This window comes from Bacteroides intestinalis DSM 17393 (assembly GCF_000172175.1).
In the GTDB taxonomy this organism is placed as follows: Bacteria; Bacteroidota; Bacteroidia; order Bacteroidales; family Bacteroidaceae; genus Bacteroides; species Bacteroides intestinalis.
In genome coordinates, this window is record NZ_ABJL02000007.1 from 1095756 (window position 1) to 1438659 (window position 342904).

The 342904-nt window shown below is 43.4% G+C and carries 269 protein-coding genes, 8 tRNA genes, 3 rRNA genes and 3 pseudogenes (1 of these 283 running past the window's edge); 175 read left to right on the forward strand and 108 right to left on the reverse strand.

Features of this window, described 5'->3' with window-relative positions; all coding sequences use genetic code 11:
- Nucleotides 1-463, reverse strand: partial view of a site-specific integrase gene (locus BACINT_RS07910; protein WP_007662074.1) — the 5' end (the start) only. 761 nt of this gene lie to the left of the window's left edge; the window shows 463 of its 1224 coding nt (coding positions 1-463); it begins with the start codon at nucleotides 461-463; its stop codon lies off the left edge, out of view.
- Nucleotides 464-1032: 569 nt separating this feature from the next.
- On the opposite strand from BACINT_RS07910, the gene BACINT_RS07915 reads away from it, so the two are divergent.
- The 4 genes from BACINT_RS07915 (at nucleotide 1033) to BACINT_RS07930 (ending at nucleotide 9422) form a co-directional block, all read left to right on the forward strand.
- Nucleotides 1033-2775 (forward strand): PAS domain-containing sensor histidine kinase, encoded by a 1743-nt coding sequence (locus tag BACINT_RS07915; protein WP_007662075.1) that lies wholly within the window; start codon nucleotides 1033-1035, stop codon nucleotides 2773-2775.
- Between the two features lie 272 nt (nucleotides 2776-3047).
- Entirely contained in the window at nucleotides 3048-5552 is a 2505-nt protein-coding gene (locus BACINT_RS07920; protein WP_007662076.1) for an SGNH/GDSL hydrolase family protein, read from the forward strand.
- A gap of 42 nt (nucleotides 5553-5594) precedes the next feature.
- Complete coding sequence (locus BACINT_RS07925; RefSeq protein WP_007662077.1) at nucleotides 5595-8477, forward strand: TIM-barrel domain-containing protein; 2883 nt, start codon at nucleotides 5595-5597, stop codon at nucleotides 8475-8477.
- A 321-nt stretch (nucleotides 8478-8798) separates the two neighbouring features.
- A complete protein-coding gene (locus BACINT_RS07930) occupies nucleotides 8799-9422 on the forward strand; it encodes an HU family DNA-binding protein (protein ID WP_007662079.1) in 624 nt (207 codons plus the stop codon).
- Between the two features lie 72 nt (nucleotides 9423-9494).
- Here BACINT_RS07930 and BACINT_RS07935 read toward each other — a convergent pair whose 3' ends face one another.
- A complete protein-coding gene (locus BACINT_RS07935; protein ID WP_198136847.1) occupies nucleotides 9495-13460 on the reverse strand; it encodes a hybrid sensor histidine kinase/response regulator transcription factor in 3966 nt (1321 codons plus the stop codon).
- A gap of 324 nt (nucleotides 13461-13784) precedes the next feature.
- On the opposite strand from BACINT_RS07935, the gene BACINT_RS07940 reads away from it, so the two are divergent.
- The 9 genes from BACINT_RS07940 to BACINT_RS07980 all read left to right on the forward strand — a co-directional run bounded on the left by BACINT_RS07940 (nucleotide 13785) and on the right by BACINT_RS07980 (nucleotide 28283).
- Nucleotides 13785-17024 carry a SusC/RagA family TonB-linked outer membrane protein gene (locus tag BACINT_RS07940; RefSeq protein ID WP_007662085.1) on the forward strand — a complete coding sequence of 1080 codons (3240 nt, stop codon included), beginning with the start codon at nucleotides 13785-13787 and terminating at the stop codon, nucleotides 17022-17024.
- A gap of 12 nt (nucleotides 17025-17036) precedes the next feature.
- Nucleotides 17037-18974 (forward strand): RagB/SusD family nutrient uptake outer membrane protein, encoded by a 1938-nt coding sequence (locus BACINT_RS07945; RefSeq protein WP_007662086.1) that lies wholly within the window; start codon nucleotides 17037-17039, stop codon nucleotides 18972-18974.
- A 29-nt stretch (nucleotides 18975-19003) separates the two neighbouring features.
- A complete protein-coding gene (locus BACINT_RS07950) occupies nucleotides 19004-21589 on the forward strand; it encodes a glycoside hydrolase family 2 TIM barrel-domain containing protein (protein WP_007662087.1) in 2586 nt (861 codons plus the stop codon).
- Nucleotides 21590-22003: 414 nt separating this feature from the next.
- Nucleotides 22004-22477 carry an HU family DNA-binding protein gene (locus BACINT_RS07955; RefSeq protein ID WP_007662088.1) on the forward strand — a complete coding sequence of 158 codons (474 nt, stop codon included), beginning with the start codon at nucleotides 22004-22006 and terminating at the stop codon, nucleotides 22475-22477.
- A gap of 144 nt (nucleotides 22478-22621) precedes the next feature.
- Nucleotides 22622-24124, forward strand: a complete 1503-nt coding sequence (gene bas-suc / locus BACINT_RS07960) for a 3-succinylated cholic acid synthase (protein WP_007662089.1) — start codon at nucleotides 22622-22624, stop codon at nucleotides 24122-24124.
- A 14-nt stretch (nucleotides 24125-24138) separates the two neighbouring features.
- The gene (locus BACINT_RS07965; RefSeq protein WP_007662090.1) at nucleotides 24139-24771 is read left to right on the forward strand and encodes a hypothetical protein; all 633 of its coding nucleotides are present in this window, start codon (nucleotides 24139-24141) and stop codon (nucleotides 24769-24771) included.
- Between the two features lie 97 nt (nucleotides 24772-24868).
- The gene (locus BACINT_RS07970; RefSeq protein WP_007662091.1) at nucleotides 24869-25423 is read left to right on the forward strand and encodes a cob(I)yrinic acid a,c-diamide adenosyltransferase; all 555 of its coding nucleotides are present in this window, start codon (nucleotides 24869-24871) and stop codon (nucleotides 25421-25423) included.
- A gap of 72 nt (nucleotides 25424-25495) precedes the next feature.
- Complete coding sequence (locus tag BACINT_RS07975) at nucleotides 25496-25717, forward strand: DUF2795 domain-containing protein (RefSeq protein ID WP_007212024.1); 222 nt, start codon at nucleotides 25496-25498, stop codon at nucleotides 25715-25717.
- A 124-nt stretch (nucleotides 25718-25841) separates the two neighbouring features.
- Nucleotides 25842-28283, forward strand: coding sequence for a helicase-related protein (locus BACINT_RS07980; RefSeq protein ID WP_007662092.1), 2442 nt, complete (start codon nucleotides 25842-25844; stop codon nucleotides 28281-28283).
- Here the strand turns inward: BACINT_RS07980 and BACINT_RS07985 are convergent.
- From BACINT_RS07985 to BACINT_RS07995, 3 genes are all read right to left on the reverse strand, one after another.
- Complete coding sequence (locus BACINT_RS07985; RefSeq protein ID WP_007662093.1) at nucleotides 28278-28661, reverse strand: DUF3037 domain-containing protein; 384 nt, start codon at nucleotides 28659-28661, stop codon at nucleotides 28278-28280. The two genes, BACINT_RS07980 and BACINT_RS07985, sit on opposite strands and share 6 nt — an antisense overlap.
- Nucleotides 28639-29421 carry a HipA family kinase gene (locus BACINT_RS07990; RefSeq protein WP_044154953.1) on the reverse strand — a complete coding sequence of 261 codons (783 nt, stop codon included), beginning with the start codon at nucleotides 29419-29421 and terminating at the stop codon, nucleotides 28639-28641. Before BACINT_RS07990 ends, BACINT_RS07985 begins: the two co-directional genes overlap by 23 nt.
- A 75-nt stretch (nucleotides 29422-29496) precedes the next feature.
- Nucleotides 29497-29856: a DUF488 domain-containing protein gene (locus BACINT_RS07995; protein ID WP_007662095.1), complete on the reverse strand. Its 360-nt coding sequence runs from the start codon at nucleotides 29854-29856 to the stop codon at nucleotides 29497-29499.
- A 110-nt stretch (nucleotides 29857-29966) separates the two neighbouring features.
- On the opposite strand from BACINT_RS07995, the gene BACINT_RS08000 reads away from it, so the two are divergent.
- From BACINT_RS08000 to priA, 7 genes are all read left to right on the forward strand, one after another.
- Nucleotides 29967-30920 carry a PorP/SprF family type IX secretion system membrane protein gene (locus BACINT_RS08000; RefSeq protein ID WP_007662096.1) on the forward strand — a complete coding sequence of 318 codons (954 nt, stop codon included), beginning with the start codon at nucleotides 29967-29969 and terminating at the stop codon, nucleotides 30918-30920.
- Nucleotides 30921-30935: 15 nt separating this feature from the next.
- Entirely contained in the window at nucleotides 30936-32393 is a 1458-nt protein-coding gene (porK, locus tag BACINT_RS08005; RefSeq protein WP_007662097.1) for a T9SS ring complex lipoprotein PorK/GldK, read from the forward strand.
- 20 nt (nucleotides 32394-32413) lie between these two features.
- The gene (gene porL, locus BACINT_RS08010; RefSeq protein ID WP_007662098.1) at nucleotides 32414-33124 is read left to right on the forward strand and encodes a type IX secretion system motor protein PorL/GldL; all 711 of its coding nucleotides are present in this window, start codon (nucleotides 32414-32416) and stop codon (nucleotides 33122-33124) included.
- A 60-nt stretch (nucleotides 33125-33184) separates the two neighbouring features.
- Nucleotides 33185-34756, forward strand: coding sequence for a type IX secretion system motor protein PorM/GldM (gene porM / locus BACINT_RS08015; RefSeq protein WP_007662099.1), 1572 nt, complete (start codon nucleotides 33185-33187; stop codon nucleotides 34754-34756).
- Nucleotides 34757-34788: 32 nt separating this feature from the next.
- Nucleotides 34789-35808 (forward strand): type IX secretion system ring subunit PorN/GldN, encoded by a 1020-nt coding sequence (porN, locus tag BACINT_RS08020; protein WP_044154837.1) that lies wholly within the window; start codon nucleotides 34789-34791, stop codon nucleotides 35806-35808.
- Nucleotides 35809-35883: 75 nt separating this feature from the next.
- Nucleotides 35884-36444 (forward strand): porin family protein, encoded by a 561-nt coding sequence (locus BACINT_RS08025; protein WP_007662101.1) that lies wholly within the window; start codon nucleotides 35884-35886, stop codon nucleotides 36442-36444.
- A gap of 81 nt (nucleotides 36445-36525) precedes the next feature.
- Nucleotides 36526-38997 (forward strand): replication restart helicase PriA, encoded by a 2472-nt coding sequence (gene priA, locus BACINT_RS08030; protein ID WP_007662102.1) that lies wholly within the window; start codon nucleotides 36526-36528, stop codon nucleotides 38995-38997.
- A gap of 3 nt (nucleotides 38998-39000) precedes the next feature.
- Here the strand turns inward: priA and BACINT_RS08035 are convergent, their stop codons facing one another.
- From BACINT_RS08035 to BACINT_RS08045, 3 genes are read right to left on the reverse strand one after another with little or no spacing between them, the layout of a single operon-like run.
- Nucleotides 39001-41100: a TonB-dependent receptor plug domain-containing protein gene (locus BACINT_RS08035; protein ID WP_225663158.1), complete on the reverse strand. Its 2100-nt coding sequence runs from the start codon at nucleotides 41098-41100 to the stop codon at nucleotides 39001-39003.
- A gap of 57 nt (nucleotides 41101-41157) precedes the next feature.
- Nucleotides 41158-41727 (reverse strand): RNA polymerase sigma factor, encoded by a 570-nt coding sequence (locus tag BACINT_RS08040; protein ID WP_007662104.1) that lies wholly within the window; start codon nucleotides 41725-41727, stop codon nucleotides 41158-41160.
- Nucleotides 41720-42118: a hypothetical protein gene (locus BACINT_RS08045; RefSeq protein ID WP_007662105.1), complete on the reverse strand. Its 399-nt coding sequence runs from the start codon at nucleotides 42116-42118 to the stop codon at nucleotides 41720-41722. The genes BACINT_RS08040 and BACINT_RS08045 overlap by 8 nt, the downstream gene beginning before the upstream one ends.
- A 134-nt stretch (nucleotides 42119-42252) precedes the next feature.
- On the opposite strand from BACINT_RS08045, the gene BACINT_RS08050 reads away from it, so the two are divergent.
- A complete protein-coding gene (locus BACINT_RS08050) occupies nucleotides 42253-42732 on the forward strand; it encodes a low molecular weight protein-tyrosine-phosphatase (RefSeq protein WP_044154838.1) in 480 nt (159 codons plus the stop codon).
- Between the two features lie 129 nt (nucleotides 42733-42861).
- Here the strand turns inward: BACINT_RS08050 and BACINT_RS08055 are convergent, their stop codons facing one another.
- Genes BACINT_RS08055 through BACINT_RS08065 form a run of 3 tightly spaced genes read right to left on the reverse strand, consistent with a single transcriptional unit; the run spans nucleotide 42862 to nucleotide 46445 of the window.
- A complete protein-coding gene (locus BACINT_RS08055; RefSeq protein ID WP_007662107.1) occupies nucleotides 42862-43596 on the reverse strand; it encodes a hypothetical protein in 735 nt (244 codons plus the stop codon).
- A gap of 9 nt (nucleotides 43597-43605) precedes the next feature.
- Nucleotides 43606-44379 carry a hypothetical protein gene (locus tag BACINT_RS08060; RefSeq protein ID WP_007662108.1) on the reverse strand — a complete coding sequence of 258 codons (774 nt, stop codon included), beginning with the start codon at nucleotides 44377-44379 and terminating at the stop codon, nucleotides 43606-43608.
- Between the two features lie 5 nt (nucleotides 44380-44384).
- Entirely contained in the window at nucleotides 44385-46445 is a 2061-nt protein-coding gene (locus BACINT_RS08065; RefSeq protein ID WP_044154956.1) for an HD family phosphohydrolase, read from the reverse strand.
- A gap of 97 nt (nucleotides 46446-46542) precedes the next feature.
- Between BACINT_RS08065 and gltX the strand changes: the two genes are divergently transcribed.
- Together gltX and BACINT_RS08075 are read left to right on the forward strand one after the other, a co-directional pair.
- Complete coding sequence (gene gltX, locus BACINT_RS08070; protein ID WP_044154839.1) at nucleotides 46543-48060, forward strand: glutamate--tRNA ligase; 1518 nt, start codon at nucleotides 46543-46545, stop codon at nucleotides 48058-48060.
- A gap of 25 nt (nucleotides 48061-48085) precedes the next feature.
- The gene (locus tag BACINT_RS08075) at nucleotides 48086-49306 is read left to right on the forward strand and encodes a 3-deoxy-D-manno-octulosonic acid transferase (RefSeq protein WP_007662111.1); all 1221 of its coding nucleotides are present in this window, start codon (nucleotides 48086-48088) and stop codon (nucleotides 49304-49306) included.
- 76 nt (nucleotides 49307-49382) lie between these two features.
- Here the strand turns inward: BACINT_RS08075 and BACINT_RS08080 are convergent, their stop codons facing one another.
- Both BACINT_RS08080 and BACINT_RS08085 read right to left on the reverse strand, forming a co-directional pair.
- The gene (locus BACINT_RS08080; protein WP_007662112.1) at nucleotides 49383-49898 is read right to left on the reverse strand and encodes a gamma carbonic anhydrase family protein; all 516 of its coding nucleotides are present in this window, start codon (nucleotides 49896-49898) and stop codon (nucleotides 49383-49385) included.
- Nucleotides 49899-49924: 26 nt separating this feature from the next.
- On the reverse strand, nucleotides 49925-51706 hold the full coding sequence (locus BACINT_RS08085; protein WP_007662113.1) for an aminopeptidase P family protein: 1782 nt from the start codon (nucleotides 51704-51706) through the stop codon (nucleotides 49925-49927).
- A gap of 409 nt (nucleotides 51707-52115) precedes the next feature.
- Between BACINT_RS08085 and rpsU the strand changes: the two genes are divergently transcribed.
- The 52 genes from rpsU to BACINT_RS08345 all read left to right on the forward strand — a co-directional run bounded on the left by rpsU (nucleotide 52116) and on the right by BACINT_RS08345 (nucleotide 86495).
- Entirely contained in the window at nucleotides 52116-52307 is a 192-nt protein-coding gene (gene rpsU, locus BACINT_RS08095) for a 30S ribosomal protein S21 (protein WP_007662115.1), read from the forward strand.
- 72 nt (nucleotides 52308-52379) lie between these two features.
- Entirely contained in the window at nucleotides 52380-53264 is an 885-nt protein-coding gene (gene xerC / locus BACINT_RS08100) for a tyrosine recombinase XerC (RefSeq protein WP_007662116.1), read from the forward strand.
- Nucleotides 53265-53280: 16 nt separating this feature from the next.
- Nucleotides 53281-53580, forward strand: a complete 300-nt coding sequence (gene hpf, locus BACINT_RS08105) for a ribosome hibernation-promoting factor, HPF/YfiA family (RefSeq protein ID WP_007662117.1) — start codon at nucleotides 53281-53283, stop codon at nucleotides 53578-53580.
- Between the two features lie 95 nt (nucleotides 53581-53675).
- Nucleotides 53676-53749 (forward strand) — tRNA-Thr (locus BACINT_RS08110).
- A gap of 42 nt (nucleotides 53750-53791) precedes the next feature.
- Nucleotides 53792-53874: transfer RNA gene (locus BACINT_RS08115), tRNA-Tyr, on the forward strand.
- Nucleotides 53875-53890: 16 nt separating this feature from the next.
- Nucleotides 53891-53962, forward strand: a tRNA-Thr gene (locus BACINT_RS08120).
- A gap of 50 nt (nucleotides 53963-54012) precedes the next feature.
- Nucleotides 54013-55197, forward strand: coding sequence for an elongation factor Tu (tuf, locus tag BACINT_RS08125; protein ID WP_007662118.1), 1185 nt, complete (start codon nucleotides 54013-54015; stop codon nucleotides 55195-55197).
- 54 nt (nucleotides 55198-55251) lie between these two features.
- Nucleotides 55252-55324, forward strand: a tRNA-Trp gene (locus tag BACINT_RS08130).
- A 14-nt stretch (nucleotides 55325-55338) separates the two neighbouring features.
- Nucleotides 55339-55530: a preprotein translocase subunit SecE gene (secE, locus tag BACINT_RS08135; protein ID WP_007662120.1), complete on the forward strand. Its 192-nt coding sequence runs from the start codon at nucleotides 55339-55341 to the stop codon at nucleotides 55528-55530.
- Between the two features lie 12 nt (nucleotides 55531-55542).
- Complete coding sequence (gene nusG / locus BACINT_RS08140) at nucleotides 55543-56085, forward strand: transcription termination/antitermination protein NusG (RefSeq protein ID WP_007662121.1); 543 nt, start codon at nucleotides 55543-55545, stop codon at nucleotides 56083-56085.
- 58 nt (nucleotides 56086-56143) lie between these two features.
- Entirely contained in the window at nucleotides 56144-56587 is a 444-nt protein-coding gene (gene rplK, locus BACINT_RS08145; protein ID WP_007662123.1) for a 50S ribosomal protein L11, read from the forward strand.
- Nucleotides 56588-56602: 15 nt separating this feature from the next.
- Nucleotides 56603-57301: a 50S ribosomal protein L1 gene (rplA, locus tag BACINT_RS08150; protein WP_007662125.1), complete on the forward strand. Its 699-nt coding sequence runs from the start codon at nucleotides 56603-56605 to the stop codon at nucleotides 57299-57301.
- A 15-nt stretch (nucleotides 57302-57316) separates the two neighbouring features.
- On the forward strand, nucleotides 57317-57835 hold the full coding sequence (gene rplJ / locus BACINT_RS08155) for a 50S ribosomal protein L10 (RefSeq protein WP_007662127.1): 519 nt from the start codon (nucleotides 57317-57319) through the stop codon (nucleotides 57833-57835).
- A gap of 47 nt (nucleotides 57836-57882) precedes the next feature.
- Nucleotides 57883-58260 carry a 50S ribosomal protein L7/L12 gene (gene rplL, locus BACINT_RS08160; protein WP_007662129.1) on the forward strand — a complete coding sequence of 126 codons (378 nt, stop codon included), beginning with the start codon at nucleotides 57883-57885 and terminating at the stop codon, nucleotides 58258-58260.
- A gap of 104 nt (nucleotides 58261-58364) precedes the next feature.
- Entirely contained in the window at nucleotides 58365-62177 is a 3813-nt protein-coding gene (gene rpoB / locus BACINT_RS08165; protein WP_007662131.1) for a DNA-directed RNA polymerase subunit beta, read from the forward strand.
- Nucleotides 62178-62271: 94 nt separating this feature from the next.
- A complete protein-coding gene (rpoC, locus tag BACINT_RS08170; RefSeq protein ID WP_007662133.1) occupies nucleotides 62272-66564 on the forward strand; it encodes a DNA-directed RNA polymerase subunit beta' in 4293 nt (1430 codons plus the stop codon).
- Between the two features lie 134 nt (nucleotides 66565-66698).
- On the forward strand, nucleotides 66699-67007 hold the full coding sequence (locus BACINT_RS08175; protein ID WP_007662135.1) for a DUF3467 domain-containing protein: 309 nt from the start codon (nucleotides 66699-66701) through the stop codon (nucleotides 67005-67007).
- Nucleotides 67008-67124: 117 nt separating this feature from the next.
- Complete coding sequence (gene rpsL / locus BACINT_RS08180; RefSeq protein ID WP_007662137.1) at nucleotides 67125-67529, forward strand: 30S ribosomal protein S12; 405 nt, start codon at nucleotides 67125-67127, stop codon at nucleotides 67527-67529.
- Between the two features lie 155 nt (nucleotides 67530-67684).
- Nucleotides 67685-68161 (forward strand): 30S ribosomal protein S7, encoded by a 477-nt coding sequence (gene rpsG / locus BACINT_RS08185; protein ID WP_007662138.1) that lies wholly within the window; start codon nucleotides 67685-67687, stop codon nucleotides 68159-68161.
- Between the two features lie 52 nt (nucleotides 68162-68213).
- Nucleotides 68214-70331, forward strand: coding sequence for an elongation factor G (gene fusA / locus BACINT_RS08190; RefSeq protein WP_007662139.1), 2118 nt, complete (start codon nucleotides 68214-68216; stop codon nucleotides 70329-70331).
- A gap of 83 nt (nucleotides 70332-70414) precedes the next feature.
- Entirely contained in the window at nucleotides 70415-70720 is a 306-nt protein-coding gene (rpsJ, locus tag BACINT_RS08195) for a 30S ribosomal protein S10 (RefSeq protein WP_002558075.1), read from the forward strand.
- Nucleotides 70721-70739: 19 nt separating this feature from the next.
- Complete coding sequence (rplC, locus tag BACINT_RS08200; protein ID WP_007662140.1) at nucleotides 70740-71357, forward strand: 50S ribosomal protein L3; 618 nt, start codon at nucleotides 70740-70742, stop codon at nucleotides 71355-71357.
- Nucleotides 71357-71983, forward strand: coding sequence for a 50S ribosomal protein L4 (gene rplD / locus BACINT_RS08205; RefSeq protein WP_007662141.1), 627 nt, complete (start codon nucleotides 71357-71359; stop codon nucleotides 71981-71983). Before rplC ends, rplD begins: the two co-directional genes overlap by 1 nt.
- A 16-nt stretch (nucleotides 71984-71999) precedes the next feature.
- A complete protein-coding gene (rplW, locus tag BACINT_RS08210; RefSeq protein ID WP_007662142.1) occupies nucleotides 72000-72293 on the forward strand; it encodes a 50S ribosomal protein L23 in 294 nt (97 codons plus the stop codon).
- 5 nt (nucleotides 72294-72298) lie between these two features.
- On the forward strand, nucleotides 72299-73123 hold the full coding sequence (gene rplB, locus BACINT_RS08215) for a 50S ribosomal protein L2 (RefSeq protein WP_007662143.1): 825 nt from the start codon (nucleotides 72299-72301) through the stop codon (nucleotides 73121-73123).
- 20 nt (nucleotides 73124-73143) lie between these two features.
- Complete coding sequence (rpsS, locus tag BACINT_RS08220) at nucleotides 73144-73413, forward strand: 30S ribosomal protein S19 (protein ID WP_002558070.1); 270 nt, start codon at nucleotides 73144-73146, stop codon at nucleotides 73411-73413.
- 34 nt (nucleotides 73414-73447) lie between these two features.
- Nucleotides 73448-73858 carry a 50S ribosomal protein L22 gene (gene rplV / locus BACINT_RS08225; protein WP_007662145.1) on the forward strand — a complete coding sequence of 137 codons (411 nt, stop codon included), beginning with the start codon at nucleotides 73448-73450 and terminating at the stop codon, nucleotides 73856-73858.
- Between the two features lie 5 nt (nucleotides 73859-73863).
- The gene (rpsC, locus tag BACINT_RS08230; protein WP_007212072.1) at nucleotides 73864-74595 is read left to right on the forward strand and encodes a 30S ribosomal protein S3; all 732 of its coding nucleotides are present in this window, start codon (nucleotides 73864-73866) and stop codon (nucleotides 74593-74595) included.
- A gap of 23 nt (nucleotides 74596-74618) precedes the next feature.
- Complete coding sequence (gene rplP, locus BACINT_RS08235) at nucleotides 74619-75053, forward strand: 50S ribosomal protein L16 (RefSeq protein WP_007212073.1); 435 nt, start codon at nucleotides 74619-74621, stop codon at nucleotides 75051-75053.
- 5 nt (nucleotides 75054-75058) lie between these two features.
- Nucleotides 75059-75256, forward strand: a complete 198-nt coding sequence (gene rpmC / locus BACINT_RS08240) for a 50S ribosomal protein L29 (RefSeq protein ID WP_007212074.1) — start codon at nucleotides 75059-75061, stop codon at nucleotides 75254-75256.
- Nucleotides 75253-75522, forward strand: coding sequence for a 30S ribosomal protein S17 (rpsQ, locus tag BACINT_RS08245; RefSeq protein ID WP_007662150.1), 270 nt, complete (start codon nucleotides 75253-75255; stop codon nucleotides 75520-75522). The genes rpmC and rpsQ overlap by 4 nt, the downstream gene beginning before the upstream one ends.
- A 2-nt stretch (nucleotides 75523-75524) precedes the next feature.
- Nucleotides 75525-75890, forward strand: a complete 366-nt coding sequence (rplN, locus tag BACINT_RS08250) for a 50S ribosomal protein L14 (RefSeq protein ID WP_007212076.1) — start codon at nucleotides 75525-75527, stop codon at nucleotides 75888-75890.
- Between the two features lie 20 nt (nucleotides 75891-75910).
- Nucleotides 75911-76243 (forward strand): 50S ribosomal protein L24, encoded by a 333-nt coding sequence (gene rplX, locus BACINT_RS08255; protein WP_007662153.1) that lies wholly within the window; start codon nucleotides 75911-75913, stop codon nucleotides 76241-76243.
- Nucleotides 76243-76800 (forward strand): 50S ribosomal protein L5, encoded by a 558-nt coding sequence (gene rplE, locus BACINT_RS08260; protein ID WP_007662155.1) that lies wholly within the window; start codon nucleotides 76243-76245, stop codon nucleotides 76798-76800. Before rplX ends, rplE begins: the two co-directional genes overlap by 1 nt.
- A 4-nt stretch (nucleotides 76801-76804) precedes the next feature.
- On the forward strand, nucleotides 76805-77104 hold the full coding sequence (gene rpsN / locus BACINT_RS08265; protein WP_007212079.1) for a 30S ribosomal protein S14: 300 nt from the start codon (nucleotides 76805-76807) through the stop codon (nucleotides 77102-77104).
- Between the two features lie 53 nt (nucleotides 77105-77157).
- The gene (rpsH, locus tag BACINT_RS08270; RefSeq protein ID WP_004291226.1) at nucleotides 77158-77553 is read left to right on the forward strand and encodes a 30S ribosomal protein S8; all 396 of its coding nucleotides are present in this window, start codon (nucleotides 77158-77160) and stop codon (nucleotides 77551-77553) included.
- A gap of 15 nt (nucleotides 77554-77568) precedes the next feature.
- Complete coding sequence (gene rplF, locus BACINT_RS08275; RefSeq protein ID WP_007662159.1) at nucleotides 77569-78138, forward strand: 50S ribosomal protein L6; 570 nt, start codon at nucleotides 77569-77571, stop codon at nucleotides 78136-78138.
- 21 nt (nucleotides 78139-78159) lie between these two features.
- Nucleotides 78160-78504 carry a 50S ribosomal protein L18 gene (rplR, locus tag BACINT_RS08280; protein WP_007662161.1) on the forward strand — a complete coding sequence of 115 codons (345 nt, stop codon included), beginning with the start codon at nucleotides 78160-78162 and terminating at the stop codon, nucleotides 78502-78504.
- 5 nt (nucleotides 78505-78509) lie between these two features.
- Entirely contained in the window at nucleotides 78510-79025 is a 516-nt protein-coding gene (gene rpsE, locus BACINT_RS08285) for a 30S ribosomal protein S5 (RefSeq protein WP_007662163.1), read from the forward strand.
- Nucleotides 79026-79034: 9 nt separating this feature from the next.
- Nucleotides 79035-79211: a 50S ribosomal protein L30 gene (rpmD, locus tag BACINT_RS08290; RefSeq protein ID WP_007662165.1), complete on the forward strand. Its 177-nt coding sequence runs from the start codon at nucleotides 79035-79037 to the stop codon at nucleotides 79209-79211.
- A gap of 30 nt (nucleotides 79212-79241) precedes the next feature.
- Nucleotides 79242-79688 (forward strand): 50S ribosomal protein L15, encoded by a 447-nt coding sequence (rplO, locus tag BACINT_RS08295; protein ID WP_007662167.1) that lies wholly within the window; start codon nucleotides 79242-79244, stop codon nucleotides 79686-79688.
- Between the two features lie 4 nt (nucleotides 79689-79692).
- On the forward strand, nucleotides 79693-81033 hold the full coding sequence (secY, locus tag BACINT_RS08300; RefSeq protein ID WP_007662169.1) for a preprotein translocase subunit SecY: 1341 nt from the start codon (nucleotides 79693-79695) through the stop codon (nucleotides 81031-81033).
- Between the two features lie 11 nt (nucleotides 81034-81044).
- Nucleotides 81045-81842, forward strand: a complete 798-nt coding sequence (map, locus tag BACINT_RS08305) for a type I methionyl aminopeptidase (RefSeq protein ID WP_007662171.1) — start codon at nucleotides 81045-81047, stop codon at nucleotides 81840-81842.
- A 9-nt stretch (nucleotides 81843-81851) separates the two neighbouring features.
- Nucleotides 81852-82070: a translation initiation factor IF-1 gene (gene infA, locus BACINT_RS08310; RefSeq protein ID WP_002558052.1), complete on the forward strand. Its 219-nt coding sequence runs from the start codon at nucleotides 81852-81854 to the stop codon at nucleotides 82068-82070.
- A gap of 9 nt (nucleotides 82071-82079) precedes the next feature.
- Nucleotides 82080-82196, forward strand: coding sequence for a type B 50S ribosomal protein L36 (ykgO, locus tag BACINT_RS23615; RefSeq protein WP_002558051.1), 117 nt, complete (start codon nucleotides 82080-82082; stop codon nucleotides 82194-82196).
- A 34-nt stretch (nucleotides 82197-82230) separates the two neighbouring features.
- Nucleotides 82231-82611, forward strand: coding sequence for a 30S ribosomal protein S13 (rpsM, locus tag BACINT_RS08315; protein WP_007212087.1), 381 nt, complete (start codon nucleotides 82231-82233; stop codon nucleotides 82609-82611).
- An 11-nt stretch (nucleotides 82612-82622) separates the two neighbouring features.
- Nucleotides 82623-83012 (forward strand): 30S ribosomal protein S11, encoded by a 390-nt coding sequence (gene rpsK / locus BACINT_RS08320; RefSeq protein ID WP_005675443.1) that lies wholly within the window; start codon nucleotides 82623-82625, stop codon nucleotides 83010-83012.
- 117 nt (nucleotides 83013-83129) lie between these two features.
- The gene (rpsD, locus tag BACINT_RS08325) at nucleotides 83130-83735 is read left to right on the forward strand and encodes a 30S ribosomal protein S4 (protein ID WP_007212089.1); all 606 of its coding nucleotides are present in this window, start codon (nucleotides 83130-83132) and stop codon (nucleotides 83733-83735) included.
- Between the two features lie 13 nt (nucleotides 83736-83748).
- On the forward strand, nucleotides 83749-84741 hold the full coding sequence (locus tag BACINT_RS08330) for a DNA-directed RNA polymerase subunit alpha (RefSeq protein WP_007212090.1): 993 nt from the start codon (nucleotides 83749-83751) through the stop codon (nucleotides 84739-84741).
- 3 nt (nucleotides 84742-84744) lie between these two features.
- On the forward strand, nucleotides 84745-85239 hold the full coding sequence (rplQ, locus tag BACINT_RS08335; RefSeq protein WP_007662173.1) for a 50S ribosomal protein L17: 495 nt from the start codon (nucleotides 84745-84747) through the stop codon (nucleotides 85237-85239).
- A 172-nt stretch (nucleotides 85240-85411) separates the two neighbouring features.
- Complete coding sequence (locus BACINT_RS08340; protein ID WP_007662177.1) at nucleotides 85412-85846, forward strand: hypothetical protein; 435 nt, start codon at nucleotides 85412-85414, stop codon at nucleotides 85844-85846.
- A gap of 109 nt (nucleotides 85847-85955) precedes the next feature.
- Nucleotides 85956-86495 carry a hypothetical protein gene (locus BACINT_RS08345; protein WP_007662178.1) on the forward strand — a complete coding sequence of 180 codons (540 nt, stop codon included), beginning with the start codon at nucleotides 85956-85958 and terminating at the stop codon, nucleotides 86493-86495.
- Between the two features lie 39 nt (nucleotides 86496-86534).
- Here the strand turns inward: BACINT_RS08345 and BACINT_RS08350 are convergent, their stop codons facing one another.
- Entirely contained in the window at nucleotides 86535-88346 is a 1812-nt protein-coding gene (locus BACINT_RS08350; RefSeq protein ID WP_007662180.1) for a MutS family DNA mismatch repair protein, read from the reverse strand.
- A 650-nt stretch (nucleotides 88347-88996) separates the two neighbouring features.
- On the opposite strand from BACINT_RS08350, the gene BACINT_RS08355 reads away from it, so the two are divergent.
- The 14 genes from BACINT_RS08355 (at nucleotide 88997) to BACINT_RS08420 (ending at nucleotide 106835) form a co-directional block, all read left to right on the forward strand.
- Nucleotides 88997-89623 (forward strand): DUF6563 family protein, encoded by a 627-nt coding sequence (locus tag BACINT_RS08355; RefSeq protein WP_007662182.1) that lies wholly within the window; start codon nucleotides 88997-88999, stop codon nucleotides 89621-89623.
- A gap of 113 nt (nucleotides 89624-89736) precedes the next feature.
- Nucleotides 89737-91713, forward strand: coding sequence for a urocanate hydratase (locus tag BACINT_RS08360; protein WP_007662185.1), 1977 nt, complete (start codon nucleotides 89737-89739; stop codon nucleotides 91711-91713).
- Nucleotides 91714-91807: 94 nt separating this feature from the next.
- The gene (gene ftcD / locus BACINT_RS08365) at nucleotides 91808-92707 is read left to right on the forward strand and encodes a glutamate formimidoyltransferase (protein WP_007662187.1); all 900 of its coding nucleotides are present in this window, start codon (nucleotides 91808-91810) and stop codon (nucleotides 92705-92707) included.
- A gap of 44 nt (nucleotides 92708-92751) precedes the next feature.
- Nucleotides 92752-94005: an imidazolonepropionase gene (gene hutI / locus BACINT_RS08370; RefSeq protein ID WP_007662189.1), complete on the forward strand. Its 1254-nt coding sequence runs from the start codon at nucleotides 92752-92754 to the stop codon at nucleotides 94003-94005.
- 20 nt (nucleotides 94006-94025) lie between these two features.
- Nucleotides 94026-94655: a cyclodeaminase/cyclohydrolase family protein gene (locus tag BACINT_RS08375; RefSeq protein ID WP_007662191.1), complete on the forward strand. Its 630-nt coding sequence runs from the start codon at nucleotides 94026-94028 to the stop codon at nucleotides 94653-94655.
- Complete coding sequence (hutH, locus tag BACINT_RS08380; protein ID WP_007662193.1) at nucleotides 94652-96148, forward strand: histidine ammonia-lyase; 1497 nt, start codon at nucleotides 94652-94654, stop codon at nucleotides 96146-96148. Before BACINT_RS08375 ends, hutH begins: the two co-directional genes overlap by 4 nt.
- Nucleotides 96149-96316: 168 nt before the next feature.
- On the forward strand, nucleotides 96317-96976 hold the full coding sequence (locus BACINT_RS08385) for a TetR/AcrR family transcriptional regulator (protein WP_007662195.1): 660 nt from the start codon (nucleotides 96317-96319) through the stop codon (nucleotides 96974-96976).
- Nucleotides 96977-97010: 34 nt separating this feature from the next.
- On the forward strand, nucleotides 97011-98363 hold the full coding sequence (locus tag BACINT_RS08390) for a TolC family protein (RefSeq protein WP_007662197.1): 1353 nt from the start codon (nucleotides 97011-97013) through the stop codon (nucleotides 98361-98363).
- A gap of 22 nt (nucleotides 98364-98385) precedes the next feature.
- Nucleotides 98386-99405, forward strand: coding sequence for an efflux RND transporter periplasmic adaptor subunit (locus BACINT_RS08395; protein WP_007662199.1), 1020 nt, complete (start codon nucleotides 98386-98388; stop codon nucleotides 99403-99405).
- Nucleotides 99406-99425: 20 nt separating this feature from the next.
- The gene (locus tag BACINT_RS08400; RefSeq protein ID WP_007662200.1) at nucleotides 99426-102596 is read left to right on the forward strand and encodes an efflux RND transporter permease subunit; all 3171 of its coding nucleotides are present in this window, start codon (nucleotides 99426-99428) and stop codon (nucleotides 102594-102596) included.
- Between the two features lie 11 nt (nucleotides 102597-102607).
- Nucleotides 102608-102901 (forward strand): PG0541 family transporter-associated protein, encoded by a 294-nt coding sequence (locus BACINT_RS08405; protein ID WP_007662202.1) that lies wholly within the window; start codon nucleotides 102608-102610, stop codon nucleotides 102899-102901.
- A gap of 92 nt (nucleotides 102902-102993) precedes the next feature.
- Nucleotides 102994-104367, forward strand: a complete 1374-nt coding sequence (locus BACINT_RS08410) for an SGNH/GDSL hydrolase family protein (protein ID WP_044154958.1) — start codon at nucleotides 102994-102996, stop codon at nucleotides 104365-104367.
- Nucleotides 104321-105367, forward strand: coding sequence for an SGNH/GDSL hydrolase family protein (locus tag BACINT_RS08415; protein WP_370807819.1), 1047 nt, complete (start codon nucleotides 104321-104323; stop codon nucleotides 105365-105367). The genes BACINT_RS08410 and BACINT_RS08415 overlap by 47 nt, the downstream gene beginning before the upstream one ends.
- Nucleotides 105348-106835: an MBOAT family O-acyltransferase gene (locus tag BACINT_RS08420; protein ID WP_007662207.1), complete on the forward strand. Its 1488-nt coding sequence runs from the start codon at nucleotides 105348-105350 to the stop codon at nucleotides 106833-106835. Before BACINT_RS08415 ends, BACINT_RS08420 begins: the two co-directional genes overlap by 20 nt.
- Here BACINT_RS08420 and BACINT_RS08425 read toward each other — a convergent pair.
- The 4 genes from BACINT_RS08425 to BACINT_RS08440 all read right to left on the reverse strand — a co-directional run bounded on the left by BACINT_RS08425 (nucleotide 106816) and on the right by BACINT_RS08440 (nucleotide 111818).
- Nucleotides 106816-107421 (reverse strand): hypothetical protein, encoded by a 606-nt coding sequence (locus BACINT_RS08425; RefSeq protein ID WP_007662209.1) that lies wholly within the window; start codon nucleotides 107419-107421, stop codon nucleotides 106816-106818. The two genes, BACINT_RS08420 and BACINT_RS08425, sit on opposite strands and share 20 nt — an antisense overlap.
- Before the next feature lie 12 nt (nucleotides 107422-107433).
- Nucleotides 107434-107925: an RNA polymerase sigma factor gene (locus tag BACINT_RS08430; protein WP_007662211.1), complete on the reverse strand. Its 492-nt coding sequence runs from the start codon at nucleotides 107923-107925 to the stop codon at nucleotides 107434-107436.
- 173 nt (nucleotides 107926-108098) lie between these two features.
- Nucleotides 108099-110432, reverse strand: a complete 2334-nt coding sequence (locus tag BACINT_RS08435) for a glycoside hydrolase family 20 protein (protein ID WP_007662213.1) — start codon at nucleotides 110430-110432, stop codon at nucleotides 108099-108101.
- 549 nt (nucleotides 110433-110981) lie between these two features.
- Nucleotides 110982-111818 carry a helix-turn-helix domain-containing protein gene (locus tag BACINT_RS08440; RefSeq protein ID WP_007662217.1) on the reverse strand — a complete coding sequence of 279 codons (837 nt, stop codon included), beginning with the start codon at nucleotides 111816-111818 and terminating at the stop codon, nucleotides 110982-110984.
- Between the two features lie 172 nt (nucleotides 111819-111990).
- On the opposite strand from BACINT_RS08440, the gene BACINT_RS08450 reads away from it, so the two are divergent.
- Genes BACINT_RS08450 through BACINT_RS08460 form a run of 3 tightly spaced genes read left to right on the forward strand, consistent with a single transcriptional unit; the run spans nucleotide 111991 to nucleotide 117677 of the window.
- Nucleotides 111991-113109 (forward strand): efflux RND transporter periplasmic adaptor subunit, encoded by a 1119-nt coding sequence (locus BACINT_RS08450; RefSeq protein ID WP_007662220.1) that lies wholly within the window; start codon nucleotides 111991-111993, stop codon nucleotides 113107-113109.
- A 3-nt stretch (nucleotides 113110-113112) separates the two neighbouring features.
- Complete coding sequence (locus tag BACINT_RS08455) at nucleotides 113113-116316, forward strand: efflux RND transporter permease subunit (protein WP_007662221.1); 3204 nt, start codon at nucleotides 113113-113115, stop codon at nucleotides 116314-116316.
- Nucleotides 116313-117677 (forward strand): efflux transporter outer membrane subunit, encoded by a 1365-nt coding sequence (locus BACINT_RS08460; protein WP_007662222.1) that lies wholly within the window; start codon nucleotides 116313-116315, stop codon nucleotides 117675-117677. The genes BACINT_RS08455 and BACINT_RS08460 overlap by 4 nt, the downstream gene beginning before the upstream one ends.
- Nucleotides 117678-117784: 107 nt before the next feature.
- On the opposite strand, the gene BACINT_RS08465 is transcribed toward BACINT_RS08460, so the two are convergent.
- A complete protein-coding gene (locus tag BACINT_RS08465; protein WP_007662223.1) occupies nucleotides 117785-118711 on the reverse strand; it encodes a DUF5106 domain-containing protein in 927 nt (308 codons plus the stop codon).
- A 119-nt stretch (nucleotides 118712-118830) separates the two neighbouring features.
- Here BACINT_RS08465 and BACINT_RS23620 point away from each other — a divergent pair.
- Nucleotides 118831-119749 (forward strand): annotated as a pseudogene (locus BACINT_RS23620) (MATE family efflux transporter).
- A gap of 161 nt (nucleotides 119750-119910) precedes the next feature.
- Here BACINT_RS23620 and BACINT_RS08480 read toward each other — a convergent pair.
- The 3 genes from BACINT_RS08480 to BACINT_RS08490 all read right to left on the reverse strand — a co-directional run bounded on the left by BACINT_RS08480 (nucleotide 119911) and on the right by BACINT_RS08490 (nucleotide 125761).
- Nucleotides 119911-121461: a RagB/SusD family nutrient uptake outer membrane protein gene (locus BACINT_RS08480; RefSeq protein WP_007662226.1), complete on the reverse strand. Its 1551-nt coding sequence runs from the start codon at nucleotides 121459-121461 to the stop codon at nucleotides 119911-119913.
- A gap of 17 nt (nucleotides 121462-121478) precedes the next feature.
- Nucleotides 121479-124751 (reverse strand): SusC/RagA family TonB-linked outer membrane protein, encoded by a 3273-nt coding sequence (locus tag BACINT_RS08485; protein ID WP_007662227.1) that lies wholly within the window; start codon nucleotides 124749-124751, stop codon nucleotides 121479-121481.
- A gap of 371 nt (nucleotides 124752-125122) precedes the next feature.
- On the reverse strand, nucleotides 125123-125761 hold the full coding sequence (locus tag BACINT_RS08490) for an HU family DNA-binding protein (RefSeq protein WP_007662229.1): 639 nt from the start codon (nucleotides 125759-125761) through the stop codon (nucleotides 125123-125125).
- Between the two features lie 336 nt (nucleotides 125762-126097).
- Here BACINT_RS08490 and BACINT_RS08495 point away from each other — a divergent pair, with 336 nt between their 5' ends.
- The 17 genes from BACINT_RS08495 (at nucleotide 126098) to gpmA (ending at nucleotide 147646) form a co-directional block, all read left to right on the forward strand.
- Entirely contained in the window at nucleotides 126098-127405 is a 1308-nt protein-coding gene (locus BACINT_RS08495) for a VapE domain-containing protein (RefSeq protein WP_007662230.1), read from the forward strand.
- A 417-nt stretch (nucleotides 127406-127822) separates the two neighbouring features.
- Nucleotides 127823-128311 carry a hypothetical protein gene (locus BACINT_RS08500; protein WP_007662231.1) on the forward strand — a complete coding sequence of 163 codons (489 nt, stop codon included), beginning with the start codon at nucleotides 127823-127825 and terminating at the stop codon, nucleotides 128309-128311.
- Nucleotides 128312-129313: 1002 nt separating this feature from the next.
- Nucleotides 129314-130836: ribosomal RNA gene (locus tag BACINT_RS08505) — 16S ribosomal RNA — on the forward strand.
- A gap of 168 nt (nucleotides 130837-131004) precedes the next feature.
- A tRNA-Ile gene (locus BACINT_RS08510) sits at nucleotides 131005-131078 on the forward strand.
- 31 nt (nucleotides 131079-131109) lie between these two features.
- Nucleotides 131110-131183: transfer RNA gene (locus BACINT_RS08515), tRNA-Ala, on the forward strand.
- Between the two features lie 99 nt (nucleotides 131184-131282).
- Nucleotides 131283-134165, forward strand: a 23S ribosomal RNA gene (locus BACINT_RS08520).
- A gap of 68 nt (nucleotides 134166-134233) precedes the next feature.
- Nucleotides 134234-134343, forward strand: a 5S ribosomal RNA gene (gene rrf / locus BACINT_RS08525).
- Together the 16S, 23S and 5S rRNA genes with 2 tRNA genes alongside form the textbook arrangement of a ribosomal RNA operon.
- A gap of 306 nt (nucleotides 134344-134649) precedes the next feature.
- Nucleotides 134650-135240: a hypothetical protein gene (locus BACINT_RS08530; protein ID WP_007662232.1), complete on the forward strand. Its 591-nt coding sequence runs from the start codon at nucleotides 134650-134652 to the stop codon at nucleotides 135238-135240.
- An 11-nt stretch (nucleotides 135241-135251) separates the two neighbouring features.
- Nucleotides 135252-136094 (forward strand): DUF2764 family protein, encoded by an 843-nt coding sequence (locus tag BACINT_RS08535; RefSeq protein WP_007662233.1) that lies wholly within the window; start codon nucleotides 135252-135254, stop codon nucleotides 136092-136094.
- Between the two features lie 18 nt (nucleotides 136095-136112).
- A complete protein-coding gene (locus BACINT_RS08540) occupies nucleotides 136113-137867 on the forward strand; it encodes a V-type ATP synthase subunit A (protein ID WP_007662234.1) in 1755 nt (584 codons plus the stop codon).
- Between the two features lie 11 nt (nucleotides 137868-137878).
- Complete coding sequence (locus tag BACINT_RS08545) at nucleotides 137879-139207, forward strand: V-type ATP synthase subunit B (RefSeq protein ID WP_007662235.1); 1329 nt, start codon at nucleotides 137879-137881, stop codon at nucleotides 139205-139207.
- A gap of 25 nt (nucleotides 139208-139232) precedes the next feature.
- Nucleotides 139233-139838 carry a V-type ATP synthase subunit D gene (locus BACINT_RS08550; RefSeq protein ID WP_007213463.1) on the forward strand — a complete coding sequence of 202 codons (606 nt, stop codon included), beginning with the start codon at nucleotides 139233-139235 and terminating at the stop codon, nucleotides 139836-139838.
- Nucleotides 139835-141640 (forward strand): V-type ATP synthase subunit I, encoded by a 1806-nt coding sequence (locus tag BACINT_RS08555; protein ID WP_007662237.1) that lies wholly within the window; start codon nucleotides 139835-139837, stop codon nucleotides 141638-141640. Before BACINT_RS08550 ends, BACINT_RS08555 begins: the two co-directional genes overlap by 4 nt.
- Before the next feature lie 42 nt (nucleotides 141641-141682).
- Complete coding sequence (locus BACINT_RS08560; protein ID WP_007662239.1) at nucleotides 141683-142147, forward strand: V-type ATP synthase subunit K; 465 nt, start codon at nucleotides 141683-141685, stop codon at nucleotides 142145-142147.
- 316 nt (nucleotides 142148-142463) lie between these two features.
- Nucleotides 142464-144125, forward strand: a complete 1662-nt coding sequence (locus tag BACINT_RS08565; protein ID WP_007662241.1) for a glycogen/starch synthase — start codon at nucleotides 142464-142466, stop codon at nucleotides 144123-144125.
- Nucleotides 144126-144162: 37 nt separating this feature from the next.
- On the forward strand, nucleotides 144163-146727 hold the full coding sequence (locus BACINT_RS08570) for a glycosyltransferase family 1 protein (RefSeq protein ID WP_007662243.1): 2565 nt from the start codon (nucleotides 144163-144165) through the stop codon (nucleotides 146725-146727).
- Between the two features lie 175 nt (nucleotides 146728-146902).
- Nucleotides 146903-147646: a 2,3-diphosphoglycerate-dependent phosphoglycerate mutase gene (gene gpmA / locus BACINT_RS08575; protein ID WP_007662246.1), complete on the forward strand. Its 744-nt coding sequence runs from the start codon at nucleotides 146903-146905 to the stop codon at nucleotides 147644-147646.
- Between the two features lie 50 nt (nucleotides 147647-147696).
- Here the strand turns inward: gpmA and BACINT_RS08580 are convergent, their stop codons facing one another.
- From BACINT_RS08580 to BACINT_RS08630, 11 genes are all read right to left on the reverse strand, one after another.
- Complete coding sequence (locus tag BACINT_RS08580; RefSeq protein ID WP_007662247.1) at nucleotides 147697-148419, reverse strand: DUF6064 family protein; 723 nt, start codon at nucleotides 148417-148419, stop codon at nucleotides 147697-147699.
- A 31-nt stretch (nucleotides 148420-148450) separates the two neighbouring features.
- Entirely contained in the window at nucleotides 148451-148945 is a 495-nt protein-coding gene (locus tag BACINT_RS08585; RefSeq protein ID WP_007662250.1) for a threonine/serine exporter family protein, read from the reverse strand.
- Entirely contained in the window at nucleotides 148942-149709 is a 768-nt protein-coding gene (locus BACINT_RS08590) for a threonine/serine exporter family protein (protein WP_007662252.1), read from the reverse strand. The genes BACINT_RS08585 and BACINT_RS08590 overlap by 4 nt, the downstream gene beginning before the upstream one ends.
- A 166-nt stretch (nucleotides 149710-149875) precedes the next feature.
- Nucleotides 149876-150385 (reverse strand): anaerobic ribonucleoside-triphosphate reductase activating protein, encoded by a 510-nt coding sequence (gene nrdG, locus BACINT_RS08595; RefSeq protein WP_007662254.1) that lies wholly within the window; start codon nucleotides 150383-150385, stop codon nucleotides 149876-149878.
- 18 nt (nucleotides 150386-150403) lie between these two features.
- Nucleotides 150404-152611 (reverse strand): anaerobic ribonucleoside triphosphate reductase, encoded by a 2208-nt coding sequence (locus tag BACINT_RS08600; RefSeq protein ID WP_007662261.1) that lies wholly within the window; start codon nucleotides 152609-152611, stop codon nucleotides 150404-150406.
- A 305-nt stretch (nucleotides 152612-152916) separates the two neighbouring features.
- Complete coding sequence (locus BACINT_RS08605; protein WP_007662263.1) at nucleotides 152917-154011, reverse strand: TlpA disulfide reductase family protein; 1095 nt, start codon at nucleotides 154009-154011, stop codon at nucleotides 152917-152919.
- 123 nt (nucleotides 154012-154134) lie between these two features.
- Nucleotides 154135-154665, reverse strand: a complete 531-nt coding sequence (locus BACINT_RS08610; RefSeq protein ID WP_007662265.1) for a 30S ribosomal protein S16 — start codon at nucleotides 154663-154665, stop codon at nucleotides 154135-154137.
- A gap of 167 nt (nucleotides 154666-154832) precedes the next feature.
- The gene (locus BACINT_RS08615) at nucleotides 154833-155078 is read right to left on the reverse strand and encodes an RNA recognition motif domain-containing protein (RefSeq protein ID WP_007662267.1); all 246 of its coding nucleotides are present in this window, start codon (nucleotides 155076-155078) and stop codon (nucleotides 154833-154835) included.
- A gap of 229 nt (nucleotides 155079-155307) precedes the next feature.
- Nucleotides 155308-156615, reverse strand: a complete 1308-nt coding sequence (locus tag BACINT_RS08620) for a Na+/H+ antiporter NhaC family protein (protein ID WP_007662269.1) — start codon at nucleotides 156613-156615, stop codon at nucleotides 155308-155310.
- 285 nt (nucleotides 156616-156900) lie between these two features.
- Nucleotides 156901-158391, reverse strand: coding sequence for a UxaA family hydrolase (locus tag BACINT_RS08625; RefSeq protein ID WP_007662271.1), 1491 nt, complete (start codon nucleotides 158389-158391; stop codon nucleotides 156901-156903).
- Between the two features lie 11 nt (nucleotides 158392-158402).
- Complete coding sequence (locus tag BACINT_RS08630; RefSeq protein ID WP_007662274.1) at nucleotides 158403-159458, reverse strand: LacI family DNA-binding transcriptional regulator; 1056 nt, start codon at nucleotides 159456-159458, stop codon at nucleotides 158403-158405.
- A gap of 406 nt (nucleotides 159459-159864) precedes the next feature.
- Here BACINT_RS08630 and BACINT_RS08635 point away from each other — a divergent pair, with 406 nt between their 5' ends.
- The 5 genes from BACINT_RS08635 to BACINT_RS08655 all read left to right on the forward strand — a co-directional run bounded on the left by BACINT_RS08635 (nucleotide 159865) and on the right by BACINT_RS08655 (nucleotide 166677).
- Complete coding sequence (locus tag BACINT_RS08635; RefSeq protein WP_007662276.1) at nucleotides 159865-160890, forward strand: sugar kinase; 1026 nt, start codon at nucleotides 159865-159867, stop codon at nucleotides 160888-160890.
- A gap of 17 nt (nucleotides 160891-160907) precedes the next feature.
- Nucleotides 160908-161576, forward strand: a complete 669-nt coding sequence (locus BACINT_RS08640; protein ID WP_007662277.1) for a bifunctional 4-hydroxy-2-oxoglutarate aldolase/2-dehydro-3-deoxy-phosphogluconate aldolase — start codon at nucleotides 160908-160910, stop codon at nucleotides 161574-161576.
- Nucleotides 161577-161852: 276 nt separating this feature from the next.
- Nucleotides 161853-163778, forward strand: coding sequence for an LruC domain-containing protein (locus BACINT_RS08645; RefSeq protein WP_007662279.1), 1926 nt, complete (start codon nucleotides 161853-161855; stop codon nucleotides 163776-163778).
- 112 nt (nucleotides 163779-163890) lie between these two features.
- Nucleotides 163891-164994, forward strand: a complete 1104-nt coding sequence (locus BACINT_RS08650; RefSeq protein WP_007662280.1) for a cytochrome-c peroxidase — start codon at nucleotides 163891-163893, stop codon at nucleotides 164992-164994.
- A 510-nt stretch (nucleotides 164995-165504) separates the two neighbouring features.
- Nucleotides 165505-166677 (forward strand): glycosyltransferase family 2 protein, encoded by a 1173-nt coding sequence (locus BACINT_RS08655; protein ID WP_021967306.1) that lies wholly within the window; start codon nucleotides 165505-165507, stop codon nucleotides 166675-166677.
- Nucleotides 166678-166693: 16 nt separating this feature from the next.
- On the opposite strand, the gene BACINT_RS08660 is transcribed toward BACINT_RS08655, so the two are convergent.
- The 8 genes from BACINT_RS08660 to BACINT_RS08690 all read right to left on the reverse strand — a co-directional run bounded on the left by BACINT_RS08660 (nucleotide 166694) and on the right by BACINT_RS08690 (nucleotide 172864).
- Nucleotides 166694-167137, reverse strand: a complete 444-nt coding sequence (locus tag BACINT_RS08660; RefSeq protein ID WP_007662289.1) for an N-acetylmuramoyl-L-alanine amidase — start codon at nucleotides 167135-167137, stop codon at nucleotides 166694-166696.
- A gap of 6 nt (nucleotides 167138-167143) precedes the next feature.
- Nucleotides 167144-167239: a smalltalk protein gene (locus BACINT_RS24160; RefSeq protein WP_021966955.1), complete on the reverse strand. Its 96-nt coding sequence runs from the start codon at nucleotides 167237-167239 to the stop codon at nucleotides 167144-167146.
- A 94-nt stretch (nucleotides 167240-167333) separates the two neighbouring features.
- The gene (locus tag BACINT_RS08665) at nucleotides 167334-167849 is read right to left on the reverse strand and encodes an HU family DNA-binding protein (RefSeq protein WP_007662291.1); all 516 of its coding nucleotides are present in this window, start codon (nucleotides 167847-167849) and stop codon (nucleotides 167334-167336) included.
- Nucleotides 167850-168019: 170 nt separating this feature from the next.
- Nucleotides 168020-168265, reverse strand: coding sequence for a DUF4248 domain-containing protein (locus tag BACINT_RS08670; protein ID WP_007662292.1), 246 nt, complete (start codon nucleotides 168263-168265; stop codon nucleotides 168020-168022).
- 54 nt (nucleotides 168266-168319) lie between these two features.
- Nucleotides 168320-170134 carry a bifunctional DNA primase/helicase gene (locus BACINT_RS08675; RefSeq protein ID WP_007662295.1) on the reverse strand — a complete coding sequence of 605 codons (1815 nt, stop codon included), beginning with the start codon at nucleotides 170132-170134 and terminating at the stop codon, nucleotides 168320-168322.
- Nucleotides 170135-170311: 177 nt separating this feature from the next.
- A complete protein-coding gene (locus BACINT_RS08680) occupies nucleotides 170312-171334 on the reverse strand; it encodes a DUF7833 domain-containing protein (RefSeq protein WP_007662298.1) in 1023 nt (340 codons plus the stop codon).
- Between the two features lie 328 nt (nucleotides 171335-171662).
- Complete coding sequence (locus BACINT_RS08685) at nucleotides 171663-171929, reverse strand: hypothetical protein (protein ID WP_007662299.1); 267 nt, start codon at nucleotides 171927-171929, stop codon at nucleotides 171663-171665.
- A 53-nt stretch (nucleotides 171930-171982) separates the two neighbouring features.
- Nucleotides 171983-172864, reverse strand: coding sequence for a glycosyltransferase family 2 protein (locus BACINT_RS08690; protein WP_044154962.1), 882 nt, complete (start codon nucleotides 172862-172864; stop codon nucleotides 171983-171985).
- Nucleotides 172865-172997: 133 nt separating this feature from the next.
- Between BACINT_RS08690 and BACINT_RS08695 the strand changes: the two genes are divergently transcribed.
- The 3 genes from BACINT_RS08695 to BACINT_RS08705 all read left to right on the forward strand — a co-directional run bounded on the left by BACINT_RS08695 (nucleotide 172998) and on the right by BACINT_RS08705 (nucleotide 176175).
- A complete protein-coding gene (locus tag BACINT_RS08695; protein WP_021966952.1) occupies nucleotides 172998-174170 on the forward strand; it encodes a glycosyltransferase family 4 protein in 1173 nt (390 codons plus the stop codon).
- 12 nt (nucleotides 174171-174182) lie between these two features.
- Nucleotides 174183-175037, forward strand: a complete 855-nt coding sequence (locus tag BACINT_RS08700) for a glycosyltransferase family 2 protein (protein WP_007662305.1) — start codon at nucleotides 174183-174185, stop codon at nucleotides 175035-175037.
- Between the two features lie 79 nt (nucleotides 175038-175116).
- Nucleotides 175117-176175, forward strand: a complete 1059-nt coding sequence (locus tag BACINT_RS08705; protein ID WP_007662306.1) for an acyltransferase family protein — start codon at nucleotides 175117-175119, stop codon at nucleotides 176173-176175.
- 17 nt (nucleotides 176176-176192) lie between these two features.
- Here BACINT_RS08705 and BACINT_RS24530 read toward each other — a convergent pair whose 3' ends face one another.
- Both BACINT_RS24530 and BACINT_RS08715 read right to left on the reverse strand, forming a co-directional pair.
- Nucleotides 176193-176789, reverse strand: coding sequence for a glycosyltransferase family 4 protein (locus BACINT_RS24530; RefSeq protein ID WP_232288755.1), 597 nt, complete (start codon nucleotides 176787-176789; stop codon nucleotides 176193-176195).
- 548 nt (nucleotides 176790-177337) lie between these two features.
- Nucleotides 177338-178285 (reverse strand): glycosyltransferase, encoded by a 948-nt coding sequence (locus tag BACINT_RS08715; protein WP_044154964.1) that lies wholly within the window; start codon nucleotides 178283-178285, stop codon nucleotides 177338-177340.
- A gap of 166 nt (nucleotides 178286-178451) precedes the next feature.
- On the opposite strand from BACINT_RS08715, the gene BACINT_RS08720 reads away from it, so the two are divergent.
- Nucleotides 178452-179342 (forward strand): alpha-1,2-fucosyltransferase, encoded by an 891-nt coding sequence (locus BACINT_RS08720; protein ID WP_007662309.1) that lies wholly within the window; start codon nucleotides 178452-178454, stop codon nucleotides 179340-179342.
- Here the strand turns inward: BACINT_RS08720 and BACINT_RS08725 are convergent, their stop codons facing one another.
- The 19 genes from BACINT_RS08725 to trpB form a co-directional block, all read right to left on the reverse strand.
- Complete coding sequence (locus tag BACINT_RS08725; protein ID WP_007662310.1) at nucleotides 179343-180791, reverse strand: lipopolysaccharide biosynthesis protein; 1449 nt, start codon at nucleotides 180789-180791, stop codon at nucleotides 179343-179345. It abuts the gene before it with no gap.
- 26 nt (nucleotides 180792-180817) lie between these two features.
- Nucleotides 180818-181924, reverse strand: a complete 1107-nt coding sequence (locus BACINT_RS08730) for a glycosyltransferase family protein (RefSeq protein ID WP_007662311.1) — start codon at nucleotides 181922-181924, stop codon at nucleotides 180818-180820.
- 11 nt (nucleotides 181925-181935) lie between these two features.
- On the reverse strand, nucleotides 181936-183051 hold the full coding sequence (locus tag BACINT_RS08735) for a glycosyltransferase family 4 protein (RefSeq protein ID WP_007662312.1): 1116 nt from the start codon (nucleotides 183049-183051) through the stop codon (nucleotides 181936-181938).
- Nucleotides 183048-184274 carry a glycosyltransferase family 2 protein gene (locus BACINT_RS08740; protein WP_007662313.1) on the reverse strand — a complete coding sequence of 409 codons (1227 nt, stop codon included), beginning with the start codon at nucleotides 184272-184274 and terminating at the stop codon, nucleotides 183048-183050. Before BACINT_RS08740 ends, BACINT_RS08735 begins: the two co-directional genes overlap by 4 nt.
- A gap of 9 nt (nucleotides 184275-184283) precedes the next feature.
- Nucleotides 184284-185762 (reverse strand): O-antigen ligase family protein, encoded by a 1479-nt coding sequence (locus tag BACINT_RS08745; protein ID WP_007662314.1) that lies wholly within the window; start codon nucleotides 185760-185762, stop codon nucleotides 184284-184286.
- A gap of 15 nt (nucleotides 185763-185777) precedes the next feature.
- Nucleotides 185778-187943 (reverse strand): GumC family protein, encoded by a 2166-nt coding sequence (locus BACINT_RS08750; protein WP_007662315.1) that lies wholly within the window; start codon nucleotides 187941-187943, stop codon nucleotides 185778-185780.
- 11 nt (nucleotides 187944-187954) lie between these two features.
- Complete coding sequence (locus BACINT_RS08755; protein ID WP_007662317.1) at nucleotides 187955-188794, reverse strand: TolC family protein; 840 nt, start codon at nucleotides 188792-188794, stop codon at nucleotides 187955-187957.
- 41 nt (nucleotides 188795-188835) lie between these two features.
- A complete protein-coding gene (locus BACINT_RS08760; protein WP_007662319.1) occupies nucleotides 188836-190008 on the reverse strand; it encodes a sugar transferase in 1173 nt (390 codons plus the stop codon).
- A 24-nt stretch (nucleotides 190009-190032) separates the two neighbouring features.
- Nucleotides 190033-190392, reverse strand: a complete 360-nt coding sequence (locus BACINT_RS08765) for a response regulator (protein ID WP_007662320.1) — start codon at nucleotides 190390-190392, stop codon at nucleotides 190033-190035.
- A 398-nt stretch (nucleotides 190393-190790) separates the two neighbouring features.
- Nucleotides 190791-193367, reverse strand: a complete 2577-nt coding sequence (locus tag BACINT_RS08770; protein ID WP_007662322.1) for an LruC domain-containing protein — start codon at nucleotides 193365-193367, stop codon at nucleotides 190791-190793.
- Between the two features lie 185 nt (nucleotides 193368-193552).
- Nucleotides 193553-196318, reverse strand: a complete 2766-nt coding sequence (locus BACINT_RS08775; protein ID WP_007662323.1) for an LruC domain-containing protein — start codon at nucleotides 196316-196318, stop codon at nucleotides 193553-193555.
- Nucleotides 196319-196576: 258 nt separating this feature from the next.
- On the reverse strand, nucleotides 196577-197617 hold the full coding sequence (locus BACINT_RS08780) for an asparaginase (protein ID WP_044154965.1): 1041 nt from the start codon (nucleotides 197615-197617) through the stop codon (nucleotides 196577-196579).
- A 122-nt stretch (nucleotides 197618-197739) separates the two neighbouring features.
- On the reverse strand, nucleotides 197740-198516 hold the full coding sequence (gene trpA / locus BACINT_RS08785) for a tryptophan synthase subunit alpha (protein ID WP_044154844.1): 777 nt from the start codon (nucleotides 198514-198516) through the stop codon (nucleotides 197740-197742).
- A gap of 15 nt (nucleotides 198517-198531) precedes the next feature.
- Nucleotides 198532-199149 carry a phosphoribosylanthranilate isomerase gene (locus BACINT_RS08790; RefSeq protein WP_021966946.1) on the reverse strand — a complete coding sequence of 206 codons (618 nt, stop codon included), beginning with the start codon at nucleotides 199147-199149 and terminating at the stop codon, nucleotides 198532-198534.
- A gap of 54 nt (nucleotides 199150-199203) precedes the next feature.
- Nucleotides 199204-200046, reverse strand: a complete 843-nt coding sequence (gene trpC, locus BACINT_RS08795) for an indole-3-glycerol phosphate synthase TrpC (RefSeq protein ID WP_007662329.1) — start codon at nucleotides 200044-200046, stop codon at nucleotides 199204-199206.
- A gap of 20 nt (nucleotides 200047-200066) precedes the next feature.
- Nucleotides 200067-201062, reverse strand: coding sequence for an anthranilate phosphoribosyltransferase (gene trpD / locus BACINT_RS08800; RefSeq protein ID WP_007662332.1), 996 nt, complete (start codon nucleotides 201060-201062; stop codon nucleotides 200067-200069).
- Nucleotides 201063-201221: 159 nt separating this feature from the next.
- A complete protein-coding gene (locus BACINT_RS08805) occupies nucleotides 201222-201788 on the reverse strand; it encodes an anthranilate synthase component II (RefSeq protein ID WP_007662334.1) in 567 nt (188 codons plus the stop codon).
- Nucleotides 201789-201810: 22 nt separating this feature from the next.
- Nucleotides 201811-203211, reverse strand: coding sequence for an anthranilate synthase component I family protein (locus BACINT_RS08810; RefSeq protein WP_007662336.1), 1401 nt, complete (start codon nucleotides 203209-203211; stop codon nucleotides 201811-201813).
- A gap of 27 nt (nucleotides 203212-203238) precedes the next feature.
- Nucleotides 203239-204411, reverse strand: a complete 1173-nt coding sequence (gene trpB / locus BACINT_RS08815; RefSeq protein ID WP_007662338.1) for a tryptophan synthase subunit beta — start codon at nucleotides 204409-204411, stop codon at nucleotides 203239-203241.
- 536 nt (nucleotides 204412-204947) lie between these two features.
- On the opposite strand from trpB, the gene BACINT_RS08820 reads away from it, so the two are divergent.
- Nucleotides 204948-205538, forward strand: coding sequence for an HdeD family acid-resistance protein (locus BACINT_RS08820; RefSeq protein ID WP_007662340.1), 591 nt, complete (start codon nucleotides 204948-204950; stop codon nucleotides 205536-205538).
- A 317-nt stretch (nucleotides 205539-205855) separates the two neighbouring features.
- On the opposite strand, the gene BACINT_RS08825 is transcribed toward BACINT_RS08820, so the two are convergent.
- From BACINT_RS08825 to potA, 12 genes are all read right to left on the reverse strand, one after another.
- Nucleotides 205856-207151: a S28 family serine protease gene (locus BACINT_RS08825; protein ID WP_007662342.1), complete on the reverse strand. Its 1296-nt coding sequence runs from the start codon at nucleotides 207149-207151 to the stop codon at nucleotides 205856-205858.
- 199 nt (nucleotides 207152-207350) lie between these two features.
- Nucleotides 207351-209540 carry a glutamine synthetase III family protein gene (locus BACINT_RS08830; protein WP_007662343.1) on the reverse strand — a complete coding sequence of 730 codons (2190 nt, stop codon included), beginning with the start codon at nucleotides 209538-209540 and terminating at the stop codon, nucleotides 207351-207353.
- Between the two features lie 55 nt (nucleotides 209541-209595).
- Nucleotides 209596-211035, reverse strand: coding sequence for an ammonium transporter (locus tag BACINT_RS08835; protein WP_007662349.1), 1440 nt, complete (start codon nucleotides 211033-211035; stop codon nucleotides 209596-209598).
- A gap of 105 nt (nucleotides 211036-211140) precedes the next feature.
- Nucleotides 211141-211497: a P-II family nitrogen regulator gene (locus BACINT_RS08840; protein ID WP_007662351.1), complete on the reverse strand. Its 357-nt coding sequence runs from the start codon at nucleotides 211495-211497 to the stop codon at nucleotides 211141-211143.
- 108 nt (nucleotides 211498-211605) lie between these two features.
- Nucleotides 211606-212325 carry a TorF family putative porin gene (locus BACINT_RS08845; protein ID WP_007662352.1) on the reverse strand — a complete coding sequence of 240 codons (720 nt, stop codon included), beginning with the start codon at nucleotides 212323-212325 and terminating at the stop codon, nucleotides 211606-211608.
- Between the two features lie 88 nt (nucleotides 212326-212413).
- Entirely contained in the window at nucleotides 212414-213646 is a 1233-nt protein-coding gene (locus BACINT_RS08850; RefSeq protein WP_007662353.1) for an LL-diaminopimelate aminotransferase, read from the reverse strand.
- 83 nt (nucleotides 213647-213729) lie between these two features.
- Nucleotides 213730-214548 carry a diaminopimelate epimerase gene (gene dapF / locus BACINT_RS08855; protein ID WP_007662354.1) on the reverse strand — a complete coding sequence of 273 codons (819 nt, stop codon included), beginning with the start codon at nucleotides 214546-214548 and terminating at the stop codon, nucleotides 213730-213732.
- A gap of 484 nt (nucleotides 214549-215032) precedes the next feature.
- The gene (locus BACINT_RS08860; RefSeq protein WP_007662355.1) at nucleotides 215033-215797 is read right to left on the reverse strand and encodes a glycerophosphodiester phosphodiesterase family protein; all 765 of its coding nucleotides are present in this window, start codon (nucleotides 215795-215797) and stop codon (nucleotides 215033-215035) included.
- Between the two features lie 113 nt (nucleotides 215798-215910).
- Entirely contained in the window at nucleotides 215911-217233 is a 1323-nt protein-coding gene (locus tag BACINT_RS08865; protein WP_044154846.1) for an ABC transporter substrate-binding protein, read from the reverse strand.
- A 133-nt stretch (nucleotides 217234-217366) separates the two neighbouring features.
- Nucleotides 217367-218158: an ABC transporter permease gene (locus BACINT_RS08870; protein WP_007662358.1), complete on the reverse strand. Its 792-nt coding sequence runs from the start codon at nucleotides 218156-218158 to the stop codon at nucleotides 217367-217369.
- The gene (locus tag BACINT_RS08875; RefSeq protein ID WP_007662359.1) at nucleotides 218155-218928 is read right to left on the reverse strand and encodes an ABC transporter permease; all 774 of its coding nucleotides are present in this window, start codon (nucleotides 218926-218928) and stop codon (nucleotides 218155-218157) included. Before BACINT_RS08875 ends, BACINT_RS08870 begins: the two co-directional genes overlap by 4 nt.
- A gap of 16 nt (nucleotides 218929-218944) precedes the next feature.
- Nucleotides 218945-220387, reverse strand: coding sequence for a polyamine ABC transporter ATP-binding protein (potA, locus tag BACINT_RS08880; protein ID WP_007662370.1), 1443 nt, complete (start codon nucleotides 220385-220387; stop codon nucleotides 218945-218947).
- Nucleotides 220388-220633: 246 nt separating this feature from the next.
- Here potA and BACINT_RS08885 point away from each other — a divergent pair, with 246 nt between their 5' ends.
- Nucleotides 220634-222181 (forward strand): ATP-binding protein, encoded by a 1548-nt coding sequence (locus BACINT_RS08885; protein ID WP_044154966.1) that lies wholly within the window; start codon nucleotides 220634-220636, stop codon nucleotides 222179-222181.
- Between the two features lie 110 nt (nucleotides 222182-222291).
- On the opposite strand, the gene asnB is transcribed toward BACINT_RS08885, so the two are convergent.
- The 3 genes from asnB to gltB all read right to left on the reverse strand — a co-directional run bounded on the left by asnB (nucleotide 222292) and on the right by gltB (nucleotide 230058).
- Nucleotides 222292-223986 carry an asparagine synthase B gene (asnB, locus tag BACINT_RS08890; RefSeq protein ID WP_007662374.1) on the reverse strand — a complete coding sequence of 565 codons (1695 nt, stop codon included), beginning with the start codon at nucleotides 223984-223986 and terminating at the stop codon, nucleotides 222292-222294.
- A 47-nt stretch (nucleotides 223987-224033) separates the two neighbouring features.
- Nucleotides 224034-225389, reverse strand: coding sequence for a glutamate synthase subunit beta (locus tag BACINT_RS08895; RefSeq protein WP_007662376.1), 1356 nt, complete (start codon nucleotides 225387-225389; stop codon nucleotides 224034-224036).
- 94 nt (nucleotides 225390-225483) lie between these two features.
- Nucleotides 225484-230058 carry a glutamate synthase large subunit gene (gltB, locus tag BACINT_RS08900; RefSeq protein WP_007662378.1) on the reverse strand — a complete coding sequence of 1525 codons (4575 nt, stop codon included), beginning with the start codon at nucleotides 230056-230058 and terminating at the stop codon, nucleotides 225484-225486.
- Nucleotides 230059-231138: 1080 nt separating this feature from the next.
- Here gltB and glmS point away from each other — a divergent pair.
- The 11 genes from glmS (at nucleotide 231139) to BACINT_RS08955 (ending at nucleotide 249553) form a co-directional block, all read left to right on the forward strand.
- Complete coding sequence (glmS, locus tag BACINT_RS08905) at nucleotides 231139-232983, forward strand: glutamine--fructose-6-phosphate transaminase (isomerizing) (protein WP_021967743.1); 1845 nt, start codon at nucleotides 231139-231141, stop codon at nucleotides 232981-232983.
- 69 nt (nucleotides 232984-233052) lie between these two features.
- Nucleotides 233053-234936 carry an amidophosphoribosyltransferase gene (locus BACINT_RS08910; RefSeq protein WP_007662383.1) on the forward strand — a complete coding sequence of 628 codons (1884 nt, stop codon included), beginning with the start codon at nucleotides 233053-233055 and terminating at the stop codon, nucleotides 234934-234936.
- Nucleotides 234937-234967: 31 nt separating this feature from the next.
- On the forward strand, nucleotides 234968-236128 hold the full coding sequence (gene carA / locus BACINT_RS08915) for a glutamine-hydrolyzing carbamoyl-phosphate synthase small subunit (protein WP_007662385.1): 1161 nt from the start codon (nucleotides 234968-234970) through the stop codon (nucleotides 236126-236128).
- Nucleotides 236129-236149: 21 nt separating this feature from the next.
- The gene (gene carB / locus BACINT_RS08920) at nucleotides 236150-239383 is read left to right on the forward strand and encodes a carbamoyl-phosphate synthase (glutamine-hydrolyzing) large subunit (protein WP_007662387.1); all 3234 of its coding nucleotides are present in this window, start codon (nucleotides 236150-236152) and stop codon (nucleotides 239381-239383) included.
- A 187-nt stretch (nucleotides 239384-239570) separates the two neighbouring features.
- Entirely contained in the window at nucleotides 239571-240551 is a 981-nt protein-coding gene (locus tag BACINT_RS08925) for a GntR family transcriptional regulator (RefSeq protein ID WP_007662388.1), read from the forward strand.
- Nucleotides 240552-240621: 70 nt separating this feature from the next.
- The gene (gene fucI, locus BACINT_RS08930; RefSeq protein ID WP_007662390.1) at nucleotides 240622-242394 is read left to right on the forward strand and encodes an L-fucose isomerase; all 1773 of its coding nucleotides are present in this window, start codon (nucleotides 240622-240624) and stop codon (nucleotides 242392-242394) included.
- 15 nt (nucleotides 242395-242409) lie between these two features.
- Nucleotides 242410-243048: a class II aldolase/adducin family protein gene (locus BACINT_RS08935; protein WP_007662392.1), complete on the forward strand. Its 639-nt coding sequence runs from the start codon at nucleotides 242410-242412 to the stop codon at nucleotides 243046-243048.
- Nucleotides 243048-244433, forward strand: coding sequence for a rhamnulokinase (locus BACINT_RS08940; protein ID WP_044154967.1), 1386 nt, complete (start codon nucleotides 243048-243050; stop codon nucleotides 244431-244433). Before BACINT_RS08935 ends, BACINT_RS08940 begins: the two co-directional genes overlap by 1 nt.
- A gap of 104 nt (nucleotides 244434-244537) precedes the next feature.
- Nucleotides 244538-244927 (forward strand): L-rhamnose mutarotase, encoded by a 390-nt coding sequence (locus BACINT_RS08945; RefSeq protein ID WP_007662395.1) that lies wholly within the window; start codon nucleotides 244538-244540, stop codon nucleotides 244925-244927.
- Nucleotides 244928-244950: 23 nt separating this feature from the next.
- Nucleotides 244951-246276 (forward strand): L-fucose:H+ symporter permease, encoded by a 1326-nt coding sequence (fucP, locus tag BACINT_RS08950; RefSeq protein ID WP_007662396.1) that lies wholly within the window; start codon nucleotides 244951-244953, stop codon nucleotides 246274-246276.
- A gap of 157 nt (nucleotides 246277-246433) precedes the next feature.
- Nucleotides 246434-249553, forward strand: a complete 3120-nt coding sequence (locus tag BACINT_RS08955) for an ATP-binding protein (protein WP_007662397.1) — start codon at nucleotides 246434-246436, stop codon at nucleotides 249551-249553.
- Nucleotides 249554-249753: 200 nt separating this feature from the next.
- On the opposite strand, the gene BACINT_RS08960 is transcribed toward BACINT_RS08955, so the two are convergent.
- Nucleotides 249754-250647, reverse strand: a complete 894-nt coding sequence (locus BACINT_RS08960) for a helix-turn-helix domain-containing protein (RefSeq protein WP_007662398.1) — start codon at nucleotides 250645-250647, stop codon at nucleotides 249754-249756.
- 178 nt (nucleotides 250648-250825) lie between these two features.
- On the opposite strand from BACINT_RS08960, the gene BACINT_RS08965 reads away from it, so the two are divergent.
- The 6 genes from BACINT_RS08965 to BACINT_RS08990 all read left to right on the forward strand — a co-directional run bounded on the left by BACINT_RS08965 (nucleotide 250826) and on the right by BACINT_RS08990 (nucleotide 257977).
- On the forward strand, nucleotides 250826-252088 hold the full coding sequence (locus BACINT_RS08965; protein WP_044154968.1) for a TolC family protein: 1263 nt from the start codon (nucleotides 250826-250828) through the stop codon (nucleotides 252086-252088).
- A gap of 22 nt (nucleotides 252089-252110) precedes the next feature.
- On the forward strand, nucleotides 252111-253013 hold the full coding sequence (locus BACINT_RS08970) for an HlyD family secretion protein (protein ID WP_007662402.1): 903 nt from the start codon (nucleotides 252111-252113) through the stop codon (nucleotides 253011-253013).
- Between the two features lie 30 nt (nucleotides 253014-253043).
- The gene (locus BACINT_RS08975; RefSeq protein ID WP_007662403.1) at nucleotides 253044-254504 is read left to right on the forward strand and encodes an ATP-binding cassette domain-containing protein; all 1461 of its coding nucleotides are present in this window, start codon (nucleotides 253044-253046) and stop codon (nucleotides 254502-254504) included.
- A 28-nt stretch (nucleotides 254505-254532) separates the two neighbouring features.
- The gene (locus BACINT_RS08980; RefSeq protein ID WP_007662404.1) at nucleotides 254533-255636 is read left to right on the forward strand and encodes an ABC transporter permease; all 1104 of its coding nucleotides are present in this window, start codon (nucleotides 254533-254535) and stop codon (nucleotides 255634-255636) included.
- Nucleotides 255637-255648: 12 nt separating this feature from the next.
- On the forward strand, nucleotides 255649-256767 hold the full coding sequence (locus tag BACINT_RS08985) for an ABC transporter permease (protein WP_007662405.1): 1119 nt from the start codon (nucleotides 255649-255651) through the stop codon (nucleotides 256765-256767).
- Nucleotides 256768-256834: 67 nt separating this feature from the next.
- On the forward strand, nucleotides 256835-257977 hold the full coding sequence (locus BACINT_RS08990; RefSeq protein ID WP_007662407.1) for an acyltransferase family protein: 1143 nt from the start codon (nucleotides 256835-256837) through the stop codon (nucleotides 257975-257977).
- A 91-nt stretch (nucleotides 257978-258068) separates the two neighbouring features.
- Here BACINT_RS08990 and BACINT_RS08995 read toward each other — a convergent pair whose 3' ends face one another.
- From BACINT_RS08995 to BACINT_RS09010, 4 genes are all read right to left on the reverse strand, one after another.
- Nucleotides 258069-258497: an Hsp20/alpha crystallin family protein gene (locus BACINT_RS08995; RefSeq protein WP_007214301.1), complete on the reverse strand. Its 429-nt coding sequence runs from the start codon at nucleotides 258495-258497 to the stop codon at nucleotides 258069-258071.
- A gap of 239 nt (nucleotides 258498-258736) precedes the next feature.
- Nucleotides 258737-259210 carry an alanyl-tRNA editing protein gene (locus BACINT_RS09000; protein WP_007662410.1) on the reverse strand — a complete coding sequence of 158 codons (474 nt, stop codon included), beginning with the start codon at nucleotides 259208-259210 and terminating at the stop codon, nucleotides 258737-258739.
- Nucleotides 259211-259572: 362 nt separating this feature from the next.
- Nucleotides 259573-260259 carry a hypothetical protein gene (locus BACINT_RS09005; RefSeq protein ID WP_007662412.1) on the reverse strand — a complete coding sequence of 229 codons (687 nt, stop codon included), beginning with the start codon at nucleotides 260257-260259 and terminating at the stop codon, nucleotides 259573-259575.
- Between the two features lie 112 nt (nucleotides 260260-260371).
- Nucleotides 260372-261160, reverse strand: a complete 789-nt coding sequence (locus tag BACINT_RS09010; protein ID WP_007662414.1) for a hypothetical protein — start codon at nucleotides 261158-261160, stop codon at nucleotides 260372-260374.
- Nucleotides 261161-261369: 209 nt separating this feature from the next.
- On the opposite strand from BACINT_RS09010, the gene BACINT_RS09015 reads away from it, so the two are divergent.
- Together BACINT_RS09015 and BACINT_RS09020 are read left to right on the forward strand one after the other, a co-directional pair.
- Nucleotides 261370-262191, forward strand: a complete 822-nt coding sequence (locus BACINT_RS09015) for a helix-turn-helix domain-containing protein (RefSeq protein ID WP_007662416.1) — start codon at nucleotides 261370-261372, stop codon at nucleotides 262189-262191.
- Nucleotides 262192-262337: 146 nt separating this feature from the next.
- Nucleotides 262338-262943: a DapH/DapD/GlmU-related protein gene (locus tag BACINT_RS09020; protein ID WP_007662418.1), complete on the forward strand. Its 606-nt coding sequence runs from the start codon at nucleotides 262338-262340 to the stop codon at nucleotides 262941-262943.
- Between the two features lie 300 nt (nucleotides 262944-263243).
- On the opposite strand, the gene arsB is transcribed toward BACINT_RS09020, so the two are convergent.
- From arsB to BACINT_RS09050, 7 genes and pseudogenes are all read right to left on the reverse strand, one after another.
- Nucleotides 263244-264284 carry an ACR3 family arsenite efflux transporter gene (gene arsB, locus BACINT_RS09025; RefSeq protein ID WP_044154849.1) on the reverse strand — a complete coding sequence of 347 codons (1041 nt, stop codon included), beginning with the start codon at nucleotides 264282-264284 and terminating at the stop codon, nucleotides 263244-263246.
- A complete protein-coding gene (arsA, locus tag BACINT_RS09030) occupies nucleotides 264284-265996 on the reverse strand; it encodes an arsenical pump-driving ATPase (RefSeq protein WP_044154850.1) in 1713 nt (570 codons plus the stop codon). The genes arsB and arsA overlap by 1 nt, the downstream gene beginning before the upstream one ends.
- A gap of 29 nt (nucleotides 265997-266025) precedes the next feature.
- Complete coding sequence (gene arsD, locus BACINT_RS09035) at nucleotides 266026-266352, reverse strand: arsenite efflux transporter metallochaperone ArsD (RefSeq protein ID WP_007662423.1); 327 nt, start codon at nucleotides 266350-266352, stop codon at nucleotides 266026-266028.
- Between the two features lie 32 nt (nucleotides 266353-266384).
- Nucleotides 266385-266846: pseudogene (locus tag BACINT_RS09040) on the reverse strand (urease accessory protein UreH domain-containing protein); the annotation flags it as partial.
- Nucleotides 266819-266986 carry a hypothetical protein gene (locus BACINT_RS23630; RefSeq protein WP_007662425.1) on the reverse strand — a complete coding sequence of 56 codons (168 nt, stop codon included), beginning with the start codon at nucleotides 266984-266986 and terminating at the stop codon, nucleotides 266819-266821. The pseudogene BACINT_RS09040 and the gene BACINT_RS23630, both read right to left, overlap by 28 nt.
- Nucleotides 266987-266995: 9 nt before the next feature.
- A complete protein-coding gene (locus tag BACINT_RS09045; protein WP_007662426.1) occupies nucleotides 266996-267229 on the reverse strand; it encodes a thioredoxin family protein in 234 nt (77 codons plus the stop codon).
- An 81-nt stretch (nucleotides 267230-267310) separates the two neighbouring features.
- Nucleotides 267311-267631: an ArsR/SmtB family transcription factor gene (locus tag BACINT_RS09050; RefSeq protein WP_007662428.1), complete on the reverse strand. Its 321-nt coding sequence runs from the start codon at nucleotides 267629-267631 to the stop codon at nucleotides 267311-267313.
- Nucleotides 267632-267932: 301 nt separating this feature from the next.
- On the opposite strand from BACINT_RS09050, the gene BACINT_RS09055 reads away from it, so the two are divergent.
- From BACINT_RS09055 to BACINT_RS09085, 7 genes are all read left to right on the forward strand, one after another.
- Nucleotides 267933-269591 (forward strand): DUF6377 domain-containing protein, encoded by a 1659-nt coding sequence (locus BACINT_RS09055; protein WP_198136848.1) that lies wholly within the window; start codon nucleotides 267933-267935, stop codon nucleotides 269589-269591.
- Between the two features lie 249 nt (nucleotides 269592-269840).
- The gene (locus tag BACINT_RS09060) at nucleotides 269841-272840 is read left to right on the forward strand and encodes a SusC/RagA family TonB-linked outer membrane protein (protein WP_007662432.1); all 3000 of its coding nucleotides are present in this window, start codon (nucleotides 269841-269843) and stop codon (nucleotides 272838-272840) included.
- Between the two features lie 12 nt (nucleotides 272841-272852).
- Nucleotides 272853-274343, forward strand: coding sequence for a RagB/SusD family nutrient uptake outer membrane protein (locus BACINT_RS09065; RefSeq protein ID WP_007662433.1), 1491 nt, complete (start codon nucleotides 272853-272855; stop codon nucleotides 274341-274343).
- Between the two features lie 22 nt (nucleotides 274344-274365).
- Nucleotides 274366-275862: a SusF/SusE family outer membrane protein gene (locus BACINT_RS09070; protein ID WP_044154851.1), complete on the forward strand. Its 1497-nt coding sequence runs from the start codon at nucleotides 274366-274368 to the stop codon at nucleotides 275860-275862.
- A gap of 4 nt (nucleotides 275863-275866) precedes the next feature.
- Nucleotides 275867-277657 (forward strand): endo-dextranase, encoded by a 1791-nt coding sequence (locus BACINT_RS09075; protein WP_007662435.1) that lies wholly within the window; start codon nucleotides 275867-275869, stop codon nucleotides 277655-277657.
- 353 nt (nucleotides 277658-278010) lie between these two features.
- Nucleotides 278011-280509: a glycoside hydrolase family 31 protein gene (locus BACINT_RS09080; RefSeq protein ID WP_007662436.1), complete on the forward strand. Its 2499-nt coding sequence runs from the start codon at nucleotides 278011-278013 to the stop codon at nucleotides 280507-280509.
- Between the two features lie 23 nt (nucleotides 280510-280532).
- Nucleotides 280533-282686, forward strand: coding sequence for a glycoside hydrolase family 97 protein (locus BACINT_RS09085; protein ID WP_007662437.1), 2154 nt, complete (start codon nucleotides 280533-280535; stop codon nucleotides 282684-282686).
- Between the two features lie 187 nt (nucleotides 282687-282873).
- Here BACINT_RS09085 and BACINT_RS09090 read toward each other — a convergent pair whose 3' ends face one another.
- From BACINT_RS09090 to BACINT_RS09120, 6 genes are all read right to left on the reverse strand, one after another.
- Nucleotides 282874-283251 (reverse strand): nuclear transport factor 2 family protein, encoded by a 378-nt coding sequence (locus BACINT_RS09090; protein ID WP_007662438.1) that lies wholly within the window; start codon nucleotides 283249-283251, stop codon nucleotides 282874-282876.
- A gap of 290 nt (nucleotides 283252-283541) precedes the next feature.
- The gene (locus BACINT_RS09095; RefSeq protein ID WP_007662440.1) at nucleotides 283542-284252 is read right to left on the reverse strand and encodes a DUF169 domain-containing protein; all 711 of its coding nucleotides are present in this window, start codon (nucleotides 284250-284252) and stop codon (nucleotides 283542-283544) included.
- 389 nt (nucleotides 284253-284641) lie between these two features.
- Nucleotides 284642-286306: a long-chain fatty acid--CoA ligase gene (locus BACINT_RS09100; protein WP_007662446.1), complete on the reverse strand. Its 1665-nt coding sequence runs from the start codon at nucleotides 286304-286306 to the stop codon at nucleotides 284642-284644.
- 586 nt (nucleotides 286307-286892) lie between these two features.
- Nucleotides 286893-288347 (reverse strand): potassium/proton antiporter, encoded by a 1455-nt coding sequence (locus BACINT_RS09110; protein WP_007662448.1) that lies wholly within the window; start codon nucleotides 288345-288347, stop codon nucleotides 286893-286895.
- Between the two features lie 143 nt (nucleotides 288348-288490).
- Complete coding sequence (locus BACINT_RS09115; protein WP_007662450.1) at nucleotides 288491-289858, reverse strand: sensor histidine kinase; 1368 nt, start codon at nucleotides 289856-289858, stop codon at nucleotides 288491-288493.
- Nucleotides 289855-291207, reverse strand: coding sequence for a sigma-54-dependent transcriptional regulator (locus BACINT_RS09120; RefSeq protein WP_007662451.1), 1353 nt, complete (start codon nucleotides 291205-291207; stop codon nucleotides 289855-289857). Before BACINT_RS09120 ends, BACINT_RS09115 begins: the two co-directional genes overlap by 4 nt.
- 246 nt (nucleotides 291208-291453) lie before the next feature.
- Here BACINT_RS09120 and BACINT_RS09125 point away from each other — a divergent pair.
- Both BACINT_RS09125 and BACINT_RS09130 read left to right on the forward strand, forming a co-directional pair.
- Nucleotides 291454-291651, forward strand: a pseudogene (locus BACINT_RS09125) (UDP-2,3-diacylglucosamine diphosphatase); the annotation flags it as partial.
- Between the two features lie 40 nt (nucleotides 291652-291691).
- Nucleotides 291692-292807: a glycosyltransferase family protein gene (locus tag BACINT_RS09130; RefSeq protein WP_007662453.1), complete on the forward strand. Its 1116-nt coding sequence runs from the start codon at nucleotides 291692-291694 to the stop codon at nucleotides 292805-292807.
- Nucleotides 292808-292842: 35 nt separating this feature from the next.
- Here the strand turns inward: BACINT_RS09130 and BACINT_RS09135 are convergent, their stop codons facing one another.
- Nucleotides 292843-297504, reverse strand: a complete 4662-nt coding sequence (locus BACINT_RS09135) for a translocation/assembly module TamB domain-containing protein (protein WP_007662454.1) — start codon at nucleotides 297502-297504, stop codon at nucleotides 292843-292845.
- 32 nt (nucleotides 297505-297536) lie between these two features.
- Here BACINT_RS09135 and tsaD point away from each other — a divergent pair, with 32 nt between their 5' ends.
- From tsaD to BACINT_RS09225, 19 genes are all read left to right on the forward strand, one after another.
- Nucleotides 297537-298559: a tRNA (adenosine(37)-N6)-threonylcarbamoyltransferase complex transferase subunit TsaD gene (tsaD, locus tag BACINT_RS09140; protein WP_007662455.1), complete on the forward strand. Its 1023-nt coding sequence runs from the start codon at nucleotides 297537-297539 to the stop codon at nucleotides 298557-298559.
- 175 nt (nucleotides 298560-298734) lie between these two features.
- Nucleotides 298735-299202, forward strand: coding sequence for a CinA family protein (locus BACINT_RS09145; RefSeq protein WP_007662456.1), 468 nt, complete (start codon nucleotides 298735-298737; stop codon nucleotides 299200-299202).
- A 121-nt stretch (nucleotides 299203-299323) separates the two neighbouring features.
- Complete coding sequence (gene rpmB / locus BACINT_RS09150) at nucleotides 299324-299584, forward strand: 50S ribosomal protein L28 (protein WP_007214256.1); 261 nt, start codon at nucleotides 299324-299326, stop codon at nucleotides 299582-299584.
- A gap of 22 nt (nucleotides 299585-299606) precedes the next feature.
- Complete coding sequence (rpmG, locus tag BACINT_RS09155) at nucleotides 299607-299795, forward strand: 50S ribosomal protein L33 (protein WP_002560155.1); 189 nt, start codon at nucleotides 299607-299609, stop codon at nucleotides 299793-299795.
- A gap of 12 nt (nucleotides 299796-299807) precedes the next feature.
- A complete protein-coding gene (locus BACINT_RS23645; protein ID WP_007662457.1) occupies nucleotides 299808-299966 on the forward strand; it encodes a DUF4295 domain-containing protein in 159 nt (52 codons plus the stop codon).
- Between the two features lie 139 nt (nucleotides 299967-300105).
- On the forward strand, nucleotides 300106-301065 hold the full coding sequence (gene ftsY, locus BACINT_RS09160; protein ID WP_007662460.1) for a signal recognition particle-docking protein FtsY: 960 nt from the start codon (nucleotides 300106-300108) through the stop codon (nucleotides 301063-301065).
- Nucleotides 301062-302360: a 30S ribosomal protein S12 methylthiotransferase RimO gene (gene rimO / locus BACINT_RS09165; protein WP_007662465.1), complete on the forward strand. Its 1299-nt coding sequence runs from the start codon at nucleotides 301062-301064 to the stop codon at nucleotides 302358-302360. The genes ftsY and rimO overlap by 4 nt, the downstream gene beginning before the upstream one ends.
- A gap of 77 nt (nucleotides 302361-302437) precedes the next feature.
- Complete coding sequence (locus BACINT_RS09170; protein WP_022393897.1) at nucleotides 302438-302710, forward strand: HU family DNA-binding protein; 273 nt, start codon at nucleotides 302438-302440, stop codon at nucleotides 302708-302710.
- Between the two features lie 33 nt (nucleotides 302711-302743).
- Nucleotides 302744-304045, forward strand: coding sequence for an HU family DNA-binding protein (locus BACINT_RS09175; protein WP_007662469.1), 1302 nt, complete (start codon nucleotides 302744-302746; stop codon nucleotides 304043-304045).
- A gap of 264 nt (nucleotides 304046-304309) precedes the next feature.
- Nucleotides 304310-305305 carry an AAA family ATPase gene (locus tag BACINT_RS09180; RefSeq protein ID WP_007662471.1) on the forward strand — a complete coding sequence of 332 codons (996 nt, stop codon included), beginning with the start codon at nucleotides 304310-304312 and terminating at the stop codon, nucleotides 305303-305305.
- Nucleotides 305306-305434: 129 nt separating this feature from the next.
- Nucleotides 305435-306304, forward strand: a complete 870-nt coding sequence (locus tag BACINT_RS09185) for a DUF58 domain-containing protein (RefSeq protein WP_007214248.1) — start codon at nucleotides 305435-305437, stop codon at nucleotides 306302-306304.
- A gap of 8 nt (nucleotides 306305-306312) precedes the next feature.
- Nucleotides 306313-307392: a hypothetical protein gene (locus BACINT_RS09190; protein WP_007662473.1), complete on the forward strand. Its 1080-nt coding sequence runs from the start codon at nucleotides 306313-306315 to the stop codon at nucleotides 307390-307392.
- A gap of 58 nt (nucleotides 307393-307450) precedes the next feature.
- Complete coding sequence (locus tag BACINT_RS09195; protein ID WP_007662474.1) at nucleotides 307451-308434, forward strand: vWA domain-containing protein; 984 nt, start codon at nucleotides 307451-307453, stop codon at nucleotides 308432-308434.
- 42 nt (nucleotides 308435-308476) lie between these two features.
- The gene (locus BACINT_RS09200; protein ID WP_007214245.1) at nucleotides 308477-309523 is read left to right on the forward strand and encodes a VWA domain-containing protein; all 1047 of its coding nucleotides are present in this window, start codon (nucleotides 308477-308479) and stop codon (nucleotides 309521-309523) included.
- On the forward strand, nucleotides 309507-310223 hold the full coding sequence (locus tag BACINT_RS09205) for a tetratricopeptide repeat protein (protein ID WP_007214244.1): 717 nt from the start codon (nucleotides 309507-309509) through the stop codon (nucleotides 310221-310223). The genes BACINT_RS09200 and BACINT_RS09205 overlap by 17 nt, the downstream gene beginning before the upstream one ends.
- A gap of 22 nt (nucleotides 310224-310245) precedes the next feature.
- A complete protein-coding gene (locus BACINT_RS09210) occupies nucleotides 310246-312090 on the forward strand; it encodes a BatD family protein (protein ID WP_007662475.1) in 1845 nt (614 codons plus the stop codon).
- A 12-nt stretch (nucleotides 312091-312102) separates the two neighbouring features.
- Nucleotides 312103-312942 carry a tetratricopeptide repeat protein gene (locus BACINT_RS09215; protein WP_007662477.1) on the forward strand — a complete coding sequence of 280 codons (840 nt, stop codon included), beginning with the start codon at nucleotides 312103-312105 and terminating at the stop codon, nucleotides 312940-312942.
- A 198-nt stretch (nucleotides 312943-313140) separates the two neighbouring features.
- Nucleotides 313141-313413, forward strand: a complete 273-nt coding sequence (locus BACINT_RS09220; RefSeq protein ID WP_044154854.1) for a hypothetical protein — start codon at nucleotides 313141-313143, stop codon at nucleotides 313411-313413.
- Nucleotides 313414-313496: 83 nt separating this feature from the next.
- Nucleotides 313497-314627, forward strand: a complete 1131-nt coding sequence (locus BACINT_RS09225) for a universal stress protein (protein WP_007662481.1) — start codon at nucleotides 313497-313499, stop codon at nucleotides 314625-314627.
- Nucleotides 314628-314814: 187 nt separating this feature from the next.
- On the opposite strand, the gene BACINT_RS09230 is transcribed toward BACINT_RS09225, so the two are convergent.
- Together BACINT_RS09230 and gyrA are read right to left on the reverse strand one after the other, a co-directional pair.
- Entirely contained in the window at nucleotides 314815-316071 is a 1257-nt protein-coding gene (locus BACINT_RS09230; protein ID WP_181982214.1) for a tetratricopeptide repeat protein, read from the reverse strand.
- 31 nt (nucleotides 316072-316102) lie between these two features.
- Nucleotides 316103-318673: a DNA gyrase subunit A gene (gene gyrA, locus BACINT_RS09235; RefSeq protein ID WP_007662492.1), complete on the reverse strand. Its 2571-nt coding sequence runs from the start codon at nucleotides 318671-318673 to the stop codon at nucleotides 316103-316105.
- Nucleotides 318674-319005: 332 nt separating this feature from the next.
- Between gyrA and BACINT_RS09240 the strand changes: the two genes are divergently transcribed.
- The 5 genes from BACINT_RS09240 (at nucleotide 319006) to BACINT_RS09260 (ending at nucleotide 326417) form a co-directional block, all read left to right on the forward strand.
- Entirely contained in the window at nucleotides 319006-321528 is a 2523-nt protein-coding gene (locus BACINT_RS09240) for an ATP-dependent Clp protease ATP-binding subunit (protein WP_007662493.1), read from the forward strand.
- Between the two features lie 125 nt (nucleotides 321529-321653).
- A complete protein-coding gene (gene htpG / locus BACINT_RS09245; RefSeq protein WP_007662494.1) occupies nucleotides 321654-323699 on the forward strand; it encodes a molecular chaperone HtpG in 2046 nt (681 codons plus the stop codon).
- Between the two features lie 186 nt (nucleotides 323700-323885).
- Nucleotides 323886-326177 carry a patatin-like phospholipase family protein gene (locus tag BACINT_RS09250; RefSeq protein ID WP_044154856.1) on the forward strand — a complete coding sequence of 764 codons (2292 nt, stop codon included), beginning with the start codon at nucleotides 323886-323888 and terminating at the stop codon, nucleotides 326175-326177.
- A 75-nt stretch (nucleotides 326178-326252) separates the two neighbouring features.
- Nucleotides 326253-326326 (forward strand) — tRNA-Arg (locus BACINT_RS09255).
- A 17-nt stretch (nucleotides 326327-326343) separates the two neighbouring features.
- Nucleotides 326344-326417 (forward strand) — tRNA-Arg (locus tag BACINT_RS09260).
- 271 nt (nucleotides 326418-326688) lie between these two features.
- Here BACINT_RS09260 and dapA read toward each other — a convergent pair.
- Nucleotides 326689-327582 carry a 4-hydroxy-tetrahydrodipicolinate synthase gene (gene dapA, locus BACINT_RS09265; protein WP_007662497.1) on the reverse strand — a complete coding sequence of 298 codons (894 nt, stop codon included), beginning with the start codon at nucleotides 327580-327582 and terminating at the stop codon, nucleotides 326689-326691.
- 104 nt (nucleotides 327583-327686) lie between these two features.
- Nucleotides 327687-329684, reverse strand: coding sequence for an NAD-dependent DNA ligase LigA (ligA, locus tag BACINT_RS09270; protein WP_007662499.1), 1998 nt, complete (start codon nucleotides 329682-329684; stop codon nucleotides 327687-327689).
- A gap of 79 nt (nucleotides 329685-329763) precedes the next feature.
- Between ligA and trmD the strand changes: the two genes are divergently transcribed.
- A complete protein-coding gene (gene trmD, locus BACINT_RS09275; protein WP_022210442.1) occupies nucleotides 329764-330444 on the forward strand; it encodes a tRNA (guanosine(37)-N1)-methyltransferase TrmD in 681 nt (226 codons plus the stop codon).
- An 89-nt stretch (nucleotides 330445-330533) separates the two neighbouring features.
- Here trmD and BACINT_RS09280 read toward each other — a convergent pair whose 3' ends face one another.
- From BACINT_RS09280 to BACINT_RS09300, 5 genes are all read right to left on the reverse strand, one after another.
- On the reverse strand, nucleotides 330534-331445 hold the full coding sequence (locus BACINT_RS09280) for a dihydroorotate dehydrogenase (protein ID WP_007662502.1): 912 nt from the start codon (nucleotides 331443-331445) through the stop codon (nucleotides 330534-330536).
- Nucleotides 331433-332209: a dihydroorotate dehydrogenase electron transfer subunit gene (locus BACINT_RS09285; RefSeq protein ID WP_007662504.1), complete on the reverse strand. Its 777-nt coding sequence runs from the start codon at nucleotides 332207-332209 to the stop codon at nucleotides 331433-331435. The genes BACINT_RS09280 and BACINT_RS09285 overlap by 13 nt, the downstream gene beginning before the upstream one ends.
- A 150-nt stretch (nucleotides 332210-332359) precedes the next feature.
- A complete protein-coding gene (locus tag BACINT_RS09290) occupies nucleotides 332360-332830 on the reverse strand; it encodes a helix-turn-helix domain-containing protein (protein ID WP_007662505.1) in 471 nt (156 codons plus the stop codon).
- Nucleotides 332831-334083: 1253 nt separating this feature from the next.
- Nucleotides 334084-335103 (reverse strand): DNA polymerase III subunit delta, encoded by a 1020-nt coding sequence (gene holA / locus BACINT_RS09295; RefSeq protein WP_007662508.1) that lies wholly within the window; start codon nucleotides 335101-335103, stop codon nucleotides 334084-334086.
- A gap of 7 nt (nucleotides 335104-335110) precedes the next feature.
- Entirely contained in the window at nucleotides 335111-335887 is a 777-nt protein-coding gene (locus tag BACINT_RS09300) for an AMP nucleosidase (protein ID WP_007214225.1), read from the reverse strand.
- A 114-nt stretch (nucleotides 335888-336001) separates the two neighbouring features.
- On the opposite strand from BACINT_RS09300, the gene BACINT_RS09305 reads away from it, so the two are divergent.
- Entirely contained in the window at nucleotides 336002-336451 is a 450-nt protein-coding gene (locus BACINT_RS09305) for a type I restriction enzyme HsdR N-terminal domain-containing protein (protein WP_007662509.1), read from the forward strand.
- 113 nt (nucleotides 336452-336564) lie between these two features.
- Here the strand turns inward: BACINT_RS09305 and BACINT_RS09310 are convergent, their stop codons facing one another.
- Genes BACINT_RS09310 through BACINT_RS09320 form a run of 3 tightly spaced genes read right to left on the reverse strand, consistent with a single transcriptional unit; the run spans nucleotide 336565 to nucleotide 342395 of the window.
- A complete protein-coding gene (locus tag BACINT_RS09310) occupies nucleotides 336565-339747 on the reverse strand; it encodes an efflux RND transporter permease subunit (RefSeq protein ID WP_007662510.1) in 3183 nt (1060 codons plus the stop codon).
- 29 nt (nucleotides 339748-339776) lie between these two features.
- Nucleotides 339777-340895: an efflux RND transporter periplasmic adaptor subunit gene (locus tag BACINT_RS09315; RefSeq protein WP_007662511.1), complete on the reverse strand. Its 1119-nt coding sequence runs from the start codon at nucleotides 340893-340895 to the stop codon at nucleotides 339777-339779.
- A 27-nt stretch (nucleotides 340896-340922) separates the two neighbouring features.
- Nucleotides 340923-342395 (reverse strand): efflux transporter outer membrane subunit, encoded by a 1473-nt coding sequence (locus BACINT_RS09320; protein ID WP_007662512.1) that lies wholly within the window; start codon nucleotides 342393-342395, stop codon nucleotides 340923-340925.
- Nucleotides 342396-342904 lie beyond the last annotated feature (509 nt).

Genomic DNA, 342904 nt, shown 5'->3' on the forward strand with positions numbered 1-342904 from the left:
CTTTTAAGAAGTCCTTAAAACGGCTAAGCGCAATTTGTACCATGCGAATATCTTTCTTGGTATAACTGTTGATATAGGCTTGGAAATAGTCTAAGAAATTGACCGTTCTATCTTTTTTTAACCGATAGCCCAACATACTTTCTTTAAATTCCTGCTCACGCTCTGCACGTATCTTTGTGGCAAGTTCCAACGTTTCTTTGTTCCGCTGGCGTTCCGCAGGAGTACGGGGCTTATCTATCAGATACAGACTAAGGTTCTCTTTTCGCCTATTGTGCTTTACTGCAAACTTGGGCTTGCCTTGCATCTTTCCACTATCATAGTACACTTGATTGCCGCTTTCATCTAATACGGGTTTTTCCTCTCTACCTAAATAATACTCTAAGTAAAGGCTAATTCTACCATCCGAGAGCTTATTCTGCTCTAACTTGGGGTTTTCTTTCGTTTTATTTTCTAACTTTGCCATTGTTTAGAGGTTTTATCCCGATTTAGGTACCATAACCGGGTGATTACGCTAAATAGTTGATTTTCTTTTGTTTTCTGATATTGCAAAGGTACAAAAGAAAATGATATTTCAAAGTGTACTAAAAGTGTACTGAATAACAGAAAATGGGCAAAATATGGCAAAAATGGAGAAAATAAGAAATATGCAAGTTATTGATAATAAGGTGAATAAATTCTTTTGTTTTCCTATGATTTCTATGGTTTGTACCGGGTCTGGGTACTGAAGCGGAGAAAGTTGAAAAACTCTCTCCGCTTTTCTTTTATGTCCCTCGTAACTCGTTGGTTTGCCGATTCTACCAACTTTTTATTGAATTGCTGAGTTCAAGTTATAAATGCTACATTTTTTCTATTTCATCAGCGTCATACCTGATCCTATATCACAAATAGTGTTCAATGCGGATATATACAACAAAAAAATGAACGTAATATGCAAATTTGTCATTGGATATTTCTTGGGCATTTATTTTTTCCTAACTTTGCAAAGGATAGTTGAGAAGCTTTTGCCATTTTATATTTTAATATTTACCCAATATGCCAAATCAGAATACATTTCTGTATCCCCCTTTGACATTTCGAATACTTGCGGTTGCTATTCTCGCTTGTTTATTTCTGGTGCCCAAGACGATGGCTGATACAAAAGATCAAGAGTATATTGTTCTTATCAGTTCTTCCACTTTTCGTGAGAAATGGGCTTATGATCTACTTGAAACCGTAGAAAAGGCATTCAATGAAGAAAATTCAGTGAAGGTATATTCGGAGACTCTCACAACATGGCATTTCAATAATCAACAGGAAATAGATCAGAAGGTTGATTATCTAAAGGATAAATATTCTGTGCCTCCCCAAGCTGTCATATTTGTAGGCGATCCGGGATGGTACGTTTGTAAACCGCTTTTTGACACCATCTGGAGAGGGGTGCCTACAATTATTTGCCACTCAATGCCGCATACGCCGGCTGATATAAATAAGTACTACGATGGCGAATATATACCTGATGACAAGGGAGTTGCATTAGAACACTTTCTTGAAAATGCGGTTTATTATGATGTTCCACCCAGCTTTATCCAGAAGAATATTATTTATGTTGTGATTGTATTGGGTACTGCTATTGTTCTGCTGTTATTTTACTTTATGCACAAGCGTATCAAGAAAGTGAGAGAAACGGAGTGGCAAGAGCATCTGCATTTGCTTGAAAATATTCTTGACAACCTTCCTATTGCAGCTAAGGTGAAAGATGTCGATAATGATATGCGTTATACTTTTATAAATAAAAAGGCTGAAGAACTCTTTGAATATCCAGCTAAGGAGGCGATTGGAAGAACTGATTTCGATATAATGCCTGAGGCTGCAACGATGATCAGGAAAGAAGATGAAGAATTGGTAAGAACGGGAATTGCCCAATTTGGTACTAGGCGCTTCTTTACGAATAAGAATGAGGAACGGTTTACTTTCCAGAATAATAATATAGTTTCATTCTCCAATGGACGTAAATGGATTCTCTATACAGCCTGGGATATTACGGACCAGAAGATTCTGGAACGTAAACTGCGTTTGGCTAAAGAAGAGGCTGAAGAGTCCAATCGTATAAAATCAGCTTTCCTGGCTAATATGAGTCATGAAATACGTACTCCGCTCAATGCAATAGTAGGTTTTTCGAGCATATTGGCCGAAGATGTATCGGAAGAAGAACGGACGGAATATCTCAGCATCATTAGTAAGAATAATGATATTTTGTTGCAGTTGATTAATGATATCCTGGATTTGTCGAAGATTGAGGCGGGGACACTGGAATATGTTTATGCAAATATAGATGTAAATAAGATGCTATCTGAGATAGAGCAGGCTGCCAGGATGAGACAAACGAATGCGAATGTCGCTATATGTGCGGTGACACCACTGGAGGGACTGCTTTTGTATACTGACCAACGCAGAGTTACCCAGGTACTGAATAATTTCATCAGTAATGCCATGAAGTTTACAAATACCGGGAGTATCACGTTTGGGTATGAAGAACCAAAAGATGGCTATATACGCTTCTTTGTGACAGACACCGGTACCGGTATCCCTCCTGAAAAGGTGGCGGATATATTCAACCGTTTTGTAAAGCTCGATTCTTTCAAACAAGGAACCGGACTTGGACTGGCTATTTCACAGAATATCGTGAAGGAGCTCAAAGGTGAGATAGGAGTGGCGTCTGAGTTAGGTAAAGGCTCTACTTTCTGGTTTACGTTGCCCTACGAGAAGATGGGGGCGCACCGTTCCATTCTCTCGTAAGAATATTTCTAATTTGTAGCATCAGGAAGGAATCTTTACCTGGGGTAAGCCTTTCCTATCGGTCATAGGGCTCTGTGGGTTACTACTGCCCTCTACTGTGGTGTACAGTTTTTGAGGGAATCAGTGTGCTGGCTGCAAATAACATTAATCTTTTCGTTTTCTGTAGGTTTAGGCTTGGATAACATTTTTGAGGGGATTTGGTTCTGTCTTTTAAAAAAATGTATCTTTGCGATCGTCAAAAATGCTATGAAACGTAATTAAATAGGGATATCATGAACAAGAAAAACACTCTTTTGCTTTTTCTGTGCCTGTTCTGCCTGTGGGCGGTAGCACAAGAAAAGAAGCCGGTAAAGATTGCCTGTGTGGGCAATAGCATCACTTATGGCTCAGGAATTAAAAATCAGTTTCAGAACAGTTATCCGGGATTGCTCTCCCAGCTTTTGGGTGAGGGGTACGATGTGCGTAACTTCGGAATCAGCGCCCGCGTAATGCTGAACAAGGGAGATCATCCGTACATGCACGAGCAGAAATTCCGCGATCTGCTGGCATTTCAGCCAGACATCGTTACCATTAAATTGGGAACAAATGACAGCAAGCCTTGGAACTGGCATTACGGAAAGGATTTCGGAAAGGACCTGACGGAGATGTTGGATATTCTTCAGGACTTGCCTTCCAAGCCTAAGATATATCTGTGCTTCCCGGTGCCGGCTGTGAAACGGAATTTCGGCATCAACGACAGTGTAATTACAAATGGTATCATCCCCGTGATACGCCGTGTTGCAAAGAAGCGCCACTTGCCTGTTGTGGATCTTTACGCACTTTTGAAGCCGCATCCCGATTATTATACGGACGGCATCCACCCCAACGAACAGGGGGCGGCTCTGATAGCCGGCGAGCTTTATCGTACGCTGACCGGCAACGAGGCACCGAAGATTGTCACTGAACAACCCTTCCCCGGCAAAAAGTCGCAATGGGAAGGTTTCGATCGTTATGATTTTATCTGTAATGCCCGTAAGGCTACAGTAGTTGTTCCCCGTAAGGTGGCCGAAGGCCATCCCTGGATATGGCGTCCAGCTTTCTTTGGAGCTTTCCCTTCAGTAGATAAAGCTTTGCTGGAAAAAGGTTTTCATGTTGTTTATTACGATTTGACGCATCTTTATGGTAGCCCCCGTGCGCAACGTTTGGGTACAGACTTTTATGATATTATGCGCAGATACTATCGTTTGTCTTCTAAAGTGACATTGGAAGGCTTCAGTCGTGGCGGTCTGTTTGCTTTCAATTGGGGAGCGAAGAATCCTGATAAAGTGGCTTGTATTTATGTGGATGCCCCAGTGTGTGATGTGTTTAGTTGGCCTGGCAGGCACAGGGAATTATGGAGTGGATTACTTGCCGAGTGGGGACTAACTGATGAGCAGATGAATAACTTCAAAGGTAATCCGATTGATAATCTGGAACCTTTAGCCGATGCAGGTATCCCTGTTATCAGTGTTTGTGGTGATAGTGACCGCACAGTCCCCTATGAAGAGAATATGAAAATTGTAGCTGACCGTTACCGTGCTTTGGGCGGACTTGTAGAAATCATTCTGAAACCCGGTTGCGACCATCACCCCCATAGCCTGGAAAACCCCGAAGCGGTAGTTGACTTCATTGTTCGCAACCAGCCGGATTATCAAAAAAAGCATGTCATTCATCAGCGTGCTAACCTTGCTAACTCTTATCTGAAGTTCACGAAAGAGAAAAAAGGTTGCGTTGCCTTTCTCGGCGGTTCCATTACTGAAATGCGCGGTTGGCGGAATATGATACAGGAAGATTTGAAACAACGTTTCCCCGATACGGAATTTACTTTTATTGATGCCGGAATACCTTCTACCGGAAGTACGCCTCATGCCTTCCGTTTTGAAAACGATGTACTGCAAAAAGGTGTACCTGACTTGCTGTTTGTGGAAGCGGCAGTGAACGATGATACCAATAAGTTCAACTATATTCAGCAAGTACGCGGTATGGAAGGTATTGTCCGCCATGCACGCACTTTCAGTCCCGCGATGGATATAGTCATGCTTCATTTCATTTATGATCCGTTCATTCCTTTACTTGACAAAGGCATGCAACCCCAGGTAATTATGAGCCACGAGAGCGTAGCTAATTATTATAATGTTTCGTCCATCAATCTGGCGGAGGAAGTGGCATACCGTATGCGTGACGGTGAGTTCGACTGGAAGCAGTTTGGCGGTACGCATCCTGCCTGGGACGGGCATAAATATTATGCTGCCACTATCAATCATCTCTTTGACCTTGAATGGGGTGGGGATGTGGCAAAGAAAACAGTCCAACCGCATGAAGTGCCGGAGCAACCAATAGATGCTTATTCCTATGATAAAGGTGTGTTTATCGACATTCGCTCGGCTAAACAACTGAATGGTTGGAAAGTAGTGGAAGATTGGATGCCTACTGTGAAGGGGAATACCCGTAAAGGTTTTGTGCACGTTCCTATGTTGGTGGCCGATCGTGCCGGTGCCAGCCTTTCTTTCTCTTTCGAAGGTCGTGCGGTGGGGATCTTCTGTGCAGCCGGTCCGCAAGCTTGCGTATTGGAATATAGTATAGACGGTGCTCCTTTCAAGAAGCTGGATACGTTTACTGATTGGAGTCGGAACCTGTACATTCCGTGGGTGTACATGCTTGAAACAGAGCTTCCTTCAGCCTGTCATACATTGCGTTTGCGTGTGGCAAAAGGGGATAAAATAGGGTGTCAGATACGTAATTTTGTTGTAAATCAATAGGTCATTATCCCCTTACAGAAAATAACTTAAAAAAACAAAGATATGAAATTGAAAAACATTTCAGTTTGTTTATTCGCAGGATGGATGCTGATGGCATGCTCCGGAAATGGGTATGAGAAGACGGGTAATGGCATTATTGTAAATGTAGAACAACAGCAACCAACGGATGTGCGAAAGGTGAAGGTTGAAGTTGTGGGAGAGAAGCTGATTCATGTGTCGGCCACTCCCGAAAAGAGCTTTTCAAAGGCAGAAAGTCTGATTATTGTGCCCAAAAAAGATAAGACGGACTTCAGCGTGGAAGAAAGTGAAGATGCCGTTTCAGTAAAAACCTCACAGGTGTGCGCCATTGTATCCAAAGTTACGGGTGAAGTATGCTTTACCGATGTTTCCGGCAATTTGATTCTGGTGGAAGAAGAGAAGGGACGGAGTTTCCGACCTATTGAAGTGCAGGGGACAAAGGCATATACGGTACGCCAGGTGTTCCGGTCGTCCGATGATGAGGCGTTCTACGGACTGGGACAGCATCAGGCTGATGAATTTAATTATAAAGGAAAGAACGAGGAACTTTTTCAGTACAATACAAAAGTTTCTGTGCCTTTCATTGTTTCCAATAAAAACTATGGCATCTTGTGGGATAGTTATTCGCTTTGCCGTTTTGGTGATCCGCGTGATTATTCACAGTTGAGTGCGATCTTCAAGCTCTATGACAAGCAGGGGAAGGAAGGTGCTTTGACAGGAACGTACGTGCCTGCCCGGCAATCAAAGGCAGAAACACTGGTGCGGAGGGAAGATTCTATCTATTTTGAGCATTTGAAGTCGGAGGATTTGTCTAAGGTGGTGAATCTTCCCGAAGAATTTCCCTTTATGGGATCACAGGTGACTTACGAAGGAGAAATAGAGCCGATGGAGAGTGGAGAATTCCGTTTCATCCTTTATTATGCAGGATACATGAAGGTATATATTGACGGTGAACTGGTGGTTCCCGAACGTTGGCGTACGGCTTGGAACCCTAATAGTCATAAGTTTGCCGTAGATTTGAAGGCTGGTAAACGCGTTCCATTGAAAATTGAATGGACTCCTGACGGATATGTATCCTATTGTGGTTTGCGTGCATTGTCTCCTGTATCTGTTGAAGAACAGAACAAACAGTCGTGGTGGGGAGAAATGCAGAATGAGATCAATTATTATTTTGTTTATGGTGAGGATATGGACGAGGTTATCAGTGGATACCGCACCTTGACCGGGAAATCGCAGATCATGCCGAAGTGGGCGATGGGATACTGGCAGAGCCGTGAACGTTATAAGACGCAGGAAGAAATACTGGATGTTTTGAGGGAATTCCGCAAACGTCAGATTCCTATTGATAATATTGTGCTCGACTGGAGCTACTGGCCGGAAAATGCCTGGGGTAGCCATGAGTTCGACAAAGCTCGTTTCCCTGATCCGAAAGGGATGATAGATTCCATTCATGCCATGAATGCTAAGATGATGATTTCCGTTTGGCCGAAGTTCTATAGGACTACGGAACATTATAAAGAGTTTAATGAAAAGGGGTGGATGTATCAGCAGGCCGTTAAAGACAGTATCCGCGACTGGATTGGCCCCGGATACATAGGCTCTTTCTATGATGCTTATGCTGAAGGTGCACGGAAGTTGTTCTGGAAACAGATGGAAGATCACCTTTACCCGCTCGGAATCGATGCCTGGTGGATGGATGCCAGTGAACCGAATGTGCGCGACTGTACGGATCTGGCTTATCGAAAAGCCTTGTGCGGTCCGACTGCTTTCGGTCCGTCCGACCAATATTTCAATGCGTATGCGCTGATGAATGCTGAGGCTATTTATGACGGACAACGTGCCGCAGACAATGATAAGCGTGTATTTTTGCTGACCCGTTCGGGATTTGCCGGATTGCAACGCTACTCTACCGCGACGTGGAGTGGAGATATTGCTACCCGTTGGGAAGATATGAAGGCACAGATTTCTGCCGGACTGAACTTTGCAGTAAGCGGTATTCCTTACTGGACAATGGATATTGGTGGATTTTGCGTAGAAAAACGCTATGAAGACGGACAAAAGGAGTTCAACAAGACCGGAAAAGAGAATGCGGACTATAAGGAATGGCGTGAGTTGAATACGCGTTGGTATCAGTTTGGCGCATTCTGCCCGTTATTCCGTGCGCACGGACAGTATCCGTTTCGTGAGGTGTGGCATATAGCTCCCGAAGACCATCCGGCCTATAATTCTATAGTGTATTATACGAAGTTGCGCTATACGATGATGCCTTATATCTATTCATTGGCGGGAATGACTTATTTTGATGATTATACGATTATGCGTCCGCTGGTAATGGATTTCACGGTAGACACAAAGGTGAACAATATCAGTGACCAGTTTATGTTCGGTCCGGCGTTGATGGCGGCTCCGGTATATGAATATGGTGTACGCAATCGGGAAGTCTATTTCCCGGCAACTTGCGGTTGGTATGATTTCTATACTGGTAAGTACATCTCCGGTGGCGGGAGGCTGAAAGTGGATGCTCCTTATGAACGTATGCCCCTCTATGTGCGCGAAGGGGCTATTGTACCTTACGGACCGGAAATGCAATATAGTGATGAGAAACCTGCGGAGGAAATTACGCTATATGTATATGCGGGTCAAGATGGTGAGTTCACTTTGTATGAGGACGAAGGTGTGAATTATAATTATGAAAAAGGACAGTATGCCATCATTCCATTTATTTACAATGATGCAGAGGGCACTCTGACTATCGGTGACCGTGCAGGAGAGTTTCCCGGTATGTTGAAAGAACGTACATTCAACGTTGTAAAGGTAAGTAAGGATAAACCACAACCTTTTGACGCGAAAGCTAAGGGGGTGACAGTGAAGTATGACGGGAAGCAGCAAAGTGTATCAATATCATGAAACAACTGATGTTTCTGCCGTGGAAAAGCGTTTAGCGGTCGATTAATATTTTTCTTAGGCTCTTTTATTGTTTTCATTGCCTGATATTAGTACATTTGCATGCGAATGCTTATTCTTTCCACCACGGGGATTCTTTCTTTCTACCATGGAGGAAAGAAAGAATCCCCGTGGTGGAAAGAAACTTTCTCCATGATGGAAAGAATAAGTGTTCACTGCGATTTTCTTTAGCCACCGTAGGGAAAAGAGTTAAAAATAGCGGTGTGATAATTTAATTCCGGCACTTCATGTTTTTTATGTGGGGTACCCATAAAAAATATACAGATGAGTGCATATTATGACCTCCTTGAGAAGCCTGACATTCGCCAAACCGGTGAGCAGCAACCCCTTTATGCCCGTTTTATACCTAAAGGAACTATTGAACGGAAAGAATTTCTAAATCGTGTACACCTTTTTACCGGCATCAGTCGCAGCCTGTTGGAGGGGGCGATGGCTTCCTTTATGGATGAGTTGCGCGACTGCCTTGCTGATGGCTGGACAGTGGAATTTGGCGAACTTGGCTATTTCACCCCTTCGCTGAATTGCCGGCGCGAAGTGATGGAAAAGAAAGAACTGCGTGCTGCTTCGGTGACGCTTCGCGGCTTGAATTTTCGTCTAGGCAAGGAATTCTATAAAGAATTGAATAAAAAGATACGGTTGGAACGCCATCCGCAGTCGTCCAAGTCCGAGTCTTTTACGCCGCTTCTGTCCGTAGAGCAACGTTTCCGGTTACTTGATGAATACTTGCAGCAGGAACAGCCTTGTATCAACCGTGCACAATATGCCCGTCTGACAGGACGCAGTGTGAAACAGGCGGTTACGGATTTGAACTTGTTTATTGAGGATGGATTACTGATAAGATGTGGAGCGGGGAGGAATGTGGTGTATATGAAGGGGATGCAGAAATAAAGTTCCGGCACTCTTTATATTAAAAAGCGGAGTCTTTTTTCCGAGTAGAAACATAGAATGCTCACTTTCTTTTTATTGACTTTGATACTCTGTTGGCGTCATACCGAATTCTTCCTTGAAGCATTTAGTAAAATATTTGGGCGATGAGAAACCGGTGGCATAAGCCACTTCGGAGATGCTTGTTGTTTTCTTCTTCAATAAGGCACAGGCGTATTTCAACTTGATATTTCGTATAAATTCCAAAGGAGTGCACCCGCTGATAACCTTGCATTTCCGGCTTAAGGTAGAGCGGGAGATGTGAAGCTCGTTTGCCATTTGTACTGTGTCAAATTCGGATTCCTGAATGTGCCGTTCCACACATTGCATGGCATTGTTCAAAAATTCTTCGTCGCTGGTTTGATAATTTAAATTGGAAATGTTTATCTCCATTTTTGAACGGAAACTTTGCCGGGATTGTTCACGTGATTGCAGTAGGTTATCTATTCGTGCCTGTAATATTTTCATTTCAAAAGGTTTGGCAATATAGCTTTCTGCTCCGGCTTTGTAACATTCTATTTGGTCGTCCACTGCATTTTTGGCTGTGAGCATGATGATGGGGATATGGTTTGTTTGTATGTCTCCTTTTATTTGCCGGCAAAATTCCAAACCGTTCATCTGAGGCATCATGATATCGCAGATAATGATGTCTACCGGAGTGCTCTTAAGCAATTCAAGTCCTTGCAAAGCGTTCTCTGCAATGAAGATTTGATATTTCTTGCTGAGGATATGCTGTATGAGTTCCCGCAAGTCTTTGTTATCGTCTATGAATAAAATACAAGGTTTTTCATCAGGAATGAATGTATCTGTTTCTTCTTCTTGAACTGTAAGGAGAGAAGACTCTGCTATTTCCCGTTCGCTGTATACTTCTCTGTCTATCGGTATTTCTACGGTAAAAACCGAACCTTTGCCCGGTTTACTGCTGACTTCGATAGTTCCGTGGTGCAGGGTTACCAGTTCTTTGGTCAACGACAGGCCGATTCCGTTTGACTGGCATCCCGGGTGATTCTTATTGTTATAAAACTTGGTGAAGATATGTTTTATATCCTTTTCAGCTATTCCTATGCCCTCATCTTCTACGTTAAGTACCAGGAATCTGCATCCCTCCTTATATATGGCAGACAGGCTTACGTTTATTTTTTTATGCTCCGGCGTATATTTGATGGCGTTGGAAAGCAGGTTGAACAATATCTTGTCAAACTTGTCGATATCCATATATCCCCAAATGCCATCGTCTATCCGGGTGGACAGGGAGATGCTTTTCTGGTGGGCTAACGACTGAAAATTAGACGCCACGATGCCCGAAACAAAAGAAGACAGATTGCTTTTGCTTGCACTTATTTCCATTTTTCTGCTTTCCACTTTCCGGAAGTCCAGGATCTGTTGCAGTAGCCGTTTCAGTCGGTTGGCATTGGAACGCAGTATTTCCACCTGTCTTTCCGAGCTTTCTTTATTTTCTTCCAGATCATCGGCTACACAAGAAATGATGGTAAGCGGGGTGAGGAGTTCATGGGAGATGTTGGTGAAATAATTCAGTTTGATTTGGGTGAGTTCTTCCTGGAGCTTCAACTTGTTTTTCTTCTCCATGCGCTTGGTGTAGGCATAAAACAGCAGGCAGGTGATACACACGATGAAAAGAGTGTAGAATGAATAGGCATACCAGGTTTCATACCAGGCGGGAAGGCGCCGGATAAGCAACTGTTGTTCCTCCTCCATCCAGTTGCCGTACGGGTCGGTGGCTTTCAGGCGGAAAGTATATTCTCCTTTGCCGAGGTAGTTGTAGAATGCGGAGTGTTTCCCGTTGTCTATGTAGGTCCATTTTTTATCTGCGCCTTCCAGTTGATAGGCATACTTGATTCTTCGTCCGGAGGTATATGAAAGGGCTGAAAATAGGATTTCAATATTCCGTGCTTCTGGTGAAAGTGTTATTTTGTGCACGGAATTGCCTGTTTCCGAACCGGCAGGTGAAAATAAAACAGAGCGGTTATCGGACTTTACGTCAGTGATAAGTACCTGTCCGGTACGTTTATTGTTTGTATTTTGCCTGTCCGGTAATATTTTGATGAAACCGTTATGTCCTCCGGCGTACAGGCAACCTTCCTCATCGACGAAAGCTGCGCTATGTCGGAAGGAGGAGACGAAGATATTGGGGTCATCGACAAAATAAGCAGTATTTTCTTTGGTTGCCGGATGGTGGCGGATTATGTATTTGTCACATACTATCCATATCTTATCTTTATATAGTAGAATTTCCAGAATGTTGTCGCCTGTCAGTCCGCAGGATTCGGTTTCGTCCGTTATTTTTTCTTCGCTTGAATTAAACCGGAGTAGCCGTCCTAATGAAGTGGAAAACCAGACGTCATGAGCATTGGCACAGATATTCACTATCGGGTCATCGGATAACGGCATTGATTCTTTGGGACAATGTTTCAGTAGTATAGGCTTGTTCTCATAAGCCATTTGGTAAATGGCATCCCGGGAGGCGATCCACACATTTCCTTTACTGTCTTTGGACATATCGGATATGTGAGAGATGTCAAAAGGCAATTCCGCAATCTTTTTTGAACCGGCTTGTTTGAAGAACAACCGCGAGGTGGTTCCAATCCAGATGTTGCCATGATCATCCTCTACCAGTTGGGTTATACTGCCCGGATCGGCAACGACTTCCTTTAGGTCATATTCTTCTAAAATAGAAATGTGCATTTGCTCTTTTGTCGCTTTCCATATATGGGAAGAAAAATCATTGCGTCCGCCCAGCCATACAGCATCTTCTTTCTGTGACGGTACGATAGAGGTCACGACTAATGAATATAAAGCATCCGCATTGTTTCCATAAGTAATCTTTCCTGTCTGTTCATCGAAAAGGCAGAGACCGTAACGTGACTGGTCGAACCAAATGGTACCTTTTGAGTCTTTGTTGAAGTATAAGACATTGGCATCTACGCCTAGCCTCTTTTTGATATTTTCCATCGTATGGTTGATTATTTCAGCTTTCTCAAAGGTTATTGTGTAGCCTTGATCGTAAGCTCCTAACCATAAATTGCCGGATTGGTCTTTGATGATCCGGCTGTATGTTTTGTATTGGTCTATGGGGTTATTGATGTCCTTTATAGCATTGATATTCACTTCTTCCAGTTCATTCTGTTCGTTTATGCGGAAAACATAGAGCCTGAAATGGGATAATGCCCATAGATAGCCGTACATGTCGTCTTGTACAATGTCGAAGAACACCTGTTCTGGTGAATGACGGATGGGGTTGACGATAGACTGACGTTGCAATATCTTCTTTCTGTCAGGGGAGGACGGGTCGAAACGCCAGATTCCTTGTCCCCAGGTTGCAATCCAATATCGTCCCTGATGGTCTTGTATCATCCGGTAGGGATTGCTGTTGTCCATGTGGGCATATTGCATAAAGGAATCGTCCCGGTCATTGTATTTCAATATATCCCCGTTCCAGGTCAGAAACCATAGGTCGCCGTTTCTATCTTCGAAGAATGTATTCGGATCGTTTGCTAATGTATATTCTTTTAATACACCGAGGCGGGCGTTGCATCTGAACAGTTTTTTGCCGGCTGCTACCCAAATGTTACCTTTTTGGTCGCAGATGAGATCTCTTATTTCTCTTGTCTGTAGGGCAGAGTCGGGAAATGAGGTGATTTGATAAGTACTTTTGTCCACTAAGTTGATGCCTTGTACTGTTCCTACCCATAAGTAATTATCGTCTTCGGCGAAACACCGGATATCGTTGTGGGTAAGTTTATGAGGATTTTTATAGTTGTTTATGAAAGGCTGGATATCATAGCCGTCATAACGTTCCAGCCCGTATGCGGTTCCCAGCCAGAAGAAGCCTTGTCGGTCTTGATACAGATTGAAAATGGAGTTGACAGGCAGTTTGTCTAAAAAAGGCATGGGATTGACAATCATTTGTTGTGCATGGAGAGGGACGCCGGACAGCAAACAGAACAGGCAGCAAATGAGAAATTTAGGAATATGAGTTTTCATCGTAGTCAAGATTAACATTTCATTTAAAGGGGTTGTGCAAATATAGGGAGATTTGAGTAAACGGGTAAATAATATAGGGAAGCTTTTTTGCTCAATCTAGGTATAAAAATTACTCAGAGCAAATTTTATCCCTTCTCTGGGTATATTTGGGGCGTGATTCCATTTCATTCTCCACATCTTTGCCACATCTTTTTGGGAAAAGGCTGATTGTGGAAGAGACGGGAAAAAAAGTATGGGGATGGTTATTTATAAGATTATTTAGGGGAATGGGATTTGTTTTCGGAATGACAGAATAACTATTTTTTTATTTAATAATTTAATGATATGGAAAAACACAGATTTTTGATGTGGTTTGCTCTCCTGTTTATAGGAGTTGTAAGCGGGTATGCCCAACAGCTTGCCATTACGGGCAGAGTGTTGGATAGTAAAAAGGAACCGTTGATTGGAGTTACAATCTTGCTGAAGGGAAGTGCTAATGGAACGGTGACGGATATTGACGGTAACTTCTCGATTAAAGCGTTGAAAGGAGAGACATTGGTTGTCTCTTATATAGGTTATAAGACGCAGGAGATTCTTCTATCCTCGGACAAAACAACGATGACTGTTGAATTACTGGAAGACTCTGAGATGCTAGATGAGGTTGTAGTGATAGGATATGGCACGATGCGTAAGAAAGACCTTACGGGTTCAGTAACTCAAGTTCGTCCGGATGCATTGGCAAATGAGGCTCCTAAGACTGTGCAAGACGTATTGCGTGGAACTGCCGGTTTGAATGTAGGTTTCGATAAATCGGCTAAAGGAGGCGGATCCATGAGTATACGCGGCCAACGTTCCGTATATTCTGACGGAGGTCATAATGACCCGCTCATCATTCTGGATGGCATGATGTTTTATGGTGAACTCTCCGAAATCAACCCCAATGATATAGCGCAGATAGATGTGCTGAAAGATGCTTCATCGGCTGCCGTGTATGGTGCGAAGGCGGCCAATGGTGTTGTTATTGTGACGACCAAGAAAGGGAAGTCAGAGAAGCCTGTGATCAGTTTCAGTGCTAACGTAGGGTGGGCTACCCGCGCGGATGGCCGGAAGGTATACGATGCGGATGGGTATCTGAACTATCGCAGGGATTTTTATACGACAGATACGTATGGGGTAAATCCATCTACCGGAAAATATGAGGCTTATCAGACAGGAGGCCTGCCTGCGGGATATTTTGACCGTCCGACAGATGCTAACTTGGGAAAGTATGGACTTACTATGGATGCATGGAGAAACCAGACGACTCAGGATGCCGGTATGAGCAGTGATGAAATCTGGGCAAGACGTATTGGACTTAATGCGAGTGAAGTGACGCTTGCCAACTTCCTCTCCGGAAAAACCTTTGACTGGTATGACCATTCTTTCCAAACGGGATTGAACCAGGACTATAATGTCAGCATCAGCGGAATGACTGAAAGAGTGAACTATTATCTCTCATTGGGATACCTCTCCAACGAAGGCATAGTACGTGGAAACGAGTATAACGCTATTCGTGCCAACATGAAGTTGGATGCCAAAGTGACGGACTGGTTCAGTGTGGGAGCTAACGTCAATTTCCAGAACCGTTCGGACGGTGACATTGCCGTAGACTGGTACAGGCAGATAACAAGTAACAGCCCTTTTACCTCTCCTTATAACGAAGCTGGGGAGCTTGTGGCGCATCCTCAAGGAGAGAATGCCTATTGGAAAGGATATAATTTTGATTTTGACCGTCAGTATCTTGATTTGGAAAAGGGATTTACCGTACTGAACACCATTCTGACAGCCAAGTTGACGTTGCCTTTCGGCATCACTTATTCATTTAATGCGGCACCGCGTCTGCAATATTTCTATGACCGTTACTATAGGTCATCGGAACATCCTGACTGGCAGGCCGAAACAGAAGACCGCGTGAACCGTGAACAAAGCAAGCGCTTTGACTGGTCACTGAATAACACTATCACATGGGATTATACTTTTGCTAAGAAGCATCATACCATTCTGACTTTGGTGCAGGAAGCCGAAGAGCGTCAGTCGTGGGCGGATCGTATTCAAGCACGCAATATCCTGCCCTCTGAAGCATTGGGTTTTCACGGTACAGCCAATGGGGACAAGAATTTGAGTGAATTCCGTTCTACCGATAATCGTGAGACGGCTTGCGGCTATCTGGCACGCCTGTTCTATTCGTATGATGATAAGTATATGGGTACATTCTCTTTCCGTCGTGACGGATATTCCGCTTTTGGTACGACCAATCCGTATGCCAATTTCCTTTCCGGAGCACTAGCGTGGACGTTCACCAATGAGGACTTCTGGAAGTGGGGAGATATTCTGGAGTCCGGTAAATTACGTGTCTCTTTCGGACAGAACGGTAACCGGAGCTTGGCGAACTCTTATATTGCATTGGCCAACCTGGCACTGGGAATGTATTCGCAAGGATACATAAATTCTACTACAGGCACACTGCTGGATATGAAATATCTTTTTGTAGACCGTCTGCCAAATACCGGTTTGCAGTGGGAGAAGACTACCTCCTGGAATGTCGGTTTAGATCTCAGTTTCCTGAGAGGACGTATCAATGCTAGCTTGGAATACTACATAATGCCCACTACGGACATGATTATGAACCAGTCGTTACCTGATTTTACAGGATTCGCTTCCATTACCACCAATTTGGGACGAGTGGAAAACCGGGGCTTTGAAATTTCACTCAATACGCGCAACATTGAAACAAAAAACTTTGAATGGAATACTTCTTTCTCTTTCTCCCGTAACAAAAATGAAATCAAGAAACTGTATGGCGAATATGAAACCATCGTGGATGCAGCCGGCAACACTATTACTAAGGAAAAGGATGATGTGGACAACAAATGGTTCATAGGCCATCCCATCAGTGCCATCTGGGATTATGAAGTGACCGGTATCTGGCAGGTGAATGAAGTGGAAGAAGCCGCTAAGTATGGACAAAAACCCGGTGATCCGAAAGTTGCCAATCATTACACTGCAGATGACCGTAAGAATGCAGATGGAACTACTACTGCTGTATACAACAATAACGATAAGCGTTTTTTGGGTGAGACTACGCCTCCTATCCATTGGTCCATGCGAAACAGCTTCATACTTTATAAGAACTGGAGTTTTTCTTTCAATCTCTACTCTTACATGGGACACAAGAGTCTGGACAGTAATTATCTGAACAATGACAATAATTATTCGCAGATTACCAACTGCCAGAATATTTATACCAAGAAATATTGGACGGTGGATAATTCTTCCAATACATATGCCCGCCTTTCAGCCCAGGGACCTACGGGACTTGCAGCGCCAAGCAGAGTCGTTGACCGTTCGTTTATTCGCCTGGAGAATGTCTCTGTAGCCTATAATGTTCCGGCAGAACTCTTGTCTCGGTTTAAGATTCAGAATGCCAAAATATTTGCTACCGTACGCAATGTGGCTACTTGGAGCAAGGAATGGGAATATGGAGATCCTGAAACCGGAGATATTGCACCGCGAACTTACTCTTTGGGTATAAACTTAACATTTTAAAAAGAAAGAAATATGAAAAACTATATAAATCAATTCAAATTGTTGCTGGGGATTACATGCGTATCTGCGCTTTTTACAGGATGTTCCGATGATTTCCTGAAACCGGATCCCCTCTCTCTTTACGAACCGACTGTAACATTCAATACGGTGGATGGTCTGAATGCTGCTTTAGCTTCGGCAGACAAGGCACTTCGTGCTTATTGGACAAATACGGAAGCTTGTGACTTGATGTTGCCTTTGATGAGTGAGTATCTTTTTTCTGATTTGACGGTAGCCGGCAAAACGGATGACCAACTTGCTTTCTGTGACATAAACGAACGTTTTACACCTACTGACGGTTGGTATAATTTTGACCAGAATCGTCTGGTCATCTTTTGGGGGGAGACTTACAACGGCATTAAGTATGCCAATACTGTTATCAGCTATATTGATAAGGTGGAGGGATTGGATGAAACCACCAGGAATGAATTTCTCGGGCGTGCCTATTTTCATCGTGCTTACCGGTATATGAATCTTTGTTTCCAATTCGGTGACGTACCTTTTGTTTCTAAAATTATAGAGTCTCCCAAGCAAGACTATAAAAGCACCAAGCGCGAGGCCATCATCAAGCGTATGGTGCAAGATATGGAGTTTGCTGTACAGAATGTTCCCGACCAAAAGGATATGACTTACATCGGTATGATCAACAAAGGGGCATGCCGCCAATTGCTTATTAAATGTTACCTTGCTAACGGTGATTTTCAGAAAGCTAAGGAACAAGCCGATATCCTCATCGATCAGTCAGGCTACTCATTGATGCAGGATGAGTTCGGGACTTTTTCCAATCCTAATCCTAAAACATGGAATATTACCAACAATGTTATTTGGAATTTACACCAAGGTGGAAACAAAGCTATTGCCGCTAACAAAGAGGCCATCCTTGTTCTGCCCAACCGTTACGGCACTGATTCAGGTATTCGCACCCGTACTATGCGTAACTTGGTTCCCAGATGGAATGCTGATGAGATTAAAACTCCCGATAATGTGAGAGCTGTGGATAACTTTGCTTTGAACAATCCGGATTATAAAGATAATTTGGATTTCAACCGTGCTTTCGGACGCGGGCAGGCAGTTGTACGTCCCACTTACTTTGCCGAAAACTCTCTGTGGTATGTTAATGGGGTGAATGATGAGGGGGACCTGCGCCATAGTCATACTGTAGGCAACTGGGTGCGTATGGAAGATTTGAGATATAACCGTCCGAACACTAAATATCACGGAGAAAATGTCCGTTTCAGTTGGGTCGACGAGGATGGTGGCACCCAAGTGCTCTGTTCCGATACAATTCGGTGCTGGTTTGATTGGCCCCATTATAAGGTTTGGTCCGAATCTCCCGAAGATGAAACGCCTTCTGCCAATCAATACAATGGTGGTGGCTATGCTGACTTTTACTGCTATCGGCTCGCGGAAACTTATCTGCTCCGTGCCGAAGCCAAATATTATCTGGGAGATGCTACTGCTGTAGATGATGTCAATGCTGTGCGTAAACGTGCTAAATGTCAGCAACTTTATACTACGGTTGATATTGATGACATCGTGGATGAACGTGCCCGTGAGCTTTACATGGAAGAGTGGCGTTTCACTGAACTGAGTCGTATCTCTTATTGCCTTGCTCTCAGCGGCAAACCCGATAATGAAGGCAAAACTTATGATAAAGAGTACTTGCATGAGGACAGCTTCTGGTTTCACCGTATCACTAACTACAACAACTATTATAATAAGGATACTGGAGCCAATATCAGAGGTCGCAAGTATACCATGGGCAAGCACAATATTAACTGGCCTATTCCTCAAAAGGCCATTGACGCCAATCGCTTGGGAAAACTTAGCCAAAATCCGGGTTACGACGGATATGACCCCAATGTGGAGAAATGGGAAACCTGGGAAGAAGCGGTGGCTGATGAGAACTAGTCTGTTTTTTGATTATTTGAATATCAATTATGAACATGCATATCGTTTTATGTCTTTTGACAAGAAAGGCTTTCCTGATTCTGGTAAGCCTGGCTTTTTTCACTTTCTCTGCCTCGGCGCAAAGGATGATGAAAACCATTAATGATGGTTGGGACTTCCGTAAGGATGGAGAAACACGGTGGCAGCCCATCAATCTGCCCCATACATTTAATCTCGATGCCTATTCTCAAAGAAATTATTATCAAGGTAAGGGTGAATATCGCAAAAAGTTGTCACTCCCAGAGATAGCCCCCACTAAACGTTATTATCTGAAAATAGATGCCGCCAGTAAAGCTGCCGACGTAAAAGTCAACGGACAGGTGGCTGGTAGTCATGCCGGGGGGTATTCGGCTTTCATTCTGGATGTTACCGGGCTTATAAGGGAGAACAATGAGATAGAAATTACTGTTGATAATGCTCGACGAGACATTACGCCGCTTTGGGCGGACTTCACTTTCTGGGGAGGAATCTACCGGGATGTGTGGCTTATAACCACTCCGGAACAGCATTTCAACATGGCGAACTACGGGTCGACCGGTGTATTTGTCAGTACCCCCGTTGCCAACGAACGAGAAGGAGTAGTGCAGGTAAAAGCGGAGGTGACTAATGATGCCGACTCAAGGATACGTCTGAAGATGCAAAACCGCATTTATGACGCCCAGGGAAAACTGCTTCAGACGAATGCACAGCCTTTTTCACTGAAGGCGGGAGAAACAGCAACTGTGGAATATAAATCTGATGTAATAGACAATCCTCAATTGTGGACACCGGAAATGCCGACACTGTATCGCGTTGTTACCGCCATTGTGAATGCCAAAACCGGTGAAGTCTTGGATGAGATTTCTAATAAGATAGGTTTCAGATGGTTTTCGTTTGATGCAGACAAGGGATTCAGTCTGAATGGGAAACCTTATAAGCTGCGTGGGGTGAACCGCCATCAGGACCAGGCACCTGTAGGAGTGGCTATAGACGACGAAGTGAACCGCCGTGACATAAGGCAGATAAAAGAAATAGGATGCAATTTTATCCGTATATCCCATTATCCGCAGGATGACGCTTTGCTGGATGCATGTGATGAACTGGGCTTGCTGGCTTGGGAGGAGATTCCCATTATCGACATCGTCCCCGATACCCCGGGATATGATGACCATTGTGAGATGAACCTGGTGGAGATGATTCGGCAACATTACAACCATCCCTGTATCATGGCGTGGGGATATATGAATGAAATATTACTGATTGCTCCTACACCGGATAAACCGGAGTGGCCTGCAGTAAGAGATCGTACTGTTAAGCTGGCGCAGAGGTTGGAAAAACGTTTGAAAGAAGAGGATTCTTCGCGTGTGAGCGTCATGGCATTCCACGGTTCTGATCTTTACAACACGATTGGACTTGCACTGGGAGACGTGGCCGGATGGAATCTCTATCAGGGATGGTATTTTGGTGAGTTACCTCATTTTGAACAGTGGTTGGAAGATCAGCACGCTCGTTATCCACATCGTCCCATTATTGTGAGCGAATGGGGGGCGGGTTCAGACAAACGTATTCACTCGGTTAAGGGTCGTCCATTCGATTTCAGTATGGAATATCAGCAGGAATATATCGAGCACTATCTGCCCTATATTGAAAATAATGACTACATTGCCGGATGTGCTTATTGGGGGTACGTCGATTTCAATGTGGCCGCCCGCCAGGAATCTATGCCTCGTGTCAACAATAAGGGGCTTTTCTATAATGACCGGACTCCGAAAGATATAGCTTATTATTTTAAGGCTATGTGGCGTAAGGATGTGCCGGTGTTGCATATAGCAAGCCGTGATTGGGCATTGCGGACAGGAAAAGCCGGAGAAGAACATCCCATCAAGATTTATACCAATCTGGATGAGGTGGAGCTTATTCTGAACGGTGCTTCTTGCGGCAAGCAGTGCACGTCCAATTATAATACTATATTTCGTGTAAAGTTGCCGGAAGGAAATTCTTCGTTGGTGGCCAGAGGTTATAGGAACGGCGTTCTTGTGGAAGATGTGATGATGATGACGCTCGCTCTTTTCCCCGACTTGCATCAAGGGGACGAACTTGCAGTAAACGTTGGCAGCAATTGTTATTTCATTTCAGATGTCAGTCACTTGACATGGTTACCGGATCGTCCTTATACTGCCGGGGAATGGGGGTACGTGAACGGTAAGGGGCGCAGCACTACCTCTGAAATTTATAATACTGTAGATGGACCAGTCTATCAGACATGGATGGAGGATATAACGGAGTATAAGATTGACGCTCCTGCCGGAACCTATGAGGTGGAACTGTTGATGGCGGATGTTAGCCGACCGGCCCGGCAGCAGGCCAATCTGCTTGGCAAGGGAGATGAACGGGCAAGTGCCGTGTCCAAGCGGTTCGACATCACCATTTGCGGTGAGGTTGTGGAACAGAATTTCTCTCCGGCCGATAACAACCGTTATCTCAACGCATGCCGTCGACGCTATATAGTGAACAATAATGATGGATGTATTGATATACGTTTTACGCCGTTGCAAGGCAAGCCGGTTCTTTCGGGGTTTAAAGTCCGAAGGTTATAAACCGAAAGAGATTGTCTGATGGGAAAGGAGTCGATGGGCTCCTTTCTTTTTTTGCGAAATCTACTTTGTTTGTAGAGATGCTTTAAATCCCTTACTCTCATTTTCAATCCTTTAGGGTTCAGGTTTGTAGAGATTACTATCTAATCTTCTACTTTTCTGTTTTTTATAGTTTCCTTTTCATTTCATCCGTTGTAGAGATTGCCTTTTGATAATGTGTTGTTTATTAATGCTTTATAAAATTGCTTGGTAGATGCTGTTTTCTTGCTTTCTCATACTTCTCACCCTAACTTTGCAACATCGAATCTGAGAAACAGAACGTCTGTCTGTTGAGGCCTCACAGTAAAAAGACTTCGTGCTTTGGGATGAGATAAAAGAAAATGAATCATATTATTAATCATTAAAACAACAAAGATTATGGCAATTAAGTATGAAGTAAAGAAGGTGGTGTTTGGTTTTGATAAGACTAATACTGAGAAATTTGTAGCTCAAACCAAAGTGTTGGGCTTGGTGAAATTTGATAAGCTCTGTGAAGAAGTGCAGAAGGTGAGTATGGCACCGCGTGGTGTGGTGAAGATGGTAATTGACGGGTTGATAGATACCCTGAATATGGATTTGGATAAAGGATATTCCGTGCAGTTGGGAGACTTCGGCTGTTTCCGTCCCGGACTGAACGCGAAAAGTCAGGCGGGAGCGGGAGATGTGGATGCTAATACGGTATATCGTCGAAAAATCATTTTCTATCCGGGAAGCTATTTTAAGGATATGCTTGGTAAGGCAAGTGTGGAAAGGCTGGAGTTTGGTAAGGGGACTGTGGCTAAAGATACGGTCGTAAAGCCGGGCGGAGGTGATTCTGGTGATGGCGGTATTGAAGATGATCCGTTGGGATAAGTAGGTGGATTGGGGGGAAGAGGGGGAATCCCTTTTCCCCTTCCGTGAAACTTAACTAAATAGTGTTCCGAAGATTTGTCTTGCCTATTTGAATGACTTACTTTTGCGCATAATTAATGTGTAAGTGCATAATGCAATATAGATATGAAGAACAAACTTACTTTATTTCTCCTCATTTTTTGCTTACTGGTGTCGACAACGGTTGGTGCGCAGATACGTGAGTTCGAACGCTCGACGCCCGAAGCCGAAGGGGTCCCTTCCGGAGCGCTCATTGCTTTGATGGACTCTCTGATGGCCTTGCCGAAGACCGATATACACAGTGTAATGGTGCTGCGTCACGGAAAAGTGATCGCGGAGATGTATCCCGAACCCTTCGCCCCGGAGTATCGGCACACGATGTTTTCCTGCTCCAAGACTTTTGTCGGTGCCGCCATCGGACTCGCCATCTCCGAGAACCGCTTGCGGTTGACAGACCGGATCGCATCCTTTTTCCCCGACCAACTTCCCGATAGCATTTCCCCCAATCTTGCCGCTATGACAGTCCGGAATCTGCTGAACATGACCTCCGGTGTCACCCCGGACTGGAAGATGCGTGAAGGTCGTACAGACTGGGTCAGAGGTTATCTGGGGAAAGAAATAAAGACTCCCGGAGAACACTTTGATTATGATTCCATGAGTTCGTATATTCTTTCCGCCATCGTACAGAAGGTGACGGGTATGAAATTACTGGATTATCTCCGTCTGAAACTGTTCGACCCCATGCACATCACTGATGTGTCCTGGGAGGTGAGTCCCGAGGGCGTCAATACCGGTGGCTGGGGAGTGTACTTGCAAAGTGAGTCGCTGGCGAAGCTTGGACAGTTACTGCTAAACCGTGGTATGTGGGAAGGCAAACAGTTGCTTCCGGCAGACTGGGTAGACCTGATGATGGCTAAACAATCCGATACAGGTAGCTTTGGCTATGGTTATGGTTATCATATGTGGCTTTGTGAATATCCGGGAGCGGTTCGCGTAGACGGTGCTTTAGGGCAATATGCGCTTATTATACCGGATAAAGATATGGTAGTAGTCATCACCGAATGTAGCATCATAGATGGAATCACGCAACGCCGCTTGGTCTGGAATCGTCTGTTGCCTGCCGTAGGCGATGAGCCTTTGACGCCGGGAAAGGATTATAAACGCTTGTTGAAGAAGCAATCTTCTTATCAGTTACCGGTGGCGCAAGGGAAAGCAAACTCACCTCTTGCCCGGCAGTATGCGAACAAACCTATTATGCTTAAGCCGAATAAATTGGGCTGGCAGTCGCTCCGTCTTCAATTCAAACCCAAAGAGGTCATAATGACCGTGACGCAGGCCGATGGGCTTGAATATAACTTGCCATTTGGCTACAAGCAGTGGGAAAAGACTTCAATAGATGCATATCCTCCATATTCTATCGAAGCCAAAGGACGTTTCACCGGGATAGAAGGCCCTTTTTATGTAGCGGGTAGCTATGCCTGGCCCTCAACTACTACGCTGGAGCTGAAAGCGCATTACGTCAATTGGATCAGTGCGCTCAACCTCATTTTCTGGTTTGATGGAGGCGATGTTCATTTAGCGGTTAAGGCGAACTATTCTTCCGATTTTATCTATCTTTGTGGCCAATAAAAGATTTGTGTATTATGAACCGTATCACATTAGCTCTGAAACGTCCTTTTATCTGGTTACGCCGTTTTCGTCATCGTTGCGGTTACGGAGTGCATTCTCCGTTTGCTTTCAACCTGATTACACAGGTGATTTATGAAAATACTCCTTATTATAAGTATAAAGACCTGGCGGCAGAACAAAAGAAGTTAGCACCTCAAAAAGACGGGCGTTGGAAGTATGAGTCGAAAAAGGTGAAACGCCTTTTGTTCCGGTTGGTGAATTATATCCAGCCCGATACGATAGTAGATGCCGGTACTCTTGCTGCTTCTTCCCTTTATCTGAAAGCCGGTAAGGAAGGGGCCGACTATACATCTGCTTCTGAACTTTCCGAGCTATTTCTGGAAGCCGGAGTACCAGTTGGCTTTCTCTATCTGCACGACTACCGACATCCGGAATTTGTGGAGGAAGTATTCCGTATCTGTGCTGCACGCACTGTACGTAGCTCCGCTTTTGTGGTCGAAGGAATCTGCTACACTCCGCAGATGAAAGCTCTTTGGAAACGCATGCAGCAGGATGAACATGTAGGTATTACATTCGACCTTTATGACCTTGGCATCCTATTCTTTGATAAAACAAAGATAAAACAAGACTATATTGTCAACTTTTGATTATCTTTAGGCGTTTGAATAAGTGATTAGGGGGTAGTGATTAGTGATTAACCGCTCCACTAACCTCTAATCACTAATCACTAAACACCAATCGCTTATGAAAATATATACTAAAACCGGTGATAAAGGTACCACTTCGTTGGTAGGCGGTAACCGGGTTCCTAAAACCCACGTTCGTCTGGAAGCATACGGCACAGTAGACGAGTTGAACGCTAACTTGGGAGTGCTTATCACTTATTTGTCCGATGAAGCGGATCGGATGCTTGTACGCCATATCCAGGATCGCCTTTTCGCAGTGGGTTCCAATCTGGCCACCGATCTGGAAAAAACGGACTTGAAATGTGCCAGTGTCATTCATCCGGAAGAGATAGAGCGTATCGAACGGGAAATAGATCGGCTTGATAACCTGCTTCCCCCGTTACATGCTTTTATATTGCCGGGCGGCAGTCGCGGAGCATCGGTTTGTCATGTTTGCCGCACAGTTTGCCGCAGGGCTGAACGACGTATCCTGGCCTTGGCTGAACAATGCGAAGTAGCTACTGAATTACTTGCTTATGTGAACCGTTTGTCCGATTATTTGTTTGTCTTGTCACGGAAAATCAATCTGGATGAGAAAAAAGATGAAATATTTTGGGATAATAGTTGTAAGTGAGAGATTTTATTATACTTTTGCCGAAAAATAGAAAGTAGGACTTAATATTCACAATTTTAATACTTAGAACTTATGTATTGGACATTGGAATTAGCATCTAAACTGGAAGATGCTCCCTGGCCGGCAACCAAGGATGAATTAATCGATTATGCCATACGTTCGGGCGCTCCGCTTGAAGTGATTGAAAATTTGCAGGAAATGGAAGATGAAGGCGATATTTATGAGAGCATCGAAGATATATGGCCCGACTATCCGAGCAAAGAGGATTTCTTCTTTAACGAAGAAGAGTATTAGATACGCTTTTTAAGCCTTGCCATACCTAAGGGGATACGAGGTAGTTAACACATAGAAAGAGGTAGTCCGTAAAATCTGTTTTCGACAGATTAATGGATTGCCTCTTTTTTATATTTGTTCCATTATGACTGAAACACAAGAAGAAACGGTACGCCGCTTGCCGGAATTGAAAGAACGGCATTTGCCCGGAGATTGCCGGGAAGCGGTGCATACACTGTTAAAAGGGACTTACGGGTACGAACAATTTCGTGACCTAGAAGTGTATGACGACTTATTCAAGGGGAAAGAGACACTCCACGTTTCGCAGGGGCAATTGATAGAAAGTGTCATTGTTGAAGCGGAAAAGGCACGGAATGGGGAAACGGATGTGGATAATATTCTGCTGACAGCGCCTACCGGGGCTGGAAAATCCTTATTGTTCCAATTGCCTGGCATCTATTTGGGCAATGAATACGGGTTGCTTACCATTGTTGTATCTCCTCTGAAGGCACTGATTGTGGATCAGGTGGAAGGTTTACAAGATTTGGGATACACACGCGTAGCGTATGCTTCTTCCGATTTATCGCCTGAGCAAAAGAATGAGGTATATCGACAGGTGCGTGAAGGTGAGGTCGATTTGTTTTATCTTTCGCCGGAATTATTGCTTTCATATGATATCAAGCACTTCGCAGGTGAGCGTCGTATTGGTTTGGTTGTAGTGGATGAGGCTCATACAGTAACTACCTGGGGTAAAGAGTTCCGGGTGGATTATTGGTTCCTGGGACGTTATCTGCAGGGTTTGAAGAAGAATCTGGGCTATGCGTTTCCGCTTTTTGCGCTGACGGCTACTGCTGTTTGGAACCCGAAGGGAGGCAACGATATGGTGTTCGAAACGATTCGTTCGTTGCAAATGGAGCCGTGTGTGCTTTATGCAGGTACGGTGAAACGCAGGAATATCGGATTCGATATTCGGCAGATGGAAATAGAAGAAGGCGAAACGTACGATAAAGCCAAGCAACGTGTAGTGGCGGGTCGTGTAGATGATTTCCTCGACGGGTATAAGACGATTCTTTATTATCCTTTTGCGGGTGGCATCGATATGCGTCTGAAGACGTGGGTGCAACCTGCTGATTGGCGTTTGGTAGCTTCTTACTATGGCAAGAAGGACAAGGAACAGAAAGCAGCAATTGTACAGGAGTTCAAGGAAGGAGAGAAGCGTATGATTGTAGCTACAAAGGCATTCGGTATGGGTGTGGATATCAGCGACATTGACCGGGTATATCATGTGGCACCTTCCAGCACTTTTGTCGATTATATACAGGAGATAGGACGTGCGGCGCGTGATACGGATATTCATGGAGTTTCGGCAACGGATTATCATGAACGTGACTTTTATTATATGAAACGCCTGCATATGGCGGGTAATATAGCACAAGAGCAGTTGGCGTTGATACTGAAAAAGCTGATGGAAGTATATCGGATGAAAGGCGAAAAGCAGGAAATGCTGGTGTCTTTGTCCGACTTCGAATTTGTGGTGAAATTGCCGCGAATGAAAAACAAGCTGGAATACGAGGCAGAATTGGGACAGTTGATTAAGACAGCTTTATTATGGTTGGAAGATGATTTAAGCCATCGTTACGGAAAGAAGTTGTTGGAGGTCAGTCCGCAGAATCTATTGACGGAAGGATATATTCAGGATAAGACAGGCGATGTTTTTATTCGTGAATTCAAGGATTATCTTACTAAAGTGGAAGGTACGGAAGACGTGTACACAGCACGTCTGGAAAAACTGTGGGAAGAGCGCTTTGCTGAGTTGGGGTATCGGGAATTTAAGCAAAAGTTGAATAGTGGAACATTGTGGGAAGGCTCTCGTGCAGTATCTGTTGGTAAGCATGAGGTGTTGTTGAAAGAAGATGCTACGGTAATTCGTCAGCGGATGGATGCACTGTTCAATAGCTTGAAGACTCTGCTTGTCGATAAGTTACGGAAGGCAAAAGGACGTTTTGATGAAGAAGAATTGCGTGCGGTATTTGCCGAACATGGTATGGATGTACCATCGGCAAAACGCTTTATTGGCTCATTGCTGGAGTCTCGTACGGAAGAGGGGCGCAGTGTGAGTTATATCAGTAGTGTGAAAAAGAAGGATTCCAACGAACTCTCTTTTACAGTGACAAAGGGGTTTGACCTTTTGTTGTCCCGCTATCAGAAACTATTCAGTCAACGTATTGTCGGTAAAAAAGGAGATCGTCTGTTGTTTTACAGTACGCCATTCTCCGATCTGAATATGTTGCTTAACCTGCTTTCCATACTCGATTGTCTTTCATTCAGCGTCGAAGGAGGGGGGACACCTTGTGTACTGGTATATTTCGATGATCCGGAGAGTTTGCAGCAGATTGCATCTTCCGATGAATATCACAATTTGATTCTCGAGAATAATGAACAGGTGTTCCAGGAACAGATCGAACTGTTTTCTTTCTTCTTCGGAACGGATGGAATGGACGATGTGAAGCGCTGGGATTTTATTGAAGACTATTTTACCGGAATGGGGGTAGAGGAGCTGAAAGCGAAGTACGCTGTTCCCCTATAGAACCAGTTCTTTAAATAATCTTTCTAACGTCCTGTCCAGATCGTCGGAGAAACCGGCATGTGGGCGGGACGTTTGAATACAGGAACTTCTCACGGCAGTCAGCCAACGAAAACGTTCCGGTACATCGAGTTGGGCTATAGGACCACCGTCTTTGGCTCCCGAACATATTTTATTGAATACGTCCAAGTGTACAAATACCGATTCCCGGTCTATTTCAGAAACATATAGCTCCAGTTTGTCCTCGTTTACCTGACAAATGGACTTGATGTAGCCTGCCTTTTTTGAGAAAAGGATGACGCCCACATTAAAGAACTCCTCACGTTCTACTTTGGGTACCAAGCGGATAACTGCGTATTCATATAAGTGTTTTCCTTGCATTCTGTGCTTCTTTTACAAATGTTTCGGAATGAGCCAGTCTTTCGGTCAGAAAGCGGGTATAAATATCTCTGATTTCTTCGGATGTCTCATGTGTATCCTCCCAATGCAACCAGTCGTCAGGGATAAGTGCTACGACCTGTTGTATCTTTTCCTCTGTCAGCATAGAACGTAAAGCCGCATCGGCCTCTTCAAGTCGGGATGCTTCGGGCAGCAATACGTGGTTTTTTACATAGGGGAATGGGCTTACAGCATGTTTTTCCCAGTTTTCCCACGAGTGGTGGAAATAAAGTGAAGCGCCATGGTCTATCAGCCAAAGCTCTTTATGCCACATCAGCATATTGGTGTTGCGGAAGGTACGGTCTATATTGGTCAGATAGGCATCCAGCCAGACAATACGGGAGGCCAGTTCAGGGTCTACTTTAGTTGCTACGGGGTCAAAAGTCAGAGCACCTGACAGGAAGTGAAGTCCTAGGTTTAATCCACGGCTGCCTTGCAATAAATCTTGTATTTCTTCATCCCCTTCGGTACGACCGAATGCTTCGTCGAGATTCAGGAATACCAGTTCCGGTACTTTGAATCCCAGTATGTGCGCAACCTCTCCACCGATTAATTCGGATATCAATGCCTTGGTGCCATGTCCGGCGCCACGAAACTTTACGACGTATTTAAATTCGTCGTCAGCTTCTGCCAATGCGGGCAATGAGCCGCCTTCGCGCAAAGGAGTGATATAACGGGTCAGGTTGACTGTTCGCAACTCTATCATGGTTGTCCTTTCTGTAGTTATGTCGCCCACTTGAGACGGAGCGGCGGCTGCAAAGATAGTGAATATTCACGATTACCTAAGATGTGCTTCCAGAAACTGTTGCAGGATACGAGCATGGTTTCGGACAGGCTCTTTGGAGGCATATAATAAAGTAACTGTTTTATAGGGTCTGATTGTTGTGAGAAAGTTTCGTGCAGCTTCAGAGGTTTCCAACTCTTTCCGGTACATAGCAGAGAAACCTTCCCAATGTTCCACCGGGTCTTCATGAAACCACTTCCTGAGTTCGGGGGAAGGGGTGATGTCTTTTTCCCAAACATCATATTTCAGATGTTCCTTTTTCATGCCACGGGGCCACAGACGGTCTACCAGCACACGGTAGCCGTCCTCTGCCTCGGGATCTTCATATACTCGTTTAATTTTAATCTGCGTCATAACTTTATTTTCTATATACTAATATACAATTAATAGGTTGAATTAGTTCATTTTGTTCCTTCCTTTTCTATTCTGCACAATTTTTTTTCGTTTTATCAGTTCTTATATTGATGAAACGTTATTGTATCCTGAAATGCTTAATTCTTATTTGCCTTCTTTTCTGTGTAGCAGAGGGGCGGGCACAGTTTGATGCGCGCTTTAGTCAGTACTGGGTGGTGAAGGGGTATTATCATCCCGGTTGGGCGGGGCAGACGGATAATAAGATGAACATTTATGGTTCGTATGGTATGCAGTTGATGGGCTTCACACATGCTCCCCGCGTGATGTATTTCGGTGCTGACATGCCTTTTTCCTTATTCAATAAACAGCATGGCGTTGGAGTTGGATTCTTCAATGAAGCCATCGGACTGTTCCGCAACCAGCGTTTTTGGGGACAATACGCCTACCAGATGAAAATCAGAAAGGGCAAATTGGGTATTGGACTCCAGGTGGGTATGCTGACTGTAGCTTTCGACCCTTCTGATATTAATCTTGGAGATGAAACGGATGATGATGCTTTCCCCACTACATCGGAAAGTGGTACGTCTGTTGATCTTGGAGTGGGGGCATACTATTCGCATCCTAAATTCTACGCTGCCTTTTCTGCCCACCACCTGACAGCTCCCCGTGTCTCTTTAGGAGAAAAAAGCCAGATTAAAATACATCCTATCTTTTATTTGACAGGCGGATACAATATTCAGACACGTAATCCGTTAATTTCCATACAGCCTTCGATGCAATTGCAAAGTGATTTTACTTCTACACGGTTGGATGTAACAGGGCAGTTGTTTTATAGCTATCGTTCCAAAGTACTCAGCGGGGGATTGACTTACTCGCCTGATACTTCGGTGACATTCAATATAGGATTGACTGTGCAAGGTGTAACACTGGGATATGCCTATGAATGTTTTACTTCCAAGATAGGTGCAGCGAGCGGTAGTCACGATCTGGTGGTGAGGTATACATTGGATTTGAATGTGTTTAAGAAAAACCGGAACTTGCATAAAAGCGTACGGATTTTGTAAGAGAATATACGAACAATGGGAAAGAATAAAGGAATGAAAACAGTTCATACGTGGTACGGGGCGGCTTTGTTGCTGTTCGGTTCGCTGGTTTCGTGCATGGGAACAGTAGGTAACAGTTCCATGAGAGGTGGCGAGGTAATAGGAGCCAGTGCTGTAGCATGGAACGAACCTGCACCTTATGGCATGGTGTTGGTGAAACGCGGTTCGGTAAAAATGGGTCCCGATAAGCAAGACAGTTTGTGGGGAACAATCGTTCCTTCACGGGAAATTTCGGTAGAATCTTTCTGGATGGACGATACGGAAGTGACGATTGCTGAATATAAGCAGTTTGTCAACTGGGTACGCGACTCCATTATCCGCGAGCGCCTGGCAGATCCTGCATATGGCGGCAACGAATTGTATAAGATAGAAGAAGACCGGGAAGGAAACCCAATCAAACCTTATTTGAATTGGTCGAAGCCTATTCCGTGGAAGCGGGCGACAGAGGATGAGCAGATGGCCATTGAAAGTGTATATAAGCATCATCCCATTGATGGTACGCTGATGCTGGATGGAGCACAACTGAACTATTATTATGAAATTTATGACTATACCGAGGCAGCTAAGCGCCGTAATCGTTTGAATCCTGCCGAACGTGTCAAGAACACAGATGTCCAGGTGAATCCGGAAGAAGTAATCATGATAACAAAAGATACAGCATATATTGATGATGAAGGACGAATTGTAAATCGTACTATAACCCGTCCGTTATCCAGTGAATGGGACTTTCTGAACAGCTATATCGTGAACATTTATCCCGATACGACCTGCTGGGTGAATGATTTTCCCAATGCCAATAATGAACAATACATGCGTTTGTATTTCAATCATCCCAGTTATAACGAACATCCGGTAGTAGGTGTCAGTTGGGAACAGGCCAATGCATTCTGTGCATGGCGTACCAACTATTTACTTGCAGGACTGCGTGGACAGGCGAAGTATATTCAACGTTATCGTTTGCCGACTGAAGCGGAGTGGGAATTTGCCGCACGCGGACGGGAAGACAATAAATACCCTTGGAAAGACAGCGAAGAGACCAAAGATGACCGTGGGTGCTACAATGCGAACTATAAACCCGGCAAGGGTAACTATACCAAGGACGGTAACCTGATTTCAACCCGGGTGGGGGCTTATTCTCCTAACTCGAACGGGCTCTACGATATGGCAGGCAATGTTGCAGAATGGACATCAACGGCATATACTGAGTCGGGAGTTCTGCAGGCAAACGATATCAATCCGGATATCCAGTATAATGCCGCACCGGAAGATCCGTATGCGTTGAAGAAAAAAGTGGTTCGTGGTGGTTCGTGGAAGGACGTGAATGCATTCATCCGTTCGGATGCCCGGACGTCCGAATATCAGAATGAGCAACGTTCGTATATCGGTTTCCGTTGTGTGCGTACGCAGGTGGGATATAATAAGAAGGGGAAATGATAAGATGCTAAAATGGTAAAATGATGGAAAAAGATATTGTAAACAAGAAAAGGGACTTCGGGCAAAAGCTGCAGGACTTTATGGCGAGTTATCGTGGCAAGGTCATTATGAACTATGCCTATAGCTGGGGAGCTGCTATCGTTATTGCAGGTACCTTGTTTAAACTGACGCATTTACCAGGTGCCAATCTGATGCTTTGGATCGGTATGGGAACAGAAGTGCTGGTGTTCTTTATTTCTGCATTCGACTTGCCAAGCAGGCAGACTGGTACAGCTGCAGGCGGAGTGATAGTTGTTGGTGACGGAGGGACGGGCAGTGCAGATGTTAATCAGACTGTATCGCAAGAAAAAAGACAGGTTCCTGTTTCAGAGCAGCCTGTAGCGGTGACTGTAGGAGCTGCTAATAATTTATCCGGAACTCCTGCTCCGGCTTTTACTCCTGAAATGGAAGAAACCACACAGGCTTATATCGCTCAACTGAAAGAAATGACCGAAATGCTTTCGCACTTCACCGCACAAGCAGAGTCGTTGTCGCATGATGCCGAGCAAATGAGTGCACTGAACCGTAATCTTGCAGGTATCAATGCCATTTATGAAATGCAGCTTCGCAGCGCTAGCACTCAGATCAACACTATCGATCAGGTACATGAGCAGACCCGTAAGATGGCTCGTCAGATTGAAGAACTGAATGCGGTCTATGCGCGTATGTTGCAGGCTGTACAGGTTAAGTGATAACTTTTAAAGAGTAACTTTAATCGTAAATCGTAAATTGCTAAATCGTAAATAAACACCATGTCTCTGAATACTAATCCGGATTCTCCGCGTCAGAAGATGATAAACCTGATGTATATCGTCTTGATGGCGTTGTTGGCACTCAATGTTTCATCGGATGTGCTGAATGGCTTTTCATTGGTAGATGAAAGCCTTTCCCGTACAACGGCGAACTCGACCGTGCAAAACCAATCATTATATGATGGGCTTGCCGGTGCTAATAAACGTAATCCGGAGAAAGTGGGACCTTGGTTCGAGAGAGCGGTACATGTGAAGAATATGTCTGATTCGCTCTATGCTTACGTCGATGAATTGAAATTGAGTATCGTGAAGGAAGCGGATGGAAAAAGCGGTGATATTACCAATATATCCAATAGAGAAGATTTGGAAGCAGCTTCTTTCGTAATGCTTGCTCCCGGTAGAGGGCAAGGAAAAGAGCTGTTCAATCGGATTAATCAATATAGGAGTGAAATACTGGCTTTTGTTACTGATCCGGTGCAGCAGAAGATTATCCGTGATAACCTGAGTACTGAAGTTCCACGTAAAGCATCGGCAGCTGGAAAGAACTGGCAGGAGTATATTTTTGAAAATACTCCGGTAGCTGCTGCTGTCACGCTATTAACTAAATTGCAAAGTGATGTACGTTATGCCGAAGGTGAAGTATTGCACTTGCTAACACAGAATACCGATGTACAGGATGTGCGCGTAAACCAACTTCAGGCTTATGTGATTCCTACCTCTCAGAATGTGGTGCGTGGGGGGACGTATAGTGCACGGGTTATTCTGGCCGCTGTAGATTCTACACAACGCCCGTCCATCTATATAGCCGGAAAGAAACAGCCGGATAATGCCGAAGGTTGGTTCGAAACTGTTTGTAATCGTACAGGGGAATTTTCTTTAGATGGTTATCTGGAATTGGCACAGGGTAATGGAGAAGTGCTTCGCAGAGAGTTTTCCCAAAAATATACGGTGGTGGAGCCTACTGCTACGGTATCTGCTACTATGATGAATGTGCTTTATGCCGGATATGATAATCCTATCAGCATCTCCGTTCCCGGGGTACCGGCAGGACAGGTGCAGGCAAGTATTGTAAGTGGGAATGGTACATTGACCCGCACCGGTAGCGGATATATTGCTCGTCCTACAGCTATAGGCAAGGATGTGGTGATTCGTGTAACGGCATCTGTGGGTGGACGTACGCAATCAATGGGAGATTACACTTACCGTGTACGCCAATTGCCTGATCCGTCACCCTTTATTGAGTATACGGAAGATGGGACGCCGAAGCGTTATCGTGGTGGCCGTGGACTATCCAAGGCTATCCTGATGAATACTCCCGGTATTGTTGCTGCCATTGATGATGGATTGCTGAATATTAATTTCCGGGTATTGGGCTTTGAAACTGTTTTCTTTGATAATATGGGGAATGCCGTGCCGGAAGTGTCTTCAGGAGCTTCGTTCTCTACACGTCAAAAAGATATGTTCCGTCGCTTGTCACGGGGTAAACGTTTCTATATTTCCCGGGTACGTGCGGTGGGGCCGGATGGGGTAGAACGTCTACTGCCTACTACGTTGGAAGTAATTGTGAATTGAAATTAGAAATCGACTATAAAAGGTATAAGACTATGAAACTTTCCTTGAAACTCATAATAGCTGTCACTCTGTGTGTATCGAACCTCTCAGTAGGGTGGGCACAAAGGCAATATCCCGGTTCGCCGGGATTACCGGATGATGTGGTGTGGATGCGTGAAATCTACCGTACGCTGGATTTGACAAAGGATACCAATGGTGCGTTGTACTATCCGGTGGAACCGCAGGGGAATAAAATGAATCTTTTCACAACGATGTTCCGTTTGCTGGCACAGAAGAAAATACCGGCTTACGCGTATCAACTGGATGGCACGGAACGTTTTCAGAAAGATGCTGAGGTGACTTTTCGTGATGTGTTGGATCGTTTCCAGATCTATTATGAATTGAAGAAGGTGGCAAATCGTCGTGATAGCGTTGTGTCTATCAGTAATGGTGACATACCTTCGGCAGATGTATTAAGCTATTTCATAAAAGAAGTCTGGTATTTTGATCAGCGCACTTCTACCTATGGTTCGGTGATAACGGCCATTTGTCCGGTATTGCATCGGTCGGAAGATTTCAGTTCGGAAAAGACCAAATTCCCTATGTTCTGGGTAAACTATCAAGATCTGGTTCCCTATTTAATGCAGTCTAAGATATCCGTTAGCAATTATAACAATGCGGCAAACAGTACTTGGGATGATTTCTTTGCAGCGCGTTTATATAAAGGTGATATTTATAAAACTACGAATTTGCAAAATCGTACCTTATCGCAATACTGTCCCACGGATAGTGCTATGGTGAAAGAGCAGAAAAGGATTGAAAAGGAACTGGCAGATTTTGAGAATTCATTGTACGGTAAGGATCTCGTAGAGGAGACAGATTCGGTTTCTGCAGCTTCGGGGACAAAAATTGTAAAGGCGAATTCCAAAAAGAAAGGACGTGACAATACTGTTACGGTTAGAAGTAAATCTTCTTCCTCTTCTAAGGCTAAATCTTCTTCTGGTAAGTCTCAGTCGGTATCTAAGCGTGAGGCAGCTGCCCCGAAGGCGTCAGTGCGACGACAACGGCGTTGAACAAAAATGAATCTATTTTGTTCTTTTTAAGAATTAATCCATATATTTGTCCCGATAATTTAAACAAAAAGAATTATGAAGAAGATTTTTAGTGCTTTCATTATAGCTGTATGCTGTATGTTTATGGCTATGCCTGCCCAGGCACAGCTCCTTAAATGGGGTGTAAAAGGTGGTGTGAACTTGACAAAGATAGACTGGGATGGAGGATTCAAAGGAAATAAGGATAACTCGACTGGTTTCTTTATTGGTCCGATGGCTGAAATCACAATTCCTATTGTAGGTCTGGGTGTTGATGGTGCTTTGTTATTCTCGCAGAGAGGTAAAGGTGACGTAAAACAAACCGGAGTGGAAGTTCCCGTTAATCTGAAATATACGATTGGATTGGGTAGCTTACTGGGTATTTATTTTGCTGCCGGTCCTGATTTCTTTTTTGATTTCGACAAGAAAGATAACGTTGACCGGAAGAAAACCCAGGTAGGACTTAACTTGGGAGCCGGTGTGAAGCTGATTAAGCATTTACAGGTGGGTGTGAACTATCAGTTCCCGATGGGCGATAGTTTTACTTGGAAAGAAGCGAGTAAGGCTGTCGGTGCAAAGAATAAGACTTGGCAAGTATCTGTCGCTTATCTTTTCTAAGAAGGGAAATATTTATCATATAAATAGCGTTGCTGATTTTGATTGGCAACGCTATTTTTTTGTCGTATCTTTGCCGCCGCGATGAAGAAATTTGTAGATGTCATATTGCCTTTGCCTTTGCCCCGTTGCTTCACCTATTTGCTACCTGAAGAATGGGCGGATGAGGTGCAGATGGGCTGCCGGGTGGTAGTTCCGTTCGGACGAAAGAAATACTATACAGCAATAGTGCGTAATGTGCATTATTGTGAACCGACGGATTATGAGGTAAAAGAAGTCTCTACATTGTTGGATGCCCGCCCGATTCTATTGCCGGAACAATTCAAGTTCTGGGAGTGGCTGGCTGATTACTATCTCTGTACACAAGGGGATGTTTATAAAGCTGCTTTGCCTTCCGGCTTGAAACTGGAAAGTGAGACGATGGTAGAATACAATCCGGATTTCGAATCGGAGGTCCGTCTGCCGGAACGGGAACAGAAGATATTGGATTTACTTTCAGCAGAACCCGAACAGTGTGTCACCAAGTTGGAAAAAGACAGTGGATTCAAGAATATACTTCCTGTTATCAAATCTTTGCTGGATAAGGAGGCTATCTTTGTGAAAGAAGAACTGCGCCGGACTTATAAACCCAAGACTGAAACGCGCGTAAGACTGACAGACGAGATGCGGAATGAAAAACGTCTGCAGGAACTCTTTGATGAACTGGCACGTGCTCCAAAGCAACTGGATTTATTGATGAAATACATTGAACTCTCCAGCATTCTGGGAGGAGATGGTCTGAAGAGTTTCCCTAAAGAAGTCACGAAGAAAGAGCTTTTGTTGCGGGCATCTGCTTCACCGGCAGTGTTTAATGGTTTGGTAGATAAGCATATCTTTGAAGTCTATCAGCAGGAAATAGGACGGCTGTACGCTGTTGTGCGCGATACTCTTCCCATCAATCCGTTGAATGAACATCAACAGGCGGCACACGATGAGATTGTGCAATGCTTTCAATCCAAAAATGTATGCTTGCTGCATGGTGTGACTGCCAGTGGAAAAACAGAAATCTATATACATTTGATTGAAGAAGCCATCCGGCAAGGAAAACAGGTATTGTATCTTTTGCCGGAAATAGCTCTTACCACTCAGATTACAGAGCGTCTGCAACGGGTGTTTGGAGATCGTTTGGGTATTTACCATTCTAAGTTTCCCGATGCAGAACGCGTAGAGATTTGGCAAAAGCAACTGACGGAAAAAGGATATGATATTATTCTGGGAGTCCGCTCTTCTGTATTTTTACCTTTCCGCAATCTGGGGTTGGTGATTGTAGATGAGGAACATGAGAATACCTATAAACAACAAGACCCTGCTCCTCGCTATCATGCCCGGAATGCAGCGATTATACTGGCATCCATGTATGGCGCCAAGACTTTGCTGGGTACGGCAACCCCCTCTATTGAGACGTGGCATAATGCCTCTTCCGGGAAGTATGGACTGGTGGAGCTGAAAGAGCGGTATAAAGAAATACAGTTGCCGGAGATTATCCCGGTGGACATATACGAATTGCATCGTAAAAAACGTATGAACGGGCCGTTTTCTCCATTGCTACTTCAATATATTCATGAAACTCTGGCGCAGAAAGAACAGGTTATCTTGTTCCAGAACCGGCGTGGCTTTGCCCCGATGATTGAATGTAATACATGTGGATGGGTGCCGAAGTGCAAGAACTGCGATGTGAGCCTGACGTTTCATAAAGGATTGAATCAGTTGACTTGCCATTATTGCGGTTATACATATCAGTTGCCCCGTGTATGCCCTGCTTGTGAAGGGACCGACTTGCGCAATCGAGGGTTTGGAACAGAGAAGATAGAAGATGATATCAAAGCTTTGTTTCCGGAAGCTACTGTTGCACGCATGGATCTGGATACTACCCGTACCCGTTCAGCTTACGAACGTATCATTGCAGATTTCGAACAAGGGAAAACTGATATATTGATAGGTACGCAAATGGTTTCCAAAGGATTGGACTTTGACCATGTCAGCGTGGTAGGTATCCTGAATGCAGATACCATGTTGAATTATCCGGATTTCCGTTCGTACGAACGTGCTTTCCAACTGATGGCGCAGGTTTCCGGACGTGCCGGACGAAAGAATAAGCGGGGACGTGTTATTTTGCAGACGAAGAGTATCGATCACCCTATTATAGAGCAGGTCATTCACAATGACTTTGAACAAATGGTAGCCGGACAACTTGCTGAGCGGCAGATATTTCACTATCCACCATATTACCGCCTGGTGTATGTTTATCTGAAAAACCGCAACGAGCAACTGCTTGACTTGATGGCACAGACCATGTCAGGCAAGTTGCGTGCAGTCTTTGGTAACCGTGTGCTGGGACCGGATAAACCGCCTGTTGCCCGGATACAAACCTTATTTATCCGGAAGATTATTGTCAAGATAGAGTATAATGCTCCGATGGCTCGTGCCCGTGAACTGCTGGTGCAGGTTCAGAAAGAGATGGTGTCTGAGGATCGTTTTAAATCTTTGATTGTCTATTACGATGTAGATCCGATGTAGGGGCTACTTTTTGGTTCCCTGCAAAATACCGGAATCTGTATCCATATTCTGAATTCTCTTATTGGTACTTTTGTATTGTCGTCCGAAGTTCAGGTTGAAGTTAAGCTTGACAACGATGGTATTTGACATGTTCGTACTGTGTATATCCGATTTTACAGGATTCAGTGCAGACCAGTTCTCATTCTCTGAGCGGTAAGTTTTCATAAATGGATTGTGTATTCCTGCCATAATAGCCCATGCCGGCTGCTTATAACCTATCATGAGTGTATGCATCAGATCGCCTTTCAACAATTGTTCACCGTATACATACCGGTTGGGTGGAGTGATAGTCATAAAGCTCAGAAGCCAGTTTTTATAGGAAGCATCCAGGTTAATACGTAATTCTTTCAAGGTATAGGTGTGCAGGTAATTGTTTCCTGTACTTATATACCGGTTAATTCCCGGTGTAACAGAAAGGCTGATATGATCTTTCCAGGGCTTTATCTTGAATGTGATTTCCGCTGCCAGATGTTGGAAGGACTTCTGGTTTTCATAAGTGCGGATGAACATACCTTCTTCATAAATTACAGATTCCATGATAGGATTCTTCTCGTATGCATAGCTCACCAATGCATCAATGCTGCAAATCCCTGTACTGAATACTGCATTAAAATCCTGAATCGTACTGCGGAATAATTTTAAGTCCGGGTTGCCCCTACGCGTTTGTAGGATGTCGATTCTTTGTTCCACATCATTTAGATAGGCTATGGAAGGAGCATTGTTTTTCAGATTGATATGATAGCGGAAATGCAGATTGTCCACAGGATTATAAGATACTAAGAGAGAAGGTTGGAGGCCATATCTTTCACTATGGTTATCTCTCTGGCTATAGTAGAAACGGTTGAATGATAGATTTGCCATGTATCCCCAATTCTGAATTTTGCCTTTATACTCGGCATAAGCATAACTTTCCGCTTGTTTAAGAAGGACGTCCATCACATCTTCTCCTTCATATCGGTTGTCTGTATAAGATTGCATATGTCTGAGGCCTCCCGTCAGTGTTCCTTGCTCTAATTTTTTCTCATAAATACCTTCGGCTATCAGCGAATACTTCTTTCCGGCAATATCGGAATATAACTCTGTATTGGCGATGCCTTCCTGCTTCTCCTGATAAATGCGTGTATTGCTGCTCTTGATATATGTGCCGACAAGATTGAATATGAGTCGCTGGTCATTCTTTAGATTTTGCTGATAGTATAGATCGAGGGATGGCAAGTGGTTCCGTTCTTTGGTGTGGTCGTAGATGGATACCGGAATGTCAGAATCAGACGTATAGAGCTTGCTCTTCCGGTCTTCATATCCGGCAGGATTATCTTGCAGGGTATATCTGAATTGTGCATTAAAGAGATATTTTCCTTTCTCCTGCAGGCTGTAGTTCAAGTTAGAAGTTAACAACTTCTTATTGAACAGCGTTGGTTCTCCGGTTTCCAGGCGATGAAGTTCTTTGTCGGGGAAGATGAAGTGCTCGTCATACTCACGTGTCCAGTCTCCTTTGCGTTGTATATACCGCACGTTGGCTGAGATTTCAGACTTTCCGTAGTTATATCTTCCGGAAATCATATCGTCGATAGAGGTACGGTTGCTGCTGAGGCTGTGGATGGCACCGCCGCTGATGCTACCCCCCATCTTTTTGTTTTTGGTTATATAATCTATCACGGCAGCAGCGTTTCCATAGCGTGCTCCCGGAGTATCGTGATATTCTATGCGGAGAATATCTTCGGGACTAAGGGAGGATATTTCCGTATAAGTAACCTGGACACCGTTAATCCGTAATTGTACTTCTCCGTTGCCGGAAGTGGTTATTTCGCCCGACATGATATCAACTGTGATTCGGGGAAGTTGTAATTTGCCTAATAAGTCTATGCCACTGGACGACATTTTCAGTTGATTCTGGGTCGGAAGAATTACTTTCCGGTCACCTTTTTCGATGACAGACCGTGCCTGGATGGTTACTTCATCCAGAGCGATAGCCATGATTCCGGTAGAATCTTTAGCAATGAGTTGGGCATAGGAGGGGCTGGCCATACACAGTAGTATGGTCAAAATTGACACTATTGTTTTCATAAATATTTGTGGGAATAGCTGTTACCCGGTAGGTAAACAGAGAGTTAAAAACTGAGGTTAGTAATTTAGAAGATCGTTATACAGTCCTTTCAGCCGTTTGCGAAGGTGAATGACGGCATAATGTTTTCGTGATAATAAAGTGTTGACTGATATTCCGGTGGTACTGGCAACTTCTTTGGCTGACAATCCTTCCATTTCCAATAGTTCGAATGCTTCCCGTTGTTCGGGTGGTAGCTCGGCAAGAGCTGTTTCAAGCTCTTGCCAAACGAGTGACCGCATATATTCTATTTCCGGAGTAGGCGGGGCATCGCTGAACAGCACTTCTGAGAACTCACTCAGTACATTATCTTCTTTATCATAGCTCGAAACCGGCAGTTCTTCCTCCTGCATTTTCTTGCCTTTATTGATAATGGTATTTCGTGCTACGCGATATAGCCATGCTGTAACCTGCTCGATAGGATTGAAAGTGCTTTCAATGGTTTTCACCAACTGATACAACACGTCTTGCAGAATGTCTTCGGCATCTTCTTTAGTGGAAACCCGCTTGCGGATAAATGCTTTCAAACGGGGTTGATTTTCTGCAATCAGTTCTTCCAAACTGTTGTCTTTGCCAGTCAGGTTATTCATTCTCTTTGGGAGTTTCGCTACCGTTGTTTCTATCAAAGTTTCTTTCATTGAAGAATCCGTCTCTTCCGAAAGGACCGCCAAATCCGAATTTCTTTCTTTTATTAATAAAATCCTTGCGTTCTTCCGGAGACATCTTCTCCCATTTAGCACGGAACGGGTTACCCTCTTTACCACCGGGCATTCCTCTACGGCCGGGAAAACCTCCTCTGCCCGGGAATCCTCCAAAGAGAATGTGTGCAAGTACAAACAATGCCAAAGCTTGCCAGAAGTTGATGGCTGCCAGTCCTAAGACTCCGGGTACTACGAAATTCCATAATAGCATGACTATTGCTCCAAATGCCGCAATGGCTAATACCCAAAACAAAGATATAATAAAAAATCTTTTTTTCATGATGTTCTAATTTTTATGATTTGCATATTGCTTTGAAAACGTTCTCTGTATATGCTGACAACTGAGAAGAAGAAATATTTTAAGAGAATGCAAAAAAACTTCTATATTTGCATTTTTAAATAAAAAATGTGCTTATGAAGCCTTGTAGAATACTTTTTGTCTGTTTAGGTAATATTTGCCGTTCTTCCTCTGCGGAAGGTGTGATGAAGCATTTGGTTTCAGAAGCCGGGCTGGAAGATCAGTTTGTGATAGACTCTGCCGGTATCTTGTCCTATCATCAGGGGGAATTGCCTGATAGCCGGATGCGTGCCCATGCTATTCGTCGCGGTTACGAGCTCACACATCGTTCGCGCCCCGTGCGAACGGAAGATTTCTATAATTTCGATTTGATTATCGGGATGGACGACCGGAATATTGATGACTTGAAAGATCGTGCCCCTTCTCCGGAAGAATGGAAGAAGATACACCGTATGACGGAATACTGTACCCGCTTTACGCATGCCGACCACGTGCCCGATCCATATTATGGTGGAGCCGAAGGGTTTGAGTATGTACTCGATCTACTGGAGGATGCTTGCGCAGGATTGTTAGATCGTATTTCGCAAAGCAACTAATACTAATCCTTTTCTTAGTAATAGATAGATGCCGGAGCTGCAGATATTAATTCGTTCCCTATAGGGGGACGCAATGTCCCTTATGGTGGGACGAATTAACGTTGGTATGGAAAAGCTTTCCGCTATACCTTATTGATTAATACTGTCGGTTGCATCGATCCCTAAAGATTGTAGCAGGAGCGCCAACTCTTTTGCAGATTTGAGAGGCATCCATCCCAATAAATAGCGGTGGTAGCAGAAGTCCTTATCTATCAGTTCTATAAATACCCGTGGCTGTTTGGAAGAGAATATGCAGAAGTTCAACTTGCGTATCTCATCGTAAGGTAATACCCGTTTGGAAAAACGGTTGCTTAAGACCAGACCCTCATGCTCAGTTCGGATGCTATGACACTTATAGAGAAGATAATAGAGGACTATAGGAAAGCATATCACATAGGTAGTCAGAGCGAAATACTTGGCGATATCTTTTACCAAGTATTCGCCTGTAGGCTCTTGTAATAAGACTTTCAGCATTACATATCCTAAGACAAGCAACACTGCTGTATAGAAAACGTCGAATAATATATTCCAGATACTCCAATAGCTCTTTTCCGGTACTGTTACTGCTTGTTTTGCTTGTGGAGTATAATTGCTGAAAGGTATCTGTTTGTCCAATAAATAATGGAGAACTTCCGTTCCTTTTTTGTTTGGACGGAGCATTTTTGTTTTTCCGGACCGCAATTGCAAGATCAGAATTGAAGGGCCTACCCGGAATTTATAATTCTGCATAAAGCAGAAGCTTTGGATAGCTTCCGGATTTATCTTCTTTCTGGAAAAGTACTGCTCGACTTTGCGTTTTTCTGTTTCATTTTGAGTGTAACTCATAGCGCTTACTTAGTGAAAAATCTGTTTATCCTGATAGAATCTCTTATCTTCATTCAGGCTACATGTAGCGTCTACACCTGCACTTTGCAGAGTCTCAGCAATGTCATTCAGTGTTCGCCGGGATACCCTGCCTATGTAGTAAAGACGATAGTGATAATCTTTGTCCAATATTTCCATCACATGTGTGAAAGCCTGTTCGCGTGCAAAGTCAAAGTTGACTTTGAGTATCTTTTCGTAGGGATACACTATCTCACGCCCTACACTATATATTCTGAGACTTTTATTGTCTACTTTCAGATAGCAAAAGCGTGTCATCAGCATGTGCATGAAGTAGATACTCAGACCGAACGAAATGATGCCCAGAATATATGCCCACCAACTTCCGAATGCAATAGCCTGATATCCCAATATCATGAACGTGATGAAAAGCACAAAGAAATAAAACATATAGAGTGACGGGCGCTGATAGGTAGTCGCCGGAATTTCCGCCGCTGTCCGTTCCCGCGAGATAGAATTATCAAAAGGTATGTTCTGCGAAACCAGATAGCGGATAATAGAAGATGGCTTCTGAAACGGGCGAACATAAAAAGCCTTTTGGCTACCCTGTTTCAGGTGTAATGTCAAGATGCCCGCACCATATTTATCCTTGACCTTCAGATTGCTTTTGCGTGGAACCTCGCGAAAACGCTTCATGAAACTGAAACTCTGGATGTCATGCAGCCGGACACCTTTGTGTTGCAGAAGGCTTTTGGTACGTTTTGGGTCTTGGGCAGTTGTTTTCATATTTCTTATTTTTTAAGTTCGGGATAGCTGATACGGGTATGGTAAATCGTTTTCAATTTTTCTTTGAAAACTGATTTTACGGTGGCGATATCCTTGAAGGTGATAGGGCATTCCTTGAAGTAACCTTCTTCTACTTGCGAATCAATAATCTTGTCCACCAGGTTATTGATACTATCTTCTGTATATTCGGGCAAACTGCGGGAGGCGGCTTCCACGGCATCTGCCATCATTAAGATAGCTGTTTCACGAGTGAATGGATTCGGGCCCGGGTAAGTGAATAATTCTTCGTTCGGTTCTTCGTCCGGGTGTTCATTTTTCCAGGAAATATAGAAATACTTCGTTTTTCCCCTGCCGTGGTGAGTACTGATAAAGTCTTTTATCACTTTAGGCAAGTTGTTCTTCTCAGCCAGTTTCAGTCCGTCCGTCACATGGCTGATGATGACCTGTGCACTTTGTTCATAACTGAGATTTTTGTGCGGATTGACACCTCTCGATTGGTTCTCAGTAAAGAATACCGGATTTTCCATCTTGCCAATGTCATGATATAAAGCGCCGGTACGTACTAACTGGCTCTTTGCCCCAATACGGTTGGCAGCTTCTGCTGCAAGGTTGGCCACTTGCATGGAGTGCTGGAAAGTACCCGGAACTGTTTCGGACAAGCGACGCAGCAACGGACTGTTGATATTGGAAAGTTCTACCAGGGTAACGTTGGAAGTAAATCCGAAAGTCTTCTCCAATAAGAATAAAAGCGGATAAGTAAACAATAGAAGTACTCCATTCACTGTGAAGTAGGTATACATGCTTCCATTCAGTTTCGACAAGTCGTTTTCAGTAATCAACTCAAATGAGAAATAAAGTGCAGCATAGGTAAGTATCACCAGCAGGGCTGTGCGGAAAAGTTGCGAACGCTGTGATAATTCCCGCAGGCTGAATATGGCAACCAGACCGGCGGCCAGTTGCAGGAGTATGAACTCATGCGGATAGCGTAAACAAATGGAGCATATCAGTATAGTGACTACCTGTGTGAGGAATGCCGTACGTGAGTCGAGGAATACACGGATAATGACCGGCAGCATCGCATAGGGAATAATGTAAACATTGTAGATATTATTAGCTACCATAAGGGCCGTCACCACACAATAAAACATGATTAGTGTAAAGAGTAGGGACAGGCTGCCCTTACGTTCATAATAGTCTTTACGGAACAAATCGAGATAAAGCATGAAGCACAGAATAAAGATACCGACAAATAGTGTTTGCCCAGTTAGTATCAGACGTTTCTGTCCCAGTGACTCACTGCGCTGAATAGATTCTTTCCGTAGACTTTCAAGAATATTATAAGTTTCCTGATCTATAATTTCTCCTCGGTCTATGATCTTCTGTCCGCTTACAACTATGCCATTTGCCCAGGCATAATTATCGAGGGTTTCTTTCTTGGCTGTTTCCGTACGCTGTTCATCGTATGACAGATTCGGATACAGATATTCGTTGAGAGAACACTGTCGTAAAATAAAAGGTGAGTAGTGTGCAGTGTCCGCAGTAAGCAGATAGGTATAGGCATCTTTTACGGAAAACAGTTGTTCGGTGCTTCGTTGGTTGGCAAGTTTATCATCAATTACCATAATGCCAGTGGTGCTGTCTTGCCGTAGTTGGTCGAGTCCCTCCGTAGAAAGTATGCCCGCCTTATAAATTTCCGACAATCTTTTTTCCAGGTAACGCATGTAATCGGAAGAGGGGACAATGTCACGCAGATGGCTTTGATAATCTGCTTTCAACTTACTGATAGCAGTCTTTTCTATACTTTTATCTAATTGATAATAAGGCTGGAAAGCAGCAAGAATACTGTCCTGCTCCCGTTTCACAACTGCATCGTCCTTATAGATAGGGAAATCGAATGTAGCCATAAGTTGTCCATATTTCCACGGTTTATCAATATCGAACTGATAATTAAATTTGCCGTCACGCGGCAGGAAGTATACAATAATAGCTACCGTGCCGATAAATATGAGTACTTTATACAGCAAATCTCTATAAGAAAAGCTTTTTTTAGTCTTGGTTTTATTCATATCGGTTGAATTTTTTGCGAAAAGTACAAAAAAAAACATTAGTGTGGAAAAAAAGGTTTAATTTTGCCGTCTAATTATCTCATAAGTAATGCAAAATATGACAGAAAGAAGAGTCAGAGTTCGATTTGCCCCAAGTCCTACAGGGGCGTTGCACATTGGTGGTGTGCGTACAGCATTATACAATTATCTTTTTGCACGCCAACATGGAGGTGATATGATTTTCCGTATCGAAGATACTGATAGTAACCGTTTTGTGCCGGGTGCAGAAGAATATATATTGGAATCTTTCAAATGGTTGGGTATCCCGTTCGATGAGGGAGTCAGCTTTGGTGGAGAGCATGGACCGTACCGCCAGTCCGAACGCCGTGAAATATACAAGAAGTATGTGAAAGTATTATTGGATGCGGGTAAGGCTTATATTGCTTTTGATACTCCCGAGGAGTTGGAAGCAAAGCGTGCTGAAATAGCCAATTTCCAATATGATGCTTCTACCCGTATGCAAATGCGTAATTCACTGACACTTTCTAAAGAAGAAGTAGATGCATTGATTGCCGAGGGTAAGCAGTACGTGGTTCGTTTTAAGATAGAACCCAATGAAGACGTGCATGTAAACGACCTGATCCGGGGTGAGGTGATAATTAATTCTTCTATTCTGGATGATAAGGTACTTTATAAATCAGCAGATGAGCTTCCGACCTATCACCTGGCAAATATTGTAGACGACCATTTGATGGAGGTTTCCCATGTAATTCGTGGTGAAGAATGGTTGCCCTCTGCCCCGTTGCACGTGTTGTTGTACCGTGCTTTTGGTTGGGAAGATACGATGCCGTCTTTTGCCCACCTGCCTTTGCTGCTGAAGCCGGAAGGTAACGGTAAGTTGAGCAAGCGTGACGGTGACCGTCTTGGTTTTCCCGTATTCCCATTGGAATGGCATGATCCCAAAACAGGTGAAGTGTCTTCCGGATATCGTGAATCGGGTTATCTGCCTGAGGCAGTGATTAATTTCCTGGTTTTGCTAGGCTGGAATCCGGGTAACGATCAGGAACTCATGTCTATGGATGAATTGATAAAATTGTTCGACCTGAGTCATTGCAGTAAATCTGGTGCTAAGTTCGATTACAAGAAAGGAATCTGGTTCAACCATGAATATATATTGTTGAAGCCGGATACGGAAATAGCAGAACTTTTTGTTCCGGTTCTGAAAGAACAGGGCGTGGAAGCTCCGTTTGAGAAAGTGGTAACTGTAGTAGGTATGATGAAGAATCGCGTAAGCTTTGTGCGCGAACTTTGGGAAGCTTCCAGTTTCTTCTTTGTAGCTCCCACCGAATATGACGAAAAGACTGTGAAGAAACGCTGGAAAGAAGATTCTGCTCAGTGCATGACTGAATTAATGGAAGTACTGGCAGGTATCGAGGACTTCGGCATCGAAAATCAGGAAAAGATTGTAATGGACTGGATTGCAGAAAAAGGATACCATACCGGAAATATAATGAATGCTTTTCGCCTGACGCTGGTAGGCGAGGGGAAAGGCCCGCATATGTTCGACATCTCCTGGGTGCTGGGCAAAGAAGAGACACTGGCGCGTATGAAACGAGCAATTGAAGTACTGAAATAAAATTGAAATCCAAGCTGAAGAAAGTATGTTTTATGACCTTGCGATAGGTATCTATGACCTTCTGGTGCATCTGGCGGCTCCTTTTAGCCGTAAACCCCGTAAAATGATGAAAGGGCATTGGGTGGTGTATGAACTTCTCAGACAGCAATTGGAAAAGGATGTGCGTTACATCTGGTTTCATGCGGCTTCCTTGGGCGAGTTTGAACAAGGGCGTCCTCTGATAGAGAAAATTCGTGCCAAATATCCTGATTATGGTATATTGCTGACATTCTTCTCTCCTTCCGGATATGAAGTACGTAAGAATTATCGTGGGGCGGATGTGGTATGTTACCTGCCGTTTGATAAACCCCGGAATGTGAAGAAATTCTTGGATATAGCGAATCCTTGCATGGCTTTCTTCATCAAATATGAGTTCTGGAAGAATTATCTGGATGAATTGCATAAACGTCGTATCCCGGTATATAGTGTTTCGTCTATATTCCGTCGGGGACAGGTCTTTTTCAAGTGGTATGGAGGAACTTATCGCCACGTATTACGTAATTTCGATCATTTGTTTGTGCAGAATGAACGTTCTAAACGCTATTTGGGTAAGATTGGCATCAATCGTGTGACGGTAGTTGGCGATACACGTTTTGACCGGGTTTTGCAGATACGTGAAGAAGCCAAGGAGTTACCTTTGGTAAAGCTTTTTAAGAATGATACGATGACTTTTATCGCCGGTAGTTCCTGGCAACCGGATGAAGATCTGTTTATCGAATATTTCAATAATCATCCGGAGGTAAAACTTATAATAGCTCCGCATGTGATAGATGAAAATCATTTGGTAGAGATAATCCGGAAATTGAAACGCCCGTATGTGCGTTATACCCGTGCGGACGAAAAGAATGTGCTGAAAGCTGATTGCCTGATTATCGATTGCTTCGGTTTACTGTCCTCTATCTATCGATATGGTGAGATAGCCTATGTAGGTGGCGGTTTCGGAGTGGGTATTCATAACACATTAGAGGCGGCTGTCTACGGAATTCCGGTTATATTCGGACCTAAATATCAGAAATTTATGGAAGCCACACAACTGATAGAAGCTAAGGGTGCTTTCTCTATCAAGAATTACGAGGAACTGAAAGAACTGCTCGACCGGATGCTGACGGATGAGAAATTCTTGCGTGAGACGGGAACAAATGCCGGATATTATGTCACCAGTAATGCCGGAGCTACGGATAAAATATTGAGTATGATTAATTTCTAAGAAATAGATATAAATAGAAAGCGGGCAGATAGATTCCTATCTGCCCGCTTTCTATTTATATCTATCTGTCGCTTTTTTACTCTTTATACCAGTTAGAATACATCAGATAGTTATGTGCAATCTTCTGATTCAACTCTTTAGCCTGCGCCGGATCTACTTTCTTTATGAATTTTGCAGGAACACCACCCCAGATGCTTCCCGGTTCAATGACCGTGTTGCTCAAAACCAGTGAGCCGGCAGCAACAATAGCGCCTTCACCCACAATAGCGTGGTCGAGAATGGTAGAGCCCATGCCTACCAATGCATAATCTTTAATGGTAGCTCCATGAATGGTGACGTTGTGCCCTACAGAAACGTGATCGCCTATTTCAATGGTTGATTTTTCATATAAGGTGTGCAGCACGCTTCCGTCTTGTATATTGACCCCGTTTCCGATACGGATGGAGTTTACGTCTCCGCGCAGTACGGTGCTGAACCAAATGCTGCAATCACGTCCCATTTTTACATCTCCGATGATGGCTGCATTGTCCGCTAAAAAACAGTTCTCTCCAAATTCAGGAGTGAAACCTCTGACTGATTTGATTAATGCCATTTTGTATACTGGTTACTATTTAGTGGTTATAATTTACTTGTTGCTTCCTTCAACCATGCCTGTTCTTCTTTGTTCAGGCTTGGCGATAATTTCTCATATACAGTTTGATGATAGCTGTTGAGCCATTCGATTTCTTCTGTAGTGAGCAGTTCTTTAATAATTCCTTTTTTGCAGATAGGGCAGAGGGTTACAGTCTCGAATTGCAGATAGTTGCCGAACATTCCTTCTCCGGCAGGAACTACCAGAACCAGATTTTCCGTCCGGATTCCATGACTTCCTGCTTTGTATACGCCCGGTTCGTTGGATGTCAGCATACCCAGTTGCAGGGGTATCGGGTTTTCGTTCATCCGGATACTCTGAGGTCCTTCGTGTACATTCAGGAAATGACCTACGCCATGTCCTGTACCATGCAGGAAGTTCATTCCCCGTTGCCATATCGGCATACGCGCCAGTACATCCAGTTGTGCTCCGCGTGTACCAACAGGAAATTTGGCCATTGCCAGTGCGATGTGCCCTTTTAATATTAATGTATAGTCTGTTTTCTCTTCTTTGGTTAGTTTACCTAAGGCAATCGTACGTGTAATATCTGTAGTTCCGTCCAGATATTGTGCGCCGGAATCTAATAGCAGAAAACCTTCAGGCTTTAGAGGAACATCTGTTTCGGGAGTCGCTTCGTAATGTACGATTGCCCCATGTTCTTTGTACCCTGCAATGGTGTCAAAGCTTTCTCCCTTGTATAAATCCTGTTCGGCACGGAAGTTATGCAGCTTTTTGTCTACACTTATCTCGGTTTCTTTGCCGGTGGGGACTACCTCTTCCAGCCACTTTAGGAATTTGACCAGAGCTACTCCGTCCCGTTGCATTGCTGCGTGTATTCCGGCTATTTCTTGTTTGTTACGAATTGCTTTCAGCAGAGTAACCGGGGAAGCTCCATGAATGATTCTGCAATTGGGGTTGACAGCTGAATACATGGCGTAATTTGTTTTAGCCGGGTTAATGAGCAGGCTATCCACATTTATCCGGTTGAGGTATGTTTCCACTTCCTCATAAGGGTGCAGGCTTGCTCCTATTTCTTTTAGATAGTTGGCAACCACAGGGGTAATCTTTTGTGGTTGGATGAAAAAGTGTGTATGTTGTTCTTCAATCAATAGGTAGCTGACAACTACAGGATTGCAATGTACATCACTGCCGCGCAGGTTGAGTGTCCATGCAATTTCGTCCAGAGCCGACAGGAATAATGCTTTGGCATTGCACTTTTTCAACTCTTCCCGGATAATGGAAATTTTTTCTGTGCTGCTTTTTCCTGCATATTTCGTTTCATGGATAAAAGCTGGACCTTCCGGCATTGGCGGTCGGTCGGTCCATAATTGCTCTAACGGATCTGAAATACTTTTCAGCCGTATCCGGTGTTTCTGTAATTTAACTCTCATGTCCTCCACAGCTTCTGCAGAAAACATTTTTCCATCAATACCTACGGTGTCACCGGGAGCTAATTGCATACTTAAAAACGTGGAGATACTGGGTGTTTCAGGAAGCATTTCTTTGTATAACTCTATTTCAGTACCTTCCAACTGTAGGGCAGCCTGGAGGAAATAGCGGGAATCGGTCCATAATCCTGCCTTAGTGGTAGTAACGACAACGGTTCCTGCGGAACCTGTAAAACCGGAAATCCATTCCCGGGATTTCCAATGGGGAGCAACATATTCACTCAGATGCGGGTCCGTACTCGGAATGATAAAGGCCTGTATGCCCTCTTGACTGAACAAAGCCCGTAAGGCTTGTATCCGATTGTTTATTGTCTGGCTCATATACTATTTATATATAGGTATAACGTTCATCCCTCAAAGATACTCACTTTCTTTGAATATCTTTTGCCGATTACTGTACTTTGTCCGTTGATAAGAGGAAACCAATGCCTTTTTTAATGCACAGACCGTACCAACACCGTACCAACTCCAAACATATAGACATGGAGCAGATACGGATCAGACACGGATTGGATATGGGACGGGTATTATTCCGGTCAACATCTTTTGCTGATATATGTCCTGTGTGTCTGCTTTTCCTCTGGGGCTGAGAGTTTTCTTGTTGGGATAATCTTTCTTCTTTTTATAGAATTTTTGGCGGAAAGTTTTGTGGATAAAGAAACTATGTGTAATTTTGCCGCTCAATTTAATCGTGAGATTTTTAAACCATTAACATTTTAATAAAAAGAAAATGATTGTAGTACCTGTAAAAGAAGGCGAAAACATTGAGAAAGCGCTGAAGAAATTTAAAAGAAAATTCGAGAAAACTGGTATCGTTAAGGAATTAAGAAGCAGACAGCAGTTTGACAAACCGTCTGTGGTTAACAGACTTAAGAAAGAACGTGCAGTTTACGTACAAAAACTTCAGCAAGTAGAAGATTAATAATTCGTAATTTCCTTTGAATTATTGAATTCTTTTCATACATTCGTTGCATGATTTTTGATGTAGCGATATATGTGGTTGACAGACTCTTTTCTTGACTATCTTCAGTACGAACGGAATTACTCCGAAGAGACTATAAAGTCTTATCGGGAAGATTTGCGTCAATTTGAAGAGTTTGCGAGAGAAGAAATTGGAGATTCGGCTCCATCGGAAGTAAAGGCTGAACTTGTTCGTGAATGGATTGTTTCCTTAATGGACAGGGGATATACTTCTACTTCAATAAACCGGAAGTTAAGTTCGCTCAGGTCATTTTATAAATTCCTTTTAAGGAAGGGTGAAGTGGCTGTGAATCCATTGCAAAAGATAACGGGGCCTAAAAATAAGAAACCGTTACCTGCTTTCCTTCGGGAGAGTGATATGGATAGATTGTTGGATGAGGTGGATTTCGGTGAAGGCTTTAAGGGATGTCGTGATCATATGATTATTGAGATGTTTTATGCCACAGGTGTGAGACTTTCAGAATTGATAGGATTGGACAATAAAGATGTAGATTTCTCTTCTTCACTTATCAAAGTGACGGGGAAACGAAATAAACAGCGTTTGATACCTTTTGGCGAAGAGTTGAAAATTGCAATGATGGAGTATGTCGATGTTAGAAATGAAGCAGTTCCGATTCGGACGAATGCATTTTTTGTCCGGGAGAATGGGGAGCGTCTTTCTCGCAGTATTGTTGAAAATCTAGTGAAACGAAACCTGTCAAAGGTAGTAACGTTGAAGAAACGTAGTCCTCATGTGTTGAGGCATACTTTTGCTACGACTATGCTGAATCATGATGCAGAACTCGGAGCTATAAAAGAGCTTCTCGGTCACGAGAGTTTGGCGACTACGGAGGTTTATACGCATACTACTTTTGAAGAACTTAAAAAAGTGTATAACCTGGCTCATCCTCGGGCCTAAAAGTAAGGAGGTAAGTATGGAAGTAAGAATTCAATCAATTCACTTTGACGCGTCAGAGCAATTGCAAGTCTTTATTCAGAAGAAAGTTGCAAAGTTGGAGAAGTATTACGATGATATAAAGAAAGTAGAGGTGTCATTAAAGGTAGTTAAACCAGAAACCGCAGAAAATAAAGAAGCCGGCGTAAAGGTGATTGTGCCTAACGGCGATTTTTACGCAAGTAAGATCTGTGATACGTTTGAAGAGGCAATCGATTTAAGTGTCGAAGCCGTAGAAAAACAGTTGGTTAAGTACAAGGAAAAACAACGGAGCAAATAAAATTTCGCTAAAATTTTGCGGAAAAGAAATAAATGCCTAAATTTGCAGCCGTTTCGCTCGCACTAGAACGTAACGGTTGCATTTTTTGAGTAATTGCCTCTTTAGCTCAGCTGGCCAGAGCACGTGATTTGTAATCTCGGGGTCGTTGGTTCGAATCCGACAAGAGGCTCAAAAAACAATTAAGGAAAAAGAGTTCTTTATTTAACTGTAAGGGCAAATACCAGAGTGGCCAAATGGGGCAGACTGTAAATCTGCTGGCTTACGCCTTCGGTGGTTCGAATCCATCTTTGCCCACACCTCTTTTCTCCTTGCTGTTATAGCTCAGCGGTAGAGCACTTCCTTGGTAAGGAAGAGGTCCCGGGTTCAAGTCCCGGTAACAGCTCATGAATATGTAAATGCTGATTATTAATCAAATAAATAACAAGTAAAGCTATGGCTAAAGAGAAATTCGAACGTAAAAAACCGCACGTAAACATCGGTACAATCGGTCACGTTGACCACGGTAAAACCACGTTAACGGCTGCTATCACTACAGTGTTGGCAAAGAAAGGTCTTTCAGAAGTTAAATCTTTCGATCAGATCGATAATGCTCCTGAAGAAAAGGAAAGAGGTATTACTATTAATACTTCACACGTAGAGTATGAAACTGCTAACCGTCACTATGCTCACGTAGACTGTCCGGGTCACGCCGACTACGTAAAGAACATGGTAACTGGTGCTGCTCAGATGGACGGTGCTATCATTGTAGTTGCTGCTACTGATGGTCCGATGCCTCAGACTCGTGAGCACATCCTGTTGGCTCGTCAGGTAAACGTACCGAAGCTTGTTGTTTTTATGAACAAGTGCGATATGGTTGATGACGAAGAAATGTTGGAACTCGTTGAAATGGAAATGCGCGAACTGTTGGCTGCATACGAATTCGACGGTGACAATACTCCTATCATCCGTGGTTCTGCTCTTGGTGCATTGAATGGCGTAGAAAAATGGGAAGATAAAGTTATGGAGCTGATGGATGCTGTTGATACTTGGATTCCGCTGCCTCCGCGTGATGTTGATAAACCGTTCTTGATGCCGGTTGAAGACGTGTTCTCTATTACTGGTCGTGGTACTGTTGCTACTGGTCGTATCGAAACTGGTATCATTCATGTAGGTGACGAAGTTGAAATCCTCGGTCTGGGTGAAGATAAGAAATCTGTTGTAACTGGTGTTGAAATGTTCCGCAAATTGCTGGATCAGGGTGAAGCTGGTGATAACGTTGGTTTGTTGCTTCGTGGTATTGATAAGAATGAAATCAAACGCGGTATGGTTCTTTGTAAACCGGGTCAGATTAAACCTCACTCTAAATTCAAAGCTTCTATCTATGTTTTGAAAAAAGAAGAAGGTGGTCGTCATACTCCGTTCCACAACAAATATCGTCCTCAATTCTATCTGCGTACTATGGACTGTACAGGTGAAATCACTCTTCCGGAAGGAACTGAAATGGTGATGCCTGGTGATAACGTAGAAATCAACGTAGAATTGATCTATCCGGTAGCTCTGAACGTAGGTTTGCGTTTTGCTATCCGCGAAGGTGGTCGTACGGTAGGTTCAGGTCAGATTACTGAAATTCTTGACTAATTACCAAATATTTTAATCAGTTCCCGGTGTATATCGGGAACTGATTATGTTCACACGGGAGTAGCTCAGTTGGTAGAGCACCGGTCTCCAAAACCGGGTGTCGGGAGTTCGAGCCTCTCCTCCCGTGCTAATATTTTTGAAATGAAGAAGATTGTAGCTTATATTAAAGAAACTTACGACGAACTTGTACATAAAGTATCGTGGCCTACGTATTCTGAACTTACTAACAGTGCAGTAGTTGTTTTATATGCTTCCCTGCTTATTGCATTGGTAGTATTTGCGATGGACTTCTGTTTCCAGAACGTAATGGAGAAAATTATTTATCCACACTAAAAACGAGGGAAAATGTCTGAGATTGAAAAGAAATGGTACGTCCTGCGTGCTATTAGTGGAAAAGAAGCTAAGGTGAAGGAATACCTTGAAGCTGATATTAAAAACAGCGACCTTGGTGATTATGTATCTCAGGTATTGATTCCTACCGAAAAGGTTTATCAGGTTCGCAATGGAAAGAAAATTGTGAAAGAGAGAAGTTATCTCCCTGGTTACGTTTTGGTGGAGGCAGCTCTGGTTGGTGAGGTAGCTCACCACTTGAGAAATACTCCTAATGTGATTGGATTCTTAGGTGGATCGGATAAACCTGTTCCCCTGAGACAATCGGAAGTGAATCGTATACTTGGTACGGTGGACGAGCTACAGGATGCTACTGAAGAGCTTAGTATCCCGTATGTAGTCGGTGAAACTGTGAAAGTAAATTACGGCCCGTTCAGTGGATTCAGTGGTATCATTGAAGAAGTGAACACCGAGAAGAAGAAACTCAAGGTTATGGTAAAGATATTCGGACGGAAAACTCCGCTCGAATTGGGCTTTATGCAAGTTGAAAAAGAATAATACAGGTGTTACGCTGTAGTGTTCTTTGATTAATGTTTATATATAAATCAATAAAAAAATGGCTAAAGAAGTTGCTGGACTAATCAAATTACAGATTAAAGGAGGCGCGGCAAATCCATCACCTCCCGTAGGACCTGCTTTGGGTTCAAAGGGTATTAACATCATGGAGTTTTGCAAGCAATTCAACGCCAGAACCCAAGACAAAGCAGGAAAAATTCTTCCTGTGATTATCACTTACTACGCAGATAAGTCTTTCGATTTTGTAATCAAGACTCCTCCCGTTGCTATTCAATTACTTGAATTAGCTAAGGTAAAGAGTGGTTCTGCTGAGCCTAACCGTAAGAAAATTGCCGAGATTACTTGGGAACAGGTTCGTACGATTGCTCAGGACAAATTGGTGGACTTGAACTGTTTCACTGTAGAAGCTGCCATGACAATGGTTGCTGGTACGGCTAGAAGTATGGGTATCACTGTAAAAGGGGAGTTCCCGGTTAATAACTAATAAACTTCAATTAGAATGGGTAAACTGACAAAAAAACAAAAGTTGGCTGCAGAAAAAATTGAAGCAGGGAAAGCATACTCACTGAAAGAAGCTGCATCTTTGGTAAAGGAAATCACCTATACTAAGTTTGATGCTTCACTGGATATTGACGTGCGTTTGGGCGTTGACCCGCGTAAGGCGAACCAGATGGTGAGAGGTGTTGTATCACTTCCTCATGGTACTGGTAAAGTTGTACGCGTTTTGGTGCTTTGTACACCGGATGCTGAAGCTGCTGCAAAAGAAGCCGGAGCTGACTACGTTGGTCTTGACGAATATATTGAAAAGATCAAAGGTGGATGGACTGATGTGGATGTAATCATCACTATGCCGTCTATCATGGGTAAAATTGGTGCACTCGGTCGTGTGCTCGGTCCTCGTGGATTGATGCCTAACCCGAAGAGTGGTACTGTAACTATGGATGTTGCTAAAGCTGTAAGAGAAGTAAAACAAGGTAAGATCGACTTTAAAGTTGATAAGAGTGGTATTGTTCATACTTCTATCGGTAAAGTTTCATTTGGTGTTGATCAAATTCGTGATAATGCGAAGGAATTCATCTCTACTTTGAATAAATTGAAACCGACTGCAGCCAAGGGTACATATATTAAGAGTATTTATCTTTCTAGCACAATGAGTGCAGGTATCAAGATTGACCCGAAATCAGTAGAAGAAATCTAATAAAACGGAGTAATAATGAGAAAGGAAGATAAAAGTACGATTATTGAGCAGATTGCTGCTACAGTAAAGGAATATAGTCACTTCTATTTGATAGACATCACTGCGATGAACGCTGCTGCTACAAGCGCGTTGAGAAGAGAATGTTTCAAATCAGACATCAAATTGATGCTGATTAAGAATACATTGCTTCACAAAGCATTGGAAAGTCTGGAAGAAGATTATTCTCCGCTTTATGGTTGCTTGAAAGGTACTACAGCTATTATGTTCTGTAATACTGCCAACTTACCTGCTAAGTTGATCAAAGCAAAAGCTAAAGACGGTATTCCCGGACTGAAAGCTGCATATGCAGAAGAAAGCTTCTATGTTGGTGCTGACCAGTTGGATGCTCTCGTTAGTATTAAGAGTAAGAATGAAGTTATTGCCGATATCGTTGCTTTGCTGCAATCACCGGCCAAGAATGTTATTTCTGCTCTCCAATCAGGTGGAAACACCATTCACGGAGTTCTCAAAACTCTTGGTGAACGTCCCGAATAAATTTTTCATAAACAAATTAGTAATTAAACAATTAAAATCATACAAAAATGGCAGATTTGAAAGCTTTTGCAGAACAATTAGTTAACTTGACAGTAAAAGAAGTTAATGAACTTGCAACTATCCTTAAAGAAGAATATGGTATTGAACCTGCTGCTGCAGCTGTAGCTGTTGCTGCTGGTCCTGCAGCTGGTGGTGCTGCTGCCGCTGAAGAAAAGACTTCTTTTGATGTAGTATTGAAGAGCGCTGGTGCAGCTAAACTTCAGGTTGTTAAGGCCGTGAAGGAAGCTTGTGGTCTTGGCTTGAAAGAAGCTAAGGACATGGTAGACGGTGCTCCTAGCGTAGTTAAAGAAGGTTTGGCTAAAGACGAAGCAGAATCATTGAAGAAAACATTGGAAGAAGCTGGAGCTGAAGTTGAACTTAAATAACATTAGCCTGTAAATCAGGTAATTCGGTTAAGAACCCTTCTGAAGAGGGTTCTTAACCTTTTTGTGTATATATTTAAAATTAAGTTCTACAAATCCATTAACAGATGTCTTCAAATACTGTAAACCAAAGAATTAATTTTGCTTCGACTAAAAATCCACTTGAATATCCGGATTTTTTGGAAGTACAATTGAAGTCATTCAAAGACTTTTTACAACTGGATACCCCACCCGAAAAGCGTAAGAACGAGGGACTGTATAAAGTATTTGCTGAAAACTTCCCCATTGCCGATACAAGAAACAATTTTGTTCTTGAGTTTTTGGACTACTATATTGATCCGCCGCGTTATACTATTGATGATTGTATAGAGCGAGGGCTTACTTATAGTGTGCCTTTGAAAGCAAAATTGAAATTATACTGTACAGATCCTGATCATGAGGATTTTGATACCGTTATTCAGGACGTATTCCTTGGTCCTATTCCTTATATGACGGATAAGGCAACTTTCGTCATCAACGGTGCGGAACGTGTGGTTGTATCTCAGCTTCACCGTTCTCCAGGCGTATTCTTCGGTCAGAGCGTACATGCTAATGGTACCAAACTTTATTCTGCCCGCATCATTCCGTTCAAAGGTTCATGGATTGAGTTTGCTACTGATATTAACAATGTCATGTATGCGTACATTGACCGTAAGAAGAAGTTACCCGTTACTACTTTGCTGAGAGCTATCGGTTTTGAGAATGATAAGGATATTCTTGAAATTTTCAATTTAGCCGAAGACATTAAAGTCAATAAGACGAATCTCAAAAGAGTGTTGGGGCGTAAGTTGGCAGCTCGTGTTTTGAAAACATGGATTGAAGATTTTGTAGACGAAGATACTGGTGAAGTTGTTTCTATTGAACGTAACGAGGTTGTAATAGACCGTGAAACAGTTATCGAACCGGAACATGTTGACATTATTTTAGAGTCAGGCGTTCAAAACATTCTTGTTCACAAGGAAGAACCGAATCAATCTGACTATTCTATTATATATAATACGCTTCAGAAAGACCCGAGTAACTCGGAAAAAGAAGCGGTACTGTATATCTATCGTCAGTTGCGTAATGCAGACCCTGCCGATGATGCCAGTGCACGTGAAGTTATCAACAATCTGTTCTTCTCTGAAAAGAGATATGACTTGGGTGATGTAGGTCGTTATAGAATCAACAAGAAATTGAACCTGACGACTGATATGGACGTGCGCGTCCTGACTAAGGAAGATATCATTGAGATTATCAAGTATCTGATTGAGTTGATTAACTCAAAAGCTGATGTGGATGATATTGACCACTTGAGTAACCGTCGTGTGCGTACTGTAGGCGAGCAATTGTCTAACCAGTTTGCAATCGGTTTGGCTCGTATGTCACGTACGATCCGTGAACGTATGAACGTGCGCGATAATGAAGTGTTTACTCCGATTGACTTGATTAACGCCAAGACTATTTCTTCCGTAATCAACTCATTCTTCGGAACGAATGCTTTGTCCCAGTTTATGGACCAGACGAATCCGCTGGCTGAAATTACGCATAAGCGTCGTATGTCTGCCCTCGGTCCTGGTGGTTTGTCGCGTGAGCGTGCCGGATTTGAGGTACGTGACGTTCACTATACTCACTACGGTCGTCTTTGTCCGATTGAAACACCGGAAGGACCGAACATTGGTTTGATCTCTTCTTTGTGTGTGTTCGCTAAGATTAATGTGCTTGGTTTTATTGAAACTCCGTATCGTAAGGTTGAAAATGGTAAAGTAGACCTTTCTGATGCAGGTTTGGCATACTTGACTGCGGAAGAAGAAGAAGCTAAAATTATTGCTCAGGGTAATGCTCCGTTGAATGATGATGGTACTTTCATTCGTGATAAAGTAAAGGCTCGTCAGGATGCTGACTATCCGGTTGTAACTCCGGATGAAGTAGAACTGATGGACGTATCTCCTCAGCAGATTGCTTCTATTGCTGCATCTTTGATTCCTTTCTTGGAACATGATGATGCTAACCGTGCATTGATGGGTTCGAACATGATGCGCCAGGCAGTTCCTTTGTTGAAGAGTGAAGCTCCTATTGTAGGTACAGGTATCGAACGTCAGTTGGTACGCGATTCTCGGACGCAGATTACTGCTGAAGGTGATGGTGTGATTGACTTTGTGGATGCTACCACTATCCGTATTTTGTACGATCGTACGGAAGACGAGGAATTTGTAAGTTTTGAACCGGCTTTGAAAGAATACCGTATTCCGAAATGGCGTCGTACAAACCAGAATATGACGATTGACCTTCGTCCTATTTGTGAAATTGGCCAGCGTGTAACGAAGGGGCAGATTCTGACAGAAGGTTATTCTACGGAAAATGGTGAGTTGGCTTTGGGTAAGAACCTTTTGGTAGCTTACATGCCGTGGAAGGGTTATAACTATGAGGATGCTATCGTATTGAACGAACGTGTGGTTCGTGAAGATATATTGACTTCAATTCATGTGGAAGAATATTCACTGGAGGTTCGTGAAACGAAACGTGGTATGGAAGAATTGACTTCCGATATTCCGAATGTGAGTGAAGAAGCTACTAAAGATTTGGATGAAAATGGTATCGTACGTGTGGGTGCTCGCATCCAACCGGGTGATATTTTGATTGGTAAGATAACACCGAAAGGTGAGTCTGATCCGTCGCCGGAAGAAAAATTGCTTCGTGCTATTTTCGGTGATAAGGCAGGTGATGTGAAAGATGCTTCTTTGAAAGCTTCTCCTTCTTTGAAGGGTGTTGTTATCGACAAGCGTTTGTTCTCACGTGTAATCAAGAGCCGTAGTTCCAAATTGGCAGATAAGGCTTTGTTGCCGAAGATTGATGATGAATTCGATGCAAAAGTTGCTGATTTAAGAGGTGTCTTGATTAGAAAACTATTGAAGTTGACAGAAAATTATGTGTCGGAGGGTGTGAAAGATTATATGGGTGCTGATATTATCTCAAAAGGTGCCAAATTTTCTCCTTCTGATTTCGGTGATTTGGACTTTACTTCAATTCAGTTGAGTAACTGGACGAATGACGACCGTATCAACGGTATGATTCGTGATTTGGTGATGAACTTCATCAAGAAATATAAGGAACTGGATGCCGAACTGAAACGTAAGAAGTTTGCTATCACTATTGGTGATGAACTTCCTGCTGGTATCATTCAGATGGCGAAAGTCTATATTGCTAAGAAACGTAAGATCGGTGTAGGTGATAAGATGGCAGGTCGTCACGGTAACAAGGGTATTGTTTCCCGCGTTGTTCGTCAGGAAGATATGCCGTTCCTCGCTGATGGTACTCCGGTAGATATTGTATTGAATCCGTTGGGTGTACCTTCTCGTATGAACATTGGTCAGATATTTGAGGCTGTATTAGGTCGTGCCGGTAAGAATTTGGGTGTTAAGTTTGCAACTCCTATTTTTGATGGTGCCACATTGGATGACTTGAATGAGTGGACTGACAAGGCTGGTTTGCCACGTTATGGTAAGACTAAATTGTATGATGGTGGTACGGGTGAGCCGTTTGACCAGCATGCTACGGTTGGTGTTACCTATATGTTGAAGTTGGGTCACATGGTTGAAGATAAGATGCACGCACGTTCTATCGGTCCGTACTCTCTGATTACTCAACAGCCGTTGGGTGGTAAGGCACAGTTCGGTGGTCAGCGTTTCGGAGAAATGGAAGTTTGGGCGCTTGAGGCATTTGGTGCTGCGCACATCCTGCAGGAAATTTTGACTATCAAATCCGATGACGTTGTTGGCCGTTCTAAAGCTTATGAAGCAATTGTGAAGGGTGAACCGATGCCGCAACCTGGTATTCCTGAATCACTCAATGTATTGTTGCATGAGTTGAGAGGTCTGGGCCTTAGCATCAATCTGGAATAAATCTATAATTAATAGTTGGGGGTGATAATCTATCTGCTCTCAACTATTAATTGTCAATATTCAATTGTCAATTTTCAATTATATATAATAAAGTATGGCTTTTAGAAAAGATAACAAGATAAAGAGTAATTTCTCGAAGATCTCTATTGGTTTGGCTTCTCCGGAAGAAATCCTTGAGAATTCGAGTGGTGAAGTTTTAAAGCCTGAAACTATCAACTATCGTACGTATAAGCCTGAACGTGACGGTTTGTTCTGTGAGCGCATTTTTGGTCCTATCAAGGATTATGAATGTCATTGCGGTAAGTACAAACGTATCCGTTACAAAGGTATTGTCTGCGACCGTTGTGGTGTGGAAGTGACAGAGAAAAAAGTACGTCGTGAGCGTATGGGACACATTCAGTTGGTTGTGCCGGTAGCTCATATCTGGTATTTCCGCTCACTTCCTAACAAGATTGGTTATTTGTTGGGTCTTCCTACAAAGAAACTTGATTCTATTATTTATTATGAGCGTTATGTGGTAATCCAGGCTGGTGTGATGTCAGGTGAGATTGCTGAATATGATTTGCTCTCGGAAGAAGAATATCTGGATTTGATGGAGAAGTTGCCGAAAGACAATCAATTCCTGGAAGATTCAGATCCTAATAAATTCATAGCTAAGATGGGTGCTGAAGCCATTTATGACTTGCTGGCCCGTCTGGATTTGGATGCATTGTCTTATGAATTGCGTCACCGTGCTGGTAACGACGCTTCTCAACAACGTAAGAATGAGGCTTTGAAGCGTCTTCAGGTTGTTGAATCATTCCGTGCATCTCGTGGACGTAATAAGCCGGAATGGATGATCGTACGTATTGTACCGGTTATCCCACCCGAACTTCGTCCATTGGTTCCGTTAGATGGTGGTCGTTTCGCTACTTCTGACTTGAATGACCTTTATCGTCGTGTAATTATTCGTAATAATCGTCTGAAGAGACTTATTGAGATCAAAGCTCCTGAAGTAATTTTGCGTAATGAAAAACGTATGTTGCAGGAAGCTGTTGATTCTTTGTTCGATAACTCACGTAAATCCAGTGCAGTAAAAACGGATGCTAACCGTCCTTTGAAATCTCTTTCTGATAGTTTGAAAGGTAAGCAAGGTCGTTTCCGTCAGAACCTGTTGGGTAAACGTGTTGACTATTCTGCACGTTCGGTAATCGTTGTAGGTCCGGAATTAAGAATGGGTGAATGCGGTATTCCTAAATTAATGGCAGCTGAACTGTACAAACCGTTCATTATACGTAAGTTGATTGAACGTGGTATTGTGAAGACCGTGAAGAGTGCCAAGAAGATTGTAGATCGTAAAGAAGCTGTTATCTGGGATATTCTGGAACATGTAATGAAAGGTCATCCGGTACTGTTGAACCGTGCACCGACATTGCACCGTTTGGGTATTCAGGCGTTCCAGCCTAAGATGATTGAAGGAAAAGCTATTCAGCTGCACCCGTTGGCATGTACGGCTTTCAATGCCGACTTTGACGGTGACCAGATGGCTGTTCACTTGCCGTTGAGCAATGAAGCTGTTCTGGAGGCTCAGATGTTGATGCTTCAATCTCATAATATTTTGAACCCGGCGAATGGTGCTCCTATTACTGTGCCTTCTCAGGATATGGTGCTTGGTTTGTACTACATTACTAAATTACGTAAGGGTGCAAAAGGCGAAGGCTTGATATTCTATGGTCCGGAAGAAGCCTTGATTGCTTACAATGAGGGTAAAGTTGATATTCATGCTCCGATCAGCGTTGTTGTGAAGGATGTGGACGAGAATGGAAACGTTGTTGACGTAATGATGCATGACACTTCTGTAGGTCGTGTAATTGTTAACGAAATTGTTCCCCCTGAAGCTGGTTATATCAATACCATTATTTCTAAGAAATCACTTCGTGATATTATTAGTGATGTAATTAAGGTATGTGGTGTGGCTAAAGCTGCCGACTTCCTCGATGGTATTAAGAATTTAGGTTATCAAATGGCCTTTAAGGGTGGTTTGTCATTCAACTTGGGTGATATTATCATTCCGGAACAAAAAGAGGCATTGGTACAGAAAGGATATGATGAAGTTGAGCAGGTTATCAACAACTATAACATGGGTTTCATTACCAATAATGAACGTTACAATCAGGTGATCGATATTTGGACTCATGTTAATTCAGAGTTGTCTAATATATTGATGAAGACCATTTCGAGTGATGATCAAGGGTTCAATGCTGTATATATGATGTTGGATTCTGGTGCCCGTGGTTCTAAAGAACAGATTCGTCAGTTGTCTGGTATGCGTGGTTTGATGGCAAAACCGCAGAAGGCAGGTGCAGAGGGTGGTCAGATTATTGAAAACCCGATTCTTTCAAACTTTAAGGAAGGCCTTTCGGTGTTGGAGTACTTTATTTCTACCCACGGTGCCCGTAAAGGTTTGGCGGATACGGCGTTGAAAACGGCTGATGCCGGATATTTGACTCGTCGTCTGGTTGACGTATCTCATGATGTGATTATTAATGAAGAAGACTGCGGTACGCTCCGTGGATTGGTTTGTACAGACTTGAAGAATAATGATGAAATCATTGCTACATTGTATGAGCGTATCCTTGGCCGTGTATCTGTACATGATATTGTTCATCCTACAACAGGTGAATTGCTGGTTGCAGGTGGTGAAGAAATAACCGAAGAAGTTGCTAAGAAGATTCAGGATTCTCCGATTGAAAGTGTTGAAATACGTTCTGTATTGACTTGTGAATCGAAGAAGGGTGTTTGTGCAAAATGTTATGGGCGTAATCTTGCAACGAGCCAGATGGTTCAGAGAGGTGAGGCTGTTGGTGTAATTGCTGCACAGTCTATCGGTGAGCCGGGTACGCAGTTGACGTTGCGTACTTTCCACGCCGGTGGTACGGCTGCCAATATTGCAGCCAATGCAAGTATCACAGCTAAGAATCCGGCACGTCTGGAATTTGAAGAACTTCGTACTGTAGATGTGGTAGATGAAGCAGGCGAACCGGCAAAGGTGGTAGTAGGTCGTTTGGCTGAAGTACGCTTTGTGGATGTGAATACTGGTATTGTTCTTTCTACTCATAATGTACCTTATGGTTCTACTCTTTATGCAGCTGATGGTGAGGTCGTAGAAAAAGGTAAGATGATTGCCCGCTGGGATCCGTTCAACGCTGTTATTATAACGGAAGCTACAGGTAGGATTGAGTTTGAAGGTGTTATCGAGAATGTCACCTATAAGGTGGAATCTGATGAGTCTACCGGTCTGCGCGAAATTATCATCATTGAGTCTAAGGATAAGACGAAAGTTCCGACAGCTCACATTATGACAGAAGACGGTGACTTGATTCGTACATATAACCTCCCTGTGGGTGGTCACGTTGTTGTCGAAAACAAGCAAAAGGTAAAAGCCGGTGAAGTTATCGTGAAAATACCTCGTGCAGTTGGTAAGGCTGGTGATATCACGGGTGGTCTTCCACGTGTAACAGAGTTGTTTGAGGCTCGTAATCCGTCTAATCCTGCTGTTGTTTCTGAAATTGATGGTGAGGTTACAATGGGTAAGGTTAAACGTGGTAATCGTGAAATAGTCGTAACTTCTAAGACTGGTGAAGTTAAGAAGTATCTGGTACCGTTGTCAAAACAGATTCTGGTACAAGAGAACGACTATGTACGCGCTGGAACTCCATTGTCTGACGGTGCTACAACTCCTGCTGATATTTTGGCTATTAAAGGTCCTACGGCTGTGCAGGAATATATCGTAAATGAGGTACAGGATGTATATCGTCTGCAGGGTGTGAAGATTAATGATAAGCACTTTGAAATTATAGTTCGCCAGATGATGCGTAAAGTTGAAATCGATGAACCGGGCGATACTCGCTTCTTGGAACAACAGGTCGTGGATAAGTTGGAGTTCATGGAAGAAAATGATCGTATTTGGGGTAAGAAGGTGGTTGTTGATGCTGGTGATTCTCAGAATTTGCAGCCGGGACAGATTGTTACTGCTCGCAAATTACGTGATGAAAACAGTATGCTAAAACGCCGTGACTTGAAACCAGTTGAAGTGCGTGATGCTGTTCCTGCAACTTCTACTCAGATTCTTCAGGGTATAACTCGTGCTGCTTTGCAAACTTCAAGCTTCATGTCAGCTGCTTCATTCCAGGAAACTACAAAGGTTTTGAACGAAGCTGCTATCAATGGTAAGATTGATAAGTTGGAAGGTATGAAAGAGAACGTTATCTGTGGTCACTTGATACCTGCCGGTACTGGTCAACGTGAATATGAAAAGATAATTGTTGGCTCTAAAGAGGAATATGATCGTATTCTTGCAAATAAGAAAACGGTTCTTGATTATAACTCAATGGATGTTGAAGAATAATATGTAATAAATACAGTCAATTGATTATTAAATAGGAAAGAGGAGATGTCTTTAAAAGGATGTCTCCTCTTTTGTTTTTGGAATAAAATATAATTCTTACCTTTGAATATTTAAATTCTAAACGTAAAGTGAAAATGGAAAATCAGGAAATGAATAATCATTTACAAATTGAACTGAAAGAAGATATTGCGCAGGGGATATATGCCAATTTAGCTGTGATTACACACTCCAGCTCTGAGTTTATTGTTGATTTTGTACGGGTGATGCCGGGAATGCCTAAAGCTGGTGTAAAATCCCGTATTGTGTTGGCACCGGAGCATGCTAAGAGACTATTGCGTGCTTTGGAAGAAAATATTGGTAAATATGAGCGTACATTTGGTACTATCAGGTTGTTGGATGAACAACCAATTCCGCCTATGACGAATGTCAAAGGGGAAGCTTGAAATTAAAAAAAAACTTGTAGTGCATTGATTATTCAAATATTATTCGTATTTTTGCAGCCCAAAAGTGTATAGCTACGAAATTAATATAACAATAATATATAATTAAAAACAATTAAAATGCCTACAATTCAGCAATTAGTAAGAAAAGGACGCGAGGTGTTGGTGGAGAAAAGTAAATCACCGGCTCTTGATTCATGTCCTCAAAGACGTGGCGTTTGCGTGAGAGTGTATACAACCACTCCGAAAAAGCCGAATTCTGCAATGCGTAAAGTTGCACGTGTACGTTTGACCAATGGTAAAGAGGTGAACTCTTACATTCCGGGAGAAGGACACAACTTGCAGGAACACTCTATTGTATTAGTACGTGGTGGTCGTGTTAAGGACCTTCCGGGTGTACGTTATCACATTGTTCGTGGTACATTGGATACTGCAGGTGTTGCAGGTCGTACTCAAAGACGTTCTAAATACGGAACTAAGCGTCCGAAACCAGGACAGCAAGCTACACCGGCTAAGAAAAAATAATAGATAGCCCTACACTGTAAACAGTTAAATTAAAAGTAATAACTTACGTTTTAGTTTATTGGAAATGCTAAAGGTTGAGTAAATTCTCCGGAGGGGGAGTTGAAGAAGTCAAGAAGTAAACAACCAAGAACGAAAAACATTATTCTTTCAAACAAATGAGAAAAGCAAAACCCAAAAAACGCGTTATCCTGCCGGATCCCGTGTTTAATGATCAAAAGGTTTCAAAATTCGTAAACCATCTGATGTATGACGGAAAGAAGAATACCTCTTATGAAATCTTCTATGCCGCTTTGGAAACAGTAAAAGCAAAACTTCCTAACGAAGAAAAGTCTGCCCTTGAAATTTGGAAAAAGGCTTTGGATAATGTAACTCCGCAAGTTGAGGTTAAATCTCGTCGTGTAGGTGGTGCTACATTTCAGGTTCCGACTGAAATACGTCCGGATCGTAAGGAGTCAGTATCAATGAAAAACCTGATTATTTTTGCTCGCAAGCGTGGTGGTAAATCAATGGCTGATAAGTTAGCTGCTGAGATCATGGATGCGTATAATGAACAAGGTGGTGCTTACAAACGTAAAGAAGATATGCATAGAATGGCTGAAGCTAACCGTGCATTTGCTCATTTTAGATTCTAATACTATAAGAATAACCGATAGATTAAAAACTTAAAGTAAAAGGAATTAAAAAATGGCTAAGCAAGATTTACATTTGACGCGTAATATTGGTATCATGGCTCACATCGATGCCGGAAAAACAACTACCTCTGAACGTATCCTGTTCTATACGGGTTTGACTCACAAAATTGGAGAAGTACATGATGGTGCTGCTACAATGGACTGGATGGCACAGGAGCAAGAACGTGGTATTACTATCACCTCTGCTGCTACTACAACTCGTTGGAAATATGCAGGTGATACTTATAAAATCAACTTGATTGATACTCCGGGACACGTTGACTTTACTGCTGAAGTAGAGCGCTCTTTGCGTATCTTGGATGGTGCTGTTGCTGCATACTGTGCAGTAGGTGGAGTTGAACCGCAGTCTGAGACTGTATGGCGCCAGGCTGATAAATATAATGTGCCACGTATTGCTTATGTGAACAAAATGGACCGTTCGGGTGCTGACTTCTTTGAGGTTGTGCGCCAGATGAAGGCTGTTTTGGGAGCTAATCCGTGTCCGATAGTTATTCCTATTGGCGCTGAGGAATCTTTTAAAGGTCTGGTGGATCTTATTAAGATGAAAGCTATTTATTGGCATGATGAAACAATGGGCGCTGACTATACAGTGGAAGAAATTCCTGCTAATCTGGTAGACGAAGCTAACGAGTGGAGAGACAAAATGCTTGAGAAAGTGGCGGAGTTTGACGATGCTTTGATGGAGAAATATTTTGATGATCCTTCTACTATTACAGAAGAAGAAGTATTGAGAGCTCTTCGCAATGCTACAGTGCAGATGGCAGTTGTTCCGATGTTGTGTGGCTCTTCATTTAAGAACAAGGGCGTACAGACTTTGCTTGACTATGTTTGTGCATTCTTGCCGTCTCCATTGGATACAGAAAATGTAGTTGGTACAAATCCTGACACAGGGGCTGAAGAAGATCGTAAGCCTAGTGATGACGAAAAAACTTCTGCTTTAGCATTTAAGATTGCAACTGACCCTTATGTAGGTCGTTTGACTTTCTTCCGTGTTTATTCGGGTAAAATAGAAGCAGGCTCTTATATTTACAACTCTCGTTCTGGTAAGAAAGAACGTGTATCTCGTTTGTTCCAGATGCACTCAAACAAGCAGAATCCGGTTGAAGTTATTGGTGCTGGTGATATTGGTGCAGGTGTTGGTTTCAAAGATATTCATACTGGTGATACCTTGTGTGATGAAGATGCACCGATTGTATTGGAATCTATGGATTTCCCGGAACCGGTTATTGGTATTGCGGTAGAACCAAAGACTCAGAAGGATATGGACAAGCTGTCTAACGGTTTGGCTAAATTGGCTGAAGAAGATCCGACGTTTACTGTGAAAACTGATGAGCAGACTGGCCAGACGGTTATTTCTGGTATGGGTGAGCTTCACTTGGATATTATTATTGACCGTCTGAAACGTGAGTTTAAGGTAGAATGTAACCAAGGTAAGCCTCAGGTTAACTACAAGGAAGCTATTACGAAGACAGTTAACTTGCGTGAAGTTTATAAGAAGCAGTCTGGTGGTCGTGGTAAATTTGCTGATATTATAGTAAATATCGGTCCGGTTGATGAAGACTTTACTCAAGGAGGCTTGCAGTTTATTGATGAAGTGAAAGGTGGTAATATTCCTAAAGAATTCATTCCATCTGTACAAAAGGGATTCACTACTGCAATGAAGAATGGTGTACTAGCTGGTTATCCTTTGGATTCACTGAAGGTGACATTGCTTGATGGTTCTTTCCACCCGGTTGACTCTGATCAATTGTCGTTTGAGATCTGTGCTATCCAAGCATATAAGAGTGCTTGTGCTAAGGCAGGTCCTGTACTTATGGAGCCTATCATGAAACTGGAAGTTGTAACTCCGGAAGAAAATATGGGTGATGTGATCGGTGACTTGAATAAGCGCCGTGGTCAGGTAGAAGGCATGGAATCAAGTCGTTCAGGTGCTCGTATTGTAAAAGCTATGGTTCCGTTGGCAGAAATGTTTGGTTATGTAACGGCTTTGCGTACTATAACTTCTGGTCGTGCTACTTCATCAATGGTTTATTCTCATCATGCTCAAGTTTCTAACTCTATTGCTAAGGCAGTATTGGAAGAAGTAAAGGGACGTGCTGATTTACTCTAAAATACTTAGAATCCGTAGGCTAGCGAATGACTCTTAGCCTACGGAATTTTATCTTATTATAACTTTAATAATTAATCAAACTAATGAGTCAAAAAATTAGAATTAAATTGAAATCTTACGACCACAACTTGGTTGACAAGTCAGCTGAGAAGATTGTAAGAACGGTGAAGGCAACGGGCGCCATCGTTAGCGGTCCGATTCCTCTCCCTACGCACAAGCGTATCTTTACCGTGAACCGTTCGACTTTCGTAAACAAGAAGTCGCGTGAACAGTTTGAACTCTCTTCTTATAAGAGACTGATCGACATCTATAGCTCAACTGCTAAGACTGTAGACGCTCTGATGAAGTTGGAGTTACCGAGTGGTGTGGAAGTAGAAATCAAAGTTTAGTATTTAAATTTTAAGTGAAATGCCAGGATTATTAGGAAAAAAAATCGGAATGACATCCGTTTTCAGTGCCGAGGGTAAGAACGTACCATGCACTGTTATCGAAGCAGGTCCTTGTGTTGTTACTCAAGTTAAGAGTGTCGAAAAAGATGGCTATGCAGCTGTTCAGTTGGGCTTCCAGGATAAAAAGGAGAAGCATACAACTAAACCGTTGATGGGTCACTTTAAGAAGGCTGGAGTAACTCCCAAGAAACACTTGGCTGAGTTCAAAGAATTTGAAACAGAGTTAAATCTGGGTGATACTGTTACCGTAGAATTGTTTAATGACGCAACTTTTGTTGATGTTATCGGAACTTCTAAAGGTAAGGGTTTCCAAGGTGTAGTTAAAAGACATGGTTTTGGTGGTGTAGGTCAGACTACTCACGGTCAGCACAATCGTGCTCGTAAGCCGGGTTCTATCGGTGCTTGTTCATACCCTGCAAAAGTATTCAAAGGGATGCGTATGGGTGGTCAACTTGGCGGCGACAGAGTGACTGTTCAAAACTTACAGGTATTAAAGGTTCTTCCGGATCACAACCTTCTTTTGATTAAGGGGTCTGTTCCCGGTTGCAAAGGTTCAATCGTAATAATTGAGAAATAATGGAAGTTAACGTATATAACATTAAAGGTGAAGACACTGGGAGAAAGATTACGTTAAACGAATCTATCTTCGGAATTGAGCCCAACGACCACGCTATCTATTTGGACGTAAAGCAATTTATGGCTAATCAGCGTCAGGGTACACATAAATCAAAAGAAAGAAGCGAGATTAGTGGTTCTACTCGTAAGATCGGTCGTCAAAAAGGCGGCGGTGGTGCACGCCGTGGTGACATGAACTCACCGGTACTTGTCGGTGGAGCTCGTGTTTTCGGTCCTAAACCGAGAGATTACTACTTCAAGTTGAATAAAAAAGTAAAGACATTAGCTCGTAAGTCAGCTTTAGCATATAAGGCACAGAACAATGCGGTTGTTATTGTAGAAGACTTCAATTTTGAAGCTCCGAAAACGAAAGATTTTGTTGCAATGACAAAAAACCTTAAAGTTTCTGACAAAAAGCTGCTGGTAATTTTACCGGAAGCAAATAAAAATGTATATTTGTCGGCTCGTAACGTGGAAAGTGCAAATGTACAGACTCTCTCAGGATTAAATACTTACAGAGTATTGAATGCTGGGGTTGTTGTGTTTACTGAAAGCGCTCTTTCGGCTATTGACAATATCTTAATGTAAAAAGGAGGCTTAAATAATGGGAATTATTATTAAACCGTTAGTAACAGAGAAAATGACAGCGATTACAGATAAGGCGAACAATCGTTTCGGCTTTATTGTACGTCCTGATGCTAACAAATTGGAAATTAAGAGTGAAGTTGAAGCCTTATATAACGTTACGGTAGTTGATGTAAATACAGTTAAGTATGCCGGTAAAAACAAAAGCCGTTATACAAAAGCAGGTATCATCAATGGTCGTACGAATGCATATAAAAAAGCAATCGTTACGTTGAAAGAAGGAGATACTATTGATTTTTATAGCAATATTTAAAAGAAATGGCAGTACGTAAATTTAAGCCCACAACACCGGGGCAAAGACATAAAATTATTGGTACCTTTGAGGAAATTACTGCGCGGGTACCAGAAAAATCTCTTGTTTTTGGCAAGAAATCTTCAGGTGGTCGCAACAGCGAAGGTAAGATGACTATGCGCTACATTGGTGGTGGTCATAAGAAGATTATTAGAATTGTAGATTTCAAGAGAAATAAGGACGGTGTACCTGCAGTGGTTAAAACAATTGAATATGATCCGAATCGTTCGGCTCGTATCGCTTTGTTGTTTTATGCAGATGGAGAAAAAAGATATATAATTGCTCCCAATGGATTGCAAGTAGGTGCGACTTTAATGTCAGGTGAGAGTGCTGCTCCGGAAATCGGTAATGCACTTCCTCTTCAGAATATTCCGGTTGGTACTGTAATTCATAACATTGAATTACGTCCGGGTCAAGGTGCAGCTTTGGTTCGTTCAGCTGGTAATTTTGCTCAGTTGACTTCAAGAGAAGGTAAATATTGTGTTATCAAATTACCTTCAGGTGAAGTTAGACAAATACTTAGCACTTGTAAAGCTACTATCGGTAGTGTTGGTAACTCAGATCATGGGTTGGAAAGTTCAGGTAAAGCTGGACGCTCTCGTTGGATGGGTCGTCGCCCGCGTAACCGTGGTGTTGTTATGAACCCGGTTGATCACCCGATGGGTGGTGGTGAAGGACGTGCTTCAGGAGGACACCCAAGATCTCGTAAAGGATTGTACGCTAAGGGACTTAAGACAAGAGCTCCGAAGAAACAATCGTCTAAGTATATTATTGAGAGAAGAAAGAAGTAATCTGATTAATTGAGTAAACTATGAGTCGTTCATTAAAAAAAGGTCCGTATATTAACGTTAAGCTTGAGAAGAAAGTTCTTGCTATGAATGAATCAGGCAAGAAAGTTGTTGTTAAGACTTGGGCCAGAGCTTCAATGATTTCGCCTGATTTCGTAGGCCATACAGTTGCAGTTCATAACGGAAATAAATTTATTCCTGTATACGTTACCGAAAATATGGTAGGTCATAAGTTGGGCGAATTTGCTCCAACTCGTACTTTCAGAGGACACGCTGGTAACAAGAAAAAATAACAGGATTTATCTGAAATAATAAAGTATAAATATAATGGGAGCAAGAAAAAAAATATCGGCTGAAAAAAGAAAAGAAGCCCTTAAGTCCATGTATTTTGCAAAGTTGCAGAATGTTCCTACTTCCCCTCGCAAAATGCGTCTCGTGGCTGACATGATTCGCGGGATGGAAGTGAACAGAGCACTTGGCGTTTTGAAGTTTTCTTCAAAAGAAGCAGCTGCCAGAGTTGAGAAATTACTGCGCTCTGCAATTGCTAACTGGGAGCAGAAAAACGAACGTAAAGCTGAAAGTGGCGAGTTATTCGTAACAAAGATTTTTGTTGATGGTGGTGCTACACTCAAGAGAATGAGACCGGCTCCGCAGGGTAGAGGTTACAGAATTCGTAAGCGTTCAAATCACGTAACGTTGTTCGTTGGTTCTAAAAGTAATAACGAAGATCAAAATTAAGGTAAATGGGACAAAAAGTTAATCCAATAAGCAACCGTTTAGGAATTATCAGAGGATGGGATTCCAATTGGTATGGTGGAAATAATTACGGCGATTCTCTGCTGGAAGATAGCAAGATTCGTAAATATTTGAACGCTAGACTTGCAAAAGCTAGTGTATCAAGAATCGTAATTGAACGTACACTGAAACTCGTGACTATTACCGTTTGTACTGCACGTCCGGGTATTATTATCGGTAAAGGTGGCCAAGAAGTTGATAAGTTGAAAGAAGAGTTGAAGAAGGTTACCGATAAGGATATTCAGATCAATATCTTCGAAGTGAAAAGACCTGAGTTGGATGCTGTTATTGTTGCTAATAACATCGCTCGTCAGGTAGAGGGAAAGATTGCCTATCGCCGTGCCATTAAAATGGCTATCGCTAACACTATGCGTATGGGTGCTGAAGGTATCAAAATTCAGATTTCAGGACGTTTGAATGGCGCTGAAATGGCCCGTTCTGAAATGTATAAGGAAGGAAGAACTCCGTTGCACACTTTCAGAGCAGATATCGACTACTGTCATGCAGAAGCATTGACGAAGGTTGGTCTTCTCGGCATTAAAGTTTGGATCTGTAGAGGTGAAGTTTTTGGTAAGAGAGAATTAGCTCCGAACTTTACGCAAAGCAAAGAAAGCGGTCGTGGAAGCAATAGCGGAAACAATGGCGGAAAGAACTTCAAAAGAAAGAAAAATAATCGCTAAACGAATTTGAATTTTTAGGAATTATGTTACAACCGAAAAAGACAAAATTCAGAAGACAACAAAAAGGCCGTCAAAAAGGTATTGCCCAAAGAGGTAATCAGTTGGCTTTCGGTTCTTTTGGAATTAAGGCTTTGGAAACAAAATGGATTACAGGCCGTCAGATCGAAGCTGCTCGTATTGCAGTGACAAGATATATGCAACGTCAAGGACAAATTTGGATTCGTATTTTCCCGGATAAGCCTATTACCAGAAAACCTGCAGATGTACGTATGGGTAAAGGTAAGGGTGCTCCAGAGGGCTTTGTTGCCCCTGTTACTCCGGGAAGAATTATTATCGAAGCTGAAGGAGTATCTTATGAAATCGCAAAAGAAGCTTTGCGCTTAGCTGCACAGAAGCTTCCTATTACAACGAAGTTTGTTGTGAGACGTGATTATGATATTCAAAATCAAAATGCGTAATGGATATGAAAATAGCAGAAATTAAAGAAATACCTACCAATGATCTGGTAGAAAGAGTAGAGGCAGAAGTGACAAACTATAATCAAATGGTTTTAAATCATTCTATTTCTCCTTTGGATAATCCTGCTCAGATCAAACAATTACGCAGGACTATTGCGCGTATGAAAACAGAATTACGCCAAAGAGAACTTAACAATAAATGATGAGCTTGATGGAAGCAAGAAATTTAAGAAAAGAAAGAACTGGGGTTGTGCTGAGCAATAAGATGGATAAAACCATTACAGTAGCAGCTAAGTTTAAAGAGAAACACCCCATATATGGTAAGTTCGTTAGCAAGACTAAGAAGTACCATGCTCATGATGAAAAAAATGAGTGCAATATCGGTGATACTGTACTTATTATGGAGACTCGTCCTTTGAGCAAGACTAAAAGATGGAGATTGGTAGAAATAATTGAAAGAGCTAAGTAATTATGATACAAGTAGAATCCAGAATTACAGTATGTGATAACAGTGGAGCAAAAGAAGCTCTCTGTATTCGCGTTTTGGGCGGTACGGGTCGTCGTTATGCTTCAGTGGGGGACGTAATTGTTGTTTCTGTAAAGAGCGTCATCCCTTCAAGTGATATTAAAAAAGGTGCAGTGTCTAAAGCTTTGATCGTACGTACTAAGAAAGAAATCCGTCGTCCCGATGGTTCTTATATACGTTTTGATGATAATGCTTGTGTGTTGTTGAACAACGCAGGCGAGATTAGAGGTAGTCGTATTTTCGGTCCGGTAGCTCGTGAACTTCGTGCTACTAACATGAAAGTTGTGTCACTCGCTCCTGAAGTACTTTAATTTTGTAAAAGATTTAAGTAATGAGTAAATTACATATTAAAAAAGGCGATACAGTTTACGTAAATGCTGGTGAAGACAAAGGCAAAACTGGTCGTGTGTTGAAGGTTCTTGTTGATAAAAATCGTGCAATTGTTGAAGGTATCAACATGGTGTCCAAGAGCACTAAGCCTAATGCAAAGAACCCCCAGGGTGGTATTGTGAAGCAGGAAGCTTCTATCCATTTGTCTAACTTGAATCCCGTAGATCCTAAAACGGGTAAAGCCACGCGTATCAGTCGTAAAGTAACTATTGATGAAAATGGTAAGAAGACTATTGCACGTGTTTCTAAAAAATCAGGAGAGGAGATTAAGTAATGAGTAATACTGCAAGCCTTAAGAAAGAATATGTAGAGCGTATTGCGCCTGCATTGAAATCACAGTTCCAGTATTCTTCTGCAATGCAGGTACCCGTACTTAAGAAGATTGTTATCAATCAGGGTTTGGGTATGGCTGTTGCTGATAAGAAGATTATCGAAGTGGCAATTAATGAAATGACTGCTATCACAGGTCAGAAAGCTGTAGCAACCATTTCTCGTAAAGATATCGCTAACTTTAAGTTGCGTAAAAAAATGCCTATTGGTGTTATGGTAACTTTGCGTCGTGAGAGAATGTACGAATTTCTTGAAAAATTGGTTCGTGTAGCTCTTCCTCGTATCCGTGACTTCAAGGGTATTGAAAGTAAGTTTGATGGAAAGGGTAACTATACTCTTGGTATTCAGGAACAAATCATTTTCCCTGAAATTAATATCGATAGTATTACCAGAATTCTCGGAATGAATATTACCTTTGTAACCTCTGCACAAACAGATGAAGAAGGTTATGCCTTGTTGAAAGAATTCGGTTTACCGTTTAAAAACGCTAAAAAAGATTGATAATATGGCAAAGGAATCAATGAAGGCACGTGAAGTAAGACGTGCTAAATTAGTAGCCAAATATGCCGAGAAGAGAGCTGCATTGAAACAAATCGTTAGAACAGGTGATCCTGCTGAAGCTTTTGAAGCTGCACAGAAATTACAGGAACTGCCTAAGAATTCTAATCCGATTCGTATGCATAACCGTTGTAAATTGACTGGTCGTCCTAAAGGATATATCCGTCAATTCGGTATCTCCAGAATTCAATTCCGTGAGATGGCTTCTAACGGTCTTATTCCCGGTATTAAGAAAGCAAGCTGGTAATTTTTGTTTTAAATATTGTCAGGGTAGGCCTGATTAATTTAATTTTTTATTATATGACTGATCCAATAGCAGATTATTTGACGAGGTTGCGGAACGCTATTCAAGCAAAGCACAGAGTAGTAGAAGTTCCCGCTTCAAATTTGAAAAAAGAAATCACTAAGATTCTTTTTGAGAAAGGCTACATCCTTAATTATAAGTTTGTAGAAGATGGTCCTCAAGGTACAATTAAGGTAGCCTTGAAGTATGATCCGGTTAACAAAGTAAACGCAATTAAGAAACTGGAAAGAATTTCTTCTCCGGGTTTGCGTCAGTATACCGGTTATAAGGACATGCCGCGAGTTATTAATGGTTTGGGTATTGCTATAATATCTACTTCCAAAGGTGTAATGACCAACAAAGAAGCCGCTGAACTGAAAATCGGTGGTGAAGTTTTGTGTTATGTATATTAATAGGAGGAATTAGCAATGTCAAGAATAGGAAAATTACCCATTAGTATTCCCGCTGGAGTAACAGTTACTCTGAAAGAAAATGTGGTTACCGTGAAGGGACCCAAAGGCGAACTTAGCCAATATGTAGATCCTGCTATCAATGTTGCCATCGAAGATGGTCATCTGACTTTGAGCGAAAATGAAAATGCAATGTTGGATAATCCCAAACAAAAGCATGCATTCCATGGCTTGTACCGTTCTTTGGTACACAACATGGTAGTTGGTGTCTCTGAAGGATATAAAAAAGAATTGGAGCTTGTAGGTGTAGGTTACCGTGCTTCTAACCAAGGTAATATCATTGAATTGTCTTTGGGTTATACGCACAATATCTTTATACAGTTGCCTCCTGAAGTTAAAGTAGAGACAAAATCTGAAAGAAATAAGAATCCACTTATTATTTTAGAGTCTTGCGATAAACAATTGCTGGGTCAAGTTTGCTCTAAGATACGTTCTTTCCGTAAGCCCGAACCATATAAAGGTAAAGGTATTAAGTTTGTTGGTGAAGAAATTCGTAGAAAGTCTGGTAAATCTGCCGGCGCTAAGTAATTTACATAAAATTAGAATGTTATGACAACAAAAATAGAAAGACGAATTAAGATCAAATATAGAGTACGCAACAAAATTTCAGGTACTGCTGAACGTCCGCGTATGAGTGTATTTAGAAGTAATAAGCAGATCTACGTTCAGCTTATCGACGATTTGGGAGGTAAGACTTTGGCTGCTGCATCTTCTTTAGGTATGACTGAAAAGTTACCAAAGAAAGAACAAGCTGCAAAGGTTGGAGAGTTGATCGCTAAGAAAGCTCAGGAAGCAGGTATTACTACTGTTGTTTTCGACCGTAATGGTTACTTGTATCATGGGAGAGTAAAAGAAGTGGCTGATGCTGCTCGTAACGGTGGACTTAAATTTTAATCATTATGGCAATTAATAATAGAGTTAAGATTACAAACGATATAGAACTGAAAGACCGTTTGGTTGCTATTAATCGTGTAACCAAAGTAACCAAAGGTGGTAGAACTTTTAGTTTCTCTGCAATTGTGGTTGTAGGTAATGAAGAAGGTATCATCGGTTGGGGTCTTGGTAAAGCAGGTGAAGTAACCGCAGCTATTGCTAAAGGTGTTGAATCTGCTAAGAAGAATCTGACAAAGGTGCCTGTTCTGAAAGGTACTGTTCCTCACGAACAGACTGCTAAGTTTGGTGGTGCAGAAGTGTTCATCAAACCTGCTTCTCATGGTACAGGTGTAGTTGCAGGTGGTGCAATGCGTGCAGTACTTGAAAGTGTTGGTATTACGGATGTTTTGGCTAAGTCAAAAGGATCTTCCAACCCGCACAACTTGGTGAAAGCTACTATCTTGGCGTTGGGTGAAATGCGTGACGCACGTATGGTTGCTCAAAACAGAGGTATTAGTATTGAAAAAGTATTTAGAGGATAAGGAGGAAATATGTCGACTATAAAGGTTAAACAAATTAAAAGTAGAATTGGTGCTCCGGCTGATCAGAAAAGAACTCTCGATGCACTGGGACTTCGTAAGTTGAATCGTGTGGTTGAACACGAGTGTACTCCTTCAATTCTTGGAATGGTGGATAAGGTTAAACACTTGGTTACCATTGTTAAGTAATTATTTGTTGAATATAAAACGAATTACAATATGAACTTAAGTAATTTAAAACCTGCTGAAGGATCTACTAAAACAAGAAAGAGAATTGGACGTGGTCCAGGTTCTGGCTTGGGAGGTACTTCTACCAGAGGTCATAAGGGAGCTAAATCAAGATCTGGTTATTCTAAGAAAATAGGTTTTGAAGGTGGCCAGATGCCTCTCCAACGTCGTGTTCCTAAATTCGGTTTTAAGAACATTAATCGTGTAGAGTATAAAGCTATCAACTTGGATACAATTCAGAAACTTGCTGAAGCTAAAAAGTTGGAGACAGTTGGTATTAATGATTTTATCGCTGCTGGCTTTATTTCTTCAAATCAGTTGGTAAAAGTATTAGGTAATGGAACTTTGACTACAAAGTTGGATGTGCAAGCTCATGCATTCTCTAAGACTGCTGTTGCTGCCATTGAAGCTGCTGGTGGAAGTGTAGTAAAACTCTAATTCAATGAGAAAAGCTATTGAAACATTAAAGAATATATGGAAAATTGAGGATCTGAGACAACGGATCCTCATTACCATATTGTTTGTGGCAATCTACCGTTTTGGTTCGTACGTTGTGCTGCCCGGTATTAATCCGGCTATGCTAACACAATTGCATCAACAAACAAGCGAGGGCCTCTTAGCCTTATTAAACATGTTTTCGGGAGGAGCATTCTCTAATGCATCTATTTTTGCATTAGGAATTATGCCTTATATCTCTGCTTCAATCGTTATTCAGTTGTTGGGGATTGCGGTTCCGTATTTCCAGAAACTTCAACGTGAAGGTGAGAGTGGTAGAAGAAAAATGAACCAGTATACTCGTTATTTGACGATTATTATTTTATTAGTTCAGGCTCCTTCTTATTTGCTCAATCTTAAAATGCAGGCCGGTCCTTCCTTAAATGCTTCATTAGATTGGACTCTGTTCATGGTTACCTCTACCATTATCTTGGCAGCTGGTAGTATGTTTATTTTGTGGCTTGGTGAGAGAATCACTGATAAGGGTATTGGTAATGGTATTTCATTTATCATCTTAATCGGTATTATCGCTCGTTTGCCTCAGTCTTTATTTCAGGAATTGATTTCCCGTATGACTGATAAGACAGGTGGTTTGATTATGTTCTTAATTGAAATCGTATTCTTATTACTGGTGATTGCTGCCGCAATCTTGTTAGTACAAGGTACAAGAAAAATTCCTGTACAATATGCTAAAAGAATTGTTGGTAACAAGCAATATGGTGGTGCCAGACAGTATATTCCGTTGAAGGTAAATGCTGCAGGTGTAATGCCTATCATTTTTGCTCAAGCAATCATGTTTATTCCTATTACCTTTATTGGTTTTTCAAATGTAGATCATGTGAGCGGTTTTGTGCGTGCATTTACTGATCATACAAGCTTCTGGTATAATTTCGTATTTGCAATAATGATTATACTATTTACGTATTTCTATACTGCAATTACGATTAACCCGACTCAGATGGCTGAGGATATGAAGAGAAATAATGGTTTCATTCCAGGTATCAAACCGGGAAAGAAGACTGCAGAATATATTGATGACATTATGTCTCGTATAACATTGCCTGGTTCTTTCTTTTTGGCTTTGGTAGCTATTATGCCTGCGTTTGCTGGTGTTTTTGGTGTGAAAGCTGAATTTGCTCAATTCTTCGGCGGTACATCTCTGTTAATTCTTGTAGGTGTAGTTCTTGATACACTCCAGCAGATTGAAAGTCACTTGTTGATGAGACACTATGACGGTTTGTTGAAGTCTGGGCGTATTAAAGGACGTAGTAACGTAGCTGCATATTAATCTTTTATAAGATGATATTTCTTAAAACGGAAGATGAAATAGAGCTGCTCCGTGAGAGTAATTTGCTTGTCGGGAGGACATTGGCTGAAGTTGCAAAGCTAGTAAAGCCTGGAGTTACTACAGGGGAACTGGATAAAGTAGCGGAAGAGTTTATCAGAGATCATGGTGCTGTTCCTACTTTTAAAGGTTTTCCAAATCAATATGGTGATCCATTTCCAGCTTCGCTATGTACATCGGTAAATGAACAGGTAGTGCATGGTATTCCTGGAGATATAGTACTGAAAGAAGGTGATATTGTGTCAGTTGATTGTGGTACTTATATGAATGGATTTTGTGGTGATTCTGCCTATACATTTTGTGTAGGAGAAGTAGATGAGGAAGTTCGCAAATTACTGAAAGTTACTAAAGAGGCATTATACATCGGAATAGAAAATGCCGTTCAAGGAAAACGGTTGGGTGATATCGGATATTCAATACAAGAACATTGTGAGTCCAATTCATTCGGTGTAGTGCGTGAGTTTGTTGGTCATGGCATTGGCAAGGAAATGCACGAAGACCCTCAGGTTCCTAATTATGGAAAACGTGGTTATGGAACTATGCTGAAGAGAGGTCTTTGTATTGCTATAGAACCGATGATTACGCAAGGTAGTCGTCAGATAGTAATGGAGCGTGATGGTTGGACGGTGAGAACAAAGGATCGGAAGTATGCAGCTCATTTTGAGCATACAGTGGCTGTTGGAGCTGGTAAAGCTGATATCCTATCATCGTTTGAGTTCATAGAAGAAGTATTAGGAGATAAAGCAATTTAAAAAATTAATATGGCTAAGCAATCTGCAATAGAACAAGATGGAGTTATTGTTGAAGCATTGTCTAATGCAATGTTTCGTGTTGAATTAGAAAACGGACATGAGATTACTGCACATATTTCCGGTAAGATGCGAATGCATTACATTAAAATCCTGCCGGGTGATAAAGTAAGAGTCGAAATGTCTCCTTACGATTTATCGAAAGGAAGAATTGTATTTAGATATAAATAAAATTAAGATATGAAAGTAAGAGCATCTTTAAAGAAACGTACGCCAGAATGTAAGATCGTTAGACGCAATGGCCGTTTGTATGTTATTAACAAGAAAAATCCTAAGTATAAACAACGTCAAGGATAATATTATTATTTTTGCAAAAAAAATAATTTAGTATATGGCTATAAGAATAGTTGGTGTCGATTTGCCTCAGAATAAGAGAGGTGAAGTTGCGTTGACCTATATCTATGGAATAGGTCGTAGTAGTTCAGCAAAGATTTTGGATAAAGCTGGTGTAGATAAAGACCTGAAGGTGAAAGACTGGACGGACGATCAAGCTGCCAAGATTCGTGAGATCATTGGTGCAGAATTTAAAGTAGAAGGTGACCTTCGTTCGGAAGTTCAATTGAATATCAAACGTTTGATGGATATTGGTTGCTACCGTGGTGTACGTCATCGTATCGGTTTACCAGTGAGAGGTCAGAGCACTAAGAATAACGCTCGTACTCGTAAAGGTAGAAAGAAAACCGTTGCAAATAAGAAAAAAGCTACTAAATAATAATTGTTGATATGGCAAAAAAAACAGTTGCAGCAAAGAAGAGAAATGTGAAAGTTGACGCTAATGGACAGTTGCATGTTCATTCATCTTTCAACAATATTATTGTTTCTCTCGCAAACAGTGAAGGGCAGATCATTTCTTGGTCATCTGCCGGTAAAATGGGATTTAGAGGTTCTAAGAAGAACACTCCTTATGCAGCGCAAATGGCTGCCCAAGATTGTGCAAAAGTTGCATTTGATCTTGGCCTGAGAAAGGTAAAAGCATATGTGAAGGGTCCGGGTAACGGACGTGAGTCTGCTATTAGAACTATCCATGGTGCAGGTATTGAAGTTACTGAAATCATTGACGTAACTCCACTTCCACATAATGGTTGTCGTCCTCCGAAAAGACGTAGAGTTTAAGATTTACCTTTAATAAAAATGATCTTGATTTTGTTATTTGGATTACATTAATTTCTCTCTGTAATCGCGGCTGCAACAAATTGAGTTCATGAATAAAACAATTAAAATTTAAAAGAAATGGCTAGATATACTGGACCAAAATCAAGAATAGCCCGTAAATTCGGTGAAGGTATCTTCGGAGCAGATAAAGTTTTGTCTAAGAAAAATTATCCTCCCGGACAGCATGGCAATTCTAGAAAGAGAAAAACTTCTGAATATGGTGTTCAACTTCGCGAGAAACAGAAAGCCAAATACACCTATGGAGTTTTAGAAAAACAATTCCGCAACCTGTTTGAAAAAGCAGAAACAGCTAAAGGCATTACCGGTGAAATTCTGCTTCAGTTGCTAGAAGGTCGTCTTGATAATATTGTATTCCGTTTAGGTATTGCTCCTACTCGTGCAGCTGCTCGTCAGTTGGTGGGTCACAAGCATATCACTGTGGATGGTGAAGTGGTAAATATCCCTTCATTTGCAGTAAAACCGGGTCAGGTAATTGGCGTTCGTGAAAGATCTAAATCTTTGGAAGTAATTGCTAATTCACTGGCTGGATTTAATCACAGCAAATATCCTTGGTTGGAATGGGATGATAACTCTAAGGTTGGTAAATTACTGCATGTACCTGAAAGAGCGGACATTCCTGAAAACATTAAAGAGCATTTGATCGTAGAATTGTATTCTAAATAAAATAATTAATTTCATGGCGATATTAGCATTTCAAAAACCTGATAAAGTATTAATGTTGGAAGCGGATTCTAGATTCGGTAAATTCGAATTTCGTCCGTTGGAGCCCGGTTTTGGTATTACCGTTGGTAATGCACTACGCCGCATCCTGCTTTCGTCATTAGAGGGTTTTGCTATCACTACTATCAAAATAGATGGTGTTGAGCATGAGTTCTCTAGCGTACCGGGAGTTAAAGAGGATGTTACTAACATTATCTTGAATCTGAAACAGGTGAGATTCAAGCAAGTAGTTGAAGAATTCGAAAGTGAGAAAGTAAGTATTACAATCGAAAATTCTAGTGAATTTAAAGCAGGTGACATAGGTAAGTATTTGACTGGATTTGAAGTGTTAAATCCTGAATTAGTTATTTGTCATTTAGATTCTAAAGCAACTATGCAAATCGATATTACGATTAACAAAGGTCGTGGATATGTTCCGGCTGATGAAAACCGCGAATATTGCACGGATGTTAACGTAATTCCTATCGATTCCATTTATACACCGATACGTAATGTGAAGTATCAGATTGAACCGTTCCGTGTTGAACAAAAGACGGACTACGACAAATTGGTACTTGAGATTACTACCGACGGTTCTATTCATCCGAAGGAAGCGCTGAAAGAAGCTGCAAAGATTCTGATTTATCACTTCATGCTCTTCTCTGATGAGAAGATTACATTGGAAAGTAATGATGTGGATGGCAATGAAGAATTTGATGAAGAAGTATTGCACATGCGCCAATTGTTGAAAACCAAACTTGTTGATATGGACTTATCGGTTCGTGCTCTCAACTGCTTGAAGGCTGCCGATGTAGAAACATTAGGCGATTTGGTACAATTCAACAAGACGGATTTGCTGAAATTCAGAAACTTCGGAAAGAAATCGCTTACCGAGCTTGATGATTTGCTGGAAAGTCTGAATCTTTCGTTTGGAACCGATATTTCTAAATATAAATTAGATAAAGAATAAAAAATGAGACATAATAAGAAATTCAACCATTTAGGTCGTACTGCTTCTCACAGAAACGCTATGTTGTCTAACATGGCATGTTCTTTGATTAAGCACAAAAGAATCACTACGACCGTTGCAAAGGCTAAAGCTCTGAAGAAGTTTGTTGAGCCTTTGATCACGAAGTCAAAGGATGACACGACCAACTCTCGTCGTGTTGTATTCAGCAACCTGCAAGACAAGCAAGTTGTAACGGAACTGTTCAAGGAAATCTCTGTGAAGATTGCCGACCGTCCGGGTGGTTATACTCGTATCATCAAGACAGGACACCGTTTGGGTGATAACGCTGAAATGTGCTTTATTGAACTCGTTGACTACAATGAGAACATGGCTAAGGAAAAGGTTGCTAAGAAAGCTACTCGTACCCGCCGTTCTAAGAAAACTGCTACTGAGGCTGCTGCTCCGGCAGAAGCACCAGCAGTTGAGGAAGCAAAAGCAGAAGAAGCTAAAGCTGAATAAATCAACTATTCTTTTCAATATAAAAGCCGTCTCTTGTGAAAGGGGCGGCTTTTTTGTTACTCAGCATTCGGATATTTGGGGAGGAAAGAAGATATATCTTTCCTAAACATTCATTAAAAGGTTCTACTATTAAACAATTAAATGAAACAAACTGTTATCTTTGCAAATAGATATGGCAAAGTTTCTAAAAGTGATATTATTCCTGATCCTTGCAGCTGCCTTTTGTGGAAGTGTGAGTGATGCATTTACCGTACAGACGGTAGATGAAATAACTATTGCTGCTCAGACTGGTTTAGGAGAAGAAGGAAATGCACAGCGAAATGATGTTCGGCAGGGAAGCTATATTCCAGCTCCGCAATTGCCATACTTGTCAGATGCAGAACTTGCAAGTTCTGCTGGAACTATTCAGTTGCTTACGTTTTCACGTGCACAGCGCTCGTATACAACAGAGTATATCCTTTCATTAAAAGATATGATAGAGCGGCTGGCTCATCGTGACGGTGCATTATCGTTGCATCGCTCGAAGTTGTATGATACCAGCACCTCCTATCGTTGCCATCCTGCGTGTGAATATTATGTATTTACGCTCAGGCGAATTATCATTTAGACGTTTGAATGAATTCAGATTTTTTGCCTTATGTGGTCATAGACTGTACGAGGTGATTATTTGTATGTTTTATCAGTTATACTTTTATTCATTTTAAACGATTTAAATTATGGCAACTCAAGCAATTGACGCAACTATTTTTGCGTCTACACACCCCGATATCGCAAAACGCACAAGTGTTTCAGGACTTATTTTTTCAGTGGCAATGCTACTGTTAGGAGTTCTTGTATTCGCATCTACTTTTGAAATTACTGACCGCTCATCTACATTAAGTATGTTGTTGATGGTCTTGGGCACTGCATTTTTCCTTTTAGGAATCTTTCGTTTGTTCTGGAAATCTAAAGAAGTGGTATATATTCCGACAGGAAGTGTTACTAAAGAACGGAGTATATTCTTCGATTTGAAGCACATGGGCAAGTTGAAAGAGATGATTGAAAAAGGTCAGCTTTCTACTGAAGGTGGTGTAAAGAGTGAAGGAAGCGGTAATGTACGTTTGGATGTTATACTTTCTCAAGATAATAAATTTGCAGCCGTTCAGTTGTTCCAGTTTGTGCCTTATACATACACTCCGGTAACCTCTGTACATTATTATACAGGGAACGACGCAGCAAGCATATCGGCTTTCTTGGCGAAGTGTAAAGTGAACTAACCCTCAGGGTTTCTGGACTTAACTTTAAAGTTATGGGGATCAGTCGGTAACGGCTATCCCCATTTTTTTCATCAGGAAACAGGCATTCATATTCTGAGCTACTCCTTCGCGCAGACGATAAGAAAAGGTCAGTTCATTACCTGCGATGTCGGCTTCGAATCGGTAATTACGGATGTCATCAGGATAAATGTCGGCAAGCGTGCCGAGCATCAGGTCGTGAGTAGCGATGATGCCATTTGCCTGTAAAGTCATGAATTGTTTGATAAGGGCAAGCGAACCTTTCTGTTTATCCATGGAGTTGGTTCCTTTTAGAATCTCATCAAGGATGATAAAAAGCTCTTCACCGGCTTGCAGTTTGTCGATGATAAGTTTCAGACGTTTCAGTTCTGCAAAGAAGTAGGATTCATTATCATTCAGGGAATCGCTGGTGCGCAGACTGGTGATGAGCTGAACAGGATACAGTTCCATACTCCGGGCGCAAACGGGAGTACCGATGCAAGCCAGCAGATAATTGATGCCTACAGTACGAAGATACGTACTTTTACCTGCCATATTTGCTCCGGTGATAATAATGAAGAAAGGACGCTTTTCTATATCAATGTCATTGTGTACACATTTGTCGCGGTTCATCAGTGGATGTCCCATAGATGTGGCACGGAGACTGAAAGAGCGGGTGGTGATAGTAGGGTAGGAATAATCCGGATGATTATAAGCGAATGTGGCCAGTGAACACAGAGCATCCATGTGGGCAATAGCTGTCAGCCAACGTGGTAGTTCAGAAGCATATTGCTCTTTCCAGCCTTCGATACGTATGATTTGACGGATTTCCCAGAAAAATAATCCGTTGAGGGTGGCATATATGTAGGCGTTGTTTCGCTGATCGAGTTCGTTCATAAGCTTGCTTAGACGCTGGATAGAGTGAGAGGCTGTTTGCTTCCCATCACCGATCCACTCTCTCACTTCCTTCAATATCGGACTTTTCATGGGTTGGTTTTCCATAAGCCGGAGCAGGTTGGCATACGTTGCCAATATTTGTAGCTTCTTACCATAGACAGCCTGCATTTTGGTAATTTTACCGGTGAAGCAGAAACTGGCAAAAACAAAGCATAACCATAGAATACCGAAAACAGTGAGCGGAATAATGCCTGCGATAGCCAATGCTATACATAAGATATTTATTCCGCCTGCCAATAGCGGTAGCATGCGGAAGAAAATATTTTTTCGGAAGACACTGGGACTCTTAGCCCATGCCTTTAATTCATCTTCATCAGCAGCTTTTCCTTTATAGAGCAGTCCCAGAATACGGAATTCTTGTCGGAAGTTCAATTCCGGTGCCAGTTCGCGGATGGCTTCCTGTCGGGATTCTATTTCTTTCTTATTTTCCAGATGCGTGCCCAGCCAATTGGCTAACAAACTCTTTCCAAGTTGTGTGCAGGTGCGGTTTATATACTGAAAAAGGGAATGTGGACCAAATACATCCAGGTCATAACTGTACAGGTGTGCCGGATCGATAAATTCTGCTCCATCTTCAAAAGAGGATGTGTCATAATTCAGCGCTGAAAGTTCTTGCTCATTGATTGCAATCTTTTTTTCCAGATAATCTTTTCGGTGAAACAGCCGGTTATGATACTTTATCAACAGGATAAAAGGCAGAAGTGTAACAGCAATGATCCCCGTTAATACTATCCAGCCTGAAGACCAGAAATATATAACTCCCGCAATTCCTGCAACAAATAGCAATAATCGCAGTGAGCCTATGCGGTAAATCTTGTTTTGTACTTTATTTAGCTCCGAACGTCCTTCTTCAGCAATGTGCTGGTAAGTGGCGGTTATTTCATTGATTGTGTCCATTCTATTGTCTCTTTGCCGCAAAGGTAAAATAAGCCTGCTTTATAACCAAATGCTTCATGTGCTTTCTCTTGTCTTAATTGAGAACTTGGTACCATATTTTGCATTCGGTTTAAGGCAGTAAGGGCAAATTTATTGGTATTTAAGTAACTTATTAACCTGCCATGGCGTATATGGGGAAGGAATACAAAAGAAAATGCAGCAGAAGAAAACATATTTCTACAAGTAGCAATAAAGAGAGGGATGCAATCTAAAGAAGCCTCTACTGATATCGTTTATAAACAGAAAAAGCGTTTAACTAAATCAGAAAAGAAATCCGATTAGTCTGTTGATTATCAATAGATAGCATTTACCAAGCATTTACTGCAAGATGTAAAAGCATTTACCGCCGTATGTAACGACCTTTACCCCTTATTGTAACGCTCTTTACCACGGTATGTAACGGCTTTTACTCCGGCATGTAAATGGAGTTACTGTGAGGGGTAAACAGAGTTACTACTTGGCAGCATGACACAGAGATAAGCTCAAAGTATAAATATGCATGAACATAAATCTGCCGTAATTGCATTTTTCTTTTCAATAATTTGCTCTTCTTGGATAAATAATGTAACTTTCGCTCAGATAAAACTGTTTTAGAAAGAAAAGCTTGGGGTATGAAAAGGTGGTGGTTATTAGGCATATTCAGATTATTGGTTGCTTTGCATGGGAGTGCCCAGCAAGTGATATATGCCAATTTGAAGGAACTGGTGGAAGATCGTGGCGACACACTCTCCACATTGAAGATAGAGAAGCGCTCCAAGAATCAGATTTTACTGATGGGAGGTGCTGACTATCGCGTCTCGGTAGATGACAATCCCGGTCTTTGCCGATATTTGAAATCCCGTTGTTATGCGGTGAGGGCTGACTCGGCGTTATACGTCAACTGTAAGAAAGTGCGTTATAAACGTTTCCGATTTGGTGGCTGGTATGCACCTGCCACTTGGATACGGGGGAAAATTTATTTCTATGCACAGCCTGTAGGTTCTGTGGCGGCAAGTACCACGCAGCCTGCCGACGCTACGAAACTGGGTGGAGATGTAGGTACAGCCATTGCCGCTTCGGGGCTGGTCAATGCGCGGGTTTATTATGAACTGAATCCGGAAACGGGTAAAGTAGAGTTTGTAGGAAAAGACAAAATGTTGCAGTTACTAAAAAATGAGCCAGAACTTCTGAATGCCTTCTTACAGGAAAGCAGTGAAAGCGCGGAAGTTACAGGTAAATACTTACTACGCTTAAAATGACTAAATGATAAATAAATCCCGATATCACTTGTTGATATCGGGATTTATTTCTATATTGCGGCAGCTTACGGAAGTAAACTGATGACATTTTGTAACCTTTCATCCTGCATGTTATGGAAATAACCTTAAGTAACACATTGCCCCCTTATCCAACTTTCGTAGAAGGTATCCGGAGGGCTCCCGACCGTGGCTTCACACTTTCGCCCGCACAAACTGCCACGGCGTTAAAGAATGCATTGCGCTATATCCCAAAAGAATTACACGAGACCCTCGCTCCGGAGTTTATGGAAGAACTTCGTACCCGCGGACGTATCTATGGTTACCGGTATCGTCCGCAAGGAGACCTCAAGGCGAAGCCTATCGATGCCTACAAAGGAAATTGTATTGAAGGTAAAGCTTTCCAGGTGATGATTGACAATAATCTCTGCTTCGACATTGCTCTCTATCCTTATGAACTCGTCACTTATGGCGAAACGGGGCAGGTCTGTCAAAACTGGATGCAGTATCGTCTCATTAAGCAATATCTTGAAGTACTGACTCAAGATCAGACACTTGTCATTGAAAGTGGACATCCACTGGGATTGTTCCGTTCTAAGCCCGATGCACCACGCGTGATTATTACGAATGCCATGATGGTAGGTCTTTACGACAACCAGAAGGATTGGCACGTGGCTATGCAAATGGGAGTGGCCAACTATGGACAGATGACTGCCGGAGGCTGGATGTACATTGGTCCTCAGGGAATTGTGCATGGCACCTTCAATACTCTGCTGAATGCCGGACGTATGAAACTTGGTATTCCTCAGAACGGTGATTTGCGCGGACATCTGTTTATATCTTCCGGTTTGGGCGGTATGAGCGGTGCTCAGCCTAAGGCCGCAGAAATGTCGGGTGCAGCTTCCATCATAGCCGAGGTGGATATGTCACGCATTGAAACCCGGCATCGCCAAGGTTGGGTGGGGCACGTCACGGACTCTATTCCCGAAGCATTCTCGCTGGCGCATGAGGCGATGGACGGCAAGAAACCGATATCCATTGCTTATCATGGGAATATCGTTGACCTGCTGGAATATGCTGTAGACCGGAATATACATATAGACCTGCTTTCTGACCAGACTTCCTGCCATGCCGTTTACGAAGGCGGATATTGTCCGGTGGGAATTACTTTCTCCGAACGTACAAGTCTGTTGCACGAAAACCCACAGAAATTCTGTGGACTGGTGAATGAATCGTTGGCACGCCACTTCCGGGCTATAAAGGCTCTTGTAGGGCGGGGCACCTATTTCTTCGATTATGGAAACTCCTTTATGAAAGCTGTTTATGATGCCGGAGTTCGTGAGATTGCCAAAGAAGAAGACGATAAGAATGGGTTTATATTCCCCAGTTATGTAGAAGATATTATGGGACCGGAACTTTTTGATTACGGCTACGGCCCCTTCCGTTGGGTATGTCTCAGTGGTAAACATGAAGATTTGATAAAGACCGATCATGCGGCGATGGAATGCATTGATCCGAACCGTCGCGGTCAAGATCTGGATAACTATAATTGGATACGCGATGCGGAGAAGAATAATCTTGTGGTAGGTACTCAGGCGCGTATTCTTTATCAAGATGCGGTGGGGCGTATGAAGATAGCGTTGAAGTTCAACGAAATGGTGCGCAATGGTGAGGTGGGACCTATTATGTTGGGACGCGATCATCACGATGTGAGCGGTACGGACTCTCCTTTCCGAGAAACTTCTAATATAAAAGATGGAAGCAATGTCATGGCGGATATGGCCGTACAATGTTTTGCCGGAAACTGTGCTCGTGGAATGAGTCTCGTAGCACTGCACAATGGTGGTGGTGTGGGGATCGGAAAAGCTATAAATGGCGGTTTCGGTATGGTATGCGATGGTAGCGAGCGGGTGGATGAGATACTTCGTTCGGCTATGTTGTGGGACGTGATGGGCGGTGTGGCCCGACGTTCATGGGCACGCAATAGGCATGCTATGGAGACGAGTGAAGAGTTTAACCGGACACATGCCGATGGTTATCATATCACGATGCCCTATGTGGCCGATGACGAATTAGTAAATAAATATGTGTAATAAATGAAGAATTATGAATGAAGAATGAAGAATTAAGCTGCGCTATGCGAGTTGCACCGCAAGGTAATTCTTCATTCTTAATTAAAAAAAGATCATGAATAAAATCATCGAATGTGTCCCCAATTTCAGTGAGGGACGTGATTTACAGAAAATAGATCAAATTATATCCCCTTTCCGTGGTAAACAAGGTGTAAAACTCCTGGACTACAGTAATGACGAAGACCACAACCGGCTGGTGGTAACTGTAGTAGGCGAACCGGAACCCCTTCGTGATGCCGTGCTCGAAGCCATCGGTATTGCTGTAAAGCTTATTGACCTTAACCATCACACCGGGCAACATCCCCGTATGGGTGCCGTAGATGTAGTTCCCTTCATCCCCATTAAGAATGTGACGATGGAAGAAGCTATTGCCCTTTCCAAAGAAGTAGGGGCAGAGGTGGGCAAACGCTATAATCTTCCTGTTTTTCTCTATGAGAAATCTGCATCTGCTCCACATCGCGAAAATCTTGCTGCTGTGCGCAAAGGTGAGTTCGAAGGTATGGCAGAAAAGATAAAGCTACCCGAATGGCAGCCCGACTTTGGTCCTGCCGAACGCCATGCCACTGCCGGAACCGTTGCTATCGGTGCCCGTATGCCGTTGGTAGCCTACAATATCAACCTGAATACACCTAACCTGGATATCGCACATGATATTGCCAAGAAGATTCGTTTCATCGGCGGTGGCCTGCGTTATTGCAAAGCAATGGGAGTAGAGTTGAAAGACCGGGGTATTACTCAGGTCTCCATCAATATGACAGACTATACCCGTACTGCCCTTTACCGTGCTTTTGAACTGACCCGTGTGGAGGCATGCCGTTATGGAGTCAGCATTGTGGGGAGTGAGATTATCGGCCTTGTTCCGATGGAGGCGCTCATTGATGCAGCTTCTTATTATCTTGGTTTAGAGAATTTCTCTATGCAACAAGTGCTTGAGGCGAGGATTATGGAAGAATAAGGCAAGACACCAATTTATACAGATTACACAAATAAAGTTTTAGTATGACCGAGAACCTGATAATTTTCAATGCCCGCGTTGTAACCCCCATCGGCTTTTCCGCCCGTTGCGGCAAAGAGATGGGGGAACTGTGCATCATTGATAATGCTACAATAGAAGTAACCGACGGTATCATTTCCTATGTCGGCCCTTCCCGGGGCGAGATGCGTGACGGATATTATCAACGCTATTGGCACTACAATGCCCGTGGCAAATGCCTGTTGCCCGGTTTCGTAGATTCGCATACCCACTTTGTATTTGGTGGCGAACGTGCCGAAGAATTTTCCTGGCGGCTGAAAGGAGAAAGCTATATGTCTATTATGGAGCGTGGCGGTGGCATTGTAAGCACTGTGAAAGCCACTCGCGAATGTAGTTTTATTCAACTTCGCTCTAAAGCGGAAGGTTTTTTGAAGCAAATGAGCAGTATGGGGGTTACTACCGTAGAAGGCAAGAGCGGCTACGGACTGGATAAGGAAACGGAACTTCTGCAACTTAAAGTTATGCGTAGCTTGAATAACGACGAGCATAAGCGGGTGGATATTGTATCCACTTTTCTGGGGGCGCACGCTGTACCCGAGGAATATAAGGGACGCACGGACGAATACCTCGATTTCATTATTGGTGACGTCTTGCCTTGCGTTGCCAAGGACGAACTGGCGGAGTTTTGCGATGTTTTCTGCGAACAAGGCGTTTTTTCTGTCGAGCAATCCCGCCGTCTGTTGCAGGCTGCCAAGGAATATGGTCTGGGCTTGAAACTCCATGCCGATGAAATCGTTCCGCTGGGTGGTGCCGAACTGGCTGCCGAGCTTTCTGCTGTTTCCGCGGATCATCTGTTGCATGCATCTGATGCAGGTATTCGTGCAATGCGGGATGCCGGAACTGTTGCAACTTTGCTTCCTCTTACAGCTTTTGCCCTGAAAGAATCTTATGCACGCGGCCGTGAAATGATTGATTCCGGTTGTGCCGTAGCCCTTGCCACGGATCTCAATCCGGGCAGTTGTTTCTCCGGATCCATTCCGTTGACTTTTGCCTTGGCATGCATCTATATGCGTCTTACTATTGAAGAAGCTATCACTGCCCTTACCCTGAACGGGGCTGCTGCCTTGAACCGGGCGGACAGTATTGGTAGCATCGAAGTAGGCAAGAAAGGAGATTTTGTAGTGCTGAATTCCGATAATTACCATTTCCTGCCTTATTATGTCGGTATGAATTGTGTAAATACCACCATTAAAGAAGGAGTGATTTATCCTGTATTGTAAAACCTTTAAAGAAAAATACCATGTTAGTTGATTTGACAGTGAAAGAATTCTTGAGTAAAGTGGCGGGCAGTGATCCCGTCCCCGGTGGCGGAAGCATTGCTGCCTTGAACGGTGCCGTAGCCTCGGCGCTTGCCGCTATGGTTGCTAACCTCACCATCGGCAAGAAGAATTATGAAGAACACGAGGAACTTATGAGCCATATTGCTTCTCTCGCACTGAGAGAGAAAGACGTATTCGTAGCTGATATAGATCGTGACTCGGAAGCCTATGATGCCGTATTTGCCTGCTTCAAGATGCCTAAGGCTACCGATGAAGAAAAAACTGCCCGCAGCGCAGCCATCCAGGAAGCCACTAAGCATGCTGCCCTCGTACCCATGCAAGTAGCTCGTAATGCTTACGAACTGATGTCGGTGATTGCCGACGTTGCCCGTTTGGGAAATCGTAATGCAGTGACTGATGCTTGTGTGGCCATGATGTCCGCCCGCAATGCTGTGCTGGGCGCACTGCTGAATGTCCGCATCAACCTGGGTTCCATCAAAGATAAAACCTTTGCGGATGAACTTCAAAGAGAAGCCGATGTATTGGAACGCTTGGCTTGTGACCGTGAAAAAGAAGTATTGGATGTTGTTAACCAAGAATTGCGAGTATGAAAAATGTCTATCATGTAGGGTCCGGTGAACTCACATTCGACATCATCGAACGAATTATCAACGAGAATCTTAAACTGGAACTGGCTTCCGAAGCCAAAGAACGGATACAAAAATGCCGCGACTACCTCGATCATAAGATAGCCGAGTCCGAAGAACCTTTGTACGGCATTACCACAGGCTTCGGCTCCTTGTGCAGCAAAAATATATCTCCTGACGAATTGGGTACTTTGCAGGAAAACCTGATTAAGAGTCATGCTTGCAGTGTCGGTGAAGAGATACGTCCCGTCATCATCAAATTAATGATGCTGCTCAAGGCTCATGCCCTTTCTCTGGGACATAGTGGCGTACAAGTCATTACCGTGCAGCGTATCCTCGATTTCTTCAATAACGATGTGATGCCCATTGTCTACGACCGTGGTTCGCTCGGTGCATCCGGTGATCTGGCTCCCCTTGCCAATCTCTTCCTGCCGCTTATCGGTGTGGGCGATGTTTATTATAAAGGTAAGAAGCGTGAGGCCATCAGTGTCCTCGATGAGTTTGGTTGGGAGCCGGTGAAGCTTATGAGTAAGGAAGGCCTTGCCCTGCTCAATGGTACGCAGTTTATGAGTGCCAATGGTGTGTTTGCCATTCTGAAAGCTTTCCGCCTTTCCAAGAAAGCCGACCTTATTGCCGCTCTTTCCCTCGAAGCTTTCGATGGGCGTATCGATCCTTTTATGGATTGCATCCAGCAAATCCGTCCGCACCGAGGACAAATCGAGACAGGCGATAATTTCCGTAAACTCCTGGAAGGCAGTGAAATCATTGCTCAATACAAAGCCCATGTGCAAGACCCGTATTCTTTCCGCTGTATCCCCCAAGTGCATGGTGCAACGAAAGATGCCATCCGTTATGTCTCTTCTGTCTTACTGACTGAAATCAATTCCGTAACGGATAATCCAACCATCTTCCCTGATGAAGACCGCATCATCTCCGGTGGAAATTTCCACGGTCAGCCGCTTGCCATTTCTTATGACTTCCTGGGTATTGCCCTTGCTGAATTAGGTAACATTTCCGAGCGACGGGTGGCACAGCTCATTATGGGACTGCGCGGTTTGCCCGAATTTCTGGTGGCCAATCCCGGTCTGAACTCCGGTTTTATGATACCGCAATACGCTGCTGCCTCCATGGTCAGCCAGAATAAGATGTATTGCTATGCTGCCAGCAGTGATTCCATTGTTTCCTCCAACGGACAGGAAGACCATGTCAGCATGGGAGCTAATGCAGCTACCAAATTGTATCGCATCATGGACAATCTGGAACATATTCTCTCCATTGAATTGATGAATGCCGCACAGGGGATCGAATTCCGTCGCCCGTTAAAGACCTCTCCTGCTTTGGAACGCTTCCTGAATGAATATCGCAAGGAGGTCCCTTTTATTAAAGACGATATTGTCATGTACAAAGAGATTCATAAAACAGTTGCCTTCCTGAACCGCACAAAGTTCGATTACTAATCGTTATTCTTGCCAATAAATATGCTATATCTTTAATAAATATTAATATAGCGAACCTAACAAGAAAACTCAATCTATAGGTTGAGTTTTCTTTCTATATTTGCCCAGTTTTATTCCGAAAGAGGACATTCCTCTGCTTGAAATCTAAAAATCTAAAGAAACAATAGAATGAAAACGGGCGACAACATGAAAGAGCACCCTTCGAGGTTGGAGTTACGGGAGCGTATCGTTGATACTGCTCTGCAATCTTTTGTTACCCACGGTATCAAAAGTATTACGATGGATGATATTGCGGCAGCACTAGGCATCTCCAAACGTACTTTATATGAAGTCTTTGCTGATAAAGAAACCTTACTGATGGAGTGCCTCCGAAGGGCTCAGGACGAGGGGGATACGTATGTGAAGGAAGTCTACGAAAAAGCCTCTAATGTACTGGAAGTTTTGTTAAAGCTCTATCAAAGGAGCATTGAGAAGTTCCATAATACGAATAAAAAGTTCTTTGAAGATATCAAGAAATACCCCAAGGTATATGATATGTTGATAAAGCGTCGTAACCGTGACTCTGAAGAGACAATTGCTTTCTTTAAATTGGGTATAAAGCAAGGCTATTTCCGCGATGATGTTAATTTTTCTATTGTAAACCTGTTGGTGCGCGAACAGCTCGACTTGCTGATGAATACAGACCTTTGCAAAGAATATTCTTTTCTCGAAGTGTATGAGTCTATCATGTTCACATACCTTCGGGGAATTTCGACAGAGAAAGGAGCCCGGAAACTGGAAGAATTCATTCAAGAGTACCGGAAGAAGCGACAAGCCAGTTCGGAATGACCCAATAATCTTTAAACATATAGATTGATTTTTTATGGACAGACAACTAATTTTAGTAGGCAAAAAGATGATGTTGACTGTGGTTTTGGCGTGGGCTGTAGGCTCCGTGCAGGCACAGGAAACAAAAGAAACCCTAACCTTGACCCTCGACAAAGCACTGGAAATTGCACTCAGCGATAATCCGACCATAAAGGTTGCCGAAGAGGAAATAGCCCTGAAAAAAGTGGCTAACAAGGAGACTTGGCAAAGTTTGTTGCCAGAAGCCAGTATTGGCGGAACATGGAACCATACGATTACGGCAGCCCAGATGAACCTCGGCGGTCAGTCTTTCAAAATGGGGCAGGACGATTCGAATACAGTAAGTGGAACTTTGAATATCAGCTTACCGTTATTTGCTCCTTCGGTCTACAAAGCAATGTCTATGACGAAAACCGACATAGAATTGGCGGTAGAAAAATCCCGTGCTTCTAAGCAGGATCTGGTGAACCAGGTTACTAAAGCGTATTATCAGTTGATGCTGGCGCAAGATTCTTATGAAGTTTTGCAGAAGAGTTATAAATTGGCGGAAGATAATTATAACGTGGTTAATGCAAAATACCAGCAGGGAGCCGTCAGCGAATTTGATAAGATTAGCGCTGAAGTACAGATGCGTAGTGTGAAGCCGAATGTCATTTCAGCGGGTAATGCCGTTACCTTATCCAAACTTCAGCTGAAAGTGCTGATGGGGATAACGGAAGATTTTGATCTCAAGATTGCCGATAATCTGGCTAATTATGAGACCGATTTGTTTGCTAACCAGTTGAATGAACTGAATGAAGGTTTGGTAAACAATACCACAATGAAGCAATTCGACCTGAACATGAAGATGCTCAATCAGAATCTGAAGTCCCTGAAGACAAACTTCATGCCGACACTGGGAATGAACTATTCTTATCAATACCAGTCATTGTATAATAATAACTGGAATGTGTTCGACTATAGTTGGGGTGGGAGTTCTGCTTTGGTATTTACCCTGAATATTCCTCTTTATAAAGCCAGTAACTTTACGAAACTGAAGACCGCACGAATTCAAATCAATCAGTTAAAGGAAAACCGCACGGATACGGAGCGTAAACTGAACATGCAGATTACCAGCTACCAGAATAATATGGCAGCAAGTTCAGAGCAAGTGGTAAGTAATAAAGAGAATGTAATGCAGGCCCAGAAGGCTGTGGAAATAGCCGGTAAACGCTATGAAGTAGGTAAAGGTACAGTGTTGGAACTGAACAGTTCACAAGTATCATTAACTCAGGCTGAACTGACGTATAACCAAGCTATTTACGATTATCTGGTATCTAAGGCTGACCTTGACCAGGTTTTGGGTCGCGACTATTTAATTAATAAGTAAAAAAAAGAAAAATCACAACGATATGAAAAAAAGTATTCAATTAATTGCCTTGGTGGCAGTTGCTCTGCTGGGCTCATGCAGTGGTGGAGAGAAAGACAAGGCTACAGCCGAGAAGGTAGATGAAAAACCGAGAGTTAAACTGGCTTCTGTGACCGCACGTCCCGTAGACCAGATTCAGGAATATACCGCTACTGTTCAGGCAGAAGTGAAAAACAATATTGCTCCTTCTTCCCCGGTGCGTATTGACCAGATATTTGTGGAAGTGGGTGACCGTGTATCTAAGGGGCAGAAATTGGTACAGATGGACGCTGCCAACCTGAAGCAAGCTAAGTTCCGTCTGGATAATCAGGAAATAGAGTTCAAGCGTACCGACGAATTATATAAGGTAGGCGGTACTTCCAAATCCGAATGGGATGCAGCCAAGATGGCGTTGGACGTACAGAAGACTACGTATAAGAATCTGTTGGAAAATACCGCATTACTCAGCCCCATTAATGGTGTGGTAACGGCGCGTAATTACGATAATGGTGATATGTACAGTGGCGGCGAACCGGTATTGGTAGTGGAACAGATCACTCCGGTGAAACTGATGATCAACGTTTCCGAAGGCTACTTTGCGAAAGTAAAGAAGGGGGCTCCCGTAGCTGTTAAAGTAGATGTGTATGGTGACGAAGAGTTTGAAGGAACGATAAATCTGGTTTATCCGACCATTGATCCGAATACCCGTACTTTCCCTGTTGAAGTGCGTTTGACTAACCGCGACCAGAAAGTCCGTCCGGGTATGTTTGCCCGTGTAACGCTGAACTTCGGAACGCAGGATCACGTAGTTGTGCCCGATTTGGCTATCGTAAAACGTGCCGGTTCCGGCGACCGCTATGTTTATGTATATAAGGACGGGAAAGTTTCTTATAACAAAGTGGAACTGGGACGTCGTATGGATACGGAATATGAGTTGATTTCCGGTGTGGATAACAACTCGCAGGTAGTCATTGCAGGACAGTCCAAGTTGGCTGACGGGGTAGAAGTGGAAGTAGAGAAATAATTCTTAATTAAAAAGACAACATGAGTTTATACGAAGGAGCGGTTAAAAAACCGATTATGACCTCGCTCTGCTTTTTGGCAGTAGCGATATTTGGTCTGTTCTCTTTGTCAAAATTGCCGGTAGACCTTTATCCGGATATCGAGACCAATACCATCATGGTGATGACTTCCTATGCGGGAGCCAGTGCGTCGGATATTGAGAACAATGTGACCCGTCCGTTAGAAAATACGCTGAACTCTGTCAGCAACCTGAAACATATTACTTCCAGATCTTCAGAAAACATTTCTGTGATTACACTGGAGTTTGAATATGGATATGATATAGATGTGTTGACGAATGATGTACGCGATAAACTGGATATGGTAAGTTCTCAGCTTCCTGATGAGGTGGAGACGCCTATTATCTTTAAGTTCAGTACGGACATGATTCCTATCCTGCTGCTCTCCGTTCAGGCGGAAGAAAGTCAGCCGGCACTTTATAAAATATTGGATGACAACATCGTGAATCCGCTGGCACGTGTGCCGGGTGTGGGTACGGTGTCTATTTCCGGTGCACCCAAGCGTGAGGTGAATGTCTATTGCGACCCTAACAAACTGGATGCTTATAACCTTTCAGTGGAAACCATCAGTTCCATCATCAGTGCTGAAAACCGAAATACTCCGGGTGGTACCTTCGATGTGGGAAACAATACCTATTCACTCCGTGTGGAGGGAGAGTTCAAGGACCCCAAGGAGATGGCGAACATTGTGGTGGGCACGCACAACGGAGCTTCCGTTTATCTGCGCGATGTGGCAAAGATAGTGGACTCAGTGGAAGAGCGTGCGCAGAAGACGTACAGTAATGGTGTGCAAGGTGCTATGATTGTGGTACAGAAACAATCCGGTGCCAACTCTGTGGCTATTTCACAAAAGGTTATCGATATGCTGCCGCAGTTGCAGAAATCATTGCCGAGTGACGTGAAACTGGGTATCATTGTCAATACTTCCGATAACATTCTGAATACCATTGACAGTTTGGAGGAGACTATCATGTACGCCATGTTGTTCGTAATCTTGGTAGTGTTTGTATTCTTGGGACGTTGGCGGGCTACGGTTATTATCTGTATCACCATCCCGATGTCATTGGTAGCTTCATTCATCTATCTGGGTATTATAGACGGTGGTTCGCTGAATATTATTTCGCTCTCTTGTCTCTCCATTGCTATCGGTAATGTGGTGGACGATGCCATTGTGGTACTTGAGAATGTGACAACCCATATTGAACGAGGGTCCGAGCCGAAGCAAGCAGCGGTTCATGCCACGAACGAGGTGGCTATTTCCGTTATAGCCTCTACGCTGACTATGATTGCGGTATTCTTCCCGTTGACTATGGTGAGCGGTATGTCCGGTGTGCTGTTCCGCCAGTTGGGTTGGATGATGTGCGTGATCATGACTGTTTCTACCATTTCGGCTTTGTCATTTACACCGATGATGTGTGCACAGCTCTTGCGCTTGCAGAAGAAGCAGAGTAAGATGTTCATCGCTTTCTATAAGCCGATTCAGCGCGGGCTCGATGCTCTTGATGTGTGGTATCAGAATCGTTTGAACTGGGCTGTACGCCATCGTATAACTATCATGGTTGGTTGTGCTGCTTTCTTTGCGGCAAGTTTGTTCTGCGCCAAGTATATTGGTACGGAATTCTTCCCGGCGGCTGATAATAGCCGTATTGGTGTGAAGTTGCAACTTCCTATCGGTGCTCGTGTAGAGCGTGCCCAGGCACTGGCTTCGGAACTGACAGATAAGTGGATGAAACGCTACGAAGGTGTAATGAAAGTTTGTAACTATACTGTAGGACAGGCTGATTCGGATAATACTTTTGCTTCCATGCAGGACAATGGTAGCCATATTATCAGTTTTAACATCAGTTTGGTGAGTCCGGGGGAACGTAAAGTCAAATTGGAAACAGTCTGTGATGAGATGCGTGAAGACTTGAAGGCCTATCCCGAACTGGACAAGGCGCAGGTAATTCTTGGTGGTAGTACTGGTGGTATGAGTGCCCAGGCTAGTGCCGACTTCGAGGTATATGGTTATGATTTTACCGCTACGGATAAAGTTTCGGCCGAATTGAAAGAGAAACTACTGAATGTAAAAGGTGTGAGTGAGGTAAACATCAGCCGTCAGGATTACCAGCCTGAATATCAGGTAGACTTTGACCGTGAGAAACTGGCATTACATGGACTGAATCTGTCAACTGCTTCCGGTTATCTGCGTAATCGCGTGAATGGAGCTTTGGCTTCCTATTATCGTGAGGATGGTGATGAGTACGATATCCGTGTACGTTATGCTCCTGAGTTCCGTACAAAGATTGAAGATTTGGAGAATATCCTTATTTATACACCTTCCGGTGAAGGTATCCGTGTGAAGGACCTTGGTAAAGTAGTTGAGCGTTCGGCTCCTCCTACTATCGAGCGTAAGGATCGTGAACGTATTGTGACGGTATCTGCCGTTATTTCCGGAGTTCCGTTGGGCGATGTGGTAGCCGATGGTAATGCTATTATTGATAAGATGGACTTGCCGAGCGGTATTTCTATCCAGATTTCAGGGTCGTACGAGGATCAGCAGGATTCGTTCGCCGACCTGGGTACACTGGCTGTACTGATTATCATTCTGGTATTTATTGTAATGGCCGCTCAGTTTGAGTCTTTGAGTTATCCGTTCATTATTATGTTCTCCATTCCGTTTGCATTCAGCGGTGTGTTGATGGCTCTCTTCTTCACGGGCACCAACTTGAACGTAATGAGTTTGTTGGGTGGAATCATGTTGATCGGTATTGTGGTGAAGAACGGTATTGTGCTGATCGACTACATCACGCTCTGTCGCGAGCGCGGTATGGCAGTACTCCACTCTGTGGTTACGGCAGGCCGTAGCCGTCTGCGTCCGGTATTAATGACTACACTGACTACTATCCTCGGTATGGTGCCGATGGCTGTAGGGCAAGGTGAAGGTGCCGAGATGTGGCGTCCGCTGGGTGTGGCTGTAATCGGTGGTCTGACGGTATCTACCATCTTGACGCTGATCCTGGTTCCCGTGCTTTATTGTTCGTTTGCCGGTGTTGGTATCAGGCGTAACCGTCGCAAGATCAAGAAAGACCGTGAACTGAATGATTACTATCAGGCTCATAAGGAGAAGATGACAAAACCTAAAAAACAATAAATCAAAAAGATATGAAATCCGTATTTATAACATTTGACCAGGCGTTCTTCGAGCGCATCATGGCGTTACTTGATCGCCAGGGGTGCCGTGGATTCAGCTATTGGCAGCAAGTACAGGGACGTGGCAGTAAGACGGGCGAGCCGCACTATGGAAGCCATGCATGGCCCAGTATGTGCTCTGCTATTATTACTATTGTAGACGAAGCTAAAGTAGACCCGTTGCTCGATGCACTTCACCGGATAGACGAGGAGACCCAGCAACTCGGTCTCCGGGCATTTGTCTGGAACATTGAGAAGACGATATAGTTGTGAGGAAGAAAGGGAAATCTTACAAAACGTGAAGATTTCCCTTTCTTTTTATGTCTTTTCCCTATCTTTGCAGCTCCTTTATGGGCAACATGGAAAAGAATTATCTGAAATATACTTGCATTTGGGCATTGATTATATTGGCGGGATTGTTACTGATGTACTTCCTGCCCGGTTTTACGGTAGGTGAACACGTGATGAGGCGTGTCGACTTGCTGGGTGACGTGCGTACTCAGAAAGATATTGCGGAAGAACCGGACAGTTTGCTTCCGCCCCCGCCGAAGGTGAAACCTGCTTTTGTCGATACTTGTCGTGCAGGTATGACGTGCATTGAAGACTACAGTGATTCTACTCTGCGCGGCATGACACCTTTTTACCGGGCTTTGGATGAATTGGCACAGCGCCCCCGTCAGGTGCGTATTGCCGTTTTCGGAGATTCCTTCATTGAAGCGGATATTCTTACTGCGGATTTGCGCAATATGTTGCAGGATAAATATGGTGGTTGCGGAGTAGGTTTTGTTACCATTACTTCTATGACCAGTGGATTCCGTCCTACCGTGCGCCACTCGTTTGGTGGTTGGCAAAGCCATTCTGTAATGGATTCTACTTTCTTTGATCGTAAAAAGCAAGGTATTTCCGGACATTACTTTGTTCCCCGTTTGGGTGCTTATGTGGAATTGAAGGGACAAAACAAATATGCTTCCCATCTGGATACATGTGAACAGGCTTCTATCTTCTTTTATAGTAAAGGAGAAGTCACCCTTTCTGTGAATGTCAATCGGAATGAAAAGCAAACCCGTACTTTTCTGGCTACAGATGATTTGCAGGAAATGCAAGTGGATGGAAATATCGGTTCTGTCCGTTGGACGGTTGATGAGGCGGATTCTACCTTATTTTATGGTTTGGCTATGGATGGCAAAAAAGGAATTATCTTGGATAATTTCTCTTTGCGCGGCAGTTCGGGCTTATCCTTGCGTTCTATTCCTGTGTGGATGATGCACGAATTTAATGAGCAGCGTCCTTACGATTTGATTATCTTGCAATATGGATTGAACGTTGCTACTGAACGTGGGCGGAATTATGACAAATACATTGCAGGTATGCAGACTACTATTGATCATTTGAAGGATGCATTTCCACAAGCAGGTATCTTGATAGTCAGCGTAGGTGACCGGGATTATAAGACGGAAGATGGCACTCTACGCACAATGCCCGGCATTAAAAATCTGGTGCGTTACCAACAAAATCTGGCGGCAGATAACGACATTGCTTTCTGGAATATGTTCGAAGCAATGGGAGGAGAGGGAAGCATGGCGAATCTGGTACATGCCAAGCCTTCTTTGGCGAATTATGACTATACGCATATTAATTTCCGGGGAGGTAAGCACCTGGCAGGTCTACTTTATGAAGCGCTTGTGTATGGAAAGGAACAGTACGACAGGAGGAGGGCTTATGAAGCGGAATAATAGAATAAAAATCGTATTGGAGGTTTCAAAGGCATATTTTTCATTCGTAGATAACACGGATAACGCAGATTTTAAATATAAGAATCCGTGTCATCCGTGTTATCTGCGGATGAAAGATCTTTTTATCACAACTTTGTTTCTTCTGTGCTTTTTTCCTCTTCATGCCCAGGACCCTATTCCATCCTGTCCTCTTATCTGCAAAGTCACAGTAAATTGTGACACGCTCTGTTCCTATTCCCAGCGTACGGATACTGTTGCTGTTCCTCAAATAGCTTTTCCTTCCGGCTTTCAGCAACTTGGTGAAAATGAGTTGACGGATAGCCTTGGCATCCTCAATCCTTTTTGGGAAAAGTTGCGTCTGTTACATGCCGGCTTTTCTACAGATACCATCCGTATCGTGCATATCGGTGACAGTCATATCCGTGGGCGTATTTTGCCCCGTACTACCGGAACGCTGCTGACAGAAACTTTTGGTGCTATCTCTTATACCGATATGGGTATCAATGGCGCTTTTTGTATCACCTTTACCCGTCCCGACCGTATTTCTGATATTGCCGCCCTGCATCCTGACTTGGTTATACTTTCTTTCGGAACGAACGAAAGCCACAACCGACGTTATAACACCTTGTTGCATTACCGACAAATGGATGAACTGGTGCGTATGCTTCGCGACAGTCTGCCCAATGTACCTTTACTGATGACAACTCCCCCCGGTTCCTACGACAGTTTCCGGAAAAGTCGCCGCCGCCGCACCTATTCCATTAATCCCCGTACTGCAATTGCTGTAGAAACCATGCGTCGCTTTGCTGATGACAACGGTCTAGCCGTGTGGGATATGTACGAAGCGGTGGGAGGGAGACAGCGTGCTTGTCTGAACTGGCAGGAAGCAAAATTGATGCGTCCGGATCATGTACATTATCTTCCCGAAGGATATGTGCTGCAAGGCGAATTGTTTTATCAAGCTCTTTTAAAAGCCTATAATGATTATGTGGGATATTGACTTTAACCGTCTGCGAGACGTATTCGTTTATGACCCGCAAGCGCCGATGATATTCAGTAGCGGCATTTTCTTGTGGTTGTTTGCAGCATTTATATTGGTTTATCTGCTGTTGCAACGCCGTCTGACTGCACGCTTGTTGTTTGTTACCGCATTCTCTTATTATTTTTATTATAAAAGTAGCGGAACTTACTTTTTCCTGCTGGCACTTGTCACGGTTACCGATTTCTTTATTGCCCGTCTTATGGCATCCTCCTCTGTGCGTTGGCAGCGCAAGGTGTGGGTGTTAGTGAGTCTTGTTATCAATCTTGGCCTGCTTTGTTATTTCAAATATACCAATTTCCTGGGAGATGTCTTCGCTTCGCTGGTAGGTGGTACGTTCCACCATTACGATATATTCCTCCCTGTGGGTATTTCTTTCTTTACTTTCCAGTCACTTAGCTATACCATCGATGTTTATCGCAAAGATATAACCCCTCTTACCAATTTGCTGGATTATGCTTTTTATGTATCTTTCTTCCCGCAATTGGTGGCAGGCCCTATTGTGCGTGCCCGTGATTTTATCCCACAGATACGCCGCCCTTTGTTCGTATCCCATGAGATGTTCGGAAGGGGGATATTCTTGATTGCAAGCGGTTTGTTCAAGAAAGCGATTATTTCGGATTATATCAGTGTGAACTTTGTAGAACGTATTTTTGATAATCCTACGCTCTATTCCGGAGTCGAGAATCTGATGGGTGTTTATGGATATGCTTTGCAAATCTATTGCGATTTCTCAGGTTACAGTGATATGGCTATCGGAATAGCTTTGTTGTTAGGTTTTCATTTTAATAAGAACTTTGACTCTCCTTATAAGTCGGCCTCTATTACGGAGTTTTGGCGGCGTTGGCATATCTCACTTTCCAGTTGGCTGAAAGATTATCTTTATATCTCTTTGGGTGGAAACCGGAAAGGAAAAATCCGTCAGTATGCCAACCTTATCATAACCATGTTTTTGGGTGGTTTGTGGCATGGTGCTTCCTGGAATTTTGTCATTTGGGGATTGTTCCATGGCATTGCTTTGGCGGCACATAAATTCTGGATGACGTTGACCGGAAGAAAGAAAGGGGAAGAAAGCCACGGCATCCGCCGTTTCTTTGGTATACTTATCACATTCCACTTTGTTTGTTTCTGCTGGATATTCTTCCGCAATGCGGACTTTTCCACTTCATTGGATATGATCAAACAGATCTGTACCACTTTCCGCCCGCAACTTTTTCCGCAATTGATTGCAGGCTATTGGGAAGTGTTTGCACTGATGGCATTGGGGTTCTGCCTGCATTTCTGCCCCGATCGTTGGGAGAATGCTTGTTGTAAAACAGTGATCCGCCTCCCCCTGATGGGAAAGGCGGTTCTGATGCTTGCTTTAATTTACTTGGTAATCCAGATGAAGAGTACGGAGATTCAGCCTTTCATTTACTTCCAGTTCTGATAGTCTCACTCTCAAACTCTTTCAGTTCTGCCAGTCCTTGCTCTACTTCTTTGATTTTTTGTTCGTGCAGCTTCAGTTTCGTATAACTGTAGATGCAGCCTATAATCATTACTGCCAATACAGGTAGGAAAGCGTAGGGATTGGTAATTTTACTCTCTGAAATCATAAAGATTATTACGGAGCCAAGGCCGAGAATGGTACCGTACTTCTTGTTATAGCTATAGAATTTTCTATATTTCAGGACTGTACGGGTCAACTCATTCACTTTCATATAATTCAGCTTAAACTTGGATAAACTATAAAGGATTACTGATTGAAAAAGCAAAGCCAAAAACATTACAGCTTCCAGAAGTATGAATGAACTCTGTTTCATATTGATTCCCAGAAATCTGTTTGCGGGCAGTACAATCAGGGCGACGAGCAGGAGGATATAAAGTCCCCGTAGTTCTTGATTATAAATACAGTCATAAGCAGATTTTGTTTTACTTGCAACCATTTCTTCAATGATCCTCTTGTTCAATATCTCATTCTGTTCCAAACGCTCGTTCAGGACATTCCAACTATTTTTCATTTCATCTAAATTCATTATTCGTCAATTTTAGGAGTTAGACATGTTTTTCAAATTCTCTTTGATGCGATAGAGTTTTACGGCCACATAATTCTTGGAGATCCCCAATATATCAGCAATTTCCTGATGACTCCGTTCTTCAAGCCAAAGCAAAATCAGCGCGCGCTCCAGTTTGCCCAGCATGTTTATCATGCGATAAAGTTCACGGAGTTGGGATGTCTTTTCTTCTTCATCGGCAAAGGCTGATTCCAGATCGATAGTGATGGGAACCACAACCGGCCTTGAATTGGATTTGCGGAAAAAGGATATACAGGTATTCAATGCAATCCGATAAACCCAAGTAGATGTTTTGCACTCGCCCCGGAAGCGAGGAAAAGATTTCCATAGATTTATCACGGTCTCTTGATACAGATCATTAAGACTGTCGCTGTCTGTGGCATAAATATAGCAGACCTTGTAGATAATCTGTTTATACTCTGTCACAAAGTCAACGAATTGCTTTTCCAACTTTCTAGTGTCCATAATTTAACTCTTTACTTCATTAGTCGCATGACAGAGTATTCGATTACAAGCTTTGAGAATAATTATTCAGATACGAATTGAGCGAATTATATGGATTTGCAATTAAATGAATCCGTATAATCCGCTCAATCAGCGTTATGAGAAATGATACTGAGTGGTCTTCCTGTATTTTATCAGTCCACCTCTATTTCATCAATGAACATATAAGCTGCTTTTCCTTCGCCTGCATGTCCTTTCGGCAAGGCAGGGCTACGCTTGATAACAACTTTCACATACCGTGCTTTTACCGGATCGAAAGTTATCTCATAGTTTTCCACACCCTTCTTATCAATGTTTGTTTCTGCCGGAATATCTTTAGCGGCTACTTCGCGGAACTCTTTGTTATCGTCAGATATAGAGACTACCAACCCTGTGCTTCCCATAATCCAGGCACTCATATCAACAATGGCATTCGTAGCTACCTGCTTGATTTCTGATTCCTGCCCTAGGTCGATGATGGCTTCCACATTACCACCTACAAAACCTAACCAGGCTCCGGTGGCATAGCTATCATTCCCCTTCATACCGTCTACCAAGGTGATAGCACCTCCGAATTTATACTTTTCCGAAGGTTGGAAAGTCAGCTCGATAGGACAATATGTAGCTTTATTGAAAGAAATTTTCTTATTCACCACTTTGCTCTTTCCTTCCGGGCGGATAACCACTGCTTGGAAATCTGCTGTTTCGGTAATGGAAACAGGCTCTGTATATTTCAATGAAGCTGTGGTCGGTTCTGTTCCATCTAATGTATAATAAATAGGAGCGTCATCAATGGTACTCAATGTAACTACTACCGCTTTCTTGGTAACGTCCGGCGTGAAGTCAACCTTCAGATCAAATACATGCTTAGCATAGTTGAAGCCATCTCTTTGATAGAACTTCATCAAGCGGGCCAGACGTTTAGTGAAATCTTTGAAATCCTTCTTTTCAGGTTGCGTCCATTGTACTTCGGCAAGGGCAGCCATACGGGGCAATACCATGTATTCTACGTGTTCGGAGGAATGGATATACTCTGTCCAGAGATTGGCCTGGGCACCGAGAATATGCTTGCTTTGTTCTTCGGTAAGAACTGCCGGTACGGGTTCCAGACTATATACCTTTTCGATGGGCACATACCCGCCGATACCGAGCGGTTCATCCTTTGTGTCTGCCGTCTGATAGTAGTCGAAATAGCAGAAAGAGGTCGGAGTCATGATAACATCGTGTCCCAGTTGTGCAGCTTTGATACCGCCTTCCATACCGCGCCATGACATTACGGTTGCGTTAGGAGCTACGTCACCTTCCAATATTTCATCCCAACCGATGATCTGGCGTCCTTTGCTATTCAGGAACTCTTCGATGCGTGTCATGCAATAACTTTGCAGACGATCTTCGGCAGTATGGTTCTTATCCGCTTTCAGCCCTTCTGTTTTGATACGTGCCTGGCATTTCGGGCATTTTTCCCAACGGGTACGCGGAGCTTCGTCACCACCGATATGAACATACTTCGACGGGAAGATCTCAATGATTTCACTCATTACATCTTCCAGGAATTGCATCGTCTGGTCGTTACCAATGCAGAGCACATCTTCAAATATGCCCCAACGCGGGCATACTTCGTACGGACCACCCGTACATCCCATTTCGGGGTAAGCGGCTAATGCGGCAAGCATATGTCCGGGCAGGTCTACTTCCGGAATTACCGTAATGTAACGTTCCTGTGCATATTTCACGATTTCTTTCGCTTCTTCCTGGGTGAAGAAACCACCATACGGCGTATTGTCATACTCCTGTGTGTTTCTTCCGATTACCGTACGACTGCGCTGGGAACCTATTTCCGTAAGTTTCGGATACTTCTTAATCTCGATACGCCAGCCCTGATCGTCCGTCAGGTGCCAGTGGAAAGTATTCATGTTGTGCAGTGCCAACAAGTCTATATACTTCTTCATGAATTCTTTTGGGAAGAAATGACGTCCTACGTCGAGGTGCATACCGCGGTAACTGAAACGCGGTTCGTCCTTAATTTCACCTGCCGGTATCAGGATGGTTGCTTCTTTGGCTTCGGCGGGAATGGATTTGCGTAAAGTCTGGATGCCATAGAACACTCCGTTTTCGGTTTGTCCGTTGAGGTTGATACCCTCGGGGGTGGTAGTCAGCACATAGCCTTCCTTGTTTGCAATGCTCGGATCGAGTCCCAGTACAATTGCATTTTTTACTTGTTCTCCTGCTGCGATGGCCTTTGTTTTCGGTGCATAGTTCGTGGCTTGTTGGATGTACTCCGACAGGAACTCAGCATTGCGTTGCAATAAGGCATTGTTTTCCGGATAAGCGATGAGAACATTTTCGTTCAGTTTGAACGGGTTTTCTTGGGTTAAGCTTACCTCTTGGGGGAGAGGTATCACTTGGTAGTTAGCTTCTTTCTCCGCGGTACACGAAGCGCATGCCAAGGCGAGAGCACCTGCAAGAAGTGCGTGGTTAAGTTTTCTCATGGTGTTAGTATTTAATTGATTCGTGTACAAAGTTATCAAATAAATGCTAAAAACCTATACTAACCAGTTGTATTGTTTTGTTTTCTTACAGTGTAAGAGGGTTTTGTTCATGTTGGAATAAAAAGGAATAAAAGAGTGATAATGTGGTAAGGTGATAAAGTGGCTGCGCTATATATCAAAGAGTCTTATCCCGCTATCACCCTATCACACTTTATTCATACCCCTCCTATAATGAATGAGAGGTAACTAATGGATTTCTTATTAGCTTATTGATAATCAACTAATAGCATTTACCGACGGCTTGCTATAGGATGTAAAAGCATTTACCGCCGTATGTAACGGCCTTTACCCCTTATTGTAACGGCCTTTACCTCGGTATGTAACGGTCTTTACTTCGGCATGTAAAGGGAGTTACCGTGTGGGGTTAACAAAGTTACCATTTGGAGTAAACTGAACTTCCATGAAAGGAAACAACCGTGTACTTATAAAGGTGAAGTAAGATAACTCATATCGGGATGAAAAGGGAACAAGTTGTACCAATAAGTTTCATTATATTCTTTTTGCCCTGTATTCCTTTGGTGACATCCCCGTATGCTTTTTGAAGTACCGCCCGAAGAATGACTGGTCGGGAAAATTATACCGGTCGGCTATTTCTTTCAGTGAGAGATTGGTGGATTGCAGGGAGACTTTAATCTCTAGTGTGAGGAACTCGTCAATAATTTCTTTTGCGGAAATCTGACCTACCTCTTTAGTAATGGCAGAAAGGTAGCGTGTAGAAATACAAAGCTGCTCGGCATAAAAGGCTACATCCCGTTGTGCGGTACAATTGGTGTGTACCAGATGAATGAACTTTTTGAACAGCTGCCCTTTCCGGTTACCTCCTTCCAATTGTTCTTTGGTGAAATATCGCTGCACCTTATCATAAGTATCCAGAAAGAATATTTGAAGCAGGTTCTGGGCAATGCTCTCGCGGAACTGATTTTCTCTGTCGGCATAGATGGCAGCGCTTGCATCTATCATTCTCAGAATGGGGCGTATTGTTTCGGGTCTGGTATGTGTATAACAGGAGTTTTCTTTCATAAAATGCATGAATGCCGGGTCCAGGCGGAAACACGCCACCCTCATCATCTCACCCGAATAAGCGAAATAGTGTATCTGGAAGTCTGGGCTGGCCGATCTCAGTGAGAGAATGGAACCGGGCAACAACATGATATTCGTATTGGGTATAATGTGATGCTTCTCCAGATCTATGGTGATTTCCGCCTCTCCGCCGGAACAGAACATAAGGACTCCGTTTGTCAGTTTGACGAGCCGGTTGTGGTAAAACTCCAGGTTATCGCTTCCGGATCTGAAGGATTCTGCTTTCGTAGTTAATAATGGATTCATACTTTATCTTTTTAAAGTTTTGCTGGAACAAAGGTAGAAGTTCTTTTTGGAATGTTAAGCAAACCGTTCCGAAAATGAACAAAGGAGTGCGACAAATGAAACAAGTTGTTGTTCAAAAACGGCATACCTTTGCCGCCGACATAACAAAAGATGTTTTTAAAAAGATTGTAGTATGACAACAAAGAAGAGATTGATTAGACAGATGATGACATTCATTTGTGGAGTAACATTGGTAGCATGCGGACAAGCTCCTACCGTGCAGACCAGTTCTGAGTATGAGGTGATGAGAATCACGACATCCGACAAGGAATTGCAGACGACCTATTCAGCGAGTATCCGGGGAAGACAAGACATTGACATTTACCCGCAGGTGTCCGGTTTCCTGACTAAACTTTGTGTGGAAGAGGGTCAGGCAGTCCGCAAAGGACAAGTCTTGTTTATTATCGACCAAGTGCCTTATCGTGCGGCTTTGCAGACTGCCGAAGCCAATGTGGAAGCGGCACGTGCAAGTGTAGCTACGGCTCAACTGACGTATGACAGTAAAAAAGAATTGTTTGCCCAGAACGTGATTTCCGAGTTCGATTTGCAGACATCTTATAATAACCTGCTGACGGCGAAAGCACAATTGGCGCAGACGGAAGCGCAACGTGTAAGTGCCGCCAATAACCTTTCTTATACGGAAGTGAAGAGTCCTGCCGATGGTGTTGTAGGCACTTTACCCTATCGTGTGGGTGCTTTGGTCAGTGCCAGTCTGCCTAAGCCATTGACTACGGTTTCCGATAATTCTGATATGTACGTTTACTTCTCGATGACAGAAAACCAGTTGCTGGATATGACGCGCCGCTACGGTTCCAGGAGTAAAGCACTGGAAGAAATGCCTGCTATTGGACTGATTCTGAATGATAAATCTACCTATCCTTCACAGGGTAAGATTGAAACAATCAGTGGAGTTATCGATACTTCTACCGGAACTGTCAGCCTGCGTGCTGTATTCCCGAATAAAGAAGGATTGTTACAGAGTGGGGGAGCCGGCAATGTAGTGGTTCCTGTTCAAAAACGGAACTGTATCGTTGTTCCGCAAGCGGCTACTTATGAAGTGCAGGATAAAGTGTTCGTATTTAAAGTAGTAGATGGTAAAGCACAGTCTGCTCCGGTGGAGGTGACCCGTGTGAATGGTGGAAAAGAGTATATTGTAGACAAGGGTTTGAATGTGGGTGATGTAATTGTGGCCGAAGGCGTAGGTTTATTGCGCGAAGGTACACCTATTCAAGCTAAAGAAAAGGAGGATTAATCCATGAATCTGAGAACATTTATTGAACGCCCGGTATTTTCGGCAGTCATTTCTATAACGATTGTCATTCTGGGTATCATCGGGTTGTTTACCCTACCCGTCGAACAATATCCTGATATTGCTCCGCCTACCGTTATGGTAAGCACCACGTACTACGGTGCCAGTGCGGAAACTTTGCAGAAGAGTGTTATCGCTCCGTTGGAAGAAGCTATCAATGGTGTGGAAGACATGACCTATATGACGTCTACCGCTACCAATGCCGGTTCGGTATCTATTACCGTCTATTTCAAACAGGGAACCGACCCGGATATGGCTGCCGTTAATGTGCAGAACCGCGTATCCAGAGCTACTGGACAGCTTCCGGGAGAAGTTACTCAGGTAGGTGTGACCACTATGAAGCGCCAGACCAGTATCTTACAGATGTTTTCATTGCATAGCTCCGATAATTCGTACGATGAAAACTTCCTTGCCAACTACATGAGTATCAACTTGAAACCGCAGTTGCTGCGTATTGCAGGTGTGGGCGATATGATGATTATGGGTGGTGACTACAGTATGCGTGTCTGGATGAAGCCTGATGTGATGGCACAGTACAAACTGATTCCGTCTGACGTGACGGCAGCACTTGCCGAGCAGAATATAGAATCGGCTACCGGTTCGTTCGGTGAAAATTCGGACGAAACCTATCAATATACCATGAAGTATAAAGGCCGTTTGATTACACCGGAGGAATTTGGTGAAATCGTGATCCGTTCTACGGAAGACGGTGAAGTGCTGAAGTTGAAAGACATTGCAGATGTGGAACTGGGTAAGGAAAGTTATGCCTACAAAGGCGGTATGGACGGTCACAATGGTGTTTCCTGTATGATATTCCAGACGGCCGGCTCCAATGCTACGGAAGTAAACCAGAACATCGACAACCTGCTGGACGAAGTACGCAAAGACCTGCCGAAAGGTGTGGAGCTGACACAGATGATGAGTTCCAATGACTTCCTGTTCGCTTCTATCCATGAGGTAGTAAAGACTTTGATCGAGGCTATCCTTCTTGTTATCCTGGTGGTATATGTATTCTTGCAGGATATCCGTTCCACATTGATTCCGTTGGTGGGTATCATCGTGTCACTGATAGGTACCTTCGCTTTTATGTCCGTTGCCGGATTCAGTATCAATCTGATTACCCTGTTTGCATTGGTACTTGTGATCGGTACAGTGGTGGACGACGCCATAGTCGTCGTCGAGGCGGTACAGTCGAGGTTCGATGTCGGGTATAAGTCTTCTTATATGGCAAGTATCGACGCTATGAAAGGTATCAGTAATGCGGTTATCACCTCTTCACTGGTATTTATGGCGGTGTTCATCCCTGTATCGTTTATGAGTGGTACGTCCGGTACGTTCTATACGCAGTTCGGTTTGACAATGGCGGTTGCCGTAGGTATCTCAGCTATTAACGCTTTGACACTGAGTCCGGCCCTTTGCGCTCTGTTGCTGAGACCTTATATTAATGAAGATGGTACGCAGAAGAATAATTTCGCCGCCCGTTTCCGTAATTCGTTCAATGCTGCTTTCGATGTGGTGGTAAGTAAATATAAGAATGCGGTACTATTCTTTATCAAGCGTCGCTGGTTGTCATGGTCGTTGCTGGTTTGTTCCGTTGTATTGTTAGTACTCCTGATGAATTCTACGAAGACCAGTCTGGTACCTGATGAAGACCAGGGTGTATTGTTCGTTAACGTAAGTACGGCTCCAGGTAGCTCACTGAAGACTACGGATGATGTTATGCTTCGTATAGAAGAACGCTTGGAAGCTCTTCCGCAAAAGTTACATATCCAGAAAGTAACCGGTTACGGATTGCTTTCCGGACAGGGAAATACATTCGGTATGATTGTTGTGAAGCTGAAACCCTGGGATGAACGTACGAAGAAAGAAGATCAGGTGCAGGCTGTCATCGGACAGATTTATGCCCGCACAGCAGATATCAAGGATGCCACGATCTTTGCAATTGCTCCGGGTATGATTCCGGGTTATGGTATGGGTAATGCGCTCGACCTGAATGTACAGGATAAGTTGGGCACGGATGTGAACACTTTCTTCCAGACTACCCAACAATACCTGGGTGCTTTGAACCAGCGTCCCGAAATCTCCATGGCTTATTCTACTTTTGATGTGCGCTATCCGCAATGGACTGTCGAGGTAGATGCTGCTAAATGTAAACGTGCCGGCATTACTCCGGATGCAGTGCTTTCCACACTTTCGGGTTACTATGGCGGACAGTATGTATCTAACTTCAACCGTTTCTCAAAGGTATATAGGGTTATGATACAGTCTGGTCCTGAATACCGCATGGATGAGACTTCGTTGCACAACACCTTTGTGCGGATGGCAAACGGTGAGATGGCTCCGCTGAGCCAGTTCGTTACACTGACCCGTAGTTATGGTGCCGAGACTCTGAGTCGCTTCAATATGTATAATTCCATAGCTGTGAATGCCATGCCTGCCGAGGGATATAGTACGGGTGATGCCATTCGTGCCGTGAAAGAGACAGCAGAAATCAGCTTGCCGAAAGGTTACGGTTATGACTTCGGTGGTATCACACGTGAAGAGAACCAGCAGAGTGGTACGACGGTAATTATCTTCGGTATCTGTATTTTGATGATCTATCTTATCCTGAGTGCGCTTTATGAAAGCTTCATCGTTCCGTTTGCAGTTATTCTTGCGGTTCCGGTAGGTCTGATGGGTACGTTCTTGTTTGCCAAGATAGCAGGATTGGAGAATAACATTTATCTGCAAACAGGTTTGATTATGTTGATCGGTTTGCTTGCCAAGACAGCCATTCTGTTGACGGAATATGCTGCCGAGCGCCGAAAAGCAGGCATGGGATTGATTGCTTCCGCAGTCAGCGCAGCCAAAGCACGTCTTCGTCCTATCCTGATGACTGCACTCACCATGATCTTCGGTCTGTTCCCGCTGGTGGTAGCTACCGGAGTAGGTGCTAACGGTAACCGTTCGTTGGGTACGGGTGTAGTAGGTGGTATGACCATCGGTACATTGGCATTGCTTTTCATCGTTCCGGCTTTGTTCGTCACCTTCCAGTGGTTACAGGAACGTCTTCGTCCGGCTCAGTCCATGCCTACCAAAGACTGGCAGATTGAGGAGGAGATGGAAGTGAGTAAGAAAGAAATAGAAGAACATCAATCAAAAGAAAAATGAAGAAACAAATCATCACTTTAGCTGTCGCAACCTTGCTGTTGAGTAGTTGCGGCATCTATACCAAATATGAACGTCCCGAAATCAAGACCGACGGACTTTACGGGCAGGATGTAGAGGTGGAAGACACCACCTCTATCGCCTCTCTCTCCTGGCGCGAGTTGTTTACCGACCCGCAACTACAATCTCTCATTGAGCATGCACTGCAAGGCAACACCGACTTGCAGTCCGCTCAGTGGCGCATCAAAGAAGCGGAAGCCACTCTGTCATCCGCCCGTCTGGCCTATCTGCCTTCTTTTATGTTGACTCCGCAGGGAGGTGTCAGTAGCTTTGATAAATCAAAAGGTTCCTGGACATATAGCGGTATAGCATCCGCCAGTTGGGAAATTGATATTTTCGGTAAACTGACCAATGCGAAACGCCGTGCGAAAGCTTTGTACCTTCAGAGCCTGGAGTACGAACAAGCTGTCACCACTTCGTTGATAGCCAATGTGGCAAATATGTATTATACCTTATTAATGCTCGATGCACAATACAACGTCTCTGCCGAAACTGCCGCCAAATGGCGTGAGAGCGTGAAGACAATGCGTGCCATGAAAGCAGCAGGTATGACGGATGAGGCGGGAGTAGCCCAGACCGAAGCAAACTGTTATATGGTAGAAGCTGCTTTGCTCGACCTTAAACAGCAAATCCGTGAAATCGAGAATTCGCTTTCTATTTTACTGGGTGATGTGCCTGACGCTATCGAACGTGGAAAGTTACAGGGACAAAGCTTCCCGGAAGAACTTACCGTTGGCGTTCCTTTGCAGTTGCTCTCCCGTCGTCCCGACGTGAAGAGTGCGGAACTTTCGTTGGCACAGGCCTTTTATAGTACCAATGCGGCTCGTTCGGCCTTTTATCCTTCCATTACTTTGGGAGGTACGGCAGGTTGGACAAACTCTGCCGGAAGCATGATTATCAATCCGGGCAAACTGTTACTCTCCGCAGTCGGTTCACTGACACAACCTTTATTTAATAGAGGATTGAACATGGCACAGTTGAAAATAGCCAAAGCCCAACAGGAAGAAGCTAAGCTTTCTTTCCAGCAGGCTCTGCTGAATGCAGGAAGTGAAGTGAACAATGCCCTTACCCAAGTGCAGGTGGCTCGTGGCAAAACGGAGTTGCGCGACGGACAGATCACTTCATTGGAAACCGCAGTCCGCAGCACGCAACTGTTAATGAAACATGGTAACTCCACCTATTTGGAAGTACTTACCGCCCAGCAATCGTTGCTCTCTGCCCAACTGACGCAGATAGCCGACCGCTTCGATGAGATACAGGGAATTATCAATCTCTACCAGGCTTTAGGTGGTGGCAGGGAATAAAGAATAAATCAATACTCTCTCTTCTCTCGTTTCTTCATCCCCTTTTATCCTTCACGATGTGGAGTGGTGAGAGGGGATATTTTTAGTGATCACTCACCACTAATCACTTATTGCAGGTACTGGTCGATCTGCGCCACCGTTGCATCTTTCAACAATACTTTCTTGTCTTTATCCAGCAGATACAGGGTAGGTATTGCTTTCAGATCATACAGATTCTTTTCCTTTATGACGAGTTTTTTATCATACCCGTTTATCCATTCTTTTGGGAAATCCGGTAAGTGTCTTTCCCATTCTTCCTTATCTTCATCCGGATAAACAGCCAGTATCTTTAAGTTTCCTGCGGCAAACTCATTATTGATGGCGGGTGCCTGTTTCAAGGCTTCTATACCTTCTTCACAAGCATGGCATCCCGGATTGTTGATAAACAGCAGCGTATATTTTGCTTTCACTCCGTAGAGCGTACCGCCTTTCCCGGACAGCAATGTATAGGTGAAATCTTTTGCCGGCCTTCCGATGCGATTCTGTTCTGCCAGTTCCCTGCGTCCTTGCGGAAGTATTTTCTCCGTATCATTCAACACCTTGCTTTCCAGCATGGCATCCAGCACCGGAATGTAAAGTTCCTCATTCCGCATCGGAGAGTTCGGGTCATACAAATACTTTTCAGCTAAGTCTGTATAATAGAAGAGTACTACTTTCTTTTGATCTGCCATCTTATACATCTGCTTTATGGCAGCTATCGCAGTAGTGTCCGGAACTACCTTCATAATATCTATAAAGTCCACCCACGCTTGTTCCGTAACATCCGGCAGATTAATATAAGTGGTATCGGTAAAATCCATATTGTCCCAGTAGTGCCGTACCAGATAATCTGCACGCAATTCGGGGGTATTCAGCATGGCTGGTATAATGGGAAGCGTGAATTTTTTCACGGTGTCTGCCTGAAGTGTTGTTCCCTTGTTGTCATTTGCTTTCCGGCTGCCGCATGAGGCACACAGAATCAGGAACAGGAAGAAAATGTTGAGATAAGTTTTCATAATTCAGCTACTTATATATTGAAAGACAAAGATAATGCAAATGTTTTAATTACCATTTGTTAAGTATCAACAAATTAATGAAACCTACCTTTGCACCGCTTTTTTAAAAACAATGAGATATGCAAAGGGATAATTTGGACTTCAAAAACATGAGTGTGAGTAAGTTGTTTACAAAACAACTTTTCCCCACGTTGCTGGGTATGGTATCATCCGCATTGTTCACTGTTGTCGACGGGATATTCGTAGGACGCGGAATAGGTAGTGATGCTATTGCCGCGGTGAATATTGCGGCGCCTATTTTTATGATAGCGGCCGGGTTGGGACTGATGTTCGGTATGGGCGGAGGAATTCTTGCTTCCATTAATCTGTCTCGTGGCAAATTGGTGGTCGCCAATATCAATGTTACGCAGTCAATCGTTATGCTGACGATTGTCAGTATCATTATGGGAATACTGTTTTGTTTGCTATCTGTTTCCTATTATTTTCATGGTGTTCAATGCTATGGTTCAGTCGGCACAACCCATTGTTAGCTACAATTATGGTTGCGGACAGTTATTGCGGTCCAATAAGGCGTTGCGTTTATGCATCATTTCTGCTGTTGTGTTCGCTTTGCTGATTAGCGGAGTGTTTGTCTGTTTCTCCGGCGATATCGTTTCCTTATTCTTGCCGGATCGGACGAGCCATGCCTGGCAGTATGCGGTTGCCGGTCTGCCTCTGTTTGCTGTCGATTACATTTTCTTCGGGATCAATGTAATCACAATAGGATACTATACCAGTATTGAACGTATTAATCTGGCGATGAGGCTTACACTGCTGCGTGGTATCTTGCCGGTTTTGTTCTTCTTTATACTGCCTGCATGGTTCGGCGTGACGGGAATCTGGCTTGCGGTGGTGGCGGGAGATATTACTACAACAGTGGTTATCGTATTTTTGAATTTGAAAGATAAAAATAGCAAGAAAGGAACAAGTAATGTTGATGATCATTTTCGTGAGGTAACGAAAATGATAGAAATAGGGAAGAGGAGTGTATCAAAATAAAGATTAGAACACAAATTACACGAATTATACAAATAATGTTTTCTTATACTTTTGATAATCAGAGCTTATCTGATTTTAAATTTGCGTTATTTGTGTAATTTGCGTTCTTTTATTCAGTTTTGACACATTCCCTTCCGCTTACTGTCAGAGAGAGTTTATGCTTATTCTATATATGAAGAAAGTGCATCATTATAATCGACTTCTTTGGCCGGGAATACCCAAGTCCACTGATTGTTGTCCGAAGGTTGGATGGTTATAGCAAACTGTACATGGAAACTGCCTTCCGGATATGCCTTGCGCACGATCGGCTCTTTCCAGCGTTTGTAGTCGAACCAGTCGAAACCTTCGCCCCAGAGCTCTATCCTGCGATACAGTTTCACTTCTTGTAGCAGGTTATCTCCTGTTTTCGTACAGGTATAGGCGGGGTTGCGGCCTGAATCCTTATTCAGGGCAACCAGTAATTTTTGTGTTTCTGCATCCTTGCCGCCTATGTGGCAGTTGGCTTCGGCTTCAATCAGATACATCTCTGCCGAACGGAAATTATTCAATTGCCCTATACCCGGTTGGTCGGCACATAATATTTTGAACTGCATATAGGCAAAGATATAACTGGTGCTATAAATTTTGTCGGCATAATCTTTCATAGCCCGATCATACAGGGCACCTTTCGAAGCCCGTCCGGTAGATGTGGTATATGTTTCACCTTCTTTGGGCCCCAGAAACATGTTCTTACGTACATCGGTTTCAGGAATCTGATCGTACAGTTCTTTGCTGATGGAACATGCGTAAGTTCTGCAAATGCTGGCGCTGGAGTTGCTGCCCTGATAGGCAAAGAATGAATAATAGTGTAAATTCTGGTCCGTAGCATTGTAACTGCTCCATATCCATTCTTGGTTAGGGGTATTAAAACCGCCATCCACATATTCGGAGTTTGTCATTAACGGATAATTGGCACGTGCCAATACTGCATAGCGTGCAGCGGTTGCCCAGTCTTCACGAGTCAGGGCCGCACGGGCATAGGTGGCATAAGCCACATCCAGGTTCGGACTGTAATTGTCCCCGCTCGCGCGGTCCAGTTCCGATGCTGTGAAATTGGAGATAGCCTCATTCAAATCTTCATAAATTCGGCCGTAAACTTCTGCCAGTGTAGAAGTTGGCAGCTCACCCGTACTCAGGTCTATGCGCAGGGGAAGTCCGCGGCTGGAACCATTATTACTGTCGCACCAGCGATGACAATAGAGTTGGCTCAGCATCATATAGCTGTATGCTCTGAATGTCAGTGCCTGAGCTTTTATAAACTGCTTTTCTTCATTGCTACCGCTGGCATTGTCTATGTTTTCAATGATGGCATTGGCATTACCTATCAGCTTATAATAGTAGAACCAGGGGTAATAACAATAACTTGAAGTATTTCTTTCGTGATAAAGCGAATTGATGATGGAAGACCATCCGGTCAGGTTTGATTTCTGAAAATCGTTTCCCGGATAGTTGCCATACCACGTCTTGATAGTTCCTTCGCCATTGAATCCTTGTGAACTGAGATATTGGTTGACCATTAACCTGCAAATACCATTTATTGCGAGTTTGGCATTCTGAGTGGTTTCAAAGATAGTGGCCGTACCCGTAGATGATTGGGGTACAGTATCCAGATAGTTGCTGCCGCACGAGGCCAACAGAACTGTGAGTCCTAATGTGTATAATATCTTTTTCATAAGTGAGCGTTTTATTATTATAGTTTAATGTTGATACCAACGGAGAATACTCTCGGAGTTACCAGATAGTTGTATTGCGAACCGCCGAATGATTGCTGGGGATTCATGCCCTGGCGGGCTGTGAATGTCCATAAGTTCTCGCAGTTTGCGCTCACGCTTATTCCCTGCAGGTCCAGTCGTTTCACAAAGGAAGCCGGTAGCCGGTAGCTCAGTGTGAGGTTTTTAACTACTAAATAGTCCGAACTGACAAGCCATCTGGAAGAAGCGGAATTATTGTTCGCACTCATCATGCTGTTTATCTGAGGAATACCATCTATCCAGATGCGGTCTGCCGAGTTTTCTGACATTCCCTCGGGAGCCGCTTTCCAGGCATTCATAATGTCGGAGTGGAAGTTGCCGGGTGAAGTGCCTGTAGTCATTAACGAACGGTATACCCCATCATAGGTTTGACCTCCCAACGAGTAGGTGAACAAGGCGGAGAAAGTAAGTGATTTGTAAGATACCGTACCGGTAAAGCTGCCGTAGACTTTGGGTAGTGCCGAACCGTGGAATTCTTTCAGGGCGTAAGTCGTGTTGTTGGTATAATAAGTGCCGTTGATGGAAGTCAGGCTTTCATTGTCGCTGATGTCAGTACCTTCTGCATTTCCCAATTTGCTGCCATCGGGCAGTGTGATGAAATAGTCTTCCATATTGAGTGTGTACAGGGAGTTACCGGTGAGTTGATCGACACCGACATAAGTCGGCAGGAAGAACTCATAACGGCTTTTACCTTCTACTATCTTGTAGTTTCCCGATATGATCCCATCCTTATTTTGTTCAGGCAGCTTCACAATCTTGTTCTTGACGAATGTGGCATTCGTTGCAAAGTTCACTTTCCATTTCTTATCTTTGTAGATATCGATGTCCGTATTGATTTCGAAACCTTTATTGGAGATGGTTCCCAGATTCTTTGCAATGGTGGCCTGTGCGGATGTGGTGGAAGTGGCTCCTGCTGACAACGGCAGATAAACATCGAACAAAAGATCCTTGTTCCGTTTGTCAAAATACTCAAGACTAATGTTCCAGCGGTTGAACAAACGGCCTTCAAGTGCTATACCATAAGCCTCTCCGGTCTCCCACTTCAGATCGAGAGCTTCGTTCTGAGATAAATAATATGCCCCGATGTTTGCATTCTGGCTACCGGCATAAAGTCCCATGTAGCCATAATATCCGGTTCCGGCATCATTTCCCACTTGTCCGTAATTGGCGCGGAACTTCAAAGAGTTTATCCAGGTGAGAGATTGCATGAAGTCCTCTTCTGATATAATCCAGTTTGCACCGATGCTACCGAAGTTACCCCAGCGGTTCTGTTTGGAGAAGCGGGATGAACCGTCACGGCGGAACGAAACTTCCAGATTGTATTTCTCGGCGTAGTTGTAGCGGATACGTCCCAGGTAGCTTTCTGTACGATAGTCTGTCTCGTAGCCGGTCAGGCTGGTAATATCTGTGAAGTTCGATAGATTCGGCTTTCCGGCAAATGTCTCGGTCGTCTTGAATGCATACTCATAATCATAATTGTTGGAGTAGTTTTCGTGTGCTGCCAGTACATCTATGTAGTGTTTGCCATATACATGATTCCAGTTCAGTTGCTGCTGGAAGTTATAATTCTTATAGCGGTAAGTCACTCGCTTGGTACGTCCGTTGTTTCCTTTACCGTCACCGATAGTGGCATTGTCGTAAGAGGTCTGCTCGGAGTTTCGCACGTTGAGGTCGCCTTTCACTGTGAATGTGAAGTCGTTCAGGAACTTGACATCTGCAAAAGCGATAGCTTGCAGTGTGTTGCGTATGGTTTTGTCCGTACTCAATTCGTTTTCCCAGATTACATGACGGTCTACATATTGGTTACGGGTAGAGATCGTTACTCCCTCGTCATCTTTATAGTATCCCGGATCGTACTGTTTGTTGTTCAGGGCATCCAGGCGATAAGAACCATCGGCATTATGCAGATGCACGGGATAGATGGGGGCTATCTGACGACAATACATAAATGCATTGGTATATCCAGCGTCACTGTCCCCATTGGTTGCATGAGAATTTTGGTGCGTGCCGGATAGGTTAATGCCTGCCTTGAACCATTTTTTAGGGGTGAAGCTCATGGAGGTACGGGCTGAGATACGATTGAAATCCGAGTTTGTCACATAACCTTTCTCATCCAGATAGCCGATGGAAAAGTAATAGTTACTCTTTTCGTTGGCGGTATTTCCGCTAAAGGAATATTCCTGCCGGTATCCATTGCGGATGGCATCCGAATACCAGTCAAGGTCATCGGCATATCCCGGAAGGATTTGTGCATCCGAAACCAGATTACCATTCGCGTCGAACAAAGCATTGTCCGCCTTATTATATATATTAAGATATAGTTGTTCCGAAATCAGATTTTCCGACGCATACTTGGCCGCAGTGGCTGCATCATCACCTGCAGACATACGTGCATTCTTCAGGTTTTGCCAACTTGCTTCCATAAATTGGTTAGGCGAGGTACGTTTATACTCTTTGATACCGCGTGAATAGACTCCTTGGTTGATTTTTAGGTCGAAACTGATTTTGTTGGAAGTCCCTTTTCTTGTGCTGATCAGAATCACACCGTTTGATGCGCGGTTACCGTATAGTGCGGCTGAAGCTGCATCTTTCAGAACTGAAATGCTCTCTATATCGGCCGGGTTTATATCCGAAATATTTCCTCCGAAAGGAACACCGTCTACCACATAAAGCGGAGTGCTCGAACCGTTTACAGTTCCGATACCGCGAATGCGGATCGACGGATCACTACCCGGTGCACCGTAAGTACTATTAATCTGTACGCCCGATGTCGTTCCTTCCAATGCTGAAGTTACGCTGGAGGTTGGTCGCATTTCAATCTGATCCTGATTGACGGATGAAATGGCTCCTGTCAGCGATGATTTTTTTGCTGTACCGTAGGCTACTGTTACAATCACTTCATCCAACATCTGAGAATCGTTTGACATGATGATTCTGAGTTGAGGCTTGATTGCAACTTCCTGCGTTTTCATGCCAACAAACGAGATAATTAAGGTTCTGGCATCATTGGGGACATTGGTGAGTGTAAACTCTCCGTTTACGTTGGTAATCACTCCTTGCGAGAATCCTTTCACCAGAATAGATGCACCAACCACTGGTTCATTGCCTTCTTCTGAAATCACGACTCCGGTTACTTTGGAGACTTGGGCCAATGTTGCACTTGTCCATAAAAACAGATAGGCCAGCATGATAAATAGTAGTTTCCTTTTCATAAGCTCTCTTTTTAAAATTAGTATTTTTATTTCTTGAGTTCTTGCAGTACTTAAACATGAATAACATCATTAGAGAGCTTCGAATGGTATGAGTTGTATTATCACCTAATATAAATAAATAAATCGTATATCAGAAGTAAATAAACATTTGCATTTTAACGTTTGATTTGTTTGTTTTTTAATATTTATTTATATCTTTGCGCTAATCATAACACTAAGTACTGCAAGAACTTAGCTGTCATTTATTTGTTGAATTTTGTGGGCTTGTTTGAATATAAATAGAGAAAAGTAAAGCCCCCTTCCACACGGCTGTATTCCCTTATTCATCGGGGTTTGCGTGTGGAAGGGGGCTTTTGCTCCTTATTTTACTTTTATCTTGTTACTATTTTGTCTTTGCTTACTCCGTAGTATCCTGTCACGGGTACATATATCGGTTGCATTTGTCGTCCGATGTTTTCTATTTTTCCTTCTGCTTTTAGTCGTCTCAGGTGTTCCATTGCCTTTGATTTCATGAAACCACATATATGCTGGAAGTCCAGGCGTGTCATCAGTTGATGTTCGGCAAAGTATTCCTTCAGTCGCATGTCTATCTCCACGTCCGATAGCTTGCTGGAGTGCCCGCTATGCTTGAAATTCTTCAGTTTAACATTGCCTATCTCGTTCTTCAACGCTTGGTCGGCGCGAAACTTGATGCCCTTCAGTTTCACTTTCTCATTTTTTCGTTTCGTTTCCATTGTGATTCCTTCCTCGCATTTCAGTGTAGGATGGAAGTATCCGATGCCGTCCAGATGTACTTGTCGTCCTTCCGCCAATTCTTCTCCCATTATATGCGATAGTGCATCGAGCACTGCCGACACATCCGTCTCTGTCAGCGAACTGCGTGCCTGTATTTTGTGGCGGATTTCGTCTGTTCCTACTTTTCCATTGAGGGTGATGCGTGCATGGATTGTTTTTGGGTCCGTTTGATCGTTAGGTACCGGATTCTCATACCATTCAAAAAGTATAGCCATTGTTTGTCGTTTTATAGGTAGATAATGGTGCAAATGTACCATTTATATATAGGAAGAGCAAATTTTAGATAAAGCATCTGGTAGTGTTGATAGTTGTTGGCAGATCTCTTGACAGATGTCGGTAAATATGTTGACGATAGAAAACAAGATGGTTGACGGCTGTCAACACTATCAGATGCTTTATCTAAAACATGACAATACTATATGTATAATGTCAACAAACTATATGTATTTAGTTAGCGGCATTAATTTGTAACAAACCACTCAAAATACTTGCAAAAGGTATATCTGTGATGCTAACTTCGTGGCAGCAATCACTAAACTAACAATTAAATTATGAAGACAAAATTTATGCAATTCATTGTTTCTCTTTGGGAAGGCTGGGGAGAAGTGAAGCAAGTAGTAGAAAATCAGCCGGAAACGACTCCTTTAGCAGCTAACCCTGTTGCGGAGCTTGTGAAGTCCTCGCCGGTCAGTCTGACGGATCGAGTAAACCGCTTCCTGCAATCCGCTTATGATTTCCGTCATAATCTGTTGACGGAAGAAACCGAATTCCGTCCGGCGGGTAAAGTGGGAGAGGGGTTCTCATCTGTTGGAAAGCGGGAACTGAATACTTTTTGCCTTGAGGCCCATGCACGGGGAATTGCATGTTGGGACAAGGATATCAGCCGTTATCTTTATTCCACTTGTGTTCCTGCTTATCATCCTTTCCTTCTTTATATGGATGAACTTCCTGCCTGGGATGGAGTGGATCGTCTTGAAGCGCTTGCCCGCCGTGTATCTTCCAATCCGTTGTGGATGAAGGATTTCCATATCTGGATATTGGCCCTCACTGCACAATGGCTGGGAATGACGGGAAAGCATGCCAACAGCGTGGCGCCTATTCTTATCAGTGCGGAGCAAGGGTGTTTAAAGTCTACCTTTTGTAAAAGTCTGATGCCTGAAACTCTGGCTCGTTACTATTCAGATGAAGTGGAACTGACTTCAAAGGGAAATGTTACCCGTAAAATGTCGGAAATGGGATTGCTGAATCTTGATGAGTTTGATAAATATCCTACTTCTAAAATGCCCTTATTGAAGAATCTGATGCAGATGGCGAACCTGAATCTTTGCAAAGCCTATCAAAGGAACTATCGCAACTTGCCACGTATTGCTTCTTTTATCGGTACGAGCAATCGTTTTGATTTGCTTTCCGACCCTACAGGGAGCCGCCGTTTTCTTTGTGTGGAAGTGAAAGGGAAGATAGATTGCTCGCATATCGAGCATAAACAAATCTATGCCCAGTTGAAACATGAACTTCTGGAAGGAGTCCGGTATTGGTTTACAGCGGAAGAAGAGTCTGAGTTGAAGGAATATAATAAGAAATTTCAGCGGCGCAGTATGATGGAGGAAATTCTTTATGCTTGTTTTCGCCCTGCCATGACTGAAGATAAGGATGAAATGGTACAACGCCTTTCTGCTGCTGATATTTTCAAAGTTCTGAAAAAGCAGAATCTGGCAGCTATGCGTGGAGTTAATCCGAATGCGTTTGCTCAACAGTTAGCTCCTTTAGGGTTTCCCCGCTCGCGGAGTCGTTACGGGAATTACTATTCGGTAGTTGCCTTGCCTGAAAATACCCTTCCACCCGCTAACCTTGATAAATAGGGCGTTTCACGAGTGTGGAGGGGTGAAAATGTTTATAATAAAGACATTTAAAAGAACAGTGAGTTTAAGGAGTAGTTAGACAGATACTTAGCATTCTGGGGCATGTTTTTTTCTGTTTAATTCGAAACAAATAATAGTTTTTGTTGTTGAATGTGAAAAAAAAGACATATCTTTGTGACTGAACTAATTGACATGATGATATCTTAATATATAGTCATGTCCTCTTCCGGAACGGTCTAAATGTGGCAATTTAATTGGTACCCGGATGAGCGTAGCCTGTATCAGTCTTTGGTACGGGCTTACTCGTCCTGTGTCAAGGGTGCGCCACATACCTGACTGTTGGGATTGGTAGGGCCCCGTACCTCTAATATACATTAGCCGTATAGGGTTGATTTTAAACTTATAATCAAACACTATATGGCTAATTGGCTTTCTATGCAATCGACAGCCGAAAAATACGGCATACCTGAAGAACAAATCCGTGAATGGATTAGACTCGATTATGTGACGTACTCTTCTTTTTTTAAAAGAGATCCTTGTGATGACCCCAATCCGATGGTGGATACTGATGAACTTGATAAAGTTCTTGAATCGAATTCCATTAAGTCTTGTCCTGATGATGAAACCATTGAGCGAGTTCCTAAAGGCCATTTAGACTGGCTTTATCAGGAAAATGCCCGATTGGCAAAAATCAATGACGACTTGAGAGAAGAGATTTATTCGCATGTTCAGTGGGAGAAAGAGTTAAATGATGATTTTACTAAGATAACAGAGCTTGCAAACAAGGTTATATCCTTGCATCGCCAAATAATCATGGATTATGAAGGTCTATTAAACGCTAAAATGGGAATTAGGTCTTTTTTACGTTATCTGTTTCTTTTTAAAAAGAATAAATACCTCACCTAACCAGTGGATTTCATTTTTTTTAATCCTTTTCATCTCTTGAATACGGAGCCCGTGATGAGCTCCGTATTCTTTTTTATAGTTCTCTCTTTAATTTATATCTCCTATAACAATGCTATCTTAATTCTTCTTCATTGTTGGAATTGTTCTCCCCCGATAACGGAGGAATTGGAAGGGGTGGAGTGTCCTTTAAGGGGATATGGTAGGTAAAACAATGACTGAGTACCTTTTCTCCCTTCTCGCGTGCACGTATATATATAATGTGTACCCTTCCGTGCCCGCCCACACTTTCTTTCAAAAATATGTTCTACAACATCCTTATCAATCAACGAGTTACAAAATTGTTTCAAAAAACATGCGAAAAAATGATAGATATATTTGGAGTGAATGGATATATGCGCTACTTTTGCACCCGCTTTCCAAGAGACGGAAAGCCTTGCAATTGACATTCTGACAGAAACGGCGTAAGAACTCTGACGTTTTTCTTTCCTTTTGCCTTAATTCCAACCAAGAATGCGGCGGTCGAAAAGAAATTTGAAAAAAAAAAAACTTCCGAAACATTTGGAGGTTATGTGATAAAGTTCTTACCTTTGCACCCGCTTTCCGAAAGGAATGCAATCGACGATTGACTTGCTGATTAAGAAACCGGTTTGCTAAGAACTCCTTTCTCTTCTTCTTTTACCTCCCTTTCGCAAAGAGAGACGACGAGAAAAAGAAAAAAGAAAAAAAACTTCCGAAATTATTTGGAGTATATGCTTAAAAGTTCTTACCTTTGCATCCGCTTTCTGAAAAGAAAATCAGTTTAAAAAAGAAGCGATCTTTGAAGAATTTACATAAACAATACAAGTAGTACAAGAGCAAGGTTACTGCATTTTTGGAGTAATCTTGGGTATAAAAAAAGAACCGTCAAGTAACTTATATATATAGGTAATTTGAAAACTTTTAATAGACCGAGCGTCCTGAACAGAGCAAGAATCGGTAGCAATACCGACTAACAATACTTTTACAATGAAGAGTTTGATCCTGGCTCAGGATGAACGCTAGCTACAGGCTTAACACATGCAAGTCGAGGGGCAGCATGACCTAGCAATAGGTTGATGGCGACCGGCGCACGGGTGAGTAACACGTATCCAACCTGCCGATTATTCCGGGATAGCCTTTCGAAAGAAAGATTAATACTGGATAGCATAACGAGAAGGCATCTTCTTGTTATTAAAGAATTTCGATAATCGATGGGGATGCGTTCCATTAGTTTGTTGGCGGGGTAACGGCCCACCAAGACATCGATGGATAGGGGTTCTGAGAGGAAGGTCCCCCACATTGGAACTGAGACACGGTCCAAACTCCTACGGGAGGCAGCAGTGAGGAATATTGGTCAATGGACGAGAGTCTGAACCAGCCAAGTAGCGTGAAGGATGACTGCCCTATGGGTTGTAAACTTCTTTTATATGGGAATAAAGTGAGCCACGTGTGGCTTTTTGTATGTACCATACGAATAAGGATCGGCTAACTCCGTGCCAGCAGCCGCGGTAATACGGAGGATCCAAGCGTTATCCGGATTTATTGGGTTTAAAGGGAGCGTAGGCGGATTATTAAGTCAGTTGTGAAAGTTTGCGGCTCAACCGTAAAATTGCAGTTGATACTGGTAGTCTTGAGTGCAGCAGAGGTAGGCGGAATTCGTGGTGTAGCGGTGAAATGCTTAGATATCACGAAGAACTCCGATTGCGAAGGCAGCTTACTGGACTGTAACTGACGCTGATGCTCGAAAGTGTGGGTATCAAACAGGATTAGATACCCTGGTAGTCCACACAGTAAACGATGAATACTCGCTGTTTGCGATATACAGCAAGCGGCCAAGCGAAAGCATTAAGTATTCCACCTGGGGAGTACGCCGGCAACGGTGAAACTCAAAGGAATTGACGGGGGCCCGCACAAGCGGAGGAACATGTGGTTTAATTCGATGATACGCGAGGAACCTTACCCGGGCTTAAATTGCAACTGACGGATTTGGAAACAGATCTTCCTTCGGGCAGTTGTGAAGGTGCTGCATGGTTGTCGTCAGCTCGTGCCGTGAGGTGTCGGCTTAAGTGCCATAACGAGCGCAACCCTTATCTTTAGTTACTAACAGGTCATGCTGAGGACTCTAGAGAGACTGCCGTCGTAAGATGTGAGGAAGGTGGGGATGACGTCAAATCAGCACGGCCCTTACGTCCGGGGCTACACACGTGTTACAATGGGGGGTACAGAAGGCAGCTACACAGCGATGTGATGCTAATCCCAAAAGCCTCTCTCAGTTCGGATTGGAGTCTGCAACCCGACTCCATGAAGCTGGATTCGCTAGTAATCGCGCATCAGCCACGGCGCGGTGAATACGTTCCCGGGCCTTGTACACACCGCCCGTCAAGCCATGAAAGCCGGGGGTACCTGAAGTACGTAACCGCAAGGAGCGTCCTAGGGTAAAACTGGTAATTGGGGCTAAGTCGTAACAAGGTAGCCGTACCGGAAGGTGCGGCTGGAACACCTCCTTTCTGGAGCGACGCTCAGAGTATAATGAGGCGCAAGCCAAGTATTAGATTTTAAAAGTTGGTTCTTTAAGTCATGCTACCATAAGAACCTCTTGGACTACGAGTAATTGTTTATTTAAACATATAAATGAGAAAGAAGAAGCCGAGCCGCAAGGCGAGGTTGAACTCGACAGTCCTATAGCTCAGTTGGTTAGAGCGCTACACTGATAATGTAGAGGTCGGCAGTTCAACTCTGCCTGGGACTACGCAGTTGGCAATCTGTTGGTTGCTTACTTCGGGGGATTAGCTCAGCTGGCTAGAGCACCTGCTTTGCACGCAGGGGGTCAACGGTTCGAATCCGTTATTCTCCACTCTACCTTTTAGAGGTAAACGTTCTTTGACATGATGTACAAAAAAAGTAAAGTTATAACAAGCTGAAAGTATATATCGAGCCATACGGCTAGGTAAGACTAAAAGTAAGCAAGGGCGCATGGCGGATGCCTTGGCTCTCGGAGGCGATGAAGGACGTGATAAGCTGCGATAAGCCGCGGGTAGGTGCAAATGACCTTTGATCCGCGGATTTCCGAATGGGACAACCCAATATCTTGAAGAGGTATTATCCTACTAAGTAGGAGGCAAACGCAGGGAACTGAAACATCTTAGTACCTGTAGGAAGAGAAAATAAATAATGATTCCCCTAGTAGTGGCGAGCGAACGGGGAACAGCCCAAACCATATGTGTTACGGCATGTATGGGGTTGTAGGACCACGTCGTGGGACGACAGTTAGTGAGTAGAATGATCTGGAAAGTTCAGTCATAGACGGTGATAACCCGGTATACGAAGCTAACTTAACCCTAGTGGTATCCTGAGTAGCGCGGGACACGAGAAATCTTGCGTGAATCTGCCGGGACCATCCGGTAAGGCTAAATACTCCCGAGAGACCGATAGCGAACCAGTACTGTGAAGGAAAGGTGAAAAGCACTTCGAACAGAAGAGTGAAATAGTCCCTGAAACCATGCGCCTACAAGCGGTCGGAGCAGCTTTATGCTGTGACGGCGTGCCTTTTGCATAATGAACCTACGAGTTACTTTTTCCGGCAAGGTTAAGGATCTTGAGATCCGCAGCCGAAGCGAAAGCGAGTCTGAACAGGGCGGATAGTCGGAAGGAGTAGACGCGAAACCAAGTGATCTACCCTTGGCCAGGTTGAAGGACAGGTAACACTGTCTGGAGGACCGAACCGATAAGCGTTGAAAAGCTTCCGGATGAGCTGAGGGTGGGGGTGAAAGGCTAATCAAACTTGGAGATAGCTCGTACTCCCCGAAATGCATTTAGGTGCAGCCTTGATTTATACTAATATGAGGTAGAGCGACTGATAAGATGCGAGGGCTTCGCCGCCTATCAAGTCTTGACAAACTCCGAATGCGTATTAGTTCTATATCAGGAGTGAGGGCATGGGTGCTAAGGTCCATGTCCTAAAGGAGAACAATCCGGACCATCAGCTAAGGTCCCGAAATAACCACTAAGTTGATCTAACGAAGTCAGATTGCTAAGACAGCTAGGATGTTGGCTTGGAAGCAGCCATTCATTTAAAGAGTGCGTAACAGCTCACTAGTCGAGGAGTTTGGCGTGGATAATAATCGGGCATAAGTGGTTTACCGAAGCTATGGGATGTTTAATACATCGGTAGGGGAGCATTCCACTCCGCGTCGAAGGTGAAGCGTGAGCTTTGCTGGAGCGTGTGGAAAAGCAAATGTAGGTATAAGTAACGATAAAGGGGGTGAGAAACCCCCTCGCCGAAAGACTAAGGTTTCCTGATCAACGCTAATCGGATCAGGGTTAGTCGGGTCCTAAGGCTCAGCCGAACGGTGAGGCCGATGGCAGAACAGGTTAATATTCCTGTACTACCTTAAAGAGTGACGTGGAGACGGAGGCGTGACAGTGCCGCGGACTGACGGAATAGTCCGTTGAAGGGTGTAGATGTTGATCGGGGTAGGCAAATCCGCTCCGAGAGTCGAACCTGATAGTATGGAGCGTTCTTCGGAACAATCCAATAGCGCATGTAATCATACTCCCAAGAAAATCCGCTAAACTTAATCTTTAAGGTACCCGTACCGTAAACGGACACACGTAGTCGGGTTGAATATACTAAGGCGCTTGAGTGATTCACGGTTAAGGAACTAGGCAAATTGACCCTGTAACTTCGGGATAAAGGGTCCCCACTGTAAGGTGGGGCGCAGAGAATCGGTCCAGGCAACTGTTTAACAAAAACACAGGGCTGTGCAAAATTGAAAGATGAAGTATACAGCCTGACACCTGCCCGGTGCTGGAAGGTTAAGAGGAGATGTCATCGCAAGAGAAGCATTGAATTGAAGCCCCAGTAAACGGCGGCCGTAACTATAACGGTCCTAAGGTAGCGAAATTCCTTGTCGGGTAAGTTCCGACCTGCACGAATGGTGTAATGATCTGGACACTGTCTCAACCGTGAGCTCAGTGAAATTGTAGTATCGGTGAAGATGCCGATTACCCGCGATGGGACGAAAAGACCCCGTGAACCTTTACTATAGCTTAACATTGAATTTGGGTAATTGATGTGTAGGATAGGCCGGAGGCTTTGAAGCAGGTACGCCAGTATTTGTGGAGCCGCTGTTGAAATACGGCCCTTTGGTTATTTGAGTTCTAACTCGTGATACGAGGACACTGTTTGGTGGGTAGTTTGACTGGGGTGGTCGCCTCCAAAAACGTAACGGAGGCTTCTAAAGGTGCCCTCACGACGATTGGTAACCGTCGGCAGAGTGTAATGGCATAAGGGCGCTTGACTGGGAGACTTACAAGTCGATCAGGTAGGAAACTAGAGCATAGTGATCCGGTGTTTCTGTATGGAAAGGACATCGCTCAAAGGATAAAAGGTACTCCGGGGATAACAGGCTGATCCCTCCCAAGAGCTCATATCGACGGAGGGGTTTGGCACCTCGATGTCGGCTCGTCACATCCTGGGGCTGGAGAAGGTCCCAAGGGTTGGGCTGTTCGCCCATTAAAGTGGCACGCGAGCTGGGTTCAGAACGTCGTGAGACAGTTCGGTCTCTATCTATCGTGGGCGTATGAAATTTGCGTGGCTCTGACACTAGTACGAGAGGACCGTGTTGGACTGACCTCTGGTTTACCAGTTGTGCCGCCAGGTGCATTGCTGGGTATCTAAGTCGGGATTGGATAAGTGCTGAAAGCATCTAAGTACGAAGCCAGCCACAAGATTAGATTTCTTAGGGTCGTCAAAGACGATGACGTTGATAGGATGCAGGTGTACAGGTGGTAACATCATAGCCGAGCATTACTAATTGCCCGTTCACTTTTGGTCCTTGCCTTGTATGGCGGATATATACGTTCAGTTTTCTGACTTTACTTTTTACATCGTGTCTGACTTATTCAGGTGACTATAGCATCAGGGTTCCACCTCTTCCCATTCCGAACAGAGAAGTTAAGCCTGATCACGCCGATGGTACTGCGTCAAGTGGGAGAGTAGGTAGTTGCCGTTTTTCAGGAAAGCCTCCATATCGAAAGATATGGGGGCTTTTTGTATTTGTAATGGTTGCTTTCAGTAGTTTTTTTTCCTCTTTGAACCCTCTATTTCCCTTTTTCAGCAAGCAATTTCTTTTTAGTTTGCAACTTCATTCTTATCTTTACGGAATAAAAATGGTATAAAAGGACTTTTTTTGAAAAATAGGGTGTTTTTATTCCGTTCTTTCTCTTTTTTATCTGAGGGATTTTAGTACTTTTGGGCTCAAATCTAATAAAAAGGGAAAAAATCGCAATTATATAATTATTAAAATTACTCCTGTTATATGGAAAACAAAATTCAAGAGTTGACTGATAAGATTTACCGCGAGGGGGTTGAAAAAGGTAACACCGAGGCCCAGAAACTTATCGCTAACGCTCAAGATGAAGCCAAGAAAATTGTAGAAGATGCTCGTAAAGAAGCTGAAGCAATTGTGGCTGCTTCTCGTAAGTCTGCCGATGAACTGGCAGAAAATACCAAGTCGGAATTAAAATTGTTCGCCGGTCAGGCAGTGAATGCCTTGAAGTCTGAAATTGCCACACTTGTGACGGATAAAATTGTCAATGTAGATGTGAAAGCATTTGCTGCCGATAAAGATTATCTGAATGCATTTATAGTTGCATTGGCTTCCAAGTGGAGTGTGAACGAGCCTATCGTGATTTCGACTGCTGATGCAGATGGCCTGAAAAAATACTTTGCTTCACAAGCAAAAGCGTTGCTGGATAAGGGAGTGAAGATAGAGCAAGTGAACGGTAACAAGACGTTGTTTACAGTCTCGCCTGCCGATGGTTCGTATAAGGTAAACTTCGGTGAAGAAGAATTTATGAATTACTTCAAAGAATTCCTGCGTCCGCAGTTAGTGGAAATGCTGTTCTAAAACCACAGGATATGAGTAAATACTATTACTACTTGGTAGCTGGTTTGCCCGAACTCACATTGGAGGACAGTAAGCTGAGTTATACGGTAGCTGATTTCAAAGCGGAACTGTATCCGGATTTGTCTGACGAAGATAAGAAACTGATTGATTTGTTCTATCTGAAGTTTGACAATGCGAACGTTCTGAAATTACTAAAGGACAAGGACGCTGCCATTGATCTGCGCGGAAATTATTCTGCAGAAGAATTGGTAGAGTTTATCTCGTCTCTGAAAGAGGGTGATGAGATAGCTGATGCCGTGTTCCCTTCCTATCTCTCCACTTTTATTTTCGAATATTTCAATGCTACTGCTGAGGACGATTTTCTGTATGAAGACCGTCTGGCTGCGCTTTATTATGAATATGCAATGAAGTGCAAAAATAAGTTCGTGTCTTCATGGTTTGCGTTTAATCTGACGATGAACAATATACTGGTGGCACTGACTGCCCGGAAATTCAAGATGGATATCGCTCCGCTGATAGTAGGTGATACGGAAGTGTGCGAGGCTTTGCGTACATCCGGTGCTCGTGATTTCGGACTGACGGGGGAAGTGGATTTCCTGGATCAGTTAGTTAAGATCAGCGAAACCGAAGAGCTGGTGGAACGAGAGAAGAAAATAGACCAGTTGCGTTGGAATTGGATGGAAGAAGCTACTTTTTTCAATTATTTCACTGTGGAACGTTTGTTCGTTTTTCTGTTGCAACTGGAAATGATAGAACGGTGGATTTCTTTGGATAAAGAAAAAGGCAACCAATTGTTCCGCAGCATCATAGCAACGTTGAAGGACGAGGTGCAGATACCTGCAGAATTCAGATAAAATAAATAACATAATTATATGGCAACAAAAGGAACTGTTAGTGGCGTTATCGCCAACATGGTAACCCTCGTCGTTGACGGCCCGGTGGCACAGAACGAGATTTGCTACATCTCGACCGGAGGCGACCGGCTGATGGCGGAGGTGATTAAGGTGGTAGGTACCCATGTGTACGTGCAGGTGTTTGAAAGCACCCGCGGACTGAAAGTAGGGGCTGAAGCCGAATTTACCGGACACATGCTTGAGGTGACATTAGGCCCGGGTATGCTTTCGAAAAACTATGACGGTCTGCAAAATGACCTTGATAAGATGGATGGAGTCTTCCTGAAACGTGGACAATATACGTATCCGCTGGATAAAGGAAGCAGATGGCATTTTGTGCCTCTGGTGAAAGTAGGGGATAAAGTGGAAGCGGCTGCCTGGCTGGGACAAGTGGACGAAAACTTCCAACCGCTGAAAATCATGGTACCTTTCACCCAGAAAGGCGTATGTACCGTGAAGTCCATCGTAGACGAAGGTGAATACAGCATCGAAGATATTGTAGCTGTACTAACTGACGAAGAAGGAAATGACATTCATGTGAACATGATACAGAAATGGCCGGTGAAACGCGCCATGACAAATTATAAAGAAAAACCGCGTCCCTTTAAACTGCTGGAAACGGGTGTACGTGTAATCGATACTGTGAATCCTATTGTAGAAGGTGGTACGGGATTTATCCCCGGTCCTTTCGGTACTGGAAAGACGGTACTTCAGCATGCCATCTCCAAACAGGCGGAAGCGGATATTGTAATCATCGCTGCCTGTGGTGAGCGTGCCAATGAGGTTGTGGAAATCTTTACGGAGTTTCCGGAACTGGTTGACCCGCATACCGGACGTAAGTTGATGGAGCGTACAATCATTATCGCCAATACTTCGAACATGCCCGTAGCTGCTCGTGAAGCATCTGTGTATACGGCTATGACGATTGCGGAATATTACCGAAGCATGGGCCTGAAGGTATTGCTGATGGCTGACTCCACTTCCCGCTGGGCACAGGCATTGCGCGAAATGTCCAACCGTATGGAAGAGTTGCCTGGACCTGATGCATTCCCGATGGACTTGTCTTCTATCATCTCCAACTTCTACGGACGTGCCGGATATGTGGTGCTGGGTAACGGTGAAACGGGATCTATTACCTTTATCGGTACAGTATCTCCTGCCGGTGGTAACCTGAAAGAGCCTGTAACGGAAAATACGAAGAAAGTAGCCCGTTGTTTCTATGCTCTTGAACAGGACCGCGCCGACAAGAAACGTTATCCTGCCGTGAATCCGATTGATTCTTATTCTAAATACATCGAATATCCTGAATTTGAGGAATATATCAAAACTCATATCAATGGTGAATGGATTGGTAAGGTGAACGAAATCAAAAACCGCCTGCAACGTGGTAAAGAGATTGCCGAACAGATCAACATCCTGGGTGATGACGGTGTTCCTGTAGAATATCATGTAACATTCTGGAAGTCAGAGTTGATTGACTTCGTAATCCTGCAACAGGATGCTTTCGACGAAATTGATGCTGTAACACCGATGGAACGTCAGGAGGATATCCTGAATATGATCATTGACATCTGTCATACGGAATTTGAATTCGATAACTTTAATGAGGTAATGGATTACTTCAAGAAGATGATTAATGTTTGTAAGCAGATGAACTATTCGAAGTTCAAGTCTGAAGAATATGAAGGATTCCGTAAACAGTTGCAGGAACTGATTGAAGAACGTAAAGCATAAAAAAGAATAAGATGGCAACAAAAGCATTTCAAAAAATATATACCAAGGTCACTCAGATTACGAAAGCTACCTGCTCGCTGAAAGCAACAGGGGTAGGGTATGACGAGTTGGCTACCGTAAACGGCAAGCTCGCCCAGGTGGTGAAGATTGCCGGTGACGATGTGACTCTGCAGGTATTCGAGGGTACGGAAGGTATCCCCACCAATGCGGAGATAGTATTCCTGGGCAAGTCGCCTACGCTGAAAGTGAGCGAACAGCTTGCAGGGCGTTTCTTCAACGCTTTCGGTGATCCGATTGACGGAGGTCCGTCCATCGAAGGCCAGGAAGTGGAGATCGGTGGCCCGTCTGTGAACCCGGTACGTCGTAAACAACCGTCGGAACTGATTGCAACAGGTATTGCAGGTATCGACTTGAACAATACGCTGGTATCCGGACAGAAAATTCCATTCTTTGCGGACCCCGACCAGCCGTTTAACCAGGTAATGGCGAATGTAGCACTTCGTGCCGAGACAGATAAGATTATTCTGGGTGGTATGGGTATGACGAATGATGACTACCTGTACTTTAAGAATGTGTTCTCCAATGCCGGTGCGCTCGACCGTATCGTCAGCTTCATGAATACAACGGAGAATCCTCCGGTAGAACGTTTGCTGATTCCGGACATGGCATTGACGGCGGCAGAATATTTCGCTGTGAACAATGATGAAAAGGTACTGGTGCTGTTGACCGATATGACTTCTTATGCCGATGCCTTGGCTATCGTATCCAACCGTATGGACCAGATTCCTTCTAAGGACTCTATGCCGGGTTCTCTTTATTCGGATTTGGCTAAGATCTATGAGAAGGCTGTGCAGTTCCCGAGTGGCGGTTCCATTACCATTATCGCGGTAACTACATTGTCCGGTGGCGACATTACGCATGCTGTGCCTGATAATACGGGTTACATTACGGAAGGTCAGTTATTCCTGCGTCGTGATACGGATATCGGTAAGGTTATCGTTGACCCATTCCGTTCACTGTCCCGTCTGAAACAGCTCGTTACAGGTAAGAAGACCCGTAAGGATCATCCGCAGGTGATGAATGCTGCTGTACGTCTGTACGCCGATGCTGCCAATGCCAAGACGAAGTTGGAGAACGGTTTCGACCTGACGAACTATGACGAACGTACCCTTGCATTTGCCAAGGATTACTCCAACCAACTGCTGGCTATTGATGTGAACCTCGATACGACAGAAATGCTCGATGTGGCCTGGAGCCTGTTCGGCAAGTATTTCCGTCCGGAAGAAGTGAATATCAAGAAAGAATTGGTTGACGAGTTCTGGCCAAAAGCAAATAACTAATCACTAACAACTAATCACTAATAAAGTGGCTATAAAGTTTCAATATAATAAAACTTCCCTCCAGCAGTTGGAAAAGCAACTGAAAGTGCGGGTACGTACACTCCCTATTATTAAGAATAAGGAGAGCGCACTACGCATGGAAGTGAAGCGCTGCAAATCAGAAGCTGCCGCGCTGGATGAGAAGTTGGAACGGGAAATCCAGGCCTATGAAGCGATGTTCGCCCTTTGGAATGAGTTTGATTCCTCATTGATAAAGGTGAGCGATGTACATCTCGGCGTGAAAAAGATTGCTGGTGTACGGGTGCCGCTGCTCGAAAACGTTGATTTCGAAATACGCCCCTACAGCCTGTTCAATGCTCCCAAATGGTATGCCGACGGCATACATTTGCTCAAGGTGTTGGCACAGACGGCTATCGAGCGGGAGTTTATCGTCGCCAAACTGGGCTTGCTGGAACATGCGCGTAAGAAGACTACCCAAAAGGTAAACCTCTTTGAGAAAGTGCAGATTCCAGGCTATCAGGATGCTCTGCGAAAGATCAAGCGCTTCATGGAAGACGAGGAGAACCTCTCTAAGTCATCGCAGAAAATCATGAAATCCCATCAAGAGAGTAGGAAGGAGGCAGAAGCATGATTACAAAAATGAAGAAGCTCACGTTCCTTGTATATCATAAGGAGTACGAAGCATTTCTGAACGGAGTGCGCGAACTTGGAGTAGTGCACGTAGCCGAAAAGCAGCAGGGCGTAGCTGATAACGCAGAATTACAGGATAGCATCCGGCTTTCCTCACGTCTGCAAGCGACACTGAAAATGCTGCATGGCTTGAGCGAAGCGAAGGAACCTACACCTGCTTCTGCTGCCCGTGGACTGGAAGTTCTGGACGAAGTAGATGTGCTGCAAAGTGAAAAGGCGAAGCTGCAACAACAGTTGCAGAACTATCAGAAGGAGAGAGCCGCCCTGGAACCATGGGGTGATTTTGAGCCCGAAAGCCTTAGTAAACTGCACGATGCCGGTTTCACGGTGAACTTCTACAGTTGTTCGGAGGGTAGCTATGACGAGACTTGGGAAGAGATTTATAATGCGATGATTATCAATCGTGTATCCTCACGTATCTATTTCATTACTATAACTAAAAATGTAGTGGAAGTGGATTTGGATGCAGAACAGATAAAGTTGCCTTCTTACTCGTTGACCCGTATGCAGATACTTTGCCAGGAGACTGAACAGGCTTTGGCAGACAATGACCAGAAGTTGACGGTACTTGCCGGAAAAGAACAACCTTCATTGCAGGCTGCACTGAAAGAGGTGAACACTGAAATAGAGTTCTCCAAAGTTATGCTGAATACGGAGGCTACGGCAGGAGAGAAATTGATGTTACTACAAGGTTGGGCACCGGCTTCCAAAGAAAAGGAAATCGCTGCATGGCTGGATGAACAGCATATTTATTATGAAATAACGAATCCGACACCGGAAGATAATGTACCTATTCAGTTGAACAACAAAGGTTTCTTTGCATGGTTTGAACCGATATGCAGGCTCTATATGCTTCCGAAATACAGTGAGTTGGACTTGACACCGTTTTTTGCACCGTTCTTTATGGTGTTCTTCGGACTGTGTCTGGGTGACTCCGGTTACGGGTTGTTCCTGTTCCTTGCTGCTACGTTGTACCGTATGTTTGCCAAGAACATCAGTGCTACGATGAAGCCGATTCTTTCATTGGTGCAGATATTGGCTGCCTCTACATTCTTCTGTGGAATGCTGACAGGTACGTTCTTCGGGGTAAGTCTCTATGACATCAATATACCTTTCCTACAGTATATGAAGGAGCATTTGTTCATGGACAACAATGCCATGTTCCAGCTCTCATTGATATTGGGTGTGATACAGATTCTCTTCGGTATGATACTGAAAGCTGTGAATCAGGCGATACAGTTTGGCTTCAAGTATGCCGTGGCTACGATTGGTTGGATCATACTGCTGGTATCCTGCGGAGTAGGAGCCTTATTGCCCGAAATCATGCCGCTGGGCGGAACGGTACATCTGTGTATCCTCGGTGTGGCTGCTGCCATGATATTCCTCTTCAATAGTCCCGGTAAGAACGTGTTCCTGAACATCGGGCTGGGATTGTGGGATTCTTACAATATGGCTACAGGCTTACTTGGCGACGTGCTTTCGTACGTTCGTTTGTTTGCCCTCGGTCTGTCGGGAGGTATCCTTGCAGGAGTATTCAATAGTCTGGCTGTGGGTATGAGCCCCGACAATGTGATTGCCGGACCGATTGTGATGGTGCTGATATTCGTTATCGGACATGCGATCAATATGTTTATGAATGTACTGGGTGCGATGGTTCACCCTATGCGTCTGACCTTTGTGGAGTTTTTCAAGAATTCCGGTTACGAAGGTGGCGGAAAAGAATATAAGCCATTCAAAAAATAACAATTATAGAATTAAAAATTAAAACAATAAAAACGTAAGATTATGGAAATGAATTTATTGATTGCCTACATCGGCATCGCAGTAATGATTGGTTTGTCTGGCATCGGTAGTGCCTATGGAGTGACGATTGCCGGTAACGCAGCTATCGGCGCTTTAAAGAAGAACGACGGTGCATTCGGTAACTTCCTCGTATTGACCGCACTTCCCGGTACACAGGGTTTGTATGGTTTTGCCGGTTACTTTATGTTCCAGACTATTTTCGGTATCCTTACTCCTGAAATGACAGGTATCCAGGCTGCCGCTATCCTCGGTGCAGGTATCGCATTGGGATTGGTTGCTTTGTTCTCAGCTATCCGCCAGGGACAGGTTTGTGCGAATGGTATTGCAGCTATCGGACAAGGTCACGATGTATTCAGCAACACGCTGATCCTCGCTGTATTCCCGGAACTTTACGCTATTGTTGCTTTGGCTGCAACATTCTTGATCGGTAGCGCATTGGTTGCATAAGAATCTATTTCTGAATAATTTGCTGACCCGGGGTTGCCTTTTTGATGTCAACTCCGGGTTAATTGTTTCCGGATGCCACACTTGAATAAGGTAAATGTCACACCTCGGCAAGTGAAATGCCACACTTTGTATGTCGCGAAGTGTGGCATTTACCTTATTCAAGTGTGGCATTTGAAACGATAGTCAGTCCATCTAACTATTTTTCGCAAACGATTGTTTATGCATATTTCATTAGTTTTTTCGATTAATAGGCTATTTTTCAAAGAATAATGTGTAATTTTGCAGCCGGTATTAAGTAATAGAGATTAAAAGTAATATGACTAAAGAGCTGTTAACCCCCGACTACATCTTCGAGTCAAGCTGGGAAGTATGTAACAAGGTTGGAGGTATCTATACGGTTTTGTCCACGCGAGCAAATACCTTGCAGGCAAGATTTCATGATAGATTGTTTTTCATAGGACCTGATTTTTGGCAGGGGAAAGAGAACCCTTTGTTTATCGAGTCCGATAACCTTTGTGCAGCATGGAAAAAGCATGCATTTACAAAAGATAACCTTTCCGTCCGCATAGGGCGCTGGAACATTCCGGGCAATCCGATCGTTATATTGGTTGATTTCCAACCGTTTTTCGCGCAGAAGAATGAAATTTATACAGAGATGTGGAACCACTATCAGGTGGATTCGCTACATGCATACGGTGATTATGATGAAGCATCTATGTTTTCGTATGCTGCCGGAAAGGTGGTAGAGAGTTTCTATCGCTATAACCTGACGGAAACGGATAAGGTGGTTTATCAGGCTCATGAGTGGATGACCGGTATGGGGGCCCTCTACCTGCAGATTGCCGTTCCTGAAATCGCAACGATCTTTACCACGCATGCCACGTCTATCGGACGTTCCATTGCGGGTAACAATAAACCTCTGTACGACTATCTCTTTGCCTATAACGGCGATCAGATGGCGGGAGAGCTCAACATGCAGTCCAAACACTCCATTGAAAAACAAACTGCACATTATGTAGACTGTTTTACGACTGTGAGCGAAATCACGAATAATGAGTGTAAGGAATTGCTCGATAAGCCTGCCGACGTAGTGCTTATGAACGGTTTCGAGGATGATTTTGTGCCGAAGGGTGCTACATTTACCGGAAAGCGTAAACGTGCGAGATCTACTATGTTGCGCGTTGCCAATTGCTTGATGGGTACGGATATGGGAGATGATACATTGATTATCGGTACCAGTGGCCGTTATGAATTCAAGAACAAGGGCATTGATGTCTTCCTTGAATCGCTGAACCGGCTGAACCGCGATAAGAACCTGAAGAAGAATGTATTGGCTTTCATCAACGTGCCAGGTTGGGTAGGCGATGCCCGTGAAGACTTGCAACAACGTCTTAAGAGCAAGGAGAAATTCACTACTCCGCTGGAAGTACCTTTGATTACCCACTGGCTGCATAACATGACGCACGATCAGGTGCTGGATATGTTGAAGTACATGGGCATGAGTAATCATCCTGAGGATAAGGTGAAGATTATTTTTGTTCCCTGCTATCTTGATGGAAAAGATGGCATTATAAACAAGCAATATTATGATTTGATACTGGGAGAAGACCTCAGTGTCTACCCTTCATATTATGAACCTTGGGGATATACCCCGTTGGAAAGTGTTGCTTTCCATGTTCCGACCATCACGACCGATCTGGCTGGATTCGGACTTTGGGTAAACAGCCTGAAAAATCAGCATGGCATCGATGATGGAGTAGAGGTACTTCACCGTTCGGATTATAACTATTCCGAAGTGGCTGATGGCATCAAGGACACCATTTCCGCATTCTCAGGAAAGACGGATGCAGAAGTGAAAAACATTCGCAAGCGTGCTGCCCAAGTGGCTGAGCAGGCTTTGTGGAAGCATTTTATCGAATATTATTATGAGGCCTACGATTTCGCCCTTCGTCGTGCGATGGAGCGTCAGCTGGGTTAAATAGAAATAGAATATTAATCAATCAAGTTATCATACAATGAAGATTAAAGTTAGTAATGTAAACACTCCGAACTGGAAAGATGTGAATGTGAGATCTCATATTCCTGCTGAGTTGGAGAAATTGTCTGAACTGGCACACAACATTTGGTGGTCTTGGAACTACGAAGCTACTGAACTGTTTAGAGATCTTGACCCCGCTCTGTGGAAAGAAGTTGGTCATAACCCTGTACTCTTGTTAGAAAGAATGAGTTATGCTAAGCTCGAAGCACTTGCAAACGACAAAGTTATTCTGAAAAGAATGAATGATGTGTATTCTAAGTTTAGAGCATATATGGATGTAGAATCTGATAAAAAACGTCCTTCCATTGCTTATTTCAGCATGGAGTACGGTTTGAACCAGGTACTTAAGATATATTCAGGTGGTTTGGGCGTTCTTGCCGGCGACTACCTGAAAGAGGCTTCTGATAGCAATGTAGACCTTTGCGCAGTCGGTTTTCTGTATCGTTACGGTTACTTTACACAGACTCTCTCTATGGATGGTCAGCAGATTGCCAACTACGAAGCTCAGAACTTCGGTCAGTTGCCTATCGAGCGCGTGATGGATGAGAATGGTAATCAGGTGATTGTGGATGTTCCTTATTTGGATTATTTCGTTCATGCGTTTGTATGGCGTGTGAATGTAGGACGTATCTCTCTCTATCTGCTGGATACGGACAATGAAATGAATAGTGAATTCGACCGTCCTATCACTCACCAGCTTTATGGCGGTGACTGGGAAAACCGTCTGAAACAAGAAATTCTGCTCGGTATCGGTGGCATCTTGACACTGAAGAAGCTGGGTATTAAGAAAGATGTTTATCATTGCAACGAAGGACACGCAGCATTGATCAATGTTCAGCGTATCTGTGACTATGTAGCCGAAGGTTTGTCTTACGATCAAGCTATCGAACTGGTGCGTGCATCTTCTCTGTATACTGTACATACTCCGGTTCCTGCCGGTCACGACTACTTTGACGAAGGTCTTTTCGGCAAATATATGGGCGGTTATCCTGCCAAGATGGGTATCAGTTGGGATGACCTGATGGATCTCGGTCGTAATAATCCGGGTGATAAAGGCGAGCGTTTCTGTATGTCAGTTTTCGCTTGCAACACTTCACAGGAAGTGAACGGCGTAAGCTGGTTGCACGGAAAAGTTTCTCAGGAGATGTTCTCTTCTATCTGGAAAGGCTATTTCCCCGAAGAAATGCATGTGGGGTATGTTACCAACGGTGTACACTTCCCGACATGGAGCGCTACTGAATGGAAGCATCTCTATGCTGCTAATTTTGACGAGAACTTCTTGAATGATCAGTCTAACCCGAAAATTTGGGAAGCTATCTACAATGTGCCCGATGAAAAAATCTGGGAAACACGTATGGCTTTGAAGAACAAGTTGATCGACTATGTTCGTAAGCAATACCGTGAAACCTGGTTGAAGAATCAGGGTGATCCTTCACGTATCGTTTCGTTGATGGATAAGATCAACCCGAATGCATTGCTGATCGGTTTCGGTCGCCGTTTTGCTACTTACAAACGTGCTCACTTGCTGTTCACTGACCTTGACCGTCTGGCTAAGATTGTGAACAACCCTGACTATCCGGTACAGTTCCTGTTCACCGGTAAGGCTCACCCGCATGACGGAGCCGGTCAAGGTCTGATCAAGAGAATTATCGAAATCTCCCGTCGTCCGGAATTCCTGGGTAAGATTATTTTCCTGGAAAACTATGATATGCAGCTGGCTCGCCGTCTGGTATCCGGTGTGGATATCTGGTTGAATACTCCGACTCGTCCGCTCGAAGCATCCGGTACTTCCGGTGAGAAAGCGTTGATGAACGGTGTTGTAAATTTCTCCGTACTCGACGGTTGGTGGTTGGAAGGCTACCGCGAAGGTGCAGGTTGGGCGTTGACAGAAAAGCGTACTTACCAGAACCAGGATCATCAGGATCAGCTCGATGCAGCTACTATCTACAGCATCCTTGAAACTGAGATCCTGCCGTTGTACTATGCACGCAACAAGAAAGGATACTCTGAAGGTTGGGTGAAGACTATCAAGAATTCTATTGCACAGATTGCACCTCACTATACAATGAAGCGTCAGTTGGACGACTATTATAGCAAGTTCTACAATAAGTTGGCTAAACGTTTCAGCGCACTGTCTGCTAATGACAATGCCAAAGCTAAGGAAATTGCTGCTTGGAAAGAAGAAGTGGTTTCTAAGTGGGACAGCATCGAGGTCGTATCTTATGACAAGTGTGAAGAATTGCTGCAGGCTACCATCGAAAGCGGTAAGGAATATACCATTACTTACGTTATTGATGAGAAGGGCTTGAACGATGCAATCGGTCTGGAACTGGTAACTACTTACACTGCCGGTGACGGTAAACAACACGTTTACTCTGTTGAGCCGTTCAGCGTAGTGAAGAAAGAGGGTAACCTCTATACCTTCCAGGTAAAACATAAATTAGAGAACGCAGGTAGCTTCAAGGTATCCTACCGTATGTTCCCGAAAAACTCTGATCTGCCTCACCGTCAGGATTTCTGTTACGTTCGCTGGTTCGTGTAAGAGTTTAATATACCAACATACTGAAGCTGCTTGCGGGAGGTTGTCAAACCTCTTGCAAGCAGCTTTTGTTTTGTGTAGTCTCCGAGGGATATGCACAGAGCGGGGAAATTCTCCTGTTGAACAAGTTCCGATAGATACGTGTTTTACTTATACGACTAATAAAATAAAAATTCGTATGAAGAAAATTGTATTGCTCCGCCACGGTGAGAGCGCATGGAATAAAGAGAATCGTTTCACAGGTTGGACCGATGTGGATTTAACAGAAAAAGGTATTGCCGAAGCTAAGAAGGCAGGAGAGTTATTGGTAGATAATGACTTCCTGTTTGATAAGGCCTATACTTCCTACCTGAAACGTGCAGTAAAGACGTTGGATGTGGTGCTGGACCGTATGGATCAGGACTGGATACCGGTAGAAAAATCTTGGCGTCTGAACGAGAAGCACTACGGGCAGCTCCAAGGGCTGAATAAGGCGGAGACTGCTGAAAAATATGGTGAAGAACAGGTGTTAGTCTGGCGTCGCAGCTACGATGTAGCTCCACATGCATTGGCTGAAGATGATCCCCGTAATCCACGTTTTGAGGTTCGATACAATGAAGTGCCCGATGCCGAATTGCCTCGTACAGAGTCGCTGAAAGATACAATAGAACGCATTATGCCTTATTGGAAATGTGTGATTTTCCCGAATCTGAAGACTGCAGATGAACTACTTGTAGTAGCGCACGGCAACAGTTTGCGAGGAATTATCAAACACCTGAAAGGTATCTCCGATGAAGATATTGTAAAGCTGAATCTGCCGACTGCTGTGCCTTATGTATTCGAATTCGATGACGACCTGAATTTGACGAAGGATTATTTTCTGGGAGATCCGGAGGAGATAAAGAAGTTGATGGAAGCGGTGGCGAACCAAGGAAAGAAATGATTGAAGATAAAAAGAGGAATGATGAACGCCCTTCATCATTCCTCTTTTTATTATCCTGCCAGCTCGTGAAATATCGTAATACTCAGAAATATTCCGATTGCTAAGCAAAGTGCTATTAATATCCAGTTGGTATATTTGGCACTTGGTTTTGTTTCCTTATGCAGATTCTGGTCGAAGTAGTTCTTGAAGAAGAGATAGATGGCAGGTACGGTTGCACTGGCCAATAATAAATCTTCCGGAATTTTGTAGACGTAAACCTTGGAGAAAGCAATGAGTGCCCAGTGACAAAGGAAAAGGATCACCAATAGATTGACCTTACGGGAAAACGCCAACAACAATCCGATAGTGAATACGGCTACGGAACAGGGCATGACACAGGTAGTCATCATCGGGAATTCCATGCCCCGTGCCCATGAGAGGAGAGGGTAAAGGAACGGCATGGCATACAATATGTAAGTCAGCTTGTCATATTTGTGGTAACGCTCAAACGGAGTATAGTTCGTAATGAGATCCCATAGCCAGATAAGTGCGATTATGCCCCAGAATATGGCAAGTATATAATTGTAATTCCGGTCACCACAATAAATCATGTAGTAGACGATAGAAATCCAGCTATTTAAAAACACCATATATCCCTTCATCAGCCGCTTGACTAGTAGTGTCGGTTTCTGATAGAGAAGTATGGTCAGCAAGATGCCTACAACGGTTATAACGATCTGGGCTATCCAGGTTCCTTCATTATATTGTGCGATTGTTTTCCAAAAAACTTCCATACGCAATCTTTTAATTTTTAATTTTCAACTTTTATTTTTTCTCGTGTCTTGTCATGGAGAAGGCCCGTTTGATGAACAGGAACAACGGTATAGTAGCGCCCACTGCCAACATGAAGATAACACTACAGGTAATGATTGAATTCGTAAATAAGTCAATCAGATACTTTTCCTGTAATTCGGGCACTTTCAGGTTCTGCATGAACATGATGAGCGAGAATACTATTTTGTAGGCATACATACCCGGAATCATTGGCAACAGTGCAGGGATATATAGCACAGTCATAGGGCAATAGATGCGTTTTCCCAGAACCAAACTTCCCATACCGATACTGAAAGAAGCACATAGGGACGCAGTAGCAATATCCACTCCCAGATACGTCATCAGGCAGAAGCGCAGGGCATGACCGATGGCGGCAAGCAAAGCAATGGAAGGGAAAGCACGCAAAGGAGGATCTGAAATCGCTCCGAAACCGATAGCGGCGACAGCGGCGAATATGCCGTCTGTAAGTATATCAACAAGCATCATAATAAACTATTTCTAATTAACATAAGAGTACAGGAAAGTCCTACAGAAATACATAGTACCAGCAATAAAGCCTGAATAAGGCGGGTGCATCCGGTGAGTACGTGCCCTTCTACAATGTCGATAACACCATTCAGCAGAGGTACTCCGGGTACCAGGTAAAGAACGCTTGTAGCGATGGCAATTTCGGCGGTGGTTTCCAGTGTCAAAGCTGAAGAAGCAACCATGGAAGCGATGAATGCAGAGACTATGAAAACAAGGTAATGGTTGATTTTCTTTTTCTGCATAATTTGTTTGACGTAGAAACCTATGAGAGTGGCAGAGAATACAATGAGACGTGCAGTCCAGTCGCCACCGAACAAGGCGCAGAATGATGCATTGGCAAATCCCACCAGGAACAGTGTGCAAAGTGGGTCCATTTTGGGGCGTGCAATGATTTTCTCGTATTTTTCCCACAGGGTGTCGAGAGGCAGATGATTGTCATAAGCTTCCCAGCTGAGTGCACTCAGTTCGGCATTCAGCTCAAAACTGATGGGAAAAGCGGGGATGATGGCTACTTCATTATAAACTTCAGTGCTGTCGATGTCGCATACGCTTACTACCATAGTCTTTTGAAAAAGGCTCATTTTCACGTCTACATCCAGTGACTTTCCGATGCGGCGAGTGTTTCGTATCACGCGCGAGGTGTGTACACCGGAACCCATAAGACGATTGGCATACTCCAGTAAAAACCGGGTAATTTCTTTTAATTCGTTTGGCGAATTCATATTATAAAAATGTTATCCTACTATTATACCTATTCTTGAAAAGCGCCGCAAAGGTACGGCTTTTTGAGAAAACAAAAAAGTGATACAAGGTATAATTACGGGAATTTTTGAGAAGGTGGGCAGGGAAGGAGATGCATCAGAAGCATCTCCTTATGTTTGCTGAATATTAAGCGATACGAGGGACAGGGTTATAGTTGTAGGCCACTACCTCTTCTGTCCGCAGTGAAGCCTGTACGTCGATCAGGCGTTGGTTTTTACTTCCGCGGAAGCACAGGCTTTCATCCCGCAGTTCTTGTTTGAATTTTCCATCCACCAGTACATCGATGTATTGCAATAGTTTGGCCTGTAGAGGATTGCGCAGCAGAGTTTCAAATGTATATCCGGTATAACACCATATATTTTTACCGCTTTTTTCCTTAATGGCGCATGCCAGTTTTGCAAATCCTTCCGGCTGGTACATCGGGTCTCCGCCACTGAATGTTACATCTGCAAAGTCGTCGGCAAGTACTTTTTCCAATATTTCGTCTGTTGACATCCAATGCCCCCGGTCGATATCCCAGGATTCAGGATTGTGACAGCCCGGGCATCTGTTCGGACATCCGGCAGCATAAATGGAGGTCCGGAAGCCCGGACCATCCACTGTGGTATCTTCTATAATATCAAGAATGGAAAGCATGATTCAATTAAAAATTACTTAGTTATGAATGACACGGTCGTTCAGCTCCGCCAATTTAGCGTTGTTCCATCGGTCGGTAGTACCTACCAGATAACCGGTGATACGCTGTAATTTATCGATGTGGGTGCTTCCGCATTTAGGGCAAGCTTCCAGATTCGGAGTTGAATTTTCGTAGCCGCATTCCAGGCAACGGTTACGGTTATGGTTTACTGAACCGTATCCGATGTTATACTGATCCATCATATCCACTACACGCATGATAACTTCGGGGTTATGTGTTGCATCACCGTCTATTTCTACATAGAAGATGTGTCCGCCACGTGTCAGATCGTGATACGGAGCTTCCACTTCAGCTTTATGACGGGCACTGCACTTATAATATACGGGTACATGATTGGAGTTCGTATAATAATCCCGGTCTGTAATGCCTGGCAATACCCCGAATTTCTTACGGTCGGCACCTGTGAACTTACCTGATAAGCCTTCGGCAGGCGTGGCCAGCACACTGTAGTTATGGTGATACTGTTCGGAGAACTGGTTGGCACGATCGCGCATATAGGTTACTATCTTCACTCCCAGTTTTTGTGATTCTTCCGATTCTCCATGATGTTTTCCTGTAAGGGCTACCAGGCATTCTGCCAGACCGATGAAACCGATACCCAGTGTTCCCTGATTGATGACAGAAGCAATCGTATCGTTAGGTTTCAGCTTTTCGCTACCCACCCATAAAGCAGACATTAACAGCGGAAATTGCTTGGCAAATGCTGTTTTCTGGAATTCCATGCGTTCGTGGAGTTGGCGGGCTGTAACTTCGAGCATTGCATCCAGTTTGGCGAAGAATTTGGCTATACGCAATTCTTCGTCTTCTATCTTCATGCATTCGATGCCCAGGCGTACGATGTTGATGGTGGAGAAAGAAATATTTCCGCGTCCGATGGATGTTTTCGGTCCGAAACGGTTTTCGAATACACGTGTGCGGCATCCCATGGTTGCCACTTCGTGCTGATAACGCTGAGGATCGTTTGCTTTCCATTCTTCACTTTGGTTGAATGTAGCGTCCAGGTTCAGGAAGTTCGGGAAGAAACGGCGTGCGGTTACTTTGCAAGCAAGTTGGTAAAGATCATAGTTGCGGTCTTCCGGCAGATAACTTACGCCACGTTTCTTTTTCCATATCTGGATAGGGAAGATGGCAGTCTCGCCATTGCCTACGCCCTGATAGGTGCTTTTCAGTAACTCGCGGATGATGCAACGTCCCTCGGCTGATGTATCTGTGCCGTAGTTGATAGAGCTGAATACGACTTGATTGCCGCCGCGTGAGTGAATGGTATTCATATTATGAATGAATGCTTCCATGGACTGGTGTACACGTGCTACAGTTTTGTTGATGGCATGTTGTACAATGCGTTTTTCGTCGGACAGGCCATCCAACGGCTGTTGCAGGTAGTCTGTAAGTTCCTTCTGATAAAGATGTGAATAATCCTTTCCGTTCAGTTCTTCCAGATTCTTGATTTCTTCGATGTAGCTGTTGCGTACATAAGGTGCCAGATAAAAATCGAATGCAGGAATAGCCTGGCCACCATGCATTTCATTCTGGGCAGTTTCCAGTGAGATACATCCCAGGATACTTGCTGTTTCGATGCGTTTGGCAGGACGTGATTCGCCATGTCCGGCAGAAAAGCCACAGGACAAAATGCGGTCCAGCGGGTGTTGAACGCATGTCAGACTTTTGGTAGGGTAGTAGTCCTTATCATGAATATGCAGATAATTGTTGTGTACAGCTTCCAGTACCTCGTCGCTCAACAAATAGTCGTCTACAAACGGTTTGGTGGTTTCACTGGCAAACTTCATCATCATGCCCGCCGGAGTATCGGCGTTCATATTGGCATTTTCCCGTGTCACATCGTTGGACTTGATCTCTATAATCTCCAGAAACATATCACGCGTCTTGGCTTTGCGGGCAATGCTACGCTGGTTGCGGTAAGCAATATACTTTTGTGCCACATCTTTCCGGCTACTTTTCATCAGCTCCATTTCTACTGCATCCTGAATGGCTTCCACCGTCATTTGTGCACTTCCCTTAAAGGATATGTGATCTGTGATCTGGCGTATCAATTGCAGGTCTTCACCTTTGTCCGTGTGTAACATTGCTTTACGGATTGCAGTTACTATTTTCTCTTCATTAAAGCCGACTACTCGTCCGTCTCTTTTGATTACAGTCTGTATCATGGTCTCATTTTTATTACTTTGTTATCCATTTGAATTGGGAGTACAAAGGTATAAACTTATCTGAAAGTTTTTATTTTTGGAAAACTTTTGTGTCTATAAAATATGTTAATCGACTGATAATCAATCGTTGTTGGAAGGGAAATGGGAAACTTTTTATTTTGTAGGTCTTTTAAAAGTTGTTCGAAATGGAAAACCCTATGTAGTAAGTAGATACAAAAAATCTCGCCTGCTACACATACGTGTAACAGGCGAGGTTATACTATAAAAATAATCTTGAATAGGGATTATTCTTTCCCGTACGAAAATTATTTCAAAACTTCTGCCAATTTTGTTTGCAACTCTTCACCGTGCAATCCGCGTGCGATGATAGTTCCTTCACCGTCGATCAATACAGTGTGAGGAATGCTGCTTACTGCATACAACTGAGCGCCTTCGCAATTCCAGTATTTCAGGTCAGACATTTGCGGCCAAGTGATGTTCAGCTTCTCGATAGCATCTTTCCATGCTTCGCCACTTTGATCCAAAGATACACCTACGATTTCGAAACCTTTGTTCTTGTATTGAGCATAAGCTTCTACCAGGTTCGGCATTTCGCGACGGCAAGGACCACACCAGCTTGCCCAAAAGTCGATGAGTACCACTTTGCCTTTACCTACATAGTCAGACAGTTTCACCGGTTTTCCATCAGGAGTTGCCATTTCGAAATCTGTGAACTTCTGGCCTACAGCAGTAGCTTTCATCTTTTCTACGTTTCCTTTGATCTTGATGATTACTTCATCGTTAGCAAATTCAGCGGGAATTTGCGGCATCAACGGATCCAGTTCGTCTACTTCAAGGTAGTAGTAGTTATTCTTCAGCAAATGAACGCCCACCAGGTTAGTGATATTCTTAGCAATACCTGCCTTAGTGATTTCCATTGACTTTTCTTGCAGATCGTTCATTTCCTTCATTTTGGCTTCACGCTGCTCGTCAGTCAGTGTAGTATCTGACATGGATTCATATATAGTCATCATTTGCTTGTTCAGATCATTCAGTTGAGCTCTGATTTCCTGATAAGCATCGTTGCTCGGCGTACCGGTAGCAGAGTCATTATCGCGGGTCAAATTGATCTTGATATTACCGTTTTCAAGGAAGAAGTCCATCAGGATACCTTCTTTTCCTGCCGGTCTGTAGGTTACGTAACGGTTTGCAGCAGTATCTTGTACGCCTTTAAAGGTGAATGTACCTTTGGTGATTACTGCGGAGTCTACTTTTACAAGATTTCTTCCGTCTACTTTTTGCAAAAATACAGTGTCGCCGTCAGCTCCACCCTCTACGGTTCCGGTTACCACGTAACCTTTGTTTCCGCTACAGGCAGCAACGATAGCAGCCACAGCGAGCAGATAGATAAATTTTTTCATTGCTTTTATTATTAAGTAAAAATATATGGCTACAAAGATAGTCAATAAAAAATCCCCTCCGGCATAACCGGAGAGGATTTTATAGTTTTAATCCCATTTTTTGTAATCGTACTGTGCTTACTATTATTCAGCAGCAGCTTCAGCAGCGGGAGCTTCTTCAGCAGGAGCTTCGGCGGCAGCTTTTTCTGCTTCTTCAGCAGCTTTCTTTTCAGCCAATGCTTTTGCTTTTTCAGCGTTTACTTTCTTTTCAGCTTCCAGACGTGCTTTTGCTTCAGCTTTCTTAGCTTCTTCGTCTTTAGCTTTCAAAGCAGCCAGACCGCTTTGTTTGTTGTTCTTCCAAGCTTCGAATTTAGCTTCTGCTTCAGCTTCACCAAATGCACCCTTGGTAACACCACCCATGAGGTGTTTTTTCATGTAAACGCCTTCGCGTGACAAGATGTTACGAACAGTGTCAGTCGGTTGTGCACCTTTCATAACCCAGTCAAGTGCGCGGTCGAACTTCAAATCTACTGTGGCAGGATTGGTGTTCGGATTGTACGTACCAATCTTCTCAATAAATTTACCATCACGTGGTGCTCTTACATCTGCAATAACGATAGAGTAGAAAGCGTAGCTCTTACGTCCATGTCTTTGCAATCTGATTTTTGTTGCCATTTTAAATAATGTTTTAAATAAATGATTTGAATTATGCTACTATCTCGTAATAGCGGCTGCAAAGGTATGGTTTTTATTTTGATTGACAAAGAGTTCCTAACAAAAAAAGGATGGATTTCATCAGAAACCCATCCTTCTTTTTTAATAACGTATTATCGTGAGAATAATTAATTCTTCGGTAATGCTTCTTTAACTACCATCGGACGGCCTGCGTATTCTGCACCGTTCAATGCATTGATAGCGTTAGATGCTTCTGAAGAATCCGGCATTTCGATGAATGCGAATCCTTTAGATCTTCTTGTTTCACGGTCAGTGATGATTCTTACTGAGTCTACTGTTCCGTACTCTTCCATAACTTCTCTTAAATCTGATTCTTTAACCCTGTAATTCAGGTTACCTACATACAAATTCATAAATCTAAATAAAATAATAAATTAATAATTCAATAAACAAAGTTTTTGGAAGTTGTTAGGTCAGAGATGGAAATACTCAATACAGAGGAAATACATACGTGAAATAATCAAATCAAATAAACTTCTTTATTGTTCGGGCACAAAGTAACGCATTCTATTTCAATAATGCATCATCTTTTACCATATTTTTTTGCGATAATTTCATTTTTTGCCGAATATGGGCGAATATTTACGAATATCGTTTCGGATATCTCACTAATATTGCCAATAATGCACAAATTCCCATTGTAAACGGATAGTACAAGCTGCCGATGATACTGATGGGAGAGATGCCTGCCAATCCGGCGGCAATGAGTAGTTGCGCACCATAAGGAATGATGCCTTGCACCAGGCAGGAGAATGTGTCCAGGATGCTGGCTGTCTTCCGGCGATCCAGGTGGAAACGTTGGGCAATGTCTTTGGCTATCGGTCCGGTGGTAATAATGGCGATGGTGTTGTTTGCCGTACAGAGGTTGGCGATGCTGACAAGTGCGGCGATGCTCAGTTCCGCTCCTCGTTTGCCTTTTACATGGCGCGTCAGGCGGGAGATAATGAAGTCGATTCCGCCATTGTAGCGGATCGTTTCCAGCATACCGCCGGCAAGCAGGGTGATGATAATCAGTTCACCCATTCCTGTGATGCCGGTTCCCATGGAGCCGAACCAATCGAAGAAAGCTGTACTCAGGTCTGTTTCGCTTGTGAAAATACCGATGATACCTGTACTCAGTATACCTAAAAGCAGGACTAACATTACATTCACCCCTGCCACTGCTGTGCCCAGCACGATGAGGTAGGGGATAACCTTTATCCATTCTATCTCTTGTGTTTGTGCAGGAGCTGTGATGGATAATCCCTGGAATATATAGATGCAGAGCACAATCAGTGCTGCCGGGACCACAATCATGAAATTTACGCGAAATTTGTCCCGCATCACACAATCCTGTGTCTTGGTGGAAGCTATGGTGGTGTCCGAAATAAACGAAAGATTATCTCCGAAGAATGAACCGCCCACTACAATGGCAACCATATATGGCAGGTCGATGCCGGTCTTTTCCGCTAATCCGATGGCTACAGGGGTGAGGGCTACAATTGTTCCCACACTGGTGCCTATGGAAAGTGAGATGAAACATGCGGCTATAAAAATACCTGCCAGTAGCAGGTTATCCGGCAGAATACTCAGGGTGAGGTTTACTGTGGCGTCGATTGCTCCCATTTGTTTGGCGCTTTGGGCAAAGGCTCCGGCAAGAATGAATATCCATATCATCAATATGATATTCTTGTTGCTGGCTCCCACGGAGAATTGATACACTCGTTTTTCCAGGCTCAGTCCGCGCGTCAGTGCAATGGCATAGCAGGATGACAGAAGAAATGCGACTGTAATGGGTACCTTATAGAAATCATTTACAATCAGTGACGTCACTAGGTAAAAACATAAAAATACTGCCAGCGGGCTTAGTGCCCACCATCCACCCTTTCGTTTATTTGTTGTATCTGTCATCTTACTATATATTTATGAATAAAGTGTGATAAAGGAATAGAGTGATAAGGTGGTAAGGTGATAGAGTGATAAGGTTATAATGTAATAGGGCGATAAAGTAGCTGCGCTATATATCACAGGGCATTATCCCCCTATCACCTTACTCCCTACCACCTTATCACCTTACCACTCTCTTATTCCTTTATTAATTCGCTGCAAAATTATAAAAAACAAAGAGCGGAGCAAAATAGTTTTTGCCCGCCCTTTATCTCTTCATTGTCAATTAGCTATCTTTTAATTGTCAATTTATAAAGTTACTCCTGTCTTGAAGATCGCAATTTCCTTGTAACCTTTCTTTTCGTTGTTTACGAATTCGCCGCTTGCTACCTGGATTATATAATCAATGAACCGTTCGCAAGTCTTTTCCATCGGTTCATTTTCTACGATGACTCCTGCGTTGAAATCAATCCAGCCCGGTTTGTTCTTTGCCAATGTGGAGTTCGTTGAAATCTTCATGGTCGGTACGTAGGTTCCGAACGGGGTTCCGCGTCCTGTAGTGAACAATACCATGTGGCAACCGCAGGAAGCCAGTGCTGTGGCAGCAACAAGATCATTTCCCGGTGCCGACAGCAGGTTCAGACCTTTCACTTTCAGACGTTCACCATACGGTAATACACCTTCCACATAGCTCTTGCCGCATTTCTGTGTACATCCCAGTGCCTTGTCTTCCAAGGTAGAGATACCACCCGCTTTGTTTCCCGGAGATGGGTTTTCGCCTACCGGTTCGCCATGTGAGAGGAAATATTCCTTGAAGTCATTAATCAATTTCACTGTTTCTTTAAATAGTTCCTCGTTGCGGCAACGGTTCATTAATATGGTTTCCGCACCGAACATTTCCGGAACTTCCGTCAATACGCTTGTACCGCCTTGTGCCACCAGGAAGTCGGAGAACATTCCCAGTAACGGATTGGCTGTGATACCTGAGAAACCGTCCGAACCACCGCACTTCAAACCCACGCGCAATTCACTCAAAGGAACATCCACGCGCTCGTCTTTGCTTGCTTTTTCGTATAGCTCGCGCAGCAACTTCATACCTTCTTCGTACTCGTCGCCCACCTTTTGAGTAACCATGAATTTTACGCGATCTTCATCGTACTCTCCCAGGAATTCGCGGAATACATCCGGCTGATTGTTTTCACAACCCAAGCCCACCACCAGAACTGCACCGGCATTGGGATGCAATACCATGTCACGCAGAATCTTCTTTGTATTTTCATGGTCGTCACCCAACTGTGAGCAGCCATAATTATGCGGATAAGCCATGATTGCATCCACACCCTTACCGCCTGTTTCCCGGCGCAAACCTTCGGCCAGTTGGTTGATGATACCGTTCACACAACCTACAGTCGGTATAATCCAAACTTCGTTACGAATGCCCACTTCGCCATTTTTGCGGCGATACCCTTTGAATGTCAGATCTTTGTGCGGAATATCCAGTGTTACACTTGTCGGATTGTAAGTATAGTCCAGCAATCCTGCCAGGTTCGTCTGAATATTATTTTCGTTCATCCACTCCCCTTGTTTCTTTGCCATACGTGCATGGCCGATAGGGTACCCATATTTAATGACGTTTTCGCCCTCTGCAAAATCTTTTAATGCAAATTTGTGTCCGGCGGGTACTTCCTCGTTCAGAGTGATTTCCACTCCGTCCACAGTGAGTTTTTCTCCTGCTGGCAGCGTTACAATAGCTACGGCTACATTATCAGCAGGGTTGATTTTAAGGTACTTAGTTTCCATAATTACTCTTATTATTTATTATGATAAAATTCAATATTTTCCTTCGTCAACAAGTCAATCGGCATAAAGTTCTCTCTTGGAACTTCCTTTTTGAAAATCAGGTAATCACATAGCGCCTTGATTCCGTCGAATCCCTGTAACTCCGGCTGTTGGGCTATGAGGAAAGATACGCTGCCCTCCATCAGACATTTCACGTTACGCTCCAGTAAGTCATACCCCATCAGATTAAAAGCTGTTTTTCTTTGTTTCAACAAGTACTCTCCAACGATATACACTTTTGAATTGAAAGTGATACCATTCTTCACGTTCGGATGTTTTCTGAAAAAGTCGTCCAGCATCTGTGCATCATCACTGTCCCGCTTGGCATGTAAGTCCAGTTCCCAAATGCGGCAGTGGGGGTGATGCTTCAACATATACTCCCGGAAACCGATTTCGCGGCGTTCCTGCTGGTTAGATCCCACAATACCCTCGTTTATTTTGCGGAAGATTACTACTTCCTGCTCATTTCCTGCAAGTAGCATCATCATTTTTGCGGCGAAGTATCCGCTTTGGTGAGAATTCTGTCCAAAGAAGGAAAGGGCGGGCTGATCTTTCAGATTTGAGTCTATATATATATAAGGTGTAGAACGTCGGTTCAATTCCTCTGTGAAAGATTTCGTATGCTGCGGCACGGTGGGGGCAAACATGACGCCGTCCGGTGCCTGTTCCAGGATGCCTTGGGCGACATTTACGAATGAATGATAATCGAACGGATCGTAATAGGAGAGGTCTACGGAGATATTGAAATCCGAATACGCTATCAGTGCATCGTGAATGCCGGCTTCTACCGCAGTCCAGTATTCGCCTTCCTCATGTTGCGGCAGCAGGCAGGAGAATGCGTATTTCTTGTTGGATGCCAGTGCGCTGGCGTACATATTAGGCTGGTAATCCAGTTGCTTCAGGATTTCTTCCACCCGTTTCCGACTGGCTTCCGACACACCACTACGGCCGTGTATCACACGATCTACTGTCCCCACTGATACATCCGCCATTTTGGCGATATCCTTGATTCTAATTCTTTCTGCCATCAGGTTATTTACAATTTACAATGTACAATTTACAATTCTGTGGTTTATCATTTACGCATTTCACAAGTTATCATTTACGCATTTACCATTTATCATCTGCGCTTTTTACAAGTCACTGCCTGTCTCAGCTTTTATCTGCATAGCCAAATTGTACATTGTAAATGGTAAATTGTACTTCCTCTTGTGCTCGCACACAATAATAATCTTAATATTTTCAGCACAAATATATGACAATTTTTGTAATTACGAAAATTGTTGTATCTTTGTGCCCGCACACGAAGGCTATGAAGAACGAACCATATTTTAGTTTACTCTCCATGGTATCAGGTGATTAAGGCTATTTTTGGCCCTAAAATGACAAATTGAAAGTTCTAAATTAATCACATATTAAAAAATAAATAAGATTATGGGAAAGAAAGTCGTTACATTAGGTGAGATCATGTTGAGACTGTCCACTCCGGGAAACACTCGTTTTGTTCAGTCTGATTCATTTGACGTAGTATATGGCGGTGGTGAAGCAAACGTTGCTGTCAGCTGTGCCAATTACGGACATGATGCTTACTTTGTGACTAAATTGCCGAAACACGAAATCGGACAATCTGCTGTAAATGCATTGCGCAAATATGGTGTAAAAACAGATTTCATTGCCCGTGGCGGCGATCGCGTGGGTATCTACTATCTTGAAACAGGTGCTTCCATGCGTCCCAGCAAAGTAATCTACGACCGTGCACATTCTGCTATCGCTGAAGCTGATGCAGCTGATTTCGACTTCGATGCCATTATGGAAGGTGCCGATTGGTTCCACTGGTCAGGTATTACTCCTGCTATCTCTGATAAAGCTGCCGAACTTACCAAATTGGCTTGTGAAGCTGCAAAACGTCACGGTGTTACGGTTTCTGTTGACCTCAACTTCCGTAAGAAACTCTGGACAAAAGAGAAAGCTCAGTCTATCATGAAGCCTTTGATGCAGTACGTAGATGTTTGTATTGGTAATGAAGAAGATGCAGAACTCTGCTTAGGCTTTAAACCCGATGCTGACGTAGAAGGCGGAAAGACGGATGCTGAAGGATACAAAGGTATTTTCAAGGCAATGGCTAAAGAATTCGGCTTTAAATATGTAATCTCTACTTTGCGTGAATCATTCTCTGCAAGTCACAATGGCTGGAAGGCAATGATTTACAACGGCGAAGAATTCTACGAATCCAAGCGTTATGATATCAACCCGATTATCGACCGTGTAGGTGGTGGCGACTCTTTCTCTGGTGGTATCATTCACGGTTTGCTGACGAAACCCAATCAGGGTGCAGCTCTTGAATTTGCAGTAGCCGCTTCTGCATTGAAGCATACTATCAATGGTGACTTTAACCTGGTATCTGTAGAAGAAGTTGAATCACTGGCCGGTGGTGATGCAAGTGGACGTGTTCAACGCTAAAAAATAGTTATAAGAAGATGGCAAAGTTTGATAAAATAGCTGTGCTGAACAAAATTGGTTCAACCGGCATGGTTCCTGTATTTTACCATAAAGATGCAGAAGTTGCAAAAAAAGTAGTGAAAGCTTGTTACGAAGGTGGTGTTCGTGCATTCGAATTTACCAATCGTGGTGATTTTGCTCACGAAGTATTTGCAGAAGTTGTGAAGTTTGCGGCAAAAGAATGCCCGGAGATGGCAATGGGTGTAGGCTCTATTGTAGATCCTGCGACGGCTGCCCTTTATTTGCAATTGGGTGCTAACTTTGTTGTAGGTCCGTTGTTCAATCCTGAAATCGCTAAGATTTGCAACCGCCGCTTGGTGGCTTACACTCCGGGATGCGGAAGTGTGTCGGAAGTTGGCTTTGCACAAGAAGCAGGCTGCGATCTCTGCAAGATATTCCCGGGTGATGTTCTCGGTGCAAAACTTGTAAAAGGCTTGCTGGCTCCGATGCCTTGGTCTAAGTTGATGGTGACCGGTGGGGTAGAACCTACTCAGGAAAACTTGACTTCCTGGATTAAAGCAGGTGTATTCTGCGTAGGTATGGGTTCAAAACTCTTCCCTGGCGATAAAGTTGCTGCGGAAGATTGGGCTTATGTTACTGAAAAATGTAAAGAAGCGCTGGCTTATATAGCAGAAGCAAGAAAATAAGATATTTCATTTTGTTTAAAGGTGTTTAAAGGGGACAACCATTGGAGTTGGCAGATTGTTGCTACTCCAATGGTTTGTTTTTTTATAATATACACTATTTCTTGTGGAGTATTTATAGTAAGCCCGGAAAACTTGTATATCCTATTCTTTTGGTTTTTATAAAACTTGTATATATTATTAAGTTTTATTCCTTGAAAACTTGTATATCTTATTATTTAATTTTATATTTGTAGCCAAATAAGCGTTTATCGAATTATATTATTAATATATATAGGTATGAAACAACGAAAGATGAAACAGATTGTGTTCCTGTCCCTTATGTCAATGCTTCTACTGGGTAGCTGCACGGATAGAGATGTGTATCAGGGAGGAGGAGAGGAGACCGGTAAGAATACCCCTCTCAAGCCTTCGGAAGTTTTTGACTTCAGCATGATGCAGCAGGTAAAAGTAAATGTGGACTACGGGTTTGCAGGTGATTATTATATCACTTTTGACCTTTATAGTCAAGACCCTATGAAGGAAGAAAATGATTCATGGATAAAAGATGAATCACTGTCTCCTGTCTACTCGGCTCCTACTGACAAGAAAGGACGATATTCAGGTACGGTTGAAATTCCTTCAGACATTACGGAAGTATGGCTCTACACTGATTATTTAGGTGCTATTTCACCGGTTAAGTTGACTATTTCTAATGGTGAGATAAACTATAATCAGAGTGCATACATTGCATCGCTGCAAACTAAGACAAGGGGTACAACAACTGGTGGCCATAATTATTTGGATGATTGGATGCTTATGCCTGGTGTAGACTGGGATGGATACGGTATGCCCAATAATATGGAGGCTGCCTTGAGTGCACCACCGGCAGAAATCTTATATAGTATTCGGAGTACGTACAGTAACATTAGCGGGCGCCAGATTAAGGACTTACATCCCGAATGGCTTAATAATAATACGACTTCTGAGATAAAGATAATCAAAGATACAGAGCTGAGCCTTGTCTTTGTGGCAAGTAGTGCCAGTTTTAACAATACAGTAGGGTATTTCACTTATAAATCAGGGACTGTTCCTACTCCGGAAACAGTTCAAAAAGTGCTTGCATTCCCCAATGCTTCTCCAATTTCTAAAGTTTCTGATGGAGAGCGTACGGGATCGTTGCTGTGTGGACATGAGGTGAAACTTAAATATTGGAACGAAGATGAGCAGAAATTTGAGGATAAGTTTCCTGCTGGTGTTACTGTAGGATGGTCTTTGCAGGCAAATGCATTCAAGTCTGGTGATATTTTGAAAGGTATTGGAATTCGTTATTCATATAGTACTATGAATTATGATAATTCACAGCGTGTAGTAGCTTTGCGTGATGGAGGTACGGATCAGATTGTAGCTATCGGCTTTGAGGATAATGTAGATTTTGATTATTGTGATGCTACCTTCTATCTGAAGATTGCAGAAGCAAATGCTATTGATCCGGGTGGTCCGGAATTGCCTCCGGTAGATCCTCCCAGCAATGTCACCACTACCTATAAGGGAACTTTAGCTTACGAAGACCAATGGCCGGCACAAAAAGATTATGATATGAATGATGTTGTGATGACCTATCAGTCTACTCTGTATCGAAATGTTGTAAGTAATAAAATTTATAAGATTGTAGATGAATTTATTCCACTCCACAGTGGCGGCACACACATTTGCGGTTTTGGATATCAGCTCCATAATCTTACACCGGACAGAGTAAGAAGTATCGAAGTTTCGGGTCCTGACGGTTGGAAAATAGAGACGGCTCAATCGCATCCTACTGTAATCCTGTTTGATAATATGAAAAGCGTTTTAAATCAGAAGTTCACCGTAACCATTGAATTGGCAGATGTTGATTTGAGTCAGGTGACACCTCCTTACAATCCTTTCATATTCGTTAATGGTAGAAGCAGGGAAGTGCATCTGGTAAATTACGCACCTACGGATAAAGCTGATAAGTCATTCTTTAATACGAGTGATGATATGTCAAATATCGATGAGGGAATCTATTATATCACCCGCTATGGAGAAGAAGTAGATATTATGCCGTTTGCCATTAATCTTCCTATTCTCGACTTTAGTATTCCTACAGAAGGTGTGAAGATATATGATACCTATCCTGATTTTATTGGTTGGGTAAAATCAAAGGGAACCACGAATAAGAATTGGTATAAGAATAAGAAGTAAATAACAACTTCTTTGAGTAAAAAGAGTTTTATCTATGGCAAAACATAGATAAAACTCTTTTTTTTATTACTTTTGTCTAGTCAATGATGAATAACAGAAAAAACGCTATTGTATGAAACAGCAAGCACTATTGTCTATTTTGTTTTGTGGCGGAATAATAGGAGGATTTATCTCCTGTAATCATTCCTCATCACTTCAGAGCCGGAAAGAGGCGTTAGGTAAATTTATTTTTCAAGATACCCAGCTTTCTGAGCCTGCAGGACAATCATGTGCAACTTGCCATACGGCTGATAAAGGTTTCGCTGACCGTGATTCCCGCATTGTATCCGAAGGTGCTGTTCGCGGCCTCTACTCCCAGCGTAATTCTATGACTATTTGCTACTCTATGTACGTTCCTTCGCTCTATTTTGATGAGGAAGAGGAGACTTATGTAGGTGGACTCTTTTGGGATGGACGTTCCCCATCATTGCAGCACCAGGCAGGCGAACCATTCCTTAATCCTGTAGAGATGGGAAATCCCGATAAAGAATCAGTTGTAAACAAGGTGCGTCGTGCATCGTATTATCCTGAATTAGTACGTCTTTATGGTGAAACCGACAATGTAGATTCCCTCTATGCTCATATCACGGATGCGCTTTCCATTTATCAGCAATCCGAAGAAGTAAATTCTTTTTCCTCCAAATATGATGCATGGGAGAGAGGGGAATATGTCTTTACAGAAACAGAAGCACGCGGAATGGATCTCTTTGAAAATAAAGGAATGTGTGCTGAGTGCCATATCCTGGATAAAGATGAGCGTGCCGGACGTGTTCTTTTTACCGATCATACTTATGACAATCTTGGTATTCCGCGTAATCCGGAAAATCCACATTTTCGTGTGCCGACCGACTATTTTCTTCTTACTCCGGATAGTATTGACTTGGGATTAGGTCCCATTGTGGGCAAAGAAGAAGAAAATGGCAAATTCCGTGTTCCTACATTGCGCAATATTGCTTTGACCGCTCCTTATGGGCATAATGGTTATTTTAAAACTCTTGAAGAGATCATTCACTTTTATAATGTACGCGACGTGAGTGATGAATTTCCTCCTGCCGAGTGTCCTGCCACAGTCAATCGTGATGAGTTGGGAAACCTTGGTCTGACCCCTGAAGAAGAGGCCGATCTCGTTGCATTCATAAAAACGTTAACAGATGATTATGAGAGTATTCGAAAGTGATTATAACCGTAAACAAAGTTGGATAAATTTAAAAATATGTTATAAAACACATGTTTTTTCGTGCGACTGTTTGCGTGCACGGGATTTTTTCATACCTTTGTATCGCAGTTGAGAAACTGCTCATGATTTTGACTTTTAAATAAATTAGTTTTTTAGTTTTCAATAAAGGATTAGTTAGGGTAAAAAGATTTAGTTAATAGTTTTTCATAGGCTAAAATTTGGATTAAGAAAATAGGTAATTAGGTATAAAAGGTAAAAGAGAAAGTTTGTTTTTATAGGTAATTAGAAGTTTTATTTTTGGTAAAAAGAAGATTGATTTTTAGGTAACAATGATGCAGTTTAAAAGAAAAGCCTTAAAGGCTTTTCTTACAGAGGCGAGAGGTTCGTGAGAGCTTGCTCGTTTTTTTATGTCCCAAAGTGAAAAATGGGACATTTTCTTTTTTTAAGAAATGATGATTATTTCAGTCATTCTTTGTATATTTGTAGCATCATCTACATAAAAAATTAATTTTGGAACAGATACTGCTTATACTCGATTGGGTTTTATACGTATTGTTTGCAATAAACATATTGTATTTATTAGTTTATAGCTTAGCATCACTTCGCCGTAAACCTGCTAAAATGGCTCCGGCTAAGGAACATAAACGGATTGCATTATTGATTGCGGCATATCGGGAAGATGCTGTAATAATGGATACGGTACAGGCTTGTTTGGTACAAGATTATCCGAGTGACAGATATGATGTAGTGGTGATTTCAGATCACATGCAACCTTCTACAAATGAGAAACTGCGTGCATTACCTATAAAACTGCTTCAGGTAGATTTCGAGAAGAGTACAAATACAAAATCTCTGAAAGCTGCCCTTGAATATTTGGGTAAGGATTCCTATGATATTGCTTTGATAATAGATGCTGATAATATAATCAATTCCTCCTATCTTGTGGAACTGAATAGTGCTTTTGCTTATCCTAAAGTACAGGTGGTTCAAACGCATCGTATTGCAAAGAACCTGAATACTAATATGGCCTATTTGGATGCTATCAGTGAGGAAATCAATAACTCTATATTCCGTTTGGGGCATGTGAATTTAGGGATGTCGGCAGCTTTGATAGGTTCCGGTATGGCTTTTGAGTATTCTTTGTTTTATAAAGCTATGATGAGTAACACTTCAGTTGGAGGGTTTGATCGGGTTTTGGAAATGAAGCTGCTTTATCATCGCATCTTTTTTCATTATTTGCCGGATACCTATGTGCTGGATGAGAAAATACAGAAAACCAAGAACTTCTATCAGCAAAGGCGACGCTGGTTGTCTGCCCAGTACTATAGTTTTGGTGAATTTGTGAATCATCTGTTTCCGGCTATTCGTGATCGAAAATGGGATTTTTGCGATAAACTTTTTCAACAAGCCTCGTTTTCGCGGGTGTTATTGTTGGGGTTTACCTTTATCTTTTCAGTGTGTTTTTCTATATGGTTCCCGGCATTGGCTTATAAATGGTGGGTGATATTTGGGGTGCTATTATTAGCGTTGGCTGTTGCTATTCCCCGTCGTTTCTGGAAGTGGCGTCTGGTAAAGGCTATTTGTTTTGTTCCTTATTCATTTTTGCTGATGTTTATCAATTTGTTCCGTTTGAAAGAGGCGAACAAGAAGTTTATTCATACGGCACATGGGATAGAAGAATAATAGAGAAAGAGAGGTGTCACCACCTCTCTTTCTCCACTTCAAAGCACGGACATTCCTTCGTCCACTCCATCGGTTCCACCTCCCCGTTTCCATTCACATCCGGACTCAGATCCCGGTGTCCCACTACCCGTGCCTCCGGATAATCCATTTTCAGCGTCCGCACCAGTACCCGCAACGAATGTCGCTGCCACTCCGTCCGGGTGTCCTTTGCCAGTCCGTGGCTGTCCAGTCCACCCTCATAACAGATACCGATTGAGTGAGCATTGTACCCACGCGCGTGGGCACCGACCCTCTCGACCGCGCGTGTGGACTTGATATCACCGTTACGGCGAACGTAGAAATGATAGCCAATGCCATCAAAACCACGGAGGCGGTGGGCGGTGTCCAAGTCGTGCTCGGTAAAGGGGCGGTCCTCGCGGGTGGCACTGCAATGGATGACGATTAAATCGATCTTCCTCATACGTGTTTACAAATTCATCGCATTTGCACTAAAAGCGCCTATTATAGCCGAAGCCACCGCGATGATTACCTTCAAAATCTTGTCCCAAGTCGTTTTTTTCATAAGAGAGTTTTTTAGTGATTAGTGATTAGTGATAAATGATAAGCAGGCTGCGCAGCCTTTAATTTTTAATTTCCAAAGCCTCCGGCTTTAGACCCTATCCCAGCGGATCATCCTCAATACCGCCGTCTCCGCCATCGCCACCAGTATTTCCGCCACCGGAATTGCCACCGGACGAGCTGCCGTCTTCGGACACTAATTCGAAGGTGATGTTATTGGCACCCCCTCTGGTACTGGCATTGCTGTCGTTCACCAGACGCAAGGTGTTGGCCACCTTGAAACGGATGTTGACACGTTCGATATTTTTCACCGTACAGTCCTTGGCCACTTCGGTGGCGCGACATTTAAAGGTGGTGTGGAAAATTCCGAAACCGTCTAGGCGGACACTGTTACCGTCGGTCATCACCTGGCGCATCTGGCGCACAATGGCTTTACCGACGTGTACCACGTCCTCGGCCGACATTCCGCCCAAGGCTTCGATGTCCTGCGCGATGCGTTCGAGGTCGAAGATCTTTGCATCTTTCGATTTACGTTTCAGGGTGAAAACCATCGGAGATGCTGCGTCTCCGATTTTCTTGTGGCGCTGTGTGCGCACTACTAAAGCGTTTGACATGTTGAGTAATGTTTAATAGTTAATAATCAATTTTTCAACGTTGATGCAACAAAGGTACAGCATGAGGCAAGGGAGGAGGGACGTTAAGGGAGGCTACAGGACGTTACAGGACGTTATGGGAGAATAAGGGACGATAGAGTCGATTTTGAAGTGCAAAAAAACGGGGAACCTTAAGGTTCCCCGAAAACATTGACGATGAGTTGTACCTGTGCAGGCGTATAGTGTCTGCTACCGCGCTTCATACCCGTGGCCAGCAAACGTTCTTCCAGTCCCGGAGCCGTGCGTATCCACTCGTTGAATTGCTTGACGGCGGTATGCTGGCACACCCCGCGAATGTAGCACATTGCCAGTTCGCCTTTCCCGTAAGTACGTATCGGGAAGTGGGCGTCAAGGTTTGAATCATCTTCTTTTTTCATGCGTTAAAGTTTAGGTTGTTTACTGCTTTAAAATATATACAAATATACTGATTATTAATCGAATAAACAACCTTGATCGGAATTGTTTTTTAACCAATTTTCATTATCGAATTTAGTGTTTACCGGTCCCGGTTTGTCACCGTCCGGTCCGTGCACGATGTCTTCCTCGCAAGGCCAGTAACGCCCGTTGATGCGGTTGTAGACAAACTTGGCATGGGTATAGCCGCTACCCAAGTGCTTGAAACGGACTTTGTCTATGTAGACGGTGACAAGTTGTTTGGCATCGTCGCGGTTCACGCAGAGACAGTAGTCGGACATATTGCCGAAGTTGGCCGAACCGTTGATGTCGTTCATCTCCACCCGGCGCAGTTCTCCGGTGGCGGTGTTGCGGTTCATCTTGCGCGGGTGTGCCACGAGGATGACCAGGCATTTATGTTGCGCGGCGAAGCGTCCCAGCTTGCCCAGCAGCGAGGTGATGTACATCAGTTCCGTCTGCCCCGGTTCCAATTGCTGGTCCAGGCGGTTCAGCGGGTCGATGACGAGGATGCGGACTCCGCGACGGTATACCAGTTGGCGGGCTTTCTCCAGGATATGGTCGATGGTGCAGGCCTCGGTGCCCGGCAAGATGTGCGTCACGTTGGCTGTCAGCCAGTTCACAGCGTGGTTGTACAGCTCTTCCGTCATGCCCGGGCCGGGGCCGAATTGCAGTCCGGTCAACTTTTCAATCAGCTTGGCATGATGGTAATTGACTGGCAAGTTTTCGGGGCTGAAGTAGGCTATCTTCCACTCATGGCGCAGGCAGAGGCGCAGGACAAGTTCGTCGACGAATTCGGATTTCCCGTGTCCAGCCATTCCCGACACCACAACGTTCCGCCCGGTCTCAAAAGTGCAGTTCGCATCAAAGTTTTCCCAACCCGTATCAGCACCACGGCACAGCCCGTTTTCGAAGAGCGCACGCAGGTCTTCCCGGTAGTCCTCGGCGGTGAATACGCCTTCCAGCGGGATCTCTTCGGCTTGCGCCAGAGTGATGAGAAGACTTTGAGCGCCGTAAAGAATCAAATGTTCATTGGCGTCCTTGCATCCGGGGCCGAAGTGTACCAGGCGGCAACGCTCCGCTCCCAGGCGGCGGACGAGTTCATGGCGCAGCGCTTGTCCGGCTCCGTCCTCGTCGGCAGCGATGTAAATCACTTTCTTGGGTTCGAAGTGCGACTCCACGAACCTGTCCATCCATGTGAGGTTACTCTGCGCACCGGCGGGCACGGAGATGACGTCTTTCCGCCCGGCAGTCATGAAGGCGCAGGCATCGAATTCGCCTTCGGTGATGATGCACTCCGGAGTGTCGGCAATGGCGTCGATATTGTATGGGATGAGTTCGGCGCCGGTCACCATTCTGAAGTGTTTCAGTGCGCTGCGGTACTTGGTGTTGATGAGTACACCATTCTCGAAGTAATTGAAGCAGAGGTAATTCTCTATCTCGTTGCTACCCGGTAGTTTGATGCATTCTTCAGTGATGTGCAGTTCGGCGAGCAGGTTTTGGGCGAGACAGCGTTTTTGCGTCCAGTATTTTTCCAGTTTCTCACTCAACTTTGCTTTTGCAGGGTCGAAGGTGGGGCGGCGGAAGTGTGAGGGCAGTTGGCTGGCTTTCCGGCGTTGTTCCCGGCGTTGTTGGCGTTGGCGTTCTTCGGCATCGTCGGGCACGTAGAGTTTGTAGCCACAGTGATGGCAGTAGCATGTTCCTTCGCTCAGGTTGACGGAAAACGATTTGTCTCCTTTGTGTCCGCGGGTGTCGTTACACTGGGGGCAGATGGTTTTGATTTTGCCGCTGTTGCGGCCTTTGGTGTCGATTCCGTACTGATGAAAATTTCTCATTGTTCGTTGGATTGTTTTAAGTTTATACTTTTAAAAATCGTTTGCTGATGCCGCACTTCAACGCCCGCGATGCCACATTTCGCGGGTGCCGGTGCCACACTTGGACGACCACGAAGTGTGGCATCGGTCTTGCTGAAGTGTGGCATTGGAGGCGTTCGGGTGTGGCGTTTACTCCGCTCAGGTGTGGCGTTTTTGGGGCTTGGGTGCGGTGTTTTGTGAGCTCCACGAATGCGTTGCCTCGTTCCAGAAAGCGGTCGCGTCCGGTCGGGGTGGGGCATCATCGGGGATGGGGCAGCCCAGATAGGTGCGCCGGCCGTTGACGAGCTGCTCGTAGCGGTGGGGGTCGGGTGGGGTAGCGGACGGCTGCCCGACATCGAGGGCAAGCAATGCTGCATGCAGGGCTTGCGAGGTGCGTTGCTCTTTGGTATAGTTGTTGAAATAATTGCGGGCTTCCTCCGGACTGTCTATGCTTTTCTCCTTTCCGTGAAGCAGCACATGGTCCTTGAATATTTCCAGTGCCTCTTTGAATCGTCTGCTCAACAGGGAACTGAAGCCGCTTGTCATGCAGACTCTGTCCTTCCATTCGCTGTCTTGTGCAAGGCTGTCTATCAGTTCCCGCCAGGGACGGAAAGGCGGCATGGCATTTTGCGCAGCTTGTAATTCTCCGTCGTCGTCGCCGTTCTTTTCAACGACGAAGTCGTTGTTTCTATTCTCATCTTCTCTTCTCTGCTCTTCTCTACTCTTATCTCCTCTTACGCGCGTGAAGCCGGGTTTTCCTTCTTTGTTGTTGGAATTCTGTGAGTTATCATCATTTTCCATCTCTTTGTTTTTATCAAGAGTTTCCTTGTTCTCTGGTAGTTCTTCATCAGTTTCTTGTGAGTTGTCCGGCAGATTCGGTGCAGTTTCCATACTGTCTTTTGCAGGTGAGTTATAGCTGATGGTTGACTCGAACTCTTCTCCTTTTATGATGAAGAGCTTGTAATTTTGGATGATTTTCCTCATGTACGCTTTTCCGAATCCTTTTCTATTCATGGTATTCAGTTGCTGGAAAGAGAGTTTTCCGTCCGGTTGGATGTGAAGGGTTTCGATGATGTACAAATACGTTCCGTATCCTCTTCCTCCTTCATGGTCAATGAGTGCGGATAACCTTTTGTCGTTCGACAGGTCATTGGGGTGTTTAAACCATGCAAATTTTTTCATGTTTAATGAGTTGGTTAATTTTTAGTTTTTATTCAGGAAGGATAGAAGGGCTTCATAGTGTGGGGGGAAAGCTGTTCGGCAGTTGTATCGTTCTTAAATATGGTGCGAAATTACATATTATTATTGATGTATAAAAACGTACAAATGTAGGGTTAATGAAGTACTAAATACCTACAATGTAGCTGTTGGGGCTCTTTTTATTTCATTATGGAACGTAATCCCTACAAAGGTGTTTTTGCGTGTTTTTTCAAAAAAAAATAAATGGAGGAGCCCTTTTTGCTGGTAGATTTATATAGTTGTGAGACATAAGTTTCTGTGTTACACAACTTTACTGTTTCTTACTCGTTTGGTGTCCGCCAATTTCTCTTGTACTTCTGCGAACGTGTCCTAACATTCGTTTCTCACTGTCAGAGAGATGCTTCTTGTCTTTATCTGCCAACAGATAAGGAATAACTTCTGAGATAATTTCCAACTGGTCCAGTAACGGATTCTTCTTGTGTTTTGCTTCGCATTCAAAGCGAAGTTCTTCTCCGCCTTCTATGCAGAGAGTTAAAGTACATTTTTGTTCATGATAAAATAATATAAAAAGGCGCAAAGATGGTGTTTGCCGGTTAGAATATCTTGACTTTCAGATGTTTTTTTAGTAGACTACAATTTTGAAGTGATAAGTCCTTGGAGTGTACCGTGGAGAACAGATATTGTTAACCGGCATTTACCATGAAGCAGATACATCACAGCTTTCTTGGGAGCGGCGATGAGGGAGAGATAGAGGCATGACAGGATTTTCTTTCCTCCCGATATATTTCGGCGTGCATAGAGGATACGAGCGCGCGATAAGTAAAACTCTCTTAGTGGGGTCCCTTTCCGAGCTGTCATACTTTCTTTGTGGTAGACTACGGCGGCCGGCTCATACCACAGTTTGTATCCGGCGCGGTGCATGCGGGCCGACCAGTCGAATTCTTCGTAAAACAGGAAGTAGACTTCCGTCATGGGGCCTATTTGCTGCAGCACATGACGGGGTACCATCATAGCGGCGCCATGTAGTGAAGCTGTTTCGCGGGCCATCCGGTATTGGGGCTGGTCTTTTTCATTGAATCCGATGGAGGCGTTTCGCAATGTGATGGGACTGAAGGGGGTGAAACCTGCATATTGCAACGTATCGGGTGCATAGCTGTATTTCAGCATGGGGGAGACACCACCGTTCATCTTATCGGTTTCAAGTCGCCTCACCAGTGCTTCCAGCATTGGCTTCTGTATCAGTGTGTCGTTATTGAGAAAGAAGAGGTATTCTCCTTGGGCTACTTTCAGGCCTGCGTTGTTGCCTCCGGCAAATCCGGTGTTGGTATTTTGTATAACCTTTATTTCCGGATATCGCTTTTTGATTTCTTCACCTTCGGGAGTGCGCGAACCATTATCTGCCACTATGATTTCATAGGGATAGGTTTCATATTTGCGGAATGAATCTATCATTTCGCAGGTATCGGCAAGACCGTTGTAATTGACGGTGATGATGGAGACAAGTGTATTCATGGCCCTTTTATCCTTCTTTTTTATCTTATGTCTACAAATATACATTTTCTCTCTTGATTTTTTCTCTCACAAATAGATATATATGCAAAAAAAATGGTTTCTTTGTAAAAGCAACAAACAAGAGGTCCGTTATATGAAGAAAACTAGGATAGCTTATTGCATTCCCGCCCTTTATTATCCCAGTGGTATGGAGCGTGTTCTTACGTTGAAAGTCAATTATTTGGTTCAACACGGATATGAGATTCATATCATTCTGACAGATGGAGGGGACAAACCTCCTTATTTTCCTCTGGCTCCTTCCATTGAGTTACATCAACTGAATATCGATTTTGAAGAACCTTATCGTTACGCGTTTCCTCGTCGGGTATGGCTTTATCAGAAACGTATGCGCATACTGAAAACAAAACTGAACGAATGCCTTTGTGCAGTGAAACCTGATATTACGGTGTCACTGTTGCGACGTGATATAAATGTTATTAACCAAATGACCGATGGTAGTGTGAAGATGGGAGAAATTCATTTTGACCGTATCCATTATCGTAACTTTAATATTTCCTGGTTACCTTCCTGGCTTAATACCTATATTGAACGTCACTGGATGAGATCATTAATACGTGAGTTACGTCAGTTGTCGAAGTTTGTAGTCCTGACGCACGAAGATGCTGCTTTCTGGCCCGAATTGCAGAATGTCTGCGTTATTCCTAATCCTGTATCCTTTTTTCCTGATATCGTTTCTGATTGTACTCATAAGCAAGTCATTGCTGTGGGACGCTATGTTGCGCAAAAAGGCTTTGACCGTTTAATAGATGCTTGGCGTATAGTGGCAGAGAAACATCCTGACTGGATTTTGAAAATTTATGGTGATGGACACCTGCGTGACCAGTTGCAGCAGCAAGTAGAGGAACTGAGATTGACGAATTGTTGTTTCCTTGAACATTCTGTTTCAGACGTCGTTTCCAAGTTTTGTGAAAGTTCTTTGTCTGTGTTGAGTTCGCGTTTCGAGGGTTTCGGATTGGTCATTGTAGAAGCGATGTCCTGTGGGCTTCCGGTCGTAGCTTTTACTTGCCATTGTGGACCGCGTGATATTATTGCTGATGGGAAAGATGGGCTTTTGATCCCTGAAGGGAATGTTGCAGGGCTTGCCGATGGCATCAAACATTTGATTGAAGATGAAGAATTACGCCGTGGGATGGGGCAGGAAGCACGGCGGAAAGCTGCCGAATATAAGATGGATGTTGTTGGCGCACAGTGGATTGAATTGTTTGAGTCATTACTTTCTCATCCTATGCAGGATAGAGATAATTAATATAATTTGATTATGAGTTGGTACAGTCGCTATTTGCAGGTTTATGAGAAAAGTTTCGATGAGGTGGCTTTTGCCGGAATCATTTCGGAAGTATGTTCCAATTTGAAACAGCTTCAAAGCACTACGCCTTTGGTTACAGTTTCCATTATTGCATATAATGAAGAGAAGCATTTGCTGGCTTGTTTGTGGGCGTTGAGTGAGATGAAAACCCGTTATCCCATTGAAATCATCGGGGTAAATAATGATTCCCAGGACCGCACTGCCGACATTTACAGTGCTGTTGGCTTACCATTTTATACAGAGTTGCATCATAGTTGCGGCCATGCCCGCCTTTGCGGGCTGATGAATGCGCGTGGAAAGTATCATATAAATATTGATGCAGATACACTTTATCCTCCCACTTATGTAGACGCCATGATTGAGGTTATGGAGAAGAACCCTGATGTGATGGGGGTTAGTGCAACATGGGGCTATTATCCTGATAAGCAGCATTCGCGTATCGGACTTTACCTATATACACTTTCTCGTGATTGCTATTTGTGGTTGCTGTCTTTCAAGCGTCCGGAACTTAGCGTACGCGGTTTGGTATTTGCTTATCGGACAGAAGAGGCTAGAAAGGTTGGTATTCGCACTCATATCATCCGCGGTGAAGATGGAGCTTTGGCATTCGGCCTTCGTGAATATGGGCGTCTTGCTTTTCTTAGAAATTCTAAAGTGCGTGCTGTAACAGGATATGGGACAGTAGGTGGGGGCTCCTTGTCAAGAAGCTTTTGGAAGCGGGTGTTGCAAGCATTTACGAAGATAAAGCATGTGTTTACAACAGCTAAGGAGTATAAGGATGAAGAGTCGAATTTGATAAAGAAGTGATTTTTTCTCTCTTTATTTTTTATCTTTTCAATAATGGTATATCTTTGCATGAAGAATATTTATTGATTTAGATAAAAAAATGATAATAAATAAGCAGGAGTCTGAAGCACTTAACATCACCCGGTTTGTGATGAGTATCTTTATCGTGTTTTTTCACGCTTATACATCGGTGCAAATATATGATTATTGGAAAGACCTTCCTGTGTATAGAGGGGTTGCACGTTTTTTCTCATTGCAAATTGGTGAGATGGGAGTACCCGTGTTTTTTCTAATATCAGGCTATCTTTTCTTTGGCAAATATCAGCAGACGTGGATGTGTTATAAGAGTAAAATGCAGAAACGTTTTTACTCATTATTCGTACCATATATATTTTGGAATGCTTTTATTATTGCCGCTTATTATGTGGCTGAATCCATTCCGACTATACAAACTTTGTTTAATGAGGGTGGAAAGTTAGTACATGATTTTGATTTACATGATTTCCTGTTTGCTTTTTGGTCACATAAAGGGGGAAATCCTATTCTTACTCAGATGTGGTTTGTCCGTGACCTCCTTCTTCTCGTTATATGTGCGCCTATCATATATCTTTTGGCGCGTTATGCCAAATTTGTAGCTATATTCTGTTTTGGATTAATATGGTTCGTAAAATGGGAAGTTCCGAATTGGGAGAGTGGTCTTCTTTTTTTCTTCATAGGTGCTTGTTTTAGTATATATGGCAAAAGTATAACAGAAGAGGTGCGAAAGATAGCGCCATTTCTTTTTATTCTCACCCCATTATTATTGCTGGCAGACTTTTTATTGAGTGGAACTACCACTGGTTTTTATGTGCATCGTACACTGATTTTTGTAGGAGTATTTTTTATTATTGCTTTAGTAACAGTACTGATAGAGAAAAAGAAAATACATGATATTGTATTTCTGACTTCTGGCAGTTTTTTTCTTTACATCATTCACGATCCTATGATTCGTTTTGTTCGTAAGTTTACTCTTCGCTGGATAGATCACACCAGTGAATTTCAGGCGATAGCTATATATTTTGCAGCAGTAGCAATTGATGTTGCTGTTGCTTATTTCGTCTTTTGGTGTTTACGAAAATGTGCGCCCGGTTTCTTAAAATGGTCGACGGGAGGACGATGAAATGTAGTTGTTTTTACTTATTGAAGATATTTTAGTAATACATTGATTTCTCTTTGATAGGATAACTGTTTTACATCATAATCCTGATATATATCTATATTGATAGCACCATTTACAATTAGAGAAAGAAGGCGATTCAAATCTGTACTATCTTCTTGTTTTATGAAGGAACCATATTTTTCTTGTTCGATTAAATCAGCTGCACCTCCTACATTTGTGCTGATAATGTAGTTCTTGAAACGTTTGGCTTCATTCAGGACAATTCCGTAGCTCTCCCAGCGTGAAGTGCATACAAAAACTTTAGCCCGATTGTACCATTCCCATAAATCTTTTTTGCTGTTTACTTTTCCTATAAAGATGATTTGTTCCTTCTTTTCGGGATGTTTTTGGTAGAAATGTTCTATGGCTTGATGAAATTTTTCTTCTATAGGACCTATTAAAATAAATTTCCATGCCTTCAGTTCTATGCATTCCAATGCATCCAGAATCATTTCGGTGTTCTTTTGATGACTACCCAAACGCCCTACAGTAATTATCAAATTTTCTTTTTGTTGAAATTCCCGCTCTGAAATCCCGGATGTGGCAAATTCTTCTTCATCAAAAGCATTAGGCATCAGGACTAGTTTTTGCCTCATTGGTTTACTGAATACGCTATTGTTACATAGGAAATTATAAGCTTGGGAGGTCTCACATGACAATACATCTACGTTTTTTAGGCAATTTGTGTACAATATCTTTCGTAAAGTTTTTCCTAAAAAAGTATGTCTTGTCAAATCCCATTCCTGACCGGAACTTGTATCCAGTTTAACGTAAACTTGTCCATGTTTGTTTAATAGTTTATAGAGTAGAATATTGATTAATGTTTCCAGTTTCCAATGAAAACACATCAATAAATCAATGTGTGAAGCATTCTGAAACAAGTATTTTATGTAAATAGGGATTCTTAGGTATGGATTATGTCCTAATGGCTTCTTGGTAAATGTCAGTCCTTTCTTTGATAGAGTAGGGATGAGCTCGGCTACCTTCTCGGAGTAGCCACAACAGATTTCTGTTTGATAGCCCAAGGCCTGTCCTAAATAGTAGGGTACCAATACTACATCTTTCCCGAACTCTAACGAGTTAAGTTTTCTCCAAAGAAGTGTTAGTCTCTTTTTCATGAGTTTTAGTTTTTAAGCCAGAAAACAAGCCAATTTTTTAACTTGACGTATTGGGATAGATGTAAACGTTGGAAGCGACAGTAAGTTTCTATTTTCTCAAGTGTTTTCATTTTATGACCCAACCAAATGACTGAATTTAATGTCTTTCTTAAATACAAGTCAATAATAGCACTCCATTCAACATGTTGCTGCGTCCAACTACGTATTTGTGTACAAACTAAAGTATATCCCTCGATATTGTGCATACTAAAACTTGCCGCCATAGTCGAACTATTTCGTACTCTGCGTTTAAAAAATGGTTGCGGTATGTAGCCGACTCGATGAGCATTCAGCATGATTTGTACCACAAAAATAGTATCTTCATGAATTATTCCGGAAGGGAATCCTCCGAAATATTGCTTGAGGAAAGAATGCTTCGTAAAGCATAGCCAGGGAACAACGTAGAATATCTCATATTCTAATTCATAGTGCATTAGTTCTATTCCATCCCAAATTTTTTGTTCATCTATTTTTCCTTTCCTGCAATAATTGAAAGTTCCTGATGAAGTGGAAGTCTCATGTATGGTTTTTGCGTCGAAAGTAACAAAGTCAAGTTCTTTTCTTTCGCACATTTCGTAACATTGTCTTAGGGCATCTATATCCAGAATATCATCACTATCCATGAAATAGATATATTGACCGGTAGCCAGTTGTAAACCATTGTTGCGCGCTACCCCTTGTCTCTGGTTGGGTTGGATAAGATATTTTATTCTATTATCTTTTCTGGCATATTTTTCAATAATATATTGACTATTGTCTGTGGAACCATCATTGATGAGGATTATTTCCAAATCTTTCAGCGTCTGGTTGCAGATACTGTCTAAAGCACTATGTAAATAGGTGGCTGTATTATAAACAGGTATAATAACAGAAACCTTGATAGACGGGTTGATATCAGAACAATTATTCATCATTATATGGTTTTGATGCCGGACAAATGTAATAAATCTAATTAGATTTTTTTCTATTTCACCGGATAAATATCTTGTATTCCGGTCGTCATTCTGCTCTAAAAGTCTTATCTTTACCTGAAAGATAACAATCAATCTTTATTTTATTAGTGAATAGTTTTTTTGAATTATGATTTATATTCGATTAAGTGGTCGTTTTGGTAACTATTTGTTTCAAATAGCTGTTGGTGCTTCCCTTGCAAAGAGGTATGGTACGGATTTTAAGGTAGTAGTGGCTCCTGATACAGAGGCAATAACTACTATCAGTGATGAATCAATGTGGAAGTATGTTTCTTCTTTTAAAGAGAATATTTTTCGTGAAATAGAATTTGTGCGTGAGGCGCCAGTTAATATTCCTTTATATAGTTGGCGTGATTTCCCATACAAGCCAATTCCTTATAAAGGCAAAGATTTGTTGATTGACGGATATTTTCAGTCTTATAAATATGTTGATACAGATTTGTTGCGACAATTGTATGCTATGCCTGAAGAAATAGGAAATAATTTGAAGCAAAAGTATAGAGATGTTTTGAAGCGATCTTTTACTTGCATTCATGTACGTCGGGGAGATTATCTCAAGTTACCTCATCGTTTTAGTATCTGTTCATTGGCCTATTTTAGGAAAGCTATTGAACAAATTGGAGAAAATTCACTTTTTGTAATAATCAGTGATGATTTGAAATGGTGCAAGAAGCACTTCAAAGGACAGAATTATGTGTTTGCAGATAAAGGGAATTCTATGTTGGAGGATTTCTATTTGCAAAGTTTGGCTGCAAATAATATAATTAGCAACAGTTCTTTTAGCTGGTGGGGAGCTTGGTTGAATATGAATCCAGATAAAAAAGTGTTTTATCCGAGCCCGTGGTTCGGACCGCACTATTCTCATTATGATACATCCGATTTATGTCCGAATTCCTGGATTCCTTTACCTAACCGAACTCCGCTTCGTTATCAGTTAAAATCGATATGGATACGACTGGCAATGAAAGTAAGGCATCGATTAGAAAAAAGTAAGAGGTGATTAACGTTTGCGAAAACACTTTTTGACTTTATTTATGATGTCATATTCTTTACGCCATTGTATATAACTTCCCCATAAGAGTAATGTCAGAAAGCTTTTTATGCAAAAACTTATTAATATATTCCAATTGATCGAATAGAAGGAGATGATATACAGTAGCCCTCCTATGAACAGTGTAATAAATAAGGGGGAGATGAGTTGGCTGTACAAATGTAATATACTGCGATGGAACTGATAATGATAGAGTTGCCAATAGCACTGTATGAAACTCAATATGTAAGATATCAACATGCTATAGGCAAAAGCTTCCAAAGTACGGAAAAATAGAATACATATTAGGAATCCGGTGCAGGTGACAAAGGCTGTAAAGATGCCGCAGATGAAAAGTCCGCGTGTATCGTTACTGCTTTGGAAGAATGAACCGGACGATGACATTACAATTTGCAGTCCAACGCTCAGTGAAAGTATTTGAAAAGTAGGTATGGAAGGTTCCCATTGGGGACCGAATACGAACAGCATCAGTTCGCGTCCACAGAAGAAGAGGAGGATGCCTAAGGGGAAACCGATAAAAGCCAGAAGTCGCACCATTCGTTCGTTAATAGTAGCCAGTCTTTTTTCTTCTTTTTGGTAATCACTTAGAATAGGGTGTAATACAGGAGTGATGACATAGGTAATATTTTGTATGGGCAGGGACATCAGACGATAGGATTTTTCATAATAGCCAAGTGGTGCCATACCTATGTATTTTCCAATCAGCATCTTGTCTAAATTACGAATGAAGTAACTCATTACGCTAAAGAGAAATTGATACATGGAATATGCCCATATTTTTTTGAGACTGTCTATGCCCCATGTCCATAGGAGTTTTTGGGGATATTTTCTTAGGGAAATGAAATAAATCAATGCACTAGACAAAATGGGTTGGATAAGTAGTGTATAGAGCCCGGCTCCCATTAAAGCAGCTACAATAGCAAGAGCACCTACTAATATTTGAATAATAAAAGTCCGCCATGCGATAAACTTGAAGTCTTTATCTTTGAAAAATAAAGTATTAGGTACGGTTCCGGCTGATGCAAAGAACAAATTCACCGATAGAAGCTGACAGATAGGAAGAAGACGGTTATCTTGATAGTAGTTGGCGATAAAGCCTGTCGATGAAAAGAATAATGCGCTCAGTATGATTCCTATCCATACTGTAAACATATAGATTCTGTTTATGTCTAACGATGTCAATTCCTTATTTTGAACAATAGCGGAAGAAATTCCTATATTGGTGAAGATACTGAAGAAGTTGATAAAGACAGTAGCAATAGCAACAGTACCAAAATCGTCGGGACACAATAGGCGTGCCAGGATAGCCATTACAACCAATGATATGACCAAGCCTGAATATTTAGCTATTGCCGTATAGAATACTCCAGAGAGCATCTGCTGTTTAATATTTGCCATGATTAGTCCTGTTTTTAGGAATGAACTTATATGCTATCATACACTTTTTTCATTTGTTCCTTCCATGAGAGATTTCGAATCGAATCTCTGATTTCTTGTGGAGGAGTCGTTTGCTTTTTGCAAAATGCTATTACCTTTGAAATTTCGATTGGAGTTTCATCGGCTGGTGCTTTCAGTATATAAGGCATTTTTTCAAAATCATCGTCTGTTTCTGAATAAATGAATCCGAAACCTCGTGCTGCATATTCCCGGTTTTTCAATGTCTTAATATTTTGTATACCACTGCGGTGACGGGCCAGACTACCGACTGCAAAATCAGCTTTTTCAAAAAGTACATCTAATTCTTTTCCATGTTTTGCACCATGAAGAATCACGTAGGGAGATAGCCCGTATGTGTGAATTGGCATTTCTATTTCTTGTCGTTCTCTCTCACCTGAAAGATTGCCTACAATGTGAAAATATACTTTATAAGTAGGATTTTGTGTATAATACTCTTTTAATCCGTTTATTATACGGTCGAAGCCATGCCAAAAGTGGATTTCGGCAACGCCTATTAAATGTAGCTCATTCTCCATTGTATGTATCTGCTGACGTAAGGGGATGGAGCTGAAATCAATCCCATTGGAAATGCGGATGGTACGCTGTCCGAAAATCACGGTATCATTGGAAAAGGTCACTATGGCATTTAATTGTTTACATAAGTCATGACGGAATATCTTGTCTATACACAAGTTTAACTTTTGGTCAATAAACTCTTGATCATAAGGATAGGTTGGTATTTCCAATACAACTTTGGCTCCTAATTTTTTAATAGCCTTTACAAGGTGTATCGTGAATGGATTGGCATTATGGTAATAACGGATATATACTAATGAAATCTGTTTTTCTCGGATATAGCGGATGATAGGAGCGAATGATATTCTTTTTTTTATTTTTGCAATAATACCTTTTCCCAGATTTACCAAGATATTATTATCAACCATCCACTGCCTTTCCCCGTTTTCACAAACTTCATAGTAGCAGGTATGTACATCTAAGCCACATTGCTTAAACGCATCTACTTGATACCTAATTTTCTTACTGATACCGTTGTACTCTTGGAAACCATAAAATATAAGAAATAATGCTTGCATAAATTGGAAGGTTATAAGGTGTGGTATAATTGAACCAATTCACTTGCAGTCTTTTCCCATGAGAATTGTTGTGCACGTAGCAAACCATATTCTTTCTGCTTTTGATAAAGCGTGGAATCTGTTTCCAATTTTAACAAGACATCGGAAATTTCTTCCGGTTTGTAAGGATCCACAGTTAGTGCTCCAGTCCCTGCAATTTCAGGCATGGCGGATGTATTTCCGGTGATTATCGGGATACCACATGCCATTGCTTCCAATATTGGGATACCGAAGCTTTCACGAAGCGAAGGATAGAGAAAAGCGAAAGCCGCATTATAAAGTGTTGCTAAATCCCGGTTGGCAATGTATCCCGGGAAATACAAATGTGGTTTGATGGCTGAAATTCCTTCTTGCTGTAATAAACTGTCTATATATTCTTCTTTTAGATCAGCTATGAGTAACGGGCGTTTTATGGAAGACTGTTCTAAATAAAGATGATATGCCTTCAAGGTTCGCGCTGCATTTTTCTTGGGATCAGTATTTCCTAAAAAGAATAGAAAACCATTTTGAGGAATATATTTTTGGACGATATCCATATTTAGATCCGATTGTTGGCGGAAATAAGTATTATAACCATTATAAATCGCCGTGATACGCTCTGACGGAATATTGAGGGCGTGGCGGATACGGTTACATTCAAATTGTGATACAGTAATAATCTTTTTACATTTCTTTAGGATACGGGGAACGACCAAGCGGCGATAGTGCCAACCCATTTCTTGATAGAGGGATGGACTACGATGTTGTCTGGGTTCCAGATATATAATGTCGTGAAGTGTCAATATAAGGGGAACCGAACATCGTATGGGAGCTGTATTCGAAGTGCAATGTAATAAGTCCACCTTTAATTTTTTTACAATACGTGGAAGAGCCACTTGCTCCCAAAATAGATAGGTAGGGCACTTTAATTCTATGATAGAAAGATTAGCTGACTCTACCAAACAACGATCTTCACCTGGAGCGACGATAACAAAGTATTTGTTATCGTCGTTTCTTTTTTGTAATTCACGAATAGTTTCTAAAGCAACAAAGTCCATTCCATGCTTGTTAGGGCGGAAAATGCGTTGAGCTTCAATCGCTATCGTCATTCCTTTTTTTTTTCTTCTGACTTTTTTGTTTTCTTTTTCTTTTTGAACTGGAAAAAACGAGAGAAATGGCTAAATATAGATGCAAAAACAAGAATAGGCAATGCCCATATTGAATGCTTGAAACGTTTGTTTACTTCTCCGTCAGGCAATGCCATTAAAAATGTAATAACAATAACTGCTAAAAGAGTATACCATTTAAAACTGAGTGTCCAGTCGAGGAAAGTAACTCCAACAGCACATAGAGTAATAAGGGCAATAAGTAAGAATCGTGAAGGCATCAGCCATTGGAATAGTTTAAGGGCATAGTCCCATTCACCTCTCAATAAAGTGATAGGTAATCTTTTTAGAGCTAATATTGTACTACTGTATTGCGAACGAAGCCAGCCAATTCGTTGTGCTTCATATCCGTCGGCACTTTCTTCTTTTTTACTATAACACACCACCTCTTCCATATATTCGGTAAAGATGTTCTGTTGCAATAATGCCGTTTCCATAGCTTTACTTAAATCAGAACCTTTAAGCTTGGGGGCTATTTCATGAAACATGGCAAAATCGAATGCCATTGCCGAACCTATTAATGCGGAAGAAAATCCCATACGGGTATGCGCTTTTCGAAAAATATTATTATTTATTTCTTCACTGGTTGCATTCAATACGGCGATGCTAGTAGTTAAATTTTCCGTCATGCGATGTGCCTGAATGGCGTCACATCCCGAATAGTATGCGTTATTAAATAGGCTTAAAGCATTAGGAACAATTCGGTTGTCTGAATTGAAGATGATGACCATATCGTATTCTGCCGGAGAATAACGTTCCATTACTTGCTGAATGGCGTAGACTTTGGTACATTGTTCTTTGTCAGGAACAACGATATTTACCGGCATCTGAAGTAGGGTAACAAGATCTTCTTCTGCTAGTTGGGTAGCAGCGACAGCTATGTCATACTTATCTCGTGGATAGAGTTGAGTATCCAGAAAATGATTAATGGATTGAATAACTTCTTTACCGTTGCGTAATACCGTAAACAAAACAAGGAAGCGGTGTATCTCTTTGGCAGGAGGATACGGATTTTTGTATTTTCCTAACGAGAAAAGAGCACAAATGAAAAGATATAAAACCGGTAAACACAAGAATAAAAACAAAATGGCATCTGTTATTTGCAAAGCATTATTGTTTTCGTCCATCCACCAGTCGGGATTAAATATGGAAAAAATTTCGTTCATAATATGAATTTATTGCTTGTTTATGGTTAATTTCTGTTGAGTGATTTGCTTGTCTATATAGGCACCGTTCATTACAAAGGCTATCATAGCTACAATAATGAAATTTGTAGGTGGCATGCCAGGAGCATATCCGGTATAACCACTCAATAATATACCAAACACAGTGCATGTGAAGGCAGCTAGCTGATGCCTTAAATATCTGTCTTTGACTTTGAACATTACAATGTAACAACAACCTAACAATGTAACAAGATAGATGGTGATATTCAGTACAAGGCCAACTATTCCAGTTTGTATCCAAATGGAAACAAAATAGGAATCAGGCGGTAAGGTACCTTCTTCATATGTTAAATCTTGTTTTAGCCATAATTTAGGTATTGAATTAGCTATACCTATTCCAAATGGGTAATCTTTTAAATATAGTGCCATCTCCTTTCTGTTTTGGATGCGTACATTGAATGATGCATCTGCTGTTGGGCGAAAAGCAGTACGGGCACGTCGAATGAATGAGTTGCCATTACCTATATCAGTAAATGCAAGAAATGCAAAAATACATAAACCTGTAATTATTGTGATGGCAAATGTTCTAATGCTTTTGCATATCAGGCAGTATAAGGCAAGACCTGCAAAGGGGACAACAAGAGCGCCTCGAGTACCGGAAAAAAGCATCCCAATAATTCCCATTGCTGCTATACTGAGATAAAAGATTGCGAATTTCCGATTGCGTGTGTTGAATCCTATAATAGTGTACACGGTTGCTATTGCCCCCATGACTGTACCAAAGTTACCAGCATCAGTAAAATATGAAAAGTAGCGTATTCCAGTTGATAGAATATGAGTTTTTGCAGCTTCTTGTACATATAGCCAATACCTTTCAGATGAGTCAAAACCTACATATCGTTGATACATTAATTTCAAGAAGGCAATGATAGTAAAAAGACCAATAAGTATCAAACCGTTTCTTAATACTTTTGGACTATTAGAAATGATAGATGCAATGATGTACAGTACAAATGTTTCTAATATCATGATACGGATACCATGTGTAATACCTTCTTCATTAATGTGCGGGTTGGCTAATTGTAACAGAATGAATATAATCCACGCAATATAACTTAGAGTGAAAATATTAACAGCATCTTTTAATCTGAAATTAGTTTTCTTTAGATAGAAGACTACCAAAAGAGAAACTGATAAATATACTAATATTATATCCAACCCAACGCTTAACTTAACTTTAAGAGTATAACGAGAGATAGTTGTGAAAAAAAAGGCATAGGTAGCATATAGTAAATAAACAAAATATGGATTCTGGAAACCATAGGCTACAGCTAAAATCACTATAGGTAAGCAGACAATGGCTACTGCTATTAATAATTTCTGAGCAATAATGGCATACGTAATAGCTACCAATCCAGCCACAAGCAAAAGATAGATTAATGCTTTGGGAGGTTGTTCACGTACTAAATATGGAGTATTCGATGCCATAATATTCAAAAGATATTATTTAACCTCATTTTTCTGAGACGTTAGACCTAATTGCGCCAACCGGCTGATGAAAGAGTGAATCGGCATTTTAGGTGGTAATTCACCAGTAAATGATTCTACTACATCACGATCGGCATTGTTTAGGTAGAGCATGAAAGGTGTGTCTTTCAATGCTTCTTTGAAAGGAGCTAATGTCGTATTATCACTGTCACGCCATAAACGGCAGGCATTGGCTATCAATAAATTGACATCAGCCTTTTGGAGTACAGGCAATGGAATGCTGGAGTCTTTGATAGATGGATACTCTACTAATATAATGTCCGGTGTTTTCTCGGCTTCGTTGAGCATCCAAAAATCACTTAGTTGTTGTGCTTGTACATATTGCTTTCCATTGCTCTCAAAATCATAATCGTGAGTAACCAGACGCACACGAAGACCTTCTGACTCCCAATGGCGGATGAAATATTTAGCAAGGAACGATTTTCCTTCACGAGAATTGATACTTAGTAGGTTGATAACCGTAGGTTCACCTACCTTCATATATTTATTCAAGCGGTTGCAACAATAAGCTGCAGCTAAGCGGTTGCATGCTTTCAAGAAACCACGATATTTCAAATTACTAATACCATTGAAAGCAGCTATAACAGGTAAACCACTAAGGCGCTTGCTGCGATAAGGATCGCGTAGGGTATGATCTAACACTTCAATTAATAGGAAGTAGAGAATGATGAATATCATGCTACCAAAGAAAGCAGCAAGAATGTACATCAATCGATTGCGCCCATTGTCGGTAAGAGGATAGGATGGAGGTGCTACAGTTTGAAGATTACTGGTGCTCATTTCGATATTCTTCAGACGTAGGTTGGCACTGGCAAGTCCACTTAGTTGAGTCCGATAATTATCTTCGGCAATGTCGATCGCGCGTTCTTTGCGATTGACTTGTGTACCAACAGGAGACATGTGACTATATTGGTCAAATATATCTTGCTGACGTGATTCCAATACTTTCATCTCGGCTTGTGCTCTGGCTTCGTTAACCAATGCTATAAGCCATTCATTAATCATATTTTCAATGCCTACACCCTCTTTTGTGAAAGCAAATTCATTTAAGTTATCTGAAATACTGCTAATTCGATCTTCAGCTTGTCTTAATTCTGTCTTCTCTTTTTGTAGTTCTTCACTTTTGGACTTACTTTTGTCCGAAATGAAGATTTCTTTTTCCATGATACTTTGGTTCAAGTTGCTGACTTTATCTAATTCTTGCAACAAGTTGGTATTGTTACGGATAATTTGAGCACGTACATCCATCTTCTCATCTAACATCTTCCGCAAAGCCACCGCTCCTTCATAGGTTCGTTTGGCTGCTTCCAGACGGTCATCTACTTGATAGCGAGTAGCGGCTAAGGCCTTTGTTTCTTCACCGTAGTTAATAATACGCTCTTGAACATTGTAGTGCATCAGGTTATCTTCCTCTTCACTGAGTCTGACTTTGGCTAATCGTACTTGTTCTTCAAAATAGGCAATCACATCGTTTGTTGATTTGAACCGGAGGATTTCGTAGGCATTAATAAGTTCTTCAATGAGAAAAGCTACTGTTAGTTGAGTCAACCCAGGATCTGCAGATGTATAGGAGATATCTAAAATATCGCTATTACCTATGCGCTTAAGTTCTACCCGGTCTAAAGCAGCCATGCTGTAAAAAGCTATGGTACGATTGAAAACAGAATAAATAAAATTATTATGATCATTTTTTTTATAGGCTGTTAAGTTAGCTAAAGTTTTGCTTTCGTCTTTACGGTCAATCAATTCCATAACCTCTTTGGGAGTTATTTGCAATAATTGACGGTAGTGTTTCGCTTGAATGTATTGATTGTCTTTCCACTCTTCACCATGAGTATAAGAACTAGCTAAAAGACGTAAAGAAACTTTTTCTAATGTACCTCGGGATTTGGCAATATTGACAAGGTTATCGAAAGTGGCAGCAACTACAGAAAAATTTACAGCAGCTCCATCCAATGAAGTCGAGCTTGTAATACCAGCGTATAAGCTGCTTTTAACAGTATAGCTATAAGGAAGGAATTGGGTAAAATAAATAACTAGACCTGTGACAAAAAGGGTTCCCCATAATAACCAATAGCGGATACGATACAGGAATTGCGATATAAATAGTAGGATATCCATAAGCTCTTTTATTATTTGTCTCTGATGATTTTTACATTTGTAAGCATCTCAAGTAAAATGATTGAATTATGTAAAGCTACACGAGCCTGCTCATAGATGGTGACCGCTCCTGAACGTCGTGCACGCTCTACTGCCAACTCTGTTATTGTAATTTTTCCTTGAACAAAATTGTATTCTGAAATTTTTATTTGTGCATTATATAATGCTGCTGTTTCTGCCTTAGCTTTGATTGTAGCAAGTTGTTCCGTTACAGCATTGTAAGCTTCTAGAATTTTTAACTTACGATCTTCCATAACTTCATCTTGCGCATATTGCAATTGCTCTATTTTATATCGGTAGTCTTTCAATTTTATCGGTCGATTGAATAAATCGCCTAACCCTATACTAAAGCTGGCACCTAAGTTGAATGTATGTCTCGTTCCGACAGATGTTGACTGGTACCAGTCTACAAATGTTTCACTATTTTCGTTAATGGTGTTAAAACGTCCAAATGCATAGTTCGCATTTAGGCGGAAATAATTCCACCATTCCCGTTTCTCAAGACGATATTCATTTTTAACTTGGGCAATTTGTGACTGCGCTTTCTTCACTGTTGCATTTTCTGATACAGCATCCAAAAAAACAGATAACGGAGGCAATTCCATTTTTTCAATTTCAAGTTGGAGTTCTTTCATTGTTTGTCCTGTAGCTGCATTTTCCCATTTACTATCTTCCATCTTTAGAAGTTCCAAGGTTTTAATACGTTCCTCACGAGTCATCGTCTGTTCTTGGGCGATAACTGTAGCTGGAAGAGCAAATAAACTTACAAAAATTACACTACAAACAATGAATACAATATGTTTCTTTATCATCTTTTTATTTTAAGTTCATTTTTACTGACTTCTCTCTGTAATCAAACATTTTCTTTTTGTATAAATGCAGTCAACGTCTTAAAAATGATTTTCATATCCAACCAAAATGAGAAATCTCTTGCATATTTTATATCTAATTGTTTTCTTTCCTCAGCAGACATTTTACCTGCACCACCACGTTTTTCCACTTGCCACAATCCAGTTAAACCTGCCGGAGCCATGAATCGGTCAATATAGGCATCACTGGTCAGTAACTCAGCTTCGTAAAGTGGGAGAGGGCGATTACCTACAATACTCATATCACCTTTCAGTATATTGAATAGCTGTGGCAATTCATCAATACTATATTTACGGATGATACGTCCCACACGAGTAACACGTGGATCATTTTCAAGTTTAACGAATGTATTCTCCTTTGTTTTCTCTTTCTTTTTGATGAAATCTTCCTCAGAAATAACAAAGTCATCTGAAATCAACAAGCTTTCTTCTTCATCCGGTGTTCCGGCAAGGTCATCGAAACGGATTTCAGGACCTTCATCGGAACTTTCAACTTCTTCAATCTGATATTGATTGAGGGCATTCAGCTCCTTCAGCCGTTTGTCTGCATTGGTATACATGGAACGGAATTTCAGAAAATCGAAAATCTGATAGTTAGAGCCAACACGCTGTGATTTATAGATAACTTTTCCTTTGCTTTCCAAACGAATAGCAATGGCTGTACCAATTAAAATAGGAGAAAGAATGATAACAGCAGTACTCGCAAAGAGTATATCGAATGTGCGCTTCCACATAGGGAGGTGGTATGTATTCAATATCTTGCGGTGCGTCTCGCTAAATTCTTTTAGCTTGCTTTCCTTGCGTGCCTTGAGATATGCATTCATGCGTTGAATACTATCTTCTTCTGCATGTGGTGGAAGCGTATTATTAACTCCGGCTTGCAAATAAGCTTTCCTATTTTCAGACTTTAGAGCTTCGGTTATGAGGGTGATATAAACCCGGGGATAACGCTTACGCAAATAAGTAATTTCAATACAGTCCGCTTCACGTACATCTGTTTGTTCGTAAAGGATAGATATGTTATACCGTTCACGAATACCGTCAATCACTTTTGCCGCTTTCTGAGATGAAGAGACGGCCACGAACATGCCACCTGTAACCTTGCTCAGGTGATCAATGATAATTCGGTTACTTCCGATATAAATGTAGTATAACATGTCCTTTTACGTGTTTTGTGTTAATTAGATGAACTTCTTTAAGCGTACTTTCAATTCCATGGGATTGAAAGGTTTCAGAATGTAATCTACTGCTCCTTCCTCAAGTAGACGGATACGTTCGGTTGTGCTTTCTTCACTGGATAGCATCATAACTGGAATATGCTTAAATAACTCATTACTCTTAAGGTAATGGAGAAATTCTGAACCTGTCATTTTGGGCATACGGATATCGGATATGATTAAATCTGGTTCGTTGCCTTCGTGTAACCAGTCAATAGCTTTTAAGGGATCTTCGCAATATACAAAATCATACTCTTTTCCCAAGTACATAGAGAGCACTTTGCCTATGGAGGCTTTATCATCTACTAATAATATCTGTTTCATTATCGTAAGTTATATTATTCTACACCTGTTATTCGTTATATGGTTGTAAATCTATTTGCTTGTCATGATACTGCGCTCTTTGCAGATTTTACAAGCAATGAAATCAACTGAATCTTATTCTTTTCCATAAATATATTGATTAAGTTTGATCTTAAGCAAAAATACGCTTATTTGCGCTAATAATATTTGTATAGGGGAAGAATTACTTGTGAGTTAACTCTATTTAACGCTTTGTTGAGGTTAGATGAAGCAAGTTTATCTTTAAAATCATCAAATAATGAATTCTAATTCTTTAGCCTCTTGATAAAAGAAAAGATACCTTGTAAGCGGGGTGATACTTGGATAAATTCCAAAAGCCGAAAAAAACTCCGGCTTTTGGAAATTTATTTTATCCATTGTTAAGGTTTTACGAAGATGTTATTATTGTGGTCAGATATCCAATTTAGGTCTTCTGCTTTTCCACCATTTATTACCCAGTCTTTGAATTTGGGGTAGACATTGGTTATCGGATTGTACTCTTTTGGCCATTTCCATACTTCGGTATTCGGAATACAAATACCCCATGCCAGTCCTTCGGTGCTGAGATAGTAGCCTTTTTTCGGGAGCTTAAGCATGTTGTTGTATTCAGAGGCGTCATTACTCATCCCCAATAATTCCTTAGTTCCTAAATTAGTAGGGGCATAGTGTGCCATGTGTACTTCTGTACGTCCTATAATTCCATGACCGTCCTGAGTTATGATGAATACATCTATATTTTTGATATTAGCAGCTTGAGCTGCTTCTTCTGCTGTCGGGAACATCATTTTTATTTCAAACTCGGCCCCATCTCCTTCACTATTGTCGCCGGGGACGGTGCAGTAAAAAGCAAAATCATTATCTGTGATATTGGGTTTGCAGAATTTATGGGCATTCGTACAAAGGATTACGACAGGATTGTTCTGACCTGCCTCAAATATAGGATTGCCACTTTGTACTTTTCCACTAATAGTCACTCCACTACTTTTTACATTTAGAAACTGGATTCCTATGCCAGTTTTTCGACTGGCACCAACGGCGCGTACATGTCCTTGAATAGAGACTTGCTTGTCCTTATTGGTAGTACTTATCTTATCAATGGTGATTATTACATCATTCATATCAAAGTCTCCATAGGCAGGCCATTGGTCTTCAAATGCATAGGTGTAAATGGTGTTGTCTCCTGTATCTGGTTTTGGGGGATCTTCCGGATCGATAGTGCCGGGATTCCCTGGATATACTGTTCCGCTGCAATTATTGATGGGGTTGGAGGCTGTGCCATATTCTGTTGTAACCACTGTAGCGGCTTTATCTACCATCCATGGGTTATTACTGGGCACTGGTTCTTCATTATAATATTCTTTTTCTCTGTCGAGTATTAAATTCTCTTTTATATGGGTGGTACCTGTGTATATGAATTTTTGGGCTTGAATCATAGATGCCTCTTCTGTTTTACTACCTATGATAGTGCATGTGTTTCCTGTATAGAAATTTATTGCTTTTATGATAGAACCGTTATAGAGTTCTTGCGTAGTTTCATTGATTATTCTTACACTTGGGGCTGATTCCCATTCTTTATCACTGGTTCTTTTTCCGGTGATAGAACCACTATCCATTATCAGATTTCCCAAAACAATAGATGTCTTGGCAATAAGTGTACAATTGTTGTAAAGTGTGGCAGCTGTATGGTTGCTGCAATCAAAAGTGTTTAATTCAAAAAGGTTGTCATTGATGACTATTGCGCCACCAATAACTTTGTCTGCTATGATTGTTCCGGTTCCATAATTTGCGATGATGGAGTTTAGATTGCTGTTTGTCTTGAATGCTCCCACCCGCATTACACCATGATTTAAAATCTGAGTGGATGTCACATCTACATCTTGAACTATGGTGAATGTGGCATTTTCTGCATTGTATATGACACCTGAGTTGATGTCTTTGGCATTTTGTGCAGTAATTGTTCCAAAATTCCTGACAGTAATTTGTGCTTGTCCAAAGTTTATGTCGGCAGCTGTGGTAAAGGTTGCATTTTTGTCATTATACAGACTGGAACCAGTATTAAATGATATATTTCCACTAACTTTAAAAGTCCCAAAATTTTTCACAGAGATATTCGTTTGGGTTTGAAATGACTGGCTATTTATGAAGCCGCCTTTTTGTATCTCTAGGCTACATCTGTCACCCATATAAGGCTGGCCTGTAATTTGACCGCCGTTTGTTACATAAATATCTAAGCCTTGAGGAGTGCTATTCATGTTCCATGTTCCTCTTACAATGACGGTAGCTTTACCATTATAGTTTGTCAGTTGTCCACTAAATACATCTCCGCTTTTAATAACATATACAGCTCCGTTTTTTAATTGGTTATTGGAATAGGGCTCAAACTCCGGATTTTCAACTAATTCATTTATTGAGGTTTCTTGCTCTCCACTGTACTCCTTTACTAATGAAGAGATGCGATCCCAACCGCTTTTTCCGGGAATATTGAGTGTACGAGTCTGGGTAACTGGATAGTATAATTGGCAACTTAATGTATTACCGTCTTTAGGTGTTATATATTGATATACAGTTTGGCGTTGTTTCGGGTCGGTCTGACGAATAAATAAATGTTCGATAGATTTAGGTATACTAATTTCTGTTGTATAATTAGTACCGCTTTTAGCATACCCTGCTGCAAGTGGCGTTGCAGTTGCATCTGACAATGGATTTCTTGTGAATATTTCTATTAGGTACTTATACTGCCCATTGAATTTGTCTTTTACTTCAATGTTTAACTTGACAGTTGCGAGCATTGACCAGTCGAAGCCATCAGGGGCTACGAAATCATCTCCTAGAGGGTTCTCTACCGGTGCTACAGGGCGGACCCTATCGGGGTCGTATACATCATTGTCTGCGCAAGCTATAAATAATAGAGGAGCAGCAAGGGCAATAATTAAATAATCGTGTTTTAGAATTCTCATAATTATACATTTATAAATCGTGTGATATTAGTTTGCCTTTTACGCAACAAAGATAAATAGAAAATTCAACTTTTTGGGTTTTTGGGGATTATTTGTGAAATAAAGTTTATCGTAGTTGTTTTTTTGATCCAAAAAAAGCCGGAAGTTAACTTCCGGCTTTAATATGAAAATCCTTTAATATGTTATTAGGGATTGACAAATATGTCATTTGTGTGATTGGATATCCAATCTAAATCTTCTGTTTGTCCACCATTGATTACCCAATTTTTAAAACCAGGATAGACGCCTGTTATCATCATGTATTCCTTTGGCCATTTCCAAACTTCAGTGTTTGGAATACAAATTCCCCATGCCAAGCCCTCAGTACTAATATAGTAGCCTTTCTTGGAGACATTGAGCATAGTATTGTTTGCAGAGGCGTCATTGCTCATTCCAAATAATGCTGTAGTACCTAAATTAGTAGGAGCATAATTGGCCATGTGTACTTCTGTGCGGCCTATATTTCCTTGGGCTTCTTTACTGATGATGAATACATCCAAATTTTTGACATTCATAGCTTTGGTAGCTTCTTCAGCAGTTGGGAATGTCATTATGATTTCAAATTCAGCTCCATTGCCATTATATTGACTTCCAGCACCTGGAATGGTATTATAGAATGAAAAATCATCATCTGCAATATTGGGGTTGCAATGCTTGTGTGCATTGATGCTAATAATTACAACCGGATTATTTTGACCGCTTTCGAAAACAGGAGTACCGTTTTGTACTTTTCCTGCAAGGGTTACTCCGCTACTGCTTACGTTTAAGAATTGGATACCTACACCAGTTTTACGACTGGAACCAACCGCACGAATATGTCCCTTAATAGACAGTTTCTTGTTATCATTGGTTGCAGTCATCTTGTCAATGCTGACAACAATGTCATTCATGTCGAAGTCACCATAAGCAGGCCATTGATCTTCAAAGGCATAAGTATAAACGGTCTTATCCTCTACGTCCGGTTTTTCGGGATCTTCCGGGTCAGGATCACCTTCATTACCAGAATAGTAATAGCCACCACAAGTAGAGAATGTATTCTTTGATCCTCCCCATCCGGTAGTTGAACATCCGCTTGTAAGCCATCTGGCATTATTTATGCCATTGTAAGGAGGATCATAGGTAAATGCGTTTTCAGGCATTTCTATAACCAAGTCCTTTAAATTAGTATCACCTCCTTGAGATATACGTACTCCTCCAACCTGCAACAAAGAGGGGTTGCTTCCTTCTCCCCTGAAATTGCTTGGAGTCCTGTTGATATGTAACAAAGTAGCTTTGATTACTGAACCGTTCTTCAGAATATATTGTATTGGACTATCATTACTCATAACTACTGGAACCGGCTTCCACTGGTCGGCATTACTTCCGGAGGTATTCAGGTTCTCGGGTTTCTCTCCAGTGATGGAGCCATTGTCAAGTGTCACATTTCCCCAATTGAATTTCTCCTTTACTATTAGTGCACAACTATTATATAGCATGTCAACTGAGGAATTCTCGAATATTGTGAATTCGCCATAACTGTCATTATAGACGGAAACTCCTCCACTCAGGTGATATCCTTTAATAATGCCTTTGTCATGATTTACTATGAAGCTGCCATTTGATGTGTTATTAGTCTTTATGACACCGGTTTGTTCGTCTACTAAAATTGCTCCATAATTACTGAAGGTACTGGTGGTGAACTCAAGGTTCAGGGATGAAAGCTGACCTTTGTTCAGTACTTTGCTGTTATCTACCTTAAACCATTGTCCAACTGTAAGTTCACCTTTATTAATGAAGTTCATTTTAACAAGATCCATGACTCCGGTAACCTCGATTGCGCCGGCATTGTAAATCTCCGGATATGAACCCATATTTGCAGTAATAGTGGCAGCCGTAATCGTACCAAAGTTCTTATAGACCTTACTACATGGTTTGAGCGTACCGTTGTTGATGGACATTGTTACACCGGAGGCGATAGTCACTGATGAAGTTGATGCTCCAAATGTTACGTCTCCATTTGCAATAAAGTCTCCTCCAATGAACCAATCACCATAATTGGCAGCAAAATTACTTGTACATTCAACTGTACCACCTTTTTCTACAACAAATTTAGAAACAGTTGTAAATGTCTTATTACTTGGAGTTGCAATTTCTATTTTACCTCCGTTTAATACGTAAATGTCAAAGTTAGAATAGATATTAGTTACTTTCCATGTACCTTTTACAAAAATCGTACCTTTACCGCTGGCCATCTGGTAGATTACACTGCTTACTTCTCCAGCTGGGACAACGATTCTTGCTCCATCATTGAACTTATTTTTATCGTATTGGCTCACAGGATCGTCCGATTTGTCCGGAGCTGTCGGAATATCAGGGGTTTCTACTGTGTAATTGTTGTCTTCCAACTCTTTAAAACCTGCAGCAATAGCAGCATTAGCGGCCGAAGTACTACCAGTACCAGCTCTCGTAGTGGTACCTCCTGAATAATACAGTTTGCAATTTAATGTCTCTCCATTTCCCGGAACAACGAATTCATAGACTTCCTTGCGTTGTTTCGGATCAGTTTGACGAACATAAACTCGTTCTATGGATTTAGGAATGCTAATTTCTACAACATAATTTTTTCCAGCCTTTGCATAGTCTGCAGCAATAGGAGTTGCAGTTGCATCGGTCAGCGGATTAGTAGTGAAAACTTCTGCCAAATAGTTGTACATTCCGTTGAACTCATCTTTGACTTCGATGTTCAACTTGACAGTAGTAATCATTGACCAGTCGAAACCAGTTGGAGCCACAAAGTCCTCTCCTAAAGGATTCTCAACGGGGGGTACAGGGCGTACCTTGTCGGGGTTATACACATCATTGTCTGCGCAAGCCGCTAATAAAAAGGGAGCTACGAGAGCAATAATTGCGTAATAGCGTTTAAAAATTTTCATACTTCTCTTATTTTTATGTTATATTGGTTAGCTTTTGTGGCTCAAAGATAAATAAATTATTCAAGTTTTAGTTGCAAATTATGTCTTTTAACAACTTTGGTTGTGTTTTACTTAAAATATGTTTAGTGGAACATTTCAGCCTATGTAACAGCTAATTGCTCATTTTTCCTTTTAACTTTAATAGTTTTATAGTTATCGGAATTTTGGAAAGAAGGGGAAAGTTGATTTTTTTAGCCATTAAGGTCGTCTGGCTATGGCTTATGCTTTGGTGATTTCTCCCGCAAGGTCGGAGTTCATGCGGTAACGGATTTCTGCCTGGCTGAGACCATGGCCGAGAAGGAACATTAGTTTGGTGACTGCGCATTCGGGGGTACTGTCGTAGCCACTGATAACGCCTGCCTGGAGAAGTTTCAGACCGGTCTCGTAACGTCCCATTTCTACTACGCCACGCTGGCATTGGGTAATATTTACAATAATGATACCGCGCTCAGTAGCATCTTTGAGTTGCTGGATGAACCATTCCTTTTGAGGGGCATTACCGGAACCGAAGGTTTTGAGTACGACTGCTTTAAGACCGGGGACGTGAAGAACTGAGTTGATGATACTTTCCTGAATGCCGGGAAAGAGGGTAAGCATAACTACATTGGTATCAAACAGATAATGGGGCTTCATGGGGCGTGTCGGATCAGGACGGCGGATGATATGTGCATCGTACTTGATGTGGATACCTGCATGAGCCAGTGAGGGATAATTGAATGAACGGAATGCGTTAAAGTTTTCGGCGTTAATCTTTGTAGTACGGTTTCCACGCATCAGTTCGTTCTCGAAGAAGATACACACTTCGGGCACTATGGGAGTACCGTCGGGATTTTTTGCGGCAGCTATCTCAATAGCGGTAATCAGATTTTCTTTTCCGTCTGTGCGCAAGGTACCGATAGGGAGCTGGGAGCCTGTGAGAATGACGGGCTTAGCCAGGTTTTCGAGCATGAAGCTGAGGGCAGAAGCTGTGTAAGACATGGTGTCGGTGCCATGAAGGATGACAAAACCGTCGAAATAGTCATAATTGTAGTTGATAATCTTTACGATTTTTGCCCAAAGCGAAGGCTCCATGTCCGAAGAGTCGATGGGCGGATCGAACTGGTAGGAAGAGATGCGATAATTGAAACGTTTCAGTTCGGGAACATGTTTGAGAAGATGGTCGAAGTTGAAATTTTCAAGCGCACCTGTCTCCGGGTTTTCTATCATACCGATGGTTCCGCCAGTATATATCAGTAACACAGATGGGTAGTCGATCTTCATAAACATAATCGGGTTTTGATTATTCTGAGTGCAAAGATAGGAAAAAAAGTGATAGGGTGGTAGGGTGGTAAGATGATATTGCTGCCTTTATCACCCGATCACTCTATCACCCTACCACCTTATCACCTTCCTACATTTTCTTTCAGCTGTGTGATCGCCTTTTCCGCATCTCCTTCAGCTTCATTCAGCAAGGTGACGAATCGGCTACCGATGATAGCACCGGAAGAGTTGGCACAAGCGGCGTCAAATGTCTGTTTGTTACTGATGCCGAAGCCAACCATGCGGGGATTGCGCAGGTGCATATCCTGTATCTTTTTGAAATAAGCTTGCTTCTGGCTATCGAAATCTTTTTGGGCACCGGTAGTAGCAGCGCTGGACACCATATAGATGAAGCCGTTGGTATGTTCGTCGATTTCGCGGACGCGAGCCTCGCTGGTTTCGGGGGTGATGAGCATGATGACACGGATGTCGTAACGGTCGGCAATAGGTTTATACGTTTCTTCGTAATCTTTGAAGGGAAGATCGGGAATAATAACGCCGTCGATACCACATTCTACGCATTTCTGACAGAAAGCCTCGAACCCGAATTTCATAATAGGGTTGAGATACCCCATCAGGATGAGAGGAATACGGACATCGCTACGGATATCGCGGAGTTGCTCAAACAAAATACGCAGCGACATACCGTTGCGGAGAGCACGGGTAGCAGCTTCTTGAATAACGATGCCGTCAGCCATCGGGTCACTGAAGGGAATACCGATTTCAATCGAATGGACCCCATTGCGTTCGAGGGTACGGATGACGTCGGCAGTACCTTCCAGGGTTGGGCAACCGGCACAGAAGTAGATGGACAGCAAGTTTTTAGGGCTGTCCTGAAAAAGTTGATTTATACGATTCATGATGTTATTCTAAATTTAATTCGTTCTTAATTCTTTGAGAAAACGTTCGATCCGTTCCACATCCTTGATGCCCGGAGATGTCTCGAAGCGACTGTTGATATCGATACCGGCAAGGCGGGGATGGTGGAATTCTTTCAGGGCTTTGACGCTGTAAGAATTGATGCCACCGCTAAGCAGGAAAGGGGTACTGCCAGTGTAACGTTGCAGAATGCTCCAGTCGAATTGCTGTCCGGAACCACCATAGTGGACGGTACGTGTATCGAACAGATAGTAGTCGCAGAAACCTTCATAATTGAAAATGGCAAGAAGATCCTTGGGCAAGGCGATGGAAAACGCTTTGATGATCCGGATACCCTGTGAATGAAGGGTGCGGCAATATTCGGGTGATTCGTCACCGTGCAGCTGGACATAGTTCAGACCGAAACGGTCGACATACATAAGGATGTTTTCTTTGGTTTCGTTGACAAAAACACCGACACGTTTGGCAAGCGTAGGCAGGTACCTGGGTATCTGGTACAGGTATCTGGGGGATTTGGGGTAGAAGATAAAACCGATCATATCTACACCTAATACTTCTACATCGCGGATGTTGTCTGCATCGGTCATTCCGCATACTTTGATCATTGTATTCATGGGCTTATACCTTAAAAATCACGAATATATGAAATCATGTGTGAATTTCCAAATTTATATACCGTGAATGAGTTCTTCCAATGTGCTCCCGGGATCGTCTGTACGCATGAATGTCTCTCCCATAAGGAAACCACGGAAGCCTGCCGAGCGTAGTTCACGGATGGTTTCAGGGTGCGAAATACCACTTTCGGAAACGAGCAGCGGAGGCGTCTGAAAATCAATTTCAGCAATAGCCTTTTTTAACTCTTCTGCAATGCGGAAAGAGTTTTCTATATTGGTGACGAAGCTGCCCAGATTACGGTTGTTGACGCCGACCATATCCGTCTCCTTATATATATAGGAGAGTTCGGAGGTACTATGTACTTCGAGCAGAACTTCAAGCCCCAGTTCGTGTGCCTGTATGGTGAGCGTGTGGCACTCATCAGGTGTGAGGCAGGCGGCAATGAGCAGTACTGCATCGGCACCTACAATGCGGGCTTGCAGAAGCTGATATTTGTCGATGATGAAGTCCTTACGCAGGATCGGGATGTTGACCAACGGGCGTGCTGTACGGATGTCACGCAGAGTTCCGCCGAAGAACTTTTCATCCGTGAGGATGGAGAGGGCGGAAGCTCCGGCTGTTTCATAAGCAGGGGGAATGAGATCGGCCTGTGCGTTTTCCTTGATCCAGCCTTTGGAAGGGGAACGGCGTTTGAACTCGGCAATGATGCCGGATGAAGAGTTTGCGAGTGCACGCTTCATGCTGCGGACGGGCGTTGTGCCGGAAGTTCCGCTTCCGACAGCTTCCTGTATCATGGCAGCAGCTTGCTCTTGCAATTGACTGAGGGAGACTGCTTGCTTTTGCTGCTCAATCTCAATCCGCTTGTGGGCGATGATTTCGGATAAAATATCTTTCATAAATTGGAATTTATGGATTCTTACTGATTGATTTCTATAAACTTCTTCAACGTCTCCAGCGCCCGTCCACTTTCCAGCGATTGGCGAGCGATGGCAATGCATTCTTCGATTTCCTTTTCGGGTTCCATCACCTGGATGGCGAAGGCGGCGTTGACAATGACACATTGCGTTTGGGCACGTGTGGCACGGTTATTAAGGATGTTATCAAAGATGCGGGCGGCATCCTCTTTGCAGGCTCCGCCGAAGAGCTCTTCGGGTTGTGCGGCATTGAAACCCAGCGCTTGCGGACGGTAAATCCGTTCGTAATTGCGCGTCATAACTTTGAATTCGTCCGTGAGGGAAATTTCGTCGTAGCTATCGAGACTGTTGACTACCGCAAAGTCGATGCCGAGTTTGTAAAAAACATTTGTGTAGAGTCGCATCTGTGCAAGATCGGCCACACCGAGCAACTGGTAAGTAGGCTTGCAAGGATTGACAAGCGGGCCAAGAAGGTTGAACAGTGTACGTACTCCCAATGCCTTGCGCACAGGACCGACGAACTTCATTGCCGGATTGAAAAGTTGGGCGTGCAGGTAGGCGATGTTACACTCGTCCATGCTGCGTTTCAACTTGTCGGGATCATTGGTGAAACGGATGCCGTGTTGCTCCATGACATTGCTTGCCCCACTGACGGAAGTGGCACCATAATTGCCGTGTTTGGCAACTTTGTAACCGGCTCCGGCCACCACAAAACAGGCACAAGTGGAAATGTTGAACGTGTTCTTTCCATCACCTCCCGTACCTACGATATCGATAGGCCGATAAGGCGCGAAGTCGATAGGTACTCGAGTCTCCATAAGGGCTTCGCGAAAGCCGATTAGTTCATCCACTGTGATGCTACGCATTTGAAATACAGTGAGTAATGCGGAAATCTGTGCTTCGGGATAAGCTTCCCGGGTGATGTTCAGGAGAATTTGCTTGGTTTCTTCCGAAGTAAGCTCTTCGTGGTTGAAGAGACGGGTTAATATATCTTTCATTTTCTTATTTACGATTAGACGATTTACAATTTACGATTGAAAATTCTGTTGTGTCCGGAATGCCTCACTTCAACGTTCGGAATGCCACATGTTAACGGTCGTGAGGTGTGGCATTCCGACCTGTGAAGTGTGGCATTCGGCCTCATGAGGTGTGGCATTTCAGACGCCTTTCAGCCAGTTGCCTACAATCTGTTTTCCATCGGGAGTCAGTACCGATTCCGGGTGAAATTGGATGCCGTGAACATCGTATTCCCGGTGTTTCAGTGCCATGATTTGACCTTCGGAGCTGATGGCGGTGATAACCAATTCTTCGGGAAATTCTTCCGTATCCACTACCCAGGAGTGATAACGACCGACTGGAATTTCAGTAGGAAGACCGGAGAATATGTAATCTTTATTCTTTATTTTCACATTCGTTTGTATGCCGTGAAAGACTTCACTCAGATTGGTGAGCTTCCCGCCGAATGCTTGTCCGATGGCCTGTTCACCCAGGCAGACGCCAAGTATGGGTTTTCGTCCTGCGTAAGTGCGGATGACCTCTAATAGTAAGCCTGCCTCCTCGGGGATGCCGGGACCGGGTGAAAGGATGATCTTATCATATTTCTCCAATTCCTCAAGCTCAAATTTATCATTGCGCAGCACATCTACTTCTGTGCCGAGTTCTTTTACCAGATGGGCAAGGTTGTAGGTGAAAGAGTCGTAGTTGTCTATGATTACTGTTTTCATAATTTCATTTACAATTTACAATTTACATTTTCTCCGCCATTACGATTGCCTTTTTCAGTGCTCCCAGTTTGTTGTTCACCTCTTGCAACTCGGATTCTTCATTGCTCTTGGCTACGATGCCGCCGCCTGCCTGAAACCAAAGTACACCGTTGCGACTGACGAAAGTACGGATGGTAATGGCCTGGTTCAGTGAGCCGTTCAGTCCGATGAAGCCGATGCAACCGCCGTAAGCGCCGCGATTGTGCGGTTCCAGTTCGCTGATGAGTTGCATGGCGCGTACCTTGGGGGCACCGCTTAGAGTGCCTGCCGGGAAGGTGTCGATGAATGCTTTGATGGGGCGGGCATCTTCGTTCAGCGTACCGCTGACGCGGCTTACCAGGTGGATAACATGACTGTAATACTGCATTTCCTTGTAGAAATCCACTTTTACATCGTGGCAGTTGCGGGAAAGATCGTTACGGGCGAGATCGACCAGCATGACATGCTCTGCATTCTCTTTGGGATCATCATGCAGGTATTGGGCGTTCAGCGCATCCTGTTCGGGATCTCCGGTGCGCTTGGTAGTACCGGCGATGGGGTCGATGTAGGCGTGGCGGCCTTCGATGCGGCAGTGCGTCTCGGGTGATGAACCGAAGATGCGGAAACCTCCGAAATCGAAATAGAACAGATAGGGAGAGGGGTTGATGCTGCGCAAGGCACGGTAAAGTTTGAAATCATCGCCTACGAAACGTTGTTCGAAACGGCGGGAGAGAACAATTTGAAACACATCTCCACGCAGGCAGTGGGCGATTCCTTGACGGATATTTACTTTATGCTGTTCGTCGGTCAGTGGGGAAGTGGTTTCACCAACGGCACGGAAATCGTAGGCGGTGTAATTGCGGTTATTGATGGCTTTCTGCACCGTATCCAGTTCACTTTCTTCACCGGGGGCAAGCATTTCAAGAAGTACCATTTCGTTCTTAAAGTCGTTGAAGACAATGAGGTATTGATACAAGATGTAGAGCATATCCGGTGCGTCGTTGGTGGCTTCGCGGCTATCTTTTACGGGAATATTTTCAAAATAGCGTACGGCATTGAAAGAGGTGTAGCCATAAAGACCGCAGTAATTGGCATATTCACCTTCCACATGGAAGCGGCCGAGGAAATCCTCTAAAGCTTTTTCTACAGGATATTCCGGTGTGATGGGGCGTTCTTCGCGAGTGCCGTCGGGCAGGCGGAAGATGGCTGTTCCATGGTCGATGCTGACGCTTGCCAATGGACAGAGTCCGATGAATGAACGGTTGTTTTCACTGCCGTGATAGTCAGAGCTTTCCATGAGTGCACTTTGGGGAAAGACATCACGGACTTTAAGATAAGTACTTACAGGCGTGTGCAAGTCTCCAAGAATAGTACGACTATGTGTTTGATAATTATATGTATCCATAACCCTTTAATTTTTAATTTATAATTTTTAATTATTAAGATACGTCTCTATATCCTTGTCTCCACGTCCCGAAACGGTCAGTACAACAACATCATCGGGTTTGAAGTTCAGCTTTTCGAGGGCACCGAGGGCGTGGGCACTTTCCAGGGCGGGGATGATACCTTCCAGTTTCGTCAGCTCGTAGGCGGCACGGATGGCTTCATCATCATTAACAGCAAGTACGATGGCGCGTTTTTGTGCAGCCAGATTGGCATGCATGGGGCCGATACCCGGATAATCCAGTCCGGCAGAGATAGAGTAGGGCTCTTCAATCTGGCCGTCTTCGTTCTGGATGACGTAAGTGCGTGCCCCGTGAATGATTCCCATCTGTCCGAGGGCGATGGTAGCGGCAGTCATACCCGTATCTATTCCTTTACCACCGGCTTCGGCGAGGACGATCTGCACGCGGCTATCGTCGATATAATGGTAAATAGTTCCGGCGGCATTGCTACCACCACCTACACAAGCGATAAGATAGTCGGGGCAGTCACGGCCTTCTTTCTCAATGAGTTGCTTTTTGATTTCCTCGCTGATGACGGATTGCAGGCGTGCCACCATGTCGGGATAAGGATGAGGACCGACTGTGGAACCGATGATGTAGTAGGTATCGGCAGGATGACAACACCAGTCGCGGATTGCCTCGTTGGTAGCATCTTTCAGCGTCATATTTCCGGAAGTGACGGGGATGACGGTTGCACCCAGCATCTTCATTTTTTCCACATTGACATGCTGGCGTTCTACATCCGTTTTTCCCATGTAGACGATGCATTCCATGTTCATCAGGGCACATACGGTGGCAGTAGCTACGCCGTGTTGCCCGGCACCGGTTTCGGCGATGATGCGATGCTTGCCCATGCGGCGTGCCAGAAGAATCTGCCCGATGGTGTTGTTAATCTTGTGAGCTCCTGTGTGGTTCAGGTCTTCACGCTTGAGGTAGAGCTTGCAGCCATATTTTTTGGAAAGCCGGCGGGCATAGTAGAGTGGGGAAGGACGTCCTACGTAGTCACGCAGCAGTTGGTCGAACTCTTGCTTGAAATCTTCGCTTTGCAGTACGTTGAGATAGGTGTTCTGCAACTCTTCCACACACTTGTGGAGTATTTCGGGAATATATGCTCCACCGAATTCTCCGTAATAACCATCTTGATTTACTAAAAAACTCATAATCCTATTTTTTTATTTAATTGTTTACGATTTACTGTTTATCTCAAAACCGGATAAAAGAAAAGAGCCCTGTCGCAGGTTGCGACAGGGCTCTTTCTTAATCTATATTATATTTACATATATACATACGAGCGCTGCTCCCTTACGACTGTCGGAGTTGTAACGGGCGCCACCACCAATATGTATTTATGAGCATTGTTTTCATTGTCTTTTTGTTTTAGCTGGGGGCAAATGTAAGCACTTTGTTTTAATTACCAAAGAATTTCTTGCTTTTTTTCTTTCAAAGAACATTTTTCTTATAAAGTTGTTCTATAAGAATATTTAGAACAACTATTATTCACAATAAAAAAGAAAGGATGAACTATGAAACGGAAACATTTAGTTGCCATTGGCGTATCGATTGCTATTCTCTTGTTACTTTATTGGCTGTTGGTGGCCGAAGATATGAACGCTTGGCTGACCGTTAATTGATTTTTCGTGACTTTCTTGTGGGGTTGTGCGGATAAAAATGTATCTTCGCAAAAAATCATAAGCTCATGAAAGGAATAAGTAACTCATTTTTGCGTACGATATGTGCGCTGGTAATCGGGCTGATATTGGTGATGTTTCCCAATGAGGCAGGTGATTACTTGGTTATAACCATTGGCGTTGTGTTTCTGATACCATCGCTCTTAAGTATTATCGGGTATTTTGCAATGACTGCGGAGGAAAGGCAGCGTCTTCCTATTGAAGGGATCGGCAGCCTGCTGTTTGGTCTGTGGCTGATTATTATGCCCGGTTTCTTTGCAGATTTGCTGACATTTGTATTAGGATTCATTCTTGTGTTGGGTGGTGTGCAGCAGATTGCATCGCTTTCCGCAGCCCGTCGCTGGATGCCGGTTCGTGTGGGGTTTTATATCATTCCGGTCCTTATTCTGATTGCAGGACTGATTGCGTTGTTCAATCCGACGGGAGTACGTTCCACGGCATTTATCATTATTGGTATCACCAGCATAGTGTATGCAGTTTCCGAATTGATCAATTGGTTCACATTTACTCGCAAACGGCCGAAGGCACCGGGTACGCCGGGAGCTTCTTCAAAGGCTGTAGACAATATTGAGGACGCGGAAATATTGGAAGATAAATGAAAATTTAGTTGACAAGGGAATGAGTTGACAAGGGGACAAGGGGCTACGCAGTGTTAGGCTACGCGGTGAAATGATAATTTATCGGGCTGAATTTTAAGCCTGAAAGGCTTGCATTATATAGCGTAGGGCATCGCCCTACGTAATGTGCATCTCTTTTTCTGAGCCCTGAAAGGGCGATATAAAGATTGATGCTTAATTGCGCCCTTTCAGGGCTTAAATAGAGATATACATAATCACGTAGGGCGTTGCCCTACGCTATGTAATATCAGGCTTTCAGCCTGTCTTGGTCTCAGCTATTCCCACCGTTAAATTATCATTTATTTTAGCCATTGTTTTATCAGTTCCATCACCTCTTTCTTTTCTTTTTCGGGCAATGTGCTGATACGTGCCAGATGGCTGCCATTCGGTTGGATAAATACATGAATATTCTTCTTGTTCTTCAGCCAGGTGACGCCTGCGGCTGTCCATGGGTCGTTCTGACCGTAAATGAAGATCATCTTCGGATCCTGTTTCTTTAGAAACTTGGTTATTTTCTTACTTAAAGTTTTGTCGAAAGGCATATCTTTCAACTCTTCGGGAAGCATCAGACGGTGCAGATAGTCTTCACTGGACTGGATGGAGAGATATTGTTTGAACGGTTGGACGTCATAACCATAGTATCCCAATTCACGGGCAGCTTGTACGAAGAAAGAAGCATTGGGACTGTCGGCGGTGAAATATCCCGGTTCGCTGATGGCAAGCAGATGAGAGAAAATTTCATCATCAGAGGCTGTAGTAGCGGGTATGGAGCTGATAGGAGTACCCCACTGCCACAAAGCGAAAGAATATTCCAATACCGAGTAATCGTAAATTTCTTCAATCGGTGCACGGAATGAATAATTCTTTTCAGTACAATACTTTTCAAAACGGGGAAGTAAAGTTGCTTTCCGTTTCAATGCTTCCAATTGGAAATCTTCAATTATCTTGCGGTTTTCCGGTGTTGAAACTTTATGCAGGAAAGGCTCATGGCGTCCATCTTCTACTCCATAACAAAGCGGAGCTACGTAAGGAACGGAAATATCTACATCATCCGGATAGAAAGTGCGGTAAAGAAGGGTAGTCTGTCCTCCTTTGCTGATGCCGGTGGCGATCCATTTGCCCGGATAGATGTTTTTGAATGCGGTGGTGATGGCATGTAAGTCGTCTGCAGAGTTCTCGGCTGTCAGATATTGCCAGTCTTTGGGTTCAGGGGTAGACTCAAGGAAGTATCGGTATTCCACGAATATCATGTTGGCATTGAGAAGTTTTGAAAGCTCTTCACGATATTGGGAACGGAGTGCGTAAGCGGCGCCATAGCCTTCGGTAACGATCACTGTGGGGCGATCGAAGCCGACATGAGAAACGATAACGCGTTGGCGAAAGCTGCCTTTCTCCGGATGGCAGTGATCCAGCGGCTGGGTAAAATAGGTTACGTATTTTTCTGAAAACTCAGAAGTTTCCAGTGGGCGGATTTCTTTAATGGCGGAAATCGCGCTGATTTTTTGCTCCAGAACGGTCTGTGCGAAAGAAGAGACTGATGCTGACAGCAAAGCAAACAGCAAGAGTGCTGCATAGCGAATGTGCATGTGCTTCATAATGAATTGTTTTTAATTTATCATCTGGTTTTGTAAATATTGACAAAGGTACGAAAAAGTGATATGCTGGAAAATAAATTACGATGATATTTTAGTTTTCAAAAAAAGAGAGAGAACTACCTCCCGGCACCTCTCCCCCTGCAAACTTAAAACAACCAACAAAAGAAATAGAATGATTTATAAATCATAATCTCAAAACTTATCTTATAAACAAGAGTTCCCTGTATTTTGGCAGCGTCCACATCTGGTTGTCGACAATCAGTTCCAGCTTGTCGATATGATAACGGATCTCCTCCATTGCCGGTACGATGGTGTCGTGGTAGGCAATGGCTTTCTCGCGTTCACTTTCGATCTTGTTGGCCACTTTGCGGGCTTCGATCATGGCATCTACATGCTCTTTGATGAAGGCGGTGCGGTCGGCAATCTCTTCGATGAGTTCCAGGTTCTTGGCAGACAGTTTTGCAGCTTTGTCGCCGGGGAACAAGTCCTTCATCTTGTAAACGTTATCAATGAGATCCGTTTGATACTGCGTGGCTACCGGGATGATATGGTTCATGGCCAAATCACCTAATACACGAGCTTCAATTTGGATTTTCTTAGTGTAAGTTTCCCATTTCACTTCGTTGCGGGCTTCCAGTTCTTTCTGAGTCAGTACACCGGTATTTTCGAACATGCGGATACTTTCTGGCTTCAGATAGCTGTCGAAGATGAGAGGCACACTGGTTTCGCAATCCAGACCGCGTTTCTGGGCCTCTTCTTTCCATTCATCGCTGTAGCCGTTGCCATCAAAATGGATGGGCTTACAAATCTTGATGTATTTGCGGATAACCTCAAGGATAGCCGAAATCTTCGGTTCACCCCTTTCGATGAGCTCGTCTACATCTTTTTTGAATTCTACTAGTTGCTCGGCTACGGCGGCGTTCAGGGCAATCATGGCGCAGGCACAGTTTGCTTCCGAACCTACGGCGCGGAACTCAAAACGGTTTCCGGTGAAGGCGAACGGACTGGTGCGGTTACGGTCGGTATTGTCAATCAACAATTCCGGAATCTGCGGAATATCCAGTTTCATGCCTTGCTTGCCGCTAAGGCTTACGAGATCATCCTTTGTACTCTCTTCAATGTGTTCCAATACCTGTGACAACTGTTTGCCTAGGAAGCTGGAAATGATTGCGGGAGGCGCTTCGTTGGCACCCAGACGGTGTGCGTTGGTGGCGCTGGAAATAGCGGCCTTCAACAATCCATTGTGCTTGTAGACTGCCATTAGGGTGTTCACTACGAAAGTGATGAAACGCAGGTTCTCTTCGGGTAGTTTACCCGGTCCCATCAGTCCGATGCCTGTATCTGTACCCAATGACCAGTTGTTGTGCTTACCGCTACCGTTGACGCCTTTGAAAGGTTTTTCGTGCAGCAGTACACGGAAGCCGTGGTTGCGGGCTACTTTACGCATCAGCGCCATGACGAGCATGTTATGGTCTACAGCCAGGTTACATTCTTCGAAGATGGGGGCCAGCTCGAACTGGTTGGGGGCTACTTCATTGTGACGGGTTTTGACGGGGATACCGAGCTTCAATGCTTCAATTTCCAATTCCTTCATGAAAGCTGCCACGCGGGTAGGGATGGCACCGAAATAGTGGTCTTCCAACTGTTGGTTCTTGGCACTGTCGTGTCCCATCAGCGTGCGGCCTGTCATCAGCAGGTCAGGACGGGCGGCATACAGACCTTCGTCGATCAGGAAATATTCCTGTTCCCAACCCAGGTAGGCAACTACCTTCTTCACTTCCGGATTGAAGTAACGGCATACGTCTACGGCAGCTTTGTCTACGGCACGCAGGGCTTTCAGCAACGGAGCTTTGTAGTCCAGTGACTCACCGGTGTATGCAATGAAAATGGTCGGGATGCAGAGCGTATCATCGACGATGAAAGCCGGGGAAGAGGGATCCCATGCACTGTAACCGCGTGCCTCGAACGTATTGCGGATGCCACCGTTAGGGAAGCTGGATGCATCCGGTTCCTGCTGAACGAGCAGTTTGCCTGTGAATTCTTCCATTACACCGCCTTTGCCGTCATGCTCGATGAAAGCGTCATGCTTCTCGGCTGTACCTTCAGTCAACGGGTGGAACCAGTGGGTATAGTGGGTAACACCCATTTCGAGTGCCCATTTCTTCATACCGGCTGCCACTTCATCAGCAATGCTGCGATCCAGCGGAGCACCATTGTCGATCACGTCAATCAGTTTGGCATATACCTTACTCGGCAGATACCTGAACATCTTTTCCTTGTTGAACACATACTTGGCATAATATTCCGACGGACGTTCCGCAGGGGCTGCCACTGCAACGGGTTTCTTTTTAAACGCCGTTTCTACTACTCTGAATCTCAATTTAGACATACCTTGTAATTGTTGGTTTATAAAAACTATTTGTTAGAGTAAAAAAACTTTTTTCTTATCCGTTATAAGCTGATTCACCATGCTCGTAGATGTCGAGCCCTTCTTCTTCAACACGTTTGGAAACGCGGAGACCGTGTATCTTATCAAGTCCTTTGAAGATGAGGAATCCCATGCCGGCTGCCCATGCACCTACTACGAGGGCGCCGAATACTTGTGCTCCGAGGAATCCCCAGCCTGCACCGTAAAAGAGTCCTTCGCTGGTAGACAAGAAACCAGTGAGAATAGTACCCGTGAAACCGCAGACACCGTGTACGGAACTTGCGCCAACGGGATCGTCAATCTTCAGCACTTTATCGATGAACTCTACCGAGAATATCATCAGGATACCACAGATTGTACCGATGATGACAGCACCCAGCGGAGAAACCATATCACAGCCTGCCGTGATACCTACCAAACCTGCCAGGATACCATTCAGAGTCAGGGATAAAGATGGTTTGCTGAATTTTAACCAACTGACTACCAGTGCGAAGAAGCCTCCGGCACAAGCTGCAAGATTCGTGGTGAGGAAGACGTGTGAGATAGCCATTGCATCGTCCGTAGAGGCTGCTGCCAACTGTGAACCGGGGTTAAATCCGAACCAGCCGAACCATAAAATGAATACACCCAGCGCCGCTATGGTGAGGTTGTGTCCCGGAATAGCTCTGGATTTACCATCTTTACCGTATTTACCGATACGTGGGCCGAGGATGGCTGCGCCTACCAGCGCAATCCAGCCACCGACGGAGTGGACAATGGTGGAACCTGCGAAGTCGTGGAACGTGGTTCCGAACAGATTCATCATGAACGAATCTTCTTCGCCGTTCATCAACCAGCCGCCGCCCCAGGTCCAGTGACCGGAAATCGGATAGATCAGTACGCTGATGAAGATGGTGTAAATCAAATACATGGAGAATTTGGTACGTTCGGCCATGGCTCCTGATACGATGGTGGCTGCTGTGGCACAGAATACAGTCTGGAATACCAGGAAACCTTCTGTTGGCAATCCTCCTCCATCATAGAACGAGAGATCGAAGAAGTGAGGCATTCCTACGAAACCACCTACACCGAACATCAGTCCGAAACCGATGAACCAATAGAGCAGGCTGCCGAACATGAAATCCACGAAGTTCTTCATCAGGATGTTGGCAGTGTTCTTGACTCGGGTGAAACCGGCTTCTACCAGCGCAAAGCCCGGTTGCATGAAAAATACCAGCATAGCGGCGAGTAACATCCATACAGTGTTGAGTCCGTTTACTAATTCTCCTACGGTGTCAGGGGCTGATGATTCTACAGTAGTATCTTCTAATGTAGCTATAACAGCGGTCGTTGTAGCCGATATACTATCCGTTGCTACGGAAGTTTGTGCAAAAGTTTCTGTTGTTGTGCAGAGTGCCATAAGGACAGCAGTAGCTATCCACAGCCTGGCAATGCTGCGTTTACTATATTTATCCATAAAATCTTTTTGCTTTTAGTTGTACTTGTATTCTTTGTTTTGTTAAGTAGCTCTTACAGCTCTCTGGAGGGTGCTCTTAACTGTTGCGGTTTGATGCTGCCTGGACTATCTTTCCTGTTCGGCATTGTAGAGGGCGATGTCGCCACGTTCGGCGGTGCGGATGCGGATAGCGTCTTCTATGGGGATAACGAAGATACGTCCGTCACCGATTTCTCCGGTTTGTGCAGACCTGATGATGGCCTGCACGGTCTTTTCGGCATTCTTGTCGCGTACCACGATAGAAATCAGGATACGCTCAATGGAACTGGTGTCGTACATTACACCGCGGTAGATGCGTGCCTGACGGGATTTTCCTATCCCCCGGACGTCGTAGTAGGAGAACCATTCGATGTCCGCTTCGAGCAATGCGTCCTTTACATCCTCGAATTTTGTCTTGCGGATAATTGCTTCAATCTTTTTCATACCTTAATTAATTTACGATTTAACTTTTTCAGTTTACGAGTTGACAAGTGTCTTTCGGTGTGCCCGTTTTTTATCCTTGTCTCCTCGTTCCCTATTCTTAATCCTCTCTCAAAAACTGACTCCGAATACGAAGTATGCACCCTGCGTGTGTGGATTGAACGTCACTTGTGCAAAGGTGGGCAGCGAAAAAGAATTTGTGAATTTGATTTCTTTTTCTGCTTTCAGTGTGAGGTTGGTTACGTTAAACTTGTTGGCATACGCACCTTCCCATGGGGTAAGACCGACTTCTGCCGACCAGTCCAGGCCACCGAGTTTAAAAGGTGCGCTGATGCCTACATACGTGGAATAAGCTCTGTCACCGTTCTCCTTCGTATAATCATCTCCGGCAAAGTAAGTGTTCCAACTCAGTGCCAGCGGACCAAAATCATATCCCAGAGTGGCTTCGAAGATGTGTATCGTGCTATGTGCGCCATACTTGAAGTAATCTCCCGTATATCCGCCATCCTCTTTGTGATAGGAGAACCAGTAATCTGTAACGGATACGTTGAAACCGCCTGTATTGTAACCCAGTGTGAGGTCAATTTCCCTAGCATCTTCCTTGTCGATGCCTACCGAACCCCAGGCAGCCAGTGATAAACCTTTGTAGCTGACTCCCATGCTGGGTTGGATACTTACACCACCGCAGTCTGTTCCACGCCAGATGTAGTTGCTTACAAAATCTGCACCGACTGAGGCTTCCACTTTATCCTGTGCCTTTGCCGTGAAAGGCATTGTTGCTGATAATAGCGCGATGGCTATCATTCGGAATTTTACGCTTTTCATTTTCATACCTATTTTACCTTTTAAGTTTAGACAAATTGCGGATGATCAGTCCGGTGAAACTATAGTTTTATTTTAGTTGTTATCTTTTTCATTTTCATGCCAGCCATTTTCTGATTCGCCTCATGGCTTCCACACAATCCTCGTGATTCCCGAAAGCGGTCAGGCGGATGTAGCCTTCTCCGCTGGGGCCGAAACCTACACCGGGTGTTCCTACTACATTGGCTTCGTATAACATCTGTTCGAAAAAGCGCCAGGAACCGATGCCATTCGGTGCTTTCAGCCAGATGTAAGGAGCGTTCACGCCGCCGTACACTTTCAGTCCGGCTGCTTCCAGACCCTCTTTCATGGTTCGTGCGTTGTTCATATAGTAGTCGATGTTTTCCTTTATCTGCTGCTTGCCTGCCGGGGTGTAGATGGCTTCGGCAGCCCGTTGGGTGATGTAACTGGTACCATTAAATTTGGTACATTGACGGCGGTTCCAGAGACGGTTCAGTGGAATGCGTTCACCGGTCAGGGTGGCGGCTGTCAGCTCTTTCGGAACTACGGTGTATCCGCAACGGACTCCGGTGAATCCGGCTGTCTTCGAGAAGCTGCGGAACTCTATGGCACATTTCTTGGCGCCTTTTATTTCGTAAATGGAGTGGGGGACGTCTTCTTCCTGTATAAACGCCTCATAAGCGGCATCGAATAGAATCAGTGTGTCGTTGGCAAGTGCGTAGTCCACCCATTTTTTCAGTTGCGACTTGGTTAGCGTTGTTCCCGTCGGATTGTTCGGGTAGCAAAGGTAAACGATGTCAATCCGCTTGTCAGGTATCTCAGGAACGAAGTTGTTTTCGGCGGTACAGGGCATATAGGTCACATTGCTCCATTTGCCGTCTTCTTCCAATACTCCGGCACGACCACACATTACGTTGCTGTCTATATATACCGGGTAGATGGGGTCTGTCACTCCCACGCTGTTATCGTGGCGGAGGATATCGCCTATGTTACCCGTATCGCTTTTGGCTCCATCGTTTACGAATACTTCCGTAGGGCTAAAATGAATACCTCTCGGAGCATAATCATGTTTGATGATCGCTTCAATCAAAAAGTCATATCCCTGTTCGGGACCGTATCCGTGGAAGGTACTGGCATTTGTCATCTCATCCACTGCCCTGTGCATCGCCTCGATGCAAGCCGGTGGCAGTGGCCGGGTAACGTCTCCGATACCCAGGCGGATGACCTCTTGTTTAGGGTGCGTTATCCTGAAAGTATTCACCTTTTTAGCTATGTCTGAAAATAAGTAACTTCCCGGTAGTTTCAAAAAATGTTCGTTTACTAATGCCATACTTTCTTGTTGTTTTAAGTGCGTTATTTAATTATGAATTATAAATTATGAGTTATGAATGGGCTGCGCTGTTGGGGGGCTATTCATAATTCATCATTTATAATTACTTCCCCGTCGAATACCCGGACTGCTCCTCCCGTCATCCATACATGATCCGTTTTTTCGTCCCATTCGATGGTAAGTGAGCCTCCATCCATGATGATGTCTGTTTTTCTTCCGGATTTTCCGGTCAGTGCGGCAGCTACTGCGGTGGCACAGGCTCCGGTTCCGCAAGCTTGGGTGATGCCCGAACCTCTTTCCCAAACTCTCATCCTGATTTTCCCATGCTCCAGCACCTGGGCAAACTCTACATTGATGCGGTCGGGAAACAACGGATGATTTTCCAGTTTCGGACCGATGCTTTCGAGGTTGATATCTTTAATATCTTCTACAAAGATTACCAGGTGAGGATTTCCCATTGATACGGTGGTTCCGGTGAATTTCTGTCCGTTGGCTTCAATGGGTTGTTCTTTCATATCGGCTGGACGTCCCATATCTACGGTTACGGTGTTCACTTTTCCGTCTTCTACATGGAGCTTCAGTATTTTGATGCCCGACAGGGTGTCGAGAGTAACGGCTGTTTGGGAAGTCAGGCCATATTCATATAAGTATTTGCCGATGCAACGACTGGCGTTGCCGCACATTTTGGCTTCGGAACCATCCGCATTGAAGATGCGCATACTGAAATCTGCCTTGTCCGAACTGCCGATGAGTACCAGGCCGTCGCTTCCAATTCCTGTATGCGGGGCGCTCCATTCAACCGAAAGTTTTTCAGGGCTTTCGATGGGATATTTCAGGGTGTTTACATAAATGTAATCGTTGCCTGCTCCGTGCATCTTAGTGAATTTTATAACTCTTGTCATTTTGTACTCTGTTGGTGGATTAATCTTTCTTTTTGTTTTATCACGATGCAAAGGTACGACGTTTTGCTAAATTATTTGCAGAATACATATCTTATTTCTATTATATTTATTCATTCTTTTAATCGCTGCAAATATACGGTATTCAAGTTTCAAATTAAAAGTTTGAGGGGGCATATTTGTATAAATTGTTATTTATGGAATTATTTCCGCATATTCATTCTATGTAGGTAGTGGCGTAAATACGTGTTTTAAGTGGAAAAATGGAGTTTATGGGGTGAAAATAAAGATTTGTATATGACAGAATGAAATTGTTTTCTTCTTTTTGCTGACTAAATGATCTTTTGTATAATGCCGCACCTCAACAAGTCAAATGCCACACTTTAGCTTCTGCGATGCCATTCATTTGAGCCATCGAAGTGTGGCGTTTGAATTGTTGAGGTGTGGCATTAGGGAAGTTAAAGTGTGGCATTGGTACAGCTTGTAACTATTTCAATATCTCCTGCAATAATACTGGTTCGTTGGTGGTGATGAAATCCACTCCTTGGCTGATGAGCCATTCCATATCTTTGGCATCATTTACGGTCCAAGCATTAACCTTCATGCCAAGGTTGTGACATTCTTTGATCCACTCGGGATGTTTTTTGAAGACAGAGAAGTGGTAATCAGGACCGGCACAACCCATGTCTTTCAGTTCTTGCGGATTGAGGTCACCTTCCAGATAATATACGGGAGTACCTTTAGGAGCCAGGCGAATGAATTCTTTGGTCGCATGGCGTGAGAAAGTGATGTATTCGGTACGCTCTTCCAGTCCCATCTCCTTAATCATTTTCACAATTTGCTCTACGGCAAGCGTTTCACGTTCGGGAGTCTTGTGTGCTTTGAGTTCCAGGATAAGGCGGGTTTTCAACCCTTTGGCTTTATCGAGATATTGCTGAAGGGTAGGGAGGCTCTCACCGTTGTCGAGGGTGATAGAGGTACATTCTTTCTCGGTGGATGTTTCCATGCGGACACCTTTGAATACACCGTCATGATCTACGATAAGCTTGTTGTCGGCAGTGAGCCAGACATCGAACTCGGAGCCGTAGCAGTGGATGGAGTCAGCTTTCACCAGGGCGGCAATACTATTCTGGGCAGAACCGTCGGTCTTCCAGAAACCACGGTGGGCAATGACTTGGGTGTTTTGGGCCTGCAGGATGCCGCATGCGGCAAGAGACATAGCGGAAGCGAATAAAAGTTTTTTCAGTTTCATAGTTCCTTATTTATAATTCTGCCGCAAGGTACAAAATATGTCTGAAAAGTGATGTTTCATTTATGTTATTAATGCGAACCAGGAGATAAAGGTGTTATCTCCTGATTCTCCTATTACCTGCGTATACGGCGTCTGCGTCTGTGGTGACGTTTCTTCTGCTTATAAATGCTGATCCGTTTCCAGACAATCCACACAAACAGTATTCCGAAGACTGCAAAGATGAGAAGCACGATACCCGTATTCAGATTATCGCCTTTGACGCGGCTCCACATTTCGAGAACAAGCTCTGTGCGGTCACCGAAATCACGAATCATGGCGCAACGCTCCACGACTTTACGGTCAGGGTATTGTATCGGGTTGATCTGAACGCTGTCTGCACCGGGACCGAAGAAATAACTGAGGTCGGAGAATTGTTCAAGAGTAGTGTCGATCTTTGCCTCCATAATCTCGGGCGTTGCTACGGCACTGACATAGCCGATGGCATCCATATTGCGCAGAGCAATATCCGGTTGGCAAAGATAATTGATGAAGTAGCTGGCGGCTTTTACGTTACGGGCATACTTGGGGATAGCCCAGCCATCGTACCAGATGTTGCTGCCTTCGCGGGGAACTACATAGTCCAGGTCTACGTCTACAGCTTCCGCTTCTTCAATGGCCCAGACGGCGTCGCCACTCCAGGTAAGGTTGAGCCATGCTTTGTTTTTGGTCATCATTTCTTTGCCGAAGTCGGCTTCCCACCCGGCAATGTTGGGTTTCATATCTTTCAGGTATTGCTCTGCAAGGGCAATGGCTTCAGGGGAATTGTCGTTCATCAGTTGTTCCACGGTGATGGTGCTGTCGGCAAGTTGCCGGGCATGGGCATAAATGATGGCAGTGCCGTAGGCATCGCGGTAACTGTCTTTCATCAGAATCTTACCACGGTTGACGGCATCCCAAAGGCATCCCCAGGAGCTGACTTCTTCAAGGGTCTTGAACTTCTTGTTATAGAGTATTCCGGCGGTACCCCACATGTAGGGAACGACGTAATCATTGGTGTGGCGACCGGGCTGGCTGATCTTCTCCAACTCTTTCTGAATATACGGGGAGATGTTGGGGATATAGTCCGGAGTCTTCCCAAAATTGCGGTTGATAGGGAGGAGGAGATCTTTCTTCAACATTCGTTCGATGATGTATTCCGATGGGCATACAAGGTCGAAATCTTCCTGTCCGCGCTCAATTTTAGTGAGCATGATTTCGTTGATATCGAATACTTGGTAAATAATACGAATGTCTTCGCCTGTCTGCTCTTTGTACCAGGCAGGGAATTCGGTGAGGACTTCTTCGTCAATGTAATCTGCCCAGTTGTAGACTTTCAGTACACGGCTGCGCTTCTCACCGGAGTTGCTACAAGAGGCGAGGAGAAGGATGCAGAGGAAGAGGGATATGTATTTCTTCATTGTTGATGGAGTTTATTTGTGATAAAGTGATAGGGTGATAATGTGATAAAGTGATAGGGTGATAAAGTGCGCTATATAACGGAGTGACATCCCACTATCACTTTATCACTCTACCACCTTACCACACTATATGTTATTCTTTCTTAGAATGTTCCGCTCTCTTGTTAATAACAATCAGCAATACTAACACCGTTACAAAAATGATTGTTGACAGTGGGCGCAGTTCAGGAGTCAATCCACCCTTACGTGCGTCCGCATAGATGTATGTCGACAACGTTTCCAATCCTTCATTTCCGATAGTGAAGATCGTTACTGCGAAATCATCAATGGAAAGCGTGAAAGCAAGGATGAAACCGCTGATCATTCCCGGCAGAATTTCCGGGAAGATGACTTTGCGAAGCGCCTGGAAAGGGGTAGCTCCGAGGTCGAGGGCTGCTTCGTATACATTCTGATTCATTTTCTTCAGGCGGGGCATCACGCTAAGCACCACATAAGGGGTACAAAAAGTGATGTGTGCCAATACCACCGTAGTAAATCCCTGCGAAATGCCAAAGCTGACAAACAGCAGGAACAAGGATACACCGGTAATGATATCCGCATTCATCATCGGAATAGCATTGGTGAAATTCATCACCTGACGTGCCCGGGAGCGCAAGTTAAAGATGCCGATAGCTGCCAGACTTCCCAGCAGAGTGGATGCTGTGGCGGCAATCGTAGCAATCGCGAATGTGTTCCAGATGGCATTCATCAGCGAGTGGTGCATGCCGCCTGTAAATAGTGAACTGTATAACTTGGTAGAGAATCCTGTCCAGTTACCCAGTACCTTGGCCTCAGTGAAAGAGAAGATCATAATAATCAAGATAGGCGAATAGAGTAGGGCAAGCAGAAACCAAAGATAGCCTTTTGCCAGAATACGTGTCATCATATCACACCTCCGCTTTCATTTTGTGCACTGTCGTCCTCGTTGGTAAAGAGGGCGGTGACGCCAATCAGCAACAGCATGATGAGCGACAAGGCAGCGCCGTAGTTCCACATTCCGTTATATATATTTTCTTGTACGGTAGTACCGAACAGTTTGATGTTGTTCATTGTCAGCAACTCGGCAATGGCAAAGGTAGAAACCGTGGGCATGAAAACCATCACCACACCGCTCATGATGCCGGGCATCGAAAGGGGGAGGATCACTTTACCGAATACCTGTACAGGCGTAGCTCCCAGGTCTTGGGCTGCTTCTATCAGACTGCCATCCATCTTCTGCAACGTATTGTAGATAGGGTATATCATGAATGGCAGGAAGTTGTAGACCATACCGAATACCAAAGCTCCTTCGCCCAGCGGCAGGTTGAGGAAATCAAACAATGCCACCGTGGCAAGTGTACGTATCAGGATATTCACCCACATAGGCAGGATGAACAGCACGACCATGGTTTGGGAGGTGTTGAAGCGTTTCTGGCTGAGAATATAAGCAGCCGGATAACCGAGCAGAAGACATGCCAGAGTAGTAATGACGGCTATTCCGATGGAGTAGACGAATGTGTTGATGGCTTCGGGATGCATCATGAATTTGCGGAAGTTGGCAAACGTGAATGCGCCTTCAGCATCGGTGAAGGCATAGATCACAATGAGCAACAGGGGCATTACAACAAAGATAATGAGGAACAATGCGTAAGGAACTGTCCAGTTCCGGCGACGCATAAAGAAACGGGATATATTACTGAGCACTTCCTTTCTTATTAGCAGATTCGACAATAGGGATAGAACCGGTGGTCTGTGCCGGTGCAACAATTCGTATATTTTCGGGTGCGATGGTGATGCCGACACGGTCGCCGTCGTCCCAGACGTCAGTGGTGTCTACAAAGATATCCTCGTCCCAATCGGTAAACACGGTGAGATGGTAATGATTCCCTTTGTAAAGGATGAATTTCACTTCACCCGTCAGATGGCCGTCTTCTTCGTTATCTTCGAGGATGACGTTCCGGAAATCTATCTCTACCCGGACAGAACTGCCCGGTTCGATGTCCTGTACTTCAGTACACTCAAAGGTACAGCCGAGGAATTCAACGTGCGTGGCGTCTATGAGCTTGCCTTCGAAGCTGTTGCAGGTGCGTTCTTTCTTCATTACGTGAATGTCGAAAGGTTTCACGAGCAGACCGACTTCTCGTCCGGCTTCGAAACTGTGATAGTCCTGCACCATGAATTCGTAGCCCTCATTGGTCTGTACCATCATTTCGTAATGCACACCTTTGAAGATGCAAGAGGTGACAGTACCCGTCAGTTGGGCAGCAGCGGAAGGCTCGAATATATAGATATCTTCGGGACGGATGACTACATCGACGGGGATATTCTCTCCAAAGCCCTTGTCGACACATTCAAATTCGTGTCCGGCAAAGGATACTGCTTTGTCCTGAAGCATAAGGCCGTTCAGGATGTTACTTTCTCCGATGAAATCGGCAACGAAAGAGTTGATGGGTTCGTTGTAAATGTCTGTCGGGGTGCCTATCTGCTGGATACGGCCTTCGCTCATCACGACGATGGTGTCGCTCAGAGTAAGGGCTTCTTCCTGGTCGTGGGTAACGTAGACGAAGGTGATTCCAAGTTTCTGGTGCATCTCTTTCAACTCCATCTGCATGTCTTTACGCATTTTGAGGTCGAGAGCGGCAAGAGGCTCGTCCAGTAACAGCACTTCGGGTTCGTTGACGATGGCACGGGCGATGGCAACACGTTGTTGCTGTCCGCCGGAGAGGGAATCGACGTCACGGTCTTCGTAGTCCGTCATACCTACCATGCGGAGGGCTTGTTTCACTTTCTTGCCAATGGTGGCTTCGGGCATCTTTTTGAGTTTCAGTCCGAAAGCGATGTTGTTGTACACGTTGAGGTGGGGGAAAAGAGCATACTTCTGAAAGACGGTATTCACCGGACGTTGGTGTGGCGGTGTTTGCGTGATGTCTTTTCCGGCGATGGTGATGATACCTTCCGAGGCGGTCTGGAAACCGGCTATCAGGCGCAACAAAGTAGTCTTGCCGCAGCCGGAAGGACCCAATATCGTTACAAATTCGCCCTTACGGACAGAGAGGTTTACATCATTCAGTACGGCTTTGTCTCCGAAATATTTCGATACGTGCTCTACGCCGATGATGCAGTCAGACTTTTGCATAAGCGTTATTAAGTGTTTAACCTAAAACTAATAGAACGAATTCTGCCTTTCTAAAAAAGCGGGGACAAAGGTAGGGAATAAATTGGGAAAATGAAAGTTCTACATTCGATTTGCATTATCTTTGCCTCAAAAGCGAAGATAAGCGCATCTCGGCATAAAAAATGAATGAGTTCATTTTATTCTGCTCTCGGTTTGCATTATCTTTGTAGCATTAATGAATATTATATAGTAGAAGGAGGCAAGGACATGGGTAACAGAATATATCCCATCGGGATACAGAACTTTGAGAAGATTCGTAAAGAAGGATATGTATATGTGGATAAAACCGCATTGATGTATAAGTTGGTGAAGAGTGGGAGTTACTATTTCCTTTCCCGTCCCCGTCGTTTCGGGAAGAGTTTGCTGATTTCCACGCTCGAAGCCTATTTTGAAGGGAAACGGGACTTATTTGAAGGCTTGGCGGTGGACACTTTGGAAAAAGATTGGGTGAAGCGTCCTGTGTTGCATCTGGACTTGAATATCGGGAAATATGATACGCCGGATAGTCTGGACAAGATACTGAATGAAACGCTTGACTACTGGGAGTCACTTTACGGAACGCGTTCTGCTGAAACGACCCTTGCATTACGCTTTGCAGGAGTTGTGGGACGAGCCTATGAGCAAAGTGGTGAGCGTGTAGCCATTCTCATCGACGAATATGACAAACCCTTGCTCCAAGCTATCGGCAACGAGGAACTGCAACGCGAATTCCGCAACACTCTGAAACCTTTCTATGGCGTACTGAAAACCATGGACGGTTGCATCAAGTTTGCCTTGCTGACGGGAGTGACCAAGTTCGGCAAAGTAAGTGTGTTCAGTGACCTGAACAATCTGAATGACATCTCCATGGACGAGCCGTTCATTTCCATCTGTGGAATCACCGAAAAGGAGATACATCTTAATTTTGAAGAAGACCTGCACGAATTGGCAGCCGCGCAGAAAATGACGTATCAGGAAGTATGCAATGAACTGAAGGTCTGCTATGACGGTTACCACTTTACAGAAAACACGGACGGCATCTATAATCCTTTCAGTTTGCTGAATACATTCTTTAAGATGAAATTCGGTAACTATTGGTTTGAGACCGGAACACCCACTTACCTTGTGGAATTGTTGAAACGCAATCATTACAATTTGGAGCGCATGGCACATGAAGAAACGGATGCTGATGTGCTGAACTGTATTTATGGCGACAACGAACCTATACCAGTTATTTTCCAAAGCGGTTATCTCACGATAAAGGGGTATGACAAACGTTTCGGGCTTTACCGTCTTGGTTTCCCAAACCGGGAAGTAGAAGAGGGCTTTATCAGATTTCTGATGCCGTTTTATACCCGTTTTAACCAGTTAGAAGCACCGTTTGAGATACAAAAATTTGTCCGTGAGATAGAGATGGGCCAACCTAACGCTTTCTTTAAGAGGCTGCAAAGCTTCTTTGCCGACACACCTTATGAATTAGTGAAAGACTTGGAATTACATTATCAGAATGTACTGTTTATCGTCTTCAAACTGGTAGGTTTCTATACACAGGCGGAGTATCACACTTCGGAAGGGCGGGTGGATTTGGTGGTGAAGACTGCTGATTACATTTATGTCATGGAATTCAAGCTGGAAGGTACTGCTGAGGAGGCTTTACAGCAGATAGAAGAAAAGCAGTATGCTCTTCCCTTTGAGGCAGACCCGAGGAAATTATTCAAAATAGGGGTGAACTTCAGTAATAAAACAAGGAATATAGAGAAGTGGGTTGTTGAGTGACAGAATGCCACATCTAAACAAACGCAATGCCACACTTTATGATCGTTGAAGTGTGGCATTGCGTTTGTTTAGATGTGGCATTTTACCTGCTGAAGTGTGGCATTACAATTTCATAATGTGTATGCCGCTTCGTGCACATCTGCCACCGCCCGTCCGCTCGGATCATTTTTCCCTTGCAACGTCGCATCCCAGGCGAGTGCTTCAGCAGTGGAGCAAGCCACGCTTGGCACACTGGGCACGCTTCGGGCAGCCGACTGACTGGGGAAGTGTTCCTCGAAAATGCTACGATAGTAATATTCCTCCTTATTCTGTGGCGGATTGATGGGAAACCGTTCGGCAGCATGTTCCATCTGATGGTCGGTCACGGCGGCAGAAGTAATGGCCTTCAGTGTATCGATCCAATTGTAACCGACGCCATCGGAGAACTGCTCTTTTTGCCGCCAGGCAACACTCTGAGGCAGCATATCTTGAAAAGCTTCGCGCACAATGCGTTTCTCTACTTCTTTACCCGGACACATCTTGACGGCAGGGCTGAGGCTCATTGCCACATCCAGAAACTCTTTATCGAGGAAGGGAACACGACCTTCCACCCCCCAGGCAGCAAGGCTCTTATTGGCACGCAGACAGTCGTATAAGTGCAGTTTGGAGAGCTTACGGATCGTTTCTTCGTGGAAAGCCTGCGGTGTGGGGGCTTTGTGGAAGTAGAGATAACCCCCGAAAACCTCATCGGCACCTTCACCACTAAGCACCATCTTGATGCCCATAGACTTGATGACACGTGCCAACAGGTACATCGGTGTGGAGGCACGCACAGTGGTAACGTCGTATGTTTCGATAAAGTAGATGACATCACGCAAGGCATCGAGCCCTTCCTGAATGGTATAATTGATTTCATGGTGAACAGTGCCGATGTATTCCGCCACTTCACGGGCTTTAACCAAGTCCGGTGCACCGTGCAGGCCAACAGCAAAGGAGTGGAGTTGAGGCCACCAGGCTTCGCTCTGGTTATCGGTTTCAATACGCTTGCGGGCATACTTCTTGGCAATGGCGGAGATGACGGAAGAGTCGAGCCCACCACTGAGCAGAACACCGTAAGGAACATCGGACATTAACTGACGTTGCACGGCAGCTTCAAGGGAGAGTTTTACGCTGTTGATTTCCGGTTGGGTAGCCCGGCGGGCGGTGGTGTCATTGGCTTTGACGGCGGCATAATCGGTCCAAGGGCGCTGATACCAACGGTGCATTTTCCCTTCGCGTCCCCAGAAGTAATGTCCGGGTAGAAAAGGCTCGTAGGCATCACAGAAACCTTCAAGAGCTTTCAGTTCGCTACCGACGTAGATATGTCCCTGGTCGTCACGACCGATATAAAGAGGGATTACCCCGATAGGGTCACGGGCAATCAGGTAATCGTCTGTTTCCTCATCGTAAAGGGCAAAGGCAAAGATACCGTTCAATTCTTCAAGGAAATGAATGCCTTTATCCTTATATAATGCGAGGATGACTTCACAGTCCGATCCTGTACGGAAAGCATATTTGCCGGCGTAGCGGGAACGGATTTCCCGGTGATTATAGATCTCACCGTTGACGGCAAGGATTTGCTTGCCATCCGGAGAGTACAAAGGTTGTCCGCCACTTTCCGGATCGACGATGGAAAGACGTTCGTGAGCCAGGATGGCACTGCCGCCTACATAAATACCACTCCAGTCCGGTCCGCGATGACGGATTTTCTGCGCCATTCGAAGCGCCTTATTTCTCAATTCCTGGGATTGAGATTTGATATTGAAGATACCTACGATTCCACACATGATGATTAATTATTAATTATAAATTATGAATTGTGGTGGATGACTTTTTATCTGCGTCCTTCGCCCCCCAAAAAAAACTCTGAAACTCGTTGCGCTACTCTCCGTCCGTCCGCAAGTGCATGCACCACAAGGCTGGCACCACGTGCCGCATCACCTGCCACGAACACATTTTCCGGAAATTCAGGCTGTTCCGGTTTCAGGAAGCCCATGGCCAGAAGTACCATATCGGCGTCTATCACTTCCTTCTTTCCGGTAGGCTTCATGGTAGGGCGTCCACCATCCTGAACCGGAATCCATTCCACTTCTTCCACCTCTACACCGCAGACTTTTCCATTCTTGCCAATAAACTGATTGGATGCCAGCGACCAGCGGCGCGTGCAACCTTCTTCGTGACTTGAAGTCGTCTTCAGCACAATGGGCCATTGCGGCCAAGGAGTAGCGTCATTGTGACCTACGGGAGGCTGTGGCATGATCTCAATCTGTGTTACACTCACGGCTCCCTGGCGGATGCTCGTACCGATACAATCCGATCCTGTATCACCGCCACCGATGACGAGAACCCGTTTGCCTTTGGCATTTACCAGACGGTCTTTCGGGAACGTTTCTCCATCGAGAATCTGATTTTGCTGGGACAGCATTTCAAGGGCAAGATAAATACCTTTCAGTTCGCGTCCGGGAATGTTGAGGTCGCGTGCCTGCGGTGTCCCGGTGCAGATGCAGTAGGCATCAAAGCCGGCAGGGAGTTTCTGTACATCTACCGTTACGCCCATTTCGAACTTGATGCCTTCGGCTTCAAGTACTCCCATCCGGCGGTCGATTACTGCTTTATCGAGTTTAAAATTAGGAATACCATAGCGTAGTAATCCGCCGGGCATGGGTTTGCTGTCAAAAAGGGTTACTTCATAGCCTTTAGCATTCAGCCGGCAGGCGGCGGAGAGTCCCGCAGGACCTGCACCGATAATGGCAACCCGCTTTCCATTACGTTCGGGCTGAATGGGCACGATGTAACCTTCGCGAAAAGCCGCTTCGGCAATAGCTGCCTCGTTTTCACGAATGGTGACAGGCTCATCGCACGAAAGCTTCAGTACGCACGACTTTTCGCAAAGTGCCGGACAGATGCGTCCGGTAAATTCGGGGAAGTCGTTTGTGGCGGCGAGCACTTCGTATGCTTCACGCCATTTACCTTTATAAAGTGCATCCTGAAATTCTGGCTGTTTATTGCCTAATGGGCACGCCCAGTGACAGAAGGGTACACCGCAATCCATGCAACGTGATGCCTGGAGTTTGCGTTCGTGACTGTTTAAAGTTTGCTCCACCTGACTGAAGTCGGTGATACGTTCGTGGACAGGACGGTATCCCGCTTCCTGTCGTGGTATGTTTAAGAATGCTTTTGGATTTCCCATTATACTATTCTTTAGTTTGACTAAGTAAATGTTTGTAATTAGTTTGTTTGCATAATTAAGTAGGCGACTAAACAGTAATTGTCAACTGTCAATTCTAATAATCTCTCTGCATCTCTGCAATCTTCTGTTGCAGTTTCCGCATTTGCTCCTCTTGCAACACCTTTTTGTACTCGATGGGGACTATCTGGATAAACTCATCCACATATCGGTTCCAGTCATCAAGCATGATGCGTGCCAAGTTGGAGCCTGTATAGAGGTAGTGCTGACGAATGAGTTCGTGCAATTCCTTACGATAGGATGCTTCTTCTATGAGGCTTAGTTCCACCATTTCCATATTGCAGAAATAATCGAAGTTTCCATCCTTATTCCACACGTATGCTACACCGCCCGACATACCGGCTGCGAAGTTACGCCCTGTTGAACCGAGGACTACCACACGACCGCCCGTCATGTACTCGCAACAATGATCGCCTACACCCTCTACAACGGCAATGGCACCGGAATTACGGACAGCGAAACGCTCGCCTACGCGCCCATTGATGTAAACTTCACCACTGGTTGCGCCATAGAGCAAGGTATTTCCTGCAATCGTATTCTTCTCGGCCTGGAAGTTAGAGCGTACCGGAGGCAACACAGCAATCCGTCCGCCCGAAAGACCTTTGCCGAGGTAATCGTTCGCTTCACCTTCCAGTTTGAAGTTGACACCCGGTACAAGGAATGCACCGAAACTTTGTCCTGCAGAACCTTTGAACTTTACGTTCAACGTATGTTCCGGCAGTCCCGCTTCACCGTACTTCGCGGCAATGGTGCCCGAAAGCATGGCTCCGCAAGCACGATCTGTATTGGCAATCGTATATTCCAGTGAGATTTCTTTCTGGTTTTCCAGAGCTTCAGTAGCGGCATGCAGCATCTCAACGTCTTTTACGTGGTCGATGCCATGTTGCTGGTCGATGGTGTGACGGATGGCTGCACCATTATCAACGCGTGCCAGTATTTGGTCGAAAGTAATCAGGGATTGCTTAGGGGATTCGTTTTCTGACTTGCGGATAATAAGATCCGTGCGTCCGATGATGTCATCCATACGTTCCACACCGATTTCGGCGAGATACTCCCGCACTTCCTGTGCCAGGAAAGTGAAGAAGTTCACCAGGTATTCGCTACGTCCGTGGAAGCGTCGGCGAAGTTCCTCATTTTGCGTCGCCACACCTACAGGGCAGGTATTCTGGTGGCATTTACGCATCATGACGCAGCCCAGTACAATCAAAGCGCTGGTTGCAAAACCGAACTCTTCGGCACCCAGCATCGCCATCAGTACGATGTCACGACCGGTTTTCAGTTGTCCGTCCACTTGCAGCATCACTTGCCCGCGCAGACCGTTCAGTACAAGGGTCTGTTGCGTTTCACTCAGTCCCAGTTCAGGAGAGATACCGGCATAGCGGATACTGGAGGCAGGAGAAGCCCCCGTGCCTCCTTCCGCACCGGAGATGACAATAAGGTCGGCTTTTGCTTTGGCCACTCCGGCTGCAATGGTTCCTACGCCGCTTTCGGCTACCAGTTTCACACTGATCTTGGCACGGGGATTTACATTCTTCAGGTCGAAGATTAACTGTGCCAAGTCCTCAATAGAATAAATGTCGTGATGGGGCGGGGGAGAAATCAATGAAATGCCGGGAATGGAGTGACGTGTTTTAGCAATCACCTGATCTACTTTAAAGCCCGGCAACTGACCGCCTTCACCCGGTTTGGCCCCTTGTGCCACTTTGATTTGTATTTCATCGGCGTTCACCAGATACTCCGTTGTTACGCCGAAACGTCCCGAAGCCACCTGCTTGATGGCACTACGCAGACTGGTTCCGTCTTCGCGGGGCGTAAAGCGTGCGCTGTCTTCGCCTCCCTCACCTGTGTTGCTGCGTCCGTGAATCCGGTTCATGGCAATGGCCATTGCCTCATGCGCTTCTTTGCTGATAGACCCATAACTCATGGCACCCGTCACAAAGCGGTGCATGATGCTTTCTACCGGTTCAACCTTATCTATAGAAATGGGGGCACGGCGGAAATCCAGGAAGTCGCGCAGGAAGATAGGCGCTTCTTTTCCATCTACCAGACTGGTGAATTCTTTGAATTTCTTATAGCTGCCCAAGCGTGTGGCGAGTTGTAAGGTAGAAATGGTTTCCGGATTCCAGGCATGTTTTTCTCCGTCTTTACGGAAAGCATACAAACCGTTGTTGGGGAGTAATCCGTCTACCTGTGCGGCAAAGCCTGCATCGTGGAATGCTATTGCATCGTGTGCCACTTCATCCAGCCGGATACCGCCTATAGTGGATCTCAACCCGCCGAAATAAGCATTGCTGAGCTCTTCACTCAAACCTACGGCTTCGAATATTTTCGCTCCCCGATACGAGCGGATGGTACTGATACCCATTTTACTCATAATCTTGAACAGTCCCTTGCAGATGGCTTTGATATATTTCTTTTCGGCAGTGGCATAATCCAACTGGATTTCTTCCTTCGCCACCAGCTTGTCGATCACGGCGAATGCCATGTAAGGGTTCAGGGCGCTGGCGCCAAATCCCAGTAATAGGGCTGCGTGCATCACCTCGCGTATTTCGCCGCTTTCCACTACCAATGCCGTCTGTACGCGTTTTCCTACCGAAATCAGGTGGTGGTGCACTGCGCTTACTGCCAGCAGGGAGGGGATAGCCGCATGAGTGGCATCCACATCACGGTCGCTTAGTACAATGTAGTTCACCCCTTCGCTGACGGACTCTTCCGCTTGCTTGCAAAGTGCTGTGAGTGCTTCCTGCAATCCGGCACGCCCCTTTGCCACTTCAAACAGCAAGGGTAGTTTCACCGTTTTGAAACCTTTGTAGCGGATGTTGCAAAGAATATCCAGTTGTGCATTGCTCAGGATGGGATGGTTGAGGCGCACCATCTTGCAATGGCTTTCGCTGGGTGTCAGGATGTTCATGCCCACGGCGCCGATATATTCCGTCAGTGACATTACCAGTTCCTCGCGTATAGGGTCGATAGGCGGATTGGTGACTTGTGCAAACTGCTGGCGGAAGTAGTTGTACAGCAGTTGCGGCTTATCCGAAAGCACGGCAAGCGGCGTATCATTCCCCATTGAGTTGATAGGCTCGGCACCTGTGGTACACATCGGAACGATGAGCCGCTCCACATCTTCCTTGGAATAGCCGAAGGTGCGCAGCATCCTCTCGTAATCGGGCACAGTGTGCGCTACCTTACGGCCGCTTTTCAGCTCATCCAGTTCGATGCGGTTTGTTGCCAGCCAACTACGGTAAGGCTTGGCTTCGGCCAACTGTTTTTTCAATTCCCCGTCGTAGTAGATTTCGCCTTTTTCGGTATCTACCAGTAGTATCTTACCCGGTTGCAGGCGTCCTTTCTCTTTGATGTCTCCCGGTTCGAAATCCATCACGCCCACTTCGCTGGCAACTACCATCATGTCGTTGTGCGTAATTAAATAACGTGCAGGACGCAGTCCGTTACGGTCGAGCATACCGCCTGCAAAACGCCCGTCGCTGAACAGCAAGGCAGCAGGGCCATCCCATGGTTCCATCAGGATGGAATGGTATTCATAGAATGCTTTCAGGTCTTCGCTGATGGGGTTCTTTTCATTGAAAGATTCCGGCACCAGCATGGCCATGGCGTGCGGCAGGCTGAGACCTGACATAACGAGGAATTCCAATACATTGTCCAGTGAGGCACTGTCGCTCATTCCCGGCTGAATGATAGGGCGTATCTCTCTGATGTCGCCCAGGACGGGAGAGGAGAGCACACTTTCGCGGGCTTCCATCCAACCCCGGTTACCGCGGATGGTATTGATTTCGCCGTTGTGCGCCAAGAGGCGGAACGGTTGTGCCAGTCCCCAGGTAGGGAAGGTGTTAGTGCTAAAGCGGGAGTGCACCAGTGCTATGCCGCTGGTGAAGTAGGGGTTTGTCAGATCGGGGAAGTAGCCTCGCAGTTGCAGTGAAGAGAGCATACCTTTATAGATGATGTTCTTCGTGGATAGGGAGACAACGTAGAAATCCTCGCGCGTGGCAATATCCGATTTGCGTACTTTGTTTTCTATTCTTTTTCTTATGAGATAGAGTTTACGGTCGGCTGTCTCGCTTTCCGTAAATCCGGTGATGAAAATCTGTTTGATATCCGGTTCGTTGGCAAGTGCCGATTCTCCCAGAATTTCTGGACAAGTGGGCACATTGCGCAGGTGCATCAATGTCAATCCTTCTTTTTCAATCTCTTCGATGATAATACTTAAGATAGCACCTTGGTCTTTCTCGTCTTTCGGCAGAAAGAGAAGACCTGTACCGTATTTCCCTTTTTCGGGGACAGGAATACCCTGCAAAAGAATAAACTCATGCGGGATTTGCAGCAGGATGCCGGCACCGTCTCCGGTTTTGTTATCCGCACCTTCGGCACCCCGGTGACGCATGTTCTCCAACACCTTCAATGCAGACTCTACCAGTTCGTGTGACTTGCCTCCATGTATGTTCACTAACATACCGACACCACAAGCGTCATGCTCGTTCTCTGCATCATACAAGCCCAACTGCCTGGGCTGTCGTTGATATACAGGATGTTGGCTTTCTTCCTTTCCCTGTTGTCCGGCTTTTCTCTTTGTTTCGTTGTTAAAAAGTTCTTCTTTCATCTTTTTAAGTTTACTTTATTCTGTAGCAATACCCATTATTGCTGTCAAAATGTTTGGCAAAAGTATTAATTTAATTTCAAATTGGTATTATAATGCTTGTTTTTGTGACTTGCAAAATATCTGTTTATTGGAACTGTGTTTTAGATTGAAATAAAATACGTGCTTTTGTGTTTTAGATTGAAATAAAATATATGCTTTGTGTTTTATATTGCAAGTATGCCTTTCTCTCGTTCGAGAAATTGTCATATTGCCATAATGCCAAATAGCCAAAGAGGAAGTGCATGACATTTTTTTCGTTTCGTCCTTGTCCGGATATAACCAAGTCCGTACCAACTCCGTGTCAAGTCCATACCAACTCCGTACCAAGTTCGTTCCTATAGATACGGAGATGGTACGGACTTGATACAGTGTTGATATGGGTTTAACATGGATTTAGTCTCTTTACCCGTTGGTGGAATTAACTTCTTTCTGCTGGGATATGAATAAAATGTGATAAGGTGATAAGGTGGTAGTGGGATAACATTCTGTGATATATAGCGCAGCCACTTTATCACATTATCACCTTATCACTCTTTTATTCCTTTTTGTAGGGTTATGAATCAAACAGATGATTATTGCGCAACTCAAGGCTGAAAGGCTTAGGCTACGCTAAATTATCATTTGATTCCTTTTTTTCTTCTAATGAGCTAATTTATTTAGCTCAACAGCGGATGGGGTGAATTTCACTTTCAACCGATGTTTGTTATGAATTAATTCCGCCAACGGGTTCTCTTTATCTTATTAGTCATTTCCTTTGGCTTTGGCTATTTGGCTATTTGGCAATTTGGCAACGTTGAAAAACGGCACTCTTTGCCGGATTAGAAGATTTTTCCGCTATCTCCTTTCAATATAATACTAAAATTCTACTGCTTGCTTTGAGATTATAAAATTGTTCCTTTTGCTTTCATAAGTTTGTTTTCTTTAACTTTTTGACAAGAAAACATCTTTTTTCTATTCTTTTGATAAATAAATAGGTAAAACATTAACTTTATGTTCTCGGGTTTTTATATCTTTGCAGCGCAAAATCAAATATTAATTAGTATGTGTGGAATAGTAGGCTATATTGGTCCAAAGAAGGCCTACCCCATTCTTATCAAAGGATTGAAGCGATTAGAGTATCGCGGATATGATAGTGCAGGGGTAGCATTAATCAGTGATAACCGACAGTTGAACGTTTACAAAACGAAAGGTAAGGTTTCGGAACTGGAAACTTTCGTTACTCAAAAAGATATTTCCGGTAACATCGGAATTGCCCATACCCGTTGGGCTACGCACGGGGAACCTTGCTCCGCTAACGCCCATCCTCATTATTCCTCTTCCGAACATCTTGCTCTCATCCACAACGGTATCATCGAAAACTACGCCGTCCTCAAAGAAAAACTTCAGGCCAAAGGCTATTCATTCAAAAGCAGTACGGACACCGAAGTATTGGTGCAGCTGATAGAATTCATCCAGAAATCCAAAAATACAGATTTGCTGACTGCTGTGCAATTAGCGTTGCGTGAAGTAATCGGTGCATACGCTATTGCCGTGCTGGATAAGGACAATCCGGATGAGATTATAGCAGCCCGCAAGAGTAGCCCGTTGGTGGTAGGTATCGGTGAAGATGAGTTTTTCTTGGCTTCGGATGCTACGCCGATTGTGGAATATACAGATAAAGTCGTATATTTGGAAGATGAAGAGATCGCCGTCATCCGCCGCGGAGAGAAACTGAAGGTGGTGAACCTGAAAAATGTGGAATGTCCGCACGAAGTGAAGACGGTGGCACTGAACCTGGGGCAGTTGGAAAAGGGTGGTTATCCGCACTTCATGCTGAAAGAGATTTTTGAGCAGCCCGATTGTATTCATGACTGTATGCGCGGACGTATCAATGTAGAAAGTACAAATGTGGTGCTTTCCGCAGTGATTGATAACAAAGACCGCCTGCTGGCAGCCAAACGTTTCATCATCGTGGCGTGCGGTACTTCCTGGCATGCGGCGCTTATCGGAAAACATCTGATAGAAAGTCTTTGCCGCATTCCGGTGGAAGTGGAGTATGCTTCAGAATTCCGTTACCGTGATCCGGTGATAGACAGTAAGGATGTGGTGATTGCGATTTCGCAAAGTGGCGAGACGGCGGATACATTGGCAGCTGTGGAACTGGCGCGGAGCCGTGGGGCATTTATCTATGGCATCTGCAATGCGATTGGTTCGTCTATTCCGAGGGCTACGCATACGGGCTCTTATATCCACGTAGGCCCTGAAATCGGAGTGGCTTCCACCAAAGCGTTTACGGGACAGGTGACAGTGCTCACCATGCTGGCGCTGACGCTTGCCAAAGAGAAGAATACGATAGATGAGGGGCAATTCCTTGCCATCGTGCAGGAGTTGAACCGTATTCCTGATAAGATGAAAGAAGTGCTGAAGCTGAACGGCAGCATTGCAGAGCTTTCCAAGATTTTCACGTATGCGCATAACTTTATTTATCTGGGACGCGGATATTCGTATCCCGTAGCCCTGGAAGGTGCGTTGAAGCTGAAAGAAATCTCTTATATCCATGCCGAGGGTTATCCGGCTGCTGAAATGAAGCACGGGCCTATCGCATTGGTAGATGCTGAAATGCCGGTAGTAGTGATTGCTACACAGAACGGGCTTTATGAGAAAGTATTGAGCAACATACAGGAAATCAAGGCGCGTAAGGGCAAAGTGATCGCTCTGGTGACAAAAGGGGATACGGTTATCAGCAAGATTGCCGATACTTGTATCGAGTTGCCGGAAACAATTGAGTGCCTTGACCCGTTGATTACTACGGTACCGTTGCAGTTATTGGCGTACCATATCGCAGTATGCAAGGGGATGGATGTGGATCAGCCGAGGAATCTGGCGAAGAGCGTAACAGTGGAATAAAGAGGGTAATATGAAATAAATAGTAAATGATAAATTGTACTTTGTACATTGTAAATTGTAAATGAACTGATGGAAGAACTGAAGCATGAATGTGGCGTTGCCATGATACGCCTGCTGAAACCTCTGGAATACTATGAACAGAAGTACGGCACATGGATGTACGGTTTGAACAAACTCTATCTTCTGATGGAGAAGCAGCACAATCGCGGACAAGAAGGCGCCGGTCTGGCTTGCGTAAAGCTGGAAGCAAATCCCGGTGAGGAGTATATGTTCCGTGAGCGTGCACTCGGTTCGGGCGCCATTACCGAGATATTCGGTACGGTGCAGGGCAACTTTAAGGATCTGACAAAAGAGCAGCTTCATGATGCGGATTACGCTAAAAAATACCTCCCTTTTGCGGGCGAGGCTTACATGGGGCACTTGCGTTATTCCACTACCGGAAAGAGCGGCATTTCATACGTGCACCCTTTCCTGAGGCGTAACAACTGGCGGGCTAAGAATCTCGCTCTTTGTGGCAATTTCAACATGACGAACGTGGATGAGATTTTTGCACGTATCACTGCTATCGGTCAGCATCCGCGGAAGTATGCCGATACGTATATCATGCTGGAACAAGTGGGGCACCGTCTTGACCGTGAAGTGGAGCGCCTTTTCAATCTTGCCGAAGCGGAAGGATTGACAGGCATGGGCGTGACTCACTATATAGAAGATCATATGGACCTGGCAAACGTGCTGCGTACTGCGAGCAAGGAGTGGGACGGAGGCTATGTGATATGCGGACTGACGGGAAGCGGTGAATCGTTTGCCGTGCGCGACCCGTGGGGAATCCGTCCCGCATTCTGGTATCAGGATGATGAAGTGGCAGTACTTGCCAGCGAGCGTCCTGTGATACAGACCGCTTTCAATGTACCGGCAGGCAGTATTAAGGAATTGATGCCCGGACAAGCTTTGCTGATTAACAAGGCGGGCAAGCTGCGCACCACCCAGATCAATAAAGTGCGTGAGGTGAAACCCTGTTCTTTCGAACGTATTTATTTCTCACGAGGCAGTGATGTGGATATTTACAGGGAACGTAAACTATTGGGTGAGAAACTGATACCTAACATCTTGAAAGCCATTAATAAAGACCTTGACCATACCGTGTTTTCCTTCATCCCGAATACAGCGGAAGTTGCTTTCTACGGCATGTTGCAGGGACTGGATGATTATCTGAATGAAGAGAAAGTGCAACAGATCGCTTCCCTGGGACATAGCCCCAATCTGGAGGAGCTGGAACAGATACTTTCCCGCCGTATTCGTAGCGAAAAGGTAGCCATCAAGGATATTAAACTGCGTACGTTTATTGCAGAAGGAAACAGCCGCAATGACTTGGCTGCGCATGTGTATGATATCACCTATGGCAGTCTGGTGCCGGGTGTGGACAATCTTGTCATTATCGATGACTCCATTGTACGCGGAACCACTCTGAAACAGAGTATCATCGGTATTCTCGACCGCCTGGGTCCCAAGAAGATTGTGATTGTTTCTTCGTCCCCGCAGGTGCGTTATCCCGATTATTACGGCATCGACATGGCAAAGATGAGTGAATTCATCGCTTTCAAAGCTGCCATCGAATTACTGAAAGACCGGGATATGAAAGATGTGATTGCCGCTGCCTACCGCAAATCGAAAGACCAAGTAGGGTTGCCGAAGGAGCAAATGGTGAACTATGTGAAGGATATCTATGCACCTTTCACTGACGAGGAAATCTCCGCCAAGATGGTGGAACTGCTGACACCTGCCGGAACAAAGGCGAAGGTGGAAATCGTATACCAACCGTTGGAGGGGCTGCATGAGGCTTGTCCCAATCATCGGGGAGACTGGTATTTCAGCGGTGATTATCCTACGCCGGGCGGGGTGAAGATGCTGAATAATGCTTTCATTGACTATATAGAACAAGTATATCAATTCTGACAGTAATTAGCTTGTAACTTTTATAACAAATATGAGAAATGTAACTCTTATCCTCGACGACGGGAGCCGCTTCCACGGCAAGTCGTTTGGCTACGAAAAGCCGGTAGCGGGAGAGGTGGTTTTCAACACAGCTATGACGGGCTATCCCGAGAGCTTGACTGACCCCTCGTATGCCGGACAGTTGATGACGCTCACTTATCCGTTGGTGGGCAATTATGGTGTGCCGCCTTTCACTGTCGAACCGAATGGGCTGGCTACCTTTATGGAAAGCGAGCGTATCCATGCGGAAGCCATCATTGTAAGTGATTATAGTGAGGACTTTAGCCATTGGAACGCTGTGGAAAGCCTTGCTGATTGGCTGAAGCGCGAACAGGTGCCGGGCATCACAGGTATCGATACGCGTGAGCTGACAAAGGTGCTCCGCGAACATGGCGTGATGATGGGGCGCATCGTTTTTGACGATGTCGAAAACGAAATTGACAATTCACAATTGACAATTGACAATTATGAGGATGTCAACTACGTAGACAGGGTTAGTTGCAAAGAGATTATTGTATATACTGGCAAAGAATCTCCCCTTCATTTTCCCATAACCACTCCCACAGCGCAGCTTAATTGTCAATTGTCAACTGTCAATTGTCAATTGAAGCGCGTAGTGCTTCTTGATTGTGGAGTGAAGAGCAATATCCTTCGCTGTCTGCTGAAGCGTGATGTGGAAGTCATCCGTGTGCCTTGGGATTATGATTATAATGAACTGGAGTTCGACGGACTTTTCATCAGTAATGGCCCGGGTGATCCGGATACCTGTGATGCTGCGGTGCAGAATATCCGCCGGGCAATGAAGAATGAAAAACTGCCTATCTTCGGTATCTGCATGGGAAATCAGTTGTTGAGCAAGGCAGGAGGAGCAAAGATATACAAGCTGAAATATGGTCATCGCAGTCACAACCAGCCAGTGCGTATGGTGGGCACGGAGCGTTGCTTCATCACTTCGCAGAATCATGGTTATGCAGTGGACAACACTACGCTGACGGAAGATTGGGAACCGCTGTTCATCAATATGAATGACGGGTCTAATGAGGGTATCAGACATAAACGGAATCCCTGGTTCTCTGCACAATTCCATCCGGAAGCTGCCAGTGGACCGACGGATACGGAGTTTTTGTTTGATGAGTTCGTGAAACTGCTGTAATCACTTATAAACGTACAATAAATGAAAGAAAACAATATAAAGAAAGTCCTGCTACTCGGTTCCGGTGCACTGAAAATCGGTGAGGCAGGTGAGTTCGACTACTCTGGCAGTCAGGCACTCAAAGCTTTGAAAGAAGAAGGTATCTACACCGTTCTTATCAACCCGAACATCGCTACCGTGCAGACTTCGGAAGGCGTTGCCGACCAGATTTACTTCCTGCCTGTCACTCCTTATTTTGTAGAGAAAGTCATCGAAAAAGAACGTCCGGATGGTGTTATGCTCGCCTTTGGTGGGCAAACGGCACTGAACTGCGGTGTCGCCCTTTACAAAGACGGAGTTTTTGAGAAATATGGTGTAAAAGTTCTCGGTACTCCCGTACAAGCCATTATCGATACGGAAGATCGTGAGATTTTCGTTCATAAACTGAATGAAATCAATGTAAAGACTATTAAAAGCGAAGCCGTAGAAAATGCTATTGATGCCCGTCGTGCTGCTGCCGAACTGGGTTATCCGGTGATTGTCCGCGCTGCATACGCGCTTGGTGGACTGGGTTCCGGCTTCTGTGACAATGAAGAAGAACTGAATGTGCTGGTTGAGAAAGCTTTCTCTTTCTCCCCGCAGGTGCTTGTGGAAAAATCCTTGCGTGGATGGAAAGAAGTGGAGTATGAGGTGGTGCGCGACCGCTTTGACAACTGTATCACCGTCTGTAACATGGAGAACTTCGACCCGTTGGGCATTCATACGGGAGAGTCCATTGTTATCGCTCCGTCTCAGACGCTCAGTAACTCCGATTATCATAAGCTGCGCGAACTTGCTATCCGTATCATTCGCCACATCGGTATTGTAGGAGAATGTAATGTACAGTATGCATACGATCCTGAAAGTGAAGATTATAGAGTGATTGAGGTGAATGCCCGCTTGAGCCGTTCTTCCGCTCTGGCTTCTAAAGCTACGGGTTATCCGCTTGCTTTCGTTGCTGCAAAACTCGGCCTTGGATACGGATTATTCGACCTGAAGAATTCTGTGACAAAAACCACAAGTGCTTTCTTTGAACCTGCATTGGATTATGTGGTCTGCAAAATACCCCGTTGGGACTTGGGTAAGTTCCATGGTGTAGACAAGGAACTGGGTTCCAGCATGAAGTCAGTTGGCGAAGTGATGGCTATCGGCCGTACTTTTGAAGAAGCCATTCAGAAAGGTCTGCGTATGATAGGACAGGGGATGCATGGTTTCGTGGAAAATAAGGAACTTGTTATCTCTGATATAGACAAGGCGCTCCGTGAACCGACGGATAAGCGTATCTTTGTCATATCCAAAGCTTTCCGTGCCGGATATACCGTTGATCAGGTGCACGAACTGACGAAGATCGATAAGTGGTTCCTGGAGAAGCTGATGAACATCATGAACACCAGCAAAGAGTTGGAGCAGTGGAGCAAGAACCACAAACAGATAGCCGATCTGCCTTTTGAATTGCTGAAAAAAGCCAAGGTACAAGGTTTTTCCGATTTCCAGATAGCCCGCGCCATCGGTTATGAAGGGGACATGGAAGACGGTATCCTCTATGTGCGCAATCATCGTAAGAGTGTCGGCATAGTTCCTGTAGTGAAGCAGATAGATACTCTTGCTGCCGAATATCCTGCACAGACTAATTATCTGTATCTGACGTACAGTGGCATTGCTAATGATGTTCATTACCTCGGTGATCGTAAATCCATCGTTGTACTCGGTTCCGGTGCGTATCGTATCGGGTCTTCCGTAGAGTTTGACTGGTGCGGTGTGCAGGCACTGAATACCATCCGTAAAGAGGGGTATCGCAGCGTTATGATCAACTATAATCCCGAAACCGTATCTACGGACTACGATATGTGCGACCGCCTCTACTTCGATGAACTTACCTTCGAACGGGTAATGGATATCCTTGAACTGGAAAATCCGCACGGGGTGATTGTTTCTACCGGTGGTCAGATACCGAATAACCTTGCCCTTCGACTTGATGCGCAGAAGGTACCTATCCTCGGTACTTCCGCCAAAAGCATTGACAATGCTGAAGACCGTGAGAAGTTCTCCGCCATGCTGGATCGTATCGGTGTAGACCAGCCTCGCTGGCGTGAGCTTACGAGCATGGACGACATCAACGAGTTTGTGGAAGAAGTAGGTTTCCCGGTACTTGTGCGTCCGTCGTATGTGCTTTCAGGTGCTGCAATGAACGTTTGTTCCAATCAGGAAGAATTGGAACGCTTCCTGCAACTTGCGGCCAATGTATCGAAGAAGCATCCGGTGGTTGTCAGCCAGTTCATCGAACATGCCAAGGAGGTGGAGATGGATGCGGTGGCACAGAACGGAGAAATTGTGGCATACGCTATCTCTGAACATATTGAGTTTGCCGGGGTACATTCGGGCGATGCTACGATTCAATTTCCGCCTCAGAAGCTTTATGTGGAGACGGTACGCCGCATTAAGCGTATCAGTCGTGAGATTGCACGCGAACTGAATATTTCCGGTCCGTTCAATATCCAGTATCTGGCCCGTGAGAATGACATTAAGGTGATTGAATGTAACCTGCGTGCATCCCGTAGTTTCCCGTTCGTCAGCAAGGTGCTGAAGATAAATCTTATCGAATTGGCTACGAAGGTGATGTTGGGGCTTCCGGTAGAAAAGCCGAATAAGAATCTCTTTGAGTTGGATTATGTAGGCATTAAGGCAAGCCAGTTCTCTTTCAATCGTTTACAAAAGGCCGACCCGGTGTTGGGGGTGGATATGGCATCTACAGGTGAGGTCGGTTGTATCGGAAGTGATACATCTTGTGCTGTGCTGAAGGCTATGCTTTCTGTAGGCTACCGCATACCGAAGAAGAATATCCTGCTTTCTACCGGTACACCGAAACAGAAGGTGGAAATGCTTTCCGCTGCCCGTCTGCTTCAGCAAAAAGGGTATAAGCTCTTTGCAACGGGAGGTACCAGTAAGTTCCTTACGGAAAACGGGGTGGAGAATACGCAGGTGTATTGGCCCAGTGAGACCAACCAACAGCCGCAAGCGTTGGATATGCTGCACAAAAAGGAGATCGACATGGTGGTGAATATTCCGAAGAACCTTACTGCAGGTGAGTTGAGCAACGGATATAAGATTCGTCGTGCCGCTATCGACCTGAATGTTCCACTGATTACAAATGCCCGCCTGGCAAGTGCTTTCATCAATGCTTTCTGTACGATGACGCTGGATGATCTGGCAATTAAATCGTGGGCGGAGTATAAATAATCTCTGTATAACAAAGTGATAGCGCCCCGTTACATTGCGAAGATGTGACGGGGCTTTTGTTTTTATATGCTGCAAAACATATTCCTATTTCTTGCTGATTCAGAATAAATAATCTTTCTTTGTACCAGCACAGTTCAGCACAGTTGGCTGCGTCATTCTTACTTTGATTAAACCTGTTATACGCAATATGAAAACAATTTTCGGGCAACAAACGACGAAGGTGAAACAACTGGCCGATTTGATCAGCCAGGACATTTCCATGGGACGTTACAAGACGGATACCGCCCTGCCTTCCATCAATCAGCTGAGCCACGATTATAAAGTTTCCCGCGATACGGTTTTTAAAGCTTTTATTGATCTGAAAGAGCGGGGGATTATCGACTCTACTCCTGGTAAAGGTTACTATGTGGTGAACCGTCAGAAAAATATCTTGTTGCTGCTCGATGAATATTCACCTTTTAAAGATACGCTGTATAACAGTATCATCCGCCGTCTTTCCACGCGTTATAAGGTAGACCTGTGGTTTCATCAGTATAACGAAGCATTGTTCAATGCTATTCTTCGCGATTCCATTGGCCGTTATAATAAGTACGTGGTAATGAACTTCGATAACGAAAAAATTTCTCCTTATCTCTATAAGATAGACTCTTCCCGCCTGTTGCTGCTTGATTTCGGGCAGTTTGATAAGCGGGAGTATTCATACATCTGTCAGGACTTCGGTGAGGCCTTTTACGCTGCTATGACTCAATTGGCAGATAGGTTGCAGAACTATCGCAAGCTTATCCTGTTTCTGGCACGGGAAAGTAAGCATCCCAAGGAGACGTGCGATTATTTCAGGAAATATTGTGCAGATCATCAATTGGAATGTGAGGTAATAGAGACATTGGACGACAGGGAAGTGCATTCCGGTGAAGCCTATATTGCCATCCGCCAAGTGGATGTGGTAGAGATTGTGAAGAAGAGCCGTGCGGCAGGTTTGACGTGTGGCGTTGATTTCGGCTTGATAGCCTATAATGATACGCCGGCTTATGAAGTGATTGATAAGGGAATAACAGTAATGAGTGTTGATTGGCAAAAGATGGGAATCCTGACGGCAGATTTCATATTGAGTGGCAAGCCCATACAGGTTTGTCTGCCGACGGAAGTAAATTTAAGAGGCTCTTTATAGCCTTTTTTTACAAACTTATTTCAGCACAGTTCAGCATAGATGATGTTTTATTAACCAAATAAATGATAGCATGAAAAAGTATCCGAAAATCGGGATTCGTCCCACTATCGACGGTCGCCAGGGTGGCGTACGTGAAAGCCTTGAAGAAAAAACAATGAATCTGGCTAAAGCAGTAGCCGAGTTGATCACCAGCAACTTGAAGAACGGTGACGGAAGTCCGGTGGAGTGTGTGATTTCAGACAGTACCATCGGTCGCGTAGCCGAAAGTGCGGTTTGTGCTGAGAAGTTTGAACGCGAAGGCGTGGGTTCTACTATCACAGTGACCTCTTGCTGGTGCTACGGTGCCGAGACTATGGATATGAATCCGTATTATCCGAAAGCTGTTTGGGGATTTAACGGCACGGAACGTCCGGGAGCTGTATATCTGGCAGCTGTACTGGCGGGACATGCACAAAAAGGATTACCTGCTTTTGGCATTTACGGACGTGATGTGCAGGATCTGGATGACAATTCCATCCCTGCCGACGTTGCAGAAAAACTGCTTCGTTTTGCACGTGCCGCACAGGCAGTAGCAACCATGCGCGGAAAATCTTATTTGTCGATGGGTAGCGTATCCATGGGTATTGCCGGCTCTATTGTAAACCCGGATTTCTTCCAGGAATATCTGGGTATCCGTTGCGAATCTGTAGACCTGACTGAAATTATCCGTCGTATGACTGAAGGTATCTATGATAAGGAAGAGTTCGCTAAAGCCATGGCATGGACAGAAAAGTATTGCAAGAAAAATGAGGGCAAGGATTTCAATATCCCCGCAAAGACCAAGACTCGTGAGCAAAAAGACGAAGATTGGGAATTCATTGTGAAGATGACTATCATTATGCGCGACCTTATGCAAGGCAATCCGAAACTTCGTGAAATGGGATTCAAGGAAGAAGCACTTGGACACAATGCCATTGCCGCCGGTTTCCAGGGACAACGCCAGTGGACCGATTTTTATCCGAATGGTGACTACTCCGAAGCTCTGCTGAATACTTCTTTTGACTGGAACGGTATCCGTGAAGCATACGTAGTAGCTACTGAAAACGATGCTTGCAACGGCGTAGCCATGCTCTTCGGTCATTTGCTGACAAACCGTGCACAGATATTCTCTGATGTACGTACATATTGGAGTCCTGAAGCAGTGAAACGCGTTACGGGTAAAGAATTGACAGGTTTGGCTGCTAACGGTATTATCCATTTGATTAACTCTGGTGCTACCACTCTGGACGGTACAGGCCAGCAAACGAATGCACAGGGTGAACCTGCCATGAAACCTCATTGGGAAATCTCCGAGACCGAGATGGAGAAATGTCTTGAAGTTACCACCTGGTATCCCGCTAACCGTGATTATTTCCGTGGCGGTGGTTTCTCTTCTAACTTCCTGTCTAAAGGCGGCATGTCTGTGACGATGAGCCGTCTGAATCTTGTGAAAGGCCTCGGTCCCGTGCTCCAGATTGCAGAAGGATGGACGGTAGAGATTGATCCGGAAGTTCACAAACTACTGGATGAACGTACGGACCGTACGTGGCCTACTACCTGGTTTGTACCCCGTCTTTGCGATAAACCGGCATTTGAAGATGTGTATTCGGTAATGAATAACTGGGGAGCTAATCATGGTGCTATCAGTTACGGACATATCGGTCAGGATTTGATTACGTTGGCTTCCATGCTTCGTATTCCTGTTTGTATGCATAATGTAGATGAGAAGAAAATATTCCGTCCTGCTGCTTGGAACGCATTCGGTATGGATAAAGAGGGAGCTGATTACAGAGCTTGTACAACGTATGGACCTATCTATAAATAACAAATAGAAATAGACATGATAACAAACGAACACATAGAACAATTCATTGTCCAGGCACATCGGGTAGGAGATGCCGGATTGACAATATGCAGTAGCGGCAATATCTCCTGGCGCATTGGTGACGAAGTGCTGCTTTCCGGAACAGGTTCATGGGTACCTTCTCTACCTAAAGAAAAAGTGGCTGTCTGTCGCCTTTCCACAGGAGAAGTATTGAATGGAGTGAAACCCTCTATGGAGAGCGGTTTTCATCTGGGAGTGCTTCGTGAGCGCCCTGATGTGAATGTAGTCCTGCATTTCCAGTCACACTATGCCACGGCTGTGGCGTGTATGAAGAATCGTCCTACGAACTTCAACGTAACAGCAGAGATCCCCTGTCATGTGGGAAGTGAGATTCCGGTAGTTCCTTATTATCGTCCGGGATCGAAAGAATTGGCACAGGGAGTAATTGATGCTTTGAAAGATCATAATTCCGTCCTCTTGCTGAAACATGGGCAGGTGGTGTGTGGCAAGGACTTCGACCAGGCTTTTGAACGCGCTATGTTCTTTGAAATGGCATGCCGCATCATTATCCAGTCCGGAGGAGACTACACCGTACTTACTCCTGAAGAGATCGATGATCTTGAGACATACATTTTAGGAAAGAAGACTAAATGATGAATACCTATCTGGCAGTAGATTTTGGAGGTGGAAGCGGTCGCGTGATGGCCGGTTCCATCTGCCAGGGTACGTTGAAACTGGAAGAGGTGTACCGCTTTCCGAACCGCCAGGTGCGGATGGGAAACCATGTGTACTGGGATTTCCTAGCTCTGTTTGATGAGATGAAGAACGGACTCCGGCAAGCGGTGCGCAAGGGATATCGTATCAGGAGCATTGGCATTGATACCTGGGGTGTGGACTTTGGATTGATAGACCGTAACGGTAACTTGCTGGGAAATCCAGTGTGTTATCGCGATCCCCGAACGGATGGTTTGCCGGAGGAATTTTTCGGTGACAACCTTGTTCGGCATTATTCGGAAGCCGGTATACAAGTGATGTCTATCAATACACTTTTCCAGCTTTATAGCATGAAGAAAAGCGGTGATACGCAATTGGAAGTGGCCGACCGTCTTCTGTTTATGCCCGATCTTTTCAGTTACTTCCTCACAGGGGTGGCAAATAATGAATATTGTATTGCATCCACCTCCGAACTGCTTGAGGCGCGTAGCCGGACTTGGAATCAGCCGCTCATCCAGCGTTTGGGAGTACCTGCACATCTTTTCGGAGACATTGTGATGCCCGGTACGGTACGTGGCAAACTGAAACGGGAGATTGCCGAAGAAATTGGCTTGACGGATGAAGTAGATGTCATAGCCGTCGGTTCGCACGATACGGCAAGTGCTGTTTATGCGATTCCTTCGACACAGGTGGATAAATCTCGTTGTGCTTTCCTTAGCTCCGGTACGTGGTCTCTGCTGGGGGTTGAACTGGATGAACCTATCCTCACGGAAGAAGCTTGCCGGGCAGGCTTCACCAATGAGGGCGGGGTAGGCGGTAAGATTCGTTTTCTTCAGAATATCACCGGGCTTTGGATCTTGCAACGCCTTATAGCGCAATGGAAAGAAAGAGGAGAACGATGTGGATACGATTTCTTGCTTTCTGCCGCCGAATCTGCGGATATTCCATCCGTCATTGACGTAGATGATAAGATATTCCAGAACCCTGTGGATATGGAAGATGCCATTGCGGAGTATTGTGAAGCGCACGGACAGCCTATACCGGAAACTTACGGTGAGGTAGTACGTTGTGTGCTCCAATCACTCGCCCTGCGCTATAAGCAAGGGATAGACCAACTGAACCGTCTGCTTCCCGCCCCGATAGAACAACTCAATATCATCGGTGGCGGATGCCGTAATTCACTGCTGAACCGCCTGACAGCCAAGGCTTTGGGTATTCCCGTCTATGCCGGACCCGTAGAGGCAACCGCTATCGGTAGTATCCTGGTGCAGGCCATTACCAAAGGAGAGATCGGCAGCCGTGAAGATATCAAAGAATTTATTTAATAACTTAGCCGGAACGTGGATACACTGCTTTGCGTAGATAATTACCGTATCACTTTTTAGTCTGCTAAAATCTGTGTTTATTTGCGTTTCAATATTGATTTACTATGGACACATTAATCAAACGTTATCCTGCCAAAGAGCATCATCAGCCGGTGGAGCGTATCTGCCGGACTCTGGAACTTCGTGACGATCCGCAGTTGATAGCTGAATATCGCCGCCGGCACAGTCGAGGGGCTATTTGGCCCGAAATACTTGCTGGTATTCGGGAAGTCGGCATTCTGGAAATGGAAATATATCTATTAGATACCCGCCTGTTCATGATAGTCGAAGTGCCTGTAGGGTTTGACTGGAATGCAGCTATGGAGCGCCTCGCTACCTTGCCCCGACAACAGGAATGGGAAGACTATATGGCCATCTTCCAGCTTGTAAAACCCGGTTCCACAGCCGCCGAAAAATGGCAACCAATGGAGCGTATTTTCCACCTTTATGACTAATTCCAGCCAAAGAAATAACTACCATGAAGAATAATACTAATAAAAACAGCATTATCAGTAAAGACGGAGTAAGCTACCTCATTCCGTTCATCCTTATCACCAGTTGCTTTGCTTTGTGGGGCTTTGCCAATGATATCACGAATCCGATGGTGAAAGCCTTTTCCAAGATTTTCCGTATGAGTGTTACCGACGGGGCGCTGGTGCAGGTGGCTTTCTATGGCGGATATTTTGCCATGGCATTCCCCGCAGCTATTTTTATCCGTCGCTTTTCATATAAAGCAGGGGTACTGCTGGGACTGGGACTGTATGCTATTGGTGCATTTCTGTTCTATCCTGCCATGCTGACGGGTAATTACTATCCCTTCCTTATAGCCTACTTTATCCTGACATGCGGACTCTCGTTCTTGGAAACCAGTTGTAATCCCTATATCCTTTCTATGGGCGATGAAGCTACATCCACTCGTCGCCTGAATCTCGCACAGTCTTTCAATCCGATGGGCTCGTTATTAGGTATGTACGTGGCGATGAACTTTATCCAGAATCGCCTGAACCCGATGGATACGGTGGAACGCAGCCAGCTTTCGGATACAGAATTTGCTGCGGTACGTGATTCGGATCTGATGGTACTGATTGCGCCTTATCTGATTATCGGGCTTGTCATTTTGGCTATGCTGATCGTGATCCGTATGGTGAAGATGCCGAAGAATGGCGATCAGTCTCATAACATCAATTTCCTGCCTACATTGAAACGTATATTCGGTATACACCATTACCGGGAAGGAGTGATCGCACAGTTCTTCTATGTAGGTGCGCAGATTATGTGCTGGACATTTATCATTCAATATGGTACGCGCTATTTCATGTCGGAAGGGATGGAAGAGAAAGCCGCGGAAGTGCTCTCACAGCAGTATAACATTGTGGCTATGATTATTTTCTGTGCCAGCCGTTTCATCTGTACGTTTATCCTGCGGTATCTCAGTCCGGGGCTGTTGCTGAAGGTGCTGGCTATTGTGGCTTGTGTGTTTACGGCCGGGGTGATTGGTTTCCAGAATATCTGGGGAATGTATTGCCTGGTGGGAGTATCAGCCTGTATGTCTCTGATGTTCCCCACGATTTACGGTATAGCTTTACAGGGATTGGGCGATGATGCCAAGTTCGGTGCTGCCGGATTGATTATGGCAATTCTCGGAGGGTCGATATTACCGCCGGTTCAGGCAAGCATTATAGACTGCGGTACATTGATGGGCATGCCTGCTGTGAACCTGTCATTCATCCTTCCGTTCATCTGTTTTGTGGTGATTGTGATTTATGGACACCGGTCCTATTGCAGGGAGAAAATGCGAAAGTAATTATAGATACTTCTGAATTTGATGATGGAGAACCTTTTATAGAAAAAAGGTTCTCTTTTCTATTTATATAAGTTGTATTTCTTCTTTTTTTGCTATTTTTGCATTGCAAAATGAAACAAACAAATATTTCGCATAACATAAAATTCTTCTGGTACAGATGAAAAAATATTTCCTATTTCTGTTTTTCTATCTCTTGTCTATGAATTCGGCTTTTGCACAAAAAGATACGATAGATGGTAAAAGTTATATCCTTTGTATAAACTCATATACGGAATCATCCCCTTGGAGTAGTCGGCTCATTTCCAACGTTACGGAATTCGTTCAAAAAGACCCTGAAATTACTCTCTACGTAGAGCATCTGAATATGCTTCTGGTTGAAAATGATTCTATTCTGGAAGAATCCAAACGCAATATATTCGATAAATACAAAGATCTTTCTCCGCGTATGCTGTTATTGCTGGGAAATTCGGCATTGTTGTTGCGGGATGAATATAGAAAAGCTTGGGGAGATATTCCCATTGTACTTTGTGCACAGGAAGATTATTTGGATTCTTATGAAGCTTATATCCACAGGCGGCCTTCCATACCAGAAGAACGAACTCCTCTTTCTTATTTGGTTGACCCCTACAATTTAGTTTATCTGTACGCTGATTTGTATATCCCGGAAAACATTCGCCTAATGAAACAGATGATTCCCGGAATGAAAGAGTTTATATTTATAGGTGACGGGCGCAAAGTCAATCAAGACAACTCCGCACTTATCCAGCAAGAACTGAATACGAAATATCCGGAAATCAAGTATCGATTTTGGTCTGCTGAAAATATGACAACCAATCAGTTGTTGGACTCCCTGTATTTCGTAGACACTAAAACGACGGGAGTTCTGTTCGCTTCATGGTTCTACAAATACACATTTGCCGGTAACAGCATGTTAGCCACTAATTCTCACAAGCTTATAGCTGCTACCTCCGTTCCTATCTTTTCTCTTAGTATGGTAAATATAACCAGTGGAAAAGAAGGTATGTTGGGTGGATATACTTACAATCAGGATCAGTATGATGCGGCATTGATTCAGACCATTTCGGATGTATTGAAAGACAAACAGGCACGTCAGATTCCTTGCTATATTCCCACAGATGGGGCACCCATTATTAATTATGAAATACTGGCGCGTAACGGGATTTCTCTTTCCGCATGTCCTGCCAATACCCGTTTTCTGAATAAACCGCTTACATTTTGGGAGCATTACCGGTATTTCATCTTGGGAACTCTCTTCTCTATTTTGCTTATTACACTGTTCTTCCTATATCGTATTCACAATCTGAATGCATTAAAGAAAGCACAACAGAACGAGATAGATGCAATGGCTACCTACAAAATGCTGGTGAACAATATGCCTTTACTTTATATGCAGGAAGAACTGGTGACCGATAAGAACGGCAATCCCATTGAATTAATTTACCGGAATGTAAATTCAGAATTTGAGAAACATTTCTATCGTAAGGAAGAAGTCATAGGCAGAAAAGGGAGTGAGATATTCCCGGAATCCATGCCCGAATTCCTGCACTTCACAAAGATGGCGTTGACCGAGAAAAGAGCCATTACATTCCCTTACTACTTTAAAGCCATCGATACTTTTTACGATGTGGTATTGAAAGGAACCCATCAGGGAAATATGATTGATATCTTCTGCCTGAACAGCACAGAACTGCACAAAGCACAGCAAAAGCTGAGTGCTACCAATAGTAAACTGGCCATGGCTCTTGAAGTTGCCAATATCGTACCCTGGAAGTGGGATCTGAAGAGCAAAACAATCCTGTGTGATATCAATAGACCGATTGAACTGAGTACTGACGAACAGGAGGTGGAAGATTCACAACTATCTGTGCCCGATTCTCAGTATTTCTCAAAAATCTTCAAGGAAGACCGTGAACGGGTGAAACAGGCCTATCGGGACTTGATAGAAGGACGGGCGGAAAAAGTGAAAGAAGAATACCGTATCGTCAATGTGCAGAAAAACAATCTGCACAAGGTGGAGTGGGTGGAGGCACAGGCCGCCGTAGAAGCCCGTGATGAGGATGGAAAGCCATTAACCTTGATAGGCTCGTCTCTTGTCATCACCAACCGGAAGAAAATGGAACAAGAACTTACGACAGCAAAAGAGCTTGCCGAAGAATCCAATCGCTTAAAGTCGGCCTTCCTGGCCAATATGAGCCATGAAATCCGTACCCCGTTGAATGCTATTGTCGGTTTCTCGGGGATATTGGCGTCTACCGAAGAAGAACAGGAAAAGCAGGAATATGTCAGCATCATCGAGAACAATAATACCTTGTTGCTGCAACTCATCAGTGATATTCTTGATTTGTCGAAGATTGAGGCGGGAACGTTGGAGTTGAATTACTCTAATATTGAACTGAATGAGTTGATGAGGGAACTGGAGCGTGGTTTCTTGTTGAGAGTGAAGACGGATGCGGTGAAACTGGAGTTTGTGGAACCTGCCGGGCCATGTATGGTTTATACGGAAAAGAACCGTTTGTCCCAATTGATGATTAACCTTGTGACAAATGCCATTAAGTTTACCGAAAAAGGCAGCATTCGTTTTGGCTATGAAATGCGGGAGAATGAGTTGTATTTCTATGTAGCCGATACCGGATGTGGAATTCCGAAGGATAAGCAACAAAACATTTTCGGGCGTTTCGTCAAGCTGAACTCTTTTGCCCAGGGAACCGGATTGGGGCTTTCTATCTGCCAAACACTGATAGAACGTATGGGTGGCAGAATCGGTGTGGAATCGGAAGAGGGTAAAGGCTCTACTTTCTGGTTTACGCTTCCCTACAAACCGGCTGTGAAGGAAGACAAGAAACAGATGCCCAAAGATATTCAACCCGTTTCGATAGAAAGAAACAAACTGACCATACTGGTTGCAGAAGATAATGCAAGCAATTATAAGCTTTTTGAATCCATCCTGAAGTACGACTATCATTTGATTCATGCTTGGGACGGTATGGAGGCTGTAGAAATGTTCCGGGAACATAATCCTCAGATTGTATTGATGGATATCAATATGCCTGTAATGGACGGGTACGAAGCTACCCGGGAGATCCGCAAATATTCTGCAAAGATTCCTATCATTGCCGTTACAGCCTTTGCCTATGCTTCGGATGAACAGAAGGTAATGGAAAGCGGATTCGACGGATATATGCCCAAGCCTATCAATGCTAGGTTGCTGAAGGCACAACTGATGGATATTATGCAGAAACGTATCATCTTGTTATAAGATGAAAGTTTTTCATTTTCAGTTGAATGTTTTTCAATGCTGTGGTTCAACGCCCGCGATGCCACACCTGAGCGGTGCCGATGCCACACTTGGACGAGCGTGAAGTGTAGCGTTTGTTCTGCTCAGGTGTGGCATTTGCCCCGCTCAGGTGTGGCGTTTTAGAGGCTTGGGTTGCAGACTCTGTTCTTCCATTCGCTGTATTATGTATTCTTTTGATATTCCGCCGGTGTCATTCCCGTCATCCGTTTAAAGAATTTACTGAAGAATGACGGATTTGGGAATCCCAATTCATCCGAGATTTGGAATACCAACAAATCACTGTGTTTCAGCAGCACTTTTGCTTCAAGAATAATGGCTTGGTTAATCCACTGCATTACTGTCTGCCCGCTTACTTCACGAATAACCGTACTCAGATAATGAGGAGTCAGGCACAGTTTATCTGCATAGAAGCTGATGGTACGTTCACGTTTACTGTGTTCATTAACCAACCCGATGAAGCGACGGAACACCTTTTCCTGGCGTGAGAGATGCAGCGGGGCAGACTCCTCGCATTTTGCATGGATATACCTTATATTATAGAGTAACGCTATAATCAAGTGTTGCACCACTTCCCGGCGGAAGGGGACTTTGTGCACAGTATCCCATAACATTGAAAAGAAAGCATCGATTTGCGGCAATTCTTCCTCTGTGGGCGAGATGAAAATGCCATGCTTTGTGTACGAATCCGTCAGTGCACCTCCCTGTGAGATAGGCAGAAAGTTATTATCAGGAACAATGACCTGAAAGTCGTAATCCTCACTGATTTCTATAATTTCTATTAGTGAGTTGCAAGGACTGATAATAATCATTGGTTCCTTTACCTTATATTCTATCAGATTGATGGAGATCCGTGCTTCACCTTTCAGTATCCGGATGATTCTGCTTTCTCTGGTGCGGTAAGGCTTCCCTGTACTAAAGAGGATGCTATCCATTTGGGCAAAACTGACGACAATGCCAAGATCACGGTTGATAAAACGGAAACTATTATTGTTTACAATGTTTTGATTACTCAGCAGCTCGCCAAGTCCAAGCTCCATGGGCTTACTCTTTTCCATATTCTTTTTCTTCTTTAACTTATCTATATCTGTGGCAAAGGTAAGAAAATGCAGGGTTTTCTTGTCTTTTTATACTGGTAATCGAATAAATAGAACATCATTACACACAAATAGAATGTATCCATATACTTTTAAACTCTATCTTTGCGTCCTATAAAGAAATAAACAAGAAATGTATATGGAAATGAAACGAACTATTCTCTCCTTTTCCTTTGTTCTTGCGGCAATGCTGGCACATGCGCAGCTCACGCTGGAGGAATGCCAACACTCGGCACAGACCAATTATCCGCTGGTGCGGCAATACGGTTTGATAGAGAAAGCGCGGGAGTATAACTTGGAGAATGCTGGAAAAGGCTATCTGCCACAATTCACCATTTCAGGAAAAGCAACCTACCAAAGTGATGTCACAAAGCTGCCTGTGGACGTTCCGGGAATTGATATAAAAAGTATGCCCAAAGATCAGTATCAGGTGATGCTGGAAGTGTCGCAGAATATCTGGGACGGTGGAGATATCCGTTCCAAGAAGCAACTGACCCAGGCTACTTCGGAAATAGACCGCGGGAAGCAGGAAGTGGATATGTATGCGCAGAATGATCGTGTGAATCAGCTATACTTCGGTATCCTGTTGTTGGACGAACAGTTGAAGCAGAACCAGCTTTTGCAGGAAGATTTGGGACGCACTCATCAGCTAGTATCCAACTATATGGCAAACGGCATTGCCAATCAGAGCGATCTGGATGCCGTAAGCGTGGAGATATTGAACACGAAGCAGAAACGCATTGAACTGGAATCTTCGCGACAGGCCTATCTGAGCATGCTCTCTATCTTTATAGGAAAGGAAATCGCTTCCGGAACTACATTGGAGAAGCCTACCGATACTTTTGAATCTACTTCATTGGTGAACAACCGTCCGGAACTTCGCTGGTTCGATGCCCAAGGCGGGCAATTGAACGTACAGGAGTCTTCATTGAAGACGCGCTTCCGTCCCCGCTTCGGGCTGTTCGTGCAGGGAGCTTACGGAAATCCGCGATTGAATATGCTGAAAGATGATTTCTCCGCATACTATGTAGCGGGAGTCCGTATGTCATGGAACTTCGGTAGCCTCTACACGTTGCGCAATGATCGGAGGCTGATAGATAACAACCGCCGTAAGTTGGAGACCAGCCGCGATGTGTTCCTGTTCAATACCAACCTGCAATCTACCCAACAAAGCTCGGCCATCCAGTCCATGCGCCGGCAGATGGTGGATGATGATGAGATTATCCGTTTGCGTGTCAATATCCGTAAGGCTGCCGAGGCTAAAGTAGAGAACGGTACGCTGACCGTAACCGATATGCTTCGTGAAATCACAGCTGAGAATCTGGCACGTCAAACCAAGGCTTTGCACGAGGTGCAGTTACTGATGAACATCTGGAATCTGAAATATACATTGAATAATTAAAGGCATAAAAATATAGATCATTATGAAATCAAGGAATTTACTGGGACTTTGTTCCCTATTGGCCCTCTTTTCCGCTTGTGGAAACGGTGTCCCGAAATATGATGCAACAGGAACGTTTGAGACTACGGAAGTGCTTGTATCTGCCGAAGCATCGGGCCGCCTGCTTTATTTCGATATCGAAGAAGGAATGTTACTGAAGGCCGGTGAAGAAGTCGGCGTAGTAGATACCGTACAGCTCTACCTGACGAAGCTGCAACTGGAGGCGAGCATTAAATCCGTCGAAGAACAGCGCCCTGATATCCTGAAACAGGTAGCAGCCACCAAAGAACAAATATCTGCCGCCCAACGCGAACGGAATCGTGTGGCAAACTTGCTAAAAGTAGGTGCGGCAAACCAGAAACAACTGGATGATGCGGAAGACCAGCTTGAAGTGCTCCGCAAGCAACTTGTTGCGCAAAACTCTACCTTATCCAACAGTCACCAGAGCCTGACGTGGCAAAGTTCATCCGTCGGTATTCAGGTGGCACAGGTGGAAGACCAGTTGAAGAAGTGCCACATCACCTCTCCGATAACCGGCACTGTACTGGCAAAGTACGCCGAAGCGGGAGAACTGACAGCTATGGGCACTCCGCTTTTCAAAGTGGCCGATACGGAGCAGATGTATCTTCGTGCTTACATCACCTCCGAACAACTGTCGCAGGTAAAGCTGGGACAGAAAGTAACCGTCTTCTCCGATTACGGTACCGATGAGCACAAGCAGTATCCGGGCGTAGTGACCTGGATTTCGGATACCTCGGAATTTACCCCGAAGACTATCCTGACTAAGAATGAACGTGCCAACCTAGTGTATGCCGTGAAGATTGCCGTGCACAATGACGGGCTGTTGAAGATAGGCATGTACGGGGGAGTGGAGTTTAATAAGTGATAAAGTGATAGGTGATAAAGTGATGAGTTTATGGAACATGCGGTTGTTGTAGATAACGTTACCAAGAAATATGGGGCGGTGGAGGCGTTGAAGGGTGTTTCCTTGACGGTTCCTTCCGGAGAGTTGTTCGGTATTATCGGACCTGACGGGGCGGGGAAGACTTCTCTTTTCCGTATCCTCACCACCTTGTTGCTTCCCGATAGTGGAAATGCTTCGGTGTGTGGTCTGGATATAGCGAAGGATTATAAAGAAATTCGTCGTCGCGTAGGCTATATGCCGGGACGTTTCTCCCTCTATCAGGACTTGACGGTAGAAGAAAACCTGAACTTCTTTGCTACTGTTTTCCATACCACCATTGAGGAGAATTATGAATTGGTGAAGGATATCTACCAGCAAATAGAGCCTTTCCGCAAACGCCGTGCCGGAGCTTTGTCCGGAGGTATGAAGCAGAAACTGGCGTTGAGTTGTGCGCTTATCCATAAACCGGATGTGCTTTTCCTCGACGAGCCGACAACAGGTGTAGACCCTGTTTCCCGCAAGGAGTTTTGGGGGATGCTTTGCCGGTTGAAGGAACAGGGTATCACCATCATAGCCTCTACGCCTATTATTGATGAGGCACGCCAATGTGACCGCATTGCTTTTATCAATGAGGGGCAGATACATGGGATAGATACTCCGGAACGTATTCTGAACCAGTTCGCAAGCATTCTCTGTCCGCCGGGGCTGGAACACGGCAAGGTGGAACAGAAAGATGAGTATGTCATCGAAGTGGATAAGCTCACCAAACGTTTCGGCAATTTCACGGCAGTGGATCATATCTCTTTCAAAGTCCATCGCGGCGAGATATTCGGCTTCCTAGGTGCCAACGGTGCCGGAAAGACTACTGCCATGCGCATGCTTACCGGATTGAGCCATCCCACAGGAGGCACGGTCCGCGTAGCCGGTTTCGATGTTGCCACACGGACGGAGGATGTGAAAAAGAATATCGGCTATATGAGCCAGAAGTTTTCTCTTTACGAAGACCTGAAAGTGTGGGAGAATATCCGGCTGTTTGCCGGGATTTACGGCATGGCAGAAGATGAAATAGCCCGCAAGACCGATGAACTTCTGGAACGTATCGGGCTGAGTGCCGAGCGTGATACGCTGGTAAAAAGTCTGCCGCTGGGCTGGAAACAGAAACTTGCTTTCTCCGTTTCCATCTTTCACGAGCCGAAGATCGTCTTTCTGGATGAGCCGACGGGTGGGGTAGATCCTGCTACCCGTCGCCAGTTCTGGGAGCTTATTTATCAGGCTGCCGACCGGGGAATTACTGTCTTTGTCACCACCCACTTCATGGATGAGGCCGAGTATTGCGACCGTATCTCTATCATGGTGGATGGCATGATCCGTGCTCTCGATACGCCCGATGAACTGAAACGGCAATTTAAGGTTGCTACGATGGATGATGTTTTCCAGCAGTTGGCACGGGAGGCGGTGCGTACGGCGGATTAGCCGATTCATAACATAATTAGTAAGAACAATGAAACAATTTATAGCTTTTGTCCGAAAGGAATTCTTCCATATCTTCCGCGACAGGCGAACCATGCTGATATTGCTGGGTATGCCTGTGGTGCAGATTATCCTTTTCGGCTTTGCCATAACCACGGAAGTGAAGAATGTCCGTGTTGCCATTCTCGACCCGTCGAACGATGTTGTCACCCGGCGCATTATCGACCGTCTGGATGCGAGTGAATATTTCTCCGTCACCACAAATCTGAATACTCCGGACGAGGTTGAGAAGTCTTTCAGACGGGGAGACATTGACCTGGCAGTCATCTTCAGCGAGCAATTTGCGAATCACGTTTATACTGGAGATGCTTGTGTACAGTTGGTGGCCGATGCTACCGACCCCAATACGGCAACCACACAGACCGGTTATGCCGCCAATATCATATCCTCTGCCGGACGCGAAATGCTTCCGGAGGGAATGCAGGTTTCCACTATTGTTCCCGAAGTGAAGCTGCTTTATAATCCGCAGATGAAGAGCGCCTACAACTTTGTGCCGGGTGTGATGGGACTGATCCTGATGTTGATTTGTGCCATGATGACTTCCATATCCATTGTTCGGGAGAAGGAGACGGGGACGATGGAGATATTGTTGGTTTCTCCGGTGAAGCCGCTATTCATTATTCTTGCCAAGGCAGTTCCTTACTTTGTACTTTCGTTTGTCAACCTGACAACGATTTTGCTGCTCTCGGTCTATGTGCTCGATGTTCCTGTGGCGGGTAGCTTGTTTTGGCTGATTGTGGTATCGCTGCTCTTTATCTTTGTTTCCCTGGCTCTGGGCTTGCTGATTTCCTCGGTGACGCGGACGCAGGTTGCTGCCATGCTTGCATCGGGATTGATACTGATGATGCCTACCATGCTGCTCTCCGGTATGATATTTCCCATAGAGAGCATGCCCTTGCTGCTTCAAGGTATTTCGGCCGTACTTCCTGCCCGCTGGTACATTCAGGCTGTGCGGAAGCTGATGATCGAAGGAGTGGACATCTCACTGGTATTGACGGAAGTCAGTATTCTTGCTGTAATGGCGGTTGCGCTGATTACGATTAGTTTCAAGAAGTTTAAGAATCGATTAGAATAGGAGAGTGGTGGTATGATAAAGTTTCTGATAGAAAAAGAATTCAAGCAGTTGCTCCGTAACTCGTTCCTGCCGAAGATGATTCTTATCTTCCCCTGTATGATTATGATACTGATGCCTTGGGCGGCAAATCTGGAGATAAAGAACATTAACCTGAATATTGTGGATAATGACCACAGCGTACTTTCGCGCCGCCTTGTGGATAAGATCGGTGCATCCACCTATTTCCGTACAACGGCCCTTCCTGATACTTACAATGAAGGATTGCGCTCCATCGAAATCGGTTCAGCGGATATTATCCTGGAGATTCCCCGCGATTTTGAGAAAAACTGGGTGACGGGTAAAAGCCCCCGCCTGCTGGTTGCCGTCAATGCGGTGAACGGTACAAAGGGAGGATTGGGCGGCTCGTACCTGTCTTCCATCATTAATGACTATACCCGTGAGTTGCAATCGGAATCACCGGCAAAGGCAATGTCTGCCGGGATGGGATTGCCCCGGATCGGCATTTCAACGCAGAATCTGTATAACCCGAACCTGAACTACAAGCTCTTTATGGTTCCGGCATTGATGGTGATGTTGTTGACAATGATTTGCGGCTTTCTTCCGGCGCTCAATGTAGTAGGTGAGAAAGAAGTGGGCACTATCGAGCAGATCAATGTAACGCCTGTTTCCAAACTGACGTTTATTCTTGCCAAGCTGATACCTTATTGGCTGATAGGTTTCATTGTGCTTACGATATGTTTCTTTCTGGCATGGTTGCTCTATGGCATTCTTCCTGTGGGGCATTTTGTGACGATATACCTTTTTGCAGTGGTCTTCCTGTTCGTGGTCTCCGGATTCGGTCTGGTGATTTCCAATCATTCCGCTACGTTGCAGCAGGCCATGTTCGTCATGTGGTTCTTTATGCTGATACTGATGCTGATGAGCGGCTTGTTCACTCCCGTACACAGTATGCCGGAGTGGGCACAACTGATTGCTGCGCTCAATCCGCTGAAATATTTTGTAGAGGTGATGCGTACCATTTACCTGCGGGGTGGTGGCATTGTGGAGTTACTTTCACAGTTGGGAGCATTGACGGCCTTTGCGGTGTTCTTCAATTTGTGGGCGGTGAGGAGTTACAGAAAGAATAATTGATGTACCTTTCAGTAATTCCACATTTTATCCTACTTTTGCATCCAAATTAATTATATCTGATATCCTAATGAACACGCAGACAACTTATCTCGCCTCTAAGCCGCATTATGAAATCCTGGATGGATTGCGTGGAGTGGCGGCTGTTATGGTCGTAATATTCCATCTTTTCGAAGCACATGCAGGTGGCAACCATCTCACGCAAATCATTAATCACGGTTATCTTGCTGTTGACTTCTTCTTTATGCTTTCGGGCTTTGTAATCGGTTATGCCTATGATGACCGCTGGAACCGGATGAGTATCGGTACTTTCTTCAAACGCCGTGTCATCCGTCTGCATCCTATGGTAATTATAGGTAGCATTATCGGTGCGCTTTTCTTTTTCTTCCAGAAATCTCCCTGTTTTCCGAATATGGATAATATATCGGTCGGAACAGTTTTGATAATCATGCTCTATGGCTGTACATTACTTCCCCTTCCTTTGAAGTGGGACATTCGTGGGTGGACGGAAATGCACCCGTTGAATGGGCCGGCATGGTCGCTTTATTATGAATATATCGGCAATATCCTGTACGCACTGTTTGTCCGTAAGTTCAACAAGGTTGCTTTGTCTATTCTTGTTTTTCTGGCAGCCTGTGCCACTTTGCATCTCTGCCTTACTGCGCCCAATGGTGATATCGTGGGCGGATGGGCATTGAATTGGGAACAGCAATATGTGGGCTTTGTCCGTTTGCTCTATCCGTTCTTTGCAGGTTTGTTGCTTTCACGCTTGGGCTGGCTCATACGGGTGAAGAAACGCGCATTCTGGTGGTGTAGCCTGATGATTGTGATAGTTCTTTCTGTTCCCCGTATTGGCGGTGAAGATGGTTTCTGGATGAATGGACTCTATGAGGCATTTTGCATTATCTTTATCTTCCCGGTCATTGTTTCGATGGGAGCCGGTGGCAAAGTTACGGGAAAACGCTCTGTAGGTATCTGTAAGTTTCTGGGCGATATCTCATATCCCGTTTATATCACTCATTATCCGCTGATATATACATATACAGCCTGGGCATGCAACAATAATGCGACCATTACCGAAGGCCTTCCTTATATGATACTGACCTTTGTCGGAGCTTTCGTCCTTGCTTATGCTTGCCTGAAACTCTATGACGAACCGGTACGCAAATGGCTGACCAATCGTTTCCTGAAAGGAGTGCGTAAAGCAAAATAAATACATCCGGAGATATAAAAAGAAACGGGCAACTTCTCGCAAAAGAAGTTGCCCGTCTTGATTAATTCATCTGTTGGGTTCACCGGAAACCTTATTTCACTTCAATGGATTTCTTATTCTTCTGTTTTTCTTCGGCTGAGAATTTCGGCAGATTGATGTTCAGCACGCCATTTTCTACTTGTGCTGCAATCTTTTCCTTGTCCACATTGTCCGGCAATATCATGGTCTGTTGGAACTTAGAGTATGAGAATTCACGACGCAGATAGCGACCGTCTTTCTTTTCCTCCTTGTTCTCAGTCTTCTTTTCCATGCTGATAACCAGATTGTTGTCTTCGTCGATATGAACATTGAAGTCATCTTTGGTCATTCCCGGAGCAGCCAATTCTACTTTGTACTCCTTTTCCGTTTCCAGTACGTTGATAGCCGGAGCGGTTGCATTGGCTTTTTCCATCCATTCGTTATCAAAGAAATCATTGAAGATACTTGGTAACCAATTTTGAGTTCTTCTAACAGGCATCATAATTTTAGTCTCCTATCCTTTAAGTTAAACATTCGGTTAGTTCTGAACTTTCGGTCTTGAACTGCTTTCGGGAATCGTTTCTTAATCACTCCCATGCAGCTCCTGAACCGTCGTTCACAAACATAATCGCAAAACGTGTGCCAATTGATTTTAGTTTTGCTGATTAACAAAATGTCACTAAAGTTCTGACAAAATTACTTGTTTTATGTCGTTTTGTACGGTTTTTATATAAAATTGCTTTATAGCGCTGTTAATTTGAAACGCATTCTCCACAGTTTTGCTCCTTCATTCCAGTCATGGCTGATCACTTTGAAGATTCCTATTTCGGAGGTGTTCTTTACGTGCGTTCCCAAGCAGAGGCATTCATCGTAATCACCAACTTTCACTATGCGTACGGTTTCCGAAGCATCCTCCGGCAGACGTTTCAAGTCAAAGCGTCCTTGTGCTTCTTCCTGCGTGATGAATTCTGTGGTAACATCCAATCCTTGCGCAATCACATCATTTACAGCTTCTTCTAATCGCTTCACATCTTCCTCGGTAGGAGCAGTTTCCAAAGAATAGTCCAGTTTACTTTTCTTTCTCTCTATATGTGCGGATACTGACCGTCCACAGCCGAAAAGATTCATCATGGTACGGTTAACTATATGCTCGCAAGTATGCATGGGTGGGTATTCTTGTTTGTTGTGGTCGTTGAGTTGAATTTGTTGTTCCATATTATTTAGTAACTTTTTATTGTATTTCTATTTCTTAATTAATCGAAGATAAAAAATATTCGGCTTTTTAAGATGCTTGTAAGGCATATCTAATCTTCATTATTTACGTTTAATGATTAATATCATTAATCTTGCCATAATGATATTTTTGCGTAAAGGTAGGGTTATATTCTGATATTGAAAAGATTTATATTGTAATTTGTGCAGGCTGTATTTAATTAACCTGTATGCATGGGTGGGTATTTCTTGTTTGTAGTAGTTGGCTCTACTTCTTTTCTAAACCCCTTGAATTCGCGGGGTTTAAAATCAGAGTTATATAATATCTCTCACAATTCTAAGTATCCGGTTATTTTTTATATCTCTTATTTTCGTCTTATATACGAAATAAATCTACTGAATATATTCTTCTTTTTGGGGAGAGATGCATTGCAATTATTCTCTCGTAGAATTTTATATTTAGGATCAGGATTTTCTATCCACAGTTTGAAGAACTTGAGAGTATATTCATACCAATTCTCTTTTGTTAAAGATGCATCATTCCAATACCATTGCTCCCCTAATGCTTTCAACTCGTCTATGGCATTAGATAGCAAATAAAAATCGTATAAGAAGGTGTTATACTCATTATTTATACATTCTTGTTCAAGTTTATTCAAAGCAATAGACACTTTATTCTTATTAGGAGATTGTATTACTGATTTTACTATGAATAAGCTATATAATATAATGATAGAATTTGAGTCAATTTCATTAAGATGCAGTTCTTCGAAAATCTTATCTGTTAATTCTGCAAATTCAAAAGGATTGCAATGGATGTCTTCACCAGCTAATATAAAAAGATTTTCCGTCTCATATCCGGCCATCAACATCTCTAAAGCCCAATCTTTCCATTGAGCATTGATGTTGATATTTTGTTGTTTATAAACCAATATCTCTGCTGTAGATGCTACTTTCTGTAGTAGCTCATTGAGGGGGGCGTCAAGTTTCACTATATCAGTAAGTGGGCATTCCTGCCTGTCTTGATCGTTAGTTTGAAGGCTTTGTTCCATATTTTGATTTTTCCAGTAAAGGTAAGGTTATATTCTAAAATGACGAAATGCATATCATTTTTTTGCAGTTCTTATTTTTGCTAAAACTTTCTGCTTAGACATAATAAGGAGTTTATTGGTTTTTCCTTTTATTTATTACTTTGACAATCTCAAATATAATTTTGATTATTGCACTAGTTGTAAAAGCTAATATAGTAATGGTTGTCATTATATTATTAGAAGATAGTTTATATATTCCCCAATAAAATATGAGGACTAATGCAAAAATAAGAATAATATATAGCCAATAGGTATATTGGTTGAATAAATATATTTCTGCCGTTTTTCGAAATTTAGATTTCTTATTCCATTTATTATAAAGTTGACTACTGGGATTTTTTATCCATTGTTCCAGATATTTTCTGATATATTCTTCCTTATTCTTGAAATTTAATCCATCCCAATAATTTTGTTCTCCTTCTTTTTTTAGTTCTGTATATGCTAAGTGAAGAGTGTAGAAATCGTAAAATACATAGTAATTTGTCACTATAAATAGGTTGGCAAGTTGGGTTAATATTTCATATACATCTTTATTCTCAGCAAATCCTTGCCTTATAAGATAGATGCCATAGCATTTGCATATCGTAGGTATATCGTTTAAATCTATATTAAGTTCATCGAAAATAACATTGGTCAGCCCTCTTAAATAAATCTGGTCATCCATATCGGTTTTATGGCTTAATTCAATGATGTGAGGTGTTTTATATTGGGTTTGCGCTAATTCTGCTGCCCATTCAATCCATTCGGGAGTAATCTCGAAGTTGGCATCCTCTATCGCTATTTTGTAAAATACCAGTTTTGCAGTTGATGGTATTTTGGTTAGTATTTCATTTGTGCATAGATTTATTTTATTTTCCATCATATGGCATTTTTATGATCGTCAGTTGCAAAGATAAATATTGTTTGTCGAAAATTTGAACTTATTTCGTTCTTTAATTCTTGAGTTTGTTTACCTTTGCTTCTGAATTTTCATTAGTTATACAAATCAGAAGTTGAAATTCATTTATAAAGTATCTTCTCAATTAATTCTACTTCTGATTCGCATTAGTCAATTAAACTTGAGCAAAATAAATGGAGGACGGAATTAATACACTGCGTTATTCGGATATCTTTTTGGCAATGTACTTCAATGATGGAGTGAGTTGCCTGCATCGGAATCATTCACACGTGTTGGTCTATATGTATTCCGGTGAACTGGAGATCAATGAACGGGGGAGAATCACCCGTTTATATAAAGGAGATTGTGCATTTATCCGCAAGGATTTCAGCGTACAGATGACGAAACAGGCAAGAGACGGTGAACAATTTAAAGCTATTTTCCTGATGTTCACCACAAAATTCCTGCGTGATTTTTACAATCAGTTAGACAAAGATACAATACCCAAGGAGGCGAAACGAGAGAAGGTAAGTCTTTGTAAACTACCATCCAATCGCCCCGATATTGTAAGCTTGTTCGAGTCAATGACTCCTTATTTCAATTCAAACATTCAGCCTACAGATAAGTTACTCCAATTGAAAATGACTGAGGGGCTTTATGTACTGCTTAATACCAGTAAGAACCTTTATGCTTCTATTTTTGACTTTACCGATCCTTGGAAGATTGATATTCTTGAATTTTTGGAACGAAATTACATGAATGATCTGTCAATAGAAGAAATAGCCAACTACACGGGACGCAGTCTCTCCACGTTCAAACGGGATTTCAAGAAATATAGCAATCTCTCTCCACAAAAATGGTTGATACAACGCCGTCTTGAAACCGCGCACGAGTTGATAAAGAGAGGTGGACGCAGAGTGTCGGATATTTGTTTTGAAGTGGGCTTTAAAAACCTTTCTCACTTCTCGAAGATATATAAGGGAATGTATGGGGTGCCTCCGACAGAGGAAATATAAGAAAATATCGTGAGCCTTACAATTTTTGACATTGCAAGGCTTTTTTTATTTATGACCTTCTGGACAAAACACTTTGAGCCGTGCAACAAAGTCCATGTATCCTGTTTCACGTACCTTTGCCGCAGAATATTAAAAACAAATAAGTTATGAACGATATTTTTGCAAAAGATTTAAGCGGTGAGATGGTTTCACCTAATGAGCCGGGCTATGACGAATTGATAACTGACATCTTCGACACAATGAAGACCGCAACCGAAATGAATACAGGTTATCACACTCCCGAAGTAGTGCATGAATATATGGGACGTATTTTGGATAAGGAACTGGATGCAAGTACCACCGTTCTGCCACCACTCTACATCGATTATGGAAAACCCGTAACTATCGGTAAAGGATGCTTTATCCAGCAATGCTGCACATTTTTCGGACGAGGTGGGATTACGATAGGCAATGAGGTGTTTATCGGATCGAAAGTGAATCTGATTACGATTAACCATGACGTGAATCCGGAGAATCGTAATGCTACATACGGTCGTCCGATTGTGATTGAAGACAAGGTTTGGATAGGTATAAATTCCACGATACTACCGGGCGTTAAGGTTGGTTACGGAGCCATTGTTGGAGCCGGTAGTGTGGTGACAAAGGATGTTCCTGCCATGACAATTGTGGCCGGCAATCCTGCACGGATCATCAAAAAGATATTCCCTAATTCCGTACCAACTAACAGCCATTTAAAGAAGCACTTTTTATAAGACCTTTCGGAAGTATAAAAATGTTACATGATAATGTCGGAACGGAATATCGTAAATTTGCTCTGCACCCGCCCAGGAGATAGCTGTGACACAACTTTTGAAGGGCTACACCCTTTCTTGCGGATGGTGTAGCCATTACCTTCAAAGGGTGTAGCTATCCGAGGAAAAGGGTGTAGCCCTGCTGGGAGGATGGTTTACTAATAGTAGGGGCTTGTGAATGTCTTTTGACAAGTAATTCCACGTGCTGTCTACAGATCAGACCACGCCTGTTTTCTGGAAGGCTTGTGTACGGTCAGAAGTTCATTCAGGAAACCACTTTTGGGTCTTATTTGCCATCCGTACCAGCGTAAGCATTACCGGAACCTCCACAAGTACACCCACAACGGTGGCCAATGCAGCACCGGATTGTAAGCCAAAAAGAGATATGGCCACGGCCACAGCCAGTTCAAAGAAATTACTTGCACCGATCATTCCGGCCGGAGCAGCCACATTGTGGGGTAATTTCCACCATTTCGCCCATCTATAAGCGACGAAGAAAATCAGGATTGTTTGCAGGACAAGCGGGACGGCTATCAAGAGAATATGTAAGGGGGTATTTAATATTGTTTCTCCTTGAAAAGAAAACAGGATAATAAGCGTCAAAAGTAATCCTCCAACCGTATAATTATCAAATTTACGGATAAATACATGGTTGAAGTATTCTATTCCTTTTCGTCTGATAACCCATGTCCGGGTTATCACTCCTGCTGAAAGCGGAATGACAACGAACAACAATACGGATAGAAACAGTGTATCCCACGGAATTGTGACACCGCCGACACCCAATAATAAGGCAACAATAGGAGCAAAAGCAACTAATATTATCAAGTCGTTTACAGCTACCTGCACCAGCGTGTAGGCGGCGTCACCTTTTGTTAAATGACTCCATACAAAGACCATCGCCGTACAAGGAGCTGCCCCAAGCAAGACCGTACCTGCCAGATATTCTTTAGCTAAATCTTCGGGTATAAAAACCTTGAAGATGGCATAAAAGAATAGATAGGCTATTCCAAACATTGTAAAAGGCTTTATAAGCCAGTTCGTAACGCAAGTAACGATTATCCCTTTAGGGCGTTTACCCACATTCTTAACGCTCTGAAAATCTACTTTCAGCATCATGGGATAGATCATCAACCATATTAGAATTGCCACAGGTATAGAAACATTGGCGTATTCAAATTTGCTCAAGGTTTGCGGTATCGCCGGAAGCCATTGGCCTACGGCAATTCCGGCAATAATACACAAGGTAACCCATAGGGTAAGATATCGTTCAAAAAATCCAATTCCTTGCTTCTTTTCCATTATACGTTTCTCCATTCTATTAGGGCTGCATTGCCCTGTGATAATTGCTCTACTTTCTTAATCCAAGCTAATTCGTTTTGCGCTTTCGCTTTCAGGAACAAATTTTGAGTATCTGTTAATGAGAGGCAAGCATTTACCACCCACCATTTATTGTTTATCCCGGCACGTTGTAAATCCATCTGAAGACGTTCCGCTTCGAAGACAGGGGTTGCTTCGGGTAAAGTAACAATCACTACTTCCGTCTCCTTTGAATTACGCAGGCGAGGTAACAGATTGGCTACTGCCCCCGTGACTTCTCCTTGGGTACGTTCAACCTCTTTATGATAACTTTGAGTGGCGTCCAAAAGCAATAAAGTATGCCCTGTTGGTGTGGTATCAATCACAACAATTTCAGTTTCAGCCTTATCCACAATCTCGGCAAAAGCCTTGAATACTGCAATCTCTTGTGTGCAGGGAGAACGTAAATCTTCCTCTATGTACTCCATGTCTTCGGCGGTGACTGCTTCGGCTGCTTTGCTGCGGACTTCGTTCTTGTACTTCTCTAAAACCTCAGCTTCATCAATCCGGCTTACCGTGATACCGGCTCTTACGGCAAGTTCATAATTCAGATGGTTTGCCGGATCGGTAGTTGTCAAATGCACTTTGGCACCAAGCCGGGTTAATTTTAAAGCAATTTCAGTAGCTAATGTAGTTTTGCCTACGCCACCTTTCCCCATTGTAAAAATAACCCTTTTTCCGGATGTATAAAGATCATCCACCATTTCGTCCACATCTTTTGGAGCTGCCACAGGCTTATAATTTACCTCATTGAAAAGACTGTCGCTATACAGCATTCGACGGATATCCGCTATGCTGGATAAATTGTATGACCGCAAAGGAACATGATACAACGGATAACCGGATAGTTCCGCGGGCATACTTTGCAGGGCTTTCTGTTGTCTTTCATGCAGCTGACTGGAAACACTGTCGTCTTTATCCAACTGTTTCAAAACACCGTTTATTATTAGTATCTGATTTTTAATTCCTAATAATTGCAGTTCATGAGAAGAACGGGCGGCTTCTTTCAATGGCGCGATTTCGGGACGACTCACCAACATTAGCCGGGTTGTGCCCGTATCGGAAAGTGTTTCAACAGCCTTTTTATAAATTTCTTTTCGTTCTTCTAATCCTGACAACTGACCTAAACAAGATGCGCCATGGGTACTTTCACTAATGAATGTGCTCCATGCTGATGGTAGTTGCAACATCCGTAAAGTATGCCCTGTGGGAGCAGTATCAAAGATTATATGGTCGAACTCTAATTGCTTTTGAGCATCGGTAATGAAATCCGAGAACTCATTGAAAGCGGCAATCTCAACCGTGCATGATCCTGACAGTTGTTCTTCCATGTTTTGGATAACACTTTCAGGCAACTTTCCCCTGAAAGGTGCGATCACCCTTTCCCGATATTCTGCTGCTGCCTGTTCTGGATCAAGATTGACAACTGTCAAGCCCGGTATTTCTGTAATCTCAGAACTGTGTCCGTTAAGCGATTGGTTGAAGACATCCTGTAAGTTGGAAGCAGGGTCGGTACTGATAAGAAGTATTTTCTTACCCTTGTCTGCTAATCCCACAGCCGTAGCGCAAGCGATCGATGTTTTTCCAACCCCTCCTTTTCCTGTGAAAAAGAGATATTTTGTAAAGTCTATATCAGATAAATTAAATGCTTTCATTGTGATGTTATATTTTTTTCTTTTAAATATTATTTTGTAGACATGAAGTCTAAATTTGTGCCTGTCCATTCACTCATCTGCCGGGTGGTGGGGTAGGTTTTAGATACAGCCACTTCACCATCCACCAGGGTGATGGGTAATGCTTCCGCACCATGTTTTTGAAGATAATTGTTTACGGTCTGATTGCTTACATATATCTGAGGCTCGTCCCTCAGATTATGGCGGATAACCGTTATTCCTTGTCTTTTTAATGTTTCTATAACGACAGCAATCCGCATTAATTCAGGATTGATGTTTGTTCCACACAAACCCATAGGACAACACATCGCCGGGTCGAAAATTTCTATCTTTTTCATCTTTACTGTTGATTTGATTGTTAAAACTTACTTTATAGATAATACATGACTGCATAATAAATCCCCACCGCAATAAAGAGGATGGCGACCACTTTACGAAACCATTTTTCGAATACTTGTATTCTGTTATAGAGCTTGCCTAATCCGGCAACACTATATGCCAATACCCAGGCTACGAGGATAACAGGTAATCCGGTTGCAATCGCATAAACCACCGGTAAAAGATAGCCGCCTGTTTCTGCTGCTGACATTGGCATAAGCATGCCGAAGTAGAATATTCCGCTTGTAGGGCAGAAAGCAAGGGAAAATAAGATTCCTAAGAATAGTGCACTCCAGCTTCCTTTTGTTTTTCTCTTCAGCTTATTCCCGCTGAAGTTTATTTTAGGTAAATTGAGCTTGATGATGTCGAGCATATAAACGCCAATCACTATTAATAGCGGGGCAATTAGCATTTCTCCATACTTGCTTACAACTTTTTGTACGGAAAACATACTTGTGCTCCATGAAAATAAAGCACTTCCACGCGGTCATTCTGCATAGTTTCGCTGTTTGCTGTTTCTGTTTTCTCTTTGGCTCCATTTCCGCAGGAAATTAAAATAATTCCTGCAATAAATACATGGAATAACTTTTTCATGGCATGTAATTATTGGGTTAGTAATTCTGTTACCTCTTTCAATGACAGCTGTTTACCTGCCGAAACGACTTTCCCGTCTATAACCAAGGCCGGAAAACTTAATATATTATATTCGATGATTTTCAATAAATCTTCCTCTTTTACCAAAGTGGCATCACTTCCTAATTCTGCAATAGCTTGTTGGGTGGTTTCGTACAAAGTTTTGCAACTGAGGCAACCTGTACCTAATACTTTAATTTCCATTATCAGATAGCTTTAAAATGAATAATATATATAATCGTAGTTCGTAGAACAACGAACATTGCTTATAAAAAAAGGTGCTGTTTATTCACAGCACGAAGTACATTTACATTCACCGAAGAATCCGGTAAACAACTTGCGGGCAAGTTCCCAGTTTTCACGGTTAATGCAATACTTGACTTTCGGTGTTTCTATTTCACCTTGAATCAGTCCGGCATCTTTCAGCTCTTTTAGGTGTTGGGAAACAGTCGCTTTGGCTATTGGCAGTTCTTCGTGAATGTCTCCGAAGTAGCAACTTTCCTGCTTGACTAAAAAATTAAGGATAGCCATTCTTGCAGGGTGTCCCAGTGCTTTTGCAAAGCGAGCTATCTGTTCCTGCTCTGTTGTGTACTGTTTGGTTTTCACTTTATATCTCTTTTATTTGTTGTTCGCAAAACAACGAACAATGTTTGAAATAGCAAAATAAATACGGTTATTTTTTAGATTAATTAAATGAATATTTGTCTTGCCGCATGTCGGTGCTATTTACATATACATGTTGACTATACTAACATGTATATGTAAGTATCTTTATCTTTTAAAAAAGTATCATTTTTGCTTTGAAGATATTGTGATTTAAGTGCTATCTGCATGGGATTCTATTAAATTTTACTTATTTTTGCATAGAACTTCTTGCAGAAGTAACCTTTAACCAATCGAAACTCAGATGAAGAAAATAGTCACATCCTTATATTTGTTATGTTGTGTATGTATGTGTCAGCTCCATGCCGCCAACAATGCTGTAGACTCTCTCTTATCCCAACTGGACCATGTAATTCAAAACCGCCCTGTATACATCAAGCAAAAAGAAAAGAAGCTGAACGACCTGAGACAAGCCTTGAGACAACGCATTTCTGATGAAAACCGCTTTACCCTGTTGGGGGAATATCTGGATGAATACCGTTCCTACAACACTGATTCTTCTCTTTACATTTCCCGTGAGAGATACCAGGTAGCCCTGCGACTGAAAAACAAGGAACATCAAGACAACGCCCTCATGAACACTGCCGAGATTATGGGCACGGCAGGCATGTATAAAGAAGCAATCGACCTGATGCACAACGTACAAATCAATCATCTATCGGATGACCTGCACCCGTATTATTACCATATTTACCGTACAGTCTATGGGCTCATGGCCGATTACGCCGTTACGGAACAGGAGAAAAAACTCTATGCCGAGATCACGGATAGATACCGTGATTCCCTGTTACTGGTCAACAAAGATAATCTTCTAGTGTACACGCTGATTCAGTCCGACCAGCACAATGTGAGGGGCGAGTTCGATAAAGCCATCCAGTTATTGACCGACTACCTGGCAGGGCAGATAGACAATGTGCACGATGTGGCAATCTGTGCCTACACTTTATCAGAGTCATACCGCCTGAAAGAAGACACTGAAAAAGAGAAGGAGTATTTGATTCTTTCCTCCATTGCAGATATGAAGTCTGCAGTGCGCGAATATATTTCTTTGAGGAAACTGGCTGTGTTGCTCTATCAGGAAGGAGACATAGACCGTGCCTATTCGTATTTGAAACTGTGTATGGACGATGCCGTGTTCTGCAACGCCCGGTTGCGTATTTTGGAAATCCTGCAAATCTTTCCCCTCATCAACGACACTTATCAGCAAAAGGCTGAAAAGCAACAGGAACAAATGAAATGGGCGTTAATCTCTATCAGCTTGCTGTCCATCTTCCTGCTGATCGCCATCTTCTATGTGTATAAGCAGATGAAATGCGTAGCAGCTGCACGCCATGAAGTGATAGATGCCAACAAGCGTCTGAAAGAATTGAATGAAGAACTCCACCGCTACAATCTGCAACTGAAAGAAGCCAACCACATCATTGCCGAAAACTCCTACCTGAAAGAGGAATACATCGGCCGCTATATGGACCAGTGTTCCGTATATTTGGAAAAGATGGACAACTATCGCCGTTCGCTGGGCAAGATAGCCGCTACGGGCAAGGTAGATGAGCTATACAAAAACATCAAATCTTCTAAGTTCATAGAGGAGGAGTTGAAAGAGTTTTATGCCAATTTTGATAATACCTTCTTGCAACTGTTTCCCACTTTTGTAGAAGACTTCAACACCCTGCTTGCCGAAGGGGAGCAAATTTACCCCAAGGCCAACGAACGAATGAGTACCGAACTGCGTATCTTCGCCCTTATCCGTTTGGGAATTACCGACAGTGTGAAGATTGCCCAATTCCTGCGCTATTCTGTGACTACCATTTATAATTACCGTACCAAAGTTCGTAATAAAGCTGCGGGCGACCGTGACCAACTGGAACAGGAAGTAATGAAAATAGGTAAGTCGAGAGACTAAAACCACACTTTTAAGGCATATAAGTGTCTTTTTTACGCTTATATTTTTACTACTTTTTTAGCACAATGTATTTTCTTGATGATATTGATTATCAGTATTTTATGCCTTAATGAACGCCTTAAACTACTACTTTTTCACTCTTTTCCCCCTTATTGCTTCCTCTTATCAGATACATTTGCATTGTTCCTTCACGGAGGGGACAAATGCATGTGAATCTATATTTTATTACTAACTTTAAACTCTTATATTATGCAAAAGTACAAAATGCCGATCAGGCTTCGAATCATGGTTTGTCTGATAGGGATGTTACTTCCGATGTGCATGTTCGCACAGCAAATCACAGTACAAGGTGTAGTGAAAGACCAGACCGGAGAAACCGTTATCGGGGCCAGTGTGGTGCAGAAGAACACAATGAACGGTACGATAACGGGTATTGATGGCGATTTCTCGCTGAATGTGCCTTCGGATGCCGTTATAGTAGTTTCATTCGTAGGCTATAAGTCTTTGGAAGTTCCCGTGAAAGGACAGAAGCAGATTATGGTAACACTCTCGGAAGACAGTGAGATGCTGGACGAAGTGGTGGTTATCGGTTATGGAACCATGAAGAAAAGTGACCTCACCGGTGCTGTTTCCTCCTTGGGAAGCAAGGACATCAAAGATGCTCCCGTTTCTAATCTGGGACAAGCCATTCAGGGCCGCATCTCCGGTGTGCAAGTAGTGGATGCCGGAAAGCCCGGTGACAATGTATCTATCAAGATTCGTGGTCTGGGTTCCATTAACAACTGCGATCCGCTGGTGGTGATTGACGGTGTGCCTACCGACCTGGGGCTGTCTTCACTGAACATGGCGGATGTGGAACGCCTGGACGTATTGAAAGACGCATCGGCTACAGCCATTTACGGTTCGCGTGGAGCCAATGGGGTAGTGATGATTACCACCAAGCGCGGAACGGAAGGGAAAGGCAAATTGTCAGTATCCGCTAATTGTGCTTTCCAGAATGCCACGAACGTTCCTTCTTTGCTGAACGCAAGCCAGTATGCTGATTTGAGTAATGATATGATGGTGAACAGCGGTCGCAACCCGAACCCGAATTGGGCAAATCCTTCGGAACTGGGTGCAGGTACCGACTGGATGGACGAATTGCTGCGCACGGGTGTGATGCAGAACTATACGGTAAGTTATTCCGGAGGAAACGAGAAGTCTCATTATTATGTATCCGGTGGTTTTCTCGATCAGTCGGGTACGGTGCGTAGTGTAAACTATCGCCGTTTTACGTTTCAGTCCAACAGCGACGCACAGGTGCTGAAGTGGTTGAAGTTCTCCAATAATATAACTTTCAGTACTGATACGAAGGATTCGGGCAGTTATAATATCGGTGATGCGCTGAAGGCTCTTCCCGTTCTTCCGGTGAAGAATGAAGACGGTTCATGGAGTGGTCCGGAAGGTAATTCAGAATGGTACGGTAGCATCCGCAACCCGATAGGACCTACGCAACTGAACAAGAGCCAGACGAAAGGTTATAACTTCCTTGCCAACTTGACGGCGGAACTGACTTTTACCAAATGGCTGAAATTCAAGAGCACTTTCGGCTACGATGCCAAATTCTGGTTCATCGATAACTTCACGCCGAAATATAACTGGAAACCTATTCCGACGGAAGAAACTTCACGCTACAAGAGCGATAATAAATCATTCACTTATCTGTGGGATAACTATTTCCTGTTTGACCATACCTTTGCAGAAAAGCATCGTGTGGGAGTAATGGCGGGTTCGTCTGCACAGTGGAATGAGAATGATTACCTGAATGCGCAAAAGAATGTCTTCATGTTCGACAATGTACATGAAATGGATAACGGTCAGGAGATGTACGCCATTGGCGGCAGTTCCAATGAATGGGCGTTGCTCTCTTACATGGCACGTATCAACTACTCTTACGAAGACCGCTATATGCTGACGGCAACTGTCCGCCGTGATGGTTCCAGCCGTTTCGGTAAAAAGAACCGCTGGGGTACTTTCCCTTCTGTATCTGCCGCATGGCGCATTTCGCAGGAAAGCTGGTTCCCGAAGAACGACGTTGTGAACGACCTGAAAATACGTGCAGGATATGGAGTGACGGGTAGCCAGGCAAGTGTCGGTAATTATAGTTACCTGGCATCTTACAACACCAGTGTATATCCATTCGGAACAACGAGCGGCAATCAGACCGCATTGGTTTCCTCTACGCTTGCCAATCCTTACATTCATTGGGAAGAGGTGGCACAGACGAATATCGGTTTCGATGCGTCCCTGTTTAATTCACGGATTGTATTCTCACTGGATGCTTATCTGAAAGAGACAAGGGATATGCTGGTAAAGGCATCCATCCCCATCACATCGGGATTTGAAGATACCACCACCACTTATACGAATGCCGGTAAAGTGCGCAATCAAGGTTTGGAAATGAGTCTGCACACTATCAACCTGACTGGAGAACTGGGCTGGGAAACGAACGTGACCGCCACGTACAATAAGAATAAGATTAAGGACCTGAACAGCGCGGTTCCTTACTATATCAACCAGATCAATAACTCGTATGTGACGATGCTGGCAAAAGACTATCCGATTAATGCCTTCTACGGCTACGTGACGGACGGCTTGTTCCAAAATCAGGCGGAAGTGGATGCGCATGCCGTGCAGCCGGGAGCTGAACCGGGCGATATCCGTTTCAGGGATTTGAACAACGACGGTGTCATCAACGACAGTGACCGCACGGTGATTGGCAATCCTAATCCCTGTTGGTTCTTCTCAATGAACAACAACTTGTCTTACAAAGGATTCGAGCTTTCCGTATTCTTTCAGGGAGTGGCCGGCAATAAGATTTATAACGCCAACAATATCGACAACGTCGGAATGGCTGCCGCATACAACCAGACGACTGATGTGCTGAACCGTTGGCGCGGAGAGGGGACAAGCTACTCCATGCCGCGTGCCGTGTTCGGTGATCCTAATCAGAACTGCCGTGTATCCGACCGCTTTGTAGAAGACGGATCTTACTTGCGTGTGAAGAACATCACACTCTCTTATACCTTCCCGAAACAATGGTTGCAGAAGTTACAGATAGAGAATGCACGCCTTTCCCTTTCCTGTGAGAATGTGGCTACCATTACCGGATATTCCGGTTTCGATCCGGAGGTGGATATTAACGGTATTGATTTGTCCCGTTATCCCATTTCCCGTACATTCAGTGTAGGATTAAACTTTAACTTTTAAATAGATTCGGATATGAAAAAGATAACAAACTTACTATACGTGCTGGCTGTATTGACGCTGGTATCATGTAACGACTTCCTGGATAAGTCGCCCAAATATGCCGTTGATCCTGAAACAACCGTGACCGATGATGTGGCCGTGGCACTGACAAACGCTTGCTACAAGGCGCTTCAGTCTTCCAATCTCTACAATCAGCGTATGTGGTCGCTGGATATCGTTGCGGGTAACAGTCTGGTAGGTGCAGGTGGTGGTACGGATGGTCTGGAAACCATACAGGCATCCAACTTTATCACGCAGAGCGATAATGGGATGGCTCTGTATATGTGGCGTTCTCCGTGGGTAGGCATCGGGCAGTGCAACATTGTACTGACCAGTCTTCCGCAGGCCGAAGCCGTATCGGAAAGCATAAAGAACCGTTGTATGGGTGAAGCATATTTCCTTCGTGCCCATTACTATTATATCTTAGCCCGTTTGTATGGCGGTGTTCCTTTGCGTCTGGAACCTTATAATCCGGGTGGATCTACTGCAATAGCACGCACTACGTTGGATCAGACTTATGAGCAGATCATTTCGGACTGTAAGAATGCAGTCGATTTGCTTCCGGCGAAAGCGGAATATAATGAAGAAGAAAAAGGACGTGCCTGTAAGGATGCTGCCCTTGCCATGCTGGCGGATATCTACCTGACACTGGCTCCCAACCATACGAGCTATTATGAAGACGTGGTGGAACTGTGCAATGAGATTACGAACCTGGGGTACGACCTTTCCATTTGCAAGTATGAAAATAACTTCGATGCTACCATCAATAACGGTCCTGAATCTCTGTTTGAGGTTCAGTATTCCGGAAGTACGGAATATGATTTCTGGGGAACGGACGGTCAGTCTTCTTGGCTTTCCACTTTCATGGGGCCTCGTAACTCGGACTTTGTTGCAGGCAGCTACGGCTGGAATCAGCCTACGGAGGAATTTGTGAGCCAGTATGAAGAAGGTGATAAACGGAAGGATCTGACGATTCTTTATGCAGGTTGTCCGGACTTCGACGGGAAGACTTACAAGAGTTCTTATTCCAATACCGGATATAATGTCCGCAAATTCCTGGTTTCCAAGACTATTTCACCGGAATACAATACGAATCCCAATAACTTTGTTGTGTACCGCTACGCGGATGTCTTGCTAAAGAAAGCGGAAGCGCTGAATGAAATGGGACAACCCGGGCAGGCTGCCGCTTCCTTGAATATCGTTCGCAAACGTGCCGGATTGCCTGAAGTTTCGGGCCTGTCGCAGGAGGCGATGCGTGAGAAGATTATTCACGAGCGTCGCATGGAACTGGCTTTCGAAGGACATCGCTGGTTCGATATGATCCGCATCAATAATGGAGAGTATGCCATTCGCTTCCTGCAATCCATTGGGAAGAACAGTGTGAACAAGAATCGCCTGTTGTTCCCCATTCCGCAGACGGAAATGGATGCGAATATACTGATGACACAGAATCCGGGTTATTAATCACTTAAATCAGAAGAAGAATATGAAAAGATATATCTCACATCTAGTATTTGCATTGCTGGGTTGCATGGTATTGTCTGCATGCGTGGACAATGACTATATGGAACTGGACAAGGGGCACAATGAGCTGGCGCTTTCCACCAGCAACACGGAAGTCGTTTTGAACGAACAGGCGCATGGCGATGATGCCCTGGAACTTTCTTGGACAACGGGCACGAATTATGGTACGGGAAATAAGATTTCCTATACACTGGAACTAGCCAAGGCGGGCAGTAATTTTACCGCTCCTTATGTGGCTTTGGAGGATGTCGTGCAGGAATATACCTGGAAGAAGAGCGTGGAGGAATTGAATAACATCCTTCGTGAATATTTCGGTGCGGAAGCTACTGAAAACATCTCTCTGGAAGCACGCTTAACAGCCAAAGTAACGGATCGGGAAGAGACGCAGGTAGCCACCACCTCTTTTAGTGTCACTGCCTACAAACCGTTGACTTCCACTCTTTACCTGATAGGGGATGCCACTCCCGGCGGTTGGAGTGCGGATGATGCAACGGAAATGACCCGGAAAGACAATGGTATCTTTACATGGACGGGAAAAATGACTGCGGGTTCCTTCAAGTTTATCACTACGCTGGGTTCTTTCTTGCCGTCATACAACAAAGGAACTGACGGAAAGCTGGTGCTTCGTACCAGTGCTGATCAGCCGGACGAACCGTTTACGATTGAAGAAGAGTTCAACTATGTTGTTGAAGCGAATCTGTTTACTGGTGTTGTTACCCTGACTCAGACCGAGAACCTCAGACCGGCTTACGATCAACTTTATTTCGTAGGAGGTATGAACGACTGGGGATTTGTGCCGATGAAAAAGGATGTGCTCGATCCGTTCCTGTTCCGCTATGCCCGTTTGTTCGATGCTGGTCAGGGTGGGGAATTTAAGTTCGGAACTTCGGAAGGAAGCTGGGAGAATATGTATAAGGCAAAGAATGCCGATGCCGCTTACACCGATACGGAAATGGTATTTGTGAAAGGGTTCGATCCTGACAATAAATGGGTGCTGAAAGATGTCGAATGTGGTAAGGCTTATAAGATATGTGTCGATATCCGTGCAGGGAAAGAGCGTATGATGATGAGCGAATTTGTTCCTTATGAGATGATTTATATGGTAGGGGATGCTACGCCTGCGGGATGGAGCATTGGAGATGCCACACCGATGCAGGCCACAGATAGTCCGTATGTATTTACCTGGCAAGGTGTACTGAATGTGGGTGAGTTGAAGCTGACCTGTGATAAGAAAGAGGACTGGAACGGTGCCTGGTTTATGCCGACCGTAGCCGACCGGCAGCCTTCGGGCGAGACGGAACCAATGCTGTTCCTGGATAAGGCCAGTGATGCTTTCAAAGCTCAATATCCGGATGTAATGATTGGAGGCATCGACCAGAAATGGAAGATCACGACGGCAGGTTCTTATAAGATTACCCTGAATCAACTGGAAGAGACGATTTCGATAGTGAAACAGTGAAACGATGAAATATATAGTTTATGCAATGGCTGCCACGTTCTTTTTGGCTTCGTGCAGCAAAGACAATGATGAAACCGGCGGTGGTAACGGTGGTGGAGGAGAAACAGGAGGAGTGACTGATGTCACTCCTGTTACCTCCGATTTGACTGTGAACCTGACCACTGACAAGGCTTGCTACCGACCGGGTGAAACCGTTTCCTTCACAGCCGATGTCCTGCCTGCGGGAGCAAAGGTACGTTACCGCACTTTGAACCAGGTAATCTCCGAACAGGCAGCTGCAGGCAGTTCTTGGACGTGGACTGCCCCTGCAACGGATTTCACCGGATATCTGGCGGACGTTTATCGCACTAAAGAAGACGGTACGGAAGTTATTCTCGGTACTATTGCCGTCGATGTATCCAGCGACTGGACACGCTTCCCGCGTTATGGCTTTGTCGCCACTTTCGACGCTTCTAAAACGGAAAGTAAAATTCAGGAGGAAATGGCTTTTCTGAACCGTTGCCATATCAATGGTGTGCAGTTTCAGGATTGGCACAACAAGCACCACTGGCCGTTGGGCGGTACGCGCGAACATCTCGATGCAGTATATAAGGATATTGCCAACCGGGATATCTATACACAGTCGGTAAAGGATTATATCCGCGTCCAGCACTCGTATGGAATGAAGGCGATGTTCTATAATCTTTGCTTCGGTGCGCTCGATGATGCAGCGGGTGACGGTGTGAAAGAAGAATGGTACATCTTTAAAGGCACAGGACATACGGATAAGGATGCCCATACGTTGCCCGACAGTTGGAAAAGCAATATCTATTTGCTCGATCCGGGTAATGCCGAGTGGCAGGCATATATTGCCCAGCGCAACGATGATGTCTATGCCAATCTTGACTTTGATGGCTATCAGATAGACCAGTTGGGCAACCGTGGCGACCGCTATGATTACAAGGGGAATAAGGTGAATCTGCCTAAGACTTATGTTTCGTTTATTGAAGCCATGAAGGGGAAACATCCTGATAAACGACTGGTGATGAATGCAGTAAGTAGCTACGGGGCATCCCAGATTGCAGGTACGGGCAAAGTCGACTTCCTGTATAATGAAGTTTGGGGGGATGAAGCTGATTTCACGGACTTATATACGATCCTGAAAGCGAACCATCAGTACGGAAATCAGGCACTGAAGACGGTGTTTGCGGCTTATATGAATTATGAGAAGAGTTCCGGTGAATTCAATATGCCGGGAATCTTGCTGACGGATGCGGTGATGTTTGCTCTGGGCGGTTCGCACCTAGAATTGGGAGGCGACCACATGTTGTGCAGCGAATACTTCCCGAATACCCGTTTGCAGATGAGTGATGCCTTGAAGACGGCTGTTGTGCGCTATTATGACTTTATGACTGCTTATCAGAATCTTCTTCGCGATGGCGGGAAGGAAGACGAGGTAACTTTGGTATGTACGGATGCGAGCAAGAATCTGAATCTGAACACTTGGCCACCACAGAAATCAGCCATTACTTCTTTCGCCAGAAGGGTGAACGGTAAACAGGTGGTTCATCTGCTGAACTTCCTTAGTGCAAACAGTTTAAGTTGGAGAGACCTGAACGGGACAATGCCCGAACCACGGTTGGTGACTAAAGTGCCCTTGAAGTTGAATGTTGCGGGGAAAGTGAGCAAAGTGTGGGTGGCTACTCCAGACGCACATGCCGGAGCTTCGCAGGAATTAGCTTTTGAACAGAAAGACGGAACGATAACCTTTACGCTTCCTTCACTGAAATACTGGAGCATGATTATAATAGAATAAACGGTTATTGGGGTTGATTCAAAATAAATTGGAAAGAAAAGAGTGGTAAGGGGGTAAAGTGATAGGGCGATAAAGTAGCTGCGTTATATATCGCAGAGATTTGTTAGAATTTATTAACGGCAATGTGGCTTTTGTAACTTTCTGATTATCAATACCACTAAACCACGCCCTATTCAGTATACGACTGAACCCTATTAAGTATACGACTGAATGGCATTCAGTATACGACTGAATTAGGTTCAGTATACGACTATTTTGGGAATATACATAATTTGTAAACAATATACACCACTACCCTGTTTTTTCAGTTCATAATCGCTACAGAAAGAACAGATTATAAAAGATATAGAACCATGAGAAAATATATATATTTATTTTTAATGCTGTGTTGCCTGTCTCTGCATTTATATGGCGGAAATGTAACGGGAAACTGTACTTCTTATTCGCAGGAAGGGAGAGATGTTACGTTTCATATAGACGATAATTCGGCTGTGCAGTTGCAACTTTGCAGTTCCTCCGTTGTGCGCGTCTGGTTTTCGCCGGACGGTAAGTTGCAGCGGGGAAATCCTTCCTTTGCGGTGATTAATGAAAAATTGGAAGATGTAGGCACTGTTCGGGTGGACGAACAGAATGCCTGCTATGAGATATTTACGCCTAAACTGCGTATCCGCGTCAACAAGGCTCCGTTCAGCTTGCAGATATTCGACAAGTATCAGAAGCTTTTATTCAGTGACTATGCCGACAAGGGACATATCAGCGACGGAGAGCGTAAAGTGGAGTATAAGACTCTACGTCGGGATGAGCATTTTTTCGGTTTGGGTGAAAAGACTGGCAAGCTGGACCGCCGAGGCGAATCTTATAAGATGTGGAACAGTGATAAACCTTGTTACAGCATTGTGGAGGATCCCCTGTACAAGAGTATCCCTTTCTTTATGAGCAGCTATCGCTATGGTATATTTCTGGATAACACGTATAAGACAGAATTTAAATTCGGTACTGAAAGCCGTGATTATTACAGCTTTGAAGCTCCCGGTGGGGAGATGATTTACTATTTTATCTTTGGTAAGGATTATAAGGAAATCATGAAGCAGTATGTCGCATTGACCGGACAACCCATCATGCCTCCGAAGTGGGCACTGGGCTTTGCACAATGCCGTGGTCTGCTGACTACCGAGAAGCTCTCTTATGAAATAGCCGAAGGATATCGCAAGCGTGGCATTCCTTGTGACATCATCTATCAGGATATCGGTTGGACACAATACCTACAGGATTTCAACTGGCGGAAAGAAAACTATCAGAATCCGAAGAAGATGCTTGCCGACCTGAAAAGGATGGGCTTCAAGGTGATTGTTTCGCAAGACCCTGTCATCTCCCAGGCCAATAAAAAGCAATGGGAAGAAGCGGACCGCCTCGGCTATCTGGTGAAAGACTCCACCACGGGTAGAAGCTATGATATGCCTTGGCCGTGGGGTGGCAACTGTGGTGTGGTGGACTTTACCATTCCCGAAGTGGCGGACTGGTGGGGAGCCTATCAGCAGAAACCGATAGATGACGGCATTGCCGGCTTCTGGACGGATATGGGTGAACCTGCCTGGAGCAATGAGGAACAAACGGAACGTCTTGTAATGAAACACCATCTGGGTATGCACGATGAAATTCATAACGTGTATGGTCTGACTTGGGACAAGGTGGTAAAGGAACAGTTTGAGAAACGGAATCCGGATCTTCGTGTCTTCCAGATGACACGCGCCGCCTATGCAGGATTACAGCGTTACACCTTCGGCTGGACCGGAGATTGCGGCAATGGAGATGATGTGCTGCAAGGCTGGGGACAGATGGCTAATCAGATCCCGGTACTTTTATCTGCCGGACTGGGAGTAATTCCTTTCGTGGCATGTGACATTTCCGGTTATTGCGGGGACATTGAAAATTATCCCGCTATGGCGGAACTTTATACCCGTTGGGTACAGTTGGGAGCGTTCAATCCTCTGAGCCGTATTCACCATGAAGGAGATGTGGCGGTAGAACCGTGGCTCTTTGGGGAGGAAGCGGAGAAGAACGTTAAAGCTGCCATAGAAATGAAATATCGCTTGCTGCCTTATATTTATACTTATGCCCGCGAAGCGTATGAAACGGGTTTGCCGATTATGCGCCCTATGTTTATGGAATATCCGGCGGATTTGGAAACGGTCTCTACGGATGCACAATTCATGTTTGGTAGCGAACTGCTGGTGGCTCCGGTGGTGAAGAAGGGGGCAACTAATAAGAATGTTTATCTGCCCGAAGGTATCTGGATAGATTATAATGACAAGCGCACGGAATATAGCGGTGAACAGTGGACTACGGCAAATGCTCCCCTGAATACCATTCCTATGTTTGTGCGGAAAGGAAGTATCATCCCTCAGATGCCTGTGATGAATTATACGGATGAAAAAGCGGTTTATCCGATTACATTTGAGGTATTTCCGGCTGCGGTGGGCGGTGAAACGTCTTTCTCCCTGTATGAAGATGCAGGAACTGATCTGGGGTATCAGCGTGGAGAATTTATGCGTACTCCTGTATCTTGCCGGACAACGGAAAAGGGATATGTATTTGAAGTCGGGGAAAAGATGGGAGAAAAGTATGCCCTTCCGGGAGAACGCAACCTAATGTTTTGCATTTATACCGGGCAGATGCCGAAGGAAGCGCTTATTGACGGACAGAAAGTAAGGAAGATGAAAGCGGAAAAACTGAATGAAGGGATGGAAACGGAGTTCAAGGTTACCGCATGGTGTCCGGATAAGAAACAGAATCTTTGTATGTTGAGATTGCCGGATGACGGGGTGAAACACACGATTGAATTTATTTATTAATACCAACCATAAAAAGTATAGTTATGAGAAAGTTAATGCTTAGTGCAATTTGTCTTCTTTTTGCCTTAGCGGGGAAAGCGGAAGGAGTGTCGTCTCCTTCGGGCCAGGTGAAGCTGGATTTCGAATTATCAAAGAATGGCACTCCAACCTATCAGGTGGAGTATAAAGGGAAATTCGTGATTAAGCCCAGCACCTTGGGACTGGAATTGAAGAATGCCAATAATCTGTTGGATGGTTTTGAAGTCCTGAAAGCTTCTACCTCTACCTTCGACGAAACCTGGCAACCGGTGTGGGGAGAGACGAAAGATATTCGTAATCACTACAACGAATTGCTGGTTGAATTGAAACAGCCCGCTACAGATCGTTATATGAACCTTCGTTTTCGTGTATATGATGATGGCGTAGGATTCCGTTATGAGTTTCCACAACAGAAGAACCTGGTTTACTTTGTGATAAAGGACGAACATACCCAGTTTGCTATGGCGGGCGATCATACCGCCTGGTGGATTCCCGGTGATTACGATACTCAGGAATATGATTATACGGAATCCAAACTTTCGGAAATTCGCGGTTTGATGCAGGGAGCCATTACTGATAATGCGTCACAAAACCAGTTTTCACCGACAGGTGTACAGACTTCCCTCCAGATGAAAACGGCTGACGGAATCTATCTGAATCTCCATGAAGCCGCTTTGGTGGATTATTCGTGTATGCACCTGAATCTGGATGATAGGAACCTTGTCTTTGAATCCTGGCTGACACCGGATGCACAGGGTGATAAAGGGTATATGCAGTCACCTTGTCACACTCCGTGGCGTACGGTGATAGTCAGTGATGATGCCCGTGAAATGCTGGCTTCCAATCTGATACTGAATCTGAATGATCCCTGCAAGTATGAGGATACTTCCTGGATTAAGCCTGTGAAGTATGTAGGCGTATGGTGGGAAATGATTGCGGCAGGCAAGCCGTGGGCTTATACATTTGATCTCCCTTCTGTAAAACTGGATGAAACGGATTATACGAAAGTGAAACCGAATGGTATTCATCCCGCCAATACGGAGAATGTAAAGAAGTACATTGATTTTGCTGCGGAGCATGGTTTCGACCAGGTATTGGTAGAAGGCTGGAATACCGGTTGGGAAGACTGGTTCGGCAACAGTAAGGATTATGTTTTCGACTTTCTCACTCCATATCCTGATTTTGACATCAAATATCTGAATGAGTATGCCCACTCCAAAGGTGTCAAACTGATGATGCATCATGAGACATCAGCTTCCGCACGCAACTACGAACGCCACATGGAGGCCGCCTATGACTTGATGAACCAATACGGTTACAATTCCGTGAAAAGCGGTTATGTGGGCAATATCATTCCGCGCGGTGAATATCATTATGGGCAGTGGATGAACAACCATTACCTGTATGCCGTGACCGAAGCTGCCAAGCATAAAATTATGGTGAATGCCCACGAGGCTGTACGGCCTACTGGTTTGTGCCGTACGTATCCGAACCTGATAGGAAATGAATCTGCCCGTGGCACGGAATATGAAGCTTTCGGAGGCAGCAAGCCTTTCCACACGACCATTCTTCCTTTCACCCGTCTGCAAGGTGGACCGATGGATTATACGCCGGGTGTCTTTGAAATGGATATGAATAAACTGAATCCGAATAGTCACGCTCATGTAAACTCTACATTGGCGCGTCAGTTGGCACTCTACGTCACGATGTACAGCCCTCTGCAAATGGCAGCCGATCTGCCTGAGAACTATGAATGCTTTATGGATGCTTTCCAGTTCATTAAAGATGTGGCTCTGGACTGGGATGACAGCCGATACCTGGAAGCAGAACCGGGACGCTATATCACGGCTGCCCGCAAGGCGAAAGGTACGAATGATTGGTTTATAGGTTGTACCAGCAGTGAGCAGGGACATGCTTCTACTCTGAAACTGGATTTTCTGGATGCTGATAAACAGTATATAGCTACTGTTTATGCGGACGCAAAGGATGCTGATTATAAAACGAATCCGCAGGCTTACGTAATCCGTAAAGGGATTGTTTCTCCTAAAACCGTACTGAAATTGAAAGCGGCTCCGGGTGGTGGTTACGCTATCAGCATTATGGAGGTGAAAGATAAGGCGGAATTGAAAGGATTGAAAAAACTGTCCGGTAATATCTGATAAATGATTAGAGGTGGTGCCAAAAGTAAATTTAGCTATCATTTTGTTCTGTCATGCTGAGCGTAGCCGAAGCATGACAAGAACAATAATCAGACTTTTGACACCACCTCTATTATTCTTATTTTAGATTTTCATTGGTTTGACACCATCGGTTGAGGAATAAAACTTTGTGTTTAGATATAAAAGATTACAAGTCAAATATTTCTCTATTTTCTTTTGTATCAGGATATATATGCCATGAACCAACCTTATTATCTATAATTTTTGCAACCCAGATGGCACAAATATTATTAAGTATCTCATCAGAACAAATCGAGTAGCCTTGCATAATCACGGTAGAACCTCTTGCTACAATATTTTCAAATATATTCCGGTATCCAGGATAAAAATTGAAAAACGGCTCCCATGCCTGAACTATATTGTTATCCTTTCCTTTAATTCGATTATTTGCAGTATCACAAAATACATGATCTTCTGTCATTAGATTTGCCAATCCTTTCAGATCGGCATTTGTAATGCATTCGTTGAATTGCAGAGCAATACTTTTTGGGGATATGGTTATCATTACGATTTTTTATTATTAGCTTCTTTCCTGAATCCCAATTGTTCAATAGGTAGGGATAGAGGCAGTATTTCTTGGCAAAGAAAAGCCTTTTACGAGGATATTCCAAACGTATGGAAAAAAAAAGGAGTACCGCTGTACTCCAACCTTTGTTAACCTTAAATCTAATACTATGAAAAACACAGTGCAAAGATACGGACATTCTGCGTATTTCCAAATGATTAGGCCAATATAAGTGTTTTTATAACACTAATTAAAAGATAGGCGTTGTTTCTTTACTTTTTTTCAAGGTTTTATTCATTGATACGCTCTTTTATCTTTCCCCAGGCGTGTGTATCGAACAGGCAACTTTCGCGCATGGTGTGATACATTTCTTTGAAGCGGGACATGGGAATAGTGAAACTCAACAGATTGGCTTCAAAGTGGGGACGCACGGACGGATCGAAGAAGCCGAGGAAACAGCGCCTACCATCTTTTTGGTTTTCGAGAACAGTGAGGGTTACAACGGAACTGCAACCGGAACCGAAAGGAGCAGCTACGGTATCGAATGCATTCGTATCATAAAAGGCCCATGTGGTAAGTCCTGACAGGATATCAGGCGTAGCAAGGAACAGCAAACCCTCTACATGATCGAAAGAAGCAAGTTTATCTATCCGGGCAAAATGCAGATAGGCTTTTTCTGTACGTGGTACCTGGATTTGTTTTATGAAATCTGTTACCATTTCAGGAGTCTTTTTGTACTTCTCTTTCAGGGATACGAAGTTAGGTACGTGTATAGGCATTTCCGTGAAACCGGTGTAGAATTTTCCGCCGCCACATCCTATGACGTCGCTGTTCAGGCTGATGGTTTTACCTTCCCTTACCTGTTGCAGGCCCTTGAAGAAGCAACCGCTGATTTTTTCTGTTTCGTTTTCCTGTTTGTCAGAGTACCAGAAGGCGATGGGAAGTTCAGCACGTTCACCAAATGCTTCCCGATAATTAGTCATAAAAGTATGTATATCCATGATAACAGAGTTTTGGTTTGGAAGTAAAGATAACAATTGATTGCCAGATTATTGAGGATTTTACTTATTTTTGCATAGAAAACTATAATTCCATATTGATTATGAAAACACGCATTTCTTGTTTCTTCCTATTTGTTTTTTCTTTGTGCAGATAGTGAAAGGAGAAGATGATACTTTGTGGCAACTTCCGCTTCTGATATAAATATTCCGGAAAGTACGAACATAAAAAAAGGAGTACCGCTGTACTCCAACCTTTGTTAACCTTAAATCTAATACTATGAAAAACACAATGCAAAGATACGTACTTTCGGGATAACTGCAAATTATCCAAATAAAAAAGTATGTTCTATAACATTAATTAAAAATATAGACTTAATCTTACATCTTTGTTAACCTTTAGCCTCCTGATACATAAACCGTTTAATAGATTTTTTTGCTGTCTTTTCAAACTCCTCAAAGTGTATCTTTACCTTTGATATCTGGCAATAAGCCGGTAATTGTTGGTTGAGTTCGTTACGGTTAGCTTCCATCATACGCTCTACATCCGTTTGTTGCAGTCCATTGGCAAATGCATCATCAAAGTCCGGATAAATCAGTGCTACCAGTTTTTCTTTTTGCAACACAATGAGTGACTCGGAAACGTAAGGCATATTATTCAGTTTGCTTTCAATCTCTTCCGGATAGATGTTTTGTCCGCTGGAAGTGAGCAACATATTCTTGCTGCGCCCGCGCACAGTTACATAACCTTCCGCATCCATTGTGCCTAAATCGCCTGTATGCAGCCAGCCATTTACGTCAATGATTTGTGAAGTTGCTTCCTGGTTTTTATAATATCCCAGCATCAGGTTGGTACCCCGACAAATGATTTCTCCTGCCACCTTTTCCGGATCAGACGAATCTATCTTCACTTCCATGCGTGTGGTTGCCTTACCGCATGATGCCAGCTTCAGGGTTTCCCAGCGGCTGGAACAGATGATCGGACCACATTCCGTCATACCATAAGCGATGGTGTAGGGGAAGCCTATCTGTTTGAGGAAACGCTCGACTTCTGCATTGAACGGGGCTCCACCGATGATAATTTCATCGAAGTTACCGCCGAATATCTCCATTGCTTCTTTGCGGGCAAGAGCTCTGATCTTGTCATTGATGATAGGAACATGGAGCAGTAACTTACCAATTTTATTATCTACACGGGGCAGGATATTCTTCTTGATAATCTTTTCTACAATCAGAGGCACGCATGAGATGACACGTGGCCTGATTTCAGCGAAAGACTGTGCGATAATTTTAGGAGTCGGCATGCGAGTGAGGAAGTAGATGTGTGCCCCGGCTGAAAAACCGTAAAGGAAATCGTAAGTCATTCCGAATACATGTCCCATAGGAAGCATAGAAACTATGTTATCGCCCGGTTTCACCGGAAGCATCTCATGGCAGTAATTCACGTTGGACCAAAGGCTGCGATAGGGGAGCATAACACCTTTGGAATATCCGGTAGTACCGGAAGTATAGTTAATGATGGCAAGTTCTTCCGGTTCATCCTTCCGATAGCAGATGTGTTCGGGACGGAAGTTTTTAGGATAGCGCTGTCCGTAGAGAGTATTGCGGTGCTCGAAAGCTTCCATCAATCGTTTGTCGCGACAGACTACAGGGGTGAATTCAGTCATCAGAATAACACCCAGCAATTGCGGCATGGCGTCTTCATTCAGGTTTTCCCACACCTGATCTCCCACAAAAAGCAGTCTGGCTTCAGAGTGATTGACGATATTGTGTATATTATCCGCTTTAAATTCATGAAGGATAGGCACAATAACAGCTCCATAAGTGATGGTTGCCAGGAAAGTAACTGCCCAGTGTGCACTGTTACGACCGCAGACGGCAATCTTATCACCCGGCTGGATACCGGCACTTTCCAGTACAATATGGAATTTTGCAATCTTGCGAGCCACGTCTTTATATTGGAGAGTAGCACCCTTATAGTCAGTCAAGGCGTTTAAGTTCCAGTTCCGAATGATGCTTTGTTCAATGTAATCAATGAAGTGTTGTTCCTGTTCCATCTGTTAAATTTGCACACTTTAATTAAAACTGCGCAAATATAGAGCTAAATGTGATGTCGTGCAAGTTTATATATTTATTCTTTGGAGGGAGGCGAAAGAAAAAGAAAAAATAACCAATTGTACTTTCTTTTGCCTTGATGCAAAAGAAAGATACCAAAGAAAAGATCGAGGCTGCACTTCCGGGGCTACTCCGAAAGTATTTTCAGCTAAAGGGCAGGAACTCGCTTCGCTCAAACAGCCTGCCCTTTTTAACGCCGAAAACACTTTCTACGCTTAACACCCCTACAGTGAGGCCGGGAAACCATGCGGCGTAAATGGGGGAAATATTACGTGGTTGTATTACATAGCATCTGTGATGCATAGTCCTATATCGCGCAGCGCTTTACCGCGCAGCCTTCGGGCATAGGCGTAGGTGCGTCAGGCGGAGATATTGTCAGGCGCAGGTAAGGGGCGATCTGTCTGAGCGTAGCGAGTTTGAGCCCCGTCTGCGCATGGCGGTATCGGAGTAGCACCGTAGACGTAGCCCGTGCCCTTTCTTTTTGGTATCTTTTTCTTTCGGGCAAACGAAAGAAAAAGTACACACATATTAATCACTACTCTTCTTATCCGAAATCAGCAACAACTTATCCCCCAAATGTAATTTCAGCGATCCGTTCGGTATCAGGAATTCCGTGCCTCGTTTCACAATCATTACGAGTGCTCCATTAGGCAGAGTGATATCCTTCAGGGTATCGCCTTCTTCCAGCATCTCCGTGGTAACGGTCATATCGCTGAGATCACTATCAATTTCTTCGGGCAATTCCACACCGAATTCATTACCGGTCTTTTCCAACGGGGTAGAAAGTTTCAGTAAGCGGGCAGCTAAGGAAACGGTAGTACCCTGGATAACGAGAGAAACAATAGTGATAAAGAATACGATATTGAAGATCACGTCGGCACCCGGTACTTGCGCTACTACCGGATAAGTTGCGAAGATGATAGGCACTGCTCCGCGCAAACCTACCCAAGAAACGAAGAGTCGCGAACGGTTTGTAATCTTCTTGCCGAAAGGCAGCAAGCAGAGGAAGACACTGAGCGGACGACCGATAACAATCATAAATACACCGATAAGCGTTGCCACCAAAGCGATATCGAGTAATTCGTGAGGATTTACCAACAAACCGAGGCAAAGGAACATGATGATTTGGAACAGCCAAGTCAATCCGTCCATGAAAGTATAAATCTCTTTGCGATGCATTATCTTGTTGTTGCCTACCATAATACCGGCAATGTAAACGGCAAGGTAGCCATTTCCTTTCAGAAGATCGGTAATGGAGAAAGTGAAAAATACAAATGCAAGTAGAAGAATGGGATAAAGAGCCTGATTATCAATATTAAGCTTATTCAGCATGAGGATGGCAAGTTTGCCGAGAAGGTATCCGGCAGCCGCACCTACTATGAACTGAATAACGAACGAACTGAAGATACCTCCAACACCCATTCCACCGGATTGTATGAACTGTATCAGCACGATGGTAAGCATGTAAGCCATCGGGTCATTGCTACCACTTTCAAGTTCCAGCATGGGGCGAAGGTTATGTTTCAGATTCATTTTCTGCGAACGTAAGATGGCAAATACAGAAGCGGAATCGGTAGATGACATGGTGGAGGCAAGCAGTAGGGATGTAGTGATAGGAAGATAAATATTTGACCAACTCATGCCGGCAATCCACCAGATGAAAAGTCCTGTAAAGATGGCAGTTAGCAGTACGCCGATTGTGGAGAGAACAATGCCCGGAACGAGAATCGGTTTAATTTCGTTGAATTTAGTATCCATGCCGCCGGAAAACAAAATAACGCTAAGAGCAACCATACCAATAAATTGTGCTTCTTTAGCGTTATGAAACTGTAGTCCGAAACCATCGCTACCGAAAATCATGCCGACGACAAGGAATAGTAACAGGGCAGGGACTCCGAATCGATAGCCGGTCTTGCCGACAATAATACTAATGAAAAGTAAGATAGAACCGATTAAAAGAATGTTTTCTGCTGTAAAAATCATAAATTAGGTATTATTTAAGTTGTTTATTCAAGGATTTAGTTATCGCAAGGCGAAGTTACGTCTATTTTTTAACAATTGCAAGGTGTAAAATGTTCAGATTGAATTTTACTTTCTTTTCATATAATCCTTCATTACAAATTTTCTTAATTGAATTTTAGTACAAACATGGTTTCCTTTCCGGGATGTAGGGAAAGACTACCACCTGACAGGCGCATAATCTGACGGGAAATGCTCAAACCTATGCCGCTGCCACCTTCTTTTGTGGTGAAGAAAGGTATGAAAATGTGTTCTGCTACTTCAGAAAGAATGGCAGGACCGTTATTGGATACTTCGATGAGTACGGCTTCATTTTCATTGCAATAAGCGTGTAAGGTGATAATGCCTTCCGGAATTTCTGCTGCTTCGATGGCCTGAATGGCATTTTTCAATAAGTTGATGAGTACCTGTGAGATAAGGTTCTCATCTGCATAAAGAATAAGATCATCTGGAGTGATGTGGGAGTGGAAAGTGATATGGGAATCAGGATATTGATGCCGTGCCAGTTCCACCATGCGGTTGATAAAACCTTTGACGTAGAACAAGGAAGGTTCCGGTTTGGGGATACGGGTGAAACGGCGGTAATTTTCTACAAAAGAGAGAAGTCCTTTGCCCGTGGTGCTGATGGTGTGCAGGCCATTGCGGATTTCGTCAGCAGTTTCTTTGTCGGAAGAAATGGATTCACTTTTCGCTTTTAATTCTTCGCTTCCTTGTATCAGTGTCAGCAATGTATCGCTCAGTGAAGTGATGGGAGTGACGGAATTCATAATTTCATGTGTCAGTACACGGATCAGGCGTATCCAGGAGTCGATTTCCTTTTCGTCCAGTTCGTTATTGATATCATTTAGGGCAAGGATACGGAAATGCTCCTGACGGATGGTTATGTCGGAGACGCGGATGGAGAGATTGACCGTACCGCGTTCGTTGGATAGGCGGGTTTGTAACTTATCTCCTGGACGGCAATGGGTGAAAAGTCCCATAAGGTTTGCATCGATACGGCTTAGTTGGCTAACATGGGTGAAGACTTCCAACCCTAACAGGCGGAGGGCTTCATTATTTTTCTGGTAAACAGCACCTGCATCGTTCAGTACCAGGATACCGGTATTGATGCAGTCGAGAATGGGTTCGTAATATTTTTCCTGTTGTGCCGTTTCGCTCTTTACATTATATAATATAGAAGCAACGTGATTCAGGGCCTGGTTTACAATACGGTTGTCCGGAATGTCTTCGTGTTCGGAGAAATGGATGGATGCATCGTTGTTTTCAATGGCATCGAGCAGAAACAGGACCTCCTGTGTATGCCGGCGATACAGTTTCCATTGCCAGCGCAGACTCGTCAGCAGCAGCAAGGAAGAGATGACTATCCATAAAAGGTCTTTATAAATAATGGATACCGTGACAGCTCCTGCCAACAGGAGAGAGATGATGATGCGGAAAAGGTAGCGGTCGGTGATGTATCGGTAGTAATGTTTCATAATCCGAACTTTTTCATTTTGTTATAGAGAGTCTGCCGGGTGATACCGAGTTGCGCGGCAACAGCGGATAGATTGCCGTTACAGGTATCCAGAGCTTTTTGTATCATTTTCCGTTCCATTTCTTCAAGGGTGGCTGCTTCTGTACCGGTATCGCTTCCGGTGCGTGAGGTTTCGGGACGCTTAGGCAACTGGAACAGTTCTGCCGGCAGTTCGTTGCCGTCGCAAATAATGACTGCTTTCTCTATGGCATGCTCCAGTTCACGGATATTTCCATACCAGGGATGTGTTTTCAATTTGGTACAGGCAGCATCGGAAAGCCGTAATAATGCTTTGTCATATTGCTTGCAGAAGCGTGTTGTAAAGCGTTTGGCAAGAGGAAGAATGTCTTCCGGCCGTTCGCGCAAAGGCGGAATTTCAAGATGGATAGTATTGATGCGGTAAAGCAAGTCTTCACGGAATTCATTGCGTTGTACCATCTCGTTCAGGTTACGGTTGGTAGCACAAATCAGACGGATGTCGACAGCGATAGGCTGGTTGCTGCCTACACGGACAATACTGCGGCGTTGCAATACGGTCAGTAGTTTGGCTTGCAGGTGATAGGGTAAATTGCCGATTTCATCGAGAAACAGTGTGCTATGGTCTGCTGTTTCGAACTTACCGGGACGGTCAGCGTATGCATCTGTGAAAGAGCCTTTTGTATGCCCGAAAAGCTCGCTTTCAAAGAGGCTTTCGGTGATGGCTCCCATGTCCACGGCAACCATTTCCTTCGTACGGCGGGAAGAAAGTGCATGAATTTCACGTGCCAGCATCTCTTTTCCCGTACCGTTTTCTCCGGTGATAAGTATATTTGCATTGGTTATGGCGACTTTTTCCACCAGCGAGCGCAGTTGCTGCATAATGGGACTTTCTCCCCAATACATGGCAGGGGTTACGGGCGAGGCACTTTTTCCGTTATTCTTATTATGAATGGCTTGGGCTGCATTCAGTAAGGTTTCCACCAGCTTTTGATTATCCCATGGCTTGACAATAAAGTCCGTAGCTCCTTCTTTAATGCCACGCACGGCAAGATCGATATCTCCATAAGCAGTGAAAAGAACCACAGGCAAGGAGGGACGAAGGCGTTTGATCTCCTGCAACCAGAATAATCCTTCGTTTCCGGTATTGATGCCTGATGTAAAGTTCATGTCAAGTAACACTACCGATGGAGTTTCTTCACGCAACACAGAGGTAAGTGTGACAGGTGAAGTGAGCGTGATGATCTTTTCGAAATGGGGTTTCAACAGCAGTTGCACAGCGGTGAGCACACTGCGGTTATCATCGACAATGAGGATATTTCCGGGCTTTTTCATACGAGAGTTTCTTTTGAGGGAGTAAAGATAATGCAAATCGAAGGTATAACTTTCATGCTTGCATGAAAAAGTTATGCTGAGATGCAGCTTATTTTCTGTAAAGATAAGGAAGTTCAGCGAAAAAAATGAAAGATACTTGTCATATTTTCTACATACCGGCGTAATACGAATAACCGACCTTTGCCTGCAACTAAAAATACAGACACTATGAGATTACGTGCTTTTTATTCTACCATTCTATTATTTTATAATGTGTATCGTGCCCGGCATGGACAACCTTATTATTCTTTGCTACAAGCGATTAAACAAAAAGTAAAATCCGCTGTTTCTTATATTTCCGATTTTGAGGAGGAATTGGTGAAGTTTGCCCGCGCACGTAAATGCGACGTACGGTACGAGGATATGATGATGAACGAAAAACCTGAAGAGCGCCTCTGTAGTTAAAATCGTGAATTGTAAATTACTAAATTATAAAAATATAAAGATGAAAGTTCTTTTTATTGTTCAAGGAGAAGGCCGCGGTCATCTGACGCAAGCCATCACGCTGGAAGAAATTCTACGACGCAACGGGCACGAGGTAGTAGAAGTACTGGTGGGGAAGAGCAATACCCGTCGCCTGCCGGGTTTCTTCAATCGCAGCATACAGGCACCTGTGAAACGCTTTCTCAGTCCGAACTTTTTGCCTACGCCTGCCAATAAGCGGGTCAGCATGTCTCGCAGTATCGCATATAATCTGATGCAGGTTCCTGCTTATCTGCGTAGCATCTGTTATATTCACCGGCGTATCCATGAAACTGATGCGGACCTCGTAATCAACTTTTATGAGTTACTGACGGGTTTGACTTATCTTTTTTTCCGCCCTTCTGTACCGCAGATCAGTGTCGGCCATCAATATCTTTTCCTGCATCATGACTTTGAGTTTCCCCAAAAGAATCCTATGAGCCTGCTGATGCTCCGTTTTTTTACACGACTCACGTGTATCGGAGCCAAAGAGAAGCTGGCTCTCTCATTCCGTCCGATGGAAACGGACGAAGAAGCGCATATACGCGTGGTACCGCCTTTACTGCGGCGCGAAGTGCTTTGTTGTGAAGCTGCTTCTGGAGAGTATGTGCACGGTTATATGGTTAATGCCGGATTTGGAGAAAGTATCTCCCAGTGGCATGAGCAGCATCCTGAAGTACCTTTGCACTTCTTCTGGGACAAACCGGATGAGCTGGAAGTGTGCCGGATGGATGAAACATTGTCATTTCATCAGTTGGATGACGAAAAATTCCTTCGCTATATGTCGGGTTGCCGGGTATATGCCACTACGGCAGGCTTTGAATCCGTTTGTGAGGCTATGTATCTGGGTAAGCCTTTGTTAATGGTACCGGCGCACATCGAACAGGATTGTAACGCTTATGATGCGGCACGAGGCGGAGCAGGTATTATTTCCGATAATTTTGAGGTAGACCGTTTGTTGGAGTTCGCTAGGAGTGAGTATCAACCCGAAGAGAATTTCCGTAGCTGGGTGCTCAGTTGTGAGTGGCGGTTGCTGAACTGTATAGAAACAGCGGAAGGAATAGGCTTTGTAAATGATTATAAATTGATATATGAATAAGAAAATAGCCTGTATGAAAATAAAGAAGGGGAAAATTAACTTCCCCCTCTCTTTTCTTTTGCTTTTGCTGCCTCTTGGGTAGCGGTGGTTTCTGTTTCTTCTGTTTGCTCTTCGGTGTCCTTTTCCGCTTCTTTTTGTTCCATTTCCCGTCTCAGTCTTTTCAACCTCCACTTATTCCAGAACATAAGCTCTTTCCATCGGTTGAAGTCCTTCTTGAAAATGATACCGATACCTTGCGTTGTCAGATTGGTCCTTGTGTAATAGCGGTCGTTCGTCTCATTATACGCTTTCAGGCGAATATCTCCGCTACGGTTCACAAGCCATTCTGCTTCAAAGTCTCCTACAAAGTTCGTATTTGCCATCGGATTGTCGCGGTATCCGAAGTTACCATTGATAAGCAGACGATTGTTCAGTAATTGCCCCGATAGCATTCCTTCGAATTCCATATCCGTCCAGCCTTTTTCTCCGGTGCTGAGGTTGGTACCTATATTCCAGTTGTTACTATTAATAATGTTGGAAAGTGCATTGTTTAGTTGTCCCGAAAGGGTGGATGAAAGCACAGAAGTCATCATATTCGAGTTTTGTGTGGCATCTACATTTTCGGGTGTATAAAATTTGCCGATACCTAACAGATAGAGGATCTGCATATTCATTTGTTCGTCCGTAGGGATATAGTTGCGTATAAGTGCTTGTACTTCATCTCGTTCATTAGGCACTTCCAGTCCCAACTTAATGTCAGGAGAAGTGAGTTGACCTGTCAGATTCATGGTACAGTTTACCCGGATATTCGTAGGGATTCCATAGCTGCTTGCATTGGGTACCAGGTCATTCAATGATGCGGAATTCACCATATAGTTTGCCTGGATATCCATGGTGGCATCCAACGGAGGACCGTTAAAACTGATAGTACTTCCGTCTTTTATTGTAAAATCCTTGCGTATCACTTCCTGCAAACTGAATTTATAAACTCCCTGACTGATGCGGTAACTACCAAACATTTTTACATCATCTGCTTTGTTGTAAAACTCTGTGCGGATATTTCCGGACCCTCGTCCACTGATGTAGTCGCCTGCAATGGGATCCATAACAATCTTCATGGTTGCATTCGGGGTAGCTTCTACAAGCAGATTAAGGCGGATATCGGTATGACTTTCTTCTTCCTGTTGTATCTCTTGTTGAGCCAGCTCATAATCAGAGGTCAAATTGATGGAGTCCAGCACAGCACGACGAGGTGTTTTATCTACATACTTGATGAATTGGGTATTGGCAGCAGAAGATACATTATCCTTTATATAAACAAAATTGGTATTTCGGTCGGTAGTCATAGCTACATCTATATTTACGCCATCCCGTGCGTTACCGGCAATCAGAGCATTACCTGTTCCATATACCGTACCATAGAAAGGTAAATCAAGCGATTCTTTTGTATTCATCACCAGCATATTATTTACGTCAAACTGAAAACGATATTCCAGATTCTTGAAGTGTTCATAGTGCAGGTAACCGTTTACGTGTCCTTGGTTGCCCTGAGGGTCGAAAATGCGGTTATTATGAAAAGTCAGCCCGTTCGGCTCTATGAGAATACTGTCTTTTATGAAGAAAGTGGTGTTCAATACATCTACCTTCATGGAAGCATCGCCAAGTACGCGCCCTTCCATGGTAAGCCTTTTAAATTTACCATAGAAGTGTACGTTGCCACTGGCTCGTCCGTTAAATTCCGGTGTAATACTACTCATGTAGTGTTCAATAAACTTGAGATTGGTGCTGTCCGCTTCAATCTGTAAGTTGAGTGCACTTGTAGGTTTTATGGGGTAGATATATCCATATACATGACTTTTGGCTATGTCTTTCTCACGAATATGTGCATCGAGATAAATTCCTTTTACTTCGTGATGCCATTCTCCATGAATATTGGCATCGCCCAACAATCCGTCGTTCAACCCAAGACTTCGGATAAATAGGTCGGTATACATAACGGGGGTCTTTAATACTCCACTGGCATAGGCAGGACCGGTAGCTTCACCCTTAAAGTTAACTCCAAGGTCAGCTATGTCGAATACATATCCTATATTAATGTCTTTCAAGTCCAGACGTATCGTGTCATTGGGTTCTTCCGAAATAACCCCATTGATGCGCAAGTGTCGGTCTTTGTGGCTGAAATAGAAATCATTAATATGTATTTTCCCGGAATCAATGACTACTTGTGAGGGGTGTATTTCCCATAGAGTATCATTCAGAATGATATCCGTCTTTTGCACATCTACGATTGTTTTCAATGCCGAAACAGCCCTACGGGAACGTTTATTATCCAGCTCCTCAGTTTGTGCACGGAGAAAATGTGCAGTAGCAGCCAGTTTACCACTATAGGTGACGGAACTACTGTTACCCCAGTTTAGGGAAGTCTGAATAAGGTCGTCTTTGGCCTGAGCTTCCAATGCAATGTTTATTGCACCTGTCGGCTTGCGGTTATTGAAGCGCAAGCGGGCATGAATTTTGTCACCCGGATTTTCGCATAGTAACATCCCGGACTCAATGAATTTATCTCCGTAACGCAACCGTGGGAAATATCCCTCTACCCGTAGACGTTGCGCTTTGTCATTAAAATAACCTTTGAGGGTAGAGTGTGTATAGATTTTAATGGGAACATTGAATACAGTGGATAATAAATCCGTATTGAAGATGTTTACATCAAAATGGAAATTATTCTCGCTTTCTATGGGTTTCTTGTCCGGTAATATCAGAGCGGGAATGTATTTCCGCATGATATTCATTACACTGGCAGGCAGGGTACGATAGGAATAATCTCCCTCGATACTTGCATTCAGGAAATTAGATGTTACTGTCAGCTGTTTATGAGAACTATCTCTCTGGCTGGCAGCGATTTTCAGGTTATCCAGAAAATACTCCTTATCGGGTGCAGTGAATTGCAGACTGTCGATATTGATTTCTCCATTCATTTCATCAATGGAGCCACCCGTGAAGTCGGCTGTTAATTGAACAGAAAGTTCCGTATCCTCATATTTGGGGGTCAGGTGGAGTTCGTGCGGACGCACATTGCGAATGCTGGCGTGAAAGTTGAAAGTCGGTATACGGCTGACGGTATTGATATTACCGTTCAGCAGAATAGACCCATTCTCGTCATCCAATGCAACTTTTCCATTGAAACCGCCTTGTTTGTATTTTCCGTCCAGTGTGATATTCTCATAGTTATAATCACTATAGTCGATGGAAGCGATTAATCCTTTCATCACAATGGAAGGATATTGATTATCATAGTGGCTACCTTCAACGTCAAGATTGAAAGTTACTTTTCCCAGCTTTTCGTTATCCAGCATATTGCCCAATTCGAGTTCTTCAGTCTTCACGGCACCCGAATATGCAAAATAACCTTTTTCCTTATCTGAGCTTATTTTCAAGTCCGTCTTGATGGAGCCAATATCTGTGTGTACCAAACCATAAGTTACGATGTCCGTGAAATAGCCTGATACTTCTCCATGAAATGAAATGGTGCCAAAACGTTGCAATATAGGAGGAACACCCTCGTAATTCTTACTCAAGTTGCGTACAAAAAAGGCAACCCCTTCCGGATCGGCATATAGATTGGACAGGTTACCAAATACAAATGCATCCTGAGGACGGGATAGATCCTGAAAAGATACATCTCCTCTCAAACGGAAATGTGGTCCTCCTGTAATTGACAGGTGGGGACAGTTCAGCTGGTTAATGGTACCGTTTGTTTCTACAGCTATTTGCAGCTTTTCTTTGAAAGGAGAAAATGCGGGAACAAATGCTGCCAAATCACGAAGTACGATATCTGAAGGCAGCATACGGAACGAGAAGTGAACATCATTAGCAAAATTGCCAAAGGCCCCCAGACTGTCATATTCCATACGTATGGTGTCCATGGCAAGTGAAGTATTGGGCAGGTCGATTGCAAAATTCTCGATATTCATCTTCTGATCATTTGCAACAACCTTTAAGCTCAGCCTTTTTAACTCAAATCCGGAATTTCCTTCTTCTATACTTAAACGTTTGATTGCAGCATTTATAGAATCATTTTGAAGTGCTTTTAAGGAGATATTGGCAATAATGTTACGCAGTTGTATGTGCTGTGCATTGAACTTTCCTTGTGTTTCTTCTGCCGACAGCACATTGTAGGACAACTTGCCACGCCGTATCAATAAAGAATTGATGCGGATATCCAGATTACTTTCTTTTTTGATGGTATCTTTAGAGGCAAATGCATCAAGTACAAACTGGAAATTGGGTATATCTTCCGGTGTTTTTTTTTCCAGATTGATGTTAAAACCAAATAACTGAACGTTACTGATGGAAACTTTTCCCTTGAATAGGGGTAATATATCGAATTTAGCTGAAAGACGGGATATTTTCAGCATTTCTTTATCGGACTGGTCATTCAATAATAAGTCATCGATTATGATGCGGTTTAGCAGTCCCATATTTATCCGCCCGATGGTCAGTTGCGTACCCAGAACGTTAGCCAATTCGTTTGCAACCAGCACGGATATTTGTCGCTGAACGTAAGGAATGTTCAACAACAATATAGTCCCGATATACAAACTAAGTATAATACCGAGCACCCAGCGAACTGTCTTTTTTAACTTTCTGATAGGCGGTTTGTTTGAATTAGCCAACAAAAATATGAAATAATACGTTATCAATCCTACTTTTATCACTACTTTTGCAGCGTTTAAACGTAAATAACGATATGAGTACAATAATTTTAGGAATAGAAAGCTCTTGCGATGACACCTCTGCTGCCGTCATCAAAGATGGGTATCTGCTATCAAACGTCGTTTCCAGTCAGGCGGTGCATGAAGCCTATGGTGGTGTAGTTCCCGAATTAGCTTCACGTGCACATCAGCAAAACATAGTTCCGGTGGTGCATGAAGCATTGAAACGCGCCGGAGTGACTAAGGAAGAATTGAGTGCAGTGGCGTTTACCAGAGGACCGGGATTGATGGGCTCTTTGTTGGTAGGTGTGTCATTTGCCAAAGGTTTTGCTCGTTCTTTAGGTATTCCTATGATTGATGTTAATCATCTGACAGGTCATGTGTTAGCTCATTTCATTAAAGCAGAAGGTGAAGAAAATGCTCAACCTGAATTTCCTTTCCTTTGCTTGCTTGTATCGGGAGGAAATTCACAAATTATTCTGGTAAAGGCATATAATGATATGGAGATTTTAGGGCAGACGATTGATGATGCTGCTGGAGAAGCCATTGACAAGTGTTCGAAGGTAATGGGTCTGGGTTATCCCGGTGGTCCGATTATTGATAAGTTGGCCCGTCAGGGAAATCCGAAGGCATTTACTTTTAGCAAACCCCATATCCCCGGATTAGATTATAGTTTCAGCGGTTTAAAAACCTCATTCCTGTATTCTTTGCGTGACTGGATGAAGGAAGATCCCGATTTCATCGAGCATCACAAGGTAGATTTGGCGGCTTCGCTTGAAGCTACCGTGGTGGATATCCTGATGGATAAGCTCCGTAAGGCTGCTAAAGAATATAAGATAAAGCAAGTAGCCGTGGCCGGTGGTGTTTCTGCTAATAATGGCCTGCGCAATGCCTTTCGTGAACATGCCGAAAAGTATGGGTGGAATATATTTATTCCAAAGTTCAGCTATACGACGGATAATGCCGCTATGATTGCGATTACAGGTTATTTCAAATATCAGGATAAAGATTTCTGTTCGATAGATGCACCGGCTTACTCACGCGTAACGTTGCAGTAAAAGGAATTTCAGGACACTTTCTAGTCTGCACCATACCTGGTCCGTGTCTGGTCCATACCAACTCCATACCAAGTCCAAGTGTATAGATACGGAGCAAATACGGAGTTGATATGGATTTGGTGATGTGGAGAGGAAAAATAGAACAAAATATAGAAATAATATATATATAAGGTATATGAAGCTGGAAGAAAGGATTGGGGAGTTATTAAAATCGAAGAATTTGTCCCTTTCCACCGCAGAAAGTTGTACGGGAGGTAGTATTGCAGCTCTGGTGACTTCTGTTCCGGGGAGTTCGGAATACTTTAACGGAGGGATTGTGGCATATTCTAATGAGGTAAAGATGTCTCTGCTTCATGTCTCTGCTGAAACTTTGGAGAAATATGGAGCTGTCAGTCGGGAGACTGTTATCGAGATGGTGAAAGGTGCGATGAAAGCGTTGAAAACAGATTGCGCTGTCGCTACATCAGGAATTGCAGGTCCCGGAGGGGGGACAGCGGAAAAGCCCGTCGGAACGGTATGGATTGCTGCTGCCTATAAAAATGAAATTGTAACTTTCAGACAAGAGGGAGATGATGGAAGGGGTGGAAATGTGCAAAAAGCCATTCAAAATGCTCTAATGATGCTCTGTGAGTGCTTAAAATGAAGAAAAAATGCTATCAGACAATGAATTATTTTATGAAAAACTTGTTTGGTATCGATAAAAGTACTTACTTTGCGCTCTGTTTGAAATAAGTATAGATAAAAACTATAAAAATAAGATAGAAATGTCGAAAATTTGTCAAATTACCGGAAAGAAAGCCATGATTGGCAACAATGTTTCACACTCAAAGAGAAGAACTAAGAGAACCTTTGATTTGAACTTGTTTAACAAGAAGTTCTACTATGTAGAGCAAGATTGCTGGATCAGCCTTAGCATTTGTGCTAACGGTCTGCGTATTATTAATAAGAAAGGACTGGACGCTGCTTTGAACGACGCAGTAGCAAAAGGTTATTGTGATTGGAAAAGCATTAAAGTAATTGGCTAAAAAGTAGAGGAGAATACTGATTATGGCAAAGAAAGCAAAAGGTAACAGAGTACAGGTGATTCTGGAATGCACAGAACACAAAGATAGCGGTATGCCGGGAACTTCTCGTTATATCACTACTAAGAACAGAAAGAATACAACTGAAAGATTGGAATTGAAGAAATACAATCCGATCCTGAAGAGAGTAACAGTACATAAAGAAATTAAATAATAAGTATAACCCATGGCAAAGAAAACTGTAGCAAGTTTGCACGAAGGTTCTAAAGAAGGTCGTGCTTATACAAAGGTTATCAAGATGGTTAAGTCTCCGAAGACTGGTGCTTACATTTTTGATGAACAAATGGTATTGAACGAAAAAGTACAAGACTTTTTCAAGAAATAAGATAGTCCGTCGAAAGACGTTTAATTATAAAATCCTCTTATCGTATTCCGGTAAGGGGATTTTTTTTGTACTTTATCCCCGTACTTTCATTACTTTGTTATATCTTTGTGGCATAATGTATTGTACAAAAAAATAGGATATGGGATTTTTTAGTTTTTTCTCAAAGGAAAAGAAGGAAACTTTAGATAAAGGATTATCTAAGACGAAAGAAAGTGTATTCGGAAAGATTGCCCGTGCTGTGGCAGGAAAGTCGAAAGTAGATGATGAAGTGCTTGATAATCTGGAAGAAGTGCTGATAACTTCGGATGTAGGTGTAGAAACGACGTTAAATATTATTCAACGTATAGAAAAGCGTGCTGCATCTGAAAAATATATGAATGCGCAGGAGCTGAATACTATCTTGCGTGATGAAATCGCTGCTTTGCTAACGGAAAATAATTCGGACGATGTAGATGATTTTGAAGCACCGATTGCGAAGAAACCTTACGTAATTATGGTAGTAGGGGTGAATGGCGTTGGCAAAACAACTACTATTGGTAAGTTGGCTTACCAATTCAAGAAAGCGGGCAAAAGCGTTTATCTGGGAGCAGCGGATACTTTTCGTGCAGCAGCTGTGGAACAGTTGGATATCTGGGGTGGACGGGTAGGAGTACCTGTCGTAAAACAAAAGATGGGAGCTGATCCGGCTTCTGTGGCCTACGATACATTAAGCTCTGCTGTTGCTAACAATGCTGATGTGGTAATTATTGATACTGCCGGTCGCCTTCACAATAAGGTCGGCTTGATGAATGAGTTGACTAAGATTAAAAATGTAATGAAGAAAGTGGTTCCTGATGCTCCTAATGAAGTTCTATTGGTACTGGATGGTTCTACCGGGCAGAATGCATTTGAGCAGGCTAAGCAATTTACGTTAGCTACGGAAGTAACCGCAATGGCTATCACTAAGCTGGATGGTACGGCGAAAGGTGGAGTTGTTATCGGCATTTCTGATCAGTTTAAGATACCTGTTAAGTATATTGGCTTGGGTGAAGGTATGGAAGATTTGCAGGTGTTCCGTAAGAAAGAATTTGTTGACTCGTTGTTTGGGGAGAATGCATGAAACGGAAAACAATTGATATCATAACTTTAGGGTGTTCTAAGAATTTGGTGGATTCGGAGCATTTGATGCGCCAGTTGGAAGAAGCCGGATATCACGTGACTCATGATACGGAAAAGCCTAAAGGAGAGATTGCTGTTATCAATACTTGTGGTTTTATCGGTGATGCTAAAGAGGAATCCATTAACATGATCCTGGAATTTGCACAGGCAAAGGAAGAAGGAAATCTGGAAAAGTTATATGTAATGGGTTGTCTTTCTGAACGCTATCTGAAAGAATTAGCGATTGAAATTCCGCAGGTTGATAAGTTTTATGGTAAATTTAACTGGGCGGAGTTATTGCTGGATCTAGGTAAAGCCTATCACGAAGAACTTCATATAGAGCGTACTCTCACTACTCCTAAACACTATGCATACCTGAAAATATCGGAGGGATGCGACCGGAAATGTTCGTATTGTGCTATTCCGATTATTACAGGGCGGCATGTATCGCGACCGGTAGAGGAAATTTTGGATGAAGTTCGTTATTTGGTGAATAAGGGAGTAAAAGAGTTTCAGATAATAGCTCAGGAGTTGACTTACTATGGTGTGGATTTGTATAAGAAGCAAATGCTTCCTGAACTTATAGAACGTATATCTGAAATTCCCGGGGTAGAATGGATTCGTTTGCATTATGCTTATCCTGCACATTTTCCTACAGATTTGTTCCGGGTGATGCGTGAGCGTCCTAATGTGTGTAAGTATATGGATATAGCTCTTCAGCACATTAGCAATTCAATGCTGGAGAAAATGCGCCGCCATGTAACTCAGGAAGAAACTTATCAACTGATAGAACAATTCCGCAAAGAAGTACCTGGTATTCATTTGCGTACTACTTTAATGGTAGGGCATCCCGGAGAAACGGAGTCGGATTTTGAAGAGTTGAAAGAGTTTGTTCGTAAGGTGCGTTTCGATAGAATGGGGGCTTTTGCATATTCAGAGGAAGAAGGTACTTACGCAGCTGCACATTATGAGGATGAAATACCTCAGGAAGTAAAGCAGGCACGTTTGGATGAATTAATGTCCATTCAACAAGGTATTTCTGCCGAATTGAGCGCTGCAAAAGTGGGGCAATCCATGAAAGTTATTATTGATCGTCTGGAAGGGGATTATTATATCGGCCGTACTGAATTTGACTCTCCTGAAGTGGATCCGGAAGTCTTGATAGAGCGTGGTGAACAAACGTTGCTTATTGGTAACTTTTACCAGGTAGAGATAATAAGTTCCGATGATTTCGACCTTTTTGGACAGGTTATTTAAATAATTTTCCCTAAGAATTTGTGTATATGCGGAAGTTTTGCTAATATAGCACCGAACTTTATAAAAATAGCTGGATTTTGAATAATAAGGAATTTACTTCAGAACTGTCACGAAGATTGGGATATACCATAAAGGATACATCCGAACTAATTGCATCTTTGCTGTCGGACATGACACAACAGCTGCAAGAAGGGAATATTGTTTCTGTACAAAGTTTCGGTACTTTTGAGGTAAAGAAGAAAGCAGAGCGTATTACCATCAATCCAACGACAAAGTTGCGTATGCTGGTTCCGCCTAAGTTGGTGTTGACCTATAGGCCCAGTACGACTCTGAAAGATAAGTTTAAATAATGCCGTCTTCTACTCAAGTAACCCTTCGTAAATATGAATGAAAAGCTGAACATACAGAATTTAATAGAATTGCTTGCCGAAAAGCATGGCATGGATAAAACGGATGCTGAGAGCTTCGTGAAAGAATTTTTCCAGTTGATTGAAGAATCGTTGGAGAGCGATAAGTATGTGAAGATTAAAGGCTTGGGTACATTTAAGCTGATTGACGTGGATAGTCGTGAAAGCGTAAATATAAATACGGGCGAACGTTTTGAAATACAAGGACATACAAAGGTTTCATTTACTCCGGAGCCAACTTTAAAAGATTTGATAAACAAACCTTTTTCGCATTTTGAAACTGTGGTATTGAATGATGAAACAGTGTTAGAAGATACACCGGTGGAGGATAATTCTGAGGAAGAGGAAAAAGATGAAAATTTTGTAGAGCCTGAAAGTTCTACAGTTGTTGTAGAATCACAGGTTGTTGTTCAGGAGACGGCTAAAGGAAATATAGAAGAGTCGATAGAAGAGGCTGTTGAGATTACAGAGGAATCCATAGAAAGTATAGAGGAAGTGGCTGAAGTAATTGAAGAGAAAACTGAAATTGCTGAAGAAAAATTGATGGAGACAGCTGAAGAAGAAGTGATTCAGACTGTTGAGGAAACCGTAGAGGATATAAAAGAAGAACCAGTTTCGGAAGAAACGCCTTCTGTTTATCAGGCTGAATCGGCTCTTCCGTCCGAGGAAGAAGATTTAGTGCCTACTTATGAGGTTCCTGAGCCTCCATCACCTCCTGTGAATAAAGCAGGCAGTTCCACCATGAAGTTTTTTATCGGAATTGTAGTGCTTGTAGTATTATTGTGTGTAGGTGCTGTTACTTTTATGTATTATCCGGATTTACTGGATAGGATGTCTACGCCATCAACAGAGAAAGTTGCTGATGAAAAGGTGGAGAAGCCGGCCGTTCCGGTCGCTCTGACGGATAGTATTGTTCGAAAAGATACCACAACTGTGGTTGCGAAGAAAGATACTGTGGCAGAAGTTGTTACTCCTAAAGTTGTTGAAGAGCCGAAACCGGTTGCAAAACAGGGGACTCCTGCTACTGCTCCTAAAAAAGAGACAAAGAAAGCTGCTGCAACTCCTTTTGAGCCAGACTCTGTAAATTATAAGATTGTAGGAACGAAAGCTACTCATACTATCCAGGAAGGAGAAACTCTGACAAAGGTTGCACTTCGCTTTTACGGGACTAAGGCCCTGTGGCCCTATATTGTGAAGTATAATTCGGGTGTTATAAAGAATCCCGATCATGTGCCGTATGGTACTGTAATCAAGATACCGGAGCTTGAAAAGAAATAAAAGAAAATATTGCACCCCTGCAAGTTGATAATACTTCACTTGCAGGGGTGATTTGCTATTTATTCCTGTCTGCGAATTTGAAATTCTTTTCAGAAACTATTGTTAACTACTAAACTCTATGAAAGTAGTTTAATCTAATTGTTTTTTAATAAAAATTAGTTGGTATGGTTAATTTATTCCTGTACTTTTGGGAGCGAAAAAAATAATTACCAGTAGCATACTGGAGAAATCAATGGAATTTAAACAATAAAAATAATAGTATTTATGGCTGAAACAATTGATATCCGCGAACTGAACGAGCGGATTGAAAGACAAAGTTCTTTTGTTACCAACCTTACTGCTGGTATGGACCAGATCATCGTAGGACAAAAACATCTGGTAGAGTCATTGTTAATCGGTTTGCTGTCTGATGGACACGTATTATTAGAAGGTGTGCCCGGTTTGGCAAAGACATTGGCGATTAAGACGCTTGCCTCATTGATCGATGCACAATACAGTCGTGTACAGTTTACTCCCGATTTGCTGCCTGCTGACGTTATCGGTACAATGGTTTACAGTCAGAAAGACGAAACGTTCCAAGTAAAGAAAGGACCTGTTTTTGCCAACTTCGTTTTGGCAGATGAAATTAACCGTGCTCCGGCTAAGGTACAGAGTGCTTTGCTGGAAGCGATGCAGGAACGTCAGGTAACTATTGGTACGGAAACATTCCCGTTGCCCGAACCTTTCCTTGTACTTGCTACACAGAATCCTATTGAGCAGGAAGGTACTTATCCGCTGCCTGAAGCACAGGTGGACCGTTTCATGCTGAAAGTGGTTATCGACTATCCGAAGATAGAAGAAGAAAAAATGATTATCCGCCAGAATATCAATGGCGATAAATTCAATGTGAAGCCTATTCTGAAAGCTCAGGAGATTATTGAAGCACGTAAAGTTGTTCGTCAGGTATATCTGGATGAGAAGATTGAACGCTACATTGTTGATATTGTATTTGCTACCCGTTATCCGGAGAAATATGATCTGAAGGAACTGAAAGATATGATTGGTTTCGGTGGTTCTCCCCGTGCCTCTATCAATCTGGCATTAGCTGCCCGTACTTATGCTTTCATCAAACGTCGTGGTTATGTGATTCCTGAAGATGTTCGTGCCGTGGCTCATGACGTATTGCGTCATCGTATCGGATTGACTTATGAAGCAGAGGCCAGCAACCTGACTTCTGACGAGATCATCAGCAAAATACTGAATAAGGTTGAAGTACCTTAATTAAGTAAGCATTTTTAAAAAGGTCTTCCGAGACCTGTTAATAAATGGTGTGAACGTTTTTAAAGAATCTTGCCAACGTTTTTAAAGAACGTTGCCGGTATTTATTAACGGAATTATTTAACGATATAGATGGAAACAAGTGAACTGTTAAAAAAAGTCCGTCAGATTGAAATCAAGACGCGCGGATTATCCAACAATATCTTTGCTGGCCAGTATCATTCGGCCTTCAAGGGTAGGGGTATGGCATTTTCCGAGGTACGCGAATATCAGTTTGGCGATGACATACGCGACATTGACTGGAACGTGACCGCTCGCTTCAATAAGCCTTACGTGAAGGTGTTCGAAGAAGAGCGCGAGCTGACCGTTATGTTGCTGGTGGATGTTTCCGGTAGTTTGGAATTCGGTACGGTGAAGCAGATGAAAAAGGATATGGTGACGGAAATAGCTGCAACGTTGGCTTTTTCGGCTATACAAAACAACGATAAAATCGGGGTTATCTTTTTCTCTGACCGGATAGAGAAATTCATTCCGCCTAAGAAAGGGCGTAAGCATATCTTATATATTATTCGCGAACTGATTGACTTTAAAGCGGAGAGTCGAAGGACTGATATCCGGCTCGGACTGGAATATCTGACAAACGTGATGAAGCGTCGTTGTACAGCCTTCCTGTTATCCGATTTCATCGATCAGGGGAACTTTAAGAATGCAATGACTATCGCCAACCGGAAACATGATATGGTGGCTATCCAGGTGTATGACCGCAGGGTAGAGGAACTGCCGGCTATCGGTTTGATGAAAATAAAGGATGCTGAGACCGGACATGAGCAGTGGATTGATACTTCGTCGCGTGCTGTTCGTCGTGCTCATCACGACTGGTGGGTGAATAAACAGGTGGAACTGAACGAAACATTCACTAAAAGTAATGTCGATAATGTGTCGGTACGCACCGATCAGGACTATGTCAAAGCATTGATGAATTTGTTTGCGAAACGAAATTAATCGGAAAAATGAAAAGATATCTATTTCTGATAACCCTATTGGGGATGTTGACTGGCAAGGCAGTGGCTCAGTCGGTAACAGTAGATGCTACCATTGATTCTCTGCAAATTTATATCGGTGACCAGGCGAAGATTAAACTTCAGGTAGCCTTGGATGCCGATAAACGGGCTATTTTCCCTGTTTATACGGATACACTGGTAAGTGGTGTGGAGATTATAGATGTTGCAAAGCCGGATACGCAGTATATAAATGATGATAAACGAATGCTGATTACGCAGGAGTATACTGTTACATCATTCGACTCGGCATTGTATTATCTGCCACCGATGGAAGTATTGGTGGATAATAAGGCATATCGTTCGAAGGCATTGGCACTGAAGGTATATTCGATGAATGTGCCATTGGATCCAGAGAATCCGGAACAGTTTTTTGGTCCGAAGACAGTAATGCAACCTCCTTTTGTGTGGGAAGATTGGTATGGGATTATCACCTGTGGCATATTGCTTATTCCGATTGCATTATTACTTATCTATCTGATCATGCGTATCTGTGACAATAAACCTATCATCCGTAAGGTAAAGGTTGAACCGAAGTTACCTCCGCATCAGATGGCGATGAAAGAAATAGAGCGTATCAAAGGGGAAAAAGTATGGCAAAAGGGACAGCCGAAGGAGTATTACACGGAATTGACAGATATTTTGCGTACGTATATTAAAGAGCGTTTTGGTTTCAATGCTTTGGAAATGACCTCTTCGGAGATTATAGAAAAGCTGCTTGAAATGCAAGATAAAGAAGCTATTGCAGATTTACGTTCTCTTTTTGAGACTGCCGATTTGGTGAAGTTCGCTAAACATAATCCGTTGATGAACGAAAATGATGCGAATCTGATCAATGCCATTGAATTTATCAATGAAACCAAGGAGAAAGAAGTGGAGAATGCAAAACCGCAACCCACTGAAATTACCATCATTGAGAAACGTTCATTGCGTACTAAAATATTGCTGGGCATAGGCATCGTAGTATTGTCGGTTGCCTTGATTGGTTCGTTCGTTTATATTGGAATGCAGTTATACAATTATTTTGCGTAGTAGTAGAATTTAAGGGTAACTCCAATCTTAAATAGTAAATTGTTAAATAGTAAATACAATGGTTTTTGCCAATATTGAATATTTGTTTTTGCTGCTGTTGCTTATACCTTATATAGTATGGTATATCATGAGGCGGAGGAATAATGAAGCTACACTTCAGATTTCGGATGCTCGTGTATATGCTCATACGCCGAAGAGTTATAAGAACTATTTGTTGCATGTGCCTTTTATGTTACGGATTATTGCTTTGGCATTGATTATCGTAGTGTTGGCGCGTCCTCAAACTACTAATAGCTGGCAAAACAGTGAAATTGAAGGTATAGATATTATGATGGCCATCGACGTATCTACCAGTATGCTGGCAGAGGATTTGAAACCGAATCGTCTGGAAGCTGCTAAAGATGTGGCTGCGGAGTTTATTAATGGTCGGCCCAATGATAATATCGGTATAACTTTATTTGCCGGTGAAAGTTTTACGCAATGTCCGTTGACGGTGGATCATGCAGTGCTTCTGAATCTGTTTCAAGGCATTAAGTGTGGTATTATTGAAGATGGAACAGCAGTCGGTATGGGTATTGCTAATGCCGTTACCCGCTTGAAAGACAGTAAAGCGAAGTCTAAAGTAATCATTCTGTTGACGGATGGTACAAATAATAAAGGAGATATATCTCCGCTGACTGCGGCAGAAATAGCTAAGAGTTTTGGTATTCGTGTTTATACTATTGGTGTAGGTACGAACGGAATGGCTCCGTATCCTTATCCGGTGGGTAACACTGTGCAGTATGTCAATATGCCGGTGGAGATTGATGAAAAGACACTGACGCAGATTGCGGCTACCACAGAAGGTAATTATTTCCGTGCCACCAGTAATTCTAAGCTGAAAGAGGTATATGAGGAGATTGATAAGTTGGAGAAAACCAAGTTGAATGTGAAGGAATACAGCAAGCGCCAGGAAGAATACCGTTGGTTTGCTTTGGCGGCATTCTTGTGCGTGTTACTTGAAGTATTGCTTCGTAATTCTATCTTGAAGAAGATACCTTAAAACAATGCATTAATTGTAAATTACTAAATTGTACATAGAAAGATGTTTCGATTTGAAGAACCTACATATTTATACCTGTTGCTCCTGTTGCCTTTCTTGGCGGCTTTCTACCTGTACTCCAATTATCGGAGACGGAAAGCGATCCGCAAGTTTGGCGACCCGGTGCTAATGGCACAGTTGATGCCGGATGTATCTAAATATCGTCCGGATGTGAAGTTTTGGCTGGTGTTTGCTGCAATCGGACTGTTTGCTGTATTGCTGGCACGTCCGCAGTTTGGCTCTAAGTTGGAGACTGTGAAGCGTCAGGGAGTAGAGGTAATGATTGCGTTGGATATTTCTAACTCTATGTTGGCACAAGATGTACAACCCAGTCGTCTGGAGAAGGCCAAGAGACTGGTAGCACAATTGGTTGACAAGATGGAGAATGATAAGGTAGGTATGATTGTGTTTGCCGGTGATGCCTTTACACAGTTGCCTATTACAAGCGATTATATTTCTGCCAAGATGTTTTTGGAATCTATTAATCCGTCGTTGATATCCAAGCAGGGTACGGCTATCGGTGCAGCTATTAATCTGGCTACCCGCAGTTTTACACCCCAGGAAGGAGTAGGGCGTGCCGTCATCGTTATTACTGACGGTGAAAACCATGAAGGCGGAGCTGTGGAAGCTGCCAAGGCTGCTGCAGAAAAAGGTATTCAAGTCAGTGTTCTGGGTGTGGGTATGCCTGATGGTGCACCTATCCCCGTAGAAGGAACCAATGACTTCCGCCGTGACCGTGATGGAAACGTGGTTGTAACCCGCTTGAATGAGCAGATGTGTCAGGAAATAGCTCAGGCAGGAGATGGGATTTATGTGCGTGTAGACAACTCAAATGCTGCACAAAAGGTGATTGCTCAGGAGATTAATAAAATGGCGAAAGCGGATGTAGAAACACAGGTTTATACAGAGTTCAACGAACAATTCCAGGCTGTTGCATGGATTATATTGTTACTGTTGTTGGCTGAAATGCTGATTTTGGAACGTAAAAACCCGTTATTCCGTAATATCCATCTGTTTAAAAAGGAAGAAAGGTATGATGATGAGAAATAGAACTATCGGAATTATCTTGCTGCTACTGACGGCTATTTCAGTTTCTGCACAGAAAGCGGAACGCGACTATATTCGTAAGGGAAACCGTGCTTATAAAGATAGTACGTATGTAAATGCTGAAGTGAATTATCGGAAGGCTATTGATGTGAATCCGAAGTCGGCGATATCCATGTATAATCTGGGTAATACGCTTATGCAACAGAATAAGTTGCAGGAGGCTATGGAGCAGTTTGTTGCTGCCACTAAAATGGAGAAAGATAAGGGTAATCTTGCTCAAATCTATCATAATATGGGAGTAATATTCCACTCCGGTAAGGATTATGCCAAAGCTGTGGAAGCATACAAAGAGTCACTACGTAATAATCCGAAAGATAACGAGACGCGTTATAACTTGGCTTTGGCTCAGAAAATGTTGAAAGATCAGGAACAGAATCAGCAGAATCAAGACCAAAACCAAGATCAGAATCAGGACAAAAAGGAGCAGGAAAAAGAACAAGATAAAGACAAACAAGACCAAAATCAACAAGATCAGCAGAACCAGGATCAACAGCAGCAACCTCCTCAGCCACAAGAAAATCAGATGTCAAAGGAAAATGCAGAACAGCTTTTGAAGTCGGTGATGCAGGATGAGAAAGATGTACAGGATAAGGTGAAAAAACAGCAAGTTATCCAGGGTGGTCGTTTGGAAAAGGATTGGTAAATAATAAAAGATACGATAATATATGAGAAAATTGATTTTCTTATGGATAGCACTGGTAGTAGTCAGTCTGCAAGCTTTGGCTGATGACAAGGTGTCATTTACCGCATCAGCTCCTGATGCTGTAGCGGTGGGAGACCAGTTCAGACTGGCATATACAGTGACTACACAGAAGGTGAGAGATTTCCGTGCTCCCTCTATTAAGGGATTTGACGTACTGATGGGTCCCAGTCGCTCTCAGCAAAGTAGTATGCAAATAGTTAATGGGGTATCGACCTCAACCAGCAGTATTACTTTCACTTATATACTGATGGCTACTGCTGAGGGTAGTTTCACAATTCCGGGAGCTACAATTACAGCCGATGGTAATCAGATGGTTTCTAATTCTGTGCAAATCAAGGTTCTGCCTGCAGATCAGGCCGGAGCAGCTTCTTCAGGCAGAGGTAATAGTAGCCAGCAGGGTAATACCAGCCGTGCTTCTTCAGGAACTTCTGTTTCCAATCAGGACCTCTTTATTTTGCCTACTATTAGTAAGACCAATGTGTATGAACAAGAAGCATTCTTGCTGACTTATAAAATTTACACTCTGGTTGACCTTCGCGGTTTTGACAATGTTAAACTTCCTGATTTTAAGGGATTTCATTCACAAGAAGTAGAACTTCCGGGTGATAGAAAATGGAGCTTGGAACATTATAAGGGACGGAATTATCAAACTACCGTTTACCGGCAATTTGTGCTGTTTCCGCAGCAGTCTGGTAATTTGACTATTGATCCGGCACGTTTTGATGCTTCTATAGCTAAAGCTACTCATGTATCTGATCCGTTTGAAGCTTTCTTTAATGGTGGCAGTAACTACATTGAAGTCAAAAAGACATTGATGACACCGAAACTAACTGTAGATGTGAAGCCTTTACCGGGTGATAAACCTGCTGATTTCTCCGGTGGAGTGGGAGAGTTTAGCATTTCTTCTTCCATTAATAGTACTAATGTAAAGACAAACGATGCTGTAACTATTAAACTTGTCATTTCCGGTACAGGTAATTTGAAGTTGATAGGTGATCCTGAGGTGAAATTCCCAGATGACTTCGAGGTATATGACCCTAAAGTTGATAATAAATTCAGGCTGACAAGTGCAGGACTTTCGGGCAGTAAGGTTATTGAATATCTGGCTATTCCGCGTAATGCCGGAACATTTAAAATACCAGCGGTGAAATTCAGCTATTTTGATATCAAATCCCGTACTTATAAGATATTGACTACCGAAGAGTATGAATTGCATGTAGAGAAAGGTGAAGGAAATGCAGCTCAAACTATTGCTAACTTTACGAATAAAGAGGATTTGAAAGTCCTGAATGAGGATATTCGCTTCATCAAGCAAAATGATGTGACGCTTTCTCAAAAGGGAGACTTCTTCTTTGACTCTATGTTGTACTGGTTGCTCTATTTAGTACCTGGCGTTGCGTTTATCATTTTCTTTATCATTTACCGTAAACAGATATCTGCTAATGCTAATGTTGCGAAAATGCGTACGAAAAAGGCAAATAAGGTTGCTGTTAAACGTATGAAGTTAGCTGGTAAGTTGTTGGCTGAGAATAAAAAAGATGTTTTCTATGACGAAGTCTTGAAGGCTCTTTGGGGATATATAAGCGATAAATTGAATATTCCGGTTTCTCGACTTTCAAAAGATAATATTGAAGAGGAACTTCGTAAATATGGAGTGGAGGATGCTTTGATTAAAGAATTCTTGGCAGCATTGAATGATTGTGAGTTTGCACGTTTTGCTCCTGGCGATGATAATCAGGCTATGGATAAAGTCTATTCGGCTTCATTAGCAGTAATAAGTAAAATGGAGAATTCGATTAAACATTAATTAGGAGGTTATATGATGAAAAAAATACTGTTTTTTACTTTTGTTGGCCTGTTAATGGCATTGACCTCTTCTGGACAGACTACATCGGATACATTACAACAAGCGAATGATTCGGTAACAATAGGTTCACACACTGAATTTTCAGCTGCTGTGCAAGAGAATAGTGTGACAAAAGCAGAAGGAGATAGCGCATATGTGAAGAATGATTATGCCTCTGCTATTCAGATATATGAAGCTCTGCTGAAAGAAGGAGAAGCGGCTGAGGTATACTATAACTTAGGAAATAGCTACTATAAGGCCGGTGATATAGCCAAAGCCATTTTAAATTATGAGCGTGCACTTTTAATACAGCCAGGCAATGCTGATATTCGGGCTAATTTGGAAATTGCTCGTGCAAAAACGATTGATAAAGTGATTCCTGTACCCGAGGTTTTCTTTGTATCTTGGACGAAATCATTGATTAATTGTTTGAGTGTGGATGCTTGGGCAAAGGTAGGCGTCGTTTGTTTCTTTTTGTTGCTTGCATCTCTTTACTTCTTCTTCTTTTCCAAGCAAATCGTGTGGAAGAAAATAGGATTTATTGCAGGGATAGTATTTCTGGTATTAGTTATATTAGCGAACGTTTTTGCTTTTCAACAGAAAAATGAGCTATTAAACCGTAACAGTGCTATCGTACTAACTCCAAGTGTAACAGTACGTAGTACTCCGAGTGAAAGTGGCACCAGTTTGTTCATATTGCATGAGGGACGGAAGGTTGAAATTAAAGATAACTCCATGCGTGAATGGAAAGAAATCCGCTTAGAAGATGGTAAAGTAGGATGGGTACCTGCATCATCTGTTGAAGTTATCTGATAGATGTAATTATTTCATAATAAGATAGTTAATAATAGAAAGAAGCCTGTTGAAAGGGAAAATACAAATCTCCTTTTGACAGGCTTCTTTATTTTAGTAAAAAAGATACCGAAATAGTTTGTTTTATCTTTTTTTTTCCTTAAGTTTATAGCGTGATAAGTGAAACTCACAGAGTTATTAACCATTAAATTTATAAATATGAGAACAATAACATTTAATGAACTTCGCAGGATTAAAGATTCATTACCTACTGGTAGTATGCATAGAATAGCCGATGAGCTCGGATTGAACGTTGATACGGTTAGAAATTTTTTTGGCGGTCACAATTTTAAGGAGGGTAAGAGTGTTGGGATACATTTAGAGCCTGGTCCAGATGGTGGTTTGGTTATGTTGGATGATACTACCGTCCTTGATAGAGCTCTAAAAATTCTAGATGAAATAAATGCCAGTGCTGAGCCTGTTCGAGCTTAAGAAAAGAAAGTTATAAATGAATCCCAATTGATAGACAAACAATTGGGATTTCTTATTTGTTTATAAAGTAAAAACAGTTGATTATGGAAGACAAGTTAGTAACCTTAGCTATTCTGACTTATGCAAAAGCTCAGATATTGAAGAATGTGCTTGAAAATGAAGGTATTGAAACCTATATTCATAATGTAAATCAAATACAACCTGTAGTGTCTTCAGGTGTGCGCTTACGTATAAGAGAAAGCGATTTACCGCGTGCATTGAAGATTACTGAGAGCTCTGCTTGGCTTTCTGAAGAGGTAGTGGGAGGGAAGTCACCCAAAGTAGAAAAGGAGAGTAACAAGGTCTTAATTCCCGTAGACTTTTCTAATTATTCAATGAAAGCATGTGAGTTTGGTTTTAATTTTGCTCAGAATATGGGAGCGGAAGTTGTGCTGCTTCATGTTTATTTTACACCAATCTATACCACATCATTGCCTTATGGAGATGTTTTTAATTATCAGCTTACAGACGATGAAAATGTAAAAAACATATTACAAAAAGTTCATGCAGACTTAAATACTTTATCTGATAAGGTAAAAGCAAAAGTAGCTTCAGGAGAGTTTCCGAATGTAAAATATAGTTGTGTATTGCGTGAAGGTATTCCAGAAGAGGAAATTCTTCGTTATTCGAAGGAATATCGGCCACGTATTGTGATTATGGGGACTCGTGGTAAAAATCAAAAAGATATAGATTTAATTGGTAGTGTAACTGCTGAGGTAATTGAACGAAGTCGCGTACCAGTTTTAGCCATTCCGGAGAATACTCCATTTAGACAGCTAGCAGAAGCTAAACGTATTGCATTTATCACCAATTTTGATCAACGAGATTTAATTGCATTCGATTCTTTGATTGCCGCTTTAAAGCCATTTCATTTCTCTGTATCTTTGATTCATTTGTCAGATGTTAAGGACACTTGGAATGAAATTAAATTAGGTGGTATTAAGGAATATTTTCAAAAACAGTATCCGGACCTGGAAATTCATTATGATGTCGTGATGAATGATGATTTCTTGAATAGCTTAGATAATTACATAAAAACTAATCATATTGATATAATTACGTTGACTACTTATAAACGCAATATATTCTCTCGCTTATTTAATCCAGGTATTGCTCGGAAAATGATTTTTCATTCCGATACACCGCTGTTAGTTATTTATGGGCGTCCAAGCTAAAATAAATAACGCAAGCATTTTGAATTAATAATCGGTATTATGTTTAATATATAATACTAGTATTCACTGGACCAGATTATTATACTTCCCTATTATGAAAATTAAGTATTTAATACGAAGCTCCTAAAAAATAAAAAGCCTAATCAACCATGTTGATTAGGCTTTTTATTAAAAACTATTGGTGTGTTTATTGAACCATTTTTTCGATTTCTTCGAATTCAGGTCCCATATCCAAATTGTAGTATACTCGGTATAAACCATTCAACCATAAATCTTTTTGGTCAGGCTTCAATGCTCTTGCTTTTTCATAGCAAGGTTTTGCTTTTTCATAGAAAGCTTTCAAAGTTGCTTGATCTTCTTTATACTTAGGATCATTTACATCTGCTGTTGCTTTCTCTGAGAAGTCTTGTGCTTGCAGACAGTAGATCAAACCTAAATTAGAAAATGCTTCTGCGTAGTTAGGATCTATTTCTGTTGTCTTAGTATAATACTTGATAGCATTATTGAGTGCATCTGCAGCTTCTTGCTCTTTCTTTTCATTTTTCAGGTTAGTGTACATATTATGATAAAGATATCCTTTTACATACAGATAGAATGTATTATTAGGATCTTTAGCCAACATATCATCAGCAAACTGCATAGCTTCATCGTATTTATTATTATTGCTATAATAATCAATCAAATGACCGAAGAAGAATGAATGTTGAGGATATTTCTGCAAACCTTCTTTTAAAGAAGCAACCCACTTAACAGTATCACCTTGTGCTTTTAAAGCTGTAGAGATGAATTCCATCGCATACTGACCTACTTCCTTATCATTCTGCGCATAAGGAGCATATTTCAGAACGCTAGGGTAATCTTCCATTTTAGCCGCTGCCAAACTTGCATAATATGCAATCTGTGGTAAAATAGTATCTGTTTGCAGGAAATTTTCCTTTTCAAACATAGGATTTTGAGCTATTTCAATGTAAGTTCCAAAGAAATCTAATGCTTCTTTGTTCTTCTCCAAATTATAGTATTGAATACCTCCATTGATCAAGTTAGGACGCTCTGCAATAATTGCAGCAGCGTTAGCCTTTCTGTACTTGTTCTTAATCTTTCCCTTTTCATTTGGAACCTGTGCCAGTTCATCACATTTAAGGTAGTACTTACACATGTTTAATGCACTGTTGTATACCTTAAGAGTATCATAAGGTTTTCTCAAAAATGCGTCTTTCATTTCCTCCTCATTAATCCTTTTTTGAATAAAACCGGCTACATCCCAAGTGTCGGCATTATCCTTTGTTTCAGGATTAGTCAAGGCTTGATTGATGAGCTGTTCGGCCTTATTAAAGTTCGGCTTTACTTCATTCGCAATGCTTTTAGCTTCTTTCACAGTCTTTTCTTGAGCGAAAGTGAAGCCTGCAGCGAGCAATAAAATCACTGAAAATAATACTCTTTTCATGATAATTGTAAAATTAAAATTAATATTATGTCTATTCTTCATCTTCATTATTGATTCCATTATCAGAGTTATAGTCTTTCTCCTCTCCTTCTACTTCATTTATAGTAGGCGGAATCGGAGAATTTTCATCATCAACAGGTATTTCATCTTCCATACTTTCTGATGTAACCTTACATACTGAACCGATCTCATCGTTTCTCTTTTCAAGATTGATCAGACGAACACCCTGAGTAGCACGACCCATAATACGGACATCAGCAACTTTCAGACGAATGGTGATACCAGATTTATTGATAATCATTAGGTCATTATCATCTGTTACAGACTTAATTGTTACCAATTTACCTGTTTTATCGGTGATATTCATCGTCTTAACACCCTTGCCACCACGATTAGTCTTACGGTAGTCTTCGATATCAGAACGTTTACCATAGCCTTGTTCAGAAACGACCATAATGGTTTCTGCTTCAGGATCTTTGATGCAAATCATTCCTACGACTTCATCTTGTCCGTCTTCGTCAAGCGTCATACCGCGTACACCAGTTGCAGTACGTCCCATAACGCGTACAGCACTTTCGTGGAAGCGGATAGCACGTCCGTTACGATTGGCAATGATAATTTCGTTGTCACCGTTAGTCATACGTACCTCGATAACGCGGTCGTCCTCACGGATAGTAATAGCGTTTACGCCATTTTGGCGAGGGCGGGAATACTGTTCAAGTAATGTCTTTTTGATAACGCCATTCTTGGTACAGAATAAAACATAATGGCTGTTGATGAAATCTGTGTCAGAAAGGTTCTTCACACGTAGATATGCATTTACAGCATCATCAGAATCAATATTCAGCAGGTTCTGAATAGCACGTCCTTTGGAATTCTTGGTACCTTCAGGGATTTCATATACCTTAAGCCAATAGCACTTACCTTTTTGAGTAAAGAACATCATGGTATTGTGCATGGTTGCTGGATATATGTGTTCAATGAAGTCTGCATCGCGGGTATCTGTACCCTTAGAGCCTACTCCACCACGGTTTTGAGCACGGAATTCGCTCAATGGAGTACGTTTAATATAGCCCATATGAGAAATGGTGATAATCATTTCGTCATCTGCATAGAAATCTTCCGGATTGAATTCTTCGGATGAGTAAACAATCTCAGAACGACGTTCATCTCCGTATTTTGCTTTTACTTCAATTAATTCATCAGTAATAACTTTGCGGCAAAGTTCGTCATTTGAAAGAATTTCTTCGTAATAAGCTATCAGTTTCATTACTTCTTCATACTCAGCGTGAAGCTGATCCTGCATCAGTCCGGTTAATTGACGCAAACGCATTTCTACGATAGCACGAGACTGAATTTCAGTTAATTGGAAGCGTTCCATCAAGCCAGCAATGGCATCATTAGGTGTCTTTGCAGCACGGATGATGCGGATTACTTCATCGATATTATCTGATGCTATGATTAAGCCTTCCAATATATGAGCACGTTCTTTAGCCTTGCGCAAGTCATATTGAGTACGACGGATAACTACCTCATGGCGATGTTCTACGAAGTACTTAATCATGTCTTTCAGATTCAGCAAACGAGGACGCCCGTGTACCAATGCTACGTTGTTCACACTAAAAGAAGTCTGTAATAACGTCATCTTATAGAGCTTATTCAAGACTACGCTGGCGTTGGCATCACGTTTGATATCAATCACGATACGCATACCTTCACGGTCAGACTCATCATTGGCATTGGAAATACCTTCTATTTTCTTATCATTGGCTAAATCAGCGATATTCTTGATCAGTTCCGCCTTATTGACACCATACGGGATTTCCGTGATAACAATTTTGTCATGTGTAGAACTGGTTTCAATTTCTGCTCTTGCACGCATGATAACGCGACCGCGGCCTGTAAGATATGCCTCGCGTACGCCACTCATACCATATATATATCCTCCTGTTGGAAAATCGGGAGCTTTCACATAGTTCATCAACTCCTCTATCTCGATATCGTTGTTCTCGATGTATGCGATGCAAGCATCAATAACCTCTGAAAGGTTGTGTGTCGGCATATTGGTTGCCATACCTACAGCAATACCAGATGCACCGTTTACCAAAAGGTTTGGAATACGGGTAGGCATAACGGTAGGCTCCTGCAAAGAATCGTCAAAGTTGTTCTGCATATCAACGGTTTCTTTGTCAAGGTCTTGCATCATATCTTCACCAATCTTGCGCAAGCGACACTCGGTGTAACGCATAGCTGCTGCGCTATCGCCGTCTACCGAACCATAGTTACCCTGGCCATCTACCACCATGTAACGCATTGCCCAAGGCTGTGCCATACGAACTAATGCACCGTAAACGGAAGAGTCACCATGCGGGTGATACTTACCCAATACTTCACCTACAACTCTGGCTGATTTTTTATAAGGTTTATCAGACGTATTTCCCAGTCCCATCATTCCGAAGAGAATTCTACGGTGGACAGGCTTAAAACCATCTCTAACATCCGGAAGGGCACGCGAAACGATGACCGACATGGAGTAGTCAATGTACGATGACTTCATTTCCTCCTCGATGTTAATCTTTATAATTCTGTCTTGTTCAAGCATTTAAAAAGATTATTAATTATACATACTTTGGTTCATGAAAAACCACGCTAAAGTACTGCTTTTTTACGATATACAAAAGTTTTCGCCCATAAACTTTATTTCAGAACCATTCTCTCACCTACTTTGTTCTTATAATATATAAATAAGGTATTAATAAGGAGCTTTTTCACAAGAATGAAAGCATTTTAGTATGATACTGATGAACGGATATAAACTGTGGCACGGGTTTTGTATATAAATAATAAATAAAACGATAGAATACGTACTGGAAATTATAAATGCGTATCTTTGTATTAAGTAACACCTTAGAATAAGGAAGGAGAATATTAAGTATGAATAATCAGTTTTCACAAAGAGTTTCTGACATTATCACTTACAGCAAGGAAGAAGCTAACCGGCTGAAGAATAGATATATCGGTCCGGAGCATCTTCTACTCGGCATGTTGCGAGACGGCGGAGGGAAAGCTATAGAAATATTGCAGAAACTGGATATAGACCTAAACAGAGTTAAGAAACGTCTGGAAGGTTTTTTAAAAGAGATTGAAGATGATAACTTGTTGCCCGATGCAGACATTCCATTGTCTCCTATGGCAGCTAAGATATTGAAAATGTGTATACTCGAGGCTCGTCTGCTGAAGAGTGCCACTGCTGATACTGAACATGTATTGCTGGCTATCTTGAAAGACGGTAATAATTTGGCCGCTACGGTATTGGAAGAAAATAATATAGATTATAAGTCAGTGTTCGAACAGCTTTCTATGAAAGCCAGCCCTAACGCAGGTATGGGATTTACGGAAGATGATGACGAGGAAGAAGATGAAATGAACATGTCTTCACGTTCTTCTCAAAGTGGTAGTTCACAGTCTTCTACGCAAACAGCGTCTAAGAAACCATCCAATGATACTCCGGTATTGGATAACTTTGGTATGGATATGACCCGGGCTGCGGAAGAAGGTAGACTGGATCCTGTGGTAGGTCGTGAACGTGAAATCGAGCGGTTGGCTCAGATATTGAGCCGTCGTAAGAAGAATAATCCGGTATTGATAGGCGAACCTGGTGTAGGTAAATCAGCTATTGTAGAGGGATTAGCATTACGTATTGTTCAGAAGAAAGTATCCCGTATTCTGTTTGATAAACGTGTGGTAATGCTTGATATGGCTTCTGTAGTAGCCGGAACTAAGTATCGCGGCCAGTTTGAGGAACGTATTCGTTCTATCATTAATGAGTTACAGAAGAATCCGAACGTTATTCTGTTTATTGACGAGATTCACACGATTGTGGGTGCCGGAGCAGCTGCCGGTTCTATGGATGCTGCCAATATGCTGAAACCTGCATTGGCACGTGGTGAAATACAATGTATAGGTGCTACTACCCTTGATGAGTACCGGAAGAATATAGAAAAGGACGGTGCTTTGGAACGCCGTTTTCAGAAAGTGATTGTTGAACCGACTACTGCCGAGGAAACGCTCCAGATATTGAAGAATATCAAAGAGAAGTACGAAGACCATCATAATGTGACTTATACGGATGAAGCGCTGGAAGCATGTGTCAAGTTGACAGACCGCTACATTACTGATCGCAATTTCCCGGATAAGGCTATTGATGCTTTGGACGAAGCCGGTTCGCGCGTCCATCTGACAAACATTACTGTTCCGAAAGAGATTGAAGAACAGGAGAAGCTGATCGAAGAAGCCCGCCAACAAAAGGCGGATGCAGTGAAATCGCAGAATTTCGAACTTGCTGCCAGCTTCCGTGATCATGAGAAAGAGTTTTCTGCTCGTTTGGAAGAGATGAAGGCTGAATGGGAAGCTCGCTTAAAAGATGATCGCCAGATAGTTGGTGAAGAGGAAATTGCGAATGTGGTTTCTATGATGTCCGGTGTGCCTGTACAGCGTATGGCGCAGGCTGAAGGTATCAAGTTGGCGGGTATGAAAGAAGAGCTGCAAGCTAAAGTTATAGCTCAGGATCCGGCTATTGAAAAGGTGACGAAAGCTATTCTGCGTAGTCGTGTAGGATTGAAAGATCCTAACCGTCCTATCGGAACATTCTTGTTCCTGGGGCCTACGGGTGTAGGTAAAACTCACTTGGCGAAACAGTTGGCGAAATATATGTTTGGCTCTGCCGATGCGCTGATACGTGTGGATATGAGTGAATATATGGAGAAGTTTACCGTTTCTCGTCTTGTTGGTGCACCTCCGGGATACGTAGGATACGAAGAAGGCGGACAGTTGACAGAGAAAGTGCGTCGTAAACCTTACTCTATCGTATTGTTGGACGAGATTGAGAAAGCCCATCCGGATGTATTCAACATCTTGTTACAACTGATGGATGAAGGTCGTCTGACTGACAGTTATGGCAGAACTGTAGACTTTAAGAATACAGTGGTTATCATGACTTCCAACATCGGTACACGTCAATTGAAAGACTTCGGTCGTGGTGTAGGTTTTGCCGCTCAGAATCGTACGGATGATAAAGAATATTCACGCGGCGTGATACAAAAGGCTTTGAATAAGTCGTTTGCCCCTGAGTTTCTGAACCGTGTCGACGAGATTATTACTTTCGACCAGCTTTCGCTGGATGCTATCGAAAAGATTATCGATATCGAGTTGAAAGGCTTGTATGAGCGCGTGGAATCTCTTGGATATAAGCTTGTTATTGATGCTAAAGCCAAGACGTTCATGGCATCTAAAGGATATGATGTGCAGTTTGGTGCCCGCCCGTTGAAGCGTGCCATCCAGACTTATCTAGAAGATGGACTTTCGGAATTGATTATTTCTTCCGAATTGCAGACGGGTGATACGATTTCTGTCTCTTTGAACGAAGATAAAGGAGAACTGGACATCAAGAAAGCCTGAAAATGAAGTCTTCTTAGAAGATGATAAACAGTCAAAATGTCAGTCCTTATGGGCTGGCATTTTTTTTGCATTACACTTGCCAAACGATTAAATATATAAACTTAAAAATATAAATCATAAGTAGTATGCAAAAAGGAAATATTGGGGTAACTACCGAAAACATTTTCCCCGTTATCAAAAAGTTCTTGTACAGCGATCATGAAATTTTTCTCCGCGAGTTAGTTTCTAATGCCGTAGATGCTACGCAGAAGTTGAAAACCTTAGCCTCTATTGGCGAGTTTAAAGGTGAAGTTGGCGATTTGACCGTACATGTGTCTTTAGGAAAAGATACAATTACTGTTTCAGACCGTGGTATTGGTTTGACTGCCGAAGAAATCGACAAATATATCAACCAAATTGCTTTTTCAGGTGCCAACGATTTCCTGGAGAAGTATAAGAATGATGCTAATGCAATTATCGGTCACTTCGGTTTAGGCTTTTATTCAGCTTTCATGGTGGCTAAGAAAGTGGAAATTATCACGAAATCTCATAAAGAAGGTGCTCAAGCAGTGAAATGGAGTTGCGATGGCAGTCCGGAGTTCACCATTGAGAACATTGATAAAGCTGACCGTGGTACAGATATAGTACTTTACATTGACGATGAAAGTAAAGAATTCCTGGAAGAGGCCCGCATTTCTTCTCTGTTGAAGAAATATTGTAGTTTCCTTCCCATACCTATTGCTTTTGGCAAAAAGAAAGACTGGAAAGATGGAAAACAGGTTGAAACAGACGAAGATAACATCATCAATGACAGCAATCCGTTGTGGACATTGAAACCCAGCGAACTGAAGGATGAAGATTATAAGAAGTTCTATCGTGACCTGTATCCGATGTCTGATGAACCTCTGTTCTGGATACATCTGAATGTAGATTATCCGTTCCATCTGACAGGTATCCTCTATTTCCCGAAAGTAAAGAGTAATATCGAATTGAATAAGAATAAGATACAACTTTATAGTAACCAGGTATACGTTACGGATTCAGTAGAAGGTATCGTACCTGACTTCCTGACACTGTTGCATGGTGTGCTCGATTCTCCGGATATTCCGTTGAATGTATCCCGTTCTTATTTACAGAGCGACTCTAACGTGAAGAAGATTTCGACATATATCACAAAGAAAGTATCTGATCGTTTGCAATCTATCTTCAAAAATGATCGCAAACAGTTCGAGGAAAAGTGGAATGACCTGAAGATTTTCATCAATTACGGGATGCTTACTCAGGAAGACTTCTATGACAGAGCAAAAGATTTTGCCCTTTTCACCGATACGGATGGTAGATGCTATACATTTGAAGAGTATCAGAAGCTAATCAAAGATAATCAGACTGATAAAGATGGCAATTTGATCTATTTGTATGCTAATCATAAAGATGAGCAATTCAGCTATATCGAGGCTGCTAAGAACAAGGGATATAATGTATTGCTGATGGATGGCCAACTGGATATTGCTGTAGTAAGCATGTTGGAGCAAAAGTTTGAGAAATCTCGCTTTACCCGTGTAGATAGTGATGTTATCGATAATCTGATTATCAAAGAAGATAAGAAAGGTGAAACTCTGGAAACAGGCAAACAAGAAGCTCTTTCTGCTGTGTTCAAGAGCCAGTTGCCTAAGCTGGAAAAGGTTGAGTTTAATATCACTGCGCAGGCTTTGGGTGAAAACTCTTCTCCTGTGATGATTACCCAAAGCGAATATATGCGCCGTATGAAAGAAATGGCTAATATTCAGGCTGGTATGAGTTTCTATGGAGAAATGCCCGATATGTTCAACCTTGTGCTGAATTCAGATCACAAACTGGTGAAAGAAGTTCTTGCAGACGAAGAAAAAGAATGCGACTCTGCTGTAGCTCCTATTCAGCAAGAAATGAATGACGTAGACAAACGTCGTAATGAGCTGAAAGATAAACAAAAAGGTAAGAAAGACGAAGAAATTTCTACTGCTGAAAAAGACGAAGTGAACGGATTGGATCAGAAGTGGGAAGAACTGAAAACAAAGAAAGACGAAGTCTTTGCCGGATATGCTGCTAAAAATAAAGTTGTCCGCCAATTGATTGACCTGGCATTGCTGCAAAATGGCATGCTGAAAGGTGAAGCTTTGAATAATTTTGTGAAGAGAAGCATCGAGCTAATCTAAATACGCCCTTTATTCACAATCTATATGCCGGGAGCATTGCAACTTTTATAAGAGTTGTAATGCTCCTTTTTTCGTATATTTTGTGTGGGAATGCTTGTTTTTTAGCGTTGGATACGTCCAATTTCGAAACAATTGCATATATTTGAGCTTTGATAATAATATATTTTCAGCTCGGAACTTTGAAGTATGAAAAGAATTCTTTTGCTTTTATCGTTTTGTTTCTTGTTGCTGCCCATGTTGCATGCCCAAAAAGTTGGACTTGTATTGAGTGGTGGTGGTGCGAAAGGTATGACGCATATCGGCATCATTCGGGCTTTGGAAGAAAACAATATCCCTATCGATTATATTACCGGTACATCCATGGGAGCCATTATCGGTTCGTTGTATGCCATGGGATACTCTCCCGATGATATGGAGGCTTTGTTGCGTTCAGAAGACTTTAAACGCTGGTATTCGGGAAAAGTAGAACCTAAATATGCCTATTATTTCAAGAAAAGTATTCCCACACCGGAGTTTTTTAATATCCGCTTTGATTTTAAGGACTCCTTGAATGTCAAACCGCAATTGCCAACCAGTATGGTTAACCCCATCCAGATGAATTTGGTATTTGTGGAGCTGTTTGCCCGTGCTACGGCTGCTTGTGACGGTGATTTTGATAGGCTGTTTGTTCCTTTCCGCTGTATTGCTTCTGATGTATACAATAAACGGCAAATAGTGTTAGGGAAAGGTGACCTGGGAGATGCTGTCCGTGCTTCCATGAGTTTTCCGTTTGTTTTTAAGCCTATTGAGATAGATAGCGTGCTGGCTTATGATGGTGGTATTTACAATAACTTTCCAACGGATGTAATGCGGGATGATTTTCATCCGGATATTATTATTGGTAGTGTGGTGGCCGCTAATCCATCCAAGCCTAAAGAAAATGACCTTATGAGTCAGATTGAGAACATGGTGATGCAGAAGACGGACTATTCTATTCCGGATTCTGTCGGCATCCTTATGACATTTAAGTATGATGATGTGAACTTACTTGATTTCGACCGTCTTCAGGAACTCCATGATATAGGTTACAATCGCACTCTTAGTCTGATGGATTCTATAAAGGGACGTATTCATCGTAGGGTGAATGCAGATAATGTGCGTTTACGCCGTCTGGTTTATCGCAGTAATCTGCCGCAGCTCTATTTTCAGAAAATTTATATTGATGGAGCTAACCCCCAGCAACAGGCTTATATTCAGAAGGAATTTCATGATGAAGAAGATGAACCATTCACCTACGAAGATTTGAAGCGTGGATATTTCCGTTTACTTGCGGATAACATGATATCGGAAATCATTCCGAAGGCGGTATTTAATAAGGAAACCGATATGTACGATTTGCATCTGAAAGTAAAGATGGAGGATAATTTCTCTGTCCGCTTAGGGGGGAGTGTGTCTACGACGAGTTCTAATCAGATATATCTGGGACTGGGCTATCAGAACTTAAATTATTATGCCAAAGAGTTTACGTTTGACGGCCAATTGGGTAAAGTTTATAATAATGCCCAACTGATGGCGCGTATAGATTTGCCTACTCATATTCCTACTTCATATCGGCTTATTGCGTCTATCAGTACTTTTGATTATTACAAGAAAGAGAAACTGTTCTCTAAAAACGATAAACCTTCCTTTAATTCAAAGGATGAACGATTTCTGAAGTTGATTATCGCTTTACCGTTCTTAGCGAATAAACGGGCAGAATTTGGCTTTGGTATTGGGAAATTGCAAGATAACTATTTTCAATCCAGTGTGATAAACTTTGAAGAAGACCGTTCGGACAGGAGCTTATACAGGCTTATAGGCGGTTCTATTAGTTTTTATGGAAGTACACTGAATTCTCGTCAATACGCTACAAAAGGATATAACGAGAAATTAATAGCTCAGATTTTTACGGGAAAAGAAAGATATAAGCCTGGAAATCCGACAGAACAGTCTGTTACACAGGAACGGCAATCATGGTTACAGATTTCTTATATGAAAGAAGCATATCATAGTATGGCGCCTAAATTTGTTTTGGGATGGATGGCGGAAGCGCTGTATTCATCGAGAAACTTCTCGGAGAATTTTACGGCGACAATGATGCAGGCTGCAGAATTTTCGCCGACTCCGCATAGTAAGCTGATGTATAATGAGGCTTTCCGCGCCAATCAGTTTCTGGCTGCCGGTATCAAGCCTATGTTTATTTTCAATGATATGTTTCATCTGAGAGGAGAATTTTATGGATTTATGCCTATTTTTCCTATCGAGAAGAATACGCAAAACAAAGCATTTTATGGAAAAGCTTTCTCAAAGGTAGAATATATGGGAGAAGTTTCTGTTATTTGCCAATTACCTTTTGGAGCGATCTCTGCTTATGTAAATCATTATAGCTCACCGAGAAGGGAGTGGAATGTGGGGTTGAGTATCGGCTGGCAACTGTTTAATTACCGTTTCATCGAATAATTTTCTTCAAAAAAAGTTTGTAAAATGCTTGCAGTTTCAGAAAAAGTCCGTATCTTTGCACCCGTTAAACAAAAAGGCCGCGTAGCTCAACTGAATAGAGTAGCTGACTACGGATCAGCCGGTTACAGGTTTGAATCCTGTCGCGGTCACATCTTTTTGACAACAAGGTCGCGTAGCTCAACTGAATAGAGTAGCTGACTACGGATCAGCCGGTTACAGGTTTGAATCCTGTCGCGATCACGAAAAACCTCTGCAAAGTAATTTGCAGAGGTTTTTTGTTATACACCGTAGGGTAACAGTTATATCTGTGTAGACTCATGCAAATATGTGTGTGAGTTGATACAGATATAACTGTGTGCTTGTGCAGATATAAGTATTAATTTCTTTCCTGAGATGAATACATCCGTCTCATGAGACAGTAAAAATCAGCTTGTGAGGCGAAAGAAAACATCCCCTGAGATGAAATAATCTATCTCAGGGGATGTTTTACAAAGAAGTATCTTTGTTTTTTTTAGCACTTAATGTTTAACTCATCCAAAATCTTCCGCATGGCTTCAAAAGTAGTAATCCTGGTAGGCACAAGTGGGAGGCGAAGTTTATTCTCAATCATTCCCATAACGTTCAACATTGCTTTTACGCCTGCCGGATTGCCATCCACAAAAAGAAGCTTGAATAACTCGGCAAATTTATGGTGGATAGTCAATGCATTTGCATAATCTCCTCGCAATGCCAGTCTTACCATGCGGCTAAATTCGCGTGGAAATGCATTTCCGATGACTGATATGATACCAACAGCTCCCAAGGTAATCAAAGGGAAGGTAATACCATCATCTCCCGAAATAACGTCAAAATTAGCTGGTTTATTCTTGATGATATCATCCATTTGAGTGATGTCACCGGAGGCTTCTTTGATAGCAATAACATTTTTGAAGTCACGGGCAATGCGCAGCGTGGTTTCTGCTTTCATATTTACACCGGTACGGCCGGGAACATTATAGAGTACAATTGGAAGCTCTGTAGCCTCTGCAATTGCTTTATAATGTTGATAAATACCTTCCTGAGAAGGTTTATTATAATAGGGAACAACAGACAGAATGGCATCTACTCCGGTAAAATCGTCGTTTTGAAGCGTATTCACAATGGCACGCGTATTATTTCCACCAACACCGAGCAGGATAGGTATCCGACCATTTACGCGTTCGATGACCATTTTCTTGATTTTCTTTTTTTCTTCTTCCGTCAGTGTCGGAGTTTCTGCTGTGGTGCCCAGCACACACAAAAAATCAGTATTGTTTTGAAGTTGATAGTCCACCAAACGTATCAATGCATCGTAATCAACGCTTTCATCCTCTTTAAAAGGAGTAATCAGCGCTACCCCCATTCCTTTCAATTTAGTCTGTATCATGAGTGAAATTTAAGTAATCTCTAATTAAATGACTCGCAAAAGTACGAATATTTTCGATTTCTACAGCAAATATAAGCTATAAAAAAGATTTCACTGGAAAAATGTTACGAAATGAGCGCTAAAAACTCATCTTCGCTCATTATCTGTACACCCAACTTTTGCGCTTTTTCTAATTTAGCGGGTCCCATATTTTCTCCTGCCAGGATAAAACTGGTCTTGGCAGAAATGCTACCTACATTTTTTCCTCCATTCTTCTCTATCAAATCTTTATATTCGTCTCTAGAGTGATGGGTAAACACGCCGCTGATTACAATAGACTGTCCGACAAGTTTATCGGTATAGCCGCTCAGGTCTTCTTCCTTTCGGCTAAACTGTAATCCGGCAATTTTCAGTCGCTCTATTAATTCTCTATTCAGAGGATTAGCGAAGTAGGAAATGATACTTTGCGCTATTTTCTCACCGATCTCATCGATATTTATCAATCTTTCAAGATCTGCATTTTCCAGTTCTTCTATGTCAGTGAAGGACTTAGCTATTTTCTTTGCTACAGTTTCACCGACAAAGCGGATACCTAGGGCGAACAATGCTCGCTCAAAAGGCACTTCCCTACTTTGGGCAATACCCTTGACGATATTTTCCGCCGACTTATCTCCCATACGGTCCAGATTCTTGATATCGTCTACAGTCAGCTTGTACAGATCTGTCGTATCCTTAATGAGTCCTAATCGGTAGAACATATCCACAGTTTCCGGGCCTAATCCGTCAATGTTCATAGCCTTCCGGCTGATGAAATGCTCGATCTTTCCTTTTATCTGAGGCGGACAAGCCGTTTCGTTGGGGCAATAATGCGCAGCTTCTCCCTCGTAACGGATTAATTTGCTGCCACATTCAGGGCAATGAGTGATGAACTTCACTTTTTCACCTACCATCATACTCCGGGCATCTTTATCTACTCCGGTAATTTTGGGTATGATTTCACCGCCTTTTTCTACATAAACCATATCGCCGACATGCAAGTCGAGCCCTTCAATGATATCTGCATTATGCAGAGAGGCACGTTTTACGATTGTACCCGATAATTGTACCGGATCCAGATTGGCAACAGGGGTTACTGCTCCGGTTCTTCCCACCTGGTAAGTCACCTTGTTTAAGCGGGTCAATGCACGCTCTGCCTGGAACTTGTATGCGATGGCCCAACGAGGAGATTTTGCGGTGAAACCGAGGTTTTTCTGTTGTTTCAGGCTATTTACTTTCAAAACAATGCCATCCGTGGCTACAGGTAAATTCTTCCGTTCTGTATCCCAATAATGGATGTAATCGAACACTTCCTGCAGGCTGTGGCACTTCTTCATATGGTCGGAGATTTTGAATCCCCATTGTGCAGCTTTCTGCAGGTTTTCATAATGTCCGTCGCAAGGAAGTTCTTCTCCTAATAAATAATAAAGGTAGGCATCCAGTTTGCGGGAAGCAACTATAGCAGAGTTTTGTAATTTCAAAGTGCCTGATGCAGCATTACGCGGATTAGCGAAAAGAGGTTCTTCGCGTGCCTCTTTTTCGCGGTTTAGTTCCTCAAAGACTTTCCACGGCATTAGTATTTCCCCTCTGATCTCAAATAATTGGGGATAATCACCATGCAAAACAAGGGGGATAGTACGGATTGTCTTCACATTATCTGTTACATCATCGCCTTTTTCACCGTCACCACGGGTTACAGCACGTATTAATTTGCCGTTTTCGTATGTCAGCGAGATGGAAGTACCGTCATATTTAAGTTCGGCACAGATTTCAAAATCTTCGTTCAGGGCTTTTTGAGTGCGATCATAAAAGTCAGATACCTCACCTTCAGAATAGGTATTACCCAACGAAAGCATTGGATATTTGTGTGTCACTTGCGTGAAATTCTTATTCAAATCGCTTCCTACGCGCATGGTTGGCGAAGTTTCGTCCTGATATTCAGGATGTTCTCGCTCCATCTCCTGCAATTCCCGCATCATGTCGTCGAACTCTTTGTCGGAGATTTCGGGAGCATTCAACACGTAATAATTGTAGTTGTGCCGATGCAGTTCGGCACGGAGCTGATCTATCTTTTCTTTTGCAGTCATACCTATTTCAGATTGTTTGAACGCAAAAATACAGGTTTCTCCTCTAATATTTGTACTTTTGCAGAAAATTAAAATTAATATGCGCATTGATATAATAACAGTTCTACCGGAGATGATTGAAGGCTTTTTCAATTGCTCCATTATGAAACGTGCTCAGAATAAAGGGCTTGCAGAAATACATATTCATAATTTACGTGATTATACTGAAGATAAATATCGACGGGTGGATGATTATCCTTTTGGCGGTTTTGCCGGAATGGTGATGAAAATAGAGCCTATAGAGCGCTGTATCAATGCCTTGAAGGCAGAACGGGAGTATGATGAAGTCATTTTTACGACTCCTGATGGTGAGCAGTTCAATCAGCCAATGGCCAATACACTTTCACTTACCCAGAACCTTATTATCCTTTGCGGGCATTTTAAAGGTATCGATTATCGTATTCGCGAGCATCTGATCACTAAAGAAATCAGTATTGGGGACTATGTGCTGACCGGTGGAGAGCTGGCGGCAGCAGTGATGGCGGATGCTATTGTCCGCATCATCCCCGGTGTTATTTCCGATGAGCAATCAGCGTTATCCGACTCGTTCCAGGATAATCTTTTGGCTGCTCCGGTTTATACAAGACCTGCCGATTACAATGGTTGGAAAGTTCCGGAAATTTTATTGTCCGGGCATGAGGCTAAGATTAAAGAATGGGAGTTGCAACAGTCTTTGGAACGGACGCGCAGACTCCGCCCGGATTTGCTGGGAGAGGAATAAATCAGTTGTATAAAAATAGAAAAAGGACATTCGCTATGAATGTCCTTTTTTATGTAAAATAGGTGCGAATGATATTCACTTGTTATTGGTCATACCTCAAGCGCACCGATAATTTCTTTCACAGACTTATATCCGTGTCTATCGAGATAGTCGTTTATACCTTCCGCTACTTTAATAGTAACTGCCGGATCGATGAAATTTGCCGTACCGATTTGGATGGCTGAAGCTCCGGCAAGCATAAATTCCACAGCGTCTTTCCAGTTCATGATACCTCCTAAACCAATGACAGGTATTTTTACCGCCTGGGCAACTTGCCATACCATGCGGAGTGCGATTGGTTTTACTGCTGCACCGGACATACCACCTGTTACAGTGGAGAGTATAGGACGCCTGCGTTCCGCGTCTATAGCCATTCCAAGCAGTGTATTAATTAATGAAACGCTGTCTGCGCCGCCATTTTCTACTGCACGGGCTATTTCAGCAATGCTTGTCACGTTAGGAGACAGCTTTACGATAAGTGTCTTTTTGTAAGCTGCGCGCACAGCTTTCACCACTTCTTCGGCTCCTTTTGCAGTGACACCAAAAGCCATTCCACCTTGCTTTACATTGGGACAAGAGATGTTCAATTCAATGGCAGGAATTTTGTCAAGTTCGTTAATGGCTTCTGCTGTTTTTACATAATCTTCTATGGCAGAACCCGAAACATTTACAATCATATTAGTTTCAATGTCCTTAATACGCGGATATATCTGTTCAATAAAGTAATTTACTCCCTTATTTTGCAGTCCCACAGCGTTTAACATACCTGACGGAGTTTCCGCCATACGCGGATATGGGTTACCTTCACGTTTGTGAAGAGTCGTACCCTTTACAATTATACCACCTATTCGCGTAATATCAATGAAATCGGCAAACTCTTCACCATACCCAAATGTACCGGAAGCCGTCATCACCGGATTATTCATTTGTAATTCTCCAATGTTTACACTTAAATCTGCCATAATAGTTTGTTTATATTAAAAACCGGACCTTCTTTACATACACATAAATGCCCTTCCGTTGTATTTTCTACGCAACAGAGGCAAGCGCCTATACCACAAGCCATTGTATTTTCCAATGATACTTCACAAGCTATATCTTTACTTTTGGCATATTTAGCCACCGCCATCATCATAGGCTTAGGGCCACAAGTGTAAATCTGCTCGAATTGCACCTTATTCAATATGGAATGTTGTGTCACATATCTCTTTTCGCCATGACTGCCGTCCTCGGTAGTCGTATATACATCACCATAAGCTGCAAACTGCTCCAGTTGCAGCAAGTCCTTATCACTTCTTGCTCCCAGAAGGAACGTCGGTTTACTGCCGTTTTTAGCTAATTGCTCGCCCAGATAAAGCATGGGAGCTGTACCAACACCTCCACCTACTAACAGAAGCTTATCAGAAGCCTTTTCAGGCATTGTGAAGCCATTTCCCAAAGGAAGTACTACGTTGACCGTATCTCCGGCTTTTGCTTCGCCTAATTGCCTGGTTCCGTCTCCAATCAGTTGGATCAGAAACCACACTTCATTGCGTTGTCTATCTACATAATTAATGGAAATGGGGCGGCGCAAGAAAGTAGTTGGAGATCCGTCCACACGTATTTCCGCAAATTGTCCCGGAAGCATTTCCGGAAGCGGAGACGGAGACGTCAGTTTTAATAGCACATAATTAGCGTGCAGTCGGACGTTCTCAGTCACTGTCAAATCTAAAATGTATTTTTTCATTATCCTATATAAAGAGGTGAATTTTATCTTCAGGGTACAAAGATAATGCAAATCGAATGCAGAACTTTCATGCTTGCATGAAAAAGTTCTGCTGAGATGCTTATCTTATCCAAAGATACGGGAAATTGTGCAAATAGTCGTTTATGAGCCTTACTTTTCGGGTTTAAACGTCTCGTACGTATTATCGTCGAAGAAAATTCTTATTTCAGTGATTTTTCTGGGAGGCCTTTCTTTATAGATAATCTCCTGTTTTACAATCTCTTTAGTGGCATTTACAGGCGTTTCTAATGCGATTTCCTTGCGATTTTCGGCCGAACCTGTCTCTTTGGACGGATTTACGGAATTCTCGGCGAATAATGGATAGTCGAATCCACTCTCGATAGAAGGGTCAGAATCGGAAGACGTATTACTCATTTCACCTTGCCCGGTAAGTAGCCATTCTAAATTGATATCATTATATCTTTGATGAAGACGAAGAATAACTTCTGTACTTGGATATTTATTACGCGGACCTAAAATATGTGAGATGGTAGCTTGAGCTACACCAATACTTTCGGCAAATGCGCCTGCGGTTAATTTTTCCCGATCCATGATCATTTTGAACCTATCTTTTATGCTCATAACTGTTGCGATATAGGTGATGTTTACAATTGTATTGATTCTCTTTTGAATTACAAAAGTAAAGAAATGAAGTTACAAAAGCAAATTAAAAGTGTGAATTTTCTTATATTACAATTGTATGTTTATTATTTCAAATGTTATATGTACAAATGTGATGATATATATTACCTAGATTTTAAGCCCATATTTTTACTTTAATAAAACTATGTATATTATTGGTTATTATGTATATAAGTTTAGGTTCTTTCTGTGGTATATCCCATATTACAATTGTTTTCTCATTGATTTCTTTATTTATGAACTGATAGATTATATAAATGGCTATATTATATTGATTATTAGTGATTTAATTGTTGTTTTACTCATCGTTAAGCCCCTATCCTATTACCTTTGTTATTTTACCATTATTTCATTAAAAACAGTCTTATTACAATTGTATATCATAGCTTTTGATCACGTTTGTTATATGTATAATTGTTATATATTCAATTGTAAACATAGTGATATTACGTTTTTAATATTTCATAGTTGAAATAGCAACTATTTCCTTTTCTAATTGCATTTATTCTTGATGATAGATTCGATATTACAGAAAGAATTTGTTACACTAAAATAAGGAGAGTTCAATTGATATGTTCTAAGGTCTTCGTAATTGTAAATCCTTGCTTTATTTCTGTATAAATGATCGGGAACTTGGAATTTCTTAATTCTCAGGAGCTTATTTGAAGTGTATTTGGTTGTAATACAGTATATTATACCCTGATTTTTAGTTCTAAAATTCTCTCATTCTAGAAAAATAACCCTTTCTTAAGTGAGAAATGACATAATGATAGTGAAAATAGCATTTTCTTTCTCTATTATTGCTGATATAGTTAACAAGTATAATCTCTTCTAAAATAAGAAATAGATGATCTATTTCCATTGATCTGTTGACCACTTTCTAAATATAATTTTCCTTTTTCTTAGAAAAAGTATATTGTTTTCCTATAAAAATATGCCTGCTTTGCTCGGGACAGGAGAATATATTATATATAAACACATGGTTTATTTAATGCAAATAGACCATGTGTTTATATCAGATAAATGGTCTGTTCACTGTATATAGACCATCTGTTTCTGCGAATGCGTTGTATGTATTTCAGATACCCTTCCACACTCTATTACCTATGAACAGTACGTTTGGGAACGGTGGAAGGGGGGAAGGAAAAGCTAAATTTCTTGTTTAATGAAGAGTGTATAGAAGAAAAAAGCTGTTAATGCAGGATTTTGAAGACCAGTTCGCGAAGAATATCCCCGTCACTTAAAGATGGATTTCCCACTCCTTTAGATTTTGCATCTGCATATCGTATTTCTCCGATAATTTGCATGGTCTTTACTCCATTATATCGACGCATAGCTGCGAGATAGTCTTTGGCCTGCCAAGGGGTGCGTAGTCCCAACATGTTGGCTATGCCTTGCTCCGATTTTTCAGGGGCATAATAGGCCAACATCAAGTTAGAAAAGAATCCAAAAAGTAAAGATAAAGTCATTTGAATAGGGTTTGTTTTCGGATTTTCTTCAAAATATTTTATTATCTTATTAGCTTTCAGGACATCCTTTTCAACGAGGGCACTGCGTAATTCGAAGTTGTTATAATCCTTACTGATACCAATGTTCTTCTCTATCTGTTCGGGGGTAACGCGTGTATGACCTTTTGGAAGTGTAATGATCAGTTTTTCCAGCTCTCCTGTGAGGCGACTGAGGTCGGTGCCAACGAAATCGGCCAGCATGGCAGTGGCTTTAGGTTCCACGTCAATACCTTTGCGTTTCATATAAGAAGTGATGAATGCAGGCAGTTGCGCATCCTTCACTTTTTTAGATTCAAACAGGACACCAGTCTTTTCGATTTCGGCAGCCAGCTTCTTTCTTCGATCCAGTACGCCATGTTTATGGCATATTACTAATATGGTAGAAAGCAGCGGTTTTTGGAGGTAATAAGAAAGCTCCTCCATATTACGGATATTCTGCGCTTCCTTTACCACCACCACCTGATGCTCGGACATCATCGGATAGCGCTTGGCGGCATTAACAACAGTAGCTATATCCACATCTGCCCCGTATACAACGGTCAGGTTGAACTCCTTTTCCGTTTCGGTCAGAATATTGTCTGTTATATAGTCGGAAATGAGATCGATGTAATAGGGTTCCTCGCCCATGAGATAATAGACGGGACGGTATTGCTTCGCTCTCAGTTCCTTTAAGATGTCATCACACGTGATTTCCTGTTTTGCCATATTCGTTTTACCAGTCGAATTTCAGATGTTTTACGGTTTTCTTCTCGTCGATAATCATACGCAGGGATGCGATGCCGATTTCAACGTGCTCGGTTACGTAGTTTTGGGTAACCAGATTATCACTTTTATCGGTTTTTACTCCTTCAGGGATCATCGGCTGGTCAGAAACCAATAAGATGGCTCCGGTAGGGATGTGATTGGCAAAACCGCAGCTGAAGAGAGTCGCTGTTTCCATATCGACGGCCATGGCACGGGTTTTCTTCAGATATTCCTTGAATTCTTCGTCATGCTCCCAAATGCGGCGGTTGGTAGTGTATACGGTACCTGTCCAATAGTCGCGGGCATGGTCGCGGATGGATGAAGAAACGGCACGCTGCAACATAAATGCCGGTAGCGCAGGTACTTCGGGCGGGAAGTAGTCATTGGAAGTTCCCTCGCCACGGATGGCGGCGATAGGAAGGATGAGATCCCCTATTCTGTTTTTCTTATCGATGCCACCGCACTTGCCCAGGAACAGGCAGGCTTTGGGCTGTATAGCACTTAGTAAATCCATGATAATTGCAGCGTTAGGGCTTCCCATACCAAAGTTGATAATGGTCATGCCTTCTGCTGAAGCAGACGTCATATTAGCGTCTTTACCAAGAACGGGCACATTGAACTTCTCCGCAAAAATATCCACATACTTGTTGAAGTTAGTCAACAGAATATACTCTCCAAAGTCCTCAAGCTTACGTTTTGTGTAACGAGGCAGCCAGTTAGCTACGATTTCTTGCTTTGTTTTCATAAGATTTCATTAAATTTGTTCCCTAAATACTTTCAGGGAGCGATTATTTAACTCACAAAAGTACAATAAAAAAGTAGAATTCGGAAATTTGTTAATCACTTATCACATATCAATATGTTATCGTTAAACTTACCTGTATTTGATGCTAAAGTCGTGAACCGTGAAGGGAAACCTGCTATTTTCGACGTGATACGGCGCCGATATGTAGCACTGACGCCCGAAGAATGGGTACGCCAGCATTTTGTACATTTTCTGCTGAACCATAAAGGATATCCGCAGACATTGATGGCGAACGAGGTACAGGTACAGCTCAACGGAACGAAGAAACGTTGTGACACAGTGCTTTACCGTCGTGACCTCACGGCACGGATGATTGTGGAGTATAAAGCGCCGGACATAGAGATTACGCAAGCGGTGTTCAATCAGATTACGCGCTACAATATGGTGCTGAAAGTAGATTACTTGGTAGTGAGTAATGGAATGCAACACTATTGCTGCCGGATGGATTACGAACGGAATAGCTATACTTTTCTTCCGGATATTCCTGATTATCAGACGTTATAATATCCATTAAAAAGGGCTACACCCTTTACCCCGGATGGCTACACCCTTTGGGGGATATGGTGTAGCCATCTGAGGCAAAGGGTGTAGCCCTTTTCAATGAGACTAATCAGGATCTAAACCTTCTCAGTCTTTTCTTCTATCTGCTTCTTTCCTAATTTTTCCTGTATCTTCTGCATCAACTCATAGAAATTAGGGATATAGACTGTGGCAAGCAATGTATTCAGTGCCATACCGAACACTACAGCAGCTCCCAGTGCAATACGGCTTTCCGCTCCTGCACCCGTAGCAAACAGCAATGGCATCACACCGAATACAAATGCCAGGGATGTCATCAGGATAGGCCGCAAGCGGATATGCCCTGCCTGGAATGCCGCATCACGAATGGAGTTGCCTTGCGCACGGAAATCGCGGGCGAACTCTACAATCAGAATACCATTTTTTGCCGACAGTGCCACAAGCAGGATAATACCGATTTGTGTATAGATGCTGACAGGTGTTCCCATAATGAGACAGCCAATCATCGCTCCCAACAATGCTACCGGAAGCCCGATGACCGCAGCTACCGGGCTCGTCCAACTCTCGTACTGTGCTGCAAGTACCAGGAAGGCAACGAGTAATGCCATTACAAACACAACGGTTGTCGTTGTGCCTGCCTGCGTTTCCTGATAGGCTACTGACGTCCATTCATAACCAAATTCATCACCCAGTTGCTCCTTAAAGAGTGCCTCCATTTGCTGTATCGCCTCTCCGGAACTGCTTCCCGGGGCTACGTTGCAAGTGACGGAGGCAGTGGAATACATGTTGTAACGGTTGATTTGGTCCATTCCCAACTGTTCCTCCACCCGCATAAAGGCTGAAAATGGTACCATCTCTCCCGATACATTCTGTACACTCAACTTCAGTACATCGTCAATGATCCGTTGGGCGCGATCCCGTGCACCGAGTTTTACCTGATAAATACGGCCGAACTCAACGAAATCGTTCACGTAAGCAGCTCCCATGTAGTAACTCAAAGAAGTGAAGACATTGTTCAGCGGAATCCCCATCAATTGTACTTTATCCCGGTCGATGTTCAGGAAATACTGGGGCACATTAGCCTGATACTGACTGCTGACGGATGCCAATGCAGGTTTAGTGTGGTAGGTTGCCATCAGCGTCTCTACAGCATGCTGCATTTCTGTGGCGCCGAGGTTGTTACGATCCTCCACTTGTAGCTGTAGACCGCCCGTAGCACCGAGTCCGGGAATGGCAGGGGGTACCATGGCAAAAACTTCTGCTTCCTGAATTCCATACGCCTGCGTATTGAAACGATTTACTACAGACTGGGCCGTATGTTCCTTTCCTTTACGCTCGTCCCAGTTCTTCAAGATAACGAAATAGGTGCCGGAATTACTCTGTTCCCCGCCTCCCATGACAGAGAAGCCGGATATGCCGATATAATTTTTCACTTCGGGATAGCTGTTGAGGATTTCATTGATTTCACGTCCGACAGCTTCTGTACGTTCCAGACTTGAAGCGGGCGGCAATTGCACCACGGCAAGGAAATATCCGTCATCTTCTTCGGGAATAAAGGTGCTGGGCCACTTCATAAACAGGATCACAGCGAGTGCCGTAAACCCGGCATAAGACAACAGTGCAGCAGCAGGACGCCGGAGCAACCAACCCACGGTTTTATCATATATCCCTTGAGTCTTGTCGTACACAAAGTTGAAGCCCCGGAAAAGTGGCGACTGTGCAGGTTTTGTAGGCTGTAATATCAAGGCACACAATGCCGGAGTCAGTGTCAGCGAGTTGAAACCGCTTAGCACAGTGCTGGCAGCAATAGTCAGTGCAAACTGCTTATAAAGCTGTCCGGAGATACCGCTGACGAGCATTGTCGGAATAAATACGGCAAGCAATACCAGCACTACGCCCACAATCGGACCGGTGATCTCTCCCATCGCCTGAATGACCGCCTGCCGGGCACTGTACTGCCCCGTATCAAGCAAACGTGTGGAGTTTTCCACTACCACAATGGCGTCATCCACCACAATGGCCACGGCAAGTATCAGTCCGAACAGCGTCAGTGTATTGATGGAGAATCCGAAGAGCGCCATCACTGCCAGAGTACCGATAAGTGATACGGGAATGGTGATACACGGAATGATAACCGCCCGCCAATTCTGTAGGAAAAGGAAGATGACAAGTACCACAAGCAGGGTTGTTTCCAAGAAAGTTACCAGCACTTCGTCTACTGAAGCGTGGATGACGTCCGTCGTATCCAGGGTTACACTGTAATGGATGCCGCTGGGGAACGATTCTGACAGTTCCTGCATCTTCTCTTTCACACCTTTGGATACATCCAGCGAATTGGAACCCGGTTGTTGATAGATGGCAATGGCGGCGGTAGGTTGCCCGTTCAGTCGGGATACGACACTATAGGATGCGGAGCCAAGGTCGATGTGAGCCACATCACGGAGGCGAAGCACTCTCCCGCCCGCTTCTGTTCGCAAGATGATATTGCCGAACTCTTCGGGGGACGAAAGTCGCCCTTTCACTGTCAGACTGTATTGATAGGCAGGGGCATTGCTGTCGGAAGAGACATTGCCAATGTTGGTGTTACCCGGAGTTGGATTTCCCAGCAGAGGTTGTCCCACAGCTCCGGCACTGACTTCTACATTTTGTGATTGAATGGCCTGGTAAACATCGGCTGCCGAAAGATTACGGATACGCAGTGCTGCCGGGTCCAGCCAGATACGCATGGAGTAGTCTCCCGCTCCCATCACATTGACAGCGCCTACGCCCGGCACGCGTGTCAACTGGTCGGTAAGGTTCAGGGTGGCGTAGTTGCTGAGGTATAGTCCGTCATATTCCTTGTTTTCGGAAGTCATGGTGAGGAACATCACAATGTTCGACGACTGCTTTTGAACGGTTACTCCCTGTACCACTACCGGGGTTGGCAATGAAGCCTGTGCTACGCTGACACGGTTTTGGACTTGTACGGTTGCCATGTCGATATCTGTTCCGACGGCAAAAGTAATGGTGAGTGAATAGGCACCCGATGAGGAGGAATTGGAGGACATATAAAGCATACCGTCCACTCCGTTTACTTGCTGCTCAATGGGGATACCCACGGTTTGTGCCACTGTCTGCGCGTTGGCACCCGGATAGACGGCGCTGACCTGAACGGTAGGCGGCGTAATGTCCGGATACTGCGCAATGGGGAGTATGCCCAGTGTGATCAGTCCCGCCACCACGATCAGCAGCGCAAGCACGGTAGCAAAGATAGGACGGTTTATGAAGAATTTTGAGAACATGAGCTTAGTATTTAGTTATTTACGATTGGTTATTTGCTGGTGGGCTTCACTTTCATCCCTTCCCGTACTTTCATCAGTGCCCGGGTGACGTAGCGTTCTTGTGGCGAGAGTCCGCCGGTTATTTGCCGGAGAGTGTCATCTATCAGTTGTCCCACCTCGATGTGGCGATAGCGCACCCTATCGGAATCGTTCACTACATACACATATTTTCCCAATTGATCGGTCCCGATGGATGCGTCTGGTATCAGTATTGCCTGCGATTCTTTGCCGTATGGCAAGGTGATGCTGACATAAAGTCCGCTTTTCAGTAAACCTTTCGGGTTGTCCAGGCGGGCACGCAGATTCAGAGTTCCGGTGCTCAGGTCTACATTGGGTGCGAAGTAATCGAGTGTGGCAGGATACGGTTGTATGCCGTCTTCCCCCAGGTTAACAGTGATTTGCCGGGGTAGTGTATCTTTCTGCTGTGCGGTTCCTTGTTGCATCAGCATGGCAAGCCACTGGTTATCAGTGATATTGAAGTATGTGTATAGCAGATCATCTTTATAGATTGTGGCAAGGGTGACAGGCTGCAGACTTCCCCCTACATAACTGCCCGCATCGACTTGATTCCGGCTGACAGTTCCGTCAAACGGTGCCCGGACTGTGCAGTAACCCAGATTCGTGCGTGCTGTATTCAGCGCGGCTTCGGCATTGCTGACTGCCGCTTGCGAAGTGGCGACATTCGATTTCGACTGTAACACCTGTATCTGGCTTACAGCATCGCTTTTCACAGCTTCCAGCATACGGGCATAGTTGTTCCGGGCATATTCCAGATTGGCTCGGGCGGTGTTTAGTTCCGCTTCCGTCTGTTTTACATTGTCCTGGTAAATAGTGGGTTCGATGACGAACAGCACCTGCCCTTTCCGAACTCTGCTTCCTGGAGCATAGGCGATGGTTTGCAGGGTTCCGTTCACCCGTGCTACCAGGTCGACGGTCTTTTCCGAACTCAGATAACCCGGATACTCTTTAGTCAGTGTGATGTCTTTCACCACCGGACGGGCTACGCTTATCTCCGGAACGGGCATCGCTCCGCGCGCTGCTTCTCTTTTGTCCCCACATCCCGCCAGCAACGGAATCAGCGTGAGGATGATGTACATTTCATTTTTCATATATGGTTATGGTTTAGGAATTATTACTCAGTTCTCTTTATATCCTCCTCCCAGTGCCTGGTACAATGACACCAGATACAGCAGTGAACTACCCTCCGCCTGCGTCAACTGGTTTTCGTACGTCAGTAGCGAACGGAGTGCATCCAGTACATTCTGAAAAGGACTAAGTCCCTGTTTATAAAGCTCCAGAGAGAGTTTCAGTGTCTCTTGCCCCTGATTTCGTACTTCCCGGAGGGCGACAATCTGCTTGATGGAATTCCGGTAATTATTCATTGCATTGTCCGTTTCCTGTACAGCGGTAAGCACGGTTTCGTTGAAGTTATGCACTGCTTCGTCCAGTTGCGCACGTGCCTGTTTGGTGGCATTCACCAGCTTTGTTCCGCTGAACAGTGTCCAACTGAGGGTTGGGGCAATTTCAAACGTCATGCTTTTCCGCCGGGTCAGGTCTTTCAGATCCCGGGCGGCATATCCTACAGATCCTTTCAGGAAAACTTGTGGCAGCCAGTCGCTTTTGCTGGCTCCCAATAGTGCGGCTTGTGCATTAACCAGTCTTTCGGCCTGTCGCACATCCGGACGGCGGAGTAATAAATCGGCAGGTAATCCTATTCCAATGGGTTCCATGTAGTCGGGCAATTTCCCGATTCTTTCCAATGTGGGGCGTATCTCCTGCGGATAAGTTCCCAGCAGAATAGCCAGCGAGTTGATGTATTGGCTGATTCCAGATTCCAGTTGTGGAACAGATGCTTTGGTGCTGAAATACACTGATTTAGCCTGTGCTACATCCAGTTTCGATACAAGTCCCGTGTTGTAGCGTACTTCGGTGATGTTGAGCACTTCTTCTTGCGTCCGGCAGTTATGCATTACTACCTGCAGTTCCTGTTGCAGTTCCCGCAGGTTGATGTAGGCAGAAGCTACTTGTGCACAGAGGGATACCTGTACGGAGATGTACTCTTCACGCCTGGCTTGGAATGTTTCCCGTTGCGCCTTTACCCGTTGCCGGATGCTTCCGAATATATCCAGTTCCCAACTGGCATTGAGCGATGCATCATAATAATGTGTGATGGATTGGGGCAATTCGGTGGTGTTGCCGCTACTTTGCTGGCGGAGCCATCCACCATTTAAAGAAATAGAAGGGAAAAAATTACTGCGTTCCATCCGCAGGCTGGCACGTGCCTGTTCCATGCGGTCTATAGCTGCAAGTACGGAATAGTTTTCGCCGGATGCCACGCTGATTAGTGAGTCCAGTACCGGGTCGTTGAATGCTTTCCACCACTGGTCGTCTACCGGTAATATTTGTCCGCTGAATAAGTTGTCATTCGCGGATGCCATGGTAGAATTAGTGGTTCCTGCGGAAGTAGGGACCGTTTTAGAGTTCGGAACCACCGTATTCCCCCAGCCTCGGGGCAACGGTTTTTCCAGATAACGGTTGCCATTCTGTGCCGTGACGGCAGAACATAGGCACGATAAGAGCAGCACGCTGCTCCAAGCTTTAATCTTCATAGGTTTAGGTTGTTTTTTGTGATACAGGGTTCATAACAACCTGGAGCTCTATTTGTTTAGAGAAGATTGGGGAGGTTATAATGGGGTTCTGACAGATGGATGTGGATTGGTGTGGGTGATCTATAATTGAAGAAATGAATTAAAGATTGCTGATAGGCTTTTGTTAGTTTGTTGATAATCAATTAACTGTATTTACCGACAGTTTACTGCAAGATGTAAAAGCATTTACCGCCGTATGTAACAACCTTTACCCCTTATTGTAACGGCTTTTACTTCGGCATGTAACGACCTTTACCGCGATATGTAAATGGAGTTACCGTGCGGGGTTAACAAAGCTATCATTTGGGGTAAACAGAATTTTCATGAGAGGAAACGGCTGTGCACTTATAAAGTGAAGTAAGAGATAATCCATACCCCTACAATAATGAGTTTAATTCAACGACTTCGGCAGTGTATATATATAGGGAAAGGACGCCCCTGCAAGCAACATCCTATTGCTTGCAGGGGCG

What these genes read in the sequence shown, in the direction of transcription:
- BACINT_RS07915 (WP_007662075.1), top strand. Translation starts at nt 1,033, where the DNA reads ATGCCAAATCAGAATACATTTCTGTATCCCCCTTTGACATTTCGAATA.
- BACINT_RS07920 (WP_007662076.1), top strand. Translation starts at nt 3,048, where the DNA reads ATGAACAAGAAAAACACTCTTTTGCTTTTTCTGTGCCTGTTCTGCCTG.
- BACINT_RS07925 (WP_007662077.1), top strand. Translation starts at nt 5,595, where the DNA reads ATGAAATTGAAAAACATTTCAGTTTGTTTATTCGCAGGATGGATGCTG.
- BACINT_RS07930 (WP_007662079.1), top strand. Translation starts at nt 8,799, where the DNA reads ATGAGTGCATATTATGACCTCCTTGAGAAGCCTGACATTCGCCAAACC.
- BACINT_RS07935 (WP_198136847.1), bottom strand. Translation starts at nt 13,460, where the DNA reads ATGAAAACTCATATTCCTAAATTTCTCATTTGCTGCCTGTTCTGTTTG.
- BACINT_RS07940 (WP_007662085.1), top strand. Translation starts at nt 13,785, where the DNA reads ATGGAAAAACACAGATTTTTGATGTGGTTTGCTCTCCTGTTTATAGGA.
- BACINT_RS07945 (WP_007662086.1), top strand. Translation starts at nt 17,037, where the DNA reads ATGAAAAACTATATAAATCAATTCAAATTGTTGCTGGGGATTACATGC.
- BACINT_RS07950 (WP_007662087.1), top strand. Translation starts at nt 19,004, where the DNA reads ATGAACATGCATATCGTTTTATGTCTTTTGACAAGAAAGGCTTTCCTG.
- BACINT_RS07955 (WP_007662088.1), top strand. Translation starts at nt 22,004, where the DNA reads ATGGCAATTAAGTATGAAGTAAAGAAGGTGGTGTTTGGTTTTGATAAG.
- bas-suc (WP_007662089.1), top strand. Translation starts at nt 22,622, where the DNA reads ATGAAGAACAAACTTACTTTATTTCTCCTCATTTTTTGCTTACTGGTG.
- BACINT_RS07965 (WP_007662090.1), top strand. Translation starts at nt 24,139, where the DNA reads ATGAACCGTATCACATTAGCTCTGAAACGTCCTTTTATCTGGTTACGC.
- BACINT_RS07970 (WP_007662091.1), top strand. Translation starts at nt 24,869, where the DNA reads ATGAAAATATATACTAAAACCGGTGATAAAGGTACCACTTCGTTGGTA.
- BACINT_RS07975 (WP_007212024.1), top strand. Translation starts at nt 25,496, where the DNA reads ATGTATTGGACATTGGAATTAGCATCTAAACTGGAAGATGCTCCCTGG.
- BACINT_RS07980 (WP_007662092.1), top strand. Translation starts at nt 25,842, where the DNA reads ATGACTGAAACACAAGAAGAAACGGTACGCCGCTTGCCGGAATTGAAA.
- BACINT_RS07985 (WP_007662093.1), bottom strand. Translation starts at nt 28,661, where the DNA reads ATGCAAGGAAAACACTTATATGAATACGCAGTTATCCGCTTGGTACCC.
- BACINT_RS07995 (WP_007662095.1), bottom strand. Translation starts at nt 29,856, where the DNA reads ATGACGCAGATTAAAATTAAACGAGTATATGAAGATCCCGAGGCAGAG.
- BACINT_RS08000 (WP_007662096.1), top strand. Translation starts at nt 29,967, where the DNA reads ATGAAACGTTATTGTATCCTGAAATGCTTAATTCTTATTTGCCTTCTT.
- porK (WP_007662097.1), top strand. Translation starts at nt 30,936, where the DNA reads ATGGGAAAGAATAAAGGAATGAAAACAGTTCATACGTGGTACGGGGCG.
- porL (WP_007662098.1), top strand. Translation starts at nt 32,414, where the DNA reads ATGATGGAAAAAGATATTGTAAACAAGAAAAGGGACTTCGGGCAAAAG.
- porM (WP_007662099.1), top strand. Translation starts at nt 33,185, where the DNA reads ATGTCTCTGAATACTAATCCGGATTCTCCGCGTCAGAAGATGATAAAC.
- porN (WP_044154837.1), top strand. Translation starts at nt 34,789, where the DNA reads ATGAAACTTTCCTTGAAACTCATAATAGCTGTCACTCTGTGTGTATCG.
- BACINT_RS08025 (WP_007662101.1), top strand. Translation starts at nt 35,884, where the DNA reads ATGAAGAAGATTTTTAGTGCTTTCATTATAGCTGTATGCTGTATGTTT.
- priA (WP_007662102.1), top strand. Translation starts at nt 36,526, where the DNA reads ATGAAGAAATTTGTAGATGTCATATTGCCTTTGCCTTTGCCCCGTTGC.
- BACINT_RS08035 (WP_225663158.1), bottom strand. Translation starts at nt 41,100, where the DNA reads ATGAAAACAATAGTGTCAATTTTGACCATACTACTGTGTATGGCCAGC.
- BACINT_RS08040 (WP_007662104.1), bottom strand. Translation starts at nt 41,727, where the DNA reads ATGAATAACCTGACTGGCAAAGACAACAGTTTGGAAGAACTGATTGCA.
- BACINT_RS08045 (WP_007662105.1), bottom strand. Translation starts at nt 42,118, where the DNA reads ATGAAAAAAAGATTTTTTATTATATCTTTGTTTTGGGTATTAGCCATT.
- BACINT_RS08050 (WP_044154838.1), top strand. Translation starts at nt 42,253, where the DNA reads ATGAAGCCTTGTAGAATACTTTTTGTCTGTTTAGGTAATATTTGCCGT.
- BACINT_RS08055 (WP_007662107.1), bottom strand. Translation starts at nt 43,596, where the DNA reads ATGAGTTACACTCAAAATGAAACAGAAAAACGCAAAGTCGAGCAGTAC.
- BACINT_RS08060 (WP_007662108.1), bottom strand. Translation starts at nt 44,379, where the DNA reads ATGAAAACAACTGCCCAAGACCCAAAACGTACCAAAAGCCTTCTGCAA.
- BACINT_RS08065 (WP_044154956.1), bottom strand. Translation starts at nt 46,445, where the DNA reads ATGAATAAAACCAAGACTAAAAAAAGCTTTTCTTATAGAGATTTGCTG.
- gltX (WP_044154839.1), top strand. Translation starts at nt 46,543, where the DNA reads ATGACAGAAAGAAGAGTCAGAGTTCGATTTGCCCCAAGTCCTACAGGG.
- BACINT_RS08075 (WP_007662111.1), top strand. Translation starts at nt 48,086, where the DNA reads ATGTTTTATGACCTTGCGATAGGTATCTATGACCTTCTGGTGCATCTG.
- BACINT_RS08080 (WP_007662112.1), bottom strand. Translation starts at nt 49,898, where the DNA reads ATGGCATTAATCAAATCAGTCAGAGGTTTCACTCCTGAATTTGGAGAG.
- BACINT_RS08085 (WP_007662113.1), bottom strand. Translation starts at nt 51,706, where the DNA reads ATGAGCCAGACAATAAACAATCGGATACAAGCCTTACGGGCTTTGTTC.
- rpsU (WP_007662115.1), top strand. Translation starts at nt 52,116, where the DNA reads ATGATTGTAGTACCTGTAAAAGAAGGCGAAAACATTGAGAAAGCGCTG.
- xerC (WP_007662116.1), top strand. Translation starts at nt 52,380, where the DNA reads ATGTGGTTGACAGACTCTTTTCTTGACTATCTTCAGTACGAACGGAAT.
- hpf (WP_007662117.1), top strand. Translation starts at nt 53,281, where the DNA reads ATGGAAGTAAGAATTCAATCAATTCACTTTGACGCGTCAGAGCAATTG.
- tuf (WP_007662118.1), top strand. Translation starts at nt 54,013, where the DNA reads ATGGCTAAAGAGAAATTCGAACGTAAAAAACCGCACGTAAACATCGGT.
- secE (WP_007662120.1), top strand. Translation starts at nt 55,339, where the DNA reads ATGAAGAAGATTGTAGCTTATATTAAAGAAACTTACGACGAACTTGTA.
- nusG (WP_007662121.1), top strand. Translation starts at nt 55,543, where the DNA reads ATGTCTGAGATTGAAAAGAAATGGTACGTCCTGCGTGCTATTAGTGGA.
- rplK (WP_007662123.1), top strand. Translation starts at nt 56,144, where the DNA reads ATGGCTAAAGAAGTTGCTGGACTAATCAAATTACAGATTAAAGGAGGC.
- rplA (WP_007662125.1), top strand. Translation starts at nt 56,603, where the DNA reads ATGGGTAAACTGACAAAAAAACAAAAGTTGGCTGCAGAAAAAATTGAA.
- rplJ (WP_007662127.1), top strand. Translation starts at nt 57,317, where the DNA reads ATGAGAAAGGAAGATAAAAGTACGATTATTGAGCAGATTGCTGCTACA.
- rplL (WP_007662129.1), top strand. Translation starts at nt 57,883, where the DNA reads ATGGCAGATTTGAAAGCTTTTGCAGAACAATTAGTTAACTTGACAGTA.
- rpoB (WP_007662131.1), top strand. Translation starts at nt 58,365, where the DNA reads ATGTCTTCAAATACTGTAAACCAAAGAATTAATTTTGCTTCGACTAAA.
- rpoC (WP_007662133.1), top strand. Translation starts at nt 62,272, where the DNA reads ATGGCTTTTAGAAAAGATAACAAGATAAAGAGTAATTTCTCGAAGATC.
- BACINT_RS08175 (WP_007662135.1), top strand. Translation starts at nt 66,699, where the DNA reads ATGGAAAATCAGGAAATGAATAATCATTTACAAATTGAACTGAAAGAA.
- rpsL (WP_007662137.1), top strand. Translation starts at nt 67,125, where the DNA reads ATGCCTACAATTCAGCAATTAGTAAGAAAAGGACGCGAGGTGTTGGTG.
- rpsG (WP_007662138.1), top strand. Translation starts at nt 67,685, where the DNA reads ATGAGAAAAGCAAAACCCAAAAAACGCGTTATCCTGCCGGATCCCGTG.
- fusA (WP_007662139.1), top strand. Translation starts at nt 68,214, where the DNA reads ATGGCTAAGCAAGATTTACATTTGACGCGTAATATTGGTATCATGGCT.
- rpsJ (WP_002558075.1), top strand. Translation starts at nt 70,415, where the DNA reads ATGAGTCAAAAAATTAGAATTAAATTGAAATCTTACGACCACAACTTG.
- rplC (WP_007662140.1), top strand. Translation starts at nt 70,740, where the DNA reads ATGCCAGGATTATTAGGAAAAAAAATCGGAATGACATCCGTTTTCAGT.
- rplD (WP_007662141.1), top strand. Translation starts at nt 71,357, where the DNA reads ATGGAAGTTAACGTATATAACATTAAAGGTGAAGACACTGGGAGAAAG.
- rplW (WP_007662142.1), top strand. Translation starts at nt 72,000, where the DNA reads ATGGGAATTATTATTAAACCGTTAGTAACAGAGAAAATGACAGCGATT.
- rplB (WP_007662143.1), top strand. Translation starts at nt 72,299, where the DNA reads ATGGCAGTACGTAAATTTAAGCCCACAACACCGGGGCAAAGACATAAA.
- rpsS (WP_002558070.1), top strand. Translation starts at nt 73,144, where the DNA reads ATGAGTCGTTCATTAAAAAAAGGTCCGTATATTAACGTTAAGCTTGAG.
- rplV (WP_007662145.1), top strand. Translation starts at nt 73,448, where the DNA reads ATGGGAGCAAGAAAAAAAATATCGGCTGAAAAAAGAAAAGAAGCCCTT.
- rpsC (WP_007212072.1), top strand. Translation starts at nt 73,864, where the DNA reads ATGGGACAAAAAGTTAATCCAATAAGCAACCGTTTAGGAATTATCAGA.
- rplP (WP_007212073.1), top strand. Translation starts at nt 74,619, where the DNA reads ATGTTACAACCGAAAAAGACAAAATTCAGAAGACAACAAAAAGGCCGT.
- rpmC (WP_007212074.1), top strand. Translation starts at nt 75,059, where the DNA reads ATGAAAATAGCAGAAATTAAAGAAATACCTACCAATGATCTGGTAGAA.
- rpsQ (WP_007662150.1), top strand. Translation starts at nt 75,253, where the DNA reads ATGATGAGCTTGATGGAAGCAAGAAATTTAAGAAAAGAAAGAACTGGG.
- rplN (WP_007212076.1), top strand. Translation starts at nt 75,525, where the DNA reads ATGATACAAGTAGAATCCAGAATTACAGTATGTGATAACAGTGGAGCA.
- rplX (WP_007662153.1), top strand. Translation starts at nt 75,911, where the DNA reads ATGAGTAAATTACATATTAAAAAAGGCGATACAGTTTACGTAAATGCT.
- rplE (WP_007662155.1), top strand. Translation starts at nt 76,243, where the DNA reads ATGAGTAATACTGCAAGCCTTAAGAAAGAATATGTAGAGCGTATTGCG.
- rpsN (WP_007212079.1), top strand. Translation starts at nt 76,805, where the DNA reads ATGGCAAAGGAATCAATGAAGGCACGTGAAGTAAGACGTGCTAAATTA.
- rpsH (WP_004291226.1), top strand. Translation starts at nt 77,158, where the DNA reads ATGACTGATCCAATAGCAGATTATTTGACGAGGTTGCGGAACGCTATT.
- rplF (WP_007662159.1), top strand. Translation starts at nt 77,569, where the DNA reads ATGTCAAGAATAGGAAAATTACCCATTAGTATTCCCGCTGGAGTAACA.
- rplR (WP_007662161.1), top strand. Translation starts at nt 78,160, where the DNA reads ATGACAACAAAAATAGAAAGACGAATTAAGATCAAATATAGAGTACGC.
- rpsE (WP_007662163.1), top strand. Translation starts at nt 78,510, where the DNA reads ATGGCAATTAATAATAGAGTTAAGATTACAAACGATATAGAACTGAAA.
- rpmD (WP_007662165.1), top strand. Translation starts at nt 79,035, where the DNA reads ATGTCGACTATAAAGGTTAAACAAATTAAAAGTAGAATTGGTGCTCCG.
- rplO (WP_007662167.1), top strand. Translation starts at nt 79,242, where the DNA reads ATGAACTTAAGTAATTTAAAACCTGCTGAAGGATCTACTAAAACAAGA.
- secY (WP_007662169.1), top strand. Translation starts at nt 79,693, where the DNA reads ATGAGAAAAGCTATTGAAACATTAAAGAATATATGGAAAATTGAGGAT.
- map (WP_007662171.1), top strand. Translation starts at nt 81,045, where the DNA reads ATGATATTTCTTAAAACGGAAGATGAAATAGAGCTGCTCCGTGAGAGT.
- infA (WP_002558052.1), top strand. Translation starts at nt 81,852, where the DNA reads ATGGCTAAGCAATCTGCAATAGAACAAGATGGAGTTATTGTTGAAGCA.
- ykgO (WP_002558051.1), top strand. Translation starts at nt 82,080, where the DNA reads ATGAAAGTAAGAGCATCTTTAAAGAAACGTACGCCAGAATGTAAGATC.
- rpsM (WP_007212087.1), top strand. Translation starts at nt 82,231, where the DNA reads ATGGCTATAAGAATAGTTGGTGTCGATTTGCCTCAGAATAAGAGAGGT.
- rpsK (WP_005675443.1), top strand. Translation starts at nt 82,623, where the DNA reads ATGGCAAAAAAAACAGTTGCAGCAAAGAAGAGAAATGTGAAAGTTGAC.
- rpsD (WP_007212089.1), top strand. Translation starts at nt 83,130, where the DNA reads ATGGCTAGATATACTGGACCAAAATCAAGAATAGCCCGTAAATTCGGT.
- BACINT_RS08330 (WP_007212090.1), top strand. Translation starts at nt 83,749, where the DNA reads ATGGCGATATTAGCATTTCAAAAACCTGATAAAGTATTAATGTTGGAA.
- rplQ (WP_007662173.1), top strand. Translation starts at nt 84,745, where the DNA reads ATGAGACATAATAAGAAATTCAACCATTTAGGTCGTACTGCTTCTCAC.
- BACINT_RS08340 (WP_007662177.1), top strand. Translation starts at nt 85,412, where the DNA reads ATGGCAAAGTTTCTAAAAGTGATATTATTCCTGATCCTTGCAGCTGCC.
- BACINT_RS08345 (WP_007662178.1), top strand. Translation starts at nt 85,956, where the DNA reads ATGGCAACTCAAGCAATTGACGCAACTATTTTTGCGTCTACACACCCC.
- BACINT_RS08350 (WP_007662180.1), bottom strand. Translation starts at nt 88,346, where the DNA reads ATGGACACAATCAATGAAATAACCGCCACTTACCAGCACATTGCTGAA.
- BACINT_RS08355 (WP_007662182.1), top strand. Translation starts at nt 88,997, where the DNA reads ATGAAAAGGTGGTGGTTATTAGGCATATTCAGATTATTGGTTGCTTTG.
- BACINT_RS08360 (WP_007662185.1), top strand. Translation starts at nt 89,737, where the DNA reads ATGGAAATAACCTTAAGTAACACATTGCCCCCTTATCCAACTTTCGTA.
- ftcD (WP_007662187.1), top strand. Translation starts at nt 91,808, where the DNA reads ATGAATAAAATCATCGAATGTGTCCCCAATTTCAGTGAGGGACGTGAT.
- hutI (WP_007662189.1), top strand. Translation starts at nt 92,752, where the DNA reads ATGACCGAGAACCTGATAATTTTCAATGCCCGCGTTGTAACCCCCATC.
- BACINT_RS08375 (WP_007662191.1), top strand. Translation starts at nt 94,026, where the DNA reads ATGTTAGTTGATTTGACAGTGAAAGAATTCTTGAGTAAAGTGGCGGGC.
- hutH (WP_007662193.1), top strand. Translation starts at nt 94,652, where the DNA reads ATGAAAAATGTCTATCATGTAGGGTCCGGTGAACTCACATTCGACATC.
- BACINT_RS08385 (WP_007662195.1), top strand. Translation starts at nt 96,317, where the DNA reads ATGAAAACGGGCGACAACATGAAAGAGCACCCTTCGAGGTTGGAGTTA.
- BACINT_RS08390 (WP_007662197.1), top strand. Translation starts at nt 97,011, where the DNA reads ATGGACAGACAACTAATTTTAGTAGGCAAAAAGATGATGTTGACTGTG.
- BACINT_RS08395 (WP_007662199.1), top strand. Translation starts at nt 98,386, where the DNA reads ATGAAAAAAAGTATTCAATTAATTGCCTTGGTGGCAGTTGCTCTGCTG.
- BACINT_RS08400 (WP_007662200.1), top strand. Translation starts at nt 99,426, where the DNA reads ATGAGTTTATACGAAGGAGCGGTTAAAAAACCGATTATGACCTCGCTC.
- BACINT_RS08405 (WP_007662202.1), top strand. Translation starts at nt 102,608, where the DNA reads ATGAAATCCGTATTTATAACATTTGACCAGGCGTTCTTCGAGCGCATC.
- BACINT_RS08410 (WP_044154958.1), top strand. Translation starts at nt 102,994, where the DNA reads ATGGAAAAGAATTATCTGAAATATACTTGCATTTGGGCATTGATTATA.
- BACINT_RS08415 (WP_370807819.1), top strand. Translation starts at nt 104,321, where the DNA reads ATGGAAAGGAACAGTACGACAGGAGGAGGGCTTATGAAGCGGAATAAT.
- BACINT_RS08420 (WP_007662207.1), top strand. Translation starts at nt 105,348, where the DNA reads ATGATTATGTGGGATATTGACTTTAACCGTCTGCGAGACGTATTCGTT.
- BACINT_RS08425 (WP_007662209.1), bottom strand. Translation starts at nt 107,421, where the DNA reads ATGAATTTAGATGAAATGAAAAATAGTTGGAATGTCCTGAACGAGCGT.
- BACINT_RS08430 (WP_007662211.1), bottom strand. Translation starts at nt 107,925, where the DNA reads ATGGACACTAGAAAGTTGGAAAAGCAATTCGTTGACTTTGTGACAGAG.
- BACINT_RS08435 (WP_007662213.1), bottom strand. Translation starts at nt 110,432, where the DNA reads ATGAGAAAACTTAACCACGCACTTCTTGCAGGTGCTCTCGCCTTGGCA.
- BACINT_RS08440 (WP_007662217.1), bottom strand. Translation starts at nt 111,818, where the DNA reads ATGAATCCATTATTAACTACGAAAGCAGAATCCTTCAGATCCGGAAGC.
- BACINT_RS08450 (WP_007662220.1), top strand. Translation starts at nt 111,991, where the DNA reads ATGACAACAAAGAAGAGATTGATTAGACAGATGATGACATTCATTTGT.
- BACINT_RS08455 (WP_007662221.1), top strand. Translation starts at nt 113,113, where the DNA reads ATGAATCTGAGAACATTTATTGAACGCCCGGTATTTTCGGCAGTCATT.
- BACINT_RS08460 (WP_007662222.1), top strand. Translation starts at nt 116,313, where the DNA reads ATGAAGAAACAAATCATCACTTTAGCTGTCGCAACCTTGCTGTTGAGT.
- BACINT_RS08465 (WP_007662223.1), bottom strand. Translation starts at nt 118,711, where the DNA reads ATGAAAACTTATCTCAACATTTTCTTCCTGTTCCTGATTCTGTGTGCC.
- BACINT_RS08480 (WP_007662226.1), bottom strand. Translation starts at nt 121,461, where the DNA reads ATGAAAAAGATATTATACACATTAGGACTCACAGTTCTGTTGGCCTCG.
- BACINT_RS08485 (WP_007662227.1), bottom strand. Translation starts at nt 124,751, where the DNA reads ATGAAAAGGAAACTACTATTTATCATGCTGGCCTATCTGTTTTTATGG.
- BACINT_RS08490 (WP_007662229.1), bottom strand. Translation starts at nt 125,761, where the DNA reads ATGGCTATACTTTTTGAATGGTATGAGAATCCGGTACCTAACGATCAA.
- BACINT_RS08495 (WP_007662230.1), top strand. Translation starts at nt 126,098, where the DNA reads ATGAAGACAAAATTTATGCAATTCATTGTTTCTCTTTGGGAAGGCTGG.
- BACINT_RS08500 (WP_007662231.1), top strand. Translation starts at nt 127,823, where the DNA reads ATGGCTAATTGGCTTTCTATGCAATCGACAGCCGAAAAATACGGCATA.
- BACINT_RS08530 (WP_007662232.1), top strand. Translation starts at nt 134,650, where the DNA reads ATGGAAAACAAAATTCAAGAGTTGACTGATAAGATTTACCGCGAGGGG.
- BACINT_RS08535 (WP_007662233.1), top strand. Translation starts at nt 135,252, where the DNA reads ATGAGTAAATACTATTACTACTTGGTAGCTGGTTTGCCCGAACTCACA.
- BACINT_RS08540 (WP_007662234.1), top strand. Translation starts at nt 136,113, where the DNA reads ATGGCAACAAAAGGAACTGTTAGTGGCGTTATCGCCAACATGGTAACC.
- BACINT_RS08545 (WP_007662235.1), top strand. Translation starts at nt 137,879, where the DNA reads ATGGCAACAAAAGCATTTCAAAAAATATATACCAAGGTCACTCAGATT.
- BACINT_RS08555 (WP_007662237.1), top strand. Translation starts at nt 139,835, where the DNA reads ATGATTACAAAAATGAAGAAGCTCACGTTCCTTGTATATCATAAGGAG.
- BACINT_RS08560 (WP_007662239.1), top strand. Translation starts at nt 141,683, where the DNA reads ATGGAAATGAATTTATTGATTGCCTACATCGGCATCGCAGTAATGATT.
- BACINT_RS08565 (WP_007662241.1), top strand. Translation starts at nt 142,464, where the DNA reads ATGACTAAAGAGCTGTTAACCCCCGACTACATCTTCGAGTCAAGCTGG.
- BACINT_RS08570 (WP_007662243.1), top strand. Translation starts at nt 144,163, where the DNA reads ATGAAGATTAAAGTTAGTAATGTAAACACTCCGAACTGGAAAGATGTG.
- gpmA (WP_007662246.1), top strand. Translation starts at nt 146,903, where the DNA reads ATGAAGAAAATTGTATTGCTCCGCCACGGTGAGAGCGCATGGAATAAA.
- BACINT_RS08580 (WP_007662247.1), bottom strand. Translation starts at nt 148,419, where the DNA reads ATGGAAGTTTTTTGGAAAACAATCGCACAATATAATGAAGGAACCTGG.
- BACINT_RS08585 (WP_007662250.1), bottom strand. Translation starts at nt 148,945, where the DNA reads ATGATGCTTGTTGATATACTTACAGACGGCATATTCGCCGCTGTCGCC.
- BACINT_RS08590 (WP_007662252.1), bottom strand. Translation starts at nt 149,709, where the DNA reads ATGAATTCGCCAAACGAATTAAAAGAAATTACCCGGTTTTTACTGGAG.
- nrdG (WP_007662254.1), bottom strand. Translation starts at nt 150,385, where the DNA reads ATGCTTTCCATTCTTGATATTATAGAAGATACCACAGTGGATGGTCCG.
- BACINT_RS08600 (WP_007662261.1), bottom strand. Translation starts at nt 152,611, where the DNA reads ATGATACAGACTGTAATCAAAAGAGACGGACGAGTAGTCGGCTTTAAT.
- BACINT_RS08605 (WP_007662263.1), bottom strand. Translation starts at nt 154,011, where the DNA reads ATGAAAAAATTTATCTATCTGCTCGCTGTGGCTGCTATCGTTGCTGCC.
- BACINT_RS08610 (WP_007662265.1), bottom strand. Translation starts at nt 154,665, where the DNA reads ATGGCAACAAAAATCAGATTGCAAAGACATGGACGTAAGAGCTACGCT.
- BACINT_RS08615 (WP_007662267.1), bottom strand. Translation starts at nt 155,078, where the DNA reads ATGAATTTGTATGTAGGTAACCTGAATTACAGGGTTAAAGAATCAGAT.
- BACINT_RS08620 (WP_007662269.1), bottom strand. Translation starts at nt 156,615, where the DNA reads ATGACAGATACAACAAATAAACGAAAGGGTGGATGGTGGGCACTAAGC.
- BACINT_RS08625 (WP_007662271.1), bottom strand. Translation starts at nt 158,391, where the DNA reads ATGGAAACTAAGTACCTTAAAATCAACCCTGCTGATAATGTAGCCGTA.
- BACINT_RS08630 (WP_007662274.1), bottom strand. Translation starts at nt 159,458, where the DNA reads ATGGCAGAAAGAATTAGAATCAAGGATATCGCCAAAATGGCGGATGTA.
- BACINT_RS08635 (WP_007662276.1), top strand. Translation starts at nt 159,865, where the DNA reads ATGGGAAAGAAAGTCGTTACATTAGGTGAGATCATGTTGAGACTGTCC.
- BACINT_RS08640 (WP_007662277.1), top strand. Translation starts at nt 160,908, where the DNA reads ATGGCAAAGTTTGATAAAATAGCTGTGCTGAACAAAATTGGTTCAACC.
- BACINT_RS08645 (WP_007662279.1), top strand. Translation starts at nt 161,853, where the DNA reads ATGAAACAACGAAAGATGAAACAGATTGTGTTCCTGTCCCTTATGTCA.
- BACINT_RS08650 (WP_007662280.1), top strand. Translation starts at nt 163,891, where the DNA reads ATGAAACAGCAAGCACTATTGTCTATTTTGTTTTGTGGCGGAATAATA.
- BACINT_RS08660 (WP_007662289.1), bottom strand. Translation starts at nt 167,137, where the DNA reads ATGAGGAAGATCGATTTAATCGTCATCCATTGCAGTGCCACCCGCGAG.
- BACINT_RS24160 (WP_021966955.1), bottom strand. Translation starts at nt 167,239, where the DNA reads ATGAAAAAAACGACTTGGGACAAGATTTTGAAGGTAATCATCGCGGTG.
- BACINT_RS08665 (WP_007662291.1), bottom strand. Translation starts at nt 167,849, where the DNA reads ATGTCAAACGCTTTAGTAGTGCGCACACAGCGCCACAAGAAAATCGGA.
- BACINT_RS08670 (WP_007662292.1), bottom strand. Translation starts at nt 168,265, where the DNA reads ATGAAAAAAGAAGATGATTCAAACCTTGACGCCCACTTCCCGATACGT.
- BACINT_RS08675 (WP_007662295.1), bottom strand. Translation starts at nt 170,134, where the DNA reads ATGAGAAATTTTCATCAGTACGGAATCGACACCAAAGGCCGCAACAGC.
- BACINT_RS08680 (WP_007662298.1), bottom strand. Translation starts at nt 171,334, where the DNA reads ATGAAAAAATTTGCATGGTTTAAACACCCCAATGACCTGTCGAACGAC.
- BACINT_RS08690 (WP_044154962.1), bottom strand. Translation starts at nt 172,864, where the DNA reads ATGAATACACTTGTCTCCATCATCACCGTCAATTACAACGGTCTTGCC.
- BACINT_RS08695 (WP_021966952.1), top strand. Translation starts at nt 172,998, where the DNA reads ATGAAGAAAACTAGGATAGCTTATTGCATTCCCGCCCTTTATTATCCC.
- BACINT_RS08700 (WP_007662305.1), top strand. Translation starts at nt 174,183, where the DNA reads ATGAGTTGGTACAGTCGCTATTTGCAGGTTTATGAGAAAAGTTTCGAT.
- BACINT_RS08705 (WP_007662306.1), top strand. Translation starts at nt 175,117, where the DNA reads ATGATAATAAATAAGCAGGAGTCTGAAGCACTTAACATCACCCGGTTT.
- BACINT_RS24530 (WP_232288755.1), bottom strand. Translation starts at nt 176,789, where the DNA reads ATGCCTAATGCTTTTGATGAAGAAGAATTTGCCACATCCGGGATTTCA.
- BACINT_RS08715 (WP_044154964.1), bottom strand. Translation starts at nt 178,285, where the DNA reads ATGATGAATAATTGTTCTGATATCAACCCGTCTATCAAGGTTTCTGTT.
- BACINT_RS08720 (WP_007662309.1), top strand. Translation starts at nt 178,452, where the DNA reads ATGATTTATATTCGATTAAGTGGTCGTTTTGGTAACTATTTGTTTCAA.
- BACINT_RS08725 (WP_007662310.1), bottom strand. Translation starts at nt 180,791, where the DNA reads ATGGCAAATATTAAACAGCAGATGCTCTCTGGAGTATTCTATACGGCA.
- BACINT_RS08730 (WP_007662311.1), bottom strand. Translation starts at nt 181,924, where the DNA reads ATGCAAGCATTATTTCTTATATTTTATGGTTTCCAAGAGTACAACGGT.
- BACINT_RS08735 (WP_007662312.1), bottom strand. Translation starts at nt 183,051, where the DNA reads ATGACGATAGCGATTGAAGCTCAACGCATTTTCCGCCCTAACAAGCAT.
- BACINT_RS08740 (WP_007662313.1), bottom strand. Translation starts at nt 184,274, where the DNA reads ATGAACGAAATTTTTTCCATATTTAATCCCGACTGGTGGATGGACGAA.
- BACINT_RS08745 (WP_007662314.1), bottom strand. Translation starts at nt 185,762, where the DNA reads ATGGCATCGAATACTCCATATTTAGTACGTGAACAACCTCCCAAAGCA.
- BACINT_RS08750 (WP_007662315.1), bottom strand. Translation starts at nt 187,943, where the DNA reads ATGGATATCCTACTATTTATATCGCAATTCCTGTATCGTATCCGCTAT.
- BACINT_RS08755 (WP_007662317.1), bottom strand. Translation starts at nt 188,794, where the DNA reads ATGATAAAGAAACATATTGTATTCATTGTTTGTAGTGTAATTTTTGTA.
- BACINT_RS08760 (WP_007662319.1), bottom strand. Translation starts at nt 190,008, where the DNA reads ATGTTATACTACATTTATATCGGAAGTAACCGAATTATCATTGATCAC.
- BACINT_RS08765 (WP_007662320.1), bottom strand. Translation starts at nt 190,392, where the DNA reads ATGAAACAGATATTATTAGTAGATGATAAAGCCTCCATAGGCAAAGTG.
- BACINT_RS08770 (WP_007662322.1), bottom strand. Translation starts at nt 193,367, where the DNA reads ATGAGAATTCTAAAACACGATTATTTAATTATTGCCCTTGCTGCTCCT.
- BACINT_RS08775 (WP_007662323.1), bottom strand. Translation starts at nt 196,318, where the DNA reads ATGAAAATTTTTAAACGCTATTACGCAATTATTGCTCTCGTAGCTCCC.
- BACINT_RS08780 (WP_044154965.1), bottom strand. Translation starts at nt 197,617, where the DNA reads ATGAAGATCGACTACCCATCTGTGTTACTGATATATACTGGCGGAACC.
- trpA (WP_044154844.1), bottom strand. Translation starts at nt 198,516, where the DNA reads ATGAATCGTATAAATCAACTTTTTCAGGACAGCCCTAAAAACTTGCTG.
- BACINT_RS08790 (WP_021966946.1), bottom strand. Translation starts at nt 199,149, where the DNA reads ATGAATACAATGATCAAAGTATGCGGAATGACCGATGCAGACAACATC.
- trpC (WP_007662329.1), bottom strand. Translation starts at nt 200,046, where the DNA reads ATGAAAGATATTTTATCCGAAATCATCGCCCACAAGCGGATTGAGATT.
- trpD (WP_007662332.1), bottom strand. Translation starts at nt 201,062, where the DNA reads ATGAAAGATATATTAACCCGTCTCTTCAACCACGAAGAGCTTACTTCG.
- BACINT_RS08805 (WP_007662334.1), bottom strand. Translation starts at nt 201,788, where the DNA reads ATGAAAACAGTAATCATAGACAACTACGACTCTTTCACCTACAACCTT.
- BACINT_RS08810 (WP_007662336.1), bottom strand. Translation starts at nt 203,211, where the DNA reads ATGGATACATATAATTATCAAACACATAGTCGTACTATTCTTGGAGAC.
- trpB (WP_007662338.1), bottom strand. Translation starts at nt 204,411, where the DNA reads ATGAGTTTTTTAGTAAATCAAGATGGTTATTACGGAGAATTCGGTGGA.
- BACINT_RS08820 (WP_007662340.1), top strand. Translation starts at nt 204,948, where the DNA reads ATGAAAGGAATAAGTAACTCATTTTTGCGTACGATATGTGCGCTGGTA.
- BACINT_RS08825 (WP_007662342.1), bottom strand. Translation starts at nt 207,151, where the DNA reads ATGAAGCACATGCACATTCGCTATGCAGCACTCTTGCTGTTTGCTTTG.
- BACINT_RS08830 (WP_007662343.1), bottom strand. Translation starts at nt 209,540, where the DNA reads ATGTCTAAATTGAGATTCAGAGTAGTAGAAACGGCGTTTAAAAAGAAA.
- BACINT_RS08835 (WP_007662349.1), bottom strand. Translation starts at nt 211,035, where the DNA reads ATGGATAAATATAGTAAACGCAGCATTGCCAGGCTGTGGATAGCTACT.
- BACINT_RS08840 (WP_007662351.1), bottom strand. Translation starts at nt 211,497, where the DNA reads ATGAAAAAGATTGAAGCAATTATCCGCAAGACAAAATTCGAGGATGTA.
- BACINT_RS08845 (WP_007662352.1), bottom strand. Translation starts at nt 212,325, where the DNA reads ATGAAAATGAAAAGCGTAAAATTCCGAATGATAGCCATCGCGCTATTA.
- BACINT_RS08850 (WP_007662353.1), bottom strand. Translation starts at nt 213,646, where the DNA reads ATGGCATTAGTAAACGAACATTTTTTGAAACTACCGGGAAGTTACTTA.
- dapF (WP_007662354.1), bottom strand. Translation starts at nt 214,548, where the DNA reads ATGACAAGAGTTATAAAATTCACTAAGATGCACGGAGCAGGCAACGAT.
- BACINT_RS08860 (WP_007662355.1), bottom strand. Translation starts at nt 215,797, where the DNA reads ATGAAACTGAAAAAACTTTTATTCGCTTCCGCTATGTCTCTTGCCGCA.
- BACINT_RS08865 (WP_044154846.1), bottom strand. Translation starts at nt 217,233, where the DNA reads ATGAAGAAATACATATCCCTCTTCCTCTGCATCCTTCTCCTCGCCTCT.
- BACINT_RS08870 (WP_007662358.1), bottom strand. Translation starts at nt 218,158, where the DNA reads ATGATGACACGTATTCTGGCAAAAGGCTATCTTTGGTTTCTGCTTGCC.
- BACINT_RS08875 (WP_007662359.1), bottom strand. Translation starts at nt 218,928, where the DNA reads ATGCGTCGCCGGAACTGGACAGTTCCTTACGCATTGTTCCTCATTATC.
- potA (WP_007662370.1), bottom strand. Translation starts at nt 220,387, where the DNA reads ATGCAAAAGTCTGACTGCATCATCGGCGTAGAGCACGTATCGAAATAT.
- BACINT_RS08885 (WP_044154966.1), top strand. Translation starts at nt 220,634, where the DNA reads ATGGGTAACAGAATATATCCCATCGGGATACAGAACTTTGAGAAGATT.
- asnB (WP_007662374.1), bottom strand. Translation starts at nt 223,986, where the DNA reads ATGTGTGGAATCGTAGGTATCTTCAATATCAAATCTCAATCCCAGGAA.
- BACINT_RS08895 (WP_007662376.1), bottom strand. Translation starts at nt 225,389, where the DNA reads ATGGGAAATCCAAAAGCATTCTTAAACATACCACGACAGGAAGCGGGA.
- gltB (WP_007662378.1), bottom strand. Translation starts at nt 230,058, where the DNA reads ATGAAAGAAGAACTTTTTAACAACGAAACAAAGAGAAAAGCCGGACAA.
- glmS (WP_021967743.1), top strand. Translation starts at nt 231,139, where the DNA reads ATGTGTGGAATAGTAGGCTATATTGGTCCAAAGAAGGCCTACCCCATT.
- BACINT_RS08910 (WP_007662383.1), top strand. Translation starts at nt 233,053, where the DNA reads ATGGAAGAACTGAAGCATGAATGTGGCGTTGCCATGATACGCCTGCTG.
- carA (WP_007662385.1), top strand. Translation starts at nt 234,968, where the DNA reads ATGAGAAATGTAACTCTTATCCTCGACGACGGGAGCCGCTTCCACGGC.
- carB (WP_007662387.1), top strand. Translation starts at nt 236,150, where the DNA reads ATGAAAGAAAACAATATAAAGAAAGTCCTGCTACTCGGTTCCGGTGCA.
- BACINT_RS08925 (WP_007662388.1), top strand. Translation starts at nt 239,571, where the DNA reads ATGAAAACAATTTTCGGGCAACAAACGACGAAGGTGAAACAACTGGCC.
- fucI (WP_007662390.1), top strand. Translation starts at nt 240,622, where the DNA reads ATGAAAAAGTATCCGAAAATCGGGATTCGTCCCACTATCGACGGTCGC.
- BACINT_RS08935 (WP_007662392.1), top strand. Translation starts at nt 242,410, where the DNA reads ATGATAACAAACGAACACATAGAACAATTCATTGTCCAGGCACATCGG.
- BACINT_RS08940 (WP_044154967.1), top strand. Translation starts at nt 243,048, where the DNA reads ATGAATACCTATCTGGCAGTAGATTTTGGAGGTGGAAGCGGTCGCGTG.
- BACINT_RS08945 (WP_007662395.1), top strand. Translation starts at nt 244,538, where the DNA reads ATGGACACATTAATCAAACGTTATCCTGCCAAAGAGCATCATCAGCCG.
- fucP (WP_007662396.1), top strand. Translation starts at nt 244,951, where the DNA reads ATGAAGAATAATACTAATAAAAACAGCATTATCAGTAAAGACGGAGTA.
- BACINT_RS08955 (WP_007662397.1), top strand. Translation starts at nt 246,434, where the DNA reads ATGAAAAAATATTTCCTATTTCTGTTTTTCTATCTCTTGTCTATGAAT.
- BACINT_RS08960 (WP_007662398.1), bottom strand. Translation starts at nt 250,647, where the DNA reads ATGGAAAAGAGTAAGCCCATGGAGCTTGGACTTGGCGAGCTGCTGAGT.
- BACINT_RS08965 (WP_044154968.1), top strand. Translation starts at nt 250,826, where the DNA reads ATGGAAATGAAACGAACTATTCTCTCCTTTTCCTTTGTTCTTGCGGCA.
- BACINT_RS08970 (WP_007662402.1), top strand. Translation starts at nt 252,111, where the DNA reads ATGAAATCAAGGAATTTACTGGGACTTTGTTCCCTATTGGCCCTCTTT.
- BACINT_RS08975 (WP_007662403.1), top strand. Translation starts at nt 253,044, where the DNA reads ATGGAACATGCGGTTGTTGTAGATAACGTTACCAAGAAATATGGGGCG.
- BACINT_RS08980 (WP_007662404.1), top strand. Translation starts at nt 254,533, where the DNA reads ATGAAACAATTTATAGCTTTTGTCCGAAAGGAATTCTTCCATATCTTC.
- BACINT_RS08985 (WP_007662405.1), top strand. Translation starts at nt 255,649, where the DNA reads ATGATAAAGTTTCTGATAGAAAAAGAATTCAAGCAGTTGCTCCGTAAC.
- BACINT_RS08990 (WP_007662407.1), top strand. Translation starts at nt 256,835, where the DNA reads ATGAACACGCAGACAACTTATCTCGCCTCTAAGCCGCATTATGAAATC.
- BACINT_RS08995 (WP_007214301.1), bottom strand. Translation starts at nt 258,497, where the DNA reads ATGATGCCTGTTAGAAGAACTCAAAATTGGTTACCAAGTATCTTCAAT.
- BACINT_RS09000 (WP_007662410.1), bottom strand. Translation starts at nt 259,210, where the DNA reads ATGGAACAACAAATTCAACTCAACGACCACAACAAACAAGAATACCCA.
- BACINT_RS09005 (WP_007662412.1), bottom strand. Translation starts at nt 260,259, where the DNA reads ATGGAACAAAGCCTTCAAACTAACGATCAAGACAGGCAGGAATGCCCA.
- BACINT_RS09010 (WP_007662414.1), bottom strand. Translation starts at nt 261,160, where the DNA reads ATGATGGAAAATAAAATAAATCTATGCACAAATGAAATACTAACCAAA.
- BACINT_RS09015 (WP_007662416.1), top strand. Translation starts at nt 261,370, where the DNA reads ATGGAGGACGGAATTAATACACTGCGTTATTCGGATATCTTTTTGGCA.
- BACINT_RS09020 (WP_007662418.1), top strand. Translation starts at nt 262,338, where the DNA reads ATGAACGATATTTTTGCAAAAGATTTAAGCGGTGAGATGGTTTCACCT.
- arsB (WP_044154849.1), bottom strand. Translation starts at nt 264,284, where the DNA reads ATGGAAAAGAAGCAAGGAATTGGATTTTTTGAACGATATCTTACCCTA.
- arsA (WP_044154850.1), bottom strand. Translation starts at nt 265,996, where the DNA reads ATGAAAGCATTTAATTTATCTGATATAGACTTTACAAAATATCTCTTT.
- arsD (WP_007662423.1), bottom strand. Translation starts at nt 266,352, where the DNA reads ATGAAAAAGATAGAAATTTTCGACCCGGCGATGTGTTGTCCTATGGGT.
- BACINT_RS23630 (WP_007662425.1), bottom strand. Translation starts at nt 266,986, where the DNA reads ATGAAAAAGTTATTCCATGTATTTATTGCAGGAATTATTTTAATTTCC.
- BACINT_RS09045 (WP_007662426.1), bottom strand. Translation starts at nt 267,229, where the DNA reads ATGGAAATTAAAGTATTAGGTACAGGTTGCCTCAGTTGCAAAACTTTG.
- BACINT_RS09055 (WP_198136848.1), top strand. Translation starts at nt 267,933, where the DNA reads ATGAAGAAAATAGTCACATCCTTATATTTGTTATGTTGTGTATGTATG.
- BACINT_RS09060 (WP_007662432.1), top strand. Translation starts at nt 269,841, where the DNA reads ATGCAAAAGTACAAAATGCCGATCAGGCTTCGAATCATGGTTTGTCTG.
- BACINT_RS09065 (WP_007662433.1), top strand. Translation starts at nt 272,853, where the DNA reads ATGAAAAAGATAACAAACTTACTATACGTGCTGGCTGTATTGACGCTG.
- BACINT_RS09070 (WP_044154851.1), top strand. Translation starts at nt 274,366, where the DNA reads ATGAAAAGATATATCTCACATCTAGTATTTGCATTGCTGGGTTGCATG.
- BACINT_RS09075 (WP_007662435.1), top strand. Translation starts at nt 275,867, where the DNA reads ATGAAATATATAGTTTATGCAATGGCTGCCACGTTCTTTTTGGCTTCG.
- BACINT_RS09080 (WP_007662436.1), top strand. Translation starts at nt 278,011, where the DNA reads ATGAGAAAATATATATATTTATTTTTAATGCTGTGTTGCCTGTCTCTG.
- BACINT_RS09085 (WP_007662437.1), top strand. Translation starts at nt 280,533, where the DNA reads ATGAGAAAGTTAATGCTTAGTGCAATTTGTCTTCTTTTTGCCTTAGCG.
- BACINT_RS09090 (WP_007662438.1), bottom strand. Translation starts at nt 283,251, where the DNA reads ATGATAACCATATCCCCAAAAAGTATTGCTCTGCAATTCAACGAATGC.
- BACINT_RS09095 (WP_007662440.1), bottom strand. Translation starts at nt 284,252, where the DNA reads ATGGATATACATACTTTTATGACTAATTATCGGGAAGCATTTGGTGAA.
- BACINT_RS09100 (WP_007662446.1), bottom strand. Translation starts at nt 286,306, where the DNA reads ATGGAACAGGAACAACACTTCATTGATTACATTGAACAAAGCATCATT.
- BACINT_RS09110 (WP_007662448.1), bottom strand. Translation starts at nt 288,347, where the DNA reads ATGATTTTTACAGCAGAAAACATTCTTTTAATCGGTTCTATCTTACTT.
- BACINT_RS09115 (WP_007662450.1), bottom strand. Translation starts at nt 289,858, where the DNA reads ATGAAACATTACTACCGATACATCACCGACCGCTACCTTTTCCGCATC.
- BACINT_RS09120 (WP_007662451.1), bottom strand. Translation starts at nt 291,207, where the DNA reads ATGAAAAAGCCCGGAAATATCCTCATTGTCGATGATAACCGCAGTGTG.
- BACINT_RS09130 (WP_007662453.1), top strand. Translation starts at nt 291,692, where the DNA reads ATGAAAGTTCTTTTTATTGTTCAAGGAGAAGGCCGCGGTCATCTGACG.
- tsaD (WP_007662455.1), top strand. Translation starts at nt 297,537, where the DNA reads ATGAGTACAATAATTTTAGGAATAGAAAGCTCTTGCGATGACACCTCT.
- BACINT_RS09145 (WP_007662456.1), top strand. Translation starts at nt 298,735, where the DNA reads ATGAAGCTGGAAGAAAGGATTGGGGAGTTATTAAAATCGAAGAATTTG.
- rpmB (WP_007214256.1), top strand. Translation starts at nt 299,324, where the DNA reads ATGTCGAAAATTTGTCAAATTACCGGAAAGAAAGCCATGATTGGCAAC.
- rpmG (WP_002560155.1), top strand. Translation starts at nt 299,607, where the DNA reads ATGGCAAAGAAAGCAAAAGGTAACAGAGTACAGGTGATTCTGGAATGC.
- BACINT_RS23645 (WP_007662457.1), top strand. Translation starts at nt 299,808, where the DNA reads ATGGCAAAGAAAACTGTAGCAAGTTTGCACGAAGGTTCTAAAGAAGGT.
- ftsY (WP_007662460.1), top strand. Translation starts at nt 300,106, where the DNA reads ATGGGATTTTTTAGTTTTTTCTCAAAGGAAAAGAAGGAAACTTTAGAT.
- rimO (WP_007662465.1), top strand. Translation starts at nt 301,062, where the DNA reads ATGAAACGGAAAACAATTGATATCATAACTTTAGGGTGTTCTAAGAAT.
- BACINT_RS09175 (WP_007662469.1), top strand. Translation starts at nt 302,744, where the DNA reads ATGAATGAAAAGCTGAACATACAGAATTTAATAGAATTGCTTGCCGAA.
- BACINT_RS09180 (WP_007662471.1), top strand. Translation starts at nt 304,310, where the DNA reads ATGGCTGAAACAATTGATATCCGCGAACTGAACGAGCGGATTGAAAGA.
- BACINT_RS09185 (WP_007214248.1), top strand. Translation starts at nt 305,435, where the DNA reads ATGGAAACAAGTGAACTGTTAAAAAAAGTCCGTCAGATTGAAATCAAG.
- BACINT_RS09190 (WP_007662473.1), top strand. Translation starts at nt 306,313, where the DNA reads ATGAAAAGATATCTATTTCTGATAACCCTATTGGGGATGTTGACTGGC.
- BACINT_RS09195 (WP_007662474.1), top strand. Translation starts at nt 307,451, where the DNA reads ATGGTTTTTGCCAATATTGAATATTTGTTTTTGCTGCTGTTGCTTATA.
- BACINT_RS09200 (WP_007214245.1), top strand. Translation starts at nt 308,477, where the DNA reads ATGTTTCGATTTGAAGAACCTACATATTTATACCTGTTGCTCCTGTTG.
- BACINT_RS09205 (WP_007214244.1), top strand. Translation starts at nt 309,507, where the DNA reads ATGATGATGAGAAATAGAACTATCGGAATTATCTTGCTGCTACTGACG.
- BACINT_RS09210 (WP_007662475.1), top strand. Translation starts at nt 310,246, where the DNA reads ATGAGAAAATTGATTTTCTTATGGATAGCACTGGTAGTAGTCAGTCTG.
- BACINT_RS09215 (WP_007662477.1), top strand. Translation starts at nt 312,103, where the DNA reads ATGATGAAAAAAATACTGTTTTTTACTTTTGTTGGCCTGTTAATGGCA.
- BACINT_RS09220 (WP_044154854.1), top strand. Translation starts at nt 313,141, where the DNA reads ATGAGAACAATAACATTTAATGAACTTCGCAGGATTAAAGATTCATTA.
- BACINT_RS09225 (WP_007662481.1), top strand. Translation starts at nt 313,497, where the DNA reads ATGGAAGACAAGTTAGTAACCTTAGCTATTCTGACTTATGCAAAAGCT.
- BACINT_RS09230 (WP_181982214.1), bottom strand. Translation starts at nt 316,071, where the DNA reads ATGAAAAGAGTATTATTTTCAGTGATTTTATTGCTCGCTGCAGGCTTC.
- gyrA (WP_007662492.1), bottom strand. Translation starts at nt 318,673, where the DNA reads ATGCTTGAACAAGACAGAATTATAAAGATTAACATCGAGGAGGAAATG.
- BACINT_RS09240 (WP_007662493.1), top strand. Translation starts at nt 319,006, where the DNA reads ATGAATAATCAGTTTTCACAAAGAGTTTCTGACATTATCACTTACAGC.
- htpG (WP_007662494.1), top strand. Translation starts at nt 321,654, where the DNA reads ATGCAAAAAGGAAATATTGGGGTAACTACCGAAAACATTTTCCCCGTT.
- BACINT_RS09250 (WP_044154856.1), top strand. Translation starts at nt 323,886, where the DNA reads ATGAAAAGAATTCTTTTGCTTTTATCGTTTTGTTTCTTGTTGCTGCCC.
- dapA (WP_007662497.1), bottom strand. Translation starts at nt 327,582, where the DNA reads ATGATACAGACTAAATTGAAAGGAATGGGGGTAGCGCTGATTACTCCT.
- ligA (WP_007662499.1), bottom strand. Translation starts at nt 329,684, where the DNA reads ATGACTGCAAAAGAAAAGATAGATCAGCTCCGTGCCGAACTGCATCGG.
- trmD (WP_022210442.1), top strand. Translation starts at nt 329,764, where the DNA reads ATGCGCATTGATATAATAACAGTTCTACCGGAGATGATTGAAGGCTTT.
- BACINT_RS09280 (WP_007662502.1), bottom strand. Translation starts at nt 331,445, where the DNA reads ATGGCAGATTTAAGTGTAAACATTGGAGAATTACAAATGAATAATCCG.
- BACINT_RS09285 (WP_007662504.1), bottom strand. Translation starts at nt 332,209, where the DNA reads ATGAAAAAATACATTTTAGATTTGACAGTGACTGAGAACGTCCGACTG.
- BACINT_RS09290 (WP_007662505.1), bottom strand. Translation starts at nt 332,830, where the DNA reads ATGAGCATAAAAGATAGGTTCAAAATGATCATGGATCGGGAAAAATTA.
- holA (WP_007662508.1), bottom strand. Translation starts at nt 335,103, where the DNA reads ATGGCAAAACAGGAAATCACGTGTGATGACATCTTAAAGGAACTGAGA.
- BACINT_RS09300 (WP_007214225.1), bottom strand. Translation starts at nt 335,887, where the DNA reads ATGAAAACAAAGCAAGAAATCGTAGCTAACTGGCTGCCTCGTTACACA.
- BACINT_RS09305 (WP_007662509.1), top strand. Translation starts at nt 336,002, where the DNA reads ATGTTATCGTTAAACTTACCTGTATTTGATGCTAAAGTCGTGAACCGT.
- BACINT_RS09310 (WP_007662510.1), bottom strand. Translation starts at nt 339,747, where the DNA reads ATGTTCTCAAAATTCTTCATAAACCGTCCTATCTTTGCTACCGTGCTT.
- BACINT_RS09315 (WP_007662511.1), bottom strand. Translation starts at nt 340,895, where the DNA reads ATGAAAAATGAAATGTACATCATCCTCACGCTGATTCCGTTGCTGGCG.
- BACINT_RS09320 (WP_007662512.1), bottom strand. Translation starts at nt 342,395, where the DNA reads ATGAAGATTAAAGCTTGGAGCAGCGTGCTGCTCTTATCGTGCCTATGT.